Raw genomic sequence first — 461,373 nt, 5'->3', positions numbered from 1 at the left:
ATGGCTCCCGTTAATGTTGCTTGCTGGCTTTGATAGTTATTTGGCGCATATTGTGATTGGTAACTAAAATGCGTATTAGGCAACCAAGCGTTCACCGGAATAATTATGGAAGCAGAAAAGATATACTCTGGTTTTTGCTCAATGATAGAATAATTTGACTGGCAGTTAAGGCTAAAATGGTATTCGTTTATATTGCCTGAATAATTGAGATTATAGGCCCACTGATATCCTCTTTGCTCTCTAAACCTCTGTTGCGATGCTGATAATGATATATTTCCAAAATAACCTAACCCTTGTGATAAATGTAGCTTAATGATCTGTTGAGGGTAGGCGGTGTTAGATAAGTTTATTTTATCCAATACATCAGTGAACTGCCGTAACTTAGGGTTATCGGTCCATTGAACATTAAATGTAAACTCAGTTGCGGTGGGCGTGATTAACTTTGAATATTCAAACTGCGCGAATTCAGATAATAAGTGCAACGCTCGGTCATGTTAGATGGAAGGACGGTTAGCTACTGATAAGCTATCCTGCTCTTCCGACCAAAGATGAGCGAGTAAGTATGAAGTATCAGCAACTAACCGAAGGACAACGATACCAGATATCGATACTGCGTGAGGATAATTTATCCTGCCATGAGATAGGTATCCGTATCGGTGTAAGCAAGTCCACGGTCTCCCGTGAACTGAGGCGTAACACTTCAGATACTGGTTATAACCCACAACAGGCACACCAGAAGTGCTGTGATAGGCGGCTGTCATCTGCCAAAAGGACAATTCCTCAGCAGACCATAGATTTCGTGATATTTGCTCTGGAGTGGAAGTGGAGTCCTGAGCAAATAAGTGCAATTGGCAGCATTATTGGTCTTAGCGTCAGCCATGAATGGATTTACCAGTATATCTATGCGGATAAGCGTAGCGGTGGCGAGTTGTACAGGCATCTTAGGCAGGGCAAACGGCGATATCGTAAGGGCTACGGGCAGAAACGAGGGCGCATCCCTGATGCGGTATCCATTGAGCTACGGCCGTCAGTCGTCGATGACCGTAGCCGTCTGGGGGACTGGGAGGCCGATTTGGTGCAGGGTAAACAGGGCACTGGTGCTATCGTGACACTGGCAGAACGCAAAAGCCGTATTTACCTGACAAAAAAGGTGTTTTCAAAGGATGCGGTGGAAGTCAGTAAGGCCATTATCTCACTGCTGAGTGAGTATCAGGATGTATGTCACACAATAACGTTCGATAACGGTCTAGAGTTTAGTGAGCACAAGGCGATAGCAGAAGCACTGAACGCAGATACGTACTTTGCCCATCCGTATGCCTCGCATGAGCGTGGGCTGAACGAGAATACGAATGGGTTGTTAAGACAGTTTATCCCGAAAGGAACAGACCTGCGGACAGTGACAGAAGAAGACTTACAACGCTATCAGGGAGCGTTGAACAGCAGGCCACGCAAGTGTCTGGGGTTCAGACAACCTTCGGTGGTGTTTGCGGAGCTAAGAAAGGCGGCTTAGCGTTGCACTTCGGACTTGAATCCGCCCTGATAACTATTTGATTTATTTTTCTGACTGTAGGATTGTGTCCAATCAATAGTCAAATCGCCAATTTCATTGGCTGAAAATGAACTGCCTAATATCAGTGATTTAAAAGGTGATGAGAAAATAGAACCAGTATACGCAGTGATATTATTGTTAATACCATATTTTATTTCGCTATGAAAAAAATAAGGTGGTGCAGAGCGTGAGCGGTTAGAGACCATTCCACTGTTTAAGGCATAGCGAAATTGGCCTTTTTTGATCATCAGTGGCGAAGAAGAAAAAGGGTATTGGTATTGACGAACTCGACCACTAGACTCAGTGATCGTCATTTCTAAGACGCCTTTATGGGCTAATGGTTTTAATTGATTTAGTGTAAATGGCCCTGCAGGTAAATAATCATTATAAATGATAATATTATTTTGCCTTACAGTCACCTGAGCCGGACTATGATTAATGCCTTGTAATATGGGGGAATAATATGCATCATAATCCGGAAACATTAATTCATCATTAGAGAGTGAGATCCCTTTAAAAGAGTATGGTATAAAAAATGAGGAGGCAAGGTAATACTCGCCTAAGATAAATTGACTTTTTAAGGACCTAATCGGGTAGGATAAAGTTGTATTATAACTCTCCCATTGTTGGTGTGAGTTTGAATAGACTAAATTATTTCTTAGGCGCCATCCTAGATAGTTAATACCATTTTGCAATGCCAGGTTAAAGCTATTATTGTCATTAATGTACTTATTCGAGTTATAACTTCCGGATAGGTTATAATCAATATAAGCTGACGTTACGCCATCATCCCATTGTGATTGAAGGTTATTCTCATTAGTGTCACTATTTAAGTAATGATGAGGGATATTGATATCCAACGTTAAGTGATTAAAGTCAAAATGATGAGAATAACCCTCGATAATTGTTGAAAGGTGGCTAGCTAGGTTGTCATTTTTATCAAACGCCATTGTATTTAATGTTTTTTCATGCAGGCCAATTTTTAATAATTGATTTCGACTGAATATTGGTACTAACTGTTGATCTATATATTGAAAACTTACATTTTCAGTAAATAGTCTAACATTGTTGACAATAACATCAACGGCATAAATCCCTTCGGGTTGATTATCTAGATTTAATATAATATTTTCAATGTCATTAATATTTTCAATGTTATCAAGTGCCTCAAGATTAAAATATTCAGCATATGCCAAAAGTGGAGTCGTGATTAAAAACAGCATTAATAAAGTGATATTATTTTTTTTCATCATCATTAAAGAGTTGTTGAGAAATTAATTGTGTTTTACCGCCATAATCATTTAATGCGCTCCAAGAAACAGAATTCAATTGAGGCAATACTATTTTCCAAGATAATTGCCCAAAGGGGGCTATCATGCCAGGCTCTGCAATCTCTTTACCATTAAGGTATAGTTCTCGCAGCGTAATATAGTGCCCAGTAGGATTTGTTGCCGTTACTTTTTGGTTATTATAGCTAAATGTGACCTCTTTAAATGCAGATTCGGCACTGCTATTTAAAGATTCAGGCCGATAAAATAGCTTGAAACTGGATTTCACAACAATATGTAAATTATTTTCTGTATTTTCATGAATGGCAGGAAGAGACTTGATATGTAACCAGTAGAGAGTTTCTTGATCAGTTTGGTTTAATGGCGCCACTTTTATCACTCTTAATTTATTTAATGAGGCAGGTTTTAGCTTAAATAGTGGTGGTGTAATAATAAAATCATTAGACCGTTGATTATCTTTTTCAACCCATGATTGAATAAGGTAAGTCGTTTGCTCCTCAGGGTTCTCAATAGATAATGATATTTCCCTATCGTTTTCAGGATAAACAAACCGTGTGCCATTAATAATAATTCCGGCATAAGAGAGAAAAGGAAGCAATAATAAAAAGGTGACTGTTATTTTCATGATAATTAATGAGAGAGAAGAAAACCTCTCTCTCATCTCCTCTTTTATTGATAAATAATGCTGAAATGCGCTAATGCATCTGCTGAGCCGGGAATGATTTGATCACTGGTTGCAATATATTTAGCCACAAAATTCATTTCTACCGTTTTACTTGGGGTTATTTCTTTAAACTGGCTTCCCCCATTTAGTGGTATACGGCGAACACTATTTTCTTCATAAAGGCCTATTGCAATACCTGTTGCAGCAGGTGAGGTTGCATTTGGTGATAATCCTAATAAAGAAGGGTTAGCACTATCACTTTTACCATCAAACTTAAATTGAATTTTCTTATAATCGGTAGGGCAATTAGATAATGTTATTCTAAATGGTGTTGCTGCGGCAGCACTATTTTTATTAGTAAAAGCGGCTACAGAAACCTTCCCCATATTTACCACTTTATGTACAGAATTAGTATCAACAGAGCACGCCGTTGGAATTATACTGCCAACGAACTTTATTTCACCATCTGCTGAAAAAGAAATAGAATGATTAAAAAATAAAATAAGTAATATATATTTTAATAAACTGTTCATTGTATGACCTTGTAAATTATTTGCTGTGTGATTTCTATCAGTATATGTTGCTGATTGAGCGCAATATAATAAGTCTATTTTTTATGTTAAAAAGGGGTAAATTGGCGTGCACAAAACCAAATGATTTGATATCGACTTTCTTTTTCATCCTAAAATTTTGTTTTTAACATTTGCATTATGAAAATGATTTTCAGCATGATACTCCGTTTATTGTTCTTAAAAATTAAGAGTAGGGTATAACCGTTAAATTTTTAACGATTATAGCATCAAAACATACTACTTTAGTTACAACATGCTAGTTGTTTGAAGAGTACCTAATGAAACAACAGTGCCAATACAAAAAATAACGTGACTAGGCTAACTAAGAATTAAATGGGAAATCAATCCAAGGTAGGGTGAATAGGGGGGAAATGGTAAATCAGAGTCTCTATTTACTCCCTTTGCTAGTTTTAGCAGAGAGAGTAAAAACACAAACTGTCTGTATGGGAAATGAGCAAAACACTACAGTGTTTTACTTGTTACGCTATGCAAATAGGGCGAGCCATTGGTTTTTACGGCGTTTAAAGAGAATGGGTGTAACTCCTTTGAGCCTTTCTCATTTAACTTCTGGCGACATCTAATTTTTCTGGCACAGGCACTATTCGAAAAATGAAGCTTATTGATTTTTTTAACTTTAGCGCTAAAACCAATGTCTTGTGATGATTGAATTCTCTCATTTTTGGTTATGGTATATGAATGTTCATTACGTAATATTAAGTGCATGTTACCTCCTGAATGCAATCATTAGATAATATATGATTCACTTACAAATGATTTAAAAAAGCGCTGCTAGAACTAATGAAGGAAGAAGTATCGATGAGATCACTACACTGAATACTAGAGCCTTTTCAGTGTAGTGATTGTAGTTGAAGCTAGAATAGATAGTAGGTTGCGGGCACTGCCCCCGCGATAATAGCCAGAGCGATAATCTTTTCAGCCATATTAAGTGGAGCTTGTTGGGATTGCTGAGTTCGCGCATACCAAAAAACAAGTATACCAGGCGCATATAAAACGACAGACAGCATAAGGTTGATCAGTCCAGAAGCATAAAGCAGCCAAAGACCATAGAGGCTGGCCACCATTCCAACCATCAGTAGCAGCTTATTATGGCGTTCAAAAGCGACTTTTATGAGAAAAGCACCCACTAAAAAGTAAGGAACCAAAATCATCTCAGAAGCGATTGTTAGGAGCGTATTGTAATTACTCCCACTTAGCCAAATTAAGACTAGAGAAAGCTGTACGGCACCATTTGTTAACCACAGGGAGGAGGATGGAGCATCATTCTTATTCAGTTTATTGAATATTTTAGGGAATGATTGATATTGCGCTGCGATATAAGGCACTTCGGCAGCCATAATTGTCCAACTCAGGTATGCTCCACACACAGAGATAATAAGCCCCGCTGCGATAATGATCTCACCACTTGAACCAATTAAACCTACCATTAAATTGGCCATTGATGGATTTTTTATTTCAGCAAGCTCAGCCCTTGGCATAAGGCCTAACGAGAGAAGTGTCACTAGGATATAGATGATTAATGCAGAACTAACGGCGAAAACAGTGGCTAAGCCAACATCACGGCGGTTTTTGGCGCGAGCAGAGACAACGACAGCTCCTTCGATACCAATAAACACCCACAACGTGATCAACATAGTGTCTTTAACTTGCTGCCAAACAGGCACTCCGAGGGAAATCCCACTAAAATCTGCATCGAACACACCAAGTTTGAAAGCGACAAATGCTAGGATAATAAATAGCCCTAATGGGATTAATTTTGCCATAGTGGCTAGCTTATTAATTCCCGCCGCCGTTTGAACACCACGCAACACTAAATAGTGCACAATCCATAATAAGATGGATTCACCAACTAAGGCTTGCCAAGTGTTACCATCGCCAAAAATAATCCTATCGGGTGTATCAGTAAAAAAGCTGATGGCCGCAAAAACGATAACTAAGTAAGAGACATTAGCGATAACCGCACATAGCCAATAACCCCATGCGGAACAAAAACCAATCAGTTCACCGAAACCTTCTTTTGCATAAGTAAAAATGCCCCCATCAAGATCTGGGCGTATACGAGAAAGTAGCAGTAGAGAGAAAGCTAAAAATAAAATGCCAATGCCTGTAATTGACCAGCCAATGATAAGTGCCAAAGGGCTGGCAACTTCAGCCATATTTTGTGGAAGGCTAAAGACACCTGCACCCACCATTGAGCTGAGAACTAATGCGGTGAGTGCTGTAAGACTGAGTGTATGTTTCAATGTATGTCCTGGTTATTCTACAATCAAAAGTTAAAATAACGTTAAATCTACAATTTTATAATGTATTTAAGCTGGAACAATTTTAAATTATAGATTGTTTATCTGTCGTACTGATAAAGTGAGGGGGATTCTACGAATGAAACGACGGTTATGCAATGGAAAACTATTCAGTTTGATAAGATTTTTATTCAGTGGGAAAATCAGCAGTCAAACGTTTTTTTCAGAAATAAAAAAGCCAGCTCGAAAATGGAGCTGGCTTGGTTAGTTAGTATACTTATTACTTAAAGAGGTCAGCGCTGATGGTTACGCTACCGCCATTTGACTGCCACTCACGTGTGATATGGAAGTATTTGGCACCTTTAGCTTCAGCACGTTTGGCAATTTGATAACGCACTTCTGGTGTATTGGTGTAATAACCCGAGAAAGTGATCGAATCAAATGGAACCATTTGTGCAGCAGCGGTTTTATTAACTTCTTCGATAACATAGCCACTTGGCAATGTTACGCTGGTTTTGCCTGGTGCACTGCTTGATGTTTCAAAGAAACGACCAACGGCAGTAGTTGGTTCTTCAGATGAAGCAACGCCAGGAATACGTACTTTTTTGGCGGCTTCACCACCTTCCGCTAATAATGCTTGACCCGCTTCTGAATCTGCTGGTACGACAGCTTCCTCTAGCTGAACTTGGCGCTTAGGCGCATCTTTTTTATAGACATAAGCGGTAGCTAGGGTATTTCCACCATCATTTACAGCGATGTTACGAACAACATAGAATGATGCTGCGCCTTTTTCTTTTGCTTTCTTCGCAATAGCTTCATAAAGATCAGGCTGAGAAGGGTAGAAACCACTGACGGTAACAGCATCAAATGGTTCATACTGTGTTGCGTCTGCTTTTGACATCTCTTCAACGCCACCAAATACGCGACGTTTGCTTTCTTCCACAGATTTTGCATCTTTTTGGTAAAGATCTGCAACAACGCGCATGTTACCGCTATCACCCACATCATCAAGGCTCTGGATATAGAAAGCGTAAGCGCCTAATTTATCAGCCCGGCGTGAGACGGCATCGGATGCTTCATAAATAGCATTAAAGCGCCCAGTCACTGTTATGCGCTCATAAGGTTTTAACTCTTCAGCCTGTTTGGGCGTCAGTTCAACAGCTGCCTGTACAGCAGTAATACTGGTTAATGATAACACCGCGGCTGCGATGGCCGTAGTTTTCAGCTTCATACAAAATCCTTCCGACTTGCGCAATTTATTTTAAAAGTGCTGAACTTTAGTTGTATCACATGGCTATGATTATTACACGTAACCAATCAAGTTGTCTCATAATTTTATTTTTTATAAGAAATAAATATTCATTGACTAGTCATAATTACCAGATTTTTTTAGCTATCCAGTATTTTATTGACCTAAAACTAAGATTTTCACTGCGAATTCCATTTACTGTTTAAGAATCGAGATCAATTATGGATCAAGAAGGTTATTTTCAGTAGGTTATTAGAACTCCATAGAACTGTTTTCGGCTAAAAATAGGACTTTTCTATCTAAGATGGTTAATTTTTAGCAAATTTAACAAATACAAAATTACTTTGGCTTTGAAAAGGGAACATTATGCGTATTGGTATACCTAGAGAACGACTTGCCAATGAAGCTCGTGTTGCTGCTACACCCTCGACGGTGACTCAACTGATTAAGTTAGGTTTCAGTGTCTGTATCGAAAGTGAAGCAGGACATTTAGCGAGTTTTGAGGATGCGGCTTATGAGCAGTCGGGGGCTGAGATTGTTGATCGTGACACCGCTTATTCAGCCGATATTGTTTTTAAAGTCAATGCACCACTAGACGATGAAATTGGATTACTGAAAGAAGGTGCAACGCTGGTGAGTTTTATCTGGCCAGCGCAAAATGCTGAATTGATGGATGCCTTAAAAGCAAGAAACATCAATGTATTCGCTATGGATGCAGTGCCGCGGATTTCCCGTGCGCAATCATTAGATGCCTTAAGTTCAATGGCAAATATCGCAGGTTATCGTGCAATTGTCGAAGCTGCTCATGAATTTGGTCGTTTTTTTACTGGTCAAATTACAGCAGCCGGTAAGGTACCGCCAGCGAAAGTGATGGTCATTGGTGCTGGGGTTGCTGGGCTGGCGGCAATCGGTGCTGCTGGTAGCTTGGGAGCGGTTGTACGTGCATTTGATACGCGTCCAGAAGTTAAAGAGCAAGTGCAAAGTATGGGGGCCGAATTCCTTGAGTTAGATTTCAAAGAGGAAGCAGGCAGCGGCGATGGCTATGCGAAAGTCATGTCCGAAGCGTTTATTAAGGCGGAAATGGCTTTATTTGCTGCACAAGCTAAAGAAGTCGACATTATCGTCACTACCGCACTTATTCCTGGGCGTCCAGCACCTAAATTAATTACCAAAGAGATGGTTGAGTCAATGAAACCCGGTAGTGTGATTGTTGACTTAGCGGCGCAAACAGGGGGGAACTGTGAGTTAACCCAAGCGGATAAATTGGTTGTGACTGATAATGGTGTCAAAATTATTGGTTATACCGATTTACCAAGCCGTCTACCGACTCAATCATCGCAATTGTATGGCACAAACCTTGTTAACTTGATGAAGTTACTGTGCAAAGAGAAGAATGGCGAAATCAATATTGATTTTGATGACGTTGTGATCCGCGGTGTTACCGTTATTAAACAAGGTGAAATCACGTGGCCTGCTCCCCCCATTCAAGTATCTGCTCAGCCGCAGGCGAAGCCTCAAGTGGCGGAAAAAGAAAAAGCGCCTGAGAAGAAGAAAATGTCGCCTGTAGTTAAGTATGGCTTAATGGCATTAGCGATCATTCTATTCGGTTGGTTTGCAAACTCAGCGCCAAAAGAGTTCTTATCACACTTTACGGTATTTGCTCTCGCTTGCGTTGTCGGTTATTACGTTGTGTGGAACGTAACACATGCGTTGCATACACCATTGATGTCTGTCACCAATGCAATTTCAGGCATTATTGTTGTCGGTGCAGTATTGCAAATAGGCTCGGGAGGATGGGTTAGTTTCTTATCTTTCATTGCCATATTGATTGCAAGTATCAATATATTCGGTGGGTTTACTGTTACCCAGCGTATGTTAAAAATGTTTCGTAAAGGATAAGGGGTAACGTATGTTGTCGAGTGGAATTGTAACGGCAGCTTATATTGTTGCTGCTATCCTATTTATATTCAGCCTAGCAGGGTTATCACGCCATGAAAGCTCTCAGCGTGGTAATACTTATGGTATTGCAGGTATGGCGATTGCTTTACTGGCTACCATCTTTGGCCCAGATAGTGCCAATATTGGCTGGATGATTGTTGCGATGGTCATTGGTGCAGTGATTGGTATTCGTCTGGCCAAAAAAGTTGAAATGACCGAAATGCCAGAATTGGTCGCTATTTTACATAGCTTTGTTGGTCTAGCGGCTGTTTTGGTTGGTTTTAATAGTTTTATTGCCAGTGAAGGTCATGCAGACGCGGTGATGGAAAATATCCATCTGACGGAAGTGTTCTTAGGCATATTTATTGGTGCGGTCACCTTCACAGGATCTGTGGTGGCTTATGGGAAATTGTCCGGTAAGATCTCATCGAAACCGATGATGCTACCTAATCGCCACAAACTAAACTTAGCGGCGCTTGTTGTCTCATTTGTGTTATTGCTGATCTTTGTTAAAACAAATAGTGTTGGTTTACAAGTCTTTGCCATGCTGATCATGACGGTTATTGCTTTGGCATTTGGCTGGCACTTAGTTGCTTCGATTGGTGGTGCAGATATGCCAGTTGTTGTGTCAATGCTGAACTCATATTCAGGTTGGGCAGCCGCTGCGGCAGGTTTTATGTTGAGTAATGACTTGCTCATCGTGACAGGAGCACTGGTCGGTTCGTCGGGTGCTATCCTCTCTTATATTATGTGTAAAGCTATGAACCGCTCCTTTATCAGTGTTATTGCTGGAGGCTTTGGTACAGATGGCTCCTCAACGGGTAATGAAGAGGAGATGGGCGAATACCGTGAAACAACGGCGGAAGAAGTGGCAGAATTATTGAAAAATTCAACCTCTGTCATTATTACTCCAGGTTATGGATTGGCGGTTGCTCAAGCACAATATCCTGTTCACGATATTACGGCTAAGTTGCGTGAGAGAGGCATCAATGTGCGTTTCGGTATCCACCCTGTAGCAGGGCGCTTACCTGGGCACATGAACGTCTTATTAGCTGAAGCAAAAGTACCTTATGACATAGTACTGGAAATGGATGAAATTAATGATGATTTCTCTGATACCGATACAGTATTGGTTATTGGTGCGAACGATACTGTTAACCCTGCGGCACAAGAGGATCCAAATAGTCCAATTGCCGGCATGCCAGTGTTGGAGGTTTGGAAAGCAAACAATGTGATTGTATTTAAGCGTTCAATGAATACCGGCTATGCAGGTGTACAAAATCCATTGTTTTTCAAAGAAAACACGCAGATGTTATTTGGTGATGCAAAAGCCAGCGTTGATGCGATTTTAAAAGCACTTTAATATACTAACCTCAAAAGCTCTGTAGGCAACTACAGGGCTTTTTTATGGGTAAAAATGGGTTGTATAAGAAACTATCTTATTAAAAATTCAGTCTATCTCATTATGTTGTGCATTAGTTTCATTTTAATTTTAAAACCGGAGAATAGAAAATAGCCGTCATTTTATCGTCCACATGATGCTATTTTATTCACTTTAATCATAACGAGGAGGCCAATATTATGGCTCTCAACTGTGTAAATAAGGCTTCCTCACGATTACCAATGGATTTGTTTCAGGATTGGACATTGATAATGGGTTAGCATTGGGAATTAAATAACGTATTACAGTGAGTCGACGAGGGGGGAGCCGTTAATATCTCTGCTGAAGGTAAATTAGAGATATTTTCAATTAGATAGTTTTTATATTACCCAATATACAAATTTTATGAGTAATACTGCTGGCAAAAATAGTGGGGATACTAATTTTTGCGCATTGAAGCACTGAATGTGTATTCATTTATCGCAAAAGCGCTGAGTTACCTACAGCGCTTTTGCCACTTTAAAATAAATCTACTTAAGGTTGAGCGATAAAATTAATCATCATCAACTGTGATTGGGCAAACGAAACCATCAGGCTTAATCGCTAATAGGTCACATTTCAATTTGTCGATAACATGTTCTGCTGTATTCCCAAGAAAAGCTGCGGAAATCCCAGTTCTGCCTAATATACCTAGGACAACGACGCCGGCATGTAACTCCTCACAGATTTCAGGGATGATTTTCTCAGGTAACCCTTCACGGACGTGAGTGTATTTTTCATCAATCGAAAATTTCTGGCGTAATTCCTTCATGGCAATGAGATGTTGCCCACGTAGTGCATTGTTATAAAGGCTTGGGTCGAAATCAGGTAGTTCTATTGCAATATTCATTGGCGCAATAGGGTATGCGCTGACCAAATGAATTTCCTGATCTTTCACAATACGTGTTGCTAAATCCTTCGTTTTCTCAACCAACTTAATATTGAGGTCATCATGATAGGATTCTTCATTTGATAAATTGACGGCCACAACAACCGAACCATGATCTGGCCAGACTTTATCTTTAACCATCCATACAGGAGAAGGGCATTTTCTTAAAAGGTGCCAGTCCAGCGGCGTAAAAATAATCGACTCAAAGTTATCTGTTTGATGAGCCATTTTCAGAAGCAGGTCGTGTTCACCACTAATCACTTCCTGAATGATGGCTTCGTAAGGTTTATTATGCCAAATCACTTTAATTTCTATCTCAATACCTGCTTCCAGATAGAAATGCGCTTGTTGTTTAATCCAAGCAGCCTTTTGATTAATGACACCCTTACGCATTGCATCACGCTCTTCAGGTGATAGCAACGTGGTCATATCATAAGAGAGATCATAGATAGGTAAGAATGCTTTAATCCGTCCACCATTACGTTGCACTATGTAGACAGCACGTCGTAATGCTGGTTGATCATCCTGATTTGGGTCAATTGCAACTAGGAGATTTCTATAGTTTGCCATATTAAAATCCTCATAACGGCTGGACATTCCCTACTAAAGATAAACTAAGGTATTGAGGAAAAATAGGCAAGATTTGATGAAAAATAATAATGATGGGTCACAAAATAGTGACCCACCGAGAATTATGAACAAGAGACAGTGGAGACTTTACCTGCAATATCAGTCAGTTTTTCCATATCTTCAATAGTGATATATTTGCCTTTAACACTTAACATGCCGCTTTTTTGGAAACGTCCTAAAAGTCGACTAATCGTTTCAACGGTAAGGCCTAAATAGTTACCAATATCACCACGAGTCATCGTTAAGCGGAATTCTCTTGGAGAGAAGCCGCGCTCTGCAAAGCGATGAGACAGGTTAAGAATAAATGCAGCTAAACGTTCTTCCGCATTTTTCTTAGACAATAAAAGGATCATTTCTTGATCGCCTTTTATTTCGCCGCTCATCAAACGCATGATTTGTTGGCGTAGATTAGGCATCTTACCTGACAAATCATCGAGAGTTTCGAATGGGATTTCACAAACCATTGATGTTTCAAGAGCTTGTGCAAAACTTGGGTGCTGTGTATGTATAATTGCATCAAAACCAACCAGGTCACCAGCAAGATGGAAGCCTGTAATTTGCTCGTCACCTTCTTCAGTGATGGTGTAACTTTTGATTGTTCCTGAGCGAATGGCATACAAAGAACGTAATTCATCGCCGGCTTTAAACAGCGCCTGACCCTTTTGAATCGGTTTTTTACGTTCAATGATATTATCAAGTTGATCCAGTTCATGTTCATTCAGTGTGAAGGGAATGCACAGTTGGCTAATACTGCAGTCCTGACAATGAATAGCACAACCACCAGACTGGATGCGACGAACAACTCTTTTTTCTGGGATCATATTAAATGCTCAATACAAGTTAAAATTATTGATATGAGTCAATTTTAACATAAGATAATGCAACTGATAAGTAGAAATATAAAACAGAAGTATCTCAAATAGAAAAGCGTATAAAAACAAAGTAGTTAATCAAATTACATAGTTCATTATAACATCATGATATTCCTTATTTAACTTAAATAACCATTAAGTTAAGTAAAAAATTCTTTAATAGATAAAAGGGGTTATCTATTAAATATCTATTTAAAAGATATATTTTGATAAATTTAAAAATTAACATTAGTTATAATATTTAAACAATAATGCAATATTCGACTTAAAAATGAAAACTTCAGAGGAGCATCAAATGGTAAATAATCCATTAAATATTCCCAATACGATGAAAGTAATAAATATCGCGGAGCACGGTGGAGCAGAAAAACTGCAAATAATTGAACAACCATTGCCCGTACTATCAGAGGGTTATTTATTGGTTAAAGTTGAGGCTGCTGGTGTTAATCGCCCTGATGTTCTTCAACGTATGGGGGCTTATCCGCCACCTCCAGATGCCTCACCTATTTTAGGGCTTGAAGTCGCAGGAACCATTGTTGCAAAAGCAGACGATGTTCAACAATGGCAGATTGGAGATAATATTTGTGCGTTAGTTGCTGGAGGTGGTTACGCCGAATATTGTCTGGTACATCAAGATATTGCATTACCATTAGGTCACTTATCATTTGTTGAGGGAGCGGCTATACCTGAAAACTTTTTTACTGTTTGGGCGAATGTTTTTCAGATTGGTAAATTGAAAAAGGGTGAAACAGTGCTCATTCATGGTGGAACATCCGGTATTGGATCCGTTGCTATCATGTTAGCAAAAGCATTTGGTGCCACGGTGATCACAACAGTCGGCTCAGCAGAAAAGGTAGAAGTCGCAAAATCATTAGGGGCGGACTGTATAATTAATTACCGAAACGATGATTTTGTTCAACACACTCTTTATTACACGCGTTCTCAAGGGGTTGATATGGTTGTTGATATTGTTGGTGGTGATTATGTGGATAAAAATTATCAAGTCGCTGCAAAATTCGGGCGGATCATTCAAATAGGAATGATGAAAGGTAACCCTAAGAGCCTCAATTTAATGCCTTTAATGATTAAACGTTTGATTCACACAGGGTCAACCATGCGTTCACGTACCGTTGCCGAAAAATCCAGCATCGCCGCAGAGTTAAAGCAGCACGTTTGGGGGATGTTGCAAAAAGGTGAATTAAAACCTTTTATTAACAAAACCTATCCGTTAGACCAAGTGGCTGATGCTCATCGCCATATGGAATCTGGCGATCTTTACGGAAAAATAGTGTTAATTAACAAATAATTATTTTCCTATTGAGATTTATTGAGTCATGAAGATTTAATTTTTTCATGACCCATTGGCTTGCTCATTTATAACAAATGGTTTACATTTTCAAGTGGTTTTAGCGTAAATATCTCTTTACAGCAGACTAATTTTCGAAATTTTGTTCCTGCGCACAAATCCGATTGAAATAAATACGAGTTTATTAATATTTTAACAATTATGGATTATACCTATAGCTAAGTTGGCACATTAACGGCTTGCCTATCAATAAATAACCCAAAGATAATAAAGATAACAAGATCATTAATATATTGTTGTCTTTTAAAGATATGCATCCGTTATATCACTTTCCAATGATAGTAGTTACTTAAATCAAATATGCCATTAAAAGCATGGGCATGATTTAAAGGTGTAGTGATAATGACAAATTTTAATAACTCAAAAATGAATGTAGATGCTTTATTTCTAGGACCGAAATCTGAAAATGCAGTATTTTTCAGAGAGATGATGGAATATGCGGTAACGGAACATATGCATTGGCGTTCAGGCTACCACCCAGAAGACCCTGAATATGTGACAACGGTCGATCGTTATGCACCGGAATATAGGGATACTTTATATCGAACAGAAGGTATTTTAAATCAACTCTCTTCTAAGTTAAAAACAACATCAATCCCATGGTTTTCTCCTCGTTATATGGGCCACATGAACGCGGATACCTTAATGATATCGAATCTCGCGTACGTTATGGCAATGATGTACAACCCAAATAACTGTGCCCAAGAGTCTTCCCCCACCACAACAGTACTCGAGCTAGAAGCAGGGTTAGACCTGTGTGCAATGTTTGGTTATGACACTAATCAGTCATGGGGGCATATTACTTCAGGCGGCACTGTCGCTAATTATGAGGGGTTGTGGGTTGCTCGAAATATTAAAACGTTACCTTTGGCAATAGCTAAGCATCCTCAGGCTCGACAATTACTAAAAGAGGATAGTGAGAAAGCGTTGCTGAATATGCCGACCTCTGCTGTTTTAGATCTTATCGATGATTTAAAGAAACAAGGATTATTTGAAGAAGTCAGAGAAATGACTTGTCGTGGTGAAGGGGTAGAACAAGGGAAATTAGGTAAGCTATTAGTCCCGCAATCTAAACATTACTCTTGGATGAAAGCGATGGATATTTTGGGGTTAGGACAACAAAATATCGTACAGCTCCCCGTCGATGCCAGTTATCGCACTGATACTGAGCAAATGAGACAAATTGTGTTTTCATTGATTGAACAAGGTGAGCCTATTTTAGCCGTAGTAGCTGTTGTAGGAACAACGGAAACGGGCGCGATTGATAATGTCGCAAAACTGATTGAATTGCGCAGAGAGTGCGAAGCGCGTTTTGGTGTCTCGTTTTATATTCATATCGATGCCGCTTATGCAGGCTATGCCTGTGCCATGTTCCGTGATGAGAATAATCAATTCCTTGATTATGATGTTTTGATTAAACGTTACCATCAGGAAGGTATTTTCCCCTCCGATGTTGTTTGGCCAAAGCCAGAGGTTTATCAAAGCTTCAAGGCATTACAAGAAGCGGACTCTATTACGGTTGATCCTCATAAAGTGGGCTTTATTCCTTATGCGGCAGGAGCAATCTGCATGAAGGATAAACGTATTGTTGATCTCATTTCTTATCATGCCGCTTATGTGTTTGAAGAAGTTGCAGAAAAAGGGCGTAAAGCAGAAAAGCAACAAAACGTATTATTAGGCTCTTCAATCATGGAAGGGTCAAAAGCTGGAGCCACGGCGGCGGCGGTCTGGGCGGCCCATCGGTTAGTTCCGCTAAATATTCTCGGTTACGGAAAAGTGATAGCAGCAGGAATAACCACAGCGAATTGGATCATTGAAAGTATCAATACCTGTGAGGCATTTGAAATCGAAGATAGAAAATTCGAAATTATTGCGCTGCCATCGCCTGATTTCCACATGGTCAACTTCATGTTTAAGGAAGTCGGTAATCAATCATTAGAAAAGCAGAATCAACTGAATAAGCGCCTTTATGAGTTGTGCTCATATGCCGCAGGCCGCTCTTATACGAATGACTTTTTAACTTCCTCAACATCCTTAACCTCGGAAGAGTACGGTGATAATCCACGAAATTTCTGTCGTGAGGCTGGCTTTAGTGATCAAGAGTGGGATAAGACTCAGTCATTATATGTATTAAGAGCCGCGATCATGACACATTGCTTACGGGATAAGCAGCATTTCACCGATTTTTGGCAAGAGTTGAAAAATATCTTTGAAGGCAAGTTGCAACAGCTTATAGATGAAGAAAATAAATTAAATCATTCAAAACAAAAAATAACGCTATAAACTTCTTGGCTAGGATCTCAATATGAAAAATCGCACACTTGGCAGTATTTTTATTGTTGCTGGCACTACGATTGGTGCTGGTATGCTTGCAATGCCGATAGCGGCAGCAGGTAATGGCTCCACGATAAGTTTAGCAATGTTGTTCGTGCTTTGGGCATTGATGTGTTACACCGCATTATTACTTGTCGAAGTCTATCAACATGAGTCCTCAGAAACGGGTATCGGCTCTGTTGCTCAGCGCTACTTAGGCTCAGGCGGTAAATTTATTACCGGTTTTAGTATGATGTTCCTGATGTACGCACTAACGGCGGCTTATGTTAGTGGTGCAGGGGAAATTATTACCTCCAACTTAAAAAGCAGTTTTGCTATTGAGATGGCTGATTGGATGGGGATTGTTATTTTTACGGTGATTGGTGGTGGTGTTGTGTGCTTTGGAACATCATCCGTTGATTTTATTAACCGTATTTTATTCGCAGCAAAAATTGTTTTTCTAGTCATTATCTTAGTATTAATGATGCCACATGTTGAGCAGCAAAATTTATTGTCTGCACCAACAGAGAAAGTCTTGATCCTCTCGGCTATTCCTGTGTTTTTTACCTCATTTGGTTTCCATGGCAGTGTGCCAAGTGTTGTGAAATATATGGGCGGTGATGTGAAAAAATTACGGATAATATTTATTATCGGTAGTGCTATCCCATTAGTTGCCTATATTTTATGGCAGATTGCTACGTTAGGTAGCATTAACCCTACAACCTTTGTCGGCATTCTTGCAGAAAATTCAGGATTAAATGGCTTACTGGATGCTATCCGCAATGTTGTGATGTCGGAAAGAACCCAGTTTATTGCTCAGATGTTTATGAGTTTAGCGCTCGCCACCTCGTTTCTCGGTGTTGCTTTAGGGCTATTTGATTTCTTAGCGGATTTATTTAAGCGCCAAGATAATATGGAGGGCCGCCTGCAAACAGGATTATTAACTTTCTTGCCACCATTAGTCTTTGCGCTGTTTTATCCGAAAGGATTTGTCATGGCATTAGGTTTTGCGGCGATTGCATTATCTATTCTTGCACTATTGTTACCTAGCGCGATGGCATTTAAATCAAGATTGTGTAATAAGCGTAAATATCAAGTTACCGGTGGCACACCTGCACTATTTATCGTGTTCTTGTGTGGTATTGTGGTGATCGGTGTTCAATTGGCAATTGCCTTCAAAATACTGCCAAACGTAGGGTAATTGACCTTTTCATTCAAATCAATAAAGCCAATCACGGACTCAACGGATTGGCTTTTTTTATTTCACGTCGATCATTGCTAATGCTTTTTTATCGATGGCATTTTATTAGTACCTCAATAAGAATAATTATCATTAGCATTTTATGCAAAAAACAGATATATCTAAACTGGTAATCTTCAAAAAATCCACTATTATATTAGATATATCGGTTTTTAAGACCTAAAGGGGTTCTGAGAGTATTAATGAATAATGAACAACAAGCGGAACCGTGCCTTTGTGATGGTAAAAGCTTAAGCCGTATGTTTAACCCAAAACAGTTGCGTGTCTACATTCTGCATCTCTTGGCTGATGGGTCAAACTATGGTTATGAATTGATAAAAAAGATAGGGCAGGAAACGGCGGGTTTTTACTGCCCAAGCCCTGGTGTGATTTATCCAACATTAACATTACTAGAAGAGTTGGGGCTGATCACCGCGTATAAGGAACAAGGAAAAGGGCGTAAGTGTTATTCGCTGACACCTGAAGGAAAATGTTTTCTATTATTGAAAGCTGATATTTTAGCGGAAGTTCAGCTAAAACTCAGTTATGCACAAGAGCTTACGGCTGGCAACCAATTTGCCAAAGAAATAGAGCTTGCTGTTGATAGATTTAAATCATTGCTGCGACACAACATTGTTTTGCAGGAATTGACTAAGGAACAATCAATGCGAGTTGTTGAAATTATCAACAGTGCTGTTGAACGTATTGAACAAGTCAACTCGGTATTGACAGTAGAAGGGCACGAACATGGCTAAAACCAATGATATTATTCAGGCAAAAGAGTCTTCATATATGAAAGATAACGTAAAGACATCACCTAATATACCATCTAACGAAAGTACGGAATCGGCCGAGGTAAAACCAGAGGCTGCATTAGATAAAAAATTTAAAGAGGTTGTTTGCCCAAAAGTACCGACATCTTATTTTAAACGAGCTAAACGCCAGCGTACTAAATAATAAAATAGGTTATTTTGCTGATTTATTATTCATGGTAAAACTTTTTGCACTTTAATTCGCTATTTTAGTGGAAAAAGGCCATGAAAATAAAAAATAGACCTATTTTACCAAAACATTTTTCTGTTCTTAATGAACGGTCATAGTAAAACGCTGTTTATGGATTACATAATTATCATGTAATCCCCTAATAACCTTGGCTATTAGGGGATTGATTTAATTACAGGTTGAGTAGCGCCTGTATTTTTTCTATTTCATCGATCCACTGTTGTTGAAGCAGTGGTTTTTGATGAGCTAATTTACGTTGCCTATCTGCGTGTAATTTATCTTCAAGTAACAATAACTTTTCCAACAATTCATCTTCATAAACAGTCGATTGAGAAGCGGCTTCGTCTATATGGGGTGAAGCTACTTTTTCGTTAATTACGCTGTTATTTTGAATATGCGATTGTTGCTCGATTTGTTGGTAAACCTCCTCGACGTCAAGATACTCCTCTAATCGATTATTATTGATATACCAAAAACGCTGGCAACTCGTTTCAATTAACCATTTATCATGGCTAACCACCAGCAAAGCGCCTGCAAATTGTGATATTTGCTCACTCAGTGCTTCTTTACCTTCAAGATCAAGGTGGTTGGTGGGTTCATCTAGCATCACTAGCTCATATTGCGCCAAGCTCAAGCCAATAAATAACAACCGTGCTCGTTCGCCGCCACTGAGTGTTGCCACTTTTTGTTGGTGGCGAGTATAAGGAAAACCTGCACCAATCAATGCCATTTTGCGTTGTTCATCGACTAAATTAGCAAAAGGCCGTAAAGCATCAGATAAACTGTCATTATCATTGAGTTGCTCAAGTTGCTGGTCGTAATAACCCGCATTAATCGATGGATGAAACTTTAATTGCTCACTGTATCGTTCATCTGCTTTAAAACGTTGCCACAATAAACGTAATAAAGTGGATTTACCGCAGCCATTGGCACCAATAATGGCAATACGATCACCACTTTTGACTTGATGAAAACCTGTTGTGAAAAGCAATTTCTCATCGGGAGTCTTAATGTTGGCATGATCTAATTCAAGGACTCTATCTGCGGGGATCGATTTGCCATTTAGCGCTAATTTCCATTGATAGCCTTCAGTCAGCTCAGTTTGCGCCTCCTTGAGTCTATCGATATGTTTTTCCATCTGTTTTGCTTTACGAGAAAGGTCTTCGTTATCATAAACTTGACCCCATATAGCTAAACGTTTGGCACTTACCGCAATGCGATCAATCTCCTTTTGCTCCGCTTGATGGCGTTTTTCATCAGCGACATCTTTTTGGCTCAGTGCATGACGTGCAGATGAGCATGGGAGCCGGAAGAAATGTAGCGTTTTATCTCGCAATATCCATGTGCAGTTAGTCACTTTATCAAGCAGATTTTGATCGTGAGAAACTAAAACGAAGCTGCCTTTCCAGTTTTGCAAAAAGTTACCTAACCAAATCAATGTGGGAAGGTCAAGATGGTTACTTGGCTCATCCAATAGCATCAGATCGGGTTGTTGAATTAATGCTCTACCTAAAAGTAATCGGGTATGCTGCCCGCCACTAATTTGATTGGCTTTTTGTGCCCATTGTTTCTCAGTGAACCCTAAATCAGTCAGTAAAACTTCCGCTCGCCAACGCTCAGAAAGACGCTCTTGAGCAGGGAGTTGCTGCATAACTGCATCAATTAAACTCAAATGCGCTACCTCTTCGGGTAGGTGCTGTTCAATATAAGCGGTTACACACTGATTTGCATAAGTAATACTGCCACTGTTAGGTGATAACTGACCAGTCAAAAGCTTCAATAATGTACTTTTGCCACTTCCGTTATGTCCAATCAGACCAATACGACCGCCACTTTGTAGCGTGAAGGTAATATCACTCAATAAAGAGGTTGTAGAAGTATCATAATTTAATGATTTTACAGATAATAAAGTGCTCATAGCTTACTCAATTTTTAGGCATGACAATGCCAGGGTATAGTCGGGACGACAACCCAGTAAGCTGAGGAAGGTATCTTTTGGGAGCTTCGCTCAGGCAGGGTTATCGCAGTATATAACTGTGAAAGCCTGAGCTTTGGCGATTACCAAAGAAGTGTGAATAGTCAATAAGATCACACAACATCATAATAAGCCTCCTTTTTTCTAGTGTTGAACAATATCGCTATCATAACAAACCTAGCAACTTTCTATCAATCGCAATGATGTATTGTGTTTAGGTATTGTTATAAATGATTCTAATGGCATTAAAAGTGTCATGAATAAAACTGCTAGTGGCTGTGGTGAGTAATAATTTTGGAGTAAAATCAAGATGTAAACATATAGGAAACGCCAAAATGAATGTAGAAATAAAACCAGCCACAATTAAAGATGCCGCTTTGATTTTAGATATGATCATCGAATTAGCGGAATATGAAAAAGCACGTCATGAAGTTAAAGCATCTGTCACCGATATAGAAAACTCATTATTTGGTGAAAATTCAAATACAGAGGCTTTAATTTGCTATGTGGACGGTAAACCTGCTGGTTATGCGGTCTTTTTTTCTAGTTACTCGACTTGGTTAGGTAATAATGGGATCTACTTGGAAGATTTATATGTTTCCCCTGATTATCGAGGAGCGGGTGCGGGTAAAAAATTATTAAAGCATATTGCAATGATTGCCAGTGAAAGGAAATGCCAGCGTTTGGAATGGAGTGTTTTAGACTGGAATCAACCTGCAATTGATTTTTATAAAAGTATTGGTGCTAAACCCCAAGATGAATGGGTTCGTTACCGTATGGATGAACAAACAATTGCTGAATTTATAAGTTAAATACCTAATAAGTTAATTTTATAACAAAATAATGCTAACAAACTTTTTTGTTAGCATTATTTTTTTGTTTTTTAATAAATCTTAAGCAATAAGTGCCAATAAACTCTTTTTAACTTTTGAATATGGTATTTTGTGATATATGTGCTATTTTACTTAAGGTTAAAAGGGATAAAATAGAATTAAATTAAAGGGATAGAGAACAGGCAAGTAACTTAATCTAAAAAGGAATATTGTATTGAGATGTTAAGTTGAAAATGTGCGTTAGTCAGTTTTTATTTTCTTGGTTTTATTATTTTTTAGTGTGACTAAATAAGATGGGCAATACTAAACAATTGAATTAAAAATTAGCTATTTTCTTTCACATAAAGAAAAGAGAAGGGATGGTATGAAAATAAATAAACGAAAGATCATTTTTTATGTCGCTATTATTTTAATTATTGCAGCAGGTGGTTTTTATTATTGGAGTATGAATTCTAGCAGTTTACCCGCAGGTTTCGCTCAAAGTAATGGTCGTATAGAAGCAACCGAAATTGATATTGCAACCAAAACGGCAGGGCGGATCGATACTATTACGGTGAGAGAAGGTGATTTTGTCAAGGAAGGTCAGGTTCTTGCCAAAATGGATACCAGAGCACTGCAAGAACAGCTTCACGAAGTACAAGCTCAATTACGTCAAGCAATTAGTAATGTATCAACAGCAGAATCAGGTTTAGTGCAACGTGAAAGTGAAAAGTTAGCCGCACAAGCGGTTGTTCGTCAACGTGAAGCAGAACTTGATGCGGCACAGAAACGACTTAACCGTTCTCGTGCATTAGTAAGAACCAAAGCGGTTTCTCAACAACAGGTTGATGATGACACCGCACAGGTACAAGGCGCAAAAGCCGCGCTGCAAGCGGCTAAAGCTCAGGTTGCAGCCTCTCTTGCGGCAATTGATTCTGCAAAAGCGGGCGTTGTTCAAGCAAAAACGCGCGTTGATGCAGCGACTGCAACTGAAAGACGTATTATTGCTGATTTAGATGATAGTGTGCTTAAAGCGCCGCGTAACGGTCGTATTCAATACCGTGTTGCTGAACCTGGTGAAGTATTAGGGGCCGGTGGTCGAGTATTAAATATGGTTGACCTCAGCGATGTTTATATGACCTTCTTTTTACCTACAGAAGATGCTGGAAAAGTGGCATTAGGCAGTGATGTGCATATTGTCTTAGATGCAGCCCCTAATATTGTGATACCTGCGAAAGCGACTTTCGTTGCCAGTGTTGCACAATTCACACCAAAAACCGTTGAAACGCAAAACGAACGTTTGAAATTAATGTTCCGTGTTCGCGCACGAATTTCACCAGAGCTACTGGAAAAGAACCTCGAATATGTCAAAACTGGTTTACCTGGCAAAGCTTATGTTCGTTTAGATCCTAATGCCCAATGGCCAACTGACCTTGAGGTGAGATTACCACAATGACCCATAATTTGATGGATGATGTGATAGTAGATTTAAGCCATGTCAGCCAACATTACGGTGATAATTGTGCGTTGGATGACATTACTTTATCAATTCCAGCAAGGAAAATGGTTGGTTTAATTGGCCCTGATGGTGTGGGGAAATCAAGCCTAATTTCATTGATTGCCGGTGCAAGAGAGATCCAGCAAGGGAAAGTTATCGTTCTTGGCGGTGATATGGCAGATAAAGAACATCGCCGAGAAGTCTGCCCTAAAATTGCTTATATGCCCCAAGGATTAGGGAAAAACTTATACCACACGCTTTCAGTCTATGAAAACGTCGATTTCTTTGGGCGTCTATTTGGGCAATCCAAAGAAGAGCGCCAGTATCGTATCGACGATTTACTCGAAAGCACGGGGTTGGCTCCATTCAAAGATAGGCCCGCAGGGAAGCTTTCAGGGGGGATGAAACAGAAACTGGGGCTTTGTTGTGCGCTAATTCATGACCCTGATTTACTGATCCTTGATGAACCAACCACAGGGGTTGACCCATTGTCACGGGCACAATTTTGGGATTTGATCGAACGTATTCGCGAACGACAAACCAATATGAGTGTGTTGGTGGCCACTGCTTATATGGAAGAAGCGGAGCGTTTTGATTGGCTGGTTGCGATGGATGATGGCAAGGTCATGGCAACAGGACATGCCTCTGAACTGAAAGCACAAACACAGTGCGATGATCTTGAAGCTGCATTTATTGCGTTACTGCCAGAAGAGAAGCGTAGCGGTCATAAAAAAGTGGTTATCCCGCCTCGTGATACCTCAGACGATGATGTGATAGCGATTGAAGCGCAAGATCTAACCATGCGTTTTGGTCAATTTGTGGCGGTCGACCATGTTAATTTTAAAATACCGAAAGGTGAAATATTTGGCTTTTTGGGATCTAACGGATGCGGTAAGTCCACAACGATGAAGATGTTGACTGGGCTATTGCAAGCGAGCGAAGGGCAAGCATGGTTATTTGGGCAAGAAATTGACCCAAAAGATATTGAAACGCGCAAACGCGTTGGTTATATGTCACAAGCATTTTCCCTCTATAGCGAATTGAGTGTCGAACAAAACTTAGTTTTGCACGCTAAGCTATTTCATATCGCGGAAGATCAAATTAAGCAGTGCATTGATGAGATGTGCCAGCGTTTTGATTTAGATGATGTGCGAGATACGATGCCCGATGATTTACCGTTAGGTATTCGTCAACGCTTATCGCTAGCCGTTGCCGTTATTCATCGCCCCGAAATGTTGATCCTTGATGAGCCTACATCAGGGGTAGACCCTGTGGCGCGAGACATGTTCTGGAATTTAATGGTTGACCTTTCAAGGCGTGACGGTGTCACTATTTTTATTTCTACCCACTTTATGAATGAAGCGGAGCGCTGTGACCGTATTTCCTTGATGCATGCAGGGAAGGTACTTGATTGTGATACTCCTGATAATCTGATCAAAAAGCGCGGATTAGACACGCTGGAAGCCACTTTTATCGCCTATCTACAAGATGCTGTGGGAGAAGCCGGAGCGACCAAGGATACAGCCCCTGAATTTCATGTTGACCCTGAGCTTAAAAAACAGACGGATGAAGCGCTGAAAAGCCGTTTCAGTTTCCGTCGATTATTTAGTTATAGTATTCGGGAAGGGATGGAGTTACGGCGCGACCCAGTACGTTCGACACTCGCACTACTGGGTACGGTGATCCTCATGTTTATCATGGGCTATGGGATCAGTATGGATGTGGAAAATTTACGTTTTGCAGTACTTGACCGTGACCAGACAGGTTTAAGCCAAGGTTATACCCTAAATTTGGCAGGCTCTCGCTATTTTATCGAGCAGCCTCCCATTAAGGATTATGATGAACTGGAAACCGCGCTGCGTAGCGGTAAAGTATCTGTCGCCATTGAAATTCCCCCTAATTTTGCGCGTGATGTAGCAAAAGGGCATGCGGTGAAAATTGGCGTATGGGTTGATGGCGCAATGCCTAATCGTGCTGAAACTGTTCGTGGTTATGTACAAGCGATGCATCTCGCTTGGTTAAGCACCATGGCTGCTAAGCAACCTGTTGGTGTGGCGGGAATGCCTGTCATCGACATTCAAACCCGTTATCGCTATAACCCCGATGTAAAAAGTTTACCTGCGATTGTTCCCGCAGTGATTCCTCTGTTGCTGATGATGATCCCAGCGATGTTAAGTGCACTCAGTGTGGTTCGCGAAAAAGAGCTAGGATCAATGATTAACCTTTATGTAACCCCGATCACCAAATTGGAGTTTTTATTAGGTAAACAGCTTCCTTATATTTTATTAGGCATGTTTAACTTTGTGATGCTCTGCGCGTTGAGTGTATTTGTTTTTGGCGTTAGCTTTAAAGGGAGTTTTCTGACCTTAACACTTGCAGCTTTTCTCTATATTACTATCGCAACAGGAATGGGCTTGCTGATCTCTTGCTTTATGAAGAGTCAAATCGCCGCTATTTTTGGTACCGCAATTATTACACTGATCCCGGCTACTCAATTTTCAGGCATGATTGACCCTGTCTCTTCACTTGAAGGGATTGGTCGTTGGGTTGGTATGGTTTATCCAACATCGCACTTTTTGACAATAACACGCGGTACTTTCTCTAAAGGACTGAACTTGTTTGATTTGCAAGCGTCATTTATTCCGCTATTGATTACTATCCCTATCGTGATAGGCCTCAGTGTTATTTTCCTGAAAAAACAGGAGTCCTAACTGATGATACGTAAGTTACAAAACATATTTCATTTAGGTGTCAAAGAGCTGCGTAGTTTAGGGCGTGATAAGGCGATGATGGCGCTTATTGTTTTTGCTTTTACGGTGTCGATTTATTCATCGGCAACAGTGACGCCAGGCTCTTTGCATCACGCACCGATTGCGGTTGCTGATCAGGATAAATCACAGTTATCGAACCGTATTATCAATAGTTTTTATGCACCTTATTTTAAGACGCCGGCGGATGTAACTCCCGAACAGATTGATGGCCTTCTTGACCGAGGTACTTATACTTTTGCTTTAGATATTCCACCTAATTTTCAGAAGGATGTACTGGCCGGTCGCCATCCAGAAATCCAAGTGAATATTGATGCAACACGTATGAGCCAAGCGTTTTTAGGTAATAGCTACATTCAAAATATCACTTTAGGTGAAGTGAATGAGTTTCTTGCTAAGTACCGTAGTGATGCGAGTTTACCTGTAGATCTTGAAGTTCGTATGCGTTTTAACCCCAACTTAACGCAATCATGGTTTGGGTCGGTAATGGCAATCATTAATAACATTACTATGCTTTCGATAGTGTTAACGGGCGCTGCGCTAATTCGCGAACGAGAACACGGTACGGTTGAGCATTTAATGGTGATGCCACTAACTCCATTTGAAATCATGCTATCTAAGATTTGGTCAATGGGATTAGTGGTTTTGGTTGCCTCGGCAGTATCGCTTCTGTTGGTGGTTAAAACCTTGCTACAAGTGCCGATCGAGGGGTCTATACTGCTATTTATGTGTGGTGTGGCATTAAGCTTATTTGCGACCACATCAATTGGTATCTTTATGGGTACGCTAGCTCGTTCAATGCCTCAGTTTGGGCTATTGATGATCCTTGTTCTATTACCGTTAAATATGCTTTCAGGAGGTATGACCGCACGTGAAAGTATGCCTCAGTTAGTTCAAGACATTATGCTGACGATGCCGACAACACATTTTGTGAGCCTTGCACAAGCGATTCTATATCGAGGAGCAGGATTCCAGATCGTTTGGCCTCAGTTTATTGTCTTATTAATTATCGGTATCGTCTTCTTTTCATTCGCATTAATGCGGTTTCGTAAAACCATTGCAACCATGGCATAACACCTTGCTGTTGCAATTATGTCAAAAAACGCTTGCTGAATTGTTCAGTAAGCGTTGTAATGTAGTGCCTATCAATTCAAAAATTATTGCAAGGCTGTACCTATCAAATCGATAGTATTAACTGATTGGAAAAAAAGGCTGTAAACCAGTAACTTAATAATCAACCAAACAGGAGAACGTAAAATGTCTTTAATTAATACTCAAATCAAACCATTTAAAAATCAAGCTTTTAAAGACGGTAAGTTTATCGAAGTCACCGAAAAAGATGTGGCTGGAAAATGGAGTGTATTCTTCTTCTATCCAGCAGACTTTACTTTCGTTTGCCCAACTGAACTTGGTGACGTCGCTGACCATTACGAAGAATTCCAAAAAATGGGCGTTGAAATCTATTCAGTTTCAACTGATACCCACTTTACTCACAAAGCATGGCACGAAAGTTCAGAAACTATCGGTAAAATCAAATACACCATGATCGGTGACCCAACAGGTGAACTGACTCGTAATTTCGAAAATATGCGTGAAGCAGAAGGTTTGGCTGACCGTGGTACTTTCGTTGTTGACCCACAAGGTATCATCCAAGCTATCGAAATCACAGCAGAAGGCATTGGCCGTGATGCTTCTGATCTGCTACGTAAAGTTAAAGCTGCACAGTATGTTGCTAGCCACCCAGGCGAAGTATGCCCTGCTAAATGGAAAGAAGGTGAAGCAACTCTGTCTCCATCTTTAGATTTGGTTGGCAAAATCTAATCGAAAACTTTATTTCGAAAGTAGAAAGTAAAAACATACTGATGTTATCGGGTGCTATGCACCCGATTTTATGACCAAGGGGATCATATGCTCGATAACAATATGCAAGCGCAATTGAAAGCGTATTTAGAAAAATTGACTAAGAACCTATCCCAAAAGGAATTGTCAGATAATACATAATGATAATTTATGAGGGCAACGTATGGTAGGTAATAAGTGGCAAATCAGTGATGAACTCTGGGAGAAAATGGCTCCTCTCATCCCGGAGCATAGAACTCAACACCCGCTGGGTACGCACCGCAAGCGGGTTGATAATCGCGCTGCAATGAACGCCATTTTCTTCGTACTCAGGACGGGTTGCCAGTGGAATGCGCTAAATGCCACCGGTATATGCTCGTCAAGCTCTGCTCATCGCCGATTTCAGGAGTGGCGGGATGCTGGCGTATTTGAACGCTTCTGGCAAAACGGGTTGCTTGCTTGCGAACAGTTGGACGCTATTGACTGGTCGTGGCTGTCGATGGATGGTTGTATGACCAAATCACCGCTGGCAGGCTCAAAAAAACAGGCAAGAACCCAACAGACCGAGGGAAACGGGGCGTAAAGCGCAGTCTGATGACTGACGGGAACGGGCTTCCGCTTGCACTGGTTGTCGCTGGAGCAAATACGCACGACATAAAGCTGGTTGCGGATACGCTCGATGCCCTCCAGACGGGCAGACCGGGCAAGAGGCTCCGGTTGTGCATGGACAAAGGGTATGAAGCGGAATGGTTGGGAGCGTATCTGAAAAGTCGTCGCTATGAACCTCATATCCAGTCACGGAAGGATGAATCAGAAGCCATCAAAAACACGGATTTTAAGGCCCACCGCTGGGTTGTAGAGAGAACACACAGTTGGATGAATCGCTACCGTCGTGTCCTGACTCGTTGGGAGAAGAAGGTCGAGAATTATGAGGCAATGCTGCATCTTGCCTGTGCCATCATTGTCTGGAATAAAATCCTATTGGGATAGGTTCTAAACCTGTTGAGTTAGTCGCTAATTTAGATAGCAGTAATAAATCAAATGAAATAAAACAGCTTCTAAACCAAATTGCTGCGCTTTCAGACAAGATTACTGTTCGTGAAGTACAAGATAATACTCAAAGAGTACCATCATTTTTAATTACTAACCCTGGTGTTGATAGTGGATTGCGTTTTGCAGGTTCACCACTAGGCCATGAATTTACATCGCTTGTGCTTGCATTGTTGCAAATTGGTGGTCACCCATCTAAAGAAGCACAAGAGTTATTAGATCAAGTGAAGGCCCTTGAAGGGGAATTCCATTTTGAAACCTATTATTCATTATCGTGCCATAACTGCCCAGATGTTGTGCAAGCACTGAATTTAATGGCAGTATTAAATCCAAATGTCACACATACAGCGATTGATGGTGCGCTGTTTCAAAATGAAATTGAAGAACGTAATGTGATGGGGGTTCCCGCTGTTTTCTTAAATGGAAAAGAGTTCGGCCAAGGGCGCATGACATTAAGTGAGATCATTAATAAGGTTGACACGAATGCTGACGCGCGTGCCGCTAAAGCATTAACGGAACGTGAACCATTTGAAGTACTCATCATCGGTAGTGGACCTGCTGGGGCATCCGCAGCGGTTTATACTGCACGTAAAGGTATTCGCACTGGTGTGATCGGTGAGCGTTTTGGTGGCCAAGTTATGGATACCGTTGATATCGAAAACTACATTTCTGTACTCAAAACAGAAGGGGCGATATTTGCGGGAGCACTGAAGAACCACGTTGATGACTACAATGTTGATGTGATTGATGGTCAGTCAGTGACTAAGTTAATTCCAGCAACAGAAGAAGGTGGTTACCACCAAATCGAAACAGCTTCCGGCGGAGTAATGAAGTCACGGAGTATCATTATTGCGACAGGTGCCCGTTGGCGTAACATGGGAGTACCTGGGGAGCAAGAGTATCGCACGAAAGGCGTTACATTCTGCCCACACTGTGATGGTCCGTTGTTTAAAGGCAAACGCGTTGCTGTGATTGGTGGAGGTAACTCAGGTATTGAAGCGGCTATTGACTTAGCGGGTATTGTTGAACATGTGACAGTATTGGAATTCGCGCCTGAATTGAAGGCGGATTCAGTACTACAAGATAAAGCACGTAGCCTGAAAAATGTTGACATTATCGTTAATGCTCAAACATTGGAAGTGAAGGGCGATGGTAGCAAGATGACGGGTCTTGAATATAAAGACCGTACTGATGATAGTGTACATTTATTAGAAGTTGCAGGCGCATTTGTACAAATTGGCCTGTTGCCAAATACCAATTGGTTAGGTGATACCGTTGCACGTAACCGTATAGGCGAAATTGAGGTGGATGCACGTGGCGAAACAAATGTGAAAGGTGTGTTCGCTGCGGGTGACTGTACTACTGTACCTTATAAACAGATCATTATTTCAGCCGGTGAAGGTGCAAAAGCCGCACTTAGCGCATTTGACTACCTAATCCGCACCAGTACAACCTACTGAATAATTGTTAATTCAGTAGGTTGTACCCAAAGGCACTCGGGGCGAGTGCCTTTTTTTGTGCATATGATTAAGTCGTGCCGAGATTATTTTAACCGCCTTAGTGAGTGATATTTAAACTAAATCAGTCAGCAAAGATAAAGGAATGTATGCGAGTGAGATTCATTCCATGTACTTAAGGTAAATTTAAGGTTGAGACTATGCACTGATATTCGTTAATGATAAATGGAATTATTATGTTTGATGGCCTTGGTTATGTTATTGCGATCGGTGCGGTGATCTTAATTACTTTATGTATACAAACCAACGAAAGCGATATTAGCTTTTTAACGTGCATGGCTGAAATGCTCGGCGTGATAACCACCATTAAAAACGGCAGTCTGTTATTTATCCTGTCTAATTAGGGGGCACGCAAAGCGGCAAGCTCTTACAGGTGATAACAATCATGTGGGAAAGTGGGGATAGGCATTATTTTTGATTGGCTGACCGGCAAGCGTACACCTGCGTACAAGCTTACTGGTTAGATTTGAACTACGCTCAACAAAAGAAAACCAATCTTAAACGCAAGCAAAAACCCAAAAAAGAGGGCGATTACATCGAGGGTGCGGCAGAATTTAATATTACGTTGGCTGAGGGGCGAGCCAACCTTTACCCTGAAATACCCGTCACGGTAACTGGCTTTAAACCGACCATTGATTGTCACCAGTGGGGTGATTAGCCGAGTGACACACACCATTGATGGGAACGGGTTTATTGCCCATTTAGAACTGGAAATATCGCTAAAAGGAATAGAAATAATTGGATAGTTTATTTTACTAAGCTATCCAAATTTTAAATGAAAATGATATCTTCTGATTTAGCAAGGAAACATCTAGATTTATTTGTTAAATTTGATTTTTCGCTGTTACTTTCATTATTATTGGAATTGAGTATTTTAAAGCTTAACTCGAAAAGATGGGGCCTTTTATCAAATTTGTATCAAAAGACACTCGATTGCGAGTGTCTTTTGTACGAAATTATCATGCAAAATAGCTTATTCTCAAAGCAACATCCCAACAAGCCAAAGAATTATCGCAATCCGAACTAATGAATATCCTCGTGACTGCGGTAAATTAACTCTAATTGCGGATGACTCCATAAACTGGCGGGGGTCACTGTCGCACGCTCCCAAGGAATATGACCGATAAACCACAATTTCCAAAAGTTAAGTTTGGCTTCGGGGTTTTTACTTAATAAATCTTTAAAAGTTTCAATTTCACCTACGTTAATTGAAAGTGCTGACTGGTAAATATCAAATACAAATTTCGAGCAGAACTGGCGGGAAGAGTGATAATCAAAGCCAGTATGATAAAATTTATTAAGTCTTGAAGGAACTTCTGCAACTAAAGCTGCTTTTTGTTCATCCGTTAGGTGGTGAGTAAGTCGGCGAACACCATATCTTTGCCCAGCCGAACGTTGAATAAAGCGAGTCAAAGTCGTGACAGTTGATAGCGGTACTCGGCTTTCTGCTACTAAATAATCTTGCCCGTTATGACCAATTATCAAGCCAACATGATTGCTCCAACATAAAGAGGCTGACGCTATTTGGCGAAATAACGTAGTGCCAATACTTGTAAAGATAATATCGCCGACCTCGAGGTTTTTAGGGGGAGTATTATTTGTCATTATTCATACCTCTCAATAATTTTAACTCTGTTTGATAGTAATCCCTGATAAAGAGTAACAGCAATGAGAATACGGATTAAAATCGCGTATTAAATTAAATAATACGTTTTCGTTTAGGTTATATTGATTATAGGTTATGCAACTCAATTTATTTTATTGTTTGTAGGGCATGGCTCAATGCGATAATACTACGCGTAATCTCAGTTTCAGTATGTGCAGCATAACCGAATAAAATAGCGTTGTTTTCATGACTATTCATACAATAACGAGACAGTGGCTGTACACCAAAACCTAACTGATGGCAGGTAGAGAGTATAAACGGCAAACTAATTCCCGGCTTTAACCAACAAACAGCATGGATCCCTGAATCTGTTTGCTCAACGTTAAATACATGGGGCAAATAGGTGTTAATTGCACTAATTAATGCATTTTGGCGTGAATAGCAAACTTTTCGAACTTTACGCACATGGCGTGCATAATGCCCCTCTTGAATAAACTGTGCTAAAGCGGCTTGTTCTAAGTAACCTGAATGGCTATCACTGTAATATTTCATCATAGTAAAAGGCTCGATCAGAATTTTTGGCACAATTAAAAATCCTAAACGAAAACCCGGATACATCATTTTAGAAAAGGTGCCGGCATAAATAACACGTTGATGCGCATCAAGCCCTTGAAGTGCTTGAATAGGTTTAGATAAATAGCGAAATTCACTGTTGTAGTCATCTTCAAAAATCCATGCTTGATTCTTGTTTGCCCACTCTAATAGCGCTAATCGTTTTGTTAAACTCAAAGTCGTACCAAGAGGAAATTGATGGGAAGGGGCGGTGTAAACTAAGCAAGCGTCAGGGTAAGTTTGTGCGGCCATCGTAATATTCATTCCATCACTCTCAGAAGGAATTGGGCAAATATTGGCTCCACGAGCAGTTAAAATAGCTCGCGCACTATCATATCCAGGATCATCTAACCAGACTGAGCTACCTTGTTGTAATAATACGCTTGCGGTTAAATTAATTGCCTGCTGAGTACCATTTACAATAATAATTTGCTCTTCGCTGCAATTAACCCCACGCGTTGAGTGCACATAATCGACTAATATTCTTTTTAGTGGCGGATAACCTGCCGGATGATTGTAGTGAGGAATTTCTTGTTTTGATCTTCTCCAAATCCTTCCTAGTAATCTTCCCCATAAATCATGGGGAAACTGATCAACGCAACCAATGCCGATATTGAACATCTGTTTTTTATTCGTATTAGGCCGAGACGTTTTCCATAATGTCGTTAAATGACTCATCACGGGATTGAGATTAGGTGCAGAATATTGCTGTTTATCGAGAGGATCTGTCTTGGATGTTAATTTAACCAGCTCATCAGGTATGGTTGTAGAAACATAGGTGCCAGAGCCTTGACGAGTAACTAAATAACCCTCGTCGATTAATCGTTCAAAACCTGCAATGACTGAATTGCGAGATATCGACATCATTTCAGCAAAAGCACGACTCGAGGGCAGTTTGATCCCCGCAGATAATCGCCCATCAAGAATGGCATTTCTGATGGTGTGATAAACATTTTCTTTAATACAACCTGCTTCTAAGAGTAAATGAGGGAAGAGAGCTTGCGGTTTACGTTTCATTAGAAGTGGATCCTAAATAAATAGCAAAAGTGTATCTTATTTAGTACCAGATTGATATGTAATATAACGCCATTGTTTTATATGTCGAATCGTTAAAGGATATATCATGAATAACAATATGTTACCTGTTACTGTTGAGTTTGTGTCACCCGAGCATTATCCGCAATGGCTAGTTTATTGGTTGCAGTATCAAGAATTTTATAAAGTGGATTTAAGCGAAGAAATCACATTAAAAACATGGGAGCGTTTTTTCGATGAAAATGAGCCTATGTATTGCGCCGTTGCACTTGAAGGTGAAAAAGTGGTTGGTTTTGTCAATTACCTCTACCATCGCTCCACATGGGCGGAAAATAATTTCTGCTATTTGGAAGATTTATTTGTTTCGCCAGACGTAAGGGGGCGTCAGGTAGGAAAACATCTGATTGAATTCGTGCATGAACAAGCAAAAAAACAAGCTTGTGGACGTCTGTATTGGCATACGCAGGAAACCAATTTACGAGGGCAGCGCTTATATGATTGGGTTGCTGAAAAACCAGGTGTGATTGAATATAGAATGCCGTTGTAATCTTTTAGTGATTTATTCATGAGATAGGTTACATACCCACTCATCATCCGAAGATTTTTTATCCTACTTGTGATCTCTTGGCGATTTCTGCCATCCCCACTGTTTTTGCGAGCGGTGGGGCTTTTATCTCCTTTGCTATGCTCATTGTTTTAATTTCAGACAAAGTTCAAAGTAGCTTTTTGTTAAGTTATATCCGACTGTTATTGAAAAATAACAGTAAACAATCACTACATGTGATATTCAAAGGAAAACACCTTGTTGACACCCGTCAACGAAGTAACTACAGTACGGATACAGGAGGGAAATGAAGAGACATCCAAACAAACACATTCAATCAGCGATTGAATATGCTGTCTCTAAAGGCTGGGTTTTGGTATCAGCGGGTCATAGTTCGCATGCCTTTTGCCGTTTACGCTGTGGTGACGCGAATGATGCACATCAAAACCATCAAATGAGCGTGTGGTCCACACCAAGCCGTCCTGAGGATCATGCTAAACAGATCAAACGGAAAGTTGATAGTTGTTATCGGTCTGGAAATTAATTTAAGGCGGCATTGCCGCCTGTTTCAAGCGAATAATCTAGGGGATGAGAAAGGTCACCTAGAACGGTATAGATAATAAAATGGTCTCAGTTAAAGGTATCTATTAACGAATCCATTAATGTATGGCGAGTATCAAGGAGAAGACAGTGTCACTATACAATTTCACGTTGGTGCTTTCAGGTGTTAATGCTGATACCCCAGGACTCGAAGATGCGCTGTATGAAAGTGGTTGCGGTGATGCGCTAATCTGTTTTTATGGTAAATCGGTCTATCTAGAATTTGATAGAGAGGCTAAATCATTAGATGATGCAATTGAGTCAGCTATCCATCATGTTGAAACATCTGGGTTAGGGGCAAGAGTAGAATCGGTTGATTCAGTGCTCGTCGGCTTGAGTGATATTGCTGATTTAACACATCTATCAAGGCAAGCGGTTGCAATGCTGAAAGATGGTAAGCGGGGTGCAGGGGATTTTCCAAACCCAATACAGCGTATTAAAGGCCAATCCCCTTTATGGGATTGGGCTGAGGTTGCTAATTGGTTACAAATTAATGGCAGGTTAAATCACCATCCTGAATTAGTGACGAATGCGAAGGCATTAAGTAAATGGAACTTGGCATTACGATCAAGTGTATGTGATGATTTGCTTGAAGTTGAAGCGATAACGAAAAAAATCGTCGATAATAGGCAAAAAAGAGCAGCATACGCCGATAAAACGAATGTTAAATAACCAATCTTAAAATACTCCCTTATTGACATAAGGGGGTAACTTTAATGCTCATGATATCTAAGCCGCCAGCTACAACTCGAATACTCAATGCTTGTGGTAGCAGGGAAGCCAATTTTCTTGGTTCAATGTTAGAGTGAGTAAGGAATGTTTTAAGTTGCTAGTTGTTTACGTACTTCCATAAGCGCAAAACCTAATAAATTGAGCCCTTTCCAAGTGAGAGGGTTCTCGATATTTTCACTATCTTCAGCAAGGCCGATCCCCCATATTTTATCAACAGGGCTTGCCTCCACTAATATTCTTTCATTGGTATTTAATAAAAATGTTTTTAACTCTTCATTTTGTGAAAACTTAGCAAGATTTGCTGCGACAACAATATTAAATCTATGCTCATCCCATATGCTCTGTTGAAAGCCTCGTACCTCTCTACCGAATGCTTTTGCAGCGCCAGGATTTGGGGCATGGATAATTTTCTCGAAACTTTCATTGTCATCAAATAATCGTGCTTTTTCTGCCATCATAAAATGTTCAGCACTGGCAAAGCGATTGCCTTCAACCATAAAAGTAGCTGGATACCATTGGCTCAGGCAACTCTTGGTAACTTGTTTTTGTTTTGATTGATGACCCCAGAAAAAGAGGTATTTCAATTTTTTACCTGTTCGGTATTGTTTGCAAAGGGTTTGGATATCCATAATAAATTGTTCTAATAAATTTCTATTGGGGTAGCGTATCGATAAATTCTTCGAAATACCATAAGAAAGACCTGTAGTTATAGCTTAAATAGATTGATTAAAAAGTAACTGGCAAGTGTTGAAAATTAAATAAAACGTGAGGCATCAGACATTTTTTATAAATGATATAAAAAGTCGCATTTTCACGCGTGAATAGAGCCATTTTTACCTAACTATTACATTTTGTTAACGATACAGTAAGCCCTCTTATTGGGTAAGGTTATTAACGAAAGTAAAGTATAAAAATATGGAACAAATATTGTTAGTTTTATGGCCTTTATTTGCACTGATAGCAATGGGTTTTATATTACGTCGTTCATCGCTGTTTTCGGTTGATTTTTGGCCTAGCGCTGAAAAACTGAACTATTTTATTTTGTTTCCTGCTTTATTGATTAACAGTTTAGCGAGTGCCCCACTTGATAGCCCTAAACTGCCTTATCTCGCGGGTGCGATATTTTTTGTGCTTATTATTAGCAGTGTATTAGTTCTAATTTTTAAATTACTTTTTAAAATGCCAATACCACGGTTTGGTGCTCATATTCAAGGTATTACCCGCTTTAATACTTATTTAGGGCTTGCAATTATAGCCGATTTATTTGGTACTGATGGCATAGCGATTGCTGCCGTCATTATGGCGATACTGGTGCCAAGTTGTAATGTTATTGCGGTCTTAGCATTAACCACTGGCTCTAAAGTTTCTATCAAACAGTTATTTTTACCGATCATTAAAAACCCGTTAATCCTCTCTTGTATTATTGGTAGTTTGAAACCGCGTTATTTGTGATTTTCTTTGCAATACCGACGGCGCCGACGGCTTATATTTTAACTCGTCAACTAAATGGTGATAGTCAGCTTATGGCAGGCATCATCACTTTGCAGACCGTAATTGCTGTCGTGACATTACCATTCATTCTTACCCAGATAATACATTAACTCATTGCTGCTATCGTTATTTAGCTTAAGTGAGATAATGGGTTTGAAGAGAATCGCTTTGTTAAAATATGGGGTTAATTTTGGGGATAAAATGGTTGTAGGAATAACGCATTATGACAGTTTTAGATAAAATATGTCTAATGGCTATATCTACATTCAAAATTCTGTTTATTGAGAACGCTAATGCCATTTTGTATTAATCAACAACCCCAAATAAACCAAACACTCTCCATTCCCAGTTCACGCGCGATAGAGGCTATTTTTAGTTCACCCGAGAAGCTCACAACCAAAGAATCTGAGTTGATGGGGATAAAAATTAAAGGTATTAAAAATAATACGCTATTTGTCGTTGAAAGTAATACTGGGCAGCCATTAAGCCTCAGCAAAGCTGAATTTCAATGGCTTTTTGAAACCAAGGTTGTAAGGCGTTTACAACCTGAAAAGACGAATTTTTTATCCCCAACGCAAATGTATAAAGGCTTGTTTGAATAATATTAAAGACATACACTGCTGCTTGATAAGGTAATAACATCATTTGATGATAAGGGGTCATGTGTGTCTTTAGAAAAATGTCAAAATAATGAAAATCTATCTATTGATGAGGTATTAGATAAACTTTCATTGCTGTACACAAATGCCATTGATTCTTTAAGAAGTGCCATTGCAGCTTATGTGACTGATGGGCAATTACCTGATGCGGATGCCCGCAAAAAGGGATTATTTGCCTATCCTGAACTATGTGTTGAGTGGCATGGTCAAATTGATCATTGCGTAAAAACGAGGGCATATGCACGTTTTGTTAAGCCCGGACAGTATCGTATTACGGTGACCCAGCCGGATCTATTTCGTCAATATTTAACCGAGCAACTGAGCATTTTACAGCAAGATTATGATGTCACTTTTTCTGTTTACCCCTCACAAACTGAAGTGCCATACCCGTTTGTGATTGATGGTTCTGATTTAGCTTTAGATAGAAGTATGAGTAGCAGTCTAGCGGCTCATTTTCCTATTACAGATCTTGCAGATATTAGTGATGATATTACCGACGGTTTATTTCAATCCGCAGAGGAGATGCCCCTTTCTCACTTTGATGCTTTGCGTGTCGATTTTTCCTTAGCGAGACTGAAACATTATACGGGAACGCCGCCAGAACATGTGCAACCTTATATTTTGTTTACAAATTACAATCGTTATGTCGATGAGTTTGTAAGCTGGGCTTGCGAGCAAGTTAGGGATCCGAATAGTCGTTATGTTGCATTATCCTGTGTAGGGCACAATTATTTAACGGCTGAAAACGCTGACCCACAAATTGCCACGTCTGATCTCACATGGAAAAAATTCCAAATGCCAGCGTATCATCTGATCGCGAAAGAGGGTGTAGGAATAACATTAGTTAATATTGGTGTTGGTCCATCGAATGCAAAAAATATTTGTGATCACTTGGCGGTATTACGGCCACACGCATGGTTAATGATAGGCCATTGCGGCGGCTTACGTGAAAGTCAAAAAATTGGTGACTATGTATTAGCTCATGCCTACTTACGTGATGATCATATTTTAGATGATGTTTTACCCCCTGATATTCCCATCCCAAGTATCGCAGAGGTACAAAGGGCACTGTACGATGCAACGAAACAAGTCAGTAATATGCCAGGTGAATTAGTTAAGCAACGGCTAAGAACAGGTACGGTGGTAACAACGGATGATCGTAACTGGGAATTACGCTTTTTTGCAACGGCCCGCCGTTTCAGCTTAAGCCGTGCTGTTGCTGTAGATATGGAAAGTGCGACTATTGCGGCTCAAGGTTATCGTTTTAGGGTGCCATATGGGACGCTATTATGCGTTTCTGATAAACCATTACATGGTGAAATCAAATTACCAGGGCAAGCAAATAGCTTTTATGAAGGGGCAATTTCAGAACATTTGCAGATTGGTATTCGAGCGATTGATCTTTTGCGACAAGAAGGCGATAAACTGCATTCAAGAAAATTAAGAACCTTTGATGAGCCTCCTTTTAGGTAATAAAAAAGTATAGATACCGAATCAATGACATTTGCAGTGGCAAATGAAAAAATGAGGTATGGGTGAATTAAGCGAGTTATTAACGCCATGGTTGATGAACTAGATATTTCTGAGGTGAGTGAGCTATCGGGCTTACCGCCATCGACGTTGCGCTATTACGAAGAAAAGGGGTTAATTACCCCGATTGGTCGTAAAGGTTTGAAGCGTGTTTATCATGGTAAAGATGTGATGACTCGCTTATCACTTATTGCTTTAGGGAGAGAAGCAAAATTTTCACTTGATGAAATAAGCACCATGTTGAATCAAAGAAATGGACCAACGATTGATCGTGGCTATTTAATAACAAAAGCAGAGGAAATTCAAAAAGTCATTGATGATTTGTCGGCGTTAAAAAAAGGTATTTTGCATATCGTCAATTGCCCTGAAGAAAATCATTTAGCCTGCCCTAAATTTCAAAAAATAATGTCGATAGGCCTACGAAATAGCCGAAAATTCAGCCAATAAGGCATAATCTAGTGGGTATAACCGCGTGATTATCCCACTTTTGATAACAATTTATCCCATTTTCCTTCATAGAAAGCCTTTTAGATCTTAACTACACTTTAGGTATTGCTACACTGATTTAAAGGGTCCTATGTCTACTCACTTCTTAGCATTTGAAAAACCTATCGTCGAACTTAATGAAAGAATCGACGCCTTAGTGGCTTTTAAACAAAATAGCCAACAGCCTGATATTGATTTCGATGAAGAGATCAAGTTGCTGGAGAAAAAATGTTTAACACTGACAAAGAAAATTTTTTCTCAGCTTGGTGCTTGGGAAATAGTTCAACTTGCAAGGCATCCATTGAGGCCCTATACCCTAGATTATATTTCGCTGATTTTTACGGAATTTCAGGAGTTGGCTGGAGATAGGGCATTTGCGGATGATAAGGCGCTTGTTGGTGGTCTAGCACGCCTTGACGGGCAACCTGTTATGGTTATAGGTCAACAGAAAGGGCGTACCACAAAAGAAAAAGTGATGAGAAATTTCGGTATGCCTTCCCCGGAAGGTTACCGTAAGGCATTAAGGTTAATGAAGATGGCTGAGCGTTTTCATTTACCTGTAGTGATATTCATTGATTCTGCGGGGGCATATCCCGGTATTGGTGCAGAAGAGAGAGGGCAAGCTGAAGCGATAGCACGAAATATTATGGAGATGTCTTGCCTAAAAACACCTATCATTTGCGTGATAACAGGGGAAGGTTGCTCTGGTGGTGCACTGGCAATAGGGGTTGGCGACCGTATTAATATGTTGGAGTACAGCACATATGCGGCAATATCTCCGGAAGGTTGTGCTTCAATCCTTTGGAAAGATGCACAAAAAGCGCAAGTTGCTGCGGAAACAATGGGAATGACAGCCAAAAGGCTCAAGGAGCTAGGTATTATTGACACTATTATCCCTGAACCGCTCGGTGGCGCACATCGCGATTATGTATTAGCGAGTGAAAATTTAAAACGGCAGTTGCTTATTGATTTAGAGGCCCTCAAAAAACGGGATGTTGATCTATTATTGGCCGAAAGATATCAGAAAATTATGGCGTTTGGTTACTGTTAAGCATGATATAGTCATTTTTATCTGAAGTCGTTTGGTGATAGAAATGAATATAGAGCAATGGGCGAATGAGTTTGATAATTACCTGCTAAAAAACTGGGTTAATGATGATAATGCCCATGATATTTTTCATCTTAGGCGAGTTTGGCGTACGGCACAAAAAATTATGGAGCCAATAGAACAAGTTAATCCTTTGGTTGTATTGGCTGCCTGTTATTTTCACGATTTTGTCTCATTGCCGAAAAATCACCCCCAAAGACACCAAGCATCTTCTTTAAGTGCTGATAAAGCGGTGAGTGTTTTTCAGTCTCATTTTCCAAGCCTACCTGAACATTACTATGAACCGATTGCTCACTGTATTATCACCCATAGTTTTAGTGCTCAGCTCGAACCAAAAACGATTGAAGCGAAAATTGTTCAAGATGCGGATAGGTTAGAAGCACTTGGCGCAATTGGCTTAGCGCGTGTTTTTGCCGTTAGTGGCCAATTGAATAGGGCATTATTTGATGCAAATGATCCTTTTGCACAAAATAGGCCACTGGATGATACTCAATGGGCTTTAGATCACTTTCAGCAAAAATTACTTAAATTACCGAGTACTATGCAAACTTCAATGGGAAGATTGCTCGCCACTCAAAATGCGAATTATTTAGTACAGTTTATGGCGAAATTAAGTGCTGAATTAAAGGGGAATAGTGTCCAGTTTGATGATCATATCATCGAACAGTTTTGGCTCTAATTAAGGTAGTGGCTTGATGTATTCAATAGGGATAGGCGATAAATGTCGGTTGATCTGAATTTATTAAGAGTTTTTGTTTCTGTGGCGTCTCAGGGCAATTTTGCTCGTGCCGCACAACAACTGTCTATGCCAACATCGAATGTTAGCCGGAGTATTAAGCAATTAGAAACTCAGCTCAATTGTCGGTTAATTGAGAGAACAACGCGGAATATGAGGCTGACAGAGCAAGGTGAAATATTATGGAAGCATAGTCAAAATCTCTATGCAGAGCTTGATGATATATTGAGCCAAATAAGCCATCGTGAGAGATTAACAGGAACATTACGGCTCACTATTCCTAGTGAGACGGGAAGCCTACTATTAGCCGACATAATCACCGATTTTGCTCTGTTGCATCCACAATTAACGCTTCATTGTGATACTCAGCTTATGCCTTTAGATGTGATTAATGATGATATCGATTTATTATTAACGTTCCATCGGGGTGAGTTAGGCGATAGCAGCTATCATTCGAAATTAATAAAAGCTTGGCCGAGCGTTGTTGTGGCGGCTCCTCATCTTATTGAACAAACGGGCAAGCCGAAAAACCTCACGGAGCTAGCTAATATGCCTTGTATTTCAAGTTTAAGTGCAATAGCCGGTCAGCCATGGATATTTATCGATCAACAAAAACGCCCTCAAAAACTCAATATTAATAGTCGATACCGAGTTAATAGCGGTATTTTAGCTAAAGTTGCTGCATTAAAAGGGATTGGCTATGCCATTTTAGCGATGGAATCTTGCCAACCAGATATTGAGCAAGGTTTACTTGAAGTTATTGAGTTTGATGAGCGACCCGCTCCGATTGAATTACGTGCAGTTTATGCGAGTCGACGTTCATTATCACCGAAGATTGATGCTTTTTTGCAATATTTAATCCCATTATTTGCCAATAAGAAGGTGTAATTGCCAGACTCAATCATGCTGAAGTATGGCGTAATTTCAGGGTGAGTCCTTTTAGAAAATAGCGCAGTAATTGGTCACCACATTCACGGTAGTTTTTATGTTCGGGGTGACGAAATAGGGCGTTAATTTCGGGTTTAGATACTCGAAAATCGGCTTTTTGGTAGATTTCTATCATATCGGTATCTTTTAATGCAAAAGCGATACGGAGTTTTTTAAGGATAATATTATTGTTGATATGTGTTTCAACTGTCGGAGCAGGGTGGTTATCGCTTTTACCTCGACGAAAATAGACTAAACCGTTAAGGAAGTGAACCAAGGTTTTATCATTACACTCCCTATATTCGGGGGAATCATCTTTCTTTAGCCAACTTACTATTTCTGCTTTGGTCACCGTTAAACCAGAGAGCTGCATAATTTCCACCATCTGGTTATCACTAAGGTCTAGTATGTAGCGAATACGACGTAAAACATAATTATTAAGCATGGCTATTGATTTTCCATAAATTAAGTTTTCTAAATCAATCACTAATGATAGTTATCAATGTTGAGATTCAAAAATATTGAGGCGTTTTAAGAAAGGCATACTAGAGAGTAATTTTGTTTTTATCAATATAAGAATGCGTAAAATAGACGATTTTAGACTACCTTACGCATATTGTGTCTGACGTTGAATTAGCCGATAAAATAGATGAGACTATAAAAAAAGACTAAGGTTAACCCAACAGTTAATAGCATATTTTTCAGTAACGCCGCGGCAACGACGCAAAATAAAGCTCCCCATAAATAGGGGTTATCAGGGAAATCCCGCAACGCATGATTATCTAACAGGATCACCGGAGCACAAATTGCGGTTAATAAGCAAGGCGCTGAATAACCGAGAGCCTGTTTAATAAACAGTGGCAACCTAACAGGAAGCTGTGGGATCAGAAAAACGTAGCGTAAAGAGAAAACAATAACCGTCAGTGTCAGGATCAATACCCAAATCATTTTTCTTCCTTAAGTAATCGAGAAACCATAACTGAAACACACATCCCCCCAACACCCGCGATGACAATCGCACTACTTATTGAATATAGTGAGAGGGTAACGGCCACAACTAATGAAAATATCACGCCACAAATTGTGCTTATTTTCTTTGTCAGTGGAACAACAATCGCTAATAGTGTCGCAACCACAGAAAAGTCTAAATGTAAGCGGCTTAGGTCAGTAATGAAATTGGCCATCATAATGCCAAGAAGGCTGGTGATTAACCAAACAATATAAAAACTGAATCCAGCACCAAATAAATAAGGAAAACTGAGTGGCTGCCGTTTAGCAGCACTAATAGCAAATAGTTCGTCTGTTAATAAAAAGCCAATGCTTAAACGTTGAGTGGCAGTAAAATCCTTAACATGAGGCCGCATTGTTAGGCCGTATAGCAAATGCTGTGAAGTAATAAAGAAGACAGATATAATAATAGTGATATAACCCGCCCCAGAATTAAGTAAACCTAAAGTAACAAGTTGTGCTGCGCCAGCAAATATCATCGCTGACATAGAAATACTTTGCCAAAATGAAAGTCCGGCTTCAACAGCCATTGAACCTGCTAAAACACCCCATGGGATCACTGCTAAATTCAATGGAGTCATGTGCAGAGCCCCATGAGTAAAAGCACGTTGCCATTGGCTACGTTGTTGTGAATACATTGATTTAATACCTTTTTTGCTTCGTTATTTTTATCATACTGTCGAGTTGAGATGGCTGATAGAATAAAATTGCTCTTGATATGAGTGTATTATCACCAATGCCATGGCATAAAAGTAAATAACTAGCCTTTAATTTACACAATGTGGACAATTTGCACGCAATATCCCCAGCTATCTTTTAAGCAATAATAAAAGCGGTTATTCAGCCGATAACGGAAATAAGGGCTAGCATAAATGAATGCCGCCACTGGTAATATGCCGCGTATATTGGCTAGGTGTGACCCCAATGGATTTCTTAAAATGCCGTGTGAAATGGCTCTGATCAGAAAAACCACACTGGTTTGAAACATCAGCAGGTTTCTCCCCTTGTAATAGCAATTTTTTAGCTTTGTATAATCTTGCTTGGATCAAAAATGTATGGGGGGTTGTGCCTGTATGTAATTTAAACTGACGTAGAAAATGCCACTGACTTACCCCAGCAATTGCTGCTAACTCACTTAGGGAATGATCCTGCTCTGCGGTGCTCATGATTAGGTCACAAATATCCTGCATACGTTGTTTTGCAGGGGGAATATCATTGGGTTGTACTCGGCTTTTGTTGTATTTCAAAATAAGCCAGCTCATTGATGAGAGTAATAAGGTCTCTTTGAATAAGGTGTTATTGGGTTGTAATAATAAATTAAATAGTAAATTTAACTGAGCTGCTAAACCGGGATCTTGGATCACTGCGTTAGGGAACCAAGGGATCACTCCGTAGTTATCCGTTTTTAAATCTAAGGTTAAGCGTTGAAACATTTCAGGGGTAGGATAAATAGCTTTATAGGCCCAGCCGCCAGCTACAGCAGAAGAGCCTGTATGGATTTCATCCGCATTCACCACAATAATGTCGCCTTTAGGTGCATAATGGTTTTCACCAGTACGAAAAAATTGCTGAGCACCATCTTCAATCACACCAATACAAAAGCCTTCATGGCTATGGCGGGAAAATTTTTGTTGATGGTACTGGGCTTCTATCATTTCTAAGCCACCCAGTTCTCGCAAATGAAAATAATTGGCACTTTCCATCCCAATACCTACTCTTTACCCATGATAAAAACGGAATATAAACACACAGTTATATTGCATTAAACGTATGCTATTTATACCCTTAATCTTAATTATTTTCACTATCACTACCCAATGACCTATTTTGGGTTATTATTTCAATAATTCTTAATATTACGGAATAAAAACCCAAGACAAATGTTAGTGTCAATACGATTCTATTTTTAGTTTATTTTGTGAATTATTGGTTCATGAAATTCAATATTTTTAGATTATTCAACCTAGTTTTTGGTCTATGCATGGCATATTTGCCCATATTTTTATTTGCGCGTAGTGATATCTTTTATAGTAAGATAACCCCGTGTATCATAGTCAATATTAACTGAATATGTTTATTTTTTGTTATAACTTTTATTAAGTTAGCGGGTTCCTTATGCTTGAAAATCTTGGTATCACAAATTTATGGACGTATTTAATCGGTGTAATTTTTATTACATTGGTGCCAGGCCCAAATTCTTTGTTTGTGTTAACGAGTAGTGCAAAGTATGGCATTAAAAATGGTTATAAAGCCGCGCTAGGCGTATTTACGGGTGACGCGATACTGATTTTTTTATCGTTTTTAGGGGTTGCTTCACTGGTTAAAACATCACCTATCTTTTTTAGTGTAATTAAGTATGTTGGCGCTACCTATTTAGTTTATTTAGGAATAAAAACGCTGTATAGCGTCTTTCATAAAAAAGAGCCGGTTGGGGATGTGGATGCAATAGTATTAGCAGCGAAAGGAACATACCAAAAAGCGGTGTTTTTAAGTTTGCTTAATCCTAAAATGATCATTTTTTATGTGTCATTTTTTATTCAGTTTATTGATCCTGCTTATCCTAATGCAGGCATACCGTTTTTTATTTTAGGCAGCATTCTTGAAGCATGCAGTATGATTTATCTATCAATGCTGATTTTTGGTGCTGTTGCTGTTACTAACATGGTAAAACATAACAAAAAACTGTCTAAATTATCTAATAGCTGCATTGGTGCTATCTTCTTAATGTTTGGGGCTAAATTAGCGTTAGCCGCCTAGTTTTTAGGGGTATATGATGATGCCGGCCATGAGCCGGCTTTTTTATCACTGTAATCTCGAAACAATTCTCAAGTCTCTAATACAACCCGTCGTCCAAAATTGTGCTCTGAATTTCAGTATCATGTGATTTGGAGTGGAATTATTGCGGTACAAATGTGTTCAGAAATAGTCTGGCTAATGGAACGGTGAAAGAGCACGTTTGGCTTCCAACATAGATAAACGACATAATAAAATTAAAATTATTCTGTGAGAAAAGGATGTATACCTGATGAAGCATTTAGTCAAAATTGCCAGCCGTTATGCAAAGCCATCTATTATCAATGATTATATTGAATGTGGTTATGTTGCTGCCGCGCTAGAAGCGGAAGATGGTGAAATTTATACAGGTATTAGCATTGATACGGCGTGCTCTCTGGGTTTTTGTGCAGAGCATGGCGCTGTTGCTGAATTACTCAAAGCAGGAAAGTCGGTCATTAAGTCGATGGTTGCCGTTGATTCCGCTGGAAATGTTGTACCGCCTTGTGGGCGTTGTCGAGAATTAGTTAGTCAATTATCCAATAAAAATAAGCAGACGCTCGTTGGGGTCGATAATGAAACTCAAGTCACCTTAGAGCAATTGATGCCTTATGATTGGAAAGCCACACAAAATAGAGAACAATAGAATGATGACGCAAGAGGATAAACATTTCACGGCAACGGCATTGTTGCGTAATCAAAAAGGGGAGTTTTTATTACATAAGCATCGCAAATTAGGGTGTTGGCTCCCACCGGGAGGGCATTTAGAAGATAATGAAGAGCCTCAAGATGCGGTAATGCGTGAAGTACGGGAAGAAACAGGGTTAGATTGCCGCGTGATTGATTGCGCCTATCCAACAGCAACCAAGGTAACGGGTTGTGAAAAAGTCACTGCTTTGCCCATGCCTTTAGCCATCTTAAAAGAGTTTATAACTGATAAAGAAAAAGGGGATCATTGGCATATTGATATGGTGTATTTATGTGAGCTTGTATCGCCAGATAAAACGCCTGATCCTGCATTTTGTTGGGTGCCTTTTGAAGAGCTAGCCAATCTCAATATCCCACATGATCTACTGCAATTGGCAAGCATGGTAAATGAAACTAACTTGTTGAAATAAAATTTATTTTATATTTAAAAACAACAATGAAACACCGAGCACCATTAATAACAGACCAATTATTTTATCCACCACGAATTGGTAATTGAGAACTTGGTTGCGTATGACGGGCGCTGCGAAGAATAACGCGATCAAACTGAACCATAGCCAATGAACAAAAGAGATAAAAAACCCATAACTCAAATTAAGCATTAATGAGTGAGAATTTTGGAGCACTTGCGTATATACAGAAACGACAAATAGCATGGTTTTGGGATTTAATGCATTAGTTAAAAAGCCCATTTTAAAGGCAGCAAATCTTGTAGGTTTAGGTGTTTCACCGGTTTCTGTATTGATTTTTTGTTTATTGGTAAATGAGCTAAATCCAATATAAATTAAATATCCCACACCAAATAATTTCACAATAGTAAAAAGCGTCGGTGAGTTCATGATAAGCAGTGTTACACCGAATACAGTATAAAAAACATGAACCTGCACCCCAAAGGCTATACCTAATGCTGCAAGCAACCCAATTTTTGTGCCATAAGCATAACTACTACGTGTCACCATGGCAAAGTCGGGACCTGGACTAATTACCGCTAAAATAGTCATGGCTGCCATAGCAATAAGTTCATTCATGTTAACTGTCCTTAATAGGTAATAAAAACTGATATTAAAAATTGCTGATATAAATCATCTTGTTTATTAATTAACTGTATTATCAATAGATTGTATTTAGTTAAAAAGCGATTTATGCTGACGTAAATCTGTCAGTTTTTGTTACCTATATGATGAAATTACCACCATTATCCTCATTACGTTTCTTTGATGCCGCCGCGCGTCATGGCAGCTTTGTTAAAGCGGCGGATGAACTCCATGTCACGCATAGTGCTATCAGTCGCCAAATACGTTTGCTTGAAGAACAGATTGGTATTGCATTATTTGAGCGGCGTAACCGAGCGGTTTTTTTAACGTTGGCAGGCAAAAAGCTATATCAAACAACGAGTGAAATCTTTGCTCAATTGGATAAGACATTAGCAGAGCTTGGCAGTGTCGTTGATAGTAATGTGGTGAGTATTTCTTGTGAACCCACTATCGCTATGAAATGGCTTATTCCTCGATTAACGCAATTTTATCAGCAATTTCCTCATATTACGGTGCATTTGATTGCGGCAGGAGGGCCTATTGATTTCACTAAAGCAGGTGTTGATCTTGCTTTTAGGCGTAATGATTTTAAGTGGAATAGCCATATTTATGCTGAAGAAGTGTGTCGTGAAAGGATGGGGTTAGTGCAGCGGCCCGATTTACATTGGCACGATGGCTCCAGCGACATTGCGTTACTGTATCCAGCTTCTCGTCCCTCTGTTTGGGAGCAATGGCAACAGCAGATGGGCAATAGTCAGCAAGGTAATCGACAGGTTTCATATGAACATTTTTACCTTTGCATTCAGGCGGCCATTTCTGGTCAAGGGGTTGCGATTGCTTCATTTTTAATGGTTGAAGATGAGTTGCAATCAGGTCAATTAACCGCGCCTTATGGTTTTATCGAAGATGGTTCAGCTTATTATTTGTTGGCGCCCAAGCCACCTGTTGTCGGAAGTGCTTTGCACCTATTTATTGAGTGGCTAAAAGATTGCCTTCAAGAAAGCTATACACTAACCCAAAAGGAGTAGCACAGATTTTACTTTACGCTCGAATTGTTTATTCTTTCAGCAAAACCATGTAATAAATAAAGATTTTGTCACATAACTATTTTATAGCGTGTTATATTTCCAGACTTGGGTTTGTCGGTTTATTAAGTGGAGTGAGTAATGAGTAAATTACGGGTAGGTGTCATTTTTGGTGGTAAATCAACAGAGCATGAAGTGTCATTGCAGTCAGCGAAGAACATCATTAATGGTCTTGATCGCGATAGATTTGATGTATGCTTAATCGGCATTAACAAACAGGGGCATTGGCATGAATATGATGAAGCTGATTTTTTAATCCATGCAAATGATCCCGCTCGTATTGCACTAAGTACGCCAAAACGCAGTATCGCTATTATCCCTGGTAAAACAACCCAGCAATTTATTTCCCTTGAAGATGCTCAGCCACTCCCTCAAATTGATGTTATTTTCCCCATTGTGCACGGTAATTTGGGTGAAGACGGCTCTTTGCAAGGGTTATTGCGTATGGCTAATTTACCTTTTGTTGGCCCAGGTGTTTTAGGCTCTTCAGCCTGTATGGATAAAGATATCACTAAGCGATTACTACGCGATGCGGGGCTACATGTTGCACCTTTTATTACGCTGACAGCGTCGGATCGCACTGAAGCCAACTATGAAGCGGTTGTTAAACAATTAGGCCTCCCATTATTTATTAAACCGGCTAACCAAGGCTCTTCTGTTGGGATCAGTAAAGTGACTAATGAGTCTGAGTTTAAGGCAGCATTGGATTTCGCTTTCTTGTTCGATATGAAAGTCTTGATCGAAAGTGCAGTGAAAGGCCGTGAGATAGAATGTGCGGTATTAGGGAACGAACAGCCATTGGCAAGTCCATGTGGCGAAATTGTTCTACATGATAGTTTCTACGCTTATCACACCAAATATATCGATGAAAATGGTGCGTCTGTGGTAGCACCAGCGGATTTAGATGTTGAAGTGAGTGATAAAATACGGGAAATTGCATTACAGGCTTATCGTGCACTCAATTGCAGTGGTATGTCTCGCGTTGATGTTTTCTTGACCGAAGATAATCACGTTATTATCAATGAAATTAATACACTACCAGGGTTTACGAATATCAGTATGTACCCTAAATTGTGGCAACAGGGCGGAATGACATATCAAGCGTTGATCAGCCGCCTTATTGAACTAGGCATTGAAAAATATCAACAAACCATTGCTTTAAAAACAGCGTGTGATGTTAATTAATTGACTAATATCGCGGTATTTTATTAGCGTGCGATGTCACGCTAATAAAACATCGGTTAGTTTATGCCTTAATCTCGGTGATGCTGCGCAACATTTTTTTGCAGGTGCGTTAAGAATAACTGGGTTTCTTTTGGCGTCGTTAATCGAATAAAACGTATATGTTGATACTGTTTATCCGCCATACTGGCTATCCTAGGCCATTTACTTTTGTGATAGGTCGTTATCATCCATATTAGGATGGAATCACGACTAAAAAAGACATTTTTCCACGACTCATAATTCCCTGTATCCGGCCAAAGCTCTTGTTTGCTTCTGATCCGTGAGAACACTCGACGCACCGATTGATAAAGCGTCCGTAAGAATGAGTAATCAAGCCAAATCACCAGCTCAACCTCTTTCCATTTAATGGGTTGTGTCCGGGTATAGTTACCATCAAGTACCCAGCCGTTTGGTGCATTTTGCAGGGCTTGCGATAATTTCTTATACAATTGCTCATCGGTTGCGGGTTGCCAATTTTTTTGCCAATGAAGAGCATCCATTTCTATATATGGAACAGCGTAAAGTGACGCTAATTGCCGGGCAAAGGTGCTTTTACCACTGCCACTACAGCCAATAACATTAATTTTCATGAGTTAAATCATTTTATGGTAGATATGCCGTTCAGGTTTACTGAAGGGTAAAGTTGCACAAAAGCGTTCTGGAAAACGAAGCTTATCAGTGAATTATTCTATTTGATCAAACAAAAAATGCTCAATGTCTTGATGTCACTATTCAGGCAAAACATAAGCAGTACCAACTTATGGTTCAAGAAAAGCGGCATTGGTTTTAACGTAAGAGACTCACAAGGTGCATGGTGATAACGACACCCACACCTTGTTTATTGCGATAAGAGATCAAACTATGCGTGATGTTACTAGTACTTTTGCTGCCGTAGGGGCTAATTGCCAGCCTAATAAATTACTTGCACCAGACATAGTTAATATAACGGAATAAAGGTTCAAATCCGAACTTTTTGTATAGGTCGAAACCGGCTTCTGAGGCATCAAGGAAGCAGTGTTCAACACCTTGTTGATGACAAAATGCTAACGCATAAGCGATTAATTGTGTCGCGTAGCCTTTCCCTTGGTGTGTTGGCTCCGTACCAATATCATCAAAACGTGCAAGGCTACCTTCAATAGTGACGGTCATCGATGTTGCTGGCTCTCCAGCGACTAAGAGGACAAGATGAAATTGTGGCGCACCTTGCAATAAAGCATCTTCATGATAGCGGACATATTCATTGACAACCTTATCGTGTTCATCCGAAATATAAAACGCAGAGACTAAAGGCTTAGCCCACAATGAAAGGTCATGGTTCGCAAACACAATATCCACTTGATTTTCAGGCAGTTCTACAGGGAGTTGTTTATCAAGTGATAATGCCATTGCTGTTGTGACGCTGTCACGTTTGTAGCCTAAGGCGAGTGCCTCATTGACAATATCTTGTTGCATTTCTTCAGGAACAACCAGTGTATGATTTTTCTTTTGTGCAACAAAAAGGTGATGAGCCTGCTTAAATGCTTGAATCGATGATTCAGGTTGAAGATAAATAAAGTTAAATACAGGCGAGTTTAGAGGGGTAAGGTAACATATAGTATGTTGTTCGATCTGGATACTGTGCTCACAAATCGATGTCCAAAATGTTTTTTCGATGGACTGATAATGCCTTAAGTAGTAGAGCGGAATATTCATGTTTCAGTTACCTGACGCAAAGCGTGTTAATCGATAGGGGCTAAGTGCTGTCTGCTCTATGCCATGTATTATTTCATCTTGTGCCAAATGGCAAATTAATGGTGCAAGTGTGATAGCAGCGTGCATACTAATAATATATAAACCACTGAAATCAGCAACTTTACCGACAATTGGCATCTCATCCTGTGGCATAGGTCGCATTCCTATGAAAGCATTTTCTAAGCGTAATCTATTTGTACCTATAAATGAATTTTGAATAACGGATAGCGCATTTTGTGCGATATTCACTGCACTATGCTCGGGGCGCTCATCGATGTAATCCTCGGTACAACATAATTAGATTGAAATCATCGGATAGAATGATTTTGTATAAGCACCTTAATAGAGATTAAGGTGCATGTTTAATTATTGGGTTAGTCAGGGCGTTTTAAGGTGAAAATCTTATTTAATTGTCAGCTTTAGACTCTCACCAATTTAGAGACAAACGCAATAATGACTAATAATGCGGCGATCGTGAGTAGAGCGGTCGCTAATGTAAACTGAAAGGCAACAAAACCAATGGCGGCGGGGCCTGCTAAAATACCAAGATAACCCAGTGTGGATACAGCAGGAACAGCTAACGCTTCAGGCATCGTATTTTGCTTACCTATCGATGAAAACATCACAGGTACAATATTAGAACAGCCAGCACCAACCAGCGCATAACCTATAATTGCGATGGATAAGTAAGGTGATAATACCGCGATCATAAAGCCTATACAGGCTAAAAGAGCGCCCCAGAACACCACCCGCGCAGAGCCGACACGCATTACTATTTTATCTCCAGTTAAACGGCCAATTGTCATTGTTGTGGCGAAGGCTGCAAAGCCCAATCCACCAAGGGATTCTTCTAGACCGTGGTGCTCGATTAAAAATACGGCACTCCAATCTAGTACCGTACCTTCCGCGAGGAAAATAGCAAAGCAAATAATACCAATGACCAGAACAATACCTTTGGGTATCGCGATAAGAGGGCCGGTTGGTGCATTGGCATAACTTAAAAAACCTTTGAAGCTGATAGACAGCAACAGTAACGAAACCAATGAAATAATAATTGCAGCAGCAATTGGTGGTGTACCCATTAATAAAATGGCACTCATAGCACCAGCCCCTACAATTCCACCTACACTATAGTAACCATGAAAACCCGATATGATGGGCTTCTCAGAAGCTTTGTCTACAATCACTGCTTGTATGTTCATGGCACAATCTGTTAGCCCAATACCGACACCAAAAAGCAATAAGCCAACAATCAATATACCGATATGTGATATTGCAGGGAGTAAAGGGAGTAGCAAGCAAAAGGCGATGGTCGAGGCCACCATTAGTTTACGACAGCCAAATTTTGCAGCAATAGCCCCGGTTAAAGGCATCGCGACCAGCGCACCGACACCAAAGCAGAGAAGTAATAATCCAAGTGTGGCGTCATTTGCGCCCGTATTGGCTTTGACAAAAGGGACAATTGCTGCCCATGAAGCGGTCGCAAAACCTGCAATAAAAAAGATAATCCGTGTTGCCACTTGCTCTTTTTTGGCTGGTGGCGTAGTCGGTGTTGTTTCTAATAATTCAGGAGATAGAGTCATTTTATCAATATATTTAGTTTAGTTATTAAATTATCTATGATGAAGAGTATCTAAAAGTGGATCATCTAATATCGGGTGGCGTATTTCCCTTTTCTGTCCATTTCTTCTTATCAGTGCGATGGCCCATTTGTCAGTCTATATAATAATAAAGGTTAAAGGATCAATATGATAGGGTTCTCATGCGAAACCAAAAAAATATTATCTATACTTAGCTATATTGATTTTGAAAAATAGCACGGTATCTCGAATGAGATAGAGATAATCAGTATGGCATTGTGGTTATATGTATTAAATTTATGACTTAGGGAAGTATATTAGGTATTAATAGCGCCTAGTTAAACAAGATTAATCAATTAATGTGTTCGATTACTGTTAGATACAATACAAGTTGATCATTCAGCGTTAAGGCGTGTTTTTAGAAAAAATAGGTCACGACCACTTGCAGCCGTGCCACGAAAATTGTTTCACAATAGAATATCAGAATGCAAAAGTCCCAAGTGCTGACAACAGAATTTAGTCAACAAAATAAAATAATAATATATGATAACGAGTATGCAATATTCAGCATACCTTTATACATTAGCGTTTTCTCAGCATAATGAAATATTAAATTTCATTATGCTTTTACCTAATTTTATTTAGTTGAACTTTATTCAGAAGACAGCATTTTTAGTCCATGTTTAGCGCACTCTGATGTCTATAATCATGTCGTTATATTTTATGATTATAAATACGGTAAAAAATGAAAATAGGCTCTGTTATTTTATTATTAGTGGCTTTTACACTCACGGCTCATGCAGAAAAGGGTCCTGAGTTACAAAAAATTCAGGATAAACAAGGGAAAGAGATACATTACTACATAATAAAGCAAAGCGATAAAACAGCAAAAAACGTATTAGTGTTGATCCAAGGCTCTGATTGCAAAAGTGTTATTAATAACACTAAGATGATAAAAAATTTTGGCGCGGCATTTCCTAATAATGATATTTTACTGGTTGAAAAAACGGGATTAGATAGCCAAGTTGGAAAAAATGAGGATGGAGCATTAGTCGAAAATTGTCCTGTTGATTATATGAAAAATGATTCTCCATTAGAAAGAGCAGAGAATTATTTATTTTTAATTGGGCATTTAAAAAACCATTATCAACATATTATTTTGCTTGGAGGAAGTGAAGGGGCGGTAGTGACAAATTTAATTGTTTCTAACACGGATATGATCCAAGCCTCCATCTCATTGAATGGTGGCGGTCAGTTTTTTATTAACGATGTTATTTATAATATTGAAAAAACATTGCCTAATGAAGAAGTCGCGCAATCTATTGAAGGTTTTAAACAATTCGCTAAATCTGTAATACAAAATAAATTAGATGATAACCAATTTCCGAGTGAACATGGGGAAAAGTGGTGGCGTGAAATGCTAACAGTGAATAACCAAAAACTGCTTCAATCGATAAAAACACCTCACTTAGTGATTCAAACAATGGATGATATCAATGTAGATCCCCATAGTGTTGTGCGAATGATGGGGAAAATTAATAATCCACAGGTATCGTTTAAAACATATCAGGGGTTAGATCACTTTTTCCTCGATCAAGAAGGAAAGTCACAAACAGAATTGATTGTGAAAGATATTAACGAGTGGTATCAAACCATAAACTAACTACTGTTTTAACGCCTCCTCCAAAAAACCTTCCGGGGAGGAGGTTCATTATCAATACGCTAATCAAGATAGTCTGTTAGGCGTTTGCAAAATAAACACCGCCAATCTAATACAGTTTTCACTATTTTTATTTTTTAGTGGCATTGAAACCATGGCAGTTGCTCTTTTTACAGATAAAAAACATAGAAACCTTGTTTTAAATAATGATTAAAAATGGTTGATGTAGGAATGAGTAGCCATCAATCCACTATTCAACAATAAAGCTGTGGTAACGAAAAAGGGGGGTAAACCCTAATTTTTTGTAGATAGATAACCCATCGCTTGATGCCTCAAGAAAACAACGTTCGACCCCATTTTGCGTGCAGGTTTTTAAAGCATGTTTAATCAATAAGGTTGCCAACCCTTGACGCTGATATTGTGTATCTGTACCGATATCGTCTAGGCGAGCCATGCTACCGTTTAAGGTTAGAGTTAACGCACTGACAGGGGTATTGCCATGAAATAATACATAGTGTAGAAGTTGCCCCTTTCGCTGTAAGGCTCTTTGGTGATAACGGATATATTCGTTGATGACTGTTGGATCATCCTCACTGTCAGGGGCTGCAAACGCGGTAATTAATGGCTGTGCCCATTCAGTCAGCTGTTCATTACTTAAGGCAATCCTATAGCCTTCAGGTAGTAAACAGTCAGTATGATCCACCATCTTTGATGAGGTTAGTACCATTGCCGTTGTTTCCCCATCACTTTCATACTGGTTCTTAGTCATAATTGGCGCGAGCTGTGGCAACACTTTTTCATGTACGACAAGGACATAAGGTTTTTTTTGTTCAAAAAACAGTGCACTGCCTGCTTTAAAATCAGCGATTGATGCGCCGGAGTGTAAGTAGATAAAACTAAAGGCGGGAATAGGAAGTTCAGAGAAATATGCGATAGCTGTATCACTGATGCTTACGGTATTTTTGCAAATTCCTGACCAGAAATGACGCTCTTGTTGATAAAAACACAGCTCATTATTTTTCATTCAATTATCTCATTTATCAGTCTTATTATCCTAAAAGCCAGTCTACAAGAAGCGGATTTTCCTTAATAGCGTGCCTCACCAATAGCGCATTTTTAGACCTATAATTTTGCTATTCTGTACAGTGGATCTGAAAAATACTATACTCCCCCTATGTATATGATGGATGACTAACGATGCCACATTCACCAAAAGAAAAAAAAGCGGTTCTGACTCGGGTCAGGAAATTAAAAGGACAACTGCTGGCACTGGAATCGGCTCTAGAAGATGAAGTGGAGTGCAGTGCTGTGTTGCAGCAAATTGCGGCAATTAGAGGAGCGGTCAATGGGTTGATGGCGGGGGTTTTAGAGAGCCATCTACGAGAAGGATTACAGGAGTCTGCAACTACGCAGAGCCAAAAAGAGTCAGTTGATGACGCTATTTCTCTTATTCGAACATACCTGCGTTAAAAATAAGGAATCAATATGAAATCACGTGCAGCGGTCGCATTTGGGCCTGGGGAACCACTGAAAATTGTTGAAATTGATGTGATGCCACCTAAGGCGGGAGAAGTATTAGTAAAAATTAGTCATACCGGTGTTTGTCATACTGACGCATTTACCTTATCAGGGGATGATCCTGAAGGCTTATTTCCTGTTGTGTTAGGCCATGAAGGGGCAGGTGTCGTGGTTGAGGTCGGGGAAGGTGTCACAAGTGTAAAACCAGGTGATCACGTGATCCCTTTATATACGGCAGAGTGTGGCGAATGTGTATTTTGTCAATCAGGTAAAACAAACTTGTGTGTATCCGTTCGCGCAACACAAGGTAAAGGTGTTATGCCAGATGGTACAACCCGCTTTTCTTATAATGGCCAACCGCTCTACCATTATATGGGATGCTCTACTTTCAGTGAATATACCGTGGTTGCAGAGGTGTCATTAGCGAAAATTAATCCAGAAGCCAATCACCAAGAGGTATGTCTATTGGGTTGCGGAGTCACAACGGGGATCGGCGCGGTACATAATACAGCTAAAGTTCAAGAAGGCGATTCTGTTGCAGTGTTTGGCCTAGGGGGTATTGGCCTTGCCGTTATCCAAGGAGCAAGGCAAGCAAAAGCAGGGCGTATTATTGCAATTGATACTAATCCTGCAAAATTTGAGTTAGCGCGCCAATTTGGTGCGACAGATTGTTTGAACCCTAACGATTTTGATAAGCCGATTCAGCAAGTCCTTATTGAAATGACAGAATGGGGTGTTGATCATACCTTTGAATGTATTGGTAATGTTAATGTGATGAGAGCTGCGCTAGAGAGTGCGCATCGTGGTTGGGGTCAATCCATTATCATTGGTGTTGCAGGTGCAGGACAAGAAATCTCGACGCGTCCGTTCCAACTGGTAACAGGGCGTTCATGGCGAGGAACGGCATTTGGCGGTGTAAAAGGTCGCAGCCAACTTCCAGGAATGGTCGAAGATGCCATGAAAGGGGATATTGAGTTAGCGCCTTTCGTGACTCATACACTGCCTCTGGAAAAGATTAATGAAGCCTTTGACTTAATGCATGAAGGTAAATCCATTCGTACAGTGATCCATTACGATTAATTGTCCGCAAGCCCGAGATGTCGGGCTTATCTTACATTCAAATTGATAAGGAGATTGTATGGAAAGGATTGAACGTCACGCCTGTTTTGGCGGCTGGCAAGATGTCTATCAGCACCATTCTACCGTATTGAATTGCGATATGAGGTTTGCGGCTTTTTTACCTTCTGAGGCAGCGAACAAACAATACCCGGTTATTTACTGGTTATCGGGTTTAACTTGTAATGAACAAAACTTTATTACAAAAGCTGGCGCACAGCAGTTTGCAGCAGAGCATGGTGTTATTTTGATCGCACCTGATACCAGCCCTCGAGGTGAACAGGTTGCTGATGATGAGGCATATGATTTAGGGCAAGGTGCAGGGTTCTATTTAAATGCAATAAGAGAACCCTGGGTTAGCCATTATAAAATGTATGACTATATTGTCTCCGAACTGCCCGCATTGGTCGAAGCGAACTTACCCGCCAATGGTAAACGTGCCATTTGTGGGCATTCTATGGGGGGACATGGTGCATTGATGATTGGCCTACGTAACTCAGACCGTTACTGTAGTTTATCGGCTTTTGCGCCAATCGTTGCTCCCACACAAGTACCATGGGGGCAAAAGGCATTTTCTGCTTATCTAGGTGAGGATAAATCGCTTTGGTCTCGCTATGATACCATCAATTTATTGAATGAGGCGCAATCGACACCACCGATGTTGGTTGATGTGGGAACGGCAGATCCTTTTTACCAAGAACAATTACAACCTGAATTATTTGATGAAGTGTGCAATCGTAAACGCCATAATTTTACATTGAATTTACGTGAAGGCTATGACCACAGCTATTATTTTATTGCTAGCTTTATTGGTGATCATATTGCATTTCATGCACGTTATCTTAAGTCGTAATTATCGGTTGGTGATGAAATTGTCATCACCAACCCCTATTTTTTATACAGGGATTTGATGTGAATACAGTGCCAGACACAATCACGTTTTATGAGCGGCTGCTACCTTTGGTTATCTCAGGTAAAAAAGTCATTACTATTCGTGATCAACATGAAAGCCATTACGTACCGCACTCAGTTGTTAAGGTGTTTGCTCTTGAAACGGGGAAGTACTATACGGATATAGAAATCCTCTCTGTTGAACCGATCGATTACGATGATATTTCGGAGTATCACGCAACACAGGAGGCGATGACGCTGGATAATTTAAAAAGCCTTATTCGTGAAATTTATCCAACAGAGCAATCACTGTTTGTTATCCATTACCGTTTAGTGGAATAGGATTAATTGAACGAAAAGATTGAGATAGCTTTATTTTTAAGCACATGTTTGGAGGGCAATTAAATGGTATTGAGGAGAGGCTATTTAAGGAAAAAGCCCCTCATACCGTGGTTAAAAATTATTTTTGGCGTGCGGCGACGCGTTTTTTCATATCATTGAGTCGCTGCATCAAGGCTTCGATTTCTTCAGAATAAACGTCAGTAAACTCTTTATCGAGTACAGTGATTTCATCATCATAGACTTCGACAAAGGCACCATCTTTGCGAACACCCCATACATGATTACCGTCACCATAGATTGTGAGTAAAGGGAGAACATCTGTGATTTCAAAACGCTCAACAAGCTGTTTATAAGCTTCTAAAATACTTGCCCATTCAGGGAGATCATCGGTATCTATACCAAGGATCACTACACCACAATGGAATGTCCATGCAGGAGCCACATCAAATAATTTTGCTTCAGGCCATACAGACTCTTTGGCCATAATGCATAGCCCATTGGTTTTCATTGAGAATGTGGCGAATTCTTCAGGAATTTTAATCCCCGTTGATGTCTCAATAAAAGAGACAGCTTCTGCCGTTGGTGGAACTGAGGCAACGGCGTGAAATTCTTCTTTATTGATGGGCTTTAATGCCTTCCAAATTTGCTCATGAAATTGTTCTGGCGTCATGACAAGCTACTCCTTTCTCTATGATTTGTCGCGCAAATTTTATTATATAAAAAACAGAAATCATGTAGGCAAGTTCCGAATGACCCATCGTCGCAATAAGCTCCCTTTTACTTGAGTGAAAATGTGGTTTTCATTATCGTCCACTAAGCAAACTAGATTACTTTCCCCATAATAAACTCAAGGCTTTGTTGAGTATGGCGGGTAAATATAACCTCTTTGAGTTTATGCATGCCATTTGCTTGATAAAAACTGAGCGCCGAGTGGTTATCAGCGAGAACATCTAACCATAATAGGGTATCACCATGCTGCTTAGTCAGAGCTTCAATCTGCTTAAATACGAGGGAGCCATTGCCTTGCCCCGTTTGGCTAGGTAAAAAGTAGAGCTTATTGAGTTGGGTTCCCTGAATTGTTTCATCAGGGATAGTGGAATGGTAAGTTAATTTGACTAACCCGATAGGTTGGGAATTCTCAATCACAAACCACTCAATATTCGATTGCTGCATGTCACTTATAATTTTAAAGGGAGAGTATTCATGATAAACATAGCTGGCTAGCTCATCTGCATTTTTCCATCGCTTTGCAAAGTGATAGAGGTAGCTTTCCATGCCTATCTTATAGAGTAATTGTGCGTCTTGTTCTGTCGCTTTTCGGAGTATGATTTTCATAAATATATTATTTTTCAGATTGTTAATATTATAAGTACATCATAGCAAGCATTTCTTCATCATCTTCATCTAACCCAATCTCTTGAAAACCAAATGATGAGTAAAATGATTTTGCGACGCTATTTTTAGGGTTATAGCAAATTTCAATGGCTTGCAATGAATTATCTTGCTTAATTTCTGCTAGGGCTAACGCCATTGCTTGACGGCCAATACCATGATTTTGATGTGACTTATCAATCATAAAGCGCCAAATAGCAACGGTGTTATCTGATTTCGGTACCCACATAAAAAAGCCTACGGGGGTATCACCCAGATAAATGCCTCTAGTGACATACTCCTTATTATATGCTGCTTCAAGCAGAGACCATGTATTTGAAGCAACAAAATCTTCTTGTTCTTCAAACACCTCAAGTAATGATATTGCTTCGTAATTTTCTTTGGTTATTGTACGTAATTGAAGATTCATCTTTGCCTCCCATATCGAATAATTAGTCTATACAACTCATTATTCAATGCCTACAGAAACGTCCGTATAGCGCATTTTTGGCGCGAAAAAAGAGTGAGGAGATGAACAGGTTGGCTGATTGACGGTGTTTAACCATGGCGCTTCTTATTTGTTTAAGAAGCGTAAATCTAGGTGAATACCGCTGATTTATAGATCAATTGATGTTGGGAACGTTGTTTTGCATAGGGGATATGAAGGGGATTATCAGCCTAAGTCAATCGCGGTAAATGAGAAGACGGCTCACAATAGCATGAGCCGTTTTTAATTATTGATTAACTATTTTGTTGATTTCGGGATAAGCAAATAGGGCTGGTGCGCCCCCTGTATGCACAAACAGAACCGGCGTTTTTTCATTTGAGTTTTCTAAATAATCGATTAAACCAGCCATTGCTTTGCCTGTATAAACAGGATCTAACAAAATTCCCTCACTGCGAGCCAGTAGGGTGATAGCGTTTAGGCCTGCTTGATTTGGCATGCCATACATAGGTTCAAAGAATCCATCCCAGAGCGCTATTTCTGGCGTTTTTAAAATAGCGAGTAGTTCAGCTAATTCCCGCTGTATTTTTTCAACTTTTGGTGCCTGATCTTGCTTAAAGCGTGACACTGTCACGCCTATAACTTGAGAGTGAGGTAACAGCTCTTGTAGGCCGATAGCCAGACCTGCATGGGTGCCCGCGCTGCCCGAAGCCACAATGACTTTATCAAACTCCACTTCTAAAGGCTTTTGTTGAGCAATTTCGATGGCACATTGAACATAGCCAAGAGCGCCAAGGGCATTAGAGCCACCGACAGGAACAATATAAGCATCTTCTAATGCTAATGTTTGAATGAGTTCTTCCATTTGAGCTTGAGGGTCGGTTAAAGCCTCACACATGACAGATTCAGCCCCAAATAGATTGGTCAGCAATTTATTGCCGTTATGCAAAAAATTAGGGTCGTCACTTTGTATAGGGTTCTCCAGTAAAGCAATACATCTTAGCCCATACATAGCCGCAACTGCCGCCGTTTGGCGCACATGATTAGATTGAATTGCACCTGCGGTAACAATCACTTTTGCCTTTTTCTCTAATGCGTCAGCAATAAGAAACTCTAATTTTCGTAGTTTGTTTCCTCCCATCGCGAGAGGCGAAATGTCATCACGTTTAATAAAGATCTCACGACCATATACACGAGATAAGTTTTCAAGTCGTTCAAGGGGAGTCGAGCTTTTGTTCAAACTCAACTTGGTAAATTGGGCTAGTTTTTGTTGTAGTGACATGTCAACTTCCTCGGAAACTAATGTGAAAAACCTAAGTATAGATAAATAGCGAGTACCATACTTGCAGTGACTAATGCATAGGGCATTTGTGTTCGAATATGCTCAATATGATCACAATCTGTCGCCATTGACGCGACGATCGCATCAGCGGAAATGGGTGAGGTCATATCACCAAAGATTGATCCAGAAATGGCGGCACCTATCATATATTCAATAGGCATACCGACGGATATCCCTAGCTGCACGCCAATAGGGATCATAATGGCAAAGGTGCCCCATGAAGTTCCTGTTGCCAACGACATAATGGCGCTAATGATAAAAACAAAGCCAATAGAGAAGCCGGGAGCCATCACCCCTTGTGTGACGCTGGCAATATAAGTCCCTGTATTTAGCTCCGCTGAAACATTCCCCATTAAAAAGGCTAAGATCATAATTGAGCTGATTTTTAGCATATTGGCATAGCCAATGAATAATTCTTGAAAGAAATGCTCAATATTGAGCAATCGACGCCCAATAAACCAGCAAAAAGAGACAGCTGTACCAAACATGACTCCCCAATAAACGGACGTTGAGCCACTTCCTTTACTAAAATCACCATCACCAGTGATATACAAGGCAACGGGAACCATTAATACAGTTGAAAGGATAGGAATGAAAAAGTTCAAAACGGAGTGAGCATTGGGATGATCAATAATATCCGTTTCGTCATCTGCGTCATGCTGCTGAGAATCGGCTTCCACGGTATGATTAGCCTGATATCGCATCTCAGCCTTTTTCATTGGGCCCCAAGATATATTCGTGAATACGTAGAATAAAATAGTGGCAAGCGACAACCAAGCCATCAAATTATAACCGATTGATTTAATCAAAATATCAAAAGGTTCACCAGTGATAAGCCCTTGTGAGATCTGGACGCCAATTAATCCCATAATCACTGCCCCCCAACCGTTGATAACCGCGGAAGAGCAAACAGAAACACAAGCGGTTTGGATGATATAAGACATTTTTTCCGGTGCGACGGCGTATTTGCGTGCGAGGTTTTTAGTCGAAGCGCCTGCGACTAGCTGATTAATGGAGCTTTCTATGAAAATTAATGAGGTGATCAAAATAGCCAAAAGTTGAGTGGTGACTCGGTTTTTGACTAGCTGTGTCCGATTGGAAAGTAGTTGGACTAATGCGCGAACGCCTCCCGTGACTACAACTAAGCGCATAATTCCACCAATCATCACCATAAAGACTATCGTGCGTGTATTTCCCGGTGATGCGAAGGTATCAATAACGCCATCGACAGTTCCTTTGATCCCAAGCAATATATTGTGGTCATGAATAACGGTAAAGCCGACCAAGATCCCTAGCATGAGCGAAAGCATGACTTGGCGGGTGAGGATCGCCAACAGAATAGTGACGATGGGAGTAATAACTGTCCAAATACCATAATCTTGCATGTGGTTACCTATTTGCAATGAATTTTTTATTTTAAAATTATAATTATCGAAAAATCATAGCACTGATAGGTAAGATTAATGAATAGATAACTGTTTATTCGCAGCGTTTTGTAACAAAAAAGTCGGCATGAATCGACCGGAAGTGTATAAAAATGATAGTTATAGGCAAAAGAGCCATTAGGCAATAGCTCTTTTACTGTTGTTTATGAACAAAGAAATTATGTGCGGTTTTTCCATTCTTGATAAGTGATCCGACTTATTTCTTCAATTTTCGTTTCACCTATTAATTCCATGTATTTGGGTTCAAGGGTGCCGTAATGGGTTAATCCGCATTTTTCTTGAACGGCTTTAGATTGCAGATTGCCTTGAAAATAACCACTCCATAAGTTCTCTAATTTTAAATCGGCAAATCCGTGGCGAATGATCTCGCGAACCGCTTCAGGGATTAAGCCTCGCCCCCAGAATGGCACTCCTATCCAATAACTGATTTCAGCATCGTTTTTTCCGATAGGTAATTGGCTATCAGCCTGCATGGATAGACCAATTAAACCAATAGCACGGTTATCTTCTTTTAAAGCGACAGCATAAACTTCGTCACGCATAAACATCGTTTTGATGATGGAGCGGCTTTCTTCAACACTTTTATGAGGGGGCCAACCCGCGATAGGTCCAACACGTTCATCTTTCGCGTATTCATACAAGTCGTTAGCATCGCTTTCTTGCCAAGGGCGCAAAATTAGCCTTTCAGTATAAAGTTTCATCGAGATTTTCCTTATTGTTTTCTAGATACTGCCTATTTTAGGTATTTTTGTGATAGAAATAAGCGCAAAACCTCGTTACTTTAGGTACTTTTGCCAACACATTATCCATATTGACGCTCACAGAGGGCCTGCATGCTGAACTCATTTAATCACCGATATTGTGTACCTCATGTTATAAGCAAGGGGGAGACAACGTTGGTAAGATCACAGTTAACGCCACTTGTACCAACCTATGTCGCCGTATTGATTTGTAAAAGAGGAAGAGCCGTTTTTAATATTAATTTTAAAAAATATGTCGTAAAAGCAAATGACATCATTGTGTTGTATGACGATACGTTTGTCATGGTGCAACAGTGTTCAGGGGCTTCTCTGTTTGATTATTTTTTACTTGAAAAGGATTTTGCAGTTGATGTCGCTTTTCAGTTACCAAATCCACTGTTTGCATTTTTTAATGCGTCACCGGTGCTATCTGTGGAGCAAGCTGATTTGGCTGCGTTACAGCAATGGCAAGCGTTATTCGATTTTATTATTCAACAACAGGGCGAATACGTAACGACCATGTTATGCCATCATGTGCAAAATTTCTTTCTATTGATAGCCAATAAAATGCCACCAACACCCCTTAAACAAAAAGCACAACAAAGCCGTAAAGAACAGTTGTGCTGGCGTTTTTGGGATATGATCACACAGTATTGTAAAGAGCATCGAGACGTCCAATTTTATGCACGGAAATTAGCCGTCACACCATTTTATTTGTCTCAAATCACCAGCGATTTTTTTAATGATACCCCAAAGGCGTTGATTGATAGGCAAGTTGTGCTCGAAATCAAAGCGTTGTTAGGTGGTGGAGATAAATCAATCAAAGAAGTGGCGGCGCAACTCAACTTTGAGGACACCTCTTATCTCTGTCGATATTTTAAACGGCATACAGGGCTAACCTTATCTAATTTTAAAAAAGGTCATCGTCGTGATGTTACTGACTAATCAGCTTGTCTCAATCTGCGTGCCATGCTTTTTCACAAAATCAATAAAACAGCGTAACCTAGGTGAAACCGCTTGGTTGCGATAGTAAACAGCATGAATAGGTTGTTTTACCTCATCGGTCTGTTCAGTTAGAACCTGCACTAATTGGCCATTTGCGAGTGCCTCATAGCTAACGAAATCAGAAGAAAGTAAGATCCCACAGCCTTGAACCGCTAAGTGGAATAACACTTCACCGCTGGCTGCGGCAATATCTGGCGTTATTTTAAGTGGTGTGCCATCTGCCATTTTTATCGGCCAAATATTTAATGTTTCCGGAGCAGTAAAACCTAGCAAACGATGGTGAATTAAATCATCAACGCAGCTGGGAACACCATATTTTTTGAGATAAGCAGGGCTAGCAAGTAGCCGTTTTTGACTATAACCAATTAATGTTGCATTTAATGATGAATCTTTTAGAGAGCCGATCCGAAAGGCGACATCTGTTTTTTTCTCTAATAGGTTAGTAAACCCTTCAAAATTAGTAATTTCTAACTCAATTTGTGGGTACTGCTCACTAAATAATGGGAGCAAAGGTGCTATTACACGGGTTAAAAAAGGCGTCGACGCATCAATACGCAACTTCCCAGATGGAATGGTTTGACGTGCTGATAACATCTCTTCGGCTTCTTGAGCAAGCTGGACTATCTCTCGCGCCTTTTGCAAAAATGCTCCCCCTTCATCACTGAGTTTAATTTTACGTGTTGTGCGATAAATCAGGGTTGTTTGTATTTTTTCTTCAAGCCTAAGAAGGGTACGACTAACTGTTGATATTGTCATATTCAACTGTTCTGCCGCTGCGGTAATAGAGCCGCAGTCAACCACGCTAATAAATACTTGCAACTCTTCAAAGGTCATTTTCATTTTTGCAATTCCGGCAAAAGTTTTTCTCACCTTAACGGCTTTTTCATGACACATCAATATGAAAAGATCACGCCACTTTAGTGTACTCAATAAAAAATAAGTATTTATTAGCAAGGTCTATTTATGAGAATCAATGTCGCACTTTTTGCATTATCGATAGGTGCATTCGCTATCGGCGTAACTGAATTTTCCCCGATGGGGATGTTGCCTTATATTGCCAGCAATTTGGATGTGGCTATTCCTTCTGTCGGATCAATTGTGATTATTTACGCGTTAGGTGTCATGATTGGTGCTCCTATAATGACATTGGTATTAGTTAAATATCGCCCTAAATACGCACTGATCTTACTTATGTCTATATTTACCATAGGTAATTTATTATCTGCGATGTCACCTGATTTAGTGACGCTGTCACTTTCTCGATTGGTGACTAGCTTAAATCATGGTGCATTTTTCGGGTTAGGGGCAATGGTTGCCGCGAGTGTTGTTCCTCCTGGTAAGCAAGCTAGTGCAATCGCTGCGATGTTTATGGGGTTAACGATCGCCAATATAGGTGGAGTACCTTTGATGACAAAACTGACCCAAGTCATAGGGTGGCGACAGGCTTTTTTGGTCATTTCAGGGTTAGGCGTTATCACACTCATTAGTTTAGTCTTGGCGTTACCTCGCCATTTAAAGGGTCAAGTTGTCAACGTTCGGGCTGAATTGCGTATTTTACGAAAACCCCAAGTGATGTTAGGCATGTTAAGTACGGTGTTAGGAGCTAGTGCGATGTTTACCTTGTATACTTATGTCGCACCGATGTTAATGCAATTTATTGATGCTTCTGACTCAATGATCACACTAATGCTGGTGATTATCGGTGTCGGTTTTTCTATCGGTAACTATCTTGGTGGGCGATTTGCGGATCGCACTTTATATGGAACATTGTTTGTGTTCTTTGGCATGTTGGCCTTAAGTATGGTTATTTTCCCAATGATAGGTACGACAACAATAGGTGCCGGACTAGGGTTAGCCCTGTGGAGTATTTTTAGTTTTGGCATTGTTCCCCCTTTGCAAATTTTAGTCATGAAAGCCGCGGTTGGGGCGCAAGCGTTAGCATCTTCGGTGAATGTAGGCGCTTTTAACCTCGGTAATGCGATTGGTGCAGCGATTGGGGCTAGCGTATTATCATTCGGCTACAGTTACTCAACGGTGAGTTATATGGGAACGTTAGTCGCATTATTAGGTATTGTGGTTTTATGGTTGAAAGTACGTCAAAACTTACGAAAAGAAAGTACTCAGCCAGCGGTCTGCATCTGTGACTAATGCGACTAAAAAGCAAGAGATGGAGTTTGTTGCTGCCTTATTTAACGAATAATGGCGGCAACACACGATAGAAATGGAGTATGACTATGGCAACAGTAAACAAATGGTTAAGTGATGAAGCACGTTGGCAAGCGATTGTTGCCCGCGATAAAGCCGCGGATGGTCATTTTGTTTATGGTGTCCGTACTTCACGCATTTACTGCCATCCGTCAGCCGCGGGGCGTTTACCGAAACGAGAGAATATCGAGTTTTTTGATAACGAACAACAGGCGTTAGATAAAGGCTACCGGCCCGGTAAACGTAGCACGAAAGAGGCTGCTCAACTTGAACAATTTTACCAAGAAAAAATTGCACAAGCCTGCCGCTATATAGAACAAAGCGGTACGTCAGTGAAACTCGATGATATTGCCGCTTTTGTGGGGATCAGTCGCTATCACTTTCATCGCTTATTCAAAGCTCAAACAGGGCTTACCCCAAAAGCTTATGCTGATGCTTACCGGCATGGGAAGCTGCGTCAGCAATTACAGCAGCAATCGCGTATTACTGATGCGATTTATGATGCTGGATTTAGTTCAGATAGCCGTTTTTATGAAACCTCGGCAGAGCGCTTAGGCATGACGCCAACAGCATGGAAAACTGGTGGCGAGGGAGCAAAAATCTACTTTGCATTAGCCATGTGCTCATTAGGCGATATTTTAGTGGCGCAAAGTTCAGTCGGGGTCTGTGCTATTTTGTTGGGCGACGATCCTGAAAAACTGCTCAAAGACTTACAAGATAAGTTTCCTCATGCTGAATTAATCGGGGGAGATAGTGAGTTTGAAACGTTGGTTGCACAAGTAATCGGTTTTGTTGAAGCACCCGAAATTGGATTAAATTTACCCTTAGATATTCGCGGTACAGCATTTCAGCAACGTGTTTGGCAAGCATTGCGCACTATCCCTGTTGGCACAACGGTCAGTTACAGTGATATAGCTAAACAGATAGGTCATCCAAAAGCGGTAAGAGCGGTTGCCGGCGCTTGTGCGGCAAATATGCTGGCTGTGGCAATTCCTTGCCATCGAGTGGTGCGAAATGATGGCGCTTTGTCCGGTTATCGCTGGGGTATTGCACGTAAACGTCAGTTGTTGGATAAAGAAGCGGTGAATAAATGATTCGTTTAACAAATAATCACAACGCAAAATTGTTTGCCATAATTATATCTCGTTAACACTTTTTCAACCTAATATGGGCAAATGACCTATTGTGACTATCGTTCGTTTTGTATGTTTTGCTTCATTCTAAGCAACATATTGAAAGGAATTTAAGATGGTCACAAGTATCTATAAAGATTTATCTCTAGCGCCGGCTGGCGAACAAAAAATTGCTTGGGTACGTGCTCATATGCCGCTATTGCGTGCTTTAGAAGCTCGCTTTAGTAAAGAGAAGCCTTTTGCGGGCAAACGCATTGCATTATCTATCCATTTAGAAGCGAAAACCGCTTATCTTGCTCAAGTTTTTGCCGCTGGCGGTGCGAAAGTATCGGTGACTGGTAGTAACCCTATGTCGACTAAGGACGATATCGTAGCGGCATTAGTGAAAAGTGGTATCAATACATTTGCAATTCATGGTGCTAGCGCCGAAGAATACCAACAATTTGTAAAAGAGACACTGGCATGTGAGCCTCATATCGTTATCGATGATGGTGGCGATTTAGTGCATGAATTACACAGTGTTTATCCTGAATATGCAGGTCATGTTATTGGCGCTTGTGAAGAAACAACTACTGGCGTGTTAAGGGCGATGGCTCGTGAAAAAAGCCATGAGCTAAATTTCCCGGTGATCTCCATTAATGGGGCGCAGTCTAAGCATCTCTTTGATAACCGTTATGGTACAGGGCAATCTACGTTTGATGGCATTATGCGCACAACTAACCTAGTGATTGCGGGTAAAAAAGTGGTTGTTGCGGGTTATGGCTGGTGTGGTAAAGGCTGTGCGATGCGTGCAAAAGGCCTTGGTGCTGAAGTCATTATTACTGAAATCGACCCAATCAAAGCGCTTGAAGCGAAGATGGATGGTTTTGAAGTCATGACGATGGAAGCCGCAGCACCACTAGGTGATATTTTTGTGACCGCAACGGGTTGCTGTGATGTGCTGACTGAGGTGCATTTCAGTTTAATGAAAGAAGGGGCGATCATTAGTAATACCGGACATTTTGAAGACGAAATTAACCTTAATGCGTTGCAAGAATTGTGTGTGAGTACCTATGAAGCACGTCAAAATATTGAAGCCTACTGCTTGAAAAATGGTCGTACCGTTTATTTGTTGGGGCGTGGAGCACTGGTCAATATCGCTTGTGCCGATGGTCATCCAGCAGAAATTATGGATATGAGTTTTGCTTTACAAGCCTTAGGCGCAGAATATCTACTCAAACATGCGCTGGATAAAAAAGTGTATGCTGTTTCCGATGAAATCGACAGTGAAGTGGCGCGATTAAAATTACAAGATATGGGTGTTTCCTTCGATACTCTCAGTGATAGGCAGTACCAGTATTTAAATGCCTTTGAACTGAAATAAAAGTTAAAAGTAGGCGGAGGACGCTGATGTCGATACTGAATAGCCTTTTAGGTATTGCTGTCATATTATTGGTTGCATACCTTTGTTCTAACAACCGCCGTAGGATAAGCCTACGGCTCGTTTCCATCGCACTATTAATGCAATTTACTTTTGCATTTTGTATGTTATATCTGCCAGCTGGCAAGCGCGTTATGATGTGGATGGCGGATAAAGTCACCGCATTATTAGACTATACACAAACAGGCACACAATTTTTGTTAGGGGGCTTAGCCACTGACAAAATGTTTGATCTGCTTGGTGCCGATGGGTTTATTTTTGTATTTAAAGTACTACCTGTACTGGTGTTTTTATCTGCACTATCGGCCTTACTGTTTCATGTAGGTATTATGCAGAAACTGATCATCTTGATTGGTGGAGCATTACACCGTTTGCTTGGAACATCACGAGCGGAATCAATGTCTTCAGCTGCAAATATTTTTTTAGGGGTGACGGAAGCGCCGTTAGTGATCCGCCCTTATTTAAAATATTTATCCTCTTCAGAATTTTTCACCATTTTGGTTGGGGGAATAGCCTCAATTGCGGGAACCGTGTTACTTGGTTACGCCCAGTATGGCGTGAAAATTGAGTATTTACTGGCGGCTTCCTTTATGTCGGCCCCAGCAGGATTACTGTTTGCGAAATTGTTTTACCCTGAAACTAAAGAGAACAGTGATAAATATACAACGGTCAGCTCCATGAAAGGCGAAAAATCTGAATACCGTAATAGCATTGATGCGGTAACTCAGGGGGCTAGCGTCGGGGTTAGTATGGCGTTGAATATTGCGGGTATGCTCTTGGCTTTGTTAGCTATTATTGCAATGTTCGATGGCATAATGATGTGGGCAACTAGCTTTACTGGTTATGAAATTTCGCTCACCCAGTTGATTGGTTGGCTATTTTCACCGATAGCATGGCTGTTAGGCGTTGATTGGAATGAAGCTCAGTTCGCAGGGCAGTTATTAGGCCAGAAAGTATTATTCAATGAATTTATTGCATATGCTAATCTACAGCCTTATTTAGATGGTTCTATTTTGCCAGCGACAGGCGAAGCATTGAGCGTTAAGACACAAGTGATCCTCTCGTTTGCTCTGTGTGGTTTTACTAACATAGGTACAATAGGGATTGCGATAGGTGGCATCGGTGCGATGTGTCCTGAACGTCGTGGTGAATTGACGAGTATTGCATTCAAAGCATTTGGTGCGGCTATTTTGGCGAACTTAATGAACGGTGCTATAGCAGGGCTAATTTTAGGTTAATCATAGTGATGGGTGGCAGGTATGATGGATGAAACTCCTTTTCGCGAGTTGTGGCTAAAGTTCAGTGAACAAGAGCTACTTCCCGATGTTGATTGGTTATTTCGTCATGCGCCACCCTCAGTCAAAAATACCTTTTGTACCATTCATTTACAAGAAGGGTACAAACTGATCCATCAAGGCACAGAAAACCAATACACCTATATTATCATTGAAGGTGAGTTTGTGGTGAACAAACTCGCTGATAGTGGTAAAGAGCTCGCTTTAACATTCTGTTATAAAGGTGAATTTCTTGGTGAGATGGAAGCATTGTGCCAGCAAAAACATTATCGCTATGATGTGATTGCATTAACGGACGCACGAGTGATCCGTATCCCATCTGATAGTTTTTTAGTTTGGTTATCTCAAGACCACCGCTTATCCATTCTTTTAAATCGACAATTGGCGAAACGCTCATTAATTAATGGAGAACAACGATTGATGACCGCCGTTGATTCCATTGAAAAGAACTTGCTGTACATTTTAACGCAACTATCGAGCCACCAAATTCGTTTACCGAGAGAGACGTTAGCCGCAATTTTAGGTACTTCACGTCGCCATTTGGATAAAGTTTTATTTAAGTTGAAAGAACAAGGTATCATACAGCAAGAAGGCCACATCATTTTATTAGCTCCGCGTTAATTAAGGAAAGCTATCACTATTTCATGACTGAAAATAACATCATGAATTAAAAGGATAGCTTCTTATAACATAGCGTAATCGATCGTTTTATTTATCGAGTATAGGAAAAATAAAAATAATTTAAGCTTTTTACACTTAGGGTTAACTATAATTAAGAATCAATAAACTTTTATAGATAACATTAATATGAAAATGCTTTTTTGTTTATCCTATTGATAATTATTGATTTTTATATTTTTTGGTTTTTATATTTTTCAAATTTCTTTCTGGTTTTAAAGTGATAATAAATCGCTTTTATTGGATTGGTTAATTTTTTCAATATCCAAACGATAGGCTCTATTAAAATTAATTTAGAATAAGGTTTACCACCTTTGTTATGTTCATATTCCATATAACCCCCTTGTACCTTTAAATTTACAATTAGGTTTGCATAGAGAATAATCATAAAAAAGTGACAGATAGCGTTTTTTGCATAATACAGATCAAATATGGGTAGTTTTGTATTACATTAATGCGATATGCAAACGGTTAAGGGCTGAATGATGTTACTGTACAAACAGATCGCGCAGACATTACAGGAAAAAATTCATCGAGGAGACTTTTTAAGTGGTGAAAAACTTCCTTCAGTGAGGGAGATAGGGCGTGAACATGAGGTCAGCTTAACAACAGCGCAGCTTGCTTATCGTGAGCTAGAAAAAATGCAACTGATCTATGCGGTACCTAAATCAGGCTATTTTGTTATTCCAAACAAAACCGAGGCTCTACTGCCTAAGGCGGTAAATTACATACAAAAACCAGTACATATCGCTCAATGGAACCCAACTATTGATTTTTTACGCGTAGAAGAGCGCGATAATATCACTTCATTATCTTGCGCGGTTCCGAATATCGATAACAAAACATTAGAGCCGCTGTGGCAAGAAATGAATATGCTCAGCCGTCGTAAAAATCGCTTAATGTTAGAGTATGATTGCTTACAAGGATTGCCAGCATTGCGTGAGCAAATTCATCATATTTCTGATCATAAAACCCTGTTTACGCCTGACGATATCGTGACGACGACAAGTGGTCATCAAGCATTATCGCTGTCTATTCAAGCATCGACGCAAGGCGATGATGTGATAGCGGTAGAATCACCGACATTTCCTGGTTTATTGCAGACACTGTATGGATTAGGCAGAAGAATTATTGAAATCCCAACAGATCCACAGACAGGGATCAAATTAGAACGGGTACAAGAGGCTTTTCATCGTTGGTCAGTAAAAGCTATTGTGGTAACACCGACTTGCAATAACCCTATGGGCTGCTCCATGCCTGAAACACATAAGCAGCAGCTATTGCAACTGGCAACTCAATATGGCGTGACGATCATTGAAAATGACATTCTTGCGGGATTAGCGTATGAATATCCGCGCCCATCGACGATCCAATCATTGGATAGTGATGGGCAGGTGATCCTTTGTAGTTCATTTTCTAAAACAATCGCCCCAGGGGTGCGAACAGGATGGGTGATACCCGGAAAATATAAAGAAAAAGTCATGCACTTAAAATATTTGTCTCACTGTTCGGGAGAAATATTTATGCAGCAAGTTATGGCTAACTTTTTACGTGATGGGCACTATTTCCCACATCTACGCGCTATGCGCCAACATTATAGTGAGCTGCAATGCCAGTATCGAGAACTAGTGGAAAGTCACTTTCCGCCAATGACACGGATTTCTCGACCACAAGGGGGCTTTTCATTATGGGTTGAGCATCCTCCGGTGGATAACCGTAAATTAATGGATGTTTTACAGCGCAATAAAGTGATTGTGCTAACAGGAGAGCACTTTTCATCTGATGGATGCTTTACACATCATTTACGTATTAACTACGCATTGCCGTTGATCCCAAGGCGTCTTAATGGAATAAAGATATTGGGGGAAACATTAAAATTAACCCGTTTATAATTAAAGGTATTATGGTGTTTTTATTGATGAAAGGGCACCATAATGCCTCTTGACGAGCGCGTCGATGTTTTATAAGATCTAAACATCTAGTTAGCTTCAAACATTCATATCTTATTTCCTGATACCACTTTTTAACTTCTTGTTTTAATCCATTTTAATTTTATTCCCCATCGCCCTTAACACCTATCTGTGACCTTGTGTTCACGGAAGGGCTGTCTATTATTCAAGAGAATTATTATGCAACCATATCGTTACTTATTATGGGTACTTGCTACGGCGGTTTACCTAGTGGGTACTACTGAATTTATGTTATCTGCAACATTAACACCGCTGGCTGAGGTTTTTTCGGTCAGTAGCGCACAAGCATCATGGCTAATTTCAGCTTATGCGCTGACTTATGCGGTTACAGCACCAGTGATAGGTTATTTTTCTGATCGCATCGATCGGCGAAAGTTATTGTTAGTAGCCATGTTTCTATTTGCGATAGATAGCCTAGCTATCATTGTTTCTCCGAACTTCACTATCGCAATGTTCTTCCGTATTTGTGGTGGCTTAGCGTCGGCGGCGATAGTACCCACCATTTTTGCTTTAATTGCAGATATCTTCCCAGCGCGTCAGCAATCCACAGCGATGGGGATGGTGATGGTTGGTATGACGATAGGGATCGTATCAGGGCCTGTGTTAGCAGGCGTATTAACAGAGTATTTAACATGGTACGCGCCCTTTATTATGACAACAGTAGGAAGTCTTATCGTATGGTTTTGTGCCTGTAAAATATTGCCACCTTCAAAGCCTCATCAAGACGTGAGAAAACAAGGGGGATTCCAGTGGCTACAGGATATAAAAATAGTTCGTTTTATTAGTGCTAAAGCAATATGGAACGGCACTGCGGTCAGTGTTTTCTTATTGTCAGGAGAGGTACTCAGACTGAAATTTTCAATTGATAGCGCGCTAATCGGTGTTGTCGTTGCTGCGTTTGGAGTGGGGTTATTTATCGGAAATCTATTAGTCGGTCGGCTCTATCATTTTTTATCAAATGATAGCCAACGATTGTTATTAGTCATCTCTCTGATGGCAGTGGCGGTACTCACATTTGTTTTAGCGTATGTTCCACTGGTGGTACACACAGCATGTTTAGTTATTTGGGGCGGTTTTTTGGGGATGGCTGCGCCATTGAGTACCACCATGGTTGCGATGCGCAGTGGCGAAAACAAAGGTCAAGTATTAGCCGTTTCGGAAAGTTTTAATAACATTGTACTGTTTTCTATGCTGCCACTTTTATCATGGGTATTGAGCTACCATGGGCTGGTTACCATGAGTATGATCATTATGCTAATGCTGACCATTGCCATTGTGCTGAGTGTATTAGATATTCGGTCGAGTCAATAATGAGGAAGCGCGAGTTGGCTTCCCCCTTCGTACCTACTGAGTTTGTAAGATTTGTCGTTGTTTGCTGACGTTCATACCTTTGAGCATGCTCATCCAAGCTAATACCGTGAAGAACATTAAAATAATAAAAATGGCTTTAGGGGGAAGCTCTGTGAGCACGACCCCTGTAAGCATCGGGTTGAATGCACCGCCAAGCAAGCCAAGGGCTTGAGCCGAAAAATAGCTCGATTTCATGCCTTCCGGCGCAATATTATCAATCAACATGTACTCACCGGGCGCATAGATCAGCTCACCGAGAGTAAAAATAAAGGATCCTAGCGCCCATAAGTATAAGTTTTCGTCAGCTTCCATAAATGTGGCAAGGCCACCGACAAAAAAGAGAGTACCTAACGTCATATAACGCTTAAGGTTATCTGGTGTAAGGCGTTTACCTACCATATATTGCAAAGTAACCACAACCACTGCATTCATGGGAAGCACGACCCCGATGACGGCTTGTGCAAACTCGCTGTTGGATACAGTAATAACATATTGAGATATCCACGTTGTGAAGGTGCCAAATACCAGCGAGCCAAGAAAAGTGGACAAAATAAACCATGCTAATGCTCTGTCATGTAGCATCGCAGCGGGGTTCCATAAGCGCTTTTGGCCTTCTTGGTGGGGAGCAGGTTTCACACTTTGTACAAAGTGTTGAATAAAGAAAACGGGTATTGACGCTGAAATTGCCGCTAACCAAAATGGCAGATTGATGTTATACATCAATAACCATGTTCCAAGAGGCGGGCCGATGGTCCAACCGATATTCAAAAATGTGTAATTAAGGGAAAATACCTTTGCTTTAATAGAAAGAGGAAGAGTATCTGAAAAATAACCTTTTAGTACGGTTGAAAAGACGGAATAAGAGCAATTTATTAACGAGAAGAAAATAACCACAAGCACGGCATGACTTGAGAGTGGAATTGCAATAAAGCCCAAAATAAACGCAATAATAGCGATTAGCATACAGCGTTTCTTATCGACTTTATCTGCCAAAATACCAAAGCCCATACTAAATAAGACACCGATAGTTAAGGCAAGAGACATTGCAATCCCCACAATATCAATAGCCATTTGGTATTCTCGTGTCAGGTAAATCGCCATAAATGGCAAGGTTGCTCCACGTCCAATGGTTAATAGCAATGAAGAGCAGAGTAAAGCGCTATTTGAAATATTTGATTTAGACAACATGACCCACGACCTAACGTTATAATTGTTATTGAGTTGTAGCACTCTCTGTTAAATAGATAAATTACCGAATTTTGTGATAACAGGGAATGGCTGAGTCAGTACAAAGGCTGAAAAAGATAAAAACAAGATATTGGATAACTCTTATCTAGGATTAGGGTTTTTTAAATAGGCAATAGAAGGAATAGCAGTACCTTTATAGAGGATTACGCTATTATTTTTGGCTTTAAGCCTATGTTACAGTATCGCCCAGCGTCATCACTGACATGATACAGAAAAGCGGCTTCAATAATTTCACAACAATCAGGTTATTTCGGAATGTAGACTAATAACCGATTACCTTTTTCAATATCAAATGTCAAAGAAGAGTAATCATAATTTTCCACTTTACCTTGATAAGCAATTTCACGAATACCTGTACAAGGTTGGTAAATTTCATGCTTATGCCAAAGTTGGCTAAATAAAGTTGATTGTTCCAGCAGGGCGTTAATCATTTTTTTAATATTGGGGTTGTTCTTGGTGCGAGCATAATCACGGCGAAAACTGGCCAGTAGTTGTTGGGCAACAAGTTGCCAATTAACGAAGCGTTCTTGGTAGCGAGGATCCATAAATAGAAGATAGAGGAAATTGCAATAATACGGTTGCGCATCCGAAAAATGAAAATAGTGATCGGCCCGAGTATTATAAGCAAGCACATCCCAGTGCAAGTTGAGCACATAGCAGAGATAATGATCAGGAAAATCGCTGATCATGCGGGAAATAGCCGAAGGAACACGATGCTCGGTATTACCTGTTGCTATCGGCTCGCGGTTATGGGTTAACAAATAAAGGTGTTGACGCTCAGCGCTATTTAAATGTAACGCGGCTGATAAATTATCAAGGAATTGCGTCGAAACGCCAATATCACGACCTTGTTCAAGCCATGTGTACCAAGTCAAACCAACCCCAGCTAAAGCAGCAACTTCTTCACGACGAAGCCCCGGAGTCCTGCGCCTTGTCGTTCGCGGTAGGCCGACTTCTTCTGGTGAAATACTTTCCCGTTTTTGCTTTAAAAACTCAGCCAGCTCAGGGCGCATTCGTTGCATCGCTTTCATAGCCTATTGCCTTTAGTAATAGTATAAATGGTTAAATTGTACCATGATAACGGATTCTTTATAGTCCTCATTTTATTCGGCTAGATAAATGAGAACATCATGAATCGACATCAGCATATCGCTCTTTTTGTATTAATATTGGCGGGGTTCGTAACAATTTTTGATCTATTTGTGGTTAATGTTGCCATTGTGACTATTCAGCATTCGTTAAATGCCAATTTGACTGAGCTAACATTAATTATAGTCGGTTATGAATTAGCCTTTGGTTTATTACTCATTACAGGAGGTCGGTTAGGAGACATTTACGGTAAAAAATGCTTATACCGCGTGGGTATGGCATGCTTTACGCTCACATCTTTATTTTGTGCATTCGCACCGACAGCAACCTTGCTGGTGGTCGCAAGATTTTTTCAAGGGCTATCTGCTGCATTACTGTTTCCCCAAGTGTATGCCAGTCTCCGTGTCAATTTTAATCCGTTACAGGCGAAAAAAGCATTTGGCTATTTGGGAATGAGCTTAGGACTCGCTGCTATTGCTGGGCAAGCTTTAGGAGGGTGGCTGATCACGTTAGATCTATTTAACTTGAGTTGGCGGACAATTTTTTTAGTGAATTTACCGATAGGCATACTGGCTATCGCATTATCGCGTTTTTTACTCGAAGGAGAAAAATGCCGCATTAATCTTGATTGGTGTGGCGTCATATTATCAGGTTTAGGGATCTGCTGTGTTTTATTGCCATTGCTTATGTTACCCGTATGGGGTTGGTTAAATACAAGTAGCCTATTACTCAGCAGTGGGGGCTTACTGTTGGCCATCTTTGCTTATTATGAAATCCGATTAGAGAAACAAGGAAAAGCGCCATTATTCAGTATGCAAATTCTGCGTAATCGCCCCTTTGTTATTGGATTACTGGTAGTAATGAGTGTTTATGCAACATCTTCCGCTTTCCCTTTAATGTTATCTCTATTACTGCAAAAAGGGATCGGCTTAAGCGCGTTTTTGTCAGGTATGATTTTTGTACCTTCTAGCATTGGATTTGTAATTTCATCGGTAATCACCCCTCTTTGGGTTAATCGCTATGGTGAAAGAACAATATTTTGGGGCGCGCTATTTTATGGCTTAAGCTATATGCTGTTACTTGTGATGCTATATTGGTTTTCATCGAATAGCTCAGCACTATGGTTGACGCCGGTTTTATTCCTTGTGGGGTTTACACAAGGTATGATCATGACACCGATGCTAAATTTAGTTCTTGCTAAAGTGAGTGTTCAGATAGCGGGACAAGCTTCAGGCTTTACTGCAACATTGCAGCAAGTCGGAGCCGCGATAGGTGCCACTATGGTTTCTGTGATGATGCAGTACGGATTAACTCACTTTTCGGCTCAATTTCCCTTTGAACAACTTAAAAATGCGGTCAGCTTCGGGTTAGGTTTTAACTTTTGCATGGCGATATGCTCTGCAATTTTATTGCTAATGATCACTCGCCGAACGCCCACGCTGACCATTTCATCCTGCGTATAAATAAAAGAGCCTTATACAAATCGCATAAGGCTCTTAATAAAGTCATACAGGTTAAAACGCGCTATCGAAGATCACTTGCATCATGGCGTTCGCGGACTTGTTGTGCGGGGTCGCCATGTAAACGGTTAACTCGACGCCCTCGTTGTACCGCTGGGCGTGCATAAATTTCGTCAGCCCAACGGTTTAGGTGTTGATATTCGTGAGTACTGAGGAATTCATCAGCATCATATAACCAGCCTTTGACTAACGCGCCATACCATGGCCAGATTGCCATATCCGCAATAGAGTAGTGTTCGCCTGCAATATAGTGGTTATTGGCTAAACGCTGGTCTAATACATCAAGTTGACGCTTGGTTTCCATCGCAAATCGATTGATGGGGTATTCAAATTTTTCTGGTGCATAGGTGTAAAAATGACCAAATCCACCGCCAACAAAAGGCGCTGAACCCATTTGCCAAAAGAGCCAAGAGAGGGTTTCTGCTCTTTCCGGTTGGGTGGTTGGTAGGAATGCTGAAAATTTTTCAGCTAAATAAGTCAAAATTGAACCGGACTCAAAAACACGGATAGGTTTTTCGCCACTTCGGTCAACTAATGCTGGAATTTTAGAGTTAGGGTTAATTTCGACAAAACCTGAGCTAAATTGATCACCTTCTCTGATATTGATCAGCCAAGCATCATATTCGGCTTCTTTTATACCCAGCTCGAGTAATTCCTCTAACATGATGGTGACTTTTTGCCCGTTAGGTGTTCCTAAAGAGTAAAGCTGTAGGGGATGTTTACCAATCGGTAGCTCTTTTTCATGCGTCGCACCTGATACTGGTCGATTGATATTTGCAAACTGTCCGCCATTACCTTGTTCCCATTGCCAGACTTTCGGTGGGGTATAAGTTGAATTATCCATTTTTACCTCCAGTTAGTGATCCCACCACAAGGGTGGGAGCGGGGTTTATTATAGAGATGCTACATAAACTCGGCGACTGACTTCAGGCGTAATATCATGATGCTCACCCAGTGCCGTCATTCCATTTTGGGTCAAACTTTCAATAAGAGGATCAATCACGTCGTCATTGAGGTTATAATCGCTAAAACGCGTTTTGACATCCATGCGCTCAAAAAATGCTCTTGTTAGCTCAATAGCTTGCAGAGCTTTTTGCTCCTCAGACCCTTCGTTGATCCCCCATACTTGCTGAGCATATTGAACCAGTTTAGCTTGTTTCTGCGGTAATTTTTCCTTCAACATAGAAGGTAAGACTATCGCTAGCGTTTGAGCATGATCTAAGCCGTATAGCGCTGTAATCTCATGGCCTAACATATGTGTCGACCAGTCTTGTGGTACACCCGCGCCGATAAGGCCATTTAGTGCCAAAGTGGCTGTCCACATTAAGCTTGCACGTAAATCATAGTCATGCGGAGTAGCTAACGCTTTTGGCCCAATATCAATTAGCGTTTTTAATAAACCTTCTGCAAATGCATCTTGTACATAAGCATGAGTAGGATAAGTTAAATATTGTTCCATTACATGAACAAACGCGTCAACAACACCATTGCTGATTTGACGTGGTGGCAGCGTAAAGGTTTTTACAGGATCTAAAATAGAAAATTGTGGATAGAGGCTGTCATGCATAAAGGCGCGTTTAGATTGCGTCGCTTCACGGGTGATCACTGAGCCTTTATTCATTTCGGAGCCTGTGGCAGGGAGCGTCAATACGGTGCCAAAGGGTAAGGCGGATGTTACTTTGGTTCCACCACTGGTCAAAATTTCCCAGAGGTCACCCTCAAAATTAACTGCCGCAGCAACAAATTTGGTGCCATCAATGACTGAGCCACCACCAACTGCGAGCAGATAGTTGTAGCCTTCTTGGTGAATTTTATCTACCGCTTTGATTAAAGTTTCATAGCGAGGGTTCGCCTCAATACCGCCGAATAGACCAACTTCACGCTCACCCAATGCTTGTTCTACTTCGTCTAATGTTCCTGTTTTACGTGCACTTTCACCACCAAAAAGAATTAGAACTTTAGCCTCTTTGGGGACCAATCTATTCAATTCAGCAATTTTCCCTTTACCAAATACAATACGTGTTGGGTTATAAAATTCGAAATTGTTCATATATAGACCTTATTTCAGAATTGAAAGAGACGTTCTTTGCTTGTCATATCGTGCTGACAAGCGGGGTAAAGGACGACGAGATAATGAGAATACATTAACTAACATAACTATATTATACATGCATAATTTGGCTTTGTATTATCTCTATATGTCATTTTAAACAATTAAATAATTGATTTTGAAATCAAATGTCGCGAATTCAGATAATAAGTGCAACGCTCGGTCATGTTAGATGGAAGGACGGTTAGCTACTGATAAGCTATCCTGCTCTTCCGACCAAAGATGAGCGAGTAAGTATGAAGTATCAGCAACTAACCGAAGGACAACGATACCAGATATCGATACTGCGTGAGGATAATTTATCCTGCCATGAGATAGGTATCCGTATCGGTGTAAGCAAGTCCACGGTCTCCCGTGAACTGAGGCGTAACACTTCAGATACTGGTTATAACCCACAACAGGCACACCAGAAGTGCTGTGATAGGCGGCTGTCATCTGCCAAAAGGACAATTCCTCAGCAGACCATAGATTTCGTGATATTTGCTCTGGAGTGGAAGTGGAGTCCTGAGCAAATAAGTGCAATTGGCAGCATTATTGGTCTTAGCGTCAGCCATGAATGGATTTACCAGTATATCTATGCGGATAAGCGTAGCGGTGGCGAGTTGTACAGGCATCTTAGGCAGGGCAAACGGCGATATCGTAAGGGCTACGGGCAGAAACGAGGGCGCATCCCTGATGCGGTATCCATTGAGCTACGGCCGTCAGTCGTCGATGACCGTAGCCGTCTGGGGGACTGGGAGGCCGATTTGGTGCAGGGTAAACAGGGCACTGGTGCTATCGTGACACTGGCAGAACGCAAAAGCCGTATTTACCTGACAAAAAAGGTGTTTTCAAAGGATGCGGTGGAAGTCAGTAAGGCCATTATCTCACTGCTGAGTGAGTATCAGGATGTATGTCACACAATAACGTTCGATAACGGTCTAGAGTTTAGTGAGCACAAGGCGATAGCAGAAGCACTGAACGCAGATACGTACTTTGCCCATCCGTATGCCTCGCATGAGCGTGGGCTGAACGAGAATACGAATGGGTTGTTAAGACAGTTTATCCCGAAAGGAACAGACCTGCGGACAGTGACAGAAGAAGACTTACAACGCTATCAGGGAGCGTTGAACAGCAGGCCACGCAAGTGTCTGGGGTTCAGACAACCTTCGGTGGTGTTTGCGGAGCTAAGAAAGGCGGCTTAGCGTTGCACTTCGGACTTGAATCCGCCAGGCTTTTTTCGCATAATTGTACTGATTAAAAATCGGTTGGCTAAACGAATAGCACGTAAGTAATAAGGCACATTCATCCTAAAAATAATGGAACATTCGAGAAGAAAAGGGTAAAGACGCTTATCATACGCTCCCTCAATAATCCATCTATCAGTACTTAAAATCATTTCAATCTGAGATTTAATGAATTCTTCTGAGTTTTTACGGTATTCATTTCCTGTCATATCCCAATAAATAGCATCAAATTCATACACTGGCAAAGAGAGTTCTTTTGCTAATTGAGTTGCTACCGTTGTTTTTCCTGCCCCTGAAGGGCCAATAATACAAATTTTCATTTTTTAAATATTCGGTTTTTTGATAAAAAATTGCCACTGGATGAGCTGAAAATAAAAGTCAGTCATTAAGCCTATTATTGGTGATAAATTGCCATGTTTATCAATCATGTAGATAACAATTCATATCAATAATATTTTAGAAAATCATAGCTAGAGCTCATTTTTCAACCCAATGAAGATTATATTCGATTAATTAATCATCATAACTAATAACGCAGTTATGAGATTTTTTGAGACGTTATCTCTCCCGTTCAACGGATAAAATCAATCATTAATTTTCGAAACGTCTCTTTGACTCCTTCTTTCTAACTTTGCTATAGCCTCCCAGGGGTTAAGTACCCGATCTACACTAGCGATTGTTGATTCCCGATGAGCAATTATGATTCTAGTTATTTTTAATGATGAGATAGATTGATTGATATAAGCTTCATTTTTTAAATCTAAATGACTTGTCGCCTCATCTAAAAATAATATGCTCGGTTGTTTATATAATGCTCTAGCTATCATTAGTCTTTGCTTTTGTCCTCCAGATAAACTACCACCTAATTCGCTTAACATCGTTTCATATCCCATCGGCATTTTCATGATTTCTTCATGTATATTAGATAAAATAGCGCATTCAACTATTCTTTTATCATCTTTAACACTCTCAAAACTGGATATGTTTTCTGCTATAGTGCCAGAAAATAGCTTATCATCTTGCAAAACACATGCTATTCTGTCTCTATAATTATTTAATCCTATCGTATCTACATTTATATCGTTTATATAAATATTTCCACTTGTAGGGCTTAGCAATCCAGACATAACCTTCATTAAAGTTGTTTTCCCCATACCGGAAGGGCCTACAATGGCCACACTCTCACCAGCCTTTACAGAAAAACTTAAATTAGAGAAAATTTCCATTGAGTGAACATCATACTTAAATGATATCTTATCAATGCGGATATCCATGCTTTTATTGGGTAAAATCAACGCGTTTTTGGGCTGGTAATTTTCAGTATCTGTAAAAATTACATCTGATACTCTATCACAGTGAAGAGTTAGCATCTTTATTTCCAATAGCATATTTATTAAGTTCGCAGCTCTCTCTGAAAACTGACTTCGATAAATATTAAAAGCAACAAACATCCCTAATGATATTAAGTTATCCATTACCATTAGTGAACCAATCCATAAGATAATGATATGATCTATAGATGATATTAGTGAGTTCGCCCCATAAAAAAACATGCTTAGTTTTGTATTTTTAATATTCGAATTAATGGCTTCAATATTTAAGTTTAACCAATTCTTTGATCTGGATAGACTTAGACCTAATGATTTTATAGAGGCAATACCATAAATTGTCTCTGTAAAATGGGAATTCGCTTCTGCACTCTTAACAATATATTCTTCAGCGTATCTAATATATTTATTATACATTAAAACTCTTAGTGAAATGTATAATAGGGTAAATCCCATAACAATTAAGACTAGCTTTGAGCCATACAAGGTCATCATTATAAAAAGCCCTATGACCATTACTCCATCAACTATTCCATTAATAATATTGTTTATTAGAGTATTACGTAGTGAATCTAATGATTCTAATCGTGACTGGATATCCCCAACTTTTCTTTTTTCGAAAAAGTCAAGGGGCAATTTCATTAAGTAATCAAAAAAGCTTATTTTCCATTGAACATTGACCAATGTATCTATAAATAAAGAAACCCATGCCCGAACAAATCTCAACGCAGCATTGAGTAATGTGAAAACAAACAAACCAAGTATCACTAGTGCCAGTAGGCTATAGTCACTAGATATTACAACATGGTCCATGATTAACTGGGTTCCTATAGGAAATGCAATATTTAGTCCCTCAATTAAAAATGATAAGCACAATACTTTTAATAGTGATGAAGGAAAGTTCGTTATGTTGTTTAACAATGTCCTTATATTTAACCTGGAAATCTTTTTTACTTTCTTAAAGTTACTGTCAGGCCACACTTCCATGGCTACACCGGAAAAACTATTTGAAAACTCATTAATATTGATTGTTCTTTTACCTATCGCTGGATCTTGAATAATGAATTTGTTATTCCTAATTGCGATTAATACAACAAAATGATTCATATTCCAATGCAGTATACAGGGTTTCTTCATTAAGTTTAATTCATCAATATCAATTGATAATGCTCTTGTTTTTAAATTTAAATTTATCAAAGCTTCAATTAAGCTTTGAAGTGTTGCTCCTTGAGATGAAATCCCAAATTCTCTTCTTAGATTAACCAAATCTATTTCCATTCCATAGTATCTGCAGATCATGGCTATACAGGCCAAGCCACACTCTGATGATTCAGATTGAATAATATTAGGTATTCTTCGTTTGAATTTAAGATCTAATCTATCTAAAACAAAATTAATATCTACCATGCTATTTACCTTCAGAAACGCTAGAGTCATAATACGATGATGTCACCCATTGATAAAGAGGCCGTTTTTCTAAAAATAATATAGCTTCAGCCTTTAAACCGTTGGATAAATACAATTTTTTATTTTTATATTTTATGCTTTGATTATCTAATTCAACTATTACTTTGTAAAAAGATGTATTAAAAGAGCTTTGTAAATTTACTGGTGAGCTGGAATATAATAACATTTCATTTTTTGAAATGGGTAATTTTGATATCATAGATATACTTCCTGAAAACTGTCCAAATTTTTGGTAAGGAAAAGATTCATAGCGTATTTTTATTTTGTCCTTTACATTTAAATAGGGGACGCTACTACTTGGAACCCATAAAATCAATTGATACCCTGATTCATCGCTTCTAATTATTTTTATGATATTTTCTCCAGGGTCAATAAGCTGCCCCTCATTAACATTTAAAGTATCAATAAAACCATCAATTGGTGACAGAATAAATAAAGTATTATTTGCATTTGCTTCAGATAACTGCTTTTGAAGATCTATTTTTTGAGATTCATACTTATATATTTGAGTATCAAAATCAGCCATCTTTATCTTTAAGTCATTTTCTAAGTTTGATATCATTAAAGAGTCTTGATTTATTTGGTTTCTTATACCCTGATAAGCCACTTGCTGCTGATAAAATATGTTACTTTGATTTGTTAATTGTTCTTTATTAATCATTCCTTTTTTCAAATAAATCCTATAATTATCTAAACTCAATTTAGCTTCATTGAGACTTTTTAAAATAGCGAGTTCCATGTCTTTATTTTGAATATTAGACTTCTTATATAAATTTATTTGTGTTTCTATATTCTTTTTTGTCATTTCTTTGCTATCTATTGTCTTTTTAATTATATCATCAATTTTTTCCACTTGATAATTAATGGAGTTAACTGTGTTAACACCTAGATTCCCATTTTTTGTTACCTTGCTAATATCTAGTTGATATATTTTTTGTCCTTTTTTTACATAATCACCGACATTAACAAATTTTTTAATAACAATACTTTGTTGCGTTACGGATATATTTACAGGTTGTTTCTTTGATATTACCTCACCAATAACCGTTTCTTTCCTAGTAATATCTAGGAACAAAAACATAAATAATGCTATAGAAATAAAAAAAACTGATATTACAATATAAAATAACAATGGGATTTTTGAGATAATTAGAGCTTTACCTGTCCATCGACTTTTTTTATACTCTAATGCTTCTTCTCTAAATATACCATTCATAATCACCCTCTATTTAAAATAGAGCGACTGATATAGCCGCTCTATTAGTATTTAATACTTAATAACTAATACTTAGTAAGTAACGTTAAAAGTACTACCATTGTTACCAATAGCATTAAAATTATAGGAATCTTTAATGACAGTGGTGGTTACTGTTACCCCTTTTACCACTGGAGTTGGGGCTGGAGCTGGAACAGAGGGTTGAACACTAACTTTTGGTGTAGTTGTAACAGGTGGCTTGCAGAGATTAAAAGTGCCGCCAGATACTAATTTAACTTCTTTCAATGTTAATTCTTTCATGATATTTCTCTCATATTGATATAAAATTAAAATTTATGATTTGTTTAGCTAAATTTTCGTCCGTTATTTAGCCACATCTCATTCTTTTTTAAATAAAGCAAGTTAAGTAGCTGCTTTATTTTCCTTTAGGTTTAAAACTTAATGCTTAGTACGTAATGTTAAAAATATTGTTTTTATTACCAATAGCATTAAAGTTATAAGAACCATAAATGCCAGGTACTGTTGCGTCTTTTACTACTGGAGCAGGGGCAGGAGCTTGAGCATTAGAAGTGCCACCAGATACTAATTTAACTTCTTTCAATGTTAATTCTTTCATGATATTTCTCTCATATTGATATAAAATTAAAATTTATGATTTGTTTAGCTAAATTTTAGTCCATTATTTAGCCACATCTCATTCTTTTTAAATAAAGCAAGTTGAATAGCTGCTTTATTTTCCTTTAGGTTTAAGACTTAATACTTAGTACGTAACGTTGAAGGTACTGTTATTATTACCAATAGCACTAAAGTTATAAGATCCATAAATGCCAGGTACTGTTGCGCCTTTTACTACTGGAGCAGGAGCAGGAGCTTGAGCATTAGAAGTGCCGCCAGATACTAATTTAACTTCTTTCAATGTTAATTCTTTCATGATATTTCTCTCATATTGATATAAAATTAAAATTTATGATTTGTTAGCTAAATTTTGTCCATTATTTAGCTACATCTCATTCTTTTTAAATAAAGCAAGTTGAATAGTTGCTTTATTTTACTTAGGTTTAAAACGTGATACTGATAGAGTTAACAGTGCTACCAGAAGCATCAATATTATAGGACCAACTAATTTTACTCGTTGATATTGAAGAGCCTGTTACTTTTGGCACTGAAACACTTACTGATGGCACTGTAGTAGCCGAAACAGTAGGTTGAGTTATAGGTTGAACATTACTAATAGATGGTTTGCAGATATTAAAAGTACCACCAGAAACTAACTTAACTTCTTTTAGTGTTAATACTTTCATAAAATCCTCTCATATTATTTGTAAAGTTAAAATGAAATATGAATCTTTAATACTTTAAAAACTCATTTTCTGCTTAGTTAAATTTTAATGCACAATTTAACCGCGTTAATAATTAAATAAGTGAATCATTGCTGGAATAAGAAAAATCTTAATAGGTATAAACACTTATTCTATCAATCGATTGTTTTTTATATGTTTTTATTCATTAAATTTAGTATACATATGAAAGATATAATTATTTTTATAATAAATAATCTTTCGATATTTATTATATTACTCGAATTTTCATTTTCATATTAATGATTAAATAAATGATTGATTGTTTATATATAGTTATATTATATCAAAATCAGCATATAGCTAGAAAATAAACGGATACATTAAGTGAATAATTACGATATGTAATTTTTGATATTTCGGATGGGGTTATAGTTTACTGCGCTTCAAAAAAACTGTCTTTCACATAGGTGTGTATTATGGAAAGCTATTATTTTTCTTGATGTTATTATTCTATCAAGAAAGTAGGGGGGTAATGACTCGCGTTGTAAAAAAGAATATTACTTAATGTGTTGCCTTTCCTATAATTCCAATTTAAAAATGTCACTTTCAATATAAAAAATTTTTTTTATATATTAAATTGGAATAAAACAGTAACAAAGGATAGTTTGTACGACTAGTAATATTAAATAAAAAATGAAGCTACCCCTTGTTTCTTCGATTAGTTTTACAACTCGCTATTTTTAATACAGTGCTTGAAATTGCTTTTGTGATCATGCTGCCATTGCTCTAGTTCTTATGGTTCAGTTTATTTAGCGTGATTATCATGTGCTAAAGCGCTGTTGTTTCCGAGAAATAGAAAAGCCTCTGATGAGAGGCTTATTTTCGCCTTAAAAATTAGAAACTCTCGAGTTTTCAAGTGAAAGGTATGGCATTCAAAATTAATGATATGCACTTAAAATTAAGCGGGCACTCGCAGTTAAAAATAGCTATTTCCCGCTTTTCTGTCAGAGCTGAGTCTATGACTTTTGGCTCTTTTAAGGCATCAAGGGTAAATTTTGCGTCAAAAAGCACTGAGATATAACTCTCTAATGTTCTATGATATTTAATCACATCCTCAACAAACCAAGAAGTGGCGCATAACAGACATACAGACAAATTCACTGTTTTCATTTTTCATAAATGATGAGGACTTTGCCGTACACATCGAGTATTCGACAGAAAAATAAAGATAGTTCTAATTCGAATATGTAAAGCGACATTGACAAAATTATTTTCTCTGGCGGTGCCAAGTATTCTTAACCATATAGTCAAAATAACGCTCTGATTTAACATGAATAAACTGTAGCGGTTTTTTCATATTACCAAATAAAGGTATTCCATCACCTAACAGAATTGGGACAATAGTGATTATCATTTCATCAATTAAATCTTCTGCCAAACACTGTTTCGCAACAGAACCTCCGTCAATATAAAGCGTTTTAAACCCAGCGCAGTGTATTGAGCTTATTACATCTTTAATCTCGCCACGCACTAAATGAACAGCTTTCCCTATGAGTTTTACTGGTATTTCTCTGATTGAGTTCGACAAGACAAACACTGGTTTATCATATGGCCACTCTCCATCAAAACCACATACAGTTTCAAAAGTCGTTCGACCCATAACAACAGCATCAATTCTTTGCATAAAATCCGAAAAGCCCATATCGTTTTGACCTGGGTTAGGGATAGAGAATAACCAATCTAATTGGTTATTTGCATCTGCTATATAACCATCTAGGCTCGTTGCAATATAAATGATGTTACGATGCATATAGTAGCTTCCTGAAAAATAAAATAGTTAAATCAGTGAAAGTTTTTCTATTTGTCAGTATCTCATTTTTTAGCATTACATCAATGCGAATGGATCCATAATGTCACAATAGAGCACTTAAAGAACCACATAGAAGATGTATTATTGAAATCTCAGGCTTGTTTAGTAGTATTATGACTAATGTCGCTTTTCTTATGTCAAGCCCACTCGTTAATAAAGCTAAAATGATAGTTATTTTTTATAAACAAACCATTCCGTTATCTCGATTGATTTCGCTTTACATTCATAACTATTTGTTTAAGCTGTGATATCTTATTAACTCACTATGGTCATATCAGCTATGCGTGTTCGGTGTTCATCCCGATTACTGATTATTAATTCGTCTAGACAAGTATTACTATTTCGCTTTGTTCATACGAACGATGCTTTAGCTGGCAGATCATACTGGGCAACGCCAGGTGGTGGTGTTGAGCATGGTGAATCTTTTGAACAAGCGGCTATCAGAGAGCTGAAAGAAGAAACCGGCATTATCAGGGATAATATTGGAAAATGTGTTTCACAAAGAACTTTTGAAATGACACTTCCCAGTGGCGAAACGGTGCTAGCAAAAGAGCGCTTTTTTATCGTCTTTTCCAATGAAGAAGAGATCCACACTAATGGATGGTCTAATAACGAAAAATCTGTTATTAGTCGCTACTATTGGTGGGAGTTAGATGAACTAACCCGGAGCAACGAAATAATATATCCTAATGATATTACAACGTTAATCTCTAATAATTTTGATAATTGACAGCTAATATTTAATTTGTTCGCCCCTGTATGGCTTTCAGCATACCATCACCATACAGTGGTAGATTAGAGAGCGTGAAAGCTGTCATCTGTAGATCAATGTAATTTATTCATCTTTATCATATCAAAAAAGTAAAGCTCTTCGCTTTGTAAACATTTAATTCTGCATTTCTTAACATGGTTAAACTACGAGATAATTAAGAAGGAAAATAAGGAGATAATGATGCAGAAGTTGATCATCCAAGTAGGGGTGTTAGTGTCGTTAGCCGTAATAAGTAATGGGTATGCCTCAAATCATGAATTAAGCACTGAATCAAAAAATTTCTATGAATCCTGCCTAAATATGAGTGAAGATTTGGTCTTTAACGGAAGTTATCAATATCTCTGCGAGTTTAAAGGCCAAAAAATTGCACAGATTTATACAACGTACAAAGCTAATCTATATCGTCAAGAGCGACTTAAAAACCAGTTGCCTAAAAATAATGTTGAGTATCAGACTGAAAATGTCGAGGTAATTTACAAGTGGTTACCACCTAATAAACTCAGATTAACGATAACTTATGATAACGGTATTGAGCAGTACATATATTATTTTATCGAAAACAAAGACAGCACAATTGTTTTCCATGAAATAAATACCGGCTACTAGTACTAAAGTAGCCGCAAGTAAATCTTCAACAAGGCAGGTGGTGTCGAACTGCAGTCAAGCTAGTCTGGACATACAGACGAAGAACGTACACTTCACATGTAGACAAAATTTGGTCTAAAAAATCGATTAACAAACAGTGTGTGAATATTGTGTATATTTTTTGATTTAATTTCGTTACTTTTACCTCACATTTTTCTGCCCATAATAATTTGACTTATGAAGAAAAAGAGCTTAACTTGTGAACCCATTCCATTAAGCATCATCCCTTTTTTATTGCATCTAATTTAAGATAAATTGAACAACAAAGTCATAAGGATATCGGATAGGTCTTAGTATGCATATTATTATAGCAGCAATTTCAGCATTAGCTGCGCTTGTATGGGCGCTACATTCATTACAAAACTCAGGTGTAGACCTTAATTCCTTTAATCCATTTACTTGGGCCCGACGGAGAAAGTGGCAAAAACAATATGGGGTAAAACCAATCTATAATTTGTCGACGGCAACGGAAGCCGCTGCGGTCATTATTGTTGGTGCATTGAAGCAGGAAGGTGAAATATCCCGTGAACAAAAACAAACGGTTATTAACCTGTTTATAGAGAATTTTAATCTAGAAACTCAAGATGCGGTGGATTTGTTTTCTTCATCATCACACCTTGTACATAATGAAATAAACTTTGATCAAAGTATCCCTCATATACTGAAATTAAGTATTACTCAGTTTACGCCCGCAATGGTTGAGACATTCCTATCATTATTGGAGAAAGTCATCATGTTAGAGGGTGAGCCGACAAAAGGGCAAATAAATATAATTGAAAATGTGCGGAACGAATTTAAAAGAATGAAGAAAAAGAGTTTAGGCTGGAAAAATTAGTTCTTTCATTTAAAGAAGGGCGCTGAGCATTGAGTAACATGAGAAGTTTATAGTTATGCTGAATGGCATTACACCCTGTCAGTAAACATGAAAGAACAAGTAAAATGCTACAGTGCCTTCCTACTTTGCATCCCCCCGATAATGCAGGAAAGAGTATCGATGAGAAGACCTTATCGGTATTCAGACAAATTTATTTTGTGACGAATAATAAATAATCAAAACATTAGGGAAAGCAAAACATGTATTCATGAGGCTATCTAAACGGTTTCATTTGTTGAAGGATAAATAAACAGAATTATTTACAAACGCTTATTTTGTGATATTTATTGAAATAGGAATATTGACTGCAACTTCATACTCTAAGCGATTGACGGTAGTTGCTTTAAGTTGCAATAACTTAGAATGATATTTTCACAGGAGTAAAGTTACCATAAACCGTCCATAAAATTTTTGGGCTTCCCGTTTATACTCCCTTATCATGAAAAACCACACATTGAATACATAGCGAATTTTAGTTCCATTGAGCAATTAAACCTATATCGTTATGGAATGTTCATTATTAAATGGTTTAATTGGCTTTATTTCTTTCAAATTAAGATTGCTTTTAAAAAAGTAATCATCAATTAATAGCTAATATTCAACGAATAATTTTTTTTGACCTTTTAATTTGTAAAATAAGAAAAATACACAATAATAATAAGTAACCACCAAAAATATTTTTATATATGCTAATTGATGAGCGTATAGTGTATATGATATAAAATTTTATTTTCCAAAATCATTAACTCTATAGTTTTGGATTGATTAATGTTTTTTATTTAAAGAGGCTATATCGATAATTTTTAATTTAAACACATGGTAATGAAATATCTTACGCTAAAAATAATGTAACTAAATAAGAGGTGTTATATGGTTAATTTACCTATTGGTACAATTATACTTTTTTATGGAAGCTCTATACCGAATGGATGGTTGTTATGCGATGGGAATAATAACACACCTAATCTTATAGATAGATTTGTTTTAGGTGGTAAATTAGATGATTGTAATTTATCTAATTCACGTGAATTATCAGGAAATCAAACTACTAAACAAATTATGGTTGATACATCAACTTCTACTGTTAGCATTACTGGGAATACAGGTGATACATCTCTAACTGTGGAGCAGATCCCGTCACACACCCACGACCTTGGTTTAAGCCTGTCACAATCTGCAGTTTCAAAATATTCAATTAATAATGAAATTACCGCTAATGGATATTGGCAAATTTATTGTAGCAAAGATAATGGACGTGTTTGGTACACTGACTCCGGACATACCGGCTCTGGAAAATCACACTCTCATAAGCTCAGTTTAACTTCAGGAGAGCATGAGCATAATGTAAATGTCATTCCGCCTTACACTATTATGGCCTATATTATTTATGTTGGTGGTGCAAAATAATATTTATATGAAAAGTCACTTTAAATTTTTAATGTGATACGCCAGTAAGATAATGACGTCTTCAATCTAAAATAACAAAAAGGGGTTTTTATGGGTAGGGGAAAATATTTCTTATATACCATTTTTGTTTTTAATTCTTTATTCTCTTATACATCTCTTGCGTCTAATGGTGTGTGTGACATAAAGCAAATAAAAGAATTTAACTTTAACAAACCACTTGAAAATTTCAAATATGGATACCTAAGTGTCAATAACCAATCAGTAATAGGTTGTAGATTTATAGTTACTGATAAAATATCTAATACAGAAAATATCGTTTATTATACTGATAATGATTCAAATGTAGTATGTAGTTTTGTTAGTGATATTTTCTTTTCTTCAACACAATCAGGTATTATTACTGCCTGTAATGAGTCTTATAGTGCAAATGCTAAGTTAAGTCTGATGGCTATTGAAGTAAACACCAAGTAATAGTCAATAAAAATCAATTATTAATTTTTAGTTTTCTTAATATCCGTCTCTAAAATTACAAGGACGTATTTTATTATTGATTTGGTATATAAAACCGCTTCATAAATTTAAATTTAAAATTGCCTTATTGGGGGTGAGTGTGGATAAAAAAACACCAAGTATATTCTTAAAAAAATTTAACACTCTAGCATCTATAATATTTATGATTTTTGTTTATATCAATAGTGCTAGCGCAGATTGTCCATCCTGGGAGACTCAGTATTATCAATTAAGCGTCATTGCTAATAATAACTCCGTTATTACAGTGCGGCATCGAGGCGATTTTACAACAAATATTCCCGAAAATAGCCTTGGGGCTTTCGAAAGGTCTTATCAGAATTGCCGGGCAGCAATAGAAACGGATGTGAGATTGACAAAGGATAATGAACTTGTGGTTTTTCATGATATTAATATAGGTAAAATGTTAGAGAAAGACTACGACCCGTTACTGAATACAGGACCAAATCCAGAACTTAAAAGTTTAACATTAGATGAACTGCAACAAAAAAAACTACTCACGATTACACGTGAAAAAACAAATTATACAGTACCTACAGTTGATGAAATGCTGCATAATTATCTCGATAAAAATGGACAATCACTCATTTATCTAGAAGTTAAAGATGCGGCAGCAATAACTCCAACAGCAATGGCTATTTATAGAGTATCTTTACGAGAACCTTCTCTGGTAAAAAGAGTCATTGTTAAATTTAATATGGCTGAATATCCAACACCGAATGATTGGTTCGCTATGTTAAATGAAAACAATATTAAAGAAGAAATAATGGCCAATCCTGTTATCAGTCCTATAGCCGCAAAACGAATCAATGAGGGACCGAAAATTGACCCAATCAATGGAGCGGATTATCGTGATAATGCAAGTAGAGCCGTAGCATTGTGGTCAAATGCAAAAGAAACTATAGTGCCTAATATCGAAGTTGTAATCAAAGACTCAACTGATTTTAAATCCGTAATTGAAAAAGATAGTATTTATCAAGGTAAATACATTGCTCCTGCAAATCTAGACATATCAAATACAAATGAAGCTACAATGGCTAGAATGGTTGCTATTATTAAGTTTTATAAGAAGCCATTAGGTGCTTTTGTCCCCGTTCCTGACTATATTCTCTGGCGTCCTGGCGTCATAACCGGCATTACGGTTCCCAATGTTATACCGGATACTGTTGGCAACATTAATATTATAAAAGCATATTTTCAAAATAACTCAGCCTGCTGTTATGATTTAGCAGACAGGTTAGGTGTTTTTGATGTTTTTCCCGGAGTTGTTATTCGTGAAAATTATGATTATAGACATATATTAGACTGGAATCGTTCTATTGGTGTCAATATGATCACTGCTGATGATACTGATACTATAGATGAATATTATGCTAAAAATCAGGTGCTAGATAGAGTTGCTATGCCAATTCTAATTCCACCCACAAAAAATATGCATTCAACGCTGTCTTGGGATTTTCACCCTGAATTTAATGTCAGTAAATCTACTGTTGTTAACATAAAAGCGTGGAATGGAGAGTCTTCAGTGTGGTGGGGAGGGCAAACTTGCCTATATACAGACTCTTCAACTCATGAAGAGAAATATGCATGGGTATATCAATGTGGTAATTTTAATGCGGAAAATGCAGGTTATAGTGATAGTTTGATCACAAAGGTAGTTGATTCGCCTCGCTATGGCAGCTTAATACAAATATATTCAGCTCAATATTCTCCTATTTCAGACACACCACATTGCTTACAAATAAGTGGTTTTTACAACGATGCAAGTTGGGGAACTGATTGCGACCCAGAAAATAAAGCCACATTATTTAAACAGGATATGAAAGGTCATTTACAAGCAATGTACTACGTTGATAATCCGCTATCACCAAATCAACCAAATGAATATTTGTATTTATTTAACCACTCAATTTACTATGATTTGTTTTATGGGAAAATACGTACAACTCAACAATTAGATGAAAATAATTGGAACAAATGGCTAATCGAACTTGCACCAAGTAATAATTAATTTGTGCTTAAGCTGCTCTGGTAGTTACCGGTTATTTATACTGGTACCTGCCAGATTATTCTGTCGTGCGTCAGTGATTCAAAAGGCACTGTGGTAATCAGCGATTTGTCGCTAAACTGATACCCCGTATAAAGTCTATAAAACCTTGCCTATATAGATTAGATGCTCGTTTTTACACATTGAGGCACTTCAATCATTGGTTAATTATTTGATATAGAGATAGCATGGCAGCACCAAGCGAGGCACTCTCTGAACCTATTGATGAATGAACTACTTTAACCATAGGTCTTTCCGGATCAAGACGATACTGCAACCAATCCGTGATATCTTCTGCAAAGCGAGAAGTTATCTCTTTCGGCATTGCTCCGCCAATTATGATAAGTTGTGGGTCTAACCATTGAAGGCATCCTAAAACAGTGTCTTCAAGTTGTTTTAATGACCGTTGATACCAAGTCTCTATAACTATATCTTTTTTCTTTATAAGACCAAGCAATTCCTTTTCATCGTAACCCGCAGCACTGAGAGTGCCGAGCAAATCTTTATAAGATGGCCGATGGGTTCCAGTAGGAAAGGCCATACCAACTTCGCCAGCATTTCTAAAGCCGCCCGTCAGTAATTTATGATCTGCAATAATCCCTGCACCTATACCATATCCTAGTTCTAATACGGTTAAGTCTCGGTATTGATTCCACTGACCTGAGTACAATTCTCCAATAGCAGCAGCATTAGCGTTATTCTCAACCCAAGTCGGCCAAGGGAGGTTAGCCTGAAATTCAGCTTGCAGATCGGCATCGCGCCAGCTTTTTAGCCAAGTAACGCATTGTCTTTTTTTTCCATCTGATTTCACGAAGCCGGGTACAGCATATCCTACGCCAAGGATCCTGGCATGTTGAAGCTTCAATTTTTTTAGCGTGCTATTAACCATTTTCTTAATTTGGTCAAGAGTGGCTATGAGAGGTTGGTTTTCTAGATGTACTTCTGATGTGCTGAAAATTTTTTTTCCACAAAAATCAACAAGCGCAAGATCAATAAAACCAGAACTAAAGGAGACGCCAATTGAGCAAGCTCCTCCGGGATTTAGTTTTAGAGGAAGAGAAGGTTGGCCTCTTTGTCCAATATTCTTCTCACCTTCAACAATTAACCCAGAAAAAATGAGCTCACGACATTGTTGTGTTATCGCGCCAGGTGTTAAGTTGGATAATTTAGCTAACTCGGCCCGGGAAATCGGTCCGTACCTGCGAATTAATTCCAGTAGTAACCGTTGAGTTGGCTTTAGGTCCAATACTTCTGGTTTATCTGTCATTGACAACTTCCGATACTATAAATTAATTCCATTGTAGCCCTGCATCCTCAATTAAAGATTGTAAATACGGAATATCATCATGACTGAGAATGTCAATAAGGCCTTCTTGAAGCCATTCAATGATTTCAGCACGACAGTCACAGCCAAATTTAAGTAGATATTGCTCTAAAGGGGCGATGCCGTTTTTATTTTCATGCAAGTACAGCCGTACACCCAACCCCGCCGCCTTATATGCTCTCAAATCGTCGATATGTGTATACTCATATTCCACACAAACACAACTTGCATTTGAGGCAGAAACGGCAGCTAATTGGTCATTGTATCGCTCAATAGTGACAACCTGCAATGCTAATTGCGGTATCTTTTCTTTTACTTTGTTGATTAATACGTGATTAAATCCAAGTAATTGAATGTGTGATATCGCATTCGGAACTGAACTTAAGACGTCGACTAGATGTTCAATAAATTCATCAACTCTACGCCGCTGCTTAACTTCAACAATCAATCCAACCTGATTGGCCACAGCCCATTTTATAACATCTTTCAGTAGCGGTATTTTTGTGCCTTCAAACTTGTTATTAAATTTTACGCCGAAATCATACCGAGACAGTTGTGTGTACGTCATCTCCTCAACAAAACCCGTTCCTGTTGAGACTCTATCTATACGATGGTCATGAGTAACCACGATTTGATTATCTACGGTTAAGTGAATATCTATCTCAATGCAATGTGTACCAGCTTCCAATGCACCAATGAATGCAGGCATGGTGTTTTCAGGGTATTTGCTGGCATACCCTCGGTGACTGTTTGCTAAAACAACACCTTCTTTTGCTCTATGAAATTCAAAATCCATGATAAAACCCTCAATTTATTTTCGATTAAGTTTATCATTTAAATTTAATATGTAAAATAACATTTAAGTCTTTAACTTTACATGCGCCATGTATATAGTTGATTTCAATAGGGTTAAAATTAAATTTCTACTTTTGTTTTATTTTGATGAGCTAAATCACATTAATATAACATTTAATATGTAAATTTAATAAGAAATTATTTCGATTAAGGAAGGCCGATAATGTCTACCCTGATATTAAAAGGTGTTACAAAGCAATTTGGCGATTTTTATGCCGCCCGCGATATCAGTCTTACCGCTGAAGAGGGGGAATTTGTCACTTTGCTCGGGCCGAGTGGTTGTGGAAAAACCACTTTGTTAAAAATGATAAGTGGCTTTCACCAACCAGATAGTGGAGAGATCATTTTAAATGGCAAGCCTATAACAAACCTTCCACCAGAAAAAAGAAACACGGCCATGTGTTTTCAATCTTATGCTTTGTTTCCGCATCTCAACGTTTCACACAATATCTGTTTTGGCTTGAAGCAAAAAAAAGTCTCCATTAGCAACCAACAAGAAAGATTAGAAGAATCCCTAAAACAAGTCGGTTTAGTAGAGCAGCGTTTGAAGATGCCATCACAACTATCAGGAGGACAGCAACAGCGTGTAGCTTTGGCTAGAGCGATGATCACTAGGCCGGATTTAGTTTTGTTTGACGAACCACTATCTAACTTAGATGCGAAATTACGCGAAAGTGTGAGGTTTGAAATTAAAGAGCTACAACGCCTCTACCAACTAACTTCGATTTATGTCACGCACGATCAGGCTGAGGCCTTGTCTATATCAGATAAAATCGTTGTGCTAAATGGAGGGAGTATTGCGCAAGTGGGCTCGCCAGAGGACGTTTATTACCGCCCAAACAGCCGCTTTGTTGCGGATTTTATTGGTGCAGCGAATATTGATGAGGCACATGTTGAACCCGCTGAGCAGCCAGAATACTACCGTATCGCCTGTAAGCTTGGTAACTTCTATGTTAAATCCGCAAATCCTCCCTCAGCAAAACATTGCTATATTTGTTGGCGTCCTGAGGATGTGAAATTTGTTCAAGCCCCATCTTCTATCCAAAATAGATTTTCTTTGGTCATAGAAAAAATGGCATTCATGGGCAATCTCACTGAAGCGTGGGGTTCCAACGATAATAAATCACTCTCAGTTCGTTTGCAGCTTGTGAAGAAACCGCCTATTGCTATCGGAGAGCGTGCCGAATTTTACTTGCCTGAGGATGCAATTCACTTTTTAGAGCCGGTTACGGAGGGGAAGAGATGAATTGGAAAAATGAGGTAAAGGCATGGCTATTAATGAGCACAGGGCTTGGAACGATCCTTCTTCTGATGGGATCAACTTTTTATGTCGTTATTACCCAAAGCTTCGGTTTATTTAACATGACGGGGGAAAGTGAATTTTCACTAGCGTTTTGGGCAAACATCATAGGTGACTCCGTCTTACTTAGTGCGTTGTATTACACCGTAAAAGTTTCGGTGCTTGGTGCGTTTGGTGCAGTTCTGCTTTCATATCCTATCGCACTCTGGCTAAGACAACCCATGTACGGAAAAGAGGTTGTGATCGGAGTGCTTCGAGCACCCATGTTCATTCCAGGTTTAGTGGCTGCATTTTTGTTTGTAAATATCATCGCCTATCATGGAGTGATAAACAGTTTACTTCAACTATTGGGAATAACAGACTCCCCATTGCGTATGCAAAATGATGATTTTGGATGGGGGGTTATCATTCTTCAAATATGGAAAAACCTTCCTTTTGCATTGATTTTAGTTGGCGGTGCTGTCAATTCGATTAGAGATGAGATACTTGATGCGGCAAGTAATTTCGGTGCTAATAGATGGCGGAGATTCGTAGATGTCGTCTTCCCTCTAACACTCCCCGCGGTACAAGTTTCTCTAATACTTATCTTTATTGGTGCGGTAGGGGATTTTGCATTCTTCTCTGTGGCCGGTCCCCGTAACACTTACTCCCTTGCGCGCCTGATGCAAGCTACCGCAATGGAATACGGTGAATGGAATAACTCAGCCGTTATTGCCGTCATAATAATGTTAATTTCCGCGATTGGAACGCTGCTCATTGCGACTGTGTTAACCCCGTTGGCTACCAAGAAGGGGGAGGTTAAATGAACACCATAAAGACCAATAATGGACGGAAAGTTGTAAAAATTTCATTGATTTTTTTCATCTTCATTAATGTTGTTTGGTTAGGTTTGCCTTTTACTATGGCAATCTTGTGGTCCTTGGTTGACCCACAACACCCATGGAGTTATCCAGACCTTTTTCCTCAAAAATTATCTTTAGCGCGGTGGAAAATTGTTTGGGAACAAACATCGCTAGCAACCGCGCTTTTCAATAGTTATACCATCGCTCCTGCTGTTGCTATTTTGAGCTTATTGCTTGCGACACCTACAGCCTATGCTTTCGGAAGAATGACATTTAAAGGCAAAGCAGTTGCGGAAATGCTAACGCTCATTCCACTGGTTATGCCGGGCATGATTATCGGTATCTTCTTCAGTTCAATGTTAATAAGTTTAAATATCAGCAATACTTTTATGAGCATTGTAATTGGCCATACCGTTCTTACGCTCCCTTACTCAATTCGCATAATGTCAGCGGGGTTCAAGTCGATACCACAAGACATAATCGACGCGTCGCGTGACATGGGAGCTAGTTTTTGGGGGACGTTCTGCAATGCTTTTTTACCCATGCTAAAGCCAAGTCTACTGGCTTCATTAATATTTTGTCTGGTTCGAAGTTTAGAAGAGTTTAGTATTTCATTTGTACTGGGCTCGCCAGATTTTATCACTGTTCCCACGATACTGTATTCATTCTTAGGGTATTCCTTTGTACGTCCAGATGCCGCTGTTGTTTCAATGATCTTGGTGATACCCAACGTTATATTGATGATAATTATTGAGCGCCTGTTAAAAGGCAATTATTTGTCTCAATCCACAGGAAAAGCATAACATTCACTAGAGGTAGTCAAATTATGAAAAAAATATCATTGGCGCTCTTACTGGGAGTCGCAGTTATATCAACCTCTTACGCTCAAGATGTAGATAAAAATTCCTTTCCTAACTGGGATGAGGTGATAAAGCAAGCAAAACAAGAAGGAGAGGTTACATTTAACATTTGGTACTTGCAGCCGCAGTGGCGTAATTTTGTGAAGGGATTCGAAGATGAATATGGAATAAAAGTACAAATCTCAGAAGGAACCATTGATGGAAATATGAATAAACTTTTAGCCGAATCAAAAAAACAGAGTGGTAAAATTGATGTAATGGCCTTATCCATTGCTCAACTGCCTATTACTTTAAAAGCTAATGCAATCAGTAAAGTTGACTGGCTCCCAGGCTATGAGAATGGAGTTCATACAATACAAAACATCGATACACAGGGGTATGCCGTCGCTTTTTGGGGAAATCAAACTGGATTCGCCTATGACCCCAAACAATTTGGCGATCAAGCTCTTCCTCAAACGCTCGATGACCTTCAGGCGTTTATCGATGCAAATCCCAATCGTTTTGGATATAACGATCCCAATAACGGAGGCGCTGGTGAAGCCTTCATTCAGCGTATTGTCACACTCAAAAGCGGTGAGTTTGATAGCAGTGCAACGAAGATTGATCCAAAGGTGATTAAAGGTTGGTCTTCTGGCTGGGCGTGGTTTACTAAAAACAAATCTAGTATTACGCAAACCGCGTCTGGCGCCGATAGTCTCACACGTTTAAATGATGGAGAGTTGATGTTGGTTCCAGCTTGGGAAGATCATATGCTAGGCTTGCAACACAATGGAGCAATAACTTCAAGATTAAAATTTTATGTCCCCAAATTTGGTATGCCAGGGGGAGGGAATGTTGTAACCATCGCTGCAAATAGTCAACACCCAAATGCCTCCGCTGTTTTTATTAACTGGTTGATTCAACCTAAAACTCAGCAAGCGCTGAAAGAGACCTTTGGCACTTCCCCCATGACTAAAATGGCTACTGCTAATCAGGTGTCAGACGTGAAATTCTATGGGAAAGACTATAGTATGCTATTCCGCAAGGAGTTCGTGCGAAATGTGACAATGAAGTAAAGTTATTTATGAGACCTACGTGGCTCCCGGTGCATTTTATATTAATGACATACAACAAGCAGGATTGTCGGGTGACTATGATGTGACTATCACCGAAGCGGATGGTAGCGAACGTCAATTTGTAGTGCCTTATTCCTCATTGCCAGTGATGCTACGGCCAGGGGGCTGGAAATATGAACTCGCCTCCGGCCGTTATGATGGGAATTTGACTACAGACTCTCGCCGTTCAGATTTTGTATTAGGCACCGCGGTATACGGTTTACACAATAATGTCACTTTGTACGGTGGAACGTTATTGGCGAAAGATTATCAATCCTTGAGTTTGGGAAGTGGATTCTCTTTAGGGAACTTCGGGGCGCTGTCAACGGATGTGACCCATTCATCAGCCAAATTTAGTGGTGCAGCGCAGCAAGGCAGTGATCGTCAAACTGGTCAATCTTACCGTATTCGTTATTCAAAAAGTTTGATGTCGACGGGCACATCGGTCGATCTTACCGCATTGCGTTACTCTTAACTTATCCCAGAGCGGACATTACAACTTTGCTATTACAATTTAGGTTCGCATAATGTGTATTATGTTAAATAGAGTATGGGGAGCTAATAACTTTATAAATAGCCTCATTATCACTATCATTACCTCCTGATTTACTATGCGAAATAGCTACTGGTAGTTTAACCAGTGCTCCTAGTATTAGTGTATGCTTATATATATTTTTACTACCCTACCACGTAAATACGTTTGCCGGTAATATTGTTATTGGTGGTGGCGGAATTCATTGCGTAACCATGCAACAACCCGATTTCACAGCATTTATTACGAATAAACAAAGATATGACACAATTTAATACAAAAAGAGCCTCATTAGATACGTTATCTCCCGAAGATATCTGTGCTGTAATGAAATTTGAAGATGGTGACCCGAATGAAAACCCATGGGTTTTAGGAAAACCACCTACACTTAAAATTGAGATCCGTGACTATGATCCTATTTGGGCAACACTTTTTATACAAGAAAAAGCACGTATCCAAGCCGCACTAGGCGAAGCAGCACTACATATTGACCATATTGGCTCAACTGCGGTTCCAAATCTAGCAGCTAAACCTATTATTGATATTGACCTAATCGTTGAGGATCCTACTGCTGAGAACCGTTATATCCCTCAACTAACTGCCTTGGGGTATGTTCATACAATTCGCGAACCATCTTGGTATGAACACCGAATGCTATACCTTGATAAACCACAGGTTAATTTACATGTATTTGCACCTGGCTGCCCTGAACATTTACGTCATCAGTTATTCCGTGATTGGCTAATGACCCACCCTGACGATCTTGCTACCTATGCCGTCAGCAAAATGAAAGCAAAAGAAGGTGTTAATACAATGATGGATTACAATCAAAAGAAAAATGATACTATTCAAAAGATTTATGCAAAGCTATTTGCCCATTTACAAAAAAATAGCTAAAAAGCGGAATGCATGCATAGAGTTATTCATCAATTTGATAAGCAAGATATAGGTCAATCGTCAGCTATTTTAGCGGATTTATCACATAAAGAATGGTTCCTATTATTAGACATTAGCATTACGCTTCTACAATAATCTGCAACTACTCAGTTGATGCATAAATCCTTTGTCAAAAGGATCACCTTCAGACACTGATGCAATACCATATTTCTTTGTGAAATCTTCCTGCACATTTCCGTCTTTATAACGAAGTTCGACTTCTGAATACAGTACACGGCCATCCGGTGTAACTGGCGGCTCAGTGATCGACATTTTATGAGAAACGTAATCACCTGATGTCATACCATGAATTGTCATAACACCATCTTTAACCGTAATGGTAGTTTTCACCATTACGGACGGAAAAATGTGTTTATTTTTCTGTTCAATTGCAATGTGATTAAATGACTGGCTTATTCTACATATGTAAACCCCATCAAACTGACGGATTTTTTGAGACTGTTCTGGCAAATTACCCGGTTTGCATCCTGCTATAGACAGACATGAAAATACAAAAATTACAATATCCCCTGTTCTGTTCAGGCTCATCTTTCCTGTTCTCTTAAAATCGGTTTAGTGGCTCAATACATCCATTATTTTGAAAACTCCATATCAAATAAATAAACGCCATTCTTCCACTAGACGCACTTCGCCTAAGGGCTGGCCATAGTAAAAATGCTCAGCCTGATCTTTACGAAGCGCTCGCATCACTTTAGTCCCTTTAAAGGATTACTCAGTAATATGCATATCTTCAAGAAAAGTGATTATTGGACTGAACATAAATATTCAGAGCCGTTGCTTTCAACTCCATAGCCGAGTGAGTAATATAATTTAAGGTTGTTAGGAATGTTTTATTGTAAAAATATAGCCCTTCTGTGCTTAAACAAGTCGCGAGCTTTAAAATTAGCTGAATGGGAGGTATTTTATAATTATCATCGCCCCACTCAGCTCATGCTGGTAAAACACGGTATGAAGTGTTAAAAAATAAGCTTGGTTTTTAAGGCTAAGTGTCAGCCGAGGTTCTGAGTGACACACAATCGGATGTTACGAAAATCCTGTACATCGGCTATACCGAGTAAATAAACTTTAGGGTTAGTCATAGTATTAACTTAACGTCCTGATTATTGATGAACTATAATTAATTTTAAAATCAACTTACGATAAGCTTAACGCATAATAACCGAAAGTTCTACGGAACCACGTGCTAAACCGGTTACCCCTGCCCCCTTTGAATATAACTCATATTCAAGAGTTTTCGTTATATTGACATTGTTTTCATTTGCTTTAATACGACCAAGCTCGACTATAGTCTGGTCTAAACGTATTGGTAATTTAGCCCCATTGTGGTGCACAAATAATTTTACATACGCAGCAGCTTGATTACTTGCGTTATTTAAATTGACATCAAAAGCATTACCAGAATAGAACTCTGGTTTAACGTTAGCTGAAATTCCGATATATGCGTCAACTTGATCCTTAAATTGGCTACAATTTATCGTCATAGGGCGTTGAACGGAAGCTAATAAAGTACCGTTGGCTGCACTAGAATCGTTAATACCAAAATTAATTTTATTCGGAGTCTGCAAGCTGCATGTTAGTCCAGAAACAGTGATATTTATCGCTTCTGTTTTGGATACTAGCATCTTCCAATTCCCTTCATAAAGGGTACGCCAGTCTTTAACAGAGGTACCTATATCGTGTTTTAAGTGATATGTGCCACCTTTTTGATTCCCAGTGCCATATATTAGCAAACGACCCGTTGTATATACATTATGTTGTATACTAATTTCAGGCGTTGTTTGATAAGGTTCAAAAATACAGTTTCGAGAATGTGGAAATTGATTCGTACCAGAACCCCAACCATTGAAATGCCCTGTTACAGTATCGATCTCTCGGTAAGGCCAGTCAATTCTTGTTCGTCTATCCGTAAAAGTAAACTCAGGCACTAGCATTAGGTCATTACTGATTGGCATTCCATATATACCATCAATTTCCATCAGACTATTCAGATGACATTGGTTGTATGAGCCATTGTAATAGTTGGTTAATGAAACATACGGAACTATTTCACCGATATTATCAGTTGTATTAACTCTTGAATGTGATGAAGAGTAATTACCAAATACTCCAACTAAACCACGACCATTAAATACCTTAACGTCCGCAGCTAATGTTGGCAGAGTTATGCTTGTCAAAATGATTGCTAATAAAATCTTTTTCATCATATTACCCTAATGTCATAGAAACCGCTATGATCAACTCCTAAGATTATTATCATATCTTTACGCCCTCAATAATCTCTATGTATACTTTTAAAATAAATTGAATCCCATTTTCCAAGTAATCAATTATATAAGATTGATTACTACTGTATTGATATACGTTTAACCACAATGCTACATTATCTTTCAAACGATAATCCGTATGGTTAAATTATGAAAAACTATCGTCGTCTTTTTGTAGATTATCTCAATGCGGCAAAGTCAATATATGCATCTAAGTTACATATATTGACATAAATGGTTTAGCGGATAATTAATACCATCAAGGATTTTATCTCGATATTCAACACACTTTTCTTTAGGATTAATCACAGTATTAAATTTACCGTCATAATTATTGATGAACCGCGAATTCAGATAATAAGTGCAACGCTCGGTCATGTTAGATGGAAGGACGGTTAGCTACTGATAAGCTATCCTGCTCTTCCGACCAAAGATGAGCGAGTAAGTATGAAGTATCAGCAACTAACCGAAGGACAACGATACCAGATATCGATACTGCGTGAGGATAATTTATCCTGCCATGAGATAGGTATCCGTATCGGTGTAAGCAAGTCCACGGTCTCCCGTGAACTGAGGCGTAACACTTCAGATACTGGTTATAACCCACAACAGGCACACCAGAAGTGCTGTGATAGGCGGCTGTCATCTGCCAAAAGGACAATTCCTCAGCAGACCATAGATTTCGTGATATTTGCTCTGGAGTGGAAGTGGAGTCCTGAGCAAATAAGTGCAATTGGCAGCATTATTGGTCTTAGCGTCAGCCATGAATGGATTTACCAGTATATCTATGCGGATAAGCGTAGCGGTGGCGAGTTGTACAGGCATCTTAGGCAGGGCAAACGGCGATATCGTAAGGGCTACGGGCAGAAACGAGGGCGCATCCCTGATGCGGTATCCATTGAGCTACGGCCGTCAGTCGTCGATGACCGTAGCCGTCTGGGGGACTGGGAGGCCGATTTGGTGCAGGGTAAACAGGGCACTGGTGCTATCGTGACACTGGCAGAACGCAAAAGCCGTATTTACCTGACAAAAAAGGTGTTTTCAAAGGATGCGGTGGAAGTCAGTAAGGCCATTATCTCACTGCTGAGTGAGTATCAGGATGTATGTCACACAATAACGTTCGATAACGGTCTAGAGTTTAGTGAGCACAAGGCGATAGCAGAAGCACTGAACGCAGATACGTACTTTGCCCATCCGTATGCCTCGCATGAGCGTGGGCTGAACGAGAATACGAATGGGTTGTTAAGACAGTTTATCCCGAAAGGAACAGACCTGCGGACAGTGACAGAAGAAGACTTACAACGCTATCAGGGAGCGTTGAACAGCAGGCCACGCAAGTGTCTGGGGTTCAGACAACCTTCGGTGGTGTTTGCGGAGCTAAGAAAGGCGGCTTAGCGTTGCACTTCGGACTTGAATCCGCCAACTATAATTAATTTTAAAATTAACTTACGATAAGCTTAACGCATAATAACCGAAAGTTCTACGGAACCACGTGCTAAACCGGTTATCCCTGCCCCCTTTGAATATAACTCATATTCAAGAGTTTTCGTTATATTGACATTGTTTTCATTTGCTTTAATACGACCAAGCTCGACCATAGTCTGGTCTAAACGTATCGGTAATTTAGCCCCATTGTGGTGAACAAATAATTTTACATACGCAGCAGCTCGATTACTTGAATTAATTAAATTAACGTCGTAATTATTCCCTGAATAGTACTCGGGTTTAACGTTAGCAGATATTCCAATATATGCATCAACTTGATCCTTAAATTGGCTACAACTTATGGCTATCGGACGTTGAACAGATGCTAATAGAGTACCTGCTGCTGCATTCGAATCTTGAATACCAAAATTAATTTTATTCGGGGTCTGCAAGCTGCATGTTAGCCCAGAAACAGTGACATTGATGGGATCCGCTTTATCTACTAATTTTACCCATGACCCTTCATTAAGATTACGCCAGTCTTTGATCGAGGTGCCTATATTATCTTTTAAATAATACGTACCACTTTTTTGATTCCCAGTACCATATACTAGCAAGCGACCTGTTAGGAAAACCTCATGTTCGATAATAGTTTCTGGCGTTGTTTGATAAGGTTCAAAAATACAATTCCGGTACCATGGAAATTGATTTGTACCTGAACCCCAGCCATTGAAATGCCCTGTTACTATATCGAATGGGGCAGGCCGAGGATAAATTAATCCCTTTCTTCGCTCATCTGTAAAAGTAAACTCAGGCACTAGCATTAGATCATTACTAATTTTCGGTAAATTCATTGAGCTAGAGGTTTCAGTAATACGAACATCTCGCTGTTGTCCCGGTTTCAAATAGAGCATAGGAGGAAGGGCGGATTCAAGTCCGAAGTGCAACGCTAAGCCGCCTTTCTTAGCTCCGCAAACACCACCGAAGGTTGTCTGAACCCCAGACACTTGCGTGGCCTGCTGTTCAACGCTCCCTGATAGCGTTGTAAGTCTTCTTCTGTCACTGTCCGCAGGTCTGTTCCTTTCGGGATAAACTGTCTTAACAACCCATTCGTATTCTCGTTCAGCCCACGCTCATGCGAGGCATACGGATGGGCAAAGTACGTATCTGCGTTCAGTGCTTCTGCTATCGCCTTGTGCTCACTAAACTCTAGACCGTTATCGAACGTTATTGTGTGACATACATCCTGATACTCACTCAGCAGTGAGATAATGGCCTTACTGACTTCCACCGCATCCTTTGAAAACACCTTTTTTGTCAGGTAAATACGGCTTTTGCGTTCTGCCAGTGTCACGATAGCACCAGTGCCCTGTTTACCCTGCACCAAATCGGCCTCCCAGTCCCCCAGACGGCTACGGTCATCGACGACTGACGGCCGTAGCTCAATGGATACCGCATCAGGGATGCGCCCTCGTTTCTGCCCGTAGCCCTTACGATATCGCCGTTTGCCCTGCCTAAGATGCCTGTACAACTCGCCACCGCTACGCTTATCCGCATAGATATACTGGTAAATCCATTCATGGCTGACGCTAAGACCAATAATGCTGCCAATTGCACTTATTTGCTCAGGACTCCACTTCCACTCCAGAGCAAATATCACGAAATCTATGGTCTGCTGAGGAATTGTCCTTTTGGCAGATGACAGCCGCCTATCACAGCACTTCTGGTGTGCCTGTTGTGGGTTATAACCAGTATCTGAAGTGTTACGCCTCAGTTCACGGGAGACCGTGGACTTGCTTACACCGATACGGATACCTATCTCATGGCAGGATAAATTATCCTCACGCAGTATCGATATCTGGTATCGTTGTCCTTCGGTTAGTTGCTGATACTTCATACTTACTCGCTCATCTTTGGTCGGAAGAGCAGGATAGCTTATCAGTAGCTAACCGTCCTTCCATCTAACATGACCGAGCGTTGCACTTATTATCTGAATTCGCGCCTAAAGAAACACTCTTAAATACAGTTGAGTTATTGCGTTTTTCGAAAAAATATGATCAACGTTTAAATGAGTTTTTAGCTTCACACAATGCGTTATCTTCTAAGGTCATCCCTATCAAGAATATTTCTTTATGTAGGAAAATTTTAAAAAGTGAGCTATAAAATTCATTATATTATAAATTATGTAGTATGGTTTGCTTGATTAACTGAGTTTAGCTTAAATTAAAAGCCAAACCTGCCAATTTTTTATCGAAATTGTTGGTTTCAATATATTGATATGTAATACCATCGTATCAGTTAAAAATGTTCTCTTTTTTAAAGAAGCATATGAAATCTACTTTATCTGGAAGCTCTGTAGCGCCTATCCTTGTTTGTTGTTACGAGTTGTGTTTATGGTTAATTGGCTGACTTAAGGTAACTTGATTTATATTACTGTGCGTTTATTTGTTTAAGTTTAGCTTCAACAAATTGCCGTAAACGACTATTTGCTTTTGTAGCAATGTCACCTCTTTTTCTGCATCAGATTTATTATTTTTATTGCTACAGTGCCAATATGCACTCTAAAGCTGTTTTGACTGTATTCTTTTTAGTCCGGAAACTAATCTCATACCATTGGGATTTACTGGGAGATGTAAATTCATTAATGACCATTTTTTCAGTTTTTATGGCACATAATGCCCATATAGTTTGTAGTAGAGACCAGAGAATTGCGAAGCTAGCGAGAACCGATACAAGCTGAATATAAATGTTATCGACAACTAATGTTTGTTTAAAAATCAGCCCAATAAAGAAAATTTGAATAAATAGCTTAATAGATAATGCTTTGAAAATAAAACTAACTCCCTGATTTTTAATCGCAAAATAGGGATTTTTCAAGTGTTGACGTTGCTCTTGAACTGGGATCCCTCTTATATAAACCATCCATGTTGACGTCTCACTATTTCTAAGGATAAGGCCTTTTTCTTTTAATCCGTGAATTTTAATAGAGAGCAATACAGCCCAAATTAACCCTAAGAATATTAGGTATAAAATAAAGCCAGTCACGTTATAAAAAGAAATGACTAACGCAATAATAATCAACAAAGTTAATTTACTTGAGTACAGCCAAAATGGTGCAACTTGATAGTTCATTTGATGTCATCCTAATGTCGAATTACTTTCTTGGCCTGATTTTTTATTCATCACTCGTTATAACTGAGAATATTCATTAATGCATCACTTTATGAATATTTTTATGTTGTTAGCACAAGCATTGTGCGGATGCGCTCTATTTTCTCTATCATGACAAGAAGATTTTTGTAGGTTAGAGTTACAAGCGCTAGAATAGTCACATAATATGAAGCAATAATAAAATGACAGGGGAAAATATGATCATATTAGTCACAGGAGCAACTTCAGGTTTTGGCGAAGCAATTACGCGTCGCTTTATTCAGCAAGGAGCAACCGTTATTGGAACGGGTCGTCGTACAGAGCGACTAACAGCACTACAAAAAGAATTAGGCTCGCACTTTCACCCTATTACTCTTGATGTAAGAGACCGGAAAGCAATTCAAAATGCCATTGCAGGATTACCAACAGCACTAAAAAATATTGATGTTTTAGTGAATAATGCGGGCTTAGCGCTAGGTATAGAACCCGCATTCGAGGCTAACCCTGACGATTGGGCAACAATGATTGATACGAATACGAAAGGTTTAGTCAATATGACCTACGAAGTATTGCAAACTATGGTTGCCAATAATCATGGCCATATTATTAATATCGGCTCAACAGCGGCTAACTGGCCATATAAAGGTGGTAATGTTTATGGCGCCACTAAGGCGTTTGTTAAGCAATTCTCATTAGGACTACGGGCTGACCTCCAAGGCAAAAAAGTCCGAGTAACTGATATCGAACCTGGATTAGTTGGCGGAACAGAATTCTCTAATGTTCGTCTTAAAGGTGATGATGATAAAGCAGCGAATATCTATAAAGGCGCGGATGCACTTACACCTGAAGATATTGCTGAAACGGTTTACTGGGTAGCGACATTGCCTGCTCGTATGAACGTCAATACACTTGAATTGATGCCGGTTTGTCAAACCTTTGCTGGTTTAACTGTTTATAAAGAGGCGTGATTTTTCGTACTTTTCTAAAGGAATTTGCGCTATATTTGTGTTTATATTGTCGAATAGAACTAACTTTGTAAGGAATTATAATGAGCTCATCACTAAAGTTTGTTAAGCAAGGTCTAGCGGCGGTAGTGTTTTGCCTTCCTTTGTTGGGGCTTTCTTCAGCAGCGCATGCAGGGAATGTTAACTGCTCAGCAGGAAGCACTTGTGTTACATCGGGAAATGTTGATAGTGTTTTGACAAAAGAGCAGGCACGCCAAGAAAAGGAACAGTGGGATCAAACACGGAGTTTACGTACAAAAGTAAATTCCCGTACTGAAAAAGAGTTTGATAAGGTTGACGCTGCATTTGATGCAAAAGATGCCTGCGAGAAAAGTCTTAATTTAAATGCTTATTGGGAGCCGAATACACAACGCTGCCTAGATGTAAATACAGGACGCCCATTAGCTCGCCCATAACTCATTAAACCCATTAAGGAGTTATTATGAAGAAAAGACTTATATTTCCAGCGCTATGCTTACTCGTTGCTCCAGTGTTAGCACAAGCATCATGTGAAAGTGTTATTGAAGAAATTAAGCAGAAAATTATTAACAATGGCGTTCCTGCCGATAATTTTAGCTTAGTTGCTGTTCCAAATGATGAGGCTGAACAAGCGCAAGGGCAAGTTGTTGGCCATTGCCAAAATGAAACATATAAGATCATTTATACTCGTCATTGATCAATAAAACTCAGGGCGCTATTATCAGCGCCCTTTTCAATCATCCTCGATAAGCTACGCATATTCGCACATAAATGCTTTGATCTTATCTTGATCTAAATAGTGACATAGCGTTTTTTCTTCCGGTCGTAATAAATACGGAATTTCGCCTAACAACGGTGCCTTTAAGTGTTTTTGTAAGCGATTAATGATCTGGGCATAATGTGCCAACCCTGGATTGATACGGTTTGCTATCCAACCGATAAGCGGCAAACCATCGGCACGTATTGCATCTGCAGTCAGTAATGTATGGTTTACACAGCCATGCTGGATGCCAACGACAAGTATAACGCCGACTTTTTGTCCTTTTAGCCAATCAGTATAAAATGTGTTGTCATCCAATAAATAGCGCCATCCCCCATTACCTTCGATAACAACGGTGTCGCATTGACTATTTAAGTTTTCTAGTCCTTGTTTAATCTTATTGAAATCAATACAGTTTTCTTGGCTGTAATTATCTTTGATTTTAATTGGATTAACATCATCGTAGGATACAAGTTGTTGTGACGCCCCATGTATTAACAAAGCATCTTTATTCCGCATACCTTCCGGTGTATCAATACACTTATCAGCGATAGGCTTATAGCCTACAGCTTTAATTCCTTGGCCATTAAGAGCCTGCAGTATTGCTAACGTGGAGACTGTCTTCCCGACATCCGTATCTGTCCCGGTAACAAATAGATTCATCATAGTTATTTTCTATCCTGAAGTGACAGACGACTGCATACATGTTGCAGTGAAAAATGATATGGAATCAGTTTATGGGAATGGGTAACTCTTAAGTTTGCGTTAGCTCAATTTTCTGTTTAATAGCAAAAATTTTATTAACTACTGTTAACCTTGCAGTAACTGAAGTAATAAAGAACCATCATATAATGCTTGTTGAACTAATGCAGTTTCACTCTCTTTTTTAGTAACTTCAGATTGTTCAATGCGTAATTCACCACGATATAGAGGAATAGACTGCGAATGGCAATATTGATGTAAAAGTGAATAAAATACAGAGGAAATCCGATTTAGCGGAGAATTGATTAAAATTAATTCGGTGCCGAAGATATTAATGAGTTGACCGAGCTGTTTGGCAAGTATTTGCGCTATATCATTGAGTACATGTAAACAGAGTGGATCTTGGTCTTCCACAGCTAAACAAAAACTATCGATAGTCATGTCATGATTGAAAAATGAGGATGATGGGTATAAATGTTGTAATTCCACGGCATGTTTTAAGATAGCCGGAATAGCGATTGCCCCTTCTAAGCAACCAATACCACCACAATAACAAGTTTCCCCCGTGTTTTGTGTTTGTACATGCCCAAAATGTATCGCTCGTCGCGTATGACTATCTAATGCAATGCCGTTATTGATAATTGCAGCGCTAACAACACAATCAATTTGTAAATAAATGATGTTTTTTGCTGTTCTTTTTTCGTACAAAGAAAAATAATCGGCTAGTGCTAACGCATTAACATAAGGCTGTATATAAGTCGGTAGCCCAGTTTGTTCCGTTAAAAAATGACCAAGTGGTAAATTATCAATGTCGTAATAAGGCAAAGCATAAATTACACCAGAGAAAGGCTCCACCAAACCATCTAAAACAATACTAATGGCCGTAACACGCTCTAAATGGCGTGAATATGTCGCAAAAAAATGGCTAATTAATGATGAGAGCGTATTGGAAAATTGCTCATTACCTTTAACGTCAAATGGATAGTCTTGTTCTACGATAGTTTGTGTATTGATCTCTTTTAATGAAAGGCTAATAGAGTTACAGGCAAGGCGGATAGATAAAAACTGCCACCCTTCACTTTCAATGACTAATCCAATCGCGGGCCTACCTCGCAAGCCGAGAACGGGAAACTCAATTTCTTTAACTAAATGGGCATCAATGAGCTCGCGCGTAATTTTTGTGATACTTGCGGGTGCCAATTGTGATTGTTTAGATAATGCAATCCGAGAAATTGGCCCATATTGATCAATCACACGGTAGACAATACCTGTGTTTAGTTGTTTGATTTGATCAATATGACCCGTTTGGTTTTCCATAATTCAGTGTTAAATCCCGTTATAAAGCAGTCAGTTATTATGCGTAATATAGAATGCAATTACTCCGATATACATGTTATTTGTGATTTGAATCACGTTATTTAGCCAACAATATTTTCAATCAGTAATTCCGTTAATTTTTTTGCAGCAGCAGGCAATGCTCTACGCGTATTGTAGACTAACCAGACTTCCGATGCGGCTTCAATATTTGAAAATCTGATGTATTTTACACCGTCAATTTTCATACGGGTAAAAGATTCTGTGATAATCGAAATTCCCATACCTGCAGAGACTAAACCTAATATTGTCATTGCTTCCCCTGCCTCTTGAGATATTTTGGGCGTCACGCCAGCGGAAGTAAGCAGATTATGGATCTCATCATAGAGAGCTGTACCTACCTCTCGTTCGAAAAATACTAATGGATACTCCGCCAATAGATGAATGTCGACACCTGTTTTTTCATATTTTAATAAGGGATGGCCTTCATACACAGCAACCATAAACGGCTCTTTAAATAGAAGTTGGTAGTTTAGCTGCTCAGGGAGTTCGGTATTACGCATGATCCCAATATCAATACGCCCTGTAAGTAAGGGGGCAAGTTGCTGTTTTGTATTCATCTGATGCATATGGATAGCCACTTCGGGATATGATTCACGATATTGACGTAAACTCATGGTCACTTTATTCATAAACGGCGTCGTTGATGTAAAACCAATAGAAAGTTCCCCTAATTCCCCTTTTTCCATCCGTGCTGCTTTTGTAGCCGCTGCATCGACCTGGGCTAAAATTTGATAAGCCTCTTTGAGAAACATATTACCAGCAGGGGTTAATGAAACATTTCTATTGTTTCGTTCAAGTAATTTTGCGTTTATCTGTTCTTCAAGTGATTGAATTTGCTGACTCAATGGTGGCTGAGAAATGTGCAATCGATCCGCAGCTCGCCCAAAATGTAACTCTTCTGCAACAGCAATAAAATACCGTAAGTGTCTTAATTCAATAGCCATTTTTTCTTTGATATGTTTAAAGTATTATTGGTAATAATTAATATATTAGACAAAATAGTCTGAGATTTCTATTCTTTGATCGAAATCAATTGGGTTGTTATGGCAAGGAATTCTTTATGGAAAATTCATCAAATAGTCTTACGACTGAAAATACGGCTAACGGAACGCTAGATAACTCAAGCCCCCATAACTTACCGAAGAAACATTATATTCAACGTGATGATGCGTTGTATTTACGCGTCACTCTTTCTTTTTTCACTGTCGGTTTAGCAACGTTTGCGTTGCTCTATTTTGTACAGCCTATTTTGCCAATGTTGTCAGAGGATTTTAATGTTTCTCCCGCAACGGCTAGTCTTTCCTTATCATTAAGTACCGGCTTGATGGCGCTAGGGCTGCTTATTACGGGGCCAATATCAGATGCAATTGGGCGAAAAAATGTGATGGTAGTAGCGTTAACAAGCGCCGCACTATTTACTTTGTTGAGTGCTTTTATGCAAAGTTGGCAAGGTATTTTAATTGCAAGAGCACTTGTGGGTTTATCTCTAAGTGGCGTCGCAGCGGTTGCCATGACCTATCTCAGTGAAGAAATTCACCCGAGTTATGTCGCATTATCAATGGGCCTCTATATTAGTGGTAACTCTATCGGTGGAATGAGTGGCCGTCTTGTTACAGGGGTGATTGCTGATTTCTATTCATGGCGCGTTGCTGTAATACTATTAGGGGCACTCGCTTTAATTGCCGCGATCAGCTTTTGGCGCCTATTACCACCATCACAACATTTTCGAGCAAGCTCTTTAAAACCAAAAAATTTATGGGTCAATCTGCGTCTTCATTTTCGAGACAAAGGTCTACCATGGCTGTTTATTGAAGGCTTTGTTTTGATGGGCGGGTTTGTCACTATGTATAACTATATTGGTTATCGTTTACTGGAAGCCCCCTATCATTTCAGTCAGGCAACAGTAGGTATGCTATCAATAATTTATTTAACAGGAACTTATAGCGCATCTAAATCGGGAAGCTTAACTAACAAGTTTGGGTTAGGTAAAGTTTTAATCGCTGCTTTAGTTTTAATGTTAGCGGGTATATTGTTAACACTCTTTTCTAGTTTTTGGATCATTCTGTTTGGCATGACGGTGCTAACAACGGGCTTCTTTGCTGCCCACTCGGTCGCGAGTAGTTGGGTTGGTCATCGTGCTAAACGAGCAAGAGGTCAAGCATCTTCACTTTACCTATTCAGTTATTATGCAGGCTCAAGTATAGCAGGGACTGTAGGCGGGATCTTTTGGTTTCAGTTTGGTTGGTCTGGTGTAGCTTGGTTTATTGCAGGATTACTCATTATTGGTATGTTAATCGCTTACAAGTTGAAAGTTAGCTGTTAGGGTTTGGTAATACTTACCAAATGATGGAATTTATTTTGCACTTTTGTTTAAGTGAAAATGTTGTCCTCAACAATTATGAGGACAACAAATGAAAAAACGACTTTTATTACTTCCCTTCTTATTCTGCTTTTCTGCTATCACATTGGGACATGGTTATGTAGAAGAGCCTAAAAGCCGAGCCTTTTTGTGTAAAAAAAATCTAAATAGCAATTGTGGTGCAATACAATACGAGCCGCAATCGCTAGAAGGTCCTAAAGGTTTTCCCCTTTCAGGGCCACAAGATGGACAGATTGCAAGTGCAGGTATTCCCCGTTTTGCTGCTTTGGATGAACAGACGTCAGCTCGATGGGTAAAAAATATTATCACAGAGCCTCAGCAAACCTTTAAATGGTATTTAACAGCAAGGCATGCGACAGCTAATTGGCAATACTTTATTACTAAGCCTGACTGGAACCCCAACTTACCAATAACGCGTGAACAATTAATCTTAATACCCTTTTGTCAATATGCTACCCCTTCACGACCAGAAACCATTGTTGAGCACCAATGCGTATTGCCAAAAGAAAATCGTGGATACCAAATAGTACTTGCTGTATGGAGTATCGCTGACACTGAGAATGCTTTTTATCAGGTGATTGATCTCGATATCAAATAAAACATATGCAATAAAGGGGGGATGTCGCCTCTCCCTTTTCTTCCTAGTTAACTTATTTATTTGCACAATGCTTGATGTTTGTTATGATTAATTTAGATACAGTATGTTGTAACTAATTAGGGGTATTGCATAATGAATAATGCCAAATATGACCTTATTGAAGGCTTTAACCGGTTAGAAAGTAAAATAACGGAACTTAGCCAATTGATTGCTGAGCAACCTTCTATCTCTGCGACCATTTTTCGTCTTCCGGATGTCATGAAAGGAGAAGAAAATAATGAGATTAAACAAATCGACGTTGAAAAAATAACAGGTAAACTTGCCATCCAACATGCTATCGAACATTATAACCTATTATTTATTCATGATAAATCAGAACTCACCAGTAATAAATCAGCCGTTAGGTTACCTGGCGCGATCTGTATTGATACCCCCTATTCTACTTATCAAACTTTTCGGGTCTTGCTAGATGAGATCAATGAATTAAAAATACAGATAAAACAAATAGTCACTCAAAAATCAGGGGTTGATGAATCGCAACGTTTTGAATTTATTCATGATACACTGCATGGTTTACTGACATTAAATACCTATCGAACTCTAACCTACCTTACTGATATCGATACCATAAGGTTTGGTTGGGCAAATAAAAAAGTCATAAATAAAATGACAAAAGAACAGGTGTTGAGCAAGCTGCAAGGCTCATTGGAAAGTGGGCGCCAACCATTGGGAGTTGCAAAGGAAGAGTGGTTGAAACAATTAGAGCAAGAAATTCTATTGATCAGCCAATTAAATAATGACGTAGTACTTAAAACACAACGCCCCGTTAAAGTGCAACCTATTGCTCGTGTTTGGGATAGCGCCCAACAAAAACAAACTCAGTTCGCTTGTGCCAACCCTTTGCTCATTTTTGCGGTTGAAAAATCACTGACTGATATTGTGATAGGTAACCTACCCGATTACCATGTTGATAACATTGCGATCCGTAATCGACCAAGGTCTAAGCCTGTTGAGCTACTGATACCCCGCTTAAATTTATATATGGAAATATAAAAAAACACCTGCCATTGATGAGCAGGTGTTTAAATATTCAGTTAATAAATTAACTGATTAGCTTTTCATGCTGCCAACCATATCTTCTGGGCGAACCCACTCATCGAACTGCTCAGCAGTCAGATAATTTAGTTTTAATGCTGACTCTTTCAACGTTAAGCCTTCTTTATGTGCTTTCTTAGCAATTTCAGCGGCTTTATCGTAACCAATATGTGTATTAAGAGCAGTAACCAGCATCAATGACTCATGAAGTAGCTTCTCAATTCTTTCACGGTTTGGTTCAATACCAATCGCACAGTGTTCGTTGAAACTACGCATACCGTCAGCCAGTAGGCGGATAGATTGCAGGAAGTTATCAATCACCATTGGGCGGAACACGTTCAGTTCAAAGTTACCTGAAGCACCACCGATATTGATAGCAACGTCATTACCCATCACTTGTGCACATAGCATCGTTAAAGCTTCACACTGTGTAGGGTTAACTTTACCTGGCATGATTGAGCTACCTGGCTCGTTTTCAGGGATTGCGATTTCGCCAATACCACAACGAGGACCTGACGCCAACCAACGAACGTCGTTAGCAATTTTCATCAGGGACGCCGCTAAGCCTTTTAGTGCACCATGAGCGTGAACTAAAGCATCACATGTTGCGAGTGCTTCAAATTTGTTAGGTGCAGTAACAAATGGTTGACCAGTCAGTTCCGCAATTTTTTTAGCAACACGAACCGCATACTCAGGGTGAGTATTTAGACCGGTACCAACAGCCGTACCTCCCAGCGCTAACTCACATACGTGTGGTACAGAGTTTTCAATGTGTTTTTCGCTATGCGCTAACATCGCTACCCAGCCAGAAATTTCTTGGCCTAAAGTCAATGGCGTTGCATCTTGTAGGTGGGTACGACCAATTTTTACGATGTCTTTAAATTCTTTTGCTTTAGCATCTAATACTTTGTGTAACGCTTTTAATTCAGGTAGCAAGTGCTCGCGAATAGCAACAACGGCCGCAACGTGCATTGCAGTTGGGAATACGTCGTTTGAACTTTGGCTCTTGTTAACATCATCGTTAGGGTGAATAAGACGCTCATTACCTCTTTGTCCACCTAAGATCTCGCTACCACGGTTCGCCAGTACTTCGTTCATGTTCATATTACTTTGAGTACCAGACCCCGTTTGCCAGATAGCAAGAGGGAATTCAGTAGGATGCTTGCCAGCTAATACTTCGTCAGCCGCAGCGATAATCGCATCACCGCGATCTTTAGGCAGTAAGCCTAAATCCATATTCACGCTTGCAGCAGCTTTTTTAGTCACTGCTAATGCATGAATCAACGCAACAGGCATTTTTTCTACAGATATACGGAAATGTTCTAAAGAACGCTGAGTTTGCGCGCCCCACAACTGGTCAGCAGGTACTTCAATTGGTCCCATTGAGTCTTTTTCAATGCGAGTGGCTGCCATTACTATCTCCTTAAGTACATACACAGAATAATCGGTTTTGGAATCATCAGCTTGCAGGTAAGCCGATAACACCCCCCTATAATGCCACATATTTAATTTCAATAATGCGACTTAACCGTGTTTATTGTATTGTAGTAAAAAGGAAATAAGTTGATTTTTAGAAAAAGAGAGTTTTGGCTATGCTAAAAATGATTAATAAGATTCAAAATTACGACTGGGGGAGTACCACTGCACTCACACAGTTGTACGCTATCCCTAACCCAGAACATCTACCCATGGCTGAGTTATGGATGGGAGCACACCCAAAAGCGAGCTCTTGTGTCGTGAATACCAAAACAGGCCAAACGCTCCCACTGATTGATTATATTGCGAGTAACCCAGAAGAAATTCTAGGTAAAAAAGTAGCAGACACTTTTTCCTCCCGCTTACCTTTTTTATTTAAAGTGTTATGTGCCGCAACCCCTCTTTCGGTACAAGTCCATCCTAATAAGGTTTATGCTGAAGTTGGTTTTGCAAAAGAGAATGCTGCGGGGATCCCTTTAGATTCGCCAATCCGCAACTATAAAGATGATAATCATAAACCTGAGCTGATTTATGCTTTAACACCTTTTAAAGCAATGAACGCATTTCGCCCACTCAATGAAATTGCTGAACTGCTTGATTTTGTCTCTGCGGCCCACCCTGAAATTCAATTCTTTGTTCAATCACCAACTGAAGAAAAATTAGCGAAATTATTTGCACAAATTCTGAGTCTCACAGGTGAACAAAAAGAGTTAGCACTAGGTGTATTGAAAGCCGCATTAAACAGTCGCCAAGGCGAACCATGGAACACCATAAAACAAATGGTTAGCCTCTATCCTGAAGATACAGGTTTATTTGTCCCACTGTTGCTTAATGTTGTTGAGTTGCAGCCTGGCGAGGCAATGTTCTTATATGCAAGGACGCCACATGCTTATATTGAAGGCGTTGGGCTAGAAATCATGGCTAATTCCGATAATGTCCTACGAGCTGGACTGACCAATAAGCATATTGATGTTCCAGAATTGATAGCAAATGTAGATTTTATCCCCAAAACAAGCCAAAGTTTACTTAGTGAACCAGAAAAAACAGGAAATATCTGTAAATATCATATACCAGTAGAAGATTTTGCATTTAATATATATTCTATTGATGACACAGAGATAAACATAACTAATGAAACGGCTTCTATCTTTTTCTGCATAGATGGCGAGTTAGTTTTGAAGTCAGGCGATGATGAATTAAAAATCTGTTCAGGAGAATCTGTTTTTCTGGCGGCCTTTGAAAAAGAAGTTTACGCCACAGGCGTGGGTAAGCTCGCTCGTGTCTATAACCTTTAATGTATTTTTGTGTTTTGTTCGTCTTGATTGCACGCAAAAGACGGTTAGATAAAACTTGTACAATTTTTATAGCGCGTTAAGACAACGCGCTGAAAGGATGGATGTTCATAATGAAAAAGTCATTAGTTGCAGTTGGTGTAATAGTTGCTATTGGTGCTGTATGGTGTGGTGCATCATGGTACACAGGCTCTAAAGTTGAGTCTGAATTAAATTATATGATTGAGGATACCAACTCATTTATTAAGGTAAATGCTCCAAGTTCAGGTTTACAGTTCAAAGTGGAAAACTTTAAACGTGGTCTATTCTCCTCGCAAGCTAATATCGTTATCTCATCCGTATATTCTACTGGCCCAGAGGAAAGTCTTGTATTTAATACTGATATTGAGCACGGCCCTTTCCCTCTATCACAACTCTCTAAATTCAATTTAATGCCTAAACTGGGCGCGGCACATATTGAATTAGCAAATAATGAAGCAACCAAAGAGCTATTCGAAATAACAAAAGGTAAACCATTTATTTCAGGTACTGCTGTTGTTGGTTATGGCCAAAGTGTTGATGCAAATCTAGATTTGTTACCCGTTGAATTTACCAAAGAAAAGTCAAACATTTCCTTTAATGGATTAAAACTATTATTTAATGCCTCTTCTGACTTTAACGAGATTGAAGCCACACTGAATACTGACAACTTATTGATTCAGAATGCAGATAAATCAGAAGAAATGATGTTAAAAGGGCTAAAACTAACTTCTAACCTGACTAAGTCCGAACATGATTTCTATATCGGTAAACAAGATTTTGTTATAGAAAATGCAAATGTTAATATCCCTGAGGTTAAATTTTCTTTCAAAAACTTAGTGATGACTTCAGACTCTGCACTGGAAAAAGAAAATATTAAAGGTAGCTTCACTTACAGCATTGATGATTTAGTCGCATTAGATCAAAACTTAGGTTCCGGTAAGGTAGTTATTTCGATTGATAAGCTAGATGCAAAAGCGTTGGGTAAATTTGTTAAACAATATAATAGTGCATTAGCAGAAGGAGTTGCGTCAGGCAATCCAACAGCAGCAGGTGAAAAAATCGCAATGAAGATGATGAAGGAAACATTGCCTGAAATGCTGAAAAACCAACCGACCTTCTCTATCAGCCCTCTTTACTGGAAAAACTCTGCAGGTCAAACAACGACAGACTTAAGTATGACCTTTAATAAGTGGGACCAAAAAGAGCTTACTGAATTAGCAATGACAAACAAAGTTGATGAAGCAGTTAAGAGCTTATTTAAGTCATTTGACTTTAACCTCACGCTGAACAAACCAATGGCTATTGAGTTAATGTCTCAAATCGCTATTTTAGACCAAGGTCAAGTTGTTGATGCAGAAACTAAGAAAATGTATGTTGAGCAAGCAACAAATGAGTTTGATCAAGCACAAATGCTCCTAACTTCAGATATGTTCAGCTCACCGTTTGAAGAAATGTTCATGACTGACGAAGAGCGTGCAGAAAAAGCGAAACAGAAAAAATCACCATGGATGATAGAGAAAGGTAACGATCTGACCATGACTATCAAATATGCAGGTAATGATATTACGTTTAACGCGGATAGCTATACCCTTGCAGACTTCTTAACTAAGATGAAGTTGATGGCTGGCCCAGAAAGCTCTATGGAATATGAAGAAGAAGAGTTAGTTGTACCACAAACCGAAGATGCGCCGGCTGACGGTGCTGAAGTAGCACAACCAGCTAACTAATCTGCATTAATATTAATCTTAAACGCCAGTCAATATTTTTTGACTGGCGTTTTCACATCTATACTAGGATATATTGGCTAATCCATACACATAAAGGGACTCAATTCAGTGATAAACAGACAACTGCCACTTACAGACATACATCGCCATCTAGATGGTAATATCCGCCCCGAAACAATCCTTTCCCTTGCCCAACAACACGGTATTACGCTACCTGCTAATGAGATTGAAGCTTTACGTCCTCATGTGCAAGTAATGACACAAGAGGCTGACTTAGTCGGTTTCCTGCAAAAACTAGATTGGGGAGTTGCTGTATTAGCCGATCTCGATGCCTGTAAACGTGTTGCTCAAGAAAACGTCGAAGATGCTTATAAGGCGGGTATTGACTATGCAGAATTGCGTTTTTCTCCTTATTACATGGCAATGAACCATCGCCTCCCTATTGAAGGTGTTGTTGAAGCTGTCATTGATGGTATTACGGCTGGTTGCAAACAGTATGATATTAAAATTAATTTAATAGGGATCCTTAGTCGAACCTTTGGTCAAGACGCTTGTGCAAAAGAGTTAGCAGGCCTACTCGCTCACCGCGACAAACTTTGCGCATTGGATTTGGCTGGAGATGAGCTTGGCTTTCCAGGCTCCCTTTTCCACTCTCACTTTACCCAAGCGCGCGATGCCGGTTTACAAATAACTGTTCATGCAGGGGAAGCCGCGGGTGCAGAAAGTATTTGGCATGCAATTAAAGAATTAGGGGCACAACGAATTGGCCATGGTGTTAAAGCTTGTGAAGACCCTAAGCTGATCGAATACTTAGCAAAACATAAAATTGGTATTGAAAGCTGCTTAACCTCGAATATCCAGACCAGCACTGTACCGTCATTAGCGAAACATCCATTGAAAATGTTTTTAAACCATGGTGTGTTAGCGTCGATTAATACTGATGACCCTGCCGTAGAAGGCATTGAATTAGCTTATGAATATGAAGTTGCCGCCCCTAAAGCTGGGTTGACACCATCTGAAATAGAGCAGGCTCAAATCAATGGATTGAGTATCGCCTTTCTTAGCGAAAGTGAAAAACAGCAACTCAAACAAAAAGCAGCCCTTCGCTAACCTGCTATAAAGCTAAATTCATTCACGTTTTGGGCAGTTAATCTCCTTTTCTGCCCTGTTTAGCTTTTTTCTCTGAAGGTTAAGTTTGCCTATTATTGATAACACCATAGTATGTTGTAACTAAATGGTGATTATGGATTGAGTAAGTCGGGTTATTATCCCCCCGACTTTACTATTAATTATTTAGTTAAACGTTTTGCGTAACGCTGGGCTAAAACCGCGCATACCATTAATTGGATTTGATGAAATATCATTAGTGGCAATAAGATTATCCCTACAACGGAGGCTGGAAATAGCACATTAGCCATAGGAACGCCGTTCGCTAAGCTCTTTTTTGAACCACAGAATACGATTGTGATTTCATCTTCTTTACTGAATTTAAATAAGCGTGCCGCAAGTGTATTTAGGATCATAACGACAAATAAAATAAGGCAGCTGATCACAGCAATCATAAATAGAGAGTATCCATCAATACGCTGCCAAATTCCTTCAACAACCGCTTCACTGAAAGCGACATATACGACTAATAATATAGAAGAACGGTCAGTGATATTAATTAATTTACGATTACGGTTAATCCAATTCGCTAATAGTGGACGAGACAGGTGCCCTACTACAAATGGCAGCATTAATTGCAATAAAATAGAGCCAATTGCATTCAACGTATCCATTGCTTGGCTGCCATCTTCATCCATTAGTAACCCCACCAATATCGGCGATAAAAAGACGCCGAGAATACTGGATGCTGACGCACTGCAAATCGCTGCGGCCACATTTCCTCCGGCAACAGAGGTAAAGGCAATGGCCGATTGTACCGTTGCTGGCAATGCACAAAGATAAAGAAACCCCATGTATACCGTCGGTGACATCCATGACGGCACCATAAAATGCAAAGCTAATCCAATAATAGGAAACAGAATAAATGTGCTTGAAAATACTAATAAGTGTAGTCGCCAGTGCCCAATCCCTGCCATGATTGATTCACGAGAAAGCTTTGCACCATGCATAAAGAACAAAAGCGCAATAGCTGCCGTTGTTAGATACTGAAAGCCAACTTTGATTTCCCCTTCACAAGGAAATAGGCTTGCAATCACAACAACGCCAATCATAATCAATAAAAAAGGGTCAATTTTTAATTTTGCTAACAAATTCATGTTATTACCTAACAAAAAGCCAGCTAAAAATGCTGGCTCATCTATTTAAACATTAACAATCAAGAGTAACGGTGCGTTTTTGTTTATCTGAAAGTATACCAGCCTCAATTAATTTCATAATTTCAATGGCTTCTTGTGGCTGTACTGGATTTGCGGCACCATGACGGATTGCCTCATGAATGGCAAGATAGTAACCACCATAATTTCCTTTTTCATTTTGCCATTCTTGGGAAATAAGCGCATCGCCTTGTGACAGCGTCACAACGCCATTACGTTGATCTATTCCCCAATTTTCATGAGTCGGTAACAGACCATTTTTTAAATTTTCTTCTTGTGAATCAAGACCATATTTGACATAACTTCCCTTCATGCCATGAATAACATAGAGAGGCGATTCAGCGGCAGCTACTGTTGTTGCGTGAAGAACGACTTTTTTATCTGGATAGTGAAGAAGAACATGGAAATAATCAACGGCTTCAGCACCTGGGCGGATCATCCCTAAATCTGCGGTAATACTTGCTGGTTTTCCGAAAAATTGTAACGCTTGATCTAATAAATGAGGACCAAGATCATACCAAATTCCACCGCCTGCGACTGCTGCCTCTCGCCATCTTTGTCGTGTGACTGGGCGATAACGGTCAAAATGTGACTCATAATATTTAATGTCGCCTAGGCAACCATCAGCAAACAGTTTCTTCAGTGTTAAATAGCCTGCATCCCAACGGCGATTATGATAAACCGATAAAAGCTTTCCTGCTTGTTGTGCCTGTTGTTGTAGTGATTGAGCCTCTTCTACAGTGACAGTAAAAGGCTTATCGACAACGACATGCTTGCCTGCCGCTAACGCTTGGCTTGCCAGTGGATAATGAGTGTCATTGGGGGTCGGGATAATGACTAATTCAATTTCAGGATTTGCAAACAGTTGCTCAGGTGAAGAGACGACTTCAACATCAGGCCAATCAGCGGTTACCTTATCTGAATTGCTACTGGAGATAGCTGTCAATTCATACCCTGGCAATGTAGCGATAAAAGGGGCATGAAATGTTTTACTTGCATAACCATAACCTACAATACCGACTTTTATTGGTGCGGACATAATGACCTCATTTTATTAATTTTCACTGAATCCATAAAAAGTATCACCATAACGAATTAATTAGCAAATAAAACTATGGTAGGATAGCCTCGAATTGATGCTACTTAAAAAGTCATTCATGATTCAGCAACGTGATAAAAGAGATGCGTTCACTAGCCACGAGTGTAAGCAAAGACAGTTCTTGATACTGCTGCTTAGTGTATGATTTAGCTTATAATATGGATTAAATTGATATGACGCCTGTTTATGACCACCATCGTATTACTGGTTGGCTCCTTGCCCCCGCAGCTTTCATCTTATTAACGTGTTTTGCTGTATGCTCTATGGTGGTCATGTATTTTATTACGTTATATCGAATTATCACTACAATTGATGATTGGACTCACTATATCCCATTCGACTGGTATTTATCTTTTCTGATCACTATCGTTATGATGGTATTCACTATTCATATCTTAAAACTTATGTTTATGCGTTCTCGGCATTTTCCTCGCCGTTTTATTATTTGGATGTTAGTCCTGTTATTGCTTGGACTAAAAACCTTTTATTTTGCAAATATTGATTCCCTAACGGCGCTAAAAACACTCGCCTGGCCACTTATCGGTGCTGCTATTTTTGTTCCTTACATCAAAAATTCTGCTCGTGTGAAGATGACTTTCACACAAGATCGATAAGCATCACAAAAATAGCTTGTTATCATACAGCCTGTTTAACTGACGCTCGTCAGTTTTTGTTCTTTTAATTTTGTTTTCAGGCAATAAAATGACTGATTATCTTTTGCTATTCATTGGAACCGTACTGGTTAATAACTTTGTACTGGTAAAATTCCTTGGTCTGTGCCCTTTTATGGGTGTATCAAAAAAACTCGAAACAGCCATCGGAATGGGCTTTGCTACCACTTTTGTTATGACACTCGCCGCAATCAGCTCTTGGTTGATGGATACGTTAATTTTAGTGCCCCTCGACCTGCTCTATCTGCGCACCCTAAGTTTTATCTTAGTGATTGCCGTGGTTGTGCAATTCACTGAAATGGTTGTTAGAAAAACCAGTCCAACGCTCTATCGCCTGTTAGGGATCTTTCTCCCACTTATTACGACTAACTGTGCAGTTTTAGGGGTTGCTTTATTAAATATCAATCAATCGCATGGTTTCTTACAGTCTGCTGTTTATGGTTTTGCAGCCGCCGTTGGTTTCTCATTGGTAATGGTGCTGTTTGCCGCTATTCGCGAACGGTTGGCGGTCGCTGATGTTCCTGCACCTTTTCGTGGCTCATCTATCGGCCTTATCACTGCTGGACTAATGTCTTTAGCATTTATGGGTTTTAGTGGTTTGGTGAAGTTCTAATGATATCGTTATGGATTGCTATTGGCATTTTAGCCGTTTTTGGGCTGATCTTTGGTTTGATCCTTGGCTATGCCTCATTACGCTTTAAAGTTGAAGAAGACCCCATTGTTGAAAAAATTGATGCCATTTTGCCCCAAAGTCAATGTGGTCAATGCAGCTATCCGGGGTGTCGCCCCTACGCAGAAGCTGTAGCCAATAACGGAGAGATGATCAACAAGTGCGCGCCGGGTGGCGAGCAAGTCATGTTGAAAATAGCTGAACTTCTTAACGTAGACCCTCAGCCAATTGATGGTGATGAAAGCGCACAGAATCCTGTTCGAAAAGTCGCTATTATTGATGAAGAAAACTGTATCGGCTGCACCAAATGTATTCAAGCATGTCCTGTTGATGCCATTGTTGGCGCAACGCGCGCTATGCATACCGTAATTGAAGATCTCTGCACAGGTTGTGATCTGTGCGTAGCCCCTTGCCCGACTGATTGTATCGAACTTGTTCCTGTGAAAACGACCACTGCAAACTGGAAATGGGATTTAAACAGTATTCCTGTCAAAAATATTCCTGTATCACCTGATGAACAACAACCGAAATCTCCTTTCACCACGGTAAAAGGAGATGCGCATGTTTAAGTTGTTTAATTGGTCAAAAAAAGACAATATCTGGGATTTCTCTGGTGGGATACACCCGCCAGAAATGAAATTACAGTCAAGCCAAACGCCAATGCGTGTGGCATCAATTCCCGATGAACTGATTATCCCGTTACAGCAGCATTTAGGCCCTGAAGGGGAATTGATCGTCAAAGTGGGTGAACATGTGCTCAAGGGGCAACCTTTAACCCATGGTGTCGGTCGTACAGTGCCTGTTCATGCCTCAACTTCAGGCACTATCACCGCAATAAAACCGATGGTCACGGCACACCCTTCTGGCTTAAAAGAGCTATCAGTTTGCCTCAAAGCCGATGGGTTAGATTCTTGGTGTGAGTTATTCCCTGAGCCTGACTATTTACAGCTCACTCCTCAACAATTATTACAAAAAATTGAGCAAGCAGGCATCGCTGGGCTTGGTGGTGCAGGTTTCCCTACCGCGTCTAAATTAGCGGGAGGGAAAGATGCTATCAAGACATTGATCGTTAATGCGGCCGAATGTGAACCTTATATCACAGCAGATGATCGCTTAATGCAAGAGCATGCCGATGAGGTTATCGAGGGTTGTCGTGTCTTGCAACATTTACTCAACCCTGATCAAATACTTATTGGCATTGAAGATAATAAACCTGAAGCCATTGCCGCACTGAAGAAAGCCATTACTGCCCATGATAAGCAGATTTTTGTGCGGGTGATCCCCACCAAATATCCTTCAGGTGGTGCTAAGCAGCTTACTAAGATCCTGACGGGTAAAGAGGTTCCTTCTGGTGCCCGCTCCTCACAGATTGGCGTATTGATGCAAAACGTCGGTACGGTTGTTGCCATAAAACGTGCCGTCATTGATGGGCAACCTTTGATTGAACGTGTTGTCACCGTTACAGGTGAATCTATTACCTCCCCTGGAAACTTTTGGACTCGCTTAGGTACTCCTGTTCATCATCTATTACAACAAACGGGTTTTACCCCTGCATCTGAGCAAATGGTGATTATGGGGGGGCCACTAATGGGCTTTACTTTGCCAGATCTCAAGGTACCTGTAGTTAAAATATGCAACTGCTTGTTAGTTCCTAGTGTTGAAGAAGTTGGGCAAAAACCGATTGAAGAAGCTTGTATCCGCTGTGGTTTATGCGTTGAAGCATGCCCTGCGGCCCTACTGCCTCAACAATTATATTGGTTCAGTAAAGGCAAAGAGCACGAAAAAGCGCAAAAACATAACCTATTTGATTGTATCGAGTGCGGTGCTTGTGCCTATGTTTGTCCAAGTAATATTCCGTTAGTGCAATATTATCGACAAGAAAAAGCAGAAATTCGCGAAATCAAACAAGAAGAGCGCCGTGCTGCAGAAGCAAAACTACGATTTGAAGCGAAGCAGCAGCGTATGGAACGCGAAAAATTAGCCCGTGAAGAGCGTCATAAAAAAGCCGCTGTACAAGTGGAAGCATCAGACAAAGATGCTGTTGCTGCTGCGCTCGCTCGTGTAAAAGCTAAACAAGCAACAGCAACTTCAGATATTCATGTGATAGCGGGTGCGGCGCCGGATAACAGTGCTGTTATTGCCGCAAGAGCCGCACGTAAAGAACAAGCGAGAGCGCAACAAGCAGAAGCTGAACCTGCAACGGCAGAAACTGAATCAACCGACGTTGACCCACGTAAAGCCGCTGTCGCTGCCGCTATTGCTCGTGCCAAAGCGAAAAAAGCGGCGCAACAAGCAGAAGCTGAACCTGCAACGGCAGAAACTGAATCAGCCGACGTTGACCCGCGTAAAGCCGCTGTCGCTGCCGCTATTGCTCGTGCCAAAGCGAAAAAAGCGGCGCAACAAGCAGAAGCTGAACCTGCAACGGCAGAGACTGAGCCAGCCGACGTTGACCCACGTAAAGCCGCTGTCGCTGCCGCTATTGCTCGTGCCAAAGCGAAAAAAGCGGCGCAACAAGCAGAAGCTGAACCTGCAACGGCAGAAACTGAATCAGCCGACGTTGACCCACGTAAAGCCGCGGTCGCTGCCGCTATTGCCCGTGCTAAAGCGAAAAAAGCAGCCCAAGAGAAAGCACAACTTGAGGCTCAAGTGAGTGAGGAGGAAATGCTGTCACCTGCTGCTGAACAACCCATTGAAGAAGAAACAGATCCTCGTAAAGTTGCGGTTGCTGCGGCGATAGCTCGCGTAAAAGCCAAACAAGCTCAAAAACAAAACGAACAAACAATGATAGAGTAAGTGATTAAACACCATGAAATTTAGGCCTATTGATCCAAATAACCGTCGTTTAAAAATCGCTAGCGCGCCATTTACCCATGATAACCAAAGCACTAGTCTTGTTATGCTTTGGGTTTTATTGGCTGCGATACCGGGTATTGCAGCACAAATTTACTTCTTTGGTATTGGCACTCTCTATCAAATTGTTTTAGCCATGCTGGCTGCTGTGATCACAGAAGGCATCGCTATCCGTTTACGTAAAAAGCCTGTTATTAACGTTCTTAAAGATAATTCAGCCATTGTTACCGCGCTATTACTGGGTGTGAGTCTACCGCCATTAGCGCCTTGGTGGATGATCGTTCTTGGAACTGCCTTTGCCGTGATCATTGCTAAACAATGTTATGGTGGTTTGGGGCAAAATCCATTTAACCCTGCAATGGTGGGTTATGTCGTATTACTAATTTCTTTTCCTGTACAAATGACCAGTTGGCTCCCGCCCTCTGAATTACAGACTCTTAATATCAATGCACTAGAGAGCCTTTCAATTATCTTCACTGGACATACTCCAACGGGGATCACGCTGGATGCCTTGCGAATGGGTGTCGATGGAATGAGCCAAGCAACACCATTAGACAGCTTTAAAACAGGGCTATTAACCCATTCGATTTCTGATGTTTTACAGCAACCAATTTTACAAGGCTCTCTGGCGGGTATTGGTTGGCAATGGGTCAATATTGCCTATTTAATCGGCGGCCTCATAATGTTAAACCGTCGGATTATTAGTTGGCAGATCCCTGTTTCATTCCTTGCTACCTTAGCATTCTGTTCGGTAGTCAGTTGGTTATTAGATGATGGTCGCTACTCGCCACCACTAGTACAGTTACTCTCCGGCGCAACTATGCTAGGGGCATTTTTTATTGCAACAGATCCAGTTACGGCATCGACGACACCAAAAGGCCGCTTGATTTACGGTGTAATGATTGGCTTATTAGTGTGGCTAATCCGTGTTTACGGTGGTTATCCCGATGCTGTCGCTTTCGCTGTGCTACTAACTAATATTGCGGTGCCTCTCATTGACCATTATACGCAACCTCGTGCATACGGGCATGGACATAAGTAAGGAGCCTATATGTTAAACACAATGCGTCGTCATGGAGCCATCTTGGCTATTTTTGCAGCCGGCACAACTGCACTTAGTGCGGCTGTTTATACCTTAACGAAAGAGACAATCGCACAACAAGCGGCGATCGTACAAAAACAGCTACTTGACCAAGTCGTACCAACTAGCCTGTATGATAATGCATTTGGGCAGGAGTGTTATTTAGTCGGAGCAGAAGCTGAGCTAGGCAGCAAGCAACCACATCGGTTATATATTGCGAGAAAGAATGGTGAGCCTGTTGCCGCCGCCCTTGAATCTACAGCACCCGACGGCTATTCAGGTGCAATACATCTCTTAGTCGGTGCAGATTTTAATGGAAATGTGCTAGGTGTTAGAGTGACAGAGCATCATGAAACACCAGGTCTCGGCGATAAAATTGAAACACGAATTTCAAACTGGATCACTTTGCTCACAGGGAAAGTTGAATCCGACCATGACCCCAAATGGGCGGTTAAAAAAGATGGCGGTGATTTTGACCAATTTACTGGGGCAACCATAACCCCAAGAGCAGTTGTTAATGCGACCAAACGTACCGCCGTTTTTATGCAAAAAATACCACAAAATCTCTCTAGCTATCCTATTTGTGGAGCTGAATAATTATGAGTCAATCTAAAGAACTTTTTGTACAGGGCTTATGGAAAAACAACTCGGCACTTGTACAGCTTTTAGGCCTATGCCCATTACTGGCTGTTTCATCAACAGCGACCAATGCATTAGGGTTAGGACTTGCTACAACATTAGTGCTGGTCTGTACCAATGTTGCCGTATCCGCATTTCGTCGTTGGGTACCAGCTGAAATTCGTATTCCTATTTATGTTATGATCATTGCCTCTGTCGTTAGTGCAGTACAGATGCTTATTAACGCCTATGCGTTTGGCCTATATGAATCGCTGGGCATATTTATTCCGCTGATTGTGACCAACTGTATTGTAATTGGTCGCGCTGAGGCTTATGCCTCACGGAATCCTGTACCACTTTCTGCTATTGATGGCCTTGCGATGGGGTTAGGTGCAACGGCAGCCTTGTTCGTTTTAGGGGCTATGCGCGAGATTTTAGGTAATGGCACACTGTTTGACGGTGCGGATTTACTACTAGGATCATGGGCCAAATCATTGCGAATAGAGGTTTTACACCTTGACTCACCATTTTTACTCGCTATGCTGCCACCGGGCGCCTTTATCGGCCTCGCCCTGATGCTTGCGGGCAAATATTTAATTGATGAGAAAATGAAAAAACGAGCCGCCCTAAAATCGGGCCAACAACCTGAACGTGAATACCAAAAAGAACAAGGATGCGGCAGCCATATTTCTAGATAAGATTAATTGTGAGCTATGAATAAATCAAAACGTATTGAGATATTGACTCGCCTGCGCGATAACAATCCCAATCCAACAACTGAGTTACAATTTAACTCCCCTTTTGAGCTGTTGATAGCGGTTTTGTTATCTGCACAGGCGACTGATGTCAGCGTTAATAAAGCAACAGCCAAATTATATCCTGTCGCTAATACTCCTGAAGCCATGCTCGCTTTGGGCGTCGATGGTATCAAAGAGTATATAAAAACAATTGGTCTGTTTAACACTAAAGCTGAAAGTGTTATCAAAACCTGCAAAATCTTAATTGAAAAGCATAATAGCCAAGTTCCTGAAGATCGCGCAGCTTTAGAGGCCTTACCCGGCGTTGGTCGTAAAACAGCAAATGTGGTGTTAAACACGGCTTTTGGCTGGCCAACCATTGCTGTTGATACGCATATTTTTCGAGTTTGTAATCGTACCAATTTTGCTCCAGGTAAAAATGTCGTTGAAGTCGAAGAAAAACTTCTCAAAGTCGTTCCCACAGAGTTTAAAGTCGACTGCCATCATTGGTTCATTTTACATGGTCGCTATACCTGTATCGCACGCAAACCGCGCTGTGGGTCTTGTATTATTGAAGATCTCTGCGAATTTAAAGATAAGGTGTACCCTGAGAATTAACATTACACTGCTCCCAGTTATTTGTTCACAATGCAAATTTTTTCTTGCTCTAAGACTTTGTCTTACGTAACAATGGGAGCCAAACTCAACCTCCATAAAAACGGTAAGTATGTTCCAAGACAACCCATTGCTCGCGCAACTTAAACAGCAACTGCACTCCCAAACGCCTCGCGTTGAAGGATTGGTAAAAAGCACCGATAAAGGTTTCGGTTTTCTCGAAGTAGATGGCCAAAAAAGCTACTTTGTTCCACCTCCACAAATGAAAAAAGTGATGCATGGCGATCGCGTTATCGCGGCCATTCATACAGACAAAGACCGTGAATTCGCTGAACCAGAAGAACTTGTTGAACCCTTTCTCAGCCGCTTTGTCGGGCGCATTCAGAAGAAAGATAATGACAACCGCTTATTTGTGATCCCTGATCATCCACTGCTAAAAGATGCTATTTCTTGTCGCCCAGTAAAAGACATCGACCATGAATTTGCTCAAGGTGATTGGGTTGTTGCACAGATGAGTCGCCATCCTTTAAAAGGTGATAAAGGTTTTTACGCTGATATCACTGAGTACATCACCGATGCTAATGACCATTTCGCCCCTTGGTGGGTCACTTTACGTCGTCATCAACTTGATCGTGCTGAGCCGCAAATGGTTCACAGTGAACGCGATGATGAAGGTATTGAGCGTGTTGACCTTACCGACCTGCATTTCGTGACTATCGACAGTGCAAGTACAGAAGATATGGATGATGCTCTGTATATTGAAAGAACAGCAGACGGTCATTTAAAACTTTATATCGCTATCGCGGATCCAACCAGTTATATCAAAGAAGGCAGTGAATTAGATAAGCTCGCTTTAGCTCGCGCTTATACGAACTACTTGCCTGGCTTTAATATTCCGATGTTACCTCGTGAGCTTTCAGATAACCTCTGCTCTTTACGCCCAAATGAGCGCCGTCCAGCATTAGTGTGTGCCGCAACCATTTTGGATGATGGTAACCTAGCTGAAGATATTCAGTTTTTCAGTGCATGGGTTGAGTCTAAATCAAAGCTGGTTTATGACGAAGTTTCTGATTGGCTAGAAAAATCAGGTAGCTGGCAACCAACTAATGATACAGATCAGCAACAGATTGAATTACTGAAAGAAATGGCGGATAAGCGTCATCAATGGCGTCAACAAAATGCGTTAGTCTTTAAAGATCGCCCTGACTATCGTTTCTTGTTAGATGACAAAGGGAATGTTATTGACATCGTCGTCGAAAGCCGCCGTACGGCAAACCGTATTGTCGAAGAAGCGATGATCACCGCTAACTTGTGTGCCGCAACACAGCTCAAAAACACATTAGGTTTTGGCGTATTCAACGTTCATATGGGCTTTGAGCCATTACAAATAGAGCAAGTTGTACAAACATTGAAAGAGCATGGCATTGAGACAACGGCCGAATCCCTGCTCACCTTAGAAGGTTTCCGCCAACTACGCCGCCAATTAGATGCACAACCGACACAATTCTTAGATAGCCGCATTCGTCGATTCCAAACCTTTGCAGAAGTCAAAGGCGAACCCGGCCCTCACTTTGGATTAGGTTTTGAGGCTTACGCAACGTGGACATCACCAATCCGTAAATACACGGATATTGTTAACCATCGTCTACTTAAATCGGTTATTGCGGGTAAACCCTCAACTGATAAACCGACAGAAGAGTTATCGATTAAATTAGCGGAGCGTCGCCGAGCCAATCGCATGGCTGAACGTGATGTTGGTGATTGGTTATATGCGCGCTTTTTAAAACCTTTCGAAGGTACAGACAAGGCATTCCCTGCGGAAATTATCGATATCACACGTGGTGGTGTACGAGTGAGGTTAACCGACAATGGTGCCGTAGCCTTTATTCCAGCGCCGTTCTTACACGCTGTACGCGATGAGATCCAGTGCAGCCAAGAAACAGGTAGCGTGTTAATCAAAGGCGAACCCGCATACAAACTCAACGATATTATTAATGTTAATATCGCTGAAGTACGTATGGAAACTCGCAATATTGTTGCTCGCCCTGCCGCATAATTACTTTTGATGCTATAATAAATATGCTACTGGTTTTAGCAGTAGCATATTGTTTCTTACTTTTCCTTCTTAATGAGTTCCACTCAGATATATTGTCGCTTTTTATATACATTAATTCCCGATAATTCTGATTCGTATAATTACTGATTGTGATAATTTGGTAGCGTCCTTAAAACTCGGAGTCACTAAAATGAACACGACAAGTAAACGCATTATGACATTCACACTTGCAACCCTTATCGCAATAAGCGTTAGCGCATGCTCTAATATGTCAAAGCGAGATAAGAATACGGCTGTAGGTGCTGGCGTAGGTGCTGTAGGCGGTGCTATCCTAACGGGCGGTAGTGCACTGGGAACGGTTGGTGGCGCTGCAGTTGGTGGGATTATTGGTAACCAAGTCGGAAAATAAATCTATGGATAAGGGGGGATGCCCCCTTATCCTATATTGTGTTATCCACCCGCTAACTTCACTTGATAACCTTTTGCTTCAAGAAGTTGCTTAATCAGCTCTCTCTTATCACCCTGAATTTCAATATCACCGTCTTTTACTGAGCCACCGCAACCACATTTTTTCTTTAATTCCGCGGCCAATTTAGCCAGTGCATCATCTTCAAGATCGAGTCCTGTCACCACGCAAATGCCCTTGCCTTTGCGACCCGATGTTTCACGGCGGATCCTGACAATACCATCTCCTTTTGGGCGTTGTGCTTTCGGTTTTTCCTCTTCGATGCGACCGATATCCGTGCTATACACTAAACGGCTATTTGTATCCTTCATGCACAATCCTTAATAGATTGGTTGATCTGCTTTAATGTGAGTGCGGGGTTATCACTACGCGTAATAGGACGGCCGATAACCATATAATCAACCCCGGCTTTTAATGCTTCTTGAGGTGTCATGATACGGCGCTGATCCCCAACATCACTACCAATTGGGCGAATACCTGGTGTCACTAATTTAAAATCATCACCACACAATGATTTCAGTCTTGCAGCTTCATGTGCTGAACACACCACACCATCTAAGCCACACGCTTTTGTCAATAAAGCTAAACGTTCAGCATGCTCAGCTGGCGTAGCATTAATACCAATGCCAGTCAGATCGGATTGATCCATACTGGTTAAAACAGTGACCGCTGTTAATAATGGCGCCTCTTTTCCATAAGGCTCTAATGCCTGACGAGCCGCTTCCATCATACGGCTGCCACCACCAGCATGAACGTTAACCATCCAAACGCCCATTTCTGCTGCTGCCCCAACCGCACGCGCAACCGTATTAGGAATATCGTGAAATTTTAAATCGAGAAATACATCAAAACCACGTTGGTGTAGTGATTTCACAAATTGAGGGCCATTGAAGGTAAACATCTCTTTACCGACTTTCAAACGACATTCACGCGGATCAATAAGGTCAACAAATGCCAATGCCGCGTTTGCATCTTCATAATCGAGCGCAACAATAACTGGCGAGTGAGTAGATACGCGAGCGTGGTTCTCAGTTGAAGAAATCATTTAGTAGTAGCCTTAATCATATTTGGTAATAAAGTGACGCTGTCACTGCCCATCTAAACCACGAATTGGCTTAATGGTGTCCCATGAACGACAAGACGGGCAGTGCCAATATAATGAATGCGAAGTAAAACCACATTTGTGGCAACGATAGTCAGGTTTGGTTCTAATTTGTTCCCCGACCATTTTCCGCAGCAAAATCAGGCTCTCTTTTGCTCGCCCTTCTTCTGCTTCTTTTAAATGGTAATCCATCAAACGATAAAATAACCGCATTGTTGGGTGACGTTGAATCTGATCGTTAATATAACTTGCGGCGGCTTCATGACTTTGCTTCTCAACAATAATGTCGGCGAGATACAGTTCAGCGACTGCCCCCGTATTACCCGCAACACATTGACGGAGATACACTTCCCAAGCATCCATATCTGCGATTTGTTGATAGCAATCATAAAGTAAAGGTAAAGTTTCAGCCACCAGCTCTCTATCTTGTTCGTAGACTTGTTTAAGAACATTGATAGCTTTGTCGTAATGTTCCTGCTCGATAAAAATTCGCCCTTTCATAATTGAAACACGGGCACAATTTTTATCCGCCTGTTCGGCTTTATTCAGAAGGCTTAAAGCCCCATCAAGATCGTCACTGCCTAAGTGTTGATTGGCTAATTCACAATAAAAATGCGCAATATTTTCGCGTAACTCTTCATTACCCAATTTAACCAACTTAGTCGCCGTTTCGATTGCTTTCGTCCAATCACTGGTTAATTGAAAAATCGCCAATAATGACTGTAGTGCACTTTGCTTAAAATCCACCTCATCCGTCAATTGCTGGAACATATTTTCAGCACGATCGTAAACCCCTGCGGCCATATAATCACGACCGAGTTGTTGCGTGGCTAATAAGCGTTGTTCAAAGGATAATGCGGCACTTTCAACAAGTGACTGATGAATACGGATGGCTCGTTCAACTTCACCACGTGAACGAAATAAATTACCTAAGGTTAAATGCGCTTCAAAGGCGGAACTGTCTTCCTTGAGCATATCAAGGAATAAATCAACCGCTTTGTCTTGCTGATTTGATAAAAGAAAGTTAACGCCCGTAACATAATCACGTGACAGGCGGTTAGCATGTTGCTGCTTGTCTTGTTGAGCGCTTCGACGCCCCATATACCAGCCGTATGCAGCGGCGACAGGTAACAACAGAAACAGCAACTCAAACATACAAGATTATTCCTTGCTCTTTTGAGCCACAACTTCTGTAGATTCAGAGATGGTTTTATCATCCACACTCAATTGTGATTCAAGACGTCTAATTTTACGGCGTGCATTTTTCAAGCTCACCACAGCACGCAGATAAAATAGCCCTGCAACTAACCAACCCAGTACAAAGCCGACACCAAACAAAGAGGCTAAAAGTGAAGATAATGCAAAATCTCCTTGTGCAATCAGGTAGTTAAATGTAATAACCTGATTATTGCTTGAGCCTAGCGTGATTGAAATAATAAAAATAACCACAGCTAGTAATAATATCAGAAAATATTTCACATTCTTTCCCGTTATCCGTTCTTATGAAAACAAATTATCTACCTGATAAGGTAGCATTTCTGGCGCACTCAGACAAAGTAATTTATCTTATACGCCCACTTTGTTAATGTATATTGAACCTTATTTAACCTACTTGTTTTTACTTTCACTCAAATTGGGTGTTTTATCCCTTAAGAGCGTACACGCAATCATCGCCAAAATTGCACTAATGATAATAGAAGCGATTGCATCTGAAGGCCAATGCATCCCTAATAATAACCGACTAAATACGATAGCTTCCGCCCATACCGCCAGCACGATGGCAAGTGCATATTGACGACGCTGCCAAAATAATCCAATCAATAAAAGTGCCCAGCCAGCCGCAAATAGCACATGCCCAGAAGGAAATGAGTAGCCAGTTTCCGCTTGCCAATGTTTGCGTAACCATGAAGGAACCTGATCACTTTGTTTAACGGTTTGTTTGATAACGTCTGCTCGCTGCTTTCTTTTTAAGTCATAAAATTCTGTCGCTGAAAGCCCATATTCTTTTTCTAGCCAAACCACATATGGGCGTGGCTCTTGGAAACTATTCTTAACAACGCTTTTGATCCCTTGTCCTACCAAAATACAGCATACAACAATAACAACCCATTGAAGGACACTTTTCAACTTTGGTTTACAGATATAAAGGGCCAAGGCTAATAATACGATAGAGGTTATCAGACTATAAGGGAGACCAGCCGTTTCTGTTAGCCAAAATAACCATTTAACCGATTCTACATTCTGAGACGGCAGCCAACTCCACCCTACCATCAGTAACGCTGTAGGAGGTATGATTAATAAAACAGCAAAGACTAATATCGGGTAAATTGATTTATTCATTTTATGCTATCCATGTCAGTTGACTGTTCGAATCAATAAAATTAGATTCACAAATGATTAACTCTGTTATAGTAATGCATAGTGGACTGTGTGCAAATAAATGTCTGCGCTATATGCTAGATGTCATATAGTATCGATAAGCAATATTTTTATCGATTAACGTTATTAATTAAGCAAGAGTTATCTCAACTAATGAATGAAAATATGCAGCTAAAACGCGTTGCCGAAGCCAAATTACCAACTCCTTTCGGCGAATTTTTAATGGTAGGGTTTGAGGAAATCGCAACAGGTCGTGACCATGTCGCACTGATTTTTGGCGATATTTCAGGTCCAGAGCCTGTTCTCAGTCGGATCCACTCGGAATGCTTAACCGGAGATGCATTATTCAGTTTACGCTGTGATTGTGGCTTCCAATTAGAAGCGGCACTGTCTCAGATCAGCAAAGAAGGTCGAGGCGTACTGCTCTATCATCGCCAAGAGGGTCGTAATATCGGCCTACTTAATAAAATTCGTGCTTATGCCTTGCAAGATCAAGGTCTAGACACCGTAGAAGCCAATCTCAAACTAGGCTTCAAAGCGGATGAACGCGACTTTACGCTCTGCTCTGACATGTATAAGTTATTAGGTATTAATGAGGTTCGCTTATTAACTAATAATCCAAAGAAAATAAATATCATGCGTGAAGCAGGTATTAATGTCGTTGAACGTGTGCCATTAATTGTTGGTCGCAATCCAAGTAATGCTCATTATCTCGATATTAAAGCTGAGAAAATGGGCCACATGTTATTTAAACATCAATAATCCTTCTCATAATGGAAGAGTATGACACTGCTCTTCCTTGACTAATATTAAAATGATAACAATCGGTTGTAGCACTTTTACCGATTGATATATTCACTTTCATTTCATAAGGTTTATACTGTTTATCAACAATGATCTCGATGAATAAATTTAATACGTTAAGTTTATTTTTCTGATAACAAGGAGCTACGGTGAATAACCTGCATTCTATCCAACGCATGAGAAGATTACGTAAGACTGAAAAAATGCGTGATCTCTTCCAAGAAACGCATCTTTCTCTTAATGACCTGTGCCTTCCAATCTTTGTTGAGGAAGGGCTTGATGATTATAAGCAAATTGACAGCATGCCAGGTGTTGTACGTATTCCAGAAAAACGTTTAGCTTATGAAATAGAGCGTATTGCCAAAGCAGGTATTAAATCTGTTATGACTTTTGGCGTCTCTCATCATTTGGATGAAACAGGGAGTGATGCTTGGCAAGAAAATGGCCTTGTCGCACGTATGTCTCGTATCTGTAAAGAGACAGTACCTGAAATGATTGTGATGTCGGATACCTGTTTTTGTGAATACACTTCACACGGCCATTGTGGGGTAATGCATGGCGATATCGTTGATAACGATGCCACTATCCATAATTTAGGTTTACAAGCTGTTGCAGCCGCCCGTGCAGGTGCTGATTTTATCGCCCCTTCTGCTGCAATGGATGGGCAAGTTGCCGCTATCCGCCAAGCTCTAGATGCAGCTGGTTTTAAAGATACCGCCATTATGTCTTATTCGACTAAATTTGCGTCAGCACTCTATGGCCCATTTAGAGACGCGGCAGGCTCTTGTTTAAAAGGGGATCGCAAAACCTATCAAATGAATCCAATGAACCGCCGTGAGGCAATTCATGAATCCTTAATTGACGTACAAGAAGGCGCGGATGCATTGATGGTTAAACCAGCAGGTGCCTACCTTGATATTATTCGTGACCTACGTGAACGTACTGAATTGCCTATCGGTGCTTATCAAGTCAGTGGTGAATATGCACAAATTAAATTTGCTGCAATGGCTGGGGCTATCGATGAAACCCGCGTCACTCTGGAAACATTAGGCTCTATCAAACGGGCTGGCGCTGATATGATTTTCACCTATTTTGCCCTGCAATTAGCTGAAGATAAAATTTTGTCACGATAATGAGCGCGTGAGAAATAACAACATGCCCGCTGTCGAGTCGATTAGCGGGCATGTTATTTTAATAAACAGCAATGTTTGAGGGTACTTAAACAAAATCGCCTGTTATGCTTTTTGTGCTGCCAGTTGCTCTGTAAAGCGCTGAGCATAATTTAACGCAATGCGAGGTTCATAGAGACCCGTAATAAGTAATTTCTGTTCGCCATTCAATGTATTAGCCACAACGCCCCATGATCCAATATCCTCTCTTGTTTGATAGATTTCATCTGGAACTGGCGATTTTTCTGGCATTGTCACTATCTCATTAGCGAAAGATAATGGTACGATTTCAAACGAGGCATAATCGGCATTTCGTCCTAATGGGAATTCCCTATCAACCAATAAACGAAGATCGCAGACTTCAGTTTCTGGGGTTTGCATGACAATGGAATAGAGATTCGGAATATGTTCAAGAATATCTCGGACTTCATCTAAATAATGATGATTTGGCGAGGTGGTAATTAAAATGTCAGCCGCCCAAAGCGCCCCTTTGTAAAAATCCGTTGCGTTAATATCTGCCATATATTAATACCTCACATTGGTGATTTTATTGGTTTTGTGACGTCTGATTTAATGTCAGCAACCCCACATTTATCTTGGCTAGTTTAAATATGAGCCATAATCTCTACTCGTTTTTGCCTCACGATAAAAAGTAAAACATACCTCTTTCCAATAACGAAATTTTTAAAATGATATCTCTGCATCACTCAATATAGATAGGCAATCATCATAGCCTAGACTCAATCCTCATATATTGCGAAATAACAATAAAAAACGCCCATCGTGCAAACAAACACAGATGGGCGTTGTTAACTTAGAGATTAAAAATTAATGGAGCATTTGGCGGATCACATAATGCAGGATGCCACCATGACGGTAATATTCCATTTCTGTTGAGGTATCAATACGGCAACGTGTTGCAATTTCTTTGACCTGTCCATCACCATAGGTAATTTTCACAATAATATGTTGACCCGGCTCAATGGATTGCAAGTGTTCTATATCGATACGTTCATCCCCTTTAAGGCCCAATGTCTTACGCGTTGTACCTTGTGGGAACTCTAATGGGATAACCCCCATACCAATTAAGTTAGAGCGGTGAATACGTTCGTACGATTCCGCAATAACGACACGGACACCAAGTAAATTAGTACCTTTAGCCGCCCAGTCACGGCTTGAACCAGAACCGTATTCTTTACCTGCAATGATAGCGAGAGGCAGCTTTTCCTTTTGATACAGCATCGCCGCATCATAGATCGCCATCTGTTTACCTGTAGGGATATGTTTCGTATATCCACCTTCAACCCCCGGCACCATTTCGTTGCGAATACGGATATTGGCGAACGTACCACGCATCATCACTTCATGGTTACCACGACGAGAGCCATATGAGTTAAAATCGGCGGCAGCTACGCCATGCTCTTGCAAATAACGCCCCGCTGGACTATCCGCTTTGATATTACCCGCAGGTGAAATATGGTCAGTCGTTACCGAATCACCCAATATTGCCAAGATATGTGCGCCATGAATATCTTGAACCACTTCCGGCTCTGCTTTCATCCCTTCAAAGAACGGTGGATGGCGAATATAAGTCGAATCTGGCTGCCAATCATACGTGGAAGAGCTTGCCACTTGTAATGCTTGCCATGCCTCATCACCATCGAAAACCGCACTGTACTCTTTGCGGAACATTTCTGTTTTAACTTTTTCAACGGCTTGAGCAATTTCAGCACTGGATGGCCAAATATCTTTTAGATAGACATCATGACCTTGTGCGTCTTTGCCTAATGAGTCAGTTTTAACATTAATATTCATGTTACCCGCTAACGCATAAGCAACCACCAACGGAGGTGACGCTAACCAGTTCGTTTTGACTAAAGGATGGATACGGCCTTCAAAGTTACGGTTACCCGACAATACCGCACCAACGGTTAAATCCGCCTCTTTGATCGCTTGCTCAATCGGATCAGGTAATGGCCCAGAGTTACCTATACAGGTTGTACAGCCATACCCCACTAAGTTAAAGCCGAGTTTATCAAGATAAGGTGTTAGTCCTGCCAGAGCTAAATAATCCGTTACCACCTTAGAGCCTGGTGCCAACGAGGATTTCACCCAAGGTTGACGAGTTAGACCTTTTTCTACCGCTTTTTTAGCGAGTAAACCTGCCGCCATCAACACACTTGGGTTTGATGTGTTCGTACAAGAAGTAATCGCTGCAATCACAACAGCACCATCGGTCATTTCAAAGGTTTGTCCTTGATAATTGACTGTCGGATGTGCACCTTTCTCTTTTTTGTTAAGCTCCAGCTCAATAGCGGCTTGGAATGCTTGCGGAACTTGACCCAGTTCAACACGATCTTGTGGACGTTTAGGACCGGCTAAACTAGATTCCACCGTCGACATATCCAATTCTAATGTGCTCGTAAAGATAGGTTCATCACCCGCATGACGCCATAAACCTTGCTCTTTACAATAGGCTTCCACCAGCTCAATTTCATCATCGCTGCGCCCTGTTAACTTCATATAATCTAATGTGACGTTATCGACAGGGAAGAATCCGCAAGTAGCACCATACTCAGGAGACATATTGGCGATAGTCGCCCTATCAGCCAGCGGAAGATCAGCTAAACCATCACCATAAAATTCCACAAATTTACCGACAACACCATGCTTACGTAGCATTTGTGTGACTGTCAGTACCAAGTCTGTCGCTGTAATACCTTCACGCAATTTACCCGTCAGTTTAAAACCGACAACGTCTGGGATCAGCATGGATACCGGTTGACCTAGCATTGCAGCTTCGGCTTCAATCCCACCAACCCCCCAGCCTAATACGCCAAGACCGTTGATCATCGTGGTATGCGAGTCGGTGCCCACAAGGGTATCTGGATAAGCATATAACTTCCCATCCACCTCTTCATACCAAACCGCTTTACCTAAATACTCTAAGTTGACTTGGTGGCAAATACCGGTTCCTGGTGGCACAACCCTAAAGCGATTAAAGGCTTTTTGCCCCCAACGTAAAAAGAGGTAGCGTTCATGGTTACGCTTCATCTCAATTTCAACGTTGTCATCAAATGCTTTATCCGTGGCAAATTCATCAACCATTACCGAGTGGTCAATGACCAGATCAACTGGCGAGAGAGGATTGACTTGCTCAACATTACCACCTAATGATTTAACCGCTTCACGCATTGCAGCTAAATCCACGACCGCAGGTACACCCGTAAAGTCTTGCATTAGTACCCGAGCTGGTCGGTAAGCAATTTCTCTATCTGCATGCCCTGTTTTCTGCCAATCAATAATGGCTTGCAGATCGGCTTCTACTACCGATTTGCCATCAATATTTCGCAATAAGTTTTCAAGTAATACTTTAAGGGATTTGGGTAGCTTTGTGGCATCACCGAGTTGCTGAGTCGCAATCGGTAGACTGAAGTAATTATAGAGCTTGCTTCCGACACTGAGTGTTGCTGCACTCTGTGTTTTAAGACTCAACGACATAACTCCTCCTTGGTTTTTTATGATGATTATCGGTCATCTTATTTACCTAACAAATTACAGTGAATTTGTTAATTAGTTGTAATTATAGTTGCTGAAAATATTTACTTTATGGATTTTGTGTCAAATCCATAAATTTGCTGTGCTTATCATCAAAAAAACAGTAAATGGCGGGGAAATTTAGCCAAGTGACTCATAAAAAGAGTAGTAGAATGCTAGGATTTTGAACTTGTCAATTGAACGCTGACATTGGAATAGCTAAATAGAGAACAAAAAAGTGAGTCACTAAGCTTCTAGTTGAATTCACATCAGTCACTAAAAGCTTAGCTCTCGTTTGAAAGGCAACCTAAAGTTAGATGATAGGCAATTTAATGTCTTTAAACATTTCCTCAATATCTTCATTGTTGCGCAGTGCAATCGCCCTATCTACAACATCACGGGTTAAATGAGGGGCAAATCGCCAAATAAAGTCATACATATAGCTACGTAAAAAACTGGTACGTTTGAAGCCAATTTTCGTTGTGCTATAACTGAATTTATCGCGCATATCGATGACAACCAGATCACTATCCAACTCTGGGTTAACCGCCATACTGGCAATAATCCCAATGCCCAACCCAAGCCTTACATAGGTCTTGATAACATCCGCATCTGTCGCCGTAAAAATAATTTTAGGTTCTAAATTGGCTTTTTGGAATGCCACATCTAATTCAGAACGCCCCGTAAAACCATGGGTATATGTTACGATTTGGTATTGTGCAACATCTTCAATCGTCACATTTTTCTTTTCGGCTAACGGATGCCCTTTTTGCACCACAACACAGCGGTTCCAGTGATAACAAGGTAGCATGATCAAGTCACTGTATAGGTGTAACGCTTCAGTAGCGATCGCAAAATCACTATTCCCTTTGCAAACTTCCTCTGCGATTTGCGTTGGGGAACCTTGTTGCATATGCAGGGAGACATGCGGATAGCGCTCGATAAAACCTTTGATTACCGGCGGAAGCGCATAACGTGCCTGAGTATGTGTTGTTGCAATATGCAAAGTGCCTTTATCTGGATAAGTATGCTCCCCCGCAACGGAACGGATCGCCTCAATTTTTGAAAGCACTTCCCGTGAAATACGGATAACTTCTTCCCCTGCTGGCGTAACATGAGTGAGATGTTTTCCGCTGCGAGCAAAAATTTGGATCCCCAATTCGTCTTCCAACATACGCACTTGTTTGCTAATACCCGGCTGTGAGGTAAATAACCCTTCAGCGGTTGCAGAGACATTCAAGTCATGATTAACCACCTCAACAATATAACGTAATTGCTGCAATTTCATTTTTAGGTCCACCTATACAGAGCCGTAAGGAATTCGCTATAGCTAAAAATTATTATTTATAACTAAAAGCTATATGTATATGATTTGATATAACCAATATATCATCATTATGCTGAGTGTGAATAGCTAGATGATAAAATTTCACCTAAAATAGTTTAAATTTGAAATTATCTTCATTGTTAACTAGTAAGAAAATGCAAAGTTACATTTAAATTTTCCCAATCTATGCTTGAATAGCTGATAGGCAGTTTTGCAAGATAAATGAATCGGCTTTAATCTTAAGTAATGGAAACAATAATTCTCAACGAAGAGAGGGTATTACATGCAGAAAAAAATTTTGGCGCTCCTTATCAGTATGTCAACCATCGCTATAGCGCCTAGCCTTTATGCCAAAGAAGTTTCTTATGGCGACCAAAAGATTGTTTTATCTGATAATATCGCTTCAGGGGATGATTTTTATCGCTACGTCAATCAGGACTGGATAAGCAAAGCGAAGATCCCAACAGGCATGCCGCGCATTAACTCATTTGTTGAGTTATACCTCACGACAGAGAAACAACTACAAAGCATTATCGATCAGTTGCAAAGCTCACCAGAGAAGGAACTCAATCATAATCAACGCAATATTCGTAATTTATATGTAAGTTATCTTAATGAAGACGCGATAGAAAAAATAGGAATAAGCCCTCTCAAAGATGACCTTGATGCAATTACTAATGCAAAAAATCATAATGATATTAGTAAATTAATGGTACTTCCGGCCTATACGCCATTTATTTCTTATTGGGTAGACTTGGATGCTAAGCAGCCGGATACTTATGTTTTATACCTTGGGCAAGGCGGTTTAGGATTACCGAACCGTAATTATTACCTCGACGATACCCCGCAGATGGAGGAGATCCGCAAAAATTATATCGCCTATATTGCCACTATCTTAAAACTGGCGGGCGAAAATGATGTTGAGAAAAAAGCCCAACAAATTTTCGCACTGGAAAAATCAATGGCACAGGCTCATTGGAGCCCAGAAGCGCGCCGTGACACAATCAAAAATTATCACCCAATGACACTGAACGATATGAAAAAGTTCACTCAAGGCTTTGCATGGGATAACTTTATTCAACAGTGGCAACTTTCAGACAAACAATTGAATAAGGTGATAGTTGAAACGGATACCGCAGTAGAGCAATTAGCCAAAATTTATGCCAATACCCCTGTATCGACACTTCAAGACTACCTACGTTTTCACTATTTAAGTGATCAAGCCCCCTATTTGAATCGCGATTTTTCTGACGCCCGCTTTGATTTTTATTCGCGTAAACTTAACGGCGTAGAAAAACAGCGGACACGCAAAGAGCGTGCTCTGGAAACCGTCAATCGCTTACAGGGCGAGCCTATGGGGCAAATCTATGTTGAGAAATATTTCAACCCTGAATCAAAAGCGAAAATTACCGATCTTGTCAGCTATGTCAGAGGAACGTTTAATTCTCGCTTAAAAGATAATGATTGGATGGATGATGCAACACGCCAAGAAGCGCTTAAAAAACTTGAGCAATTTACCGTTAAAGTGGGTTACCCTGACAAATGGAATGATTTCAGTAGTATCAATCTAAAACCCGATACGCTACTGGATAACTACAAACAGGTCTTAAACTGGGTCTATAACGACAATATGAGTAAGATAGGACAACCTGTCCGTAAATGGGAATGGGGGATGACGCCTCAAACCATTAATGCATACTTTAACCCAGTGCAAAATGAGATAGTGTTCCCAGCCGCAATACTACAGACACCTTTCTTTGATCCTAATGTTGACCCTGCCTATAACTATGGCGCAATTGGCGCTGTAATTGGCCATGAAATGGGCCATGGGTTTGATGACCAAGGCAGCTTGTATGATGGTACTGGTCAGTTGCGTAACTGGTGGAGTGATGACTCTAAACAGCACTTTAAACAAAAAACCGATAAACTGGTTGAACAATATAATAGCTTCTCCGTTGATGGCCAAAAGGTTAATGGTCAACTCACATTGGGTGAAAACATCGGTGATTTAGGCGGGCTGAACATTGCTCTGAGCGCTTATAAGCAATTCGTTAAAGAGAATTATCCAAATGGTGAAGCGCCAATTATTGATGGGACAACCGGTCTGCAACGATTCTTTATTTCTTGGGCAAGAACTTGGCAAGAGTTATCCAACAAAGAGTCCGAGCGTAATAAAATTTTGACCGACCCACATAGCCCTAACCAGTTCCGTGCCAATGGTGTTGTTCGTAATATGGATGAATGGTATCAAACTTTCGGTGTCGATAAAGACAGCAAATTATACCTTGAACCTGAACAACGCATTCGTATTTGGTAAATGCGCTTTCCCCCTTGATATCTGCGGCTTTCATTTGAAAGCCGCAACCTTCAATTCTCATATCGGTTATATCTACAGGTAACGTTCAATCGTATTAACCATCCCCTGTTAAAAACAAATAAATTTTCTTTAATCACCTATTTTATTAGTTTTCAAATAGTTAAAAGCTCTGAGTATTTCAGAGCTTTTAGATTAAGTCTCAAAGTAGTACGGTTTCATCAATCACTGTTTAAATATACAGTATCAACTATTTGATCACACCACAAGCCATGCGTGCACCACCACCACCTAACGCTTCAGGATGGTCGGAGTAATTATCCCCACCCGCGTGTACCATCAGTGCACGGTTTTCAATCTCTTTTAGTGTTTTTAAGCGCGGTGCTAATACGGCATAATCGGCATTACCTTTGGCATCAACCACTAAGCCCGGAAGATCCCCTAAGTGGCCTGTATTGTCATAAGGCCCTTTATGGACACCTGTTTTTGCCGGATCCATATGTCCACCTGCTTTTAATGCTGGTACTGATTTGCCATCTTTTTCAGCAGGCTCACAGCTTGGGTTTTCATGGAGATGGAAACCATGGATACCCGCTTCTAAACCTGCTAATTTTGGGGTAAACAATAATCCATAATCGGTTTCAGAAATAACAACTTCACCAATCGCCTTGCCTTCACCTTGTGGTGTAGCTTCTTTCAGTACTACTGTTGTTTCTGCTGCATTTGCTGCAAAAGCCGTTAATAAGCCGGCCAGTAAACACATTTTGAATTTCATTCTACCTCCAGTTGTGAGCTTTCTAACCTAATCGCTGCTTGTGATGTTTATTGCTTAAAAGCAAATACACATCAATAAATTATTATTTATTGATAATTGCTATTTATCAGCATAGCAAACCGTCATCATATTGCTTTGCGGTTAGCCACATAAATCAACACTTAAGCCAAATAAGTGCATTTTTAAGACGGCTCCTGAAAGGAGATCAAATCATCATAAAAATAAGATGGAGGGAGAGTCTGTCTGTGGTTAATGATAAAAACCTCGTAGGCTCACAGAAAATGATGAACAACAGAAATGAAAAAGGCGATAGAAATTAACCTATCGCCTTTTAATCGCTAACGTCAGTGAATGATTATTTCTCTTTCACTTCCCATTTGCCGTCTACAAAAAATGCACTCCAACCTGTGGCTTTGCCATTTTTCTCTGAAGAAACATATTGCTGTTTCGTCTTACGGCTAAAACGCACAACGGTTGGATTACCATCAGGATCTTTTGCAGGCGCGTCAGCTAAATAAACCAGCTTTTCAGGTAGTCTATCTCTAAAGCGTTGCAACTCCTCAACCAATGGCGCTCGCGTTTCTCGTGATTTCGGGAAGGTGTTTGCCGCTAGGAATACGCCAGCCGCACCATCGCGCAACACAAAATACGCATCTGATTTTTCGCAAGGTAATTCAGGTAATGGTACCGGATCCTCTTTTGGTGGAGCAATCTCACCATTTTTTAAGATCTTACGGGTGTTTTTACACTCTTCATTTGTGCACCCCATATAAGGCCCAAAGCGCCCTGTTTTTAGGTGCATTTCTGAACCGCATTTATCACACTCAATTACTGGGCCGTCATAACCCTTAATGCGGAACTCACCCTCTTCAATCTCATAACCTTCACAAGCTGGGTTGTTACCACACACATGCAGTTTGCGTTGATTATCAATCAGGTAGCTATCCATTGCTGTACCGCATTTTGGACAGCGACGCTTAGCACGCAGCGCGTTGGTTTCCGCATCATCCCCCTCAAGAATATTCAATACTTCATGTTCAGGGATCAAATTGATGGTTTTTTTGCAACGCTCTTTTGGTGGTAACGCATAGCCTTCACAACCGAGGAACACCCCTGTTGAAGCTGTACGGATCCCCATATGACGTTCACAATCAGGACAAGTAATTGAAGTGATCACCATAGGGTTCGTGCGCATTCCACCTTCTTCAGGATCTCTCTCTGCAATATCTAGCTGTTTGCTAAAATCAGAGAAAAATTCATCAAGCACCGCTTTCCACTCTGCTTCGTGATTAGCAATATGGTCAAGCTGATCTTCCATGCGTGCAGTAAAATCATAGTTCATTAGGTCATTGAAGTTTTCTTCCAACCTATCTGTCACGATTTCACCCATTTTCTCCGCATAAAAACGACGGTTCTCAACCTTAACGTAACCTCTATCTTGGATCGTAGAGATAATTGCCGCATAGGTTGATGGACGACCAATACCGCGCTTCTCAAGCTCCTTAACTAAGGAGGCTTCGCTAAAACGTGCTGGTGGTTTCGTAAAGTGCTGACTTGGCAACAATTCAACCAGCGACAATTCAGAGCCTACTTGGATTGGTGGCAATGTTTTGTCTTCATCATTTTTGCGCAGTGCAGGCATCACTCGCGTCCAACCATCGAAACGCAATGTACGGCCTTTCGCTTTTAGCTCAAAATCCCCTGCTTTCACCGTTAATGTTGTTGAATCATATTTTGCAGGCGTCATTTGACATGCCACAAATTGATTCCAAATTAACTGATAGAGCTTTTTCGCATCTGATTCCATATCTTTCAGTGCATCGGGTAGAACATCAACACTGGAAGGACGGATAGCTTCGTGCGCTTCTTGCGAATTATCTTTGCTAGTGTAAATATTGGCGTCTTTAGGCAGATATTTTTCGCCAAAATTATCGCTAATATAGCCACGTACCATATTTAATGCATCTTGGCTCAAGTTAGTTGAGTCAGTACGCATATAGGTAATATAACCCGCTTCATAAAGGCGCTGAGCCATCATCATGGTCTTCTTCACACCAAACCCAAGACGGGTGCTAGCGGCTTGTTGCAGCGTTGATGTGATAAAAGGCGCACTCGGCTTGCTGGATGTGGGTCGGTCTTCACGGTCAATCACTTGGAAGCGTGCTTTTTCTAGCAAACTCACCGCAGCGTCAGTTTGCGCCTTAGTGACTGGCTTGAACGCTTTGCCTAATTGATGCGTAACCTGCATACGTAATGCAGCCGTACTTTTATCCGCCAAATCCGCATGAAGTTCCCAATATTCTTCCGGCACAAACGCTTTAATTTCACGTTCACGTTCGACAATCAAACGTACCGCAACGGATTGTACGCGACCTGCAGATAACCCTCTCGCCACTTTTTTCCATAACAGCGGCGATACCATATAACCTACTACGCGATCCATGAAACGGCGAGCTTGTTGAGCATTAACTCTATCGATATTGAGTTCGCCAGGGCTATCAAACGCCTGAGTGATCGCATTTTTAGTAATTTCGTTAAACACAACACGGCTAAAGCGAGAGTCTTCACCACCAATCACTTCGCGTAAGTGCCATGCAATAGCTTCCCCTTCGCGGTCAAGGTCCGTCGCAAGATAGACATGGTCTGCATCTGCCGCTAAAGCTTGTAATTCAGAAACCACCTTTTCCTTACCCGGTAAGATCTGATAGTTTGCTTTCCAACCATGGTAAGGATCGACCCCCATACGCTTCACAAGCGCGGCTTGAGGATCTTTTTTAACCTTTTTAGTTTTGTCGGTAGATGAGCCTGTACTCTTTTGTGAGCCGGACCCGCTTTTCGGCAGATCGCGAATGTGGCCAACGCTGCTTTTTACAACGTAGCCACTGCCAAGATACTTATTGATCGTTTTGGCTTTTGCCGGGGACTCCACGATAACAAGAGCTTTACCCATATTTACCTTTACCTAAATTTCTACAATGGCGCATTTCTACATGAAAATGCACAAAATGAAAATCTCTTTTTTATATTGCGGCACAATTGCAATATATCAATATAATTTCTTCAAATAGTTTGCGTTTACGCAAAAACTACCAAGCTAATCACGCTATGCTAAAAAGAACATAAAGTATTCTAGCTGACTGATTTTAGCCATATAATGGCTAATTATTGCCAACGAAAAGCACACACTCTACCTGATAAAACGCCAGACGCAACCAATTATTTTTTTAAGGGGGCTAACTTATGGACAACAATATCCAATCTATAACACAAAATGAACTTCTCGAAAAAGCTAATGAGATCATAAGGAAACACGAAGACTTCATTCATGGCATGTTCGTTGATACGGTAGAGCAGCATCGTGATACCTTAGTGTTCAAAGGTGAATGCTTTTTAGATGCCAATGGTATTCCAACAGCGAAAAGCACGGCGGCATTCAACATGTATAAACATTTGTCTCATATTCTTTCTGAGCAATACCGTCTTAAGTAAAGAGACGTAGCCAAAAAATTACCGGCTAAGCGCCGGTAATTAATGATAGTTACGAAATCTATTTTTTGCGAGAAAACCGAATCTTAATTTAATTACATAAAAGGTTTTTGCCCGCGCTGCCACCAACGCAATAACAATTTATCAACATTTTCAGACATGCTACCCGTAAAACGTTCTAACATCTTTTTACCTTGTGTATAGCGAATACTGATGATTTCTTTAGTCTCTATTGCTGAAATAATAATATCGTCACTCACGCCAATTTGGTCAATTAAGCCTTTATCAAGTGCTTGAGTACCATACCAATATTCTCCAGTAGCCACCGCGTCAATATCTAATGATGGACGATTATGATGCACAAACTGTTTAAATAACTCGTGAGTTTCATTCAGATCTTCGATGAATTTCTTACGTCCTTGTTCGGTATTTTCACCAAGCATAGTTAATGTGCGTTTGTATTCACCCGCCGTATGCAATTCAACATCTACATCATGTTTTTTTAATAAACGGTGAATATTTGGCACTTGTGCAACTACCCCAATAGAACCAATGATGGCAAATGGAGCCGCAACAATCTTCGACGCAATACACGCCATCATATAACCGCCACTTGCGGCCACTTTATCAACCGCGATAGTCAACGGAATATTTTTTTCTTTTAAACGGGAAAGCTGTGATGCCGCTAAGCCGTATCCATGTACCATGCCCCCAGGGCTTTCAAGACGCAGCAAAACTTCATCGTCTTGTTCCGCCACGGCTAGAATAGCGCTGATTTCTTCTCTTAAAGAGCCGACTTCACGAGCATCCATACTGCCTTTAAAATCTAAGACATATAAACACGGTTTTTTGACCGTTGATTGGCCTGCTTTTGCCCCTGCTTTTTCACTTTTCGCCTTTGCTTTCTGTTGCTTTTTAAAGGCTTTTACCCAAGCTTTATGCTCAGAATCATTCATTTTTACTTGCTGCATTTGGCGCTGGCGTTCGCGATAACGTTCCCCTAAGTCGGTAATTTTCAATTCACCTCGCCCACCTTGGCGACGCATTCCGACACCAAAAACAAAAACAGCCAAAGCAATAATTGCAACGACTATTGTGACGACTTTTGCCAAAAACAGTCCATACAGAGAGAAATACTCCACAAAATCATCCTTCTCATATTTATCTTGATAAAAATAGTCTCATGATTGCTATTAAACAACCAGTAAAATAACGTCGTTTCTATCGTAATCTTACTTAAATTTCTACGCTACATTAGCCAATAGCATCAATCAATGAGATGATATCGTAACTGTTAACAAATAGGATAGGAAAAATACCATGCTCCACTATCAACCTAAACATGACCTTTTAAGTGGCAAAACCCTTTTGGTTACTGGGGCCGGTGATGGAATTGGCCGTGAAGCCGCATTAACCTATGCTCGCTTCGGCGCCTCTTTGATTTTAGTCGGTAGGACACAGCATAAACTTGACGCCGTTAGCCAAGAAATCGAAACATTAACCGGTAAGGCCGCAGATATCTATGTCGTTGACTTGTTGACAGCACCTCATGAACAATATGTTGAGTTAGCCAACGATATTGCTAAAAAACACCCTTATCTAGATGGCGTATTGCATAATGCAGGTCTTTTAGGGGTTGTTGCCCCAATTATCGAACAACCTGTCGATTTATGGCATGACGTTATGCAAGTTAATGTCAATGCGTCGTTTATGTTAACTCAAGTGCTGTTGCCTTTATTACTGAAAGCACCAACAGCATCGCTCGTTTTCACCAGTTCCAGCGTCGGTAAAAAAGGCCGTGCAGACTGGGGAGCCTACTCAGTTTCTAAATTTGCCACTGAAGGCTTAATGCAGATCCTTGCCGAAGAGTATAAAAACAGTGGCTTGCGTGTTAACTGTATCAATCCAGGGCGTACTCGCACCAGTATGCGTGCCAGTGCAGCACCAGATGAAGATCCAATGACTATCAAAGCACCAGCCGACATTATGCCAATTTACTTATATCTTATGAGTAATGATAGCTTGCGTAAAACAGGCATTAGTTTTGACGCTCAACCCGCTCAAAATGTTAAAACAACGGAGTAATTTTTATGTCTCAAAGCCGGCATGAAGAGCGTCAACAACGTTTGAAAGAAAAGGTTGATGCTCGAATTGAATCTGCGCAAATCGAACGAGGTATCTTGCTAGTTTTTACAGGAAACGGCAAAGGTAAAACGACAGCAGCGTTCGGTACAGTATGCCGTGCTGTCGGCCATGGACAAAAAGCCGCTGTCGTGCAATTTATTAAAGGCAGTTGGGATAATGGTGAGCGAGAATTATTAGAGCCTCACGGCGTTCCTTTTTATGTCATGTCTACCGGTTTTACCTGGGAGACTCAGGACAAAGAAGCTGATACTCTCGCTTGCCTTGATACATGGCAATATGCGCGGCGGTTACTGGCTGATCCATCCATCGATTTAGTGGTACTTGATGAGATCACCTATATGATTAGCTATGACTATCTGCCATTGGAAGAGGTTATAGACGCATTAACTGATCGCCCTGAACACCAATCAGTGATTATTACTGGGCGAGGCTGTCACCGCGAACTGCTTACTTTAGCTGACACCGTTACTGAAATGCGCCCTGTGAAACATGCTTTTGATGCTGGAATAAAAGCACAAAAAGGGATTGACTGGTAATCGTATTCATCTGCCGATACATAGCAACTGTGTATCGGCAATTTAATTACATCATCAGAATGCCGGCACCGAAGATCGCTCGGGTTTGCTGCATAAACTCTGCATATTTGCATTTTTCAAGTAATGCCGTGCCATCATTTCTCATTTGGCTATAAATCACTGCCATGTGTGAAATTTTATTGTGGTATTCGTTATAATAGAACTGTTTTCGTTGTGGGTCTAAAGAGCGACGAAAACTATTAACCAACCCAACCACTTCTTGTGCATACATTTGCAGAACTTCATCGGTAAAATTAGGTGTCGTGAGTGGGTAATCGAAATGCACTGTGACCGATTGCTTTTCACCATGAGGCACTTTTTTCACCATTAATTGTGATATAAAGGCATCGCCACGGTGGATTAGGTCAGTCAGCTCCTTATGTGTTAAACACTTCGTTTTTACTTGGCTAACGGCAGCCGAGCTTGATAGCGCTTCTGGTGCTTGTTCACCAACTGGAATATCACAGTTAAACACATTATTATCAATGATATAATCGTTACTGCTATTTATTCTACCACTGAGTTGATAGTGACCCACCACCAGCGATTGTTTGTTCAGATGGTGAAGTGATGGGATCCCTTCTGTCCCATACACATAATTGTACGCGTAATAAAATTGCTGAGTTGGGTTGAGAATGCCACCTTTATTGCCTGGGTAAACAATAAACTGAACAGGTTCACCCGTCGTCGTTATCATAACGTGGACACCAGGCTTCAATAAAAGGCTTCCCACACTTTGATTAGGAACAACAATCGGATGGTAATCCATAAAAAAAATGAAACTATCTGATGTATCATTCGTAAAATAAAAACGCCCGCTTTCTGATATTATGCTTTGATTATTATCACATCCACTAATCATTACGCTTAAGCAAAGTATCATCAACGCCTTTATTAATCGAAAACTAAACATGTAGTATAATTTACCTTTGTTTATTCCTTTACATCATAACGGTAACTTAAACACAGAATATTCTCAAATGAGTTTGTATCATTTTGTGACAAATACATAACCAAAACTAATAAAAAAGGTTATAGATAACTCTATAACCTTTTCGATAAATCAACACAAGCCAAAGTCATTAAATGCGTGTACGACGCTTTGCTGTTGGTCGAGATGATTGACGTTTAGACGCAGGCCTTGCTGCTACTTGTGAATGGCGTTTAACCGCACGACGGATCTGGTTTGCTTTGATGCGTCGTTGGTCTCGTTCAACAGCCACCTTAGTTTCTGTTTCAGCTTCAAGCCCAACCAACTCTCTTAGGTAATTGGTTTGTTGTAGGCCTAACTCAGTCCAGCCACCACGCGGCAGACCTTTAGGCAGGTCAATATCACCGTATCGCACCCGGATCAAGCGGCTGACTTGGACCCCAACGGCTTCCCACAAACGGCGTACTTCACGGTTACGCCCTTCTGTTAAGGTCACGTTATACCATTGGTTCATCCCTTCACCGCCACGGAAAGAAACCGTTTTAAATGCGGCCGGGCCATCTTCAAGCTGAACGCCTTGAGTTAATTGACGTATTTTTGCATCAGTGATTTCCCCAAATACACGAACAGCATATTCACGCTCAACTTCGCGACTTGGATGCATTAAACGGTTAGCCAGTTCACCATCGGTAGTAAACAGTAATAACCCACTTGTGTTCACATCGAGGCGACCAACCGCAATCCAGCGAGCTCCCACAAGTTTTGGTAAACGCGTAAATACTGTCGGGCGACCTTCTGGATCATGGCGAGTACACAGTTCACCTTCTGGCTTGTAATAAGCCATGACACGACAGATCTCTTTTTCAGGTTCTTTTATCGCTAATATCCGACCATCTAATCTAATTTTAGTCGCCGGTTTTACTTCAATACGATCACCTAGCGTCGCGATTTTACCATCGACACTAATGCGCCCTTCTTTTAGAAAAGTTTCAATTTCACGACGGGAACCATGCCCAGAGCGGGCAAGAATTTTTTGTAGCTTCTCAGTTTTTTGCGGTTTAGCGCTCATATAACCCTCAAATGTCGCCTTCACAGGCGTCAAATAGTTTTTCGTACACAGTGACGAAAAATAACGAATTGGAAAACCTGCGTATTATACACAGGTTTATGAGGATGCCCTATTATTAATCGACCCGCGATGATTATCGCTTATTCGAAAGGAGATGGGTCACCTGTACCGACACGAACGACAACTGGGCTATCATCCGTGAAATCAATTACTGTTGTGGGTTTTTGACCAATGTAACCACCGTGGATAACTAAATCGACCTGTTTACCGAGTAAATCACGGATCTCTTCAGGATCTGACTGCGTAAAGTCATCCCCCGGCATAATGAGGCTGGTTGACATTAATGGCTCACCAACAGCTTCAAGGAGGTCTCGAGCGATAGGATTAGACGGAACCCTTAACCCAATGGTTTTACGTTTTTCATTCATTAAGCGGCGAGGCACTTCTTTAGTTCCGCGCAGAATAAACGTGTAGTTGCCGGGCGTATTATTTTTAATTAACCGGAATGCCGTATTATCAACATGTGCATAATTTGATAGCTCAGAGAGATCTCTGCACATCAAAGTAAAGTTATGGTTGGCATCAAGTTGACGTATGCGACAAATACGCTGCAATGCCTCTTTCTCTTCCAACCGGCAGCCTATTGCATACCCAGAATCGGTTGGGTAAACGATAACGCCGCCCTTGTTTAAAATTTCAACACTCTGGTTAATTAACCGAGCTTGGGGATTATCCGGATGGATATAAAAAAACTGACTCATACAGACCTCTGATCTTTAGTATTGACAGCATCATCCGGTAAAAACCTTAAAATGGCACTATCTATTTACAATAAGAAAACACATCTCTAAAAAGACGCACTACTTTAATGACTTTCCAAATCACTCAGGTTGTTTCACTGGAAATGAGAATATCGAGAGGATAACTATGTGGCTAGCATCGTGCTCGGTATATCACTCCCACTGCACACTCAACCCAAATTGAAGTATCACTGTTATATTTTACACCGCATTTATTATACATCAACGCATTATGTCGTTTTTACTTCGTCCCATAATGTCCAAACCGCCCGTTGATCATCAGGCAGCCACAGGTTACGCCCAAGTTCAATCCACGAACATGGACGATGGAAATCGGAGCCCATTGACGTTTTTAAATTCGCGGATTGTGCAAGTTCATCTAGATACTGCTTTTCATTGGCAGGTTGCTGACAATGAGACACTTCCATTGCATCCCCCTGACACTGTTTAAAATAAGCTATCAAGCGTTTCAGCCATTTATTCGAAAGTTGATATTTCGAGGGATGCGCGAGTACAGCCACGCCCCCAGCTTGCTGGATCACCTTAACGGCCTCATCAATGGTGCACCATTTTGCCGGAACATAGCCCGTTTTCCCCTTTGATAGATAACGCTTAAAAACGTTACTGATAGTTTTCTCTTTCCCCGTTTTTACCAAATACTGAGCAAAATGCGCTCTGGTGACTTGTCCACCTTGGGCTATTTCTAACGCATTTTCCCATGCATCCGCTATACCTGCTTTTTGTAGGCGACGGCCAATCTCCTTTCCGCGCTCGACCCGTAATACCGATTGCCGCTCTAATAGCTCAACCATTGCGGATGCTGTAGGTGAAAAATTTAATCCCACAATATGAATTTCAATATTTTCCCATAAGGTGGAAATTTCAACGCCATTAATCAAGGTTAAAGGGCGTTGTGCGTGTGAAAGGTATTCACGAGCCTCAATAACACCTTCACAGGTATCATGGTCAGTAATAGAAAGTACGTTAACCCCCATCTCAATTGCTCGCTCAACAACCTCAATGGGCGACAAATCACCGTCAGAAGCCTGAGTATGGCAATGTAAATCATATCGGGTCATTAATGGGCTCGAAAATTGTGACATAGCCTATTTCACTCCTTTTTCCCGTTTCTGGATATTTTTCCTAAATATAAATAACAAACCGCTTGACACAACTCACGCGATCCAGTTTACTAGTACACGAGACAAGTTACTGACCCGTATTAATGTGATTATCCAGAGAGGCACTGTATGAATATTCTTAATCTATCAAATCGTTGGTGGCGCAACTTCCCAAATTGGGCGGATGCCGCACACGCATAGATTAAATATGCCTAAGTGCCTAACCCGCCTTCACCCGCGGGTTTTTTTATGTCTAAAAACTGTTAAAAGGCAATAAAATGAATAACCAAAACACAACATTAGCACATTTTAGTTTTCTGGATAGTCCAATTAACTATCAGCAAGATCCAACATTGCTGTTTCATCACCTGTGCCACGACATTCCAGCAACTATGTTACTGGAGTCCGCAGAGATCAACAGCAAAGCCAATTTACAAAGCCTATTGATTGTCGAAAGTGCGCTACGCATTCGTGCATTTGGTCAACGGGTAGACGTTGAAGCATTGACTGAAAATGGTGCTCAATTACTCCCAGTCATCGCAACACAACTAGCTGATAAAGCTCAACATTATGAACTGTCAGCACAACATTTGACGATGACATTTAGCCAACCGAATGGTGATCTTGACGAAGACAGCCGCTTAAAAAGCGCATCATGCTTAGATGTATTGCGTTTATTGCCAACATTGGCTCAAGCGACTTCACAAAAATCTGAAAACCTATTTGTCGGTGGGTTATTTGCCTATGATTTAATTGCCAGTTTTGAATCACTTCCTGAAGTGAAAACGATAAATAATTGCCCTGATTACTGTTTTTTTGTCGCAGAACACTATTTAGTGATCGACCATCAAAATCAAGCGGCACGCCTAAAGAGCGCTATTTTTTCGACTGTGGATAGCCATGTAGAAACGGTCACACAACGTCACAACGAGCTGATAGCGGCATGCCGTCCGTTCTTATCGCCTCTTCCATTAGGGAAAACGGAACAATTTCACGTTGAAACCAACAAAAATGATCAGCAATACGGTGCGGTAGTCAATGCAATGAAACAAGCCATTTATCGTGGTGATATTTTCCAAGTCGTGCCATCACGGAAATTTTCAATGCCTTGTCCTTACCCATTAATTGCTTATCAAAAGTTAAAGGCACAAAACCCGAGTCCTTACATGTTTTTTATGCAAGATCAGGACTTTTCACTGTTTGGCGCATCACCTGAAAGCGCATTGAAATACAGTGCAAGTGACCGCAAAGTTGAGATCTACCCTATCGCAGGAACTCGCCCTCGTGGTCGTGATGCCTCGGGAGCGATTGACTTAGATCTTGATAGCCGCATCGAACTTTCCATGCGTACTGACCAAAAAGAGTTAGCTGAACACCTCATGTTAGTCGACTTAGCCCGTAATGACTTAGCGCGTATTTGTGAGCCTGGTAGTCGCTATGTTGCAAACCTCACAAAAGTCGACCGCTATTCATTTGTTATGCATCTAGTATCACAGGTGGTTGGCACACTACGCAGAGATCTCGATATCTTTCATGCATACCAAGCGTGTATGAATATGGGCACGCTGACCGGAGCGCCCAAAGTTCGCGCTATGCAATTAATTGCTGAATATGAGCAGGAGCGCAGAGGCTCTTACGGTGGCGCTGTAGGCTATTTTACTGGTAAAGGGGATTTTGATACTTGCATCGTGATCCGCTCAGCCTATGTGGAAAATGGTATTGCTACGGTACAAGCGGGCGGAGGTGTCGTTTTAGACTCCTCCCCGCAAGGCGAAGCCGATGAAACACGTAACAAAGCTCGCGCAGTGATCCGCGCAATTGCCCAAGCACACCAAGCAGAGGAGTTATTTTAATGGCTAACATACTATTACTCGACAATGTTGACTCCTTTACTTACAACCTCGTTGACCAATTGCGCTCAGGGGGCCATCAAGTGGTCATTTATCGCAATACCGTCAGCGCAGAACGTATTCTATCTGTCCTCAATAACATGGATTCCCCTTTGCTGGTGTTATCACCGGGACCTGGGAAGCCAAGTGACGCGGGCTGCATGCCAGCGGTCCTTCAACAAGTGATCGGTAAATTACCAGTGATAGGTATTTGCTTAGGGCATCAAGCGATTATTGAAGCCTATGGCGGGCATGTTTCCTCTGCTGGAGAAATTTTGCATGGTAAATCATCCATGGCCACCCATGACCAACAAGCGATGTTTGATGGTCTCGATAACCCAATTCCCGTTGCGCGTTATCACTCTTTGGTCGGCAGCCAAATCCCTGAAAAACTGACAATTTGTGCACAATCTAACGGCATGGTTATGGCTGTTCGCAATGACAGTGATCGTGTTTGCGGTTTTCAGTTCCACCCCGAATCTATCCTAACAACTCAAGGGGCTATTTTACTGGAACAAACCGTTGCATGGGCGCTTTCAGCATCGATTGGCACAACAACACCATCATTTTAACCAGGGAAGAGACTCTATTATGCAAACTATTTTCGATAAACTATTCCGTGCACAAGCATTAACACAACAAGAAAGCCAACAGCTCTTTAATGGCATTATTCGCGGTGAATTAACGGAAGCCCAATTGGCTGGAGTGCTCGTCAGTATGAAAATGCGAGGTGAACAACCCGAAGAGATCGCAGGAGCCGCTTTAGCGTGCTTAGAAAACGCGCAACCTTTTCCACGCCCTGACTACCCATTTAGTGATATCGTCGGTACTGGCGGTGATGGTGCCAATAGCATCAATATCTCAACGGCGAGTGCTTTTGTTGCCGCTCAAGCGGGGATCAAAGTCGCAAAACACGGTAACCGTAGCGTTTCTAGTCGTTCCGGCTCATCTGATCTACTCGCTGCTTTTGGTATTTCATTAGATTTAAGTGCACAAAGTGCGCGTGACGCATTGGATGAATTAGGCGTTTGCTTTTTATTCGCACCTCAATACCACAGCGGTTTCCGTCATGCGGCTCCTGTACGCTCTCAATTAAAGACACGCACGTTATTCAATGTGTTAGGCCCATTAATTAACCCTGCACGACCGCCTATTGCATTAATCGGTGTGTATCAAGCGTCATTAATTGAACCTGTAGCAAAAACGTTACAAATGCTTGGTTTTACTCGTGCAGCTGTGGTACACAGTGGTGGAATGGATGAAGTTTCTCTTCATGCAACCACGCAAGTTGCAGAATTGAACCAAGGCGCTCTGTCTTTCTATCAGCTCAATGCCGACGATTTTGGGTTGCAAGCTTATCAGCTATCTGATTTAGAAGGCGGAACGCCAGATGAAAATCGAATTTTGCTAAGTAATTTGTTACAGGGTCACGGAAAGCCTGCACATGAAGCTGCCGTTGCAGCCAATGTCGCCATGCTAATGCGGATCAATGGTTATGAAGACCTAAAAGCCAATAGTGAACACGCTCTAAATATTATTCGTAGTGGTGCTGCATTTGATCGCGTCACTGCGCTCGCTTCAAGGAACCAATAAAGATGAAAGCAACCGTACTGCAAAAAATTGTTGATGATAAGCTAATCTATCTGGAAGAGCGTAAACAACAACAACCTTTAGACAGCTTTATTGATAAAGTGCTCCCATCGAGCCGTCGTTTTTATGAAGCACTGTCCGCAAAACGCCCTGTATTTATACTGGAATGCAAAAAAGCATCACCATCAAAAGGGCTAATTAGGGAAGATTTTGATCCTGCCGTCATAGCGAACATTTATGCACCCTATGCGTCAGCTATTTCCGTCTTAACCGATGAAAAGTATTTTCAAGGGAATATGGCGTATTTGACCACTGTCAGTCGTACGGTTAAGCAACCCGTTTTGTGTAAAGACTTCATTGTTGACCCATACCAAATCTACCTTGCGAGATATTATCAAGGCGATGCTATTTTACTGATGCTCTCTGTCGTGAGTGATGAGCAGTACATTGCACTTGCAGAAGTCGCACACCAACTGAATATGGGTGTACTGACTGAGGTGAGTAACGAAGAAGAGTTAGAGCGCGCCATAAAACTAAAAGCGCGTGTTGTTGGCATTAATAATCGTGACCTCCGCGATTTATCAATCGACCTCAATCGTACCCGCGAATTGGCACCGCGTCTGCCAGAAGGCACCATTATTATTAGTGAATCCGGCATTCACCGCCACCAGCACATTCAATCTTTGAGCCAGTTTGCCAACGGTTTTCTGATTGGTAGTGCTTTAATGGAGCAAGCCGATCTTAACAAAGGATTGCAAAAATTATTAATTGGGGAACATAAAGTTTGTGGCCTAACCCGAAGCCAAGATGCGCAAGCCGCCCTTGCTGCGGGAGCAACTTACGGCGGCTTAATTTTTGCTGAAAACTCCCCGCGAAAAGTGACCCTGTCACAAGCAAGGCAGATAATACATGCCGCTCCACTACAATATGTTGGTGTTTTCCGTGACCAATCTGCTGATTTTGTTGCCCATATGGTCGAACAGCTGGCTTTATCAGCAGTGCAGCTCCATGGTTATGAAGATGCCGATTATGTGAAAAATCTACGTAGCCATTTACCTGAGCATTGTGAAATCTGGAAAGCCGTCAATATGTCACAACCTGATTTCAGCCAGTTTGATGGGCAACCGATTGATTTGCTGCTACTTGATAATGGTCGTGGCGGCAGTGGTCAAACTTTCGATTGGAGCAAGATCCCAAATAGCAGCCAATTTCGCGTGATGGTTGCAGGAGGCTTAAATGCCGACAATTGCCGTCAGGCTGCGACACTATTATGCAATGGATTGGATTTTAACTCAGGCGTTGAAACTGAACCGGGCATCAAAAGCGAGAAAAAACTGAATCAAGTTTTCAGTTCATTAGCACTCTAATCATCAAGAAAAGTAGCGCAATAGTGACTAAGAACTGAAATTGAATATGAATAGCATGACATCAAGAGACGAATAATAATATGAGTAAATTAGACCCCTACTTTGGTGAATTCGGTGGACAATATGTTCCTGAGATTTTAATTCCAGCCCTTAACCAACTGGAAGATGCCTTTATTGAGGCTCAAAACGATCCGACATTTATTAAAGAATTTCATGATCTCCTTAAAAATTATGCCGGTCGCCCTACTGCATTAACACTCTGTAGGAATTTAACCGAAGGCACTAAAACGAAACTATATCTAAAACGTGAAGATCTACTTCATGGTGGCGCACATAAAACTAACCAAGTATTAGGCCAAGCATTATTAGCTAAGCGAATGGGTAAAACAGAAATTATTGCTGAAACGGGTGCAGGTCAACATGGCGTCGCAACCGCTCTAGCGTGTGCTTTGCTTAATATGAAGTGCCGTATTTATATGGGGGCAAAAGATGTTGAGCGCCAATCACCTAATGTTTTCCGTATGAAGCTAATGGGTGCGGAAGTGATCCCTGTACACAGTGGCTCAGCCACCTTAAAAGATGCTTGTAATGAAGCGCTTAGAGATTGGTCTGGCAGTTATGATAAGGCGCATTACTTGCTAGGAACAGCGGCAGGCCCACATCCATATCCAACCATTGTCCGTGATTTTCAGCGTATGATTGGCGATGAAGCAAAACAACAGGTACTCGAAAAAGAAGGAAGGCTGCCTGACGCCGTGATCGCTTGTATTGGTGGCGGCTCAAATGCAATTGGCCTCTTTGCATCATTTATTCCTGAAGAAAATGTGCGCCTTATCGGTGTGGAACCTGCGGGTTTGGGTATCGAAACAGGCCAACACGGTGCACCACTCAAGCATGGTCGCGTCGGCATCTACTTTGGTATGAAGTCACCGATGATGCAAACGGATGAAGGGCAAATTGAAGAGTCCTACTCTATTTCCGCTGGGCTTGATTTCCCATCTGTTGGACCACAGCATGCACATTTAAACAGTATTGGGCGAGCGGATTATGTTTCCATTACCGATGATGAAGCCTTAGCGGCCTTTAAATTGCTATCACGTAAGGAAGGTATCATCCCTGCATTAGAATCATCACATGCATTAGCGTATGCACTAAAACTCGCGGAAAAAGAGCCAAATAAAGAACAATTACTGATTGTGAACCTTTCTGGCCGTGGCGATAAAGATATTTTTACCGTACATGATATTTTAAAAAGTAAGGGAGAAATCTAATGGAACGTTATACTCAACTTTTTGAACGTTTAAACCGCGTTAACCAAGGTGCTTTCGTTCCGTTCGTAACATTAGGCGATCCTGACGCTGAGCTATCCTTAAAAATTGTAGATGCCCTAATTGCTGGTGGCGCTGATGCATTAGAAATTGGTATTCCTTTCTCCGATCCTCTCGCTGATGGTCCTACTATCCAAAATGCGAATTTAAGGGCGTTTAAAAGTGATATTACCCCAACATTGTGCTTTGAACTTTTGGCTCGGATAAGGCAGAAACACCCTGATATGCCCATTGGCTTACTTGTCTATGCCAATTTGGTCTTTAGTAATGGCATCGATAACTTTTATTCACGTTGTCAACAAGCTGGTGTCGATTCAGTATTGGTCGCAGATGTTCCTATGCGTGAGTCAAAGCCCTTTCGCGAGTCTGCCTTAGCACATGGTATTGCGCCTATTTTTATTTGCCCGCCAAATGCTGATGAGCCATTACTCAAGCAAATTGGTGAATATAGCCAGGGCTATACTTACTTATTATCAAGAGCAGGAGTGACAGGAACAGAAAAACGTGCTGAGACACCATTGACTAACTTAATTAGTCGGTTAAATGAGTATCAGGCAGCACCACCACTACAAGGATTTGGTATTTCTGAACCATCTCAAGTTAGCGAGGCAATCGCTAATGGCGCAGCTGGTGCCATTTCAGGCTCTGCCGTAGTTAAAATTATCGAAAATAATCTTCATCGCCCTGATATTATGCTGGCAGAACTTACCCAGTTCGTGGCAAAAATGAAGGCAGCAACACAAAAATAACGATCCCCCCACCCTCGATAAACGCCATATCCTGTATGGCGTTTTTTATTTACGATTTTAATTTGCCATTACGGACGTCTATAAGTTGAATTTTTTCCACTTTCTACTGATACTAAAATTATCAGCGAGAAACTAATTGTAATCATTGTTTATTATGCTGATAAGATCTTGTTGGATGACTTAACCATCACGTATTTTGGCGTTTGACACCTTAGGAGATAAAGGATGAAACTATTCAAATCTGTTAGTGCATTACTTGTCGCTTTCTTTATGGCTTTCACGCTAGCTGCTTGTGCACCAACCGATAAATCTGAAGGCACTGGTGGCTACATTGATGATACTGTCATTACGACTAAAGTAAAATCTGCCCTACTGGCTGAGAAAAACCTAAAATCAACTCAGATTAGTGTTGAAACCTTTAAAGGACGCGTGCAATTAAGTGGCTTTGTCGATTCTAAAGCAGATGCAAATAAAGCCATAGAGGTCACTAAAAAAGTAAAAGGCGTCCAATCTGTCATTGACTCAATGAAAATCCGCTAATACATCATCAATCAACCATTATAAATATCAGCTCAAATTGGGCTGATATTTATATCAGAAATATGTCTTACATATTTCCTAAAAATAATAATTACGTTACTTTAATACATTAACAATTGTTGGTATTTTGTTATTTTATCGTTATAAAAAATAGAGGTTATTATTTTCTATGAAATCGTATAATAGATAAATTACATTTTTAGTTAAAAAAATATTCCTAATTTGTATCCAAAAAAAATCCGAGAATAAATATTCTCGGATTTACTACTACATTCCATTTCAAGTTAGGCATCTGCCTATTATGCATCCTGCAAATTCGATTAGAAGCGGTAACCTACGCCAAACATAAATACGAATGGGTCAAGGCGAGTATCAACTTTTTGTTGAGCGCCGTTAAATTTAAATTTAACATCCGTATCAATATCCATCCACCAAAGAGAGGCGTTTAACATCCAATTTTCAGTCAGCATGTAGTCCATACCGGCTTGCGCTGCAAAGCCCCAAGAGCTAGACAGGTCAAGGTCACTCAAGCCCAGCTGTTTTGCCCCTGAATTAAATTTCTCATCAAAGAAGAAAGTATAGTTAATACCTGCACCTAAGTAAGGGCGTAATTTATCTTCTTTACTACCAAAATAATATTGTGCCATCAAAGTAGGTGGTAAATGATGAACTGTCGCAATATTGCCTAATTCACCTAAACTAACTTTATGCTCGAATGGCGTTGCAGCTAATAATTCCACACCGATATTATCGGTAACCATGTAGCTGAATGTCAGCCCTAATTGAGTATTATTATTTGCATTAAAATGACCTAGGCCACCTAATACATCATCAGAGCCTGCATTCGGACGGACAGTTGCAGTACCTGCACGGAAAATAAAATCGCCAGCTTCATGAGCAAATGAAGCAGCTGGTGCAAGCGTTGCGGCAGCTAAGACAAGCGCAGTGAGTTTTTTCATTATTAATCCCATTCCTGTGTTTATTATTTTGGTTTAAATATACCGTTTAATTTTATTTAATGTTCAAATCAAGATCACATCTTTTAATAAAGATAACCTAATCTGACTAAGTTGAATTTATTATTCCATTTATAATTTTTTTGATTTTGATGTAAATCAATTTTTGTTATATATACTTTAAAATAAGAATTGATTACCTCACTTTTAAATTTAATACACCACTTAAAGTTGCATTTAAAATATCCCTTAATAAAGATAGTAAAAATAAATGAAATCGCCTTTGCTAATCAGCCTTCACGCTGACTGCTCCTTTTTTGCTCACCCCCAGTCTTTTCTGATCTTTCTCTACCTATGCGATAGATACTCAGTTACAATCAGCTAAAATTTTATCCCGTTTGTAGATAGGAGCAGTTACATGTCCATTTCGGCCAACTCACTCATCAATGATAGTGTGAATTTTTTCAAAAATCAGTTAGGTGGCCTATTCACAATAGCGCTGTTAGCAGCTGTTGTGAGCGTTATTATTTACGCTATATTGATACCCGATCCACAACTCTTTGTGACTTATCTTGAATCTCTTAAAAAACTCACTGAAGTAGGGAGTCAGGGCGCCCAATACTGGTTGGAAAATATGACAGATCAAGAAAAAAATGCGATCATCCATGTTTTCTTTGGTACACTCCTCCCCACTATCTTAGGTAGCACCATATTAATTTGTGGGGTTTTATCCTATATCAACCGTCTTTCACGTGGTGAAGATATTACTGCTATGCAAGCCCTATCCTCATCATTGCCAAAAATCCCTTCTATTTTTTTACTCGTCCTCATTTGCTCTTTGCTTGTGCAGATAGGGATTAACTTGTTTATCGTTCCTGGGGTTCTTCTTGCAATTGGCTTTTCCTTAGCCCCTGCCGTGCTAATCAGCGAAAATGTGAGTCCATTTAGCGCAATAGGTAAAAGCTGGAAAATAGCCTATGCAAATTGGCGTATCATCTTACCTATGATTATGATTTGGCTAGCATCACAAATGCTGATCGCTTTACTTTTTAATATGTTTGAACTGAATTATATCGTATCTAACGGGATTTCATTTTTTGTCAATAACCTGATTGCAGCCTTTGTCCTGCTTTATTTTTTCCGCCTATATATGCTGGTGAATCTCAAATAGTGTTGTTCACTGGCACCATAAAAAAACTGCACCTAGTTATTATTAGGTGCAGTTTTTCATTTTAAATCGAAACTAGAGCGTAACTTGTTCTTCCATCTCTTTTATCTGTTTTTGTTGCTTACTTTGGATCAAACGGATAGCAAAATAGATATCAGGTACGACTAACAGATCATCATCTGAGCGACTAATTTTATTTTTCTCTAGCCAACTGTTGATTGATGTTCTTCTCCCCGCGAGTACTAACGTCACTCCTTTTGCCTTTAATCCAGTCACGATATCGTTCAAGGCCGAAAAAACACTCACATCATTATGAGTGAAACTAACAGCAGCATCGACAATCACCCATGCAGGACGTTTAGGCTGGTTATCCAAATGCTTATTTAAACGCTCTTTAAAATAGTTAACGTTAAAATAGGTCAATGGAGAGTTAAACCGGTAGATAAGCACGTCTTCAACAGGTTGAACGCCATTATCTTTAGAAATCGAATGCAACATTCCTTGGTCATCGACCCCTAACAATTGGTCTGTTGGGCGAAAAATAACTCTGATAAATTGTAATAACCCCAGTAAAACTGCCAATCCCACGCCGTTAATCAACCCTGCCACCAGCACTGCACCTAACGTAAAAATGCTCAGTGTAAAGGCTTGCTTATTACGTTTACGCATCGATAAAATATTACGAAAACTAAGTAGTGACCATGTCGATACAACCAGTACCATTCCCAACGCTGGCATTGGGATGTACTCTAATAGATCAACCGAAAATAAAAGTACGATTAAAATAGCTAACGCCGCAACAATAGAGACGAGTTGGGTTTTACCCCCCATCATATCATTAACGGCAGTACGGCTGCTGGCGGCACTTACAGCAAATCCTTGTGACAACGCTGAGGCGAGATTTGCCATTCCCAATGCTCGTAACTCTTGATCGGCATCGACAGAATAGCCATTTTTACTTGCAAAACTTCTTGCCGTCATCATAAAACTAACAAAGCTAATAACGGCTAAGTTAAGTGACGGAGTGATCAGGTCACGCATTAAACCAGGATCAAACTGCGGCATTGGAATAAAAGGTAACCCCTCACCTAAATCCCCTACAATACTGATACCATATTTTTCAATATTAAACACATAACTGACCAAGGTTGCCAAAACCATTGCAATTAATAGTGATGGCCACAGATTACGTACTTTTTTGATCACAATGATAACCGCGAGCGTCGCAACTGACATCAGTAACGTAGGAATATGACTATCTAATAGCGCGGTAGGAAACGCCACCAAACGTTCAATAAAACCGCTCGGTAACTGAGTAATACCAAATACTTTCCCTATCTGGCTGACAATAATAGTTAATGCGACTCCATTTAATAACCCTTGCAAAATAGGTCGTGATAAAAAATCAGCAAAAGTCCCTAACCTAAATCGTGCGGCAATTAAACACCAAATCCCTGTCATCAAACTCATGACAATTATCAATTGCCATCGCGTCGCATCATCCCCCATAGCTAAAGGACTGACCGCCGCAGCGATTACCGCACAAGTCGCCGCATCGGGACCAATAATTAACTGTTTAGATGTGCCAAATAATGCGTAGATAATCATTGGAAAAACACAGGCATATAACCCTATAATCGCGTTTATTCCCATGAGTTCGGCGTACGCAATTGCAACAGGCAAAGCGACTGCAGCAACCGATAACCCCGCTTTTATATCAGGACCAAAATCAGCAAAACGATAATTAAATAACGTTTCTAAGCCGGGCATCCAGACAAACAGTCTCGCCTTTATCATTGTCGGAAAACTCTCTAAAAATTAATGAGTTAAATTATTATAAATACTATATATATCCGATATATTAAAGATTATCTATCACTTATCTCAAATAAAAGTAAAATAGTGCAAATATGATTGGTAACAAAGCATGTTTATTGGTAAAAAGAAGCAAATTTTTAACAATTAGCGCAAAAATCAGTTAAACTACCCCATTATTTTTTATGCAAGGCCTCGGTAACCACGGTTATGAAACAACTTATTGATTTTATCCCTCTGGTGATATTTTTTATTGTCTATAAAATTTATGGTATCTATTATGCCAGTGGTGCTCTATTAGTAGCGACGCCTCTTGCGTTACTCGCAACTTATTTAATTTATAAGCACGTCGAAAAAGTGGCCAAAATCACCTGTCTGATTGTGATGATTTTTGCTTCTCTCACTCTTATTTTCCACACGGATTCTTTTATAAAGTGGAAGGTGACCATTATCTATGCACTGTTTGCACTGGCATTATTGATTAGCCAATGGTTTACTGAAAAACCATTAATTCAACGTATGTTAGGCAATAACCAAGAAATTAGGCTGCCAGACAACATTTGGGTCAAGTTAAATAGTGCATGGGTGATTTTCTTTATTGCATGTGCTGCGCTGAATGTTTATATCGCATTTTGGTTGCCTTTAGATGTTTGGATGAATTTTAAGGTATTCGGTTTAACCGCTGGCACTCTGATTTTTACTGTGCTCAGTGTGATTTATATTTATAAAAATATGTCCAAAGAGCCTAGAGAGCAGCCAACAGAACAATCTAAAGAAGAAAAATAAACGTATTCAATAAAAAAACCTGCAAAAGCAGGTTTTTTTGTCTTTAACGTCCTTTACCTAATGCTTGTTCGATTTTCTTATCTGTATTGTATTGCGATAATGCATACACTGACCAAATCGCTGCTGGAAGCCAACCGATTAAAGTAATTTGTAAGATCAGACAAATAATACCTGCAAATGGGCGACCAATAGTAAAAAATTGCAGCCACGGTAGCAAAATTGCCAATATTAATCTCATGTCACCTCTCCACTACAGACTTAAAAACCTAAGATATCGCCATTGTAGACAGTCAACTTTCAATATGAAATATAAAAAACACTTCTTGCAGTTTCTTTGCATTTTTTTAGTCTATTACATTGATTATGTTTATGGTTTACCCTGCATAATAAACAATTAAAGCTCCCCTTTGCTGTTTTTGGCAGCAATGAAGTCATCGAAACATGATTCATCGTGACGAATACTCTGAATCTAGTTTATGATAAAAAATGAATTTGAATCGTTTTATATTTTGATAAAGAGTTTGATATGCAATTACCAAACGGGGAATTAGTTCTACGTACTTTAGCTATGCCTGCCGATACAAATGCAAATGGGGATATTTTTGGCGGCTGGCTAATGTCTCAAATGGATATAGGTGGCGCGATATTAGCCAAAGAGATCGCGCTGGGTCGTGTGGTTACTGTGGCGGTGAATGGTATTAAATTTCAAAAGCCCGTCGCCGTAGGTGATGTGGTATGTTGTTACGCTCGTTGCTTAAAAACGGGCAAAAGCTCCATTACCATTAATATTGAAGTATGGGTTAAAAAAGTGGCAACGGAGCCTGTAGGCCATCGTTATCGTGCAACCGATGCCGTTTTTACCTATGTTGCCGTTAATGATGATAATACACCTCGTGAACTGCCAAAAGAGAAACAGCATTTTCAGTTAGAAAGCACTGAATAGCGCCTGCATATCTATCGCCCTTAACGATAAAACCCCCACAACACTCTCTGTTATGGGGGTTTTATTTAGAGTCTATTTTGATTATTGCTTTAAACTTGGCTCACCGTACCATCAATTTTAAAGTAGATTTCTGTGACATAACCTTTTGCTGGAAGTTTTTCAAAAACCCAACGGTTCATCGCGCGTTTTACATCACGTTCAAATAAACCTTTAGGTGAAGATTCTACAAATTCAATATTCGTAACGCGGCCATCTTCAGTGATGTCATAACGTACTTTAACATAGCCATCTTTACCTAAGCGACGAGCGCGGTCTGGGTATGCAGGTGCCTGCTTGCGTAGCGCTTTAGGGCCACGACGCTCTGACGATTGAGCACTGTTCGTTGCCCCTTTGTTATTCGCCATGACGTTGGTATTCGATTTAGGTGCCCCTGCGTTAAGATTAGATAACGGTTTCAGATCATTTTTCGCTAACTGTTTCTCAACAGGTTTAACATCCTTTTTGATTTCACGCTTTTCTTCTTTCTTAGGTTTTGGTTTTTTCTTAACTTCAGGTTTCTTTTCTAGCGCGATCGCAGGTTTTACAACAGGCTCAGGCTCAACAATCGGCTCGGGTTCAGGTTCTGGCTCGGGTTCCGGTTCGGGTGCAGGTTGAGGTTCAGCGGCAGGCACCTCCGCTGGTTCATCTGATTCAAACGAGACCATGGCAACCGTTATTGGCTCCACCACAGGGGGCATTTTCGGTTGATTGAAAATCCATGCCATAGCAAGCCCTGCGTGAATAGACAATGAAATGATAATAATAAGAGGCCAACGGATCCAACGCATAAGAATTTTCTACCCTACGACTTTAAACCTTAAGAATATGACTGATAGTTTAAATGCAAATAGCAATCATATTCAATAAGGTTTGTCACTCAAAGCGAAAATTGTGAAACCGGACCTCAATCTTTTCACTCACTCCACTGGGTAAATAGCAAGGAGCGACGGCGTTTGTAGATATCAAATTTTCTTATCGCGTAAATAGTCATATTGCGCCTTGAGTGCCCTTCAAGCCAGCGACGACGGCGACGTAATGATTGTCTCAACATCCGCCAGCGACCAACTTCATGCCTACTACGTCTCATTTTTCTATCCTTTTATTACTGAGTTTAACTACATATGAAATTGGCAAAATATTATAGACCTTTGGTCACGCTAGCCAAGAAATACCTGTCATTTGATAAAAAAACCGTTCGAATAACGATGTTCATGATGCTAAAGGGGAACTTATAAATAGAATTAATTGTTTTTTCACCATTAATCTATAAGATTTAGCAAAGCTTTTACGATGAATGTTTGCTAAATTCTATCAGTGTTAGCATCAATTTTTATTTTTTATCAAATCTGTTTCATTTTTTGACTATTTTTACACTCTCCAATTTGTGAGGCATGTAATCGATTATGGCAACTGTGTATACGCTATTGAGCTGGTTATTATTTTTCGTCTATTGGCTAGTCATTGCAGCAATTACCGTTCGAATCCTTGTTAAACGACGCCCTGTCACTTCAGCGATGACCTGGTTACTGATCATCTACATTCTGCCATTGGTCGGTATCATTGCTTATATTGCCTTCGGTGAGTTGCATTTAGGTAAACGGCGGGTTGATAAAGCGCAACAGATGTGGCCCTCTGTGGCAACTTGGCTCGAGAATTTACGTCACTCTAAACACATTTTTGCCACTGAAAATAGTCCTGTTGCCGAGCCACTGTTTCAATTGTGTGAGAAACGGCAAGGTATTGCTGGCGTTAAAGGCAATCGAATTCAATTGATGACCACTTGTGAAGAGTCATTAAAATCGATTGTCAATGATATCAATAATGCACAGCACTCAATCGAGATGGTATTTTATATCTGGCAACCCGGGGGATTGGTAGATGGTGTCACTGAAGCCCTACTCAATGCCGCTAAGCGAGGTGTCAAATGCCGTATTATGGTTGACTCGGCGGGTAGCTGGCATTTCTTCCGTAGCGATTACCCCGATAAAATGCGTGCGGCAGGTATTGAGTTTATCGAATCCTTAAAAGTCAATTTAATGCGTTTTTTCTTACGCCGCATGGACTTGCGTCAGCACCGCAAAATTATCGTGATTGATAATTATATTTCATATACTGGAAGTATGAATATGGTTGACCCTCGCTACTTTAAACAGGATGCAGGGGTCGGTGAATGGGTGGATATCCTTGTGCGTATGGAAGGCCCTGTCAGCACGACATTAGGTATTGTCTACGCCTTTGACTGGGAAATGGAAACGGGGCAACGTATTTTGCCACCACCCCCAGACACGAATATTATGCCATTTGAGCAAGCTAACGGTCACACCACTCAAATGATTGCATCTGGGCCAGGGTTCCCTGATGAGTTGATCCAACAATCACTGATGACGGCTATTTTCTCTGCCCGCAAACAGCTTATCATGACGACCCCTTATTTCGTGCCGAGTGATGATCTATTGCACGCGATTTGTACTGCTGCCATGCGCGGAGTTGATGTGAGTATTGTTATGCCAAGGCAAAATGATTCATTTCTCGTGCGCTGGGCAAGCCGTTCGTTTTATACTGAACTACTTGAAGCTGGCGTGAAAATTTATCAATTTGAAGATGGCCTGCTACACACTAAGAGCGTTCTGGTCGATGGTGAACTAAGCCTCGTTGGTTCCGTTAACTTAGATATGCGAAGCTTATGGCTGAATTTTGAAATAACTGTTGTGATTGATGATAAAAACTTTGGTAGTGACCTTACTCTTGTTCAATATGATTATATCGCACGTTCCACATGCCTTGAGATAGAAGAGTGGGAGCAACGGCCTTTCTGGAACCGAGTTGTTGAACGTTTATGCTATTTCTTTAGCCCGTTATTGTAATTTTTTATTTTAGGAACTGTCATGACTAAGCCACAATCCATTAAACTTATTGATGAAGATGAAATCATTGAGATAGCCTATGACCTGTTCCTTGAGCAAGCAATGGATAATTTAGAGCCAGCCGATCAGGTTATTTTTGCATTGCAATTTGAAGAGTGTGGCGCGGCTGAAATTGCTCCTCTCAGCCAACATTGGCAGGATGTTATTCAGCCTGATTTTGATTTAGATACATTGAGTGAAGTGATTATTGGGTTGGCGCAATCCGATGACGATGAAATTGCTGACATTTTTGCCCGCATTTTAATTAGCCGCCATCCAGCCCAACCTTTTCACCATATTTTATGGAAGCGCTAGTTTCGTTAAACATGCCGCGATGAAGATATAGCAACCTGCTATTAAAAATAATCGTGAATTTAAATTCGCTAACCGCGCCCTAGCCTTTGAGTTAGGGCGCGATTTTTATGGTCAATATCAATAAATGGTCCCAAGAAAAATGCCAGTCAGCATCACTAACTGGCATTCTAACTAGGCATACAAATCCGTTATAGTGGATCGACTTTTAAACAAGATACCGCATGTTTAAAGCTCCCTTCTAATAAAGGTTTTGTTTTAGCGCAACCTTCATCAGCAAGTGGACAGCGAGTTCTAAATACACAACCTGAAGGCGGATTAATGGGTGACGGCAGTTCCCCTTCAAGTAATTCAATGGTTTTATTTTTTTCCTTGTCAGGATCAGGAACGGGTACCGCAGACATTAGTGCTTTGGTATAAGGATGAAGTGGATTGTTATACACTTCATCATAGGTGCCTAATTCAACGGCATTTCCCAAATACATCACTAATACACGGTCAGAGATATGTTTGACGACCGCGAGGTCATGGGCAATAAATATTAAGGATAGGCCCATTTCCCTTTGAAGCTCTTGTAATAAGTTAACGACTTGCGCTTGAATAGAGACATCAAGTGCAGAAACAGGCTCATCACAAATGACCAGTTTAGGCTCAAGGATCAATGCCCTTGCTATCCCAATACGCTGGCACTGCCCCCCTGAAAATTCATGGGGATAACGGTTAATCAGATTAGGTAATAACCCTACCCGCATCATCATTTTTCTGACCTTTTCGATCACTTCAGATTGCGGCATTTTTGGATTATACGTTTTCAGTGGCTCGGCAATAATGTCGCCTATCGTCATGCGAGGGTTCAGCGATGCCAAAGGATCTTGGAAAATCATTTGAATATCGCTACGTATATCCCGCCACTGTTTTTCATTTAATCCTAATAAATTATTCCCCAGCCAGCTCACAGAGCCGCCTGTCGATTTTACTAAGCCAATAATGGCACGTGCGAAAGTTGATTTCCCGCACCCTGACTCCCCAACAACACCTAATGTTTCGCCTTCATACAGACGTAACGTCACGCCATCAACAGCTTTTAAGCTTTTATCAGGCTGCCAGAACCACTGTTTTTTATCTCGAATAGAGAAATGCACTTTTAAATCATTGATCTCGAGCAAAACTGGCCTATTTTCATGTTGTGTCATACCAGCTCCTCCACCGGCTTAAAGCAAGCTCTTAATCGACCCGCTGAAAATGCATTCAGCTCAGGCTCTTGTTCAATACATTGTGCATTCGCATATTGGCAACGTGGCGAGAATGGGCAGCCTTTTGGTAAGCGCAATAAGTTAGGTGGGTTACCCGCTATGGTCGCTAGGCTTTCATCATCGCCATCCAAACGCGGCACTGCGGCAAGTAGCCCTAATGAATAAGGATGAGAGGGTTGATAGAAAATATCTCGGGCTGAGCCATACTCCATAGTGCGCCCCGCATACATCACTAACACTTTGTCACACACGCCAGCGACGACCCCTAAGTCATGGGTGATCAAGATAATAGCGGTATCAAACTCTTTTTTCAGTTCATTTAACAGAGTCATGATTTGTGCTTGAACCGTGACATCTAACGCGGTTGTTGGCTCATCGGCAATCAATAACTTAGGCTGACACAATAACGCCATCGCAATCATAACCCGTTGACGCATCCCCCCAGAAAACTCATGGGGATACATATTCATTCGTTTACGTGCTTCTGGCATTTTAACGGCATCCAACATGCGAACAGACTCCTCAAATGCCTCTTGCTTACTCATCCCTTTATGTAGCATTAACACTTCAGATAATTGTGTGCCAATCTTTAAATATGGATTGAGAGAGGTCATCGGGTCTTGGAAGATGATAGAGATTTCTTCCGCACGCATCTTATTTAACGCTTTTTCTTTTAAATTTAAAATTTCACGTCCGTTAAATATCGCTGAGCCACCTATTTTGCCGTTACGCGCTAACAGCCCCATTAATGCAAATGCTGTTTGTGATTTTCCTGAGCCTGACTCACCGACAATACCCAGTGTTTCGCCAGCACGTAGTTCAAAATTCAACTTGTTGACTGCGGTGACATCACCATCAGGAGTTGAAAAGGTCACATTGAGATCTTTTACACTCAAGAGAGGGTTAGATGATTGAATATTAGACATAATAGCTCCCTCTAACGGTCTTTCGGGTCGAGGGCATCACGTAAACCATCGCCGATAAAGTTAAAACAAAACAGAGTTACTACTAGAAAACCCGCGGGGATCAGTAATAGCCATGGCGTCACTTCCATTGAGTTTGCCCCATCACTCAATAACGCTCCCCAGCTACTAAGCGGCTCTTGTGTCCCTAACCCTAGAAAGCTTAAAAATGATTCAAATAGGATCATACTTGGCACCAGTAATGACGCATACACCACAACCACACCTAATACATTAGGAACGATATGGCGCAAAATAATATGGCGAGTACTCACCCCACAAACTAAAGCAGCCTCAATAAACTCTTTGCGTTTCAGTCCTAAAGTTTGCCCACGAACGATACGCGCCATATCCAGCCAAGAAACCATCCCTATCGCAACAAATATCAATAAGATATTTGTACCGAAGAGTGTTACCAACAAGATCACAAAAAACATAAATGGAAATGAGTTTAAGATCTCCAACAAACGCATCATGATGGAGTCCACTTTCCCGCCAACATAACCTGCAATAGAGCCATATAAGGTACCAACAACCACAGCAACCAATGCAGCAGCCACCCCTACCATCAGAGAAATTCGTCCACCAATCGCTACCCTCACCAAAAGATCACGGCCAGAGGCGTCGGTGCCAAAATAGTGACCACTTGCCAAATCAGGAGGCATCGACATCATTTCCCAATCAGTATCATCATATAAAAAGGGAGATAACATGGGGGCAAAGATGACAAATAAGGTGATCAAAAATAGGATAAAGAGGCTAAAAATTGCCGCTCGGTTATGCATAAACCGACGTCGTGCATCCTGCCATAAACTGCGCCCTTCAATATCTAATTGCTCAGAAAGCTTTTCCAGAGCTTCACTATTTTTTTGATTTAATAACATAGCGTTCTCTCCGGACTAATAGCGAATTTTCGGGTCGATAACGGCATACAGCACATCGACAATAGCGTTAAAGGTAATCGTTAATACGCCAACTAAGATTGTTAGGCTAAGCACCAAAGAGTAATCACGGTTCAACGCGCCATTAACAAACAATTGCCCTATACCTGGTAAACCAAAGATAGTTTCAATAACCATCGAACCCGTAATAATCCCCACAAAAGCAGGCCCCATATAAGAAAGCACAGGGAGTAATGCTGGTTTTAAGGCATGTCGTAAAATGATCGTACGCAGTGGTAAGCCTTTTGCGCGTGCTGTACGAATAAAGTTGGAGTGCATGATTTCAATCATGGAGCCACGCGTAATACGCGAAATGCTTGCAATATAAGCTAGTGATAATGCCACCATCGGCAAAATCATATGTTTGAGGTTACCACCATCCCAGCCACCACCGGGGAGCCATTTCAAATGAATGGCGAATATCAGCACCAATAACGGTGCCACAACAAAGCTTGGGATGACAACCCCCGTCATGGCGAACCCCATGACTGTAAAATCCCATTTGCTATTTTGATTCAATGCGGCAATAACCCCCGCTGTCACACCAAAGAAGACGGCGACGATAAAAGCAGTTGCACCTAATTTCGCAGACACTGGGAAGGCTTTTGCCACTAAGTCGTTAACGCTGTAGTCTTTATATTTAAATGATGGACCAAAGTCACCTTTAGATAATTGAACTAAATAGCTGAAATACTGTTTATACATAGGGTCATTCAGATGGTATTTCGCTTCAATATTTGCCATAACTTCAGGTGGTAATTTACGTTCCCCCGTAAAAGGGCTGCCTGGTGCTAAACGCATCATAAAAAATGAAATTGTAATAAGAATAAAAAGTGTCGGGATCGCTTCAAGTAAACGCCGTAAAATAAATTTTAACATTGCCCTTTCCTACTTCCGTTGCTTAGTCGGACCAATAATCATATTGTTATCCGGCTCCGAAGAGCCGGATTATTATTGTTAGTGCTTGATAATATAAAGGTCTTTTGTATGCAGGTTGTCTAGCGGGTCTTTTCCTGTATACCCACCTACATACGGCTTAACTAAACGAGTATTAACATAGTAATAAAGAGGCACAACAGCGGAGTCTTTATCTAGGATTTTTTCTGCTTTATTGTACAAATCAGAACGTTCTTCATCTGTTTTCACTTGCAAAGTCTGCTTCATCACCGCATCAAATTCTTTGTTCTTATAGTGAACCGTATTATTACTACTATTAGACAGTAACATATTGAGGAAGGAAGACGGTTCATTATAGTCAGCACACCATCCTGCACGTGCGACATCATAAGCACCTTGGTGTCGGCTATCTAAGAAGGTTTTCCACTCTTGGTTTTCCAATTTCACTTCTGCGCCGATATTTTTCTTCCACATTGATGATGCAGCAATGGCAATACGTTTATGTAAATCGGAGGTGTTATACAGCAGGTTAAATTTCAACGGATTTGATTTATTATAACCAGCCTCTTCAAGTAGCTGTTTCGCTTTTTCATTGCGTTGCTCTTGCGTCATGTTGGTATACCAATCCGGTTTTTCAGTTTTCATGCCACTGGTAAATGGCGGTGTGAAACCATATGCCGGAATATCCCCTTGAGCCTTCACTTTATAGGTGATCACATCCCTATCCATTGATAGCTTCAATGCCTCTCTGACTCGAGGGTCATTAAATGGCGGTTTTTCGTTATTAATTTCGTAGTAATAAATGCACAGATATGGGTTCACGCGTAACTCATTAGGCATGCTTTTTTGTAGGCTCTTAAATTGCTCAATTGGTAAATTGCTATAGGTCATATCAATTTCACCGCTGCGGTAGCGGTTAACGTCAGTCACCTCTGAAGAAATCGGCAGGTAGGTCACTTGATCGATAATGGTATTAGCGTTATCCCAATATGTTGGACTACGCTCAAGAACGATACGTTCGTTAACGGTCCAATCTTTTAGTTTATAAGCACCATTGCCTACAAAGTTTTGTGGTTGCGTCCATTTAGCGCCATATTTCTCAACCACTTTTTTATTAACCGGTGACATTGATGAGTGGATCATCAATTTGGGGATATAAGGAACCGCCTCACTTAACTCCAGCACAAGAGTATGATCATCCAATGCTTTAACACCCAGCTCTTCGGGTTTTTTCTTTCCGGTAATAATGTCATCGACATTCTTAATGTGTGCATATTGTAGATAGCTCGCATAAGGAGAAGCAGTATCAGGATCAACGATACGTTGGAAACTATAAACGAAGTCTTGTGCTGTTACAGGGTCACCGTTTGACCATTTAGCCCCTTCACGAATTTTAAACGTCCACTCTTTAAAATCTTTATTTTCCCAACTTACAGCTGAACCAGGTAAGATTTCACCATTAGGACCTACGACCGTTAAACCTTCAAAGAGATCACGCGCTAAAGCCGATTCAGGAACACCTTCAATTTTATGTGGATCTAGGGATTGAGGTTCAGAGCCATTATTACGGACTAACGTTTGTTTTTCTGCAAGTTCAACACCAGCAGGCACTGTAGCGGCAAAGCTGCTCGCTATCCCCCCTGTCATCAATCCAGCGGCAACACCTAAAGCAATCATGGTTTTATGAATGTGTTTACTCATTTTATCCGTTACTCCCATACCATATATTATGGTGACATTGTGGATTAATATGTTTACCCATTCGGTAAACTGTTTTTTTAATTATTTAATTACTATTTATTATCTTGATTTATATATAACCGTTTAATATCCATATTATCAAGAGGGTCTTTTCCTTTGAATCCACCAACCGAAGGTTTAATTAAACGCACACTGACCCGATAATAGACGGGAATAATCGCTGAATCTTGATCGAGTAGTGCTTCCGCCTGCTGATAGATTTGTTTACGACTGGCGTCATCTGGCGCGCTCAATGCCTTTTCTAACAAAGCATCGAATTTTGAGTTTTTATAAAATGCGGTGTTATTACTGCTATCTGACGACATAATATTTAAAAATGCCGATGGTTCATTATAATCAGCGCACCAAGTCACACGCACAACATCATAGTTACCATCATGGCGACTCTGTAACGACGTCTTCCATTCTTGATTTTGTAAACTTACCTCGGCTCCAATATTTTTTTTCCACATTGAAGCTGCGACGATAGCCTGCTGTTTATTTTGATCGGATGTGTTATACAGAAGTGAGAATTTCAGTGGATTTTGCGCATTGTAACCCGCTTCTTCCAAAAGAGCCTTTGCACGCTGGTAGCGTTTTTCATTACTCCAATTTGCCCACTCTGGTGGGGAAAAATCGCCATTATTAATGAAAGTAGGTGTAAAACCATAAGCAACAATTTGCCCTTGTGCCATTATTTTATTCGTAATGGTTTCCCTATCTAACCCGAGCTTTATCGCCTCTCGCACTCTCGGATCGGTAAATGGTGGTTTGCTATTATTAATCTCGTAGTAGAACGTACATAGGTAAGGACGAATATATAATTCGTTCGGCCGTTCTATTTGCATTTTTTTATAAAGAACAGGCGGAATTGCTGAATTACTGATATCAATTTCACCGCTACGATAACGGTTTACATCACTCACTTCTGAAGAAATAGCTAAAAATGTCGCTTCATCAATTTTACTGTTTTGATTATTCCAATACTGTGGATTACGCTTCAAAACAATCCGTTCATTGACAACCCATTTATCTAATACATAGGCTCCATTGCCGATAAAATTTTTGGGCTGAGTCCATTTATCGCCATATTTTTCAATCGCTTTTCTGTTTACGGGCTTCATCGCCGTGTGATTAAGCATATCGATAAAATAAGGTACTGGATGGGTCAACGTGACTTGCAAATGTTTCTCATCCAACGCTTTCACACCAAGAGACTCAATTGGCTTTTTACCTTTTAAAATTTCAGAAGCATTCTCAATATAGGCATTTTGCAAGTAACTTGAATAAGGAGAGCCTGTTTTAGGGTCGGCTAACCGCTGCCAGCTATACACAAAGTCTTGTGCAGTCACTGGTGTACCATCGCTCCACTTGGCATTATCTCTGAGAGTAAACACCCATGTAGTATAATTATCATTAGTCCAACTTTCGGCAACACCGGGTGTCACCTTACCATCCACATCCGTATAAACTAGCCCTTCAAGAAGATTAAGAATAATATTGCTCTCAGGGATCCCTTCGACTTTATGGGGGTCTAATGACGAAACCTCTGTGCCGTTATTAATGGTAATCGCTTGCTTAATCGACGCAGACACTGGATCTGCATTAGTGTGTAATGCAACTAAAAATATAGGTAGTGAATACAAACTCTTGGTAAAAAAATTCATTATCACCCTCAACGGTTATTTGGTTGCTACAACAAACTTCAGCATCCTATCTGGTTATTTTGTTTCGCGTCATACCCTGAAACTTAGAGTATTTCCCTTTGGATTAGTTTTAATAATCCACTTTTGGCCTCTCACATTTTTGTTACAAAATGTTAAAATTGTGTAATCACCCGCAAGCTAGACAAGCCTGTATTAAACTAAAAGCGTTATGATTTTATTGTATAAATAGATGATTATTCTGTTATTCATCTATTCGCACAATTGAGACTTGTTTAAACATATCATTAACATTGAATAAATTAAATAGCGCAAAAATTTACTTGGCTCACATTTCCTTACTTTTTATGCCTTATTTAGCAAAAAATGCGACATATTATTATAAGAAAAGGGAATTGAAATCAGCACAAAATAACAGCAGATTAGCAGGCAAAAGATAATCTATTTATGACTATCATTTAATAGAATAACACCATCATTTTTTATTAGTGATACCTATAAGTTAAAAAATGATAATGGTGTTTATTTGTTTGGCGTTTTTTTAATCGGAATATTATTACTAATGTAATAGACACTTATAGATCACCATATAATAGTGATCTATGAGCAAGAGAATTAGTATGTCAAAAAATGATTATAGAAGACCGGGAAATAATGCTTTAACCCCTGTAACAATAAACTCTATCCCCAGAGACATCAGAAGCAGTCCCATAATTCGCGTCACCACGTTAATCCCTGTTTGCCCTAAGTAGCGAACAAGCAATGATGCCGAGCGGAACAGTAACCAACAGCAAAATGCAAACACAATACTTGTCAGCGCCAGACCGATAAAGTTTTGCCAACCATGCCACCGAGATGACCAAACGATACAAGAGCTAATTGCCCCCGGTCCTGCCATTAGCGGTAATGCAAGTGGTACTACCCCGATACTATCTCGCACTGCTGTTTCTGTTTTCTCTTGTTTATTTTGTTTGTCTTCACCGATTTTCCCACTGATCATCGACATTGCAATCGTTACAATTAATATTCCACCCGCAATGCGGAATGAATCGATAGAAATACCAAATACTTGCAGAATTGAATCGCCGATTAATAATGATGTACATAAAATGATAGCGACAGAAGTATTCGCTATCGTATTTGTTTTGTTACGCCCAGCGCTACTTTGATAATTAGTCATGCTAATAAACACAGGCAGAATTCCCACTGGGTTTACTAACGCAAAAAGACCAATAAAAAATTTTATATAGCCTGATAAATCAAGTAATCCTGCACTCACGCATCAGCACCTTTAAATAATCAGATTTAAGAAAATCACAGATAGTTAAAGTTTATCACTAAATAAATAAAATAGATTCTGCTAAGTTTTATTTTAGCGGTTACTGTTAGTTATTCGCTTAAACTTCATGCAAATAATATGATTTTTTAGCTCTTTTTATTCGTTATCAAAAAATATTGTGTCTAATTTCAACAAAAAACATGCATTCCCTCAAAATAGGCTTGCTGAAAGGAGTCAGCTTTGGATTTTTGTGATCTAAATCACATCAATAAACACAAATAATGCTAATCTATTCTTAACTGATAGAGGGAGTTAATTTAAGAAAAGTACGCTTTTCACCTTGTACTAAAAGCTTTTTAAGCCAATAAGCGGATAAATAAAATATGTTAATAAATATAAACTATAATTTATCTACTCAGTTTTTAGCGTTTTAATGTTTCAAGAAGCACTGCTCATTGGCTTAAAAAGTTTAACATTTATCAGGAGTAATCTCTATGTCAGTAACTAATGTTACCGAACTCAATGACCTCGTTGCTCGTGTCAAAAAAGCTCAGCGTGAATTCGCTAACTTCTCTCAAGAGCAAGTTGACCGCATTTTCCGCGCAGCAGCGCTTGCAGCAGCAGACGCACGGATCCCGCTCGCTAAACTTGCTGTAGAAGAATCAGGTATGGGTATTGTTGAAGATAAGGTGATCAAAAATCACTTTGCCTCTGAATATATTTATAATGCCTATAAAGACGAAAAAACCTGTGGCGTGCTTTCTGAAGACCCAACTTTTGGAACAATTACTATCGCTGAACCTATCGGTATTATCTGTGGTATCGTTCCAACCACTAACCCAACCTCAACCGCCATTTTTAAATCTTTAATTAGTTTAAAAACGCGTAATGCAATTATTTTTTCTCCGCACCCTCGCGCTAAAAATGCAACCAATAAAGCGGCAGAAATTGTTCTTAAAGCAGCTATCGAAGCTGGTGCACCGAAAGATATTATCGGTTGGATCGATGCACCATCGGTCGAATTATCTAATGCATTGATGCATCACGAGGATATCAACCTGATTTTAGCAACAGGTGGTCCTGGTATGGTGAAAGCGGCATACAGCTCCGGTAAACCTGCTATTGGTGTAGGCGCAGGTAATACACCGGTTGTTATCGATGAAACAGCCGATATCAAACGTGCTGTGGCGTCTATCTTGATGTCAAAAACCTTCGATAATGGCGTCATCTGTGCATCCGAGCAATCCGTTGTTGTCGTCGATGAAATTTATAATCAGGTTCGTGAACGCTTCGCGACCCACGGTGGCTATATACTGCAAGGTAAAGAGCTTAAAGCCGTTCAAGATGTTATTTTGAAAAATGGTAGTCTGAACGCAGCAATTGTTGGTCAAACTGCATATAAAATCGCTGAAATGGCCGGTGTTACTGTACCTGTAACCACGAAAATACTTATTGGTGAAGTCAAGGTGATTGCAGATTCAGAGCCATTTGCCCACGAAAAATTATCGCCACTCCTCGCCATGTATCGCGCTAAAAACTTTGAAGAGGCTGTAGACAAAGCCGAGCAATTAGTCGAAATGGGGGGTATCGGTCACACCTCTTGTCTATATACAGACCAAGATAACCAAGCTGAACGTGTTAATTACTTCGGCGTCAAAATGAAAACCGCGCGTATCCTCATTAATACGCCCGCTTCACAAGGGGGTATCGGTGACCTCTATAACTTTAAATTAGCGCCTTCTCTCACACTTGGTTGCGGTTCATGGGGTGGTAACTCAATCTCTGAAAACGTTGGACCAAAACATTTGATCAATACTAAAACCGTGGCGAAAAGAGCTGAAAATATGTTGTGGCATAAACTTCCTAACTCAATCTATTTCCGTCGCGGTTGTCTCCCTATTGCACTTGAAGAGATCGCAACGGATGGCGCAAAACGTGCATTTATCGTCACTGATGGCTATTTATTTAACAATGGCTATGTTGAAGAAGTGGTAAATGTACTGAAAAAACACCATATTGAAACCGACGTTTTCTTTGAGGTTGAAGCTGATCCTACATTAACGGTCGTCCGTAAAGGTGCCGCTCAAATGAACGCCTTTAAACCTGATGTCATTATTGCATTAGGTGGTGGCTCCCCAATGGACGCGGCCAAAATTATGTGGGTTATGTACGAACATCCAGAAACGCATTTTGAAGAATTAGCACTACGCTTTATGGATATCCGTAAACGTATTCACCGTTTCCCTAAAATGGGAGTAAAAGCAAAATTAGTTGCGATTACAACGACCTCAGGAACAGGCTCTGAAGTTACCCCATTTGCAGTGGTAACGGATGATAAAACAGGTCAAAAATACCCATTAGCGGACTATGCACTGACTCCAAATATGGCTATCGTCGATGCAAACCTTGTGATGAATATGCCGAAATCACTGACCGCATTTGGTGGTCTGGATGCTGTGACTCATGCGATGGAAGCCTATGTTTCTGTATTAGCGAATGAATACTCTGATGGTCAAGCATTACAAGCGCTTAGCTTATTAAAAGAGTACCTACCGACGAGTTATCATGAAGGGGCAACCAATCCTGTTGCAAGAGAGCGTGTCCATAACGCTGCAACCATCGCTGGGATTGCATTTGCAAACGCATTCTTAGGGGTTTGTCACTCAATGGCCCATAAATTAGGCTCTGAGTTCCACATACCACATGGATTAGCGAATGCCTTATTAATTAGTAACGTCGTTCGTTATAATGCTAACGATAACCCAACTAAACAAACGGCATTTAGCCAATATGACCGTCCACAAGCACGACGCCGTTATGCTGAAATAGCCGATCATTTAGGTTTAACAAAATCTAGCGACCGTACCGATGCTAAAATTGAAAAACTATTAGCATGGCTTGAGGAAATCAAAGCAGATTTAGGTATCCCTAAATCCATACGTGAAGCAGGTGTGCCTGAAGCAGACTTCTTAGCACGCGTTGATAAGCTCTCTGAGGATGCATTTGACGACCAATGTACCGGTGCAAACCCTCGCTATCCATTAATTTCTGAATTGAAACAGCTATTACTGGATTCCTATTATGGACGCGAATTCACTGAACAAACATCCACAACAACAGCAGCAAAAGTGGAAAAGAAAAGTTCAAAAAAATAGTTAGGTAGCTAATTAATAAGAGAGGCACTGATTTAAAACTCAGTGCCTCTCTTTTTTAATAAGGATAATAAATGATTATTATCCTTATAATTTTTATGGGAAAGTGACTTTCCCTATTACACGATTAACTTAAATCTACTTTTAATTGTTATACGCAATTAATTAAAGTGAATCGCTTTTTTGGGAATAATGCCTTGGTTCATTAACTTAGCCTGTTCGATGGCTTCTGTATAATGCTTACGGCAGACAGAAATATACTTCTCATTACCGCCTATATCGACCTGTGCCCCTTCGTAAAGAGGAATACCATCACTCCCTATCCTTAATACTTTATTGGCCTTACGGCCGCAATAACACACGGTTTTTAATTCAACTAATTTATCAGCCCAAGCTAATAAATATTGGCTTCCGACAAATAGTTCACCTGAAAAATCAGTTCTCAGCCCATAGCATAAAACAGGTATATCACTGTTATCGACAATATCGCATAACTCTTCAACTTGCTGTTTTGTTAAAAATTGACACTCATCAATTAAGACACAATGTACCTTTTTTGTGCTATTTTCATTTTTAATGACTTCCGCCATATTTGTGGTTGGCGTAAATAAAAGTGCATCCGCAGACAACCCAATACGCGATGAAACTTTACCCTGCGCAAAGCGATTATCGATTTCTGCCGTGAAAATCAGCGTACGCATCCCCCGCTCATTATAGTTATAAGAAGATTGCAACAAGGATGTCGATTTCCCTGCATTCATCGCAGAATAGTAAAAATATAGCTGAGCCATCAGCCTAGTTCCTCTAAATTAATAAACAAGATAATTTTACCATAAAACATGTCATTAGATTAACAGTCATCATCTGGAAGCACTTAAAAATACAGGCATCAAATAGAGATATCGCCATTGATTTTGCTAAATCTTACCAATAGTAATCACTCTTTTCCCTCTTAAAACAGGTAAAATATCGAACTATCATTGGTAAAAATATAGCGTGCTCCCTAAAACATAGTACTAATTTACTGTATCAAAAAAAGAAAATTTACGTTTAGTCTCTCTTATTTGCTTCATTATCATGCCACTAATAACCTGACGTATTCTCGATGCGCCCTTCAAATTATAATCAAAAAAATTTCCAGCTAATTGAATCCGTTTTTCATTAGTTTGGATATTGATAATAGTGGTATATATATATCAGTGAAAAGTTAATATTTCTTTTGTAAAAAAATTGCTTTTACTAAAGATAACTTTTAAACTAATAGTGCAAATTAGCTATTGCAGAAAATAAAATAGCATTCTATTATTAGTGTACACAGGCCAACAATTAAATTTGAGACCAGGAAAATGAGCGAATCTTTAAAAGCATTAAATAACATCCGTACTCTTCGTGCTCAAGCAAGAGAAATTGCTTTAGAATCACTGGAAGAAATGCTGGAAAAATTAACTGTCGTTGTTGAAGAACGTCGTGAAGAAGAAAATCAAGTTCGTGCAGAGCAAGAAGAAAAGAACCGTAAGCTAGAAAACTTCCGTCAAATGGCAGAAGAGCAAGGTATTGATCTGAACGAACTGGTTCAAATTTTAGATACAGGTAAAGGCTCAAGCACTCGTGCTAAACGTGCTGCTCGCCCAGCTAAATATAAATACGTTGATGAAAATGGCGAAACTAAAACTTGGACTGGCCAGGGTCGTACCCCAGCAGTTATCAAAACCGCCATTGAAGAACAAGGTAAATCTTTAGACGATTTCCTAATCTAAGATCCATAACCTTATTCCCCAAAAACACCCTTATATAAGGGTGTTTTTTTTATCCTACGTTTAAGTTTTATTATCACTTATGCCGCTATTAGCCATTAAATTGTTAATCCCCTCCTGCTCCAAGGATAAGCAATCCTCTTTCGCTCGTTTTAGTCATCCTTTTATCTGCTAGTCATTTATTAATATTATTTAAATTTAAGCCATCGCTAAAAGTAAAGTTATGTAATCCTACTCAAACTTTTTAAGCATACGATTGAATAATAAAACTTATACGATACAAAAAAAATTGATGTATTTTTCTTCTAAATACGTAAATTAAATTAAGCAATAATTTACATTAATTGATACTTAACTATTGAAAAGCTACAAGGCGCACAAACAAAAAAAGCTAACATCTAGAGTTAGCTTTTATAAATCATCATAAGAAGAAACTGTTTATTTTTCTGCTTTAGAACTGTTCAATTTATTCGATATGGTTTGGATCCACTCAGAAAAATCTTCCCCTAATGAATCATGTTGCATACCATATTCTACGAATGCTTTCATATAACCTAGCTTATTACCACAGTCATGACTTTTACCACATAGATGGTACGCCTCTACAGGAGACTTATTTTCCATCATAATCGCAATAGCATCGGTTAATTGAATTTCATCCCCTGCCCCTGGTGCTGTTTTTGCTAGTGCATCCCAAATTTTTTCCGATAATACATAGCGGCCAACAATCGACAGATTTGATGGTGCTTCTTCTTTCTTCGGTTTTTCTACCATGCGGCTAATCGGTTTGCTTTCACCAGGAAGCAACGTTGCACCATTACAATCTACAATCCCATAATTAGAAACTTCATCTTCAGGAACGGGCTCAACCAAAATTTGGCTTGCTCCCGTTTCTTCAAAATGGGCCAGCATTTCGCTCAAATTAAACTTGGTTAAATCGGTGCTATAACGATCTAAAATAACATCGGGCAGAATAACCGCAAAAGGCTCATTCCCCACAAGAGGCTTAGCACATAAAATCGCATGACCTAAGCCTTTAGCAATACCTTGACGCGTTTGCATGATAGTTACGTGACTTGGGCAGATAGATTGCACTTCATCGAGTAATTGACGCTTAACACGAGCTTCTAAAATTGCCTCAAGCTCGAAACTCGTATCGAAGTGGTTTTCAATCGAGTTTTTTGATGAATGAGTCACTAAAACAATTTCATTAATACCAGCAGCGATACACTCATTAACAACATACTGAATTAAAGGTTTATCAACGAGTGGTAACATCTCTTTGGGAATTGCTTTAGTCGCGGGTAACATACGAGTGCCAAGACCTGCGACAGGGATTACTGCCTTGCGTACCTTTCTATTTGTCATTTTAGTCATAACTCCAGAATTCTCCTAAGCACCCAAACTCTTTATATAATCAACAGTAATAAAGGTGCGTTTTTAGTGCGAGGCAGTATAACAGGAATAATTTTTGGATAAATAGTACAAAGCCCTAATTAGAGCCAATATGACACTTACTGGAGTAAATTTAAACAAAACTTAAGATTCAGGATTAAACATTAATTTAATATTTTGGTGGTTATTCCAAATTCGACATTGCCAAAATGTCCCTCGTACATCGAGATGATTGGAGGGTTGATGTTTTAAAGTTCCCAATGGAACACTCCTAGATAAGCTATATTGAGCATTCTCTGTTGCAACTTCCGCTTCTAACCCTCCACTAGCCAGAATAATCGCTTTATTACGCGTATTGAAGTACCCCAGTAATATCGGAAATTGCCCACTAAATCCGGAATCCTCTAATAAATAATTTATTTGATTAATAATTTTATCGATATTAGGTAGTTTTTTATCTGGAAAACTTACCGCATTTTTTAATAAATCGTTAAATACAACACGGATCAAGAACGCTGCCATAATTCCCTCCTGTGGAGAGCGTTCTATATCAAGGCAATAAAAACCAATTTGAGTATCTGATATTGGTGCGAGATCAAGAAGTAGCCCGAACCGGTTAATTTCATTTAATTGACGGTAATTAACGCGATAGCCATTAATCACTTGATTTATAGGTGGCTGCAATTGCTTTAACACTGGCGTGATATCTTGGTTATCATAGTTTATCAGTGTGGGTTGTAACCTATTAACAACTTGATCGTTGTATTGCTCAGGATACAGGTTACTCTGAATAGTAACTTTCAACTCCTCTAAATTTTTTATTGGTTTCAATAAAGCATCTTTTGCACCTAACCGTAGCATACGGTCAAGCTGCGTGAAATCTGTTGTTGCAGAGATGACAATAACAGGGATGTGAATATTTCGTGTGACCAACTCTGCCATAAAATCTTCACCACTCATGACAGGCATATTCAAGTCACACAAAATCACATCAGGGTTAAGGTTTTCTTCGGTGAGACGTATTAATGCACTCTGACCATTATCCGCGACAAAGACTTGCATCCCCTGAGCATGTAAGTACCCTTCTAACATTGAACGAAAAACTTTTTCATCTTCAACGATGAGTATCTTTTTATTTTTCATATTTAACCTACTTCTAGCTTTCATCGGTTATTTACTACCAATACTATTATTCATATGACAAAATCATTGTACTGTCATTTTTAAAGTATAGTTATTTTTATACCTTATACTTATTTTTATAGAGTAGAAGATGGAACAATCCCTAAACAACTGTTGTTTTTGTGGCAATTCACTCCCTTTTAGCCAATGCTGCCAACCTTATCTCGATAATCAGGCAATCCCGGAAACACCCGAGCAGTTGATGCGCTCTCGCTATAGTGCTTATGTGACAAAAAATGCCGATTACCTTATCGCAACTTGGCATCCTGATTGTCATGCCAATAACTGGCGTGAAGAAATAGAACAAAGCTTCTTACAGACACAATGGCTTTCTCTTCGTGTCATTAGTTCTTCTTATGCTAAAAATAGCGATGAAGGTTATGTGGAATTTTCAACTTGCTTTATTGATGAAAAAGCTGATCATAAACAGCTTATTCATGAACGTTCCCGTTTTCTGCGTATAGAAAAACGTTGGTATTACATAGATGGTATTACACCTAAAACAGGTCGAAATGATCTATGTCCATGTGGTTCCGGCAAAAAATTCAAAAAATGCTGTAACAATCATTAGTGGTCATGTTTTACCCATCGTAACGGAAATGCATAATGTATCGTTTGCTTATGTGCGCTCTAAGCCCTTCAAGCTACTGCTAAAACGATGCGCGAAAACATCTATTTATCGGATAGATGCAAGCCCTGTTTGCGCTATTTACAGTCACTTGAAGTATGATGAGTATGTAAGCTTTGTAAGTTAAGGATCAGACACTTCCATGCAACAAAAGAATGTACAAAAAAAAGTCCTTCGCACCATTTGTCCTGATGCAAAAGGCTTGATCGCAAAAATCACCAATATTTGTTACAAACACCAGCTCAATATCGTACAGAATAATGAATTTGTTGATCACCGCACTGGTCGCTTCTTTATGCGTACAGAGCTTGAGGGGATTTTTAATGATGAAACCCTACTCGCTGATCTCGATGACGCTCTACCGGCGGGTTCAAAACGTGAATTAAATTCATCAGGCCGTCGCCGTATTGTCGTTATGGTCACCAAGGAAGCTCACTGTCTAGGTGACTTATTGATGAAGAGTGCATACGATGGTTTAGATGTAGAAATTGCGGCAGTTATCGGTAACCATGACACATTGAAAGGCCTTGTCGAACAATTCGGTATTCCTTTCCACCATATTAGCCATGAAGGTCTAACGCGTGAACAGCATGATGAAAAAATGATTGCGCAAATTGACCAATATCAACCTGATTATGTGGTCTTAGCAAAATACATGCGTGTATTAACCCCAGCGTTTGTACAGCATTATCCGAACCAAATCATTAATATTCACCACTCATTCTTGCCTGCATTCATTGGTGCCCGTCCATATCATCAGGCATATGAACGGGGCGTTAAGATCATTGGTGCGACGGCTCATTTTGTTAATGATAATCTTGATGAAGGCCCTATCATTACGCAAAACGTTATTAATGTAGACCACACCTTCACAGCCGATGATATGATGCGCGCAGGTAGGGATGTTGAAAAAAATGTCCTTAGCCACGCATTATATTGGGTATTAGCTCAACGTGTTTTTGTTTACGGAAACCGTACTATTATCTTGTAATACGAATATTTGCTGTTTAAATATGCATGAAGCGCAAAAAAACAGCATTTGAACAGCTTTTAAAAAATTAATACTTTACAGGGGCGCGTCATTTGATATGATGCCGCCCGCTGTCAACGAATACAGCAACTCAAAATCTGGTGGGATACCCAAGCGGCCAAAGGGAGCAGACTGTAAATCTGCCGTCACAGACTTCGAAGGTTCGAATCCTTCTCCCACCACCATTCAAGCGTTCCCTTCACCTAAAGTATCAATTGTGTCTATAAATCGATTTAACACACTAGAGTGTGACTTAGACTTATAAACATAGCAGCAGCAATCCTCAATAATTGAATTTAACGGAATATAGTTAAGCAACTTATCATTCACGTCATTTTCAGGGTAGTAATCAATAATTGCAATAAAATCACCAACTTGAAGAAAACTCTGGCAGTTACCAATATTATCCATTTGCCGAATACTGGCCTTATTACCTTCTAGTTCAACCTGATTAAGCAGCTCCCCCATTAAACTGCTCTTATAAAATGCAGGATCACACAGCCATGTGCATTGCCTTAATAGCGCCATAATATTGTAATGATATTTTTCATATAATTCATTACGACAATAAATCCCTAATGATGCATTCTCTATTTTTCTTTGTAAGGAAAAACGCTCACTGACGACAGGTTGAGAACTTAAAATAACCGTATTACCATCGTAATCAACAATTTCATCAACCTCCTCATAATTAAACCTCAATATATTAATTTGAACATTATTTTTATTTGCTGCCTGATAAAGGTGAATAAGAAAATTTTCTTTCCCCCAGTCATAATAAATATTGGCTTCATTGACAATATAACCTGTAAAATGTTTCTTAGTTATTTCCTTCTCTTGTAAGTAAAGATCACGTAAGTCATTATATAACTCTTGACCATCCTTAGTTAAAGTCATACCAAACTTTTCTCGTTTAAATAGGCGTTTTCCTAAGCTTGTTTCAAAGTCTTTAATTGACTTAGCAATTGGTGGCGCCGTTCGGTTCATTACCCTAGCAGCCTTACTCAATGAGCCATTTTCAACAACTGCCATAAATGCCTCTAATTTTCTTGAAAAGAACATATCTATGACCCCATTCTGTTTATTAAACATGCAAAATTCAACATTATTAATCATTAAAAACAATATGTTGAATAGCCCATCACTTGACATATCAGATGAAAATTTTAATTTAATTTTTCATTGAATGAGTAACAATTTTTCATAAAACTATTTTTATATTTTCCAACAATGCAAAGCAATATATTATACTGTTTCATTTCATTGTTTTTTATGACTCGACTATTAAATCACATTAAATATAAATCACCAATTTGAAATCAGTGAACATATTTTTCATTAATTGTATAACTAATAATCTTATTTAAATTTTAAGATAAAACATTACGATTATAATTAGAGCTATAAATATTCATTAAGCATAATTCAATTTATATTTAAATAGTTATTTAATAGTTACAGTCTAGTCATCATCTGTTAGAATCTCGATGTACAGACAAAAATCTAATAGGTGATAAAAGACCATGAAATTTATCTCTTTCAACATAAATGGCCTCCGCGCTCGCCCACACCAATTGGCAGCTATCATTGATAAGCATCAGCCAGAGGTGATAGGTCTACAGGAAACCAAAGTTCACGACGAAATGTTTCCTTACGATGACGTTAGCAAGTTAGGCTATCATGTATTTTATCATGGTCAAAAAGCACACTATGGCGTCGCTCTCCTGACTAAAAATAAGCCTGTTGCAGTTCGAAAAGGCTTTCCTACCGACGATGATGATGCACAACGCCGGATCATCATGGCAGATATTGAAACCAATCATGGTTTATTAACTGTCGTAAATGGCTATTTTCCTCAAGGCGAAAGCCGTGAACACCCAGTAAAATTCCCTGCTAAAGAGAAATTTTACCAAGACTTACAAGACTATATTACATCAACCCAGACCCCTCAATCACAACTATTGATCATGGGTGATATGAATATTAGTCCAACTGATCTGGATATTGGTATTGGCGAAGCGAACCGTAAACGCTGGCTAAAAACAGGTAAATGCTCATTTTTACCCGAAGAGCGCGCATGGATGGAACGACTGCTAAATTGGGGGCTTGTCGATACTTATCGCGCAATGAACCCTGACGTGGATGATTGTTACTCGTGGTTTGACTACCGTTCAAAAGGTTTTGATGATAACAGAGGCTTACGTATAGATTTACTCTTAGCGTCTACGGCTCTTTCTACACGTTGTGTGGCAACAGGGATTGACTACGAAATACGGGGAATGGAAAAACCTTCAGATCATGCCCCCGTTTGGGCCGAGTTTGATTTAACCAAAGGCTAACTGCTCTTTTTTGTTCGATAGGGAAGATTTTCCCTATCGACCTCTCCGATAACCATCAAATGACTCACACTCACTAGTAGACTACTCTTGCTCACTTTTTTTCGGTTTTTTCGCCGATTTTGCGGGCTTTTTAGTCGTTTTATTCTTTGTGACAGGCGGTAACTCTCGAAATGCTCGTAAGTTAGTAAACTGACGGGCGTGATGAATAAGCTGCGTTAATGTCGCACTAAGCGGATTCATAAAATCAATATAACGCGTTTGTTTTTCACTGATTTGCGTCAAAATAGATTCCCAATGCGCCGTCATATCTGGCAATGTGGCCATATCAGGCAATACATGAATTAACGCTCTACCCGCTGGGGTTGAGTGAATATAGCGACCTTTTTTATATAAAAACTGACGCTTAAATAGCAGATCAATAATACCTGCTCGCGTCGCTTCAGTGCCTAACCCATCAGTTTCACGCAATACCTTTTTTAAGGCTTTATCTTGAACAAAACGCGCAATCCCCGTCATCGCGGATAATAGTGTCGCATCCGTAAAAGGCCTTGGGGGTTGCGTTTGTTTTTCAAGCACTTCGCCTTTTTCACACAGTAACTCATCCCCCTTAGCAACAACCGGTAATGGGCTACCGTCATTTTCAGCATCGCGCTCTTTACTGCCTAATACGACTCGCCAACCCGCTTCCGCTAAAAAACGCGCTTTCGCAATAAACTTGCCCTTTTCAATGTCAAGCTCAATCGTACATTTACGGTAAACGGCATCCGACATAAATTGAATGATATATTGACGGGCGATCAGTTGATAAATATTGGCTTCATGCTCCGTTAGTTTTACTGATACGGCTTTTGCGGTTGGAATAATAGCATGGTGAGCATCCACTTTTTTATCGTCCCAGCAGCGATTTTTTTTATCTAATTCAGGTAATTCAAACTGAGTTAATTCAGGTTGATGTACTGAAATCGCATTCAACACAGAATGACGTCCAGCAAAATGCTCATCCGGTAAATAACGGCTATCTGAACGTGGATACGTGATCAATTTATGAGTTTCGTATAAACGCTGGCAGATATCTAAAACTTCTTGAGCGCTTAGCCCAAACTTTTTAGCAGCTTCAATTTGTAGTGCAGAAAGGGAGAATGGTAATGGCGCAATTTCAGATTCGCGTTTGTCCTGATACTGCGTAACAAAAGCAGGCTTCCCTGTAATACGCGACACCACATGTTCAGCAAGAGGACGATGAAATAAACGCCCTTCTTCATCTTGATAATCAATACAAGATTCACTTGGTTGCCAAGTAGCCACAAAACGTTCATTTTCTGGCGTCACAATATGGGCGCGTACCTCAAAATAATCTTTAGGTACAAAGTTTTCAATATCTTCATCACGGCGAACAACAAGGCCTAATACAGGGGTCTGTACTCTCCCTACTGATAATACGCCTTGATACCCGCCACGTTGCCCCAACAATGTGTAGGCACGCGTCATGTTAATACCGTATAGCCAATCCGCTCTTGCTCTTGCTAATGCCGAAACGCATAAAGGAATAAACTCTCGGTTTTCACGTAACCGTTCGATGGCTCTTTCAACGGCTTGAGGGTTAAGGTCATTGATTAAACAACGTTTGACTTGCTTTCTTTTCTCATCAGAAAGCTTCAAAAAATCTAATACCTCATCCACCAGCAGTTGCCCTTCTCTATCAGGGTCTCCGGCATGAACGACTTCCGTTGCCTGTTTGAGAAGGGAATCAATCGTTTTAAGCTGCTTTGTCACTGCGGAACGTGGTTTTAACAACCACTTTTCAGGAATGATCGGCAGATCTTGCAGATTCCAGCGCGCATACCGAGGCTCATACGCATCTGGCTCAGCTTGTTCCAATAAGTGGCCTATACACCATGTCACTATTTGGTCATCACCGCACTGGATAAAACCATCCCCTCTCTTATGAGGTTTTGGCAACACATCCGCTATTGCCCTAGCGAGGCTGGGCTTTTCCGCAATAAACAAACGCATGAATTAATCTATCACTTCAATTAAAGGTACATTTTCCCGATGGGGTAATAATTTGCCGATAGACTGTAACAAAACACCTTGCTGCTGTGCAATGTCTTTAATTTTAGCGACCTCAGAAGGTTCTACTGCTATCAGTAAACCACCCGATGTTTGTGGATCGCATAATAATTTGCGTTGAGCCTCTGTCATCGGCCCAATAAGATGCCCATAACTTTCAAAGTTGCGTTGGGTTCCCCCAGGTACACAACCGGCATCGATATAATGTTCAACATTTGCAAGTTTCGGTACTCGGCTAAAGGATATTTCTGCTCGTACCTTTGAGCCTTGACAAATTTCACTCAAATGCCCAAGTAGACCAAAACCCGTCACATCAGTCATTGCAGTCACGCCCGGTAACGGTGCAACAACAGCTCCCAGTTTATTCAACTGACACATTGTTTGTGCCGCAAGATTTTGGTGCTCTTCGGCTAATAACCCTTTTTTCTCTGCAGTCGTTAATACGCCAATGCCCAGCGGCTTAGTCAGAAAAAGTTCACAACCTGCTGTTGCTGCACTATTTTTCTTCACATGCTCTGTATTTACCACCCCAGTTACCGCTAAACCAAAAATCGGTTCTGGTGCGTCAATAGAGTGACCACCTGCAAGCGTAATCCCTGCATCGGCACAAGCCGCTCTCCCTCCTTCAATGACTTCTCTTGCCACTTCGGGAGATAGTTTCGCAATAGGCCACCCTAAAATAGCAATTGCCATAATGGGTTTACCGCCCATAGCAAACACATCACTAATCGCATTAGTCGCCGCGATACGACCAAATTCATATGGTGAATCAACAATGGGCATAAAAAAATCTGTCGTACTGATAATCCCTATGCCATTGCCTAAATCATAAACAGCCGCATCATCTTTTGTTTCGTTACCTACAAGCAGATGAGGATCATGAAATTTGGCCTGCTCTGTATGAAGGATTTGTTCCAAAACTTTTGGGGCAATTTTGCAACCACAACCTGCACCATGGCTATACTGTGTTAATCTAATTTTTTCCATTACGCTCGGCCTTATCAATTAAAAGTAAGAAACAAATTCTTGCATATCAGGGATCTGTACTTTTGCAGGTGCTTTCAGTTCAGGCGTACCTAAATATAAAAAGCCCACAATGCGATCTGTCGGTGCACAACCTAATCCTTCACGCACAACCGCATCTTCCGTCCAAGAACCTGAACGCCAAATTCCCCCAAACCCTTGGGCAACCGCCGCCATTTGCATCGCTTGTACCGTACAACCAGCAGCAACAACTTGTTCCCACTCAGGTACTTTAGGGTGTGCTTGAGTCTTCGCGATAACTGTAATAATCAAAGGTGCTCTAAACGGGGCATTACGCGCTTTCTCTTCCACTTCCGGCCCTAAGTTGCCCTCTTTCGCTGCTTTTTCAAGTAATTGGCTAAAGCGATTTAACCCTTCGCCTTGCATCACAATAAAATGCCAAGGCCGTAAAGCACCATGATCAGGAGCACGCATACCTGCCGCTAAAATATTTTGCAATTCATCGCCTTGTGGTGCTGGGGTTGTTAGCCGTGAAGCTGAACGGCGGTTCAATAAAAGGGTTAAAGCATCCATATTCCTCTCCGATTCAGAGTAAACTGATATAATAGTCATTCAAACAAGCAATCATTATTGCGCTGATTAATGATTAAATACCCCAACCAGGGTTAGGTACTCAGCTTAAAAACTTATCATTCATCTTATTCGCTAACGAGTACCATGGTGTTATATTGATTAATTGATTGAATTATATCATTTGTGTATGTTGAAAAATATCATCACGACATTGTACAACGCTCCAAAGCGTATTGTTATGAATAAAAATATTATTCATTTGCAGACAACTGTTTTTATTTCGTTAAGATAACAAGTGCAAATTCGTGTGTCGGAGAAATTATGCGTCAAACATGGAAAATCATCGCCACTGTATTTAAATTCAGTTGGCGAATACTAAATTTTATTCGGGAATTGGTTTTCAACACTATTTTTCTTATATTGTGTTTTTTAGTTATTGGTTCGATAGCGCTATATCAATCCGATTCTAAACCTGACCAGAACTATTTTGGTGCACTTTATGTTGACTTACAGGGTATTGTCGTTGATCAGGTCTCAACCCCCGATCCTTTTGGCCGCATGAGTCGTGAGTTATTGGGAACCCCTAACAACCGCATGCAAGAAAACTCACTATTTGACATTGTCGATACCATTCGTAGTGCAGCAACCGATGATCGTATTACTGGCATGGTATTACGTTTAGATAACCTCGTTAGTGCAGATCAGCCTTCCCTAAACTTTATCGGGAAAGCGATTACTGAATTCAAAGAGTCTGGAAAACCTATCTATGCTGTTGGCGATAGTTTTAGTCAGTCTCAATATTATTTAGCCAGTTACGCTGATCATATTTTTCTATCCCCTCAAGGTATGGTGGGGATCCAAGGCTTTTCAACAAACACCCTTTACTACAAATCCTTGTTAGAAAAATTAAAAGTCAGTAGCCATATTTTCCGTGTGGGGACTTATAAATCTGCTGTTGAACCGCTAATGCGAGACAATATGTCACCAGAAGCACGCCAAGCGACTAAACAGTGGCTAGATGCGTTATGGAATAACTATCTTGATACACTAGCCAAAAACCGCCAAACCACTGCGAAAGGTATCTTCCCTGGGGCAGATGTGTTACTTAGTAAGTTACGTGCCTCCGGTGGTGATAACGCAAAATACGCATTAAATCAAAAATTAGTTGATAAGATTTATACGCGTGAGCAAGCAGAAAATGTGCTTAAAAATCAATTTGGCTGGAATAAACAAGAGAAGCATTTCAATTACATCAGTATTTATGATTATTCAGGTAAGCTGACCAGCACAACTGGCTCTGAAACATCAGCCACAGCGGGTAATATTGCCGTTATCATCGTTCAGGGCGCTATCATGGATGGCCCTCAATCTCCGGGTATTGCAAGTGGTGATTTAATTAGCTCACAAATTCGCGAAGCCCGTTTGAACGAAAATATTAAAGCAATCATCTTACGCGTTAATAGCCCTGGTGGTAGCGTAACGGCTTCTGATCTTATCCGCAACGAACTCGCGTCTGCACGTGCTGCGGGTAAACCCGTCGTCGTTTCAATGGGCGGCATGGCTGCATCTGGCGGCTATTGGGTTTCAACCCCTGCGAACTATATTGTGGCAAGCCCGAATACGATTACGGGTTCGATAGGCATCTTTGGCGTAATCAATACCTTTGAAAATGCCTTAGATTCTGTCGGAGTGTATACTGACGGTGTATCAACCACCCCACTTGCCGATATCTCTGCAACCAAAGGAATTAGCCCTGAATTTTCCGATATGATGCAAATTACTATCGAAAATGGTTATAAAACCTTTATAGGTTTAGTCGCGAAGTCACGTAATAAAACGCCAGAAGAAATTGATAAAATCGCCCAAGGCCGTGTTTGGATTGGCAGTGACGCGAAAAAAATTGGCTTAGTCGACCAATTAGGGGATTTCGATGATGCCGTGACTAAAGCGGCTGAATTAGCCAAACTCAATGACGTCTCATTAGATTGGATGCAACCTGAGTTGTCATTTATGGATCAGTTAATTTTAGAACTCAGTAGCACTGCCCAAGCAGTGATGCCTGACGTTCTACAGGTCTTCTTACCAGAAGCTGTTGCTACCGACATTCGTCAACAGGCACAATTCTTCTTAAAAATGAACGATCCTCAAAATCGTTACGCATTCTGTTTAAATTGCGCCGAAATTAACTAACTTCCCTGATCCCCTTTAGCACACCTAAAGGGGATCCCTCTATTTATCTTGCCTCTCCTCTCGCAAATCCCACTTAAACAGTAGATAACAATAATTAAATGAGTCAAAATTGTTATATCTTCATATAAAACAAAGGATAGTAATAGCTGCTTATATTGTTATTCATGCTATTCGTCGAACATTAGGTAACTCAATGCAGAAGAAATCGATTTATGTTGTGTATACTGGCGGAACCATTGGTATGCGCCACTCCCCACAAGGTTATATTCCAGTTTCAGGGCACCTTCAGGCCCAATTAGCTAAAATGCCCGAGTTCCATCGCCCTGAAATGCCTGAGTTTACCATCAAAGAACACCAGCCTTTAATCGACTCCTCTGATATTACGCCAGAAGATTGGCAAATCATTGCCGATGATATCAGTGAAAACTATGCGCTGTATGATGGCTTTGTTATCTTACATGGCACTGACACAATGGCTTATACGGCATCAGCATTATCATTTATGCTAGAGAACCTACGTAAGCCTGTAATTGTGACAGGGTCACAAATCCCCTTAGAGGCATTGCGTTCAGACGGCCAAACTAATCTACTTAATGCCTTATATCTCGCTGCGAATTACCCCATTAATGAGGTCGGTTTGTTCTTTAACAATAAACTGTATCGAGGAAACCGCACCGTAAAATCGCATGCCGATGGTTTCGATGCGTTCACTTCCCCCAACTGTCCACCATTAATGGAAGCAGGTATTCATATTCGTACTTTTAATACCTGCCCAGCCCCAATCGGTGTTGGCCCATTAATCTGCCACCGGATCACACCACAACCGATTGGTGTCGTTATGCTCTATCCCGGACTGTCTATTGAAATTGTACGTAACATACTCCAACAACCTGTAAAAGCTCTGATTTTACGCTCCTATGGTGTCGGAAATGCCCCACAACGCCCTGAATTACTGAAAATTCTCCATGATGCTACAAACCGAGGCATTATTGTGGTAAATCTGACACAGTGCATTTCAGGTCGAGTCAATATGGAAGGCTATGCGACAGGACATGCACTTGCCGAGGCAGGCGTTATCAGTGGATTTGATATGACATTTGAAGCTGCATTGAGTAAGTTACATTACTTACTTAGTCAAGAATATACACCGGCACATGTTCGGGAATTAATGCAACATAATCTTAGAGGTGAACTCAGCTATGCCGATGAATAAGCCAAATGAGGATTTAGTTAAATCCGCTTTACTGTTAGTTGATCTACAAAATGATTTTTGTACAGGTGGTGCCCTTGCTGTCGCCGATAGTGAAACGGTAATAAAAACAGCGAATAAGGCGATAGAGCTATGCCAACGACAAAATATTCCGATTATCGCTAGTCAAGACTGGCACCCCGCTAATCACCTGAGCTTTGCTGTTAATTCAGGAACACAAGTTGGTGACATTGGTACGCTTAATGGCATTCCCCAAGTGTGGTGGCCCGTTCATTGCGTTCAAGGGGAAGTTGGCGCTGAGTTTCATCCGGAACTCAACCGAGATGCCATTTGTGAAGTTTTTACGAAGGGTGAAAATCCGCAAGTAGACAGCTACAGTGCTTTTTTCGACAATGATAAAGTAAGCCAGACGCGATTACACGCTTGGTTACAAGAGCAACAAATTACCCAATTATTCATTATGGGGATAGCGACCGATTATTGTGTCAAATTCACGGTACTTGATGCGTTAAAGCTGGGATATAACGTTGATGTACTTACCGATGGTTGCCGAGGCGTAAATTTATCCGCAATGGATAGTGAACTCGCATTAGCCGAGATGTCACAAAAAGGGGCGACCCTACTCACCACCGATTCTCTGCAATAATTAACAACGACGTACCTTGCCCTTTTAAGGCAAGGTATTGGCTAGTCGCTAACACTATTGGTTGTTTGACATAGATTGAATAAAAAGCACACGCGAGTACCTCTCCCCCATATCCATGTTTTATCAACGCTGATTGCGCCATTTTCAACCACGGCGACAAGGCACACTGTTCATTTCGTTTTTCTGTATGCCTAGCGTGTTATTTCGCCTGTCGCCTGCCTCTAATTGCGATTATTCGTCTTTATTTTGTGGCTTCAAGGTTGCCAACATTTCCCCTTGAAACATCGATTTAAGTTCCTGCTTACTTTTCATCGTGATCTGCCCATCCGTACCAATGGTCATATGTTCAGGATCATGATTATGACGAGACTGCCATAACATCACCATCTGTAAGCTATGCTCTTTTTGCTCAGGGGTTAATGCGACACCATCAGGCCATTTTCCTAATTCAACGGCTGTCACCAAACGCTGATAAATTTCAGGGGTCATCACTGATAACAGTTGCTCTAATTGCTCTGGCTCTAAATTTACACTCACTTCACAACTCCTTCAAAGAGACCCAGTTAGTAGTTCATTTGACATATTATCTATTTCAACTTAGCTGAATCGATATTGCTTAATTTAGTTTTCAGCGTCAGCTAGCTTCAGCACCCTATCCACGGGTCTTTTCGCCAGTTTTCTCATCGATAAAACTTAATGATGCTGAATTAATGCAGTAACGTTGCCCCGTTGGTTGTGGACCATCAGGAAACACATGTCCTAAGTGGGCATTACAATTTTGACAACGCACTTCAATCCGATGCATTCCATGGGAGAAATCTTCGATATACTTAATCGCATCTTCAGTCATTGGTTGATAAAAACTCGGCCACCCGCACCCTGCATCAAATTTAGTGTCTGATAGAAAAAGTGGTGTACCACAACACAGGCATTCATACACCCCATCTTTACGATTATGCAATAACACACCAGTGAACGGACGCTCGGTCCCTGCCTGCTGAGTGACATATTGCTGAATATCATTTAGCTCCGAGATATCAATCGGTTGCTTACTTTTATCTGTCATATCAAACCCAAATATTGAAATAACTGAGTGGTATTAAGCTAAGAATACCCCCATTTGGTGCAACAAAAAATTAACAACACGTTTTATAAAGATATTCTAAACTAATTAACATAGTGCTTTGTGTTTTGATTTGTGACGAGTTTCACATATATCACTGATAGCAGGTTTCATTATCCCGCACAATCCCGATAATACGTGCGGATGTATTTGCCTCTAAAGTGGCTGACAAGTAAGCAATTAGTGCGAGTTGTTTTGATTTTTTTCAATAATTGACACGATTCCGCTTGACGGCTGGCAAGGTTTTGGTAACTTTAACTACAACTTAATTCACGAATAAATAGCTGGTGGAAATACTATGACTATCAAAGTAGGTATTAATGGTTTTGGTCGTATTGGCCGTATCGTTTTCCGTGCTGCACAAGAGCGTTCTGATATCGAAATCGTTGCTATCAACGACCTGCTCGATGCAGACTATATGGCATACATGCTGAAATATGACTCTACTCACGGTCGTTTCAACGGTACTGTTGAAGTTAAAGATGGTCACCTAGTTGTAAATGGCAAAAAAATTCGCGTCACTGCAGAGAAAGATCCTGCAAACCTGAAGTGGAACGAAGTTGGTGTTGACGTTGTTGCAGAAGCAACAGGTATCTTCTTAACTGATGAAACTGCACGTAAACACATCCAAGCAGGCGCGAAAAAAGTTGTTCTGACTGGCCCTTCAAAAGACGACACGCCAATGTTCGTTATGGGTGTTAACCATAAGAGCTATGCAGGTCAAGAAATCGTTTCTAACGCTTCTTGTACAACTAACTGCTTGGCACCTCTGGCTAAAGTTATCAATGACAAATTCGGCATTATCGAAGGTCTGATGACGACTGTTCACGCAACAACAGCAACTCAAAAAACTGTTGATGGTCCTTCTCACAAAGACTGGCGTGGTGGTCGTGGTGCTTCTCAAAACATCATCCCATCTTCAACTGGTGCTGCTAAAGCGGTAGGTAAAGTTATTCCTGAGTTGAATGGCAAACTGACTGGTATGTCTTTCCGTGTTCCTACTCCAAACGTTTCAGTTGTTGACTTAACTGTACGTATGGAAAAACCAGCCACTTACGCTCAAATCTGTGACGCTATCAAAGAAGCGGCTGCGGGCGAGCTGAAAGGTGTTCTGGGTTACACTGAAGATGACGTTGTATCAACTGACTTCAACGGTGAAAAACTGACTTCAGTATTCGATGCTAAAGCAGGTATCGCACTGAACGACAACTTTGTAAAACTGGTTTCTTGGTATGACAACGAAACAGGTTATTCAAACAAAGTTCTAGACCTGATCGCTCACATCTCTAAATAAGAGTTATTAGCGTTTTATGGTTAATTTGAGCCGCCTTTAGGCGGCTCTTTTGCTTTTATTCGCTCCTAAATTGTCAGGAGCCCCTCACTTACCTCTTAGAGTGAATGACGGTTTTCCTAAGTTCTGCTAACCTATTTGTATTCACTGTTTCTCTATTCACAGGCAAATAATTATGCACGATAAACTCTTTGCTTTACCGGTGATTAAGCAACTTTCAGCCTACATTAGCCAACGCCAATTGGGTGAATTACCCTTAATTATTGTTTCGCATCCTAAAGTGCGTGGTGCCGTTAGTATTCAAGGTGCACAATTAATCGATTGGCAACCTTGTGGTCAAAAACCGTGCATCTGGCTAAGCAGTGAAAGTGCTTTCAAAGCAGGTACAGCCATTCGTGGGGGTATCCCTATTTGCTGGCCTTGGTTTGGCCCCGCGGGTAGCCCAAGTCATGGTTTCGCCCGCATTTTACCGTGGCAATTTACTGCACATAATGAACATGAAGATGGCGTGATCCTCACCTTCACTCTGACAGATAACGAATATACACGCAAACTATGGCCACATGAGTTTACATTGATATTGCGAATGAAACTCGGTGAGACCTGTGAGTTAGAATTAGAAAGCTATGGTGATTTTGAAACCACAGCCGCAATGCACACTTACCTCAATATTGGTGATATCCAAAAAACCACGGTATACGGTTTAGGTGGCCACTACTTTGATAAAGTCAGTGACCGTGAAGTTTATGAAGATAAGCCGCTAAAAATTAATAGCCATACCGACAGAATTTACTCTGAGCCAGAGGAATATAGTTTGATCCGTGATGATAGCTGGTCACGAACCATTGAAATACACCATTACCATAACTCTGACGTTGTATGTTGGAACCCATGGGCTGAATTGTCATGTAGCATGCAAGATATGCCAAACAATGGCTACAAACAGATGGTTTGTGTTGAAACGGCGCGCATTAATCAACCGATGAAAAGTGAAAATCAGCACCCCGCTCGCCTTTCTCTCGTTATGATGACACGCGATAATAAGCCACAAGACTGATAGTGACCTCCGCGATGAGGCGGGCTCTTTTCTCGCCTCATCATTCTGTTACGTCACTAAGGATGGCGCAAGCAGCACTTCTTCATATACCTTTTCTCTCCAACGAAATAGTACGTGATATAAAAAACCGTCTACACGTTGTAAAGCATCAATAATTAAATTTAAGATAAGTATTGATTTCTATCCCACTAAAAAATGAACTCAATGAATAAGTACACCTTGTTATTATTATTGTCTGCCCCTATTGCCGTCTCTGCCAACTACTGTGACGACTTATATAAAAAATATAGTAATAGTTGGATGAGAGATATGCCAAAACAGGTATGCGAAGATGCGGTTAATGGTGATGCCGAAGCACAATTTAGCGTCGCGTCATGGAACACACGGTATCTAAGGCAACCTGAAGAAACTTATCGCTGGATAAAGATGTCAGCAGAACAAGGTTGTGCTAAATCACAGTATGTTTTAGGACTGCACTATTATGACGGAAAAGTTGTTGATACAGATTGGCTTAAAGCGTTTGCTTGGATTAAAAAAGCGGCTGATAATGGGATTCCCGATGCTCAGGCTATGCTTGGTTTCATGTATCAACATGGTCATGCAATTGGTCAAAATTATACAATAGCTCTAGAGCTGTATCATAAAGCGGCTGCACAACATAACGAAGATGCCTATCTCTATTTAGGCCGAATGTACGAAAATGGCATGGGGGTTACCAAAGATTATGCAAAAGCTTATGAGTATTTTGCAAAAGCCAAGATCGCTCACGTCTTATCCTACCTCCCCGATTATCCTTGCGATATTTATAAAGATCCTGACTAAAATAGCCATCTACCACCAGCAAATTCGCCATAATCAACCATGTCAGCAACTATTCGTGCCCTGTTCAAATACCAATAAAAAATCCCAAAAGCACAAAGCGCATTTTGGGATTTTTTGTCAAGTCGTGGTTAGCAATTAGAAGGTATAAGTTACCCCACTCCAAACAATTGCAGAAACTGATTTATTAACCATTGGACTATCTTTCACTTCATTTGGCAGACGGTCAATACGCCCCATTGCAAAGGCACTCCAATTATCATTGAACTTATAGTTACCTGATAATTCAACATATGGAGTCCAGCTATCACCCGGACGATAGCGAGCTAAACCACTATTACGCGACTCTTTTGAAGAGACACCATACTCATAGCGGTTTTGATTTTTGCTATCCCACTTGATACCTACACCTGGAACTAACGACCAATTGTCGCCATAGAAACCATAAAGGTAAGCAACTTCTGCACGCAAACCATTACTGATCCCTAACATATCCCCCGACGCAACGGTACGGATTGTTCCCCAATCGGCTTTGTGTTTGTACGTCAAGCCCCCCATTACCGTATCGCGGCGACGATCAAGCTCACGCATATCACGGTCGTCGTTATCTTTCGGTTTGAAGAATTGAGGGTAATAATAAGCATCAAGCGAAAGTTGATCCTCTTGGTCATTCCACAAGTAGTAACCTACTGCTAACGTACGAAAATAGAAGTTTTCACCTTCATAGTTAACAATCGGTACTGGCGTAACATAGTCTTTCGATTTTATACCTTTATAAGGTGTTGATTGCGCCAAAACCGAACCCCCTACAGACCAAGTTCCAGCCATAGCTGCGGAGGATAATAAACCTAATGCGACAGCAAGTGATGTTAATTTGATTGTTTTACGCATATTAACCTGAAATATTAGAAGATTGAACAATAGTGCGCATCATACCTTGATGTGCTCTTTAGCCAAAACACTCCCACGACTGATCACATTTTTAGTTAAATTTATAACTATGTCTAATACTGTTTACACAATCATTCTAATTTTCATATACGACTGGTACTCTTTTCGCCAACGCGCACATCAGTTCATAACCAATAGTGCCTGCCGCCTGAGCAACGTCGTCTATCGGTAAGTTTTTACCCCATAGCTCAACGCGATCACCAATCTTAGCAGTTGGGCATTCGCTAACATCTATTGTTAGCATATCCATTGAAACAGTTCCTAATAGAGGACAACGCGTTCCATTTAACCAAATGGGGGTGCCTGTTGGCGCATGACGTGGATAGCCATCCGCATAACCACAGGCGACCGTGGCTATCTTCATTGGGTAAGGTGCTGTAAATTTACTGCCATAACCAATAGATTCCCCAGCTGCAATCTCATGTGTTGCAATAATTTGTGATTGCAATGTCATTGTCGCACGTAAATCTTTATCCGCAATGTCTTGCCAACGACCACTTGGCGATGCGCCATATAAGATCACACCAGAGCGAACCCAATCATAATGGGTCTTTGGGTGCCATAACGTCGCCCCTGAATTGGCAATACAGACAGGAAACTGACCATCGATAAACTGTTTAATTATCGCATGAGGTTTATCTGTGCCTGTCGATAAATCCGAATTCGCAAAATGTGTCATTAAGGTGACCGTCTCTACATTTTCCATTGCAGACAATCTATGCACCACTTGAGCATATTCCGACGGCTCAAAACCTAAGCGATTCATTCCGCTATTTAGTTTGACATACACGGAGATGGGATTTTGAAAGTGCCTATTTTCAATCGCATCCAATTGCCAATAACTGTGCACCGCCGTAGTCAATTGGTATTGATCTATGACTTTTAAATCATCAGGCTGGAAAAAGCCCTCCAATAACAAAATAGGCCCCTTCCAACCTTGTTCACGCAATAAAATGGCTTCATTTAGATCTAAAATCGCGAAGCCATCCGATGCCGCCAGTGCTTTCCACACATGTTTAATACTGTGACCATAAGCGTCTGCCTTCATGACAGACCATATTTTTGCATGCCCAACGTGCTGACGAACTACGGACAAATTATGAGTAAAATTTTGCAGATGAATTACCGCACTGATTGGGCGAGGCATATCTCTTCCTTCTTTTTATACTATCCGAATATTTTTCAGCCAATTGCTCAACGCGCAGGCGATAAATCACCACTATGGGTTAATTTTGTATTAAAGCCATCAATATATCTAAATACCGATAAATCGTCGGATGCAATGTCAGGCTTATTCCCTGAAATCAGATCAGCTAATAACTTACCTGAACCACATGCCATCGTCCAACCTAGCGTTCCATGTCCCGTATTTAAATATAAATTGCTATAAGCCGTTGGGCCGACTATCGGCGTTCCATCTGGCGTCATAGGCCTAAGCCCCGTCCAAAACGTCGCTTGAGAAATATCACCGCCACCTTGATAGAGATCTTGTACTACCATCTTCAATGTTTCGCAGCGTTTTTTCAGCACATCCAAATTAAAGCCAACCACTTCTGCCATGCCCCCAACACGAATGCGGTCATCAAAGCGCGTTACTGCGATCTTATAAGTTTCATCCAAAACTGTTGATGTCGGTGCGCGCTCAGCATTAATAATTGGCATTGTTAATGAATACCCTTTTAATGGATAAACGGGTATTTTCACTAAATTATGCAGTAATGATGTGGAATATGAGCCCATCGCAACTACATAGCGATCCGCTTGTAATATTTCACCATCACAACGAATACCACTCACTTTATTGCCATCCGTCAGGATCTGTTCAACATGACGACCAAACTGGAATTTAACCCCCGCATCTTGGGCCATTTTCGCCAGTTTCTTAGTAAACTGTTGGCAATCACCCGTTTCGTCATTGGGTAAACGTAAGCCCCCCGTCAATTTATCCTTCACATATTCAAGTGCAGGCTCCGCTTTCGCTAACTCATTGGCGGTCAACAGCTCGTATGGTACGCCTTCTTTCTGTAAGACAGCGATATCATTGGCGGCATTATCAAACTGCTTTTCGGTCCTAAACAGTTGCAATGTTCCACCTTGACGGCCTTCATAACTAATCCCTGTATCTGCACGTAATTGGCGAATACAATCACGGCTATACTCCGCTATCCGCACCATACGGCTCTTATTCATCGCATAATGTTGAATATCGCAATTTTTAAGCATTTGCCACATCCAACGTAATTGGAATAATGTGCCGTCAGGCCTGATGGCTAATGGAGCGTGCTTTTCGAACATCCATTTAACCGCTTTTAATGGGATCCCTGGGGCACCCCATGGAGTCGCATAGCCCGGGGAAATTTGTCCAGCATTACCCGCACTCGTCTCTTCAGCAACATCCATTTGCCTATCTAATACGGTCACTTCATGCCCTTCTTGTGCTAAATACCAAGCTGTAGTAACACCGATGACCCCCGCACCTAAGACCAAAACTTTCATCACTCCCCCTGCTGCTTAGCACGAATATTTTCATTAGAATAATATTCTAGTATTCATTTTCCAATATGGTTAATTAACACTTTTAACAATTCAGACAATTAATTCAAAAACAGTTACAGTTACTTTACACCTCAGATTTAAATGCTAGTGCCCATTTCTAATTGAATAGTTAAAAACAGAATAAAAACAGTCAATTAATAGAAAATTAATTTCGATTGAATTATTTTTTTATACGTTAATTTAGAGTTTTATACTATCTTGTTGGTATATTATTTTGATGACCTATTTTTTAATATATGTTATTTCCATGCAATAACATAGAAAATAAATTCACAAATTTACCTTAAAATGAATTATAATCTTGTTGATTTTTTTATTTCAGAATTGTAGATAATTTAGTGATTTCAAGCACAAAAACAATTACCCATTTTTATCGCAAAAATGGTTTTTGCTCTTTTCTCGTATTGGATGAATCAGATTTACAAAGTATAAGCCTTCTGGGTCTCAGTCTGCTGAAAACGCCTCTTTCTCTATCTTATTGAATCCACAATGTATAAAACAATATAGAAACGAACGTTAATAAACGTTAATTATTACTATAAATCAAAATGTTACCACGTGAAATTAGCTGCTAAAGTCAGCAGTCAATTAATAAAATCTGACGGAGGGAGCATGATAAAAAAACGACCATTTCTTATTTTAATCGTAATGTCCTGTTTAATGACCAATCGCAGTGTAGCAGATTCAGATTGCATATCATTTAAACATTTTAAAGTGGAGCACGAGGGGAAAATTTGTTTTAGCATTCGCCCTCTGCTCACTTGCCATACTGAATGTGAAGCTGTCGAAACAATCCATAGCAAAGTACTATTTCAATGTTATTATCCTGATATAAAGCCACAATCACCCGAAATGATCACTCAAGCAGAAAATATTGCTCTCAATATTGAATACCCCATATCATGTGCACCCAAAAAAGCGTCAGGCAATATTCAGTAGCTGACCAAGTCACTTGCAATTTCTGGTTTTCTGACAGCCAAAAGGCCAGTTGGTTAATAGCACCAAACTGGCTTCAGACATCATACAGTAACGTGAGTTAAAATTAGGATGCGCGGAATGGTTAGCGCGCATTTGCGAGGTCGTTAGGCATATTCCCTTGCATACTATGCCAAATCGTACCACTTTCTTTACCGTAATTTCTAACGGATTCCATAATACGATCGTACGCTTGTTCGCGGCATAAGTTTGACAATTGTTGATAGAAATTGAGCGCAAGGCGTCGTGCTTCCGGGTTAGAGAAATAGTAACGACCAACACGGGTATAAAGCCCTTTTAAGCCATTAATAATCAAGCCATAAATAGGGTTACCCGACGCGAAAGCCAACCCGCGGAATATATTGTAATCTAAGGCACTAAACGCATCTGCGTTATCTTCGACCTTCTCACGCTCAGACAAAACTTCCAATGATTTTTCAGGGTTTTGACGAAAAGCAGTACGGATAAAAATAGCAGCGATATTGGTTCTCACCGCTAGCAAATTATCAATCAGTTGTGGCACACGGTCATGATCTAACCTTGCTAAGGTTTCAAGAATATTCAGGCCTGAAGTCTCCCAATAATTGTTCACTTTGGTTGGTTTGCCATGTTGTATCGTCAACCAACCATCACGCGCTAAACGCTGTAATACTTCACGAAGCGTCGTACGTGTTACACCAATTAACTCCGAGAGTTCCCGTTCAGCAGGTAAAATCGACCCTGGTGGAAAGCGATTGTTCCAGATGCTCTCAATAATATACTCTTCCGCAAACCCTGCAGGACTTTGAGCTTTTATGACCATATTTTTATTATTCCAAACATTTTCAGACGGATTATTATAGAAATCATACCAGATTGTCGTAAATTGAGATAGTTAGACCCCACATAAACAACAAAACCAATCATAAACTCCCATATAATGAATATATTATCTATTACTGATCAGACTTAATTTATGTAAAAGATAAGAGTAGTATGTGAATTTACTGTACAATACATCAAGTAAGAGGAAAACAATTCATAATGGATTTTAGTGTAAAAAGAGCTTTTTTAAAAAATTTTCTAGGGAATTCTCCAGATTGGTATAAGCTCGCAATAATAATATTTCTAATTATCAATCCACTGGTATTTTATTTTGTCAGCCCGTTCATCGCCGGGTGGTTACTTGTAGTAGAATTTATCTTTACCCTCGCCATGGCACTCAAATGCTATCCGCTGCAACCCGGTGGGCTTTTAGCCATTGAAGCCGTCATCATTGGCATGACAACCCCAAAACAGATCTCTCATGAGATCAGTAACAATTTGGAAGTCATACTGCTGCTGATCTTTATGGTCGCCGGTATCTATTTTATGAAACAACTGTTGTTGTTCGTCTTCACCAAACTGTTACTGAATGTTCGTTCTAAACGTACGTTGTCATTAGCTTTCTGCTTAGCAAGTGCCTTCTTATCTGCTTTTTTAGATGCGCTCACTGTTATCGCCGTTGTGATTAGCGTCTCCATCGGTTTCTATTCTATCTATCATCAATACGCTTCTAGCCAACACAGCAATACTGATCTACAAAATGACAGTTATATCGATACGGCTGAGAAGAAACAAACACTTGAGCAATTTAGAGCTTTCTTGCGCAGCCTCATGATGCATGCCGGTATCGGTACAGCATTAGGGGGAGTCATGACGATGGTTGGTGAACCCCAAAACCTGATTATTGCTAAGCATGTCGATTGGGATTTCGTGACTTTCTTTATACGTATGGCCCCCATTACATTACCTGTTTTTGCGTGCGGTTTAATTGTGTGTTTTTTGGTCGAAAAATTTAAATTATTTGGATATGGGGCGGAATTACCTGCAACCGTTCGCCAAGTCCTGACTGATCATGACCAAAAAAATAGCACTAAACGTACCCAAAAAGAGAAAGCACAACTTATTGTGCAAGGCTTGATTGGTATTTGGTTAATCGTCGCCCTTGCCTTCCACCTCGCAGAGGTCGGGCTTATCGGTTTATCCGTCATCGTATTAACCACCGCCTTCTGTGGCATTACAGAAGAGCATGCCTTAGGTAAAGCGTTTGAGGAAGCATTGCCCTTTACCGCACTACTGACCGTCTTTTTCTCCGTCGTAGCGGTGATCATCGATCAGCAGCTATTTACACCATTTATTCAATTTGTATTGCAATCGTCTGAATCATCACAGCTCTCCTTGTTCTATCTATTCAACGGTCTTCTTTCCGCTGTTTCAGATAACGTCTTCGTCGGTACTGTCTATATTACCGAGGCATTAAAGGCATCAAGTGAAGGGCTAATTTCACACCATCAGTACGAGTTACTCGCCGTTGCCATCAATACGGGAACCAACCTTCCGTCGGTTGCCACGCCAAATGGGCAAGCGGCTTTCCTATTCCTGCTGACGTCTGCATTATCGCCATTAATTCGCCTCTCCTATGGCCGCATGGTATGGATGGCTTTACCTTATACCGTCGTCATGACTGTGGTTGGGTTAATCGGTGTTGAGTTTTGGTTAATACCTGTCACACACTGGTTAGAAAGCTTAGGTTGGATTAGCCTACCTTAAGTTTAATCACCACCAACTCACCTATATTCAAAGCTACTCACATCGTCAGATGGAGTAGCTTTTGTTTACTCTATCCCCCTAATTCGGCATTACTCCTTATTTGAAATTACAAATAAAATGGTTTAGTTTGTAATGTTAGGTAAAGGCTTATTTAAAATCGCATAATTATTCTCTGGCACCTTTTTTTGTCTTACCAATAGGGGCAAAATGTGCGTACCATTAATTTAGGGAAGTAAAGTATGTTCAGATTCTTTAACTACTGCTCACAAGGACGAGGCGCTTGGCTGTTAATGGCCTTTATTGCGTTTATGCTTGAATGTGCAGCGCTCTATTTTCAGCACATTATGAAATTGCAGCCTTGTGTCATGTGCATCTATGAACGTGTTGCACTGTTTGGCATTATGATTGCAGGGTTAATTGGCGCAATAGCGCCACGCAAAATCGCTTTACGTTGGGTTGCCATCATTATTTGGGGCTACGCTGCATGGCGCGGTTTAGATCTTGCTTGGGAGCATACCATGCTGCAACTCAACCCTTCACCATTTGCATCATGTGATTTCTTCGTCAATTTCCCCGAGTGGTTACCATTAGATAAATGGGCGCCTGCTGTCTTTGAAGCAACGGGTGACTGTACGGTTAGGCAATGGGATTTCTTAGGGTTAGATATGCCACAATGGCTAATTGGTATTTATGCAGCTTATCTTTTAGTGGCTATCATTGTCGCTATCAGCCAATTTTTTCCATCACACAAAAAAAGCATAGCGTAAATAGTACAACTCGCGTCCTATAAAGCGCATTGGCAGGCGGTAATGCGATGGCTCCCGATGAATGCCATTGGGAGCCACTTCTTATCATGGCATCTAGATTAAAAAAATAAAAACTCATTCTGTTTTATCCACTCATGCGCTGCATTCATCCCCCTAGCTAAAAATAGCCGACCTACTGCCAACGATTTTTAAATAAATAACAGCCGAAATTACCCGCATTATTTAGATAATTGCGTGCGCTTTATCATTTAAATGAAAAACAAGGGAGCGAAATGTGGAAATAAACTCAACAAATGGGTTAACTGCAAAATTGATATAAAAAAGCCCAACATGATGCGTGATGGACTTTTTATCTGAGGGAATTTAACTAAATACAACTGCCTGTAAGTATGACATCAGCAGCACAACGTTTACCATTAGCAAATTGACAAACGGCGGTTTGGGCGCCATTCAATTCTAGGTTTAATGAAGGTAATCCACCCGCAGAAACACACGCTTCTTGCGCTTGAGGCCCTAAATTAACCACCTGTTGCGCATATTGGGAAGCTGAGCGATCGACATGATGTGCCGTATTTATGGTTTCTGAACTCCCACAACCTGCTAAAACAAACAGACTACCAACGAATAGGCTATTCCAAAAAGTAAACTTAAGCAGACTGCTTTTTTTTCGATTCATCCTAATCCCCATCCATAACTGTTTCTGTTCCCTGAATCAGTGAACACTGCTTTTAGAAAACAGATTGATGACCAAAACACCGACTATGATTAATAGCATACCAATAATTGCAGGTAAATCGAGTTTCTGTTGATAAATAAATATTGCAGCGACCGAAACGAGTACAATGCCTAAACCGGACCAAATTGCATAAGCTATCCCTAAAGGGATCAATTTAACCACTTGGGATAATCCCCAAAAAGAGACCGCATACCCAATGACGACAATCAACGATGGCCAAAAACGACTAAAACCATCTGATGCCTTTAATGTCGTTGTAGCAATCACTTCTGCGACTATAGACATCAATAAAAAACCTAACCCCTTCATCAAGTCACCTTTTTATTATCTAACTTTATCAAAATGATAAGAAATTTAGCATAGTTATCAATTGCTGTAATGACCAAATATAAAAAAATACCCTGCAATAGAATCATTACTATTACAGGGGATTAAACATGTTAAGTAGTTTATTTAGTGTGCCATTGGCGCTGTTTTAACTTGTTCGCGAAATGACGCGCTATAGCGTCTAAATATAAAAGTACACCAAATTAATGAGATCAAGCCAAATATCGCCCCCACATAACCGATACTTGCCATCCCCATATGCACAATCACTTGGTTACCGAGCAAAGCACCACCACCGATACCAATATTGAAGATCCCCGAATAGATTGCCATTGCAAGGTCAGTGGCATCCGGTGCAAGATCAATCACCTTCACCTGCATACCCAAGCCCACGCACATGATGGCGATCCCCCAGAATATGCTTAAGATAACCAGCCAGCTTACATGACCACTGATTGGCATTAACAATAATAAACATATCGTCAAAACAGCAATCGCCACAGGTAGAAATGATAGTGTATATTTACCACTATAACGGCTAAAGATCATACTTCCCGCAATCCCCGCCACACCAAAAATCAGCAATAATAGGGTTGCAAAATTTTGGCTCTGTAGCGCGATATCGCGAACAAAAGGTTCGATATAGCTGTAGGCGGCAAAATGCGCTGTGACGACCACGACCGTCAGAACAAACAATCCGACTAACGCTTGGCGTTTAAAAAGTACTGGCAAGCTTTTTAATGAACCTGAATGCTCACTCGGCAATTTAGGTAAAAAGCGAATCAATGCAATCATGGTTAATAATGCGATAGCACCAATACATAAGAAAGTGACACGCCACCCTAATAACTGACCAATAACACGCCCTATTGGTAAACCTAACACCGTTGCTAACGCAGTACCTGTCGCTAATAAACCTAACGCTTGAGCCTTTTTACCCGCAGGTGCAACGCGGATAGCTAACGAGGCGGTGATCGACCAAAATATCGCATGCGACAATGCAACCCCTACTCTCGCCACAATCAAAACTTCAAAATTCCATGCAAAACCAGAAAGGATATGACTTAAAACAAAGACAATAAATAGTAATGCTAATAACTTACGCCGTTCAATTTTGCTCGTAAGTAGCATCAGCGGCAATGACATAATGGCCACTACCCACGCATAAATGGTGATCATCAACCCGGTATGGGCTACTGTCATGTTAAAACTCGCCGCAATATCACTCAGTAATGCAACGGGAACGAATTCGGTGGTATTGAAAACAAATGCGGCGACCGCTAGTGCCACAACTCGGATCCAAGCTGTTTTTCTAGAAACCTGTGTCATTGTCTTTGCTTGCGCCTTTGTTGATATCAGCAAAAACCCATCCCCCAATCAAAAGCTGATCGGTATAGAAGCCACGTTATTGGATTTAAGCTGAGGTTTGATATTGCTTCGATTCAAGGATTGAAAAGCAATCTAATTTATGTGAATGGTATCACATTTTTCTCAGGTATTTAAAGTGAGTCAATGCGAGAACATCAATAAAAAGTTGCTCTATTTCTGATAGCTCGCGCCTCATCAATGATTTCATGAGCCGTTAACCCAATAGGGCCTATACCTTTTTCTATTAGTAAGTCTGCCGCTTTACCATGCAACCAAACGCCGGCTCTCACCGCTTCTTCAATGGGTAATGATTGCGCCAATAAACTGCCGATAATCCCTGATAACACATCCCCACTCCCCGCTGTAGCTAACCCACTATTACCCGTTTCATTGCGCCAAGTTTGGCCATTGGGGGCAGAAATTATTGTATGGTGACCTTTTAACACTGCCCAGCAACCAAACCGCTGGCTGAGATGTTGCGCGGCACTCAACCTATCCGCTTGTATCGCCGTGACTGTTGTTTGTAACAACCTTGCGGCTTCTTTAGGGTGCGGCGTGAGTACTGTTTGTGATGATAAGGTTTGAGATAGGGGCATCTGAGCAAGTAGATTCAGGCCATCAGCATCAATTAACACGCTTTGCTGCTGTTCAACAAATGATAATGCTCTATCTATCAATAATTGCGCATCTGAAGATACACCTAAACCACAACCAATAACCCATGCTGTTGGTGTTTCACCATTTATCACTTCATTGGCTTGGCGCAACATTAATTCGGGGGCATGCTCTATAAGTTGCAATGTGAGTGGCGATTGATTAAACCCAATAATCACTTTGCCACAGCCACTTTTGAGCGCGGCAACGCCAGCAAGTACGCAAGAGCCGGTCATTCCTGCACTACCACCAATAATATTTAGCGTTCCAAACGTGCCTTTGTGACTCTGCTCTGGTCGAGGCTTAACAAATAAAGGGAATTGCTCTGCTAGCCACTGTTTTTCTATTGAAGTTAACATCACTAATCCTTTTGATATTACATTGCGACCTTTTAATTCCTATCTGAATTCTTCATCTTAATTCATCATGTTATGGCGCAATCTATAACCTTTCTATGATATAATATTAGCAAACTCACGAATTTTTAAAGGATACTTTATTAATGAAAGCACATTTTCCAACTCAACCTGATGTGAATGAATTAGCAGCAGAAGTGACCTGTATAAAAAACCTGCTTGCACATATGCTCAAAGCAATTGGTCAAGCTGATGCAGGTAAAATTCTGATTAAAATGGAGCGTGAAATTGCATCGATGGAAGATGAAAAACAAGCTGAGACTTATCGTAATACGCTTGAACAGATCAAAGCAGGTTTTCGCCAATAGATTATTTTAACGATAAGTGCTATTTAAGGGGCTTTGTTGTTCAATTACACTTAAAACTGCACAAATAACTAAATATCCTTTATCGAAATAATTTATCTTTGCTCTCGAATTAAACCATTCTTTATTCATTTAGCTCCCCCTTCAAATCTCTATGAAGGGGGCTTTTTTTATTCTAGATTAATCTTTGACTTTTCCGTTATAAATATCTTGGCAATGTTGGATATATTTTTCCAACGTTATTTCGCCAGATGGGTCACGGTGCGCTTTTTGTTCTTCAAAAGCCCATACAGTAAAAGCCTGACCTAAATTAGCACCGGACATTCCTACTTCTTTATACATGCGGTGATAAAAACCCGTTGGAGATTGGTAAATTTCAAATTTAAAGGGAACTAAGCGCGCTGGATTTTCTACCGTCATAAACTCATTGCCAAAAACCAACGTTTTTACAAGTATGTCCATTTTATATCCTTAATATTATCTAATTCTGTTAAGGCTCATTTTCATCATTTCTTCGTTCATCATAGACCCTTCATCTACCTGACCCCAAAGAAAATCTACGAAATTCCACTTAAAGAATACACTAATTTGATCTGCATTAAATTAATTTTTGCCCATAATAAAAAACCCATGATAGATTTTTCACTACCATGGGTTTTCATCAATTTTTATGGCTAATTAGCCAACTTAACTATTTCAAATATTCGCCAGAACGTAGCGCTTCAATACGTTTATCTAATGGCGGGTGTGACAAGAAAAGTTCACTAAATGCTTTGCCACGACCATTGATACAAAACGCCATTAAACGGCCTTCTTCTTGTGGTTCATAACTGGTTTTCAAACGTTGCAACGCAGCAATCATTTTTTCTTTACCGACCAACTTCGCTGAACCAGCATCTGCATGGAATTCACGATAACGAGAGAACCACATGGTAATAATGCTCGCTAAGATACCGAATACAATTTCTAATACCATTGAAACGGCAAAGTAAACCATTGGGTTACCGTTACTGCTTTCGCTTTCTTCATCATTGCTCGACATAAAGCCAGAAACGAATTGAGCGATGATACGGGAAATAAAGATCACAAACGTGTTCACAACACCCTGTAATAGCGTCATTGTCACCATATCGCCATTTGCGATATGACTGATCTCATGGGCAATAACCGCTTCTGCTTCATCACGGCTCATATTTTCTAGTAAACCCGTGCTAACCGCTACTAATGATGCGTCACGACGTGCTCCTGTAGCAAATGCGTTAATATCCGGCGCATGATAAATCGCAACCTGTGGCATTTGAATACCCACTTGCTGAGCTTGGCGGCTTACCGTATTGATTAACCATTGCTCAGTTTCATTGCGGGGCGATTCAATCACTTCCCCACCAACCGATTTAAGTGCCATCCATTTTGACATTAACAGCGAAATAAACGCGCCACCAAAACCAAATAGGCCAGCCATAATCATCAGGCCTTGAACACTGCTCCCTTTAACACCTGTTAAGCTTAAAATTATCCCAAACACAAACATAACGGCTAAGTTTGTGAGTAAGAATAAGGCAATTCGCATCATCTTTTTTTGATTCCTTGGTAAAAATAAATATCACGAAGAATTTAGGGTATAAATAAGGTTTTTTCATACTTTTTCAAGTGTTTTAACACGAAAAAACCAAAAATTAACATAACTTTACACAGGCTATGAAAAAGGCCAGCGATTGCTGGCCCTAATTTAATTTACTGTTTAACCAAATTATTTTTTATTTGGCAATAAATGGGTATCAGGATTAGCAAGATCAATAGCAATTTTAACTGTTTCGTCCAAATACGGGTCAGGCCCTTCGTAATCCTTAGGTAAATCATCAATTGACTTCAATAGAGGCTTACCTTCTTTTGCATTACGCTCATTGATACGTTTTAGTTTCGTTGCTTCAATTTCATTATCTTCCTTCAGACGTTGTGCATAATTTAACGAAATAAGATTTTTACTCTCTTTATTCGCTTTATAATGTGCAATGTCCTCATCGATATACTTAAACTCTGTATCTTGGCTAATACGTGCTAAGTGTTTAGTTTTTAAGTCTGATAAATCGGAAGTCACATCCCCGACCTTGCTATAATTGGCAGGCGGAATACTATCCCATGGCAATGCGTTATCTTCAAAGCTTTCCCCCGTTTCAGCAGGATCTTGCCCTGTAGGCATAACAATATCCGGTGTTACCCCTTTACGCTGAGTACTGCCACCATTAACACGGTAGAATTTTTGAATGGTGTATTGCACTGAGCCTAATGCAGGCCAATCAGGCTTCAGCATTTGGTCATAAACACGACTCAAACTTCTATGTTGTTGAACAGTCCCTTTACCAAAAGTTGGTTCGCCGACAATCAGCGCCCGACCATAATCTTGCATTGCCGCCGCAAAAATTTCAGAGGCGGAAGCACTAAAGCGGTCAACAAGAACAACTAATGGCCCTTTGTAGTAAATGACATCGTCATCATCTGCATCCTGACGCACTTGCCCATTATTGTCACGGACTTGCACAATTGGCCCTTTAGGAATAAACAAACCGGATAATGAAACGGCCTCTGTCAATGCACCACCGCCATTACCTCGCAGGTCAATAACTAGGGCAGAAACGTTATCTTTCGCGATTTTCTGTAGTTGCGTTTTAACGTCATTGGTTAAACCAACATAGAAACCCGGAATATCTAGTACGGCGACTTTTTCATTCCCGACTTTTTTAATGTTCAGTTTAACGGCACGATCTTCTAAACGAATTTGTTCACGAACGATAGTGACCACATGGGGCTTAGCCCCTTTTGTGTCAGATACCACTTCCAAACGGACCTTACTTCCTTTAGGCCCTTTGATCAGTGCGACCACATCATCGAGTCGCCAACCAACCACATCAACCATCGGCTTACCAGTTTGACCTACACCGATAATTTTATCGCCTACTTTTAATTCTTTACTTTTTGCTGCCGGCCCACCCGCAACCAATGAATTAATCACTGTATTTTCATCGTCTTGCTGCAAGACTGCACCAATCCCTTCTAACGACAAACTCATTTCAGAATTAAACTGTTCAGTATTGCGCGGAGAAAGGTAGCTGGTATGAGGGTCGATTTCACGAGCAAAAGCATTCATGATTAATTGGAAAACATCTTCACTTTGCCCTTGCGTCAAACGTCTTAAAGCAAAGTTATAACGCTTAGTGAGTTTTTCCTTAATCTCTTTATCATCTTTGCCTGATAGCTTCAGGTTCAGCCAATCATACCTGACCTTTTGATCCCAAAGCTTATCTAATTCTTGCTTATCCTTTGGCCAAGGCATTTTACTACGATCGACTTCAATAAAGTCATTCGCATCAAAATTCATTGGTTGCTCAAGACGAGCTAATGCATATTGGAAGCGTTCAAAGCGTCTTTTCTGAGAAAGGTTGTACAGGTCATAGAACGTATCTAGTTTTCCATTTTCCAGCCATTCACCGACTTTAGCTTTATCTTTTGCATACTCATCAACATCTGACTGAAGCAAAACGTTATGACCGTAATCCAACATATTCAGATAACGATCAAAAATTTTACCGGAAAACGCTTTATCCAAATCAAATTGGCGATAATGAGAGCGGGTAAACCTAGATGTTACCCTTTCACTTACTGTGCCATGCTGAGTATCCTGTTTTAATACAGGTAACTGAGCAGCAGTGAACTGTGTCACTGCTTGAGGATTCGCAATTGCACTACTAAAAGTGGCAACACTAACGACTAATGCAATCTTTAAAAGTTTGTTCATGCCCTGATTGACCTCCGTATCAGAACTTTAAATGTTCCGCACGCACAATCATTGCCATTCCTGTTGGCAACTGAACTCTGACACCATCTTTAGCAATTTCCAGTACAGACGCATCCATCAGACTTGTACCAACTTTCACTTTCAGAGTCTGGCCGACCTGAAGTGCGTTAATATCAGTCACTGATTTCAATTTTTGCTCTGGAGATGCTGCACCACTACGGCGCTGAGGTTTAGTCGAAGAGTTTTGTGGGCGTTCTTTATTTTCTGACTGGCGATGGCGCGGCGCTTTGTCTTTTGCTGCTGCCGGATTGCGGGTGTTTTTATCACCTGATTTTTTGGCTGCTGGTCGTTTCTGCGCTTTTTGCTCTGCACGTTGCGCTTGAACTCGAGCTTTTGCCTCAGTCAATTGTTGACGAGCATGCGTAATATGCTCCGCCTCTAATTCACCACAATCATTACCATCTAAGTCAACGCGCTTAGCGCCTTCTTTAACACCGTAGAGATAACGCCAGCTAGAGGTATACATACGCAATGCCGAACGCAATTGCGTTTTGCTAATACCATCTTCTTCGGTCAAACGCCCTACGATATCTTGAAAAATTCCGACTTTTAACGGACGTGCTTCGCCTTCAGCGATAAAACAGCGTGGAAAACGCTCAGCCAAAAACGCGATAACTTCTTTACTACTATTCAACTTAGGTTGATTTTCCATGAAATTTCCTGATAACAACGATTTTGCCAACCAGCACGGGCATGAACAAGCCGACATTATAATAGCGTTGCAGACAATTGCCACGTTCCTATTAAGTTAACATACCAATATTTAATGATAATTTGGCATCGAACACATTGCCAGATGTTGACACAACTGGCTTACAAGATGTTTTAAACCAATTTCATCATTTTGATCAAAGTGATTGAAATTTGGACTATCAATATCCAGCACGCCTAAAACCTGACCATTAACTTCCAATGGAAGCACGATTTCGGCATTACTTGCCGAATCACAGGCTATATGACCAGAGAAAGCATGCACATCATCAACACGCTGAATTTTATTTTGGCTATATGCCGTACCGCAGACACCTTTGCCAAACGGTATTCTGACACAGGCTATCTTTCCTTGAAAAGGACCAAGCACTAACTCTTGTCCACTTCTTAAGTAAAAACCCACCCAGTTAATACCTTCTAGGCGCTCATACAACAACGCGCTTGTATTCGCCAAACTTGCAATTAAATCATATTCTCCTGCCAATAGTGCAGACAAACTATCTGAAAGTTCGTGATAATACTTGTTTTTATCCATAAAATTTTCTTGTAATAATTAAATGATGCAATAGAGTAAACAATTTGTGCACCCTGTAGGTTAGCAAGTTGTCACTAAGCCGTAAATTTTTTTACACTAGATTACACGCGCGGCTAACAACTCCATGAGTAAAACAATGAATCACATTAATCATAGTGACATAATTTCGCAACACTGCTGCTATTGCAATCTTAAATTATCTATTCCTTCACATGATACTCAACAGGTTGTGATATGCCCGCGTTGCCACAGTCAGCTTGACGATGGCCGTTCTTGGTCACTAAACCGCTTATTTATTCTTTCTATTACATTATTAATGTTGGCACCTATCGCATTTTGGCAACCATTGATTTCAATCCATTTATTGGGGACACAAATCTATGCCAACGTGATCGAAGGTATTAGGCTCATCAATTCTCAAGGTGACCCATTCACTGCGAGCATTATCGCCTTCTGTGCCATCGGCGCACCTCTGCTTTTGCCGATTTCTATCGTTTATCTCTATATAGGAAGGCGTGTTCGTCTAAATCTACGCCCCGTCTTACTGATACTAAGTCGTTTAAAAGAATGGGTTATGTTGGATGTCTATCTTATTGGATTGGGGATTGCTGCAATCAAAATGCAAGATTACGCCAGCGTATTTTTGGGAAATGGTTTAATCGCTTTTATTACCATGACAGTAATTAGTCTGTTAATATTAATCCACCTAAATGTCGAACAACTTTGGCAGCTCTTCTACCCTAAAAAAGAGCAAGCTAATGACCCTCATGCTTTAACATGCCAAGCTTGCCACTATACCGGGCCTGCAAATTCACGAGGAGTCTGCCAACGCTGCCATCGCCCCTTACACTACCGCGAGCCATATAGCCTACAAAAAACATGGGCCGCACTGATTGCAGCGATGATCTTGCTTTTTCCTGCTAACTTAATGCCAATTTCCGTTGTCTATCTTAACGGGCAACGCATGGAAGACACCATTTACTCTGGTGTCGTTTCATTAATTGAATCAGGTAATTGGCCCATTGCTATCATTGTTTTTATCGCCAGTATTTTAGTGCCTTTTATTAAGATCCTGATCATGATTTTACTGTTATGCTCCATTCAACGTTGCAGTCAGACGGATCCGGTATTGAGGATGAAGTTATTAAAATTTGTGACATGGATTGGCCGTTGGTCAATGCTGGATTTATTTGTTATCGCACTCATGATGACGCTGATTAACCGTGATCAGCTAATGTCTTTTACTATGGGCCCTGCCGCATTGTTTTTCGGTATCGCTGTAATTTTAACCATACTCGCTGTCGAGTGGCTTGATAGTCGTTTAATTTGGGATTCTTATGGAAAATCAAAATCAACAAAATGAACCTGTAGAGCAAGAACAAGAGGCGATTTTACGTAAACGAGCACGTATATCACCCTTTTGGCTATTGCCTCTTGTCGCTGTGTTTATCGCAGGTTGGTTACTTTTCCAACATTGGTTGGAACAAGGTACTGAGGTGACAATTGAATTTTCCTCTGCTCCCGGTGTAGTTTCAGGTAGAACACCGATCCGCTACCAAGGTGTCGAAGTTGGATTGGTGCAATCTGTCACCGTTAGCCAAGATATGAAGAAAATTATTGTTAAGGCCAGTATCAATAAAGATATGAAGCCCGCACTCACCTCTGGCACCAAATTTTGGCTCGTCACACCTAAAGCCTCATTAGCCGGTGTTTCTGGCTTAGATGCACTTGTTGGCGGTAACTACATCGGTATGCAACCTGGGGCTGGTGAAGAGCAACACAACTTTATCGCTCAAGACTCCCCGCCACAACTACAAACCGAAGAGGGGCAATTACTCATCTATCTCACGGCTAAAGACTTAGGCTCATTGCATGAAAACTCACCGATTTATTATCGCAAAGTGCCCGTTGGTTATATTTCTGACTACACGATTTTGCCTAATGACCAAGGGGTTTCTATCGCCGCCATAATAGAAAAACGGTATACCCGATTAGTGAGAGAAAACAGTCAATTTTGGAATGTTTCAGGCTTCCAAGGCGGTTTTGATTTAAAATCTGGTGTGAATGTCAAAATGGAAAGCCTTTCTGCTGTAATCAATGGTGCTGTTGCATTTGATTCACCGACTAATAGTGCCCCAGCACAGGAAGGGCAACAATTTGTTTTGCATCCAAACAGGCATGATATTGGACAGGATGAACAGCAAAATAAAAATAGTTTAGTGGTTTCATTATGGTCTCCTGACACCTATGGCGTCGATGCCGGACAACCTATCGTTTATCGTGGAATAAAAATAGGTGAAGTGTTACAGCGTAACTTACTTGATGATAAAGTTACCTTCCAAGTCGCGATTTTGGATGAGTACCGCCATCTTATCCGTAACGATACCAAGTTTGTTGCCAATAGCCGCGTTGATGTCCAACTTGGCTTAACGGGGATCCAGTTTCAAGGTGCAACGCCGCAAGAGTGGTTAGATGGTGGAGTTCATTTATTGGTTGGAAAAGGTAAAGAGCCATTGCCTGAAACGTTCCCATTATATCGAAGTGATGATAATGCTAAGGCGGGTATAACAGGTTCATCACCCACCACCACAATTACATTAAACACTAACACCCTTCCTGATATTCAGGCAGGTTCAGTAGTACTTTACCGCCAATTTACTGTCGGTGAAATAGTCTCAATTAACCCAACCAAAGACGGTTTCGCGGTTAATATTCATATTTCTAGTCAATACCGTCATCTACTAACAGATAAAAGCGTCTTTTGGGCAGAAGGCGGCGCTAAAGTCAAACTCAATAGCAGTGGATTAACCGTTCAGGCCGCTCCTCTTACACGAGCAATTAGAGGTGCCATTAGTTTTGATAATATTCCAACGGCCAAACTTGATAGTGCAAGGCAACATACCCTCTATCCAAACGAAACTGCGGCAAAAGCCATTGGGAGTGTCGTGACTTTAACCACTTTTGATGCGTCTAAATTGTCAGAAGGGATGCCGATTCGCTATTTAGGTATCGATATTGGACAAATCGATTCATTGAAATTATCGCCAAATAACCGCGAAGTGAATGCACGCGCGATCCTTTATCCAGAGTATGTGCAAGCTTTCACGAAGAGTGGCAGTCGCTTTGCTATTGTCACACCAGAGCTTTCTCCTTCTGGCGTCAATAACCTCGATACCTTGATCCAACCTTATATCAGTGCCGAGCCAGGACGAGGAAATAGAAATCGTTACCAATTTGAACTACAAACGGCCAATATTACAGACTCGCGTTACTTAGATGGCTTAACAATTATATTAGATGCCACCGAAGTTGGCTCTATTCAGGTTGGAACCCCTCTTCTCTTTAGGGGAATGGAAATTGGTACAGTTACTGGTTTATATTTGGGAGAGCTTTCCGACCGCGTATATGTTGCGACTCGAATTGGTAAAGAGTTCCAATACCTGATCCGCGACAATACCCAATTTTGGATCTCTTCAGGTTATAACCTCTCCTTTGGCCTCACAGGCGGCATGATCAAGAGTGGCACCTTCAAGCAGTTTGTTCGGGGAGGTATCTCCTTGGCGACCCCACCAACGGTGCCTCTCGCGCCGAAAGCGAAGCCAGATCAGCATTTCATTCTAAAATTAGAACCTCCTAAAGACTGGTTAGAATGGGGAACATCTATCCCTAAACAGTAATCACTAGAAAGGTGCATATTTTAACAATATTGCACCTTTCTTTTAACTCGCCCTTAAAAAACATTTTGGAAATCGATTCCATTTGTACTATGCTTAATTTTGTTGAGTCGTAACGCCACAGCTACACATTAATCGAGAGGTAACATTATGCGCATAGTTAATTTGAAAATATCTTCCTATGAAATCAATGACGCCATCATGTCAGATCATAAAAGTGATACCCTCAGTATACCTTGTGACTCTGATACTGAGTTTTGTATGCAATTAGATGGTTGGGATGAAAATACCAGTATTCCTGCACTCATCAATGAGAAACCCGTTCTGTTATACCGTCATCGTTATGACAAAGATAATCATCATTGGGTGATGAGAGTGGCTTAATTGATGAAATCACTATTAGGTGGGCTACAAACAACAGGCAAAAAAAGAGGCCTGGTAGATTCCGATTACCGGGCCTTGGGAAATGGCTCTGGCAGAGCCGTGCGCTAAAAATTGCCATTGAGACGTAACAAAGTACAATTTAATACTAGCTTGCTAAACGCACTCTTACCATACTAATTATCAATTATTTTACATATTATTAACACAATTTATTTCTTAATATTCCAATATCGAGCTATTTGATTGATAGGTACACCCTATATCGATGATAAGTACAACCTTTCAACTTTTTGTTGATAATAAAAAATGCCACAAGTTATAAGCATAATCGCCTATAACCTATGGCATTGTTCTTCTTTAATAAAGATAAGGTTACGAGTTGTTACACAGCTTCTTCGCCGCTAATTTGAGTGGTTCTACGCGCTCTTCCGCACTTTTTTCCGTCTCAATTGGCTTTAATAAAATATCGATCGGCTGTGCTTTGATCTCTTTTTTCTCCATTTGAGCCTGTGCCACATCATTGAGTGGGTACTGCATGAGTGTGGCAGGGTTGATAACAATCAGTGCACCATTACTTCTACATTCCAGCATCACTTCTTCTCGGGTAAATGGCCAATCATCACCAAACTGCTTTTTACTTACTGTCTCAATGGGTGCCGCAGCCACCGTAAAGCTAGTACTTGCCAGTAATACAGAACACAGCGCTAATTTCAGTTTCATACAACTTACCTTGTTAAAACATCAAGTTCACTATCAGGTGATTATACAGGTTGATAGGTCGCAAAAATAGCAACGGCTAAAATTGCCGTAGTACCTAACAGTAGCTCAATCCAACTATTAATAATCAAATACTGTAACCGCCCTTTTCTTTTAATATTCGGGACCAGTATATAGCGGTTCACTAAGGCTAAAATGACCATTAGTGCAACTAAGCTGATTTTTAACCAAAGCCACGATTGGTATTCTGAACCGGTATAATTAAACGGCCAATTTGGCAGTAATGTCATCGAGCTGATTATGCCTGTCACCACAACAATAATGACAGCAACGTGCCCTACACGAGAAAAACGGATCAAACTAGCAAAAATTTGCTTATCTAAGCCTGGCGCTAATTCTTTTTTATCTCGCAAGAACTGAATGCAAATCAAAAACGGCCATAATCCGCCAAACCAATAGGCTGAACTTATAAGATGAAGAAATTGATTTAAACGGTTTAACGCCCCAATGACACCACCATACATCGCGGCATGGCCAATCAAGGCATGTAAACCGAGGAGCACAATAGAAAGTAGTAATAACAGATAAAGCCGGATATTTTGTGAACGGATAAAAATCACACCTAATGTGATGACAGCAAACACCAATTCCCAACGCCAAACCAGCCCAAACGTTGTGCCAAATACACTTGACCAAATATCAAAGTCTAGTGCTTCTTCCCAGCCATCCCCCATCAGCCCAGCTTGGGCAGCCATCCAGCCAAAGGCTGTAACCACGGTGACTACTGCACTAAAGATAATCGTTCGATTAAGATAGCGACGAAGGATTTGACTAAAAGCACCCACACTTAATATCGCTGCGAATATTGACATTCCACACATCAACATCGCAGCAATAAAATGGGAAAAGCGTATAACTGTATAAAATGCCTCTAAAGACATGATTATTTCACAGTAAAGCTATATTCGCCTTTCGTTTTATGACCATCAACGGATACCACACTCCAATTTACATCATACTTTCCTGCTTCTAATTTGCTTTCAATTGGAATGATAACCTTGGTGTCATTGTTTGAATCTAACGCAGGCTTGCCTGTTTTCACGACGCTGTCATTAGGCCCCGTCACTTTCACTTTTGCAAAATTAATCTCAATACCTTCAGAGAAATTAAGGGTGATTGATTCAGGAGCCTTTTCAACCGCCGCACCTTCTGCTGGTAGTTGATCTTTTAAGTGCGCATGAGCGAATGCCTGTTGAAATGACATACCTAAAAATAGGACTGCAACAGCACTCAATTTACGCCAAGATGATTTGATTTGATAGATTGCCATAATTAGTAACCCCTTAATTTGCAGGTGAATTTGGATTATTTAGCAATCATTATACGAAAGAAACAAGCTTTCGCTGCCAAAAAATGAATTTGGCTGTTGAAGATGTGATTATCAACACAAAATGAAAAGAAAAAGGCTCATGAGCATTGAAATTAATCACTACAAATCATGAACCTATTGATGTTTTATATTAAACGTGGGCGGATGTAGACATATTTTTTAAATCTTTATCCAATAGGAATAGCGCTTTGCCACTTTCACCGACCATATCCAATTTGTCTAAGATTGATTTGAACAATTTCTCTTCTTCATGTTGTTCAGCAACATACCACTGTAAGAAGTTAAATGTGGAATAATCTTGGGTAGTGATGGCTAAATGAGCCAGTTTATTAATTTCCGCAGTAATTTGTTGCTCGTGCTGATAAGTCAGCGTAAATACATCACCGATTGATTTGAAATCAACAGGAGGCGCGGCGATTTGACCTAATTTTGGCAGTGCACCAGTATCGCTAAGATAGTCAAATAAACGCTGCATATGCTCCATTTCTTCTTGAGAATGTGCTTTTAAAAATGCCGCAGCACCTTCAAAACCTTTATCGCTACACCATGCGCTCATCTGTAAATATAAATTCGCAGAATAAAACTCGAGGTTTAACTGCTCATTTAATTTATTGATCATGTCATTCGTTAACATATTTTCTTTCCTTAGTTATCAAGATTAATGCTTTTATTATGCACATTCTAAAAATAATTAAAACCCTAAAACAATAATAAAACAAAAAAATACAATTTACTGATAATTAATAACTTTTTGTAAAATTAATAATAATCAATCTCATTATCCTTAGTGGTATTTACTTGTGTTTTAATGAAAAAAATTATCATTGTTATTTAATAAAATAATACATTCTCATTATAATCAATAGTTGAGTTATTAAATATAATCTTACGTGAAAATAATTATTTCTCTCAATCAATTCAAAATATTATTTCCCTATATTTACGCCATAAGTAACGAGGCAGCTAGTGATTTTTTCCGATAAATTGCTACACTACCCCCTCTACATTGAAGTGATTGAGAGTGGATATGAGTCATAACCTTGCATTGTTACCCAAAGACGAAATGGATAAAGTCAATGTTGACCTACAAGCCTCGGGGGTTGCCTTTAAAGAGCGCTATAATGTTGCCGTGATCGCAGAAGCTGTCGAGCAGGAGCAACCTGAGCACCTTAGAGCCTATTTTCGTGAACGGTTAGCCCACTACCGCCAGCTTTCACAACATTTTTCTCGTCTACCCTACGAGCCCAAAAATCGCTAAATATGATTTTTAGGCACGAATAACTAAAAAGGAGAAGCATCACTTCTCCTTTTTAGGACATCGCTACAAATCGAGATAGATTATTTTACAGAGTGATATGTAATAGTGGATTTTTCACAATCAACAGTCACATTATATTGCAGATCTTGCTTAGAGCCTCTGACTGTTAATGGCACTTGGTAACCCGTCTCTGTTTTCGTCACATCTTGATTATTAACCCATGCGACGGCTTTTTTACCAACTAATGCCTTTTCTTCTGCCCAACGTGGCAAGCGATTATTCATAAAATCGTTTTTAACTTGTGCAGCAATTTGAGGCTCTGCCAATTTTCCACAACTAATAAACGGAGCCGCTTTACCTTCTTCTTGGTTGGCGCTGAATGCAATCGAACTAAATAACAGTGCGCAGCCACCTAAAGCAAAACCAATTTTCTTACCAGCCTTCATGCTTCCTCCGATCCCTATAAAAATGTTGGGTAACAAATTATATCAGTGACCATAGTTAATTTTATACGACATTTATCTAATATAACTAAAATAGTAGAAATAATTATAAACTGCCAGAATGGTATGACTTAACTAATATGTATCAGATTTTAGCATAAATGTTAATAGTTTGTTTTGTTAACGTTCATTTTCTTCATCAAAACGTACTTGGATCTGCTCTTTATCTTTGTATCTTTCACGGATTTCCTGTGCAACGAGCGCAATCGCTTCTCCGCTACTCATCCCATCAGCCATTAATTGGTGGATACGTTCAACCGCTTCTTGCTGTTGTTGATGATTAAGCGCTGGCATACCTGAAAACATGTCAAAACCCCTTCTTAACTGGTTAGTTTTAAATCGTGCGGAGAGAAAATAAAAAATTTTAGCTTAATTTTAACAGCTCTTGGCTTCTTAAGATAAGATATATGCTAATCTGGTTATCAGTTCTTTTTTATCGACTTAGCGTTTAGTATATACAAATGGTTATCAATAAAATACAACTCCCCTATTATCCTGATGTTGCTATTGACTATTTTACGCCACTAGCCCATCAACCTTGGTCAATGCTGCTCCATTCAGGCAATGCCGAGCATTCGCATAACAGATACGATATTGTTGTGGCTGATCCTATTGCAACGCTAACCACTATTGGTGATAAAACGACGATCACCCACCCGCACTCGGTTGAGAGTTCAGACGCAGACCCATTTAACCTCCTTCAACAAACTATTGAACACTACGCCCCTGACCATGCTAGTGATGATACGCTTCCTTTCACTGGCGGTGCTCTCGGTATTTGGAGCTACGATTTAGGTCGTCGTATCGAAAAAATGCCACACATAGCGACTACGGATTTATCGTTTCCAGATATGGCCGTTGGGATATATCAATGGGCGTTGATTGTCGATAATCAAGAAAAAACGGTCACCTTATTCAGTTATTCTGATACCAATAAACGCCTTGATTGGTTGAAGAAACAAAAAGCTTCACGTAAAACCAAGTTCGCCCTTACCAGTTCATGGCATTCAAATATGTCACAAGAGCAGTATCACGAGAAAATCGGCCAAATACATGAATACTTGCGTAGCGGTGATTGCTATCAAATAAATCTAGCGCAGCGTTTTCAAGCAAAATATAAGGGTAATGAATGGGATGCATTTTTATTATTAACCCGAGCAAATCGCGCCCCTTTCTCTTCTTTCATTCGTCTTCCTAATAATGCGGTGATCAGCATCTCGCCTGAACGCTTTATTCAGTTACAAGATGGTGAGATACAAACACGTCCAATCAAAGGCACACTACCTCGTTTAGAGGATGAACACGCCGATGCCATGCAAGTCGAAAAATTGGCGAATTCCCCTAAAGATCGTGCTGAAAACTTGATGATTGTCGATTTACTCCGTAATGATATTGGTCGAGTTGCACAACCAGGAACAGTCAAGGTCCCTGAATTATTCGCTGTCGAAGCCTTCCCAGCGGTTTATCACTTAGTTAGCACAATTACTGCAACACTTGATAAACCCTATACGGCAACAGATCTTCTGCGTGCAAGTTTCCCGGGAGGCTCAATTACTGGTGCCCCTAAAATTCGTGCGATGCAAATCATTGAAGAGCTTGAACCTCATCGTCGTCATGGCTATTGTGGCGCTATAGGCTATATTAGTTTTTGTGGCAAAATGGATACCAACATTACCATCCGTACACTGTTAACAGATAAAAAACGGATTTTTTGCTGGGCTGGCGGTGGTATTGTGGCAGATAGCCAAGCGGATAAAGAGTATCAAGAAACCTTTGATAAGTTACGGCTGATATTACCCGTGTTAGGAGAAGTAGAGCACGATGACTGAACTGAATGAGTTTATAAACCGCTTTCAGTTTACCCTGCCAGTGACTCGCCGAACTCAACGGACGGCGAGCAAATCTGCTGCCGTTCTTCTGCCTATTATCAATAAAACCACGCCCACATTATTATTAACGCAGCGTTCCCCTTTTTTGCGTTCACATGCCGGACAAGTGGCTTTCCCAGGAGGGGCACGTGACCCTGAAGATGGCTCTCTAGTGACTACCGCGCTGCGAGAAGCCTATGAAGAAGTGGCTATTCCCCCAGAGAAAGTCCAAGTACTTGGGCAACTCTCGCCACAACAAAGTATTGGCGGTTACGAAGTCACCCCAATCGTCGGCCTGCTCCCCGAAGGCATTAATTATCGCCCTAATCCTAGTGAAGTGGCCTCTGTATTCGAGGTTCCGCTATTTGATGCGCTATCACTGAATCAACATAAATATGTTGATATCAAACGTGCTGGTCAAAGTAACCGTATTTTCTTCTATTGGCATAACGGACATCTCGTTTGGGGTCTCACTGCCGCCATCCTTCATCAGCTAGCTCTGCAACTCAAGTAGTCATTTTGTGCCGTAATTGAATACATTTTGTGCTATTCTGTAGCAATTGGCCTTTTGTTACTACCTTATTTTAAAAAATAATTTAAACTTACTGGTTAACACTACTAAATAACAGTAAAGTAGCGCCCTTTAAAATAAATCACTAAATATCTACTTTTTTTAAGGAGTCCTGCGTGATAAGCGTATTCGACATGTTTAAAGTGGGCATAGGTCCTTCAAGCTCTCATACCGTCGGCCCAATGAAGGCGGGAAAAGAATTTGTCGATGATTTGGTAAGCAAACAATTATTACCAAGCGTCACACGCATTGCGGTCGACGTTTATGGCTCTCTTTCACTCACTGGAAAAGGCCACCATACTGATATTGCAATCATTATGGGCCTTGCTGGCAATTTACCTGCTACTGTTGATATCGAATCTATTCCTGGCTTTATTGAAAACGTTGAAAAGACTGAAAAGCTACCCTTAGCTAACGGCACTCACACGGTAGATTTCCCACGGGAAGGTGGAATGAACTTCCGCCTAGATAATCTGCCTTTACATGAAAATGGTATGACTATCCATGCCTTTGCAGGCGAAGAAGAAATTTATACCAAAACTTACTACTCAATTGGTGGCGGTTTTATTGTTGATGAGGAACATTTTGGTCAATCTGTTCTGGATAGTAAACCCGTTTCCTACCCATTTAACTCAGCAGAAGAACTTTTGCTTCACTGCAAAAAAACGGGGTTATCCATCTCTAGCTTGATGATGAAGAATGAGCTTGACCTTCACACGAAAGAAGAGATCGATGCCTATTTTGCCGATGTGTGGAAAACCATGCAGGCTTGTATTGAACGCGGGTTAAATACCGAGGGAGTTCTACCGGGGCCACTGCGCGTACCTCGTCGTGCGCCGGCATTGAACCGTCTTGTCACATCATCAAGCAAACTGTCCAATGACCCGATGAATGTCGTTGATCTCATTAATATGTTTGCATTAGCGGTTAACGAAGAAAATGCGGCAGGTGGTCGCGTTGTTACTGCCCCAACCAACGGTGCCTGTGGTATCGTTCCTGCGGTTTTGGCTTATTACGACCACTGCATTGAGCCTGTTACGCCGGAATTATACACACGTTATTTCCTTGCATCGGGGGCTATTGGTATTCTTTATAAAATGAATGCGTCTATCTCTGGTGCGGAAGTGGGTTGCCAAGGCGAAGTTGGTGTTGCTTGCTCAATGGCAGCGGCAGGTCTTGCTGAATTGTTTGGTGGAAGCCCTGAACAAGTTTGTGTTGCCGCTGAAATCGGTATGGAGCACAACCTTGGTTTAACCTGTGACCCTGTTGCAGGACAAGTTCAAGTACCTTGTATTGAGCGTAATGCGATTGCATCCGTCAAAGCCGTCAACGCAACACGTATGGCACTCCGCCGTACGAGTGAGCCACGTGTTTCTCTCGATAAAGTGATTGAAACGATGTACGAGACGGGCAAAGACATGAATGCCAAATACCGCGAAACTTCTCGCGGAGGTTTAGCAATAAAAGTCCAATGTGACTAGGGTCTTTATTCACTAGTCATTAATTGAATCACTTCACCGATGCCGCGTATTTTACTTTGATTAAACACGCGGCATTTTTTATCAAGTATTGTTGATTATTATCTGACTTAATTGTTTAGGGTGATCTTTAATACGTCATTTTTCGCCTACTTGGCTTTTCTATTTTTAATTTGTAACAAAAACTTAATTAGATCGTTACTTAAATCCCTTGTTTACAAAACAAACGTTTTTCAGAACTTCCTACTGCTGAAACGTGTCATTTTTCGTCTATTTTTTGCTCAACATTTTAAATCCCTTACTCTTTTTGCTACTTTTTTGTTACCGATAACAGTCACATACACTGTTTTTGCCATATATATAGTTTATTTATTTAATAAAACCAATATACTCAGACAATATATGTATTTTATTTAAAATAAAATACATGTTTTTAATTTTCTGACGCAAAACAAGTTTTTACACTAATGCGAAATGTTATGCTACGGATATTGACTCTAATGGTTAGCAAATTAACAGTTTTCTAACTGAATAAAATAGAGTGAATTTATTCAGCTAAAATTATCAATATCATTTTCTATTAGGAGGTTTAATTAAGCTGATTCAATTTTGACCTGATTTACAAATTCCGTTCTATATCTGTTAAGAGGGAAATCAAGTGAGTATAGCTATTATGATTGGTACACACGGTGTGGCGGCAGAGCAACTTCTACGAACCACCGAAATGTTGATAGGCGAGCAAGAAAATGTCTCGTTTATTGACTTTGTACCAGGGGAAAACGCAGACACCCTATTTGATAAGTACACAGCAAAACTAGCTGATTTAGATACCTCCCAGGGGGTAATATTTTTAGTTGATACATGGGGAGGTAGTCCCTTTAACGCAGCTAGCCGTATCGTAAACGAGCATGAAAACTATGAAATAGTCACTGGCGTTAATGTGCCTATGTTAGTTGAAACTTTTATGTGTCGTGACGATAACCCTTCAATAGACGAATTAATCTCCGTTGCTTTAGAAACAGGCCGTGGTGGTATTCGGGCACTGAAATTTAAAGAGCCAGAAGCCGCTGCTACTCCATCCCCAGCACCCGTTCAACAACCTGCTCCAGTACAAACAGTCACTGCTGGCCCTGGCGAACATATGGTGATTGCACTTGCGCGTATTGATGACCGATTAATCCATGGTCAAGTAGCTACACGCTGGACAAAAGAAACTCGCGTTAAACGCATTATTGTCGTCAGCGATGAGGTGGCAAAAGATCAGGTACGTTCAACATTACTAAAACAAGTTGCTCCTCCTGGCGTAACAGCACATGTCGTTGATATTGCTAAGTGTATTCGTGTTTATAACAACCCAAAATACGCAGGCGAACGCGTCATGTTATTGTTCACAAACCCAACGGATGTACAACGTTTGGTTGAAGCTGGTGTTGATATCACCTCTGTCAATATCGGTGGTATGGCGTTCCATGAAGGAAAAACTCAAGTTACGAATGCGGTTTCTATCAACCAAAAAGATATTGAAGCGTTCAACTATCTGAATGATAAAAATATTGAATTAGAAGTACGAAAAGTCGCTTCTGACAGCAAAGTTCAGATGATGGATTTGATTAAAAAATTTAAAAATTAGTCTTAGTTAAACCGTTAATATTATTTAATTTTAACCATTACTCGAAAACAGATTTACCAAACTTGTTTGGTTACAGGAGATTAAACAATGGAACTCACCGTTGTTCAAATAGTACTGGTTTTCATCGTGGCCTGTATCGCTGGTATGGGTTCTATTCTCGATGAATTCCAGTTCCATCGCCCACTCGTTGCCTGTACGCTTGTCGGTATCGTTTTGGGAGATATGAAAACCGGTATCATCATCGGTGGTACGCTGGAAATGATCGCATTAGGTTGGATGAACATTGGGGCTGCTGTCGCTCCTGATGCCGCACTTGCATCAATTATTTCAACCATTCTGGTCATTGCTGGTGGACAAAATATCGGGGCTGGTATCGCCATCGCAATTCCACTGGCGGCGGCTGGACAAGTCCTTACCATTATTGTGCGTACCGTTACCGTTGCATTCCAACATGCTGCTGACCGTGCTGCCGTCAGTGGTAATTTAACTGCTATCAGTTGGATCCATGTTTCTGCATTATTACTTCAAGCAATGCGTATTGCGATCCCAGCGCTTATCGTTGCAGTTTCTGTTGGTACCTCTGAGGTAAGAGAACTACTGGATTCAATTCCACAGGTCGTTACTGATGGTCTGAACATTGCTGGTGGTATGATCGTTGTTGTCGGTTATGCAATGGTTATCAATATGATGCGTGCAGGCTATCTAATGCCATTCTTCTACTTAGGCTTTGTTACTGCGGCATTTACCGAATTTAACCTTGTTGCGCTGGGTGTGATCGGTGCGGTTATGGCTATCCTGTATATCCAACTCAGCCCGAAATACAATAAATCTCAAGTTGTTGTCGCACAAAATAATAGCAACAACAACCTTGATAATGAATTAGACTAGGAGGAGCGCAACCATGGTAGATACAACAAATCCAACAGCGAAAAAGCTTACACAAAGCGATATTCGCGGCGTCTTCTTGCGTTCTAACTTGTTACAAGGTTCTTGGAACTTTGAACGTATGCAAGCGCTGGGCTTCTGTTATTCAATGGTTCCGGTGATCCGTCGCCTGTATCCTGAAAATAACGATGAGCGTAAACAAGCAATCAAACGCCATCTTGAGTTCTTTAACACCCACCCTTACGTTGCTGCGCCTGTTTTAGGTGTCACCATGGCGATGGAAGAGCAACGTGCGAATGGTGCAGATATTGATGATGGTGCCATCAACGGTATTAAGGTGGGTTTAATGGGACCTCTTGCCGGGGTTGGTGACCCAATCTTCTGGGGTACTGTTCGTCCTGTATTTGCAGCCCTAGGCGCCGGTATTGCAATGACTGGTAACCTACTCGGCCCAATCCTCTTCTTTGTTCTATTCAACCTTGTTCGCCTATTAACGCTCTACTATGGCGTTGCGTATGGCTATAAAAAAGGGGTTGATATTGTTCAAGATATCGGTGGCGGATTCTTACAAAAACTGACTGAAGGTGCATCAATACTGGGGCTATTTGTTATGGGTGCCTTGGTGAATAAATGGACGAAGGTCAACATTCCCGTCGTTGTTTCCAATATTGAGAACCCAACAACAAAAGTTATGGAAATCAAAACCATTCAAGATATTTTGAATGATTTGATGCCTGGTTTAGTTCCATTATTACTAACTTTTGCATGTATGTGGCTACTTCGCCGTAAAGTTAACCCACTGTGGATCATCATTGGCTTCTTTGGCCTTGGTATCTTAGGTGCTTGGTTGAAGTTCTTAGCACCATAATTTGCTGTAATAAACTGAAATGGGAGGTTGCAGCCTCCCATTTTTACTTTTAAGCTCTCTAGCACGTTTACTTAGCCAAGGGCACTGAAAATGACCTTAAATGATTTCATACTAGCCATTATTATTTTACTGATGCTGCTGTATGCAATTTACGATGAGTTTATTCAACATTTACTTAAGGGAAAAACCCTACTCAAAATTAACCTCAGACGTAAACATCGTGTCGATGCAATTATCTTTATTGTCTTAATCTGTATCGTTATTTATACCAATATTTCACGACACGGTAGTATGTTAACCACTTATTTATTAATGGTTACAATTTTAATGTCAGTCTATTTGGCTTTTATTCGAGCACCAAAGCTATTTTTTAAACAAACAGGTTTTTATTTTGCAAACACATTTATATTGTACGACAGAATAAAAACAATGAATTTATCAGAAGACGGAATTCTAATTATCGGATTAGAGCATAAGAAAATCCATATTCAAGTTTCTCAACTTGATGATTTACAAAGAATATATGAGTTTTTCATTAATCATAAATAATGGTTATATATATTCACATTAAGATTGAGGTTAATAACAAATTTAATTAACCTCAATTTTTTTATTTCTGCAAATGAAAATTATTCTCAATAAATTTTAATATCCACATAAAATTAAGTGTTGCCTTTCAATTAATTTATGATATCTTTCGAACCACGTCATTGGGGAGTAGCCTGTTCTGGAAATATATCCAGAATGTCCGTATCAACATACTCGTTTGTTTTTTAAACGTGGTGCGGACGCCATCTTGGTTGGCAAGACCATAGACACATGAATAAGCCTTTTGGTTGGGGGTAATTCATGTGTATATGGATGCACCCAACCGAGGTTTATATTATGAGCTTTTACGCTACGCTTATTTTAGCACTCGCCCTTTCCATGGACGCATTTGCTGTCGCTATCTGTAAAGGTGCTGTTCTGCACAAACCCCGCTTTAAAGAGATCCTCCGCACTGGTTTTATTTTCGGTATTATTGAAGCACTCACCCCAATTATAGGCTGGGGAATTGGTATTCTCGCAAGCCAATATGTTATTCGTTGGGATCATTGGATTGCTTTTGGCCTGCTCTTCATTCTTGGCTCTCGTATGATTTGGCAAGGTATTAAAGCCAAAAGCGATGATGACTGCTGCACACCGCCTTCACGCAACAGCTCTCTTAGCTTAGTACTTTCTGCTATTGCCACTAGTCTTGATGCAATGGCTATCGGACTTGGTCTTGCATTTTTACAAGTTGATATTGTGCATACCGCAATGACAATTGGCCTCATGACCATGATCATGGCCACGGTAGGTATGATGATTGGTCGTTATGTGGGGCCACTATTAGGAAAAAAAGCAGAAATTATCGGTGGGATAGTATTAATCGCTATTGGCTTTAATATCCTCTTCGAACATCTCGAAGTATTTATGTACAGCGCATAATTTATACCCCCCTACTGAACTGGTAGGGGGAGTAATCTCATTTTGTTAATCAATAAGTTGATACACCCGTATCAGAAAATCAGCCGTATAATCTTTTGGTTCTGACTGTTGTAATGTATTTTTAACATCCACAGAAGCTCGCCATGCAAAAGGGGTCATTTGTAATAATGCAAATGCTTCATCCCCTGTTAAGTGCATTGAGTACTTTAAATTGGTTTCATCCACTAATTTAAATTGCGGCAAGGCTTCTTCTTTAATTGGATGTAATTTAACCTCACTATAAATCAACTGTTTCAATTCCTGTAAGTGTTCAGGAGCCGGTGTTACAGTAATCAGTATTCCCGAACGTTGCAGAACTCTAGCTAATTCTTCCGCTTTGCAAGGTGCATAAATACGAACAATTGCATCAATACTTTGTTCAGGGAAAGGCAAACGGTGACTAGAGGCAACACAAAAATTGACTGATGTATAGCGTTTTGCTGCATAACGAATAGCGGCTTTTGATACATCTAACCCAAAAACAGCTTTAATTGCCCGCTGTTTTATTAAGCTTTGCATAAAATAGTCAGTGTAATACCCTTCTCCACAACCAATATCTAATACATTTTCACTCTGCTCAGAAAGGTATTGCGCTAATTTCTCAGTCACACATTGACGCATTGGATCATAATGACCTGCATTTAAAAATTGCCGCCGAGACTGCATCATTTCGGCACTGTCACCAGGATCCTTAGAACGCTTATGTTGTACTGGCAGTAAGTTCACATAACCTTCTTTTGCACGATCAAATTGATGGTTATTGGAACACTGCCAACTATTATTATTCAACTTTAAAGGACTAAAACACAGGGGGCATTGATAGCTCATAACAGGTATATCTTGATAAATAAAAAGCAGTATACCATATAGATTCAGCGCCACGGGCTGTATATTTCCCATGGCACTGAGACTGGATTGACATTAGTGGTGACTCATTAACCTTTAGTAGAGTCTGGAGTCTTTTTCTTTACTGGTTGATTATGAGCTTTGCTGTTGCTCGATGAATGCGATTGGCTACTTTGCTGTGTTTTCACCGTAGGCGATGTTTTCCCCTCTTTTGCTGTACCTGCAGCGAGTGCCGAACCCGAAATGGCTAATGACAATACCGTCGCAATTGCTAATAACTTTTTCATTCTAAATACCTTCAAATTTATGTATACAAGGATGTTCTTGCGATATCAATAAATCATATTTTTTAAATACACTACAATAGGAAAAACTTAAAGATTTATAAATTTTTTATAGGTTATTTATGAGGTAATATTTATGCGATTTGTTGATGTTCTATTTACTTTATTAACAATGAGTCTAATGATAGAAAATTCCTTTTAGTGATAACTTTATTTTCTTTACCTATTCATTTTTATTAAAAAAATAACACCAATTACTCATTGATTTATTTATCCAACAAAAACAATAAGATAACAAAAGGCGAGACACTCACAAAAACCAATTGAATTTATTTATTGAGTAATATCATGATAAAGAAGCCATTTTAACGCCTCAAAGTAAATATAAAAAACCACATAACTCAAATTGCAATATTTTAAATTATCCGATAGGCAAAAAATCAAAAAAATCGTCATCTATTGGCTGTGAAATATCAATGAAAGCTCAACAAGGAGTCAATCTATTCGCGAATTCAGATAATAAGTGCAACGCTCGGTCATGTTAGATGGAAGGACGGTTAGCTACTGATAAGCTATCCTGCTCTTCCGACCAAAGATGAGCGAGTAAGTATGAAGTATCAGCAACTAACCGAAGGACAACGATACCAGATATCGATACTGCGTGAGGATAATTTATCCTGCCATGAGATAGGTATCCGTATCGGTGTAAGCAAGTCCACGGTCTCCCGTGAACTGAGGCGTAACACTTCAGATACTGGTTATAACCCACAACAGGCACACCAGAAGTGCTGTGATAGGCGGCTGTCATCTGCCAAAAGGACAATTCCTCAGCAGACCATAGATTTCGTGATATTTGCTCTGGAGTGGAAGTGGAGTCCTGAGCAAATAAGTGCAATTGGCAGCATTATTGGTCTTAGCGTCAGCCATGAATGGATTTACCAGTATATCTATGCGGATAAGCGTAGCGGTGGCGAGTTGTACAGGCATCTTAGGCAGGGCAAACGGCGATATCGTAAGGGCTACGGGCAGAAACGAGGGCGCATCCCTGATGCGGTATCCATTGAGCTACGGCCGTCAGTCGTCGATGACCGTAGCCGTCTGGGGGACTGGGAGGCCGATTTGGTGCAGGGTAAACAGGGCACTGGTGCTATCGTGACACTGGCAGAACGCAAAAGCCGTATTTACCTGACAAAAAAGGTGTTTTCAAAGGATGCGGTGGAAGTCAGTAAGGCCATTATCTCACTGCTGAGTGAGTATCAGGATGTATGTCACACAATAACGTTCGATAACGGTCTAGAGTTTAGTGAGCACAAGGCGATAGCAGAAGCACTGAACGCAGATACGTACTTTGCCCATCCGTATGCCTCGCATGAGCGTGGGCTGAACGAGAATACGAATGGGTTGTTAAGACAGTTTATCCCGAAAGGAACAGACCTGCGGACAGTGACAGAAGAAGACTTACAACGCTATCAGGGAGCGTTGAACAGCAGGCCACGCAAGTGTCTGGGGTTCAGACAACCTTCGGTGGTGTTTGCGGAGCTAAGAAAGGCGGCTTAGCGTTGCACTTCGGACTTGAATCCGCCCGTTTCATATTTATTAAGTATATTATTTGTTTAGATAGTTATTAATTGCATTAAAAACTAATGAGGCTTCTAACGGCTGCCCATCTTCTACTGGATGAGCAACTGGCCATGTGGACCACTGAACAATGACTAGCTGCTCTTTTGGATTGACCACAATAATTTGCCCAAAAATTCCCAATGCCCACAATGTATTGTTCCCATCTAGGCCCTCTTTAGGTTGTGCATTTTGCATTTTTTGCGGAACGCTATTGTTCCACCATTCAAAGCCATAGATCCCTTCTGGGTAACTTGGATTCACCGAGTTTTTCGCTTGTACCCAGCTTTTAGACTCATTCACCCAATTATCCGGTAATGATTTGTGACCATCTGGCAAGACTCCATTCCCTGCAAAAAATAGCCCAAACTTACCCCAATCCTCTAACGTGGCATTAAAACCATGTGCCCCTGTATTATGTTTATTTAATTCATAGCTTTGCCATACCCCGTCGCTCGTCATACCAAAAGGTTGCCATATCTTATTTTCGAGATATTGTGCTATCGATACACCCGTTGCTTTTTCAAGTGTATCCCCTAATAACCACGCACCGCCTGAATTGTATTGCCACACTTCCCCAGCTTTTGCATAGGATTTTCGTTTAGGATTGATAACTAACTGTTGCACACACTCATAGATTTTCGGGTTTGCTTCACACTCGGTCATTTTGGCAAAATCTGAGTTTAGGTTTTCATAATCTTCCCCCCACTCAACCCCAGAGGTGTGTTGTAACAACTGCCTTATTGTCACATCTTCCCAAGCGGTTCCTTTAACACTTGGATTGTATTTAACGATGGCATCGTCTAATGAGGCTATTTTACCTTCCTGTAGTGCTATCCCAACTAGAGTTGAAACAACTGATTTTCCGACCGAGCGCGAGGTCCATAACGTTTTTGGCGTGTTTCCTTTACCATAATATTCAAAGACGACTTTTCCCTGTTTTATCACCATTAACGCGGTAACATCATTACGCTTAATATAGTCATCAAGGTTATATGTCATCCCTTTCAATTGGTAAGTGACATCAACTAAGTTTTGAATTTCTCTTTCTAGCGGTTTGGGATTAATTGCATGGAATACATCTCCGGGGTAAGAGCGGTAATCATTACGAAAACCAAGCAATCGTTCATTTTGATCCCATGTCAGCATGTCTTTAACATTTGGGTAGTGACTATCAACAGGCTGAGGGCATTGCGATAAAGCAGGCACATGACATTCGTTGTCAGTTTGATTTGCATAACCATAGAGCGATGTAAAGAATAAAGCCGAGAATAAACATACATTTACTTTGTATTTTTTCATAGGGTGACCTTTTATAATAATAACAACTAGCTCTTTTTATTGTCATTAATATCTTAGCGTTGGATTTTATTATCGCTATCGACCAAAAAGACGAAGGGATACGGCTCTTTTATGGGATTACTTTTAATCTTCAGCAGTACTTTGGTGATTAAGTTGTTTATTAATCTGATTTCTGATTTGATAACACAGAAATTTATTATGTAACTGGGGGCTTAATGGAAATTAGACTCGCTGTACCATCTGAAGCCGAACAACTTTGGTTTATCAGAAATAACGCGATTCGTCACTCTTGTAAACAAAGCTTTAGCCATAGTGTGATTATGGCGTGGACGCCAGACAAAATGCCAGAAAGCTATCGAACTATGGTGGAAGAAAATCCATTTTTTGTGGTTGTTAATGAGCTTAATATTCCAATCGCCACAGGTTTCTTAAACCTTAAACAGCACAGTGTTGATGCTATTTTTACTTTACCTGAATATTCAGGTTTAGGCGCAGCCCGTTTAATTATGGACAGGATCAAACAAGAAGCTAAATCCCGTCATATCAAACAACTCACTTTAGAATCGACACCTAATGCCGAACGGTTTTATCAAAAACAAGGGTTTATTTCTCAAAACAAAGGCCAATATTATTCTGCATTAGCTCAAAGCTATCTTCCTTGTATTAATATGACCTTATCGCTTTAGCAACCTATTTCAGCCGTTTAATGATGACTAAACGGCTTTATAATTTAAAAATCAGCAAATTCAGGAATGGCTTTTCTTCCATGTGATTCAAGAAAATCCAATACCCTGCGGGGAGTGACATTTAAGATCTGCTCTTGGGGAAAATCAATCGCGGTTAACATCTCAACCACTTTATCAAAATTACCTAAATATCCCGCATAATGTGAATCAGAGCCCAATGAAACCCAGCCACCCACTTCTTTCACTGCTTTAGCTATTGCCAGACAATTTGATTCACTGCCAACGCGAGAATGCAAAAATGATGAGTTATTCATTTCCAATGCGACATTACACTCTTTTGCTGCTTGAGCAACCGCACGAATATCAATCGGGTATTTAGGGTTCCCCGGATGCGTAATAATGTGTACTTTGCCGCTTTGAATTGTGGCAATCATCGCTTCTGTATTATCCGCCTGACTTTGTGGTGCAAGAACTGGTTCATGAAAGCCCGCTAAGATAATATCTAATTGCCTGTTCATTTTTTCATTACAGTCGATTTCACCTTGCTTATTTTTAATATTCGCTTCAATACCGTAGAGCAAACCAACGCCATTCACAATACGTGGCAAAATAGGCATATTGGCAAAATGCCACTGATGTGGAGCATCGTCCATTTCAGGGCCATGATCTGTAATGGCAAACAGTTTTATCCCTCTACGTGCTGCCTCGGAAAAATACTCATTAACCGTGCTATAGGCATGTGTGCTGGCAATAGTATGCGCATGCAAATCAACTTGATACATATGCTACCCTTCTAATTCTATTGTGTGCCTTCCGACACTATCAAATAATCAAATGATCATTCAAGCTAACATATCAAGATGTTATTACGATAGCGATGCCATAACTCATATTTTAATGGATACGCCAATATCAGCAGTGACACGCCTAAATAACAAATAAAAAGAGCGAATATCTACTCGCTCTCTTTTCCTACTGCAATGCTATCTTTAATCGACAAGAATACGTTTGTTGGTCGCTCCCCAAAGAATTGACATTTCAGTAAATAATGCTCCACTGATATCTTCAACCTCTTCGGCAGTGATTTCACCATTACCTTGTTTACCAAAGAAAACAACTTCATCTCCGGGTTGGACTTGCTTTAAGTCAGTCACATCGACCATCACGGTATTCATTGATGTTTTTCCTAATACAGGCACCGTCTGCCCATTAATTAATGCGTGCCCCGCATTGCTGAATACTCGGCGGTAGCCGTCAGCATAACCGACAGGAATATTAGCCAATACAGAGTCACGTTTTAGCGTATAGGTTCTGTCATAACCGACCGTGTTTCCTTTAGGGTAATGATTCACCGAGGCAATATTCGATTTTAATGTCATGACACGCTTATAGTCTTTCGTTGCTACCGTGTCACCATAGAAAATACCGCCAACACGCACCATATCAAGCCATGACTCAGGTACAGTGATGGTTGCATAGGTATTCGCCACATGCAAAATGACATCTTCACGCTTCAATCCAGTTACATCAAGGACTTGTTGTGACTGCTTTTTAAACTTCGCTAAATCTTTGCGGATTTGAGCCTCATCTTCTTCAGGATAATGCGACATGATGCCAACAACTTTTAGCTGAGGTAATTGAGCAATCATTTTTGCGTCATTGAGGCCTTGCGCATGACTCACTTCTAGCCCATTACGTGACATTCCCGCTGAATTCAACGCTAAATGGATTGGTATTACTTTATTTTGCTTTTTACCAATATCATTTAAACGCTGTGCCATATCGAGATTACCGATAAGCTCTTCAACGTCATAGGCTGTTGCTTGTGCCATTTCTTGTTCAGTGGCATTACGCACTCTCATCAAACGGCCTTTGAAACCTAACTCTCTGACTTGTTTAAATTCTTGATTATTTGTTAAGCCAATACATTGCACATTATTTTCAATCATCAGAGGCGTTACCAGCGTCAAATCATGACCATACGCATCCCCTTTCAATACAGCACAAAGCGATGACTTATCCCCCAGCAACGCCTGCACTTTTTTAATATTGAAATCGAGTGCACTACGAGAAATTTCTATCCAAGAATTATTCACAATAATGGGTTGGACTTGTGCGTCAGGGATCGCTTTGGTGTTGGTGTTTGCAGGTTGCTGGCAAGCTGTTGCGACCAATAGAGGAAGTAAAGCAAGATATCTCAACCGAAATGACATCTTTTATATCCTTAGTAATCAATGAAATAGATTCTCCAATAAATTATTTTTATAATTATGGAGAGTGAAAATATACATTTGATGCATATAGGATAGAAATAATATCAAGTTGAATATTTTGAACAAGCAATTAATGCAGTAAAAGTGAATAATTAATTATTTTGATTAAGGGCAAATAATAACCAAGCCATTCAACAAAACAAACATAACCATTTGATAAATTTACATTAAAAAAGGTTTTCCTATCGGCATTAGCTAAAAGTACGTTTCTATGACGCGCATACAAACCCGATTAATCATGCTATTTATCAACGTTATTTAGCCCATCATGGAAGTAACGTATTTAGTCACTTCCATAAAGCGAGCTTTACATCTAGTTATTTTGACGAATTGACAATATTAGTTAACTTTGTCAACATCCAAATAAGATTGTCTAATAATGTCAAATTCGCATTAGCCTATATGGAGCGTGGATGTGCCAATAAAGATGCACCAAGAAGAAATTAATCAACGACAAACGCATATTTTACAATCTGCTCGTTGGTGCTTCTTAAATTTTGGATTTAAAAAAACCTCACTTGAGGATATTGCGAACAGAGCCCATCTTTCTCGTACACTGTTATACAAACATTTTAAAGATAAAGAGCAAATTTTTATCAACGTATTTGTTGAATGGTTGGTATCAAGGCAACCTAGCGCCAAAAAAGTGGCTCACTCACAACGCTCCTCACAAGAGCGTTTAATGCAAGTTAGCCAATTACTGATCCTCGAACCTTGGGCTGACAGGATAGGCGCACCGATGGGTGCAGAATTTTATGATATCTGTGAGCAGCTTGCCCCTGGTATTGTGCAGCAGCACCAGCAATTTATCCTGCAATGTGTTGCAGTCATTTTACAAGATGAGATGGCAGCAAAGGTCTTTTTATTGGCATTAAATGGCCAACTTGCAGATAACCCAACCACCACCGAATTATTTCAACGCACAAAAATACTCGTTGACTGTTTTACAGCTCCCGTTTCGATTTGTTAAAAAATCAGTCAATCACCATCATGTAGTAAATTGTTTTCCATATTGAAATTAAGAGCGCGGGGCTTTTTTAGTGCTCATATATTAAGGAGAATTACATGAAAAAGAACCTATTCGGTGCCACCTCCACCGCTGATGACGTTTTAAATAACATCGATTTAAGTCATAAACGTATTCTCGTTACAGGAACTTCTTCTGGTCTTGGCGTTGAAATTGCTAGAGCATTAACCGCACGTGGCGCTCATGTTATTGGTACCGTTCGCCATACTGCTAAAAGTGAAAAGCAAGCTCACGCTATTCGTGGCGCTAACCCACAAGGCAGTTTCGAGCTCGTTGAATTAGATCTTTCATCGCTTGCCTCTGTACGCACATGCTCTGACAACCTACTCGCAGCCGGAAAACCAATTGATATTATCATTAATAACGCTGGTGTGATGGCGACACCATTTGGTCATACTGCCGATGGTTTTGAAACTCAGTTTGGTATTAACCACTTAGGTCATTTTGTACTTGTTAATCGCCTAATACCTTTATTAAATTCAGGCTCTCGTGTTATTAGCGTTTCCTCAGCAGGACACCGTTTATTCGATTTTGATATTAACGATCTTAATTTCTCCTATACTGACTATCAGCCACAACTTGCCTATAGTCGTTCAAAGACTGCCAACATTTTATTTGCTGTTGAATTTGACCGCCGTTATCGCAATCTGGGTATTCGCGCTTGCGCCTATTCACCCCGGTAATATTGCTACTAACTTGAGCCGCAATATGTCAGCCGAAGATCAAGCCGAAATTGGCACCATGATCAATTCACTTAACCAGCAAGCCGGTTTATCCAGTTTAGAAACTAAAACAATCCCACAAGGTGCAGCAACCACCGTATGGGCTGCTGCCGTCGCTGATGCGGATGAAATTGGTGGTCAATATTGCGAAGATTGCCAAGTTGCACAAGTTAATGATGGACCGGGTTTTTTCGGTCTTCGCACTTATGCTATCGACCCACAACTCGCCAAAGCATTATGGCTAAAAAGCGAACAAATGGTTGGTGAAGCATTTCCTCAGAATAGTTCACTGCCGATAACTTAATTACCCCTTTGCACGGTAAAAGTTATCTAGTCCATCCGCCCCTTTTCAATTAAGGGGCTTTCAGGCATGTTTGCCTTTACGCGGTTTATCAAAACAAATAAACTAATTTTTATAAAGTTCCATTTTAGTTACTTTAAATAAGTATTTTTATGCTAAAGTTCTTTTTTGGTTACACTACCAGCAACCTTTACTTAATAAAAATAAAGTACCATAATAGTTACATTATCGGTTATTTTTGCATTTAAAGTCACCAAATAGGGTCTTTATATGAATAATAAAATAAGTGCTATTGCACTTGCAGAGCAACTTGGAGAACGATTAAAACAGGCTCGCTTGAATCAAAACCTAACGCAATCTGAGGTCGCAGAATTTGCTGGTGTCGCACGTAAAACAGTTATCAATGCTGAGAAAGGTAAAGCGCAACTAGAAATTTTTATCGCTATCATGCAGGCTTTAAATTTAACGGAGCAACTTGATTTATTTTTACCTTCAAAACCTATTTCACCTATACAACTAGCTAAATTACAAGGAAAAAAGCGCCAAAGAGCATCTGGTCAGCGACAAGAGAATGAAGAGGAGCACATTGAATGGTAATGGAAGTTATTAATGTCAATTATCATAATCAAACCATCGGTGCACTCAGTTTTGATACAGAGAGAAAGATTGGTGCTTTTGAATACGAACCCAGTTTTCTCAAAAAAGGATTGAACTATCCCCTTTAAAAATGCCTTTGTCTTCAACAATATTTCGCTTCCCAGAATTAGACTTTAACACCTTTAAAGGCCTTCCTAGTTTAATCGCAGACTCCCTACCCGATGACTTCGGTAATGCAGTCATCGATGAAACGATTGAACATGTCTCGAAATGGCCAACGTTAGCGAAGGAATGGGATGTGCCAAAGTCATTAATCGACGAGGTAAACGCGAATTTAAGGTTGAACATTTAATAAGGCGGCAATCACTTTCCGACCATTCGATTAATACTTCTTCACGCGTAAAAACCATCTATCCATACTCCCTCTCTTAGCTAAGGCTTTGTATTTTATCGCCTCTTTAATGATGCTTAGCCTTGTTCTTAATCACCTAATAAAAAATTCAATCTTCAATTATCTTACGCTTAGTAAATTGACATTACGACATCATGATGTCATGATTAGCGAATGAAAATTGAACAAGAACACACTCCACTTTATGCTCAAGTCCAAGCGGCTTTAGCAGCTGACATCTCTACCGGTATTTTACCCCCCGGTAGTCAGCTCCCATCCGAAGAACAATTGGTCGAAAGGTTCAATGTCAGCCGAACGACTATCCGTAAGGCTATTGAAAACCTAGTTTCTCGTGGGCAAGTCGAAATCCGAAGAGGCAAAGGCACTTTCGTCACAGAGCCTAAAATCACACAAGAGTTGACCGAATTGACAGGCTTTGTTGAAGATATGTTGGCTCTAGGCCGTACACCAACGGCTCGTTTGCTCGGAACACAGGTCGTGCCCGCTAAAGCCGATGTCGCTAAGCAGCTTTCAGTTTCCACAGGCAGCTTGGTGATGCAAATTAAACGCGTCCGTCTAGCCGATGGTGTCGCAATGTCTTTTGATGAGACGTACCTACCACAGGAGATTGGTGAAAAGATCACTACGCATAACCTTGATGTTGAGCCAATTTTTTCTCTACTGGAAGATAAATATCACTTACCACTGACCGAAGCAGAATATCGACTTGAAGCGGTTACCGCTTCTGCTGAAGTCGCACAGGCTCTCAATATTCAGCCGGGGGGTGCTGTCTTTATGATTGAACGTACATCCTATACTCATGGGCATCGCCCTATTGATTACGAAAAACTCTATTACCGTGGCGATCTAATTCGTTTTGTGACTCGCTTGGTTCGACGTCCACGTGACCGTTCATGATAGGGAAATTAAGTCATGGGATCTTTATGGCTAGTTTTAGCTGCGTTTAGCGCAAGCGCCCTTGGCGGTGTATTAGGTATGGCAAGTGGTATCTTTATTGTACCCATCCTGATATTCATCTTTGGTATTGATATTCATATTGCGATCGGAGCAAGTCTTATTTCTGTGATTGCTTGCTCATGTGTGAGTGCTGCTCCCTTTCTTAAAAGACGCCTTGCAAATGTAAGATTGGCCATCGTTCTTGAAACGGCTACGACGATTGGAGCATTAACGGGTGTGTTTCTTATCGGAATAATTTCAACGCCAGTGTTATATGGGCTATTCGCTATTATTCTTGGGCTTTCTGCTAAACAAATGTTGACTCGAAGGCATCAAACACATCATGTCACTTCTCCACCTACAAGCTGGGCAAGTCGATTACAATTACACGCCAGCTACCCTGATCATGTCGGAAAAGAAGTCAGTTATCAAATAGGGCATTTACCACTCGGTATGTTACTTATGTACGGTGCAGGTTTACTTTCCGCACTACTCGGTATTGGTTCTGGTGTTCTTAAAATTCCTGCGATGGATTCTGCTTTACGACTCCCTCTTAAAGTTTCTTCTGCCACATCAAACTTTATGATCGGTGTTACTGCGACTGCCAGTGCCTGCGCTTATTTTGTTCGTGGTGATATCGATATTGATATTGCGGGGCCTATCACTTTAGGCTCGGTTATTGGTGCGCTCATTGGCGCGCGCTTACTGATGTGGTTACCAGCGGAAAAATTGCGGATCTTTTTCGTCATCATTCTCGCACTATTGGCAGTTCAAATGCTGTTAAGTGCTTTTGATATCCAACTTTTGGTTGAGTCTGTGTAGAATGAAGAAGCTCACAAGAAATATAGAAATACGGGATCAACTTATTGCGAATTTGCTCTGGTATGGTACATGGTTTGCGACAGTACTGATAGCCATCGGCGTTATTATCAATGCACTTGCTGCCTATTTCCCATTATCATTCGGCGGTTATCCCATCATAAAAATAGGTATTATTTTATTTATTTTTCTTCCTGTTGCTCGAGTCATACTCATGCTAGTGCTATTTTTACGTGAGCACGATTATCTCTACGCTACGATTGCTTGTTTTGTTCTATGTACAATAGCGGCAGGTGTATTTATTGAAATAGACCTCCCCTAGCCTGACGTGTTGTCTATTCTTCTTGGATCACAAAAGTTTATACGTCTGTTTTAGAGCCTTCTCTGTAGAAAATAAGGAACATTATTCACCAGATGGAAAAACTAGCCCAGATGGGAGTTTAGCGTACTTTAGCAATAACTAATCATAATCCTAAAGCAAATTCATTATATGTTTGATAAAAAGGAAACTCTCTATCCTGAATTTCAAAGAATAAAATGAAACGGTTCTATTTATATTTTTTGTTATTATTTTCAATATCATTACATGCCAATGAGCAATGCGATCTGATCGCTTCTATATATGGTGCTGAAGCTGGATTTAATTACCAAACAATGGTAGTCAAAGACGGAAGTAGAGCTTATTTTTATTCTGCACCGGATAAGAATTGCCGATTAGCAACATTTATTATTTCAGGTGATCAAGTAGAAGTCTTCCGTGAAATTGGTGAAATAAAGGGTGTAGAGTATTTATATATTCGTTATCGAGATATAAATAATCAATTTGTCACAGGATGGGTACAAGCACAATTTTTTCAAAGTCTGAAAAGTAAAATCACAACCTCTAAAAAGTGTGCGAATATAAAAGAACAACAAATCGGTATTAGTTTTCCTGTAAAGAATAATCACTATCAAATTATCGGTAATAAAAAAGCGAATTTTTACTCAGCACCTGATGACTCATGCATCGTTGACGACGTATTTGTTATCCCTGGAGACCAAGTTTCAGGGCAAGAAGATGCTGAAGGTACATTTATTCTTGTTAATTATTATACATCAACGGGTGAAATTGTTAGAGGATGGATAAAAAAAGAGCGGTTGTGGCAGTTAAATCATGGTGACAGTTATCGCAATGATATTAATCCATCCAGCCTTGATTTAGCCATTAGAGTTGTTTCGCTCTGGATGAATGTAGAATATTCCTGCCACTTTTATGAAGGTATAAATGATAATAATAGGTTTCGTTTATTAGTACGTGAAGATCACCAGTCGTCGCGCTGTCGAGGGGGAGGTGCTGATCCAGAAACCACTCCCGTTGTCGCTTATTTTGATATTGATAAAATAACAGGTGAAGTCGACTTTGATGGGCTAAACAATGAACTATAAGAATATAGGCGATATATTAAGGCTAAGAGATTTTTTGACTACGTAGATAATTAAAGCATTATTCGCTAAATTTTCTGAGTAACTAAGCTCAATTGGATTCTTAATTTTAATACTACCAATAGCTTGATCGCCCTTTTTAGCCGTTATTATTTCTGATAGCGTCAAAATTATCGGTAATTATCAACGATTAAAGACTGTTAAAAACAAAAAAAGCAACAGTAAGTAACTGATGCCTTTGAATTTATCGACAACTAAAAACTGTTATCAACAATAGCTAAATTATTCCCACTCAATTATCAATGATAAGAATATTCATTAACATAACAGCTAGTTAGAAAGGTGGATTTTCTCAGTACCATCATCCATACCATACGCAGAATTTTTTTATTTTTTGCTACTTGTCGATATTTTAGTTCAATTTTTAAACATAAGAGGAGAGTTAAATATATCAAAATAGAGTTTTTTGTTTCTTACCCTATGAGAGAAAAAAACTAAATACTTAAAAACAATCAGTAAAATTTATTTCCCGTTAAATTAATACCATGACAATGTTAGTCTTAAATTCCATAAATTAAATAAGTCATATGATAAATTTAATTTTGGCTCTAATTCATTGATAACAAATTCTTTTTTCATCAAGACTCAGTTTTTCCGTATTCAATGGAATACAGAGTGTGTTTTTTCAATGTTAAATCAGCTGTTTGAGGGGGAGATCACTAAAATCAAATGGAGATTATCTATATTTAACGCATTTCCGATTTGTTTTTCAATAAAACTCCATTTGGGGTGACTCCTTAAATTTTCTTTTTATTGTAACAAAGTAAATAAATCTTTTTTGTACTCCAAAACAGAAAGCCACTTATCACTGAGGAAACAACAAAAATAAAAGAGTAGGAACCAATAAATGAAATAAATATTTTTATAAAAAAATCATACATAGTCATATCAAAACAAGACTTTCTATATATGGACTCTTTTATGCAAGAATAAAAAAACCAACTTATCATAGGAACTAGTGTAGGTATGGCTAAATATATTAAAACTAGTTTAAATATGCTGTTTTTTTTATGTAAAAATAAAAAATAAACACAGTAGATATGGTATAAATGAAGTAAAAAATTCCCATCCCATAATAGTAGTTAATTAATATGTCATGGATTTCGCCATAATGACCATAGACACGAAAAAAAGATTGTCGTATTACTAGTATATAATACGCAACAACACCTATAGCCATCGATAACCCCAATGGGAAAATGACTGATTTATTATTTGACATGAGGAAATAATACCTCTGGTGGTTTCATATCTAAAAGTTCATTTTTCACTCCCCAAGGTGTTCTAAATCCATCTTCTAAATTTTTAAATATCCCTCCGCTTTCCCTTAATACTCTGGAGACATTGGTTGCACAGTGAAAATGATCTGCATAATTATTATTAAATATAATATTTTTTAATCTTTCTGCGTGTTCACTTGGTATAGTGAACTGAATGACGACGAGATCATCGCTACTCCATTTATGGTACGAAAGATAAGTATCCCAATCAAAATCGGGATATGGCATAAATTCACCGGATCCCCTGTGAGCCATTTGATTTGCAAGGCATTTCTCACCACAGCCCATATATCCGCCTGATGGATCATATAAAATAGCTTTATCACCATCATCAATAACTAATCCAACATGACCTAACCAGTCATTATCAACCATGACATATATATTGACGGGATCTGTAATTATTGCAGTATAAAGTGGATTAGATGCCACAATCACAGGAATATCATAGCGATTTTGGTGTACATCAACGATTGGCCTAATCATTATTTAACAGCCTTTTGTGTGATGCTATAACCTGATGTACTTGCTGCAATGTGATTTATTGTAATACTTTCATATCGGAGAGATACTATTTCAAACGGTTGTAGCTCGTTATTTAGCAAGGAATTAGGGTGCTCGTTAGCAATTCGAATAATCGATGCCTTACTCAATTTTATTGTTTTGTAATGTAGTAATCCTCCGCTTTTATCAATACGATAAAATTTAAATTCACAGTCGAGTATTTCATTGTGTGATATTGCAGTAAGCAAGAGAGGTGATGATTTATCATCGGCTTTTGTTAGGATAAAAGGGGCATGAGAAACATTTTGCTGCCTACTGATATCATAGTTTGTGGAATAAACTAATATCTCGTCAGCATGTTCTGACTGATATCGATTTCCGATAGAATCATAACTTGAACAACCAGCTGAAATTAAACCCTGTTTTTGACCTTGCAATGTTAAATAGATAATGTCTGACATAACTCATCCCTAAGTTAAATTGATTTAAAGAATTAAGCCATTTTTTTGTTAAAACTTCCATAGGAATTTATGTGGAATTTTCGACATGAAATTAACGTGCATAAAATTGGCAATAGTTTAAATGTCAATAATTTTTTAGCAAAAAGAAGGAAAAAAGCATTTTTGTAACTATCGTATTTTCAAGCTAAAATTTTTAACAGCATTTTAACTATTTGTATATTATTACCCCAATGGCACTTTATGGATTAATATAGCATATATTATATTAACCTATAAAAATGACAGAAGGGTGACTTCGCGTTTAACATTTGCGCAACAATTATCATAAGAATATGATGATTTTTATGCGTGTGGATTATGGTTGTATTTTAGCCAAAAAAAGACTTTTGGTTCAAAAATAGAAAGCGGCTATTTTATAGCCACATATTCTCGATGATGATTAAATATTTGATGCTCACTGCAATTAAAGTTCATGTAAAGCAAATTATCATGAAATTTCGTGCGATTCTAAAAACAGAATGTTACCGACTAAAAAATCATCTTCCAGTAATAATACGCTAGAAAATATCGAAAAATAAAATTTAAAAAAGAGTTAACCCTATTTAGTTCAAAAGTATCAACTCTAAAAAGAATTAGTGGCAGAGTAGCTATGGTTATAAACTCAGAAAAAAAATCTGCCAATGATATAATCAAGAAAAAACAAGCTCGTAGTTCAAATAGATAATCAATATTAACTAGCGTAATTGAGCTTCAGACACAACAAGCAACAAAAACAAAAAAGCCCATTTTTACATGGGCTTAAGTCGTTATTTTGCTAGTCAGTGCCAGCTGATTCTTATTGCGGGATTATTCCCATTCGATCGTTGCTGGTGGCTTACCGCTAATATCATACACGACCCTTGAAATCCCATCGACCTCATTGATAATGCGGTTTGAAACACGGCCTAAGAAATCATATGGTAAATGAGCCCAGTGTGCGGTCATAAAGTCGATTGTCTCAACTGCACGTAAAGAAACAACCCAATCGTATTTACGACCATCACCCATCACACCAACAGAACGCACAGGCAGGAATACCGTAAATGCTTGGCTAACCTTGTGATAAAGCTCTGCTTTGTGTAGCTCTTCAATAAAGATAGCATCGGCACGACGCAGAAGATCACAATACTCTTTTTTCACTTCACCTAAAACACGTACGCCGAGGCCTGGACCTGGGAATGGGTGACGATATAGCATGTCGTATGGCAAGCCAAGTTCAAGACCAATTTTACGAACTTCATCTTTGAACAGCTCTTTCAATGGCTCAACTAGGCCTAACTTCATATCTTCTGGTAACCCACCGACGTTATGGTGAGATTTAATGACATGCGCTTTACCCGTCGCTGACGCCGCAGATTCAATAATATCTGGATAGATAGTACCTTGTGCCAACCATTTAACTTGCGTTTGTTTTGAAGCTTCTTCATCAAACACATCGATAAATACATGACCAATCGCTTTACGTTTTGCTTCTGGGTCGTGAATACCTGCTAATGCACTCAGGAAACGATCTTCTGCTTTCACATGGATAATGTTTAGGTCAAATTTACCTGCAAACATCTCCATCACTTGATCAGCTTCGTTTAAACGCAACAAGCCGTTATCAACAAATACACACGTGAGTCGTTTACCAATCGCACGGTTTAACAACAAAGCGGTTACAGAAGAATCGACACCGCCAGACAGTGCTAAAATCACATGATCATCGCCAATCTGCTCTTTGAGGCGTGCTACAGTATCATCAATAATCGCCGCTGGCGTCCACAGAGCTTCACATTGGCAAATATCCTGCACAAAGCGCTTCAGAATATTGAGGCCTTGGTAAGTGTGTGTTACTTCTGGGTGGAATTGAACACCATAGAATTTTTTCTCTTCATTTGCCATGATTGCAAATGGGCAGTTTGGTGTGCTTGCGATAGTTTTAAAATCCGCGGGGATCGCAGTCACTTTATCGCCATGGCTCATCCAGACATCCAGCACTGGCGTACCATTTTCGTTGAGTGAGTCTTGAATATCACGGAACAAATCGCATTGCTCAGTGATTTCAACTTTTGCGTAACCAAATTCACGCTCACCAGAAACCTCGACGGCACCACCAAGTTGCATTGACATGGTTTGCATGCCATAGCAGATACCTAAAACGGGTATACCTGCATTAAATACATACTCAGGAGCACGTGGGCTATCATTTTCTGTGGTGCTTTCTGGGCCACCAGAAAGGATGATACCGTTTGGATTGAATTCACGGATTTGCTCTTCTGAAACGTCCCACGCCCAGAGTTCACAATAAACGCCAATTTCACGAACACGGCGAGCAATCAGTTGTGAGTACTGTGAGCCGAAATCAAGGATAAGAATGCGATGCTTATGGATATTTGTTGTCATTTGAGGAGAATTCCAAAAATTCAAGTCAAAAATAAAAAATTGGTAGCTCCGTAATTAACTACGGAGCTACCCTGAATCATTATCTGTTATTGTCCCAGACGGTAATTCGGGGACTCTTTAGTGATGGTTACATCATGTACGTGGCTTTCTTGGATACCCGCACCACTAATACGGACAAACTCGGCTTTAGTACGAAGATCATCAATAGTACCACAACCTGTCAGCCCCATACAGGAACGTAATCCACCCATTTGTTGATGGATAATATCTTTTAGACGGCCTTTATAAGCAACACGCCCTTCAATCCCTTCTGGAACTAATTTGTCAGCCGCATTATCAGACTGGAAATAACGGTCTGAAGAGCCTTTAGACATTGCGCCTAATGAGCCCATGCCTCGATAGGCTTTATAGCTACGTCCTTGGAAAAGGATAGTTTCACCCGGAGATTCTTCTGTTCCTGCAAACATGGAGCCAACCATAACACAGGCTGCCCCTGCGGCAATCGCCTTAGAAATATCGCCAGAAAAACGAATACCGCCATCGGCAATGACAGGGATACCTGTTCCTTCTAATGCCTCGACAGCATCAGCAATTGCCGTAATTTGCGGTACACCGACCCCCGTCACGATACGCGTAGTACAAATAGAACCAGGGCCGATACCCACTTTAACGGCACTCACACCCGCTTCCGCTAGTGCTTTTGCACCTTCAGCCGTTGCGACGTTACCACCGATAATCGGTAAGTCTGGGTATTTTTTGCGTGTTTCACGAATACGTTGCAATACACCTTCAGAGTGACCGTGTGAAGAGTCGATCAATAATACGTCGATTCCCGCAGCCACCAGCGCATCAACACGTTCTTCGTTGCCCGCGCCAGCACCAACTGCCGCACCAACACGCAGACGACCTTGTTCGTCTTTACAAGCATTTGGTTTACGTTCTGCTTTTTGGAAATCTTTAACTGTGATCATCCCTAACAGGTGGAAGTTATCATCGATCACTAGGGCTTTTTCAACGCGTTTTTCGTGCATTTTTTGCAGTACAACTTCACGAGCTTCGCCCTCTTTTACCGTAACGAGACGCTCTTTCGGTGTCATTACCGCAGTGACAGGCTGATCCAGATCGGTAACAAAACGAACGTCACGACCTGTAATGATCCCCACAAGCGATTTATCCGCAGCCACAACAGGATAACCAGCAAAACCATTACGTTCTGCCATTTCTTGAACTTCGCGGATCGTTGTCTCAGGGGTAACGGTAACCGGATCAGTTACAACCCCACTTTCATGTTTTTTCACGCGACGAACTTCTTCCGCTTGGCGCTCAATAGACATGTTTTTGTGGATAAAACCAAGGCCACCCTCTTGAGCCAGTGCAATCGCAAGATCAGATTCAGTCACTGTATCCATCGCTGCAGAAAGCATAGGAATATTCAGGCGGATAGTTGCAGTCAGTTGGGTTGATAGATCGGCCGTGTTTGGTAATACGGTTGAGTGTGCAGGAACGAGCAATACGTCGTCGAAAGTTAGAGCTTCTTTTTTTATGCGTAACATAGGCAATATCTCACCAGGCAGCGTTATGGAAAGGTATAAAATATTGCCGCGGCATTATACACACCGAAACCGATTGCCTCCAGTCCTTTTTTGAAAAAAACTTGATAACTCCTCTGACTAGGTTAGTATCAACCAATTAAGTCATTGTTTTAGAATTTGATCTAGCTCACATGTCGACTCAACAAAATAGTGGAATTTATTCTGTCAGCAAACTCAATCAAGCTGTCCGTGAACTTCTAGACCGCCAAATGGGTAAAATATGGCTGACAGCCGAAATATCAAACTTTTCGCAACCTAGCTCTGGTCATTGGTATCTCACATTAAAAGATGACAAAGCTCAGGTTCGTGCGGCTATGTTTCGCGGACAAAATGCACGCGTCACATTTCGTCCACAAAATGGTCAACAAGTTTTAGTACGGGCAAGTGTCACACTTTATGAGCCTCGTGGTGACTATCAAATTATCATTGAAAGCATGCAACCGGCTGGCGAAGGTCTGCTACAGCAGCGTTTTGAGTTACTCAAACAAATGTTAGGCGCAGAAGGCTTATTTGATGTAACACATAAGCAGCCTTTACCCTCCCCTGCAAAACGCATTGGTGTTATTACCTCAGCAACAGGCGCTGCATTACACGACATTCTGCATATTTTACGTCGTCGTGACCCATCACTCCCAGTTGTGATCTACCCAACAGCCGTTCAAGGAGATCAAGCTCCTGCACAAATTGCCCGAGCGATTGAGTTAGCCAATAAACGAGGTGAGTGTGATGTACTGATTGTGGGGCGTGGTGGTGGCTCATTAGAAGATTTGTGGGCGTTTAATGAAGAAATTGTCGCTAGAGCTATTTTTGCTAGCCAATTACCTATTGTTAGTGCGGTAGGTCATGAAACGGATATCACGATCGCCGATTTTGTGGCCGATGTTCGCGCTCCGACGCCTTCGGCTGCCGCTGAATTGGTTAGCCGTAACCAAGTGGAATTAATTCGCCAATTACATTCTGCTCAACAGCGTCTTGAAATGGCGATGGATTATTACCTTGCAGGGCAGCAGCAACGTTTTAGTCGTTTACAGCATCGCTTACAGCAACAACATCCACAACTCCGTTTAGCAAGGCAACAACATCAATTGAGCCTGCTTAATCAGAAACTGACCCAAACTATCACAAGGCGGTTGCAAACCGCTCAGCTACGTCATGATCAATTGCAACGCCGGCTGTCACAACAAGACTTGCGGCCTCAATTACAACGGCAACATCGGTCGCTACAACAGACACAATACCATTTACAGAATATGATGACCGAGTTACTGAATAGCTATAAGCAGCGTTTTGCGGTCGCTTGTTCAAAAATGGAAACGGTCAGCCCACTGGCTACATTGGCTCGTGGCTTTAGTATTAGTGAAACCTCTGACGGTGCAGTATTGAAAAAAACTTCTCAGGTGAAATTAGGCCAAAAGCTTAAAACACGCCTAAATGATGGGTGGGTAGAAAGTGAAGTCACTGATATCACTAAAATGAAAATGAAACGTGCACCTCGTTCTGTTTTAAAATAGGCGTAAAGGGTATCAACACGTTGATACCCTGATATTGATTACGAGTTAGAAGCGAACGACACCACCTAGCATATATGAACGCCCTCTTGCCGTTGCGTTATTATTACCACGCACTTCCATAATGGCCGTCGAATTTGAACGGTTCAAGGCGTCAGAATAAACCTCATTGGTCACATTATTCACTGTAAACATCAATGTGACATTTTTATTGATTTCATAATCAGCATACAAGTCAATAACTGTCGGTTGCTTTTCATATTTATCTTTCAATGCATCACCATTATTATCAACTAATGATTCAACGCCAATACGCTTTGCTGGCCCTGTAACGGTAATGACTGAGCCTAATGTCAACTTTTCATCTAATAACCGAACACCTGTATCTAGCGTCAAATAATAGTCTGGTAACTCAGTAAAATCCCCCGCACTAAAATCAGCAACGCTGGCTATCGAATTAGGCTGGTCACCCGTCTCTTTGGTATAAGATAATGTTGAATAAAAAACGCCTGCATCATAATTAGCTTGTAATTCATAACCCCGTAAGTTGACCTCGCGTGGATCGTTCATATAGATATAACTTTTCTGCATAAAATCCGGGAACTCTTTATCCCAGACACTTTCATTCATCAAACACCATGTAAATTCAGCGTATGATCTTGGTCGACACAACAAATAAGGCTTACTGGTAATATAATCCTTAATTCTAGTATGGAACCAAAGCGCTTTCATCGTGAATTGGTCATCTTGCACGATGAGATCAGGTCTCATGCTATTGAAACCAATTTGCCATGTTTGTGCTTTTTCTCCTTTTAAGAATGGGTTCATTGAGTTACCGCCATTCTGAGAGAAAAATACCTCTTGGGAATTTGGTGCACGCATTGAGTGTGCGTAACTTACAAAAGGTTGAAATTCAGGAATGATTTCTGCCGAAAGCAATCCCCCCGGGTTGAAGCCTCCCTCTTTTAAGTTTATTGATGCGTCGCCTTGAGGAAAACATTTAACGTCATCATCGCAAGCGGGTTTAAACCCTTTTAGCTTGTAATGTGCATAATTCAGATTAAAAGTGGCTGAGTAAATATCATATTTAGCATTGAATTGCGTATACAAACTCATTAAGTCTAATGTGCCACTGGGTGAGAACTGGTTATAAATGATTGTATTTTGGTCAGATACCGAACTTACTTTACGTTCATATTTATTTTTTAACAGCTTAGAACCTATTTTCCATTCATAGTCCGTCTCCCCATAAGAAAAACGACTCGTATTGGCAAGATTGATCCCATCTGCATTATTTTTGGATTCACCTTGACGTAATGCCCAACCCAATGAATCCCCTTCAAATGTCTGCTTACTCTCTCCATGACTAATAATAAGCTCAGTATCAATTAACTCATTAAGTGGCGTATATTTATATTTAAGATAATAATCCTCGCTATTTATTTTACGGCGAGTTAATTTATTTTGATAAAAACGCCCACTAAATTCTAATTCATGGCTATCATCAGGTTTATATTTCAATTTGGTGAGTTGCGATTGGGGTTTTTGTTTAAAAGTATGATCAGTGGCAAAATCATCACTATCATAACCTGCACCATTTTTATAATTCGCGGGGATATTATGACCACTGACTGCAATTAAGCCACCTAAATATCCATCATTGGTATTAACTGGCGTTTTCCCTGCAACGGCAACCATGCCATTATAGCCTAATCCATTATCCCCCCAACGGGCTTTGCTTCTTAAGCCATATAAGTTGCCATCAAAAATCACATCGTCAATACCGATAGTTCTAAAATTAGCGCTACCTACAAGTGCATTGACACTCTCTCCACCATTTAACTGCCCTTTTTCAACTTCAACTTTAACAATAAAATTGGGATCAATTAATGCCCCAAAATCATTATTTGGTTGTTGACCATGGGTGTAGTTACTCGGTGAAATGCCATAATATGTTTGGCTAATACCATCCACCATCATATTAACACGACCAAATCCACTCAAACCGCGGATATTGACATTGACTGTACCTTGGCTCGCGTCCATTTGGGTGTAGGTTCCCGGCATAGTACGAATAATTTTATCTAATCCTTCCAGTTTATTTTGCGTACCTACTGCACTAAATGCCCCTGGCTTTTCCAAGGCTTTAACTAATGGCGTTTGTTTCTCAGCACCTGAAATTTTTAATTTACTAAATTGTACGATACCTTTATTTTGTTGTTGCTGTGTATCTTCTGCAAAAGCAATACTATGAAGCCCAGCACATAATAAGCTGGCTCCTACTATTTTTAATTTATTATTCATTAAACCATTCCTGTAAACGCGATAATTAAACATGCGCTCACATGCATCCAAATAAAATTTAATGCTTTAATTTTGCCATGCAACTGTTCGGCTATCGTTAAGAAACAATAGCCGAACCATTTTACAATAATTAGTTATTAGTATATTCGTTTTTCAATTGTGGAAAATAATGTTTTTTATCTTCCAGCATTAAAATAAAGCTGTAATCTAGGGCAATATCATCCAATGCATTATAGCGGCCTGATTTACCACCATGCCCTGCATTCATATTTGTCTCTAACAATAATAATGAATCTCCTTGTTTATATTCACGCAATTTTGCCACCCATTTTGCCGGCTCCCAATATTGCACTTGAGAATCATGTAAGCCCGTTGTCACTAACATATGAGGGTATTTTTGTTTTTTGACATTATCATAAGGGCTATAAGCCTTAATACGCCAATATGCCTCTTCATTTTCAGGATTACCCCATTCGTCATATTCACCGGTGGTCAATGGAATTGATGGATCTAACATTGTCGTCACCACATCAACGAATGGAACAGAAGCGACAACCCCTTCATACAGTTCAGGCGCCATATTCACTACGGCTCCCATTAACAGTCCACCTGCACTTCCTCCCATGGCATAGACATGGCCTTGTTTTCCATAACCCTGATTTATCAGTGCATTTGTCACGTCAACAAAGTCAGTGAATGAGTTCATTTTATTCACTGTTTTCCCTTGTAGATACCACCGTTTACCCAGTTCACCACCACCGCGAATATGGGCAATCGCGTACACAAAGCCTCTATCTAGCAGTGACAGACGTGAAGAGCTGAATGAGGGATCAATGCTGTAACCATACGCACCGTAGCCATAGACTAATAATGGATTTTGCCCCTCTTTAAATAAATCTTTTCGGTAAACTAATGAAACAGGAACTTTCACACCATCTTGTGCCGTCACCCACAAACGTTCACTTTGATATTTGGATTTATCAAAATCTTTCACTTCTTGCTGTTTTAATAACTGCCTTTCTTGTGTCTGCATATTAATTTCATACACAGAAGAAGGTGTCGTCATTGATGAATAGCCATAGCGCAACTTATCGGTATCAGACTCTGGGTTGTTATCAATCCATGCCATATAAGCGGGATCATCAAAACGGACATAATTTTCAGCTTTGGTTTGCCAATTAATTTGACGGAGATTAACCAAACCGTTTTGCCGCTCTTCCAGTACTAACCATTGGTTAAATAGCTCAAAATCTTCCAAATCCACATCATCACGTGGAGCGACTAAAGTCTCCCAATCGCTTTTGCCATCATGACTTGTGATATACAGACCAAACAATGGGTGTTGATGGTTCGAACGAATATAAAATTGACCGCGAAAATGATCAGGATAATATTCAACGCCCGTTTTACGAGGTTGGAAAACGTTAGCCTCATTATGTGGCTTGTTTGCATCAATTAAGCGATATTCCGACGTCTCAGTACTTGTGATTCCAATAAAAATATAATCTTTGGAAGTTGATTTAGAGATGCTGACATAAAAAGTATCATCTTTTTCTTCATACATCATGACATCTTGATGCTGTTGTTCACCGATTTGGTGGCGGAACACTTGATATGGCAACAAGGTTTGTAGGTCTTTATTTACATAAAATAAAGTGTTGCTATCATTGGCCCAAACAATATTGCCCGATGTATTCGTTAACTCATCATTTTTCCACGCTTGGCTGTCTAATGAACGGAAAGATACCGCATAGTTATTACGACCCTCTCTATCTTCCGCAATCGCCACGATTTTATTGTCTGGTGAAACGGTAAGCGCACCTAAACGGTAGTACTCGCTCCCCTCCGCTCGTTGATTACCATCAACCAGTGTTTGCCACTCTCCTTCGCTATTCACAGGTCTGCGTTCATAAATAGGATAGTTTTTACCTGCTTCAAATCGGCTACGATAGGTATAGCCATTAAAGTCATAAGGTACAGACTCATCATCTTGTTTCATGCGTGAAAGTAATTCATCATAAATCTGTTTTTTTAATGGCTGGCCCAACGCCAGTTGCTGTTGACTATAGGCATTTTCTTTTTCTAAATAATCAATAACTTCTTGTGATTTTCTATGGTCGTCTCTCATCCAATAATAGTTATCGACACGCACATCACCGTGTGTCGTCATTGTATATGGCTGCTTTTTCGCTTTTGGTGCTGACATCTGTTCCTCCGCAAGGGCATGGCCTGCATGTAGTCCAATAAATGCTATTAGACAGAATTTAGCGATTCGAGTGGATACTGACAATAAATCTGCTCTTATAATCATTCTGTTACCCTGATTAACCGTTAGTTTTCAAGTGTGAAGTCTATTGGCATTCTTACCGTAACTTTGCCATTCCTAAGCATTTCGGCTGGAGGGATGGGAAGTGGTTGTGCTCGAGAAAGGACTTTTTCGGCTTCCCTATCAAGAGAGCGAGTTCCTGACCCTTTAATCAGTGAGCTTTTAATAACATAGCCCTGCGCATCAACGTCAAATTCAACCACAGGAATTCCTGTGCGGTTACGTCGCCGAGCATCATCAGGGTAGCGTTTAAATTTGTTCAATTGGCCGAGAACGAGAGCCTGCCACGCTTTTTCTGCATCCAGTTGCGATTGTGATTGACTATTGAAATCAGCCGCAATCTTATTGCTCTGTTTCAATGCAGCAGCATCACTAGTCACAGGCGCTGAATTTGATTTTGAGTTATCACTTTCAAGCTTTTTAATAGGCTTTTTAGGCGGTTCTTTCTTCTCTTTTTTAGGCGTCGGTTGCGGCTTTTTCTTTTCGGTTTTGGTTACTAACAGTTCAGCATTTTCATTTACGGGTGCGGTAGGTAGCTCAGACTGCTCAGGTTCAGCTTCTTGGGCTTTACTTGCCACAGAGACCTCCTGCACTTGGCCGATATTCACTTCTGTAACCTGTTTAGCTTCCGCTTCCATGGAAACTTCCACCACAACGGATGGTGGTGGCACGGGATTATCCCACTGTTGATCGTCAGAGCTGCGTAAAAAAAGTCCAATAACTAAAAAATGTAATGCAATTGCAACAATAACCGCACTACCCATTTTCATACTTTGGTTCTGGTAGTGCTCAAATGTAATCGTACTCATTTTAATCTTATTTGCTGTGCTAAAAACTCAAATGATAATCAATTACATATGCAAATGAAAACTATTTTTATTCAAATTTGTTTCATTATCACAATTACATTACAAATAATTATAAAATGATTATTTTTCAACCGCTTGATTTACACTAGGCGTATACCAAACATAATCCGCATGAAGATTATCGATAGCATTCCCTTTTTCTGAAATGATCAGCACAGTAAATTCAGCATCAGGAGCCAGATCTTGCACATGTAACGGTACACCAATAGCTCGTGTCGCATGATACCCCCCCACAAACAACAAGGCTGGGGTTGGTGCTTGTAACAGTGATTTAGCCATACGACGATCACGCATTTGCTGAATAACCGTCATCTTTTCAACCTGCTCCGGTGTTAATTTGCCGTCATGAGAGGTTTCAATCGTCTTACTGATCAACTCCTGCACGACAGGTTGAGTCGAATATACGCCATTTAATACTGGTGGATTTTTGTATGCTTCCTTGACCTCTTCCTTATTCAAATTTGCTGAAAGTAGTGGGTACGGGGCTTTTAATAGTTGTTTAGTCAACTCGCCATACTGCTCCCACGGCCATCCACTGTTCCATTTAATTGACGACTGCAATTTTTCATCGCGAATATACGGATCTCCCTGCATTTGTGCTTTCACTGAGTTAATACTTTTTTGCTGATCTGGTTGGAGCATTTCAAGTAACACTGAGCCTTGTGGACGCGTTTTGTGCATCTCTTGAGCCAGCCACTGCTCTATTTGGTGATGATACATATTGTCGTGTTTTTCACCGACAATAACGCGAGATGATTGAGATAACTGCTCAATAAGCTGTTGAGGTGTAATGGATTGACCTGATTGTAAGTCAATGATTTGCCCTTGTCCGGTAAGCTGACTATCTAGCTCTACCGGCTTTTGTTCTATTTGCTGTGCACAACCCGCAACCAACAATAGCGCCATTGCGATAAGGGAGGACTTTGCCTTCAATGTTACTGATATCATTATCTTTTCCATCTATTGAGTACAGGATTACCCAAAATACAGATAATGAGAATGATTTTCAATTAAAAAGGCCTCTAAATATTAAAATTTAGAGGCCTTTAGATATTAAGTTAAATTATAGTGGATGTGTTTGTGCTTCAACAGCAGCCAATGCCACCATATTAACAATACGACGTACAGAAGCTATCGCGGTGAGGATGTGTACAGGTTTTGAAACCCCCATTAACACCGGACCTACCGTCACACCATCAGAGCTTGTTACACGTAATAAGTTATAGCTAATACGTGCCGCTTCCATATTTGGCATGATCAACAAGTTTGCTGACCCTTTTAGTGGGCTATCAGGCATGACATCTTTACGGATAGATTCAATCAATGCAGCATCGGCATGCATTTCGCCATCGATTTCAAGATGCGGCGCTTGAGCCTTGACCAGCGCTAATGTATCACGCATTTTTTGTGCGGATGCACAATCAGAAGAGCCGAAACTGGAACGGGATAACAGTGCCACTTTCGGTTCAATACCAAAACGGCGCACCGTATCGGCTGCCATTAAGGTAATTTCCGCTAGCTCTTCTGGTGTTGGATCTTCGTTCACATAGGTATCGGCAACAAACGTGTTACCCGTTGGTAATAATAGTGCGTTCATCGCCCCTGCTGCATGAGCGCCTTCACGGAAACCGAACAGATTTTTTACTACGCTATAGTGTTCGCTGTAACTACCAACGGTTCCACAGATCATACCATCCGCTTCACCACGAAGTACCATGATACCGCCGATTAAAGTCGGGTTACCAATCACCGCACGACGTGCCATCTCTTGTGAAACACCACGGCGTTTCATGATTTGGTAATATTCTTGCCAGTACTCTTTGAAACGTGGATCGTTTTCATTGTTAACCACTTCAAAATCTTTCCCTAGCTCAATATGCAGGCCAAGTTTTTGAATACGTTTCTCAATCACACTTGGGCGTCCAACTAGAATTGGGAATGCTAAGCCAAGGGAAACCAACTCTTGTGTCGCATGTAATACGCGCTCTTCTTCCCCTTCTGCCAAAACAATACGTTTTTTCTCTTTTTTGGCTTGTGAAAAGATAGGCTTCATAAACAAGTTTGTTTTATAGACAAACTGGTTCAGTTTTTCGATATAAGCATCAAAGTCTGCAATTGGACGTGTAGCAACCCCTGAATCCATCGCCGCTTTTGCCACTGCTGGCGCAATTTTAACTATCAAACGTGGATCAAAAGGCTTCGGAATAATGTATTCAGGGCCGAAGAATAAGTCTTGGTTGCCATAAGCAGAAGCAACTTCCTCACTCTGCTCTGCCAACGCTAAATCAGCAATTGCATAAACACAAGCGAGTTTCATCTCTTCGTTGATGGTCGTTGCGCCAACATCCAACGCGCCACGGAAGATGAACGGGAAACATAATACGTTGTTCACTTGGTTAGGATAATCAGAGCGGCCTGTACAAATAATGGCATCTGGACGTACTTCTTTTGCTAATGGCGGTAAAATTTCAGGTTCAGGGTTAGCAAGCGCTAAAATAAGCGGGTCTTTCGCCATGGTTTTCACCATGTCTTGGGTCAGCACACCAGGACCAGAACAACCTAAGAAAATATCTGCATTTGGGATCACATCCGCAAGGGTTCTTGCGCCATTATCTTCAATGGCATAGGCGGCTTTTGTGACATCCATTTTTTCATCACGGCCTTTATAAATCACCCCTTTGGAGTCGCAGACTGTGATATTTTCGTGTTTTAAACCTAGTGCAACAAGCAGGTTCATACATGCAATTGACGCTGCACCTGCACCTGAAACGACTAGGCGAACATCACCGATATCTTTTTTAACAATACGAAGGCCGTTGATCACCGCCGCCGTACAAATAATTGCGGTTCCGTGCTGATCATCATGGAACACAGGGATATTCATTCTTTCGCGCAGCTTCTGCTCAATATAAAAACATTCAGGCGCTTTAATATCTTCTAGGTTGATACCCCCAAAAGTTGGCTCAAGAGAAGCAATAATATCAACAAGTTTATCGGGATCGGTTTCATCAACTTCGATGTCGAACACATCAATGCCAGAAAACTTCTTAAATAGCACCCCTTTCCCTTCCATAACGGGTTTACCCGCCAAGGCCCCAATATTACCTAATCCCAAAACCGCTGTACCGTTTGAGATCACACCGACAAGGTTCCCTTTCGCGGTATAACGATACGCTGATAGTGGCTCTGAGGCGATTTCAAGACATGGAACCGCAACCCCTGGTGAGTATGCAAGAGCCAAATCGCGTTGAGTCGTTAATGGTTTAGTCGGTGTTACAGTTATTTTTCCTGGATGAGGAAACTCATGAAAATCAAGAGCACTTTGTTTTAATTTATCATCCATCATCAAGTCCTTTCAAAGTAGGTAGGGTAAAAGCAGTAAACAGTATAAACAGTTCAGACAAGCAAATCATGATCTTGATGACAATTTCCAGAAAATTCTTTCGGTTACATCAGTTAGTAATACGAGTTAGCCTAAAATATCACCTCAAACTCTCACTCAATCAATATACTTGAAGGCTAATTATATATTATAGATATAATTACTTTTGATAATTTTAATCATATAAAAATCGAGTTATTATTTTTTTGGTTTTCTATTTCGGGGTTCTGAATATTAATTATATAAATTAATAATTAAATACAATGAGCATTAAAAAATAGTAATAAAGGCGAAAATTGAAGGCTATAACATATTTAATGTAATGGCGTGTTTGCTGTTAAGCTGCCCTCTTTTATTATTGTCAGGCATAAAAAGGAATCTACTATGTCTTCCCAAACCGTTATGATTATTGATGAACATCCTATTTATCGCTATGGTTTACGGCACCTTATCGACTCAGATGCATATTTCACTGTCGCAGCTGAATGCTGTAATTGCTCTGAAGCACTTGATATTGCTGACAAACTACAACCTGACATAATACTAACTGATATCAATATTTATGGTACTAAAACATTCGAAACAATTCGCTTATTACGTAAACGCTGCCTTAAGTCGTATTTATTAGTTTTATCATTTTCAGCTTTAAAAACAGATATCTACAATGCTATTGATGCAGGCGCACAAGGCTATCTGCTTAAAAATAGTGAACTTGATATGCTGATGAATAGCATGCGAAAAGCAGCGGCTGGGCACCATGTATTTAGCGAAAAAGTCTATCAATATCTCGTTAATCGCCATAAAATTAATGACCCATTATCATCATTAACGCGCAGAGAATGCGAAATATTGCATGAAATGGCGGCTGGATTAAAAAATAGGGAAATTTCCCAATTACTTTTTATTTCAGAAGAAACAGTAAAAGTGCACATCCGTAATTTACTTAAAAAACTAAATGTACGCTCCCGATTAGAAGCAAGTCTAATATACATGAGAGCAAAATAATATATTTACTATAATTAATTTATTATGAAATAATTTAATTAACTATTAATTTAATCATTAGATTAACTTTTCTTTCCCACAGAAAGCTAGATCCTGAATAGATTTTCGCGCATTATGTAGAGCTAACAGTAAATCATCAAAGGAAAATTTTATGTCAAACAGCACTTCTTCCCCTTACATTATGTATGGTATTAAAAATTGTGACACGATCAAAAAGGCGCGTCGTTACTTGGAAGATAATGGCATTAATTATCAATTTCATGATTACCGTGTTGAGGGGATTGATGATGCCTTATTATCGATGTTCATCGCTCAGCTCGGTTGGGAAGTTTTAGTTAATAAAAGAGGCACAACTTGGCGTAAACTCAGTGATGCTGAAAAAAATGCCGTTGTTGATGCTGAAAGCGCCAAAAAAGTGTTATTGGCTGAACCTGCGATGATCAAGCGCCCAATTCTCGTTTCAGCAGACAACCGCTATCTTGTCGGTTTTTCCGCTGATGAATATCAACAATTTACTCAATAAGCCGGAGCGCAGTGATGGATTGTCCTGTTATACAACTCGCTCAAGAGCTCATCTCTCGCCCATCAATTAGCCCTGATGACCAAGGGTGTCAGGCATTATTAATTGAACGACTCGAAAAAGTAGGGTTCACCGTTGAAAAAATGTTATTTGATGATACGGCTAATTTCTGGGCTTATCGAGGTGCCGACGGCGAGACCTTAGCATTTGCAGGCCATACGGATGTCGTTCCCGCTGGGGATGAGACAAAATGGCAAACGCCCCCTTTCATACCAACCATTATCAACCAACACCTTTATGGTCGTGGTGCAGCGGATATGAAAGGCTCCGTTGCAGCTATGGTCGTCGCTGCCGAGCGTTTTGTACAAAAACATCCCGATCATCGTGGTCGGTTAGCCTTTTTAATCACGTCCGATGAAGAGGCAAAGGCGACAAATGGTACGGTTAAGGTCGTTGAAACGTTGATGCAACGTAATGAGCGGTTAGATTACTGTTTAGTGGGCGAGCCTTCTAGCCAAACTCAACTCGGTGATATCGTTAAAAATGGCCGCCGAGGCTCTATCACAGCGAATTTAACGATTTTAGGCACGCAAGGGCATGTCGCATACCCACACCTTGCCGATAACCCAGTACATCGAGCGACAAGTTTTTTACAAGAACTTGTATCAACACAGTGGGATCAAGGTAATGAATTTTTCCCCGCGACCAGTATGCAGATCGCCAATCTTCATGCGGGTACTGGTGCGACAAATGTTATTCCGGGTGAGTTTTTCGTTCAGTTTAATTTCCGATTTAGCACAGAATTAACCGACAAAATCATCCGTGAGCGTGTTGAAGAGATGCTAGCACGACACCAATTACGCTATGAAATTGAATGGAAGCTTTCGGGCCAGCCTTTCTTAACCCGTACAGGGAAATTAGTCGACGCCACCGTGCAAGCCATTCATGAATTCACGGGGCGCACTACAGAGCTCTCAACGAGTGGTGGGACATCTGATGGGCGTTTTATTGCTCAAATGGGGGCACAGGTCATTGAATTAGGGCCACTCAATGCCACTATTCATAAAGTTGACGAGTGTGTCAGTGTACATGACCTACAGCAACTGGCACGGATTTATGAACGCATAATGGAGCTACTGTTACTATGATGACCATCGCCATGCTCACCGGCCGTTCAACCGACCATCTCGTGACATTAGGCGGTAATCACCGCCTACAATTTAATGCGACAAAAGCATTTTTGTCCATGCAACAAGCGGCGGCGAAGGCTGGCTTCAAGCTCCAATCCGCCAGTGCATTCCGTGATTTTTCACGTCAGCAACTGATTTGGAATGAGAAGTTTACCGGAAAGCGCCCCGTTCTTGATAAACAAAGTAATCCGCTAGATATTAGCGTATTAAGCGAAGGCGAATTATGTGAAGCTATTTTGCATTGGTCCGCCCTGCCGGGCGCAAGCCGCCACCATTGGGGCACGGAAATTGACGTCTATGACCCATTGCGTCTCCCTGAAGGGCAATCACTGCAACTTGAGCCATGGGAATACGAACAAGGCGGCTATTTTGCTGAGCTGAATCAGTGGCTAAGTGACAATATGGCCACATATGACTTCTACCGCCCTTTCACCGCTAAAAATGCAGGTGTTGCCTATGAACCTTGGCATATTAGCTATTGGCCCTTATCCCATGACGCTGAGCAACTGTTAACCCCTCAAGTGGTTCAATCTGTTTTACAAGAAGAAGTTATCTTGGGTAAAGATTGGCTATTAGCGAATCTAGAATATGTCTTTAATCGCTACATTAAAATTCCAGAATAGCCTCAAAAAGCGCCAAATCCCTTGGCGCTTTTTCATTTAACACCATCATGCTTTATTATCATTCGGTACAGGTTTATCTATCACCGGTAATCGATACATAAAAATCACTAGCCAGCATAACAGGACAAATAGACCTAACTTTAACCACCAAAAGTTCACAACCCAAATTGAAATCGTAAACGTAACTAATATCACGGCTATCGCTTTAGGTTTAGCGCCTTTTGGCAAACCTTTATACGTTTGCCAATGTCGGATATAGCCACCAAACCATGAACGATAAAGTAACCAGTGATGAAAACGCGGCGATGAGCGAGAAAAGCACCATGCCGCCAATAAGAGAAAGGGGGTTGTTGGCAGTACCGGCAATACAACGCCTAAGCATGCTAATATTACCGCGAGCCAACCTATTAGGATCAACAATCCTTTTTTTATATTCAAAATGGCTCTCCCAACGGCTTCAAAAACATGATTAAATAAACCCAATGACTAGGGTATACCCTATCGAAATTCAAATAGTAATGTGATGCCAAATGTGTGCCTGTAAAAGTTTCAACTTTTCATCCACCTTTTTAATCACCTCTTATTAGCAAGCACAAAGGCGACATATGCATTGGTTAGCAGATTATTGGTGGGTGATCCTACTGATTTTAGTTGGCGTCATCTGGAATTCTATCAAAGAGATGATGCGAGTAGATCATAAAAAATTTCTTGATAATAAACCCGAGCTTCCCCCTCATAAAGATAACAATCATCTTTGGGATGATAACGATGATTGGCCTAAAGATAAGAAGGGCTAATTTTTTGCGCTATCGTTTTAACAAGCTCAGGGTGGTCACGTTGCACAACGTCTTTAACTTCTGCCCTTGCTTGTTGTAACCACGCTTTTTGCCCCGTTAATGATAGCTGTTGGCAAATCTCTTCCAAAGATAACTGTAGTTGAAAATAGAAACGCAGTAGCTTCAACCCACCTTCTTGATGCGCTAATAAACGTTGTATCGCCGCACTACTCGCTGCCAACGTACGATGGTAAAAGCCAAATCCAACCAGTTCAATCCAATCTTCGGGCGTTAAATGCTGTTTGTCACATGTCGGCAAGTGAAATAGCTCAAGGTCACGACGCCAAAAGAGATCCCTTGGCAAGTTGTGTTTGGCTTGCTCACACATGCGTTGTGCTTGTGATGACAGTGGTAAAATCGCCATCGCCGTGTAACATCCACTGCTTGCTTCAAGGTGTTCACCAACACGTACTAATTGATAACCCGCTTGTTGCCAAAAACGTAATAACTCCGGTGTCAGACCAAAACTCACTGATAAAAAATCTTTGCCTTGGTAAACGGCCTGCTGTTTTTGAGCGTCAAGCAGTTGTGAGCCAATTTTTTGTCGGCGATAAGCAGCCTCAACCGCGATCCTCGTTGCACGTAGTGATGACATCTGAGGCGCCTCAGGGAAGTAATAATGAGCAGCAAGGGATTGGGCCACTAAACTCCCCCTAGGGCGGCGGAGACCAGCCCAAATTTGCCAACTTAGTTGGCTATCTAACCCACCTTCTTCAACCATCCATAAGGCTCCAATCAATTGCGTCGCCGATTTGGCCAACATAAATTGCTGGCGACTTGCATCAAGTAACCGACGAAGATCGAGAGGGGATGTTCGATAATGTGCACTGGTGAGTAATCCATAAAAACTTTTCAGTTGTTTAGGATCATCAACTAATTGTTGCTGGCTGATAGGCTCAATTAGCTGTAATGGCGAGTGATCGTTTACACCTTCAGGCTCTTCTAGTAATAATGCCTGATTGAGCCAATGTTCAAGGGGATCATGCTTAGCCCAGCGGATAGGCTCGACTAAATCGAGAGCTGTAAAACCGCCCAATTGCGCACAAAACTTATTGATAAAGCCTCGCCCTGTTCCTTCATAGCCATCCACCGTTGTCGTTAATAAAACACGTGGAAAATAATTGACCAGTTGGCGCAGAATATAACTTGGAATCGCTGCCGCTTCATCAATAATCAACCAGTCAGCTTTTATGTCACCATTCTTCTTACAGTAACGTAATAATTCATCTGGCGCCCAAAAATTGAGCGGCTGACCGGCTGATTTTTCTAGTGTTCGTATCGCGACTTTAGCAGGCGCACAGCACCAGCACTCCCCTTGCCAGTTGCGGATCAACATTCCTGCAAGGGTCGATTTCCCTCGCCCACGGGGAGCGATGATCCCCCAAACACCGTCATTTGCGGATAACAACTGTTCCAGTACATATTGCTGAGCCGGTGTCGCCTCACCCGAAGGTGGTTGCCAATGCTCTTTTTCGGGTAAAAGAGAAAAATGCGCTGGCTTATCTTGTTGCCAAACCAGCACGTCAGATTGCGCCTGTATCAACTGCTGTAAATGATGCACAAAATTAGGCGTGGCGATCATGCCATTTTGCTCATTCCATCGAATACTATCGTTATCCAATGAATACGCCCACTCAGTTTGTGGTGGCGTACATAAAACCAGCAAGCTCCCAGCCTTTAATGCCCCAGCAAGCATAGCGAGAGCCTCGCTATGCAAACCTTCTCTTGCATCAAAGACCCCATGTAAAAACTCTCTGCCTAATAATAAATGTGCATTTTTAACGGGCAATGCCCCCGTTATTGTTGATGAAAGGGCCTGCCAATCACCCGCGATAATTGATTGAATTTCATTTAATCGTTTATCTATCCACAAGCTCTCACCAGAGAGCACCAACAAGCGCCGATGACCACAATCATTAAGTTGAGCACAGATTTTAGGAAGTGAATAATTCATATACCCGCTAAGATTTACCGATCAATAATGACAAGATCCCTGCTGCGATAAGAGGACCAACAGGAACACCACGGAAGAGTGCTACGCCGATAACCGTACCAACAAGTAGGCCTGCTACTGTTGAAGGTTGATGTGACATTAACGTGACACCACGGCTTCCCAACCAAGAAACTAACACCCCGATCACAATAGCAAGCAGTGATTTCCAATTTAAAAAGGAACCTAATACATCTTGTGCTGAAATTTTACCACTAGCAATAGGAGCCATCACACCAATAGTTAATATTAATATCCCAATCGTTAACCCATATTTCTCTACCCAAGGAAAGAAATTATTTAAAGGTGTGATCCGCACCACCAGCAAAAATAACATAGCTAATGTCACCGTCATATTATGACTGATGATCCCAAGACCCGCTAAAACCAGTAAAATTATCAAGGTAGGATCGACTTGACTCATATTGTATTCCCTGTAAAACGTGCTGCTTTTGCTTATAAAATTAGCGAAAGATAAAAAGTACGGCTTATGTTATTGGCTCACCGAATAAGAAGCAAACGTCACGGCATATTATTGCCCGATATATTGTTGAAATAAGATATTTACAGGCTCTCCTCCGATAGCGATCATTTTATTTTTGAAAGATGCGGGTAAATCACCATTCGACTCGGAAGGTAATGTCATTAATTCAGTAATGAACGGGTCTAATCCTGATGGATTATTGGCGACCTTCTGTAAAATAGTATCTAATTTTCGCCAAAATGTAGCGCCTTGAGAATAGAACTCAGCATAAACAGAGCGATCCCCTGCTTTAAATCGCTTATCTAGTTCAATAAAAGTATGTGTCACTGGAGCATTTAATGGCATCATTGCAGATTCAATTGACGAAACAATTTGTGGCTGGCTTTCCATCTGTTTTAATGCTTTCAAAGCATAATATTGGGCAAGGCCTTCCTCAACCCAAGCTGGCTGCGTTGATTTATTTTCCCTTACCATATCAATAAGTTGATGAAATTGCTCATGGGCGATAACAAGTTGGGTTTTTGCATTATTGAGGTTAATGTTTTTATCATCCTTTTTATCAGAGTATAAATAGTTAGCCACGAAACTGCGACCACCCGCCGCCCCACCAATAAAGCCATTTTTTTCATTACTGCCGAGCCAAATCACCAACAATGTATTATCACGCTTGTCTTGAGGTGAAATTGATAACGCTTTGGTTAAATACTTTAAGGCTTGTTGGTGATAACCATTTAGCTGATATTGATCGGTTAACGTGACGTTGTCACTAAAATAGCGAACTTTCATATTCGTTAAGTCCACTTGTTGCAATCGAATATCCCCCACTAAATAAAATTCAGGCGCCTTATAATAGGCAGGAACCGACCACGCACTTGTATTTTCAGCTTTCGCGCCATAGATAGCGATCCCATCGGCAGCACGAATAATCCCCTCTTCATCATTGACTAAGCGCAATAATGACGTAGGCTCAGAAAGCAATATCTGTTTTTTGTTTTGATATTCACTGGTAATGAAAATAGTCGCTTGCTTCGAGGCGTCAACATGCCCTTTTGCAACTTTATTAGGGAGGACATGCCACGAAACTCGTTCACAACCTATAGGCACAATCCATTCATTTTCGGTATTTTTCTTTAACAACGTACCTTGGCACTGAGGATGGTTAATTTGCGGTTTTAACCCCCACGCTTCCCCTCTCACGATCAATTTTTGTTCCTGCTCGGATTTAGGTAAATCCATGGAGAGCGTTAACATCCCCTCCGTTGATAGATCATCAATGGTATAATGGGTTTTCGCTGACGCATTTATCAACCCGAAAAATAAAAGCGTGGTTATCAATATGGTACGCGTCAAATGGAACACTTTAACCTCATATTTGGGCAGGTCATACATTAATATAGAGCGACTTCCCACTCTTCAAAAGGAGGGTCAACGTTAAAAGAAGCATCACAGTAACTTCGAATATAATCCGTTGCTCTTTTCTGCGCATGAGTAAAATTCAATACTTCCCCTGCCTCATCAATTTCCAGTGTATTGATAAATATTGCGTACGCTTGTTCAATAGCACTCGGCTCCTCGCCATACAGTGACAAATAATCAATCCCCTCGAGCATGTAATGTGAACCACTTGCCATAAAATAGCTGAAAGTTCTAATCGCCCCACTAACGCTATGGCTGAGCTTCATCTGAGCCTCCTTAAAATGTATTTTGCGCTGAAAAGGTGTTGCAGCTATTGATATCTCCCGTCTCAAACCCTTTTTTAAACCAAAAATAGCGCTGTTGTGAGGTGCCATGCGTAAAACTATCTGGGATCACGCGACCTTGGCTCTGCTGCTGTAATCTGTCGTCACCAATTGCCTGAGCCGCATTCAACGCGGATTGTAAGTCGCCATCGTCTAAGATGCCCTCTTTATCCATATTGTGCCCCCAAACACCCGCAAAACAATCGGCCTGTAATTCAAGTTTCACCGACAGTTTATTGGCTTCTTTTGTACTTACACCTTGCTGTAATTTTCTTACTTGCTGCTCAATGCCTAATAAGTGCTGCACATGATGGCCGATTTCATGAGCCACGACGTACCCTTGCGCAAATTCACCACCAGCCCCTAATTTGGTTTTCATGTCATTATAAAATGACAGGTCGATATAAACTTTATTATCAGCTGGACAATAAAACGGCCCCATAAATGCTTTACCTTGCCCACACGCTGTCGAAGTACCATTGCGATAAATGACTAATTTAGGCTGCTGGTATTGTTTGCCTAGCTTTTTAAATTCCGTTTGCCAAACATCTTCTGTGGAAGCAAGCATCACTGACGTAAAGTCGGCTAACTGTGCCTCTTGTGGGCTAATGGTACGATTTTGGGCTTGTTGCGAAGAGTGATTACCGATAGGCTCTCCGGTAATTAACCCCGTGAGATCAACGCCATAATAGCCAGCTACGACAATAACAATCAGAATAACAACGCCACTTTTTCCTCGTAATGGAATTCGTATCCCCCGACCATTGCCTTGAAAACCCCCTGATGAATTTTCTGATCTTCTATCTTCAATATTGTCGCTACGACGACGGTCTTGCCAACGCATAATCACCTCTATAATCAGCAAATAAACGGTTTAGTCACAGTTTAAACTCAAAATCGTTACAATTGACTTAATTATTTTTATTCATACCACGTCATCGCCTGCTTAGCACTCTGAACTAACACAGATGTTCAACATTTTAACCTTATTAATTAAGTGGATATATTGTTTTTTAACTGATTGTTTTTCACTTAACGCAAATTAATCGCAATTCCAATTAAATAAGCGATAGAAAACACTTCGTTACTGATATCTCCTTGATTGTTACTTATAATAATATGAGGTCAATATAAAATTATTATCACTGACGATATCACTGTATTTCGCCGAGTTGACAAATCACCTTATATTCAAGTCGTCATATAATTAGGATCACTCATATGAATGTAGCTTTCCCTCCCACCTCCAATGCGCGCTATTTTGCCCTGCGATTACGGCCCGGCGAGGATGTTATTCCAACACTGCGTCATTTTATTCAGCAGAACCACTTAAAAGCCGCTTTCATTGCTGGCTGTGTTGGTAGCTTAACTCGCGTTAATTTGCGTTTTGCAGGAAAAGAGACAACCGATCAATTTGTTGGTCGATACGAAATTGTTTCACTTATCGGCACATTAGATAGCGAAGGCGAACATTTGCATTTAGCCATTTCAGATGAAAATGGTCATGTGCAAGGGGGGCATATGATGCTTGACTGTACCGTTAGAACAACGTTAGAGCTTGTTATTGGGGAATTAGAGCATATCACTTTCACTCGTCAATATTGCGAATTATCTGGATATGACGAATTAGCAGTTTCTGAACGCACGCCCCACAACTCCCATTCTTCTGTTCATCGCTAAGGAGCGGTGTATTCATGCCAAAATCATCTACTCTTTCGAGCCGTACTTTAGCGTTAATTGTTTTTTCAATCGCTATTAACATGTTAGTTGGGCAAATAAGCTCAAGCATTAAGTTGCCAATTTTTCTTGATTCAATTGGCACAATCATTTGTGCTTTATTAGCCGGCCCTTGGATCGCTGCATTAACCGGATTATTAACCAATCTATTATGGGGGTTACTCAGTGGCCCAATTGCCGCCGCTTTTGCCCCTGTTGCGATGATGATAGGCCTCAGTGCAGGGTTACTCGCTCATGCTGGATTTTTTCGGACGTTACCTAGAGTTATCTTTTCCGGCATCGTCATTACATTAGCATTGATGTTAGTTGCTGTGCCTATCCGTACTTATTTATTTGCAGGTACAACAGGTAGCGGAGCCGATTTTTTCGTCGCTTACTTCCATGCTGTGGGAGAAAACCTACTTGAATCTGTTGCCATTACCGTACTAGGAGCCAACATTGCAGATAAAATAGTGTCGGCACTCATTGCGTGGTTATTAGTGCGTCGCTTACCGCTGCGTGCACAACAAAACTTTCCAAATATGGCGCGAGTAAGATAAATATGCATCCTTTTACCTCGCTGACATTATGGTTCTGGCTCAGCTTTACTGTTGTTCTATTACCATTTGACTGGCCGTTAATTGTCGTCAGCCTGGTGACTTTTGCTATGCTACTCGCATGGCGCCAAGCACGTTACCGCTATCGCTATGTTATTGGCTTGATGCTACCAATGGCATTAGGGCTATGGCTGATCCATAGTGGTTGGCTAACCTACTGGCTGACAGGCGAGTTTTCTGTTGCGACACAGCAGCAAAAAGCCTTGGCTTTATGGTTTCGGCTTTTAGCCATTATCAGTAGTGCACAACTGTGGCTACAGTATGTGTCGACTGAAAAATTGATTAGAGCGCTATTTGCTAGCCGTTTACCAACCAGCTTTTCATATTTATTAGCTGGGCCACTCTTGTTTGTTGAACAACTACGACAACAAATCAGCAGTATCAAAGAGGCACAGTTGGCACGAGGCGTCCCCCTTGATGGCAATCTGTTACAACGATTTATGTCATTACCGGCATTGATACTGCCACTCGCGACCCAAGCGCTCAGTGAACTGGCTATCCGTGGAGCTGCCTTGGATATGCGTGGTTTTCGTGCCGTGAGTCAGCGAACAACGTTGGGCGCCCCAAAAGACAACCTCTTTCAAGCCATTTGTCGTTATGCCATTTTAGTCATTATCATCATTGAAGGAGGGATCGACTGGTGGTGGTAAATTTACAACGACTATGTTTTACCCACAAAGGTGCGGGATCAACCACCTTAGGCCCTATTGATATACAATTAGCAGCAGGACAGTGGCTTGCCATCTTAGGGGGCAACGGTAGCGGTAAAAGTACACTCGCTCAACTGCTCTGTGGTTGGTTACCTGAATTGATTACAGGTGAACTTAGTGGTGTCGCTGAGGTTTTATCACAACCCATATCACAAGGCCACTTAGCAATACTCAGTGCGCAACGCCAACTGATCCAACAATCACCACAATTACAATTATCCGGTTGCACATTCAATGTGGAACAAGAAATTGCCTTTGGCCCTGAAAACCTTGGGTTACCTGAAGCACAAATCAGGCAGCGGGTTAACGAAGCCATTGCGCTTACGGACTGCGAAGCTTTACGCCATCGACACCCCGCGACCTTATCAGGTGGAGAAGCCCAACGCGTTGTCATCGCAAGCGCACTCGCCATGCAGCCTAAGTTATTATTATTGGATGAGGCATTTAGTCGCCTCACACCAAAAGCCGCCCATACCCTGCTACTTGCGTTGAAACACTATTCTCAACGTACCAATTGCAGTGTGATCCTGTTTGAGCGCCAACTACTTCCTGCGATGAGTTTTTGTGAGCAACTGATGTTATTAGATGCGGGTAACGTTATCGCCACAGGTACTGATAGAAAAAAACTTTTTTCGGCGGCACAAACCACCATTAATATGCCCGATGCTTGGCGTGCACTTGGTTATTTAATCAATCAAAATGCTTGGCCTACTGACATTCCCAATGATAACAACGCATTACTTAAGGCATTTAAGGAGTATTATGCTACTTTTTGAACATATTGATTATCGTTGGCCTAAAAGTACCCAAGAGACCATTTCACAGCTTTGTTTGCGTCTCGAAGCGGGCGAATGGGTTGCATTAGTTGGTGACAATGGTGCTGGAAAATCGACACTCCTGCGGCTTGCTGCGGGTCTATTGCGCCCAACACAAGGTGAGATCCACTTTAATCACCAAAAACTTGCCTCACTGAACGCTATACAACGTGCCAGTCAAATTGGTGTTTTATTCCAAGAGGTCGAAAAACAAGTTTTCCATAGTCGAGTAAAAGATGAAGTCGCATTCGGCCTTAAACGACAAACGCTATCTCAATCAGAGATAGAAAAACGGACGTTGGAAGCCCTTGAATGTTGCCATTTGCAAGATGTTGCCAATAGTCACCCTCTTGATTTAGATGCAGGTCAACGGCGTATGGTGGCTGTCGCCAGCCTGAGTGCGATTTCCCCCAAAGTGCTGCTATTAGATGAACCTACTCGTGACTTTGATGCACGTTGGCTCGCTTGCTTTGAGCGTTGGTTGGCATTACAGCGTACAATGGGCACGACGCTACTCGCCATTAGCCATGATCTTGATTTTGTTGCTCGCCATTTCAAGCGGGTTATTCATCTATCAGCAGGTAAAATCATTGCTGATGGTCCGCCTGAAACCGTACTTAACCACCCTGATTTACAACCGGAATCCGTGCTTCCAACACCAACACTGTATTCATTGAGTCACGCATTGGATATCGCATTAGAAAGCGACCCTAAACGCTGGGCTGATAAATTTATCCGTATTAGCCGCGAGCCAATCTGACTTTTCAGCTTGAACGTTATCAGTTTTTATATGGTTGTCGACCCTTGATATCAACACTAAGGTTTGATTTATTGCGGTGATAACGTCTTAGCTTATATCTAGATATCGATATCAGACAGGTAAAAAATGCCATGTTAATGGTAAACTATCCCGAGTCAAGGTTGGGCAAGTGTGTGTCATGCTGCTCTGTTTTATTATTTGTAGCATGATAGGCCCGATGTATATAAATAACCCGCAAGAGAACTTTGGCTGTATGGACGAATTAAAACCAGAAAACTAATTATCTTCCTAAGTAAAAGCTGTAAACATCCATTATGCAGCTTCCCCGCTAAAACAGCTCAGTAAAACCGATAACCTAAACGCCAAGATGTTAGTTAAAGCGTCAATACAGTTGTATAATGAAAAGTGGTCACAATTATCTGTGTTATATGTATGCAACTAAAATATGAATTCCTTAAATATCACTTTGTATTCTATGATCTGATCTTCGAACAGATGACTAAGGTTTAATCATGCGGGCAATCCAAGCGCTATTTTGTATCTTCTCCCTACTATTTTCGGTGATAGGATACTCTGCTGACAATAAGTTAACCTTAGTTATTGCAGGTATGACTTCGCAACAAGTGGTTTCTATTATGGGGGAACCTTCTGATTCAGCAACGATAGAAAATGCCACCCTATTGCTCTATACCAAGCGCCCCACCATGCTTAAAATGCAAAATACTGTTCAACACTTTATTTTCCTTGATAACAAATTGGTAGAGTATGGTGAAAAGCATATTGAACCCACACATTCAGCCTATAACCTGATACCTGCCACTGAGCAACTACAGTTATGGTTAGCAGAGCAAGGCAAAGATCTTAATCCATCTGCGGCGGCCCATGACCTTACGACCAACAAAAAATAGCACCAATAATAGCGGCTTAGCTTTCTGACATCCCCCTCGTTTAAGGGCATTTCGTCCAAAAAATCGAATGTCGAGTGTATTCGCAAAGTTGCGCATCGTATTTTCTAAGCTAAAAGTGTTGATAAGACAGTCATCATTCTCCTTATCGCCCATGAATAACAGATGAGCAGCTAAAGGCACCAAACCAACTCATCGCTGACGTAATCAACTCGCCCTTTACACCATCATTTAAAAAAAAAGAAATTCTTTGAAAACGGAAAATGAGCAACATGCGTGTCCATTGTAATGCCATGTTTCTCACCTACGACACGATAGTTGATAGGTGGTCGTTCTTCGGGTTGTGTCGGTGTACAACAGCATCACAGCATCGATTTTGCGAGTGAGATGATTTTCGACCTAACGCCATGGTTTCGAACTGACATCATTGAGGGGAAGGTTTTTTAGGTTGCCGCTTAGTGCATTATTCATACTGATTAGTTCAAAGCCCTCACTAAACAGCGAGGGCTTTGTCAGCACTCTAAGCGACTTTTTAAAACCGATTAGATAACAAATTAATCTAATTTTACGCCGATACGACGCGCAACTTCCTCGTAAGCTTCAATTAAGCCACCGAGGCTTTGACGAAAACGGTCTTTATCCATTTTATTGAGGGTCTCTTTATCCCACAGGCGACTACCATCTGGAGAGAACTCATCACCAAGTACGACCTTGCCTTTGAACAGGCCAAACTCCAATTTAAAATCAACGAGGATCAGCCCTGCATCCGCAAAAATTTTTGATAACACTTCATTGGCTTTATAACTTAAGCGCTTCATTTCCGCCAAGTTTTCTTTGTTCACCCACCCAAAAGTTTCACAATACGACTCATTCACCATCGGGTCATGTTTTGCATCATCTTTTAAGAACAAATCAAACAATGGTGGATTTAATTCCATCCCTTCTTCGACGCCAAGACGTTTAACCAAAGAGCCTGCTGCACGATTACGAATAACGCACTCTACGGGCACCATATCCAGTTTTTTTACCAATGCTTCTGTGTCAGAGAGCAACGCTTCCATCTGTGTTGGAATACCCGCCTCTTCTAATTTGCTCATAATAAAATGGTTAAACTTATTGTTTACCATCCCTTTACGCTCGAACTGCTCGATACGCTCGCCATCGAGTGCTGATGTATCATTACGGAATTCCAGAATTAAAAGGTCAGGATCCTCAGTGGTATAGACCGTTTTCGCCTTACCACGATACAACTCAGCTTTCTTTTGCATCTTACACACTCCAGAGATGGGATTATTCAATTAGGGTATCAACCTGCAAAATTGTGTCTGCAGATCCAGATAAGTAACAATAAAATGGTTGAAATTTACCCTTTTACCGTTACTTTTCTGCTCTGTTTCAATAAGTTATTGAATAAAAGAACCTGACAAGCTAACTAACTGATATTCAATATTTTATCTACTGTACCTAATTATAATAATAAAATCCACGCACAGACGCAAACGATTACTTAAGCTTAAACACTGGTTTTTTGTCCATTTCGCTGACCATAAAAATGAAGCTATTAATCGATTGGCATAAAGAAAGGTTGTAGGTATGACTTAAATGCAAAAAAGCCGCAACCTCAAATAGAGGCTGCGGCTCCATAACAAAGTAATAATTACTTGTCGCCGACTTTACTGAAAGCCGCTTTCAGTGCAGACACCATCTCATCATTTTGTTTCTGAGTCAGTGGTGTACCCTTAGTATTAATAAACTGCAAGCTACTGCGGTTATTCAAATCACCGACTTGAATTTTATAATCCGCTTCTGGAATTGATGGGTCATCAATCCCTAAATTTTGCCATTCTGAACTGCTCAGGCCTTTATAAGTTACCATCACAGAGCCATTTGAACGACTGCGATCACCCACTTTCATACCGATGCTTTCCAGTTTACGTGGTAAACGCTCCCAAACAGCATCAAATGGTGCACGTACGATGACAACAGGCAAGCCCGTGGCATCACTGCCAGATTGAACATCAATAATGCCATATGCACTTTGGATACTATTTTTATTGGATGTATCACGTAAAGCATACAGACTATCGGTTAACTCATTTAGCAATAATTTGTTATAACGCTGAATTTCAGCCTGATCCGTCACCGCTTCTGTACCTTGACGTAGGCCTAAATTCGTTACCGTCAGCGCGATCATGCCCCCTTGAGGTTGCACAGTGACTTTATGACGGCTTTCTAATGGAACGTCTTCATCCGCACGTTCCCATTTTACCCAATCCGTTTCAATCGAGCGCGACCCATCGTCTTTTGTCGTGACTGGAATATTACGCTGTTCCAAAATCATAGTGACTTGTGACCATAGCGCACTATTCTCAGGTGTATTTTCAAGCAACAAGCGGCTTGCTTCCGCGCTATCTTCAGTACGTGAACCCGCTAATTGCGAAATAGACAGTACAGGAGGGCGAATATCGAGTGCTTTACCTACTGGGCCAGATGAGGCAACTTTAGGGACGTCATATTCGCCATTTTGCAATGGTAATGTCATTCCCTGAGGTATATTCAACACTTTCAATGGCGCGGCATCGAGATAATCTTCGTTACCGCTGACCTGACGTTTATAGCGCTGATCGCTGGAACAGGCTGCCAGTAACACAACGAGTGACAGGCCAGCAACCTTCATAACCTTCGATTTTTGCAATAATGTTGCCATTAAAATTCCCTAAATTTTACAGTAGCCCAGCGAATCTCAGGGCCTGCTCCACTTTTTGTTGGCCTGACTCTGTTAACGGTGTCATTGGTAACCGTAATGTAGCGTCAGCAATCAAGCCAAGACGGTGGCAGCCCCATTTCGCTGGAATTGGATTAGGCTCAACAAATAACTGATGATGCAGACCCATCAGACGTTTGTTTAATTCACGAGCCTCAGTATATTTGCCCGCAAGCGCTAAGTCACACATTTTTACCATTTGTGCGGCTGCAACGTTAGCTGTAACAGAAATAACGCCCTGACCACCCAACTGCATGAAGTCGAGTGCCGTTGCATCATCACCGGTGAGCAACACAAAATTATCATCAACCAGTTCTTTGATTTGGTGAACCCTTGCTAAGTTCCCTGTCGCCTCTTTAATTGAAACAATATTCGCCAATTTAGCCAAGCGACCTACCGTTTCAGGCAATAAGTCACAACCTGTACGTGATGGTACATTATAGAGAATTTGTGGCAAGCTCGTGTTTTCTGATATTGCTTTAAAATGCTGATACAACCCTTCTTGTGAAGGCCTATTATAATAAGGTGTGACTGTCAGACAAGCAACAACACCTGAATTTTCAAACTCTTTTGTCAGAGAGATAGCTTCTGCAGTGGCATTTGCGCCAGCTCCTGCAATGATGGGGATGCGTCCGTCTGCCAGTTCTAGAGTTGTATGCACCACTTCAACATGTTCTTTATGAGTTAAGGTGGCAGACTCACCCGTTGTCCCAACAGACACAATCGCAGAAGTGCCGCTCTCAACGTGGTAATCAACTAATCTTTTCAAACTTTGTTTATCCAAACGACCATTTGAATCCATTGGTGTAATTACCGCAACAATACTGCCAGTTAAAAATTGTTTATAGTTTGTGTTTGAGTGAGACATAGCTATACCCCCTAAATAGTTTAGTCTCCATGGTACTTTTTCATTTCAAAGAAGAAAACCACCCAACCACAGGTTTTTAATGAATTTTGTTAATACCGCTAGGATTAACTTAAATAGAAGTAATAATTCTCGATCATGACTCGCAAGAGTGAATCTGCCCTCTTGGCAGATTCTTATTTTTGTGGTTTCCTTACCATCATCACCAAGCAGATTTTGTGCTTGAAAACATTGAGCAAAAAAGCGAATCTGCAAATTAAAAAATAAGGAACAGACTTTGCCTAAGACTGAACAGCAATTTCTTGTAATTACTGCGCTGGGTACCGATCGTCCGGGCATTGTGAATACCATCACTCGATTGGTGAGTGAATGTGATTGCAACATCGAAGACAGCCGTTTAGCGATGTTTGGTAAAGAATTTACCTTTATTATGATGCTTTCGGGTAGTTGGAATGCGATTGCACAAATTGAGGCTATTTTGCCACTAAAAGGGGCTGAATTAGAGTTACTCATTGTGATGAAACGGACGCAGAGCGTACAGACGACAGATTACCCATCAACGGTAACCGTCAATGTCGTCGTCGATGATGCACCACGCATCGTAGAACAATTTACGAATTTATTTACAACCCAGCAATGTAATATCGCGGAGCTTGTGTCAAAAACACAGCCTGCAAGTAATGGTATGCCGGCGCAACTTGAAATACAAATCACGGCACATCATCCATTGGATGATAATGGCATAATTATAAAGAATAAATTTCAACAACTATGTACAATGCTCAACGCTAAAGGCAACATAAGCATTGTAAATAATCCCAAAATGCAGAGTTAACGGAGATATATGTAATGAACCCATTGAAAGCCGGTGATAAGGCGCCTCAATTCAGCCTTCCTGACCAAGATGGTGAAATCATCAATCTTTCAGATTATCAGGGTCAACGCGTATTAGTTTACTTCTACCCTAAAGCTATGACCCCAGGGTGTACCGTTCAGGCATGCGGCCTGCGCGACGAAATGGAGACACTAAGAGAAAAGGGTGTTGAAGTTTTAGGCATTAGCACAGATAAACCCGAAAAATTGTCTCGTTTCGCTGAAAAAGAGCTATTGAACTTCGCACTATTATCAGATGAAGATCATCAAGTATGTGAACAATTTGGTGTATGGGGTGAAAAACAATTCATGGGTAAAACTTATGACGGCATTCACCGCATTAGTTTTCTCATTGATGCAAATGGAACTATTGAACATGTATTCGATAATTTCAAAACAAGCAATCACCATGAAATTGTTCTCGAGTACATAAATACTCACGCTTAACATTTAATTTGATAGGGTTGTTTAGCTTTATGCAACCCTTCTCATCCCCCTTCCCTTTATATCTTTCATTACTGACTAACCTAAAAGCTAAAAGATTTTTAGTCATCTGATTGACTGAATCATTTGAGTTAAATGGCATACTGATGGTAATGAAAGGGAAGATAGAAAAGATAGCCAAATACAGGTTCAACTTAGACTTGTTGAAGCTGTTGTTGGTATAAACGGTAGTTTTCCTCATCGAAGCAAACAAAAATAACTTTCTTTGGCAAGCTATTGGCGGCGAGATAGTTAGCCACAGTTTCACAGGCAATCTGTGCCGCTAATGGCTTAGGAAAGCGATAAATGCCTGTACTGATATTGGGAAAAGCGATGGTTTCGATTTGATATTTGCTCGCCAACCTCAAACTAGATAAATACGCATTGGCTAAGATTTGCGCCTCTTCATGGGTTCCATCTTGCCAAACAGGCCCTACCGTATGGATAACATACTTAGCAGGTAACTTACCTGCGGTGGTGATCACCGCGTTTCCAGGCTTACAACTTCCCTGTTTTGCTCTAATTTGCCGGCATTCATCAAGGATTGCACTACCACCCGCGCGATGAATCGCGCCATCAACGCCACTACCACCGAGTAAAGCACGATTCGCGGTATTAACAATCGCATCGACGGCAGTTTTCGTGATATCACCTTGCTGTAGTTCAATTTGAGTTTGCATTTCCCTCTCCATCATTCCAATTTTTGCTGACTCTCGGACGTATCCTCTGGCCACACATTGATAACAGCCTTAATCAGCGTTGCCAATGGAATAGCAAAGAAAACGCCCCAAAAACCCCATAAGCCACCAAAAATCACGACCGATAAAATAATCACTAACGGATGAAGGTTAACCGCTTCAGAAAAGAGTAATGGAACAAATAAATTACTATCTAACCCTTGAATAACAAGATAAACAATAATTAATGACCAAAAATCACTGCCGATTCCCCACTGGAATAGCGCCACCAATACTACCGGGATCGTCACAGCCACCGCACCAATATAGGGGATCAAGACTGAAACCCCAACCAGCACTGACAACAATACTGAATAGCGCAAATCAAAGTAAGCAAATCCAGCGTAGGTACAGACCCCGACAATCACCATTTCGGTCACTTTGCCGCGTAAATAGTTGGTGATTTGCTGATTCATCTCGACCCAAACTTTCCCCACCAACAAGCGGTTTCTTGGCAATACCTTTTGAACGCTACTGATAATTTTTTGTTTATCTTTTAATAAGAAAAACATCATTAAAGGCACGAGTACGGTATAAATTGCCAAGGTAAATACGCCAATGAGCGAGGCCACCGACATTTTAACCACCGATTCCGCCACTCCAGATAAACGGCTGCGGAGATTATCTGCCATCATATCGATAATACCCGCATCAACCAACGCTGGGTAACGCTCTGGTAATGTTTGCGCGAACTCGTTAAAACGCGTTACCATTTTAGGTAAGTCACCAACGAGATTGATCCCTTGTTGCCACGCCGTTGGTGCAATAATTAAAATAACCATGGCACTAATTCCAGCAAACAAGGTCAAAATAATACTGACTGCAACAACACGCGAGCAACCGATACGCTCAAGTAAGTGTGTTGGCCATTCAAGGAGATAAGCCAATACTATCGCGACCAATAAAGGGGCTAAGATATTGCTGAAGAAAAAGATGATACAGAAGCCGACAATGAGCAACGTAAACAGTGCAACAGCCTGTGGATCAGCAAAACGTCGCCGATACCATTGTAATAACATTTCCAGCATTTATTAGCTCCTTGGAAATTAATGCTTTAAAGACAGTTCCTAAATTATCGAAAATTATACCAATTAACAGACATTTCGGTAGCTTTTGCTATCATGGATTGATCTCAAAATTAATCGTTGTACGGGATGCAATTGTTTCATGAATAAAAAACTGAAAAATCCACTTCTAGTTTTATTGATAGCCGCGTGCGTCAACGGCGCTGTGCTCCCTGCTTACAGTGCCGTTGAGGACACACTTCCTGATATCGGTACGACAGCGGGTGGTACACTGAGCATCAATCAAGAAATTATTATGGGTGATGCTATCACTCGCCAGATCCGTGCCAGTACACCATTGATTTACGACCCACTGCTTAATCAATACATCAATAAGCTGGGGATGCGGTTAGTGAAAAGTGCCGACTCCGTGAGAACGCCCTTTAAATTCTATTTGGTGAATAACCCCAATATTAACGCCTATGCCTATTTTGGGGGTAATGTGGTGCTGCACTCCGCACTATTTCGCTATAGCCAAAATGAGAGCCAATTAGCTTCTGTCATGGCACACGAAATTTCTCACGTAACGCAGCGTCACTTAGCACGCATGATGGAAGACCAAAAAAGCACCACTCCCCTTGCGATTGCCGGTACGATTGGGTCGTTATTATTAGTTATGGCAAACCCACAAGCAGGGTTCGCCGCTTTAACGGGAACCATGGCAGGCGTCCAACAAGGAATGATCAGTTTTACTCAAGCCAACGAGCAAGAAGCAGACCGTATTGGCTTACAGACCTTAAGGCGAGCAGGTTTTGATCCTCACTCTATGGCCGACTTTATGCAAGTGATGTCAGATCAAACCCGCTATATGTCAAAACCCCCTGAAATATTGCTGACTCACCCACTACCAGATAGCCGTTTGGCGGATGCGCGTAACCGCTCTAATCAGTATCCAAAGGTTACCATACCTTCATCAGAAGACTTTATGCTAGCCCGTGTTCGTATTTTATCCATGTATACGTCAGGACAACAGCATGCATTAGATCAAATTCTGGATAATTATAGTCGAGGCACTCCTCAAGAAAGGATAGCGGCTGACTATGGTCGTGCTTTGAAGTTATCGCAAGATAAGAAATATGCCGAAGCGACCAAGATCATGAGCAACCTACTGGAAAAACAACCCGATAATCCTTGGTTTATCGATGTTATGACAGATTTGGATATTGAGCAAAATCGTGCAGCCCAAGCGGTGACTCGTTTACAAAATGCATTAAAAAAATCACCAAGCAACCCCGTATTACAAATCAACCTTGCCAACGCTTTAATTAACAATAAGCAGTATCAAACTGCTATTTCATTACTGAACAAATATACCTTCAATTATCCCGAAGATCCTAATGGTTGGGATCTGTTAGCTGAAGCCTCGGCGAAATCAGGTAAGCGTAATGAAGAGCTAGCCGCTTATGCAGAAGGTATGGCGCTTCGAGGTAACTATGATAACGCGATTAATTATCTCAGCGAAGCGAGTCGAAAAAGTCGTCTGGGAAGTTATGAGCAACAACGCTATGATGCTCGCATAGATGAGCTAAGAAAATTACAATTAAGAGACAGTAAAGCTAAACCGTAAGGAATGATGACCATGACGGATACAATTACCATTTATCATAACCCTCGTTGCTCTAAAAGCCGTGAAACGCTTGCATTATTAGAATCTAAAGGGGTCACACCAACAATCGTTGAGTATTTAAAAAATCCCCCTAGCGTTGCTGAAATCAAACAGTTATTAAAGGCATTAGGCTTCTCTGATGCACGGCAATTAATGCGTAGCAAAGAGGATATCTACAAAGAATTGGGTCTTGGAAACGACGCTTTAACGCAAGAGCAATTAATTCAAGCCATGCATGACAACCCAAAATTAATTGAGCGCCCTATTGTTGTCAAAGGGAAAACGGCAAAATTAGGTCGCCCGCCAGAGCAGGTTCTTGATGTTCTCTAATGGCTCAAAAAAAGGCAGTGGATCACTGCCTTTATAATTGGAGGATATCTTTAACAAACGGGATAGTCAGTTTGCGTTGTGCAACGATCGAGGCATGATCCAGTTTGTTCAAAATATCAAACAATGTTCCCATTTTTCTATCTAACCGTTTTAATACAAAACGGCATACATCTTCGGGTAATTCAAACCCTCGCATTCTTGCCCGCAATTGTAGCGCACAAATTTTATCTTCATCGCTAAGTGGATGGAGTTTATAAATCTGCCCCCAATCCAACCGAGAGGCTAAATCAGGCAGTGAGAGATCGATTTGTCTTGGTGGTCTATCACCGGTGATCAGCAAACAAGTTCGACCAATTTCTAAAATGCGATTATACAAATTGAAAACGGCCATTTCCCATTCAGGATCGCCTGCGATACATTGAATATTATCAATACAAACCAGTGAAAGGTGTTCCATCCCATCAAGGACTTCAGGTACAAAATAGGCACGCTTATCAAGCGGAACATAGCCCACGGCCATATCTTGTTCTGATAATTCAGCGCATGCGGCATGCAGTAGGTGACTCTTACCGCCCCCTTCACGAGACCAATAATAAATATAACTACCATGCGATTGGTTAATGGCGAGTTTAATAGCAGATAGCAACGCCTCATTTTCGCCTGCATAAAAGCTGGCAAACGTTTCGTCATCGGGTAGATACAGTGGTAGTGAAAGTTGCGATGGTGTGTTCAGAAGCACCTCTGACTGTGCAAAACAATTAACACTTGCAAGTTTACCATAAATTTCAAGCATAAATGAACAAGAAGAAACTTAATTGCCGATGCTTTCATCACATCGGCAATGAGACAACTGTTTTATTTCGTGGAATGTTTCGTATCAACTTCTTCGATATCTGAGGTTACAAACTGCTTTTCAGGACGAACAAAAGTGATAAAACGGAATAATAGTGCCATGACAATACCCACTATGGTTGCCAATGCCATGCCTTTCAATTCGGCTTGACCAATATGAATAACCGCACCACTAACACCAATAATCAAGATCACAGAGGTCAAGATCAAGTTTTGGGGTTTATTGTAGTCAACTTTAGAGTCGATTAGCACACGAATACCTGAAGCCCCGATCACCCCATAAAGCAGCAAAGACACCCCTCCCATTACAGGTACTGGCACTAACTGAATCGCCGCCGCTAATTTCCCCACACAAGAAAGTAAAATTGCGATGATTGCTGCCCCACCAATGACCCAAGAGCTATACACCTTAGTGATCGCCATTACACCAATATTTTCACCGTAGGTGGTATTAGGTGTTGAACCAAAGAACCCTGACAACACCGTAGAGAAACCGTTTGCAAACATTGAACGATGTAAGCCAGGGTTTTTCAATAAGTCACGCTCAACAATATTTGCAGTTACCACCAAGTGGCCTACATGTTCAGCAATAACGACTAATGCGGCAGGTAGAATAGTCAAAATAGCGAACCATTCAAAACGTGGCGTATAAAACGTTGGAATTGCAAACCATGGTGCTTCAATAACAGGCGTAAAGTCCACAATGCCCATAAAGTAGGATAAGGCGTAGCCAACTAAGAAACCAATCAAAATAGGAATGATGGATAAGAACCCGCGGAACACGACAGCACACAAAATAGTCACTGACAGTGTTGTGATAGAAATAATTAACGTATTAGGATCTACCGCGACCCCTTCTTTTGGCAGTAACCCTGCCATACCGGCGGCCGTTTGAGCCAATTCGAGGCCAATAACCGCGACAATCGCTCCCATCGCAGCAGGAGGAAACATGACGTTAATCCAACCTCGACCCGCCACCTTAACAATCAAGGCCACAATGCAAAACAGTATTCCGCAAATAATAAAGCCACCCAATGCAAGTTCATAACCGAGTGGTAGCAAAATCATGACTGGTGAAATAAAAGCAAAACTCGACCCTAAATAGGCAGGAATTTTCCCTTTACAAATAAATAAATAAAGTAAGGTGCCAATCCCATTGAACAGCAAAATAGTTGCTGGGTTAACACCAAACAAGATCGGTACAATTACAGTCGCGCCAAACATGGCAAACAGATGTTGAAAACTAAGCGGTATGGTTTGTAATAATGGTGGCCTTTCTTCAACACTAATTGCACGACGTGTCATTTCTTTTCATCCCCTTAATGTATTTTTATAATCAAAAAAAAGCCGACTTCTAAAGTCGGCTAATTATTATTTAGTACCAAATATCTTATCGCCAGCATCACCTAGCCCAGGAACAATATACCCGTGTTCATTTAAATATTGATCAATAGACGCGGTATATAGCTCAACATCTGGATGGGCAGCTTCTAATGCTGCAATTCCTTCAGGAGCAGCAACAAGTACGAGTACTTTAATAGATTTACAACCTGCGCCTTTTAATAGATCGATAGTTGCAATCATTGAACCACCCGTTGCTAACATTGGGTCAACAACCAACGCCATACGCTCATCAATGTTTGAAACTAATTTCTGGAAGTAAGAGACAGGTTTAAAGGTTTCTTCATCACGATAAACACCCACCACACTGATACGTGCGCTTGGAATGCTTTCTAAAACCCCGTTCATCATACCAATACCGGCACGAAGGATAGGTACGACAGTGATTTTTTTCCCTTTTATTTGCTCTATTTCTACAGGACCACACCAACCTTCAATGGTGACTTTCTCAGTTTCTAGGTCAGCGGTTGCTTCATAAGTCAGTAGGCTACCAACCTCTGAGGCCAGTTCACGAAAGCGTTTAGTGCTTATATCATGATCTCGCATCAGGCCGAGTTTATGTTTAACGAGAGGGTGTTTTACCTCAACGATCTTCATGGGATTCTCCTACTATTTTAGTCGCCAGCGCACAAAAAAATCGCGGGATTATAACTCTTTTTACAGAAGATGCCACTAGGCAGCGTTTGATTGATGTCAAAACAATCAGAAATAACCTATTTTTATTATTACACTGTAAGTATATCCACCACTATTTTATCTGTTTGATTGAACATGGCAGCAATATCAATGCCATGATAAATACGCACACCAATCTCAATTTAAGATTATAGATGTATCCCATTATTTTACCCTAATGTGATAGACATAAATTCTTGCCATAAAAAGCAGGAACCAGATAACGGCAATGCCTTATTTCCCACCAGCCAAAATCCCCTCATTTTTTCATTCACAAAGCTATCGCAAACGTTTGCTTTGCCTGTTAGAATAGTATTTATTGAAGTTTATTTTCCGAAACGCAATTGCCTTGGGGGCCGTAGTGACTGATAAAACCTCTCTCAGCTATAAAGATGCCGGTGTTGACATTGATGCAGGTAACGCATTGGTTGATCGAATTAAAGGTGTAGTGAAAGAAACTCGCCGACCAGAAGTTATGGGAGGATTAGGCGGATTTGGCGCATTATGTTCCCTGCCACAAAAATACCGTGAGCCTGTTTTAGTTTCAGGTACAGATGGTGTAGGCACTAAACTACGCCTCGCGATGGACCTAAAACGTCATGACACTATCGGTATCGATTTAGTGGCGATGTGTGTTAATGACTTAATTGTCCAAGGTGCTGAGCCTCTATTTTTCCTTGATTACTACGCAACAGGTAAGCTAGATGTTGATACTGCCACCAGCGTGATCACAGGTATCGCAGAAGGTTGTAAACAATCAGGTTGTGCCCTCGTGGGGGGTGAAACCGCTGAAATGCCTGGCATGTACCATGGTGACGATTACGATGTTGCGGGTTTCTGCGTTGGTGTGGTCGAACGCGCTGAGATCATTGATGGTAGCAAAGTCAGTGCTGGTGATGCACTGATCGCCCTCGCCTCAAGCGGTCCTCACTCTAACGGCTACTCTTTGATCCGCAAAATTTTAGAAGTCAGTCAAACTAACCCAGAGGTCACGCAACTGGAAGGCCAATCACTGGCAGATCACCTGTTAGCGCCTACACGTATTTACGTCAAAAATGTATTAGCGCTGATTGAAAAATGCGATATTCACGCCATCGCGCACATTACTGGTGGTGGTTTCTGGGAAAATATTCCTCGTGTATTACCTGAAAACACCCAAGCACAAATCGATGAAAATAGCTGGCAGTGGCCGGCGGTATTCAATTGGCTACAAACGGCGGGCAGCGTGACCACTCACGAAATGTATCGCACATTTAACTGTGGTGTCGGTATTATCATCGCGCTGCCACAAGCTGAAGTCGATGCGGCACTCACTTTACTTAATGGTTTAGGTGAAACCGCATGGCAGATAGGTACCATTGCTGAATTGCCTGCTGGTGAAGAGCAGGTTGTTATCCGCTAATGAAAAAAATCGTCGTGCTTATCTCAGGCAGCGGCAGTAATTTACAGTCGCTGATGGATGCCACTTCGCATGATCTTCAAGCGCAAGTTGTGGCAGTGATCAGTAATCAACCTGAGGCTTACGGGCTTATTCGTGCGCAGAAGGCTGGGATCCCAGCCTTATCACTCAGCGCGAGCGCTTTTGCTAACCGCGAAGCATATGATGCTGCACTAATGGGGATGATTGACGAATATCAGCCTGATTTGGTTGTGTTAGCTGGATTTATGCGAATTTTGACCGCGGGCTTCGTTAAACACTATGCAGGAAGAATGCTCAATATCCACCCTTCTCTATTGCCTAAATATCCGGGCCTACACACCCATCGTAAAGCGATAGAAAACGGCGATAGCGAGCATGGAACATCAGTGCATTTTGTTACCGAGGAGTTGGATGGCGGCCCAGTGATCTTACAGGCTAAAGTTCCTATTTTCCCGGATGATACCGAAAAAGAGGTCATTGAGCGGGTAAAGGCGCAAGAGCACAATATTTACCCCCAAGTTGTACAATGGTTCGTCAGTGGTCGTTTGGCCATGGTCGGCAACCATGCTTACTTAGATGGTCAGTGTTTACCGCCCCAAGGCTATGTAAATGAATAACACTTGGTTATTTCCACATTGATTTATGTTGAGGGCAAAGAGAAATCTCTGCCCTTTTTGCTGTTCACGAAAAGTCGCAGTATAAATAAAGTGCATTAATCTTCACCAGTTAGAAAGAGTCACTGCTTTGTGTCATTATTTTATCGTAAATTAGTGGTATCCTTATCAACTGAGAGTGAAAATAAATTTGCTCTGTTATTTATCGTGATGATCTGCAAAATCGATAATTAACTATCTACTTTTTAAACAAAACTGAGGTGTTATATGACGACCGGGCAAGTTCATCCGTTTAGGTTGCGCCCACTTGAACGTGAAGATTTAGCGTTTATCCACCAACTTGATAATAATGCCAGTGTTATGCGCTACTGGTTTGAAGAGCCTTATGAGGCTTTCGTCGAGCTGAGTGACCTTTATGATAAACATATTCATGACCAATCAGAGCGGCGTTTTATTGTTGAAAATGACAGTGAAAAAGTCGGCTTAGTTGAATTGGTGGAAATCGATTATGTTCACCGTCGTTCTGAGTTTCAGATCATCATCGCACCAAGCCATCAAGGCCACGGTTATGCAACTCGCGCTGCGAAATTGGCTATGGATTACGCTTTTTCTGTGCTCAATCTATATAAGCTTTACCTCATTGTAGATAAAGAAAATATCAAAGCTATCCACATTTATAATAAACTGGGCTTCCACACAGAAGGCGAACTAATTGACGAGTTTTTTGTCAACGGACGTTATCATACCGCGATCCGTATGTGCATTTTCCAGCACCAATATTTTGCGAGTAAAGCACAGTCAACGCATCCTGAAAGTGTTGTCAGCCCGCATGCGACCATCAAACAGCAAGTTTAGTGCTCTATCCTCGCGACGTTATTTGAGGTGCAACTAAACACAAGATAAATGTGTCGCCAGAGAAATACAGAAATCTGTAACTCATGCGAATAAAAATAGCCATAATATGGCGAAAACTTAAGGTGTGCTGTCGCTAGGTTATACACCTTTAAGTTTATGTATTTAGTACAATATGGAGCAACAATGTCCCAAGAACGCCTATACCACGAAAAAGAGTTAAGCTGGCTTGCTTTTAACGAACGCGTTTTACAAGAAGCAGCAGATAAGCGAAATCCTCTTATCGAGCGTATGCGCTTTTTGGGCATTTATTCCAATAACCTAGATGAATTCTACAAAGTCCGTTTTGCAGACGTGAAACGGCGTATCTTAATCAATGAGGAGCGTGGCTCCGCCAGCGGTGCACGCCACCTACTTAAGCGCATTCAAAATAAAGTAGCCAAGCAAGATCAAGAGTTCGACATTCTCTATAACGACCTTTTGCTTGAAATGGCGCGCAACCAAATTTTCTTAATTAACGAGCGGCAAATATCGCCCCGCCAACAAATTTGGTTACGTCAATACTTTCGCCAACATTTGCGCCAACACATTACCCCTATTTTGATTAATCCAGATACCAACCTAGTCGAGTTTCTCAAAGATGACTATACCTATCTGGCTGTTGAAATTATTAACGGCGGTAATGTGCAATATGCTCTGTTAGAGATCCCCTCTGACAAGGTGCCTCGGTTTGTCAATCTGCCACCGGAAATGCCCAAACGGCGCAAATCAATGGTGCTTATCGACAACATTTTGCGCTATACCTTGGATGAAATCTTCAAGGGCTTCTTTGATTATGATGAATTAAACGCTTATTCCATGAAAATGACCCGCGATGCGGAATATGACATCGCCACCGAAATGGAATCAAGCTTACTGGAAATCATGTCATCGACATTAAAACAGCGCTTAACCGCAGAGCCTGTCCGTTTTGTTTATCAGCGCGATATGCCTGATGAAATGGTTGCCGTCTTACGTGAAAAACTGGGATTATCCAATGATGACTCAGTTATTGCGGGCGGGCGTTACCACAATTTTAAAGATTTTATTAACTTCCCCAACGAAGGCAATAAAACCCTTTTAAACAAACCATTGCCACGATTACGCCACCGCTGGTTTGATAACTTCCGTAACGGTTTTGATGCCATTCGCGAACGCGATGTGCTGCTCTACTACCCTTATTACACCTTTGAGCACACGCTCGAGTTGCTCAGGCAAGCCTCATTTGATCCCAGCGTATTATCTATCAAGATCAATATTTATCGTGTGGCAAAAGATTCACGCATTATTGATTCGATGATCCATGCGGCCCATAACGGCAAAAAAGTCACTGTTGTGGTTGAATTACAGGCTCGATTCGATGAAGAAGCGAATATTCATTGGGCGAAACGGCTGACAGAGGCTGGGGTCCACGTCATTTTCTCGGCCCCGGGTCTGAAAATCCATGCGAAACTCTTTATTATTTCGCGAATGGAAGATGGCGAAATTATTCGTTATGCCCATATCGGTACAGGTAACTTTAATGAAAAAACCGCGCGCCTCTATACTGATTACTCGTTGTTAACAGCAAATGAACAGATCACCAATGAGGTTCGTCGGGTATTTAGCTTTATTGAAAACCCATATCGTCCTGTCACCTTTGATAATTTAATGGTTTCACCACAAAATACACGGATCCGCCTCAATGCGCTAATTGACCAAGAAATTGCTAATGCGCGAGCGGGGCTTCCCAGTGGGATCACCTTAAAAATTAATAATCTGGTTGATAAAGAACTGACTGATAAACTGTATGATGCTTCCAATGCGGGTGTTAAAATTCGTCTACTAGTAAGAGGGATGTGTTCACTTGTTGCAGGGCAACCGGGCTACAGTGAAAACATTCAAGTCACCAGTATTGTTGACCGCTTTTTGGAGCATGACCGCGTTTATGTCTTTACTAATGCGGGTGATGAAAAAGTCTTTATCTCCTCGGCAGATTGGATGACTCGAAATATTGATTACCGTATTGAAGTGGCGGTGCGCTTAGTCGATGACCGGCTCAAACAACGGGTTTTAGATATCCTTGAGCTCCAATTTAACGATACCGTCAAGGCACGTTATGTTGACAAAGATCTCAGTAATCATTATGTTCCCCGCGGTAATAAGCGCAAAATTCAGGCGCAACTTGCTATATACGACTATTTGAAATCACTCGAAACGCCTGAGACAAGGTCCTAACATACTATGCCATTAACTAATATATCGACGCCTAGGCCTCAAGAAATTGCGGCTATCGACCTTGGTTCTAACAGCTTTCATATGGTGATTGCACGTATTGTCAACGGTGCACTGCAAATCCTGACGCGTTTAAAAAAACGGGTACACCTTGCTGACGGATTAAGTGATACCAATGAGCTTAGTGAAGAAGCCATGGAACGCGGTTTGGCTTGCCTTGCGCTTTTTGCCGAACGCCTACAAGGTTTTACAGAAGAAAACGTCTGTATCGTAGGCACTCACTCTTTGCGTGTTGCAACCAATGTTGAAGAGTTTTTGAACCGTGCAAAAAAAATAATTCCCTATCCCATTGAAATTATTTCTGGGCAAGAAGAAGCGCGTTTGATTTTTATGGGGGTGGAACACACCCAGCCTGAAAAAGGCCGTAAACTGGTAATAGATATTGGTGGTGGCTCAACAGAATTAGTCATTGGCGAGAAATTCGAACCATTATTAATTGATAGCCGCCGTATGGGGTGTGTCAGCTTTGCGCGTAACTATTTCCCCAATGAAACCATTACGGCAAATAATTTCAACCGAGCCTACCTCACGGCCTGCTTAAAACTTGAGCAAACCGCCACAAAATTTAAGCGTATGCACTGGGATGTTGCCATGGGGGCATCAGGTACGATTAAAGCGGCTCATGCCGTGATTGTTGAAATGGGTGAGCGCGACGGCATCATTACGCGTGATCGGCTAGAAAAAATTAAGCAAATGGCGCTGAAATATAAAACCTTTTCGGCAGTGGATCTACCGGGTTTATCCGTTGAACGTAAACATGTTTTTGTGCCCGGATTAGCCATTTTATGTGCTGTCTTTGATACATTAGAGATTAAAGAGTTACGGCTCTCAGATGGCGCATTGCGTGAAGGGGTGCTTTATGAAATGGAAGGCCGTTTCCGTCATCAAGACATTCGCCAACGTACGGCACTTAGCCTTGCCGAGCATTATAATATCGATAGAGAGCAAGCTAGACGTGTATTAAAAACCATGGAGGAGCTGTATCACCAATGGAGACAGCAAAATCCAAAGTTAGCCAACCCGCAACTTGAGTCTATCCTTATTTGGGCGGTTATGCTGCATGAGGTCGGTCTACATATCAACCAAAGTGGGTTACATCGCCACTCCGCCTATATTTTGCAAAATACTACGTTACCGGGGTTTAATCAGGAGCAACAGCTGTTACTTGCAACACTGGTTCGTAACCATCGGCGTGCTATTAAATTTGATGATATCCCTAAATTTAATTTATATAAAAGAAAACAATTTTTACCCTTGATACAAATTTTACGCTTATCAATACTTCTGAATAATCAAAGACAATCAACAACTACCCCATCATCATTACGCTTAGAAACCGATGATGGCCACTGGACACTGTATCTACCTGCCCAGTATTTGACTCAGAATGCGTTGATGCAGCTCGATCTTGAGAAAGAAAGCGCTTACTGGGAGGATGTTCCTGGCTGGAAATTAGACATCCGCGAAGAGCCAAATTAGTTATAATATTAATGCACTACATGGCGTTTTTTTGCACTACTCATAATGAATCGGTTTTCGCCCATTTGTTATAATTATTAATATTTATTTGGGTTAATGGACAATAAATGGCAAAATAAAGGTATTTATTTGTAAATGGACCCATAAAAGGTACAAAAGTGCCTATAAAGCTTTAAGGATTAAAATGTCACAAACTGCTTTTTCAACCGATGCGGTACAAACAATCAATCCGCACTCTCAAAAACTGGCCTATATCCGCCAGCAAATCCTAACACTATTTTTGGATGACGAGGAGTTCGTCCAAGCTCTGATTGAGCACGACCAACATGTTAGTTTGAGTGATAAAGCATTAAGTGAAAAAATCAATGCTGTAAAAGAATTATTGATTGACTTACATGCCGCGGATATCGCCGATATTTTAGAGATGTTGCCTTATGATGAACGTCTCGCACTTTGGCATCTGATCGATAACACCGAACGCGGTGAGGTGTTAGTCGAAGCTTCTGTCGCTGTTTGGGATAGCCTGATTAAGGATATGTCTGACAGGGAACTTCTACGCGCTGTTGCTAACCTACATGTTGATGAACAAGCGTATATTGCAGAGCATTTACCACAAGATACCATGCGTAGGTTATTGACCTACCTTGATCCAAGCTTACGAAGTCGTATTCGTGAAGTTCTGCAATATGCAAAAGACAGCGTCGGTCAAATGATGGATTTCGAATTTGTCACCGTACGTCCAAATGTCACGCTAAAAACCGTTCAACGCTATTTACGCCAGCGCGGTAAAATTCCAGAAGCAACAGATAAAATCTTTGTTGTCGACAATAATAACTATTTGCAGGGTGAATTACCTCTAACAACCATATTAACGCAATCCCCTGAGCGGATTGTGGCTGACGTGATGAAAACAGACACGGTCACTTTCTTGCCAGATGAAAAAGGCGAAGATGCAGCCAGTGCGTTCGAACGTTATGACTTGATCTCCGCCGCGGTGGTTGACAGCAGTGGTCTATTGATGGGTCGTTTAACCGTTGAAGATATCGTTGATAACTTAAATGAAGAAAACGATAACAGCATCCGTCGTATGGGGGGGTTAAGCCCTGAAGAAGACGTGTTCGCCCCTGTCGGTCAAGCCGTCAAAACGCGTTGGACATGGCTAGCCATCAACCTGTGTACTGCGTTCGTCGCATCACGGGTGATTGGGGTATTCGAAGATACCATTTCCCAATTGGTTGCCTTAGCCACCTTAATGCCTATTGTTGCAGGTATTGGGGGAAATACGGGTAACCAAACAATTACCATGATCGTACGTGCGATTGCGTTACACCAAATCCAAACCGGAAGCTTCTCATTCTTAATGCTCAGAGAGCTAGGCGTTGCCTTTATTAACGGTGTTGTTTGGGGGGGGATCATGGGGGTTATCACCTATTTCCTCTATGGCGACCTCGCAATGGGAGCCGTAATGACGCTCGCGATGATCTTAAACTTACTCATGGCGGCAATTATGGGGGTACTTATCCCTCTCATTATGCTTAAACTTGGTAAAGACCCTGCCATCGGCTCCAGTGTGATGATCACCGCTATCACTGACACAGGTGGTTTCTTTATCTTCTTAGGCTTAGCCACCCTGTTCTTGGTTTAACCGCCTACTTGGCATACCCAGAAAATAATACGCTGGGTATGCCTAATGATAATATTCCGCCCTTCTCGCCTTTGCCGACATATTTAGACTGAAAATTTCCTAAATAACGACTCAATGAATGCTATTTCATTTTTCAGCTATTTTTAATTTTCATTACTATTATTAAGATTATTAATTACGAATAATCAAATTAATAATTTGTTACTTTATCGATGAATTAATCGGCGAAAACAGATGTGAAATAACCAATTCCCCTGCCTTTTTTGAAAAAGAACTATATGATCTGCTGCAAAAAATCATTTATTAACATCAAATAATGTTATTGTTTTAAGCAATAGATGATAAAATCAATCAATATAATACAGATAGAATATTCATCTTGTTTTGAGAGTTGCGGTTTACAAAATATGGAATTTCCTGCTATAAATGAGGATATGCATAAAGATACAGAGCGCGAATTCAGATAATAAGTGCAACGCTCGGTCATGTTAGATGGAAGGACGGTTAGCTACTGATAAGCTATCCTGCTCTTCCGACCAAAGATGAGCGAGTAAGTATGAAGTATCAGCAACTAACCGAAGGACAACGATACCAGATATCGATACTGCGTGAGGATAATTTATCCTGCCATGAGATAGGTATCCGTATCGGTGTAAGCAAGTCCACGGTCTCCCGTGAACTGAGGCGTAACACTTCAGATACTGGTTATAACCCACAACAGGCACACCAGAAGTGCTGTGATAGGCGGCTGTCATCTGCCAAAAGGACAATTCCTCAGCAGACCATAGATTTCGTGATATTTGCTCTGGAGTGGAAGTGGAGTCCTGAGCAAATAAGTGCAATTGGCAGCATTATTGGTCTTAGCGTCAGCCATGAATGGATTTACCAGTATATCTATGCGGATAAGCGTAGCGGTGGCGAGTTGTACAGGCATCTTAGGCAGGGCAAACGGCGATATCGTAAGGGCTACGGGCAGAAACGAGGGCGCATCCCTGATGCGGTATCCATTGAGCTACGGCCGTCAGTCGTCGATGACCGTAGCCGTCTGGGGGACTGGGAGGCCGATTTGGTGCAGGGTAAACAGGGCACTGGTGCTATCGTGACACTGGCAGAACGCAAAAGCCGTATTTACCTGACAAAAAAGGTGTTTTCAAAGGATGCGGTGGAAGTCAGTAAGGCCATTATCTCACTGCTGAGTGAGTATCAGGATGTATGTCACACAATAACGTTCGATAACGGTCTAGAGTTTAGTGAGCACAAGGCGATAGCAGAAGCACTGAACGCAGATACGTACTTTGCCCATCCGTATGCCTCGCATGAGCGTGGGCTGAACGAGAATACGAATGGGTTGTTAAGACAGTTTATCCCGAAAGGAACAGACCTGCGGACAGTGACAGAAGAAGACTTACAACGCTATCAGGGAGCGTTGAACAGCAGGCCACGCAAGTGTCTGGGGTTCAGACAACCTTCGGTGGTGTTTGCGGAGCTAAGAAAGGCGGCTTAGCGTTGCACTTCGGACTTGAATCCGCCGAGTATTAACTAGGTTATTCCATCCAACGTTTTATACCATTTATCTGCACATACTTAATATTATTTACTGACGCGTAGTCGGTAAATATAGCTGTTATTCCGAATTTAAAACAAAAAAATATATTCGGTATTTTAAAAGGATAATATTATGACATCGCAAACAACCAGCCAGCCCTCGGCAAGGCCATTGAAAAAAGAGGATTATAAAACATTAGGGTTGTCATCTTTAGGTGGAACTCTTGAATTTTATGATTTTGTTATTTTCGTTTTTTACGCGAAAATTATTTCACAACTCTTTTTCCCTAGTGGTAACGCAGTTCTCGCCCTCTTGGCAACGCTCGGTTTGTTTGCGGCCGGTTATCTCGCGCGCCCACTCGGTGGCATCATCATGGCACACTTTGGTGATAAACTCGGCCGTAAGAAAATGTTCACCCTCAGTATTTTCATGATGGCATTCCCGACATTCGTGATCGGTTTCTTACCAACCTATGCATCTATTGGCGCTGCCGCACCAATATTGCTGTTATTGATGCGTATTATGCAAGGCGCCGCGATTGGCGGTGAAATGCCTGGGGCATGGGTATTTATCGCTGAACATACCCCAAAACAGCGCTACGGCCTCGGTGTTGGAACATTAACCTCTGGTATCACAGGCGGTATTTTATTAGGGTCTATCGTCGCTATCATCATTGAGAACAGTTATACCTCACAAGAGATCCATGACTTTGCATGGCGTATTCCATTTATTCTTGGTGGTATTTTTGGCTTTATTTCTGTTTATTTACGCCGTTTTTTGGAAGAGACACCTATTTTTAAAGAGTTGGCTGCTAAAAAAGCTTTAGCGGATGAGTTACCCGTTAAGACTGTTGTGAAGTCTCATAAACAAGCCTGCTTGATCACCGCGGCACTGACATGGTCATTATCAACAGCCATCGTTGTAACCATTTTGATGACGCCTGATATCGTGCTTCAAGGGATCTATCAAATTGACCGAAATATCGCCTTACAAGCTAACTGTGCAGCAACATTGACATTAACTTTAGGCTGTATTTTTTGGGGTTGGTTCGGCGATAAGATGGGAACGCGCGCTTCAATGACCTTGTCATGGGGTGGTCTGGCGGTGACTGCATTGTATTTTTATTCATCTTTGTCGCCAGAGATTTCAGCAACGACTTTGATTTTTAACTATGGCTTAATGGGCTTTTTTGTTGGCGCGATTGCAACGACACCAATTGTCAGTACGCGCGCGTTTCCACCTGAAATCCGTTATTCCGGCTTATCATTTGCCTACAATATTGCCTATGCAGTCTTTGGGGGTCTGACACCAATGTTAACGGGAACATGGTTGCAACAATCTCATATGGCACCTGCCTACTATGTTGCCGCGGTTTCTTTACTGGCTGTCGCTGTCGCCTATATTCCTTTAGCATGGAAAGGATGGACAGTGAATGCTGAGCAAGACAAAGAAACATTAGGGGCATTAAACACCAGTACAACTCGCTAATTGACCTCATTTCTTTAATCCATTAACGTATAAACCTGTGGTGATTAATTCCCACAGGTTTTTTTATACAATGTTAGTCAACTAATCTGCCGATTCTGCACACTAGTTGACGTTTTTTTCATATTTCCTTCATTTTTACGTGTAACCCCCACGCTAAACTATTAACATATCGCAACTGACTAATTTTTAACTATATAGCAGGTTCATCTCTGCTAATTTAATCATCATAATATGATGCTTTTTTACTCGACTTTGAATTAAGCGAAAATATAAATGAATAAACAAAAACGCCGTACCACTCTAACCCGTTCAGCCATTTTCGTTGCCATCATTGTCGCTGCAGGTGCCGGTTGGTATTTTTATTCTCAAAATACGCCATCTGATACAGCACAAAACAGTGCTCGTCCTACACGATCAAATAGTGCGCCACACCGTATGCTTGCCCCCGTTCAATACGCTAATGCGCAAGAAAAAGTGGTTCCTCGCTACTTAACTGGTCTCGGCACAGTACAAGCTGCCAATGTTGTCACGGTCACGAGCCGTGTTGAAGGGCAATTGATGTCTTTGCATTTTACCGAAGGGCAACAGGTAAAAGCGGGCGATTTGCTTGCTGAAATCGACCCTCGCCCTTTTGAAGTCCAATTAGCTCAGGCAGAAGGCCAACTGGCTAAAGATAAAGCGACGTTGGCAAATGCTCGATTAGACTTAAATCGTTATCAAAAGCTTGCGGGAACAAAAGTGATTTCACAGCAAGAGCTAGATAACCAAAAAGCGCTCGTTTTACAGGCAGAAGGCAGTATTAAGGTCGATCAAGCCGCCGTTGATAATGCGAAGCTACAATTAACCTACAGTAAAATCACAGCCCCTATTTCAGGCCGTGTTGGTTTAAAACAGGTCGACGTCGGTAATTTTATTTCTGCGGGCACAGCAACCCCAATCGTGGTTATCACACAGACTCAACCTGCTGATGTGCTTTTTGCCCTTCCCGAGGGAGACATTCCTGCCGTACAAAAAGCTCAGTCCTCAAATCAACCGGTAAAAGTGGAAGCTTGGGATAGAAATAATATCGCGATGATCAGCGAAGGCTATTTGTTAAGTATAGATAATCAGATAGACCCTGCTACTGGCACACTAAAAATGAAAGCACGTTTTACGAACGAGCTACAAACTTTATTTCCAAATCAATTTGTGAACATCAAAATGCAGATCGAAACCTTGCAAAATGCCGTCGTTATCCCTACTGCGGCATTGCAGATGGGTAACGAAGGTCATTATGTTTGGGTACTGAACGATGATAATCGTGTGAGTAAACATGTTGTGACGGTAGGTATGCAAGATAGCCAGCAGGTGGTGATTGAAAGTGGGCTAACTGCAAATACAAAAGTGATTACTGACGGTGTCGACCGTTTAACAGATGGCACCAGCGTGGAAGTAGTTAACACCGAAACGGCTTCTAAATCCGCAAAACCACAAAAAAATAAAAATACAGCGGAGAAAGCCTGATGCAACCCGGGATCCAAAAAGGTGGCGGCCCTTCCCGCTTATTTATTTTACGTCCAGTCGCTACCACCTTATTTATGGTAGCCATTCTGCTTGCAGGGATCATTGGCTATCGTTTCCTACCTGTATCGGCTTTACCAGAAGTCGATTATCCAACGATCCAAGTGGTCACCCTCTATCCGGGGGCGAGTCCTGAAGTCATGACATCCGCGGTAACCGCACCGCTAGAAACCCAGTTTGGGCAGATGTCTGGGCTAAAACAAATGTCTTCCCAAAGTTCAGGGGGCGCATCTGTGATCACCTTGATGTTCCAGCTAACACTCCCCTTGGAGGTTGCAGAACAGGAAGTTCAGGCCGCCATTAATTCAGCTTCAAGTTTACTGCCTTCAGATTTACCTTATCCGCCTATTTACAATAAGGTCAACCCAGCGGATCCACCGGTACTCACTCTCGCCGTCACTTCTGACGCCATGCCTTTGACACAAGTTCAAGACATGATTGAGAACCGTATTGCGCAAAAAATATCACAGGTCAATGGCGTGGGGCTTGTCACCCTTGCGGGTGGGCAACGCCCAGCGGTGCGAGTGAACTTAAACCCACAAGCGATGGCAGCAAAAGGATTAGACAGCGAGACGATCCGAACCGCGATAAACAATGCTAACGTCAACTCAGCAAAAGGCAGTTTTGATGGCCCAACACGCGCGGTAACCCTCTCTGCAAATGATCAAATGAAATCCTTAGAGGACTATCGCCGCTTAATTGTGGCCTTTCAAAACGGTGCTCCCGTCCGTTTAGGTGATATCGCCACTATTGAGCAAGGGGCGGAAAACGCCTATCTAGGCGCGTGGGCAAATGCACAACAGGCTATTGTTATTAATGTACAACGCCAACCTGGCGCTAACGTTATCGAAACCACTGATACCATTCGCAACCTGCTTCCTGAGCTAATTGAAACACTGCCTAAATCGGTGGATGTGAAAATTTTAACGGATAGAACCAGCACAATCCGTGCCTCCGTTAGCGATGTGCAGTTTGAATTAATGCTTGCGATTGCACTGGTTGTCATGGTGATCTACCTGTTCCTACGCAACGGTATCGCGACACTCATTCCCGGTATTGCCGTTCCTCTTTCCCTTGTCGGCACCTTTGCCGTCATGTATTTCTGTGGTTTCTCTGTCAATAACCTCACTTTGATGGCTCTCACTATCGCCACAGGGTTTGTGGTCGATGATGCCATCGTGGTTATTGAAAATATTTCGCGCTACCTTGAACAAGGTGACAAGCCTGTCGTCGCCGCTTTAAAAGGCGCGGGAGAAATTGGTTTTACCATTATTTCATTAACATTTTCTTTGGTGGCAGTACTGATCCCATTACTGTTTATGGGCGATATTGTTGGTCGGTTGTTTAGGGAATTTGCCATCACCCTTGCCGTTGCCATTCTGATCTCGGCGGTAGTGTCCTTGACACTCACACCAATGATGTGTGCTCGCTTGTTAAAACCTGAATCAGAGCATAAACATAACCGCTTTGAAATCGCCTGCGAGCGCTTTTTTGACCGCATGATCGCAGGATATGCCATTTGGTTAAAGCGGATATTAAATCACCGCTGGCTAACACTTTCCGTTGCTATCGGCACGCTGGTTTTAACCGTATTACTGTATATGTGGATCCCGAAAGGTTTCTTTCCATTACAAGATAACGGGATCATTCAAGGCACCATTGAAAGCCGCCAATCCATCTCCTTTGTGGCTATGTCACAGAAACAGCAGGAAGTGGCTGAAAAATTACTGTCTGATCCTGCGGTAGAAAATATCACCACTTATGTTGGGATAGATGGAACCAATCCGACTCTCAATAATGGGCGCATTCAAATTACCTTGAAGCCTTTAGATGAACGTCCAGATCGCGTCAATACGATTATTCCACGCTTGCAACGTTTAGCTGATAGCGTTTCTGGGGTCAATTTGTATTTGCAACCGATGCAAGACCTCACGATTGATACCCAATTGGCTCGCACCCAATATCAATTTACGCTGCAAGCAGGCTCGCTAGATGAACTTTCTCTTTGGGTGCCTAAGCTATTGAGCCAATTAAAACAACAGCCCGAGTTAGTGGATGTCAGCAGTGATTGGCAGGATAAAGGACTTGTCGCCTACGTTAATGTTGATAGAGATACGGCGAGTCGTTTTGGTATCACGATGGCTGCAATTGATAACGCCCTATACAATGCGTTCGGTCAACGCATGATCTCGACCATTTATACCCAATCGAATCAGTACCGCGTTATTATTGAGCATGATACGCAAACTCGCGATGGTATTAACGCCCTGAATGATATTCGTCTCAAAGGCACCGATGGCGCCATTGTGCCATTAAGCACGTTAGTCAATATTCAGGAAGGCTATGGGCCGCTTGCGATTAACCATTTGGATCAGTTCCCAGCAGCGACCTTCTCGTTTAATCTTGCTGACGATGCGTCTCTTGAGTCTGCGGTTAATGCGGTGAAAAATGCAGAAGCGCAAATTAATATGCCAAAATCCATTACGACTCAGTTCCAAGGCGCTACTTTAGCGTTTGAAGCCGCACTGAGTAGTACGGTTTGGTTAATTGCCGCCGCAATCATCGCCATGTATATCGTTCTTGGGATTTTATATGAAAGCTTTATTCATCCTATTACCATCCTTTCAACACTCCCTACTGCTGGCGTAGGGGCATTATTAGCTCTGATGATGGCTGGCAGCGAATTAGATGTAATTGCTGTTATTGGTATTATTTTGTTAATCGGGATAGTTAAAAAGAACGCAATCATGATGATTGACTTTGCACTTGCCGCCGAACGTGAGCAAGGCATGTCTCCTAAAGATGCTATTTACCAAGCCTGTTTATTACGATTCCGCCCAATATTGATGACCACCATGGCGGCTCTGCTCGGCGCATTACCGCTGATGCTCAGTAGCGGCGTAGGTGCAGAGCTTCGTCAACCACTTGGGATCTGTATGGTGGGAGGGCTGATTATGAGTCAGATCTTAACCCTATTTACGACACCGGTGATTTATCTGTTATTTGATAGCCTTTCAAATAACTTAAAAGCACGCCGCCAAAGTCGCAAACAACAGGTGTCATAATGAAGCGTTTCTTTGCCTTATTCATTAGTCGCCCTGTTGCAACCACACTGATTAGCGTTGCAATCTCACTATGTGGTACGCTGAGCTTCATTTTTTTGCCCGTTGCACCACTGCCACAAGTTGACTACCCCGTAATAAACGTGACAGCGTCACTTCCTGGGGCATCCCCAGAAACCATGGCATCGTCTATTGCAACGCCGTTAGAGCGTTCATTGGGAAGTATTGCGGGTATCAGTGAAATGACCTCCAGCAGTTCGCTTGGTCGTACCACCATTACCCTCGAATTTAATCTTGATAAAGACATTAACAACGCTGCCCGTGAAGTACAAGCCGCGATAAATGCGGCACAAACCTTGTTACCGAGCGGAATGCCAAGCAAGCCTCGATACTATAAATCGAACCCTTCCGACGCCCCTATTATGATCTTAACCTTAACCTCTAAGACGATGAGTACAGGTGAGATTTATGATATTGCATCAACCCGTTTATCACAGCGTATAGCGCAAATTGAAGGGGTCAGTGAAGTCTCCGTTGGTGGTGGCTCCCTGCCCGCGGTACGTGTTGAGCTCAATCCAACGGCTCTATTTAATCAAGGCGTCTCCTTAGATAAGGTGCGCTCCGCAATCAGTAGCGCCAACGTGCGCCAACCTCAAGGCTACATTAACAACGATGACAGCCGCTGGCAGGTACAAACCAATGATGAGCTAAAAAAAGCAGTGGACTATCAACCTATCATCGTCCACTACAAAGAGGGCAATGCCGTCAAACTCAGTGATGTGGCGAATGTGAAAGATTCGGTTCAAGACGTACGTGCAGCAGGGATGTCAGGTGGTGAGCCCGCTATTTTGATTGTCATCCGTCGCGAAGCGGGAGCTAATATCATTGAAACCGTAAATCGCATTCGCGCAGAGCTTCCTGACTTCCAAGAGATGATCCCTGCCGCGATTGACCTAAAAGTAGCGCAAGACAGGACGCCGACGATCCGCGCTTCACTCGTTGAAGTCGAGCGCGCATTGATGATCGCTATTGCGTTAGTCATATTAGTTGTGTTGTTATTTCTACGCTCTGGTCGTGCCACCCTGATCCCTGCAATTGCGGTTCCTGTATCTCTCATTGGCACCTTTACTGCCATGTATCTTTGCGGTTTCAGTTTAAATAACTTGTCATTAATGGCATTGACCGTCGCAACAGGCTTTGTTGTCGATGATGCGATTGTGGTACTCGAAAACATTTCACGTCATATCGAAAATGGCTGTAAACCCTTTATTGCTGCGGTCAGAGGGGTGAGTGAAGTCGGTTTTACGGTTGTTTCAATGAGCATCTCCCTCGTAGCCGTTTTTATTCCTTTATTATTAATGGAGGGGTTAGTTGGCCGGCTATTTCGTGAGTTTGCGATTACCCTCGCCACGGCAATTGGCATCTCGCTGGTCGTTTCGCTGACCCTCACCCCCATGATGTGCGCCCATTTGCTTAAACGACACAAAGGCAAACAGGCTGAAAAAATCAGTGTTATCGGCGGCTACTTACACCGTATACAAAACGGTTACGGTGCGACATTAAATTGGGTACTGTCTCATAAACGCAGTGTACTCGCTATCTTGTTCGCCACTATCGGATTGAACATTTATTTGTATATCGCTATCCCAAAAACATTTTTCCCTGAACAAGATACAGGCCGTTTACTTGGCTTTGTTCGTGCCGACCAAAGCATTTCATTCCAAGCAATGAAAGAGAAAATGACGCGCTTTATGCAGCAAGTGAATGCCGATCCTGCCGTGGATAGCGTGACAGGTTTTACTGGTGGAAGCCGTGTAAACAGCGGCTCCATGTTTATCTCATTGAAACCGATTGATGAACGTAAAGAGAGTGCCAACGCGGTAATCAACCGACTTCGAGCTAAGTTAGCTAAAGAGCCGGGAGCTAATTTATTTATGATGCCCGTGCAAGATATCCGTGTTGGTGGTCGTCAAGCGCATTCCAGTTATCAGTTTTCATTACTTGCCGATGAACTCAATGCGTTACGTGAATGGGAGCCTGCGGTACGTAAAGCCATTGCCGAACTCCCGCAAGTGACTGATGTAAACTCAGATAAAGAGGATAAAGGTGCTGAGATGGCCATTACCTATGATAGGGATTTAATGGCCCAACTTGGTATTGATGTGCGAGCCGCCAATGACCTGTTGAATAATGCCTTCGGACAACGTCAAATATCCACCATCTATGAACCCATGAACCAATACAAGGTGGTGATGGAAGTGGCGCCTGAATATACTCAGGATGTCAGTTCTCTCGACAAAATGTTTGTTATCAATAGTCGTGGAGACGCTATTCCATTATCTTATTTTGCCCGTTGGCAGCCCGCCAATGCCCCTTTGAGTGTTAACCACCAAGGGTTATCGGCATCATCCACTATCGCATTTAACATCGCTGAAGGTTATACCCTCAATGACGCCATTTCAGCTATCGAAAAAACCATGACCACACTTGGTGTGCCATCAACAATACGAGGCACTTTTGCGGGTACGGCTCAGATATTCCAAGATACCTTAAAATCACAATTGTTTTTAATTTTAGCGGCCATTGTCACTGTCTACCTTGTTTTAGGCATTTTGTATGAAAGCTATATTCATCCACTGACCATTTTATCCACACTACCTTCGGCGGGGGTCGGCGCTCTCCTCGCCTTAGAGTTATTTGATACCCCATTTAGTTTAATTGCTCTAATCGGCATTATGCTGCTGATTGGTATTGTGAAGAAAAATGCCATTATCATGGTGGATTTTGCTATCCAAGCACAACGTCAGCATGGTTTAACCGCACGTGAGGCGATTTTGCGTGCGAGCTTACTGCGCTTTAGGCCTATTTTAATGACGACGCTGGCAGCAATTTTTGGTGCCCTACCACTTGCTTTAGGCAGTGGTGATGGCGCGGAGTTACGCCAACCATTAGGTATCACTATTGTTGGTGGCTTAGTGATGAGTCAACTACTCACCTTATTCACAACACCGGTCGTCTATTTATGTTTCGATCAACTCAGACAGCGCTATACCAAAAAAGCGGTAGCTCTAAACGAATAAGGGCTTATATATAATGAAACTCAGATTTAATAGCGTCAGTACTCGATTATTTTTGGCTATCTTTGCGACATGCATACTCCTCGTTGTGATCATGCACCAAGGAGTACGTTTAAGCTTCCAGCATGGTTTTACCGACTATATTAAAGAAAATGACCAACAGCGTGCTGAGCTGATCGCTGACGCTCTTGCTGAGCAATACGATGAAACGGGGAGTTGGCGCTTCTTGATCCGTAATGAACGTGCTTTCTTTCATATTTTACGCAGCATTGAACACCACCAGCGCACCCTACCGCCGACTAAACCAAAGGGGTGGCGCTCATATTTTTGGGTTTATGATAGCCAAGACCGCCGAATATTAGGCCGCGATGTTCCTTTACCGGATGATGTTATCCGACAACCCGTCATCTCATCTAATGGCAAAACGGTAGGTTGGGTCATTGCAAGTAGTGGAGATGGGATTAGCAATGAAATTGACCGCCGTTTTGATGATCAACAGATGCTCACCAGTTGGTTTATTGCTGGCTTATCATTAATCGTTGCCTTGATTGCTACATTTTTCTTAGCACGTGGTTTTTTAAGACCCATCAAACGGCTGTTAGATGGGACGAACCAACTTGCCAATGGCGACTTTTCAACCCGCGTTCCTGAAGTCGGTCACGATGAACTCGGTCAGCTAGCAAAAGACTTTAATCACCTCGCATCAACGCTGGAAAAAAATGAGCATATGCGCCGAGACTATATGGCAGATATTTCTCATGAACTGCGCACTCCTCTATCCGTTTTGCAAGGTGAACTCGAAGCCGTTCAGGATGGCGTTCGCCAAGCGACACCTGAGACCATCAATTCATTACTGGCAGAGACACACACATTAATCAAATTAGTCAACGACCTACATCAACTTTCCCTGTCGGATAGAGGCTCGTTGGTGTATCGCATCCAATCTGCTGATATTGTGCCTTTAATTAATATGACCGTTGGGCAATCACGCTGGCGGCTCGAAGAAAAACAGCTTTCAGTTACGCTAAATTTACCTGAGCAGCAGATCATCAATATTGACCCAGACCGAATCACGCAGCTATTTTACAATTTGATGGAAAATAGCCTACGTTATACCGACCCGCAAGGTGAAATAGTCATTCGAGCCTTGGTTGAAGAGAATCAATTTTCTATTTATTGGGAAGACAGTGCACCGGGGTTAACTATCCAGCAGTGTAGCCACCTATTTGAGCGTTTCTACCGAGCCGAAGGGTCTCGTAACCGCGCTAGCGGAGGCTCTGGCTTAGGGTTAGCGATTTGCTATAATATCATTGAAGCGCATAAGGGAAGCATACACGCTAGCCCTTCCCCTTTAGGCGGCGTGTGTATTGCTATCCACTTACCGCTCAATCAAAAGGAAAATGAACAGTGACAGTGTTAGAGCCTTCAAGTGCCAACGTATTAATTGTTGAGGATGAGCCAAAACTTGGGCAACTGCTTTATGATTACCTTCAGGCGGCAGGTTATCAGCCTTCAATATTGCAGCGTGGTGATGAAGTCATTGACTATGTGCGTCAGCAACAACCCGACATTATCCTCCTTGATTTAATGCTACCGGGGATGGACGGGCTAACAATCTGCCGTGAACTGCGCAAATTTTGCGAGATACCGATCATTATGGTGACGGCTAAAACGGAAGAAATTGACCGCCTGTTAGGGTTAGAAATTGGTGCCGATGACTATATCTGTAAACCCTTTAGTCCTCGCGAAGTAGTCGCAAGGGTAAAGACTATTTTACGGCGTTGCCAACGCGCGGCTTCTCCGGATAAAAGCAGACCCCAGCTCATTATCGATGAAAATGCGTTTCAAGTCCGCTATGGCGAACAACTGCTTGAGTTAACTCCCGCCGAGTTCCGTTTACTCAAGTTTATGTCGGACAACGCTGGCACCGTCTTTTCCCGTGACCAGCTATTAGATATTCTGTATGACGATCACCGCATCGTCACCGATAGAACAATTGATAGCCATGTTAAAAACTTACGGCGTAAACTCGAATTACTCGATAACGAGAAAACATTTATTCGCTCTATTTATGGTTTAGGTTATCGCTGGGATGAGGTGTAATCCTAGACATTGAGGCAAGTCAGTTATACTTACTATTTGTAGGGAATATTTTGATTTCCTGAAAAATAGAGTTAAAATCAGCTCCCTTTAAAATGCTTATCCGCCCTAGGGTAAGTACTGACTTGATATCAGACTGAGAAGCAACATGTTTACACCAGAATTATTATCGCCCGCAGGTTCATTAAAGAACATGCGTTATGCTTTTGCTTATGGCGCAGATGCCGTTTATGCAGGGCAACCTCGTTATAGCCTTCGCGTGCGTAACAACGAATTTAACCACGAAAACCTTGCTAAAGGGATCCAAGAGGCCCACGAACTTGGCAAAAAGTTCTATGTCGTTGTTAACATCGCACCGCATAATGCCAAGCTAAAAACCTTTATTCGCGACCTAACCCCTGTCATTGAAATGGGGCCAGATGCGTTGATCATGTCAGACCCTGGTTTGATTATGATGGTTCGCGAAGCCTTCCCTGACATGGATATTCATTTATCCGTACAAGCAAACGCAGTTAACTGGGCATCGGTAAAATTTTGGAAGCAAATGGGTCTGACTCGCGTCATTTTATCACGTGAGCTTTCACTTGAAGAAATCGCTGAAATTCGTAAACAGGTGCCTGATATTGAATTAGAGGTATTCGTTCACGGTGCACTGTGTATGGCCTACTCTGGCCGTTGCCTACTGTCAGGTTATATCAATAAACGCGACCCAAACCAAGGTACTTGCACCAACGCCTGCCGCTGGGAATATAAAGTTGAAGAAGGCAAAGAAGATGATGTGGGAAATATCGTGCATATGCATGAGCCTATCCCTGTCAAAAACATAGCGCCAACTTTAGGTGAAGGTGCCCCGACCGATAAAGTGTTTATGATCGAAGAGGCTAAACGTCCGGGTGAGTATATGACCGCCTTTGAAGACGAACATGGCACTTATATCATGAACTCCAAAGATTTACGCGCGATAGAACACGTTGAAAACTTGACTAAAATGGGTGTGCACTCCTTAAAAATTGAAGGACGCACAAAATCATTCTATTACTGTGCACGTACAGCACAAGTCTATCGCCGTGCAATTGATGATGCGGTTGCCGGTAAGCCATTCGACCCAACTCTCCTTTCGACCTTAGAAGGCTTAGCTCACCGTGGCTATACCGAAGGCTTTTTACGCCGTCACACCCATGATGCCTATCAAACCTATGAATATGGCTATTCGGTTTCTGAAACTCAGCAATTTGTGGGTGAATTTACGGGTAAACGTGTTAACGGCCTCGCAGAAGTTGACGTCAAAAATAAATTTAGTCTAGGTGATAGCTTAGAATTAATGACTCCAGCTGGAAACATTGTGTTTACCCTTGATGCGCTCCATAACCGTAAAGGGGAAGCCATTGACGTGGCACCGGGCAACGGTCATATTGTTTATCTGCCTGTTCCTGATGATGTTGATCTAAATTTTGGCCTGCTAATACGTAACCTATCAGGCACAACGACTCGCTCACCACATCAAACTGAATCATCAACTACGGCTTAATTTCGTTACGCATTAAGCTAATTGATTATAATGCTAGAATTCATTAATTTAATTGATTGAATTTCTAGCATTTTTTATTTTTCCGTTTCAAACTATCTCAGTATAAAACATCAACTTCAATTGATAATCATTCTCATAAATAGTGTTTTACCGTAAAAATGTATTTAATATCCATTTTTATGCAATAGATCACAACAATTAGCTATTCAATGTCGTATAGTCACAATCGAAAATGAAGAACTAGAAAGTCATAAAATAAGACTAGGAACCACCTCCTTGGCTGGCTCAATCTCCCTTGAGCTAGCCATTTCTTTTTTATCTCCCCTATAGAATGATTTAATCTATCAATGTGATTATTGAATTATTGTCATTTATCCCTCCGTTGTGTCTATACTGTGATCACTGTTGTTATCACTACAAGGATCAAAATGGCTATCGATAAACTTCATCGCGCACTTATCATCCTCAACGGTAAACAATCTGCCAACCCTGAGCTAAGAAAAGCCATCTACCAGCTACGTGAAGAAGGTCATACAATTTTGGTGAGGATCCCATGGGAAACCAGTGAATTACCTACTTTTATTGATGAAGCAATCCGCGAAGGTGCAGAAACAATTATCGCCGGTGGCGGCGATGGCACAATTAACGCTGTAGCCAGTGCGTTAATGCGCTTACCTGAAAAGCAACGCCCCGCGATTGGTATCTTACCGCTAGGTACAGCTAATGATTTTGCTACTGGCGCCAACATCCCTATGGATATCCATGCTGCTTTAGCATTAGCAGTAAAAGGCAAATCAGTGGCGATAGATATTGCTAGAGTCAATCATGATGCTTTTTTTATGAATATGGCCACGGGGGGGTTTGGCACTCGGATCACAACAGAAACGCCGGATGCTCTTAAGTCAGCACTGGGTGGCGCAGCTTATGTTATTAATGGCTTGTTGCGCCCTGACACACTGAAAACCGACACCTGTCGGATTGAAACAGAACATTTTCATTGGGAAGGCGAAACTCTGGTTGTTGCTATCGGTAATGGAATACAGGCGGGTGGTGGACAACAATTAACCCCCGATGCATTAATCGATGATGGTAAATTGAATTTGCTCATCATACCCGCTCGCGATGTGATACCCGCTCTACTGACCAATTTGTTCAGCAATGATAAAAATCAGCATTTAATTGAAAAAACAACTCGTTGGGTAAAAATTTCATCGCCCCATGAAATGGTATTTAATTTGGACGGAGAGCCGCTTTCTGGTGAAACTTTCACCTTTGAATTGCTACCTGAAGCGATCCACTGCCGGTTACCGCCTCAATGTGGCTTGTTATCTTAAATTTTATGATTAACATCCCCTAGACTTTTGTTAAATGGAGGAAGTCATGACTGATATCGCTAAGCTGTTAGGTTCCGAAGCTTCAACTCTTTTAGACCATCGTTGCCAAACTATCCCTCGTGAAAACCTTTATCTGCCTGGCTCAGATTTTGTTGACCGTGTGATGATCGATAATAACCGCCCCAATAGTGTACTTCGTTCAATGCAGACTTTATTTAACCATGGTCGCTTAGCTGGCACCGGTTATCTGTCTATTCTTCCCGTTGACCAAGGCGTTGAACACTCAGCCGCTGCCTCATTTGCTGCCAACCCGCTCTATTTTGACCCTAAAAATATTGTCGAATTAGCGATTGAGGCTGGTTGTAACTGCGTAGCCTCTACCTATGGTGTCTTAGCTGCCGTTTCGCGCCGCTACGCGCATAAAATTCCTTTCTTAGTCAAACTGAACCATAACGAAACCCTCAGTTACCCTACTCAATACGACCAAACCTTATATGCCAGTGTTGAACAAGCGTTTGAAATGGGTGCCGTTGCGGTCGGTGCGACTATCTATTTCGGCTCTCCTGAGTCTCGTCGCCAAATTGAAGAGATTTCTGCGGCATTTGAACGAGCACATGAACTCGGCATGGTAACCGTTCTATGGGCTTATTTACGCAATTCCGCATTTAAAAAAGATGGCGTTGATTACCACGCAAGTGCCGATTTAACGGGGCAAGCAAACCATATCGCGGCAACTATTGGTGCGGATATCGTAAAACAAAAAATGGCTGAAAATAACGGCGGCTATAAAGCGATTGGCTTTGGTCACACCGATGAGCGCGTGTATACCAAACTCACAACCGATAACCCAATCGATCTTGTTCGTTATCAATTAGCGAACTGTTATATGGGTCGTGCAGGTCTTATCAACTCAGGTGGCGCTTCTGGACAAAATGATCTGAGCGAATCAGTACGCACTGCGGTTATCAATAAACGTGCAGGCGGCATGGGGCTCATCTTAGGCCGTAAAGCCTTTAAGAAATCCATGCAAGAAGGTGTGGCATTGATCAATGCCGTACAGGATGTTTACCTCAGTAAAGACGTGACTATCGCTTAATTCGCCTCGCATATGCCCTCATACGAGGGCATTTTCAATCTATTCATTACCACCATGCATGAAAATGGTGAACCGGCCCAATCCCCGACCCCACTTCTAAGCTATCAGCTTGCTCTAACGCCGCTTGTAAATAAGCTTTTGCTTCCGGAACAGTCTGTTGCCAATCCTTAAAGCGTGGCCTTAATGCAGCGAGTGCAGCAGACAATGTACATCCCGTACCGTGTGTATGACGAGTATTCACTCTTGGTGAGGTAAAACGCCATTCACCTTCTGAAGTTATTAACCAATCAGGGCTTTCACTGTCGCTAAGATGCCCCCCTTTCATCAAAACAGCTTGGCACCCCATATCCAGTAATCGATGCCCTTGACTTAACATTTGAGATTCTGTTTTGGCAGTGTGTTCACCTAATAGCGAGGCAGCTTCAGGTAAATTCGGGGTAATCAATGATACCAATGGCAACAGCTTTCGTCTCATTGCATCAACGGCATCAGGCTGTAGTAGAGGATCGCCACTTTTGGCAATCATGACCGTATCTAAAATCACATGAGGGATGTTGTACTGCTCTAAAGCCTGAGCAACGACCGCAATCACCTTCTGATTGAACAGCATGCCAATTTTAGCACTGTCAATGCGTACGTCACTGAGTACGGATTCAAGTTGTGCTGCCACGAACGTCTCAGGGAGTTCATGAACTGATTGAACACCACGGGTATTTTGCGCCACCAACGCCGTCATGACACTCGTGCCATAAGCACCAAGAGCCGAAAAGGTTTTTAAATCTGCTTGGATCCCCGCTCCACCCGATGGGTCTGTTCCCGCGATGGTTAACGCATTGATTCTCATGAAATCTCACTCCTAAGCACAACGTAAGGAGCGGTCTTATTGGAAGGTTTATCATTGACGCTTCCGACTTCCCTACGCTGGCATTATCCAGATCAGGTAATACGGGTGCTTCTCAGTCTTTATCGACGCCCCGAGCCAAAAATACTTATAGAGTATCGCATTTTTCCTTGCTACAAACCAGCCTATCCACCACTTGCTGACGCCTGTTATTCAGGAAAAACCGAATAATATTCGCATTAGTATCTAAATAATTAAGACTATTGCCAATATTAGTAAATATCAATTAATGCTGTTATATCGCACCTAGGTAATCTAAAATAATTAATGAGCACAATCATTTCGTGAGCAGTGATATTTTTGGCTCACTACCTCAATCTACAATATCCAAAACATGCATTAACCTGAGTCGGATTTACCATGAGAGTTAACAAAAAATTGCAGCAAGTTGTAGGGGCATCAGCCTTAATGATGACCACCTTCTGCTTTGCTTCATCCCCTTCTACTGATAAGGAGTCTGAGGGGCTATGGGATAAATTTACCCGAAATGTCAGTACCACTTGGGATTCAAATCAATACGATATCTATGTTCCCGTTTTAACATGGCATAACCGCTTTACTTACGATAAAGAGAAAACCGATAGTTATAACGAAACCCCATGGGGATTTGGGCTAGGTAAATATCGCTATGATGAAGACAATGACTGGCATGCACTATATGCTATGGCATTCATGGACTCTCATAATAAAGTAGAGCCAATCGCGGGCTATGCTTATCAAAAAATGTGGATCCCTGGGGAACTAGACGGTTTTAAAATGGGTGCTGGCTTCACCTTGAGTGTAACCGCGCGTGATGATTATTATTACATCCCGCTGCCACTTCCTCTTCCATTAGTTTCTATGGAGTATGACAGATTAGCACTGCAAGCAACCTATATCCCTGGAACATATAACAACGGTAACGTGCTCTTTGCTTGGTTACGTTGGCAATGGTAATACCAACCTTTTATTAAGCACCTAAAAAAATAGCCAGTCACAACGCTCTGTCACTGGCTATTTTATTGTTTAAATGAAGTTATTCAGCAACTTTCCGATAAGTTAAATACCCGATAACGCCACCACCGCCATCTTTTGGGTGATTTACGCCATCCATCACATTGACTGTCTCGAAATCAAAAGGTGAAACACCCTCTAGGCAAGCCACATTGACCCCATACTGTTCAGGGTTTGAACGTCGTTGATGAAAGGTATAAATGCCACACATTGAGCAGAAAAAGTGGGCGGCTTGGCGTGTATTGAAACGATACTCCGTCAATTTATCTTTGCCTTCGATAATTTCAATACCTGATAACGGAGCAGAGACCGCAATTGCTCCCCTCATACGACAGTAGGAGCAATTGCATCTTCTTGCGGTATTCAATCCATCGGATAGTGTGACTTTGAATTTAACGCTGCCACAGTGGCACTGAGCAAACCGTGTATCCATAGTGTCTCCTATCAATGTATTGAATAATTACACTAATTGATATGAGTGCTAATTAATTAGCTGTCGATGCCTTCTTTTTCGCCATTCCTTGTTTTTTCGCACCTGAGAATTGATAGCCAATCCACAGGACGCCTATCCATAATGGCATAATCAGTACAGAAATTCTCAAACTCTCCATCATCAAAATCACAATCAAGATCAATGCCAAGAAAGCGAGACACAAGTAGTTGCCGAACGGATACCAGATACTTTTAAACTTAGTTTCAATACCTTGCTTGTTCATTTGCGCTCTAAACTTTAAGTTAGAAATACAAATCATAATCCAGTTAATGACTAGCGTTGTCACAACTAATGACATTAAAAATACAAAGGCTTTCCCTTCCATCACAAAATTGATCAAGATACCTACCGAAGTCACAATACCTGAAACAATTAATGCCATAATAGGTACACCACCTTTATTGACTTTCGCCAGAAACTTAGGTGCATTATCTTGTTGAGCAAGGCCAAATAGCATACGGCTGGTACAGTATACGCCGCTGTTATAAACGGACAGCGCCGCTATCAACATAACCACATTTAATGCGTTGGCGACCAGAGCATCACCTAAATTATGGAAGATGATATAGAATGGGCTTGTATCGTTATCTAATTTAACCCATGGGTACAACAGCAATAAAATTAATATCGAGCCTATATAGAAAATCAAGATACGATAAACAACTTGGTTAATCGCTTTAGGAATGCTTTGTTCAGGTTTTTCAGCTTCTGCGGCGGTGATCCCGACTAACTCTAAGCCACCAAATGAAAACATAATAATAGCAAGAGCCATTAATAAACCAAGAAAATCGTTAGCAAAGAAGCCGCCATATTCCCATAGGTTAGACAGCCCAGATTCTGAACCACCTCGCCCACTAAACAGTAAATAACAACCAAAGAGGATCATCGCAACAATTGCAACCACCTTGATTAAGGCAAACCAGAACTCAGTTTCACCATAAGCGCGCACATTAATAAAGTTGACCGCATTTACAACGATAAAAAAGACGATGGCAGAAACCCAAATCGGTAAATCAGGCCACCACCCTTGCATATATTTCCCCGCGGCAGTCAGTTCCGTCATCCCAACGAGGATAAACATAAACCAATAATTCCATCCGGAGAGGAAGCCTGCAAAGCCTCCCCAATACTTAAATGCGAAGTGGCTAAATGAACCTGCAACAGGCTCTTGAACGATCATTTCCCCTAACTGGCGCATGATCAGAAAAGCAATAACCCCACATAATGCATACCCTAACAATACCGAAGGGCCTGCCATTTTGATGGTTGTTGCTATTCCAAGAAACAGCCCTGTGCCAACGGCACCTCCCAAAGCAATCAATTGGATATGCCTATTCTTTAATCCACGCTTTAGCGTTTGCTGCTCTTGCGCCATAACTTTACCCTTATCATCCTATGTACTTGCTTGTTATCTCTATTGATTGAGCTAAGCATACAAGTTTATTTGAATTTTATTATTAACACTACTGAAACACATACTCTGCCCTATCTTGAGCCTTTATCATATTAAATATTGATGTTATCTGATAAAGATGCGCAAGACGCACAGTATGGCGTATTAAAGGATAAAATCAAAACGGTAACAAGTCAGTTATTTGACATATTCCAAATATAAAATTTTCACCACCTTGGTCGCAAAGGCTATCCATGGCTAAAAGATATAAAAAAATACAGGTTATCACGATGCATACACCGATGATCAATTTGTATTTCAACAATACTCTCCCTTAAAAAAACAGCATCATAATTATTAATTATCAATAAATTACGGTAAAGCTAAGATAAACAGAATGATACTATTGGCGAATAGACTATGTTTTGATGCCAAATGTTACCTCAGCCATCAGAATAAAATTTGAGGAAAATAAGCAGTTCATGTCAATTTTCGTCTTTATGCTTATTTTTCCTACTCATTGCCAAAAATTGTGTTTAATTGGCTTTTTTTTCATCAATTTAATCGTAATACCGCACAAGCGGCCTTTGTCATGATCAAATGAAGTTGTGTATACTTCAGCTACCTTATTTAGCCCATTAGCTATTCGTGTTTATTTTTTAGCCTTACCAATAAATACTTAGCTAATCTCTAAATAAATGAAGCTGGGTAGATACGTTTATGCGAGATCGCTGTACCATGCTAAAAGGGGTATAAACTCGCCCTATGGGGTTCGGATGCAATCTGTTTTACTATTGTTTTCTATTACGTGATTGAGGAATAATGCTTTCGTTGACTCAATTCGACAAAACAGATGTATTTTGAACAAAAATCTAACACCAAAAGGTCAACGACCTCAGTAATTGAATCGAGATGCCACAAGACAACCACTTAGCACTTGTTGATGCTCTAAGCAAATGGATCGAAGAACATTTAGGTCGTGTTATCCATTTGGAAGAGCTTGCCGCCTACTCAGGCTACTCCCTCTGGCATATGCAGAAAATCTTTAAGGAAGTCACAGGGATTTCATTAGGTAAATATATTCGCCAACGTCGACTGGCGGGTGCAGTCAACCTATTAAGAAATAGCGATCAGTCTATTTTTGATATCGCCTTAGACTTTGGATTTGGCTCACAATCACATTTTACCTATATGTTTAGGAAGGAATACGGCATTACACCGTTTGATTTCAGACAAAATGTTGATATTGATTTAGATGTAAAGGAGCCACTGCATTTAACCTATAACGGTGAGTGAAGATGCCTTATTTGCGTTGAGGCCCCTCCCCCTACATCACCCAATGCCATAAGCCATTGTCACTTATGCCGTTTTATTTTCTAACTCAGTTAGGTTATCAATAAGCGGCAAAAATCATTTACTTAATCATTTTAAGATCGTGGCGAACGATAAAATGGCTCATGTTGCACCGGTTTCTCGTTATTGCTCTTTTTTAGCTAATTTACATTTTGTGTAAATAGAGTAAGGTATTTCAATAAAACATCATTAACCGGAGGCGTTGATGTCTATCAAACTGGTAGCGATTGATTTAGATGGCACTTTACTCAACTCTCAACACCAAATCACCCCTGCTGTTAAAGAGGCGGTTATTCAGGCAAAAAATAAAGGTGTCCGTGTCGTACTTGCATCTGGGCGGCCATTTTCTGGGATCTTCCCCTACCTTCAAGAACTTGGGCTAGATAATGCATCAGATTATTGCATCAGCAATAATGGTAGTGTGATACATCAAGCCAATGATGGTACCCATTTAATTGAAAACCTTCTCGATTTTGAGGATTACCAATATTTTGTTTCTCTCGCTAACGATGTTGGTGTGCATATGCATGCACTTGCACAAAACACCATGTTCACCGCCAACCGTCACATTAGCCATTACACCGTCCATGATGCTTATTTGACAAATACTCCACTCGTATATTGTCCAGCAAACGAAATGGATCCCAGTCTCAAATTTACTAAAGTGATGATGATAGACCAGCCTGAAAAGCTGAGCGTTGGGATCAGTTATATTCCTGAAGATACTTTTGAAAGTTATTCTCTCATAAAAACCAGTCCTTACTTTTTAGAAATCTCCAGTAAAACGGCAAGTAAAGGCGCAGCACTACAGCTAATTTGTGAAAAACTCGGCATTACACCTGATAAAGTCATGAGTATTGGCGATCAAAATAATGATATACAAATGCTGCAATACGCCAAATTTCCCGTCGCTATGGGAAATGCTATCGATAACGTTCGTGATATTGCAAAATTTGTCACTGCCACCAATAACGAAGACGGTGTCGCCGTTGCGCTAAATAAATTTATTAACCAACAATAATCTTTTTGGCAGTGATATTCACTGCCAATTAATCATATCTTACAGAATCAGACTACTTGTTTACCCATTCCCTTCCCTATTTCCCTACATCCAAAAGCCAAATGGATGACTAAAACCTTACTTAGCTTTCTAAATTTGATACTATCTGCCCCCTTAAAAATACTGTAATACTAAAATATTCATTGCAAAATATACATTACAAACAGGTAGTAACATGTTTTCGACTAAAGATATGGTAATTCTTGGGATGATGGTCTTCGCGCTATTTTTAGGCGCAGGAAACATTATTTTCCCTCCTATGGCAGGCTACCAATCGGGTACAGATTGGTTCAGCACATCGCTTGGCTTTATTATTACGGGTGTTATCCTGCCCTTTATGACTCTGGTTACCGTCGCCGTTAAAGGCCGTGGTGAGCGCCTGTCTGTGGATTTACCTAAGTGGGTTGCTGTCATTTTTTGGGTGGCGCTATACTTAATTGTAGGTTCAACCTTTGCGATGCCAAGGGTGACAAATACGGCTTTTGAAATGGGCTTCATTCCATTAGGTTTCATTGAAAAAAGCACCACCTCACACCTTACCTTTGCCTTGATTTTTAACGTGTGCTCTTTGTTCTTTATGCTTAAACAAGGCACGATGATCAGCGCAATCGGCAAGTTTATGACCCCAGCCTTGCTTATTCTATTGGTTGTGGTCGGGATCGCTGTGGTGGCAGAGCCATTATCTCCGATTAATGCACCAGTAAAACAATATGCCGATTATGCCTTTTTTGGTGGGGTAATTGATGGTTATCAAACCATGGACGTGCTATCTGCCATGGCCTTTGGTGGGATTGTCGCTCGTGCTTTAGCATCAAAAAATATCACTCAGCCTCGCCAAGTGGCTTTTATTACCATCAAAGCAGGCTTAATCTCTGTTAGCTTACTCGCTGCACTCTATATTTGCTTATTCTATCTTGGCGCAACCAGTGAACTTGTAGCCAATACAGCAACCAATGGTGGTCAAATATTCTCACGTTACGTGGATACATTATTCGGCTCAATTGGCACATGGATCATGTGTGGGATTGTCTTATTAGCTAGCATGACAACCCTTGTTGGCGTAACGAGTGCTTGTGCTGACTACTTTGCGACTTTCCACCATCGCTTAGGTTACCGTTTTTGGGTGGTCTTTTTCACATTGCTGACCACCATTGTCTCTACTTTCGGCCTAGACACATTATTAAGAGTGACTATTCCTGCGCTATTAATGATCTACCCATCTTCGGTCACCATTGTATTCCTGCAATTTGCAAGACGTTATATGGCTGCACCAAGAGTCACTTACGGTATTACTATCGCTGTTATCGTCTTTATGAGCCTATTAGATACATTAAATAATATGACGTTGCTAAGTGATAATGTGAAGGGCTTCCTTGTTTCAAACTTACCACTATTTGAACAAGGTATGGGCTGGTTGATACCGGGTGTTATCGCTTTCATAATTTCACTGTTTGTTGGCAACCTCTTTTGCAACAAAACCGTGCAATTAACCGATGAAAAAGCATAATTAATTACCAACGATAGCGCCCTACTTTATTGGGCGCTTTTTACCTTAGATGGCCGCCGAGTTGCAAGAAAGCAGATAATCGACCCAAGAGTTACCATTACCACTCCTTGCCAAAAACCTAATGTCAGCGCAGTGCTTAATAGAATTGACGAAAACGCCGTTGATATGACAGGTGTAAAGTAAGATAACGTACCTAATAAAGCGACATTGCCTCGGATCACAGCGAGCGTCCATAACGCATTCGCACCGCCTGTTGCTAAGAACCTATCCCAAAAGGAATTGTCAGATAATACATAATGATAATTTATGAGGGCAACGTATGGTAGGTAATAAGTGGCAAATCAGTGATGAACTCTGGGAGAAAATGGCTCCTCTCATCCCGGAGCATAGAACTCAACACCCGCTGGGTACGCACCGCAAGCGGGTTGATAATCGCGCTGCAATGAACGCCATTTTCTTCGTACTCAGGACGGGTTGCCAGTGGAATGCGCTAAATGCCACCGGTATATGCTCGTCAAGCTCTGCTCATCGCCGATTTCAGGAGTGGCGGGATGCTGGCGTATTTGAACGCTTCTGGCAAAACGGGTTGCTTGCTTGCGAACAGTTGGACGCTATTGACTGGTCGTGGCTGTCGATGGATGGTTGTATGACCAAATCACCGCTGGCAGGCTCAAAAAAACAGGCAAGAACCCAACAGACCGAGGGAAACGGGGCGTAAAGCGCAGTCTGATGACTGACGGGAACGGGCTTCCGCTTGCACTGGTTGTCGCTGGAGCAAATACGCACGACATAAAGCTGGTTGCGGATACGCTCGATGCCCTCCAGACGGGCAGACCGGGCAAGAGGCTCCGGTTGTGCATGGACAAAGGGTATGAAGCGGAATGGTTGGGAGCGTATCTGAAAAGTCGTCGCTATGAACCTCATATCCAGTCACGGAAGGATGAATCAGAAGCCATCAAAAACACGGATTTTAAGGCCCACCGCTGGGTTGTAGAGAGAACACACAGTTGGATGAATCGCTACCGTCGTGTCCTGACTCGTTGGGAGAAGAAGGTCGAGAATTATGAGGCAATGCTGCATCTTGCCTGTGCCATCATTGTCTGGAATAAAATCCTATTGGGATAGGTTCTAAGGATGCCACTAACAGCAATGTGATACTGTGCCATGAAATATTGAATTGCTTATTAGGTTCAAACACAAAAAGTATCCATAACCCTATCGCAGTGAGTAGAAAAAATAGCACCATTCCATTATGCCCCCCAGAAATACGCTTAGTCACATTGCTATATAACGCCCAGAGGACAGCTCCAATAAAAACGAGTAAATAACTTAATGGGTTACTTGAAATATTATCCGCAATTGCCGCAACTGAAATAGGTTGATCACCCGAAATGACCCATATTAACCCAGCAAATGCTAACAGTAGCCCAATACCAAGCAATAGAGTAAACCGCTGGCGATTAAACAAAACAGCTAATGCTATCGTAAAGCTGGGCCATAAATAATTCACCATCCCTAATTCAATAGCCTGTTGTCGGTCTTTTGCCAACCCCAGAGCTAATACAAAACACATTTCATAACTAACAAAGAGTAATGTTCCCCAAATTAAGTAGCGCTTAGGATAAGCACGAATTTTGGGAAACCCCATAAATACAACCAGAATGGCAGTACCAAGGCTATAAATTAATGCGGCTCCACCAACAGCACCAAAGTTTTCACTCGCACTTCGCACTAAACCAACAATCGTACTCCACAGTAAAATAGAGACTACGCCATAAAATGTTGCTGCATGTTGCCCTAATTTCATTGTTTACTCAATTTAACCATTAGTTTTGAATTTATGAGAAAAACCTTAAAGCTCAGCCTATTAGAAAGCAAGTATTATTGATAACCTTTATTAAATTGAGTGAAAATGGGCTAGCTGACATCGGCGTCAATAAGAGGGAAATAAGAGCCAGCCAGAATGACATGACTCTTATTTTTATGATGATTAAATAGATTTTTGCTTATCCCACTGGGCTACATTTTCCTTATCCCAAATCCCCTCTTCTACCTGCGTTTTTAATTCAGGGTGCTGAGCAATATCAAATGTAGGAATTTTTCCTGCTTTCCTTTGCAAGTTATAATCTTTGGTTAATTTAAACGCGATACCAGACAGTAGCAAGATGGCAATTAAATTAGTAATTGCCATCAGCCCCATCGATAAATCCGCCATTTTCCATATCAATGGCATCTCGGCTAAGGCACCAAACATCACCATGCCTAATGCAGCTAGGCGCAAGATAAGCAAACCTGCGGTGTGATTATTTTCTAAGAATATCATATTGCTCTCTGCGTAAGCATAGTTGGCAATAATTGAAGTGAATGCAAAGAAAAAGATTGCGATTGCGATAAAGGTTGAACCCCAACTTCCCACAACAGATGACAAGGCCTGCTGCGTTAATTCAATTCCGCTGATTTTATCCATTGGGTTTTCAAGTACACCAGACGAGAGAATAATGATCGCCGTCGCACTGCAAATAACAATCGTATCCATAAAAACACCCAACATTTGCACATAACCTTGTGAAGCAGGATGTGGGGGATATGGAGCGGCAGAAGCGGCTGCATTCGGTGCAGACCCCATCCCCGCTTCATTCGAAAATAACCCGCGCTGGATACCTTGAGTCATCGCTTGAGCAACACCGTAACCAATTGCCCCCCCCTGCCGCTTCCTGTAACCCAAAAGCGTTGCGGATAATCATCATAAAGACGTCAGGTAAGCGTTCAATATGATGTCCAAGTACCCAAAATGCTAGCAGTAAATAAGCCAATGCCATAATAGGAACGATTAGCTCAGCAACCTTTGCAATTGATTTTAATCCGCCAAAAATAACAACACCACTCATCACCACAAGCGCAATGCCAACATATAGAGGGTTAAAATCAAATGCTACAGCAGTTGCTTGTGCAATTGAGTTTGCTTGAACGGCATTGAATACCAATCCAAATGCAATAATTAAAAAGATGGAAAATAACACGCCCATCCAACGGCGGTTTAATCCTTTTTGCATATAGTAGGCAGGACCGCCTCGATAATTTCCTTGGTCATCTTTTGTTTTGTACAATTGAGCGAGGGTTGATTCAATAAATGAGGTTGCCATCCCTAACATCGCAACCACCCACATCCAAAAAATGGCTCCAGGGCCTCCTGCCGTTATCGCAATGGCAACACCGGTTAAGTTCCCTGTTCCCACCCGAGCCGCTAAGCTGGTACACAATGCTTGAAAAGACGATATCCCTGCTTTATCGGCTTGATTACTATTTTTTAAAACACCAAACATATGACCAAAATGGCGAAACTGAATAAATCCTGTACGAAGTGTAAAGTAAACACCTACGCCAAGTAATAAATAGATGAGGAGCGACCCCCAAACAATGTCGTTTAGATAATTTACGATTTCTACCAAACCATTCCCCTTACTTTATTATATGTAAATAAAGATCGCTGTATAATTAATGATAATCTTTGTAATGTTTCATCTCACCAAGCACCCTTTCGATTATAAGAAACCAATCCCTAAACGTGCACAATGAAATACAAAACAAAGAGTCATAAAACTATATTTTTTTATCTTCCGTGTAAAACATTTTTTAAGTTTAAATTTTGAGATTGATATTTGTTATATAAATACCTAATATAAAGATGTGTGCTAGATAATATTTTTGATTTAAAATCAACAAATTGCACTCACAACAAGAGTGAACTCATAAAGTTAATCATTTGATTTTATGATATTATCGCTTTATTCACCAACTTGGTTATATAATAATCAAAATCTTATATTATTCCCTTTTATAAATACATATTTCTTTATTATTAATAATTCCTGCTCTACTAATAAAATGAATAATTTAATTTCACCAACATATTCAGTTTATTATTCAATAAATTTATTGCCTTATATTAAGGGTGAATACCCTCAAACTGTTTATTAAATAAGCAAATAGAACATTTAAAAAAACATCGTAAAAAGAATATTGAAAAATGATTATTGCTTCTATTTATACATCACCATAAAATTTACAATTAAATCGAAACCCTATTTAAGGTTAAAAAATGAAAATCACCATTAAAATCTCTGATGATGCTGTATCCCAAAGCCTTTATGACGCATTTGCTTCAGAACTAAGAGCAAGGGTATTAGAAGTTTATCCAGGTAGCGATCTCTATATTATTCATGATACTGGAGCAACTACATTTGAAACTTCTGGTTTTCATGATGACAAAGAAGCTCATATCGTTCTTCATGAATTAGTTGAAGACGTTCTCCATCATGGGCATTGGTCAAAATAATTATTCGCCTATGTTTTAGCCAGCCTTTACTTATATTCATTAAATTAAAGGCTGGTTACTCTCTCCTCCTCCATCTCTCCATAATGGCAATTGCTGATCAAGATCATATTTGTTACAAATAAGCTAATCTTAGTCACAAAACCGCTTTTCTTATTACCGTTGTATGATAAATTATATAACGTAATTTTCATTTACATTGCTTTTGCTCAATATGGCAGCCAGTGTTTTTACTGGCTCTTTTTTTGTTTCAAAATGCGAAATAATACTTAGGACACCCTCTTTTCGGCCTATTCTGCTATAGTCTCTGTCTATTATCCGATAAAGTTAAAATTCATTTAGTGTAAAACTAGAGGTACTGCCATGAAACGTCTTTTACTTGCTGTATGCTTTACACCGATTATCGCACTAGGCGCTAATGAACCACTAAATATTAGCCAAACTGCCATTGATTATTGTGATATTACAGGCCAAACACTCAATGATGCCTATCGTTCAGATAAAAGCAGCAACGAATTAGCAGCAGATGCACTTACTCAGCTAAAAAGTAAAAATGTTGATCTCGCTAAATTAGAGACAAACGAAGCTGATTTACAAAAGAACTTGGCTGTTGTCATTAAAACCATCCGCGATAATAAAGGTAGCTTTAAGAGCCAGGACGAATTCGCGAAATCGCTAAATGACTCAATCTCCGCTTGCAAAATCCAAACTGAGCTTCTGTTGAACAAAACGAAATAAGCATCAATCTATAAAAATGTACCCAGTCTCTATCGAAACTGGGCACATTCTATTATCTCATGAGCTGTTATGGTTGCTCTTTTTGGCATATCGTCTTGATAGAGGCCTGAATGTCCTCGTTATCGCTCAACAATAACTGATTCTTTCCTGAAAATTGCCCGTCACGAATATCAATATTAGCAACAAAAAGTAGTGCACGACCATCATTACCGACCTGATATGTGCCGCATACGCCTACACTTTCACCTTCTTTGTATTGATTCCGCTTAACAACCTTAACGTCATTGAAGTTCACTGGTTGCTGTGAGGCGAGTTTATTTTCGACCAATTGCTGAGCCATTTTTTGAATGTCGGAGTCATGAATTGCTGTAACATATTGATATACAAAGCCAGCAATAATAATCAAAATGACGATAAACAGTTTGGTTTTTATACGTTTCAATACATAATCCTTCTTGGCATTTAGCTAGTCAGACTAATTATAACGATATTAACTTGTTTTATGTGAACAAAATGAGCCAAGTTCGCTAAAATTTGATTTATTGGTGAATACAACAAGCGTGTTCTATAAGCCGTTATTAAGGATATCTTATCTTTTATTAATTAACTTATAATATTGTCAATTTAATTAATTTTTCATTCAATATGATATCCCATCACATTAATTTGATATTTAATTTTTATATTTTTTCATTATTCATTAATAAAAAAAACGTTTTCTAATTTCACTCATAATATTATAATTGAGAAATGATTATCATTTAAATATGGGAATAGAATGAAAGAGAGGATCGTAAAAAATCTTGTTGAGCTTACTTATGGTACTAACAACGATGTAAAAATAGCGGCAATTAATGCTTTAGGTGATTATAAATGTTCAATCGAGCAAGAAGACGCTATTGATAGATTGTTAGTTTTATGTGACGATTATAATAAAGAGATTGCCGTCGCTTCAATTAGTTCATTGAGTAAATTAGCGAAGTTTTTCTCTGATCTATAACGGTAGCATGCCATAACCAATTTAACCCGTACCAATCAACATAAAAATTACTTATAAATCAATTAATTGCAATTGAAAGAAGAAGCGTATTCAAAATACCAATATTTTTATTACGTATTACTGCCTATAAAAAATAAAAATAGTTACTTTATTTTAAAGATCAATACAACTTTTTTTCATTGTGAAGGAAATAAGAGTAGTTAGTGATGAAACTATGATATATCTCTTTATTTAGGTAAATAACATTGAAATAATAAATAAAAGAGCCAAAATAATTATTAGTCGGTACCCAACAGGAGTATAAATATGAATTATTTAAAGCCTCTTTTTATTTCAGCAAGTTTATTTGCCATTAGCTTTTCTTCTTTCGCATATAACGATAATAATTATTGTGATGGTGCTTGGCATAAAAATGGTTATCACAATCAGCAACAATATAATGACCGCCCTTGTGATAATAACCGTCACTACAACGGTTCTGGCCGTCACTATGGTCGCCATAATGGAGCAATGCAATATTCAACGTCAATTCAGACAACTCAGCCAGATGAGACCCTGAAAAAAATTGCAGCTGATGCGCCAAAGGGAGAAAGTGGTAAACAATACGTTGTTCGAGTCTCCGTTATTGAAATTTCAAACAATAATACCCCTCAACAGCGATAAACGAATTAGGGCAGTTAACACTGCCCTACAACTCACATCATCAAACGACCTACGAGATAAAAATCATATACCGATAGGCTGATAGCCTTGCCATTCAGGCTTAAAATGCTCACCGTCTGGCTGAGGGATAAGGTGAATATAATAATTGCCAATTTGATCCAATAAGAGACAATCATCAACATCCTTTAAATTGTCTTTATGCTGCTGTTGGCAATTAACTAATAATGCATTAATCGCTTTTTGCTTTGCTTCCGCCGCCGATTCAGCAACGAATAGATCAAACTCATGCAGTTCGGCCAGAGTAGATGGCTGATACCCTCCAACATTAATAAAGTATAGCCGCTGTGTCGTTAAAGAAGGCTCCTGATGTAGTTCGATTTTAAATCCATCCACCCAATTAATCGTTGCATAGCCGTCGATATGGATCTTATCCTTATCGCCAAACCAAGCTTCCCGCAATGCAGGCCAAGCATCTGTCGGTTTTTCGGCTACAACGAATTGAATATCATGAACTTCTATATTTGACTTCCCTGCATTGCCACCAACATAAAACATAAATAACTTCATTTTATCATCCAAATTATTATACAACCCTCGATATGTAATTCATTATACAACCATTGATGTATGAAAAGAAATTTTTTATCACAACAAACCATAAATTCTGAGTGATTATTTATATTTATCAATATATTAAAGTAATAATTAACCTGTATTTTGCTTAAAGTCCGATCTTAACAAAATGAATAAATAATCACTTGTGATAAATAATTATTTACAACAAATCTATTTTCAGTAATCTAATGATTACTATTTTTTTGCAAGGAAACACCATGGATCGTCGTTCTTTTCTAAAAACAAGCTCAGCCATTATGGGCGGATTAGCTGTAAACTCTCTTTTCAATCAAGCTGTTGCGGAAACAAAAACGCAATTTTTGCTTGATGCGCAACACCCTTTGCTGCTTAATTTTAATGAAAATTCACTCGGCATGTCGCCAAAAGCAAAAGATGCCGTTATTGCCGCTCTACCCGGTTCATTCCGCTATCCTGATGATGCTAGAGCTGACCTAATTGCAGCACTAGGTAAACACTATGCCTTGACCGACAAGCATGTCACATTGGGAAATGGCTCTTCAGAAACCATCCAAGCTGCTGTTGCGATGCTAGCAGCAAAAGCACGCCAACAAAATCAAGGACTTCAACTTATTACGCCCGACCCAACATTCAATTACGCCGAGTTATATACTCAATCATTTGCAGGTAAAATCACTAAAGTTCCGTTAAAAGAAGATTTGTCATTCGACCTAAAAAAAATGGAACAACTTGCTGATGAATTTGATGGGTTATCAATCATTTATATTTGTAACCCAAATAACCCAACGGCGATGATCACACCAGCAAGCGAATTAAGCGAATGGATGCATAAATCTTCAGATAAACAATTCTTCATCGTAGACGAAGCCTACGCTGAATTCGTTGAAGACCCGAAATTTATCAGTGCCATTGAGCTTGTGAAACAGGGTAAAAATAACCTTGTTGTCACTCGCACCTTTTCAAAGATTTTTGCGTTAGCAGGACTGCGTGTTGGTTACGGTATCGCAACCCCTGAAGTTATTGCTGCCATTGATGCGTTTTTACCTTTAGATAATACCAATACGGCTGGCGCCGTTGCCGCTCTTGCTTCTTTGCAGGATAAATCATTTATTGCATATAGTCTGAAATCCAATAACTTATCTAGAAAAATCGTTGAAACCGCATTAGATGAACTCGGTATTACCTATGCCCCTTCACAAGCGAATTTTATCTTTCATAAAGTTAAAGGTGATGTCAAAACATACCAAAAAAGAATGGCCGATGCGCACATTATGGTTGGACGTGAATTTCCACCAGCAATGGGTTGGAGCCGTTTAACGCTAGGAACCCCCGAAGAAATGGAGCAATTTGTTATTGTATTAAAACAGTTCCGCGAGAAAGGTTGGGTATAATCGCTCGTCTCTCCCCTATATTTAAGACAGGGGAGAGACATATTTAAGCCCTTAAAATGGGCCTTTGAAGATAAAAAAGGCGCCCGCAAAGATCAAAATAAAGCCAATAATATGGTTTATCGAAATACTCTCCCCAAGATAAAGCACAGAAAACACCACAAAGACACAAAGTGTGATAACTTCCTGCATCGTTTTTAATTCAGCTGCACTATAATATTGATGCCCTAGCCGATTGGCTGGAACCGCAAAGCAATATTCTACAAATGCAATTAACCAACTGAAAAAAATGATGCTATACAGTGGCTTATCTGTAAACTTTAAGTGTCCATACCATGCAAACATCATAAAAACATTCGAAATCACTAATAATAAAATAGGATAAGATTTAGCAAGCATTTTGGTTAACGTTGAGCAGATAATTTTGACCATTATGAGATCAAAACAAATAAAATTCATTAGAATTTATTTTTCACTCTCACTATCGACACTGCGGATCCTTATTGGTAAAACCACCTGCTATATTCATCAATAAATGAAGAGATTTTGAGGAATCGTATTATGATCCAGTACCGATTAATGGAAATAACGGATTGTGAAAAAGTTGCCCAATTGTTGCAAATTAACGCACAATCACAAGGTGGTGGGTTATTAGGTGAGTACCCTTTAGGTAAAGTTAAAGGGATGTTTGCTAGCGCAAGTCATACCGTTGTAGCCTATGAAAATGAACATATTGTTGGCGTCGTTTTTAGTTTTAGCCCTCTCGCTAAAGCCCTCCCTGCATTGGCGCAATATATCACCCAACACTTTGCCCCCATTATAGAAAATAATTGGTTTTACGGTCCCGTATGTATTGATACTGCATATCGAGGGAAAAGTATTCTTAAATCCCTGTATGACACGATATGTGCTAAACAGACCGGTCAACCCGTCGCATTTATTAATAGTAGTAACATACGCTCTTTAAAAGCACATCAGAAATTAGGTATGCAGAAAATTGCTGAATTTACCTTCGAGCATGTTCTCTACTATTTAGTTAAACCATAAACCATCATAGCGCTACAGTTCCATTTTCCACAATACCCCCATCAAATGTACCAATTAGTACATTTTTGTTTTCATTCCTCGTTTCTTACGTTACATTAGTAAAATAATGTTTTGAGGAGTTCTTTTTATGACTGATTTTTTAGCTGCTAATCAAAAAGCATGGGATAAGCAAGCTTTACTGCAACAGCCTTGGTCAATTCCCGTTGACTCTCCGACCATTGCAAAAGCAAAACAAGGTGAATGGCAAGTTCATTTGACGCCTTCGCCATTACCTAAAGCGTGGCTTGGCGATATAAAAGGGAAAAAAATTCTATGTCTAGCCTCAGCAGGAGGGCAACAAGCCCCTGTTTTATCTGCTGCTGGTGCTGATGTCACTGTTTTTGACCTATCAGATAAACAATTAGAACAAGATAGACAAGTTGCTATTCGTGAGAATTTAAAACTAGAAACTATCCAAGGTGATATGCGAGATCTACACGTATTCCCAGATAACCACTTTGATCTCATTTTCCACCCTATTTCTAATCTTTATATACCGGATGTAAATCCTGTTTGGCGTGAATGTCATCGTGTTTTAAATACACATGGCAGACTACTATCCAGCTTTTTTAACCCAATCGTTTTTGTCGGTGACCGTGACCCACAATATAAGGAGCAACAAATAATTAAGCCGACTTATAAAATGCCTTTTTCTGAAATAGAGGCATTAACCCAGGAACAAATCCACTTGAAACAGCAAAATCAAGAAGCTTTTGTTTTTGGTCATTCATTAACCGATTTAATTGGTGGACAAATAAAGGCCGGTTTTCAGCTCGCTGGGTTTTATGAAGATTGGCAACCTAACCCTCGATTTGTTATTGACCATTACCTGCCGACTTTTTTAGCGACATTTGCGATTAAAACCGCCTAGTCATTTAGAAATGATGAAAGCTGATTTTTTGATAAATCAGCCTGCTTGTTTGGCTGGCAATATTTTTCCCATACAAATTCAAATTGTTCTATTGGGATAATGTCATCAATTTCTTCAACAAAAGGAATGGATACCATCGTGTTACCTGACGCATTTTTATGGGAGCGCACGATAAACCGTTTAAAGCCATAGGGTAACTCATTTTTAAACCCAAATACTTCACCACAATAATAACCCGTTTCTTCACCATCCTGGGTTTTATTCAGCACATGGTAATTAACATTTCGATACTTAGCCGCCGTTGGGTAAGCGAGAAAATCTTCTACTGAGTTTTCAATTTTCTTTTTAGTGTCGAATTCTGATACTTGAGCGATATTCGTCATAATACCCGCAATATAAGCACCACCAACCATAAGCAACAGAACTAGGCTTCTTAATAACATTTTTACCACAGCGATTTTTTATAAAACGTACCTAATTACTATATTGAAATTGTAACAAAATGCGACAAATAAGTGAGCGCAGAATGAATTATTTACATTAAAATATAATTATTCCTGATAAGGAGACATATAACACTGTCTTTTGTGAATTATTGATACATTCTCCAGAGGTAGATCAATATCGCCGCTGAGAGACACCAGACAACCGTCGCAGACCCTAAACAAAACCACGCTGAAAATTTTGTGGCGAGCCAATAGACTGTCAGTAAATACAATAGATATGGAATTAATGACCATATACCAAATAATGCGGTCTTACGTAGTGCTAATGCTCCCTGCTCTTGAACAATGATCACATGGGCGATCAAGGCAAATGTTGGGAACAAAGGTACTAAACCTGCTATATAAAATGTCTTACTTTTTGATAGTAAAGCAATAATTAAAACGGCTAATGCCCCTAATGAACACTTTAAGAACAATGAAAGCATAGTGGTATCTTATTATTTAATAACATTAACAGTTATATTATCTCTAAATATAAAAAAGTAATCAGTTATTTTTTTGCTTAGGTATATTGCTGTGCCGCCAAAAAATAATCATTATGAAACAATAAGTTAATTTCAATTCCCTCGATTAATCCCTCGTTATATTTCGGTTAGCATTCAGTTTGAATATAAAGTATACGCATTTCCTGCCGATACCATTAGGGAATACCTACACCTGACTTCTGTATGACCACCATAAGGTGTGTAGCAAATCACTTAGCGATTTGATCATCACCTTATATCAAATAAGTCGTTTATTTGTACGTGTTGAAACATGTTACCGACAGTATGTAAGGAAATAATAATGATGTTCGCGACTTCACAAAAAACTGATTCCCCTTTTTCCCGGTTCTCATTTTCAGGTCTTAAAACAACAACTCTCATTTGGATATTATCTGGATTACTGATCCTACTATTACTCTCTTCATGTTGGTTATTTTTTAGTTATCTTAAAAATTATCAAACGGCACTAGAAAGACTAGATGATATTTATCAAGAGCAGTCTGCACTAAATGATACATGGCAATCTCTTTTACAGGCTCGAAATACCTTAAATAGAGCCAGCTCAAGACATTTGTTAGTGATAAACAAAATGCAAACTGCTAATACTGATATTGATAGTTTAGTTCAACAATTTCAGGAGAAGATGAATAAAACCGAATCACAATGGGCAACTTTTACAGAATTAACACAAAATAAAAACGAATTAGCATTTAATGAGTTACAACAAAGCTATACTCAATTACATTCAGCGTTAATGGAACTATCTCTATTTTTAGTTCAAGGAAAAACTTATGAATTCTTAAATCAACCTACACAAGGTTTTCAAGATACTTTCGAACAAAATTTCAATTATTATCATCAGCAGTTAAATCAGGGTTATCATGATATCACCGCGGCAAGCGAAGAATTGTATCGCAAAAGTCTGATTGGTATTATCGCGGTGATCATTAGCCTAACATTGGTAACCTTACTCGTACGTTTAGTTCTACAACATTTATTTATTCGCCCTCTTAATCAAGTCATTGATGGCATAGAAAAAGTCAGTCAAGGGGTCCTTCACCATCATTTTGACAATAAAGGGTTAGCAGAAATTAAACTGTTGAAACAGCATGTTTCGAATATGCAGAGTAAGTTAATTAATATCGTCAAAAATATCTATTCTAATACCCATACTATCAAAGATGAGATCGGTGATATCACTCAAATGAATCAGGACCTATCTATTCGTGCAGATCAACAAGCTGCTGCTATTGTGGAAACGGCTGCAAGTATAGAGGAATTAGATTCATCCTTTAAACTTAATAGCGCCCATACTCATGAATCCTGCCAACTAATGGCACAGAACGGCATTACTATTGATAAGAGTAGTGAACTTATTTCTGACGTCGTTGAGAACATGGATGATATCGTCGATTTCTCTAAAGAGATCAGCAAAATCACATCAACCATTGATAATATTGCCTTTCAAACTAATTTATTGGCTTTAAATGCCGCAGTAGAGGCCGCCCGAGTTGGCGAGCATGGCAAAGGTTTTGCTGTTGTTGCAAATGAGGTACGTGAGCTGTCGATGAGCTGTAATCAAGCATCTAAAGAAATCAAAGTGCTGATTGATAATTCAAATGAAAAAATTCATCACTGCTTCCAATTAGCCGCTGATGCTAACGATAATATTGTGGCTATCGCAAGAAGTACCGCTAATATTAATGAAATGATACAGAACATCTCGCATGCGTCTAATGAGCAGACTCATGGTGTTGGACAAATCCATATTGCAATTAATGAACTCGATAACACCACCCAAGCGAATGCGGCAATGACGAAAGAATTGCAAGGTTCATTACAATCCTTAAAAACTCAGTCTGAATTACTTGAGGAGATCATTGCGACCTTTCACATTGAACCTACCTCTACGCCAACCAAATCGCATAACCAAGAATAAGCCATACTCGTCCAAACAAGGTAGTTACTCAGTAACTGCCTTTACGACTGTCTAGAAAAGCATTTTTAATTGGATATTCATTGCTTTTTGTCTGATATAACAGTAAGACTAATTAGCTATTCACCAATTAAATAATGAGTAAAAATGACAATAAAAATATCTGTACTTGTTGATAACAATACCCTTATCGATAGCTACTTTTGTGGTGAGCCAGGTGTTTGCTACCATATCGAAGCTGATGGCCATAAAATTCTTTTTGACACTGGTTACTCCGATATTTTTATCGATAACGCACACACATTAGGGATAGACCTTGCTACGATCACTGATTTAGCCCTGTCTCACGGACATAACGACCATACATGGGGACTAAATCATTTAATACAGCACTACGATAGACGTAATTGCTATTTTCCACAAAAGATCCGCTTGATTTACCATCCAGATGCACTTCTTCCAAAGCAATTTGACACCAAAGTGATTGGTGCCAATATACCTAAAGATGTATTAAAGGCTTATTTTGATAACTATGAAACAGATAAGCCGTTTTACCTTTCCGACAATGTTATATTCTTAGGGCAGATCCCGAGAAATAATACTTTTGAAGGGAAAGAACCTATTGGAACGACGATTAATGCAGACCATCAAACTATTGATGACTATGTTTGGGACGATAGTGCATTGGCAATAAAAACCACGGAAGGGTTGATTATAGTTACCGGATGTTCGCATTCAGGTATTTGCAATATTGTTGAATATGCAAAACAAGTGACAAAAATAGATAAGATAGTGACAGTCATCGGCGGTTTCCATTTACAAGAAGCCTCTGATGAGGTTTTAAATCAAACTGGGCACTATTTTAGCCAACTTAATGTCGATCAAATACATCCCTGCCATTGTACGGATTTAGCGGCTAAAATTCATCTTTCCAAGTTTGCAGCCATTAAAGAAGTTGGCGTTGGATTAGTGTTAACTTACCCTTCATAATTAAATCAAATTGAGTGACGATAAAAATCTTTTTCGTCACTCTTTATGTTTTTCAGCGAAATAACAGTAAAAAAGTCACCATTGCAACATGGCGTTAACATGATTGACTTATTTTCAATGTTTTTAGTAAATTAATGATAGTGCTATAATTAAACTCGAGAGCCAAGGTCACCATCTGCTTTTTCACCAGCAATCATGCGTGTTAATTCTTCACAACGCACGATTTTCCCTTCAGATAAATGGAAGCAGGCAAATACTTCAAATTCACTGACATCGCCGCTCTTTTTCTCAGCATGTGCAATATGTTGGGTATGTACACAGTCTTGCCCTTCGGCAATGGATTTTATGGTAATACTAATATTATTCGTGGCCTCTTTTAATACCTTAAGATGCGCAACAAATTCTTCATAATTAATTTTTTTACCGTCGACAATTTGTATGTAGTTTGGCGAAAAATATTGTTCAATCACTTCCACTGAACCAATCTCTTTGCCAAGCACATCCGTTAGAGCTTGTTCAACAAATTTTATCTTATTCATTCTTCATCCCATTTAGTTTATATATCATGATTTGATAGATATCTTGGCATCGACGTATTATTTCAAGCTTACCTTTAAAAAATTATCATAAAATGCCTAGAAACAGATAAAAAGTGCGAACAAAAGCCGACAAAAAATATTTTATTGTTTATGGTTTTTAGCCTTTTGCGGAAGGATGATATAATAATTCGTCTCACACATTTATTTGAGGGTAAACAGTCGGTTCTATGACCGCCATTGCAGATAAGTTAACTCAAAACATAATAAAACAGGGCTTCACTAGATATGAAACCCTTTAATTTAACCTGAGCTTATTTAAATTTACTGTTACACAACTCTTGTAGCCGATTAATAAAGCGTGCAACATGGAAGCCATCACAAACTGCATGATGAACCTGTACTGAGAGCGGCAATAACAGTCTATCCCCTTCTTGCTGATATTTTGCCATTGTTATAATGGGTGCAAAATAATCGGTAAAATTAGCAACATTTAAATTAAAGCTATCAAAATTAACCCAAGGTAATGCTGAAATATTTAAATGATTTTCTGGTGTTACCCCTTGAGGAAATAACTTGGTATCACTTTTATAACGTTCCATTACCGATAAATAATTCACCATAAATTGATCAATATCGGATGAGTATGGGCAACTCAGTGCTGAAAATGTCTCTGTTTCTTGATGGAATACGGTGAATTGTGGGTCGACTGAATCCCATACGATCAATTCATCATCTTTTATCGCCATTCTCAACTCATCAAATTGATTCACGGCCTGAGCAATCAGATAGATCATTACCGGATAAAACTTATACGCTGAATCATCCAATGACTTTTTTAACGTCGTGATATCAATTTTGCTTGTTAAGCTAAAACCACATGGTAAACGATGCCGATAAAACTCAAAATGCTCACGGCGAACCCAATTTTTTACATCAAATTTTGTATAGTTCATAACATATCCCTTCTGAATTTTTATTTACTAAATGACTTTAATCAGAAGGGCATTCTCTCTGTCTGGATGGATGGATGGATGGATGGATGGATGGATGGATGGATGGATGGATGGATAACATATTCCCTCCACTTTGTAGTGGTCAACTAAAATTGGCCACTGTTTTAGAGTTTTCCCAATATAATCGTTCTGACTCATTGGGAGTTAGACCACCGTTATACTGATGTGGCCTGAGTTGACAGTAATATCCAATGATGTAGCGAGTGATCTCTTGTTGAGCCTCAGCAAAGCTACGATAACCCACCGTTGGCACCCATTCCGTTTTCAGACTTCTAAAGAAGCGCTCCATCGGCGCATTATCCCAGCAATTTCCTCGGCGCGATAAACTCTGCTTTATTTGAAAACGCCACAATAATTGGCGGTATTTACGACTGGTATAGTGACTACCTTGATCGCTGTGGAACATGACACCTTTAGGCTTACCACGAGACTCATAAGCCATCGAAAGAGCTTTGCCTGTTAGCCTAGAATCAGGTGATAACGACATCGACCAACCAATCACTTTGCGGGCAAAAAGATCGATAACAACCGCTAAATACATCCACCGATTACCTGTCCAAATATACGTAACATCGCCAGCCCAGACTTCATTTGGCGCAGTAACCGCAAACTGACGACCTAAGTGATTTGGAACTTCAATATGTTCTTGTGAAGCTTTTCGGTAACGATGTCTTGGTACTTGGCAACTCACTAACCCAAGCGTTCTCATAAGCTTTGTCGCTCGGTATCGGCTCAGATTTACACCCTGATTTGTGACTATATCTGCAATGGTTCTCGCACCCGCAGAGCCATTGCTTGCGGCATGAGCCTCACTGACCAAGCTGCGCAGTTTTACTGTTTCAGCATTAATTACCGTTGGGCGTTTAAGCCAATAGTGATAACTACTTCGATGAACATTGAAGACTTCGCATAATGTTTTTACGCTGTAGCTCTGCTTGAGTTTCTTGATTATCAAGAATTGTTCAGTGAGTCCGACATCAACAGAGCCGTGGCTTTTTTTAATATTTCATTATGCTCTTCAAGGCGAGCCAACTTCTTTTTTAATTCCCGAATTTCTATTTGTTCAGGGGTCATCGGTGAAGCTTTAGGTGTTTTTCCTTGGCGCTCTTCTCTGAGCTGGCGAACCCATTTATCCATAGTGGACTTGCCCACATTCATGGCTTGGGCTGCTTCAGTCACTGAGTAGTTTTGGTCTAGGACTAACTGCGCTGCTTCTAACTTAAATTCTGCGCTAAATAGTCGTCTTGTACGTTTTGTCATAGTGTCACCTGTTAACTTATGAGGTGATGATATCACCTCTAACTAAGTGACCAAATTCACTATGCCACTACACTTTTAGCTCAAAATACGATAGGTAATAATAATAGCAAAATTCTGCACAAACACTAAACCCTAACTAAAAACATCCATCATATTTCTAGCATGTCTAAATGATCCCGTCATTTTTATCGCTGTTGCTCACGATAATCAGCTACATTTCCCGAGTAATTCGCCTTAAGAAGCGGGTTATCTGTAGCAAAAGAGAATATAAATTGTTACTACCAATACGATAAGAATAACTATACTAAAAATTATCAAGGTCATCCTTTCTTCATTATCAATCTGTTTTGCTATTACCTCTGGCTTCTCTATTTTCTCCATTTCACGTTGATACTTTGTTACTGAGTGCTTCTTTGCTTCCCTGCTTTTATCAAACAGTGACAAAATAATAACCGGAAGGATAAGGACCAGAGCAATAAAACCGATAATGATTGAGAATGTAATAACAATTAGCCCATCCATAAAACTCCTGTTATTAATATGTTATTGTATTACTTTTATACCAATACAAACCAACAAATATTTTTATATCTTCCCCATATATTTTTTCTAAGCTCTTCAATACTAGGTCTATCACTTTTGTCTTTTGGTAAATTAATTATGGTAGAAATAATATAATACCTACCTTAAGGCAGGTAACCCAAAAAAAACAATCAAATTAATTTAAGGCAACAAAAAACGGGAGCCATTACGCTCCCGTTATTAATTATATTACGCAACAAATTACATATGGCTAATAATTGCGTCGCCGAACTCGCTACATTTCAGTAGTTTAGCGCCGTCCATCAGACGTTCGAAGTCATAAGTTACGGTCTTAGCTTCGATTGCGCCTTCCATACCTTTAACGATTAGGTCAGCCGCTTCAGTCCAGCCCATGTGACGTAACATCATCTCTGCGGAAAGAATAATTGAACCTGGGTTCACTTTATCCTGACCTGCATACTTAGGTGCTGTACCATGTGTTGCTTCAAACAGTGCACATTCTGAACCAATGTTTGCACCTGGAGCGATACCGATACCACCAACTTGTGCCGCCAATGCATCAGAAATATAGTCACCATTTAGGTTCATACATGCGATAACATCATATTCCGCTGGGCGCAGAAGAATTTGTTGTAAGAACGCATCAGCAATCACATCTTTGATAATGATGTCTTTGCCATTTTTTGGATTCTTAATTTTCACCCATGGGCCGCCATCAAGTAGCTCACCACCGAACTCTTCTAATGCCAGTTGGTAACCCCAATCTTTAAAGGCACCTTCAGTGAACTTCATAATGTTGCCTTTATGAACCAAAGTCACTGAATCACGACCGTTATCGATAGCATATTCAATCGCAGCACGAACTAGACGTTTTGTTCCTTCTTCTGAGCAAGGTTTAACGCCAATACCACAATTTTCTGGGAAACGGATCTTAGTTACACCCATTTCATTTTTCAGGAAATTAATGACTTTATCTGCTTCTGCGCTACCTGCTTTCCATTCAATACCCGCATAGATATCTTCTGAGTTTTCGCGGAAGATAACCATATCAGTGAGTTCAGGTTGCTTAACAGGACTTGGCGTACCTTTATAGTAACGCACAGGGCGTAGACAGATATAGAGGTCGAGTTGTTGACGTAGCGCTACGTTCAAAGAACGAATACCACCGCCAACTGGGGTTGTCAGAGGGCCTTTAATTGAAACACGGTAATCACGGATTAAATCGAGAGTTTCTTGCGGTAACCAAACATCTTTACCATAAACTTGAGTAGATTTTTCGCCGGTATAGATTTCCATCCAAGAAATCTTGCGCTCGCCGTTGTAGGCTTTTTTAACTGCTGCATCAACCACTTTCAACATCGCTGGCGTCACATCAACACCAATACCATCACCTTCGATGTAAGGAATGATCGGGTTGTTCGGAACATTCAGTTTGCCTTTAGCATCAATGGTAATTTTAGCGCCTTCTGCCGGAACTACTACTTTGCTTTCCATTAACCTCTCCTTTCACTTGCGCATTTGCTTGTTAATTTTTTGTAAGAGACCTGTCAATACTACTTCAAACTTTCTCTAACGCCAATGGTTAGTCGTTCAAGGTTTTATGCGGATCGCATTAAACGTACTGACTGACTCACATTTTTTGTTGATTTAGTTAACACATTTCCCATTAAATCAACAAGGTACGATAAAAGCCTAATCTTAAAGAAATTACGTAACCAAGATGTTGCTTCGATGATTTAGTGAATAAATGAATAGTTGTTGAAAAAAGAGACTATTTGCAGTTTATCTTAAATGCTATTAAGAAAAATTCGTTTTGCTCACATAAACTAGGTTTATTAAAGCAATTTATCATTGTAAATTAATAGGTTTTAACAGATTTAATGATTTTAAAGTTTTTTATTATATTATTTGTTTTTTTTAATTAATAACCACTGATAAAAATAATCTCTATTATTCTTCTATTAAGTTTATCAATAAGATAAGCTCATGCGCCTTAGATGTATAAAATTAACATCTCTAGATAGAGATACAACTTTAAATATAAAAATTATTCTCAAGCTTAATAAATAATAAACTATCTCCGTCTCCTTATACTTTTATATCTTTCATTTTGAACTTTTTTAAATGCCCTCTTTAAATGACATTTTTTATCTTCTCTTTGTGATTGACAATAAACCTCATCTCCCTCCTTGCTCTTTTGTGTCATTTTTCTTAAAAATCAACTACACTGAAAGCTCAGCCAACATTTTGTTGGCCTGTTTTTATCAATATTTAGTTAATCTGTTAAAATGGATTCTCATGTCTACATCGAATTATAAAGCTAGACCACCAGCCAGTAAGAAAGCGCCGCGCAAGTTTGGGTCAAAAGCCACCTCTGAGCATTTTCGTTCTTCATTGTCATCTCGGACTCAATCTAAGCCCCTTACGTCGCGTAAAGTGATCTTATTTAATAAACCTTTCGATGTATTACCGCAGTTTACCGATGAGCAAGGCCGAGATACCCTAAAAAAATATATTCCAATAACCGATGTTTATGCGGCTGGCAGGTTAGATCGTGACAGCGAAGGATTACTCATTTTGACTAATGATGGGAAATTACAAGCGCGTTTAACACAACCGCAAAAAAACACTAATAAAGTCTATTATGCGCAAGTTGAAGGTATCCCTGATGACGCGGCTCTTGTGAAATTTCGCCAAGGTCTGACTCTTAAAGATGGTCCGACACGCCCTGCTGGTATAGAACGAGTCAATGAACCTGATTGGTTATGGCCGAGAACCCCACCAATTCGTGAACGTAAGAACATCCCGACTAGCTGGCTAAAAATCACACTTAGTGAAGGAAGAAATCGTCAAGTTAGGCGCATGACGGCGCATATTGGTTATCCGACTTTGCGGCTAATTCGCTATCAAATTGGTGAGTATACTCTTAATAATTTAGCACCTGGTGAATGGAAGGAGATCACTCTTGTTTAAACCTCATGTTACTGTCGCAACGATTGTCCATGCGAAGGATAAGTTTTTGGTTGTTGAAGAATGGGTTAATGGCAAACCGACGTGGAACCAACCCGCAGGTCACCTAGAAGCAGATGAAACACTATTAGCCGCTGCTGAACGTGAATTATTCGAAGAAACGGGCATTAAAGGGCGACCGCAAAAACTGCTTAAAATTCACCAATGGATAGCTCCCGATAACACCCCCTTTATTCGCTTTCTCTTTGCATTGGAACTGCCTGAGCGTTGTGATACCCAGCCACAAGATAGCGATATCACTTGCTGCCATTGGGTGAGCGCGCAGGATATTTTGAACAGTGATTGCTTGCGTTCACCGCTTGTCGCCGAAAGCATACGTTGTTTTCTCGAAGGCACTCAATATCCACTTGATGTGTTATCCGCATTTGGGGAGCACTTTGGCTGATTCATGTTGTGTCACAACAAGGCTGGCTCTAAGCGCTAACAGATACTTATCGTTTGCGGGTATGCCAATACCCATTTCGAGCAGAAATCATGATTAGAATATTCCCCCTGCTAACGCTGGCGTAACAAGGGTACAACATGGTAAAGTATGGGGCTTAATTTTTCCGCAGTGAGAGTATTCCATGTCAGATAACAGCCAAAAAAAAGTCATCGTCGGTATGTCCGGAGGTGTAGACTCATCCGTTTCAGCTTATTTGCTTCAACAGCAAGGGTATCAGGTTGTTGGTCTGTTCATGAAAAACTGGGAAGAGGATGATGACGAAGAGTATTGTTCCGCCGCGACCGATCTTGCTGATGCACAATCTGTTTGCGATAAATTAGGCATTGAACTTCATACCATTAATTTTGCAGCAGAATATTGGGATAATGTGTTTGAACACTTTTTGTCCGAGTACAAAGCAGGCCGTACGCCAAATCCTGATATTTTGTGTAACAAAGAGATCAAATTCAAAGCCTTCCTTGAATTTGCCGCAGAAGATCTCGGTGCCGACTATATCGCAACGGGCCATTATGTGCGCCGCCGCGATGTGAATGGTAAAAGCCAATTGCTTCGAGGCTTAGATAACAATAAAGACCAAAGCTATTTTCTCTATACCCTCAGCTATGCGCAAATTGCTAAAAGCCTATTCCCTGTTGGTGAATTAGAGAAACCAGAAGTCCGCCGTATTGCAGAAGAAGTCGGTTTAGTCACCGCAAAGAAAAAAGACTCTACGGGGATTTGCTTTATTGGTGAGCGTAAATTCCGTGATTTCCTTGGGCGCTATTTACCTGCACAACCAGGCCCTATTGTGACCGTTGATGGTGAAACCATTGGTCAACACGAAGGTTTGATGTACCACACGCTAGGCCAACGTAAAGGGCTGGGTATTGGTGGTATGAAAGAAGGCTCGGATGAACCTTGGTACGTTGTCGATAAAGACGTTGAAAATAATCGCCTAATTGTTGCACAAGGGCATGAACATCCTCGTCTGATGTCAACAGGTTTGATCGCCCAACAATTAGATTGGGTCGACAGAGAGCCTTTAACACAAACATTACGTTGTGCTGTCAAAACCCGCTATCGTCAAGCTGACATCCCCTGTACTGTCACGCCACTTAATGACGGGAAAGTTGAAGTTATTTTTGATTACCCTGTTGCAGCAGTGACTCCAGGTCAATCAGCCGTATTTTACCTTGATGAAGTGTGTCTAGGTGGCGGTATTATCGAATCTCGTATTCAGGAGTAGTTGTGGCTAAAAATTATCGCGATATTACACTTGCGCTCGCGGGCATCTGCCAAGCCAGTTACATGGTTCAAAAACTTGCACAAGAAGGTAGTTGTAACGACCATGATCTTGAAGTCATGGTCAATAGCTTAACCAACATGAATCCATCTTCCACCATCGATGTTTATGGGAATGACCCTGTCAACCTAAAAACAGGTCTTGGTGCGATGCTTGGCATGCTATCTGGCGGCAATAACGCAAGCGCATTATCCGCTGAAGTGACCCGCTATATGCTCAGTATTATCGTACTAGAACGCCGCCTCAATAAGAATCAACAAGCTATGGATAAGCTCGGGCAACGAATCGAACAGTTTGAGCGTCAAGCAAGCTATTTTGACCCTATGTCTGACGGTGTTTTTAACGCATTAGCGGGGATCTACGTGGATGTAATTAGTCCACTAGGCCCTCGGATTCAAGTGACTGGCTCCCCTGATATTTTAAAAAATTCACTGGTTCAAGCGAAAGTCAGAACACTTTTGCTCAGTGGTATCCGTAGTGCTGTACTCTGGCAGCAAGTTGGGGGAAGTCGTCTGCAATTAATGTTTTCCCGAAGCCGTCTGAGTAATCAGGCGAAAGAAATTCTGTCTCACTTTTAAAATTTGGAGTTGCTACCAATGGAATTATCCTCACTGACCGCTGTATCCCCGATTGACGGCCGTTACGGTGATAAAGTCAGCGCACTACGCACTATTTTTAGTGAGTTTGGCTTACTGAAATTTCGCGTGCAAGTTGAAGTTCGCTGGCTACAAAAACTGGCGGCAACCGCTCAAATCAAAGAAGTTCCATCATTTGATGATGACGCAAACGCTTACCTAGATGCAATTGTTGCGAACTTCAGCGAAAAAGATGCTATGCGCATTAAAGAGATCGAGCGTACAACTAACCATGATGTGAAAGCCGTCGAGTACTTTCTAAAAGAAAAAGTGGCGCAGGTACCTGCATTACACGCTGTTTCTGAATTTATTCACTTTGCCTGTACTTCTGAAGACATTAACAACTTATCTCATGCGCTGATGCTAAAAACAGCGCGAGAAGAAGTGCTACTGCCACAATGGCGTCAAATTATTGACAAAGTTAAAGCAATGGCTCAGGAATATCGTCACCTACCTTTGCTGTCACGTACCCATGGTCAACCGGCAACACCGTCAACAATCGGTAAAGAGTTTGCGAACGTTGCTTACCGTATGGAGCGCCAATACCATCAGTTAGAGCAAGTTGAGATCTTAGGTAAAATTAATGGTGCGGTTGGTAACTATAATGCGCATATCGCAGCTTACCCAGAAGTTAACTGGCACGAGTTTAGCGAAACATTTGTCACTTCTTTAGGTATTACTTGGAACCCATTCACCACGCAAATCGAGCCGCATGATTATATTGCCGAGCTGTTCGATTGTGTCGCACGCTTTAATACCATTGTGTTAGATTTTGACCGTGATATCTGGGGCTACATTGCACTGAATCACTTCAAACAAAAAACCATTGCTGGTGAAATTGGTTCTTCAACCATGCCACATAAGGTTAACCCTATTGATTTTGAGAACTCAGAGGGTAACTTAGGTTTAGCGAATGCAGTATTGGGCCATTTAGCGAGCAAACTGCCGGTTTCACGTTGGCAACGTGACCTGACTGACTCGACTGTATTGCGTAATCTGGGGGTTGGTCTTGGCTATTCGCTAATCGCTTATCAATCTACCCTAAAAGGTTTAAATAAATTAGAAGTTAATGAGCAACACCTGCTCGATGAATTAGACCAAAACTGGGAAGTACTTGCTGAGCCTATTCAGACCGTTATGCGCCGTTATGGCATTGAAAAACCTTATGAGAAGCTTAAAGAGCTTACTCGCGGTAAACGCGTCACGGCTGAAGGCATGCAGCAATTTATCGACGGACTTGCCCTTCCAGAAGAAGAAAAAACGCGCTTGAAAGGGATGACGCCAGCTAATTACATTGGTTACGCTGTCACTTTTATTGATGAGTTAAAATAATTTTCACCTTTTTAAGTCCTCTCTCTAAGCAAAAGTAGGCAGGAAATATCCCGCCTACTTTTACTGTTTCTGCCCATATCTTGGGTTTGTTTGCCTTTGGTTTACTTAATCACTTGTTGTAAAGCGCTTATCTTTTTACCATAGAGCTTCTAATGCTATTCTTGTTGCAATAATATCGAGCAATTCTCTCTTTTTAATGTGAGGTTTTAGATGCGTATTCTTATCGTTGAAGACAATGCTCTTCTTCGTCACCACCTAACGGTTCAACTCAAAGAGCTTGGTCATCAAGTCGATGCAGCCGAAGACGCTAAAGAAGCTGACTATTTTTTACGTGAAAGCTGTCCCGATATTGCGATGGTCGACCTAGGGTTACCTGATGAAGATGGTTTATCTATGATCAAGCGCTGGCGCAGTACACAAATCAACATTCCTGTACTGGTACTAACTGCACGTGAAAGTTGGCAAGAAAAGGTCCAAGCGCTCAATAGTGGTGCAGATGATTATGTTACTAAGCCTTTTCATCTTGAAGAGCTGGTTGCACGTATGCAAGCTCTGATGCGCAGAAATAGTGGCCTCGCCTCTCAGGTATTAGAATTAGATGGCTTCGTCATTGATTTATCAAGAAAAGAGTTCACGGTAAATGGTGAACCCGTTAAATTAACCGCTTTTGAATACACGATTATTGAAACTTTGCTACGTAACAATGGGAAAGTGGTTAGCAAAGATTCGTTGATGCGCCAGCTCTACCCTGATGCTGAGCTACGTGAAAGCCATACAATTGATGTGTTAATGGGCCGTTTACGTAAAAAAATACAGCAGTTTCATGCTAATGACGTGATAGTGACTGTCCGTGGGCAAGGCTATCGTTTTGATGTGAATGGCTAATATGCGGCTAAAGAAATTTAAATTTAAGCCTTTATCCCTGAGGGCACGCTTTTTGTGTGCGACCTCAGCGGTGATCCTCGCCCTAACGCTCTCCTATGGTATTGTCGCCATATTAGGCTATTTAATTAGTTTTGATAAAACGACCTATACCTTGTTACGTAGTCAAAGCAATCTTATTTATAGTTTAGTGCAGTGGCAAAATAACAAAATTGATATTCGCGTACCGCCTAATTTCACCTTAAATAATCCAACGTTAATCATAATATACAATGAAAACGGGCAGGTTCTATGGCGCCAACGGGAAATGCCTAACGTCGAAAACCTCATTCGCCGTGATTGGTTAAAAAAAGAAGGGTTGTATGAAATTGACACTGATATCGGTGAAACTCGCCTGTTGTTACAAAACAACCCTGAATTTAACAGTAAACTTGATGATATGAACCATAATGACGAGCCGCTAACCCACTCAGTGTCCGTCAATCAATATGGTGCGACAGAAAATCTCCCACCGCTGACTATTGTGGTCGTTGATACATTGCCTCAGGACTTACAAAAAACGGGGTTAGTCTGGGAATGGTTTGGCTATGTACTGCTTGCTAATCTTATTTTAGTGATCCCTCTACTTTGGCTCGCCGCTTATTGGAGCTTGCGCCCCATTAAATCGCTCGTTTCACAAATTAGTAGCCTAGAAAAAGGTGAACGCGAGATGTTGGATGAAAATCCACCTTATGAGTTGCGTGGCTTGGTTCGAAACTTAAATAATTTGCTGACTAACGAGCGTAAGCGTTATAGCAAATATCGCACCACGCTTTCTGATTTAACCCATAGCCTAAAAACCCCTCTTGCCGTTTTACAGTCCACTTTGCGCTCACTAAGAACAGGTAAACAGATGACGATTGAGCAAGCAGAGCCTGTGATGCTTGAGCAAATTGGTCGTATTTCTCAACAAGTGGGTTATTACTTGCATCGGGCTTCTGCTCAAGGTGACAATAACCTTATGTTGCGCGAGATATCCTCAGTTCCCTCTTTGCTCGATAGTCTTGCTAGCGCCTTACATAAGGTTTATCAAAATAAAGGTGTCTCGATTACCGTTGATATTTCGCCTGAAGTGACTTGGCTAGGCCAGCCGAATGACTTTATGGAAGTGATGGGCAACATAATGGAAAACGCCTGTAAGTACTGCCTTGAGTTCGTCGAAGTGACCGCCCGTGTTGGGGATGACCATTTGGTGATCACTGTCGATGATGATGGCCCCGGTGTACCCGAAAGCCAACGTAACCTTATTTTTGCGCGGGGGCAACGTGTTGATACCTTAAGGCCCGGTCAAGGCCTTGGCTTATCTATCGCCGTTGAAATTATTGACCAATATGATGGCGATATTACGATCAGTGACAGCCCGCTCGGTGGTGCACGAGTGGAAGTAACTTTTCGTCGGCAAGAAGTGAATCAAGATAATTAATCTGTGATCATCGCGCTTGTTTAACCCCTGCTATGGCGGCAAATTCAGGTATACTATCAATAGATATGTTAACGCAGGACAATAAGATGGATTATAAACTGAATCTTGACTGGCAGAGTTTTCTGGATAGTCATTGGCAGAAACGCCCTTTACTCATTAAAAATGGTTTTACACGTTTTATTGATCCTATCTCGCCTGATGAACTCGCGGGACTGGCGATGGAAGATGAGGTTGACAGCCGTTTAGTCAGCCATAAAGAAGGGTTATGGGAAGTTGCTCATGGTCCTTTTGAAAGTTATGACCACTTAGGCGAAGAGAATTGGTCTATCCTAGTACAAGCCGTTGACCATTGGCATCATCCCAGCGCGGCGTTGATGAAACCCTTTAGAGTCTTGTCTGACTGGCGAATGGATGACTTAATGATCTCCTACTCTGTTCCTGGCGGCGGTGTCGGCCCACATTTAGACCAATATGATGTTTTTATCATTCAAGGTGAAGGTCGTAGGCGTTGGCGCGTTGGTGAAAAAGTGCCGATGAAACAACACTGCCCTCACCCTGATCTTCTGCAAGTGCAACCATTCGATGCCATTATTGATGAAGAGATGGAGCCGGGGGATATTCTGTATATTCCACCTGGGTTCCCACATGAAGGTTACGCCATTGAGCCTTCTCTCAACTACTCTGTTGGCTTCCGTGCACCGAATACCCGTGAGCTTATTAGTAGCTTTGCGGATTATTTGATTTCCAATGATTTGGGGAGCTACCGCTATAGTGACCCTGACCTCTCATTCCGAGATAACCCAGCTGAAATCTTGCAGGGCGAACAAATCAAGTTACGTGAAATGATGGAGTCCATGCTCCACGACCCTGAGCTTTTCCGTAAATGGCTCGGTGAATTTATTTCACAATCACGCCATGAGCTAGACCTTGCACCGCCAGAGCCGCCTTATGAGCAAGATGAGGTGTACGATCTGCTTAAAACACAGCAAGAGACCTTGTATAAACTCAATGGCCTCAGGGCATTACGTGTCGGCGATCAATTCTTTGTTAATGGTGAATGCTTAGAAACGACTTGTTATGCTGCGGCAGATAGCCTATGCCGTTATGACGCGGTGAATGCTCAGCAGCTTGGTGATGCAATTGATGACGTGAATTTCATTGCGTTAATGACTGCGCTCATCAATAGTGGTTATTGGTACTTTGATGACTAATCAATAATATCATTCTGCACCTTATGGTGAATTCATAAGGTGCAGACTCTTAGCCTACGCCTACGGTTTAATTGCGCGCACGTTCAGCCGTCAACTCAACAATACGCATTATCACGCTTACAGCCTGCTCCATACCCTCTTGGGTAATAAATTCATGCTTACTATGAAAGTTATAGCCACCCGTAAAAATATTCGGGCAAGGTAGGCCTCGGTATGACAGTTGAGCGCCATCGGTTCCACCACGAATCGGCTTCACGATAGGTTCAATACCGCAATCTCTCATGGCTTGGTGAGCTATTTCAATAACATGTGGATGTTTCATTACCTCTTTATGCATATTGTAATAGCTATCATCGATAGTCAGTTCAATGTAGCAGCTTGGGTGTAATCCCTGCCCTACTTTTTCTGCAATACGGATAATATTTTTCTTACGCTCTTCAAATTTTTGGCTATCAAAGTCACGAATAATATAGTTCATTTCTGTTTTTTCAACTGTCCCCTTCATGGAGTTCAGGTGATAAAAACCTTCGTAACCATCGGTATTTTCCGGTGTTTCTTCTCTCGGTAATTCAGCGTGAATACGGTTTGCCAGTGTTAACGCATTCACCATCACCCCTTTTGCCGTACCTGGGTGTACATTATTACCCACGATTTTTATCGCTACATTCGCGGCATTAAAGTTTTCATACTCGAGTTCACCGACCGCCCCCCCATCAACGGTATAAGCCCAGCGTGCGTCAAAGACATTTAAATCAATATATTGAGCACCACGCCCTATCTCTTCATCAGGAGTAAAGGCAAGACAAATTTTACCATGTGGCACATTATTGGCCTTTAAACGCACAAATGCGGTTATTATCTCTGCTATACCTGCTTTATCATCCGCACCAAGTAAGGTTTTACCATCTGTCATGATCAATGTTTTGCCGATCATCTCATGCAATACAGGAAACATCACTGGAGATAGCACCTCATCACCAATGCCTAAAGCAATATCACCACCTCGATAATTTTCTAAAATCTGGGGGGAAACATGTTTACCAGAGCAATCCGGGGAAGTGTCTAAATGTGAAATAAAACCAATAGTAGGAACATCCCAATCAACATTCGCAGATAAACAAGCGGTCACACACCCCTGTTCTGAAAGAGCGACATCTTCAAAACCGAGCTCTCTTAGTTCCTTGACCAGTGCACGAGCAAATTTTAGCTGGCCTGTGCTACTAGGTATTGTTTTAGCATTTAATTTTGATTGTGTATCAAAAGCAGTATATTCAAAAAACCGCTCTAAAAGTTTGTCCATACGTAATTCCCCCAAGTATCAATAAGATTATTATGAGAAAGAACGTATGAACAATTCTTGTTTTAAATCACCTTTGGGGCTAATGGTGGCTTATTTCCGATAAAATAATACTGATAAGATAAATCGAGTACCACTTATTGATAAGTTTTGTCGCCTTATCAATATTTAATAAAATTTATCTTGTTATGGCTTATTGTTGATAAAGTTAGGTTTTATTTGCATTAGCTTCTACTTTCCATTGTGCCTTTTTGACATCAATAGCAACAGGTATTAAACGTATCTTCGCGAAGATATTCGCAATATTTTGTTGCTCTAAAAATGCACTATCACTCATACGAATAAAACCATAATTTGTGCGTTGTAACGCTTTTAACCATATTTTTTTATCGAGACCCGTTGATGCAGACAAAATTGCAGCCGTTGCTTGCGGGTTGGCATTTGCCCACTCACTTTGCTGGCTCAATTGCGTAATAATCGCTTCAGCGTATTGTGGTTGTTTTTCAGCAAACTGCCGACTAGCAAGGAAAAACGTATAGTGAGAAGCTAAATTTTCCCCATTCACAATTTCACGTACAGGCAAGCTTGTTTCAACTTCTGCTAAAAAAGGGGCCCAAATCGCCCATGCATCGACAGCACCTTGTTCAAAAGCCACTCTGGCATCTGATGGTGGTAAATAAACTGGCGTTATTTCGTTATATTTCAATCCGGCCCGCTGTAAGGCAGCAACTAGCAAATAGTTAACATCGGAGCCTTTATTTAAGGCAACCCGCTTGCCTTTTAAATCACTTACGGATTGAATGGGCGAGTTTTTAGGTACGACAATCGCTTCTGATTGAGGGTTACTGGGTGAATGGCCTAAATATACAAAATCTGCTTGAGCCGCCTGAGCAAATATTGGTGGTGCATCCCCTGTTGCCGCAAGGTCAATACTGCCAATATTTAAGCCTTCTAGCATTTGAGGGCCTGCTGGAAACTCAATCCAGCGAACATTCACATTATATTCTTTAAATACCGGCTCTAGCGTTCCTCGATATTTAAGCAATGCTAAAATATTCGCTTTCTGATACCCAATATTAATCACTTTCGTTTCTGAATAAGCAAAACTGGTAAAGGTATACATAACCCACAATACCATCAATAAAATAAACTTTTTCACCAAGGCTCTCCTAACACGCTAAATAGTGTTGCATTGCCAACAATAATTATTGGCAAGAATCGAATAAAATAGTGAGGCTATTACCCTACACTGCCTGCTTTGGTCGCATGTGGATACCGATCGTTTCACCAAGTGACCTAACGTGTTGCGGTGATAGCGCGGCCTCTTTATCCACTAACAGCGGCATCACTAATTCTGCAAATTGATGGGCTTCGTCTAAGTGTGGATACCCTGAAAAAATAAATTTGCTGATCCCAAGCGATTGGTACTCCCTGATACGTGCCACAACTTGCTGAGGATCGCCCACTAAAGCTGTACCAGCCCCAGAACGCACCAAGCCAATCCCCGCCCATAAATTAGGGGCAATGAAAAGGTTATCTTTTGAACCGCTGTGCAATGATTGCATGCGTTTTTGGCCGGCGGAGTCCATCCGAGAAAAGACCGATTGCGCCTTGGCAATTGTTTCATCATCAATGTGTGAAATAAGGCGGTTGGCGGCATCAATGGCCTCTTGCTCCGTCTCTCGCACAATCACATGCAACCGAATACCAAATTCCACATGATTCCCTTTAGCTTGAGCATGTCTTTTCACCGCATTAATTTTCTCACTAACCTCCGCAAGTGGCTCTCCCCATGTTAAATAGGTATCAATCTGTTCAGCGGCAATCTCCATTGCTTCTGGTGATGACCCGCCAAAATAGAGAGGAGGCCCGTATGGTTGTGCCGGAGGAAATAGCAAACTGGCATCTTCGACCTGTATATGTTCACCCTGATAATCAACCGCTTCCCCTCTCATAAGGCGTCTGTATATATCAAGGAACTCTTTAGTTACTTTATATCTGTCACTGTGATTTAAAAAAATACCATCGCCTCTGTTTTCAACAGGATCACCACCTGTCACCACATTGATTAACACACGACCATCAGAGAGCCTATCCAATGTTGATGTCATTCGAGCCGCCAATGTCGGTGACTGTAAGCCGGGTCTCACCGCGACTAAAAAGCGTAATTTTTGTGTGACTGAGAGTAAGGATGCCGCCGTTATCCACGGATCCTCACAACTTTTTCCTGTCGGGATCAGGACACCATGAAAACCAAGGCTATCGGCTGCAATCGCAATCTGCTGTAAATATTGGAGTGTGACTGCCCGACCACCTTTTTGAGTTCCTAAATAACGCCCTTCCCCTTGCGTTGGTAAAAACCAAAACAATTGCAGTTTTTGTTGTATCGTCATCTTGAGATTCCTTATTTTCAGTGATCAAGCAAACTTTCGCTCAGTCAACGCATTGAGTACTTGTGATTCCAAATCAATTAAAAAGGCATTGGTTAAGTTTCTGGGGTAGTTTTCGTTGATATTAATATCCAGATGCAGCATCCCTTCCTTTAGCATCAATACTCGCTCCGAGGTCCATACTGCTTCATGAATATCATGCGTGACCAAAACCACCGTAAATTGATACTGGTGCCATAATTTGATCAGCAGTTGTTGCATTTCCATACGTGTTAAGGCGTCCAATGCCCCAAAAGGCTCGTCGAGTAGTAACAAACGAGGCTGATGGATTAATGCTCTCGCTAAAGCGACTCGTTGTTTTTGTCCTCCTGAAAGTTCTTCTGGCCATTCACCCGCCTTGTCTGACAGACCCACGGAGGCTAGCACCTTAAGTGCCTCATTGTGCGACGTTCTGTTTAACCCGAGCGCCACATTTTCAATCACCGTTTTCCAAGGTAAGAGCCGAGGCTCCTGAAACATGATGCGAATATCCCCATGAAAATTGGATAAAGGCTGTTTTGCCACGGTGATCTCCCCTGATGTTGGCGAATCTAAATTAGCCAACAAACGTAATAAGGTACTTTTTCCGCAACCACTGTGCCCCACGATGGTCACGAATTGCCCAGCGGGGATAGCAAAATTGAGTGACCGTAAGACGTTATTTCCCCTAAAGCCTTTTATCACGCCCTCTAATTGAATTGGGATCCCCGTATTGGCTGCAAAACATTGTGTTTTCGTTATCATGCTGTGACCTCTTTTTTATGCCATTTGGGATGCCATTGAAGTAGAACCCTTTCGAGTAAATAAGTGAGTGTATCGGCTGTTTTTCCTAATAAGGCGTAAATAATTAAGGTGAAAACCACGATATCCGTTCTTAAAAACTCGCGAGCGTTCATCGCTAAGTAGCCGATCCCCGCATTAGCCGAAATCGTCTCTGCAACAATTAATGTCAGCCACATCAAGCCCAATGAAAAACGTACCCCTACAAATATTGCAGGTAGTGCTCCCGGAAAAATAACATGGCGAAATAGGCTATAACCGTGTAAACCATAGCTTTTTGCCATTTCAATTAATTTATGGTCGAGATGTTTAATACCATGCAACGTATTCAAATAAATTGGGAAAAAGGTTCCTAGTGCGACAAGAAATATTTTTGCCGATTCATCAATACCAAACCAAAGGATCACCAAGGGAATTAGTGCTAAATGGGGCACATTACGGATCATTTGAATGGAACTATCTAATAAGAGTTCACCTAATCGAGAAAGTCCTGTTATTAATCCCAATATTAATCCGATTGAGCTGCCAATAATAAATCCAATGCCCGCACGTAATGCACTAATTCCTAAGTTCTCCCAAAGTTCACCATTTTTTATAAGGTTCCACCCCGCACTAAAAACTTGTAGAGGCTCAGGTAATATTCGGCTCGAAAGCCAACCTGTACTGACTGAAAATTGCCAAACGATTAATAAACTCAGTGGCACTAACCAACTCAAAATAACAATACGTGAGTAGCCCATACTTAAAGCCTCATTTCATTGATTAATGGTAATTGAGTCTGATAGTTAATATGCTGAAAATAATTTTTATTTAACGTGTGATAAAAAGCCTGTAAATTACTATTTAGTCGCTCAATTATTTCTTGGGAAATAAGATATTGATGCGTATTTTCTGAATACTGAAAATGCTGGTCACTAGTATAGATGCCACTAATAATCTCTTCTGCTTTCAATGCGGTAAGTAATGGTTTAAAGGCATAATCTAATGCTAGCTGATGATGTTCACTCCCCCCTGTCATGATGGGTAATACTGTTTTATGTAATAAAGAGCGTTGAGGTAATAGGTCTATCACGGCTTTAAGTACGCCGCTGTATGAGGATTGGTAAACCGGCGACGCAATAATAATACCGTCAGCTTCTTTGACTTGTTGGATAAATTTTTGAATTTGTGCATGTTGATATTTACCCTGTAACAGCACACTCGCATCAAATTCATTCACACTTATCCGTTGAATTATCAAATTAAACTGACTCAGCCATTGTTGAGCATAATCAAGCAATGCTGATGAACGCGACTTTAGCGCGGGGCTACCTGAAATGATTAAGACATTCATATTTATCTCGCATTAAGAACTAACCGTCCGCGAATTCAGATAATAAGTGCAACGCTCGGTCATGTTAGATGGAAGGACGGTTAGCTACTGATAAGCTATCCTGCTCTTCCGACCAAAGATGAGCGAGTAAGTATGAAGTATCAGCAACTAACCGAAGGACAACGATACCAGATATCGATACTGCGTGAGGATAATTTATCCTGCCATGAGATAGGTATCCGTATCGGTGTAAGCAAGTCCACGGTCTCCCGTGAACTGAGGCGTAACACTTCAGATACTGGTTATAACCCACAACAGGCACACCAGAAGTGCTGTGATAGGCGGCTGTCATCTGCCAAAAGGACAATTCCTCAGCAGACCATAGATTTCGTGATATTTGCTCTGGAGTGGAAGTGGAGTCCTGAGCAAATAAGTGCAATTGGCAGCATTATTGGTCTTAGCGTCAGCCATGAATGGATTTACCAGTATATCTATGCGGATAAGCGTAGCGGTGGCGAGTTGTACAGGCATCTTAGGCAGGGCAAACGGCGATATCGTAAGGGCTACGGGCAGAAACGAGGGCGCATCCCTGATGCGGTATCCATTGAGCTACGGCCGTCAGTCGTCGATGACCGTAGCCGTCTGGGGGACTGGGAGGCCGATTTGGTGCAGGGTAAACAGGGCACTGGTGCTATCGTGACACTGGCAGAACGCAAAAGCCGTATTTACCTGACAAAAAAGGTGTTTTCAAAGGATGCGGTGGAAGTCAGTAAGGCCATTATCTCACTGCTGAGTGAGTATCAGGATGTATGTCACACAATAACGTTCGATAACGGTCTAGAGTTTAGTGAGCACAAGGCGATAGCAGAAGCACTGAACGCAGATACGTACTTTGCCCATCCGTATGCCTCGCATGAGCGTGGGCTGAACGAGAATACGAATGGGTTGTTAAGACAGTTTATCCCGAAAGGAACAGACCTGCGGACAGTGACAGAAGAAGACTTACAACGCTATCAGGGAGCGTTGAACAGCAGGCCACGCAAGTGTCTGGGGTTCAGACAACCTTCGGTGGTGTTTGCGGAGCTAAGAAAGGCGGCTTAGCGTTGCACTTCGGACTTGAATCCGCCGTCCTTAATCTTTATCGAGTTACTCTGATAAACAGAAATAATTATTTGTTCTTAGTCAGAACATATTTATCATAAGCATATTTATTTATATCTAATAACAAATAATAAATTCCATAAAATAAATCGCCTAACCCTATTTTTGATAGCAGCATTCAACAAAATAAAACTATTTTTATACTTATTATTATCCAGTTATCAAGGGATTATTATTTTTTAGTCAACTGTTTAACTTTGCCTATTATTTATTTTAGCCATCGCTGAATTAAAGCTTATACTTCCCAATAGCATTATTTTTATTCCTCTATTATTATCTATGCAAAGCAAACCATCGCGACGGTATCTATTTCATTCAGCTTAAAATAAAGAGAATATCGATGACAAAAAAATTTTTAGTTTATGGTGTCAGTAAAGGGTTGGGAAAAGCATTAATTGAAGGTATTCCTACCGCACAAGATACTATTTATGGCGTTTCTCGCTCTATGCCTTCTTTCTCCAATAACAATTTTCATTGGATCCAAGCTGATTTATCGGAAACGAATTCTGTACAAACCGTAAAGAGCACCCTGCAAGATAGCCCGATTGACTGCCTAATTTATAATGTCGGCATTTGGGAAAAATATGCGTTCACCGACGATTATCGATTTGAATCAACGGATGATGTTGAACTGCTCACGATGATCCAAACCAATATCAGTGCCTGTATCTTGCACCTCAAGGCAATGTTGCCTAATTTACGACTTGGCCAAAATAGCAAAATCATCTTAATTGGCTCAACGTGGGGATTAGATAACCATAACGGTCATGAAGTGGCTTTTTCTGCCTCAAAGTATGCACTACGCGGTATTGTTCACTCGCTAAGGGAGACATTACGCCAAGATAAAATAGCTATTTCTGTGATTAATCTCGGTTATTTAGCAACGGAATACCCTCTATCAGTGCCTGTCGATGACGTTATTTCACGCACTGAAGGTGCATTAATCCCCTTGCAAGACGTCCTTAATGCCGTCAAGTTTATTTTAAGTACGAGTAACGCAACTTGTGTAAAAGAGATTACGATGCCTGCTATGTTAGATGAAAACGTCTAACATCACGCCATGCAAGAAAGTGATATGATGAAGGGGTTTTACCCCCCTTCATTAAATCGCGTGTTAAATCTTGCTTTCACTCGCCATCGTCAGTTCGGCAATAAGATGCTTCACATAATCAACCACGACCTCACTAGCCAAACCATAATGTTTTTCTTCAAATTCACTCTCAACCTGACTTGGCTCTAAATTTAGCTCGACAGTATGTGCACCATTTAGCCTTGCCTCATGCACAAAACCTGCCGCAGGATAGACGTGACCAGACGTGCCAATTGCGATAAAGAGTGTCGCATTCTCAATAGCCTGATAAATTTCATCCATACCTAATGGCATCTCACCAAACCAAACTATATGCGGCCTTAGCGGTTGAGGAAATTGGCAACAATGGCAGCGTTCATCTGTGGATAAATCCTCTTTCCACTCTAATACCTGATTTGACCAACTACACCGGACTTTTAATAACTCACCGTGCATATGAATAATACGCTTACTACCCGCACGCTCATGTAAATTGTCGATATTTTGAGTCACTAGCAGAAAATTATCCCCTAACAAATCTTCTAATTGCGCTAAAGCATAATGTGCAGGGTTTGGTTTAATATTCTCTTGTTGGAGTTGGCGGCGGCGTTCATTATAAAAACGCTGCACTAATTGTGGGTCACGAGCAAACCCTTCCGGTGTTGCCACATCTTCAACGCGGTGTTCTTCCCATAAACCATCCGAAGAACGAAAAGTTTGAATGCCTGATTCAGCAGAAATACCCGCCCCAGTTAGTACGACGACTTTCACATTTTTCATATTGGTTATTCTATTTTCACTGTAAAAAAAACGATCGCGAGCTCGTTGACGACGTAACATTTTAATTTTTTTAAGTTTCTTTAGCCTATGACGAAATCGCAACATCAATAAATACCTTTTTCTTCCATGTTGTTATCGCTGCGAGTTTTATACCTTACTCGCAATGATCATAATCGTTACCCAAACCTAATTCGAATGTCAGTATAACGCAACAAATAACAAAAGGAATTGTGAGGCTAAATGTTTATCTATCACTTATCTTAAACGCCACTAAACCATAATAATACGTTTTTCTCAGTGATTATATCTTCATAACCAAACTAAATATCGCAGTCTGAATTTAGACTCGCTAAAATAGACGAGTTTACTTTTAACACGATTAATTCATCACACAGTAAAAGGTTTATATGGAAAAATTGTTTGAAAAGACGCTGTATGCATCACGTTGGTTACTTGCCCCTATCTACTTTGGCCTATCACTGACTCTATTTGCATTAACGATTAAGTTCTTTCAAGAACTATGGCATGTGATCCCCAATATTTTCTCAATCCCTGAGGCAGATTTAATTCTGATACTATTATCATTAATTGATATGGCGTTAGTCGGTGGTTTACTCGTAATGGTGATGTTTTCAGGCTATGAGAACTTTGTTTCCCAGCTCAATATCCCTGAGAATAGCGAAAAATTGGGTTGGTTAGGTAAGATGGATGCAACCTCATTAAAAAATAAAGTAGCAGCTTCTATCGTAGCCATTTCATCAATCCATTTGTTAAAAGTTTTTATGAACTCACAGAATATCCCTGATAACAAATTAATGTGGTATGTCATTATCCATTTAACATTTGTTTTATCCGCATTTGTGATGGGTTACCTTGATCAATCTATTATGAAAAAAAGCAAATAGCACATCTAAATCGGAGGGAAAGACTATTTTTCCCTCTTTTTATAAGTTGTACTCTTTCGCATTTAAATACCTGCATTGTTCCACAGCTTAGAAGAAAATACCTTGCCCCATAAATAAAACTAGGAATTACCATGAGTGAACATTTTGTTGGTCAATATGAAGCCGAAATTAAATTTAGATTGCCTGACCCAAACCGTTTTTTACAACGGATCATGGCTGATGGCGCTGAAGTCTTTACGGAAAATAATACGGAAAAAGATGACTTTTTTGATATGCCTGATGGTCAGCTTGCGCAGCAAGGAATAAGTCTGTCAGTCCGTGAAATGTTCCCTTCAGGCATTAAATTATGGATAGTCAAAGGCCCTGGCAGTTCAGAATGTAAAGCGATTAATATTGAAGATTGTGCTCACGTCAAAAATATGCTGACAACACTTGGCTATCAATGCTATTTCGCCACCAGCAAACAACGTAGCATCTATTTTCTTGGCGATGTACATATCACTATTGATTATTTAGAGGGTATTGGCTGGTTTGCTGAATTTGCCATAATGACAGACACGCTTTCACTGCTCCCTCAGCTCACACAGCAGTTGATGTCTCTCGCTCAGCAATATGATTTCAATGACACATTGATAGAAACGCGCAGTTATAAGCAGATACAACTTGCGCGTCGCAATGGGGAGCAATAAAACAAGCTGGGTAACGATAGGCTACCCAGTTAGTTATCATTGACCACTCAGGATACGAGCTGGGTCAAGTTTACTTGCTCGGCGTGCAGGATACCAACTTGCCAACAAACTTAATACCACCGTTGTCAGCAACACATACACCACATCTAATAGGTGCAATTGAGAAGGAAGGAAGTCGATAAAATAGACATCGCCAGACAAGATAGGATGCCCGATAACATACTCAAGTCCTTTGATTATGGTGGTTAAATTTAATGAAACAACCACGCCAAGTATTGCCCCTATTAAGGAGCCAACGAGTCCACTTAGCAAACCATACCACAAAAAAATCGCCCGAATTTGCCTGTCTTTAGCACCAAGTGTCCGCAATACAGCAATATCACTACTCTTATCTTTGACCGCCATGACCAACGTAGACACGATATTAAAACAAGCAACCCCTATCACGAGGATCATAGCCAAGTACATGATACTACGTACCATCTGAATATCGTTATACATATAGCCGTAGTCGCCAATCCAACTTTTCACAACCACATGATGCATGGTTTTCAGGCCCGCATCATAAACAACTTTATCCGCATTAAATGGATTATCGGCTTTTATTTCAAACCCTGTAATGCCATCACCATAGCCTAAATACGCTTGCGCATCGGCAATAGGGATCAGCGCTAATTGGTGATCTAATAGCCCACTTAAACGAAAAACACCTGAAACTTGAACACGGATCCGTTTAGGTTGTTGGATTTTTAAACTCGCATCTGTATTGGGGATCATGATGGTTACCCAATCCCCAACTTTAACATTCAGTGAGTCAGCAACACCTTGCCCTAAAATAATCGATTGTTTCCCTGCTTTAAAATCTTTCCACGCATCATCGAGTACAAATTTAGGCAATGCACTGACTTCTGACTCGGTTTTCGGCGAAACCCCCATAACCTGTATTGCTTTGAGATTAGCTCCGCGCTCCAGCAAGCCAGTAAACCCAACATACGGACTCACTGCTTTAACCCCGGGAGTATTGCGGATCACATTCTCAGCATATTGCCAATCTTGATATGGGGCTTTCACCGCATAGATTTGCCCATGTGGCACCACCGATAAAACGCGATTTTCAAGTTCGCGCTCAAACCCATTCATGGCGCTCAAACCTATAATCAAGACGGCCACACCTAAAACAATACCAAGTGTTGAAACGATAGAAACCAGTGATACCATCCCTGTACGGCGGCGGCCACGGCTAAACCGTAACGCTGTAAGTAAAGTCAGCGGTAATCCAGACATTACACTGCCCCCAGTGTGATATCTTGTTGAAGGTGCCCGTCACGCATCTCAAGTTGGCGCGATAAACGATGCGCTAGCTTCATATCATGAGTCACCACCAAGAATGCGGTGCCTTGGGTTTTATTTAACTCACCGAGTAACTCAAAAATCGCATCTGCATTACGTAAATCAAGGTTCCCTGTTGGCTCATCCGCAAGTACCAATGCAGGCTGATTAACTAATGCTCGAGCAATCGCCACACGCTGCCGCTCACCACCAGAAAGCTCGGATGGCCTATGCCCTGAACGGTGGGCTAAGCCAACCGCATCCAGCATTTTAGTCGCTCTATCAAAGGCTTCTGATTTATTCATACCACCAATCAGTAATGGCATAGCCACATTTTCTAATGCCGTGAAATCAGGTAATAAGTGGTGAAACTGATAAATAAACCCCAAATCTTTGTTACGGATGGCGGCACGCTGATCCGATGAGAGGCGGTTAATATGTTGCCCCCGAAAAATCACCTCGCCTTCAGACGGGGTGTCAAGGCCACCTAATAGGTGCAGTAAGGTACTTTTCCCGGAGCCTGAACTACCAACAATTGCCATCATTTCGCTTTCATTAATCGAAAAACAGACATCTTTTAATACTTGCGTCGACAATGCGCCTTCCTGATAGACCTTGCTTAAATGTTCACAGATAAGAAGTGGTTGTTTATTCATAACGTAACGCCTCAGCAGGTTGCACAGCCGCCGCACGCCAAGAAGGATAAAGCGTCGCAAGCAGCGAAATGAGCATTGCGCATACCGCAATAATTAAAATACCATAAAAATCAAGCACAATGGGTAAGTGAACCCCTTTTGGCAACATGCCAAATAGCGGCATCAAGAAATTCAATTGGCTGGAAATTAACATACCAAGCAGTGAGCCTATTAATGCGCCAATGATCCCCGCACCTGCCCCTTGGATCATAAAAATCGCCAAAATGCGCCCACGCTTTAAACCTAACGTTTTTAAAATGGCCACCTCAGCTTGCTTTTCCATAACTAATAAAGAGAGTGAAGTAATAATATTGAAAGCAGCGACAGCAATGATGAGGCTGAGCAACAGACCCATCATATTTTTTTCCATTTTGACCGCTTGAAAAAACTCACCTTTGCGTTCACGCCAATCGGTCCAAATCAGTCCGTCAGGTAAATTTTGTTGGCTCAACGTATCGACCTTTAACGGTTCATTCAGAAATAACCGCCAGCCTGTAATATGCCCTGCGGGATAGCGCATCATCCTAGCAGCATCATTTTGCGCAACAATCAGTTCGCTGGCATCGGCCTCACCATTGGTTTGGAACACCCCTGCCACCGTGAATAAACGTTGGCTCGGAATACGCCCCATTGGCGTAAGCTGACTGACTCCAGGGATAATCAAACGAACTTCATCGCCACGCTTTAAACCTAAATTTTCCGCCAGCTTATTCCCCAAGAAGACACGATATTGCCCCTCGACTAATTCTGAGCGCTGCCCGTCAATCAAGTTATCTAATAGTGGTGATCGTTCGTCAGAAGTGATGCCAAGCATCATGCCTACCCCGACATTCGAGCGGCTTTGCAAAACAACATCCGACTGCACAAGCGGTGCAATATGAGAAACACCTTGCAGGCCCTGTAGATCTGCAATGGGGTACTTTTGTGGGTCAATATGCCCCGTTGCCGACGTTAAAACGGCCTGCGGCATATAAGAGAGTATGCTATCTTGTAACGATCGTTCGAATCCATTCATGACGGAGGTCACGGTGATCAATGCCGCAACCCCTAGCGTGATACCAATGGCTGATAAACTGGATACAAAACGGCCGAATTTGTCGACAGCTCGTCCGCGCATGTAACGCAGACCTATAAATATTGAGACAGATTGAGACATGAAATCTGTAACGCCCCTGTTGCCAAAGCGAAGTGTTCAGCGATAATAAAGGGTACGAATGATGAATGGAACCACCCGGCCCCGGTTTTGTGGATTTTTTTCTTATTGGCACGGCCTGTTTGTCTTACTTTCAGACAATTGTACGGGGTAAAACAGGTCGTTTAGCCATTATGCTTTGAGAAACCGAATATTTTTATGTCTTCAAAATTTCGTTATGAACTTCCTACACGCGGTGGTGATGTCCGTCATCTTGGATGCTTGATTGGGGCCGCGGGTGCACTTGAATGCGCAGAGATGATAGAGCGTCATCAAGGGCCTGTGGTCATTATCACAAGAGACATGCAAAACACCTTACGTCTCCGCGATGAAATTCAACAGTTTACGCAACTGCCAATTGAAACATTGTCCGACTGGGAAACCTTGCCTTACGATAACTTTTCACCACATCAAGAAATTATCTCACACCGTTTATCAACACTGTATCGCTTACCTACTATGCAAAAAGGGGTTTTGATCCTTCCGGTCAACACCTTAATGCAGAAGGTTTGCCCATCTGAATTTCTGGCTAGCCATGCACTTGTGATGGCTAAAGGTGACAAACTTTCGCGCGATAACTTGCGCGACGAGCTAGATAAGGCAGGCTATCGCCATGTTGAACAAGTTTTGGAACACGGGGAATACGCTACACGTGGCGCATTATTAGACCTGTACCCAATGGGGAGCGCACTCCCTTACCGAATTGATTTCTTTGATGACGAAATTGATAGTCTGCGTACCTTTGATGTCGATAGCCAAAGAACGCTTGAAGAAGTTGAGAGCATCAACCTGTTGCCTGCACACGAGTTTCCAACAGACAAAGATGCCATCGAACGCTTCCGTAGCCAGTGGCGTGAACGATTCGAAGTCAGGCGTGACCCTGAACATATCTATCAACAAGTCAGCAAAAAAACACTTCCCACAGGGATTGAATACTGGCAACCGCTCTTTTTTAGTCAACCTTTGCCATCGCTATTTGACTATCTACCAACAAATACGCTGTTTATCTCACAGCACTACCAAGAAGCTGCCGAACGTTTCCAAAGTGATACCCAACAACGTTTCGAAAGCCGCGGTGTTGACCCGATGCGCCCCTTGTTGCCACCGACAGATTTATGGCTGACCGTCGAGCAACTCAATCAGGCATTAAAAAAATGGCCGCGAGTACAGCTGTCTGTTGAAAAATTAGCCGATAAGGCAGCTAACACTAATTTAGATTACCTACCGTTGCCAGATATCGGTACACAAGGGCAAAGTAAACAGCCGCTTGAAAAATTGCGTCAATTTGTTGAACATTTTGATGGCACCGTCATTTTCTCTGTTGAAAGTGAAGGCCGGCGCGAGACAGTCACTGAATTATTGGGAAGGATCAAAATTCGCCCTGAGACTATTAGTCACTACTCCAGCCCAGTAAGCAACCGTTTTGCCATCATGATCGGGGCTGCTGAACACGGTTTTATTCAATCAGTACAACACCGTGCGTTGATATGTGAAAGTGATTTATTAGGGGAACGTGTTGTTCGTCGCCGCACAGATAACCGCCGAACTATCAATACTGATACGCTGATCCGTAACTTAGCCGAACTACGTCCTGGGCAGCCAGTTGTTCATATTGAGCACGGAGTGGGTCGTTACCAAGGATTAACAACACTTGAAGCAGGTGGAATTAAAGCGGAATATTTGATTTTGACCTATGCGGGTAACGACAAGCTATATGTTCCTGTCTCATCCTTGCATCTTATCAGCCGTTACTCCGGTGGTGCAGATGAAAATGCCCCGTTACACCGCCTTGGTAGCGATAGTTGGGGGAAAGCGCGGCATAAAGCCGCAGAAAAAGTCCGTGATGTCGCGGCTGAACTACTTGATATCTATGCTCAGCGAGCCGCCAAACCCGGCTTTGCCTTTAAACATGACAAAGAGCAGTACCAAGAGTTTTGTCAAGGCTTCCCTTTTGAAACGACCCCCGATCAAGAGCAGGCAATTAATGCCGTGCTTAGCGATATGTGTCAACCTATCGCAATGGATCGCCTTGTGTGCGGTGATGTCGGTTTCGGTAAAACCGAAGTCGCTATGAGAGCAGCTTTCTTAGCCATCAATAATAATAAACAGGTTGCGGTGCTTGTGCCTACCACTTTGCTGGCTCAACAACATTTCGATAATTTCCGTGACCGTTTCGCAAATTGGCCGGTAAGAATTGAAATGCTCTCTCGTTTCAAAACCGCCAAAGAGCAGCAACAGATACTCGAAGAAACCGCTCAAGGGAAAGTCGATATTTTGATTGGTACCCACAAGTTACTGCAAAGTGACTTAGTGTGGCATGACTTAGGGTTGCTCGTGGTCGATGAAGAGCACCGTTTTGGTGTTCGTCATAAAGAGCGTATTAAGGCTATGCGTGCGGATGTGGATATTTTAACGCTCACCGCAACCCCTATCCCTCGTACACTCAATATGGCCATGAGTGGCATGCGGGATCTGTCGATTATCGCAACGCCTCCTGCTCGCCGTTTAGCCGTGAAAACCTTTGTACGCCAATATGATGACCTTGTGGTTCGTGAAGCCATTTTGCGTGAAACATTACGTGGAGGCCAAGTGTATTATCTCTACAACGATGTTGAAAATATTGAAAAAGCCAAAAAACGTCTGGAAGAATTAGTACCAGAAGCGCGCTTTGTGGTCGGTCATGGGCAAATGCGTGAGCGCGAACTGGAGCGTGTGATGACCGATTTCCACCATCAACGCTTCAATGTCCTGATTTGTACGACCATCATTGAAACGGGTATCGATATTCCAACAGCGAATACCATCATTATTGAACGTGCAGACCATTTTGGCTTAGCGCAGCTACACCAGCTACGAGGTCGTGTAGGCCGCTCTCATCATCAAGCCTATGCCTATTTATTAACGCCACATCCAAAAGCGATGACTGCTGACGCACATAAACGTTTAGAAGCTATCTCTTCCCTTGAAGATCTTGGTGCGGGATTTGCCCTTGCCACTCATGATTTGGAAATTCGGGGTGCGGGTGAATTGCTCGGTGAAGATCAAAGCGGGCAGATGACGACGATCGGGTTTACGCTGTATATGGAGTTACTGGAAAGCGCGGTAGAGGCATTAAAAGATGGGCGTGAGCCTTCATTAGAGGACTTAGTTAATCAGCAAACAGAAGTTGAACTGCGCATGCCCGTGCTGCTTCCCGATGATTACATTCATGATGTTAATATTCGTTTATCGTTCTATAAGCGTATCGCCAGTGCTCATAATGAAGATGAGTTAAATGATCTTCGTACTGAGCTGGTTGACCGTTTTGGCACATTACCCGATGCTGGACGTTTCTTACTTGCCAGCGCGGCTATCAGGCTAGAAGCGGAAAAATTAGGTATCAAGCGAATTGAAGCTCATGAGCAAGGTGGATTTATTGAATTTGGTGAAAAACATAAAGTCTCGCCAAACTTCTTAATCAGTCTATTACAAAATCAACCGAAAACCTTCCGCCTCGATGGTCCTGTAAGGTTGAAATTTGTGCATGACCTCAGCGAGCGCGTGACACGCATTGAGTTTATCAAACAGTTGTTGCGTGACTGTGCGGATAACTTACTAGAAGCATAATCTATGATGCGTTAGAACAAATGAAAAGCCCCAGCCACATAATAATGTTACTGGGGCTTTTCCGCTCATTTTTATTCAAAATAAGCGTAGGTGTTTTTTCCCGCATAAATCTCTACGGCATTATTCATATTCAGCGAGTTTCGGCTAGCTTCATCAAGTTTGACGCAATAAAACGGCACTAATGCATCAGTCTGGTTACGTGCCGCTTTACAAAGTTGACTACTAGAGGTACTTAAATCTAATCGCCCATTTTCATCAAGGGGGATAAATAGTCCTGGATCATAAACGGTGCGTACTTTGCCTAGGGTGTTACCAATACGGTATACCACATCATAACCCACAATAATTTGTTCTACTTTTTCTGTTACTATGCATTTACGATTGTCACGTTCAAGTAGTGATGATAAGGAGTCCTTTTGGAGTGCCTCAATCATAAATACCATCTTACATTCACTTTGAGCTGGGTGATAGCGCGATAGATATTCCTGATTAAATCCATCAAATATCCCCATAACTGAACAATTCTCCTGTTCAATCAGCCGATGCGATTTTATTGGCTCTATCGAAATTACCGTCGCCAACCGACTTTCATCCTTGGAGAAACGCAGCGAAGTTATTGATACAATAATAATAAGGCAAATAACTATTGCTGCTAATAACACCTTATATGTTAGCTTCATAGGCTGCCCTTATTAATGACAATGTTAGTGAATAGTCCCATTGTAACTTTTCGCTTTAATAATTCGATAGTTACTGGCAAAACAATCAAAAGATTTAGAGTTTTCTTAATCAAGAACAAGTCAATAAAAATTTAACTTACTCCTGTTGGTTGTTAAGTCAATAAATTAAATTTTAATCTATTTTCACATATTGATTACGATCAATTTTTGGTAATTATAATTATAAAAAAGTCTTTTTTACACTTATTTTAAGTAATAACACGAAGATATCTTTTTATTAATTTCTATCAATTTCCCCCTTTATTTTTTTATTTCTCATTCAATGAATGCAAACGACCTTTTTAATTTTCATCAGAGAACACGACTAGCATTTTTTATATTACCTTTTCTTGCCTACAGCTTTAACATGATTTCACCCCATTTCTATTTACCTAGCGGCAACGCCCATTGAGAGCGGTTTTAGGTGACACTATGAGGTTGATACTCGCATGACTCAACGGATACTTTTATAATTTTATATAAAACAAAAATTCCACATAATAGAAGGTAGCAACTGCCAATAATAAGTATATTAGCTTATAAGCTAATCCAGAATTTAATTAAAATGGCATATTTAAATTAATGCCGCTTCATATCAGGCATCTTTATAGTGTACCTCCTATAATGTATTTAATCGTTGGGGTCGCTCAAAATAGTTTATTCATAAATAATCAATCAATTGATTAAAGTTTATATTTAAAAATACTTATAAAAAAATCCCCGTTTAATGAAAAACGAGGATTTTTCCTATTTATTGCGACTGACTAAAACGTTAGTGAAGTTTTAATTTCGGACGAATAATGCGGTTAATACTTCCGACTAACATCATTAACCCTGTTTTCACATAGCCATGAAGCGCAATTTGGTGCATTCGATACAATGAGATATACACAAAACGTGCAATACGCCCTTCCACCATCATATCCCCACGCATCAAGTTACCCATTAAGCTACCCACGGTACTAAAACGCGATAAAGAGACTAAAGAGCCATGGTCTTTATAGATATAATCTTTTAGTGGCTTATCTTTTATCATCGCCAAAATATTATCATAACAGCGGCTCGCCATTTGGTGTGCAGATTGCGCTCTAGGTGGCACAAAACCACCGTCAGGCTTAGCGCATGAGGCACAGTCACCAATCGCAAAAATGGTATCATCGCGGGTTGTCTGTAATGTCGACTTAACGACCAACTGATTGATACGATTCGTTTCTAACCCCGCAATCTCTTTCATAAAATCAGGTGCCTTGATACCGGCTGCCCATACCATTAAGTCAGCACGAATTTTCTCACCCTCTTTTGTATTCAAGCCATCGTCATCAGCGCTGGTCACCATCGTTTTAGTTAGCACTTTTACGCCTAACTTATTTAACTCTTGATGTGCTGCCGCAGAAATACGTGGTGGTAATGCAGGCAGAATACGTTCACCGGCTTCGACTAATGTCACATTTAACGCGTCAGTATCTAATCCTTTAAATCCATAACTGGTTAGCTGCTCTACCGCGTTATACAACTCAGCCGACAACTCAACACCTGTAGCTCCAGCTCCAACAATCGCAATATTCACTTTCTCTTCTGCATTGTCGCGAACAGAATAACGTAAAAATAGATTAAGCATTTCATCGTGGAATCGATGGGCTTGTTGCGGATTATCTAAGAAAATACAATGCTCTTTAACACCCGGCGTACCAAAATCATTTGAAGTACTACCTAGTGCCATGACTAAAATGTCATAATCAATTTCACGCTCAGGAACCAATAACTCCGCGTTTTTATCCCGTAATTCACCCAAAATGATCTTTTTATTGTCACGATCGATTTGTGTCAAAGAGCCTAATTGGAAGTTAAATGCGTTGTGACGAGCATGGGCAAGATAGCTCAAGGCATCCACACCATCATCTAAAGAGCCTGTTGCTACTTCATGTAACAGAGGTTTCCATAAATGACTTGGATTACGATCCACTAAAGTGATTTCTGCACGTTTTTTACGCCCTAATTTACGACCTAGTCGTGTTGCTAGCTCTAAGCCACCAGCACCACCACCGACAATCACAATTTTTGGTTGAGAAAAGGCCATATTTCCCTCATTGCAAAATAAATTAATGTTATTTAAGTCTTATTCGAAATAAAAAAACTTAAATAACATTAATCACCACTTATAAGACCAAAAGTTTGTTGAGGATAACACGCTTGGTCATTTGGTCATACCAAATATTGATGTATATCAAATTAATTGATTAATATGAAAGCGATCACAAAAAAGTGTGATTCATTAGCAAAATGAAACGAGTCAGCTTGCATAGATTGATATTAATCAATATTTGAGCCAATTTCCAATCTATTTGATAATGAGAATCAGTTATTATTGGTAGTCAATATATGTGGACTTAAGGGGGCCATGACAGCTTATTGTTCACTAAGGGCTTACAAAAAAAGCGGGATAGTGTAAATTTTGTAGAGAAAACAACCCATATTAGAGATCATCATTTGCCTATTTTTGGCTAGTTTCTCTGATAAATCTCTCGGTTTTTATCATTTCGGCGGTAAACGGCATCGTTCTTGTTGAAAGGCATAATTAATGAAATTTATTTTATATCAAATCATTACTAGCATTATATCGAGCATTATTTGTATCTATCATCTTGTTACACTCTATCTTGTCTTTTCCTCTTTGCCTTTTGAGCTGTCCAGTGGTTATTTTTTAATAACTAAAATAACGATAATATTTCTTTCATTATACGTGATCGTTATTAATGAAGTGGCGAGACGGAACAAACGCTGGGAGTTTTGTGTTAATTTATTTAAATATAAAAAACAAAATAATATTCAAAGAATTGATTTATTTATTCTTTTTTCATTTTCACTTGTCATCACCTACATCGTTACTCTACTGTTTAGTTTGCTACTCATCTTACTCATTCGCCTAAATCCAACCTTCTTGGAAAACCTCAATATTTGGATGTTACATATGACGATCACCGTCATTAAATATGCAACTTTATTGCTATGTTTAATCCCTTTATATAAAGCATTTATCGCCTATAAAAAGCAAAAAAACGATAAGTGAGACATTGTAGCGAAGAGATATCACTTTACCTCTTCGCACTTAAAAGCACGCTATGTCATCCCCATTAACTTTTTATACTGCTTGATCACTTAAATAAATCAATAACACAACTAAATTAAGTGACACTTTCTATTTACCAACGATTAATATTTCCCCAATCCGCTATAAATACCACTAACAAAACGGCTTTCATGATAACTTTTCAAACTTAAAATTCTCCTAAAGTGATAACTGCAACGCTTGATTCAGAATATTTACCTTTAGTTAGGTCATATAATAAAACTTAATAATAACTAAGCATTCTGATATAAGTGAAAAAAATGTCTGAGAACACAAGCAATCCTATTGATTTACTTATCAATAACCCGCAACCCTATGCGCCAGAAAGTATTGATGATGCGTTATTTTCAGCCGCAATGAAACAAGCTGATACCTGGCATTTAAACCGTAATGTTAATTATGCAAAGTTATGGGAAACAGAAGCCAACCCTCTGATCCCTATTAATTTGTTTAAAACCATGGATTTGGCGACAAATACCCAGCTTGATGGTATATGGTTAAATAGTTCAGGTACTGGGCAACATGGGAAAACACGCGTTTTCTTTGACAATCTCAGTTTAAAACGTATTGAAACGGCTATGGTGCAAATTTTTTTGCATAATCATTTGATTTCAACCACACCTTCTCGCTTTTTAATGTTATCTCCTGATCCCGCCACAGGTGAGCATGCAGGTTATGCCACTGCCTTTTTAAAGTTCACCCAATGTGCCCCAATACAAGAGCTTGTTTTTACTGTGTCAGAGCAAGGTCAATTTGATAGTGAGTTAGCGTGGTCTACACTCAAACGCTGGGCTAATGATCCTGCCCCTATCTATATTTTAGGCTTAACACTGTTTTTTGAATTTTTATGCCTAAAACGCCCTGAACCATTTACCTTGAAATCACCGATAAAAGGCTTAACCGGCGGTGGTTGGAAAGGGATGACAAAACAACTTGAACGCCCTGAGATTATTCAAGGTTTGAAACAAGTTTTACAAGCGCCTAGCGTCGATATTCGCGATATTTATGGTATGACTGAACATCCTCTTCACTACATTAGTTGTCCTGAAGGTCATTTTCATCTCCCTGCTTATTCACGTTTTTCAATCATGGCTGAAGATGGGAACCATGCACCAGAAAATAAAAATGGACTCATTGTACTTGAAAGCCCTCTGTTTGCCTCAATACCTTCACATCGCTTATTAACGCAAGATCTGGGTTGTTGGGGCAATAATTGTGCCTGTGGTCAACCGCTACCCTTCCTGCGCTATCTAGGACGAGCATCTACCCCAGAGGGCACCTGTGCGGCACAAGTAAAATGAAAAACTCACTACAAACGCGTGTAAATAAAATCAAACTGTGCCTAACAACTTTGCGTGAAGCTAATTGGTCGTTTTCGGAAGATGAAAATACGCAACAATTTTGTTTATCGCGTTTGGAGCGTCTGACTGAAAATCAGTTATTGGAACAAAAGATCCATCGTGAATTAGGTGGAAAATATTGGCATGCACCGAAGCGTTTGCTGATTATTGTTTCTGAAAAAGATCCATTAGGTACACTAGAAGCGCTATGTGCCGCTTACCTTATTGGCAGTAAAATTCGCCTGAAAGCCCGCATATCAATCAATTATTTGCAACAGGTTAAACGCATTCTGTCACTTGATGATGAGGAGTGTGAAATCATTGATTGGCAAAGTCATTTACAAAATGATCAGCAGATACTCTCTGGCGTCGATACGGTCTTACTCGCAGGGGGCGAGGCATTAATCCAACACTATCGTCAAATCACACCGCCACATATCAAATTGGTCGAACTAGGGCCAAAAATCAGTGCCATGGCAATCATTGGCAAGCAACTTCCTGCAATTGAATTGATTTTGTACGATATCGCCCTTTTTCATCAACAAGTCTGTAGCTCACCTCGATTCATTTTGTTGGATAACCCCTTAGCGGCAGAAGCGCTTTATCATCAACTGATAACCACACTTGATCACCTTCCCATTTTGTCTGACAACCTACGCTTACAAGGCATATCGCAATTTCGCGAACATCGGTTCACTTATTCGCTATCCGCTCCCGATAAGCCGAGTGTTTACAGTGAAAAAACAGGCTGGGGAGTCACTTATCAAACAGAGTTTGCCCCTCAAGCATGGTTAACTCAGGGCTTTCAACTCGTCGTTGCTTCTATCGAAGATAGCCTAAAACAAGCGCAAACACTTTGGCCTGGGCGCCTACAGACCCTTGGTTATTTTGGCGATTTAGATTCTTTGTCATTACAACAATACAGTTTTACCCGTTATTGCCCAATTGGTCGCATGCACCAGCGCCCTATTCATGCGCCGCATGATGGCTTTTTCATGCTATCTGCCCTCGTTAACTTTATCAGTAAGGAAGAAAATGGCGATAAATAACCGCAACCTATTAATTACTGGTGGAACTGGGTTTATTGGCTCTCATCTGCTGCATAAGCTTGCTGAACAAGGTCATAATTTAACTGTATTATCTCGAAATCCACAAAATCGTGTGATTCCCTATCGCCCCAAATTACCTGAAAAGGTGAACGTGGTGACTGGTGATATTTTGCAACCTCAAAGCTTAAAACAAGCATTGGCAGGGCAAGATGCCGTGATCCACCTTGCTGCGGATTACCGTGTCGGTTTAGCGCCAACCCGCCAAGCACGGCAGCATATGTATCAAACTAATGTCATCGGCACCTCAAACCTGTTAGCAGCGGCTCAAGATGCTGATATTTCAAAAATCGTTTATATGAGCTCAACCGCTGCTTTAGGCGAAACCCAAGGCGCATTACTTGATGAATCTCACCGGCACAATGGCATCTTTCGTAGTTATTACGAAGAAACAAAACATATTGCACACGAATTGGTTGTAAAACAGCAATGCCAAGGCGCTCCTATCAATATTGCCATCAGCGGTGGGGTATTTGGTTTAGGTGATAACAGCGTATTAGCCCAGACCGTAAACGCCTTTTTACTTGGAAAAATCCCTTTTCAAATCGCAACGACAAGCACATTTCAACTTTGTCATGTGTCACATGTTTGTGATGGACTCATCACACTACTATCACCGGAAATTGTTCGCCAAAACTATATCTTGGCTGGCGAGACTTTCTCTATGCCCGAACTTTTTCAGATGCTAAGCCATTTTTGTGACAGACCTTCTTTACCTGCCAAAAAGGCTTCTTCACTGAAAATACCTGCTTGGTTAATGGATAAACTCGCCAGCCTTGGGCTGACAATGCCGTTATCTTGCGAAGCGCTTCATATAATGGATGGCAGTTCCTACACTTATTCTTCCTATAAGGCCCAACAACAATTAGGTTGGAGTGCAGGCTATCCAAAAGAAGAGTTTATCGAATACGTATCACACCTCGCGACTCAATTGTCATCTGCTAAAAAGGATGTAGCATGAAAACCAAACATCTCTCATGCCAATGGGGGCACGTCACTCTATCCCTCGAATCAGCACAATTACTTTCCGTTAAAGGGAATAGCGATAATGCGGTTTTTTTTGGTCAAGGTTATGGCACCGCTAAACTACGTTTATGGCAACTCGATTTATCCCGCCGTGTCGCCAGTGGTCGCTTATCTGAAATTATGGGAAATGGGGCCTTACGTACCGATGTTTTTCAGCGACGATTAGGATTAGTGGAGCTGGCTGAGCGTGCGACAAACATTGATTGTGCCGCACCAACTCACTCTTGGCAGGCTATGCAATATCAACATATTCAAGCTTATACTGCCGGTATCAACCAAGCACTTAGTGAAATGAAAGTCTTACCCATCGAGTGCTTATTACTGCACTATCGTCCTGAAATTTTTTCAATCTCAGACAGTTATTTATTAGGACAACTGAAATATTTTATTAATTCCGCTTGGCAATATGAACTATTCCACACGCGCATAGCAAATCGATTGACGCCAAAACAGCATCAACAGTTATTGGCAACCTTTAGCCATGAAGGCCATCAAATTCCCCCACTACCACTAAATGAAAATGGGGATTGGCACCAAGAAGTGGTTAAGGCACTCAAAGATGGATTAAAAGGATTGCAGTATTTAGGGCTAGCTTCACCCGATACGGGCTCGAATGTCATTGCCATCAGTGGGTCATTAACCCAATCAGGAAAACCGCTATTGGCTACCGACCCTCATATGGGGCATGTGAATCCTAATTTTAATCTACTTTGCCGCCTTGAAAGTGATGAAGGACTCAATGTCGTCGGCTCTCATTTTCCAGGCTCTCCTGGCATTATCGTCGGTCGTAATAACCATGCTGCATGGGGAATGGTTGGTATCATGGCGGATAACCAAGACTTATTTTGGGGTAAGCTCGACCTTGAAAATGAGCAGGTTGAAACGGCATCAGGGAATCTGCCTTTAACTAAAAATATCCATGAAATCAAACTGAAAAATGGTAAATCACACAGTTTCACAACTTATAGCTTTGCTCAAGGGCGGTTAGTGTCAGAAAAAAATGGCTACGGTATGTTTTTACGTTGGCCTGCACTAGATGACCCAAGTGGTGACATTACCTTTTATCAGCTCGCCAAATGCCAAGATTGGCCTTCATTTAGAGATGCCCTTAAGCATGTAAAAAACTCACCAATGATGGTTGGCTATGCTGATATTCATGGGGATATTGGTCTGCAAACCATGGGATATATTCCAAAGCGTCATCAACAAATCGGTAGCTTGGTACTAAACCTAACAGAGCCACAGCACCAGTGGTTGGGTTATGTGCCTTTTGATGAATTACCTTGCGAACATAATCCTGAACGAGGCTATACTCTTTATGCCAATCAATATAGTGAGTCACTGTTTACGGGAAAAGTGGCTTTATCTAATCGCTGGCATCCCCCTAGCCGTTCACGGCGTATCGAGGCGTTGATCCAACACACCGACCAACACACCACCGAAACATTGACCGCTATTCAGGATGATAAAACAGATTATTTTGCCCAGCAGGCAAAACATTTTTTATTACCTTTCGTCCCTGAAGACAAGATGTTATCGCAGTGGGATGGTAACACAGAGAATATCCAAGCTTCGCGCTTACTTGATGTATGGTTCCAACATTTAACCGATAAATTACTTGGCAAAGTACTCAAACGAGGTTCCAGAACGCTATATACCGATTTTTGGCCAAGTTGCCGCTGGAGCATTCTCAATATCCTGCAACACCATATTGAGGATTGGCAGCATGAAGCCGATGCTTTGCCTGATCTGATCCGTGAATGTTATGCCACTGCGTTAGTCGCTAGCCAAAAAATGGCCCACCCCCAAGTTGAGTTTCAACACAGCATCAAAAAACCAATATGGCTCAATAAACTGTTAACAGGTCGTTTTCCTTATCAAGGCGGTAATCGCGAAACAGTCCATGCCACACGACAAAATGCCGATTTTCTGACGCAATCCCAAGCGGGTAAAAATAAGTCTATTAAGACTAAACCCTATACCTTTGGTCCTGGATTCAAACTAATCTCAAATTTAGCAAATCGAGGGGAATGTGTGTATTTAATCAATACACCGGCAAAAGGCTCCCCATTTTTTTGGCAACTAAGGAAAACACTTAACGATTGGCAAGCAGGTAAAAGAAAAACGACAAGACTGGCAAATAAGCAAAATAATAATGAGTGAGGATTTAGATCAATGGCAATCTTGAAGCAATGGCAGCAAACTAGTCATCCTGCTCGCCTTTGGCACCCGATTTCTAATTCACGTATTCAATGTGAATTATGCCCTCGAGCCTGTAAAATTAACCTAGGTCGAGTCGGGACTTGTAAAGTCCGTCGCAATGAAAATGGTCGCCTAGTGACGCTTAACTACGGCAAATCCGTTCCTATGACACAAGAGTCCATTGAAACCGAAGCCGTTTATCATTACGCTCCCGGTGAACGCATTCTTTCTTTAGGCAATATTGGTTGTATGCTGCGTTGTGACTTTTGCCAAAACTGGACAACGAGTCAAGCCCGCTATGTTCAAGACAGCCATGTGGCATATTATCGCCCAGAAGATGTGGTGAATTATGCCTTAAAACACAATATTCGTGTTCTTTCTTGGACTTATAACGATCCGGTTGTTTGGCACGAGTTTGTCATGGATACCGCGAAACTGGCACGTGAAAAAGGCTTAAAAAATCTCTATAAAAGCGCATTTTATATCAGTGAAAAAGGGATTGATGAATTACTCACCGTCATGGATATTTTTAGTATTTCATTAAAATCAATGCAGGATAGCTTTTATCGCAAACACACAGGTGGTCGCCTTCAACCTATCCTTGATGGGATCAAACAAGTTTATGATGCTCGAAAATCAGGTAATTACCCACATTTAGAAATCTCCAATCTGTGTGTAACAGGCCGCAATGACACATTAGAAGAGGCTAAAAAAGTCTCTGATTGGATGCTAACCCATCTTGATGCTGAAATCCCGCTACACTATGTACGTTTTCATCCCGACTACCAATATACTCATGTCGAGCGCACCGCTATCCCACTCCTTGAACAAGCACGTTTGCAAGCGCTCAATGATGGAATGCGTTATGTTTATGTCGGTAATGTATTCGATACGCAAAGCGCCAATACCTACTGCCCTGAATGCCAAACACTGTTAGTAAAACGTAGTGGACTCATTGCAGAACCTTATATGGATAAAGGCTATTGCCCTCGTTGTCATTTCCATCCTCCAATTATTTTACCATGGGAAGATGCGAACACCGATAAAACAGTCTTGAGCATACCAGATGGGTTACATTGTATTACCCACATGTTCCGCGGCCCAGTTCAAGCCTGCCATATTGAGCAACAGCATGAATCGGATATTTATTACCAATTTGTCTCAAAAGACGGCACTCCTGTTAGCGATATCAATATGAATAACTGCGGTCGTTTTATGCTTTCTAAAAGTAACCCTAACGCGGAAGGTATTCGCCTCTATCATCATTTAAATGAACCTTGCCAACTATTTGAAGTTTATGACCGTGCCCATTTTCCTGTCACGGAAGCAGAGAAAACCCACCTTGGTAGTGAAAATGTGCCGGTGACTTTTATACCATTAAAGGGGCGCTAATATGCCGTTAAATCGTGGATGGTCATATCTACGCGCACAATCCATCGCCACGCAGCTACGTCGTGCCAAACTCAATGATAAAAGCCCTAATTTACCCATTATTTATCTACCGGGTATTTTAGGCAGTAAACTGTTTGATAGATCCAAACAAGCATTTATCTGGGGGGATTATCGTGGCGTTTTCACGAAAAGCGATTATGAGTATCAGGCTCCTTCTCCCGATACCCCTTGTAATATCTTAGCCACAGAGCAACTGCATGAATTCACGATTGTTCCTAAGCTCATCACAACATTGGTCACACAGGAGCTGAAAGATGTTTTGCACGTTGGTTTAGGTTATCGAGAAGGCCAAGACCTCTTCTTTTTAGCCCATGATTGGCGAGCGGATCACCGAGAGCTTGTTACAATATTAGATGCCGAGATTAACCGCATAAAGACCCTTTTTGGTGACAAACAAAAATGTATTATCATTGCGCAATCGGCATCTAATTTGGCTGTACGCTACTGGTTGCGTCAAACCAGTGAAGAGAATCGGCAGCTTATTGCCAAATGGTATGCTTTCGGCCCGCCATGGGAAGGAACGTTTCATGCGTGGTCAATGATGGAAACTGGCTATTACGCCGGTAGTCGCTATTTTTATGGCTTTTCTCCCGATGATATTGCCGGATACCCGAGTGCTTACCAGTTACTTCCTGCTAATCCAACCGTTATCGATCATCATGGCAAAGCCATTGAACCGTTTGATATCTATGATGCCGACTGCTGGCAGCGGTTACGTATCGGCCCATACAAAACCTCCATCGTTTCAGAGCAATGCCAACGTGTACGCGATAATCTAGCAAGTTACTTACACAGTGCGAAAACATTTAACCATGCAGTTTCTGGTGTATGCCCTCATGAGCAGTCTGTTCCACAGGTTTGGTATCTGAGTGATAACAATACCGCTTTAACCGCTGCAATCTGGGCGCGTGATCGCTGGTATCTGAAAGCCAAAGAGATAAAACGAGATTTTGCCCATTTAGCTGATAAGACGTTAGCTAAAGGCGATGACCATTTACCACTTGCAGGCTTACTTAAACATCGTTGTGGGCCTATTGTCCGTGATAATTATCAACAGCCTTGGGGGGAAAGTTTTGTCTTTATCAGCCAAGCATCTACTCACCGTGCATTGATTAATCATACGCCGAATTTACGCAGTCTTGCTTTTGATATTGCCACCACAAGGCGATTACATAGAGATAAAGCGGCATAGCCTTGCCCCTGTGGCTCCTCCCCCAATTGAACGTTCCCATAAAATTGACCGTGAATTAAGCGGTCTTCAAGCACTGAGTTCTGTATTCAACAGGGCTTAGTCCTTTTCATTTAACCTTGCATCTTTCATAGTGATAATCATAGATACCTTCATTCACGACTCCCCTGTTTAACAATCGAGTTAAACTTTTTGCCGCAAAAACCTTCAAGCTTAAGTAATTTAAAACTGACGTTTTAAGGACTGTTTTACCATAGAAAAAGCCCCTTCAAGTGAGACTAAAAGCATCCAACTTTTGGGGGCTGTTCAGTTTACGGCTTTTTTACTAACGGCCGGTAATAATTAACGCTGTTCTTGCCATTTACGATGCAGTTCTACCAGTTTATTGTGGCTCTCTTGCCAGCGTTGTGCGCCTTGTAAGTCTTTCAAGCTATATTGTCGACCACTATGGAACAGTGATGAAGCTAGGCTCCCTTGCTGCTTTGGTAGGTTATCTAATACACTCACCGCACCATCACGGTTGTTGCAAACCAACACCATATCACAACCGGCTGACAACGAAGCGGCTGCACGCTCTGGATAGCTTCCCATGATAGCCGCCCCTTCCATCGACAAATCATCAGAGAAGATCACACCATTGAAGCCCAACTGCTCACGTAAAATCGATTTGAGCCAGAATGGTGAGCCACTTGCAGGGCGGTCGTCTGCTTGTGTATAAATGACATGTGCAGGCATCACGGCATCAAGCAAATCGCGCTGAATAAAGTCTCTGAAGATTGACATATCTTTTTTACGAATAGTTTCAAGGTCGCGGTCATCACGAGGGGTTTCTTTATGAGAATCCGCTTTCACTGCCCCATGCCCAGGAAAATGCTTCCCTGTCGTTTTCATCCCCGCACTACGCATACCTTTAATAAACCGTTCCGCCATGATCATGGCAATTTCAGGATCTTCATGGAACGAGCGCTCGCCAATCGCAATACTTTGATGCCCAAGATCTAGCACCGGCGCGAAACTAATATCGATATCCATAGCAATCATTTCAGATGCCATTAACCAACCAGCTTCCTCCGCTAATTTTGCCCCTTCAGATTGGCTATTAAGTGCTGCAAATGCTTGAGCGGAAGGTAATGCCGTAAAGCCATCACGAAAACGTTGCACTCGCCCGCCTTCCTGATCAACCGCTATCAATAAGCGATGACGGGATGCATCACGAATTTGGCGAACTAACTCCCTTAATTGTGCTGCATCATGAAAATTACGGGTAAATAAAATTAACCCGCCCACCAGCGGATGTGCCAGTATTTCACGCTCTTCACTGTCCAGCTCATAGCCCTGAACGTCTAGCATTATCGGACCCATACATGCCTCACTATTTAAAACGGTTTTACGATTTTTGCTCGCACTTGCGTTATACGAATTTAATTAACTAGGCAAACTAAAGTATTGCCTTAATGACCTTGAGTGTAACAAAAAATCATTATTTTGACTTTGGTTCCATTGCACTTCATACCACATTAACATCATATATTTGACCCATGGCGTCCATAGCCGGCATTGGTGAGCCAAGCGTTCAACATCGCCATAAGCATGGTATTTATTGCAATACTCTGATAAGAAAAAATCACGTTGTGTGGTATTCAATTGGTTCGCTTGAAAATAGGTTTCCAATGACAATCCAATATCGGTATTTGCCGAATACTCCCAATCCAATAAAGCCAGTTGACCACTCTCAGTACAGACAATATTGCCTTTATGAATATCCATATGGGCGGGGGCTAACTTTAGAACCCTTGGCATAGGTGCGGATAAAAAATGTTGGTGCCATCGATGCCACCGAGGCCCTTGGCGTTTTGGATCAACTAAATACCCGTAATGGGCAATTTCTTGCCTAAGCTGTAGACGATAAGTGAGTAAGGGTTGAGTATGTAATTTAGCAATTGTTGCCGCTAATAAAGATTGAAATGTTGGTGTTAAAAATTGAGTATCACTGGGTTGCTGACCATCACACCATGATAGTAATAACCAATCTGAATTTCTTGCTAACACTTTGGGCGCTTGGCCAAAGTGTTGTAATTGATGTAATACCCGCGCCTCTTTGCGTCTATTCACGAATAGAGCCGTTTGCGCCTGACTTTGAGCACGCGCAATCAGATTGAGAGTATGTGACCGTAAGTGATAGGTTCCCCCTGAAAGCCCTGCTAATGGGGTTACTTCCCACGTTTTAACGTTAATATTTGGGAAGCAACCTGCCAGCAGTGCCAATAATGCACTGTCATTGCTCAATATCGTTTTTTCCTGACCAAAGGATCTCACCGCTTTGCACTGCCATCAGCTGCATTTCGATATCGCGTTGGTCGTTAGAGCCTGAAATCACGCTATACAATACATAATCAGCTTGTACGTAACGCCCTAAGCCAATCGCTTTACTGCGTGTAACAAGGCTATCGTCTTGCGATAAACCTAACGTTCTACGCGCGGCATTGACCACATCTTGTGGTACGACTTTAAAGCGATGACTGTCATCAACCGCTTTTACGATGGCTGAGGTCACATTTTGTACAGAAAATGAACCTGTCGTATTGTTTTTAACTGAATCCACCAACAGAACTTTGCCGCTCTCAACACCATTTGCCCCTGTCATCTGTCCGACTAAAGGCGAGACAGCAGCAGACCAATCTGTGGTTTTTTGCTTAGGTGGTGTAGGCACCTTATCGATTGGTGGTGGAGTTGTAGGCTCAGTGGGTTCAGTTGGCTCTACAGGGACAACTGGCGGAGGCATTTTAGGCCTATCCTGCTGAAAAGAAGGACATCCTGCCAGCATCATCGCTGCCGCTGCAACGAACAAGATCCGTTTCATTATTTGTCTCCAAGCATTTGCGGTAAAAATACATAAACACGTACATTACGCGCGAGTGATGATGTACTTTCAGCATTAACACTAATCACTGAATTTGCAGGTATCATCTGCTGCAAATCATGGGTTGTTGCGATTTTCAATCCTTTATCGTCGTACCAATAGAGACGGTACATGACAGTCATCGGATTTGGCTGGCTATTGCTCATATTGATCTTAGCCACCGTCGCATAGTTCTCAACGCTGACTACAGGTTGCTCTACAATGATACCTTGCGCAAGAACCGCAGGCTCCATAATCACTCGTTGTTGATCATTGAATACTAACCCATCACGCTTACCCCATGAGCAAGCGCTCAGCGCAAATACCACAGCACTGAGTGTTAATATACGTATCAATGTTCCCCAAATCTTTTTCACATCATTACCTTATTTTGCCAGCAATGGTCCAAGAGGACGACCGCCAACAAGGTGCATATGAATATGAAACACTTCCTGCCCGGAGTGTTCATTACAGTTCATGATCAAACGGTAACCGCTTTCAGCAATCCCTTCTTGTTTGGCAATTTTTGCTGCAACGGTAAATAAGCGCCCCAATGCCAGTTCATCTTCCGCAGTCACATCATTCACTGTTGGGATGAGTTTATTGGGAATAATCAGGATATGTGAGGGAGTTTGTGGCGAAATATCACGAAATGCGGTAACCAGTTCATCCTGATAAACGATATCTGCCGGGATTTCACGTCGAATGATCTTACTGAAAATAGTTTCTTCTGCCATTGCGAATTCCTTTAATATTGACTAATTATTACGCTTTATTCTCGCCGACATTCAAATGAAATAGGCGGTTAAAGTTTTCAGTGGTAATACGTGCCATTTCTTCAGGGCTAACCCCTTTTAATACTGCCATATACTCTGCCACATCCCGCACATAAGCAGGTTGGTTCTCCTTCCCACGATGCGGCACGGGGGCTAAATAAGGTGAATCCGTTTCTACTAAGATCCTATCTAATGGAACAACCCTTGCGGCTTCACGAATTTGCTCTGCATTGCGGAAGGTAACTATCCCTGAAAAAGAGATATACATACCAAGATCTAGCAATTCCATGGCTGTCTGTTTATCTTCCGTAAAGCAGTGCAAAACACCGCCACAATCCATCACTTGTTCTTCACGTAAAATAGTCAGTGTATCTTCTCGCGCATCCCGCGTGTGAACTATCACAGGTTTATTAACCTGACGACCAATACGAATATGTTGACGGAAAGACGCTTGCTGAAGTGCTGCATTTTCTTTCTGATAATAATAGTCTAGCCCTGTTTCCCCTAACGCGACCACTTCTTCACCAGCAGCTAATTGCGCTAAGCGCTCAAAATCATACCCTTCATCCAAATTAAGTGGATGAATACCGCAAGAAAATGCCACATTAGCACGCTTGCCAATCATGGTTTTCATGTTATCAAAACCATGTAACGTTGTGGCAACCGCTAACATAAATCCGACATCGCGTTGCGACGCCTTTGCGATCACATCATCGACGCTTGTATGTAATTTTTCATAATCAAGGCAATCGAGATGGCAGTGTGAATCAACTACAAACATATTTCACTCTTTTTTATGGTGTTGGGGTAACAATTAATGCTTCCCATTGTAATAATTGATTTGTCAAAAGTAACTCTTGATTCAGTGCGGGCACTGTCATCAATTGGTGGCGGCAATTTTGCCAAGCCTCATAAACTTCAAACAATTGTGTATTTGTCATTCGTGATGCAAGTACGCTCACAAGTGGCAATTGGTCTTGATTTAAACAAAATTGGGCTGCATGTTGTTGCAGTTTCATGCTATCGGCTAATAGTCCGAGCAGCCACCCCATCGACTCAATCGCCTTATCATGATGAATCGCAGGTAATAACGACAACATATCATTATGTTGTATCCCATGAGCGAGTTTCTGGCATAGCACACTACGCTGTTGCCAATGCTCAGGTTGCAACAATGACATCGCCGCGACTGGAGCCCCTTGGCACAACTTTAACGCGGTCAATGCGTCGTTATAGTTGACGCCAACGATTTGCTTTTGTAACCAATACCACGCAATTTGCGATTCAGGTGGTGATAAAAAGGTATATAAGCAACGGCTTCGTAGCGTCGCTAATAGATTTTCACGTTTCTCGCAACCTAATAAAAAATAGGTCTGCTTTGTTGGCTCTTCCAAGGTTTTTAAGAGCGCGTTGGCCGCTGCATCGGTCAATGCTTCTGTTCGAGGAATATAGGCGACTTTAGCCCCATTTTGCTGTGCATGACTACTTAAGGTCTCTGTCAGTTTCCTTACCGCTTCCACGCTAACCGTTGTTTTGCCCTTCTCTGGCTCTAAAACATGGTAATCAGGGTGCGTTCCTGCCAACATCAATTGGCAGCTATGGCATTGCCCACAGCTTTTTAGCCCGTCTGTATTTTGGCAAATTAACCAGCGACTAATACCATAGCATAATGCTTCCACTCCGTTACCCGGTAGTGAATGCAATAACAATGCGTGGTGCCCACGACCTTGCTGGTAGGAGGTAATTAGTTGACGATACGTTTCATTCAACCAAGGGTACCAATTCATTGTATCACCTTATTTTGCCAACCATTGCTGCAAAGCTTGGCGAATATCATGTTGAACTTGTTCAATATTCTGGCTTGCATCAATCGTTAAAATAGTCTCATCGGAGGCCGCTAACTCACGATAACGTGCACGAGTGCGTTCAAAAAATGCCAGAGACTCTTGCTCAATTCGGTCTAGCTCACCACGAGCGCGCGCACGCTGTAACCCTAATGCTGGAGGTAGGTCCAAATACAGTGTTAACGCTGGTTTAAATTCCCCCAAAACCAGATCACGCAATGACTGCATAAGTTGGCGATCAATACCACGTCCGCCCCCTTGATAGGCCTGTGAAGATAAATCATGCCTATCACCAACAACCCATTTACCCGCCGCTAAGGCTGGCTTAATGACGTTTTCAACCAGTTGGACACGTGCGGCATACAGCATCAAAAGCTCGGCTTTATCAGTGACTTTTTCCCCGCTGATCCCCTGTTTAATGAGTTCACGTAGCTTTTCTGCTAATGGGGTTCCCCCTGGCTCTCGGGTAAAGGCAATGTCTTGGATCCCTGCCTGATTTAATGTTTCAACAACGGTTTTAATCGCAGTGGTTTTACCTGCCCCTTCTAACCCTTCAATAACGATATAGGCGTTTTTCATCTTACTTATCATTCTGTTTTTCAATTTTTCGATACACTTTGACGGCTCGATTATGGTCATTAAGGCTACTACTGAATGTGTGCCCACCTGTACCATCTGCAACAAAGTATAAATAGTTCGTTTTCGCAGGGTGTGCCGCGGCTTTAATTGATGCAAGACTTGGCATTGCTATCGGCGTTGGCGGTAACCCATCAATGCGATAGGTGTTATATGGTGTATAGTTGTCTAAGTCGCTACGATAAATTTTCCCGCGATACTTATCGCCTAAACCATAGATAACTGTAGGATCTGTTTGTAACCGCATATTTTTCTGCAAACGATTCACAAATACCGACGCCACTTGGTTTCTTTCACTGTCAATACCCGTCTCTTTTTCGATGATTGAAGCCATGATTAGCATCTCATACGCGTTTTTGTAAGGTAGATCTTTATCTCTCCCTCGCCAAACTTCATCGACATTTTTTTTCATTTGTTGGTGAGCGCGTTTTAATATATCAATATCACGCGTTCCCGCCGTATACAGATAGGTATCCGGATATAGCCAGCCTTCAAGGGTGGTCGTTCCATCAAAACCAATTAGCGCGTATAACTCTTCTTGTGTTTTCCCTTCCGCCTCATGTTTTAAGTAAGGCGCATCACGTAAGATATTTGTCCAATCAGAGAGTCGGTTACCTTCGACAAAACGAATGGAAAACTGTGCCTCTTTGCCACTGGAAATTAATGCTAACATCTGCGCGATATCCATATTTGGCTGGAGGCGGTAAGTCCCAGCCTTCATTTTAGCTAACTCTGGGCGCAATTTTAGTAACCATTGAAATTTGTTACTTTGATTAATCACTTTTTCGTCTACCAGCAATGCTTCAAGCGCAACGCGGCCTGTTCCAGCAGGAACCGTAAAAACTTTCTCTTGTGTTAGATTTAGCGGCTCTTTTGCATAGTTCAAAACCTGTTGATACATCACATAGGCACTTACGCCTATTACCAACAGAATAACGACAATTGCGATAGAGATTTTTTTAGCGAGTTTCATTCATTAACCATTCAGTGACTAAAGTTGGCAACGTAAAAACAAATATTCAAACAGTTCCCTTGATGAATATTGCCATTGAGGTTTATTGTTACCCAAGGTGATCGTAGCAACCGGCAGTATTGGCATCAACGTATTACAAATAAACACTTCATCACAGTTCCCCAATACATCGGGAAAACGTTCAACCTCCCGAAGATGGTACTGACTAGCAGCTAAAAGCGCTATGATCTTTTGTCTCATTAATCCATTTACGCCAGAAAATGCTAAATTTGGCGTAAATACCGTATCGCCTTTGCGCCAAAAAATATTGGCACTGCAACATTCAATTAAAATACCATCAGAATCAACAACTAAAGCCTCATCAACCTGAGCTTCATCAATTTCTTGGCGTATTAACACCTGCTCAAGGCGATTAAGGTGTTTGATCCCTGCTAAATAGGGATTTTTACTCGTTGGAATACGGCTTAATATCAGTTGGATACCTGATTTCTGCAACGCTTGGTAATGTTGTGGAAAAGGCGCGATAGACATTATTACCGTTGGCTGATTAAACCCTAAAGTGCTATAGCCTCTGCCCCCCGTGCCTCGGCTAATAATCACTTTAACAACGAATTCATCATCATTATGCTGTTGGCAAATCGCGTGGATCTGCTTCTCTAACATTTGCCAATCTGGTTGGGGTAATTTAAGGCGAGAACTATCCTGCATGAGACGCCTAATATGCATATCAAGCATTTTTGGTTGATGATTAAACACATGGATCGTGGTGAAGCAGCCATCACCAAATTGCACAGCCCGATCAGTCACGTCAATATGACGGCACTCAACTCCATTAACCCAGTATAGCATTGATAATTCTTATAATAATGGCTGATAAATCAGTCAGTAACAGGATATTAACTATCATAAACTAAACTGACATAGACTGCAAAACGACACTAAAAATAAAGCCCCAGTATTGTGAACACTGAGGCTTTTACCCTTTACAACGTAAAGTAATACGTCTGGGTTACTCTTCGTGATAGCGACGGAAAATTAATGAACCGTTTGTACCACCAAAACCAAATGAGTTGCACAGAGCATATTCCATATTTTCTACTTTTCTTGCTTTGCCTGGAACAAAATCCAGTTTGCAAGCTTCATCTGGGTTTTCCAGATTGATCGTAGGCGGAACGATTTGCTCTGTCAGTGAAAGGATCGTAAAGATAGACTCAATGGCACCAGCGGCACCTAATAGATGACCTGTCATCGATTTTGTTGAGCTAACTAATACGTCGGTTCCTTCACCAAAGACCGAAATAACCGCTTGCGCTTCCGCTAAGTCACCTGCTGGTGTTGAAGTACCGTGAGCATTGATATAGCCCACTGCGTTAGCTTCAATACCTGCATCATGCAGAGCATTTGCCATCGCCAGAGCAGCACCTTCACCATTTTCAGGCGGTGATGTCATATGATAAGCATCACTGCTCATGCCGAAACCAGCAACTTCAGCGTAAATTTTTGCGCCGCGAGCTTTAGCATGTTCATATTCTTCAAGTACGATAATACCCGCACCGTCACCCAGTACAAAGCCATCACGGTCTTTATCCCATGGGCGGCTAGCCGCTTGCGGATCATCATTACGCGTAGAAAGAGCCCGTGCTGCGCCAAAACCTGCAACACCCAATGGCGTTGTCGCTTTTTCAGCGCCACCAGCAATCATTACATCAGCATCACCATAAGCAATCATACGTGCGGCATGACCGATATTGTGAACACCTGAAGTACAGGCTGTGGCAATCGAAATACTTGGGCCACGGAAACCGTAAATAATGCTTAAATGACCTGCGACCATATTAATGATCGTAGAAGGAACGAAGAATGGGCTAACTTTACGAGGACCGCCATTTTGTAATGCTTCACAGTTCTCTTGAATTAGGCCTAGACCACCAATACCAGAACCAATCGCTAACCCTATACGAGTAGCATTGGCTTCTGTTACTTCCAGCCCGGAATCTTTGATAGCTTGATTACCAGCAGCAATTCCATACTGAATGAAAGGGTCCATCTTCCGTGCATCTTTGCGGGAGATACCATAATCTTCGTAATTGAAATCTTTAACTACGCCAGCAAATTTAGTTGCGTGGTTGGTAGTATCAAAATGTTCGATAAGGCTGATACCACTCTGTCCGTCACAAACAGCTTTCCATGATGATTCAACTGTGTTGCCGACAGGAGATAACATGCCCAGTCCGGTTACGACTACACGACGCTTAGACACGTAAATCCTCCAAGGAGGGAAAAAAAGTTATCAAAGAAACATAGGCGGTCGAGTGACCGCCTAGACAAGTTTTAAAACAATTAGTTAGATGCGTTCTCGACGTAATCAATCGCAGCCTGCACTGTTGTGATCTTTTCAGCTTCTTCGTCAGGGATTTCGATATCGAACTCTTCTTCCAGAGCCATAACCAGCTCAACTGTGTCAAGAGAATCAGCGCCCAAGTCATCAACAAACGAAGCTGTTGTTACAACTTCTTCCTCTTTAACACCTAGTTGCTCAACGATGATTTTCTTAACGCGTTCTTCGATAGTGCTCATACTATTAAAATTCCTATCAAAACTCGCTTTCGCGATGGTTTTCGTAGTTTATAAAATACAGGAAAAGATACAACCCAATCCCGGCTGTTGAAACCTAAATTTTGCATTATTTTGCGCTAATTAACACTAATAATGCAAATGGTTCCATCATTTCTTTAGATCATGTACATGCCGCCATTGACATGTAATGTTTCACCTGTGATGTAACCAGCTTCATCAGAAGCTAAAAACGCTACAGCACTGGCAATTTCTTGTGCATCACCAAGCCTGTCGGCAGGAACTTGAGATAAAATGCCTGCACGCTGCTCATCTGTCAATGCCTTGGTCATATCAGTTTCAATAAAACCAGGTGCAACGACATTAACGGTAATGCCACGGGAAGCGACTTCGCGTGCTAATGATTTGCTAAAACCAATTAGCCCAGCTTTCGCTGCTGCATAGTTCGCTTGACCCGCATTTCCCATCACACCTACAACAGATGCGATTGAAATAATACGTCCACAACGTTTTTTCATCATGGCGCGTAATACGGCTTTTGATAAACGGTAAACGGATGAGAGGTTAGTGTCAATAATATCTTGCCACTCATCATCTTTCATACGCATCAAAAGGTTATCACGTGTGATACCTGCATTGTTGACCAGTATATCAATTTCGCCAAATTGTTGACGAATATTATTCAAGGTTTCGTCAATTGATGCAGGGTCTGTCACATTAAGAGCAAAACCTTTGCCTTTTCCATCTAAATAAGCAGAAATCGCTTCTGCTCCTTTTTCGCTGGTTGCTGTACCAATAACCGTCGCACCACGCGCAGCAAGCGTTAAAGCGATCGCTTTCCCGATACCGCGGCTAGCGCCTGTTACAAGTGCAATTTTTCCTTCAAAGCTCATATCGTCCTCAGAGGTTTTCTAATGCAGTGCCTAATGATACAGGATCATTGACTGCAACGGCAGTTAAATTAGAGACAATACGCTTGGTAAGACCAGTTAATACTTTACCCGGACCCACTTCAACAAGATGCTCAATACCTTGATTTGCCATGAATTCTACCGTCTCAGTCCAACGAACTGGATTATACAATTGACGAACCAAAGCATCACGAATATTTTCCGCTGATTGCTCAATTTTCACATCAACGTTGTTAATAACTGGGAAATTTGGTTGATTAAACGTTATTTCTTGTAACGCAACTGCTAATTTTTCAGCCGCTGGTTTCATTAACGCACAGTGTGACGGTACACTAACCGATAATGGTAATGCACGTTTTGCGCCCGCCTCTTTACATGCTGCACCAGCGCGCTCAACCGCCGCTTTTTCACCTGCAATCACCACTTGACCTGGTGAGTTAAAATTCACAGGAGAGACGACTTGGCCTTGAGCGGCATCTTGACAAGCTTTCTCGATTGATTCGTTATCTAAACCGATGATCGCATACATCGCGCCTGTTCCTTCTGGAACGGCTTCTTGCATCAATTTACCACGCAACTCAACCAGTTTAATTGCCGCTTTAAAATCAAGAACACCCGCGCACACTAAAGCTGAATATTCACCTAGGCTATGCCCTGCCATCATCGTAGGCATCGCGCCTTTTTTTTCTTGCCAAACACGGAAGATAGCGACAGATGCAGCTAACAGCGCTGGCTGGGTTTGCCATGTTTTGTTCAATTCTTCTTCTGGCCCGTTCTGAACAAGAGCCCAAAGGTCATAACCTAATGCTTCAGACGCCTCAGCGAATGTTTGTTCTACTAACGGACTTTCCGCCGCTAATGCAGACAACATACCAAGAGACTGAGATCCCTGACCGGGAAAAACCATAGCAAATTGTGTCATGTCTATTTTCTCAGTAAATTAAAAACGAACAAGTGCAGAGCCCCAAGTAAAGCCGCCGCCAAATGCTTCTAAGAGCACTAACTGACCACGTTGGATTCGACCATCACGTACCGCTTCATCAAAGGCGGTCGGCACGGATGCAGCCGAGGTGTTACCATGTTTATCTAACGTAACCACCACCTTATCCATGGCCATATCAAGTTTTTTCGCTGTTGCGGAGATGATACGCAAATTTGCTTGATGAGGAACTAACCAATCGAGTTCTTCTTTTGCGATACCGCTTTCAGCCAATGTTTCATCAACAATGTGCGCTAATTCACGCACAGCCACTTTAAAGACTTCATTGCCTGTCATGGTTAAGTAGGCTTGATCTTCTGAGCCTCGCTCACGATTCGGCAGCGCTAACAACTCGCCATAACGCCCATCGGCATGCAGATGTGTTGATATAATACCCGGCTCTTGCGATGCGCCGAGCACCATCGCGCCTGCCGCATCACCAAACAGAATAATAGTACCGCGATCATTTGGGTCTAACGTTTTTGACAGTGCATCTGCACCAATCACTAATGCTTTTTTTGCCATTCCCGTTTTAATAAACTGGTCCACGATGCTTATCGCATACGTAAAACCTGCACACGCTGCGGCAACATCAAATGCAGCGCAATCATTAATGCCTAACATTTGTTGAATTTGGCACGCTGCGCTTGGAAACGCGTGTGTTGAAGAGGTCGTTGCGACAACAATTAGCCCAATCTCACTGCTATCGACTTGCGCCATTTCAAGGGCCTTTTGTGCGGCATGAAACCCCATTGTGGCAACACTTTCATCTTCACCAGCAATTCTTCTTTCATGAATACCTGTGCGAGTTACAATCCACTCATCAGAAGTATCAACCATTTTTTCCAGATCAGCATTTGTTCTAATTTGTGTGGGTAAATAGCTGCCTGTGCCTAATATTTTACTATACATAGGTTATTGATCACTCCTGGGTAATACGATATTCAACCGAGCTGCTATTCTGTCCGGAACTTGTCTATCTACCGATTGAACAGCCCGTTCAATCGCAGCTTTAAATGCACTTTCGTTTGCAGCGCCATGACTTTTTATGACAATTCCCTTTAATCCTAACAGAGTTGCACCATTATACTGGTCGGGGTTCAACTCCCCGAAACGCTTCATCAGCCGTTTTTTAAGCCACTTTTTGGCCAATTGAATCAACCAACTAGGTTTTTTATTCTTTTTGCTTTCATCTGTTGATTTCAACAAGGAAAGTATGACGCGGATCACCCCTTCCATTGTTTTTAGCGTGACGTTACCTGCGAAGCCGTCACACACTAATACATCCGTTTTGCCAGTCAGCAACTCATTGCCCTCGACATAACCGATGTAATTTATTGCCGCGGTTTCTTTGAGAATTGCGGCGGCTTCGCGGATATTATCAAGCCCTTTACTCTCTTCTTCACCAATATTTAGTAGTGCCACTTTTGGTGAAGCAATTTTGGCCACCTCTTCAGCGACGACAGATCCCATCACAGCAAATTGCACTAGCATATCACTACTACAATTGACGTTAGCGCCTAAGTCTAGCACCACGGTTTGACCTTTTTGCTGATTAGGCAAAATGGTCATCAAAGCAGGCCGTTCGATGCCATCAATTGATTTAAGCATCAACTTAGCTAGCCCCATCAAAGCACCCGTATTACCTGCACTCACGCACGCCTGTGCCTGCCCAGTCTTCACTAACTCAAGCGCCACTCGCATGGATGTTCCTTTGCTTTGACGTATTGCCGTTGATGGTTTGGCATCATTAGCGATAACATTTTCAGCAGGAATAATTTCGACACGCGAAGTCAGCTCAACACTTTGTTGTGCGAGCAGTGGTTGAATGGCGTCAGGTTGACCGACTAGCAGTAATTTGAGTGCTGGATTAGATGCCAGAGCCTGCAATGCAGCAGGCACTGTGACGCGGGGACCAACATCCCCGCCCATAGCATCTAACGCAATGGTTAGATTAGCCAAAGTATCAACTTGTAAATCTATAATTACTTGTTGATAACCTTACGGCCACGGTAGTAACCATCTGCAGTCACATGGTGACGCAGGTGAGTTTCACCGGTAGTTTTGTCTACAGAAACTAGGGTAGCAGTCAGTGCATCATGTGAACGACGCATACCGCGTTTTGAACGAGTTGGTTTATTCTGTTGTACGGCCATTGACCTTACTCCTTAAGTACTTTTCTTTAAACTGGCTAATACGGCAAATGGGTTTGGTTTTTCCGCCTCAGGCGGTAGTTCACCAAAAACCATATCCGCTTCGGACACTTCACAGTGTTCAGAATCATGAACCGGAACCACTGGTAAGGAAAGAATTATTTCATCTTCTATCATTCCCAGCAAATCTATTTCACCAAATTCATCAATTTGAATTGGCTCATAGCCTTCCGGTAATGCTTCGGCCTTTTCGTCACTGACGACAGGACTAAAACAATACGATACGTAAACATGATGCTTGAAATCTTTTCTGCAACGCTGGCATTGTAGGGTGACATCCACATCAGAATGCCCCTCTATGACCGTCAGACGCTGATTATCAATTTTAAATGATAATTCGCTCTCAACATCGCTGTCTACACTGACTACTGATTCAGCAATACGTGTTACTTGCTCAGGTGTGTAACTCCCGACATAGTCGAGGTTTTTTTGAGCTGCACGCTGCGCATCGATAGTCAGGGGTAATTTTACCTTTTGCATAAGGCGCGCATATTAACTTTGTAATGAGCTATAGTCAAAGAAAAAGGCGGGCAAAACTCGCCTTTTCACCAAAAAATCGCCTGTTAAGCGTCAGATAGTTTAAAATGAGTTAACCCTTTTGGCTATGAGTTTCGAGAAAAAATATGAAATCGATTATTTTGGCATCAACCTCTCCCTATCGGCAGCAATTGTTAAAAAAGCTGGGATTACCCTTTTTAGCCGTAGCGCCGAATGTAGACGAAACCCCAGTGTTAAATGAATCCGCTGAGGCATTGGTCACTCGCTTAGCGCATGCTAAAGCACATGCCATCAGTGAACAGCATAAACAACATCTCATCATCGGCTCAGACCAAGTCTGTGTGATTGATGGTGAAATTGCAGGCAAACCATACAATTATGACAATGCCTTTAAACAACTGAAAAGAGCCTCAGGAAAACAAGTCACATTTTATACCGGTCTATGTTTATTAGATTCAACGACGGGAAACTACCATGTGCAGTGTGAACCCTTTAATGTCTATTTTCGTTCTTTAAGTGATAAAGAAATCGAGACTTACTTGCGCAAAGAAGAGCCTTACCAATGCGCCGGAAGTTTTAAGTCGGAAGGGTTAGGGATTGCCTTATTTGATAGGCTTGAAGGGCGTGATCCTAATACATTGATTGGGTTGCCTCTGATCCTGCTATTAGAGATGCTACGCCATCATGGCTACAATCCATTAGATAATTAACAACGCAATAAGTTACCGGCAAGTTTGTCTGCCGGTAACTTAATATGCTTAGTTTTTACGTGAACGTAAAACCTTTAAGCATTGATTAAGCTCTTTATCAAGCGGCGCTTGTAACCGCATTTCCTCCCCCGTTTTAGGGTGAGTAAACTTTAATGCGCTGGCATGCAAGAACAATCTTTTTAGGCCTGTATCCGCTAATTGGCTATCAAATTGTTTATCGCCATAGCGGTTATCAAACGCAATCGGATGCCCTGCATGTAATGTATGTACACGAATTTGGTGAGTACGCCCCGTTACTGGGCTTGCTTTAACCAAAGTGGCATTATCAAAACGTTCCTCAACCTTAAAGCGCGTCTCTGACGGTTTACCTTCAGGGCTAACACGAACAACACGCTCACCACTTTGCAAGATATTTTTTAATAACGGAGCTTGGATCACTTTGGTATGTGATTGCCAATGCCCGCGCACTAATGCGAGGTAATCTTTTTGCATCTGTTTAAGGCGCAACTGTTCGTGTAACGCTCTTAATGCTGAACGTTTTTTAGCCACCAGCAAAATCCCAGATGTGTCGCGATCCAAACGGTGCACCAACTCTAAAAAGCGTGCTTCTGGGCGAAGCGCTCTTAACCCTTCAATCACCCCAAAACTTAAGCCACTGCCGCCATGAACTGCGGTGCCTGATGGTTTATTAATGACCAGTATTGCGTCGTCTTCATAGAGAATGCAATCAGCTAACGCAGAAACTTTATCCAGTTTTGCCGAAACAGGGGCTTCTTCACGCTCAGCGACTCTTACCGGTGGTACACGGACTTGATCACCTGCAATAAGTTTATACTCAGGTTTAATACGCCCCTTATTAACCCTCACCTCACCCTTGCGAATGATGCGATAGATCATACTCTTAGGAACACCTTTTAATTTTGCGAGCAGGAAATTATCAATACGTTGTCCGGCTTCGTCATCGCTAATATCGATAAACTGAACTTGATTTTGTGTTTTCATTCAAAAATGTGTTAACTCTGATTGATTAAATTACGACCTTATATGCGGGATATATCATACCGACTCCACAAATTTTTTTATCATTTTTTTTTATTTGGTCAAAGAATAGCTCGTTAGTCATATTTCTAAATAAAATTTTCATATAACGCATGTATCGACTTGCTATAATGTCATTGGCAGTGGGATAATATGTAACTGCCATAATGTTTGATAAAACGATAATTGGCATGAAATACAGATTTGCTATTTGATTGAGTAAAAGCGCGGCAATGGCGTAAGACGCTTCGCAAAATCAAATAATTAGCGAGCAACGAATATTAGCTTTTTGGGTTAGGAACTTCCGTTAACAAAATTATGACGGCTTCCTGATTAAGAACGCTGAATTTTTAATCTAAAAATCAGGTTCACCGAATACTGCGCGTCTCTATACGGACGACTGCCGGGAGGCAGGCGGCTTTGTAAAAATCACGAGGCCATCGGTTTACAATAGCTCCCTTTTTCGCTGCTCTTTATTGAAAGTAAAAAATAATGAGTAAGTAACAATATGAAAAGAATGCTAATAAACGCGACTCAACAGGAAGAGTTGCGTGTTGCCCTTGTTGACGGGCAACGACTCTATGATCTGGATATCGAAAGTCCAGGTCATGAACAAAAAAAAGCGAATATTTACAAAGGAAAAATAACTCGCATCGAACCAAGTCTTGAAGCTGCTTTTGTTGATTATGGTGCTGAAAGACACGGTTTCCTCCCTATCAAAGAGATCGCTCGCGAATACTTCCCAAGCAATTACCACTCTCAAGGCCGCCCCAATATCAAAGATATCCTTAAGGAAGGCCAAGAAGTTATCGTTCAGGTTGATAAAGAAGAGCGTGGCAATAAAGGTGCCGCACTCACCACGTTTATCAGCTTAGCGGGAAGTTATTTAGTACTGATGCCAAATAACCCGCGTGCGGGTGGTATTTCTCGCCGTATTGAAGGTGAAGATCGTACAGAATTAAAAGAAGCGCTCTCCTCCCTTGAGATCCCGGATGGGATGGGGTTGATTGTTCGCACCGCGGGCGTGGGTAAATCCGCAGAATCTTTACAACAAGATTTGCTCTACCGCTTACGCCACTGGGAAGCTATCAAAAAAGCGGCTGAAAACCGCCCTGCTCCGTTCTTAATACACCAAGAAAGTAACGTCATTGTTCGTGCGTTCCGTGACTATTTACGCCCAGATATCGGCGAAATCCTTATCGATAACCCGAAAGTGGTCGAAATGGCACGTAACCATATTGAAGCGATTGGCCGTGGTGATTTTGCCAGTAAAATCAAATATTATAGCGGTGATGTTCCGCTATTTAGCCATTATCAAATCGAATCACAAATTGAATCTGCCTTCCAACGTGAAGTACGCCTTCCATCTGGTGGTGCATTAGTGATTGATACCACCGAGGCGTTAACGGCTATCGATATCAACTCTTCACGCTCAACACGCGGCGGAGACATTGAAGAGACCGCATTTAATACAAACCTTGAAGCGGCCGATGAGATCGCACGTCAATTACGTCTGCGTGACCTTGGCGGCTTAATTGTTATCGACTTTATCGATATGACGCCAGTCAGGCATCAACGTGAAGTTGAAAACCGCCTACGTGAGGCCGTGCGTCAAGACCGTGCACGTATTCAAATCGCCCGTATCTCGCGTTTCGGTTTATTAGAGATGTCGCGCCAGCGTTTAAGCCCATCATTAGGTGAATCTAGCCACCATGTGTGCCCTCGTTGCTCGGGTACAGGAGCCATCCGTGATAATGAATCATTGTCTCTTTCTGTTTTGCGTCTTATTGAAGAAGAAGCATTAAAAGAGAATACACATGAAGTTCATGCTATCGTTCCGGTACAAATTGCTTCCTATCTACTTAACGAAAAGCGTAAAGCAGTCAGCGAAATCGAAACGCGTCAACGCAATGTTCGCGTGGTCATTGTGCCAAACGACCAAATGCAAACGCCTCATTTTCACGTGATCCGTATTCGTAAAGGTGAAGAAGTAAATACGCTGAGCTATAACTTAGCTCACTACCATGAAACGGAAACCTTAAACAGTACGGAAGATCCAGCCGCTGAACGTAAAGCCCCTGAGCAACCAGCTATCTCTGCTTTCGCGTTACAAGAGCCTGTAGAACAGCCTGTTACTGTTAAGTCTAAAGAGAACAAAGCACGCACTGAAACACCAAAACAAGGGGTTAAAGTGGATGCCCAGCCGAGCTTTTTTAGCAAGGTAGCTGAATTCTTCAAAAAACTCTTTGCTGGTGAAGAAGAAAAAGTTACTGAAAAACCTGCTGAGAAAAGTCGCCAAAATAGCGGTAACGACAAGCGCCGTAACAATGAACGCCGCAATAATCGTCGTAATAATCGCCGTGATCGTGATGAAAACAGTGACAACCGCGAAAATCGCGATAATCGTTCTAACCGTAATGCGCAATCTGACGAAGCTAACAATCGTAAAGGCCGCAATAATAAGAACGCTAATCAGCAAGATGAGCAAAACGTTGATAGCAATAGCCGTGAAGCGCAGCAACAGCAGCGCCGCGAACAACGTGCTGAACGCCGTCGTCGTCAAGATGAAAAACGTCAACAACAAGCAGCTAAGGCACAACAAGAGGCAGTTCAAGGTGCTGATAATACACCTGTAGAGAAAGAAGAGCCTCAAACGCGCCCTGTTACGCCTCGTCGTCAACGTCGTCAATTGACACAAAAAATTCGTATCACTGATAATGTTGAAGCCGTAGCGCAAGAAGATGAAGTGGTTAAAGTTGCAACTGCCGTTGAAAATGATGCTATGCCTATCGCAGCACTCCCTGCTCCGACTCATGTTGATGAGCAAGTGGCTGAGGTAAATAGCTCAGAACAACAAGATGTTCAAGTTGCTAACCAAGAAGATAAGCAAGATACCATCATTCCACGTCGCTCACGTCGTTCACCACGTCACCTACGTGTCAGTGGTCAGCGTCGTCGTCGTTACCGTGATGAGCGTCATCTGACAAAATCACCAATGCCTCTGTTCGCTGCCGTAGCCTCACCTGAGTTAGCGTCAGGTAAGGTGTTTATCAGCTATCCTGTTGTTCAACCACAACAAGAAACCATCGCTATCATGACCAATGAAGAGATGCTTGAGCAACAAGGTATTGTTAGTGTAGAGGCCGTTGAAACCACCGATATCACACCTTCTCAGGTCATCGAGCAGGCTAATGAAACGGTTGAAACTGTCGCTATCGAACCAGTAGAAACCGTCACTGAAACCAACGTTAATCTTGTGGCTGAATCCGCAGATGAGTATGCAGTTTCTCTTGAACCTGCCATTGCCCCACAAGCTGAACCGGCTGTCGTTCATACAGAGCAAGCTCTAGAAGACACTCAACCAGAGCCTGTTGTTGAAACGGCACCAACCGTTGAACCTAAAGCACCGGTCGCGGTCATTGAAGACGTTGTGATTGAGCAACCTAAAGTGGAGCCTACAGCAGAGACAGCCGCACAAGATGATCAGCCGCAAACCAGCACAGATGCAGTTGAAGAGCCTAAGGCTGAAGCTGTTGAAGTGCCTTATGTAGCGAAATCAACGGTTATTGTTGCAAGTAAGGCAGCACGTCATGCTTACTCACCAATGACCAAAGCACCAGCGCCTGAAGTGGTCGAATCAACATTCGAAATCAAGGTTTACCAGCGTGAAGCCTCAAACTTTGTCAGTAAAGGTGCCGGTGGGCATGTAGCAACCAATTATGCGACATCACAAATGGCAAAACCGGCTCATTTTGAATAATATTCTTTAAATACGTCAAACAGCCCTGCAACTCGCAGGGCTTTTTTATATCTATCTCTCTGCACTGAATAGCTCTCCCACTTATTTGACAGAACAATAAATCAAAACCTATTATTGATAATAAAAATTAAAACCATCATTATTTCTATTTACTGATTGTTAATTGAAAGGAAAATATGATGGCTCATTGGGTAATTTTTGGTGCAACAAAAGGAATAGGCCTCGCATTAGCCAACATTGGTATTCAACAAGGCCACCAAGTCACAGCCTTAGTGCGTCAACAAACGGATGCTGAGCGGCTAACGGCTGAAGGCATACAAACCTTTATTGGCGATGCCACCGACCCATCTTCTTTAGAGGCGATTTTTGCACACATGACACCTGATACCGTCATATTCACCACTATTGGCGGCGGGCAAGCCGATTTTGTTGGTAATTACCATATTATCCGCCAAGCAGAGCAGCATCAGATACATCGTTTATTATTTGTCACTTCAATTGGTTGTGGCGACAGTTGGTCAACCTTATCACCAAGAGCAAAAGCCCTTTTTGGGCAATCTGTACGCCAAAAATCAATGGCAGAGTCCTATTTACAGACTAGCGAAATAAATTACACCATTTTAAGACCTGGGGGCTTAATGAATAGCGCGGCAACGGGTAACGCAACTTTATTTAACAGGGGAAGCCCATGGTGTCGTTAGCCGAGAGGATGTCGCGAGAATATTAGCGAAGCTCGCTGAAGATAAAAGTAGCTATAGGCAGGTTTACGCTGTTATTGACCCAGATTTAAAACCACACTGGGGTTGATGCGATGACATTGAGCCGAGCTAACCTCGGCTCTAGTCTTCAATTATTTCACGTCTTTTTTATTGAGTTCGCCCATCTCTTTTAATTTATTCGAGATCTCACGGCGCTCTTTGGACAGTTCCGCATTTTTAATGATGTAATCATCAACACGGTCGTCATAATCGCTACGCATATTCGCGATAATTGCTTGAATTTCCTCGATGGTCATACCCGGTTTAATATAGTCGCTTAAGTTATCAAGCAATAAAACACGTTTTTGGTTATCACGAATTTTCTTTTCATTGTCGGTAATTTCACGACGAATTTTATTTTTACGACGATACATACGCACAAATTCCAAAACATTATGGAAAGATTGTTTGTTAGCGTTGTCCATGTTTAAAAACCCTCTGTTAGAAAAACAAAACGCATTCACTCGTTACACAATACCTTCTAACAGCACCGTGTTACAACCCTATTTCATCTATTCATTGATATAAAAACAAATAAAAAGGCATTTTTGCTCAATCGACTCCACTCACGAGCTGAATTGTTTCAGTTATACCTTTTGTACCTCGTCCTTAACGCCTATTTCCTGAGCAACTCTGGAAGTTTGTTTGGCAAGCGCTATTTTATCGCTGCGTAAACAGAAAGCAGATAAAATTGTGGTGATCACGACAAAGCCCCCCATTACCAGATAGGTATCAGCAAAACCGATTTTATCGTAACCCCAGCCCGCCAACGGCGATAAAATACTCCCCACAATCGAGGTAATACAGCTAAAACCCACTAAGTACAGTGTCGATGATAAACGCTTATCAAAATGGCGACTGTTATATTTAAAAATTGCAATCAGCAATATTGGCAGCTCTACAGCATGAAGTAATTTCATAATAGAGATCATGAGAGGTCCTTCGACTAAACCTGAGCCAATAATCCGCAATGCCATCACACTACTCGCAAACAATAACCCTTTTTTGGCTCCTATGCGGTTAACAATATACGGAGCTAAAAACATACCTCCTGCTTCTAAGAAAACCTGCAATGAATTCAGATAGCCATACATTTCATTACCTGTTTTCTCATCTTGGAATTGGTGTGCGAAATAGACCATAAATTGCTGATCATAAACACTGTATATGCATGTGCCCAACACGAATAAAATCAGCGCCCAAAAACGAGGAAGTGTGAACAATTGCAAGGCGTCATCAAGGGTTATGCCAGAAGGTTTTCCATGCTCTAGGCTATTAAATGCGTTTGGTTTTGCCGTTTTTAGTTTTAATAAAATAACGAGAAAAATCGCACCGGAGAGGCTCGCCATGATAAAATTGTAATTAGGGTCAACGTTAATATTGCGACCAGCAAAAAATGTCGCAATCGCCCAACCTAATGAGCCCCACATCCTTGCTTTGCCATATTCGAAATCACGCAAGCGACTGACACGTTCCGTATACGACTCAAGTACCCCAATTCCGGCATGGAAAGTCATACCGATAAAAAGACCACCGATTAAGCTTCCTACCACCACATTCCATTGCAATAAATAGCCAAACACCATAAAAAATGGGCCAGATGATATCAAAAGTATCGCAATAAACAGTAATAAGTTCTTTCGTAGACCTAGCTTATCTTGTAAAAAGCCATAAAGAGGTTGCGCGCAAAGCGCCACTATGGAAATACATGAAAAAATGATCCCCGTTTCAGTGCCTTCTAAACCAACATATTTTCTAAGCCAAATAGCAACAATTGAAAATGTTGACGACCAAGTAAAAAAGAAAAAAAACAGCAACGCACTCAATGACACGTAGTACTTTCTCGATTCATTATTCATTGTTATTCGCCTGCAAATTCCCCTAAATGCCAAAAATGTTAAGGTTAACATTTTTTCTAAACCAGTAAATCGCACTCAAATTGTGATGTTAAGCACATTTGTTAACGTTAACATCACTGATTTATGAAGCAAATCACTCTTCAGTGTCGGTATGGAGCCGTTGTTTTAGCAATATCAACTTGCGGGTTGATCTTCTGATCAACGAAAGAAAGGTCACGTAATGAAATGATAAATGTTGCTGTCACTAGCCCTCAAACGAGGGCTCGTATTATCTAAACTTGGCTATTTAGAAAGGTCACTGCATCATCAAGAATGCTTTTTCGCGCTGGGTTGTTTTCTTCTTTTGCATCCTTTTTCAACTTATCAATAATACTTTGTTTAGTCACGTCGCTATTACCCAATAGCTCTAGTGTCACATGACCTATTTCAGATAAAATTAAACGTGTTCTTTCATCATATGTATTCATATTCACATCCTCTTTTTTGTTAGTCGCATTTAAAAGAGTAGATCAAAATATCCTTTATCAGGCAAATTTTTACGCTGATTTACCTGTTTTTTCAAGAAAAAAGGGCATCTTATATCAAATGATTGATATAAATATCAATTAGATAGCAGTTTGTTCCTATTACATATTTAAATTGCAACGCCAACCATTTAAGGGCCTCTGTTCAGGTTTTCACATCTATCAGGTATGATAGTCGCTACTATTTGTGAGAAGTTACCGCCTATTCTCTGGAGCAATTTTTGTGTTTATTAGCCTAAATTATTTGCCCCTTATCAGTAACCATCACAAAACCTCATCATCACAAAAATAGCAGCAAAGGCTTACGGAGAATAACGTTGCAAGAGACTAAAAAGCAGCCTACCTTTTTTATTCATGACTATGAAACCTTTGGTAAACACCCCGCACTTGATCGCCCCGCACAATTTGCAGGTGTTAGAACCGATCTCGATTTTAATATTATTGATGAGCCAGAAGTCTTTTATTGCGCACCAACAGACGACTATTTGCCCCAACCAGAAGCGGTGATGATCACCGGTATTACACCACAGCTCGCCTTAGCCCAAGGCGTCAATGAGGCTGAATTCGCTAAACGGATCCACCAGCAATTTAGCCAACCGAATACCTGTATTATGGGTTACAACAATATTCGTTTTGATGATGAAGTGACTCGAAATATTTTTTATCGTAATTTTTATGACCCCTACGCTTATAGCTGGCAGCAAGGTAATTCGCGTTGGGATTTATTAGATACTGTGAGAGCGTGTTTTGCGCTACGCCCTGAAGGGATTATTTGGCCTGAAAATGATGAAGGCTTACCTAGTATGCGCCTTGAACATCTAACAAAAGCGAATGGTATCGCCCATGAAAATGCTCATGATGCGATGTCCGATGTACTCGCCACCATAAATATGGCGAAGCTGCTCAAAGCCGCTCAACCTAGAATGTTCAACTACTTCTACCAGCTAAGAAATAAAAATAAAGTTAGCCAATTAATCGACATTGTCGATATGACACCGTTGGTGCATGTTTCTGGCATGTTTGGCGCTCTACGCTCCTATATTAGCCTTGTTGCACCATTAGCATGGCACCCAGACAACCGTAATGCGGTTATTATGTGTGATTTAGCGGCGGATATTTCACCCCTGGTTAATTTGCCCGTTGAGACTTTGCGTGAGCGCTTATATACCCCTAAAACGGAATTAGATGGCGAATTACCGGTTCCGATTAAATTAGTACACATTAATAAATGCCCTATTCTTGCGCCTGAGAAAACATTGCGTACAGAAGATGCTGAACGCACGGGGGTTGACCGCGATCTCTGCCTACGCAATTTGGAAATCTTACGTAAGCACCCCGATATTCGTCATAAAGTGATTGAAATTTTTGCCCAAGCGCAACCATTTGAAGAGCCGGATGATGTTGATGCTCAAATTTACAGTGGCTTTTTCAGTAGCTCTGACCGCTCGACGATGGATATTATTAGAGAAACACCGGAAAAAAACCTGCCTGCGTTAGACCTCACTTTTGAAGACCCACGTATGAAAGAGCTATTTTTCCGTTATAAAGCACGTAATTACCCCTCAACCTTATCCTATGATGAGCAGCAACGCTGGTTGCAGCACCGCCGTGACTACTTTACTGAAAGCCGTTTAATGGAATATATGCAATCTATTGAGTCGTTAATGATTGAACATCAAAACGATGTTGAACGCTGTAAGCAGCTCAAAGCACTGGTCAATTACGCGGCTGAATTAGCCAGCTAATATGGGTTGGGCAGGGTTTCCTGCCCAAAAACAACGCTTGCACTGATTAGTGATCGTGGTGGCAACCACAATCCCCCTCCCAATTTTTACGTTTCGTTGTTTTGCCTAAACCGGGGTTCATGGTGTTAGTCGGATCGGCTTTTTTATAGAAAGATTTTAGCTGTGGCTGAGCTTTATATAAGTGGCCTACGTTATGCTCTGCGGGGTATTGTGCACCTCGTTCATCTAACAGCGCTAACATTTTCTCTTTCAATTCTTTTGGATCGACGCCTTTTTTCAATACATAATCTTGGTGCATCACATGACACATAAAATGCCCACAATACAGTTTATGAACTAACAATTTTTCAATTTCTGGCGGCAATTTTTCAAACCAATCACGATCATTTCGACGCAAAGCGATATCCAGCGGCAATACATCCTCAACATCTTTATTATGTACCGCATGATAACGAACCGCCGATCCCGCTGCGGCAAAGCGGTGTAAAAATGCTTTCGCCCCTTCCTCTGGTGTACACTCAAAATACCCCCCATCCGCCGTTGCAAAGAAGGATTTCAGCCAAACTTTCGCCTCATCAATACCTTCACCCGCCATTTTTAACATCAGATGATGCTCATACTTATCACGAAATTGCTTCATACGTGGAGGTAAATGTGCAGGCCATAATTTACTGAGTAGCTGCATAGTGCGGTCAACAAGGTTTGACGGTAACAACGGTACTTTATTTAATACGGCATCAATTCGGCCTTTGATAGTAAAAAATAGTGGCATTTTGTCAGTGCCAAATTTATCTATCATTAAAAAGGTATCTTTTCCGTATACTTCAGCGATATCAAAACAACCGCGGTGCATATACTCACCTGCTACTGGTAAGTTTTTAAATTCACTAAGAATATGACGGCGAATGTCTTCCAGAACATCCGGATTGTTTGTGCCAATATAAAACACTTGTGTTGAGGTATCGGCAGGGAAAGTATCAAGGCGGACAGCAAATACAGCTAATTTACCCGCACAACCAGATGCTTCAAACAAGCGGCGCTCATCTGCGTTAAAGCGTGATGGTGTATCCGCATTCACATCACGAACTCGCTGAGCATATTCATGGTCTGACGCCAGCTTTTCACTGTGTTCAACATCTTCTGTTCGATAACGTCGATTTTGCAAGTTCGTTAAAATTTCTTCAGGTGTATCCCCTAAGTTAATCCCTAGGTGGTTTACTAACTCCACTTTTCCATCTTCATTTACTCGCCCATATAAGGCTAGCTCCGTATAAGCCGGGCCTCGGCGCACTAGGGAGCCACCTGAACTATTACAGATCCCACCAACCACTGACGCCCCGATGCAAGAGGAGCCAATGAGAGAATGCGGTTCACGACCTAATGGTTTTAGTAATTTCTCGAGGTCATACAGCGTACTGCCTGGCATAGCAACAACTTGATTAAATTCAGGTAATACTTGAATTTGATTTAATTTTAATGTGCTAATAATAACGATATCACGATCATAATCATAACCGCTTGGCGTCGAACCTTCTGTCAGCCCTGTGTTCGCGGCTTGCATAATCACTATTTTATCCGCCTCGACACAGGCTTTAAAAACATACCATTGCTCTAACAACGTGGTAGGGAAGACGACCGCTATAGCATTACCGATACCTGAGCGAAACCCTTTGCGGTAACGTTCGGTTTTATGAGGCTTAGTCAGGATATTTTTTTTACCAACAATATTGGTGAGTGTCAGTAATAATCGTTGATTTTCAGGGCTGTTTACTGCATTCATTTCTGCGCCTTCCTGTCAGGGTAATTATCAATAAACTGTTCAATTAATTGTAATGTCATAATCATTTAACAACCATATCACATTATAAAGCGTTTTAGATTGAGATATCGGTGCAGTGTCACAATTAGCTGATTGGAAGGTTAAAACAAATAATAGACTAACAGCCTGAATAATAGGCAAAAAAAAACAGCACTCTGAGGTGCTGTTTTTATTCAATCGACTAAATTAATAATCGCTCATTTGAGGCATTGGACGACGGAACATACGCGTCAATATCGCCATATAGACCAGACCGACAGCCGTCCAAATTAAACCATATACCATTGAATCCTCTTCGATATTTAACCATAGTACACAAACGGTCAGCGTACCAATGACAGGCAAAATCAAATAGTTAAGGATATTCTTAATCCCATGTATACGGCGTTCACGAATGAAGAACTGGCTGATAACTGAAATGTTAACGAACGTAAACGCAATCAGTGCACCAAAGTTAATTAATGCTGTTGCAAAGTCCATCTCAAACCAAATAGCGCCAAGTGCTAACACACCGACCATTAATACGTTATAAGACGGAGTACGCCATCTTGGACTTACGTGGCCAAAGATTTTTTCTGGGAACACCCCATCACGCCCCATCACATACATCAAGCGAGCACTACCTGCATGTGCAGCCATACCTGAAGCTAATACGGTAACACATGAGAAAACCAAAATAATGGACTGGAAGAATGCCCCAGCAACAAATCTCATAATGTCAGGTTGTGTTTCATTGATGTTTTTAAAGCGCGAAACATCTGGGAAAAATTGTTGTAAGAAGAATGACACGGTAATGAAAATAATCCCACCGATAAGTGCTGTCAGGAAAATAGCACGCGGGATCACTTTACCTGCATTTGGCGTCTCTTCTGACAGAGAGCTTAACCCATCAAAACCTAAGAATGAAAAGCAGAGTATTGTCGCTCCGGCTATCAGAGGGATCAATTCCGTGTGCTCATCAGCAAATGGTCGGAAGGTCCAAACTTCACCCGTTCCTTCGCCATTCGATACACCATGAATCACAATCAAGGTAAATACAACCATGACCCCTATTTGAATAATGGCAATCACGGTACTTAGATTAGCGATGACGTTGATACCGCGTAAGTTAGCGGCAGTCATCAGAATAACTAGCCCCACAACAAAAATAGCAGGCTCAACCGTTGGGAAGATATCTTGTAAATAAATCTTCGCTAATAATATGTTGATCATTGGCATAAAGATGTAAGACAGCAGCGAGGTCCATCCTACAAGGAAGCCAATATGTGGGCTCATTGATTTTTGAGCGTAGGTATACGCCGAGCCAGCAGATGGAAAACGTTTTACCAATTTGCCGTAGCTCAGAGCAGTAAATAGTATCGCAGCAAGTGCAATAATATAGGAAGTCGGGACGTGACCACCGGTTTTATCCGATACCATACCAAAAGTATCGAAAATCGTCATTGGCTGAATATAAGCAAGACCAATCATCACCACTTGTAACAGGGTGAGCGTTTTTGCCAGCTCTACGCGGTTGTTTGCACCAGTTTGGTTGCTACCGATGGATAATGGTACTGAATTATTTGGCATGATAAAGCCCTCCCATAACTTTCGATTGAGTACTATTTGACCTACTTAATCGACAGTTACTGGGAAGACTTTGCATCTGCCTATAGGCAGAGAAGAAAGATGAAAGGTTAAATGGTGAAGTTGCGAAGCAGCCGATTGCTCCGTAATCATCGATGCGGCAGCCACGGCCACCAGGCCCTGCTGCGAATGCGAAAAAGTAAGCCATGCAAGCATTCCTCAAATCGGTAGCATAAAATGTTTGCTACACGTAAAAATATAATTTATCTATCCGGCCTATTATCCGGCCCCATAAAATTAAACGAACTTAAAAAGCAAAAAAAAACCGATACCGGAAATTGAGGTATCAGTCATTTTTTTAGTTCGCGCATTTTGCACTTCAAGTTATCAAATAGCAATAGGTATTGTTAAAAAAACAGACAATATTTGATGAGAATTTTTGATAAATTTGCCGATTTTGCGCTGGTAGCTAATAACTTGTTTTCTTCTATAAATTTTTGCTATTAAAAGACATTTTTTACTCTTTTTCGCACGCCAAAAAACAAGGCCCTCTTAACTCAATAAGAGAGCCTTAATTCAGTCAGTTATCAAACTCATTAGAAGTTATAGTTGATACCTATATTGTATCGACGACCTTCTAATTCAGCACCATAGTTTGTTGAGTCAATGCGGCGATCTAGCACGTTATAGACACCACCGACAATATTTGCATTCTTGTTCAACTGGTAGCTTGCCCCTAAATCAAACAATGCATATGACGCCGTACCATTATTCATTGTCTCACCACGGCCTTGGTAATCAGACGTTTTACCGCGGAAATTCATGCGTGCCCATGTTTGCAACTCTTCAGTTGTATCCCATGTCAATGTCGTATTACCCATATGTTTTGGCTGCTTGTTTAGCGGCTTACCTTTATTGACACCACTTCTTTGTTCAGTGTCGGTGTAAGTATAGTTCGCCGAAAACGCTAAATTATCCAGAATGCCCCAGTTAAACGTTAACTCAACACCACGCATTCTTGCTTTATCAACGTTTTCACGGTCACTAACAAAACGGTATGGCTTACCATTATCACCAATACCATCATCTAATGTACAGTCTCTGATATTTGCATTGCTATTATCACAGCGTCTAACTTCTGTAATTTTATCTTTGAAATCGGTATTATAGATCGTGATCCCTGCGGTAATATTGTCTTGGTTATTCCAAATTACACCAATTTCTTCTGTAACACTTTTCTCCGGTTTCAAATTCGGGTTACCGTAAATCACTGCGTTACCTGCGCGCCCACCCGTTGATTGCCCCCAGTCTGCTGAAGATTGACGTAAGTCAGGTGCTTTATAACCTGTAGACACACCACCTTTGATGGTCCATTGGTCGTCAGCATGCCAAACACCATAAAGACGAGGTGTCCAGTGAGTACCATAGTTTTCGTCTTTATCCATACGGATACCGCCGGTTAAAGCGAAATCATTGGTCATTAACCATTCATCTTCCGCAAACAGCGCCCAGCTATAACGGTCAAGTTTGTTTAGTGCAAATTTATTATCACCTGCTTCTAATTTTTCCTTACGATATTGGCCACCTAAACTTAAACTGTGGTCACCAATTAAGAAGACACTTTGATTACGTATGATGAGATCATCAAATTTCATCTTACGAGTTGGGTTCTTAGTTTCATCGTATTGAATATAAGTATCAGTGTTAGCTAGGTCATAAACCCCTGTATGAGTTAATGCAGTATGCGTCATCTCATATTTACTAAAGCTGCTACTATCACCTTCTTTATACGTATAGCCTTCACGATAGTCCCTATGCTGGCTATCTTTTTTGAAATCCAAATCAAAGGTGTTCTTTTCATCTGGTGTTAATGACAGTGTTCCACCACCACTTGCAACGATTTGACGACCGAAACCATCAACGATTTTATCTTCACCACGGTGTGAATATTGACCGCTAAGCTTCACGCCTAACAAGCCATCAATCAGTGGACCAGAAGTATAGAAACTGCCTTGTCCAGTGTTTCCTGAATTTCTACGCTCAGTAATTGTCGTATCAGCACGTAAACTTGTCGTCCACTCTTGCTGCACACGGCGAGTAATAATGTTAATTACCCCACCCATAGCATCAGAACCATAGAGGGAAGACATAGGCCCACGAACAACTTCAATACGTTCTATTGCAGGTAGTGGTGGCAGCCATCCCTGTTCGATACCTGAACCGTCACTATTTGGGCGCGTACTGCGCGTATCAACACGCTTACCATCAATCAAGATCATCGTGTATTTTGCATCCATACCACGAATACTGATATCTGAACTACTACCGCCGCCGGTGACTAGAACGCCCGGAACGTCTTTCAATGCATCGGTGACATCACGGTAAGCTTTATTTTCTAGTTGCTCACGCGTTACCACAGAAATAGACGCCGGCGCATCTTCAATTTTTTGTTGGAAGCCAGATGCGGTGGTAACCATAATCGTGTCTTTACTATCATCCGCAAATACAGGGACTGCTGTGATTGCCGCAATAACGCTTATTGCAATTTTTCTTTTATTGAAAACTACCATTCCCAACTCTCCAAGAGATAATTTTGATTTGAATTTTGATATGACATAAGCTCAATATTCGGGTCTATAACCCTATCATTACTATTATTATTTTTTTGGTTATTAGATAATAAAAATTACCCATAGAAAATTTATGGTAAATACTATTTGTATATATTGAAATTTTCTATAACTAATTATCGCTAGAAAAATATAACCTTTATTCTCTTATTCAATTAATAGTGCCAATCTAAATTTCATTGACACTATTAATTTATATCAAAACTAGCTCGCTAACTTATCCACTAAGCCATCAATTAAAACTTGTGGTACCCCTTGAGAACAGCGCTCTATTCGCCCCCTAACACCGTACACATCAGCCAAGCTATCTGGCGTAATCACGGCCTCTGGTTCACCTTGAGCAATCAGTTTGCCTTTTTTTAGCATTAAAACATGTTCAGCATGTCTTAACGCAATATTGATATCATGAACCACAACCACCGTAATAATATTGCGACGCTTTGTTTCTTTCGCCACTAAATCCATAACGTGATATTGGTAATTTAAATCTAATGCACTTAATGGCTCATCTAATAACAATAAGTTTGGTTGACGAATTAATGATTGTGCCAAACCAACCAATTGCTTTTGACCACCTGATAATTGGTCTAAATAACTTAATGCTAAATGTTCAATACCTAATTGACGCAATAAATGCATCACTTCATCTTTACTATTTTCATTACTCAGACCACCCGATGCTCTTTGAGCAACGATCACTGATTCCAAGACATAAAGATGAACACCTGCTGGTAAGCTTTGAGGTAAATAGACAACATTTTGCGCACGCTGAGCAAAGTTTTGCTGTGTTAAATCCATTCCATCTAACAGCAATTGCCCTGTAGCTTTATTTAAACCAGCCAAAGAGCGCAGCAGAGTCGATTTGCCGCTTCCATTTGGCCCTAATAACACAGTGATCTGACCTCTTGGTAAAGCTTCTGTTGTCAGCCCTTCAATCACAGGGTTTTTAGGATAACCTGCATTAAAGCGATTAATAATCAGGCCATCTGTCATGACACACTACCTCTATGACGTAAAATAATACTTAAGAAGAACGGTACACCAACGAGTGAGGTCACAATACCAACAGGAATAATGACACCCGGTATAATATTTTTAGATGCAATAGATGCCATGGATAAGACTAAGGCACCAATTAATGCGCTTGCTGGCAAATAAAAGCGGTGATCTTCACCAAACATCAAGCGCGCGATATGAGGAGCAACCAGGCCGATAAAGGCGATAGGCCCCACAAATGCGACTGCCAACGCTGATAAGATACTGATACGCAACAATGTGGTTAAACGTAACCGACGGACATCAATACCAAAACTAATCGCTCGGTCTTCGCCCAACCTCAGTGCAGTCAGTTTCCATGAACTCATCATCGCCAATGGGAAAATTAGAGCAAAGACGAGTGTCATCACCCCGAGTTTTACCCATGTTGCTTTTGAAAGGCTCCCCATTGTCCAGAATACTAGACCTTGCAGAGTGTCCTCTGTGGCAATAAATTGCATCATTGAAACTAAAGCATTAAAGGTAAATACCAATGCGATCCCAAACAATACGACACCCGATGTTGCAACGCGCGTCCAACGGGTCACTGCATCTAACATCAGTGCAGCCAATAGTGCAAAAATAAAGGCATTCGCTGAAATTACCCACTGATCAGGCACACCAGGAATAGCAATACCGGAAACAATCGCTAATGCCGCACCAAAAGCAGCGGCATTGGAAACACCGAGGGTAAATGGACTTGCCAACGGGTTATTCAAGATAGTTTGCATCTCGGCCCCAGCAAGGCCAAGTGACATGCCAATCACAACGGCCATAAGGGCATAAGGCAAACGGATATCCCAAACAATCACACGAGTTCCCGCTTCTACAGATTCAGGGGATACGATGGTTTGCCATAATTTTTCCAGCGATAAGCCGGATGGGCCTAATGTGAAATCAATAACCAATGATAATAAGATTGCAGCGATGATCACGGCAATCCATGCTACCCTACGACGTAACATTTTTTGATAATGCTGCTTCACACCATTATCATTTTCTCTCACTGACGGCTTAACAGTTGATATAGACTCGGTAGTAAGACTCATTATTATTACCTACAAAATTTACTTCTCACTTACCCAATAGATGCCGGTTGGCTCAACTGCAAGAAATTGGCTATGTAATTCATTCAAGGTTTTTTGCGGATCCAGATCAGCAAACTGCTCCGGATAGAACCATTTAGCAAATACTTGAGTCGCTAATACGTTGTAGGGAGAATTGTAATAGTTATGCCAAATTGCATAGTCTTTGCCATCTTTCACCGCTGACAAAGAGCTAATTCCTTTGCGTTCAGTAATTTTTTTCAAGCTACTTTTTGCATCTTCAACAGTGCCTTGTGCCCCTAATTGCACTCCGACATCTTTACTGCCGGGAGCTTTAGCACCTGTTGCGATATAAATTTGTGGGTCAACAGCGATAACCTTTTCTAGGTTCATATTACCCAAAGCACCGGGTAGCACATCTTTGGCGATATTTTTCCCACCCGCTAGGTCGATAAAATTCCCCATGTTCCCGTTGCCTGCGGTTCCACAACAATCTTCAAATGCACCAGCACGTAAATCAATAAACACGGTAGGCTTTTTATCTTCAGGGATCTTACTGGTGATATCCGTCACTAATTTTTGATTTTTTTCGTAAAAATCAGCATATTTTTCTGCAGTCTGTTCGCGATTTAATGCTTTCCCAAGCATACGGATACTCGGTAGCGTGTTTTGCAGTGGATTGTCTCTAAAATCAACAAACACAACAGGCACACCCGCCTTTTCTAACTGCCCTACTAACTCACTATTTTTACCGGGGCCATGACCAGAGAGGCCAAAAATCGCAATGTCTGGATTCAGTGTTAATACTTTTTCGGCACTGACACTATCAGCGCTGGTATTACCAATTAATGGAATATTATCAATTTGAGGGAACTTAGCTTTATAAGCCGCGTAAGTTTGTGGATCAAGTTTACGTAAGTCGCCTTGCCAGCCAACAATTCTATCAAGCGGTTTATCGCCTTCAAGTAAAGCAATTGCACTCAACAAACGGCCTTCACCAAGTAAGATACGATTAACATTATCAGGTACTTCAACCGTTCTACCAGCAACATCAGTAACTGTTGCAGCCAATGAGCTAATACTGATACTCATCACAGAGCCTGCAAATAATGCTAAACCTATCCCTTTTGCTAACGACTTTGCCATCAACTTCACATCAAACCTCTTATCCCCTTTATTTTGGTGCCCATAACAATAAAGCAAATAAGAATACTTATCAATACGATTGCTGATTTAATTCCATCTATGTATTGAATTGTGATCGTGGACGAAAATTTTTGTTAATCAATTGATAAATTGGCTATTTCGTCTTTAAAAAAGAAGATAACGCCAGACTCAGCATGCAAAGCATATCATGAGGAAACGACCCGATTATTCGGTTTTTCCCATTATAAAAAATGCCAATCAACGTTCGAACTGACCCCAGTTCATTGTTGATTGGCATTTTTATTTATAACTTACTGTTATTGAATATGTGTAAATAATTTAAGCAATTATTTATTCAGATTTTCACGGTAGCTTGGGAATTCCATGTCTTTATAACGAATAATTGACGTTTTTTTGGCTATTTTATAGCCAAACCAAATTGCTAAAAATAATGGAATACCAATATAAGTGGCTGTAACCCCTACCCAATCAATTTTATCTTCTAAAAACGCTTGATAGTTTTGCCCTAATGTAATCACTAAACAGAGAACAAAAGCAAAGATAGGACCAATTGGGAAGAAGCCCGAACGATAAGGTAAGTCATTAATATCCTTACCTTGCGCAATATAACCTTTACGGAAACGATAATGGCTAATTGCAATCCCCAACCAAGCAATAAACCCTGTCATACCTGAAGTATTCAGTAGCCATAAGTAGACAGTTTGGTTACCAAACATTGAACTTAGGAAGCACAGAGCAGCAATTACCGTAGTGGCAAATAGCGCATAACGCGGTACCCCACCTTTTGAGAGGCGAGCAAAAATGCGTGGTGCTTTACCTTCACGGGCTAAGGTATACAGCATACGTGTTGAGGCGTACATCCCTGAGTTACCTGCCGATAGTACCGCCGTTAAAATAACCGCATTCATTACTGCTGCTGCCGATAGCAACCCAGCATTTTCAAATACTAAGGTAAATGGGCTAACACTAATATCTTTAACATCATTGCGCAGTAGATTAGGATCTGTATATGGAATAATCAAACTAATGATCAAGATTGCAAAGATATAGAACAAAAGGATACGCCAAAATACTTTACGTACTGCTTTAGGGATATTCTTCGCAGGGTCTTGAGATTCACCCGCGGCGATACCAATCAGTTCGGTTCCTTGGAAAGAGAAGCCGACAATCATCGCCACACCAATCATGGCAGAGAAACCACCAGCAAATGGTGCATCCCCGATGGTCCAGTTATGCCATCCCGCATTTTCAGCACCACTCATGATACCAAAAATCATCAATACGCCGACAACGATGAAAATAACAACGGTTGTCACTTTAATGAGTGAGAACCAATATTCTGCCTCACCAAACCCTTTAACAGAAATATAGTTCAGTAAGAAAATGACGGCTAAAAATATTGCGCTCCAAATCCAACCCGGCGTATCAGGGAACCAGTAAGTCATGACCAGTTGCGCGGCAACCAAGTCGACAGCAATAGTTACAGCCCAGTTATACCAATAGTTCCAGCCTAATGCGAAACCAAAACCTTCATCAACATATTTAGCGCCATAGGTCGCGAAAGAACCTGACACTGGCATATAAGCCGCAAGTTCACCTAAGCTGGTCATCAAAAAATAGACCATTAAGCCGATAATTGCATAAGAAAGAAGCGCCCCGCCGGGACCTGCTTGTGCAACGGTTGCACCGGATGCAACAAAGAGGCCGGTGCCAATGGAGCCGCCAATGGCAATCATTGCAAGATGGCGAGCTTTCAACTCACGACGTAATTTGCTTTGTCCGCTACCTTGTACCGTAGTGGTTTGTTGTTCTGACATCTGTTCCCTGTTTTTCTTTATTTAATCAATATTGAAGGAATTCTAGCAAAACATCCTGTCAGAACTAAGTAACTCTTGGCAGTTATAAGATACCTTCATAATCCCAACGGAATTATTAGTAAAACACTTATATCCTATGCATCATAGTTCAAATAACAACCTTGTTGACCATTTGGCTTTATACGATCCATAAACTTTGTTAAATCAGCAACACATTACTTGCAATAATCTAATAAGTTTTTAATTGCATTAGATAAATGTTTTTGGCGGTGATAAATCAAATACAGTGTTCGCTGTAACTGTAGCCCTTCAACCTCTAGCTCTACTAACGACCCGTTCGTCAATTGCTCCTCAATAACGCGTCTTGATAAGCAACTGATCCCCATACCAAAGCGAACTGCATGCTTAATGGCCTCCGAATTACCAAGCTCCATAAAAATATGAAAACCCGGTAAATGAGCAAATAACAGCTGATCGAGCACATCTCGTGTACCTGAGCCTCTTTCACGCAGCACCCAAGGCGCATCACGTAACTCTTTTAAGGTGAGTGTTCTTCCCGCCAATGGATTACTAGGAGCCGCAAATATCACCAATTCATCTTTTAGCCATGGTTCGGTAATTAACTCGGGGCTATGGCACACGCCTTCAATAAGACCCACATCAGCGCGAAATTCCATCACCGCTTTAATAACTTCCTCTGTATTACTGATATTTAACTCTAATGGGATCGTCGGGTGGTCACGACGATACTCCGCCAGCAGTGATGGCAGCATGTAATTACCAATTGTGGTACTGGCAGCGAGACGCACCGCCCCCATCTCTTTTTTGAATAATTGTTCTACTTCCAACGCTTGTTCAAGCAACGCCAATGCCTTGGGATAGAGCAGCCGACCATGCTCATTAGTCACAAGCCGTTTGCCTACTCGGTCAAACAGTTGTACTCCAAGTTGCCCTTCAAGGTCGGTCAACGACGCACTTACAGCAGATTGCGATAAAGCGAGTAATTGGGATGCTTGCGTCGTGGAGCCACTTTTTAGTACTTCCGTAAATACCTCGAGTTGCCTAAGTGTTATTCGCATACAGGTAGCCCCAACATTGTTCACTAGAGTTTGTAATAATATTGTTAATATTAACGATTTATTACCAACTTACCAGAAGAAACTTATAACCAGAAATTCAGATAGATTATATATAAACAATCAATTTAAATTATTATAGTTTTTGTTATATGCTTATTCCAAAATTATCTATACCCTGAATAAACTGCTTTTATGAAGGGTATTAGTCGTAACTAAAGGTAAGGTTATGGATAAAAGCAATACAAAAACGTTAGTACAGAGCGCACAGCACCCAGCTCTAAAACTAATTTCAGGTATTATTTTAGCGGGAGTTTTAACCGCAATTTCGATATATCTTGGAGAGCAGCAATGGTTTATTGATGTCGGTTTAGGCGCCCTGACATTGGCAATTTTATTAGGCATCATCGTCGGGAATACAATCTACCCTGCTATTAGTCATCGTTGTGATGAGGGGATCAAATTTGCCAAACACTATTTTTTACGTGCGGGGATCATACTTTATGGCTTTCGCCTAACATTCCAACAAATTACTGATGTTGGTGCCACAGGGTTGCTCATTGATGCACTTACCCTCGCATCCACTTTCTTGTTGGCCTTTTGGTTAGGTAAAAAGGTGTTTGGACTCGATGATGAAACCACTTTTTTAATCGGTGCAGGTAGCAGTATTTGCGGAGCCGCAGCGGTTATGGCGACAGAGCCTGTTGTCAAAGCCTCTGCCAGTAAAGTTGCCGTCGCCGTTTCAACGGTGGTGATTTTTGGTACTATCGCCATTTTTGTGTATCCATGGCTTTATCAACTTAATGCACATTTTGGTTGGTTCACACAGACCCAAGACACCTTTGGTATTTATATTGGCTCAACAGTGCATGAAGTCGCTCAAGTCGTCGCTATCGGTCACACTATCGGCCCTGACGCAGAGAATGCTTCCGTGATCACCAAAATGATCCGAGTGATGATGCTTGCACCCTTCTTAATTATTTTATCTGCTTATTTGAGCCGCCGCTCTGCGGTCGCTAAAGGACAAACAGCCCAAAAAAGCAAAATCACGATCCCTTGGTTTGCCGTTATCTTTATTCTGGTCGCTGCATTCAACTCGTTCAATTTGATACCGACAGAAATAGTAAAACACATTATCACGTTAGATACCGTATTGTTGGCGATGGCCATGGTTGCCCTCGGTTTAACAACTCATGTTAGTGCAATACGTCAGGCGGGGATCAAACCATTATTGATGGCGCTTATCTTATTTGTATGGCTAATCATTGGTGGTTTCGCCATCAATGCCATTATCCAGACTATCCTATAAACTCTTTGTTCATTTTTTAATTTGGCCGCATTTAATGCGGCCTTTTTGTTGATTTCATTTATTCTCCTATTAATGGCATACTTCTTCATAAAAGAAGGAGTCAAGAATGAAATATGTTGGAGCACACGTCAGCGCTTCTGGAGGCGTTGATCAAGCTGTTATTCGCGCTCATGAAATTAACGCTACGGCATTCGCGCTGTTTACCAAAAATCAGCGCCAGTGGAAAGCCCCACCTCTTAGCGAGGAGGTGATTGAAAAATTTAAGGCTAACTGTGCAAAATACGGTTATGGTAAGCACCAAATTTTACCGCATGACAGTTACTTAATTAATTTAGGTCATCCAGAGCAAGAAGCGTTAGAAAAATCACGCATCGCATTTATTGACGAAATGCAACGCTGTGAGCAGCTTGGTATTGATCTACTCAATTTTCACCCTGGCAGCCACCTGAAAAAAATCGATATAGATGATTGCTTAGCTCGTATTGCCGAATCTATCAATATCGCCCTAAATGAAACTCAAGGCGTCATTGCCGTCATCGAAAATACGGCGGGGCAAGGTTCAAACTTAGGCTATCGTTTTGAACATTTAGCAAAAATCATTGAAGATGTGGATGATAAAAGCCGAGTAGGTGTTTGTATTGATACTTGCCACGCCTTTGCAGCAGGCTATGATTTGCGAACAGAGGAGGCTTGTGAAGAGACTTTCAAACAGTTTTCTGACATTGTTGGTTTTGAGTACCTCAAAGGTATGCACTTAAATGATGCCAAAAGTGAGTTTGCCAGCCGAGTCGACCGTCACCATAGCTTAGGGGAAGGTAATATAGGCTACACACCTTTTAGTTACATAATGAAAGACCCTCGTTTCGATGGTATCCCTCTGATCCTTGAAACCATTAATCCAGATATTTGGCCCCAAGAAATTGCTTGGCTAAAGTCACAGCAAAAATAACCAGTCACTATCTATAAAGCATAAAGGCGGCGAGTTAACCTCCGCCGCCTTTATCGTTTTACAGTGATTCCATCTCAATTTTTGCCATCATATCGGCAAGCTTATTACGATTTTTTAAGCCAACATCAGGCTGTGATACGGATAACGCTGAAATAGCCGTGGCCATACGCAATGTGTGTGCGCTAGATTCACCATTCAGTAAGCCATAAGCGAGGCCTGCAACCATTGAATCACCAGCCCCCACCGTGCTGATCACTTCACAACGAGGCGGTTTAGCTAACCAAGAGCCTGAAGCATTCACCCATAATGCCCCTTCTTCACCAAGCGAGATAACCACATGAGAAATGCCTTTATCGCGTAATTCATGTGCTGCCGCAATGACATCTTTCAATTCAGGTAACTTGCGACCCACCCACATTTCTAATTCATGGCGATTGGGTTTTACTAACCAAGGCGAGGCTTTTAATCCTGCTTTTAATGCTTCACGGCTACTGTCGAAAATGATACATGGACATAATTGACGCAAGCGGCTCATCCAACGAGTGAATTCTTCGGGATCAATCCCATTTGGTAGGCTACCACTCACCACCACCATATCAAAATGGCCTAACCAATTGAGTGACTCCGTTGAGAAACGGTTCCAATCTTCTTTACTGACTTCAAAGCCAGAAAAGTTGAAATCTGTCGATTCACCATTATCTTCTGTCAGCTTTACGTTGATCCTTGTGCGTCCTGACACCATATAAAAGCGGTTTGCCATACCATTATCACTAAAGAAGTGTTGGAATTCTTCTTGGTTATCTTTCCCCATGAAGCCGCTAACTGTGATATCAATACCAAGATCTCGTAAAACTTTCGCGACATTAACGCCTTTGCCTCCTGCATTGAGGCTAGCCGTCTTCACTAAGTTGACTTCACCGACTTCGATTGATGGACATAGCCCAACAAGATCATAGGCAGGATTTAATGTAATTGTAGCAACCCGGCGAGTCATAACCTCGAATCTCCCTTATCATTATCGTCATGTGTATGCAGCCATAGTTATACCATTAAAACACAATGGCTTCAGTGATATTTGTAGTTTTTCCTGATTGTTTTTCTGCTATAAACTGGCAGAATCGCACCGAATAGAATAAAAAAAGAAAGGAGAAGTTGATGTCTACTGTTGATGGCGTTGTCGTTGGTGTTGGCGTAATTATCACGAATTCACAAGGCCAAATTTTAATGGGCAAACGCAGCAGCAAGCACGCACCATACTGGTCAATATTTGGGGGGCATGTCGATGCTGGGGAATCATTCGAAACCTGTGCTATTCGTGAAATAAAAGAAGAAATTGGTATTGATATTACCGCCCCAACGGTTTTTGGTATTAGTAACAATATAAACACCTATCACCAAGAAGGTAAACATACTGTCTCTATCTGTATGCATGTTGAATATAATGGCGATATCGAGCCGCAAATCATGGAAAAAGATAAGTGCGAAAGCTTGATGTGGGTATCCCCGAATGAACTCCCAGAACCCCATTTTGAGGCTAGCCGTAATGCCATTGACCTCTGGCTAAACCAACAATTTTATCATCACCCCGCTTAATCGCTTTACTCAGGTACAAATAGCTCAAGGCTATTTGTACAATAATCACCCAACCTATTATTACTACTCTTAATTTTACCTATTTGTGCTTTAATTATTGTTTACATCAACATGTCTCAACTGTATCATTAAGCTAGTACAAAGAAACATTAATCGGGAGTTTCCATGTCTGTTGATGCAGTAAAAACAAATAAGCAGCCCTCCATCTTAGGTGGGGCGATGATCATCGCGGGTACAGCCGTTGGCGCTGGTATGTTTTCAATCCCCATGGTGACCTCCGGTGTCTGGTTTACAGGCTCTATCCTACTTTTGCTGTATACCTTTTTTTGTATGCTGCTTTCAGGATTAATGATTTTAGAAGCCAATATGAATTACCCTGCTGGCGCAAGTTTTCATACCATGGTTAAAGATTTACTTGGGCCTGTATGGAACTCAATTAATGGGCTATCCATTACTTTTGTCCTTTATATTTTAACGTATGCTTATATTTCCGCGGGTAGCTCGATTATCTCGGAAAATTTATCTTCCTATATAAAAATGGACGTTCCACAAGCCGTTTCTGGATTGTTCTTCGCACTTCTGGTTGCCTTTGTTGTTTGGTTATCTACGCGTGCCGTCGACCGTTTAAGTACCATTTTAATTGGTGGTATGGTTATCACCTTTATTATGTCAGTTGGCGGTATGGTCACCACAGCCTCACCTTCGATTCTGTTTAACCAAGTCGATCAAGGCAATACACATTATTTACCTTATGCCCTCGCTGCACTGCCCTATTTGCTGACATCGTTCGGCTATCACGGTAACGTTCCTGGGCTTGTAAAATACTATAATAAAGATAGCCGTTCTGTGGTTCGTAGCCTTGTCTATGGTGCGATTATCACCGTTGCCATTTATATCTTGTGGCAGTATGCGGTCCAAGGGAATATTCCACGCTCTGCCTTTATCCAAATTCGTGAGGACGGCAATAATATTGGTGCACTGCTTAAGCAAATGAATTTGTCTACCAACAGCGATTTTATTTCGAAGTTTTTGAATTTGTTCTCGTATATGGCACTGGCAAGTTCATTCTTAGGTGTATCTTTGGGGCTGTTTGACTTTATTGCTGACTTCTTTAGATTCAACGATAGCAAACAAGGCCGTTTAAAATCTGCCTTAATCACTTTCCTGCCACCGGCTGTATTTGCCCTAGCTTTTCCTAATGGCTTTATTTATGCCATTGGCTTTGCAGGCCTCGCTGCCACTATTTGGGCAGTGATTGTGCCCGCGCTGATGGCAAGAGCAAGTCGTAAGCGTTTCCCGAATAACAGTTATAGGGCGCCTGGCGGCATTGGTATCATCCTATTTGTTATCTTGTTTGGTGTCATTAATGCCGTAGCACACATACTCTCCTTATCTGGTTTACTGCCTGTTTACTGATGATACCCTCCCCAACATCACCGTTGGGGAGATTTTTTTTATTGAAAAGTACGTTTCCTATCTTGCCTAATCGCCTATCTGCGAGTAATTTTGTCGCACTCTTTTCTGACGATAATAAAGAAGGTTATTTATGGCAAAAGCCAATGAGATCAAACGCGGGTTTGCGGTGAGTTACAACGGCAAGCTGCTCTTGGTTAAAGATATCGATATTCAGGCACCAAGCGCTCGTGGCGCCAGTACTTTATATAAAATGCGCTTTACTGATATTAAGACTGGTCAAAAAGTCGAAGAACGCTTTAAAGGTGATGATATTTTAGAAACCATCTCTTTAACTCGTCGCGCTGTTAGCTTCTCTTATATCGACGGTGATGAATATGTTTTCATGGATAATGAAGACTATACGCCTTATCTCTTTAAACGTGCAGACATTGAAGAGGAGCTGTTATTTATCCCTGAAGAGGGATTGCCTGGCATGCAGGTGCTCACGATGGATGGGCAAGTATTGGCGCTCGAACTTCCACAAACCGTTGATATGGTTATTGTAGAAACAACACCTGCAATTAAAGGTGCTTCAGCCAGTGCGCGAACAAAACCTGCAACAATGGCAACAGGCCTAACGGTTCAAGTCCCTGAATACCTCACGAGTGGTGAAAAAATTCGTATTCATATTCCTGAACGCCGCTATATGGGCCGCTGCGATTAATTAGATATATCACCTATGGGCATTAGCCCATAGGGCTTTCTTTTTCTTAAACAAATTAAACTAACTTCCTACCTAATAAACCGCTTAAGTTTTTTTATTCAGTTATATGTCAGTGTATACACACCCAACGTCTGTTCTTTATTTATCCATTTAAAGCTTTGAGTGCCTTGACTATTAGGCAATTCATGGATGCCTACTCTCAATTTTTTTAAAGACGTTTTTGTTATTTCTGGTTTACCTTTATTGCTAGACCAACATGTGGTTTCAATATGCCCATCAATTGCACCAATTTGACATGGAGGCATAACAATTGCACCGATAAAGGTAATCGTTCCACCGCCAACATAGTTTTTTTCTTTTGCTTGAACACTACCAAAAGGAAAAAAGCTAAAAATGGCTATTGCTAATAGCGCTGTCAAAGAAATTTTATTTGCTGTAAGTTTCATAAAAGTCATCCGCTTAAAATTAGGTTATCGTCATCTGCGATGAATTATTTATATCTGTAATAATTTTTTACTTTTTATTACTGAATAACCGAATCTTAATTTGAATGAATGAAACAATATTTAACTTACAGTCGTAGTTTTTTATTTTTCTCAAACTCTAAGAAATAACACATAATTAGTTAAGTTGATCACAAATTTGAGACGATCACACATATTGCAACTCCCATTAGGTTTAATCTATTAAAAATAGTACGGATATTTTTAGAAATAGAAGCCTTAACAATAATCGTTATGATCACTAATAGACTTATAACCTAATTCACTATGAAAACATTACTTTCAAAAACCATCGAATTGACGCCATCCCTCTTGATTGCAAGTGGTCGGCAACGTGCATGTTATCAGCATCCCGAGCGTGATGATTTATGTGTCAAAGTTCATCATTCAAATAGAGATGATCGAGAAACAATACGTGAAATTAAGTATTACAAACGAATTTACCGAAATAAATCATCATCAGATGCGATTGCCCATTATTATGGCATTCAAAAAACCACGTTAGGTACAGGCTACGTATTTCAGTTAATAAAAGATAAAGCGGGAAATGTATCCAATACGCTGGATTATTATTTAAAAAATAAAAATGCTTTTTTAAAACATCAAAAAAATATGAGAATTGCCTATGATATTTTTAAAAAGACTGTTTTTAAAGATGCAATAGTGACAATGGCATTAAAGCCTTACAATATTGTTTATCAATTAGGCTATAAACCCCACGGCCAATTTTTTATCATTGATAATCTAGGTTGTGCGACCTTAATTCCCGTCGACTACTTTTCATCTACAATCGCTCGAGCCACACTCACTCGTCGATTTACCGATTTTGAACAGCGAATGCTAAGAGAATATCACGTCAAACTGGCTAATATGCAAATAAACTAGTGGCAAAACGATATTGCGTTGCTTTGATCTTGCGGCGCAATATCGTATGCTTCACCATCGTATTAGATTATTCAATTTAGAAAAATTTAAACTTCTTTACAATTCAAAAAAGCCTGTAGACGCTGTTATGCTATTAAGCAAATGTTGTTTCACTCAAAGCGTGATCTAGATCGTTATTTTTACTCGATTATTTGAGTACCTAACGATAACACACACACTTTTTTAACTCTAAATGTACAAAAGATGATACACATCCATGCTTAATATAATGTTTTGTAAATTATTACCTTATTAACTCGCCATTTTGCTTTCGTTTATGTATGCTCTCTATGTTTGGCGAAATAAGTATGCAACTGCCAAACTCTAACGGTGAGTGTTTAACAGTTTGTTGTTATGTTGACATAACAAACGTGTCGCCAACGCAGCAAATCGTCGTTTTGCTCATATACAAGTTTTAGTTGTTCTGTATTAAACGCTTTCTGTGAAAAGCCAGTGTCGCATTTTGTAAAATGCGCTTTTCACAGGGATAAGTTTACGTTTGTTGTGTGGAAAAAAACACAATAAGAAATGGCAAGGGATATTAACAATAATGGCAACATCTGAAAAATTTAAGCGCAACATTTTGCGCATCATACCAGCAATAGCAATTGCCGCGACACTGTCAGCTTGTACTGCCCCTGATTCTTCAAGAAATGCTCAACGTACCACTCATTCTGAACCACGTATGTTAAATGGTTCTTCCGATTCGTTAGCAATGGCTTCTCAAGATGAGTTCGAACAACTCGTTCAAAGCGTCGATACCAAATCGAAGATCATGAATCAATATGCAAATTGGAAAGGTGTGAGATATCGTCTTGGCGGTACAACAAAAAGTGGTATTGATTGTTCAAGCTTTGTGCAACGTACCTTTATTGAACAATTTGGTGTTGCCTTACCACGTACGACCTCAGAGCAAGAGTCTTCCGGTAAGAGTGTTAACCGTAACAATTTAAAAGCAGGTGACTTGGTTCTCTTTAAAACCGGTCGCCGCATGAAGCATGTTGGTATCTATATTGGTGACAATAAGTTTGTTCACGCCTCTACCAGCAGTGGTGTTATCGTATCAGAAATGACTAATGAGTATTGGAGCAAACGGTACTACGCTGGTCGCCGCATCATTAATGGTTCATAACCGATAATACCTTTTTAAATTCCTTGCCAATAAAAAAGCTTCCAAGTTAAAAACTGGAAGCTTTTTTATTGCGTTCAATAGCGATGTTAGGATGAATAAAAACCTGACTCAAGCTCCGCGATAGCAACACCAGCCGCCTTTAAGCGGCACATGGCGGCAAGTTCATCACTAGCATGAATGAAGAGGCAAATTTCTTTTTGCCATTCTAAAATCGCACTTTCAATTTGCAATTCAGACAATGATTCTGACAACTGCTTCATTGCAATGCAATCTGTAGCACAGTCATGGCTGAGTAATTTCAGCCCCACAAGTTTATCGCTATCGAAGTCATCTGTAGGTACGACTTCAACGTCCGTGCCTATTTTCCCAGATAACCAGCGGTAACTTTGCGGCAGCCTGTGCACAACCGAAAGACCTGATTTTTCCACAACAAATTCCTATTGCTACCTAAACCATCATAGTGTTCGTTGAACGAAGGCTATTTACTTAATCAACGCTTCGCTGAGGCTGCCTTTATGGCGAGATACCTACGAGCCTTAAGCTTTGACTCTCCCTCCTCTAAATAAATGTTTAGAGGTCAGTAAACGATATCAAACTTCGTTCAAACCGAATTCGCGACAAAGCCCAAAAGTAACGGGTTTGTTAAATATACATACCTAAATATAACATTAAATATTACTCGTGTCGTTAAATTTTTGTGACATAAATCCTTGCATGCACATTTTTTTACTATGAATGTTAAATTTTAAATTTTTTTTGATCTTAAAACTCAACACAGAGACTAACTATTAGTCATTTTTTTTACATTATTAAACGGGCATTAATAATAAGCTGAGTAATTTTGAAGAAAACTCACTAACTCCACCAACTTATGACTTAACTGCAATTACCTGAGTTTAATACACAAATTTAACAAATCGCTATCAAATGATTATTGATTTAGATCATTTTTATTCATACTTTCCAATTTTACTGGCAAAAAATTCGGTTTTACCGAGTAATTAATTTTTGCTTAACACTATATAAAAAGAGATGGTCACGAAATGAAATAAGTACGAAGGAAACCACTGTTTCATCCATGAAACAGCCAGTCTTATTGGATTAATTTATTTTTTGGCGCGTTTCGCCAATAAAACAAATAGCATTGAGCAAGCCACGCACGCAACCATAGAGCCAACCATCGGCCATGCTGACTTAGCAGGGATCATCGATAGTAAAGTTCCTATCAAAGCCCCAATGGAAAAACGGATTGTTCCCGCTAATGAAGAAACCGTACCTGCAATATGTGGATAATTATCTAAAATTACCGCCATTGCATTTGAAGTTATCATGGCAATCCCACTGACATAAATCGCCACACCAAGCACCAAAGCCCAGAAGCCAACATCCATTGCCGTGGTCGCCAGTAACCAAATTCCCATGGTGAATTGGACAATGATCCCTAGGTAGAGCATGCGCTCTGCCCCAAAGCGCCTAACATAACGACCATTAAATGTGGTCATAATGAATAAGAAAATAATATTAATACCAAAAAAGTAACCAAAATTTTCTGGCGCCACGCCATTCAGTTCAATATAAACAAACGGGCTAGCATTCAAAAATGAAAACATTCCCGCAAATGAAAATGAACTCGCTAAAATATAAAACAGCACTTGTTTGGCACGAAAAAGGGTTGCAAACTGCCTTAATGTATTACCTAAATGAAAGGGTTGCCGTTTCTCAACAGGTAACGTTTCACGTATAAATAAACTCACTAAAATAACCGCAATCACGGCCGCTATCGAAATACTCCAAAAAATGGCATGCCATGAGAACCATAACATCACCTTGCCACCTAAAATCGGTGCCAATAGTGGAGCTATTGTCATCACTAAAACAACAAATGACATACTGCGTGAAAACTCATCACGCGTAAACATATCCCTCATTAATGCGTTGATCACAACACTAGCCGCCGCCGCAGCAAAACCATGTAGGAAGCGAAACAAGATGAGTGATTCGATTGATTCAGAAAGCGCACATGCTGCTGAGGCGATGGCAAATACGATGACGCCGCCTAAAATCACAGGCTTACGACCCAGACTATCGGCCATTGGACCATAAAATAGCTGCCCAATTGCAAAGCCAAAAATATAGCTATTAAGCGTCATCTGGATACGCCCTTCATCGACATTGAAGTACTCACCCATCACTAAAAAGCTAGGTAAATACATATCAATGGCTAAAGGCATAAGCATTGATAATAAGCCTAATATTAATATCAACCCTATGTAGGATGATTTTTGCTGTTGCACTCTTTAAACTCCTATCTCGCTCTCGCCTGATACGACACACCTTAAAGATATGTCGCACACCAGAAACGATTTTATTTATTTTTATTAATAATTTATCGTTAGCGCGGAACGATAACGCTGTTGATTTCGTCTTCGGTTAACTCACGATACTCGCCGGGAGCAAGATCATCATCGAGCCAAATATCACCAATACGCTCGCGGTGTAGCCCACAAACATGATTTCCTACTGCTGCAAACATTCTTTTTACTTGGTGATAGCGCCCTTCGCTGATGGTCAATAGCACTTCTTTTGGAGAGATGACCTCCAACTGAGCTGGCTTGGTTGGATATTTTTCGCCATTTAGCATGACGCCTTCGGCAAAGCGTTTTGCAACATCGTCAGCAATGTCGTTTTCTAACTCAACTCGATACGTTTTTTCACAGTGGTGCTTGGGAGAGGTTATGCGATGTGACCACTGACCATCATCGGTTAGCAATACTAACCCTGTGGTATCAATATCAAGGCGCCCTGCTGAGTGCAATTTGTCTGCCAGCGGCTCATCAATAAAATAGAGAATGGTGGGATGTGCAGGATCGTCTGTTGAGCAAACATAGCCTTGAGGCTTATGCAACATAAAATAACGCGGGCCTGTAACATGAACTAAAACACTGCCTTCATAAGCGACAACTTGTTCAGGGCTGACTTGTACCGCACCTGATTTGACAATTTCATCATCTACAGTGACTTTTCCGGCACGCAGCTCTCGCGCCACTAGGCTCCGGCTAATCCCTAATTGCTGGGACAAAAACTTATCCAGTCGCATAAACACTCTTAATTTGATGGAATAGTAACTTAGTGCCTAAAGACAACTAAGTTGTTAGAAATAAAATTGAAAGGTTATTGTGATTGTGCTCACATCTTTTATTATATCAATAACTAACTACAAGTGATAGCGTCTCAAAATTAACGCGTGTTTTTAGCTCAACCCATTGTGTTAACCTAAATTTTACATTAAGCGACTCACTATTTTTAATTAATACTGAATAATATGCCTTTTGTCCTTCGTCCCTATCAACAAGAAGCTGTCGATGCGACCGTTCGTTATTTTCGCCAACACACGCAACCTGCCGTGATTGTGCTACCAACGGGAGCAGGAAAAAGCTTGGTCATTGCCGAACTTGCTCGCTTAGCTCGAGGAAGAGTATTGGTTCTTGCTCACGTCAAAGAATTAGTAGAACAAAACCATGCAAAATATATCGCTTATGGCCTTGAGGCTGATATTTTCGCTGCTGGCTTAAATCGCAAACAATCCCAAAGCAAAGTCGTCTTTGGCAGCGTACAATCCGTTGCGCGAAACTTAGACAGTTTTAATGATAATTTCTCCTTAATCATCATTGATGAATGTCATCGTATTAGCGCGAATGAGAAAAGCCAATATCAACAAATTATCAATAACCTTAGCCAGTACAACCCTGCATTGAAGATCCTAGGTTTAACCGCCACTCCCTATCGACTCGGTTCAGGATGGATCTATCAATATCATTATCACGGCATGATAAGAGGCGATGAGAACTGTTTTTTTCATGAATGCATTTATGAGTTACCTTTGCATTACATGATTAAAAATCATTTCTTAGTCACCCCCGAACGCCTTGATATGCCAGTATTACAGTATGACTTTAGCCAAGTTTCTCTCAGTTCCGCCGGCATTTTTAATGAACAAGAATTAAACCTTTCTATTAAGAAACAAAAACGTATTACACCTAAAATTGTCGCTCAAATTGTTGAATACGCCTTACCGCGGCAAGGTTGTATGATCTTTGCCGCTACCGTTGAACACGCAAAAGAAATTTTCGGCTATTTACCTGAACAGACCGCCGCCTTAGTTACCGCCGAGACGCCCGCGATAGAGCGAGAGGCTATTATTCAACAGTTTAAGCAGAAAAAGCTGCATTTTTTAGTCAACGTTTCTGTTCTGACAACAGGGTTTGATGCCCCGCATGTCGATGTTATTGCCATTCTACGCCCAACAGAATCTGTCAGCTTATACCAGCAAATTGTAGGCCGAGGCTTGCGCCTTTCACCGGGAAAAACCGAGTGCCTGATCTTAGACTATGCAGGGAATCCTCACGACCTCTTTCGCCCTGAGGTAGGTTCAACTAAGCCTAACACCAACAGTGTTCCCGTTCAGGTATTCTGCCCTCTTTGTCAGTTTGCTAATACTTTTTGGGGAAAATGCACCGAAGATGGGCAAATTATCGAGCATTATGGTCGCCGCTGCCAAGGCTGGGAAGAGAATGAATTAGGTCAAAAGCAGCAATGTGAGTACCGTTTTCGTTTTAAACAATGTCCTCATTGTGGTGCAGAAAACGATATTGCCGCTCGCCGCTGCCAAAAATGCGATGGGGTATTATCTGATCCTGACGATATGCTAAAAGCGGCTTTGAAATTAAAAGATGCGTTGATCTTACGTTGCGGCGGCATGGCACTAACCAATGGTGCTGATAACAAAGGTGAATGGCTAAAAATCACGTACTATGATGAAGATGGCACCTCCGTTTCGGAGCGCTTTCGTTTGCATACGCAGGCGCAACGCCGTGCTTTTGAATACCATTTCTTGCGGGAACATTTCCGTGCGCCAGGCGTTCCTTTTCATTGGTCTTCGGCTAATGACATTATCTCTCAGCAGGCTTTATTACGTTATCCTCAATTTATAGTGGCTCGTAAGAAGGAAAGTTATTGGGAGATCCGCCAAAAAATATTTGATTATCAAGGGCGTTTTCGAGTTGCCGACCAACTCTACTCCTGATATTGATTAGATTATGATTGCTGTAAAGACGGTTTTCCGTTAAAATGCCGCCCGCTTGGATGTTTCGCGTCAGCGAATTACACATCAACAAGCCAAATCTCGAACCTGCTGCTGGGTCGCCTGTAGCAGGATTTTATTTTTTTCTTGTATAGAGAAATAGTAATGTTAACTATTAATGCAATTGCACGTAAAGAGCAGGGTAAGGGTGCGAGCCGCCGCCTGCGCAGAGCAAACCAGCTTCCAGCTATCGTTTACGGTGGCAACCAAGAAGCTATCTCTGTTACTCTTAACCATGATGAAGTAATTAACCAAGAAGGCAAAGCAGAATTTTATGAAGTTCTGAGCCTGGTTATCGATGGTAAAGAAACTAAAGTCAAAGTTCAGGCAATTCAACGTCACCCATTCAAGCCAAAAGTGACGCACATTGACTTCCTGCGCGTTTAATTAAAGCCACAAGCCGAGCTTTAGAATTTATCGGGACGCCGAGTAAATAACGCCGCAATTGCGGCGTTATTTATTTTTAGTGGTTACCTTATTTGCCACTACGACGTTGCAGTTGATCCCGCAAATTTGGCGGAGTGCCTCGAATCGTTAATGTATCTGTGACTGGATCCCAAAAAATACGCTCTCCCATCAGTAATGCATCAAAACTGATCGTTATTCCACCACCACTACCAGAAAACTTGGTCAGTTGCTTTAACGTACCTCTATCTGCGGGAAAGCTATCTTCTAATTGATAATCATTTTGGCGAGCAAAATCACTGAAGCTTTGTTCCTCAACTACCGGCAGCTCATTCGATAGCGCTTGTAATTCAATTTCTTCCCCTGATTGCAACTGTTCAGTACAATAATTATGGACTTGCTGACGATACGCTTGACGCGTATTTTTATCCATCTGAGCATTATCACAAAAATCATCTAGCGCTTGTACTAAGCCTTTATTTTGAGCTTTTGCATTTAGACCTTCTGACGCCGCTAAAAAGTCCATAAAAAAGTCAGAGACTTTGCGCCCTACTCTCCCTTTTAAAAAGGTCAAGTAACGGGTTGACTCTGGGTTCGTTTCCCACTCAGTTAAATCAATACGCGCTACAATATCTGCATGAGGGATATCCAGATAATGTGTCGTCGATAAATCGAGGTTATCTGTCACAAACATACTGTCACAGCTGCTTAATACCGCGATTAATAAATATTCAACCGCGAGGTAGCGATATTGACAAAAGAGCACCACGCCCCCTTCAGCAAAGGGATATTTTGCCAATTCATCTTTTAAGCGCACGGTCATTGCACGGCTAAAACCGAGAAACTCCTCTTCACCTTTGCGCAATAATTTCAATGCGTCCGCCAGCTCACTCTCTTCGTTAAACTCGCCAAACGCTTTGCTCTTCGCACTGTATACTCGGTGTAATTCTGCCATCATGTCTTGCACAACGTTATCGGTTGACAACAGAGAATCACGTAACATCACTTCGAGTGTTTGTTCATCGCGTTTGATCAACTGATGTAAAGCTATCTGGGTAATTTCCAGACTCATTGTAGGCTCCTTGTTCAAGCAGAAATATTGTCGCGCGTATTCAAACACCGATGCTATTTATCTGCAACTGAAACCGTCATCTCTACCTATTTTTACTTAGAACCTATCCCAAAAGGAATTGTCAGATAATACATAATGATAATTTATGAGGGCAACGTATGGTAGGTAATAAGTGGCAAATCAGTGATGAACTCTGGGAGAAAATGGCTCCTCTCATCCCGGAGCATAGAACTCAACACCCGCTGGGTACGCACCGCAAGCGGGTTGATAATCGCGCTGCAATGAACGCCATTTTCTTCGTACTCAGGACGGGTTGCCAGTGGAATGCGCTAAATGCCACCGGTATATGCTCGTCAAGCTCTGCTCATCGCCGATTTCAGGAGTGGCGGGATGCTGGCGTATTTGAACGCTTCTGGCAAAACGGGTTGCTTGCTTGCGAACAGTTGGACGCTATTGACTGGTCGTGGCTGTCGATGGATGGTTGTATGACCAAATCACCGCTGGCAGGCTCAAAAAAACAGGCAAGAACCCAACAGACCGAGGGAAACGGGGCGTAAAGCGCAGTCTGATGACTGACGGGAACGGGCTTCCGCTTGCACTGGTTGTCGCTGGAGCAAATACGCACGACATAAAGCTGGTTGCGGATACGCTCGATGCCCTCCAGACGGGCAGACCGGGCAAGAGGCTCCGGTTGTGCATGGACAAAGGGTATGAAGCGGAATGGTTGGGAGCGTATCTGAAAAGTCGTCGCTATGAACCTCATATCCAGTCACGGAAGGATGAATCAGAAGCCATCAAAAACACGGATTTTAAGGCCCACCGCTGGGTTGTAGAGAGAACACACAGTTGGATGAATCGCTACCGTCGTGTCCTGACTCGTTGGGAGAAGAAGGTCGAGAATTATGAGGCAATGCTGCATCTTGCCTGTGCCATCATTGTCTGGAATAAAATCCTATTGGGATAGGTTCTTAGCAAAATTGAACTAATACTCATTCAAATTATCTTAATAAGCATTATTCTCACTTGAATATAAATTTCTTGCGAAGAATGAAGAAAAACATCCCGCTATACGCTATCATAGGTGAGCTTTAACTAATTTAGGATGTCGAAATTTATGCCACAGTCATCTCGCTATAGTGATGAAAAAGTTGAAACTTTGCTTGCTGAACTTGTCAGCGTGTTAGAAAAAAACCATACTCCTGTAGATCTTTCACTTATGGTGTTAGGCAATATGGTGACCAATCTGCTTAATACGTCTGTTGCGCCAACTCAACGTAAAATGATTGCAGACTCTTTCGCCAACGCTTTGTTGTCTTCTGTTAAAGAAGATCAATCTCACTAAATAGACTAATGAAATAAACAGTATGGTGACCCAGCAGCGCTACCGTGACAAAGTCTCCCAAATGATAAGTTGGGGGCACTGGTTTGCACTTTTCAATATACTGCTTAGCCTTGGGCTAAGCAGTAGCTATCTGTTTATTTTCGATTGGCCTGATACGCTAGCTGGGCGTATTTTTGCCTTCGTCAGTTGGATTGGCCATTTTAGCTTTGTCGTTTTTGCTTGCTACTTGCTCATTGTCTTTCCTCTGACCTTTATTGTGATGTCTCAGCGGCTGCTGAGGCTGATTTGTGTTGCCCTTGCCACCGTTGGCACCACATTATTACTCTTTGATATTCGGGTATTTAGCCAATTTGGCCTACACCTAACGCCACAAGTTTGGGATCTTGTCATCAACCCTGACAAAGGTGAAATGGCTCGCGAGTGGCAACTCATGTTTATCACCATCCCAATTATCTTTCTCGTTCAAATGCTATTTGCAACGTGGAGTTGGCAAAAGTTACGCAGTTTGAACAGGCAAACTTTTGGTAAGCCACTTGCGGGGATATTTATTGCGACCTTTATTATGTCGCACCTAATGTATGCATGGTCTGATGCTAATTTCTATCGCCCCATTACCATGCAGCGTTATAATTACCCGCTGTCACAACCTATGACGGCAAGGAAACTGCTTGATAAATACGGTCTGCTGGACTTATCAGAACATCAAAATCGTGTTTTCCAACAAGGTAGCCCTACTGCACTAAAAATCCAGTATCCATTAAAACCGCTCAGCTACTATGACCAAGGTATGGGTTATAACTTGCTGTTAGTTGTTGTTGATGATTTAGGCAATAAAACACAGCAAAATAGCATGTCATCGCTGAAATCATTTAAAGAGATGAGTACCGAATTCACCAACCACTATACGACGGGTTTACGTAACGATACTGCTCTCTTTGGCCTATTTTATGGTATCTCATCCAGCTATTTTGATAATATTCTTAATGAGCGGTATGCCTCTGTGCTTATCCAAGCATTGCAGAAACAAGGGTATCAATTCGGCCTATTCTCTACCGATGGCTTTAATTCCCCGCTTTTCCGTCAAGCTATCTTGGCCGATTATTCATTGCCTGCAAAAGCGGCTGATAGTGATGCACAAACAATTTCTCAGTGGGATTCCTGGTTAAAAGGTTTAAAAAATGAATCGCCTTGGTTCTCCTTCTTAAATATTAAAGGTAAACCGGGAAGTAACCAGACGGATCAACAAATCAATCAAGTAATAGAGTCACTGATACGTGATGGTCGCTTGAAAAATACGATTGTTATTATTACAGCGAATTATAATAATGCTGAACAATCTGACACAACAAACTGGTTTAGTAATAAACGTTTTGAGCGGGAAAAAATGCAGGTTCCACTGCTTATCTATTGGCCTAATACACCGAGTCAACAAATTGATAAGCTGACAAGCCACCAAGACGTATTGACGACGATTATGCAACGGTTACTGCATGTGTCTAACTCGCCTGAGGATTATAGCCAAGGGGAAGATTTATTTAGCCCAGAACGTAAATACCCGTGGGTTATTACCGGCGATGACAATGATGTAGTGATCACGACCAATAGTGCGACCCTGTATATGGATCATAACGGTCAATTTAGTATCTATGACCTGCAAGGTCGAGAAGTTAAAGACCAAAAACCTGATCTTGCACAGTTATTGAAGATTTTCACAGAGCTTAAGCGTTTTAATGAAAATTAACGTTTAAAAATCAATCAGTCGTGCAATCAATGTCTTGCTTTCATGGGGAAAATGAGTAGTATTAATCGCAGTTCGGCATGTAGCGCAGCTTGGTAGCGCACCGTCATGGGGTGTCGGGGGTCGGAGGTTCAAATCCTCTCATGCCGACCAGAATTCCCTAAGAAAACCAACCTGTTATGGTTGGTTTTTTTGTATCTAAATTTTAAGCGGGGTAAAACAGGGGTAAAAGTTTGCTTTTGGAGTCTTCAAAGTCTGGCTGTATCTTTTCCCGCCAATAGAAATAGAGACGCAACTAAAAATATTCTTTTCATCATCAATACTTTTTAATTATCAATGAGTGAATATGAGTAAATAGTTGCAACAATAAAATGCAAAAAACCCTACCAGCTGGTAGGGTTGCAGATTGAGGCTACACCTTATGTGTAGCCTAATAACCTAACTCTATATCAATTACTTAATTTTTATCTTTATTTTCTATTGCTATCAGTTGCGGTTTCTCTTCTTCCGGCAATTCATACTCAATGGCCACCGTTAAAAGCCCTCTTGATAGATCCGCTTTTTCTATCCTTACATTTTTACCTAGGTCAAACTGCAACGTAAACTGACCGTAGGATATTCCACGGTGAAGCCACTTCTCGTTATCTTCCTGAGATTTTTCTTCTCGTTTCCCTTCTACCAATAATCGACCACCTTTTAATGAAACAGTTAAATCGCTTTCTTGGTATCCAGGAACACTAACCGTAAGCTCATAATGGCTATCATCAATCTGTTTCAGATCATAGGTCTGAACCGGTGATGCAATAGGCCTGCTTCCGGTGAGTTGGCTGAATAAACGGTCTATCTGATCAAACCGATTAGATAGTAAGCTATCAGAAATTGTTGGAAATAATGAAAAAGGTTTAATGTTAGCCATAATTCCTCCTTCAGTATTAATGAGATTAAGTGGATGTACCTATCACCCATAAATATACATAGGGACGACTCATCACTTTTCAACCCTGCCAGCTCAAATTTTATAGAAAAATTTATTTTTTATTATTATCAGTCGTTTAATCGTAGTCTCTTAACGTAAAGATACAGTGCCTCCGCATACTGCTCTTGACCAGACTGGCTTAATGAATAACCGATTTTGAAAACAGTTGGATAATAATAATGCCCAATGCAATGAACCCTAGTCCAATTAATGCTGGGAGATCGAGTTTCTGTTTGTAAACAAAGAACGATAATACCGAAACAAGGAATATCCCAACTCCTGCCCATATCGCATATGCGATGCCAATATTCATACTTTTTACGACCTGCGATAAGCCATAAAAAGAGACGGCATAACCTACGATAACAATAATACTCGGCACCAAGCGGGTAAATCCATCAGACGCTTTCATCATGGTTGTCGCTGCTGTTTCAGCTAATATAGACACCATTAAGATTGCGTATACTTTCAGCATAAAGACCTCTTTGACTCATTTTGGAAGCTCATCGCTCCCTTGTTAAACAAAATAGATTATTGATTCATCATAATGCTATGACGTGCGCCGCCATGGTATGCGCTTGTACCACGGTATAGGCGCTGGATGGACGATAGCGCGTAATGCTCGTGCATAATCCATCATCAATCCTGGAGTCCAGGCCATCATCCGTGCGCGACGCCGTATCTGAGCGGCTATCCATAATTCAGGCATACAAAGTACACTTAATACTCCCAAAAAACTGCTTCTTTTCTGGATAGATAAAACCCCATCCAATGCAGCCTCTAACGCATACGCAACGCTGCTAGAGCAATTTTGATATGTCAGATTATAAACTGGGTGCTGCCGATATTTTTCCCAAAAAGTTATCAATGATGCTGGGTTATAAACCTCGAAAGTGATCCTCCTATCTGAATCACACCATTCTGAAGCTTCTGTTTGATAATCGGGTAAAAAACGCCCCGGCACATTATTAGCAGCCGTTGCCTTCAATATTCTAAAAAACTCTGAAGGAGAACGGTCAATATCTTCCGCTGGATATAAACTAATATAGATATAGGGATAAAGTTCTAATGCGGCATGCCCTGTTGAAATAACGCCATCGGCATCAACTGCGGCAATATAGCGATTAATAATTGGGCGTGGCACAGGACGCTGATTAGCAGAGCCTTCCGGTGTCCATATATGGACCGTTAAAACTGAGTTAGGATCTATTTTTTGCTTCAAAGTATCTGCCGTTGAAGCCGTCGTATTCGTTGCGGTAGCGCCTGTCTTTTTAAATGACATAGGCCTCGGACGCATAAGCTCAAATATTGCTGTTCCCCGCCGAATATAACGTGCGCGCAATGCAATTCGCAAACAACCTAAACCACTTCCTATCATTAAAAATCCGAGAAAAAAGGAGATAGTGGCTTGATGATGCGTAAACAGAAAGAATGCAAAAAATATTTCAATTCCTCCCCATATCATGACCAATTGCCATCCGGGGAAACGAACAACCCATGCAGACACGACCACAAATAAACCAGTAAAAAAGTAAGCAAAGCCAAACATTGCTGATAGCAGTACATTACTAAATTTTTGATTGATTAATATAACCAGTGCGCAAAACAGAAATAGGCAACCTTTAAAAAAGAGTATTGCTTTTTGGGTACCAACCCCACTCGAAGCGACACTTAATGTCACCAAACTTTCTAGTAATAATAACAAACCAAAGAGATGTATCGGGAAGAAAGCATTCCCATCAAGGCCATCAATAAAAATAAAAATACCCATCAAACACCAAAGGCTCCCTATACCCCAAAGGTAATGAGCTTTTCCTCTGATGAACTCCGCACCAAAGAGTAATAATGCAATTTGTAGCATCACCTATCCCTTGTTATGACCTCAATTTCAAGAAACTTCACTTGAAATAAACCAATTACCAACAACCATCATGGGATCGCTGCTACCAAAAAATACACTGCCACGATCTTCTATCGTCCACCAGTGGCCATCGCTATCCGCAAAACGAAATAGTATTGTGGGAAGAACAGCATGATGCTGCTGTGAATACCAATGCTGATTAAGTTTTTCCTGATCCTCAGGATGAATGGCCTCGATAAGCTGCTTAATATTGGAACATGCAGTAATATCTGTATCAGGAATACCGTTATTTGAGTTTCCCCATTCAATCGTTCCATCGTTTAAATTCAATTGATAAACAAGATGCTGTCGAGTATAGATGCCTTGATTTTCATCGATCCGTTGAGTGCTACGCGTCACAACGCGCAAAAATACCATTAATAGCGATATTACTGTCAAATAACCTTGAATAAGCCAAAGAGACTCATGACGAAACAAGCCGTGAAGATAAAAAGGCCCTTGTCGATTACTGGTATAATAGATAGTGATAGTGGCAAGCACTAATAATGCTAATGACCCCCCACGGTTCCCCCAGAGCAAGGATAAAATAACGGCAAATAAAACAGGGATACACAGCAAAGATAGCCGAATAAGATTACGTTGATGGTGGAAATAGGCGTTATACAGTTGTATTGCACTATCATTAAATATCAAGATAGTACTCATAATCAGTAAGCCAAGAACGATGACGCCCCAAATTAAATGCATCCGCAAATTAGTTATCGTTTTAAATCGGGTATTTATTAACCCCATCATCACTGTTGTAGCAAATATATTCCCCGTAATATCAGCAATAAATCCATCCCAAAAGATATTTTTAATCGAAGTATGATCCAACCAATACATGCTGACCGAAAACAATACCGCATCTAACAAACTGACGATGATGATGGTAAATAGCCATAATAAGATAATATGCAAATCATCATCTTGATGGGCATATTTGCGTACAATCCAAGCAATAATAATGCAGGAAAGTACCCCTAAAATAGAGTAAAGAACTGAAATTAGAATAGCTTCACTATCAAAGCCATCTAAAAAAAGATTTAACACAATGAAGCCAAATAACAATATTGGCCATTGGCGTTTATGCATACATAGAAATGCCGTCGTTGCTACTCCGGCAGGAAACCAGACAACGGAAATTTCAGCGTTAGGTGGCGTGAGAATTTCTGAAATCTCACCTGTCACATAATAAAGCAACAGCCAGCCTATTATGGCAACGAATGGCATTTTCTGTGATAACAGAGATGTTTTCATATATTATCTCAGGCTCAGTAAAAGTTATCTCTGGTGTTTCTCAATAAAAAAAGAACAAATCCCCTTTTCGCTGGCAAAAAATAGCAAAATTAGAGCCTCAGGTATAGTAATTACACTGATTTATTATGTTCGATAGTATCTTAATCATACCTCACTTAATAACGAAATATCGCAAAAACTGCGCCGCGACAACGCACCTATCGTGCAAAGGTTTCCATCATAGTGCAATTTACTTAGAACAAATATACAACTATTTGATATAGTGAATATTATTTTTCTATTCTGTTGAAGGTTTAGTCGATGTTACGTTACCCTGCTCATATTACACATATTCTCCGTCATGCATTTCGTTCACGGCCTCGCTTTATTATCTCTTTGCTTGTTGCATTGACTACCTTTTTCGCTCTGTTGCCATATCAAGGCACTATGATGTGTTTGATCCTAAGTTGGAACGCCTTTGCTTGGATCTATTTACTTTTTCTCTTTGCTCGAATTATTAATCATAAAGTCAAAGATATACGCAAAATAACCAGAGTTGAGGATGAAAGTGCGCGTATGGTTATATTTTTTCTCGTCGCGGGCTGTTGTGTCAGTTTATTGGTGTTATTTTTTGCGTTAGGGGGCCATGGCGATTTTTCGCAAGATGATAAATTTGTTTCTTATGCACTAACGGCTTCAACACTGATTTCTTCGTGGTTACTGCTTCCTACCGGCTTTACCATGCACTATGCACATTTGTATTACAGTAATTCAGATAAACAACAGCCATGGTTGCGGTTTCCTGATAAATTGCTTGAGCCGAGTTATTCCGATTTTATGTATTTCTCTTTTACTATTGCCGTCGCGTCACAAACAGCGGATGTTGAAGTTGCCTCAACTCCTATGCGTCGTGCGGTATTGCTACAGTCCGTTATTTCTTTTATTTTTAACATGGCAATCTTAGGGTTATGTATCAATATCTCGGCAAGTTTTTTCTAACGTTAATGAGGCTTATTTTCACGCCGTCTGAATCAGTTACACGCTAATAGCACAAAGACAGCGGCATGATAATTATTAAAAAGGAACAATGATTGGATTATTTTCGACTCGCCACACCACAAGATATCGAAGCACTGAAACACATTGATAGCGTAGCGACTGCTGAACGAGCCCAAAATATTCAGCAATGGGTTAATGAGAAGAATTGCTATCTCATCGAACGCCAGAGCCAAATTATTGCCTATGGCGTTTTACATTACCGCTTTTTTGGATGTGGATTTATTGAAATGTTGATGGTTGATAGCGAATTTCGGCGACAAGGCATAGGCTCACAGTTAATAGAACAGCTTAAATTAACTTGTGTGACTCCAAAACTATTCACCTCAACCAATCAATCAAATGTTTCCATGCAAAGATTACTCGCGAATGCTCAGTTTATTTCGAGTGGAATAATAGAGAACCTTGACGAAGGCGATCCTGAATTGATCTATTTTTACCGATGAACACCTTCTACCACTGAGCAAACATAATGTTTAATTTAAAACCTTATAACAAAGAAGCGTGCATCACTACATTTGTCAATTTTTCATTAAATTGCTGATAGGTTTGCGGGTTTATCTTTGTTGGATAACTTAAAATTGCCAATTGATGCGGTGCATATTCAGGATGATAACTTGGATGGGCATGTTGATATTCATTTTGCTTAAAGCCGCAATGGTGGTAAAAACGCAGCCTTTTCTCACTAATTTCATCGATAACAGGGTCGATTTCCAGAATAACCCGACTCACTTGTTCACAGAAGCCGCTTAGCACTTTTTGACCGTATCCCTTTCCCCGTAAATTAGGCGATATAGCAAGGTGTTCAATATAAAAATAATCACCAATTTTCCAACTTCCTACAAAACCAATAAAAACACCTTCATCAGAAAAAGAGTACAAATAATAATCTTTATGTTTAAGTATACTTTGTCGTCCTTGATAACTTCTTTTTTCATAAGCTGGGAATGACAAATCGTAGAGGCCATTGACCTTTTCTATTTCTATCGAATCTTTCTCTGTTAATCTCGTGACGGTCAGCATTAAACTAAAATCCATTATTTTACAAACAAACCCTGTTAGCATACCTATTATCTATTACTCGGCAACTGATTTTCACTTTCTCTTGGGGTAAGAAGCTAATATAATCATTTGTTTTTCATAGATAAAAATAGATAATTACCTCTTAAGGATAACAATCCTTTGGTCTTTTAAAAAATATTATCATTCTGATATTGACTTTATCCCTCTCTCAATCTAAAAATACTGTATATGAATACAGTGTTAGGTAGAGGCGATTATGTTACGCATTGAGATTTTATTTGATAAAAATGCACCACAAAAACCTAGTGATATTATCTTGCAAGCACTTGAAACTGAAATTACTCGTAAACTTAGCCCACAATATCCAGACATGATAACGCGGGTTGCTTTTAGCTCTAGCCAGCGAATTAATATTTCAGGCACCAAACTTGCGCAAGATAAGGCTCGTATTGAAGAGATATTAGAGGAAATTTGGCTGGACGATGGCTGGATCCCTGAACAAAATTCAATGGATTAGGCATGTGGTCAATTAAAGGAATGTCTGGCTAAATTAGCTCAGCATTCCTTTGCCACTATCTAAAATAATACGTTTTAAAAAGTGTATTTTATTCCAGCTAAACCAACCCATCCTAAACGCTGCTCAGTAAGCGTGCTTTTCGCAGCATCTCCAACTAGGTAATAAGCACCAACGCCAGTATAAAGCGCGGTGTCTTCATTTAGGTTATAATTTAATATGGCACCACCGTGAATATCTTTAAAGCCACTTCCCGCGTCATATTCATTAAAGCGTGAGCGACTTGCCTGCTGTTTTGATACGCCAAAATAAGCTTGATTATAAGCTTTATTTCCCCAGACCGTCGCTAACGTATATTCAATATCCCACTTGCTATTTATTTGGTAATTACCAATACCACCGATTTCAACGTTCACTGTTCTACCAATATTTCGCCCCCCATAGTGGCGATCTTTGGTTGCCATGTCTGCTGAAACATAAAGCTGGTAGTTATTGATTGAGTAGTTGACTGTGGCTCCTACGGTCATTGAACCATCTAAATCGCCCATCCCTTTGAGATCTTCATTTTTATTGCCCAAAATCCCTATTTTTTCATCTCGTCCGGCATCATAGCCAATTCGGCTAGAAAACGTGAAGTTATCTGTTAAACCAATTGCCCATTCCGCCCCTTCTAATCCAATACTAAATACACCATAATCATCGGATATATAGCCATAGTTAATATCAACTGTCGGTGAAAATAGGTATTTATTGGATCCCTCATAAGCGGGCATTACTGAGCCACCAGCTCCTAATATCAGCATAGTTTCCCCTGCCATGACAGCACTATAGGGTAATAATGCCGCAACCAAGGTTACCGCTGAACACAATTGTTTCATTAGAAGTTTCCTATCTTATTTATTAATAAATTTTCTGCCTAATAAACGTTTTGATTTCCTTCATCGGATTAGTACCATTCTTTACTTCTTTAGTGATTTTCTCATTTGCAATGCAACTTTTTATTTTTGTACAAGCATGAATTTCGTTTATTGAAACCGCTGGAAATAACCTTTCCTTCGGCAAATTAAAATTTTTCCCTATTAAAATCATTGAGATAAAAATAACCGTAACGAAAGCTGTGCTCTCAATAAGTTGTAATTTCATTTTAGTTATTCCTATAACTGCAAAGACGTTAAAATAATAATCTTATTACTCATTCATACCTTAAAAATGGGTTAAACAAACCTTAAGGCTTTATTAAATCTCACGTTGAATTGACCTTGATTATATTGTCGGAAAAATGTTGCCTGCTTATACTGCTCGCCAGAGAGGTGATAAAATGAATATTCTATTAGTCGAAGATGATCTCCAATTAGGCAAAGCACTCTGCCGTGGCTTAGAACTTGCAGGTTTTAATCCACTTTGGGTACGGTTACTTTCGGATGCTAAACAACAACTCAATTCCCGTAATTTTGATCTCATGCTCCTAGACTTAGGATTGCCTGATGGTGATGGTAATGAGGAATTAATCGCATGGCGCCGCTCAGGCCAATCAATACCGATTATTATTTTGACCGCACGTAATCAGATGGATAATTTAGTAACCAGTCTAGATTCTGGTGCCGATGACTTTTTAACCAAGCCATTTGCCATGCCAGAGTTAATTTCTCGTGTAAAAGCGGTCAGCCGCCGTATGGCAGGTTTTTCATCGGAAATTTGGCAATTGGATAATCTGCAATTAAATCCAATCAATCACCAAGTGCTCTTAAATGATCAGCTTTTGCTACTATCAGGCAAAGAGTATCAACTTTTATATGAATTAGTGAAAAATGCCGATAATGTAGTTCGCAAGGCCGATCTTGAACAGCGCCTATTTGGTTTCGATGATAAAATAGAAAGTAATTCGCTTGAGGTACATATTCACAACTTACGACGCAAGATAGGTAAAGATCGCATTATCACTATCCGCGGCATTGGTTATTTACTTAAAAAAGAAGCTCAGCCAAGTGAAAGTTAAATCCTTTTTTATTTACACCTTTTTCTTACAGATAAGCTCAGTGGTTTTACTGTGGGGGCTGCTCGTTGGCTGGCTACAATTTTTTTATTTACCTAGCATTGATGATGATTTTAACCGGCAACAACAAATTGTTACCAAAGGCTTTGCTGATACTTTAGGCGCCGTTACCAATAATCCTGAATATTTTGATCGTATCGCCACCTCATTACAAAAAATGTATACCGATGCGATGGAAAATGGCTTGGAAGTCTCCTATAAGCCTTTTGTTGTGATCCGTAATCAACATGGTGAAGTGCTATACCGTAATAGCGATAAAATTAATATAACTGACAATATTACGTTCAATGAATTACAAGCACAGCAACCAAATTGGCACTTTACTGTGTCATGGAATGACGCGCACACCATTGAGGTGATCCTTGGTGAATCCTATTTTGACCGTAAATCAATAATTGGCAGCCCTGCAGAAGGCACCGCAATACCTTTATTATTTATATTAGGTATCATGCTAATCGCTATTATTGTCACCGCTTATTTCAGTTTGCGACCACTCAGACAAGCTGCAACTATAATCTCCAGCCGTAAGCCGGGGAATTTGACGCCAATTGAAGTCAAAGAGCAATATAAAGAAATCCGCCCTATTATTACTGCTATCAATAATCTCATGTTGCGGGTCGATGCCGCCAACCAGCGCGAAAAACGTTTTATGGCAGATGCCGCCCATGAACTCCGAACCCCTATCGCTGCTGTGATTGCACAATTGCATTTATTGATGCAAATAGACAATGTCAAAGAGAGGGAGGAGATTGTCAAAGATATGCAAGCCGCTTTAAATCGGGCAGCTTCATTGTCTCACCAACTTATTGATTTAGCACGCTTAGAAGCTGAAGACTTTTCTGTCAATAAAGAGCAAATTAATATACCTACTTTAATTTCCCATATCACTTCATCACATGTTCCCCATGCGATTAGCCAAGATATCGATATTGAATTACAAAGTCCTGATAATGTTTTTATTACCACCGATAAACTTGCATTGACCACTATTTTTACCAACTTGCTGGAAAACGCGATTAAATATAGTGACAAAAAAGGCAAAATTAAGATCACCATTAGAGATTTAAGTCCGTTCGGTGCCACTATAACCGTGCAAGATAATGGTCGAGGGATCCCTGAAGAAAGTCGCCAACTTATCTTTTCACGTTTTTATCGTGTACCCGGAACAATGGAAACAGGAAGTGGCCTTGGGCTTTCCATTGTCCATAATCTTGCGACAAAAATTGATGCGACTATCCGAGTGACAGATGGGTTAGATAAGAAAGGTGTTGGATTTATTATTGATTTACCTTAATAATAATTTTGCCATTAAGATCATAGAGCTTAGACCGTTTTTTGGGCTATAATTTAATTCTATAAGTCTTTTTACTTATTTTGTTAAAGGGAAGGCTCATGTCTCAAGCATTAATTATTATCGATCTCATTGAAGATATTATAGGTAAGAATGGATTATCAAATACCAGTTACCTACAAGCGCAAGAACGTCATGTTGTTGAGAACGCTAATCAAGCGGCTGCTTTTGCACGTAGCCACAACATCCCTGTTATTTGGGTCAAGGTTGGGTTTGCTGATGATTATCAAGATATCCCAGCAGGCTCTCCGATGTTTCACCGTGCAAAACAGCTTAACGCATTAAAATTAAGTAGTTCTGGTTGTCATTGGGTTAAAGATCTTGATGTACAGCTCCGAGACCTCATTATGATTAAAAAAGGCGTTAGTGCATTTACTGGAAATCAACTTGCACATTGGTTACAAGAAAATCATATTAAACAGGTTATTTTTGGCGGAGTGAGTTCACTACTCGCAATTCAAAGCAGCGCTCGCCAAGCCCATGATCTTGGTTATCAAGTTACCGTCATTGATGAACTTTGTGCAGCAGCAAGCTTAGAGTTGCATCAACAAAGTATGCAAGCATTACAAGGAATGGCCACCGTTTCTTCACTCTCAGAATTTTTGCAAGGAAACGTCAAACCATCCTACTGATTATTGTTTTTATAGTGCTAACATTTTCTGGATATAAATATCGCGAAGCCGGAGTGCTAACTGCCCTGGCTTGCCCCCAGCAATTTTCTGCCCATCAATTTCAATCACCGGCCAAACAAGTGTTGTTGATGAAGTAATAAACGCTTCCTTAGCAGTTATTGCCTCTTCAATGGTAAATGCACTTTCTTCAACCGCTAAGTTTTGTTCTTGCGCAAGGGTTAAAATGGCTTGCCTTGTAATGCCGGGCAATATTTCATGGCTTAAGCTACGTGTTTTAATTTTATTTTCAGCGGTGATAATAAAAAAATTGCTGGAACTGCCCTCTGTTATAAAACCATCTTTGACAAAAAGGGCATCTTCAACTCCCTGAGAGCGGGCATATTCTTTTGCTAAACATGCTGCAAGTAATGCAACTGTTTTAATATCACAACGCTGCCAACGAATATCCTCAAATGTCACAACTCTAATCCCTGTTTTTACACGAGGGTTCTCAATAATAGATACCTGCTGAGCAAAAAGAACCAATGTTGGGGGGATCGTTTTATCAGGAAATAAGAAATTACGTTGCCCTGCATTTCCACGTGTTAATTGTAAATAGATGAGGCCTTCAGTGAGGTTATTTTTTTCAATAAGTTGCCGATGAATATCAAATAATACATCCTCTGTATAAGGTAGTGCTAATTCCAATTCATGACATGACCGTTTTAACCTTGCTATATGGTTTTTAAAATCAATTAACTTCCCGTTAATGACAGCTGTTACCTCATATACAGCATCGGCAAATAAAAACCCACGGTCAAAAATTGATATCGAGGCCTGCTCCTCTGGGATAAACCGCCCATTGATATAAGTCATCATAGCGTTACTTTTCCTTTTCAAATTGCACACACCAAGTTATGTGATGAAATAGAGATCGACAGCCATGCCACACAATAAAAACGTCATTGTTGCAACAAAATCCATTTTAGACGCTCATTAATTGAGTGTTTTTTATTGATGAATATTAATGTGAGATCAAAATTCATCACTTTTAGATTGATTCTCTAGTATTAACAATAGTCATTGTTGTTATTTTTGTGAAATAGCTATTGAACTAAATGCTAATGCCCTATATTTTTAAAATTAATACAAATCAACCCCGTCAACTACTCTTTATTTGACATAAGGGAGAGCCTTATCATGCTTAATATCAATCCAGATCAACTTAAAAACCTTGCAGAGTCACAATTAAAAGGTCATAGAACGATTATTTATCTCGTTGCCTTATTATTGCTCATTGGGGGGATTGTCTGTATTACTAATCCGCTTGTATCTGGGATCGTATTCAGTTCTTTCATTGGCGTGGTGTTATTAGTCAGTGGCGTAGCCGTTATTTTGAATATTTTCTTCAACCGACTCTACGCGAATATGTCTATTTTATTCAGTTTAATCGTCGGTATCGCCTACCTTATTTTAGGTTATGCGTTCCTCTCAGACCCACTACAAAGCTTGTTATTTCTCGCCATTTTTGTCGCTATTTTATTTATTTTCGGCGGGGTCATTCGGATCTACGCAGGTACTAAGCTGTTTAGTTCAGCAGCCGGAATGATGAATATTTTGATTGGTATTTTAGATTTTATCATCGCCTATATGCTACTAAGCGGAAATGCTCAAACTTCCATCACCCTATTAACCCTGTTTATTGGTATTGAATTGCTCTTTAGCTCTTTCACCCTGTTCCTACTGGCTGGGGCCTTAAAAAGCACCAATAAATAGCCCATGATTGATGGCGAGTTTCCCCCTGTTACCTACCTAACAAACTCGCCATCAAATATTTTTTAAAAAATAAAATAATATTTAATCCAAGCTTGACTTTCCTTTTCCAATAGTTAAAATGCCATCAAGTGATCTAGATCACACTTTAACATTTGGAGTTCCCATGCATACCCTTAAAGAATTTATTAGTGATGTTCAAGAAGTTATTGAATTACTTGCTAAACGTTTTATGTAAGACAGCGCATATTTTATTACCTCATCTTTAGCGTTCTGTGCATATTTTTTTGCAATACAGCCTTAACTCATTAAGGCTGTTTTTTTATCCAACAATAGCGTTAATCACAGTTGCCCCCATATCACCGATTCCTCTACTTAGTCACCATAAATAACTAAATGAGATATGCCGCCTATTGACGAGCCATATCTTGTCAATACAGTCAGCCGTTTTTATTACCTGCTAATTAAGCCTCTATAGGTTTATTTAAGGCTCACATTTCGCTTTAAACGCATATTTTCGGCTTATATTTTTGGCTATCTTAGATTGTTTCGCTATTATGGGTGAGTTTTGGTTAAATTTATGTTACTATCTATAAGTTGTCTATAAAGTGGAAAATTGAACTAAAGCATCTTTCAGCACAATGGATGCCAATAAAGAAGGAGAACACATGCAGCAGCAACTGCTAGACTGGGTACGCCAGTTCAACCAAGATTATGCCGAAATTGCTTCACTGTTAATCGTATTAGGCTTAATTCTTGTTGTCGCCTTAATTTTGCATTTTATTCTGCACAAAATTATCCTTCCTCGGATAGAGAAAAGTGGTCAGAAAAAAGGCAGTGGCTGGCAACGTCAATTAACCCAGTTTAATCTATTTAATCGCATTGCGTTTGTTATCCAAGGTGTTGTCGTCAACATCCAAGCCGTTCTATGGCTTCATTCAGGCTCTACCGCACAACAGATATTAAGTGTTGCTTCACAGGCTTGGTGCTTACTGTTTGGGTTACTTACGTTTTTCTCTATTCTCGATATTTTGCTTAGCGTATTACAGCGCGCCGCAAAAACAGCTCACCTGCCGTTACGTGGGATCTTCCAAAGCGTAAAACTTATCGCATCCGTACTCATTGCAATTATGATCATTGCACTGCTAATCGGAAAATCCCCTCTGATCCTACTCAGTGGATTAGGTGCAATGACGGCGGTCATGATGTTGGTCTTTAAAGACCCAATCATGGGGTTAGTCGCAGGGATCCAACTCTCTGCAAACAATATGGTTAACATTGGCGATTGGCTTGAAATGCCTAAATATGGCGCCGATGGTGCTGTCACCGACATTGGTTTAACAACCGTTAAAGTGCGTAACTGGGATAACACTGTTACAACTATTCCAACTTATGCCTTGATTTCAGACTCATTCAAAAACTGGAAAGGGATGACTGAATCAGGGGGGCGTCGTATTAAACGTAGTATTCGCCTAGATACCACGAGTATCCATTTTCTTGACCAAGAGCAGATTGACTCTTTAGTTAAGGCGAATCTTTTAGAGCCCTACATTGGTGATAAAATTTCTGAAATTAAAGTCTTTAACTCGTCTATTCCCGAAGATAGAGTGACACCACTTAACCAGCGTAGGCTAACCAATATTGGTACTTTCCGTGCCTATGTTGAAGCTTATTTGAAGGCACATCCTAAAATCCATAAAAATATGACAATTATGGTAAGGCAGCTTGAATCTGACTCAAATGGGTTACCTATTGAAATTTATGCCTTTACCAATACCACTGTTTGGGTTGAGTATGAAGGGATCCAATCTGATATCTTTGACCATATTTTCTCCATTCTGCCACAGTTTGAACTGCGCGTTCACCAGTCACCAACAGGCACAGATATGCGAGCTATCGGTCAAACAGTCACTGGATCTAATACCCAATAGTGATTAATTAAGTTAATTTATGGTATTACAACTTAGGTAGTAGTTTTTAAGAGGGGGAAACCCCTCTTTTCCTCTATTTCTCTCACCTCCCTATATAAATAGTCACATAACGATAGATAATTTAAATGCGACTATCCCCTCTAGATAATAGAAAAAATCCTTTAAAAATTAATGTGATAATAATTAATTTCCTCTAATTTATCAGGGATATTGTTGATGTAGGTCATGTTGCTGATGAGTGACTTTTTTTAACATATAAAACAAGAAAGTGATGTCGAACTTTACATATAGGCAATGTCAATGCATAAAACAAATAAAAATACTCATTTTGGAGAGCTGAGTCGGAGGGAGTTTATTCAAACCTCTGCAACGGTTGCTACCGCTGCTGCTGTTGCAGGCTCAATCACTCTTCCTTTTACCGCTCAAGCAAAAACACCAGAGATCATGCCTGATGAAGTCAACGAGAAAATCAGTTACAGCGCTTGCTTAGTTAACTGTGGTAGCCGTTGTCCACTCAAAGTCCATGTTAAAGATGGTGTTATCAGCCGTATTTCTAACGAAACCATGTACGACGACTCAACTTTGGGCGAACACCAAATTCGTCCATGTTTACGTGGTCGCTCTGTACGTTGGAAAACCTATAACCCAGATCGTTTGAAATACCCAATGGTACGTGTTGGTAAACGTGGCGAAGGTAAGTTCAAGAAAATCAGTTGGGATGAAGCGACTACTATCATTGCAGAAAAACTAAAATACACTATTGATAAATATGGTAGTGATGCCATTTATTATCAGTATGGTACGGGTTCGACAGGGGCGAATTTACATGGTCGTGCGGCCTGTAAACGTTTATTAAGCCTAACCGGTGGTTTTCTCGGTGACTACGGCACCTATTCCTATGCTCAATTAATGGAAATCACACCGTATGTATACGGTAGCGTTGAAGAATCGCTCCTATCTGAGATCCAAAACTCTGACTTAGTCGTGATGTTTGGTCATAACCTTGCCGAAACGCGTATGTCTGGTGGCGGTCAATTTTATGAAACATTGAACGCACTTGAGAAAAGTAAAGCTAAAGTCATCATTATTGACCCTCGTCGCACTGACAGCGTGACGACGCTAGGCGCAGAATGGATCCCAATCTATCCTGGTACGGATGCCGCGCTGGTTGCTGCATTGGGTTATGTGATGATCCAAGAAGGCCTAACTGATGAAGCGTTTTTGAAAAACTATTGTGTCGGTTGGGATGAGAGCACACTCCCTGCTTCAGCGCCACGTAATGGCTCCTACAAAGATTATATTTTAGGAAATGGCCCTGATGGCATTGCGAAAACACCTGAATGGGCAAGTAAGCTAACAGGTATTTCTGTTTCGCGGATCATTCAACTGGCTCGTGAAATTGGTAACGCAAATCATGCTTGGATTTCACAAGGTTGGGGTCTACAGCGTACTGAGAATGGCGAACAGGCTTGCCGCTCCATTATGATGCTACCTATTATGTCAGGCAACATCGGTCGTCCAGGTACTAACACTGGCCTATGGGGTAATAGCATTGCTTATCCTGTTGCCGGATTTAGTTTACCAAACCCTGTCAAAGCAACGCTGCCATCCTTTATGTGGACAGAAGCGATCGTGCGCGGCAAAGAGTTAACCGCAGAAAATGGCGGTATCAAAGGCGCAGATAAGCTAAACAACGATATTAAGTTCATGTGGTGTTACTCCAGTAATGTTATTGGTAACCAGCACGCTGACTTGAATAAAACACATGAAATTCTATCTGACGAGTCAAAATGTGAATTTATCTTAGTTTGGGATAATCATAATACTCCATCGGCTAAATACGCTGATTTACTGTTGCCAGATGTTACTCCTGTTGAGACCAACGATCTGATCAACAACTCTTACGCAAGTGGCGCATATCATTATCTGGTGCGTTTACAAAATGCTATCGAGCCATTGTGGGAAAATCGCCCTAACTATGATGTATTGGCCGAAATTGCAGAAAAAATGGGTGTAAAAGAGCAGTTTACTGAAGGTCGCACTTATGAAGAGTGGATTGAGTATTGCTACAATAAAACCCGTGAAACTATGCCTCATCTACCTGAATTTAGTGAAACAGATGGTGCAGGCATTATTGACCGTCGATTTGCTGATACGTCAAAACACATTGCCCTAAAAGATTTCCGTGATGACCCGATTGCGAATCCACTGAAAACGCCATCAGGTAAGATTGAAATCTATTCTGAGCAGTTAGCAGAGCGCGTTAAAAACTGGGAGCTCCCTGAGGGTCAACGTATTCCTGCCATCCCTGAGTACTGTGCAAACAAAGAAGGTGTTGAGCAGCAACGTAATCAACAGACTTACCCTCTGTTAATGACCGGTTTCCACGACAAAGGTCACGTCCATTCAAGCTATTTTAATGTTGAAATGTTACGTGAAGCGATCCCTCATCAATTCTGGCTTAACCCAATCGACGCGCAAGAGCGTGGTTTAAGCAATGGTGATATTGCAGAAATTTTCAACGACCGTGGTCGCATTCAGATTAGAGTTAAAGTGACTGAGCGCGTATTACCGGGGGTTATTGCCGTTCCACAAGGCGCATGGCGCACTTTGGATCAAGCAGGATTAGATACAGGAGGCTGTATCAATACCCTCACCTCACAAGTTCCTTCACCACTAGCGAAAGGAACACCACAACATACTAATCTTGTTGAAGTGAAACGCGCTTAAGGAGTTAATTGATGAAACAGTATGGCTTTTATTTTGACTCCACAAAATGTACTGGCTGTAAAACGTGTCAAGTCAGTTGTAAGGACGAAAAAGATCTCGATTTAGGCCCTAAATTCCGCCGTGTATACGAATTTGGTGGTGGTAGTTGGCAAAAACAAGATGGTATTTGGCAGCAAAATGTCTATAGCTACTATTTATCTATCTCTTGTAACCATTGCTCTAATCCAACCTGTGTGGAAGGTTGCCCAACAGGGGCGATGCACAAACGTGCCGAAGATGGTCTTGTCGTTGTTGACCAAACCGTTTGTGTCGGTTGTCGTTACTGCGAATTACGCTGCCCATACGGTGCGCCGCAATATGACGAGAAGAAAAAACTGATGAGCAAATGTGATGGCTGCTACGAGCGCGTTGCTAAAGGTATGAAACCCGTTTGCGTTGAGTCATGCCCACAACGTGCATTGGACTTTGATGATATCAATGTCCTACGTGAGCTTCACGGTACAGAGTGTGGTATTGCGCCTATGCCAGACCCTAGCCTTACCAATCCAAACATCGTTATTAAACCACATAAAGATGCCAAACCTTCTGGCGATAAAAGTGGTGAACTAAAAAACCCTGCGGAGGTGTAAAATGCATGAATTACCACTAGTCTTTTTCACCGTGTTGGGGCAGTCTGCTGCTGGGCTATTTTTATTAGCTTATTTAAGTAAAAAAATAGGTTCAATTGATGAAAAGCAACTGAAAAATGCCAATATCCTCGCCTTTGTTGTGATGATTATTGGGTTAGGTATTGGTGGCCTACATGTGGGCCAACCACTGCGCTTTTTCAATATGTTGCTAGGTGTTGGTCGCTCACCGATGAGTAACGAAGCCTTTTTAAGTGGTGTCTTCGTCACTTTTGCCGCTGCAACCTTGTTTTTTACACTCTTTTA

The 461,373-nt window shown here is 40.7% G+C and carries 428 protein-coding genes, 2 tRNA genes, 12 pseudogenes, 2 riboswitches and 1 other annotated feature (2 of these 445 cut by a window edge); of the genes and pseudogenes, 229 read left to right on the top strand and 213 right to left on the bottom strand.

Annotation, left to right across the window (positions count from 1 at the left end; translation table 11 throughout):
- Nucleotides 1-482, bottom strand: the 5' end (the start) of a protein-coding gene (locus M1E93_RS10505; protein WP_426206875.1) for a fimbria/pilus outer membrane usher protein. 763 nt of this gene lie to the left of the window's left edge; only the first 482 of its 1,245 coding nucleotides appear in the window; its start codon is at nt 480-482; the stop codon falls past the left edge of the window.
- Between the two features lie 80 nt (nt 483-562).
- Between M1E93_RS10505 and M1E93_RS10500 the strand changes: the two genes are divergently transcribed.
- The gene (locus M1E93_RS10500) at nt 563-1,510 is read left to right on the top strand and encodes an IS30 family transposase (RefSeq protein WP_140035165.1); all 948 of its coding nucleotides are present in this window, start codon (nt 563-565) and stop codon (nt 1,508-1,510) included.
- Here M1E93_RS10500 and M1E93_RS10495 read toward each other — a convergent pair.
- From M1E93_RS10495 to ydgH, 5 genes are all read right to left on the bottom strand, one after another.
- Nucleotides 1,507-2,805 carry a fimbria/pilus outer membrane usher protein gene (locus M1E93_RS10495; RefSeq protein WP_426206873.1) on the bottom strand — a complete coding sequence of 433 codons (1,299 nt, stop codon included), beginning with the start codon at nt 2,803-2,805 and terminating at the stop codon, nt 1,507-1,509. The genes M1E93_RS10500 and M1E93_RS10495 overlap by 4 nt on opposite strands.
- Nucleotides 2,786-3,463, bottom strand: coding sequence for a fimbrial biogenesis chaperone (locus M1E93_RS10490; protein WP_004919566.1), 678 nt, complete (start codon nt 3,461-3,463; stop codon nt 2,786-2,788). Before M1E93_RS10490 ends, M1E93_RS10495 begins: the two co-directional genes overlap by 20 nt.
- A gap of 44 nt (nt 3,464-3,507) precedes the next feature.
- Nucleotides 3,508-4,035, bottom strand: a complete 528-nt coding sequence (locus tag M1E93_RS10485) for a fimbrial protein (protein ID WP_004919568.1) — start codon at nt 4,033-4,035, stop codon at nt 3,508-3,510.
- A 911-nt stretch (nt 4,036-4,946) separates the two neighbouring features.
- A complete protein-coding gene (locus tag M1E93_RS10480; RefSeq protein WP_088499315.1) occupies nt 4,947-6,335 on the bottom strand; it encodes an amino acid permease in 1,389 nt (462 codons plus the stop codon).
- 277 nt (nt 6,336-6,612) lie between these two features.
- Nucleotides 6,613-7,563, bottom strand: coding sequence for a DUF1471 family protein YdgH (ydgH, locus tag M1E93_RS10475; protein ID WP_004919577.1), 951 nt, complete (start codon nt 7,561-7,563; stop codon nt 6,613-6,615).
- 384 nt (nt 7,564-7,947) lie between these two features.
- On the opposite strand from ydgH, the gene pntA reads away from it, so the two are divergent.
- Both pntA and pntB read left to right on the top strand, forming a co-directional pair.
- Nucleotides 7,948-9,480 carry a Re/Si-specific NAD(P)(+) transhydrogenase subunit alpha gene (gene pntA, locus M1E93_RS10470; protein ID WP_004919579.1) on the top strand — a complete coding sequence of 511 codons (1,533 nt, stop codon included), beginning with the start codon at nt 7,948-7,950 and terminating at the stop codon, nt 9,478-9,480.
- 13 nt (nt 9,481-9,493) lie between these two features.
- A complete protein-coding gene (pntB, locus tag M1E93_RS10465) occupies nt 9,494-10,882 on the top strand; it encodes a Re/Si-specific NAD(P)(+) transhydrogenase subunit beta (protein ID WP_014658317.1) in 1,389 nt (462 codons plus the stop codon).
- A gap of 571 nt (nt 10,883-11,453) precedes the next feature.
- Here the strand turns inward: pntB and uspE are convergent.
- Both uspE and M1E93_RS10455 read right to left on the bottom strand, forming a co-directional pair.
- Nucleotides 11,454-12,398 (bottom strand): universal stress protein UspE, encoded by a 945-nt coding sequence (uspE, locus tag M1E93_RS10460; RefSeq protein WP_014658318.1) that lies wholly within the window; start codon nt 12,396-12,398, stop codon nt 11,454-11,456.
- A gap of 122 nt (nt 12,399-12,520) precedes the next feature.
- Nucleotides 12,521-13,279, bottom strand: a complete 759-nt coding sequence (locus M1E93_RS10455) for an FNR family transcription factor (RefSeq protein ID WP_004919586.1) — start codon at nt 13,277-13,279, stop codon at nt 12,521-12,523.
- 346 nt (nt 13,280-13,625) lie between these two features.
- On the opposite strand from M1E93_RS10455, the gene M1E93_RS10450 reads away from it, so the two are divergent.
- The 5 genes from M1E93_RS10450 to M1E93_RS10430 all read left to right on the top strand — a co-directional run bounded on the left by M1E93_RS10450 (nt 13,626) and on the right by M1E93_RS10430 (nt 19,206).
- Nucleotides 13,626-14,636 carry an NAD(P)H-quinone oxidoreductase gene (locus M1E93_RS10450; protein ID WP_104873469.1) on the top strand — a complete coding sequence of 337 codons (1,011 nt, stop codon included), beginning with the start codon at nt 13,626-13,628 and terminating at the stop codon, nt 14,634-14,636.
- Between the two features lie 402 nt (nt 14,637-15,038).
- Nucleotides 15,039-16,979 (top strand): pyridoxal phosphate-dependent decarboxylase family protein, encoded by a 1,941-nt coding sequence (locus tag M1E93_RS10445; RefSeq protein WP_014658320.1) that lies wholly within the window; start codon nt 15,039-15,041, stop codon nt 16,977-16,979.
- 82 nt (nt 16,980-17,061) lie between these two features.
- A complete protein-coding gene (tyrP, locus tag M1E93_RS10440; protein ID WP_306463368.1) occupies nt 17,062-18,210 on the top strand; it encodes a tyrosine transporter TyrP in 1,149 nt (382 codons plus the stop codon).
- Nucleotides 18,211-18,452: 242 nt separating this feature from the next.
- Nucleotides 18,453-19,004, top strand: coding sequence for a PadR family transcriptional regulator (locus tag M1E93_RS10435; RefSeq protein WP_004919595.1), 552 nt, complete (start codon nt 18,453-18,455; stop codon nt 19,002-19,004).
- Nucleotides 18,997-19,206, top strand: coding sequence for a hypothetical protein (locus M1E93_RS10430; protein WP_004919597.1), 210 nt, complete (start codon nt 18,997-18,999; stop codon nt 19,204-19,206). Before M1E93_RS10435 ends, M1E93_RS10430 begins: the two co-directional genes overlap by 8 nt.
- Nucleotides 19,207-19,423: 217 nt before the next feature.
- Here the strand turns inward: M1E93_RS10430 and M1E93_RS10425 are convergent, their stop codons facing one another.
- A complete protein-coding gene (locus tag M1E93_RS10425) occupies nt 19,424-21,169 on the bottom strand; it encodes an ABC-F family ATP-binding cassette domain-containing protein (RefSeq protein ID WP_104873471.1) in 1,746 nt (581 codons plus the stop codon).
- Between the two features lie 392 nt (nt 21,170-21,561).
- Between M1E93_RS10425 and M1E93_RS10420 the strand changes: the two genes are divergently transcribed.
- From M1E93_RS10420 to M1E93_RS10385, 8 genes and pseudogenes are all read left to right on the top strand, one after another.
- Nucleotides 21,562-22,038, top strand: coding sequence for a GNAT family N-acetyltransferase (locus tag M1E93_RS10420; protein ID WP_036940170.1), 477 nt, complete (start codon nt 21,562-21,564; stop codon nt 22,036-22,038).
- A gap of 385 nt (nt 22,039-22,423) precedes the next feature.
- A complete protein-coding gene (locus tag M1E93_RS10415) occupies nt 22,424-23,494 on the top strand; it encodes an HlyD family secretion protein (protein WP_004919603.1) in 1,071 nt (356 codons plus the stop codon).
- On the top strand, nt 23,491-26,247 hold the full coding sequence (rbbA, locus tag M1E93_RS10410; RefSeq protein WP_426206870.1) for a ribosome-associated ATPase/putative transporter RbbA: 2,757 nt from the start codon (nt 23,491-23,493) through the stop codon (nt 26,245-26,247). Before M1E93_RS10415 ends, rbbA begins: the two co-directional genes overlap by 4 nt.
- A 6-nt stretch (nt 26,248-26,253) precedes the next feature.
- Nucleotides 26,254-27,378 (top strand): ABC transporter permease, encoded by a 1,125-nt coding sequence (locus tag M1E93_RS10405; RefSeq protein WP_169342274.1) that lies wholly within the window; start codon nt 26,254-26,256, stop codon nt 27,376-27,378.
- A 183-nt stretch (nt 27,379-27,561) separates the two neighbouring features.
- Nucleotides 27,562-28,125 (top strand): alkyl hydroperoxide reductase subunit C, encoded by a 564-nt coding sequence (gene ahpC / locus M1E93_RS10400; RefSeq protein WP_004919611.1) that lies wholly within the window; start codon nt 27,562-27,564, stop codon nt 28,123-28,125.
- Between the two features lie 202 nt (nt 28,126-28,327).
- A pseudogene (locus M1E93_RS10395) lies at nt 28,328-29,133 on the top strand (IS5 family transposase).
- Nucleotides 29,124-30,653, top strand: a complete 1,530-nt coding sequence (gene ahpF, locus M1E93_RS10390) for an alkyl hydroperoxide reductase subunit F (RefSeq protein WP_426207285.1) — start codon at nt 29,124-29,126, stop codon at nt 30,651-30,653. Before M1E93_RS10395 ends, ahpF begins: the two are co-directional and overlap by 10 nt.
- A 296-nt stretch (nt 30,654-30,949) precedes the next feature.
- Nucleotides 30,950-31,456: pseudogene (locus M1E93_RS10385) on the top strand (phage late control D family protein); the annotation flags it as partial.
- Nucleotides 31,457-31,733: 277 nt separating this feature from the next.
- Here the strand turns inward: M1E93_RS10385 and M1E93_RS10380 are convergent.
- Together M1E93_RS10380 and M1E93_RS10375 are read right to left on the bottom strand one after the other, a co-directional pair.
- Entirely contained in the window at nt 31,734-32,315 is a 582-nt protein-coding gene (locus M1E93_RS10380; protein WP_004919702.1) for a YebB family permuted papain-like enzyme, read from the bottom strand.
- A gap of 148 nt (nt 32,316-32,463) precedes the next feature.
- Nucleotides 32,464-33,945, bottom strand: a complete 1,482-nt coding sequence (locus M1E93_RS10375; protein ID WP_169342268.1) for a PLP-dependent aminotransferase family protein — start codon at nt 33,943-33,945, stop codon at nt 32,464-32,466.
- Between the two features lie 106 nt (nt 33,946-34,051).
- Between M1E93_RS10375 and M1E93_RS10370 the strand changes: the two genes are divergently transcribed.
- The 3 genes from M1E93_RS10370 (at nt 34,052) to M1E93_RS10360 (ending at nt 35,779) form a co-directional block, all read left to right on the top strand.
- Nucleotides 34,052-34,510, top strand: coding sequence for a GNAT family N-acetyltransferase (locus M1E93_RS10370; protein ID WP_004919706.1), 459 nt, complete (start codon nt 34,052-34,054; stop codon nt 34,508-34,510).
- Between the two features lie 304 nt (nt 34,511-34,814).
- Complete coding sequence (locus M1E93_RS10365) at nt 34,815-35,051, top strand: hypothetical protein (protein WP_004919708.1); 237 nt, start codon at nt 34,815-34,817, stop codon at nt 35,049-35,051.
- Between the two features lie 146 nt (nt 35,052-35,197).
- Nucleotides 35,198-35,779: a helix-turn-helix transcriptional regulator gene (locus tag M1E93_RS10360; protein ID WP_014658333.1), complete on the top strand. Its 582-nt coding sequence runs from the start codon at nt 35,198-35,200 to the stop codon at nt 35,777-35,779.
- Nucleotides 35,780-35,928: 149 nt separating this feature from the next.
- On the opposite strand, the gene M1E93_RS10355 is transcribed toward M1E93_RS10360, so the two are convergent.
- Nucleotides 35,929-36,468 carry an NADAR family protein gene (locus M1E93_RS10355; protein ID WP_004919711.1) on the bottom strand — a complete coding sequence of 180 codons (540 nt, stop codon included), beginning with the start codon at nt 36,466-36,468 and terminating at the stop codon, nt 35,929-35,931.
- A gap of 286 nt (nt 36,469-36,754) precedes the next feature.
- Here M1E93_RS10355 and M1E93_RS10350 point away from each other — a divergent pair.
- The 7 genes and pseudogenes from M1E93_RS10350 (at nt 36,755) to M1E93_RS10320 (ending at nt 42,737) form a co-directional block, all read left to right on the top strand.
- Nucleotides 36,755-37,440, top strand: a pseudogene (locus tag M1E93_RS10350) (AEC family transporter).
- A gap of 183 nt (nt 37,441-37,623) precedes the next feature.
- Nucleotides 37,624-37,932 (top strand): hypothetical protein, encoded by a 309-nt coding sequence (locus M1E93_RS10345; RefSeq protein ID WP_036940200.1) that lies wholly within the window; start codon nt 37,624-37,626, stop codon nt 37,930-37,932.
- A gap of 63 nt (nt 37,933-37,995) precedes the next feature.
- The gene (locus M1E93_RS10340; protein WP_004919716.1) at nt 37,996-39,462 is read left to right on the top strand and encodes an AMP nucleosidase; all 1,467 of its coding nucleotides are present in this window, start codon (nt 37,996-37,998) and stop codon (nt 39,460-39,462) included.
- Between the two features lie 87 nt (nt 39,463-39,549).
- Entirely contained in the window at nt 39,550-39,966 is a 417-nt protein-coding gene (locus tag M1E93_RS10335) for a helix-turn-helix domain-containing protein (RefSeq protein WP_004919718.1), read from the top strand.
- Nucleotides 39,967-40,096: 130 nt separating this feature from the next.
- Nucleotides 40,097-41,056: an acetyl-CoA carboxylase carboxyl transferase subunit alpha gene (accA, locus tag M1E93_RS10330; protein ID WP_036940204.1), complete on the top strand. Its 960-nt coding sequence runs from the start codon at nt 40,097-40,099 to the stop codon at nt 41,054-41,056.
- Nucleotides 41,057-41,099: 43 nt separating this feature from the next.
- Nucleotides 41,100-41,792 (top strand): phosphohydrolase, encoded by a 693-nt coding sequence (locus tag M1E93_RS10325; protein ID WP_036940207.1) that lies wholly within the window; start codon nt 41,100-41,102, stop codon nt 41,790-41,792.
- 42 nt (nt 41,793-41,834) lie between these two features.
- The gene (locus tag M1E93_RS10320; protein WP_104873477.1) at nt 41,835-42,737 is read left to right on the top strand and encodes a LysR family transcriptional regulator; all 903 of its coding nucleotides are present in this window, start codon (nt 41,835-41,837) and stop codon (nt 42,735-42,737) included.
- Nucleotides 42,738-42,750: 13 nt separating this feature from the next.
- Here M1E93_RS10320 and M1E93_RS10315 read toward each other — a convergent pair whose 3' ends face one another.
- The 4 genes from M1E93_RS10315 to M1E93_RS10300 all read right to left on the bottom strand — a co-directional run bounded on the left by M1E93_RS10315 (nt 42,751) and on the right by M1E93_RS10300 (nt 45,487).
- Nucleotides 42,751-43,221 carry a DUF1456 family protein gene (locus M1E93_RS10315; RefSeq protein ID WP_014658339.1) on the bottom strand — a complete coding sequence of 157 codons (471 nt, stop codon included), beginning with the start codon at nt 43,219-43,221 and terminating at the stop codon, nt 42,751-42,753.
- A gap of 188 nt (nt 43,222-43,409) precedes the next feature.
- Entirely contained in the window at nt 43,410-43,724 is a 315-nt protein-coding gene (locus M1E93_RS10310; RefSeq protein ID WP_004919731.1) for an AzlD domain-containing protein, read from the bottom strand.
- Nucleotides 43,721-44,422: an AzlC family ABC transporter permease gene (locus M1E93_RS10305; protein ID WP_004919733.1), complete on the bottom strand. Its 702-nt coding sequence runs from the start codon at nt 44,420-44,422 to the stop codon at nt 43,721-43,723. The genes M1E93_RS10310 and M1E93_RS10305 overlap by 4 nt, the downstream gene beginning before the upstream one ends.
- Nucleotides 44,423-44,647: 225 nt before the next feature.
- Nucleotides 44,648-45,487 (bottom strand): AraC family transcriptional regulator, encoded by an 840-nt coding sequence (locus M1E93_RS10300; RefSeq protein ID WP_004919737.1) that lies wholly within the window; start codon nt 45,485-45,487, stop codon nt 44,648-44,650.
- A gap of 412 nt (nt 45,488-45,899) precedes the next feature.
- On the opposite strand from M1E93_RS10300, the gene leuE reads away from it, so the two are divergent.
- The 3 genes from leuE to M1E93_RS10285 all read left to right on the top strand — a co-directional run bounded on the left by leuE (nt 45,900) and on the right by M1E93_RS10285 (nt 47,674).
- Nucleotides 45,900-46,541 (top strand): leucine efflux protein LeuE, encoded by a 642-nt coding sequence (gene leuE, locus M1E93_RS10295; RefSeq protein WP_036940216.1) that lies wholly within the window; start codon nt 45,900-45,902, stop codon nt 46,539-46,541.
- Nucleotides 46,542-46,809: 268 nt separating this feature from the next.
- Nucleotides 46,810-47,202, top strand: a complete 393-nt coding sequence (locus M1E93_RS10290) for a cytidine deaminase family protein (protein ID WP_014658342.1) — start codon at nt 46,810-46,812, stop codon at nt 47,200-47,202.
- A 1-nt stretch (nt 47,203) separates the two neighbouring features.
- A complete protein-coding gene (locus M1E93_RS10285) occupies nt 47,204-47,674 on the top strand; it encodes an NUDIX hydrolase (RefSeq protein ID WP_014658343.1) in 471 nt (156 codons plus the stop codon).
- Between the two features lie 3 nt (nt 47,675-47,677).
- On the opposite strand, the gene M1E93_RS10280 is transcribed toward M1E93_RS10285, so the two are convergent.
- On the bottom strand, nt 47,678-48,292 hold the full coding sequence (locus M1E93_RS10280; protein ID WP_061064046.1) for a LysE family translocator: 615 nt from the start codon (nt 48,290-48,292) through the stop codon (nt 47,678-47,680).
- Between the two features lie 149 nt (nt 48,293-48,441).
- Between M1E93_RS10280 and M1E93_RS10275 the strand changes: the two genes are divergently transcribed.
- Both M1E93_RS10275 and ddlA read left to right on the top strand, forming a co-directional pair.
- On the top strand, nt 48,442-49,326 hold the full coding sequence (locus M1E93_RS10275; protein WP_014658345.1) for a LysR substrate-binding domain-containing protein: 885 nt from the start codon (nt 48,442-48,444) through the stop codon (nt 49,324-49,326).
- 138 nt (nt 49,327-49,464) lie between these two features.
- A complete protein-coding gene (ddlA, locus tag M1E93_RS10270; RefSeq protein ID WP_004919748.1) occupies nt 49,465-50,568 on the top strand; it encodes a D-alanine--D-alanine ligase in 1,104 nt (367 codons plus the stop codon).
- A 68-nt stretch (nt 50,569-50,636) separates the two neighbouring features.
- Here ddlA and M1E93_RS10265 read toward each other — a convergent pair whose 3' ends face one another.
- From M1E93_RS10265 to M1E93_RS10250, 4 genes are all read right to left on the bottom strand, one after another.
- Nucleotides 50,637-51,197 carry an adenylate kinase gene (locus M1E93_RS10265; protein WP_053110207.1) on the bottom strand — a complete coding sequence of 187 codons (561 nt, stop codon included), beginning with the start codon at nt 51,195-51,197 and terminating at the stop codon, nt 50,637-50,639.
- 328 nt (nt 51,198-51,525) lie between these two features.
- Complete coding sequence (locus M1E93_RS10260) at nt 51,526-52,299, bottom strand: GNAT family N-acetyltransferase (protein WP_060561007.1); 774 nt, start codon at nt 52,297-52,299, stop codon at nt 51,526-51,528.
- 3 nt (nt 52,300-52,302) lie between these two features.
- On the bottom strand, nt 52,303-52,491 hold the full coding sequence (locus M1E93_RS10255) for an FAD-binding oxidoreductase (RefSeq protein ID WP_014658347.1): 189 nt from the start codon (nt 52,489-52,491) through the stop codon (nt 52,303-52,305).
- Nucleotides 52,492-52,757: 266 nt separating this feature from the next.
- Entirely contained in the window at nt 52,758-53,921 is a 1,164-nt protein-coding gene (locus M1E93_RS10250; protein ID WP_104873478.1) for an MFS transporter, read from the bottom strand.
- 742 nt (nt 53,922-54,663) lie between these two features.
- Here M1E93_RS10250 and M1E93_RS10245 point away from each other — a divergent pair.
- Nucleotides 54,664-55,581, top strand: a complete 918-nt coding sequence (locus M1E93_RS10245; RefSeq protein ID WP_014658348.1) for an acyl-CoA thioester hydrolase/BAAT C-terminal domain-containing protein — start codon at nt 54,664-54,666, stop codon at nt 55,579-55,581.
- Nucleotides 55,582-55,828: 247 nt separating this feature from the next.
- On the opposite strand, the gene M1E93_RS10240 is transcribed toward M1E93_RS10245, so the two are convergent.
- Nucleotides 55,829-56,602 carry a GNAT family N-acetyltransferase gene (locus M1E93_RS10240; protein WP_104873479.1) on the bottom strand — a complete coding sequence of 258 codons (774 nt, stop codon included), beginning with the start codon at nt 56,600-56,602 and terminating at the stop codon, nt 55,829-55,831.
- A 173-nt stretch (nt 56,603-56,775) separates the two neighbouring features.
- Between M1E93_RS10240 and frmR the strand changes: the two genes are divergently transcribed.
- The 4 genes from frmR to yqfB are packed head-to-tail and all read left to right on the top strand — an operon-like array spanning nt 56,776 to nt 59,445.
- Nucleotides 56,776-57,048 (top strand): formaldehyde-responsive transcriptional repressor FrmR, encoded by a 273-nt coding sequence (frmR, locus tag M1E93_RS10235; RefSeq protein WP_004919776.1) that lies wholly within the window; start codon nt 56,776-56,778, stop codon nt 57,046-57,048.
- A gap of 15 nt (nt 57,049-57,063) precedes the next feature.
- Nucleotides 57,064-58,176 carry an S-(hydroxymethyl)glutathione dehydrogenase/class III alcohol dehydrogenase gene (locus tag M1E93_RS10230; protein ID WP_004919779.1) on the top strand — a complete coding sequence of 371 codons (1,113 nt, stop codon included), beginning with the start codon at nt 57,064-57,066 and terminating at the stop codon, nt 58,174-58,176.
- Between the two features lie 58 nt (nt 58,177-58,234).
- Nucleotides 58,235-59,065, top strand: a complete 831-nt coding sequence (fghA, locus tag M1E93_RS10225; RefSeq protein WP_104873480.1) for an S-formylglutathione hydrolase — start codon at nt 58,235-58,237, stop codon at nt 59,063-59,065.
- Between the two features lie 59 nt (nt 59,066-59,124).
- A complete protein-coding gene (gene yqfB / locus M1E93_RS10220; protein WP_036940233.1) occupies nt 59,125-59,445 on the top strand; it encodes a N(4)-acetylcytidine aminohydrolase in 321 nt (106 codons plus the stop codon).
- Nucleotides 59,446-59,563: 118 nt separating this feature from the next.
- Here the strand turns inward: yqfB and M1E93_RS10215 are convergent, their stop codons facing one another.
- The 6 genes from M1E93_RS10215 to M1E93_RS10190 form a co-directional block, all read right to left on the bottom strand.
- On the bottom strand, nt 59,564-60,115 hold the full coding sequence (locus tag M1E93_RS10215; protein ID WP_053110205.1) for a hypothetical protein: 552 nt from the start codon (nt 60,113-60,115) through the stop codon (nt 59,564-59,566).
- A 152-nt stretch (nt 60,116-60,267) separates the two neighbouring features.
- Nucleotides 60,268-60,780 carry a GNAT family N-acetyltransferase gene (locus M1E93_RS10210; RefSeq protein ID WP_004919788.1) on the bottom strand — a complete coding sequence of 171 codons (513 nt, stop codon included), beginning with the start codon at nt 60,778-60,780 and terminating at the stop codon, nt 60,268-60,270.
- Nucleotides 60,781-60,808: 28 nt separating this feature from the next.
- Nucleotides 60,809-61,246, bottom strand: a complete 438-nt coding sequence (locus M1E93_RS10205) for a GNAT family N-acetyltransferase (RefSeq protein WP_004919790.1) — start codon at nt 61,244-61,246, stop codon at nt 60,809-60,811.
- 304 nt (nt 61,247-61,550) lie between these two features.
- Nucleotides 61,551-62,543 (bottom strand): D-cysteine desulfhydrase, encoded by a 993-nt coding sequence (locus M1E93_RS10200; protein WP_004919792.1) that lies wholly within the window; start codon nt 62,541-62,543, stop codon nt 61,551-61,553.
- Nucleotides 62,544-62,560: 17 nt separating this feature from the next.
- Nucleotides 62,561-63,988: a Na+/H+ antiporter NhaC family protein gene (locus tag M1E93_RS10195; RefSeq protein ID WP_004919795.1), complete on the bottom strand. Its 1,428-nt coding sequence runs from the start codon at nt 63,986-63,988 to the stop codon at nt 62,561-62,563.
- A 218-nt stretch (nt 63,989-64,206) separates the two neighbouring features.
- Nucleotides 64,207-64,749, bottom strand: coding sequence for a GNAT family N-acetyltransferase (locus tag M1E93_RS10190; protein WP_004919796.1), 543 nt, complete (start codon nt 64,747-64,749; stop codon nt 64,207-64,209).
- Between the two features lie 195 nt (nt 64,750-64,944).
- On the opposite strand from M1E93_RS10190, the gene M1E93_RS10185 reads away from it, so the two are divergent.
- Nucleotides 64,945-65,733, top strand: a complete 789-nt coding sequence (locus M1E93_RS10185; RefSeq protein ID WP_230085216.1) for a helix-turn-helix domain-containing protein — start codon at nt 64,945-64,947, stop codon at nt 65,731-65,733.
- Here M1E93_RS10185 and M1E93_RS10180 read toward each other — a convergent pair whose 3' ends face one another.
- The gene (locus tag M1E93_RS10180) at nt 65,734-66,633 is read right to left on the bottom strand and encodes a LysR family transcriptional regulator (RefSeq protein ID WP_169342271.1); all 900 of its coding nucleotides are present in this window, start codon (nt 66,631-66,633) and stop codon (nt 65,734-65,736) included.
- A 123-nt stretch (nt 66,634-66,756) separates the two neighbouring features.
- On the opposite strand from M1E93_RS10180, the gene M1E93_RS10175 reads away from it, so the two are divergent.
- The 5 genes from M1E93_RS10175 (at nt 66,757) to M1E93_RS10155 (ending at nt 72,467) form a co-directional block, all read left to right on the top strand.
- Complete coding sequence (locus M1E93_RS10175) at nt 66,757-67,941, top strand: MFS transporter (protein WP_014658358.1); 1,185 nt, start codon at nt 66,757-66,759, stop codon at nt 67,939-67,941.
- Nucleotides 67,942-68,027: 86 nt separating this feature from the next.
- The gene (ada, locus tag M1E93_RS10170; protein WP_104873482.1) at nt 68,028-69,092 is read left to right on the top strand and encodes a bifunctional DNA-binding transcriptional regulator/O6-methylguanine-DNA methyltransferase Ada; all 1,065 of its coding nucleotides are present in this window, start codon (nt 68,028-68,030) and stop codon (nt 69,090-69,092) included.
- Nucleotides 69,093-69,246: 154 nt separating this feature from the next.
- The gene (locus tag M1E93_RS10165; protein WP_004919812.1) at nt 69,247-70,494 is read left to right on the top strand and encodes an adenosylhomocysteinase; all 1,248 of its coding nucleotides are present in this window, start codon (nt 69,247-69,249) and stop codon (nt 70,492-70,494) included.
- A gap of 26 nt (nt 70,495-70,520) precedes the next feature.
- A complete protein-coding gene (locus M1E93_RS10160) occupies nt 70,521-71,789 on the top strand; it encodes a NupC/NupG family nucleoside CNT transporter (RefSeq protein WP_014658360.1) in 1,269 nt (422 codons plus the stop codon).
- A 21-nt stretch (nt 71,790-71,810) separates the two neighbouring features.
- Nucleotides 71,811-72,467 carry a Crp/Fnr family transcriptional regulator gene (locus M1E93_RS10155; RefSeq protein ID WP_036940251.1) on the top strand — a complete coding sequence of 219 codons (657 nt, stop codon included), beginning with the start codon at nt 71,811-71,813 and terminating at the stop codon, nt 72,465-72,467.
- A 229-nt stretch (nt 72,468-72,696) separates the two neighbouring features.
- On the opposite strand, the gene M1E93_RS10150 is transcribed toward M1E93_RS10155, so the two are convergent.
- Nucleotides 72,697-72,858, bottom strand: a complete 162-nt coding sequence (locus M1E93_RS10150; protein WP_154598661.1) for a hypothetical protein — start codon at nt 72,856-72,858, stop codon at nt 72,697-72,699.
- Between the two features lie 151 nt (nt 72,859-73,009).
- Here M1E93_RS10150 and M1E93_RS10145 point away from each other — a divergent pair, with 151 nt between their 5' ends.
- Nucleotides 73,010-74,416 carry a PLP-dependent aminotransferase family protein gene (locus M1E93_RS10145; protein WP_036940254.1) on the top strand — a complete coding sequence of 469 codons (1,407 nt, stop codon included), beginning with the start codon at nt 73,010-73,012 and terminating at the stop codon, nt 74,414-74,416.
- A gap of 237 nt (nt 74,417-74,653) precedes the next feature.
- On the top strand, nt 74,654-75,805 hold the full coding sequence (locus M1E93_RS10140) for an MFS transporter (protein ID WP_104873483.1): 1,152 nt from the start codon (nt 74,654-74,656) through the stop codon (nt 75,803-75,805).
- Nucleotides 75,806-75,838: 33 nt separating this feature from the next.
- On the opposite strand, the gene ydeE is transcribed toward M1E93_RS10140, so the two are convergent.
- Nucleotides 75,839-77,032 carry an efflux MFS transporter YdeE gene (gene ydeE / locus M1E93_RS10135; protein WP_014658366.1) on the bottom strand — a complete coding sequence of 398 codons (1,194 nt, stop codon included), beginning with the start codon at nt 77,030-77,032 and terminating at the stop codon, nt 75,839-75,841.
- A 305-nt stretch (nt 77,033-77,337) separates the two neighbouring features.
- Nucleotides 77,338-78,123: a helix-turn-helix transcriptional regulator gene (locus M1E93_RS10130; RefSeq protein ID WP_014658367.1), complete on the bottom strand. Its 786-nt coding sequence runs from the start codon at nt 78,121-78,123 to the stop codon at nt 77,338-77,340.
- Between the two features lie 99 nt (nt 78,124-78,222).
- Between M1E93_RS10130 and M1E93_RS10125 the strand changes: the two genes are divergently transcribed.
- Nucleotides 78,223-79,644 (top strand): MFS transporter, encoded by a 1,422-nt coding sequence (locus tag M1E93_RS10125; protein WP_060561015.1) that lies wholly within the window; start codon nt 78,223-78,225, stop codon nt 79,642-79,644.
- A 61-nt stretch (nt 79,645-79,705) separates the two neighbouring features.
- On the opposite strand, the gene yghU is transcribed toward M1E93_RS10125, so the two are convergent.
- Together yghU and M1E93_RS10115 are read right to left on the bottom strand one after the other, a co-directional pair.
- A complete protein-coding gene (gene yghU / locus M1E93_RS10120; RefSeq protein WP_004919841.1) occupies nt 79,706-80,545 on the bottom strand; it encodes a glutathione-dependent disulfide-bond oxidoreductase in 840 nt (279 codons plus the stop codon).
- 48 nt (nt 80,546-80,593) lie between these two features.
- Nucleotides 80,594-81,751: an iron-containing alcohol dehydrogenase gene (locus tag M1E93_RS10115; RefSeq protein ID WP_036940268.1), complete on the bottom strand. Its 1,158-nt coding sequence runs from the start codon at nt 81,749-81,751 to the stop codon at nt 80,594-80,596.
- 296 nt (nt 81,752-82,047) lie between these two features.
- Between M1E93_RS10115 and M1E93_RS10110 the strand changes: the two genes are divergently transcribed.
- Entirely contained in the window at nt 82,048-82,995 is a 948-nt protein-coding gene (locus M1E93_RS10110; protein WP_140035165.1) for an IS30 family transposase, read from the top strand.
- Here M1E93_RS10110 and M1E93_RS10105 read toward each other — a convergent pair.
- The 8 genes from M1E93_RS10105 to M1E93_RS10070 all read right to left on the bottom strand — a co-directional run bounded on the left by M1E93_RS10105 (nt 82,992) and on the right by M1E93_RS10070 (nt 90,159).
- Nucleotides 82,992-83,357 carry an AAA family ATPase gene (locus M1E93_RS10105; RefSeq protein WP_426206859.1) on the bottom strand — a complete coding sequence of 122 codons (366 nt, stop codon included), beginning with the start codon at nt 83,355-83,357 and terminating at the stop codon, nt 82,992-82,994. The genes M1E93_RS10110 and M1E93_RS10105 overlap by 4 nt on opposite strands.
- Before the next feature lie 264 nt (nt 83,358-83,621).
- Nucleotides 83,622-85,772, bottom strand: a complete 2,151-nt coding sequence (locus M1E93_RS10100) for a peptidase domain-containing ABC transporter (protein WP_426206858.1) — start codon at nt 85,770-85,772, stop codon at nt 83,622-83,624.
- A gap of 1 nt (nt 85,773) precedes the next feature.
- On the bottom strand, nt 85,774-87,048 hold the full coding sequence (locus M1E93_RS10095) for an HlyD family secretion protein (protein ID WP_237683270.1): 1,275 nt from the start codon (nt 87,046-87,048) through the stop codon (nt 85,774-85,776).
- A gap of 72 nt (nt 87,049-87,120) precedes the next feature.
- Nucleotides 87,121-87,348: a hypothetical protein gene (locus tag M1E93_RS10090; RefSeq protein ID WP_014656024.1), complete on the bottom strand. Its 228-nt coding sequence runs from the start codon at nt 87,346-87,348 to the stop codon at nt 87,121-87,123.
- Between the two features lie 145 nt (nt 87,349-87,493).
- Nucleotides 87,494-87,664 (bottom strand): hypothetical protein, encoded by a 171-nt coding sequence (locus tag M1E93_RS10085; RefSeq protein WP_004920027.1) that lies wholly within the window; start codon nt 87,662-87,664, stop codon nt 87,494-87,496.
- A 144-nt stretch (nt 87,665-87,808) separates the two neighbouring features.
- Nucleotides 87,809-87,979 (bottom strand): hypothetical protein, encoded by a 171-nt coding sequence (locus M1E93_RS10080; RefSeq protein WP_164456934.1) that lies wholly within the window; start codon nt 87,977-87,979, stop codon nt 87,809-87,811.
- A gap of 127 nt (nt 87,980-88,106) precedes the next feature.
- Nucleotides 88,107-88,349, bottom strand: coding sequence for a hypothetical protein (locus M1E93_RS10075; RefSeq protein ID WP_004920016.1), 243 nt, complete (start codon nt 88,347-88,349; stop codon nt 88,107-88,109).
- A gap of 1,267 nt (nt 88,350-89,616) precedes the next feature.
- Nucleotides 89,617-90,159 (bottom strand): dihydrofolate reductase family protein, encoded by a 543-nt coding sequence (locus M1E93_RS10070; protein WP_004920011.1) that lies wholly within the window; start codon nt 90,157-90,159, stop codon nt 89,617-89,619.
- A gap of 340 nt (nt 90,160-90,499) precedes the next feature.
- Between M1E93_RS10070 and M1E93_RS10065 the strand changes: the two genes are divergently transcribed.
- The 6 genes from M1E93_RS10065 to M1E93_RS10040 all read left to right on the top strand — a co-directional run bounded on the left by M1E93_RS10065 (nt 90,500) and on the right by M1E93_RS10040 (nt 96,456).
- Nucleotides 90,500-90,949, top strand: coding sequence for an NUDIX hydrolase (locus M1E93_RS10065; RefSeq protein ID WP_102780529.1), 450 nt, complete (start codon nt 90,500-90,502; stop codon nt 90,947-90,949).
- Between the two features lie 222 nt (nt 90,950-91,171).
- Nucleotides 91,172-91,597, top strand: coding sequence for a hypothetical protein (locus M1E93_RS10060; protein ID WP_231405848.1), 426 nt, complete (start codon nt 91,172-91,174; stop codon nt 91,595-91,597).
- 334 nt (nt 91,598-91,931) lie between these two features.
- On the top strand, nt 91,932-92,471 hold the full coding sequence (locus M1E93_RS10055; protein WP_004920003.1) for a hypothetical protein: 540 nt from the start codon (nt 91,932-91,934) through the stop codon (nt 92,469-92,471).
- Nucleotides 92,472-93,380: 909 nt separating this feature from the next.
- Nucleotides 93,381-93,917, top strand: a complete 537-nt coding sequence (locus M1E93_RS10050; protein ID WP_102780530.1) for a tail fiber protein — start codon at nt 93,381-93,383, stop codon at nt 93,915-93,917.
- 90 nt (nt 93,918-94,007) lie between these two features.
- Nucleotides 94,008-94,388, top strand: a complete 381-nt coding sequence (locus M1E93_RS10045; RefSeq protein ID WP_104873498.1) for a hypothetical protein — start codon at nt 94,008-94,010, stop codon at nt 94,386-94,388.
- A gap of 139 nt (nt 94,389-94,527) precedes the next feature.
- Nucleotides 94,528-96,456: a glycerophosphodiester phosphodiesterase family protein gene (locus tag M1E93_RS10040; RefSeq protein WP_158660884.1), complete on the top strand. Its 1,929-nt coding sequence runs from the start codon at nt 94,528-94,530 to the stop codon at nt 96,454-96,456.
- A gap of 193 nt (nt 96,457-96,649) precedes the next feature.
- Here M1E93_RS10040 and M1E93_RS10035 read toward each other — a convergent pair whose 3' ends face one another.
- Both M1E93_RS10035 and M1E93_RS10030 read right to left on the bottom strand, forming a co-directional pair.
- Nucleotides 96,650-97,759 carry an ROK family transcriptional regulator gene (locus M1E93_RS10035; RefSeq protein WP_004919995.1) on the bottom strand — a complete coding sequence of 370 codons (1,110 nt, stop codon included), beginning with the start codon at nt 97,757-97,759 and terminating at the stop codon, nt 96,650-96,652.
- Between the two features lie 22 nt (nt 97,760-97,781).
- Nucleotides 97,782-98,612, bottom strand: coding sequence for a glycerophosphodiester phosphodiesterase (locus tag M1E93_RS10030; protein WP_004919992.1), 831 nt, complete (start codon nt 98,610-98,612; stop codon nt 97,782-97,784).
- 222 nt (nt 98,613-98,834) lie between these two features.
- On the opposite strand from M1E93_RS10030, the gene M1E93_RS10025 reads away from it, so the two are divergent.
- From M1E93_RS10025 to M1E93_RS10000, 6 genes and pseudogenes are all read left to right on the top strand, one after another.
- The gene (locus M1E93_RS10025) at nt 98,835-99,917 is read left to right on the top strand and encodes an ABC transporter ATP-binding protein (protein WP_102780533.1); all 1,083 of its coding nucleotides are present in this window, start codon (nt 98,835-98,837) and stop codon (nt 99,915-99,917) included.
- The gene (locus M1E93_RS10020; RefSeq protein ID WP_004919984.1) at nt 99,914-100,777 is read left to right on the top strand and encodes an ABC transporter permease; all 864 of its coding nucleotides are present in this window, start codon (nt 99,914-99,916) and stop codon (nt 100,775-100,777) included. The genes M1E93_RS10025 and M1E93_RS10020 overlap by 4 nt, the downstream gene beginning before the upstream one ends.
- The gene (locus M1E93_RS10015) at nt 100,774-101,616 is read left to right on the top strand and encodes an ABC transporter permease (protein ID WP_014656019.1); all 843 of its coding nucleotides are present in this window, start codon (nt 100,774-100,776) and stop codon (nt 101,614-101,616) included. Before M1E93_RS10020 ends, M1E93_RS10015 begins: the two co-directional genes overlap by 4 nt.
- A gap of 23 nt (nt 101,617-101,639) precedes the next feature.
- A complete protein-coding gene (locus M1E93_RS10010; protein WP_014656018.1) occupies nt 101,640-102,728 on the top strand; it encodes an extracellular solute-binding protein in 1,089 nt (362 codons plus the stop codon).
- Nucleotide 102,729: 1 nt separating this feature from the next.
- Nucleotides 102,730-103,239 (top strand): annotated as a pseudogene (locus M1E93_RS10005) (fimbria/pilus outer membrane usher protein); the annotation flags it as partial.
- A gap of 321 nt (nt 103,240-103,560) precedes the next feature.
- Complete coding sequence (locus tag M1E93_RS10000; protein ID WP_036940309.1) at nt 103,561-104,196, top strand: GrpB family protein; 636 nt, start codon at nt 103,561-103,563, stop codon at nt 104,194-104,196.
- Between the two features lie 126 nt (nt 104,197-104,322).
- Here M1E93_RS10000 and M1E93_RS09995 read toward each other — a convergent pair whose 3' ends face one another.
- Nucleotides 104,323-104,784: a hypothetical protein gene (locus M1E93_RS09995; protein ID WP_076913989.1), complete on the bottom strand. Its 462-nt coding sequence runs from the start codon at nt 104,782-104,784 to the stop codon at nt 104,323-104,325.
- Between the two features lie 351 nt (nt 104,785-105,135).
- On the opposite strand from M1E93_RS09995, the pseudogene M1E93_RS09990 reads away from it, so the two are divergent.
- Nucleotides 105,136-105,261, top strand: a pseudogene (locus M1E93_RS09990) (IS481 family transposase); the annotation flags it as partial.
- Nucleotides 105,262-105,401: 140 nt separating this feature from the next.
- Here M1E93_RS09990 and M1E93_RS09985 read toward each other — a convergent pair.
- The gene (locus M1E93_RS09985; protein WP_104873495.1) at nt 105,402-106,457 is read right to left on the bottom strand and encodes a hypothetical protein; all 1,056 of its coding nucleotides are present in this window, start codon (nt 106,455-106,457) and stop codon (nt 105,402-105,404) included.
- Between the two features lie 510 nt (nt 106,458-106,967).
- On the opposite strand from M1E93_RS09985, the gene M1E93_RS09980 reads away from it, so the two are divergent.
- Nucleotides 106,968-107,915: an IS30 family transposase gene (locus M1E93_RS09980; RefSeq protein WP_140035165.1), complete on the top strand. Its 948-nt coding sequence runs from the start codon at nt 106,968-106,970 to the stop codon at nt 107,913-107,915.
- Nucleotides 107,916-107,977: 62 nt separating this feature from the next.
- Here M1E93_RS09980 and M1E93_RS09975 read toward each other — a convergent pair whose 3' ends face one another.
- From M1E93_RS09975 to M1E93_RS09965, 3 genes are all read right to left on the bottom strand, one after another.
- Complete coding sequence (locus tag M1E93_RS09975; RefSeq protein ID WP_426206851.1) at nt 107,978-108,952, bottom strand: hypothetical protein; 975 nt, start codon at nt 108,950-108,952, stop codon at nt 107,978-107,980.
- On the bottom strand, nt 108,895-109,842 hold the full coding sequence (locus M1E93_RS09970) for an IS30 family transposase (RefSeq protein WP_140035165.1): 948 nt from the start codon (nt 109,840-109,842) through the stop codon (nt 108,895-108,897). The genes M1E93_RS09975 and M1E93_RS09970 overlap by 58 nt, the downstream gene beginning before the upstream one ends.
- A 644-nt stretch (nt 109,843-110,486) precedes the next feature.
- Nucleotides 110,487-111,077 carry a hypothetical protein gene (locus M1E93_RS09965; protein ID WP_014656027.1) on the bottom strand — a complete coding sequence of 197 codons (591 nt, stop codon included), beginning with the start codon at nt 111,075-111,077 and terminating at the stop codon, nt 110,487-110,489.
- 236 nt (nt 111,078-111,313) lie between these two features.
- Here M1E93_RS09965 and ydfG point away from each other — a divergent pair, with 236 nt between their 5' ends.
- The 3 genes from ydfG (at nt 111,314) to M1E93_RS09950 (ending at nt 112,775) form a co-directional block, all read left to right on the top strand.
- On the top strand, nt 111,314-112,063 hold the full coding sequence (gene ydfG, locus M1E93_RS09960; protein ID WP_014656028.1) for a bifunctional NADP-dependent 3-hydroxy acid dehydrogenase/3-hydroxypropionate dehydrogenase YdfG: 750 nt from the start codon (nt 111,314-111,316) through the stop codon (nt 112,061-112,063).
- Between the two features lie 80 nt (nt 112,064-112,143).
- Entirely contained in the window at nt 112,144-112,515 is a 372-nt protein-coding gene (locus M1E93_RS09955) for a DUF1283 family protein (protein WP_004920044.1), read from the top strand.
- Between the two features lie 26 nt (nt 112,516-112,541).
- Nucleotides 112,542-112,775 carry a DUF1161 domain-containing protein gene (locus tag M1E93_RS09950; protein ID WP_004920046.1) on the top strand — a complete coding sequence of 78 codons (234 nt, stop codon included), beginning with the start codon at nt 112,542-112,544 and terminating at the stop codon, nt 112,773-112,775.
- Nucleotides 112,776-112,829: 54 nt separating this feature from the next.
- On the opposite strand, the gene bioD is transcribed toward M1E93_RS09950, so the two are convergent.
- The 3 genes from bioD to M1E93_RS09935 all read right to left on the bottom strand — a co-directional run bounded on the left by bioD (nt 112,830) and on the right by M1E93_RS09935 (nt 115,861).
- On the bottom strand, nt 112,830-113,504 hold the full coding sequence (gene bioD, locus M1E93_RS09945; protein WP_004920048.1) for a dethiobiotin synthase: 675 nt from the start codon (nt 113,502-113,504) through the stop codon (nt 112,830-112,832).
- A gap of 144 nt (nt 113,505-113,648) precedes the next feature.
- Nucleotides 113,649-114,857, bottom strand: a complete 1,209-nt coding sequence (locus M1E93_RS09940) for an ROK family protein (protein ID WP_014656029.1) — start codon at nt 114,855-114,857, stop codon at nt 113,649-113,651.
- A 101-nt stretch (nt 114,858-114,958) separates the two neighbouring features.
- Complete coding sequence (locus tag M1E93_RS09935) at nt 114,959-115,861, bottom strand: LysR family transcriptional regulator (protein WP_036940318.1); 903 nt, start codon at nt 115,859-115,861, stop codon at nt 114,959-114,961.
- A gap of 116 nt (nt 115,862-115,977) precedes the next feature.
- Here M1E93_RS09935 and M1E93_RS09930 point away from each other — a divergent pair, with 116 nt between their 5' ends.
- The 3 genes from M1E93_RS09930 to tus all read left to right on the top strand — a co-directional run bounded on the left by M1E93_RS09930 (nt 115,978) and on the right by tus (nt 118,948).
- A complete protein-coding gene (locus tag M1E93_RS09930) occupies nt 115,978-117,240 on the top strand; it encodes an MFS transporter (RefSeq protein WP_040133187.1) in 1,263 nt (420 codons plus the stop codon).
- Nucleotides 117,241-117,328: 88 nt separating this feature from the next.
- Nucleotides 117,329-117,895 (top strand): lytic polysaccharide monooxygenase, encoded by a 567-nt coding sequence (locus M1E93_RS09925; protein ID WP_104873500.1) that lies wholly within the window; start codon nt 117,329-117,331, stop codon nt 117,893-117,895.
- A gap of 132 nt (nt 117,896-118,027) precedes the next feature.
- Nucleotides 118,028-118,948 carry a DNA replication terminus site-binding protein gene (tus, locus tag M1E93_RS09920; RefSeq protein ID WP_104873501.1) on the top strand — a complete coding sequence of 307 codons (921 nt, stop codon included), beginning with the start codon at nt 118,028-118,030 and terminating at the stop codon, nt 118,946-118,948.
- A gap of 57 nt (nt 118,949-119,005) precedes the next feature.
- Here tus and fumC read toward each other — a convergent pair whose 3' ends face one another.
- The gene (gene fumC / locus M1E93_RS09915) at nt 119,006-120,403 is read right to left on the bottom strand and encodes a class II fumarate hydratase (protein ID WP_014656033.1); all 1,398 of its coding nucleotides are present in this window, start codon (nt 120,401-120,403) and stop codon (nt 119,006-119,008) included.
- 179 nt (nt 120,404-120,582) lie between these two features.
- Between fumC and manA the strand changes: the two genes are divergently transcribed.
- The 3 genes from manA to add all read left to right on the top strand — a co-directional run bounded on the left by manA (nt 120,583) and on the right by add (nt 124,616).
- The gene (manA, locus tag M1E93_RS09910) at nt 120,583-121,761 is read left to right on the top strand and encodes a mannose-6-phosphate isomerase (protein WP_014656034.1); all 1,179 of its coding nucleotides are present in this window, start codon (nt 120,583-120,585) and stop codon (nt 121,759-121,761) included.
- Nucleotides 121,762-121,871: 110 nt separating this feature from the next.
- Nucleotides 121,872-123,506 (top strand): YdgA family protein, encoded by a 1,635-nt coding sequence (locus tag M1E93_RS09905; RefSeq protein WP_104873502.1) that lies wholly within the window; start codon nt 121,872-121,874, stop codon nt 123,504-123,506.
- A 108-nt stretch (nt 123,507-123,614) separates the two neighbouring features.
- Entirely contained in the window at nt 123,615-124,616 is a 1,002-nt protein-coding gene (gene add, locus M1E93_RS09900) for an adenosine deaminase (RefSeq protein WP_004920077.1), read from the top strand.
- A gap of 179 nt (nt 124,617-124,795) precedes the next feature.
- Here the strand turns inward: add and M1E93_RS09895 are convergent, their stop codons facing one another.
- Entirely contained in the window at nt 124,796-125,770 is a 975-nt protein-coding gene (locus tag M1E93_RS09895) for a bile acid:sodium symporter family protein (protein ID WP_004920081.1), read from the bottom strand.
- A 52-nt stretch (nt 125,771-125,822) separates the two neighbouring features.
- The gene (locus M1E93_RS09890) at nt 125,823-126,866 is read right to left on the bottom strand and encodes an oxidoreductase (RefSeq protein WP_004920084.1); all 1,044 of its coding nucleotides are present in this window, start codon (nt 126,864-126,866) and stop codon (nt 125,823-125,825) included.
- A 233-nt stretch (nt 126,867-127,099) separates the two neighbouring features.
- On the opposite strand from M1E93_RS09890, the gene M1E93_RS09885 reads away from it, so the two are divergent.
- From M1E93_RS09885 to osmB, 10 genes are all read left to right on the top strand, one after another.
- A complete protein-coding gene (locus tag M1E93_RS09885; protein WP_014656038.1) occupies nt 127,100-127,540 on the top strand; it encodes a DUF2569 domain-containing protein in 441 nt (146 codons plus the stop codon).
- An 88-nt stretch (nt 127,541-127,628) separates the two neighbouring features.
- Nucleotides 127,629-128,210, top strand: a complete 582-nt coding sequence (gene rsxA / locus M1E93_RS09880; RefSeq protein WP_004920088.1) for an electron transport complex subunit RsxA — start codon at nt 127,629-127,631, stop codon at nt 128,208-128,210.
- Nucleotides 128,210-128,836 (top strand): electron transport complex subunit RsxB, encoded by a 627-nt coding sequence (gene rsxB, locus M1E93_RS09875; protein WP_104873503.1) that lies wholly within the window; start codon nt 128,210-128,212, stop codon nt 128,834-128,836. Before rsxA ends, rsxB begins: the two co-directional genes overlap by 1 nt.
- Nucleotides 128,829-131,060: an electron transport complex subunit RsxC gene (gene rsxC, locus M1E93_RS09870; protein ID WP_426206846.1), complete on the top strand. Its 2,232-nt coding sequence runs from the start codon at nt 128,829-128,831 to the stop codon at nt 131,058-131,060. Before rsxB ends, rsxC begins: the two co-directional genes overlap by 8 nt.
- 13 nt (nt 131,061-131,073) lie before the next feature.
- Nucleotides 131,074-132,159, top strand: coding sequence for an electron transport complex subunit RsxD (rsxD, locus tag M1E93_RS09865; protein ID WP_004920098.1), 1,086 nt, complete (start codon nt 131,074-131,076; stop codon nt 132,157-132,159).
- 9 nt (nt 132,160-132,168) lie between these two features.
- Complete coding sequence (rsxG, locus tag M1E93_RS09860; RefSeq protein WP_004920100.1) at nt 132,169-132,795, top strand: electron transport complex subunit RsxG; 627 nt, start codon at nt 132,169-132,171, stop codon at nt 132,793-132,795.
- 2 nt (nt 132,796-132,797) lie between these two features.
- Complete coding sequence (locus M1E93_RS09855) at nt 132,798-133,514, top strand: electron transport complex subunit E (RefSeq protein WP_004920103.1); 717 nt, start codon at nt 132,798-132,800, stop codon at nt 133,512-133,514.
- Nucleotides 133,515-133,529: 15 nt separating this feature from the next.
- Nucleotides 133,530-134,171, top strand: a complete 642-nt coding sequence (gene nth / locus M1E93_RS09850; protein WP_014656041.1) for an endonuclease III — start codon at nt 133,530-133,532, stop codon at nt 134,169-134,171.
- Between the two features lie 109 nt (nt 134,172-134,280).
- Entirely contained in the window at nt 134,281-136,224 is a 1,944-nt protein-coding gene (locus tag M1E93_RS09845) for an exoribonuclease II (protein ID WP_104873505.1), read from the top strand.
- A gap of 190 nt (nt 136,225-136,414) precedes the next feature.
- A complete protein-coding gene (osmB, locus tag M1E93_RS09840; RefSeq protein WP_004920113.1) occupies nt 136,415-136,633 on the top strand; it encodes an osmotically-inducible lipoprotein OsmB in 219 nt (72 codons plus the stop codon).
- A gap of 41 nt (nt 136,634-136,674) precedes the next feature.
- Here osmB and yciH read toward each other — a convergent pair whose 3' ends face one another.
- The 5 genes from yciH to pgpB all read right to left on the bottom strand — a co-directional run bounded on the left by yciH (nt 136,675) and on the right by pgpB (nt 140,132).
- Nucleotides 136,675-137,001: a stress response translation initiation inhibitor YciH gene (gene yciH / locus M1E93_RS09835; RefSeq protein ID WP_426206844.1), complete on the bottom strand. Its 327-nt coding sequence runs from the start codon at nt 136,999-137,001 to the stop codon at nt 136,675-136,677.
- Nucleotides 136,998-137,735 carry an orotidine-5'-phosphate decarboxylase gene (pyrF, locus tag M1E93_RS09830; RefSeq protein ID WP_088499257.1) on the bottom strand — a complete coding sequence of 246 codons (738 nt, stop codon included), beginning with the start codon at nt 137,733-137,735 and terminating at the stop codon, nt 136,998-137,000. The genes yciH and pyrF overlap by 4 nt, the downstream gene beginning before the upstream one ends.
- A 42-nt stretch (nt 137,736-137,777) precedes the next feature.
- The gene (gene lapB / locus M1E93_RS09825; RefSeq protein ID WP_004920122.1) at nt 137,778-138,947 is read right to left on the bottom strand and encodes a lipopolysaccharide assembly protein LapB; all 1,170 of its coding nucleotides are present in this window, start codon (nt 138,945-138,947) and stop codon (nt 137,778-137,780) included.
- A gap of 6 nt (nt 138,948-138,953) precedes the next feature.
- A complete protein-coding gene (locus M1E93_RS09820) occupies nt 138,954-139,271 on the bottom strand; it encodes a LapA family protein (protein ID WP_004920126.1) in 318 nt (105 codons plus the stop codon).
- 129 nt (nt 139,272-139,400) lie between these two features.
- Nucleotides 139,401-140,132, bottom strand: coding sequence for a phosphatidylglycerophosphatase B (pgpB, locus tag M1E93_RS09815; RefSeq protein WP_040133192.1), 732 nt, complete (start codon nt 140,130-140,132; stop codon nt 139,401-139,403).
- Between the two features lie 204 nt (nt 140,133-140,336).
- Here pgpB and ribA point away from each other — a divergent pair, with 204 nt between their 5' ends.
- Nucleotides 140,337-140,933, top strand: a complete 597-nt coding sequence (gene ribA / locus M1E93_RS09810) for a GTP cyclohydrolase II (RefSeq protein WP_014656044.1) — start codon at nt 140,337-140,339, stop codon at nt 140,931-140,933.
- A 191-nt stretch (nt 140,934-141,124) separates the two neighbouring features.
- Complete coding sequence (hemB, locus tag M1E93_RS09805; RefSeq protein WP_014656045.1) at nt 141,125-142,108, top strand: porphobilinogen synthase; 984 nt, start codon at nt 141,125-141,127, stop codon at nt 142,106-142,108.
- Between the two features lie 102 nt (nt 142,109-142,210).
- Here the strand turns inward: hemB and M1E93_RS09800 are convergent, their stop codons facing one another.
- The 3 genes from M1E93_RS09800 to cysB form a co-directional block, all read right to left on the bottom strand.
- Nucleotides 142,211-142,666 carry a hypothetical protein gene (locus M1E93_RS09800; RefSeq protein WP_004920143.1) on the bottom strand — a complete coding sequence of 152 codons (456 nt, stop codon included), beginning with the start codon at nt 142,664-142,666 and terminating at the stop codon, nt 142,211-142,213.
- A 306-nt stretch (nt 142,667-142,972) separates the two neighbouring features.
- A complete protein-coding gene (acnA, locus tag M1E93_RS09795) occupies nt 142,973-145,645 on the bottom strand; it encodes an aconitate hydratase AcnA (protein ID WP_104873506.1) in 2,673 nt (890 codons plus the stop codon).
- Between the two features lie 349 nt (nt 145,646-145,994).
- Nucleotides 145,995-146,969, bottom strand: coding sequence for an HTH-type transcriptional regulator CysB (cysB, locus tag M1E93_RS09790; protein WP_004920151.1), 975 nt, complete (start codon nt 146,967-146,969; stop codon nt 145,995-145,997).
- Between the two features lie 322 nt (nt 146,970-147,291).
- On the opposite strand from cysB, the gene M1E93_RS09785 reads away from it, so the two are divergent.
- Entirely contained in the window at nt 147,292-149,325 is a 2,034-nt protein-coding gene (locus M1E93_RS09785; protein WP_104873507.1) for a M13 family metallopeptidase, read from the top strand.
- Between the two features lie 247 nt (nt 149,326-149,572).
- On the opposite strand, the gene sodC is transcribed toward M1E93_RS09785, so the two are convergent.
- Both sodC and topA read right to left on the bottom strand, forming a co-directional pair.
- A complete protein-coding gene (gene sodC / locus M1E93_RS09780; protein WP_104873508.1) occupies nt 149,573-150,097 on the bottom strand; it encodes a superoxide dismutase family protein in 525 nt (174 codons plus the stop codon).
- Nucleotides 150,098-150,452: 355 nt separating this feature from the next.
- Nucleotides 150,453-153,047: a type I DNA topoisomerase gene (gene topA, locus M1E93_RS09775; protein ID WP_036940356.1), complete on the bottom strand. Its 2,595-nt coding sequence runs from the start codon at nt 153,045-153,047 to the stop codon at nt 150,453-150,455.
- Between the two features lie 290 nt (nt 153,048-153,337).
- On the opposite strand from topA, the gene M1E93_RS09770 reads away from it, so the two are divergent.
- The gene (locus M1E93_RS09770) at nt 153,338-153,586 is read left to right on the top strand and encodes a DUF2498 family protein (RefSeq protein ID WP_004920169.1); all 249 of its coding nucleotides are present in this window, start codon (nt 153,338-153,340) and stop codon (nt 153,584-153,586) included.
- A gap of 92 nt (nt 153,587-153,678) precedes the next feature.
- Here the strand turns inward: M1E93_RS09770 and sohB are convergent, their stop codons facing one another.
- Nucleotides 153,679-154,725 carry a protease SohB gene (gene sohB, locus M1E93_RS09765; protein ID WP_014656049.1) on the bottom strand — a complete coding sequence of 349 codons (1,047 nt, stop codon included), beginning with the start codon at nt 154,723-154,725 and terminating at the stop codon, nt 153,679-153,681.
- 178 nt (nt 154,726-154,903) lie between these two features.
- Between sohB and M1E93_RS09760 the strand changes: the two genes are divergently transcribed.
- The gene (locus tag M1E93_RS09760; protein WP_004920174.1) at nt 154,904-155,668 is read left to right on the top strand and encodes a YciK family oxidoreductase; all 765 of its coding nucleotides are present in this window, start codon (nt 154,904-154,906) and stop codon (nt 155,666-155,668) included.
- A gap of 5 nt (nt 155,669-155,673) precedes the next feature.
- Nucleotides 155,674-156,264, top strand: a complete 591-nt coding sequence (cobO, locus tag M1E93_RS09755; protein WP_004920176.1) for a cob(I)yrinic acid a,c-diamide adenosyltransferase — start codon at nt 155,674-155,676, stop codon at nt 156,262-156,264.
- Between the two features lie 46 nt (nt 156,265-156,310).
- On the opposite strand, the gene M1E93_RS09750 is transcribed toward cobO, so the two are convergent.
- The 4 genes from M1E93_RS09750 to rnm all read right to left on the bottom strand — a co-directional run bounded on the left by M1E93_RS09750 (nt 156,311) and on the right by rnm (nt 160,206).
- A complete protein-coding gene (locus M1E93_RS09750) occupies nt 156,311-157,000 on the bottom strand; it encodes a hypothetical protein (protein WP_131728126.1) in 690 nt (229 codons plus the stop codon).
- Between the two features lie 385 nt (nt 157,001-157,385).
- On the bottom strand, nt 157,386-158,303 hold the full coding sequence (gene rluB, locus M1E93_RS09745) for a 23S rRNA pseudouridine(2605) synthase RluB (protein ID WP_014656052.1): 918 nt from the start codon (nt 158,301-158,303) through the stop codon (nt 157,386-157,388).
- Nucleotides 158,304-158,443: 140 nt separating this feature from the next.
- Nucleotides 158,444-159,064 (bottom strand): L-threonylcarbamoyladenylate synthase, encoded by a 621-nt coding sequence (locus M1E93_RS09740; protein WP_004920184.1) that lies wholly within the window; start codon nt 159,062-159,064, stop codon nt 158,444-158,446.
- A 269-nt stretch (nt 159,065-159,333) separates the two neighbouring features.
- Nucleotides 159,334-160,206, bottom strand: coding sequence for an RNase RNM (gene rnm, locus M1E93_RS09735; RefSeq protein WP_014656053.1), 873 nt, complete (start codon nt 160,204-160,206; stop codon nt 159,334-159,336).
- Between the two features lie 168 nt (nt 160,207-160,374).
- Nucleotides 160,375-160,475 (top strand) — a sequence feature (Trp leader region).
- A gap of 27 nt (nt 160,476-160,502) precedes the next feature.
- Between rnm and M1E93_RS09730 the strand changes: the two genes are divergently transcribed.
- The 6 genes and pseudogenes from M1E93_RS09730 (at nt 160,503) to M1E93_RS09705 (ending at nt 167,687) form a co-directional block, all read left to right on the top strand.
- Nucleotides 160,503-162,077, top strand: a complete 1,575-nt coding sequence (locus M1E93_RS09730) for an anthranilate synthase component 1 (RefSeq protein WP_036940367.1) — start codon at nt 160,503-160,505, stop codon at nt 162,075-162,077.
- A pseudogene (gene trpD, locus M1E93_RS09725) lies at nt 162,077-163,706 on the top strand (bifunctional anthranilate synthase glutamate amidotransferase component TrpG/anthranilate phosphoribosyltransferase TrpD). The gene M1E93_RS09730 and the pseudogene trpD overlap by 1 nt, the downstream one beginning before the upstream one ends.
- A gap of 2 nt (nt 163,707-163,708) precedes the next feature.
- Nucleotides 163,709-165,070 carry a bifunctional indole-3-glycerol-phosphate synthase TrpC/phosphoribosylanthranilate isomerase TrpF gene (gene trpCF / locus M1E93_RS09720; RefSeq protein ID WP_072502288.1) on the top strand — a complete coding sequence of 454 codons (1,362 nt, stop codon included), beginning with the start codon at nt 163,709-163,711 and terminating at the stop codon, nt 165,068-165,070.
- A gap of 80 nt (nt 165,071-165,150) precedes the next feature.
- The gene (trpB, locus tag M1E93_RS09715; RefSeq protein WP_014656054.1) at nt 165,151-166,341 is read left to right on the top strand and encodes a tryptophan synthase subunit beta; all 1,191 of its coding nucleotides are present in this window, start codon (nt 165,151-165,153) and stop codon (nt 166,339-166,341) included.
- Nucleotides 166,341-167,147: a tryptophan synthase subunit alpha gene (gene trpA / locus M1E93_RS09710; protein ID WP_014656055.1), complete on the top strand. Its 807-nt coding sequence runs from the start codon at nt 166,341-166,343 to the stop codon at nt 167,145-167,147. Before trpB ends, trpA begins: the two co-directional genes overlap by 1 nt.
- A 225-nt stretch (nt 167,148-167,372) precedes the next feature.
- Nucleotides 167,373-167,687, top strand: a complete 315-nt coding sequence (locus M1E93_RS09705; protein ID WP_004920212.1) for a BON domain-containing protein — start codon at nt 167,373-167,375, stop codon at nt 167,685-167,687.
- Nucleotides 167,688-168,007: 320 nt separating this feature from the next.
- Here the strand turns inward: M1E93_RS09705 and ompW are convergent, their stop codons facing one another.
- Entirely contained in the window at nt 168,008-168,646 is a 639-nt protein-coding gene (gene ompW, locus M1E93_RS09700; RefSeq protein ID WP_014656056.1) for an outer membrane protein OmpW, read from the bottom strand.
- Between the two features lie 415 nt (nt 168,647-169,061).
- Between ompW and M1E93_RS09695 the strand changes: the two genes are divergently transcribed.
- Complete coding sequence (locus M1E93_RS09695; protein ID WP_004920220.1) at nt 169,062-169,814, top strand: YciC family protein; 753 nt, start codon at nt 169,062-169,064, stop codon at nt 169,812-169,814.
- A 72-nt stretch (nt 169,815-169,886) separates the two neighbouring features.
- On the opposite strand, the gene M1E93_RS09690 is transcribed toward M1E93_RS09695, so the two are convergent.
- A complete protein-coding gene (locus M1E93_RS09690) occupies nt 169,887-171,608 on the bottom strand; it encodes a SulP family inorganic anion transporter (RefSeq protein WP_040133199.1) in 1,722 nt (573 codons plus the stop codon).
- Nucleotides 171,609-171,836: 228 nt separating this feature from the next.
- Between M1E93_RS09690 and M1E93_RS09685 the strand changes: the two genes are divergently transcribed.
- Nucleotides 171,837-172,412 carry a septation protein A gene (locus M1E93_RS09685; RefSeq protein ID WP_004920227.1) on the top strand — a complete coding sequence of 192 codons (576 nt, stop codon included), beginning with the start codon at nt 171,837-171,839 and terminating at the stop codon, nt 172,410-172,412.
- A gap of 43 nt (nt 172,413-172,455) precedes the next feature.
- On the opposite strand, the gene M1E93_RS09680 is transcribed toward M1E93_RS09685, so the two are convergent.
- The gene (locus tag M1E93_RS09680) at nt 172,456-172,650 is read right to left on the bottom strand and encodes a YqaE/Pmp3 family membrane protein (RefSeq protein WP_004920230.1); all 195 of its coding nucleotides are present in this window, start codon (nt 172,648-172,650) and stop codon (nt 172,456-172,458) included.
- A gap of 288 nt (nt 172,651-172,938) precedes the next feature.
- On the opposite strand from M1E93_RS09680, the gene yciA reads away from it, so the two are divergent.
- Entirely contained in the window at nt 172,939-173,355 is a 417-nt protein-coding gene (gene yciA / locus M1E93_RS09675; RefSeq protein ID WP_004920237.1) for an acyl-CoA thioester hydrolase YciA, read from the top strand.
- 89 nt (nt 173,356-173,444) lie between these two features.
- Here the strand turns inward: yciA and M1E93_RS09670 are convergent, their stop codons facing one another.
- Nucleotides 173,445-174,182 (bottom strand): TonB family protein, encoded by a 738-nt coding sequence (locus tag M1E93_RS09670; protein ID WP_004920238.1) that lies wholly within the window; start codon nt 174,180-174,182, stop codon nt 173,445-173,447.
- Nucleotides 174,183-174,307: 125 nt separating this feature from the next.
- A complete protein-coding gene (locus M1E93_RS09665; RefSeq protein ID WP_004920240.1) occupies nt 174,308-174,481 on the bottom strand; it encodes a YciY family protein in 174 nt (57 codons plus the stop codon).
- A 316-nt stretch (nt 174,482-174,797) separates the two neighbouring features.
- On the opposite strand from M1E93_RS09665, the gene cls reads away from it, so the two are divergent.
- Together cls and M1E93_RS09655 are read left to right on the top strand one after the other, a co-directional pair.
- Complete coding sequence (gene cls, locus M1E93_RS09660; RefSeq protein ID WP_104873510.1) at nt 174,798-176,258, top strand: cardiolipin synthase; 1,461 nt, start codon at nt 174,798-174,800, stop codon at nt 176,256-176,258.
- A gap of 21 nt (nt 176,259-176,279) precedes the next feature.
- Nucleotides 176,280-176,612: an HI1450 family dsDNA-mimic protein gene (locus M1E93_RS09655; protein ID WP_014656059.1), complete on the top strand. Its 333-nt coding sequence runs from the start codon at nt 176,280-176,282 to the stop codon at nt 176,610-176,612.
- Between the two features lie 188 nt (nt 176,613-176,800).
- On the opposite strand, the gene oppF is transcribed toward M1E93_RS09655, so the two are convergent.
- The 7 genes from oppF to M1E93_RS09620 all read right to left on the bottom strand — a co-directional run bounded on the left by oppF (nt 176,801) and on the right by M1E93_RS09620 (nt 185,345).
- A complete protein-coding gene (gene oppF, locus M1E93_RS09650; protein WP_426206837.1) occupies nt 176,801-177,802 on the bottom strand; it encodes a murein tripeptide/oligopeptide ABC transporter ATP binding protein OppF in 1,002 nt (333 codons plus the stop codon).
- On the bottom strand, nt 177,799-178,788 hold the full coding sequence (locus tag M1E93_RS09645; protein WP_004920252.1) for an ABC transporter ATP-binding protein: 990 nt from the start codon (nt 178,786-178,788) through the stop codon (nt 177,799-177,801). Before M1E93_RS09645 ends, oppF begins: the two co-directional genes overlap by 4 nt.
- An 11-nt stretch (nt 178,789-178,799) precedes the next feature.
- Nucleotides 178,800-179,708, bottom strand: a complete 909-nt coding sequence (oppC, locus tag M1E93_RS09640) for an oligopeptide ABC transporter permease OppC (RefSeq protein ID WP_014656062.1) — start codon at nt 179,706-179,708, stop codon at nt 178,800-178,802.
- A 15-nt stretch (nt 179,709-179,723) separates the two neighbouring features.
- Nucleotides 179,724-180,644 carry an oligopeptide ABC transporter permease OppB gene (oppB, locus tag M1E93_RS09635; protein WP_004920256.1) on the bottom strand — a complete coding sequence of 307 codons (921 nt, stop codon included), beginning with the start codon at nt 180,642-180,644 and terminating at the stop codon, nt 179,724-179,726.
- Between the two features lie 78 nt (nt 180,645-180,722).
- Nucleotides 180,723-182,363, bottom strand: coding sequence for an oligopeptide ABC transporter substrate-binding protein OppA (gene oppA / locus M1E93_RS09630; protein ID WP_014656063.1), 1,641 nt, complete (start codon nt 182,361-182,363; stop codon nt 180,723-180,725).
- A 92-nt stretch (nt 182,364-182,455) separates the two neighbouring features.
- The gene (locus M1E93_RS09625; RefSeq protein WP_004920261.1) at nt 182,456-184,069 is read right to left on the bottom strand and encodes an ABC transporter substrate-binding protein; all 1,614 of its coding nucleotides are present in this window, start codon (nt 184,067-184,069) and stop codon (nt 182,456-182,458) included.
- Nucleotides 184,070-184,700: 631 nt separating this feature from the next.
- Complete coding sequence (locus tag M1E93_RS09620; RefSeq protein ID WP_104873511.1) at nt 184,701-185,345, bottom strand: YchE family NAAT transporter; 645 nt, start codon at nt 185,343-185,345, stop codon at nt 184,701-184,703.
- Between the two features lie 494 nt (nt 185,346-185,839).
- Between M1E93_RS09620 and adhE the strand changes: the two genes are divergently transcribed.
- On the top strand, nt 185,840-188,500 hold the full coding sequence (gene adhE, locus M1E93_RS09615) for a bifunctional acetaldehyde-CoA/alcohol dehydrogenase (RefSeq protein WP_014656066.1): 2,661 nt from the start codon (nt 185,840-185,842) through the stop codon (nt 188,498-188,500).
- 158 nt (nt 188,501-188,658) lie between these two features.
- Here the strand turns inward: adhE and M1E93_RS09610 are convergent, their stop codons facing one another.
- Nucleotides 188,659-189,288 (bottom strand): thymidine kinase, encoded by a 630-nt coding sequence (locus tag M1E93_RS09610; protein ID WP_004920273.1) that lies wholly within the window; start codon nt 189,286-189,288, stop codon nt 188,659-188,661.
- A gap of 555 nt (nt 189,289-189,843) precedes the next feature.
- On the opposite strand from M1E93_RS09610, the gene M1E93_RS09605 reads away from it, so the two are divergent.
- Entirely contained in the window at nt 189,844-190,254 is a 411-nt protein-coding gene (locus M1E93_RS09605; protein WP_004920278.1) for an H-NS family nucleoid-associated regulatory protein, read from the top strand.
- 435 nt (nt 190,255-190,689) lie between these two features.
- On the opposite strand, the gene galU is transcribed toward M1E93_RS09605, so the two are convergent.
- Both galU and rssB read right to left on the bottom strand, forming a co-directional pair.
- Complete coding sequence (gene galU / locus M1E93_RS09600) at nt 190,690-191,619, bottom strand: UTP--glucose-1-phosphate uridylyltransferase GalU (RefSeq protein WP_169342231.1); 930 nt, start codon at nt 191,617-191,619, stop codon at nt 190,690-190,692.
- Between the two features lie 171 nt (nt 191,620-191,790).
- Entirely contained in the window at nt 191,791-192,789 is a 999-nt protein-coding gene (gene rssB / locus M1E93_RS09595) for a two-component system response regulator RssB (protein WP_014656067.1), read from the bottom strand.
- A gap of 130 nt (nt 192,790-192,919) precedes the next feature.
- Here rssB and M1E93_RS09590 point away from each other — a divergent pair, with 130 nt between their 5' ends.
- The 3 genes from M1E93_RS09590 (at nt 192,920) to M1E93_RS09580 (ending at nt 194,671) form a co-directional block, all read left to right on the top strand.
- Nucleotides 192,920-193,399 carry a YchJ family protein gene (locus tag M1E93_RS09590; protein ID WP_014656068.1) on the top strand — a complete coding sequence of 160 codons (480 nt, stop codon included), beginning with the start codon at nt 192,920-192,922 and terminating at the stop codon, nt 193,397-193,399.
- A 199-nt stretch (nt 193,400-193,598) separates the two neighbouring features.
- Nucleotides 193,599-194,447, top strand: a complete 849-nt coding sequence (gene purU / locus M1E93_RS09585) for a formyltetrahydrofolate deformylase (protein ID WP_004920291.1) — start codon at nt 193,599-193,601, stop codon at nt 194,445-194,447.
- A 139-nt stretch (nt 194,448-194,586) separates the two neighbouring features.
- Nucleotides 194,587-194,671, top strand: a tRNA-Tyr gene (locus M1E93_RS09580).
- 1 nt (nt 194,672) lies between these two features.
- Here M1E93_RS09580 and M1E93_RS09575 read toward each other — a convergent pair.
- Complete coding sequence (locus M1E93_RS09575) at nt 194,673-195,548, bottom strand: LysR family transcriptional regulator (protein WP_426207284.1); 876 nt, start codon at nt 195,546-195,548, stop codon at nt 194,673-194,675.
- Nucleotides 195,549-196,009: 461 nt separating this feature from the next.
- Here M1E93_RS09575 and xthA point away from each other — a divergent pair, with 461 nt between their 5' ends.
- On the top strand, nt 196,010-196,825 hold the full coding sequence (gene xthA, locus M1E93_RS09570; protein WP_004920298.1) for an exodeoxyribonuclease III: 816 nt from the start codon (nt 196,010-196,012) through the stop codon (nt 196,823-196,825).
- A gap of 81 nt (nt 196,826-196,906) precedes the next feature.
- Here xthA and M1E93_RS09565 read toward each other — a convergent pair whose 3' ends face one another.
- From M1E93_RS09565 to M1E93_RS09555, 3 genes are read right to left on the bottom strand one after another with little or no spacing between them, the layout of a single operon-like run.
- The gene (locus M1E93_RS09565; RefSeq protein ID WP_004920303.1) at nt 196,907-198,838 is read right to left on the bottom strand and encodes a DNA topoisomerase III; all 1,932 of its coding nucleotides are present in this window, start codon (nt 198,836-198,838) and stop codon (nt 196,907-196,909) included.
- A 3-nt stretch (nt 198,839-198,841) separates the two neighbouring features.
- A complete protein-coding gene (gene selD / locus M1E93_RS09560; protein WP_014656071.1) occupies nt 198,842-199,882 on the bottom strand; it encodes a selenide, water dikinase SelD in 1,041 nt (346 codons plus the stop codon).
- 18 nt (nt 199,883-199,900) lie between these two features.
- Nucleotides 199,901-200,452 carry an NAD(P)H nitroreductase gene (locus M1E93_RS09555; protein WP_014656072.1) on the bottom strand — a complete coding sequence of 184 codons (552 nt, stop codon included), beginning with the start codon at nt 200,450-200,452 and terminating at the stop codon, nt 199,901-199,903.
- 321 nt (nt 200,453-200,773) lie between these two features.
- Here M1E93_RS09555 and sppA point away from each other — a divergent pair, with 321 nt between their 5' ends.
- The 3 genes from sppA to pncA all read left to right on the top strand — a co-directional run bounded on the left by sppA (nt 200,774) and on the right by pncA (nt 204,498).
- A complete protein-coding gene (sppA, locus tag M1E93_RS09550) occupies nt 200,774-202,642 on the top strand; it encodes a signal peptide peptidase SppA (protein ID WP_014656073.1) in 1,869 nt (622 codons plus the stop codon).
- A gap of 193 nt (nt 202,643-202,835) precedes the next feature.
- The gene (gene ansA / locus M1E93_RS09545) at nt 202,836-203,855 is read left to right on the top strand and encodes an asparaginase (protein WP_004920319.1); all 1,020 of its coding nucleotides are present in this window, start codon (nt 202,836-202,838) and stop codon (nt 203,853-203,855) included.
- A complete protein-coding gene (pncA, locus tag M1E93_RS09540; RefSeq protein ID WP_014656074.1) occupies nt 203,842-204,498 on the top strand; it encodes a bifunctional nicotinamidase/pyrazinamidase in 657 nt (218 codons plus the stop codon). Before ansA ends, pncA begins: the two co-directional genes overlap by 14 nt.
- A 231-nt stretch (nt 204,499-204,729) precedes the next feature.
- On the opposite strand, the gene M1E93_RS09535 is transcribed toward pncA, so the two are convergent.
- The gene (locus M1E93_RS09535; protein WP_004920326.1) at nt 204,730-205,035 is read right to left on the bottom strand and encodes a YeaC family protein; all 306 of its coding nucleotides are present in this window, start codon (nt 205,033-205,035) and stop codon (nt 204,730-204,732) included.
- Nucleotides 205,036-205,150: 115 nt separating this feature from the next.
- Nucleotides 205,151-205,564, bottom strand: coding sequence for a peptide-methionine (R)-S-oxide reductase MsrB (gene msrB, locus M1E93_RS09530; protein ID WP_004920330.1), 414 nt, complete (start codon nt 205,562-205,564; stop codon nt 205,151-205,153).
- Between the two features lie 355 nt (nt 205,565-205,919).
- Here msrB and gapA point away from each other — a divergent pair, with 355 nt between their 5' ends.
- From gapA to M1E93_RS09515, 3 genes are all read left to right on the top strand, one after another.
- Nucleotides 205,920-206,915, top strand: a complete 996-nt coding sequence (gene gapA, locus M1E93_RS09525; RefSeq protein ID WP_004920333.1) for a glyceraldehyde-3-phosphate dehydrogenase — start codon at nt 205,920-205,922, stop codon at nt 206,913-206,915.
- Nucleotides 206,916-207,087: 172 nt separating this feature from the next.
- A complete protein-coding gene (locus M1E93_RS09520; protein WP_004920336.1) occupies nt 207,088-207,969 on the top strand; it encodes a D-hexose-6-phosphate mutarotase in 882 nt (293 codons plus the stop codon).
- A gap of 204 nt (nt 207,970-208,173) precedes the next feature.
- A complete protein-coding gene (locus M1E93_RS09515; protein ID WP_014656075.1) occupies nt 208,174-208,791 on the top strand; it encodes a tetratricopeptide repeat protein in 618 nt (205 codons plus the stop codon).
- A gap of 135 nt (nt 208,792-208,926) precedes the next feature.
- On the opposite strand, the gene M1E93_RS09510 is transcribed toward M1E93_RS09515, so the two are convergent.
- The 4 genes from M1E93_RS09510 to fadR all read right to left on the bottom strand — a co-directional run bounded on the left by M1E93_RS09510 (nt 208,927) and on the right by fadR (nt 214,072).
- Nucleotides 208,927-209,679, bottom strand: coding sequence for a MipA/OmpV family protein (locus tag M1E93_RS09510; protein WP_004920345.1), 753 nt, complete (start codon nt 209,677-209,679; stop codon nt 208,927-208,929).
- Nucleotides 209,680-209,815: 136 nt separating this feature from the next.
- Entirely contained in the window at nt 209,816-210,886 is a 1,071-nt protein-coding gene (gene alr / locus M1E93_RS09505) for an alanine racemase (protein ID WP_061064009.1), read from the bottom strand.
- Between the two features lie 47 nt (nt 210,887-210,933).
- A complete protein-coding gene (locus M1E93_RS09500; protein ID WP_004920353.1) occupies nt 210,934-212,235 on the bottom strand; it encodes a D-amino acid dehydrogenase in 1,302 nt (433 codons plus the stop codon).
- 1,120 nt (nt 212,236-213,355) lie between these two features.
- Nucleotides 213,356-214,072, bottom strand: coding sequence for a fatty acid metabolism transcriptional regulator FadR (gene fadR, locus M1E93_RS09495; RefSeq protein ID WP_004920358.1), 717 nt, complete (start codon nt 214,070-214,072; stop codon nt 213,356-213,358).
- A 221-nt stretch (nt 214,073-214,293) separates the two neighbouring features.
- Here fadR and nhaB point away from each other — a divergent pair, with 221 nt between their 5' ends.
- A complete protein-coding gene (nhaB, locus tag M1E93_RS09490) occupies nt 214,294-215,841 on the top strand; it encodes a sodium/proton antiporter NhaB (RefSeq protein WP_004920360.1) in 1,548 nt (515 codons plus the stop codon).
- 239 nt (nt 215,842-216,080) lie between these two features.
- Nucleotides 216,081-216,608 (top strand): disulfide bond formation protein DsbB, encoded by a 528-nt coding sequence (gene dsbB, locus M1E93_RS09485; RefSeq protein ID WP_104873514.1) that lies wholly within the window; start codon nt 216,081-216,083, stop codon nt 216,606-216,608.
- 367 nt (nt 216,609-216,975) lie between these two features.
- Here the strand turns inward: dsbB and M1E93_RS09480 are convergent, their stop codons facing one another.
- The 3 genes from M1E93_RS09480 to M1E93_RS09470 form a co-directional block, all read right to left on the bottom strand.
- Nucleotides 216,976-217,284: a DUF333 domain-containing protein gene (locus tag M1E93_RS09480; protein WP_014656080.1), complete on the bottom strand. Its 309-nt coding sequence runs from the start codon at nt 217,282-217,284 to the stop codon at nt 216,976-216,978.
- Between the two features lie 36 nt (nt 217,285-217,320).
- Nucleotides 217,321-217,653 carry an SMR family transporter gene (locus tag M1E93_RS09475; protein WP_004920375.1) on the bottom strand — a complete coding sequence of 111 codons (333 nt, stop codon included), beginning with the start codon at nt 217,651-217,653 and terminating at the stop codon, nt 217,321-217,323.
- Between the two features lie 144 nt (nt 217,654-217,797).
- Nucleotides 217,798-218,961 carry a sugar transporter gene (locus M1E93_RS09470; RefSeq protein WP_230494553.1) on the bottom strand — a complete coding sequence of 388 codons (1,164 nt, stop codon included), beginning with the start codon at nt 218,959-218,961 and terminating at the stop codon, nt 217,798-217,800.
- Between M1E93_RS09470 and M1E93_RS09465 the strand changes: the two genes are divergently transcribed.
- Nucleotides 218,873-219,094 (top strand): hypothetical protein, encoded by a 222-nt coding sequence (locus M1E93_RS09465; protein ID WP_223854892.1) that lies wholly within the window; start codon nt 218,873-218,875, stop codon nt 219,092-219,094. The two genes, M1E93_RS09470 and M1E93_RS09465, sit on opposite strands and share 89 nt — an antisense overlap.
- Before the next feature lie 100 nt (nt 219,095-219,194).
- Here M1E93_RS09465 and M1E93_RS09460 read toward each other — a convergent pair whose 3' ends face one another.
- Nucleotides 219,195-220,052: an NAD(P)H-hydrate dehydratase gene (locus tag M1E93_RS09460; protein WP_040133205.1), complete on the bottom strand. Its 858-nt coding sequence runs from the start codon at nt 220,050-220,052 to the stop codon at nt 219,195-219,197.
- Between the two features lie 143 nt (nt 220,053-220,195).
- On the opposite strand from M1E93_RS09460, the gene M1E93_RS09455 reads away from it, so the two are divergent.
- Complete coding sequence (locus M1E93_RS09455; protein WP_014656083.1) at nt 220,196-220,417, top strand: DUF2594 family protein; 222 nt, start codon at nt 220,196-220,198, stop codon at nt 220,415-220,417.
- A gap of 6 nt (nt 220,418-220,423) precedes the next feature.
- On the opposite strand, the gene M1E93_RS09450 is transcribed toward M1E93_RS09455, so the two are convergent.
- From M1E93_RS09450 to M1E93_RS09425, 6 genes are all read right to left on the bottom strand, one after another.
- Complete coding sequence (locus M1E93_RS09450; RefSeq protein ID WP_004920387.1) at nt 220,424-220,546, bottom strand: hypothetical protein; 123 nt, start codon at nt 220,544-220,546, stop codon at nt 220,424-220,426.
- A gap of 48 nt (nt 220,547-220,594) precedes the next feature.
- Nucleotides 220,595-220,876, bottom strand: coding sequence for a hypothetical protein (locus tag M1E93_RS09445; protein ID WP_004920390.1), 282 nt, complete (start codon nt 220,874-220,876; stop codon nt 220,595-220,597).
- A 229-nt stretch (nt 220,877-221,105) separates the two neighbouring features.
- A complete protein-coding gene (htpX, locus tag M1E93_RS09440; RefSeq protein WP_004920393.1) occupies nt 221,106-221,987 on the bottom strand; it encodes a protease HtpX in 882 nt (293 codons plus the stop codon).
- A 177-nt stretch (nt 221,988-222,164) separates the two neighbouring features.
- Entirely contained in the window at nt 222,165-224,207 is a 2,043-nt protein-coding gene (gene prc, locus M1E93_RS09435) for a carboxy terminal-processing peptidase (protein WP_104873515.1), read from the bottom strand.
- 19 nt (nt 224,208-224,226) lie between these two features.
- Nucleotides 224,227-224,919: an RNA chaperone ProQ gene (gene proQ / locus M1E93_RS09430; protein WP_004920399.1), complete on the bottom strand. Its 693-nt coding sequence runs from the start codon at nt 224,917-224,919 to the stop codon at nt 224,227-224,229.
- A 111-nt stretch (nt 224,920-225,030) separates the two neighbouring features.
- Nucleotides 225,031-225,513, bottom strand: coding sequence for a GAF domain-containing protein (locus M1E93_RS09425; RefSeq protein ID WP_004920404.1), 483 nt, complete (start codon nt 225,511-225,513; stop codon nt 225,031-225,033).
- A 136-nt stretch (nt 225,514-225,649) separates the two neighbouring features.
- Between M1E93_RS09425 and yebS the strand changes: the two genes are divergently transcribed.
- From yebS to M1E93_RS09410, 3 genes are all read left to right on the top strand, one after another.
- Nucleotides 225,650-226,876, top strand: coding sequence for a membrane integrity lipid transport subunit YebS (yebS, locus tag M1E93_RS09420; protein ID WP_014656085.1), 1,227 nt, complete (start codon nt 225,650-225,652; stop codon nt 226,874-226,876).
- Nucleotides 226,851-229,190, top strand: a complete 2,340-nt coding sequence (locus tag M1E93_RS09415) for an MlaD family protein (RefSeq protein ID WP_052038369.1) — start codon at nt 226,851-226,853, stop codon at nt 229,188-229,190. The genes yebS and M1E93_RS09415 overlap by 26 nt, the downstream gene beginning before the upstream one ends.
- Nucleotides 229,191-229,337: 147 nt before the next feature.
- Nucleotides 229,338-229,571 (top strand): DUF1480 family protein, encoded by a 234-nt coding sequence (locus M1E93_RS09410; RefSeq protein ID WP_004920410.1) that lies wholly within the window; start codon nt 229,338-229,340, stop codon nt 229,569-229,571.
- A gap of 372 nt (nt 229,572-229,943) precedes the next feature.
- On the opposite strand, the gene M1E93_RS09405 is transcribed toward M1E93_RS09410, so the two are convergent.
- The 4 genes from M1E93_RS09405 to ftnA form a co-directional block, all read right to left on the bottom strand.
- Nucleotides 229,944-230,291, bottom strand: coding sequence for a DUF2511 domain-containing protein (locus M1E93_RS09405; RefSeq protein ID WP_004920411.1), 348 nt, complete (start codon nt 230,289-230,291; stop codon nt 229,944-229,946).
- 41 nt (nt 230,292-230,332) lie between these two features.
- Nucleotides 230,333-231,229 (bottom strand): copper homeostasis membrane protein CopD, encoded by an 897-nt coding sequence (gene copD / locus M1E93_RS09400; protein ID WP_104873516.1) that lies wholly within the window; start codon nt 231,227-231,229, stop codon nt 230,333-230,335.
- Between the two features lie 2 nt (nt 231,230-231,231).
- Complete coding sequence (gene copC / locus M1E93_RS09395) at nt 231,232-231,618, bottom strand: copper homeostasis periplasmic binding protein CopC (RefSeq protein WP_004920415.1); 387 nt, start codon at nt 231,616-231,618, stop codon at nt 231,232-231,234.
- A gap of 190 nt (nt 231,619-231,808) precedes the next feature.
- Nucleotides 231,809-232,312 carry a non-heme ferritin gene (ftnA, locus tag M1E93_RS09390; RefSeq protein WP_004920416.1) on the bottom strand — a complete coding sequence of 168 codons (504 nt, stop codon included), beginning with the start codon at nt 232,310-232,312 and terminating at the stop codon, nt 231,809-231,811.
- Nucleotides 232,313-232,705: 393 nt separating this feature from the next.
- Here ftnA and M1E93_RS09385 point away from each other — a divergent pair, with 393 nt between their 5' ends.
- Nucleotides 232,706-232,936, top strand: coding sequence for a DNA polymerase III subunit theta (locus M1E93_RS09385; protein WP_014656087.1), 231 nt, complete (start codon nt 232,706-232,708; stop codon nt 232,934-232,936).
- Between the two features lie 80 nt (nt 232,937-233,016).
- Here M1E93_RS09385 and yebF read toward each other — a convergent pair whose 3' ends face one another.
- Entirely contained in the window at nt 233,017-233,382 is a 366-nt protein-coding gene (gene yebF / locus M1E93_RS09380) for a protein YebF (protein WP_004920419.1), read from the bottom strand.
- Nucleotides 233,383-233,559: 177 nt separating this feature from the next.
- Complete coding sequence (locus M1E93_RS09375) at nt 233,560-233,745, bottom strand: YoaH family protein (RefSeq protein WP_004920422.1); 186 nt, start codon at nt 233,743-233,745, stop codon at nt 233,560-233,562.
- A 155-nt stretch (nt 233,746-233,900) separates the two neighbouring features.
- Between M1E93_RS09375 and pabB the strand changes: the two genes are divergently transcribed.
- The 8 genes from pabB (at nt 233,901) to mntP (ending at nt 242,209) form a co-directional block, all read left to right on the top strand.
- Nucleotides 233,901-235,268, top strand: coding sequence for an aminodeoxychorismate synthase component 1 (gene pabB, locus M1E93_RS09370; RefSeq protein ID WP_104873517.1), 1,368 nt, complete (start codon nt 233,901-233,903; stop codon nt 235,266-235,268).
- Nucleotides 235,261-235,821: a CoA pyrophosphatase gene (locus tag M1E93_RS09365; protein ID WP_104873518.1), complete on the top strand. Its 561-nt coding sequence runs from the start codon at nt 235,261-235,263 to the stop codon at nt 235,819-235,821. Before pabB ends, M1E93_RS09365 begins: the two co-directional genes overlap by 8 nt.
- A 173-nt stretch (nt 235,822-235,994) precedes the next feature.
- Nucleotides 235,995-237,359 carry an L-serine ammonia-lyase gene (locus M1E93_RS09360; protein ID WP_014656089.1) on the top strand — a complete coding sequence of 455 codons (1,365 nt, stop codon included), beginning with the start codon at nt 235,995-235,997 and terminating at the stop codon, nt 237,357-237,359.
- 655 nt (nt 237,360-238,014) lie between these two features.
- On the top strand, nt 238,015-238,986 hold the full coding sequence (gene manX / locus M1E93_RS09355) for a PTS mannose transporter subunit IIAB (protein ID WP_204282976.1): 972 nt from the start codon (nt 238,015-238,017) through the stop codon (nt 238,984-238,986).
- Between the two features lie 87 nt (nt 238,987-239,073).
- On the top strand, nt 239,074-239,874 hold the full coding sequence (locus M1E93_RS09350; RefSeq protein ID WP_004920443.1) for a PTS mannose/fructose/sorbose transporter subunit IIC: 801 nt from the start codon (nt 239,074-239,076) through the stop codon (nt 239,872-239,874).
- A gap of 13 nt (nt 239,875-239,887) precedes the next feature.
- Nucleotides 239,888-240,739, top strand: coding sequence for a PTS mannose transporter subunit IID (locus M1E93_RS09345; protein WP_004920447.1), 852 nt, complete (start codon nt 239,888-239,890; stop codon nt 240,737-240,739).
- Between the two features lie 90 nt (nt 240,740-240,829).
- Nucleotides 240,830-241,288 carry a DUF986 family protein gene (locus M1E93_RS09340; protein ID WP_004920450.1) on the top strand — a complete coding sequence of 153 codons (459 nt, stop codon included), beginning with the start codon at nt 240,830-240,832 and terminating at the stop codon, nt 241,286-241,288.
- Nucleotides 241,289-241,439: 151 nt separating this feature from the next.
- Nucleotides 241,440-241,618: riboswitch (yybP-ykoY riboswitch) on the top strand.
- A gap of 6 nt (nt 241,619-241,624) precedes the next feature.
- Nucleotides 241,625-242,209 carry a manganese efflux pump MntP gene (mntP, locus tag M1E93_RS09335; protein WP_014656091.1) on the top strand — a complete coding sequence of 195 codons (585 nt, stop codon included), beginning with the start codon at nt 241,625-241,627 and terminating at the stop codon, nt 242,207-242,209.
- Nucleotides 242,210-242,254: 45 nt separating this feature from the next.
- On the opposite strand, the gene rlmA is transcribed toward mntP, so the two are convergent.
- Nucleotides 242,255-243,076: a 23S rRNA (guanine(745)-N(1))-methyltransferase gene (gene rlmA, locus M1E93_RS09330; protein WP_104873646.1), complete on the bottom strand. Its 822-nt coding sequence runs from the start codon at nt 243,074-243,076 to the stop codon at nt 242,255-242,257.
- Nucleotides 243,077-243,183: 107 nt separating this feature from the next.
- Entirely contained in the window at nt 243,184-243,381 is a 198-nt protein-coding gene (locus tag M1E93_RS09325) for a hypothetical protein (protein WP_004920458.1), read from the bottom strand.
- Nucleotides 243,382-243,987: 606 nt separating this feature from the next.
- On the opposite strand from M1E93_RS09325, the gene M1E93_RS09320 reads away from it, so the two are divergent.
- Nucleotides 243,988-244,935 carry an IS30 family transposase gene (locus M1E93_RS09320; RefSeq protein WP_140035165.1) on the top strand — a complete coding sequence of 316 codons (948 nt, stop codon included), beginning with the start codon at nt 243,988-243,990 and terminating at the stop codon, nt 244,933-244,935.
- A 48-nt stretch (nt 244,936-244,983) separates the two neighbouring features.
- On the opposite strand, the gene M1E93_RS09315 is transcribed toward M1E93_RS09320, so the two are convergent.
- Nucleotides 244,984-246,297, bottom strand: coding sequence for a serine hydrolase domain-containing protein (locus tag M1E93_RS09315; RefSeq protein ID WP_426206830.1), 1,314 nt, complete (start codon nt 246,295-246,297; stop codon nt 244,984-244,986).
- A 215-nt stretch (nt 246,298-246,512) separates the two neighbouring features.
- Here M1E93_RS09315 and M1E93_RS09310 point away from each other — a divergent pair, with 215 nt between their 5' ends.
- Nucleotides 246,513-246,983, top strand: coding sequence for a GNAT family N-acetyltransferase (locus M1E93_RS09310; protein WP_053109985.1), 471 nt, complete (start codon nt 246,513-246,515; stop codon nt 246,981-246,983).
- Nucleotides 246,984-247,027: 44 nt separating this feature from the next.
- Here M1E93_RS09310 and M1E93_RS09305 read toward each other — a convergent pair whose 3' ends face one another.
- Together M1E93_RS09305 and alr (M1E93_RS09300) are read right to left on the bottom strand one after the other, a co-directional pair.
- Nucleotides 247,028-247,765, bottom strand: a complete 738-nt coding sequence (locus M1E93_RS09305) for a phosphatase (protein WP_004920468.1) — start codon at nt 247,763-247,765, stop codon at nt 247,028-247,030.
- A gap of 207 nt (nt 247,766-247,972) precedes the next feature.
- Nucleotides 247,973-249,196 carry an alanine racemase gene (alr, locus tag M1E93_RS09300; protein ID WP_004920471.1) on the bottom strand — a complete coding sequence of 408 codons (1,224 nt, stop codon included), beginning with the start codon at nt 249,194-249,196 and terminating at the stop codon, nt 247,973-247,975.
- A 475-nt stretch (nt 249,197-249,671) separates the two neighbouring features.
- Here alr (M1E93_RS09300) and M1E93_RS09295 point away from each other — a divergent pair, with 475 nt between their 5' ends.
- From M1E93_RS09295 to M1E93_RS09250, 10 genes are all read left to right on the top strand, one after another.
- The gene (locus M1E93_RS09295) at nt 249,672-250,226 is read left to right on the top strand and encodes a TetR/AcrR family transcriptional regulator (RefSeq protein WP_231405919.1); all 555 of its coding nucleotides are present in this window, start codon (nt 249,672-249,674) and stop codon (nt 250,224-250,226) included.
- 95 nt (nt 250,227-250,321) lie between these two features.
- Complete coding sequence (locus M1E93_RS09290; RefSeq protein ID WP_426206826.1) at nt 250,322-250,966, top strand: SDR family NAD(P)-dependent oxidoreductase; 645 nt, start codon at nt 250,322-250,324, stop codon at nt 250,964-250,966.
- 25 nt (nt 250,967-250,991) lie between these two features.
- Nucleotides 250,992-251,309 carry a hypothetical protein gene (locus tag M1E93_RS09285; protein WP_426206824.1) on the top strand — a complete coding sequence of 106 codons (318 nt, stop codon included), beginning with the start codon at nt 250,992-250,994 and terminating at the stop codon, nt 251,307-251,309.
- Nucleotides 251,310-251,576: 267 nt separating this feature from the next.
- Nucleotides 251,577-251,903, top strand: coding sequence for a helix-turn-helix transcriptional regulator (locus tag M1E93_RS09280; protein ID WP_014656096.1), 327 nt, complete (start codon nt 251,577-251,579; stop codon nt 251,901-251,903).
- On the top strand, nt 251,897-252,031 hold the full coding sequence (locus M1E93_RS09275; RefSeq protein WP_257791119.1) for a hypothetical protein: 135 nt from the start codon (nt 251,897-251,899) through the stop codon (nt 252,029-252,031). The genes M1E93_RS09280 and M1E93_RS09275 overlap by 7 nt, the downstream gene beginning before the upstream one ends.
- Nucleotides 252,032-252,039: 8 nt before the next feature.
- Nucleotides 252,040-252,255 (top strand): hypothetical protein, encoded by a 216-nt coding sequence (locus tag M1E93_RS09270; protein ID WP_231405918.1) that lies wholly within the window; start codon nt 252,040-252,042, stop codon nt 252,253-252,255.
- A gap of 213 nt (nt 252,256-252,468) precedes the next feature.
- On the top strand, nt 252,469-253,212 hold the full coding sequence (locus tag M1E93_RS09265; RefSeq protein ID WP_014656098.1) for a GntR family transcriptional regulator: 744 nt from the start codon (nt 252,469-252,471) through the stop codon (nt 253,210-253,212).
- Nucleotides 253,213-253,227: 15 nt separating this feature from the next.
- Nucleotides 253,228-254,073, top strand: coding sequence for a sulfite exporter TauE/SafE family protein (locus M1E93_RS09260; protein ID WP_060561059.1), 846 nt, complete (start codon nt 253,228-253,230; stop codon nt 254,071-254,073).
- 1 nt (nt 254,074) lies between these two features.
- On the top strand, nt 254,075-254,392 hold the full coding sequence (locus M1E93_RS09255) for a DUF1634 domain-containing protein (RefSeq protein WP_004920497.1): 318 nt from the start codon (nt 254,075-254,077) through the stop codon (nt 254,390-254,392).
- A 215-nt stretch (nt 254,393-254,607) separates the two neighbouring features.
- Nucleotides 254,608-255,495, top strand: coding sequence for a hypothetical protein (locus M1E93_RS09250; protein ID WP_053109978.1), 888 nt, complete (start codon nt 254,608-254,610; stop codon nt 255,493-255,495).
- A gap of 1,268 nt (nt 255,496-256,763) precedes the next feature.
- Here M1E93_RS09250 and M1E93_RS09245 read toward each other — a convergent pair.
- The 4 genes from M1E93_RS09245 to guaB form a co-directional block, all read right to left on the bottom strand.
- Entirely contained in the window at nt 256,764-257,318 is a 555-nt protein-coding gene (locus M1E93_RS09245) for a hypothetical protein (RefSeq protein WP_004920507.1), read from the bottom strand.
- Nucleotides 257,318-257,797 (bottom strand): Hcp family type VI secretion system effector, encoded by a 480-nt coding sequence (locus tag M1E93_RS09240; protein ID WP_053109973.1) that lies wholly within the window; start codon nt 257,795-257,797, stop codon nt 257,318-257,320. Before M1E93_RS09240 ends, M1E93_RS09245 begins: the two co-directional genes overlap by 1 nt.
- An 846-nt stretch (nt 257,798-258,643) precedes the next feature.
- Nucleotides 258,644-260,221: a glutamine-hydrolyzing GMP synthase gene (guaA, locus tag M1E93_RS09235; RefSeq protein WP_004920518.1), complete on the bottom strand. Its 1,578-nt coding sequence runs from the start codon at nt 260,219-260,221 to the stop codon at nt 258,644-258,646.
- 86 nt (nt 260,222-260,307) lie between these two features.
- Nucleotides 260,308-261,774 carry an IMP dehydrogenase gene (gene guaB, locus M1E93_RS09230; RefSeq protein ID WP_004920523.1) on the bottom strand — a complete coding sequence of 489 codons (1,467 nt, stop codon included), beginning with the start codon at nt 261,772-261,774 and terminating at the stop codon, nt 260,308-260,310.
- Nucleotides 261,775-261,944: 170 nt separating this feature from the next.
- On the opposite strand from guaB, the gene xseA reads away from it, so the two are divergent.
- Nucleotides 261,945-263,324: an exodeoxyribonuclease VII large subunit gene (gene xseA / locus M1E93_RS09225; protein ID WP_104873523.1), complete on the top strand. Its 1,380-nt coding sequence runs from the start codon at nt 261,945-261,947 to the stop codon at nt 263,322-263,324.
- Nucleotides 263,325-263,369: 45 nt separating this feature from the next.
- Here the strand turns inward: xseA and M1E93_RS09220 are convergent, their stop codons facing one another.
- The 5 genes from M1E93_RS09220 to maeB form a co-directional block, all read right to left on the bottom strand.
- Entirely contained in the window at nt 263,370-265,625 is a 2,256-nt protein-coding gene (locus M1E93_RS09220; RefSeq protein ID WP_426206820.1) for a TonB-dependent receptor domain-containing protein, read from the bottom strand.
- 130 nt (nt 265,626-265,755) lie between these two features.
- Nucleotides 265,756-267,936, bottom strand: a complete 2,181-nt coding sequence (locus M1E93_RS09215) for a S9 family peptidase (RefSeq protein WP_104873524.1) — start codon at nt 267,934-267,936, stop codon at nt 265,756-265,758.
- A 20-nt stretch (nt 267,937-267,956) separates the two neighbouring features.
- Nucleotides 267,957-268,760, bottom strand: a complete 804-nt coding sequence (locus M1E93_RS09210) for an energy transducer TonB (RefSeq protein ID WP_004920535.1) — start codon at nt 268,758-268,760, stop codon at nt 267,957-267,959.
- A gap of 120 nt (nt 268,761-268,880) precedes the next feature.
- Nucleotides 268,881-269,768, bottom strand: a complete 888-nt coding sequence (locus M1E93_RS09205; protein ID WP_041704990.1) for a ChaN family lipoprotein — start codon at nt 269,766-269,768, stop codon at nt 268,881-268,883.
- 115 nt (nt 269,769-269,883) lie between these two features.
- Nucleotides 269,884-272,163, bottom strand: a complete 2,280-nt coding sequence (gene maeB, locus M1E93_RS09200) for an NADP-dependent oxaloacetate-decarboxylating malate dehydrogenase (RefSeq protein WP_014656109.1) — start codon at nt 272,161-272,163, stop codon at nt 269,884-269,886.
- 423 nt (nt 272,164-272,586) lie between these two features.
- On the opposite strand from maeB, the gene M1E93_RS09195 reads away from it, so the two are divergent.
- The 4 genes from M1E93_RS09195 (at nt 272,587) to M1E93_RS09180 (ending at nt 275,540) form a co-directional block, all read left to right on the top strand.
- Complete coding sequence (locus tag M1E93_RS09195) at nt 272,587-273,207, top strand: LuxR C-terminal-related transcriptional regulator (protein ID WP_014656110.1); 621 nt, start codon at nt 272,587-272,589, stop codon at nt 273,205-273,207.
- Between the two features lie 151 nt (nt 273,208-273,358).
- Nucleotides 273,359-273,730, top strand: a complete 372-nt coding sequence (locus tag M1E93_RS09190) for an ArsC family reductase (protein WP_104873525.1) — start codon at nt 273,359-273,361, stop codon at nt 273,728-273,730.
- 14 nt (nt 273,731-273,744) lie between these two features.
- Complete coding sequence (gene dapE / locus M1E93_RS09185; RefSeq protein ID WP_104873526.1) at nt 273,745-274,875, top strand: succinyl-diaminopimelate desuccinylase; 1,131 nt, start codon at nt 273,745-273,747, stop codon at nt 274,873-274,875.
- Entirely contained in the window at nt 274,872-275,540 is a 669-nt protein-coding gene (locus M1E93_RS09180; RefSeq protein WP_004920553.1) for a M15 family metallopeptidase, read from the top strand. Before dapE ends, M1E93_RS09180 begins: the two co-directional genes overlap by 4 nt.
- A gap of 45 nt (nt 275,541-275,585) precedes the next feature.
- On the opposite strand, the gene M1E93_RS09175 is transcribed toward M1E93_RS09180, so the two are convergent.
- Nucleotides 275,586-275,972, bottom strand: coding sequence for a DUF454 family protein (locus M1E93_RS09175; RefSeq protein WP_169342229.1), 387 nt, complete (start codon nt 275,970-275,972; stop codon nt 275,586-275,588).
- Between the two features lie 173 nt (nt 275,973-276,145).
- Here M1E93_RS09175 and M1E93_RS09170 point away from each other — a divergent pair, with 173 nt between their 5' ends.
- Nucleotides 276,146-276,337 (top strand): YpfN family protein, encoded by a 192-nt coding sequence (locus tag M1E93_RS09170; protein WP_004920559.1) that lies wholly within the window; start codon nt 276,146-276,148, stop codon nt 276,335-276,337.
- On the opposite strand, the gene M1E93_RS09165 is transcribed toward M1E93_RS09170, so the two are convergent.
- The 5 genes from M1E93_RS09165 to ypfJ all read right to left on the bottom strand — a co-directional run bounded on the left by M1E93_RS09165 (nt 276,318) and on the right by ypfJ (nt 281,433).
- Complete coding sequence (locus tag M1E93_RS09165) at nt 276,318-278,330, bottom strand: tRNA(Met) cytidine acetyltransferase TmcA (protein ID WP_104873527.1); 2,013 nt, start codon at nt 278,328-278,330, stop codon at nt 276,318-276,320. The two genes, M1E93_RS09170 and M1E93_RS09165, sit on opposite strands and share 20 nt — an antisense overlap.
- 7 nt (nt 278,331-278,337) lie before the next feature.
- A complete protein-coding gene (locus tag M1E93_RS09160) occupies nt 278,338-278,790 on the bottom strand; it encodes a DUF441 domain-containing protein (RefSeq protein WP_004920564.1) in 453 nt (150 codons plus the stop codon).
- Between the two features lie 108 nt (nt 278,791-278,898).
- Nucleotides 278,899-280,209: a hypothetical protein gene (locus M1E93_RS09155; RefSeq protein ID WP_225829660.1), complete on the bottom strand. Its 1,311-nt coding sequence runs from the start codon at nt 280,207-280,209 to the stop codon at nt 278,899-278,901.
- Between the two features lie 29 nt (nt 280,210-280,238).
- A complete protein-coding gene (locus M1E93_RS09150; protein ID WP_004920570.1) occupies nt 280,239-280,532 on the bottom strand; it encodes a DUF7677 family protein in 294 nt (97 codons plus the stop codon).
- Between the two features lie 10 nt (nt 280,533-280,542).
- Nucleotides 280,543-281,433, bottom strand: a complete 891-nt coding sequence (ypfJ, locus tag M1E93_RS09145) for a KPN_02809 family neutral zinc metallopeptidase (protein ID WP_072502307.1) — start codon at nt 281,431-281,433, stop codon at nt 280,543-280,545.
- Nucleotides 281,434-281,810: 377 nt separating this feature from the next.
- Between ypfJ and M1E93_RS09140 the strand changes: the two genes are divergently transcribed.
- The 6 genes from M1E93_RS09140 to M1E93_RS09115 all read left to right on the top strand — a co-directional run bounded on the left by M1E93_RS09140 (nt 281,811) and on the right by M1E93_RS09115 (nt 286,115).
- On the top strand, nt 281,811-282,269 hold the full coding sequence (locus M1E93_RS09140) for a PPC domain-containing DNA-binding protein (protein ID WP_004920578.1): 459 nt from the start codon (nt 281,811-281,813) through the stop codon (nt 282,267-282,269).
- Between the two features lie 14 nt (nt 282,270-282,283).
- Entirely contained in the window at nt 282,284-282,865 is a 582-nt protein-coding gene (locus M1E93_RS09135) for a membrane protein (RefSeq protein ID WP_014656118.1), read from the top strand.
- Between the two features lie 2 nt (nt 282,866-282,867).
- A complete protein-coding gene (locus M1E93_RS09130; protein WP_036940535.1) occupies nt 282,868-283,572 on the top strand; it encodes an energy-coupling factor transporter transmembrane component T in 705 nt (234 codons plus the stop codon).
- Nucleotides 283,563-284,408: an energy-coupling factor ABC transporter ATP-binding protein gene (locus M1E93_RS09125; RefSeq protein WP_036940537.1), complete on the top strand. Its 846-nt coding sequence runs from the start codon at nt 283,563-283,565 to the stop codon at nt 284,406-284,408. The genes M1E93_RS09130 and M1E93_RS09125 overlap by 10 nt, the downstream gene beginning before the upstream one ends.
- A complete protein-coding gene (locus M1E93_RS09120) occupies nt 284,395-285,207 on the top strand; it encodes an energy-coupling factor ABC transporter ATP-binding protein (RefSeq protein WP_104873529.1) in 813 nt (270 codons plus the stop codon). The genes M1E93_RS09125 and M1E93_RS09120 overlap by 14 nt, the downstream gene beginning before the upstream one ends.
- Nucleotides 285,208-285,719: 512 nt before the next feature.
- Nucleotides 285,720-286,115: a hypothetical protein gene (locus M1E93_RS09115; RefSeq protein ID WP_004920590.1), complete on the top strand. Its 396-nt coding sequence runs from the start codon at nt 285,720-285,722 to the stop codon at nt 286,113-286,115.
- A 142-nt stretch (nt 286,116-286,257) separates the two neighbouring features.
- Here the strand turns inward: M1E93_RS09115 and M1E93_RS09110 are convergent, their stop codons facing one another.
- The 4 genes from M1E93_RS09110 to dapA all read right to left on the bottom strand — a co-directional run bounded on the left by M1E93_RS09110 (nt 286,258) and on the right by dapA (nt 289,744).
- The gene (locus M1E93_RS09110; RefSeq protein WP_004920597.1) at nt 286,258-286,407 is read right to left on the bottom strand and encodes a hypothetical protein; all 150 of its coding nucleotides are present in this window, start codon (nt 286,405-286,407) and stop codon (nt 286,258-286,260) included.
- Between the two features lie 259 nt (nt 286,408-286,666).
- On the bottom strand, nt 286,667-287,380 hold the full coding sequence (gene purC, locus M1E93_RS09105; RefSeq protein WP_004920604.1) for a phosphoribosylaminoimidazolesuccinocarboxamide synthase: 714 nt from the start codon (nt 287,378-287,380) through the stop codon (nt 286,667-286,669).
- Between the two features lie 389 nt (nt 287,381-287,769).
- Nucleotides 287,770-288,819: an outer membrane protein assembly factor BamC gene (bamC, locus tag M1E93_RS09100; protein WP_004920611.1), complete on the bottom strand. Its 1,050-nt coding sequence runs from the start codon at nt 288,817-288,819 to the stop codon at nt 287,770-287,772.
- Between the two features lie 16 nt (nt 288,820-288,835).
- Complete coding sequence (gene dapA, locus M1E93_RS09095) at nt 288,836-289,744, bottom strand: 4-hydroxy-tetrahydrodipicolinate synthase (protein ID WP_004920614.1); 909 nt, start codon at nt 289,742-289,744, stop codon at nt 288,836-288,838.
- 274 nt (nt 289,745-290,018) lie between these two features.
- Between dapA and M1E93_RS09090 the strand changes: the two genes are divergently transcribed.
- Together M1E93_RS09090 and bcp are read left to right on the top strand one after the other, a co-directional pair.
- On the top strand, nt 290,019-290,576 hold the full coding sequence (locus M1E93_RS09090; RefSeq protein WP_004920620.1) for a glycine cleavage system transcriptional repressor: 558 nt from the start codon (nt 290,019-290,021) through the stop codon (nt 290,574-290,576).
- Nucleotides 290,577-290,590: 14 nt separating this feature from the next.
- Nucleotides 290,591-291,061, top strand: a complete 471-nt coding sequence (gene bcp / locus M1E93_RS09085; protein WP_004920623.1) for a thioredoxin-dependent thiol peroxidase — start codon at nt 290,591-290,593, stop codon at nt 291,059-291,061.
- A 191-nt stretch (nt 291,062-291,252) separates the two neighbouring features.
- Here the strand turns inward: bcp and M1E93_RS09080 are convergent, their stop codons facing one another.
- The gene (locus M1E93_RS09080) at nt 291,253-291,777 is read right to left on the bottom strand and encodes an O-acetyl-ADP-ribose deacetylase (RefSeq protein ID WP_014656122.1); all 525 of its coding nucleotides are present in this window, start codon (nt 291,775-291,777) and stop codon (nt 291,253-291,255) included.
- Between the two features lie 11 nt (nt 291,778-291,788).
- Nucleotides 291,789-292,862 (bottom strand): AI-2E family transporter, encoded by a 1,074-nt coding sequence (locus tag M1E93_RS09075; RefSeq protein WP_004920629.1) that lies wholly within the window; start codon nt 292,860-292,862, stop codon nt 291,789-291,791.
- Between the two features lie 139 nt (nt 292,863-293,001).
- Here M1E93_RS09075 and M1E93_RS09070 point away from each other — a divergent pair, with 139 nt between their 5' ends.
- Both M1E93_RS09070 and arsC read left to right on the top strand, forming a co-directional pair.
- Nucleotides 293,002-294,465: a beta-barrel assembly-enhancing protease gene (locus M1E93_RS09070; RefSeq protein ID WP_004920633.1), complete on the top strand. Its 1,464-nt coding sequence runs from the start codon at nt 293,002-293,004 to the stop codon at nt 294,463-294,465.
- A gap of 12 nt (nt 294,466-294,477) precedes the next feature.
- The gene (gene arsC / locus M1E93_RS09065) at nt 294,478-294,834 is read left to right on the top strand and encodes an arsenate reductase (glutaredoxin) (RefSeq protein ID WP_040133229.1); all 357 of its coding nucleotides are present in this window, start codon (nt 294,478-294,480) and stop codon (nt 294,832-294,834) included.
- A 31-nt stretch (nt 294,835-294,865) separates the two neighbouring features.
- Here the strand turns inward: arsC and hda are convergent, their stop codons facing one another.
- From hda to upp, 3 genes are all read right to left on the bottom strand, one after another.
- A complete protein-coding gene (gene hda / locus M1E93_RS09060) occupies nt 294,866-295,627 on the bottom strand; it encodes a DnaA inactivator Hda (protein WP_004920642.1) in 762 nt (253 codons plus the stop codon).
- Between the two features lie 62 nt (nt 295,628-295,689).
- Entirely contained in the window at nt 295,690-296,991 is a 1,302-nt protein-coding gene (gene uraA, locus M1E93_RS09055) for a uracil permease (protein WP_004920645.1), read from the bottom strand.
- 66 nt (nt 296,992-297,057) lie between these two features.
- Nucleotides 297,058-297,684, bottom strand: coding sequence for a uracil phosphoribosyltransferase (gene upp / locus M1E93_RS09050; protein ID WP_004920648.1), 627 nt, complete (start codon nt 297,682-297,684; stop codon nt 297,058-297,060).
- 439 nt (nt 297,685-298,123) lie between these two features.
- Here upp and purM point away from each other — a divergent pair, with 439 nt between their 5' ends.
- The 16 genes from purM (at nt 298,124) to fbaB (ending at nt 322,876) form a co-directional block, all read left to right on the top strand.
- Nucleotides 298,124-299,164, top strand: a complete 1,041-nt coding sequence (gene purM / locus M1E93_RS09045) for a phosphoribosylformylglycinamidine cyclo-ligase (protein WP_014656126.1) — start codon at nt 298,124-298,126, stop codon at nt 299,162-299,164.
- Complete coding sequence (gene purN, locus M1E93_RS09040) at nt 299,164-299,799, top strand: phosphoribosylglycinamide formyltransferase (RefSeq protein WP_004920661.1); 636 nt, start codon at nt 299,164-299,166, stop codon at nt 299,797-299,799. The genes purM and purN overlap by 1 nt, the downstream gene beginning before the upstream one ends.
- 264 nt (nt 299,800-300,063) lie before the next feature.
- Nucleotides 300,064-300,651, top strand: a complete 588-nt coding sequence (gene speG, locus M1E93_RS09035) for a spermidine N1-acetyltransferase (RefSeq protein ID WP_004920666.1) — start codon at nt 300,064-300,066, stop codon at nt 300,649-300,651.
- Nucleotides 300,652-300,834: 183 nt separating this feature from the next.
- Nucleotides 300,835-302,904 (top strand): polyphosphate kinase 1, encoded by a 2,070-nt coding sequence (gene ppk1, locus M1E93_RS09030; RefSeq protein ID WP_104873531.1) that lies wholly within the window; start codon nt 300,835-300,837, stop codon nt 302,902-302,904.
- A gap of 6 nt (nt 302,905-302,910) precedes the next feature.
- Nucleotides 302,911-304,440: an exopolyphosphatase gene (gene ppx, locus M1E93_RS09025; RefSeq protein WP_104873532.1), complete on the top strand. Its 1,530-nt coding sequence runs from the start codon at nt 302,911-302,913 to the stop codon at nt 304,438-304,440.
- 184 nt (nt 304,441-304,624) lie between these two features.
- Nucleotides 304,625-306,085 (top strand): magnesium transporter, encoded by a 1,461-nt coding sequence (gene mgtE / locus M1E93_RS09020; RefSeq protein ID WP_004920674.1) that lies wholly within the window; start codon nt 304,625-304,627, stop codon nt 306,083-306,085.
- Between the two features lie 556 nt (nt 306,086-306,641).
- Nucleotides 306,642-307,589: an IS30 family transposase gene (locus M1E93_RS09015; protein ID WP_140035165.1), complete on the top strand. Its 948-nt coding sequence runs from the start codon at nt 306,642-306,644 to the stop codon at nt 307,587-307,589.
- A gap of 174 nt (nt 307,590-307,763) precedes the next feature.
- Nucleotides 307,764-309,119 carry an MFS transporter gene (locus tag M1E93_RS09010; RefSeq protein ID WP_004920676.1) on the top strand — a complete coding sequence of 452 codons (1,356 nt, stop codon included), beginning with the start codon at nt 307,764-307,766 and terminating at the stop codon, nt 309,117-309,119.
- 273 nt (nt 309,120-309,392) lie between these two features.
- Nucleotides 309,393-310,622, top strand: coding sequence for an MdtA/MuxA family multidrug efflux RND transporter periplasmic adaptor subunit (locus tag M1E93_RS09005; RefSeq protein WP_004920679.1), 1,230 nt, complete (start codon nt 309,393-309,395; stop codon nt 310,620-310,622).
- Complete coding sequence (locus M1E93_RS09000; protein ID WP_040133231.1) at nt 310,622-313,744, top strand: MdtB/MuxB family multidrug efflux RND transporter permease subunit; 3,123 nt, start codon at nt 310,622-310,624, stop codon at nt 313,742-313,744. The genes M1E93_RS09005 and M1E93_RS09000 overlap by 1 nt, the downstream gene beginning before the upstream one ends.
- Nucleotides 313,744-316,821, top strand: coding sequence for a multidrug efflux RND transporter permease subunit MdtC (gene mdtC / locus M1E93_RS08995; RefSeq protein WP_426207269.1), 3,078 nt, complete (start codon nt 313,744-313,746; stop codon nt 316,819-316,821). The genes M1E93_RS09000 and mdtC overlap by 1 nt, the downstream gene beginning before the upstream one ends.
- Before the next feature lie 13 nt (nt 316,822-316,834).
- Complete coding sequence (gene baeS, locus M1E93_RS08990) at nt 316,835-318,229, top strand: two-component system sensor histidine kinase BaeS (protein ID WP_014656130.1); 1,395 nt, start codon at nt 316,835-316,837, stop codon at nt 318,227-318,229.
- Nucleotides 318,226-318,921, top strand: a complete 696-nt coding sequence (gene baeR, locus M1E93_RS08985) for a two-component system response regulator BaeR (RefSeq protein ID WP_014656131.1) — start codon at nt 318,226-318,228, stop codon at nt 318,919-318,921. Before baeS ends, baeR begins: the two co-directional genes overlap by 4 nt.
- 145 nt (nt 318,922-319,066) lie before the next feature.
- Complete coding sequence (yegQ, locus tag M1E93_RS08980; RefSeq protein WP_004920692.1) at nt 319,067-320,446, top strand: tRNA 5-hydroxyuridine modification protein YegQ; 1,380 nt, start codon at nt 319,067-319,069, stop codon at nt 320,444-320,446.
- Nucleotides 320,447-320,874: 428 nt separating this feature from the next.
- Entirely contained in the window at nt 320,875-321,780 is a 906-nt protein-coding gene (gene yegS, locus M1E93_RS08975) for a lipid kinase YegS (protein ID WP_004920694.1), read from the top strand.
- Nucleotides 321,781-321,826: 46 nt separating this feature from the next.
- Nucleotides 321,827-322,876: a class I fructose-bisphosphate aldolase gene (gene fbaB / locus M1E93_RS08970; RefSeq protein ID WP_036940565.1), complete on the top strand. Its 1,050-nt coding sequence runs from the start codon at nt 321,827-321,829 to the stop codon at nt 322,874-322,876.
- Nucleotides 322,877-322,922: 46 nt separating this feature from the next.
- Here the strand turns inward: fbaB and thiD are convergent, their stop codons facing one another.
- Nucleotides 322,923-323,720, bottom strand: coding sequence for a bifunctional hydroxymethylpyrimidine kinase/phosphomethylpyrimidine kinase (gene thiD, locus M1E93_RS08965; protein ID WP_004920698.1), 798 nt, complete (start codon nt 323,718-323,720; stop codon nt 322,923-322,925).
- A 52-nt stretch (nt 323,721-323,772) separates the two neighbouring features.
- Nucleotides 323,773-323,863: riboswitch (TPP riboswitch) on the bottom strand.
- Between the two features lie 274 nt (nt 323,864-324,137).
- Between thiD and pagP the strand changes: the two genes are divergently transcribed.
- Complete coding sequence (gene pagP, locus M1E93_RS08960; RefSeq protein ID WP_104873534.1) at nt 324,138-324,713, top strand: lipid IV(A) palmitoyltransferase PagP; 576 nt, start codon at nt 324,138-324,140, stop codon at nt 324,711-324,713.
- Between the two features lie 79 nt (nt 324,714-324,792).
- Here the strand turns inward: pagP and M1E93_RS08955 are convergent, their stop codons facing one another.
- From M1E93_RS08955 to mgrB, 3 genes are all read right to left on the bottom strand, one after another.
- Complete coding sequence (locus M1E93_RS08955) at nt 324,793-325,203, bottom strand: GFA family protein (protein WP_036940567.1); 411 nt, start codon at nt 325,201-325,203, stop codon at nt 324,793-324,795.
- 52 nt (nt 325,204-325,255) lie between these two features.
- On the bottom strand, nt 325,256-326,638 hold the full coding sequence (locus M1E93_RS08950) for an amino acid permease (protein WP_004920703.1): 1,383 nt from the start codon (nt 326,636-326,638) through the stop codon (nt 325,256-325,258).
- A gap of 196 nt (nt 326,639-326,834) precedes the next feature.
- Nucleotides 326,835-326,945, bottom strand: a complete 111-nt coding sequence (mgrB, locus tag M1E93_RS08945) for a PhoP/PhoQ regulator MgrB (protein WP_376738365.1) — start codon at nt 326,943-326,945, stop codon at nt 326,835-326,837.
- A gap of 623 nt (nt 326,946-327,568) precedes the next feature.
- Here mgrB and M1E93_RS08940 point away from each other — a divergent pair.
- The 3 genes from M1E93_RS08940 (at nt 327,569) to brnQ (ending at nt 330,576) form a co-directional block, all read left to right on the top strand.
- Entirely contained in the window at nt 327,569-327,952 is a 384-nt protein-coding gene (locus M1E93_RS08940) for a helix-turn-helix domain-containing protein (protein ID WP_104873535.1), read from the top strand.
- Nucleotides 327,953-328,214: 262 nt separating this feature from the next.
- Nucleotides 328,215-329,030, top strand: coding sequence for a sugar-phosphatase (gene yidA / locus M1E93_RS08935; protein WP_004920710.1), 816 nt, complete (start codon nt 328,215-328,217; stop codon nt 329,028-329,030).
- Between the two features lie 214 nt (nt 329,031-329,244).
- Nucleotides 329,245-330,576: a branched-chain amino acid transport system II carrier protein gene (gene brnQ, locus M1E93_RS08930; protein WP_004920713.1), complete on the top strand. Its 1,332-nt coding sequence runs from the start codon at nt 329,245-329,247 to the stop codon at nt 330,574-330,576.
- Nucleotides 330,577-330,602: 26 nt separating this feature from the next.
- Here brnQ and M1E93_RS08925 read toward each other — a convergent pair.
- Nucleotides 330,603-330,833: pseudogene (locus M1E93_RS08925) on the bottom strand (EamA family transporter); the annotation flags it as partial.
- A gap of 62 nt (nt 330,834-330,895) precedes the next feature.
- Between M1E93_RS08925 and M1E93_RS08920 the strand changes: the two are divergent.
- Nucleotides 330,896-331,701, top strand: a pseudogene (locus M1E93_RS08920) (IS5 family transposase).
- A gap of 4 nt (nt 331,702-331,705) precedes the next feature.
- Here M1E93_RS08920 and yddG read toward each other — a convergent pair.
- Both yddG and M1E93_RS08910 read right to left on the bottom strand, forming a co-directional pair.
- A pseudogene (gene yddG / locus M1E93_RS08915) lies at nt 331,706-332,383 on the bottom strand (aromatic amino acid DMT transporter YddG); the annotation flags it as partial.
- A gap of 183 nt (nt 332,384-332,566) precedes the next feature.
- A pseudogene (locus tag M1E93_RS08910) lies at nt 332,567-334,025 on the bottom strand (alanine/glycine:cation symporter family protein).
- A gap of 650 nt (nt 334,026-334,675) precedes the next feature.
- Here M1E93_RS08910 and M1E93_RS08905 point away from each other — a divergent pair.
- Both M1E93_RS08905 and M1E93_RS08900 read left to right on the top strand, forming a co-directional pair.
- Nucleotides 334,676-334,912 (top strand): DinI-like family protein, encoded by a 237-nt coding sequence (locus M1E93_RS08905; RefSeq protein ID WP_004920724.1) that lies wholly within the window; start codon nt 334,676-334,678, stop codon nt 334,910-334,912.
- A gap of 360 nt (nt 334,913-335,272) precedes the next feature.
- Entirely contained in the window at nt 335,273-335,647 is a 375-nt protein-coding gene (locus tag M1E93_RS08900) for a hypothetical protein (protein ID WP_004920727.1), read from the top strand.
- 67 nt (nt 335,648-335,714) lie between these two features.
- Here M1E93_RS08900 and M1E93_RS08895 read toward each other — a convergent pair whose 3' ends face one another.
- A complete protein-coding gene (locus tag M1E93_RS08895; RefSeq protein ID WP_014656135.1) occupies nt 335,715-336,089 on the bottom strand; it encodes a hypothetical protein in 375 nt (124 codons plus the stop codon).
- A gap of 336 nt (nt 336,090-336,425) precedes the next feature.
- On the opposite strand from M1E93_RS08895, the gene M1E93_RS08890 reads away from it, so the two are divergent.
- Nucleotides 336,426-336,647, top strand: a complete 222-nt coding sequence (locus M1E93_RS08890; protein ID WP_004920733.1) for a hypothetical protein — start codon at nt 336,426-336,428, stop codon at nt 336,645-336,647.
- 306 nt (nt 336,648-336,953) lie between these two features.
- Nucleotides 336,954-337,310, top strand: coding sequence for a hypothetical protein (locus M1E93_RS08885; protein ID WP_004920739.1), 357 nt, complete (start codon nt 336,954-336,956; stop codon nt 337,308-337,310).
- Between the two features lie 63 nt (nt 337,311-337,373).
- On the opposite strand, the gene M1E93_RS08880 is transcribed toward M1E93_RS08885, so the two are convergent.
- A complete protein-coding gene (locus M1E93_RS08880; protein ID WP_014656136.1) occupies nt 337,374-337,877 on the bottom strand; it encodes a DUF1543 domain-containing protein in 504 nt (167 codons plus the stop codon).
- A gap of 266 nt (nt 337,878-338,143) precedes the next feature.
- Between M1E93_RS08880 and M1E93_RS08875 the strand changes: the two genes are divergently transcribed.
- Complete coding sequence (locus tag M1E93_RS08875; protein WP_040133232.1) at nt 338,144-339,295, top strand: pyridoxal phosphate-dependent aminotransferase; 1,152 nt, start codon at nt 338,144-338,146, stop codon at nt 339,293-339,295.
- 51 nt (nt 339,296-339,346) lie between these two features.
- Here M1E93_RS08875 and M1E93_RS08870 read toward each other — a convergent pair whose 3' ends face one another.
- The gene (locus M1E93_RS08870; protein ID WP_036943916.1) at nt 339,347-339,691 is read right to left on the bottom strand and encodes a DMT family protein; all 345 of its coding nucleotides are present in this window, start codon (nt 339,689-339,691) and stop codon (nt 339,347-339,349) included.
- Nucleotides 339,692-339,853: 162 nt separating this feature from the next.
- Here M1E93_RS08870 and M1E93_RS08865 point away from each other — a divergent pair, with 162 nt between their 5' ends.
- Nucleotides 339,854-340,339, top strand: coding sequence for an N-acetyltransferase (locus M1E93_RS08865; RefSeq protein WP_104873537.1), 486 nt, complete (start codon nt 339,854-339,856; stop codon nt 340,337-340,339).
- Between the two features lie 127 nt (nt 340,340-340,466).
- Entirely contained in the window at nt 340,467-341,249 is a 783-nt protein-coding gene (locus M1E93_RS08860) for a class I SAM-dependent methyltransferase (protein ID WP_053109926.1), read from the top strand.
- Here M1E93_RS08860 and M1E93_RS08855 read toward each other — a convergent pair.
- Both M1E93_RS08855 and M1E93_RS08850 read right to left on the bottom strand, forming a co-directional pair.
- Entirely contained in the window at nt 341,246-341,692 is a 447-nt protein-coding gene (locus M1E93_RS08855) for a hypothetical protein (RefSeq protein ID WP_041704994.1), read from the bottom strand. The genes M1E93_RS08860 and M1E93_RS08855 overlap by 4 nt on opposite strands.
- Nucleotides 341,693-341,841: 149 nt before the next feature.
- Entirely contained in the window at nt 341,842-342,180 is a 339-nt protein-coding gene (locus M1E93_RS08850) for a GlpM family protein (RefSeq protein ID WP_004920759.1), read from the bottom strand.
- Between the two features lie 331 nt (nt 342,181-342,511).
- Here M1E93_RS08850 and M1E93_RS08845 point away from each other — a divergent pair, with 331 nt between their 5' ends.
- The gene (locus M1E93_RS08845; RefSeq protein ID WP_004920760.1) at nt 342,512-344,179 is read left to right on the top strand and encodes a methyl-accepting chemotaxis protein; all 1,668 of its coding nucleotides are present in this window, start codon (nt 342,512-342,514) and stop codon (nt 344,177-344,179) included.
- 144 nt (nt 344,180-344,323) lie between these two features.
- On the top strand, nt 344,324-345,166 hold the full coding sequence (locus M1E93_RS08840) for an MBL fold metallo-hydrolase (RefSeq protein WP_014656144.1): 843 nt from the start codon (nt 344,324-344,326) through the stop codon (nt 345,164-345,166).
- 149 nt (nt 345,167-345,315) lie between these two features.
- On the opposite strand, the gene M1E93_RS08835 is transcribed toward M1E93_RS08840, so the two are convergent.
- The 5 genes from M1E93_RS08835 to icd form a co-directional block, all read right to left on the bottom strand.
- Nucleotides 345,316-345,705: a nuclear transport factor 2 family protein gene (locus tag M1E93_RS08835; RefSeq protein WP_004920765.1), complete on the bottom strand. Its 390-nt coding sequence runs from the start codon at nt 345,703-345,705 to the stop codon at nt 345,316-345,318.
- Nucleotides 345,706-346,016: 311 nt separating this feature from the next.
- Nucleotides 346,017-346,658, bottom strand: a complete 642-nt coding sequence (gene catA, locus M1E93_RS08830; RefSeq protein ID WP_104873538.1) for a type A chloramphenicol O-acetyltransferase — start codon at nt 346,656-346,658, stop codon at nt 346,017-346,019.
- 142 nt (nt 346,659-346,800) lie between these two features.
- Nucleotides 346,801-347,978 (bottom strand): IS3 family transposase gene (locus M1E93_RS08825; protein WP_104873539.1). Its coding sequence is split into 2 segments (ribosomal slippage): nt 346,801-347,720 and nt 347,720-347,978, totalling 1,179 coding nucleotides; the frame shifts between segments, so codons are not numbered across the junction.
- Nucleotides 347,979-348,224: 246 nt separating this feature from the next.
- Nucleotides 348,225-348,500, bottom strand: a complete 276-nt coding sequence (locus M1E93_RS08820; RefSeq protein WP_104873540.1) for a hypothetical protein — start codon at nt 348,498-348,500, stop codon at nt 348,225-348,227.
- 261 nt (nt 348,501-348,761) lie between these two features.
- On the bottom strand, nt 348,762-350,015 hold the full coding sequence (gene icd / locus M1E93_RS08815; RefSeq protein ID WP_004920773.1) for an NADP-dependent isocitrate dehydrogenase: 1,254 nt from the start codon (nt 350,013-350,015) through the stop codon (nt 348,762-348,764).
- An 804-nt stretch (nt 350,016-350,819) separates the two neighbouring features.
- Here icd and rluE point away from each other — a divergent pair.
- From rluE to M1E93_RS08775, 8 genes are all read left to right on the top strand, one after another.
- Complete coding sequence (gene rluE / locus M1E93_RS08810) at nt 350,820-351,494, top strand: 23S rRNA pseudouridine(2457) synthase RluE (protein WP_014656147.1); 675 nt, start codon at nt 350,820-350,822, stop codon at nt 351,492-351,494.
- Entirely contained in the window at nt 351,487-351,936 is a 450-nt protein-coding gene (locus tag M1E93_RS08805) for an NUDIX domain-containing protein (protein ID WP_072502355.1), read from the top strand. The genes rluE and M1E93_RS08805 overlap by 8 nt, the downstream gene beginning before the upstream one ends.
- 181 nt (nt 351,937-352,117) lie before the next feature.
- Nucleotides 352,118-353,221 carry a tRNA 2-thiouridine(34) synthase MnmA gene (gene mnmA / locus M1E93_RS08800; RefSeq protein WP_004920779.1) on the top strand — a complete coding sequence of 368 codons (1,104 nt, stop codon included), beginning with the start codon at nt 352,118-352,120 and terminating at the stop codon, nt 353,219-353,221.
- A gap of 2 nt (nt 353,222-353,223) precedes the next feature.
- Complete coding sequence (gene hflD, locus M1E93_RS08795) at nt 353,224-353,856, top strand: high frequency lysogenization protein HflD (RefSeq protein WP_004920781.1); 633 nt, start codon at nt 353,224-353,226, stop codon at nt 353,854-353,856.
- An 18-nt stretch (nt 353,857-353,874) separates the two neighbouring features.
- Nucleotides 353,875-355,245, top strand: coding sequence for an adenylosuccinate lyase (gene purB / locus M1E93_RS08790; protein ID WP_104873541.1), 1,371 nt, complete (start codon nt 353,875-353,877; stop codon nt 355,243-355,245).
- Between the two features lie 210 nt (nt 355,246-355,455).
- On the top strand, nt 355,456-356,130 hold the full coding sequence (gene phoP, locus M1E93_RS08785; RefSeq protein ID WP_004920785.1) for a two-component system response regulator PhoP: 675 nt from the start codon (nt 355,456-355,458) through the stop codon (nt 356,128-356,130).
- A gap of 1 nt (nt 356,131) precedes the next feature.
- A complete protein-coding gene (gene phoQ / locus M1E93_RS08780) occupies nt 356,132-357,589 on the top strand; it encodes a two-component system sensor histidine kinase PhoQ (RefSeq protein ID WP_169342236.1) in 1,458 nt (485 codons plus the stop codon).
- Between the two features lie 86 nt (nt 357,590-357,675).
- Nucleotides 357,676-358,800 carry a cupin domain-containing protein gene (locus M1E93_RS08775; protein ID WP_036940747.1) on the top strand — a complete coding sequence of 375 codons (1,125 nt, stop codon included), beginning with the start codon at nt 357,676-357,678 and terminating at the stop codon, nt 358,798-358,800.
- Between the two features lie 67 nt (nt 358,801-358,867).
- Here the strand turns inward: M1E93_RS08775 and pepT are convergent, their stop codons facing one another.
- The 6 genes from pepT to ssuE all read right to left on the bottom strand — a co-directional run bounded on the left by pepT (nt 358,868) and on the right by ssuE (nt 364,639).
- A complete protein-coding gene (pepT, locus tag M1E93_RS08770; protein WP_004920791.1) occupies nt 358,868-360,100 on the bottom strand; it encodes a peptidase T in 1,233 nt (410 codons plus the stop codon).
- A 205-nt stretch (nt 360,101-360,305) separates the two neighbouring features.
- A complete protein-coding gene (locus M1E93_RS08765) occupies nt 360,306-361,235 on the bottom strand; it encodes a sulfonate ABC transporter substrate-binding protein (RefSeq protein WP_426207283.1) in 930 nt (309 codons plus the stop codon).
- 106 nt (nt 361,236-361,341) lie between these two features.
- Nucleotides 361,342-362,490 carry an FMNH2-dependent alkanesulfonate monooxygenase gene (gene ssuD, locus M1E93_RS08760; RefSeq protein ID WP_104873542.1) on the bottom strand — a complete coding sequence of 383 codons (1,149 nt, stop codon included), beginning with the start codon at nt 362,488-362,490 and terminating at the stop codon, nt 361,342-361,344.
- A 24-nt stretch (nt 362,491-362,514) separates the two neighbouring features.
- Complete coding sequence (locus tag M1E93_RS08755; RefSeq protein WP_004920797.1) at nt 362,515-363,270, bottom strand: ATP-binding cassette domain-containing protein; 756 nt, start codon at nt 363,268-363,270, stop codon at nt 362,515-362,517.
- On the bottom strand, nt 363,267-364,046 hold the full coding sequence (gene ssuC / locus M1E93_RS08750) for an aliphatic sulfonate ABC transporter permease SsuC (protein ID WP_004920799.1): 780 nt from the start codon (nt 364,044-364,046) through the stop codon (nt 363,267-363,269). The genes M1E93_RS08755 and ssuC overlap by 4 nt, the downstream gene beginning before the upstream one ends.
- Nucleotides 364,047-364,048: 2 nt before the next feature.
- Nucleotides 364,049-364,639 (bottom strand): NADPH-dependent FMN reductase, encoded by a 591-nt coding sequence (gene ssuE, locus M1E93_RS08745; protein ID WP_004920800.1) that lies wholly within the window; start codon nt 364,637-364,639, stop codon nt 364,049-364,051.
- 132 nt (nt 364,640-364,771) lie between these two features.
- Between ssuE and M1E93_RS08740 the strand changes: the two genes are divergently transcribed.
- Together M1E93_RS08740 and M1E93_RS08735 are read left to right on the top strand one after the other, a co-directional pair.
- The gene (locus M1E93_RS08740) at nt 364,772-365,719 is read left to right on the top strand and encodes an IS30 family transposase (RefSeq protein ID WP_140035165.1); all 948 of its coding nucleotides are present in this window, start codon (nt 364,772-364,774) and stop codon (nt 365,717-365,719) included.
- Nucleotides 365,720-366,119: 400 nt separating this feature from the next.
- The gene (locus tag M1E93_RS08735) at nt 366,120-366,830 is read left to right on the top strand and encodes an SDR family oxidoreductase (protein WP_014656155.1); all 711 of its coding nucleotides are present in this window, start codon (nt 366,120-366,122) and stop codon (nt 366,828-366,830) included.
- Nucleotides 366,831-366,893: 63 nt separating this feature from the next.
- On the opposite strand, the gene cobB is transcribed toward M1E93_RS08735, so the two are convergent.
- The gene (gene cobB / locus M1E93_RS08730; RefSeq protein ID WP_080997986.1) at nt 366,894-367,730 is read right to left on the bottom strand and encodes a Sir2 family NAD+-dependent deacetylase; all 837 of its coding nucleotides are present in this window, start codon (nt 367,728-367,730) and stop codon (nt 366,894-366,896) included.
- A gap of 305 nt (nt 367,731-368,035) precedes the next feature.
- Between cobB and M1E93_RS08725 the strand changes: the two genes are divergently transcribed.
- A complete protein-coding gene (locus M1E93_RS08725) occupies nt 368,036-368,533 on the top strand; it encodes a TIGR00645 family protein (RefSeq protein WP_004920804.1) in 498 nt (165 codons plus the stop codon).
- Nucleotides 368,534-368,664: 131 nt separating this feature from the next.
- The gene (locus M1E93_RS08720; protein WP_036940758.1) at nt 368,665-369,222 is read left to right on the top strand and encodes a class IV adenylate cyclase; all 558 of its coding nucleotides are present in this window, start codon (nt 368,665-368,667) and stop codon (nt 369,220-369,222) included.
- 36 nt (nt 369,223-369,258) lie between these two features.
- On the opposite strand, the gene lolE is transcribed toward M1E93_RS08720, so the two are convergent.
- From lolE to lolC, 3 genes are read right to left on the bottom strand one after another with little or no spacing between them, the layout of a single operon-like run.
- Nucleotides 369,259-370,506 (bottom strand): lipoprotein-releasing ABC transporter permease subunit LolE, encoded by a 1,248-nt coding sequence (lolE, locus tag M1E93_RS08715; RefSeq protein ID WP_014656158.1) that lies wholly within the window; start codon nt 370,504-370,506, stop codon nt 369,259-369,261.
- Nucleotides 370,506-371,207, bottom strand: coding sequence for a lipoprotein-releasing ABC transporter ATP-binding protein LolD (gene lolD, locus M1E93_RS08710; RefSeq protein ID WP_004920807.1), 702 nt, complete (start codon nt 371,205-371,207; stop codon nt 370,506-370,508). The genes lolE and lolD overlap by 1 nt, the downstream gene beginning before the upstream one ends.
- Nucleotides 371,200-372,402: a lipoprotein-releasing ABC transporter permease subunit LolC gene (gene lolC / locus M1E93_RS08705; RefSeq protein ID WP_426207268.1), complete on the bottom strand. Its 1,203-nt coding sequence runs from the start codon at nt 372,400-372,402 to the stop codon at nt 371,200-371,202. The genes lolD and lolC overlap by 8 nt, the downstream gene beginning before the upstream one ends.
- 195 nt (nt 372,403-372,597) lie before the next feature.
- Here lolC and mfd point away from each other — a divergent pair, with 195 nt between their 5' ends.
- The gene (gene mfd / locus M1E93_RS08700; protein ID WP_004920809.1) at nt 372,598-376,044 is read left to right on the top strand and encodes a transcription-repair coupling factor; all 3,447 of its coding nucleotides are present in this window, start codon (nt 372,598-372,600) and stop codon (nt 376,042-376,044) included.
- Between the two features lie 71 nt (nt 376,045-376,115).
- Here the strand turns inward: mfd and umoD are convergent, their stop codons facing one another.
- Both umoD and M1E93_RS08690 read right to left on the bottom strand, forming a co-directional pair.
- Nucleotides 376,116-376,724, bottom strand: coding sequence for a UmoD family flagellar biogenesis regulator (gene umoD / locus M1E93_RS08695; protein WP_004920810.1), 609 nt, complete (start codon nt 376,722-376,724; stop codon nt 376,116-376,118).
- An 811-nt stretch (nt 376,725-377,535) separates the two neighbouring features.
- Complete coding sequence (locus M1E93_RS08690) at nt 377,536-378,840, bottom strand: NAD(P)/FAD-dependent oxidoreductase (protein WP_004920811.1); 1,305 nt, start codon at nt 378,838-378,840, stop codon at nt 377,536-377,538.
- A 1,310-nt stretch (nt 378,841-380,150) separates the two neighbouring features.
- On the opposite strand from M1E93_RS08690, the gene M1E93_RS08685 reads away from it, so the two are divergent.
- Genes M1E93_RS08685 through M1E93_RS08660 form a run of 6 tightly spaced genes read left to right on the top strand, consistent with a single transcriptional unit; the run spans nt 380,151 to nt 388,208 of the window.
- On the top strand, nt 380,151-381,191 hold the full coding sequence (locus M1E93_RS08685) for a hypothetical protein (protein WP_426207267.1): 1,041 nt from the start codon (nt 380,151-380,153) through the stop codon (nt 381,189-381,191).
- On the top strand, nt 381,188-382,279 hold the full coding sequence (locus M1E93_RS08680; protein ID WP_104873543.1) for an acyl-CoA reductase: 1,092 nt from the start codon (nt 381,188-381,190) through the stop codon (nt 382,277-382,279). The genes M1E93_RS08685 and M1E93_RS08680 overlap by 4 nt, the downstream gene beginning before the upstream one ends.
- On the top strand, nt 382,266-383,297 hold the full coding sequence (locus M1E93_RS08675) for an NAD-dependent epimerase/dehydratase family protein (RefSeq protein ID WP_104873544.1): 1,032 nt from the start codon (nt 382,266-382,268) through the stop codon (nt 383,295-383,297). The genes M1E93_RS08680 and M1E93_RS08675 overlap by 14 nt, the downstream gene beginning before the upstream one ends.
- Nucleotides 383,294-385,525 carry a penicillin acylase family protein gene (locus M1E93_RS08670; RefSeq protein ID WP_060561089.1) on the top strand — a complete coding sequence of 744 codons (2,232 nt, stop codon included), beginning with the start codon at nt 383,294-383,296 and terminating at the stop codon, nt 385,523-385,525. Before M1E93_RS08675 ends, M1E93_RS08670 begins: the two co-directional genes overlap by 4 nt.
- Nucleotides 385,526-385,537: 12 nt before the next feature.
- Entirely contained in the window at nt 385,538-386,956 is a 1,419-nt protein-coding gene (gene amrS, locus M1E93_RS08665) for an AmmeMemoRadiSam system radical SAM enzyme (RefSeq protein WP_014656168.1), read from the top strand.
- 1 nt (nt 386,957) lies between these two features.
- Entirely contained in the window at nt 386,958-388,208 is a 1,251-nt protein-coding gene (locus M1E93_RS08660; protein ID WP_036940780.1) for a lipase/acyltransferase domain-containing protein, read from the top strand.
- Between the two features lie 339 nt (nt 388,209-388,547).
- Here M1E93_RS08660 and nagZ read toward each other — a convergent pair whose 3' ends face one another.
- The 18 genes from nagZ to yceD form a co-directional block, all read right to left on the bottom strand.
- The gene (nagZ, locus tag M1E93_RS08655) at nt 388,548-389,567 is read right to left on the bottom strand and encodes a beta-N-acetylhexosaminidase (RefSeq protein ID WP_004920819.1); all 1,020 of its coding nucleotides are present in this window, start codon (nt 389,565-389,567) and stop codon (nt 388,548-388,550) included.
- A 63-nt stretch (nt 389,568-389,630) separates the two neighbouring features.
- Nucleotides 389,631-390,491, bottom strand: coding sequence for a phosphotransferase (locus M1E93_RS08650; protein WP_104873545.1), 861 nt, complete (start codon nt 390,489-390,491; stop codon nt 389,631-389,633).
- The gene (gene lpoB / locus M1E93_RS08645; RefSeq protein WP_104873546.1) at nt 390,481-391,065 is read right to left on the bottom strand and encodes a penicillin-binding protein activator LpoB; all 585 of its coding nucleotides are present in this window, start codon (nt 391,063-391,065) and stop codon (nt 390,481-390,483) included. Before lpoB ends, M1E93_RS08650 begins: the two co-directional genes overlap by 11 nt.
- Complete coding sequence (locus tag M1E93_RS08640) at nt 391,065-391,481, bottom strand: YcfL family protein (RefSeq protein ID WP_014656171.1); 417 nt, start codon at nt 391,479-391,481, stop codon at nt 391,065-391,067. The genes lpoB and M1E93_RS08640 overlap by 1 nt, the downstream gene beginning before the upstream one ends.
- A gap of 9 nt (nt 391,482-391,490) precedes the next feature.
- Nucleotides 391,491-391,841: a purine nucleoside phosphoramidase gene (hinT, locus tag M1E93_RS08635; RefSeq protein ID WP_004920823.1), complete on the bottom strand. Its 351-nt coding sequence runs from the start codon at nt 391,839-391,841 to the stop codon at nt 391,491-391,493.
- A gap of 28 nt (nt 391,842-391,869) precedes the next feature.
- Complete coding sequence (locus tag M1E93_RS08630) at nt 391,870-392,661, bottom strand: metal-dependent hydrolase (RefSeq protein ID WP_014656172.1); 792 nt, start codon at nt 392,659-392,661, stop codon at nt 391,870-391,872.
- A gap of 13 nt (nt 392,662-392,674) precedes the next feature.
- Nucleotides 392,675-393,667 (bottom strand): DNA polymerase III subunit delta', encoded by a 993-nt coding sequence (gene holB / locus M1E93_RS08625; protein ID WP_014656173.1) that lies wholly within the window; start codon nt 393,665-393,667, stop codon nt 392,675-392,677.
- 9 nt (nt 393,668-393,676) lie between these two features.
- Entirely contained in the window at nt 393,677-394,303 is a 627-nt protein-coding gene (tmk, locus tag M1E93_RS08620; protein ID WP_014656174.1) for a dTMP kinase, read from the bottom strand.
- Nucleotide 394,304: 1 nt separating this feature from the next.
- Nucleotides 394,305-395,333 (bottom strand): endolytic transglycosylase MltG, encoded by a 1,029-nt coding sequence (mltG, locus tag M1E93_RS08615; RefSeq protein ID WP_426207266.1) that lies wholly within the window; start codon nt 395,331-395,333, stop codon nt 394,305-394,307.
- 18 nt (nt 395,334-395,351) lie between these two features.
- Nucleotides 395,352-396,182 (bottom strand): aminodeoxychorismate lyase, encoded by an 831-nt coding sequence (pabC, locus tag M1E93_RS08610; protein WP_014656176.1) that lies wholly within the window; start codon nt 396,180-396,182, stop codon nt 395,352-395,354.
- A 160-nt stretch (nt 396,183-396,342) separates the two neighbouring features.
- Complete coding sequence (fabF, locus tag M1E93_RS08605) at nt 396,343-397,593, bottom strand: beta-ketoacyl-ACP synthase II (RefSeq protein WP_014656177.1); 1,251 nt, start codon at nt 397,591-397,593, stop codon at nt 396,343-396,345.
- An 80-nt stretch (nt 397,594-397,673) separates the two neighbouring features.
- Entirely contained in the window at nt 397,674-397,910 is a 237-nt protein-coding gene (gene acpP / locus M1E93_RS08600; protein WP_004920830.1) for an acyl carrier protein, read from the bottom strand.
- A 155-nt stretch (nt 397,911-398,065) separates the two neighbouring features.
- Nucleotides 398,066-398,800: a 3-oxoacyl-ACP reductase FabG gene (gene fabG, locus M1E93_RS08595; protein ID WP_004920831.1), complete on the bottom strand. Its 735-nt coding sequence runs from the start codon at nt 398,798-398,800 to the stop codon at nt 398,066-398,068.
- A 7-nt stretch (nt 398,801-398,807) separates the two neighbouring features.
- Nucleotides 398,808-399,740 (bottom strand): ACP S-malonyltransferase, encoded by a 933-nt coding sequence (gene fabD / locus M1E93_RS08590; protein WP_004920832.1) that lies wholly within the window; start codon nt 399,738-399,740, stop codon nt 398,808-398,810.
- An 18-nt stretch (nt 399,741-399,758) separates the two neighbouring features.
- On the bottom strand, nt 399,759-400,709 hold the full coding sequence (locus M1E93_RS08585) for a beta-ketoacyl-ACP synthase III (RefSeq protein ID WP_004920833.1): 951 nt from the start codon (nt 400,707-400,709) through the stop codon (nt 399,759-399,761).
- A 3-nt stretch (nt 400,710-400,712) separates the two neighbouring features.
- Nucleotides 400,713-401,759, bottom strand: a complete 1,047-nt coding sequence (gene plsX / locus M1E93_RS08580; protein ID WP_014656180.1) for a phosphate acyltransferase PlsX — start codon at nt 401,757-401,759, stop codon at nt 400,713-400,715.
- Between the two features lie 23 nt (nt 401,760-401,782).
- Entirely contained in the window at nt 401,783-401,953 is a 171-nt protein-coding gene (gene rpmF, locus M1E93_RS08575; protein ID WP_004920835.1) for a 50S ribosomal protein L32, read from the bottom strand.
- A gap of 12 nt (nt 401,954-401,965) precedes the next feature.
- Nucleotides 401,966-402,490: a 23S rRNA accumulation protein YceD gene (gene yceD / locus M1E93_RS08570; RefSeq protein WP_004920836.1), complete on the bottom strand. Its 525-nt coding sequence runs from the start codon at nt 402,488-402,490 to the stop codon at nt 401,966-401,968.
- 143 nt (nt 402,491-402,633) lie between these two features.
- On the opposite strand from yceD, the gene M1E93_RS08565 reads away from it, so the two are divergent.
- Complete coding sequence (locus tag M1E93_RS08565; protein ID WP_004920837.1) at nt 402,634-403,218, top strand: Maf family protein; 585 nt, start codon at nt 402,634-402,636, stop codon at nt 403,216-403,218.
- Nucleotides 403,219-403,266: 48 nt separating this feature from the next.
- On the opposite strand, the gene rluC is transcribed toward M1E93_RS08565, so the two are convergent.
- The gene (rluC, locus tag M1E93_RS08560) at nt 403,267-404,220 is read right to left on the bottom strand and encodes a 23S rRNA pseudouridine(955/2504/2580) synthase RluC (RefSeq protein ID WP_004920838.1); all 954 of its coding nucleotides are present in this window, start codon (nt 404,218-404,220) and stop codon (nt 403,267-403,269) included.
- A gap of 544 nt (nt 404,221-404,764) precedes the next feature.
- Between rluC and rne the strand changes: the two genes are divergently transcribed.
- On the top strand, nt 404,765-408,016 hold the full coding sequence (gene rne, locus M1E93_RS08555) for a ribonuclease E (protein ID WP_104873548.1): 3,252 nt from the start codon (nt 404,765-404,767) through the stop codon (nt 408,014-408,016).
- A 179-nt stretch (nt 408,017-408,195) separates the two neighbouring features.
- A pseudogene (locus tag M1E93_RS08550) lies at nt 408,196-408,823 on the top strand (SDR family oxidoreductase).
- Between the two features lie 43 nt (nt 408,824-408,866).
- Here the strand turns inward: M1E93_RS08550 and tmaR are convergent.
- The 3 genes from tmaR to M1E93_RS08535 form a co-directional block, all read right to left on the bottom strand.
- On the bottom strand, nt 408,867-409,199 hold the full coding sequence (gene tmaR / locus M1E93_RS08545; RefSeq protein ID WP_004920843.1) for a PTS system regulator TmaR: 333 nt from the start codon (nt 409,197-409,199) through the stop codon (nt 408,867-408,869).
- Between the two features lie 162 nt (nt 409,200-409,361).
- Nucleotides 409,362-410,633: an MFS transporter gene (locus M1E93_RS08540; protein WP_104873550.1), complete on the bottom strand. Its 1,272-nt coding sequence runs from the start codon at nt 410,631-410,633 to the stop codon at nt 409,362-409,364.
- Between the two features lie 272 nt (nt 410,634-410,905).
- Nucleotides 410,906-411,100 carry a hypothetical protein gene (locus tag M1E93_RS08535; protein ID WP_036940804.1) on the bottom strand — a complete coding sequence of 65 codons (195 nt, stop codon included), beginning with the start codon at nt 411,098-411,100 and terminating at the stop codon, nt 410,906-410,908.
- 374 nt (nt 411,101-411,474) lie between these two features.
- Here M1E93_RS08535 and sbcB point away from each other — a divergent pair, with 374 nt between their 5' ends.
- A complete protein-coding gene (gene sbcB / locus M1E93_RS08530) occupies nt 411,475-412,902 on the top strand; it encodes an exodeoxyribonuclease I (protein WP_102780482.1) in 1,428 nt (475 codons plus the stop codon).
- Nucleotides 412,903-412,948: 46 nt separating this feature from the next.
- On the opposite strand, the gene dld is transcribed toward sbcB, so the two are convergent.
- The 8 genes from dld to yieE all read right to left on the bottom strand — a co-directional run bounded on the left by dld (nt 412,949) and on the right by yieE (nt 425,061).
- Nucleotides 412,949-414,682, bottom strand: coding sequence for a D-lactate dehydrogenase (gene dld, locus M1E93_RS08525; protein ID WP_004920852.1), 1,734 nt, complete (start codon nt 414,680-414,682; stop codon nt 412,949-412,951).
- 225 nt (nt 414,683-414,907) lie between these two features.
- Nucleotides 414,908-416,290 (bottom strand): APC family permease, encoded by a 1,383-nt coding sequence (locus M1E93_RS08520; RefSeq protein ID WP_004920857.1) that lies wholly within the window; start codon nt 416,288-416,290, stop codon nt 414,908-414,910.
- Nucleotides 416,291-416,883: 593 nt separating this feature from the next.
- Nucleotides 416,884-418,857 (bottom strand): ligand-gated channel protein, encoded by a 1,974-nt coding sequence (locus tag M1E93_RS08515; protein ID WP_104873551.1) that lies wholly within the window; start codon nt 418,855-418,857, stop codon nt 416,884-416,886.
- 264 nt (nt 418,858-419,121) lie between these two features.
- Nucleotides 419,122-419,910, bottom strand: coding sequence for an ABC transporter ATP-binding protein (locus M1E93_RS08510; RefSeq protein ID WP_004920863.1), 789 nt, complete (start codon nt 419,908-419,910; stop codon nt 419,122-419,124).
- Nucleotides 419,907-421,001 carry a FecCD family ABC transporter permease gene (locus tag M1E93_RS08505; RefSeq protein ID WP_014656188.1) on the bottom strand — a complete coding sequence of 365 codons (1,095 nt, stop codon included), beginning with the start codon at nt 420,999-421,001 and terminating at the stop codon, nt 419,907-419,909. The genes M1E93_RS08510 and M1E93_RS08505 overlap by 4 nt, the downstream gene beginning before the upstream one ends.
- 18 nt (nt 421,002-421,019) lie before the next feature.
- The gene (locus M1E93_RS08500; RefSeq protein WP_154598944.1) at nt 421,020-422,144 is read right to left on the bottom strand and encodes an ABC transporter substrate-binding protein; all 1,125 of its coding nucleotides are present in this window, start codon (nt 422,142-422,144) and stop codon (nt 421,020-421,022) included.
- A gap of 347 nt (nt 422,145-422,491) precedes the next feature.
- A complete protein-coding gene (locus M1E93_RS08495; RefSeq protein ID WP_004920869.1) occupies nt 422,492-423,982 on the bottom strand; it encodes an amino acid permease in 1,491 nt (496 codons plus the stop codon).
- A 215-nt stretch (nt 423,983-424,197) separates the two neighbouring features.
- A complete protein-coding gene (yieE, locus tag M1E93_RS08490) occupies nt 424,198-425,061 on the bottom strand; it encodes a DNA-binding transcriptional regulator YeiE (RefSeq protein ID WP_040133253.1) in 864 nt (287 codons plus the stop codon).
- A 226-nt stretch (nt 425,062-425,287) separates the two neighbouring features.
- Between yieE and M1E93_RS08485 the strand changes: the two genes are divergently transcribed.
- Nucleotides 425,288-426,367 (top strand): YeiH family protein, encoded by a 1,080-nt coding sequence (locus tag M1E93_RS08485; protein WP_036940814.1) that lies wholly within the window; start codon nt 425,288-425,290, stop codon nt 426,365-426,367.
- Between the two features lie 106 nt (nt 426,368-426,473).
- Nucleotides 426,474-427,316 carry a deoxyribonuclease IV gene (nfo, locus tag M1E93_RS08480; protein WP_004920874.1) on the top strand — a complete coding sequence of 281 codons (843 nt, stop codon included), beginning with the start codon at nt 426,474-426,476 and terminating at the stop codon, nt 427,314-427,316.
- A 58-nt stretch (nt 427,317-427,374) separates the two neighbouring features.
- Here the strand turns inward: nfo and fruK are convergent, their stop codons facing one another.
- Entirely contained in the window at nt 427,375-428,310 is a 936-nt protein-coding gene (gene fruK, locus M1E93_RS08475; RefSeq protein WP_004920877.1) for a 1-phosphofructokinase, read from the bottom strand.
- Between the two features lie 161 nt (nt 428,311-428,471).
- Between fruK and M1E93_RS08470 the strand changes: the two genes are divergently transcribed.
- The 3 genes from M1E93_RS08470 to yeiP all read left to right on the top strand — a co-directional run bounded on the left by M1E93_RS08470 (nt 428,472) and on the right by yeiP (nt 431,028).
- A complete protein-coding gene (locus M1E93_RS08470) occupies nt 428,472-428,909 on the top strand; it encodes a nucleotide triphosphate diphosphatase NUDT15 (protein ID WP_004920878.1) in 438 nt (145 codons plus the stop codon).
- Nucleotides 428,910-429,074: 165 nt separating this feature from the next.
- Nucleotides 429,075-430,325, top strand: a complete 1,251-nt coding sequence (gene mtr, locus M1E93_RS08465; protein ID WP_104873553.1) for a tryptophan permease — start codon at nt 429,075-429,077, stop codon at nt 430,323-430,325.
- Between the two features lie 130 nt (nt 430,326-430,455).
- On the top strand, nt 430,456-431,028 hold the full coding sequence (gene yeiP / locus M1E93_RS08460) for an elongation factor P-like protein YeiP (RefSeq protein WP_004920883.1): 573 nt from the start codon (nt 430,456-430,458) through the stop codon (nt 431,026-431,028).
- Between the two features lie 98 nt (nt 431,029-431,126).
- Here the strand turns inward: yeiP and M1E93_RS08455 are convergent, their stop codons facing one another.
- Complete coding sequence (locus tag M1E93_RS08455; protein WP_104873554.1) at nt 431,127-431,474, bottom strand: hypothetical protein; 348 nt, start codon at nt 431,472-431,474, stop codon at nt 431,127-431,129.
- Nucleotides 431,475-431,798: 324 nt separating this feature from the next.
- Here M1E93_RS08455 and M1E93_RS08450 point away from each other — a divergent pair, with 324 nt between their 5' ends.
- Together M1E93_RS08450 and mepS are read left to right on the top strand one after the other, a co-directional pair.
- Entirely contained in the window at nt 431,799-432,416 is a 618-nt protein-coding gene (locus tag M1E93_RS08450) for a YrbL family protein (protein ID WP_004920888.1), read from the top strand.
- A gap of 589 nt (nt 432,417-433,005) precedes the next feature.
- Nucleotides 433,006-433,587, top strand: coding sequence for a bifunctional murein DD-endopeptidase/murein LD-carboxypeptidase (mepS, locus tag M1E93_RS08445; RefSeq protein WP_004920890.1), 582 nt, complete (start codon nt 433,006-433,008; stop codon nt 433,585-433,587).
- A gap of 86 nt (nt 433,588-433,673) precedes the next feature.
- On the opposite strand, the gene M1E93_RS08440 is transcribed toward mepS, so the two are convergent.
- From M1E93_RS08440 to rsuA, 3 genes are all read right to left on the bottom strand, one after another.
- Nucleotides 433,674-434,015, bottom strand: coding sequence for a hypothetical protein (locus M1E93_RS08440; protein ID WP_004920891.1), 342 nt, complete (start codon nt 434,013-434,015; stop codon nt 433,674-433,676).
- Nucleotides 434,016-434,693: 678 nt separating this feature from the next.
- Complete coding sequence (locus tag M1E93_RS08435; RefSeq protein ID WP_014656192.1) at nt 434,694-435,881, bottom strand: Bcr/CflA family multidrug efflux MFS transporter; 1,188 nt, start codon at nt 435,879-435,881, stop codon at nt 434,694-434,696.
- A 98-nt stretch (nt 435,882-435,979) separates the two neighbouring features.
- Nucleotides 435,980-436,684 (bottom strand): 16S rRNA pseudouridine(516) synthase RsuA, encoded by a 705-nt coding sequence (rsuA, locus tag M1E93_RS08430; protein WP_004920895.1) that lies wholly within the window; start codon nt 436,682-436,684, stop codon nt 435,980-435,982.
- 225 nt (nt 436,685-436,909) lie between these two features.
- Between rsuA and M1E93_RS08425 the strand changes: the two genes are divergently transcribed.
- Entirely contained in the window at nt 436,910-438,670 is a 1,761-nt protein-coding gene (locus M1E93_RS08425) for a DEAD/DEAH box helicase (RefSeq protein ID WP_004920898.1), read from the top strand.
- Between the two features lie 162 nt (nt 438,671-438,832).
- A complete protein-coding gene (gene rplY / locus M1E93_RS08420) occupies nt 438,833-439,114 on the top strand; it encodes a 50S ribosomal protein L25 (protein WP_004920900.1) in 282 nt (93 codons plus the stop codon).
- 88 nt (nt 439,115-439,202) lie between these two features.
- Here the strand turns inward: rplY and yejK are convergent, their stop codons facing one another.
- On the bottom strand, nt 439,203-440,204 hold the full coding sequence (gene yejK / locus M1E93_RS08415) for a nucleoid-associated protein YejK (protein ID WP_004920902.1): 1,002 nt from the start codon (nt 440,202-440,204) through the stop codon (nt 439,203-439,205).
- Nucleotides 440,205-440,362: 158 nt separating this feature from the next.
- Between yejK and M1E93_RS08410 the strand changes: the two are divergent.
- The 4 genes and pseudogenes from M1E93_RS08410 to M1E93_RS08395 all read left to right on the top strand — a co-directional run bounded on the left by M1E93_RS08410 (nt 440,363) and on the right by M1E93_RS08395 (nt 443,437).
- Nucleotides 440,363-441,168: pseudogene (locus tag M1E93_RS08410) on the top strand (IS5 family transposase).
- Nucleotides 441,169-441,318: 150 nt separating this feature from the next.
- A complete protein-coding gene (locus M1E93_RS08405) occupies nt 441,319-441,546 on the top strand; it encodes a YejL family protein (RefSeq protein ID WP_014656193.1) in 228 nt (75 codons plus the stop codon).
- Between the two features lie 22 nt (nt 441,547-441,568).
- Nucleotides 441,569-443,287, top strand: coding sequence for an LPS biosynthesis-modulating metalloenzyme YejM (yejM, locus tag M1E93_RS08400; protein WP_004920906.1), 1,719 nt, complete (start codon nt 441,569-441,571; stop codon nt 443,285-443,287).
- Nucleotides 443,288-443,360: 73 nt separating this feature from the next.
- Nucleotides 443,361-443,437: transfer RNA gene (locus M1E93_RS08395), tRNA-Pro, on the top strand.
- 304 nt (nt 443,438-443,741) lie between these two features.
- On the opposite strand, the gene M1E93_RS08390 is transcribed toward M1E93_RS08395, so the two are convergent.
- The 4 genes from M1E93_RS08390 to M1E93_RS08375 form a co-directional block, all read right to left on the bottom strand.
- Nucleotides 443,742-444,200, bottom strand: coding sequence for an Hsp20 family protein (locus M1E93_RS08390; RefSeq protein ID WP_004920908.1), 459 nt, complete (start codon nt 444,198-444,200; stop codon nt 443,742-443,744).
- Nucleotides 444,201-444,399: 199 nt separating this feature from the next.
- Nucleotides 444,400-444,732, bottom strand: coding sequence for a DMT family transporter (locus M1E93_RS08385; protein WP_376738364.1), 333 nt, complete (start codon nt 444,730-444,732; stop codon nt 444,400-444,402).
- A 78-nt stretch (nt 444,733-444,810) separates the two neighbouring features.
- A complete protein-coding gene (locus tag M1E93_RS08380) occupies nt 444,811-446,121 on the bottom strand; it encodes an HdeD family acid-resistance protein (RefSeq protein WP_060561096.1) in 1,311 nt (436 codons plus the stop codon).
- A 27-nt stretch (nt 446,122-446,148) separates the two neighbouring features.
- A complete protein-coding gene (locus tag M1E93_RS08375) occupies nt 446,149-447,420 on the bottom strand; it encodes an MASE1 domain-containing protein (RefSeq protein ID WP_076914095.1) in 1,272 nt (423 codons plus the stop codon).
- Nucleotides 447,421-447,720: 300 nt separating this feature from the next.
- Between M1E93_RS08375 and M1E93_RS08370 the strand changes: the two genes are divergently transcribed.
- Both M1E93_RS08370 and M1E93_RS08365 read left to right on the top strand, forming a co-directional pair.
- Entirely contained in the window at nt 447,721-448,398 is a 678-nt protein-coding gene (locus tag M1E93_RS08370; protein ID WP_014656196.1) for a DUF1345 domain-containing protein, read from the top strand.
- 92 nt (nt 448,399-448,490) lie between these two features.
- On the top strand, nt 448,491-448,901 hold the full coding sequence (locus M1E93_RS08365; RefSeq protein WP_004920918.1) for a GNAT family N-acetyltransferase: 411 nt from the start codon (nt 448,491-448,493) through the stop codon (nt 448,899-448,901).
- 43 nt (nt 448,902-448,944) lie between these two features.
- Here the strand turns inward: M1E93_RS08365 and M1E93_RS08360 are convergent, their stop codons facing one another.
- Nucleotides 448,945-449,520 (bottom strand): GNAT family N-acetyltransferase, encoded by a 576-nt coding sequence (locus M1E93_RS08360; protein ID WP_426207265.1) that lies wholly within the window; start codon nt 449,518-449,520, stop codon nt 448,945-448,947.
- A 214-nt stretch (nt 449,521-449,734) separates the two neighbouring features.
- Here M1E93_RS08360 and M1E93_RS08355 point away from each other — a divergent pair, with 214 nt between their 5' ends.
- Nucleotides 449,735-449,995: a DinI-like family protein gene (locus M1E93_RS08355; RefSeq protein WP_004920922.1), complete on the top strand. Its 261-nt coding sequence runs from the start codon at nt 449,735-449,737 to the stop codon at nt 449,993-449,995.
- 74 nt (nt 449,996-450,069) lie between these two features.
- On the opposite strand, the gene M1E93_RS08350 is transcribed toward M1E93_RS08355, so the two are convergent.
- Both M1E93_RS08350 and M1E93_RS08345 read right to left on the bottom strand, forming a co-directional pair.
- Complete coding sequence (locus M1E93_RS08350; protein WP_004920924.1) at nt 450,070-450,870, bottom strand: MipA/OmpV family protein; 801 nt, start codon at nt 450,868-450,870, stop codon at nt 450,070-450,072.
- A gap of 22 nt (nt 450,871-450,892) precedes the next feature.
- The gene (locus M1E93_RS08345; RefSeq protein ID WP_004920926.1) at nt 450,893-451,135 is read right to left on the bottom strand and encodes a hypothetical protein; all 243 of its coding nucleotides are present in this window, start codon (nt 451,133-451,135) and stop codon (nt 450,893-450,895) included.
- A 175-nt stretch (nt 451,136-451,310) separates the two neighbouring features.
- Between M1E93_RS08345 and M1E93_RS08340 the strand changes: the two genes are divergently transcribed.
- The 3 genes from M1E93_RS08340 (at nt 451,311) to M1E93_RS08330 (ending at nt 454,028) form a co-directional block, all read left to right on the top strand.
- Nucleotides 451,311-451,988, top strand: a complete 678-nt coding sequence (locus tag M1E93_RS08340; RefSeq protein ID WP_014656200.1) for a response regulator — start codon at nt 451,311-451,313, stop codon at nt 451,986-451,988.
- A complete protein-coding gene (locus tag M1E93_RS08335; RefSeq protein WP_004920930.1) occupies nt 451,978-453,339 on the top strand; it encodes a sensor histidine kinase in 1,362 nt (453 codons plus the stop codon). Before M1E93_RS08340 ends, M1E93_RS08335 begins: the two co-directional genes overlap by 11 nt.
- Before the next feature lie 98 nt (nt 453,340-453,437).
- Nucleotides 453,438-454,028 (top strand): cysteine hydrolase family protein, encoded by a 591-nt coding sequence (locus tag M1E93_RS08330; RefSeq protein ID WP_004920932.1) that lies wholly within the window; start codon nt 453,438-453,440, stop codon nt 454,026-454,028.
- Between the two features lie 9 nt (nt 454,029-454,037).
- Here M1E93_RS08330 and M1E93_RS08325 read toward each other — a convergent pair whose 3' ends face one another.
- On the bottom strand, nt 454,038-454,886 hold the full coding sequence (locus M1E93_RS08325; RefSeq protein WP_053109881.1) for a D-amino-acid transaminase: 849 nt from the start codon (nt 454,884-454,886) through the stop codon (nt 454,038-454,040).
- A 321-nt stretch (nt 454,887-455,207) separates the two neighbouring features.
- Between M1E93_RS08325 and M1E93_RS08320 the strand changes: the two genes are divergently transcribed.
- From M1E93_RS08320 to M1E93_RS08300, 5 genes are all read left to right on the top strand, one after another.
- On the top strand, nt 455,208-455,783 hold the full coding sequence (locus M1E93_RS08320; protein WP_004920937.1) for a DUF308 domain-containing protein: 576 nt from the start codon (nt 455,208-455,210) through the stop codon (nt 455,781-455,783).
- A 665-nt stretch (nt 455,784-456,448) separates the two neighbouring features.
- Nucleotides 456,449-457,711 carry a mechanosensitive ion channel family protein gene (locus tag M1E93_RS08315; RefSeq protein WP_104873555.1) on the top strand — a complete coding sequence of 421 codons (1,263 nt, stop codon included), beginning with the start codon at nt 456,449-456,451 and terminating at the stop codon, nt 457,709-457,711.
- A gap of 300 nt (nt 457,712-458,011) precedes the next feature.
- Nucleotides 458,012-460,441 (top strand): DMSO/selenate family reductase complex A subunit, encoded by a 2,430-nt coding sequence (locus M1E93_RS08310; protein WP_004920940.1) that lies wholly within the window; start codon nt 458,012-458,014, stop codon nt 460,439-460,441.
- Nucleotides 460,442-460,452: 11 nt separating this feature from the next.
- Nucleotides 460,453-461,070, top strand: a complete 618-nt coding sequence (locus M1E93_RS08305) for a DMSO/selenate family reductase complex B subunit (protein ID WP_014656207.1) — start codon at nt 460,453-460,455, stop codon at nt 461,068-461,070.
- A 1-nt stretch (nt 461,071) separates the two neighbouring features.
- Nucleotides 461,072-461,373 carry the 5' portion of a dimethyl sulfoxide reductase anchor subunit family protein gene (locus M1E93_RS08300; protein ID WP_004920946.1) on the top strand. The gene runs 475 nt beyond the window's last position, so the window shows 302 of its 777 coding nt (coding positions 1-302); the start codon lies at nt 461,072-461,074; the stop codon falls past the right edge of the window.

It is taken from the genome of Providencia sp. PROV272 (genome assembly GCF_049901975.1).
GTDB classification, from domain to species: domain Bacteria; phylum Pseudomonadota; class Gammaproteobacteria; order Enterobacterales; family Enterobacteriaceae; genus Providencia; species Providencia stuartii.
This window is presented reverse-complemented; position numbering and strand designations above follow the sequence as displayed.

Coding starts and splice junctions, on each gene's coding strand:
- M1E93_RS10500 (WP_140035165.1), top strand. CDS start 563: ATGAAGTATCAGCAACTAACCGAAGGACAACGATACCAGATATCGATA.
- M1E93_RS10495 (WP_426206873.1), bottom strand. CDS start 2,805: ATGATGATGAAAAAAAATAATATCACTTTATTAATGCTGTTTTTAATC.
- M1E93_RS10490 (WP_004919566.1), bottom strand. CDS start 3,463: ATGAAAATAACAGTCACCTTTTTATTATTGCTTCCTTTTCTCTCTTAT.
- M1E93_RS10485 (WP_004919568.1), bottom strand. CDS start 4,035: ATGAACAGTTTATTAAAATATATATTACTTATTTTATTTTTTAATCAT.
- ydgH (WP_004919577.1), bottom strand. CDS start 7,563: ATGAAGCTGAAAACTACGGCCATCGCAGCCGCGGTGTTATCATTAACC.
- pntA (WP_004919579.1), top strand. CDS start 7,948: ATGCGTATTGGTATACCTAGAGAACGACTTGCCAATGAAGCTCGTGTT.
- uspE (WP_014658318.1), bottom strand. CDS start 12,398: ATGGCAAACTATAGAAATCTCCTAGTTGCAATTGACCCAAATCAGGAT.
- M1E93_RS10455 (WP_004919586.1), bottom strand. CDS start 13,279: ATGATCCCAGAAAAAAGAGTTGTTCGTCGCATCCAGTCTGGTGGTTGT.
- M1E93_RS10450 (WP_104873469.1), top strand. CDS start 13,626: ATGGTAAATAATCCATTAAATATTCCCAATACGATGAAAGTAATAAAT.
- M1E93_RS10445 (WP_014658320.1), top strand. CDS start 15,039: ATGACAAATTTTAATAACTCAAAAATGAATGTAGATGCTTTATTTCTA.
- tyrP (WP_306463368.1), top strand. CDS start 17,062: ATGCTTGCAATGCCGATAGCGGCAGCAGGTAATGGCTCCACGATAAGT.
- M1E93_RS10435 (WP_004919595.1), top strand. CDS start 18,453: ATGAATAATGAACAACAAGCGGAACCGTGCCTTTGTGATGGTAAAAGC.
- M1E93_RS10430 (WP_004919597.1), top strand. CDS start 18,997: ATGGCTAAAACCAATGATATTATTCAGGCAAAAGAGTCTTCATATATG.
- M1E93_RS10425 (WP_104873471.1), bottom strand. CDS start 21,169: ATGAGCACTTTATTATCTGTAAAATCATTAAATTATGATACTTCTACA.
- M1E93_RS10420 (WP_036940170.1), top strand. CDS start 21,562: ATGAATGTAGAAATAAAACCAGCCACAATTAAAGATGCCGCTTTGATT.
- M1E93_RS10415 (WP_004919603.1), top strand. CDS start 22,424: ATGAAAATAAATAAACGAAAGATCATTTTTTATGTCGCTATTATTTTA.
- rbbA (WP_426206870.1), top strand. CDS start 23,491: ATGACCCATAATTTGATGGATGATGTGATAGTAGATTTAAGCCATGTC.
- ahpC (WP_004919611.1), top strand. CDS start 27,562: ATGTCTTTAATTAATACTCAAATCAAACCATTTAAAAATCAAGCTTTT.
- M1E93_RS10380 (WP_004919702.1), bottom strand. CDS start 32,315: ATGACAAATAATACTCCCCCTAAAAACCTCGAGGTCGGCGATATTATC.
- M1E93_RS10375 (WP_169342268.1), bottom strand. CDS start 33,945: ATGAAACGTAAACCGCAAGCTCTCTTCCCTCATTTACTCTTAGAAGCA.
- M1E93_RS10370 (WP_004919706.1), top strand. CDS start 34,052: ATGAATAACAATATGTTACCTGTTACTGTTGAGTTTGTGTCACCCGAG.
- M1E93_RS10365 (WP_004919708.1), top strand. CDS start 34,815: ATGAAGAGACATCCAAACAAACACATTCAATCAGCGATTGAATATGCT.
- M1E93_RS10355 (WP_004919711.1), bottom strand. CDS start 36,468: ATGGATATCCAAACCCTTTGCAAACAATACCGAACAGGTAAAAAATTG.
- M1E93_RS10345 (WP_036940200.1), top strand. CDS start 37,624: ATGCCATTTTGTATTAATCAACAACCCCAAATAAACCAAACACTCTCC.
- M1E93_RS10335 (WP_004919718.1), top strand. CDS start 39,550: ATGGTTGATGAACTAGATATTTCTGAGGTGAGTGAGCTATCGGGCTTA.
- accA (WP_036940204.1), top strand. CDS start 40,097: ATGTCTACTCACTTCTTAGCATTTGAAAAACCTATCGTCGAACTTAAT.
- M1E93_RS10325 (WP_036940207.1), top strand. CDS start 41,100: ATGAATATAGAGCAATGGGCGAATGAGTTTGATAATTACCTGCTAAAA.
- M1E93_RS10320 (WP_104873477.1), top strand. CDS start 41,835: ATGTCGGTTGATCTGAATTTATTAAGAGTTTTTGTTTCTGTGGCGTCT.
- M1E93_RS10315 (WP_014658339.1), bottom strand. CDS start 43,221: ATGCTTAATAATTATGTTTTACGTCGTATTCGCTACATACTAGACCTT.
- M1E93_RS10310 (WP_004919731.1), bottom strand. CDS start 43,724: ATGATTTGGGTATTGATCCTGACACTGACGGTTATTGTTTTCTCTTTA.
- M1E93_RS10305 (WP_004919733.1), bottom strand. CDS start 44,422: ATGTATTCACAACAACGTAGCCAATGGCAACGTGCTTTTACTCATGGG.
- M1E93_RS10300 (WP_004919737.1), bottom strand. CDS start 45,487: ATGGAAAGTGCCAATTATTTTCATTTGCGAGAACTGGGTGGCTTAGAA.
- leuE (WP_036940216.1), top strand. CDS start 45,900: ATGCTTGAAAATCTTGGTATCACAAATTTATGGACGTATTTAATCGGT.
- M1E93_RS10290 (WP_014658342.1), top strand. CDS start 46,810: ATGAAGCATTTAGTCAAAATTGCCAGCCGTTATGCAAAGCCATCTATT.
- M1E93_RS10285 (WP_014658343.1), top strand. CDS start 47,204: ATGATGACGCAAGAGGATAAACATTTCACGGCAACGGCATTGTTGCGT.
- M1E93_RS10280 (WP_061064046.1), bottom strand. CDS start 48,292: ATGAATGAACTTATTGCTATGGCAGCCATGACTATTTTAGCGGTAATT.
- M1E93_RS10275 (WP_014658345.1), top strand. CDS start 48,442: ATGATGAAATTACCACCATTATCCTCATTACGTTTCTTTGATGCCGCC.
- ddlA (WP_004919748.1), top strand. CDS start 49,465: ATGAGTAAATTACGGGTAGGTGTCATTTTTGGTGGTAAATCAACAGAG.
- M1E93_RS10265 (WP_053110207.1), bottom strand. CDS start 51,197: ATGAAAATTAATGTTATTGGCTGTAGTGGCAGTGGTAAAAGCACCTTT.
- M1E93_RS10260 (WP_060561007.1), bottom strand. CDS start 52,299: ATGAATATTCCGCTCTACTACTTAAGGCATTATCAGTCCATCGAAAAA.
- M1E93_RS10255 (WP_014658347.1), bottom strand. CDS start 52,491: ATGCCACAGGATGAGATGCCAATTGTCGGTAAAGTTGCTGATTTCAGT.
- M1E93_RS10250 (WP_104873478.1), bottom strand. CDS start 53,921: ATGACTCTATCTCCTGAATTATTAGAAACAACACCGACTACGCCACCA.
- M1E93_RS10245 (WP_014658348.1), top strand. CDS start 54,664: ATGAAAATAGGCTCTGTTATTTTATTATTAGTGGCTTTTACACTCACG.
- M1E93_RS10240 (WP_104873479.1), bottom strand. CDS start 56,602: ATGAAAAATAATGAGCTGTGTTTTTATCAACAAGAGCGTCATTTCTGG.
- frmR (WP_004919776.1), top strand. CDS start 56,776: ATGCCACATTCACCAAAAGAAAAAAAAGCGGTTCTGACTCGGGTCAGG.
- M1E93_RS10230 (WP_004919779.1), top strand. CDS start 57,064: ATGAAATCACGTGCAGCGGTCGCATTTGGGCCTGGGGAACCACTGAAA.
- fghA (WP_104873480.1), top strand. CDS start 58,235: ATGGAAAGGATTGAACGTCACGCCTGTTTTGGCGGCTGGCAAGATGTC.
- M1E93_RS10215 (WP_053110205.1), bottom strand. CDS start 60,115: ATGACGCCAGAACAATTTCATGAGCAAATTTGGAAGGCATTAAAGCCC.
- M1E93_RS10210 (WP_004919788.1), bottom strand. CDS start 60,780: ATGAAAATCATACTCCGAAAAGCGACAGAACAAGACGCACAATTACTC.
- M1E93_RS10205 (WP_004919790.1), bottom strand. CDS start 61,246: ATGAATCTTCAATTACGTACAATAACCAAAGAAAATTACGAAGCAATA.
- M1E93_RS10200 (WP_004919792.1), bottom strand. CDS start 62,543: ATGTCACTACAACAAAAACTAGCCCAATTTACCAAGTTGAGTTTGAAC.
- M1E93_RS10195 (WP_004919795.1), bottom strand. CDS start 63,988: ATGCAAGATTATGGTATTTGGACAGTTATTACTCCCATCGTCACTATT.
- M1E93_RS10190 (WP_004919796.1), bottom strand. CDS start 64,749: ATGAAACTTTATACTGAAAGGCTAATTTTGCGCCCTTGGCAAGAAAGC.
- M1E93_RS10180 (WP_169342271.1), bottom strand. CDS start 66,633: ATGAAAATGACCTTTGAAGAGTTGCAAGTATTTATTAGCGTGGTTGAC.
- M1E93_RS10175 (WP_014658358.1), top strand. CDS start 66,757: ATGAGAATCAATGTCGCACTTTTTGCATTATCGATAGGTGCATTCGCT.
- ada (WP_104873482.1), top strand. CDS start 68,028: ATGGCAACAGTAAACAAATGGTTAAGTGATGAAGCACGTTGGCAAGCG.
- M1E93_RS10165 (WP_004919812.1), top strand. CDS start 69,247: ATGGTCACAAGTATCTATAAAGATTTATCTCTAGCGCCGGCTGGCGAA.
- M1E93_RS10160 (WP_014658360.1), top strand. CDS start 70,521: ATGTCGATACTGAATAGCCTTTTAGGTATTGCTGTCATATTATTGGTT.
- M1E93_RS10155 (WP_036940251.1), top strand. CDS start 71,811: ATGATGGATGAAACTCCTTTTCGCGAGTTGTGGCTAAAGTTCAGTGAA.
- M1E93_RS10150 (WP_154598661.1), bottom strand. CDS start 72,858: ATGGAATATGAACATAACAAAGGTGGTAAACCTTATTCTAAATTAATT.
- M1E93_RS10145 (WP_036940254.1), top strand. CDS start 73,010: ATGTTACTGTACAAACAGATCGCGCAGACATTACAGGAAAAAATTCAT.
- M1E93_RS10140 (WP_104873483.1), top strand. CDS start 74,654: ATGCAACCATATCGTTACTTATTATGGGTACTTGCTACGGCGGTTTAC.
- ydeE (WP_014658366.1), bottom strand. CDS start 77,032: ATGTTGTCTAAATCAAATATTTCAAATAGCGCTTTACTCTGCTCTTCA.
- M1E93_RS10130 (WP_014658367.1), bottom strand. CDS start 78,123: ATGAAAGCGATGCAACGAATGCGCCCTGAGCTGGCTGAGTTTTTAAAG.
- M1E93_RS10125 (WP_060561015.1), top strand. CDS start 78,223: ATGAATCGACATCAGCATATCGCTCTTTTTGTATTAATATTGGCGGGG.
- yghU (WP_004919841.1), bottom strand. CDS start 80,545: ATGGATAATTCAACTTATACCCCACCGAAAGTCTGGCAATGGGAACAA.
- M1E93_RS10115 (WP_036940268.1), bottom strand. CDS start 81,751: ATGAACAATTTCGAATTTTATAACCCAACACGTATTGTATTTGGTAAA.
- M1E93_RS10110 (WP_140035165.1), top strand. CDS start 82,048: ATGAAGTATCAGCAACTAACCGAAGGACAACGATACCAGATATCGATA.
- M1E93_RS10105 (WP_426206859.1), bottom strand. CDS start 83,357: ATGAAAATTTGTATTATTGGCCCTTCAGGGGCAGGAAAAACAACGGTA.
- M1E93_RS10100 (WP_426206858.1), bottom strand. CDS start 85,772: ATGGTAGATATTAATTTTGTTTTAGATAGATTAGATCTTAAATTCAAA.
- M1E93_RS10095 (WP_237683270.1), bottom strand. CDS start 87,048: ATGAATGGTATATTTAGAGAAGAAGCATTAGAGTATAAAAAAAGTCGA.
- M1E93_RS10090 (WP_014656024.1), bottom strand. CDS start 87,348: ATGAAAGAATTAACATTGAAAGAAGTTAAATTAGTATCTGGCGGCACT.
- M1E93_RS10085 (WP_004920027.1), bottom strand. CDS start 87,664: ATGAAAGAATTAACATTGAAAGAAGTTAAATTAGTATCTGGTGGCACT.
- M1E93_RS10080 (WP_164456934.1), bottom strand. CDS start 87,979: ATGAAAGAATTAACATTGAAAGAAGTTAAATTAGTATCTGGCGGCACT.
- M1E93_RS10075 (WP_004920016.1), bottom strand. CDS start 88,349: ATGAAAGTATTAACACTAAAAGAAGTTAAGTTAGTTTCTGGTGGTACT.
- M1E93_RS10070 (WP_004920011.1), bottom strand. CDS start 90,159: ATGCATCGTAACATCATTTATATTGCAACGAGCCTAGATGGTTATATA.
- M1E93_RS10065 (WP_102780529.1), top strand. CDS start 90,500: ATGCGTGTTCGGTGTTCATCCCGATTACTGATTATTAATTCGTCTAGA.
- M1E93_RS10060 (WP_231405848.1), top strand. CDS start 91,172: ATGCAGAAGTTGATCATCCAAGTAGGGGTGTTAGTGTCGTTAGCCGTA.
- M1E93_RS10055 (WP_004920003.1), top strand. CDS start 91,932: ATGCATATTATTATAGCAGCAATTTCAGCATTAGCTGCGCTTGTATGG.
- M1E93_RS10050 (WP_102780530.1), top strand. CDS start 93,381: ATGGTTAATTTACCTATTGGTACAATTATACTTTTTTATGGAAGCTCT.
- M1E93_RS10045 (WP_104873498.1), top strand. CDS start 94,008: ATGGGTAGGGGAAAATATTTCTTATATACCATTTTTGTTTTTAATTCT.
- M1E93_RS10035 (WP_004919995.1), bottom strand. CDS start 97,759: ATGACAGATAAACCAGAAGTATTGGACCTAAAGCCAACTCAACGGTTA.
- M1E93_RS10030 (WP_004919992.1), bottom strand. CDS start 98,612: ATGGATTTTGAATTTCATAGAGCAAAAGAAGGTGTTGTTTTAGCAAAC.
- M1E93_RS10025 (WP_102780533.1), top strand. CDS start 98,835: ATGTCTACCCTGATATTAAAAGGTGTTACAAAGCAATTTGGCGATTTT.
- M1E93_RS10020 (WP_004919984.1), top strand. CDS start 99,914: ATGAATTGGAAAAATGAGGTAAAGGCATGGCTATTAATGAGCACAGGG.
- M1E93_RS10015 (WP_014656019.1), top strand. CDS start 100,774: ATGAACACCATAAAGACCAATAATGGACGGAAAGTTGTAAAAATTTCA.
- M1E93_RS10010 (WP_014656018.1), top strand. CDS start 101,640: ATGAAAAAAATATCATTGGCGCTCTTACTGGGAGTCGCAGTTATATCA.
- M1E93_RS10000 (WP_036940309.1), top strand. CDS start 103,561: ATGACACAATTTAATACAAAAAGAGCCTCATTAGATACGTTATCTCCC.
- M1E93_RS09995 (WP_076913989.1), bottom strand. CDS start 104,784: ATGAGCCTGAACAGAACAGGGGATATTGTAATTTTTGTATTTTCATGT.
- M1E93_RS09985 (WP_104873495.1), bottom strand. CDS start 106,457: ATGAAAAAGATTTTATTAGCAATCATTTTGACAAGCATAACTCTGCCA.
- M1E93_RS09980 (WP_140035165.1), top strand. CDS start 106,968: ATGAAGTATCAGCAACTAACCGAAGGACAACGATACCAGATATCGATA.
- M1E93_RS09970 (WP_140035165.1), bottom strand. CDS start 109,842: ATGAAGTATCAGCAACTAACCGAAGGACAACGATACCAGATATCGATA.
- M1E93_RS09965 (WP_014656027.1), bottom strand. CDS start 111,077: ATGAACTATCAAGTTGCACCATTTTGGCTGTACTCAAGTAAATTAACT.
- ydfG (WP_014656028.1), top strand. CDS start 111,314: ATGATCATATTAGTCACAGGAGCAACTTCAGGTTTTGGCGAAGCAATT.
- M1E93_RS09955 (WP_004920044.1), top strand. CDS start 112,144: ATGAGCTCATCACTAAAGTTTGTTAAGCAAGGTCTAGCGGCGGTAGTG.
- M1E93_RS09950 (WP_004920046.1), top strand. CDS start 112,542: ATGAAGAAAAGACTTATATTTCCAGCGCTATGCTTACTCGTTGCTCCA.
- bioD (WP_004920048.1), bottom strand. CDS start 113,504: ATGATGAATCTATTTGTTACCGGGACAGATACGGATGTCGGGAAGACA.
- M1E93_RS09940 (WP_014656029.1), bottom strand. CDS start 114,857: ATGGAAAACCAAACGGGTCATATTGATCAAATCAAACAACTAAACACA.
- M1E93_RS09935 (WP_036940318.1), bottom strand. CDS start 115,861: ATGGCTATTGAATTAAGACACTTACGGTATTTTATTGCTGTTGCAGAA.
- M1E93_RS09930 (WP_040133187.1), top strand. CDS start 115,978: ATGGAAAATTCATCAAATAGTCTTACGACTGAAAATACGGCTAACGGA.
- M1E93_RS09925 (WP_104873500.1), top strand. CDS start 117,329: ATGAAAAAACGACTTTTATTACTTCCCTTCTTATTCTGCTTTTCTGCT.
- tus (WP_104873501.1), top strand. CDS start 118,028: ATGAATAATGCCAAATATGACCTTATTGAAGGCTTTAACCGGTTAGAA.
- fumC (WP_014656033.1), bottom strand. CDS start 120,403: ATGGCAGCCACTCGCATTGAAAAAGACTCAATGGGACCAATTGAAGTA.
- manA (WP_014656034.1), top strand. CDS start 120,583: ATGCTAAAAATGATTAATAAGATTCAAAATTACGACTGGGGGAGTACC.
- M1E93_RS09905 (WP_104873502.1), top strand. CDS start 121,872: ATGAAAAAGTCATTAGTTGCAGTTGGTGTAATAGTTGCTATTGGTGCT.
- M1E93_RS09895 (WP_004920081.1), bottom strand. CDS start 125,770: ATGAATTTGTTAGCAAAATTAAAAATTGACCCTTTTTTATTGATTATG.
- M1E93_RS09890 (WP_004920084.1), bottom strand. CDS start 126,866: ATGTCCGCACCAATAAAAGTCGGTATTGTAGGTTATGGTTATGCAAGT.
- M1E93_RS09885 (WP_014656038.1), top strand. CDS start 127,100: ATGACGCCTGTTTATGACCACCATCGTATTACTGGTTGGCTCCTTGCC.
- rsxA (WP_004920088.1), top strand. CDS start 127,629: ATGACTGATTATCTTTTGCTATTCATTGGAACCGTACTGGTTAATAAC.
- rsxB (WP_104873503.1), top strand. CDS start 128,210: ATGATATCGTTATGGATTGCTATTGGCATTTTAGCCGTTTTTGGGCTG.
- rsxC (WP_426206846.1), top strand. CDS start 128,829: ATGTTTAAGTTGTTTAATTGGTCAAAAAAAGACAATATCTGGGATTTC.
- rsxD (WP_004920098.1), top strand. CDS start 131,074: ATGAAATTTAGGCCTATTGATCCAAATAACCGTCGTTTAAAAATCGCT.
- rsxG (WP_004920100.1), top strand. CDS start 132,169: ATGTTAAACACAATGCGTCGTCATGGAGCCATCTTGGCTATTTTTGCA.
- M1E93_RS09855 (WP_004920103.1), top strand. CDS start 132,798: ATGAGTCAATCTAAAGAACTTTTTGTACAGGGCTTATGGAAAAACAAC.
- nth (WP_014656041.1), top strand. CDS start 133,530: ATGAATAAATCAAAACGTATTGAGATATTGACTCGCCTGCGCGATAAC.
- M1E93_RS09845 (WP_104873505.1), top strand. CDS start 134,281: ATGTTCCAAGACAACCCATTGCTCGCGCAACTTAAACAGCAACTGCAC.
- osmB (WP_004920113.1), top strand. CDS start 136,415: ATGAACACGACAAGTAAACGCATTATGACATTCACACTTGCAACCCTT.
- yciH (WP_426206844.1), bottom strand. CDS start 137,001: ATGAAGGATACAAATAGCCGTTTAGTGTATAGCACGGATATCGGTCGC.
- pyrF (WP_088499257.1), bottom strand. CDS start 137,735: ATGATTTCTTCAACTGAGAACCACGCTCGCGTATCTACTCACTCGCCA.
- lapB (WP_004920122.1), bottom strand. CDS start 138,947: ATGTTTGAGTTGCTGTTTCTGTTGTTACCTGTCGCCGCTGCATACGGC.
- pgpB (WP_040133192.1), bottom strand. CDS start 140,132: ATGAATAAATCAATTTACCCGATATTAGTCTTTGCTGTTTTATTAATC.
- ribA (WP_014656044.1), top strand. CDS start 140,337: ATGCAGCTAAAACGCGTTGCCGAAGCCAAATTACCAACTCCTTTCGGC.
- M1E93_RS09800 (WP_004920143.1), bottom strand. CDS start 142,666: ATGGCAGATATTAACGCAACGGATTTTTACAAAGGGGCGCTTTGGGCG.
- acnA (WP_104873506.1), bottom strand. CDS start 145,645: ATGTCGTTGAGTCTTAAAACACAGAGTGCAGCAACACTCAGTGTCGGA.
- cysB (WP_004920151.1), bottom strand. CDS start 146,969: ATGAAATTGCAGCAATTACGTTATATTGTTGAGGTGGTTAATCATGAC.
- M1E93_RS09785 (WP_104873507.1), top strand. CDS start 147,292: ATGCAGAAAAAAATTTTGGCGCTCCTTATCAGTATGTCAACCATCGCT.
- sodC (WP_104873508.1), bottom strand. CDS start 150,097: ATGAAATTCAAAATGTGTTTACTGGCCGGCTTATTAACGGCTTTTGCA.
- topA (WP_036940356.1), bottom strand. CDS start 153,047: ATGGGTAAAGCTCTTGTTATCGTGGAGTCCCCGGCAAAAGCCAAAACG.
- M1E93_RS09770 (WP_004920169.1), top strand. CDS start 153,338: ATGGACAACAATATCCAATCTATAACACAAAATGAACTTCTCGAAAAA.
- M1E93_RS09760 (WP_004920174.1), top strand. CDS start 154,904: ATGCTCCACTATCAACCTAAACATGACCTTTTAAGTGGCAAAACCCTT.
- cobO (WP_004920176.1), top strand. CDS start 155,674: ATGTCTCAAAGCCGGCATGAAGAGCGTCAACAACGTTTGAAAGAAAAG.
- M1E93_RS09750 (WP_131728126.1), bottom strand. CDS start 157,000: ATGATAACGACGACGGGTGAACCTGTTCAGTTTATTGTTTACCCAGGC.
- rluB (WP_014656052.1), bottom strand. CDS start 158,303: ATGAGCGCTAAACCGCAAAAAACTGAGAAGCTACAAAAAATTCTTGCC.
- M1E93_RS09740 (WP_004920184.1), bottom strand. CDS start 159,064: ATGAGTCAGTTTTTTTATATCCATCCGGATAATCCCCAAGCTCGGTTA.
- rnm (WP_014656053.1), bottom strand. CDS start 160,206: ATGTCACAATTTTCGAGCCCATTAATGACCCGATATGATTTACATTGC.
- M1E93_RS09730 (WP_036940367.1), top strand. CDS start 160,503: ATGAATAACCAAAACACAACATTAGCACATTTTAGTTTTCTGGATAGT.
- trpCF (WP_072502288.1), top strand. CDS start 163,709: ATGAAAGCAACCGTACTGCAAAAAATTGTTGATGATAAGCTAATCTAT.
- trpB (WP_014656054.1), top strand. CDS start 165,151: ATGAGTAAATTAGACCCCTACTTTGGTGAATTCGGTGGACAATATGTT.
- trpA (WP_014656055.1), top strand. CDS start 166,341: ATGGAACGTTATACTCAACTTTTTGAACGTTTAAACCGCGTTAACCAA.
- M1E93_RS09705 (WP_004920212.1), top strand. CDS start 167,373: ATGAAACTATTCAAATCTGTTAGTGCATTACTTGTCGCTTTCTTTATG.
- ompW (WP_014656056.1), bottom strand. CDS start 168,646: ATGAAAAAACTCACTGCGCTTGTCTTAGCTGCCGCAACGCTTGCACCA.
- M1E93_RS09695 (WP_004920220.1), top strand. CDS start 169,062: ATGTCCATTTCGGCCAACTCACTCATCAATGATAGTGTGAATTTTTTC.
- M1E93_RS09690 (WP_040133199.1), bottom strand. CDS start 171,608: ATGATAAAGGCGAGACTGTTTGTCTGGATGCCCGGCTTAGAAACGTTA.
- M1E93_RS09685 (WP_004920227.1), top strand. CDS start 171,837: ATGAAACAACTTATTGATTTTATCCCTCTGGTGATATTTTTTATTGTC.
- M1E93_RS09680 (WP_004920230.1), bottom strand. CDS start 172,650: ATGAGATTAATATTGGCAATTTTGCTACCGTGGCTGCAATTTTTTACT.
- yciA (WP_004920237.1), top strand. CDS start 172,939: ATGCAATTACCAAACGGGGAATTAGTTCTACGTACTTTAGCTATGCCT.
- M1E93_RS09670 (WP_004920238.1), bottom strand. CDS start 174,182: ATGCGTTGGATCCGTTGGCCTCTTATTATTATCATTTCATTGTCTATT.
- M1E93_RS09665 (WP_004920240.1), bottom strand. CDS start 174,481: ATGAGACGTAGTAGGCATGAAGTTGGTCGCTGGCGGATGTTGAGACAA.
- cls (WP_104873510.1), top strand. CDS start 174,798: ATGGCAACTGTGTATACGCTATTGAGCTGGTTATTATTTTTCGTCTAT.
- M1E93_RS09655 (WP_014656059.1), top strand. CDS start 176,280: ATGACTAAGCCACAATCCATTAAACTTATTGATGAAGATGAAATCATT.
- oppF (WP_426206837.1), bottom strand. CDS start 177,802: ATGACACAACATGAAAATAGGCCAGTTTTGCTCGAGATCAATGATTTA.
- M1E93_RS09645 (WP_004920252.1), bottom strand. CDS start 178,788: ATGTCTAATATTCAATCATCTAACCCTCTCTTGAGTGTAAAAGATCTC.
- oppC (WP_014656062.1), bottom strand. CDS start 179,708: ATGTTATTAAATCAAAAAAATAGTGAAGCTCTGGAAAAGCTTTCTGAG.
- oppB (WP_004920256.1), bottom strand. CDS start 180,644: ATGTTAAAATTTATTTTACGGCGTTTACTTGAAGCGATCCCGACACTT.
- oppA (WP_014656063.1), bottom strand. CDS start 182,363: ATGAGTAAACACATTCATAAAACCATGATTGCTTTAGGTGTTGCCGCT.
- M1E93_RS09625 (WP_004920261.1), bottom strand. CDS start 184,069: ATGAATTTTTTTACCAAGAGTTTGTATTCACTACCTATATTTTTAGTT.
- adhE (WP_014656066.1), top strand. CDS start 185,840: ATGTCAGTAACTAATGTTACCGAACTCAATGACCTCGTTGCTCGTGTC.
- M1E93_RS09610 (WP_004920273.1), bottom strand. CDS start 189,288: ATGGCTCAGCTATATTTTTACTATTCTGCGATGAATGCAGGGAAATCG.
- M1E93_RS09605 (WP_004920278.1), top strand. CDS start 189,844: ATGAGCGAATCTTTAAAAGCATTAAATAACATCCGTACTCTTCGTGCT.
- galU (WP_169342231.1), bottom strand. CDS start 191,619: ATGACAAATAGAAAGGTACGCAAGGCAGTAATCCCTGTCGCAGGTCTT.
- rssB (WP_014656067.1), bottom strand. CDS start 192,789: ATGAAAAATAAAAAGATACTCATCGTTGAAGATGAAAAAGTTTTTCGT.
- M1E93_RS09590 (WP_014656068.1), top strand. CDS start 192,920: ATGGAACAATCCCTAAACAACTGTTGTTTTTGTGGCAATTCACTCCCT.
- purU (WP_004920291.1), top strand. CDS start 193,599: ATGCAACAAAAGAATGTACAAAAAAAAGTCCTTCGCACCATTTGTCCT.
- M1E93_RS09575 (WP_426207284.1), bottom strand. CDS start 195,548: ATGTTCTTTTCAAGAAAATTAGAGGCATTTATGGCAGTTGTTGAAAAT.
- xthA (WP_004920298.1), top strand. CDS start 196,010: ATGAAATTTATCTCTTTCAACATAAATGGCCTCCGCGCTCGCCCACAC.
- M1E93_RS09565 (WP_004920303.1), bottom strand. CDS start 198,838: ATGCGTTTGTTTATTGCGGAAAAGCCCAGCCTCGCTAGGGCAATAGCG.
- selD (WP_014656071.1), bottom strand. CDS start 199,882: ATGGAAAAAATTAGATTAACACAGTATAGCCATGGTGCAGGTTGTGGT.
- M1E93_RS09555 (WP_014656072.1), bottom strand. CDS start 200,452: ATGGATGCTTTAACCCTTTTATTGAACCGCCGTTCAGCTTCACGGCTA.
- sppA (WP_014656073.1), top strand. CDS start 200,774: ATGCGTCAAACATGGAAAATCATCGCCACTGTATTTAAATTCAGTTGG.
- ansA (WP_004920319.1), top strand. CDS start 202,836: ATGCAGAAGAAATCGATTTATGTTGTGTATACTGGCGGAACCATTGGT.
- pncA (WP_014656074.1), top strand. CDS start 203,842: ATGCCGATGAATAAGCCAAATGAGGATTTAGTTAAATCCGCTTTACTG.
- msrB (WP_004920330.1), bottom strand. CDS start 205,564: ATGACAGATAAAAGTAAGCAACCGATTGATATCTCGGAGCTAAATGAT.
- gapA (WP_004920333.1), top strand. CDS start 205,920: ATGACTATCAAAGTAGGTATTAATGGTTTTGGTCGTATTGGCCGTATC.
- M1E93_RS09520 (WP_004920336.1), top strand. CDS start 207,088: ATGCACGATAAACTCTTTGCTTTACCGGTGATTAAGCAACTTTCAGCC.
- M1E93_RS09515 (WP_014656075.1), top strand. CDS start 208,174: ATGAATAAGTACACCTTGTTATTATTATTGTCTGCCCCTATTGCCGTC.
- M1E93_RS09510 (WP_004920345.1), bottom strand. CDS start 209,679: ATGCGTAAAACAATCAAATTAACATCACTTGCTGTCGCATTAGGTTTA.
- alr (WP_061064009.1), bottom strand. CDS start 210,886: ATGCCTCGCCCAATCAGTGCGGTAATTCATCTGCAAAATTTTACTCAT.
- M1E93_RS09500 (WP_004920353.1), bottom strand. CDS start 212,235: ATGAAAGTTTTGGTCTTAGGTGCGGGGGTCATCGGTGTTACTACAGCT.
- fadR (WP_004920358.1), bottom strand. CDS start 214,072: ATGGTCATAAAAGCTCAAAGTCCTGCAGGGTTTGCGGAAGAGTATATT.
- nhaB (WP_004920360.1), top strand. CDS start 214,294: ATGGATTTTAGTGTAAAAAGAGCTTTTTTAAAAAATTTTCTAGGGAAT.
- dsbB (WP_104873514.1), top strand. CDS start 216,081: ATGTTCAGATTCTTTAACTACTGCTCACAAGGACGAGGCGCTTGGCTG.
- M1E93_RS09480 (WP_014656080.1), bottom strand. CDS start 217,284: ATGAATCGAAAAAAAAGCAGTCTGCTTAAGTTTACTTTTTGGAATAGC.
- M1E93_RS09475 (WP_004920375.1), bottom strand. CDS start 217,653: ATGAAGGGGTTAGGTTTTTTATTGATGTCTATAGTCGCAGAAGTGATT.
- M1E93_RS09465 (WP_223854892.1), top strand. CDS start 218,873: ATGTTAAAACTCGCCGCAATATCACTCAGTAATGCAACGGGAACGAAT.
- M1E93_RS09460 (WP_040133205.1), bottom strand. CDS start 220,052: ATGTTAACTTCAATAGAAAAACAGTGGCTAGCAGAGCAATTCCCTTTA.
- M1E93_RS09455 (WP_014656083.1), top strand. CDS start 220,196: ATGAAAGCACATTTTCCAACTCAACCTGATGTGAATGAATTAGCAGCA.
- M1E93_RS09450 (WP_004920387.1), bottom strand. CDS start 220,546: ATGAATAAAGAATGGTTTAATTCGAGAGCAAAGATAAATTATTTCGAT.
- M1E93_RS09445 (WP_004920390.1), bottom strand. CDS start 220,876: ATGGACATACTTGTAAAAACGTTGGTTTTTGGCAATGAGTTTATGACG.
- htpX (WP_004920393.1), bottom strand. CDS start 221,987: ATGATGCGAATTGCCTTATTCTTACTCACAAACTTAGCCGTTATGTTT.
- prc (WP_104873515.1), bottom strand. CDS start 224,207: ATGAACAAACTTTTAAAGATTGCATTAGTCGTTAGTGTTGCCACTTTT.
- proQ (WP_004920399.1), bottom strand. CDS start 224,919: ATGGAAAATCAACCTAAGTTGAATAGTAGTAAAGAAGTTATCGCGTTT.
- M1E93_RS09425 (WP_004920404.1), bottom strand. CDS start 225,513: ATGGATAAAAACAAGTATTATCACGAACTTTCAGATAGTTTGTCTGCA.
- yebS (WP_014656085.1), top strand. CDS start 225,650: ATGAATCACATTAATCATAGTGACATAATTTCGCAACACTGCTGCTAT.
- M1E93_RS09415 (WP_052038369.1), top strand. CDS start 226,851: ATGGAAAATCAAAATCAACAAAATGAACCTGTAGAGCAAGAACAAGAG.
- M1E93_RS09410 (WP_004920410.1), top strand. CDS start 229,338: ATGCGCATAGTTAATTTGAAAATATCTTCCTATGAAATCAATGACGCC.
- M1E93_RS09405 (WP_004920411.1), bottom strand. CDS start 230,291: ATGAAACTGAAATTAGCGCTGTGTTCTGTATTACTGGCAAGTACTAGC.
- copD (WP_104873516.1), bottom strand. CDS start 231,229: ATGTCTTTAGAGGCATTTTATACAGTTATACGCTTTTCCCATTTTATT.
- copC (WP_004920415.1), bottom strand. CDS start 231,618: ATGGCAATCTATCAAATCAAATCATCTTGGCGTAAATTGAGTGCTGTT.
- ftnA (WP_004920416.1), bottom strand. CDS start 232,312: ATGTTAACGAATGACATGATCAATAAATTAAATGAGCAGTTAAACCTC.
- M1E93_RS09385 (WP_014656087.1), top strand. CDS start 232,706: ATGAGTCATAACCTTGCATTGTTACCCAAAGACGAAATGGATAAAGTC.
- yebF (WP_004920419.1), bottom strand. CDS start 233,382: ATGAAGGCTGGTAAGAAAATTGGTTTTGCTTTAGGTGGCTGCGCACTG.
- M1E93_RS09375 (WP_004920422.1), bottom strand. CDS start 233,745: ATGTTTTCAGGTATGCCAGCGCTTAATCATCAACAACAGCAAGAAGCG.
- pabB (WP_104873517.1), top strand. CDS start 233,901: ATGGTTATCAATAAAATACAACTCCCCTATTATCCTGATGTTGCTATT.
- M1E93_RS09365 (WP_104873518.1), top strand. CDS start 235,261: ATGACTGAACTGAATGAGTTTATAAACCGCTTTCAGTTTACCCTGCCA.
- M1E93_RS09350 (WP_004920443.1), top strand. CDS start 239,074: ATGGAACTCACCGTTGTTCAAATAGTACTGGTTTTCATCGTGGCCTGT.
- M1E93_RS09345 (WP_004920447.1), top strand. CDS start 239,888: ATGGTAGATACAACAAATCCAACAGCGAAAAAGCTTACACAAAGCGAT.
- M1E93_RS09340 (WP_004920450.1), top strand. CDS start 240,830: ATGACCTTAAATGATTTCATACTAGCCATTATTATTTTACTGATGCTG.
- mntP (WP_014656091.1), top strand. CDS start 241,625: ATGAGCTTTTACGCTACGCTTATTTTAGCACTCGCCCTTTCCATGGAC.
- rlmA (WP_104873646.1), bottom strand. CDS start 243,076: ATGAGCTATCAATGCCCCCTGTGTTTTAGTCCTTTAAAGTTGAATAAT.
- M1E93_RS09325 (WP_004920458.1), bottom strand. CDS start 243,381: ATGAAAAAGTTATTAGCAATTGCGACGGTATTGTCATTAGCCATTTCG.
- M1E93_RS09320 (WP_140035165.1), top strand. CDS start 243,988: ATGAAGTATCAGCAACTAACCGAAGGACAACGATACCAGATATCGATA.
- M1E93_RS09315 (WP_426206830.1), bottom strand. CDS start 246,297: ATGAAAAAATACAAAGTAAATGTATGTTTATTCTCGGCTTTATTCTTT.
- M1E93_RS09310 (WP_053109985.1), top strand. CDS start 246,513: ATGGAAATTAGACTCGCTGTACCATCTGAAGCCGAACAACTTTGGTTT.
- M1E93_RS09305 (WP_004920468.1), bottom strand. CDS start 247,765: ATGTATCAAGTTGATTTGCATGCGCATACTATTGCCAGCACACATGCC.
- alr (WP_004920471.1), bottom strand. CDS start 249,196: ATGTCATTTCGGTTGAGATATCTTGCTTTACTTCCTCTATTGGTCGCA.
- M1E93_RS09290 (WP_426206826.1), top strand. CDS start 250,322: ATGAAAAAGAACCTATTCGGTGCCACCTCCACCGCTGATGACGTTTTA.
- M1E93_RS09285 (WP_426206824.1), top strand. CDS start 250,992: ATGTCAGCCGAAGATCAAGCCGAAATTGGCACCATGATCAATTCACTT.
- M1E93_RS09280 (WP_014656096.1), top strand. CDS start 251,577: ATGAATAATAAAATAAGTGCTATTGCACTTGCAGAGCAACTTGGAGAA.
- M1E93_RS09275 (WP_257791119.1), top strand. CDS start 251,897: ATGGTAATGGAAGTTATTAATGTCAATTATCATAATCAAACCATCGGT.
- M1E93_RS09265 (WP_014656098.1), top strand. CDS start 252,469: ATGAAAATTGAACAAGAACACACTCCACTTTATGCTCAAGTCCAAGCG.
- M1E93_RS09260 (WP_060561059.1), top strand. CDS start 253,228: ATGGGATCTTTATGGCTAGTTTTAGCTGCGTTTAGCGCAAGCGCCCTT.
- M1E93_RS09255 (WP_004920497.1), top strand. CDS start 254,075: ATGAAGAAGCTCACAAGAAATATAGAAATACGGGATCAACTTATTGCG.
- M1E93_RS09250 (WP_053109978.1), top strand. CDS start 254,608: ATGAAACGGTTCTATTTATATTTTTTGTTATTATTTTCAATATCATTA.
- M1E93_RS09245 (WP_004920507.1), bottom strand. CDS start 257,318: ATGATTAGGCCAATCGTTGATGTACACCAAAATCGCTATGATATTCCT.
- M1E93_RS09240 (WP_053109973.1), bottom strand. CDS start 257,797: ATGTCAGACATTATCTATTTAACATTGCAAGGTCAAAAACAGGGTTTA.
- guaA (WP_004920518.1), bottom strand. CDS start 260,221: ATGACAACAAATATCCATAAGCATCGCATTCTTATCCTTGATTTCGGC.
- guaB (WP_004920523.1), bottom strand. CDS start 261,774: ATGTTACGCATAAAAAAAGAAGCTCTAACTTTCGACGACGTATTGCTC.
- xseA (WP_104873523.1), top strand. CDS start 261,945: ATGTCGACTCAACAAAATAGTGGAATTTATTCTGTCAGCAAACTCAAT.
- M1E93_RS09220 (WP_426206820.1), bottom strand. CDS start 265,625: ATGAATAATAAATTAAAAATAGTAGGAGCCAGCTTATTATGTGCTGGG.
- M1E93_RS09215 (WP_104873524.1), bottom strand. CDS start 267,936: ATGATTATAAGAGCAGATTTATTGTCAGTATCCACTCGAATCGCTAAA.
- M1E93_RS09210 (WP_004920535.1), bottom strand. CDS start 268,760: ATGAGTACGATTACATTTGAGCACTACCAGAACCAAAGTATGAAAATG.
- M1E93_RS09205 (WP_041704990.1), bottom strand. CDS start 269,768: ATGATATCAGTAACATTGAAGGCAAAGTCCTCCCTTATCGCAATGGCG.
- maeB (WP_014656109.1), bottom strand. CDS start 272,163: ATGGATGATAAATTAAAACAAAGTGCTCTTGATTTTCATGAGTTTCCT.
- M1E93_RS09195 (WP_014656110.1), top strand. CDS start 272,587: ATGTCTTCCCAAACCGTTATGATTATTGATGAACATCCTATTTATCGC.
- M1E93_RS09190 (WP_104873525.1), top strand. CDS start 273,359: ATGTCAAACAGCACTTCTTCCCCTTACATTATGTATGGTATTAAAAAT.
- dapE (WP_104873526.1), top strand. CDS start 273,745: ATGGATTGTCCTGTTATACAACTCGCTCAAGAGCTCATCTCTCGCCCA.
- M1E93_RS09180 (WP_004920553.1), top strand. CDS start 274,872: ATGATGACCATCGCCATGCTCACCGGCCGTTCAACCGACCATCTCGTG.
- M1E93_RS09170 (WP_004920559.1), top strand. CDS start 276,146: ATGCATTGGTTAGCAGATTATTGGTGGGTGATCCTACTGATTTTAGTT.
- M1E93_RS09165 (WP_104873527.1), bottom strand. CDS start 278,330: ATGAATTATTCACTTCCTAAAATCTGTGCTCAACTTAATGATTGTGGT.
- M1E93_RS09160 (WP_004920564.1), bottom strand. CDS start 278,790: ATGAGTCAAGTCGATCCTACCTTGATAATTTTACTGGTTTTAGCGGGT.
- M1E93_RS09150 (WP_004920570.1), bottom strand. CDS start 280,532: ATGAAGCTCAGCCATAGCGTTAGTGGGGCGATTAGAACTTTCAGCTAT.
- ypfJ (WP_072502307.1), bottom strand. CDS start 281,433: ATGCGTTGGCAAGACCGTCGTCGTAGCGACAATATTGAAGATAGAAGA.
- M1E93_RS09140 (WP_004920578.1), top strand. CDS start 281,811: ATGAATGTAGCTTTCCCTCCCACCTCCAATGCGCGCTATTTTGCCCTG.
- M1E93_RS09135 (WP_014656118.1), top strand. CDS start 282,284: ATGCCAAAATCATCTACTCTTTCGAGCCGTACTTTAGCGTTAATTGTT.
- M1E93_RS09130 (WP_036940535.1), top strand. CDS start 282,868: ATGCATCCTTTTACCTCGCTGACATTATGGTTCTGGCTCAGCTTTACT.
- M1E93_RS09120 (WP_104873529.1), top strand. CDS start 284,395: ATGCTACTTTTTGAACATATTGATTATCGTTGGCCTAAAAGTACCCAA.
- M1E93_RS09115 (WP_004920590.1), top strand. CDS start 285,720: ATGCGGGCAATCCAAGCGCTATTTTGTATCTTCTCCCTACTATTTTCG.
- M1E93_RS09110 (WP_004920597.1), bottom strand. CDS start 286,407: ATGGCATTACAATGGACACGCATGTTGCTCATTTTCCGTTTTCAAAGA.
- purC (WP_004920604.1), bottom strand. CDS start 287,380: ATGCAAAAGAAAGCTGAGTTGTATCGTGGTAAGGCGAAAACGGTCTAT.
- bamC (WP_004920611.1), bottom strand. CDS start 288,819: ATGGCAACATTATTGCAAAAATCGAAGGTTATGAAGGTTGCTGGCCTG.
- dapA (WP_004920614.1), bottom strand. CDS start 289,744: ATGTCTCACTCAAACACAAACTATAAACAATTTTTAACTGGCAGTATT.
- bcp (WP_004920623.1), top strand. CDS start 290,591: ATGAACCCATTGAAAGCCGGTGATAAGGCGCCTCAATTCAGCCTTCCT.
- M1E93_RS09080 (WP_014656122.1), bottom strand. CDS start 291,777: ATGCAAACTCAAATTGAACTACAGCAAGGTGATATCACGAAAACTGCC.
- M1E93_RS09075 (WP_004920629.1), bottom strand. CDS start 292,862: ATGCTGGAAATGTTATTACAATGGTATCGGCGACGTTTTGCTGATCCA.
- M1E93_RS09070 (WP_004920633.1), top strand. CDS start 293,002: ATGAATAAAAAACTGAAAAATCCACTTCTAGTTTTATTGATAGCCGCG.
- arsC (WP_040133229.1), top strand. CDS start 294,478: ATGACGGATACAATTACCATTTATCATAACCCTCGTTGCTCTAAAAGC.
- hda (WP_004920642.1), bottom strand. CDS start 295,627: ATGCTTGAAATTTATGGTAAACTTGCAAGTGTTAATTGTTTTGCACAG.
- uraA (WP_004920645.1), bottom strand. CDS start 296,991: ATGACACGTCGTGCAATTAGTGTTGAAGAAAGGCCACCATTATTACAA.
- upp (WP_004920648.1), bottom strand. CDS start 297,684: ATGAAGATCGTTGAGGTAAAACACCCTCTCGTTAAACATAAACTCGGC.
- purN (WP_004920661.1), top strand. CDS start 299,164: ATGAAAAAAATCGTCGTGCTTATCTCAGGCAGCGGCAGTAATTTACAG.
- speG (WP_004920666.1), top strand. CDS start 300,064: ATGACGACCGGGCAAGTTCATCCGTTTAGGTTGCGCCCACTTGAACGT.
- ppk1 (WP_104873531.1), top strand. CDS start 300,835: ATGTCCCAAGAACGCCTATACCACGAAAAAGAGTTAAGCTGGCTTGCT.
- ppx (WP_104873532.1), top strand. CDS start 302,911: ATGCCATTAACTAATATATCGACGCCTAGGCCTCAAGAAATTGCGGCT.
- mgtE (WP_004920674.1), top strand. CDS start 304,625: ATGTCACAAACTGCTTTTTCAACCGATGCGGTACAAACAATCAATCCG.
- M1E93_RS09015 (WP_140035165.1), top strand. CDS start 306,642: ATGAAGTATCAGCAACTAACCGAAGGACAACGATACCAGATATCGATA.
- M1E93_RS09010 (WP_004920676.1), top strand. CDS start 307,764: ATGACATCGCAAACAACCAGCCAGCCCTCGGCAAGGCCATTGAAAAAA.
- M1E93_RS09005 (WP_004920679.1), top strand. CDS start 309,393: ATGAATAAACAAAAACGCCGTACCACTCTAACCCGTTCAGCCATTTTC.
- M1E93_RS09000 (WP_040133231.1), top strand. CDS start 310,622: ATGCAACCCGGGATCCAAAAAGGTGGCGGCCCTTCCCGCTTATTTATT.
- mdtC (WP_426207269.1), top strand. CDS start 313,744: ATGAAGCGTTTCTTTGCCTTATTCATTAGTCGCCCTGTTGCAACCACA.
- baeS (WP_014656130.1), top strand. CDS start 316,835: ATGAAACTCAGATTTAATAGCGTCAGTACTCGATTATTTTTGGCTATC.
- yegQ (WP_004920692.1), top strand. CDS start 319,067: ATGTTTACACCAGAATTATTATCGCCCGCAGGTTCATTAAAGAACATG.
- yegS (WP_004920694.1), top strand. CDS start 320,875: ATGGCTATCGATAAACTTCATCGCGCACTTATCATCCTCAACGGTAAA.
- fbaB (WP_036940565.1), top strand. CDS start 321,827: ATGACTGATATCGCTAAGCTGTTAGGTTCCGAAGCTTCAACTCTTTTA.
- thiD (WP_004920698.1), bottom strand. CDS start 323,720: ATGAGAATCAATGCGTTAACCATCGCGGGAACAGACCCATCGGGTGGA.
- pagP (WP_104873534.1), top strand. CDS start 324,138: ATGAGAGTTAACAAAAAATTGCAGCAAGTTGTAGGGGCATCAGCCTTA.
- M1E93_RS08955 (WP_036940567.1), bottom strand. CDS start 325,203: ATGGATACACGGTTTGCTCAGTGCCACTGTGGCAGCGTTAAATTCAAA.
- M1E93_RS08950 (WP_004920703.1), bottom strand. CDS start 326,638: ATGGCGCAAGAGCAGCAAACGCTAAAGCGTGGATTAAAGAATAGGCAT.
- M1E93_RS08940 (WP_104873535.1), top strand. CDS start 327,569: ATGCCACAAGACAACCACTTAGCACTTGTTGATGCTCTAAGCAAATGG.
- yidA (WP_004920710.1), top strand. CDS start 328,215: ATGTCTATCAAACTGGTAGCGATTGATTTAGATGGCACTTTACTCAAC.
- brnQ (WP_004920713.1), top strand. CDS start 329,245: ATGTTTTCGACTAAAGATATGGTAATTCTTGGGATGATGGTCTTCGCG.
- M1E93_RS08905 (WP_004920724.1), top strand. CDS start 334,676: ATGAAAATCACCATTAAAATCTCTGATGATGCTGTATCCCAAAGCCTT.
- M1E93_RS08900 (WP_004920727.1), top strand. CDS start 335,273: ATGAAACGTCTTTTACTTGCTGTATGCTTTACACCGATTATCGCACTA.
- M1E93_RS08890 (WP_004920733.1), top strand. CDS start 336,426: ATGAAAGAGAGGATCGTAAAAAATCTTGTTGAGCTTACTTATGGTACT.
- M1E93_RS08885 (WP_004920739.1), top strand. CDS start 336,954: ATGAATTATTTAAAGCCTCTTTTTATTTCAGCAAGTTTATTTGCCATT.
- M1E93_RS08880 (WP_014656136.1), bottom strand. CDS start 337,877: ATGAAGTTATTTATGTTTTATGTTGGTGGCAATGCAGGGAAGTCAAAT.
- M1E93_RS08875 (WP_040133232.1), top strand. CDS start 338,144: ATGGATCGTCGTTCTTTTCTAAAAACAAGCTCAGCCATTATGGGCGGA.
- M1E93_RS08870 (WP_036943916.1), bottom strand. CDS start 339,691: ATGCTTGCTAAATCTTATCCTATTTTATTATTAGTGATTTCGAATGTT.
- M1E93_RS08865 (WP_104873537.1), top strand. CDS start 339,854: ATGATCCAGTACCGATTAATGGAAATAACGGATTGTGAAAAAGTTGCC.
- M1E93_RS08860 (WP_053109926.1), top strand. CDS start 340,467: ATGACTGATTTTTTAGCTGCTAATCAAAAAGCATGGGATAAGCAAGCT.
- M1E93_RS08855 (WP_041704994.1), bottom strand. CDS start 341,692: ATGTTATTAAGAAGCCTAGTTCTGTTGCTTATGGTTGGTGGTGCTTAT.
- M1E93_RS08850 (WP_004920759.1), bottom strand. CDS start 342,180: ATGCTTTCATTGTTCTTAAAGTGTTCATTAGGGGCATTAGCCGTTTTA.
- M1E93_RS08845 (WP_004920760.1), top strand. CDS start 342,512: ATGTTACCGACAGTATGTAAGGAAATAATAATGATGTTCGCGACTTCA.
- M1E93_RS08840 (WP_014656144.1), top strand. CDS start 344,324: ATGACAATAAAAATATCTGTACTTGTTGATAACAATACCCTTATCGAT.
- M1E93_RS08835 (WP_004920765.1), bottom strand. CDS start 345,705: ATGAATAAGATAAAATTTGTTGAACAAGCTCTAACGGATGTGCTTGGC.
- catA (WP_104873538.1), bottom strand. CDS start 346,658: ATGAACTATACAAAATTTGATGTAAAAAATTGGGTTCGCCGTGAGCAT.
- M1E93_RS08820 (WP_104873540.1), bottom strand. CDS start 348,500: ATGGATGGGCTAATTGTTATTACATTCTCAATCATTATCGGTTTTATT.
- icd (WP_004920773.1), bottom strand. CDS start 350,015: ATGGAAAGCAAAGTAGTAGTTCCGGCAGAAGGCGCTAAAATTACCATT.
- rluE (WP_014656147.1), top strand. CDS start 350,820: ATGTCTACATCGAATTATAAAGCTAGACCACCAGCCAGTAAGAAAGCG.
- mnmA (WP_004920779.1), top strand. CDS start 352,118: ATGTCAGATAACAGCCAAAAAAAAGTCATCGTCGGTATGTCCGGAGGT.
- purB (WP_104873541.1), top strand. CDS start 353,875: ATGGAATTATCCTCACTGACCGCTGTATCCCCGATTGACGGCCGTTAC.
- phoP (WP_004920785.1), top strand. CDS start 355,456: ATGCGTATTCTTATCGTTGAAGACAATGCTCTTCTTCGTCACCACCTA.
- phoQ (WP_169342236.1), top strand. CDS start 356,132: ATGCGGCTAAAGAAATTTAAATTTAAGCCTTTATCCCTGAGGGCACGC.
- M1E93_RS08775 (WP_036940747.1), top strand. CDS start 357,676: ATGGATTATAAACTGAATCTTGACTGGCAGAGTTTTCTGGATAGTCAT.
- pepT (WP_004920791.1), bottom strand. CDS start 360,100: ATGGACAAACTTTTAGAGCGGTTTTTTGAATATACTGCTTTTGATACA.
- M1E93_RS08765 (WP_426207283.1), bottom strand. CDS start 361,235: ATGGTATTGTGGGTTATGTATACCTTTACCAGTTTTGCTTATTCAGAA.
- ssuD (WP_104873542.1), bottom strand. CDS start 362,490: ATGACGATACAACAAAAACTGCAATTGTTTTGGTTTTTACCAACGCAA.
- M1E93_RS08755 (WP_004920797.1), bottom strand. CDS start 363,270: ATGATAACGAAAACACAATGTTTTGCAGCCAATACGGGGATCCCAATT.
- ssuC (WP_004920799.1), bottom strand. CDS start 364,046: ATGGGCTACTCACGTATTGTTATTTTGAGTTGGTTAGTGCCACTGAGT.
- ssuE (WP_004920800.1), bottom strand. CDS start 364,639: ATGAATGTCTTAATCATTTCAGGTAGCCCCGCGCTAAAGTCGCGTTCA.
- M1E93_RS08740 (WP_140035165.1), top strand. CDS start 364,772: ATGAAGTATCAGCAACTAACCGAAGGACAACGATACCAGATATCGATA.
- M1E93_RS08735 (WP_014656155.1), top strand. CDS start 366,120: ATGACAAAAAAATTTTTAGTTTATGGTGTCAGTAAAGGGTTGGGAAAA.
- M1E93_RS08725 (WP_004920804.1), top strand. CDS start 368,036: ATGGAAAAATTGTTTGAAAAGACGCTGTATGCATCACGTTGGTTACTT.
- M1E93_RS08720 (WP_036940758.1), top strand. CDS start 368,665: ATGAGTGAACATTTTGTTGGTCAATATGAAGCCGAAATTAAATTTAGA.
- lolE (WP_014656158.1), bottom strand. CDS start 370,506: ATGTCTGGATTACCGCTGACTTTACTTACAGCGTTACGGTTTAGCCGT.
- lolD (WP_004920807.1), bottom strand. CDS start 371,207: ATGAATAAACAACCACTTCTTATCTGTGAACATTTAAGCAAGGTCTAT.
- lolC (WP_426207268.1), bottom strand. CDS start 372,402: ATGTCTCAATCTGTCTCAATATTTATAGGTCTGCGTTACATGCGCGGA.
- mfd (WP_004920809.1), top strand. CDS start 372,598: ATGTCTTCAAAATTTCGTTATGAACTTCCTACACGCGGTGGTGATGTC.
- umoD (WP_004920810.1), bottom strand. CDS start 376,724: ATGAAGCTAACATATAAGGTGTTATTAGCAGCAATAGTTATTTGCCTT.
- M1E93_RS08690 (WP_004920811.1), bottom strand. CDS start 378,840: ATGGCCTTTTCTCAACCAAAAATTGTGATTGTCGGTGGTGGTGCTGGT.
- M1E93_RS08685 (WP_426207267.1), top strand. CDS start 380,151: ATGTCTGAGAACACAAGCAATCCTATTGATTTACTTATCAATAACCCG.
- M1E93_RS08680 (WP_104873543.1), top strand. CDS start 381,188: ATGAAAAACTCACTACAAACGCGTGTAAATAAAATCAAACTGTGCCTA.
- M1E93_RS08675 (WP_104873544.1), top strand. CDS start 382,266: ATGGCGATAAATAACCGCAACCTATTAATTACTGGTGGAACTGGGTTT.
- M1E93_RS08670 (WP_060561089.1), top strand. CDS start 383,294: ATGAAAACCAAACATCTCTCATGCCAATGGGGGCACGTCACTCTATCC.
- amrS (WP_014656168.1), top strand. CDS start 385,538: ATGGCAATCTTGAAGCAATGGCAGCAAACTAGTCATCCTGCTCGCCTT.
- M1E93_RS08660 (WP_036940780.1), top strand. CDS start 386,958: ATGCCGTTAAATCGTGGATGGTCATATCTACGCGCACAATCCATCGCC.
- nagZ (WP_004920819.1), bottom strand. CDS start 389,567: ATGGGTCCGATAATGCTAGACGTTCAGGGCTATGAGCTGGACAGTGAA.
- lpoB (WP_104873546.1), bottom strand. CDS start 391,065: ATGAAACGGATCTTGTTCGTTGCAGCGGCAGCGATGATGCTGGCAGGA.
- hinT (WP_004920823.1), bottom strand. CDS start 391,841: ATGGCAGAAGAAACTATTTTCAGTAAGATCATTCGACGTGAAATCCCG.
- M1E93_RS08630 (WP_014656172.1), bottom strand. CDS start 392,661: ATGTTTGTAGTTGATTCACACTGCCATCTCGATTGCCTTGATTATGAA.
- holB (WP_014656173.1), bottom strand. CDS start 393,667: ATGAATTGGTACCCTTGGTTGAATGAAACGTATCGTCAACTAATTACC.
- tmk (WP_014656174.1), bottom strand. CDS start 394,303: ATGAAAAACGCCTATATCGTTATTGAAGGGTTAGAAGGGGCAGGTAAA.
- mltG (WP_426207266.1), bottom strand. CDS start 395,333: ATGAAACTCGCTAAAAAAATCTCTATCGCAATTGTCGTTATTCTGTTG.
- pabC (WP_014656176.1), bottom strand. CDS start 396,182: ATGCTATACTGGGTTAATGGAGTTGAGTGCCGTCATATTGACGTGACT.
- acpP (WP_004920830.1), bottom strand. CDS start 397,910: ATGAGCACTATCGAAGAACGCGTTAAGAAAATCATCGTTGAGCAACTA.
- fabG (WP_004920831.1), bottom strand. CDS start 398,800: ATGAGCTTTGAAGGAAAAATTGCACTTGTAACAGGCGCTAGCCGCGGT.
- fabD (WP_004920832.1), bottom strand. CDS start 399,740: ATGACACAATTTGCTATGGTTTTTCCCGGTCAGGGATCTCAGTCTCTT.
- M1E93_RS08585 (WP_004920833.1), bottom strand. CDS start 400,709: ATGTATAGTAAAATATTAGGCACAGGCAGCTATTTACCCACACAAATT.
- rpmF (WP_004920835.1), bottom strand. CDS start 401,953: ATGGCCGTACAACAGAATAAACCAACTCGTTCAAAACGCGGTATGCGT.
- yceD (WP_004920836.1), bottom strand. CDS start 402,490: ATGCAAAAGGTAAAATTACCCCTGACTATCGATGCGCAGCGTGCAGCT.
- M1E93_RS08565 (WP_004920837.1), top strand. CDS start 402,634: ATGAAATCGATTATTTTGGCATCAACCTCTCCCTATCGGCAGCAATTG.
- rluC (WP_004920838.1), bottom strand. CDS start 404,220: ATGAAAACACAAAATCAAGTTCAGTTTATCGATATTAGCGATGACGAA.
- rne (WP_104873548.1), top strand. CDS start 404,765: ATGAAAAGAATGCTAATAAACGCGACTCAACAGGAAGAGTTGCGTGTT.
- tmaR (WP_004920843.1), bottom strand. CDS start 409,199: ATGGACAACGCTAACAAACAATCTTTCCATAATGTTTTGGAATTTGTG.
- M1E93_RS08540 (WP_104873550.1), bottom strand. CDS start 410,633: ATGAATAATGAATCGAGAAAGTACTACGTGTCATTGAGTGCGTTGCTG.
- M1E93_RS08535 (WP_036940804.1), bottom strand. CDS start 411,100: ATGAATACATATGATGAAAGAACACGTTTAATTTTATCTGAAATAGGT.
- dld (WP_004920852.1), bottom strand. CDS start 414,682: ATGAATGCAGTAAACAGCCCTGAAAATCAACGATTATTACTGACACTC.
- M1E93_RS08520 (WP_004920857.1), bottom strand. CDS start 416,290: ATGCCAAATAATTCAGTACCATTATCCATCGGTAGCAACCAAACTGGT.
- M1E93_RS08515 (WP_104873551.1), bottom strand. CDS start 418,857: ATGGTAGTTTTCAATAAAAGAAAAATTGCAATAAGCGTTATTGCGGCA.
- M1E93_RS08510 (WP_004920863.1), bottom strand. CDS start 419,910: ATGACAGATGGCCTGATTATTAATCGCTTTAATGCAGGTTATCCTAAA.
- M1E93_RS08505 (WP_014656188.1), bottom strand. CDS start 421,001: ATGAGTCTTACTACCGAGTCTATATCAACTGTTAAGCCGTCAGTGAGA.
- M1E93_RS08500 (WP_154598944.1), bottom strand. CDS start 422,144: ATGGCAAAGTCGTTAGCAAAAGGGATAGGTTTAGCATTATTTGCAGGC.
- M1E93_RS08495 (WP_004920869.1), bottom strand. CDS start 423,982: ATGTCAGAACAACAAACCACTACGGTACAAGGTAGCGGACAAAGCAAA.
- yieE (WP_040133253.1), bottom strand. CDS start 425,061: ATGCGAATAACACTTAGGCAACTCGAGGTATTTACGGAAGTACTAAAA.
- M1E93_RS08485 (WP_036940814.1), top strand. CDS start 425,288: ATGGATAAAAGCAATACAAAAACGTTAGTACAGAGCGCACAGCACCCA.
- nfo (WP_004920874.1), top strand. CDS start 426,474: ATGAAATATGTTGGAGCACACGTCAGCGCTTCTGGAGGCGTTGATCAA.
- fruK (WP_004920877.1), bottom strand. CDS start 428,310: ATGACTCGCCGGGTTGCTACAATTACATTAAATCCTGCCTATGATCTT.
- M1E93_RS08470 (WP_004920878.1), top strand. CDS start 428,472: ATGTCTACTGTTGATGGCGTTGTCGTTGGTGTTGGCGTAATTATCACG.
- mtr (WP_104873553.1), top strand. CDS start 429,075: ATGTCTGTTGATGCAGTAAAAACAAATAAGCAGCCCTCCATCTTAGGT.
- yeiP (WP_004920883.1), top strand. CDS start 430,456: ATGGCAAAAGCCAATGAGATCAAACGCGGGTTTGCGGTGAGTTACAAC.
- M1E93_RS08455 (WP_104873554.1), bottom strand. CDS start 431,474: ATGAAACTTACAGCAAATAAAATTTCTTTGACAGCGCTATTAGCAATA.
- M1E93_RS08450 (WP_004920888.1), top strand. CDS start 431,799: ATGAAAACATTACTTTCAAAAACCATCGAATTGACGCCATCCCTCTTG.
- mepS (WP_004920890.1), top strand. CDS start 433,006: ATGGCAACATCTGAAAAATTTAAGCGCAACATTTTGCGCATCATACCA.
- rsuA (WP_004920895.1), bottom strand. CDS start 436,684: ATGCGACTGGATAAGTTTTTGTCCCAGCAATTAGGGATTAGCCGGAGC.
- M1E93_RS08425 (WP_004920898.1), top strand. CDS start 436,910: ATGCCTTTTGTCCTTCGTCCCTATCAACAAGAAGCTGTCGATGCGACC.
- rplY (WP_004920900.1), top strand. CDS start 438,833: ATGTTAACTATTAATGCAATTGCACGTAAAGAGCAGGGTAAGGGTGCG.
- yejK (WP_004920902.1), bottom strand. CDS start 440,204: ATGAGTCTGGAAATTACCCAGATAGCTTTACATCAGTTGATCAAACGC.
- M1E93_RS08405 (WP_014656193.1), top strand. CDS start 441,319: ATGCCACAGTCATCTCGCTATAGTGATGAAAAAGTTGAAACTTTGCTT.
- yejM (WP_004920906.1), top strand. CDS start 441,569: ATGGTGACCCAGCAGCGCTACCGTGACAAAGTCTCCCAAATGATAAGT.
- M1E93_RS08390 (WP_004920908.1), bottom strand. CDS start 444,200: ATGGCTAACATTAAACCTTTTTCATTATTTCCAACAATTTCTGATAGC.
- M1E93_RS08380 (WP_060561096.1), bottom strand. CDS start 446,121: ATGCTACAAATTGCATTATTACTCTTTGGTGCGGAGTTCATCAGAGGA.
- M1E93_RS08375 (WP_076914095.1), bottom strand. CDS start 447,420: ATGAAAACATCTCTGTTATCACAGAAAATGCCATTCGTTGCCATAATA.
- M1E93_RS08370 (WP_014656196.1), top strand. CDS start 447,721: ATGTTACGTTACCCTGCTCATATTACACATATTCTCCGTCATGCATTT.
- M1E93_RS08360 (WP_426207265.1), bottom strand. CDS start 449,520: ATGCTAACAGGGTTTGTTTGTAAAATAATGGATTTTAGTTTAATGCTG.
- M1E93_RS08355 (WP_004920922.1), top strand. CDS start 449,735: ATGTTACGCATTGAGATTTTATTTGATAAAAATGCACCACAAAAACCT.
- M1E93_RS08350 (WP_004920924.1), bottom strand. CDS start 450,870: ATGAAACAATTGTGTTCAGCGGTAACCTTGGTTGCGGCATTATTACCC.
- M1E93_RS08345 (WP_004920926.1), bottom strand. CDS start 451,135: ATGAAATTACAACTTATTGAGAGCACAGCTTTCGTTACGGTTATTTTT.
- M1E93_RS08340 (WP_014656200.1), top strand. CDS start 451,311: ATGAATATTCTATTAGTCGAAGATGATCTCCAATTAGGCAAAGCACTC.
- M1E93_RS08330 (WP_004920932.1), top strand. CDS start 453,438: ATGTCTCAAGCATTAATTATTATCGATCTCATTGAAGATATTATAGGT.
- M1E93_RS08325 (WP_053109881.1), bottom strand. CDS start 454,886: ATGATGACTTATATCAATGGGCGGTTTATCCCAGAGGAGCAGGCCTCG.
- M1E93_RS08320 (WP_004920937.1), top strand. CDS start 455,208: ATGCTTAATATCAATCCAGATCAACTTAAAAACCTTGCAGAGTCACAA.
- M1E93_RS08315 (WP_104873555.1), top strand. CDS start 456,449: ATGCAGCAGCAACTGCTAGACTGGGTACGCCAGTTCAACCAAGATTAT.
- M1E93_RS08310 (WP_004920940.1), top strand. CDS start 458,012: ATGCATAAAACAAATAAAAATACTCATTTTGGAGAGCTGAGTCGGAGG.
- M1E93_RS08305 (WP_014656207.1), top strand. CDS start 460,453: ATGAAACAGTATGGCTTTTATTTTGACTCCACAAAATGTACTGGCTGT.